This is a genomic window from Methylobacterium komagatae (assembly GCF_042661665.1).
GTDB lineage: Bacteria > Pseudomonadota > Alphaproteobacteria > Rhizobiales > Beijerinckiaceae > Methylobacterium > Methylobacterium komagatae.
In genome coordinates this window covers 169080-618865 of the sequence record NZ_JBHSWN010000001.1, presented here as the reverse complement: position 1 = coordinate 618865, position 449786 = coordinate 169080, and the positions used below count along the sequence as shown (strand labels likewise).

Sequence of the window (449786 nt, the reverse complement as noted above, 5' to 3'; positions counted from 1 at the left end):
GGTCCGGCTGTCGGCGACGCCGCGCAAGCGCGACAAGCTCGCCTCGCAGCTCACATGGCTTGCCAATCACGAGATTCTCGGACTGCCGGAGGGCCGCAGCCACGAACGCGTCGTGCCGGACAAGCCCGGCGTCGTCCTCAAGCTCGAGAACGGCCGCGAGATCACGGCCCGGCTCATCGATATCTCGCTCTCGGGCGCGGCCATCGCCAGCAATGCGGCGCCCGCCATGGGCAGCATCGTCACGGTCGGCAGCACTCCCGGCCGCCTCGTGCGCGTCTTCGAGGGCGGGTTCGGCGTGCAGTTCCTCCTGCCGCTCTCCCCCGACCGCTTCCATGCCGGGATGACACTCTAGGTCGGCGTCGCATCAGATCTTCTTGGCGAGTTCCGCCGCTGTCTGGTCGGCGGGTCGCGAGATGTCGAGGGCGCCGAGAAAGCGGTTCTGGGCGTCCATGACGTACACGATCGCCGTGTGTTCCATCACGTACTCGCCCTTCTTGTCCGGCACCTTGCGGGCATAGGCGCGATAGGCCTTCACCGTCGCCGTGATCTGGTCCTGCGTGCCGGTGAGCCCGGTGATGCGCGGATCGAAGCTCGACAGATAGGCCTTGAGGCTCGCCGGGTCGTCGCGCTCGGGATCGACGGTCACGAAGGCGACCTTCATGTTTTTGCCCTTGGGACCAAGGGCGGCGAGCACATCGGAAATCTGCTGGAGCGTCGTCGGGCAGACATCCGGGCAATGGGTGAATCCGAAGAAGACGAGGTGCGTCGCCCCGCTGAAATCCTTCTCCGTCACCGTCTTCCCGTCCTGATTGACGAGGGTGAAAGGCCCGCCCACGGAGGCTGTGCCGACGGAGGTCACCTGCGGCTTCAGCATCACGAAGGCCGCGGCGACGATGCCGAGGAGCCCCAGGCAGAAGGCGAGGAGCGGGACGATGGCGCGGCGCATGGCGGAATGAAAACCCCGGCACTGATGTGCCGGGGGTGGAGCACGGAACGCCTTCGGCCTTCAAGTCCGCACGTCGCCGCCCTGGTGCGGGCCTCGCTGCATCAGGGCTGGCGGGCTGGCTCGGTGGCCTGCGCGTCCTTCGGCTTCTCCTTGCCGAGATAGATGTATTCCGGCGCCGCGCGGAGCTGGTCCTTCGTGGTGTCGATGGTGGCCTTCAGGCTGTCGTTGTCGCCGCGGGCGACCTTGATCGCGGAGGGGTCGATGGCGACGTATTTCGCGCCGATCCCGAGGAAGCCGCCCACGCCGACGATCCACGCCTTCACCTGCTGCTTCTCGTCGAGGACGAGGTCGGCGATCTGGCCGATGGTCTCGTTCGCGCCGTTGGTGACACTGGTGCCGACGAGCTTGCTCGACACCATGTCGGCGGGCGTCTGGGCGACGAACTTCGGACGCAGGTCATCGGAGAGCGTCGCGGGCTTGGCCGGGACCGCGCTGGGGGCCGTGCCGGTGGTGGTGTCCTGCGCCAGCGCCGGGGCGAGGGTGGCGGTGAAAAGGGCCGTCGCGAAGGCGACGGTCGGGAGCGGGTTGCGCATGGGCGAGGGCCTTCCGGACGGGCAGCCGCGTCGGCTGCGACGCCCCCAAAAGGGCTTGCGGCGGCGCAATGTTCCACGCTCCCGGTTGAAAACGTTGCGCTTTGCCGGCTGACCGGCGATAGCCCGTCACCGATGCCCCGCCTCACCCTCTACCAGCCCGACATCCCGCAGAATGCCGGGACGATGATGCGCATGGCCGCCTGTCTCGGCTTGGCCGTCGAGATCATCGAGCCGGCGGGGTTCGACGTGTCGGACCGGCATCTGCGCCGCTCGGGCCTCGATTACCTCGATCACGTCGCCATCACCCGTCATCGCTCCTTTGCCGCCTTCGAGGAATGGCGCCGGGGGGCGGGCCTGCGCCTCGTCCTCGCGACCACGGCCGGGGCCGTGCCCTACACGGATTTCGCCTTCCGCCCCGGCGATTGCGTCATGGTCGGCCGGGAATCGGCAGGCGTGCCGGAGCCGGTTCACGCCGCCGCCGATGCCCGCGTGGTCGTGCCGATGCGCTCCGGCATGCGGTCCCTCAACGTCGCGGTAGCGGCGGCGATAATCCTCGGCGAGGCCCTTCGTCAGACCGGCGACGCAACGGTTCGCCCCGAGCGCGCTTGACCCTGAAGATGCCGCTTCGGCGGCCCGATGCGAGATCAGCCTTGCCGGAAGCTTCTACGCCCCGCCCGTCCCGCCGCCACGCTGATCTCGGGCCCGACTTCTTCGACGTCGTCGCCCCGGCGCGCTTTCCAAAGACTATCCTGCGCCATCGCAATCAGGTCTGGGCGGAGCGCGTCGGCCTCGGCAGGCTCACGGACGAGGAATGGATCGCCCATTTCGGCCGGTTCGAGCCTCTGCCCGGCAGCTTCGAGGAGCCCCTGGCCCTCCGCTACCACGGGCATCAGTTCCGTTCGTACAATCCCGAACTCGGGGACGGACGCGGCTTTCTCTTCGCGCAGCTGCACGACCTGAAGGACGGGCGGCTGCTCGATTTTGGCACCAAGGGTAGCGGCACCACGCCCTGGTCGCGCACCGCCGACGGGCGCCTGACCCTCAAGGGCGGCGTGCGTGAGGTGCTGGCGACCTCTCTCTTGGAGGCGCTAGGCGTCAACACGTCGAAATCCTTCAGCCTGATCGAGACCGGCGAGAACCTGATCCGCGGCGACGAGCCGTCGCCCACCCGCTCCTCGGTGCTGGTGCGGCTGTCGCATGGGCATATCCGCATCGGCACGTTCCAGCGCTTCCTCGCCCTGGAGCAGCCGGAGAACGTGGCCAAGCTCCTGGACCACACGATCACCACCCACATGCCGGAGCTGTGGGGGGACAGCGTGGAGGACCGGGCGGCAGCCTTCCTGGAAGAGGTGACGGTGCGCGTCGCGCGGATGGGCGCGCAATGGGCAGCGGCGGGCTTCGTCCACGGCGTGCTCAACACCGACAACATCAACGTGACGGGCGAGAGCTTCGATTACGGGCCGTGGCGCTTCCTGCCTGCCTTCGATCCGAACTTCACGGCCGCCTATTTCGATCAGACGGGCCTCTACAGCTTCGGTCGTCAGCCGGAGGCGCTGTTCTGGAACCTGTGTCGATTGGCCGATTGCCTGTTATCCCTCGCGCCGCAGGCGCGGCTGGAGAAGGCGCTCGAAGGGTTCGGCCCGGCCCTGCAGGAGGGCTTCGCGGAGCGCCTGTTCGCACGGCTCGGCCTCGCCCCGGCGCCCCAGCCCGAGACGGACCGGCTCGTTTCCGCGATCTGGCGCTTCCTCGGCGAGAGCAAGGCGCCGTTCGAGCGGTTCTTCTTCGATTGGCGCGGAGGCCTCGCCAGTGCCGAGCGCGCCGCCGCGAGCCCGAGCGCGTCCCATTACGCCTCGGAGGCTTTCGCTCCGGTGCGGGCCGCCTTCGCGGATGTCTCGGCGGGGGAGAGGGCGCGGCTCGATCACCCGTACTTCGCGGGCGAGCCCTGCACGATGCTGATCGACGAGGTCGAGGCCCTCTGGGCGCCGATTGCCGAGCGGGACGATTGGTCGGCCTACGAGGATAAGCTTGCCGCCATCGCCCGGATGGCGGACGCCTACGGGACGGCGCCCGTGGCCTGATCGGCCTGCGCCTCCGCTTCGAGGCGGCGGCGCTCCTCCGCATGACCTGCGGCGATGGCCATCGTCATCAGACGCTGCGTCAGGCGGAGCACCAGCCAGAACAGCGCAAGACAGAACAGCAGAGCGGCAGCGGCCTTGAGCGGATCCACACGTCTCCCCTATCTCGGTCGGGCCAGCCGGATCTGGTGATCCCTACCCCCGGCTGCGCACCCACATAGAGCAGGTTTCTCCGTTTGCGCGAGACTTTCCATATCGAAGTGATCGGGTCCGACGGGGAGGAGGTCGTCACCCGCATCTCCGTGCGGGTCGGAAATCTGGAGAGTGCGCAGGAGCGCGCCCTTCGTCTCTTCGCCCGCGCGCGGGTGCCCCAGCGCCGCGACGAGCCCGCCCACGCCGTTCGGGTGATCGACGGGGCAGGCCGCGAAGTGTTCCACCGCACACGGTTCGAGGAAGGCGACTGAGGGCACCTCAGGGCGCCTTGCGTCTTTCGCGAATCGCGAGCCTGAAGCGCGCCAGGGCCTCCCGCCCCCGTTCGAGGCGCATCGCCACTGGGAAGAGCGGGTCGTGCCCGGCTTCCAGTAGAAAATGGGCGATGGACCGCCGTTCGGTCCAGAACAGGGTGGCGAGTTCGAAGCCGGGCGGCGCGCAGGAATCGATCCGGTCGATCTCCCGCGAGGCGAGCACCGCTTCCGTCAGCCGGTGGACCAGCTGCACCCCGTCGCGGCGGCAGGATCCGTATCGTCGTGGGCGACCTTCAGGACGAAGGCGTCCCGCCCGGCGAGCGGCAGGACCATCGACGCGATGAGCCGCCCGCCCTGCCGCAACTGTGCGATCCGCACCCGGCCCGCCTGCGCCAGCGCGGCCACGGCCCCGCGCAGCATCGCGGCCTCCTCCGGGCGCTGGGCGAGGGCGGTGCCGACCTGTCCCTTCCAGCTGGCCGCTTCCAGGGCGATGTGCGCGTCGAGGGCGGCGGGGAACAGCGCCGGTTCCGCCAGCAGCGTGAAGGTGACTTCGCCCCCCGCTTCCAGCCTCCGGCGGGCGCGGCGCAGACGGCGGCGGCGGTTGCCCGACAGATGGTCGAGATAAGCGGCCCGCTCCGCTTCGCTCAACGATGAGGCGTCGAGCATCCCGCGCTGGTGCGCCCAGTAGCCGACGCGGCGCGTGCCCGCTTGGTCGAGCAGATCGGCGAAGGGGCCGTCCGCCGTGGCGTTTTGCAGGAGCAGGCGGGGCGGCTCGCCGAGGACCTGCGGCGCGGCCAGCAGGGCGGCCAGGGCGGGGGCGGGCGCCTCGCCGTCGAGGAGTGGCACGCCAAGCGGCGCATAGCCATGGGTCCAGCCCATCAGCACCGGAAGCGGCAGGCCCCAGCGGCGGCCGACGCTGCGGTGAGGCCACGCAGCGACGAGGCGCACGCCGGGTTCCTCCGGGGGTCTGTCCGCCACGAGCAGCATTCTCACGCCGGCGCCGAAGGACGGGGCGGCGGCGAGCGCATAGGGCGCCTCGTAGAACGGGTTCGTCACCAGGGCGCGCTGGCCCAGCTCCTCCCAGGCTCTCACCCACGGCGCGGCGGGGTCGAGGGGGCGGATCGCCGCCACGAGACCGCCGGGGAGAGGAGCCGAGAGCGGAGCCGAGCGGGGCTGGGGGGTATACGGCTCCGGCATCGCGACGGGTGCCGTCATGCCGCCAGCCGACGACGGATCGCCCCGGCCAGACCCAGCATGTCGATGCGCCACGCCACCGCGAGGAAGGCCGCGACCAAGAGGAAGAGGCCGAGCACCTGTCCGGCGGGCTGCGTGCCGCCGGGCACGAAGTCGAGCCCGTAGACCGCGAGACCCGCCGCGACGGCAGCGGCGACGATCCCGCCCATATCCGCGAGGGGCAGAGGCATGGGGGTGCCCGCCCGATGCGCGCCGACAATCAGCACGAGGCAGGCCGCGGCCTGCCCCCCGGCAAAGGCCAGGGCTGCGCCCATCGCCCCGAGGCGCGGGATGAGCAAAAGGGAAATCGCGGCCACGGTCACGAGGGTCGCGAAGGCGGCTCCCGCCTCCAGGCGGCTGGTCTTGGTGAAGTAGATGACCTGCCCGAAATAATACGAGCGGAACATCATCAGGATGCTCGCCAGCACGAGGACCGGCGCGAGGCTGCGCGCCTCGGCGCGGTAGCCCGGCCCGAGCAGGATGGTGACGACGAGTTCGTCGAAGCACAGGAAGAACACCGCCCCGAAGGCGGCGATGGCAGTCATCGCCCGCGCCGCGTCGCAGAGCACCGGCGAGGCCGCTGCCATCCCGCCGATCCGCGCGTCCCGCTTGGCGATCGAGATCAGCGACAGGGCAAGGGCTTCCCCGAACACGATGAAGCTCTGCCGCAGGAAGTCGGCAATGGCGCCGTAGGCGCCCAGACCCGCCGGGCCGACCGTCTGGGCGATGATCAGCCGGTCCAGGCTCTGCGCGAGGGCCGCCGTCGCGAACGACAGGACGAGGGGCCAGCCATAGGCCAGCAGGCGCATCGCCTCGGCGCGGCTCCCCCTGCCGCGCATCAATGGCCCGACAACGATCAGAGCGGGGACGGCGCCGAGGGCGTTCGCCGCCGCGATGGCCACGGCGAGGTCGACCGGATCGCCGGTCACCTTCAGGACGGCACCGCCGAGGACGAGCATCAGCACGGCCCGCGTCAGCACGGAGGCGGCGACAGGGCCGGCGGCGAGCCGGGTGCGGGCAATCTCGGTAGAGCCCTCGAACAGGGTGAAGCCGACGGCGAGCAGGGTGATCGCGACGGCTGCGTGAGGGGTGATCAGATCGAGCAGAGCCGCGAGGCTCGCGGCGAGGCCCGCCAGGACCAGGGAGCCCGCGAGCATGCGCACCACGGTCCCAACCTGCGCCGAGGCGCGAGCCTCGTCATAGAGGGCGAAGAACGAGAATTTCGGCCATTGGCACGTCGCCCCGTAGAGGACGAGCGCGCAGGACGACAGGTACAGGTAGCTGCCGTAGACCTCGGTGGGCGCGAGGCGCGTGAACAGGGCCACGGAGGCCATGTTGAGGGCCGCCGCGACGCCGCGCGAGCCGACATAGATCAAACTGTGCCGTGCGATCATGACGTCGGCTTTTGCGCGCGGCCCGCGTCCCCCAGCGGGGCGGATCCGTGCCGTCTTGGAGCGTATCGAAGGGCGTGTGTCTGAATCACGCCGCCCCGCTGCATGCGCCATGCCGGAGCGGGGCTGTTCCGCCTCAGGCGGCGCCCCGCGCGCCGACTTCGCCGCCGCCATCCACGAAGGCCTTCAGCTCTTCGAGCGACGCGAAGGTGAAGCGGCCGTTCGGCGTGTCCGCCTCGATCGAACCGTTGTCGTACATCATGTAGGTGTTGCCGCCCGAACTGTAGCGGCCCACCACCGTACGCTCGACCTTGGTCTCAGGCGCCGCATCGAGGCTCGACCGCAGCGCCGGCTCGGATTCGGGCACGGACTTCGCTGGTTCTGACTGGCCGGGGACGAACAGGTCGTCCTCCTCGGCGAGCCTCGGCTCGCTCTTCGCATCCTGAGCCTTGATCTCGGCCGGGGGAGGCACCTCCGCAACCGGCGCGATCACCGGCGGCGTGAGACCCGGCAGCGGCAGTTCCGGCTCGGCGGTGAGCGTCTGCGGCGGCAGGATGAGCGAGGGCTCGATTCGCTGCCGGTCGGAGGCGTGGCCGGTCATGGTCGGGACGAAGGACGCTCCGGGCGCCTCCGGCGCGGGCATGAGGGCGGGCTCGCCCAACTCGACCGCCTCGTCCGCGGGACGGGCGGGGTTTTCGCGGATCGCGGTCTCGATCCGGCGCAGCCATGTGGCCACGACGCCGAGGCCGAAGAGCAGCACACCGGAGGACGCCACGACGGCACCCCCGTAGACCATGGCCATTCCGCTCTCCAGGCGGACATAGGGGAAGCCCTCGACGATGGCCGCCACGCCGGCGATGAGCATGGCGGCGGCGAGCGCGAACAGCGCAGCGATCATTGTTCTCTCTGGACGTGGGCTTTCACGAGCCCCGAAATCGGCGGCACAGTAAGGCGCTGACGAGGTTTTGCAAAACCTGTTCGTGCAGCACCATCGGCGTTGCCGTCGAGGCAAGCCCGACTTACGTACCGAACGTCAACCCGGGAGCCCCCGCCGGGGGCATGCGGTTGCCCCCGGCCGCACGGAGACAAGCAATGACCTTCACCCTGCCGGAACTGCCCTACGCCTACGACGCCCTCGGGCCGTACATGTCGAAGGAGACCCTGGAGTTCCACCACGACAAGCACCACAAGGCTTATGTGGATACCGGCAACAAGCTGCTCGAAGGCACGGACCTCGCCGGAAAGAGCGTCGAAGAGATCGTGAAGGCCGCCTACAACACGAATCAGGCGCTCTTCAATAATGCCGGGCAGCATTACAATCACATCCATTTCTGGAACTGGATGAAGCCGAATGGCGGTGGTGCCATCCCCGGCGCGCTTGCCAAGAAGATCGATGAGGATCTCGGCGGCGCCGAGAAGTTCAAGGCCGACTTCATCCAGGCCGGCATCACGCAGTTCGGCTCGGGCTGGGCATGGCTCGCCGTGAAGGACGGCAAGCTCGCGATCATGAAGACCCCGAACGGCGAGAACCCGCTGGTCCACGGCGCGAAGCCGATCCTCGGCGTCGATGTGTGGGAGCACTCCTACTACATCGATTACCGCAACCGCCGTCCCGACTATCTCAAGGCGTTCATCGAGAACCTCGTGAACTGGGAGCATGTCGAGAAGATGTACGCCGAGGCCACTGCCTGAGGCGTGCCGTCCGGGCGCCTGTGGCGCCCGGACCCTTGAGATGACGGCCGAAACCCGGTCTTGATGCGCCGCCGGGACGACCCGGCGAGACGGGGGCGGCCCATTTCCAACGATCGTTTCGCGCCGGATGCGCGCCCGGACGCCCGTCGATGATCCGCTCCATCCTCTCCGTCGGCGGATGGACGCTGGTCTCCCGCGTCACCGGCTTCGCCCGCGACGTGGTGATGGCCGCCGTCATGGGCGCGGGCCCCATCGCCGACGCCTTCGTCGTCGCCTTCCGGCTGCCGAACCACTTCCGCGCCATCTTCGGCGAAGGCGCGTTCAACACCGCCTTCGTGCCCTCCTACGCTTCCCTGTCCGAGGCCGGGGCGACCGGCGCCGCGCGTCTCTTCTCCGACCGCGTCTTCACGCTCATGCTGATCGTCCAGCTGGCGCTGCTGAACCTCGCCCTGCCGTTGATGCCGTATGTGGTGCAGGCTCTGGCGCCGGGCTTCGAAGTGGGGGAGAGCGGTTCCAGCTCGCGGTGGCGCTGACGCGCATCACCTTCCCCTATCTGCTGTTCATGACCCTGGTGACCCTGCTCTCGGGTCTCCTCAACGCCAACCGTCGCTTCGCCGTGGCGGCAGGGGCGCCGGTCCTGCTCAACCTCGCCATGCTGGCGGCGCTCGGCGTCAGCTTCCTGTTTCCCAACGCCGCCTATGCCGCCGCCTGGGGCGTCGCCGTCTCGGGCGTGCTGCAATTCCTGCTGCTGTGGTGGGGGTGTCGCCGCGCCGGGGTGATGCCCGAGCTCGCCGTGCCGCGCTTCGATCCGGCCATGAAGCGGTTCTTCGCCGTTCTCGGCCCGGCGGTGATCGGCTCGGCCGGGTTCCAGATCGCGGCCTTCGCGGACACGATCATCGCGAGCTGGCTGCCGACCGGCGCGGTCTCGGCGCTGTATTACGCCGACCGGCTCTATCAGCTTCCCTTCGGCGTCATCGCCATCGCGGCGGGCACGGTGCTTCTGCCCGAGATGAGCCGTCGCATCGCGGCGGGCGACGTGGCGGGGGCCCACAACGCGCAGAACCGGGCGGCGGGGTTCTCGCTCGCCCTCTCCGCACCCTTCACCATCGCCTTCCTGACTATCCCCGGCCTGATCATGGCCGCCCTGTTCCAGCGCGGCGAGTTCGACGCCGAAGATGCGGCCCGCGCGGCGTCCGTGCTCGCGGCCTATGGGCTGGCGCTTCCAGCCGTGGTGCTGGTCCGAAGCGCCGTGGCCAGTTTCTACGCCAGACAGGACACCAAGACGCCACTCTGGGCCTCGCTCACGGCCATCGCCGTGAACGTCGCGCTGAAGCTGTGGCTCACCGGCCCCTACGGCGTCACCGGCCTCGCCATGGCGACGGCGGTCAGCCAGTGGGTGAACCTCGCGATCCTCATCGGCCTCGCCCTGCGCCGGGGCTGGACCGCGCCGGGCCGGACGCTCGGTCTCACCATCCTCGGGGTGGCGATCGCCTGCCTCGCACTGACCGGCGTCGCCCTGTTCGGGCAGCCCGTGGCGAACGCCCTGGTGCCGCCTCTGCCGCACGGGCGGGAGATTGCGGTGCTCGGCCTTATCGGGATCGCCGGGGCGGCGGTCTATGGCGGGCTCCTCGTCGGGCTGCTCCACCTGTTCGGCCTGCGCCTGCGACGAACGTGAACAGGCCCGGGTCGTCCCGCGTTGCCGGTCAAGACGCAAGGAGACACCATGGCCTCGACCGATCTGCTGGATGGAATGCAAGCGGCGGTCTTCGACGCCTACGGAACCCTCTTCGATGTGAACGCCGCCGTGCGGCGCCACGCCGATGAGGTGGGGCCGCAGGCCGAGGCCCTGTCTGAAACTTGGCGGACGAAGCAGCTGGAATACAGCTGGATCCACGGCCTGATGGATCGCTACGAGCCGTTCTGGACCCTGACCGAGCGCGCCCTCGACTTCGCGCTCGCCAAGTTTCCCAATGTCGACCGGGGCCTGCGCGAGCGATTGCTCGACGCCTATCGCGACCTCGATGCCTATGAGGAAGCGCCTGCGACCCTCTCGGCCCTGCGCGAGCGGGGGATCCACACCGCGATCCTGACCAATGGCGATCGCCCGATGATCGACCGGGCGGTCGCCTCGGCCAAGCTCGGAGGGCTGCTCGATGCCGTGCTGACGGTGGACGAGGTTCGCCGGTTCAAGACCCACCCGGACGCCTACGGCCTCGCCGTCGACCGTTTCGGCCTCGGCCGAGAGGAAATCCTGTTCTGCTCCTCGAACCGCTGGGATATTGCAGGCGCGGCTGCCTTCGGCTTCCGCCCGGTCTGGATCAATCGTCGCGGCTTGCCCGACGAATACCCGGATTTCGCGCCTGCGGCGGTGCTACCGTCGCTCGCCGGGCTCGCCTTCCGACAAAATTAAGGCTCTCGCGCTCTCATCTCGTCAACACGAGCAGGAGAGTTCTCGCGTGTCCGTTCTGAAGTCCTTTACCGTCGTCCGGGCCGGCGCCTTCGCGCTGGCCGGTCTCCTCACGGCCACCTCAATCCCCGCCTCGGCCCGCGACGGGCAGAACGGGGCGATCATCGGCGGCCTCGCAGCCGGCGTCGTCGGCGGCGTGGTCGGTAGCGCGATCGTGAACAACATGAACAACCCGCCGCCGCCCCCGCCGCCGGAATACCGTCCGCGCCGGGTGCTGGTGGAGGAAGAGCCGGAGACCGTGATCGTGCGCGAGCGCCGCGGCCCGATCTGCCACTACGAGCGCCGCAAGGTGTGGCTCGATGACGAGAACTTCACCTTCAAGCGCGTTCAGGTCTGCGAGTAAGCCCCTACGCCTTCCGTCGTTGCGAGCGGAGTGAGGCGGTCCAGGGATGCGTGCTTCCCTGGGTCGCCTTTCCTCATTCGCGAAGACGAGGCGAGGTCAGACCCGCATCGGCATCAGCACGTAGAGGGCCGAGGCGCCTTCGCGATCCTGGATCAGGGTCGGCGAGCCCGGATCGGCCAGCTTGAACAGGGCGGTATCGCCTTCGAGCGAGCCGTAATGTCGAGCAGGTAGCGGGCGTTGAACCCGATATCGAGGGCGGACGAGCCGTAATCGACGTCGAGTTCCTCCGTCGCACTGCCCGCATCGGGGTTGTTCACGGACAGGGCGAGTTTCCCGTCCGTCAGCCCGAGCTTCACCGCACGGCCTCGCTCCGAAGAGATGGTCGAGACGCGATCCACCGCGCGAGCGAAGGTATCGCGCTCCACGGTGAGGCGCTTGTCGTTGTTGGCCGGGATGACCCGCTGATAATCCGGGAAGGTGCCGTCGATCAGCTTCGAGATCAGCGTCAGCCCATCCGCGAAGCGCAGGCGGATCTTGGCGGGCGACAGGTCGATGCCGACGCTCTCGCCGCCGTCGTCGAGGAGCTTCTGGATTTCGGCGACGGCCTTGCGCGGTACGATCACGCCCGGCATTCCGACGCTGCCCGGAGGGGCGGGGATCTCGACGCGGGCGAGGCGGTGCCCGTCCGTCGCCACCGCGCGCAGGACCGGTGCGCCGTCCGCCTCCAGCACGTGGAGGAATATGCCGTTCAGGTAGTAGCGCGTCTCCTCGGTCGAGATCGCGAATTGCGTCTTGTCGATGAGGCGCTTCAGGTCGGCGGCGGCGATCTCGAAGCCATGCGGCATCTCGCCCGTGGCGAGATCCGGGAAATCCCCTTCCGGCAGGGCGCCGAGCGCGAAGCGCGAGCGGCCCGAGCGGATCGTCATCTGCCCGCCTTCGCCGGTCTCCAGGGAGACCTGCGCGCCGTCGGGCAGCTTGCGCACGATGTCGTAGAGCACGTGCGCCGGAACCGTGGTGGCGCCGGGATCCGGCACGTCGGCGGCGATGCTCTCGGTCACCTCGATGTCGAGATCGGTCGCCTTCAACTGCAAGGCCGACCCCTCGCCGCGCAGGAGCACGTTCGACAGGATCGGAATGGTGTTGCGCCGCTCCACGACCCGGTGGACGTGGCCGAGCGACCTGAGAAGGGCCGCGCGCTCGACGATGACTCTCATCGCACAACTCTGACTGATCGGGGCCGCGGCGGCCCCTGGGACAACGGTCGTTCAGCTTGGCGAAGCGCCGAAGCGAAGGCAAGGCCGCCCTGGCCGCCCCGCACAGGCGAGACGGCGGGGTGGTGCCTCAGTTGCGCTTGTCGAGGGGCCGCCCGAGGAGCCGAGCGAACTCTGCCTCGATCTCCTCAACCGAGAACGGATTGCCGGGCGATTTAGGCTCGGCCTTGGCGGAAGCGACCTTCTTCTCGGTGCGGGCCGGGCGCGGGGGCTCGGTGCTGGTGTTCGCCTCGGGCTCGGCCTTCGCAGCCGCCATGCCTGCCGCAATCGGATCGATCGAAGGCGGCACCAGGGCGGCCATCGCGGCGGCGATCGGATCGATCGGCGGCGGAGCGGCCGGAGCGGAGGGCTGCGGCTCCGGCTTCGGCGCGGCGGGGGGCGGCTCCGGAGCGGGAGCAGCCGGTGCAGGCGTCGGCGGTGGAGGCGGCGGGGCTGCGGCCGAACTCGGTCGGCTGATGGCGGCCTGAAGCTGCCGGGCCATGTCCGACAGGACGACCGGATCGACCGGGCGTGTTTCCACCGGCGGTGGCGTCAGCGGCGGCAGCACCATGCCTGCGGAGGGCAGTTTGACGGTCTCGTCTACCTTCTCGGCCACCGGCTTGCGGTCCAGTACCGGCGCGGAGGTCCGCAGCGTCCGAGGCCGCATCAGCGCCTCGCGAACGGAGCCCGCAGGCGGAGACAGGACAGGTGGCTCGGGTTGCGAAGCCGGGCTCGGAGGCGGCTCGGGGATATCCCGCCCGGGCTCGTCGCCGTCGATCAACGCGACGTCGAGGGGTAGCCGCACGGGCGGCGCGGCATTCGATCCCGGCACGGGCGGCGGCACCACCACGGGCATTTCGAAGGTGGGCTCGGGTCGGCGGAACGGTGGCTCGCCGAGGGAACGGCCCGGTTCGGCCAGGGCGCGAGGCGGTTCGGGCAGGCGCCCGGCTTCGGCCAACGGATCGGGCAGGGGCTCGGCGGCCGGCTCCGCGCGCAGGGCCGGCTCGGAGAGGGGCCGCTGGCCGCGCTGGATGTTGCGCTCGACTACGACGTCGTTCGGGCCGCCGACGAGGAGCAGATGCTCCACATTGTCCCGCCGCAGCAGGATCAACTGACGGGCGCGGTCCAACTCGTACACGTCGACGATGCCGAGGCGCGGCTGACGCGCCCGGCCGCTGCGCCCGGGGAGCGCGCTGCCGCTTCCCGTGAGGCGCCGGACCACGAGCACGATCGCGGCCAGGGCCGAGAAGATGATCGCGAAGATGACGAGATATTGGATGATCGGGGAGCCGTCAGAGCCGAACACAGATCGTAGCCATGACAAGTTTACGCACTCGCACGTTCCGGCCGTGGCGGGATCCGCGGCGGGCCAGAGGTCATAACACGACCGCGCGGCCTCCGGGCAGACCGAATTAAGGCTTCGTTAACAGCTCGTTGGCGCGTGCAGTTTTGAATTTAGGGCCAGAACGCACGTTCAACCGATCGTTGTGAGATCCGACGGCCTCACCTTTAACGAGGCATTAACCATGCACGCGGCAGTTTTTGCCGAGCCCGGGCGTGCCGGGTTCCGCCGGAGGGGGCCATGGCCATCACCGACCTGCCCATGCTGGCGATGCTGCGCACCCGGATGCAGTGGAACCAGGCGCGTCAGACCGTCATCGCCGAGAACGTCGCCAACGCCGATACGCCCGGCTTCAAGCCACGGGACCTCGCGGAACTGCGCTTCGACAAGGAGACGGGCCGCGCCGCCTCGACCTCGCCCAGCCTTGCCCTGACGGCGGCGGGTCACATGGCGCCCATCGGCCAGCCCTCGGCGGCGGGAGCCGACCCGAGGAAGGTGAAGGATTTCGAGATCCGGCCGAGCGGCAACGGCGTCAATCTCGAGGACGAGATGATGAAGGCGGGCGATATCCAGACGGATTACCAGCTCGCCGCCTCGCTCTACCAGCACAGCCTGACCACCCTGAAGATCGCCATCGGCAAAAGCTGAGATCGGCTTCTTGAACGCGCAGCAAGACTAGCAAAGGGGGCGGGCGGTGGAATTCACGAAATCCCTGGCGGCGGCGACATCCGGCCTCAAGGCCCAGTCCGGCCGCATGCGCATCATCGCGGAGAACATCGCCAACGCGGATTCCGCCCCGGCCACGAAGGGCGCCGAGCCCTATCGCCGAAAGATTCCGACCTTCAAGACGCATCTCGACCGCGAGACCGGCGCCAGCGTCGTCGAGACCGGACGGGTGCGACGGGACTCCACCGCCTTCCGCGTCAAGCACGACCCCGGCAACCCCGTGGCCGATGCCAAGGGCGACGTCGCGATGCCGAACGTGAACCCGCTCATCGAGAACATGGACATGCGCGAGGCCCAGCGCAGCTACGAGGCCAACCTGAACATGGTCACGGGGACGCGCAAGATGATCGCCCAGACCATCGCGCTTCTGAAGTAGGGGCTGCGCCATGGCTTCCAGCAACTTCGCGGCGGGTGCCTACGCCGCCGTTCAGGGTCTGTCCTCCGGGCGCCCCGCGCCGCGTGTCCAGCCGACGACATCCCCGAGCGAGGGCTTCGCCGGGCTCCTGGGCCAAGCCCTGGACGGCGTCGGCGATGCGGGCCGCCGGGCCGATGTCCAAGCGGTCTCCGCAGCCTCGGGCAAGGCCAACGTGGTCGATGTCGTCACCGCCGTCGCCGAAAGCGAGACGGCCCTTCAAACCATGGTCGCCGTCCGCGACCGCATGATCTCGGCCTACGAGGAAATCATGCGCATGCAGATCTGACGACGGAAACCCATCGATGACCGGTCTCGCCATCCTCGACGTCGCCCGCGACGGCATCTTCGTGTTCCTGAAGGTGGCCGGGCCGCTGATGCTCGTCGCCCTGTTTGTCGGTCTCGTCGTGTCGCTCGTGCAGGCGCTGACGCAGATCCAGGAGCAGACGCTGATCTACGTGCCGAAGATCGTCGCCGTTTTCGCGACCCTGCTTCTGATGCTCCCGTTCATGGGCGACGCCATGGCCGGCTACATGACCCGTATCGCCGCGCGGATCGCGGCGGGCGGGTGATGGCGCTCCGGTTGCGCTATACGGAGGCGTATGAACCTCCTCCTGCCGGGCGTCGCCTCGGCTTATCTCCTGGTTTTCGCGCGCGTCGGCACGCTGATCATGCTCATGCCGGGCGTGGGCGAGCAGACCGTGTCGCCGCGCCTGCGGCTCGCCTTCGCGTTGCTCGTGTCGCTGGTGCTCTATCCCATGGTGCGCCCGCTGCTCGGGGGCACGGAGGGGATCGCCGGGCCTCGGCTGATCGCGCTCCTGTTCGGAGAGACGATCATCGGCCTCGTCATCGGCCTGACCGTGCGGATGGTGCTCGCCGCGTTGCAGACGGCGGGGCTCGTTATCTCGCAGCAGCTCGGCCTGTCCTACGCCATGACCGTGGACCCGACACAGGGCGGGCAATCGGCCGCGGTGGGCAATTTCCTGTCTCTGCTCGGCATCACGCTGATCTTCGCTGCGGACTTACATCACCTCGCCATTGCGGGGATCGCACGCAGCTATCAGGTGCTGCCGCCGGACGGTGTACCGGCCTTCGGCGATGCGCTGATGCTGGCGGTGAGGGCCGTCGCGCGGGGTTTCACCCTCGCCGTGCAGATCTCCGGGCCGTTTATCGCCTTCGGCATCCTGTTCAATCTCGGGCTCGGCGTGCTGTCGCGGCTGATGCCGCAATTGCAGGTGTTCTTCCTGGCGGTGCCCGCCTCCGTGCTGATCGGCATGCTGATCCTGGCCGGGTCGCTCGGCGTGATGATGGGCGTCTTCATCGACGATCTCGGCCGCTATCTCGGAGAGTTCGTCGGCCGCTGACTCGTGCCGGGAGGCCCTGAGCCATGGCCGAGGGCGCGGAGCAGGAAGACAAGACCGAAGAGCCGACCCAACGGCGGATCGAGCAGGCGATCGAGCGCGGCGACGTCGCCAAGAGCATCGAGATCAACACCTTTGCGATCCTCGGCGCCTTCACCCTGGCGCTGGTCGTGGCCGCGCCGAGCATCGCCTCGAGCCTGATGCACAGCCTCACGGCGTTCCTCGCCAACGCCCATCAGGTGCCGGACGACCCTACGGCCATGGCCGGCGCGATGCGCAGCAGCCTGCTGATCTGGCTGCAGGCGGTCGCGGTGCCGGTGGGCCTCGCCGTCGTAGCGGGCGTCGCGGCGGGCTATCTCCAGCATCCCCCGGTGTTCAACGCCGAGGCGCTGATGCCGAAATTCGAGCGCATCTCACCTATGGCGGGGCTGAAGCGCCTCTTCGGGGTGGAGGCGCTGTTCCAGTTCGGCAAGGGCCTCGCCAAGATGATCGCTGTCGGCGTCGTTGGCGGCGCGATCCTATGGCGCGACCGCGACCGGCTGGAAGTTTTCGCCCGGCTCGATCCCGGTGCCTGCCTTCCGGCGGTTCTGTCGCTCAGCCTCAAGCTGCTGGCGGGGATGCTCGCCGTCCACATCACCATCGCGGGGGCGGATTACCTGTATGCGCGCCTGCGCTGGCGGGGTCGGCTTCGCATGTCGAAGGAAGAGATCAAGCAGGAAATGAAGGAATCGGAGGGCAACCCCGAGATCAAGGGGAAGCTCAAGCAATTGCGCATGGCTCGCGCCCGGAAGCGCATGATGGCCGCCGTACCCACCGCCACCGTCATCGTCACCAACCCCACCCACTACGCCGTGGCGCTCCGCTACGAGCAGGGCATGGCCGCACCGGTCTGCGTCGCCAAGGGCGTCGACGCGCTCGCCTTGCGCATCCGCGAGGTCGCCAAGGCGCATGACGTCGCCATCGTCGAGAACCCGCCGCTGGCTCGCGCGCTGCACGCTACCGTCGAGATCGACCGGGAGATCCCGGCCGAGCATTACCGGGCGGTGGCCGAGGTGATCGGCTTCGTCATGCGCCTCCGGCGCCGCGCCGCGTGAGGGAGAAGCTACCCTTCCTCCACCATTTTGCGCGACGCTCTCGAAGGGCTTGGTACCGCCCAAGGTCCGAGGCCCCTTGCCGTGGGGCGGGCCGCGGGCCAAACCGGAGCCCGTTTCTGGAAAGACCCTGATGGCCGACGTGACCGGATCCCCGGCCCCGATATTGAAGGCAGACCCGGCAAGGCCGGATCCGCAGGCCGAGGCCCTGGCCGTGCAGAGCCCGGTCAACGCCTCGATCGACCGGTCGGAGCAGCCCGGCCGGGTCGGCCTGCTGCTGATGCTCGCGGGTCTCCTGGTCGGCGCAGCGATCGGCCTGTCCTTCGTCGCCAACGAGCAGGCTCAGGCCCTCATCGTGTGGCTTCTGGCGCTGCTGGCCATGGCCGGCGTCTTCTTCCTGTTCGCCCTGGCGATCGGCGCGATCCAACTCTCCGGCAGCAGCGCCCGGGACGACATCACCCGCGGTATCGTCGATGGAGCGCCCGATGGGGCTCTGGTGGTCGAGGATGGCGGGCGCCTGATCTACGCCAACGCCGCCTACTTGCGGCTCGCGGGTGGCGACAGCTTCACCAACCTCGCCCCCGTGGAGAGGATCTTCGTCGGCTCGCCCGAAGTGTCGGAGGCGGTCTACCGCCTGTCGCAGGCCTCACGGGACGGGCGTCCGCATACCGAGGAGGTGCGCATGGCGCCGCCGCTCGGGCAGATGGCCGGACTGACGGGCGAGCGCGATTTCGGCTGGTACCGGGTGTCGGTGCGGCCCCTGCCGCGTCCGCGCCGTGCCGCTGCTCTCTGGACCGTGGCCGACGTCACCGCCGAACGCGAGCGGCAGGAAAACGTCTTCCAGGAATTGCAGCACGCCATCGATTATCTCGATCACGCCCCGGCAGGCTTCCTGTCGATCAATCCGGCGGGCACGATCGTCTACATGAATGCCACTCTGGCGGCATGGCTCGGCTACGACCTCGCCAGCGTCGGCTCGGGCGGGCTGCATCTCGATGAGATCGCCACCAGCGCCGACGTCCTGATGCGCACGGCCGGTTTCCCCGGCGAAGTCCGCACCGACCGGTTCGATCTCGACCTACGCCGCCGCAACGGCCACACGGTGCCTGTGCGGCTCTATCACCGGGTCGCGTTCGGCAAGGACGGTAAGCCCGGCGCCTCGCGCACGTTCGTCATCAACCGCTCGGCCGGGGCCGATGCGGACGAGCCGCAGCGCGCCGCCGAGGTGCGCCTCGCCCGCTTCCTCAACAACTCGCCGATCGCCATCGCGACACTGGACCGCTCGGGCCGGATCGCTCGCGCCAACGCCTCCTTTACGCGCCTATTCGGCACGGCGCCGCTCTCGCCCAACGAGGCCGAGCTGGACGGGGAGGGCGGCACCCGCGCCGAGCCGAACCTCGCCGATTCGGTCCTCGACCGGACCGCCCTCGAAGCCGGACTGAACCGGGCCGCCAGCGGCATCACCGAGGCCGAGCCTATCGAGGTGCAGTTGCAGGGGCCGGGCGGACGCTCGGCCCGGCTGTGGCTCAGCCCCGCGGATGGCGGCGCGGAGGGCGAGCAGGCCGACGAGGCCGAGCGGGTGATTCTCTACGCCCTCGACACCACGGCCCAGCGTCGAGCTGGAGCAGCAGGTCGCTCAAGCGCAGAAGATGAACGCAGTCGGCCAACTCGCCGGCGGCATCGCGCACGACTTCAACAACGTCCTGCAGGCGATCATCGGTTATTCCGACCTGCTCCTGGCGAGCCACAGGCCGAACGATCCGGCCTTCCAGGACATCATGCAGATCAAGCAGAACGCCAACCGGGCGGCGGGCCTCGTCCGCCAACTCCTGGCGTTCTCACGCCGCCAGACCCTGCGGCCGGAGGTGATGAATGTCGGCGAGAGCCTGTCGGAGCTGACGCTCCTGCTGAAGCGTCTGCTCGGCGAGCGTGTCGCGCTTGAGCTGAAGCACGGTCGCGACGTGTGGCCGGTAAAGGCCGATGTGAACCAGTTCGAGCAGGTGATCGTGAACCTCGCGGTCAATGCCCGCGACGCGATGCCGGATGGCGGCAAACTGACGATCCGCACCGAGAACGTGGTCGATCCGGGTCCCAAGGCGGCGACCGACGGACGTGGCGGCCCGCCCCCGGCGATCACGTGCTGATCGAGGTCTGCGACACCGGCCAGGGCATCCCGGCCGAATTGATGGAGAAGATCTTCGAGCCGTTCTTCACCACGAAGGAGATCGGCAAAGGCACCGGTCTCGGCCTCTCGACGGTGTTCGGCATCGTCAAGCAATCGGGCGGCACCATCGACGTGCAATCGACGCTGGGGCAGGGCACGGCCTTCAAGATCTATCTGCCTCGGCACATCCCCGCGCCGGAAGTGCTGCCGGTCGAGGCGCCGGTCGCTGCCAGCCCGGACGCGAAGGCCGAAATTGGCGCCACGCCTGCCGCAGCGACGTCCTCCGCTAAGCCTGCCGAGGCGGCACCCGCCCCGCGCCGTCCCGCGACCGACCATACCGGCCAGGGCACCATCCTCCTCGTGGAGGACGAGGATCCCGTCCGCGCCGTCAACAGTCGCGCCCTCTCGGCCCGTGGCTACACCGTGCTGGAAGCCGCTTCCGGTCTCGAAGCTTTGGCCATCGTCCGCGATGGCGACCAGCCGATCGATCTCGTGGTGTCCGACGTCGTTATGCCCGAAATGGATGGGCCGTCCCTGCTGCGGGAGGTGCGTAAGCATCAGCCGCATCTGAAGGTGATCTTCGTCTCCGGTTATGCCGAGGACGCCTTCCGCAAGAACCTGCCGGAAGGCGAGGCTTTCAACTTCCTGCCGAAGCCCTTCAGCCTGAAGCAGCTTGTCGAGACCGTGAAGAAGACGATGGCGGATTGACCGCCACCCGTCATTGCAAACGCAGTGAAGCAACCCAGGGCAGCGGGCCGCGTCAGGATATGGCGTTTCCCTGGATTGCTTCGCTCCGCTCGCAAGGACGGCTGTAGCCTGTGACATCCTCCAACGAAAAAGGCCGCCCCGGGCGAACCGGGACGGCCTTTTTTCTTAAGTGGCGAATGCCTCAGGCGGCGTCGGCAACCTGCGACGGGCCGGAATCCTTGCCGCGGGCATCGACGTCGCGATCCACGAACTCGATCACGGCGAGCGGGGCGTTGTCGCCCTGGCGGAAGCCGGCCTTCATGATGCGGCAGTAGCCACCCGGACGACCCTGGTAGCGCGGGCCGAGCACCGAGAAGAGCTTCTTGACCATATCGGCGTCGCGCAGCTTCGACATGGCGAGGCGGCGGGTATGCACGCTGTCGGTGCGGGCCAGCGTGATCAGCTTCTCGACGACCGGACGCAGATCCTTGGCCTTCGGCAGGGTGGTGATGATCTGCTCGTGCTTGATGAGCGCGGCGGACATGTTGGCGAACATCGCTTGGCGATGCTCGGCGGTGCGGTTGAAACGACGACCGCGATAACCGTGACGCATGGTGGCTCTCCTGTTGCTTGCGACCGCCGTGCCACGGGTCGGCCGCCTGTTGAGCGAAGAAAGAGCGGGGAGCCCTTCGGCCCGCCCGCTCCCACTCCGCTATTCGTTGCCGCGCTCAGTAATGCTCTTCGAAGCGCTTGGCGAGGTCCTCGATGTTCTCCGGCGGCCAGCCGGGGACATCCATACCGAGGTGCAGACCCATGCCGGCCAGCACTTCCTTGATCTCATTCAGCGACTTGCGGCCGAAGTTCGGGGTGCGCAGCATCTCGCCCTCCGACTTCTGAATGAGGTCGCCGATGTAGACGATGTTGTCGTTCTTCAGGCAGTTCGCCGAACGGACCGACAGCCCGGCTCGTCCACCTTCTTGAGGAGCGCCGGGTTGAAGGGCAGCTGCGGCGTGAGCGGCGCGGCCTCTTCCTTGCGCGGATCCTCGAAGTTCACGAACACCTGGAGCTGGTCCTGAATGATGCGGGCGGCATAGGCCAGCGCATCTTCGGGGCTCACCGCGCCGTTGGTCTCGACCGTCATGGTCAGCTTGTCCTTGTCGAGATCCTGGCCCTCGCGGGTGGTCTCGACGCGGTAGCTGACCTTGGTCACCGGGGAGAACAGGGAGTCGACCGGGATCAGGCCGATCGGCGCGTCCTCCGGGCGGTTCCGCTCGGCCGGGACGTAGCCCTTGCCCGTGGAAACCGTGAACTCCATGCGGATCTCGGCGCCGTCATCGAGCGTGCAGATGACGAGGTCGGGGTTCAGGATCTGGATGTCGCCAACCGTGCCAATATCGCCCGCCGTCACCGTGCCGGGGCCGGTCTTGCGCAGGGTCATGCGCTTGGGGGCGTCGGTCTGCGAGCGGATGGCGATCGTCTTGATGTTCAGGACGATGTCGGTCACGTCCTCGCGCACGCCCGGGATGGACGAGAACTCGTGCAGAACGCCGTCGATCTGCACCGACGTCACCGCCGCGCCCTGGAGGGACGACAGCAGAACGCGCCGCAGGGCGTTGCCCAGGGTGGTGCCGAAGCCGCGCTCGAGCGGCTCGGCGACGACCGTCGCGATCCGCTTGGGGTCGTCGCCGGTCGAAACCTGCAGCTTGTTCGGCTTGATGAGTTCCTGCCAATTCTTCTGAATGACCACGGTCCTACCTCTCACGCCTCGCGGGTCCGCATGATCCGGATCCCGCGTTCCGGCCGGGTGGAGGCGCCCCCTGGCACACCGCCCGGTCTCAAAAATCGAAAACTCTACTCGCCGCCGACCCAGAGGGCCGGGACGAAGCTGTAGCCCGCTCCGTCACGATCCACGTAGCCGAAGGCGGGGAATTCCAGGTGACAACCGGCGATGAAGCTACGCTCCGCCGCCGCCTGATCCATGATCGTCTTGCGCGTCTGCCGGGCCTGCTCGCCATCGACATCGAAGCCGACGCCCGCATCCGGGTTCTTGAACTGGATCGCCGGCAGATGAACCACATCGGTCCAGATCAGCAGCGACTCGGAACCCGACGACACGCGGAAACCACAATGCCCCGGCGTGTGACCGGGGAGATGAACCGCTTCGATGCCCGGAAGCACCTCGCCGCCGCGATGCTCGCGCATCCGGCCGGCATAGGGGGCCACCGCGTTGCGAGCGCCCTCGAAATAGCCCTTGGCCTCCTGGGGCGCCTTGGACAGCGCCTCGTCGGGAAGCCAGTGAGCCGCCTCATCAGCATGCACGACGATCTCGGCATTCGGATAGACGGCCTTGCCGTCGGCCGCGAGGCCGCCGCAATGGTCCGGATGCAGGTGCGTAATGAGCACCGTCTCGACATCCTCCGGCTTGACGCCGGTGGTCGCCAGGGCGCTGCCCAGGCGTCCCATCGTCTCGACCGGCGCCAGGGCGCCGTAACCGGTATCGACTAGGACCGGCTTGCGGCCGGCCCCGGTGATCAGGAACGCGTTCAGGGTGATCTTCGGCTGTTCGGTGCGGAAGCCGTCGCGCTGTAGGCGCGCGGCCTCGTCCTTGCCGATGCCCGTCACGAGATCGAGGCTCGCCTGGAACCAGCCGTCGTTGAGCGCGGTGACCGTAAGATCGCCGAGGTTCCAACGCAGCACGCCAGGCAGTGGCTTCGATCCCGCCATAAGTTTCTCCCTGTTCGCCAATCCCGGTTCGATTAAACGCGACGACGCTTGCGCGGGCGGCAGCCGTTGTGCGGGATCGAGGTGACGTCGCGGATCGAGGTCACGGTGAAGCCCGCGGCCTGGAGGGCGCGCAGCGCCGACTCACGGCCGGAGCCGGGACCGGACACCTCGACCTCGAGGGTGCGCATGCCATGCTCGCCGGCCTTGCGGGCGGCGTCTTCAGCGGCAACCTGAGCGGCATACGGCGTCGACTTGCGCGAGCCCTTGAAGCCCATCGCACCAGCGGAGGACCACGAGATCGTGTTGCCCTGGGCGTCGGTGATGGTGATCATCGTGTTGTTGAACGAGGCGTTCACATGGGCGACGCCCGACACGATGTTCTTGCGTTCACGACGACGAACGCGTTGCGGTTCCTTGGCCATCTGACTTCCACTCTTCCTTCAAGCACGCCCGTAACACCAGGCGCTCGGGATTCTTTTGAGACATGGCCGCAAGCCCTTGCAGGGCTGTCGCGACCGGCCGGATGCCTCAAGGGACATCCGACTCGACGGAAGAGAGGCCGAGCGGAGCGCGGCCTCCCAAACCGAAGAAATTACTTCTTCTTGCCGGCGATCGGCTTCGCCTTACCCTTGCGGGTGCGGGCGTTGGTGTGAGTCCGCTGGCCACGCACCGGCAGCTGCTTGCGGTGACGGAGGCCACGGTAGCAGCCCAGGTCCATCAGGCGCTTGATGTTCATCGAGACTTCGCGGCGCAGATCGCCCTCGACGAGGTAGTCGCGGTCGATGGTTTCGCGGATCTGGAGAACCTCGGCGTCGGTCAGTTCGTTGACGCGACGCTCGGCGGGGATACCGACCTTGCCGGTGATCTCCTCAGCCTTCTTGGCGCCGATGCCGTGAATATACTGAAGCGCAATAACGACGCGCTTAGCGGTCGGGATGTTGACGCCTGCGATACGGGCCACAGTCTAACTCCATGTGAGGCCCGGCGAGGCCGGGCTCTGGTTTGGCGCGCGTCCGGTGGAGGCCGGCCCATGCGCGCGTGCAACGACGACGCGGCCCGTGGGCAGCCCCTGTTCAGGGCACCTCGGACCATCGTTCGGTTGGACGAAGGGGGGTCTGCTACTCCGGGCTGGCGGCCCTGTCAATCACGATGGAGCGAAAACCCATGGCGCGGCCGGACGATTGCGGCGACACCCTAAGGGCCTACGCCCTGGCAGTGATCCGTTGTGCCGAGGACAATGCCGAAGAGGTCGTGCCCGTCATCCTCGCGGTGACTGGCGGTATCCTGTCCTTGGCCGAGCCCGGTAGTGTCAGCCTACGTGATGCGGATGATGGCGCAGGCGGTGTCCTGTGGGCGGCCTTCGGCGGCGAGCGGATGGCGTTTCGCTACAATCCGCTCACCGCGATGATCGAGCTGCGCGTCGGCACCCTGGACGGGCATCCGATGCGCCGATTCGGCCGCCGCTCGCTGCCGATGGATATCACGAACTTCTTCGGCCCGACTCGCGAGGCCGAAGCCGCCCGCCGAAGGGGCTGAGAGCTCTATCGCATCCGCTGATTCGAAAGGCGGCAGGTCCGGCCCTCATCGCGGTAGCCCGCCGGGCAGCGCCGCACACAGGCGCCCGCCGCGAATTTCAGGGGTGGCCGACAGGCATTCCGGAATTGCTTCTGTCCGTAGACAAAGGATTGAGCGGGGCTCTGGGCGGTGGCTGCCTGGGGCAGGGCGCCCACACAGGCAATGGCGAACACGACGGCGAGACGGGTCTTCATCGGGCCTTCCGAACGAAAAAGGGGCGCCCGCCTCATGGCGAACGCCCCTCGGATGAACCGGCCAACGCCTCAGGAGGCGATCCGCTCCCGGTGCGGCTCGAGGATCGCCATGAGATCCTCGGTCACAGAATCGATCGGCTTCATGCCATCGACGGTCTTCAGCATGCCGAGCTTGTCGTAATAGGCCGAGAGCGGCGCGGTCTGGGCGCGGTAGGCTTCCAGGCGCTGCTTGAACACCTCGGGGGTGTCGTCCTTGCGCACGGCCTCGCCGCGCGCCTGCGCCTCGGCGGCGCGGTTGGCGATGCGGCCGACCAGGGCGTCCTCATCGACCTTCAGCTCAACCACGGCGGAGAGGTCCAGCCCCTTGCCCTTGAGCATGGTGCCGAGCGCCTCGGCCTGGGCCACGGTGCGCGGGAAGCCATCAAGGATGAAGCCGGGCTTGGCGTCCGCCTGCTCGATCCGGTCGGCGACGATGCCGACGACGATCTCATCGGAGACCAGCCCGCCGGATTCCATCACGGCCTTGGCCTTCAGACCGACCGGCGTGCCGGCCGCCACGGCGGCGCGCAGCATGTCGCCCGTCGAGAGCGGGGGATGCCGTACCGCTTGACGATCCGCTCGGATTGCGTGCCCTTCCCCGCGCCGGGCGGTCCGAGCAGAATGATGCGCATGGCGTTGTCCTCTTAGGGCCCGAGCTTCCGGGCTCTGGGTCTCTTCGACGACGCCATCACGGGCATCGCCCCCTCGGTCGTTTCTTATAGGCTCGCGCGGATGGCGATAGCCCGCCCTTAGGCGGACATCGCTCATTTCCCCGCTTCTGTCTCGCCGCCTCAGCGGCGGCGCTGGCCTGCGGAAGCGCCCCGCAGCTTGGCCTTCTTCACAAGGCCCTCATACTGATGCGCCATCAGGTGCCCGTGGATCTGCGCCACCGTGTCCATGGTCACGGTCACGAGGATCAGCAGAGACGTGCCGCCGAAGCCCAGGCTCGCCGAGGCATAGGACGACAGGATCTCAGGGCACAGACAGACCACGGTCAGGTACAGGGCGCCCACCACGGTGATGCGCGTCAGCACCTTGTCGAGGAACGCGGCAGTCCGCTCACCCGGACGGATGCCGGGGATGAAGCCGCCATGCTTCTTCAGGTTGTCGGCCGTCTCCTGCGGATTGAAGACGACGGCGGTGTAGAAGAACGTGAAGAAGATGATCAGCGCCGCATAGAGCAGCATGAACAGCGGCGTGCCGTGGCCAAGGTAGGCCGTCATCGTGCCGAGCCAGCCGCTCCCGTTATTGGCGGAGAAGCTCGCGGCGGTAGCGGGCAGCAGCAGCAGTGACGAGGCGAAGATCGGCGGAATGACGCCCGACGTGTTGAGCTTCAGCGGCAGGAACGAGGTCTGTCCCTCGTACATGCGGTTGCCGACCTGCCGCTTCGGATAGTTGATCAGGATGCGGCGCTGAGCGCGCTCCATGAACACGATGAAGTAGACGAGGACGACGGCAGCCACGGCCACGCCGAGGATGATGACCGGCGAAAGCGCACCGGTACGGCCGAGCCCAGGGCGCCGATGATCGTCACGGGCAGGTGGGCGACGATACCCGCGAAGATGATCAGCGACGAGCCGTTGCCGATGCCGCGCGAGGTGATCTGCTCACCAAGCCACATCAGGAACAGGGTGCCGCCGGTCAGGGTGATGACCGTCGAGGCCAGGAAGAACGGGCCGGGGTCGATCGCGGCCGAGGAGCTTTGTAGCCCCACCGCGATGCCCCAGGACTGAACCAGGGCCAGCACTACCGTGAGGTAGCGGGTGTATTGGTTGATGACCTTGCGGCCGGACTCGCCCTCCTTCTTCAGCGCTTCCAGGCTCGGGATGACCGAGGTGAGGAGCTGCACGATGATCGAGGCCGAGATGTACGGCATGATGTTGAGCGCGAAGATCGCCATGCGCTCGACGGCACCGCCGGAGAACATGTTGAACAGCCCGAGCACGCCGCCCGATTGCTGCTGGAAGTTCCGCGCGAATTGCTCGGGGTCGATGCCGGGAATCGGCACGTAGGTGCCCAGCCGGAACACGATGAGCGCGCCCACCGTGAACCAGATGCGCTTCTTGAGCTCATCGGCCTTGGCGATGGCGCCGAAATTGAGATTGGCGGCAAGCTGCTCGGCGGCTGAGGCCATAGCGTCGCGTCCTGGAGATGTCGCCGGGCTTCAAACCCGGATGAAACGAAAAACGGCGGCCCGCGAGTTCGCGTGGCCGCCGCTCGATGGTCTCCGACTTAAAGGCCGGGGACGTGCCGCGCAACGTGTCGCGCGGCCGCCGTCTGCCTCAGGCGGTCGCCTCGGCCTCGGCCTTGCCGCGGGTCGAAACGCCGGAGGCGTAGACCACGCTGACCGAACCGCCGGCCTTCTCGACGGCCTCAATGGCCGACTTGGAGGCGCGGGTGACTTCGAAGCTGAGCTTCGAGGTCAGTTCGCCGACGCCGAGCAGCTTCACGCCGTCACGGGGACGGGCGAGGATGCCGGCGGCCACGAGCGTCTCGACCGTGATGGTCGCGCCGGCCTCGAGCTGCCCCGTATCCACAGCGGCCTGGATCCGGCCGAGGTTCACCTCGTTCAGGTCCGCCGCGTGGATGTTGTTGAAGCCGCGCTTCGGAAGGCGACGATGCAGCGGCATCTGGCCGCCCTCGAAGCCCTTGATGGCCACGCCGGTCCGGGCCTTCTGACCCTTCACGCCGCGTCCGGCGGTCTTGCCCTTGCCGGAGCCGATGCCCCGGCCGACACGCATCCGGTCCTTGGTGGCGCCGGGATTGTCGCTGATCTGGTTGAGCTTCATCGGTCGCCTCCTCAGGCCTCGAGGACGCGAACGAGGTGATGCACCTTGCGGATCATCCCGCGCACCGAGGGCGTGTCCTCGAGTTCGGAAACCCGGTGCAGCTTGTTCAGCTTCAGGCCGATCAGCGTCTCGCGCTGGCTGGCCTCACGGCGGATCGGCGAACCGATCTGCTCGATACGGACGGTCTTGGAGTTCTGAGCCATGCCATCCTCCCTTACGCGACCGCGGCTTCGGACTGATCGGCCGGATCGGCATCACGGCGGCGCGACTGGAGCGCGGACACCTTGAGGCCACGGCGAGCAGCGACGGCGCGCGGGCTGTCCTCGTTCTTCAGCGCCTCGAAGGTCGCACGAACGAGGTTGTAGGGGTTCGAGGAGCCGAGGCTCTTGGCCACGACGTCCTGCATGCCGAGCGTCTCGAACACGGCGCGCATCGGGCCGCCAGCGATGATGCCGGTACCCTGCGGAGCCGCGCGGAGGATCACCTTACCAGCGCCATGACGCCCGTTGACGTCGTGGTGCAGGGTGCGGCCCTCACGGAGAGACACACGGATGAGGCCACGCTTGGCGGCTTCGGTGGCCTTGCGGATGGCTTCCGGCACTTCGCGGGCCTTACCGTGGCCGAAGCCGACGCGGCCCTTCTGGTCGCCGACGACGACCAGGGCAGCGAAGCCGAAGCGACGGCCACCCTTCACAACCTTCGCGACGCGGTTGATGTGGACGAGCTTGTCCACGAACTCGCTGTCGTGCTCCTCGCGGTCTTCGCGGCGGCCGCGGCCCCCGCCTTCACGTTCACGTGCCATTGTCTCTACCTATCTCACTGGCGCGGACCCTCGCGGGCCCGCTCGCTCGATTCTTCCCTCCGAAAAGGGAAGAGCCCCACGCCGCCCTCAGGGCCGCGCGGGGGGATCTCCTTAGAATTCCAGGCCGCCTTCGCGGGCAGCCTCGGCCACGGCCTTCACGCGGCCGTGGTAGATGTAGCCGGACCGGTCGAAGATCACCTTGGTGACCCCGGCCGCCTTGGCGCGCTCGGCGAGGAGCTTGCCCACGGCGGTGGCGGCGGCGACATCGGCGCCGGTCTTGAGGTCGCCCTTGAGCGACTTCTCGATCGTCGACGCGGAGGCCAGGGTGTGGCCCTTCACGTCATCGATGACCTGCGCATAGATCTGCTTCGACGAGCGAAACACGGACAGACGCGGACGGCCATTGGCAGCCGCCTTGATCGCCCGACGAACGCGCGCCTTGCGCCGATCGAGGGCTTCGAGCTTACGAGACATCTTCGCCCTCCTTTACTTCTTCTTGCCTTCCTTGCGGAAGATGAACTCACCGGCGTAACGCACGCCCTTGCCCTTGTACGGCTCGGGACCACGGTACTCGCGGATCTCGGCGGCGACCTGACCAACCTTCTGCCGGTCGATGCCGGTGATGGTGATCTCGGTCGGCTTCGGCGTGGCGATGGTGATGCCCTCCGGCACGGCGTACTCGATGTCGTGGCTATAGCCGAGCGACAGCTTGAGCGCCTTGCCGGCCATGGCGGCACGGTAACCGACGCCGGTGATCTCGAGCTTCTTCTCGAAGCCGTTCGACACGCCGGTGGCGATGTTGGCAATCTGAGCGCGCGAGGTGCCCCAAAGGGACCGAGCGGGCTTCGACTGGTTGACGGGCTGCACCTCGATGGCGCCGTCCTTCATGGCGACGTTCACGAGGGACGGAACGACGAACTGAAGCTCGCCCTTCGAACCCTTCATCTTCACGGTCTGGCCCGTGACAGTGGCGGTGACGCCCGCCGGCACGGAGACCGGCTTCTTGCCTACGCGAGACATGGGATATCCTCCTCCGTCCCGATCAGAACACGGTGCAGAGCACTTCACCGCCGACGTTGCGCTCGCGCGCCTCGTGGTCGGCCATGACGCCCTGCGGGGTGGAGATGATGGTGACGCCGAGGCCATCGGCCACGCGCGGCAGCTCGCCAACCGACGAGTAGACCCGGCGACCCGGCTTCGACACGCGCTTGATCTCACGGATCACCGGCTTGCCGTCGTAGTACTTGAGCTCGATGGCGAACTCGGTACGGCCGTTGCCAAGCTCGGTCTGAGCGAAGTCACGGATGTAGCCCTCGCGCTTCAGCACGTTGAGCACGCTGGCGCGCAGCTTCGAACCGGGCGTCTGGACGACGTTGCGACGGCGCAGCTGGCCGTTGCGGATACGGGTGAGCATGTCACCCACGGGATCGTTGACCATGTGGGGACCTCCTTACCAGGCTCGACTTGACGAGGCCGGGGATAAGGCCCCGGTTGCCGAGCTCCCGCAGCGCGACGCGCGAGATGCCCATCTTGCGGTAGAAGGCCCGCGGACGGCCGGTGATCTCGCAGCGGTTGCGGATCCGGGTGGCCGACGAGTTGCGCGGCAGTTCGGCGAGCTTCAGGCGCGCTTCGAAGCGGTCCTGCATCTCGATCGACTCGTTGTTCGCGATCTCAAGGAGTGCCTTCCGCTTGGCGGCGAAACGCTTCACGAGATCCTTGCGATGGTTGTTCTTCTCGACTGAGCTTTTCTTCGACATGTAAGTCTATCTCCAGTGTCCGCGTATGACGCTTTGGGACGTCACTGCCGGAACGGGAATTGGAAGGCCGCGAGCAGCGCCTTGGCTTCGGCATCCGTCTGGGCGGAGGTCGCCACGACGATGTCCATGCCCCACATCTGCTCGGCCTTGTCGTAAGAGATCTCCGGGAACACGAGATGCTCCTTGAGACCCAGGGCGTAGTTGCCGCGGCCGTCGAACGAACGCGGGTTCAGGCCCCGGAAGTCACGCACGCGCGGCAGCGCGATGGTGATCAGGCGGTCCATGAACTCGTACATGCGCTGCTTGCGCAGGGTCACCTTGCAGCCGATCGGCATGCCTTCGCGCACCTTGAAGGTCGCGATGGCCTTGCGGGCCCGGGTGATGACCGGCTTCTGACCGGCGATCAGTGCGAGGTCGCCGGCGGCCACGGAGGCCTTCTTCGAGTCGGCGGTGGACTCGCCGACGCCCATGTTGATGACGATCTTCTCGATCTGCGGCACCTGCATGGGGTTCTTGTAGCCGAACTCTTCGATCAGCTTCTGACGAACCACTTCGTCGTAGTGCTTGCGCAGCCGCGGGACGTACGCGTTCTTGTCGGCCTCAGCCATCGATCTGATCCCCCGTGCTCTTGGCGAACCGGACCTTGCGCCCGTCTTCGAGGATGCGGAAACCCACGCGGGTCGGCTTGCCGTTGGCATCCGCGACCGCGATGTTCGAGAGTTGGATGGCGGCCTCCTTGGAGATGATCCCGCCTTCCTGGTTCTGGGTCTGCTTCTGGTGCTTCTTGACGAGGTTCACGCCGCGCACGAACGCACGACCTTCCTTCGGCAGCACCTGGATCACTTCGCCCGAACGACCGGCGTCACGGCCGGTCAGCACGACGACCTTGTCGCCCTTGCGGATCTTGGCAGCCATCACAGCACCTCCGGGGCGAGCGAGATGATCTTCATGTGGTTGCGGGCGCGAAGCTCACGCGGGACCGGTCCGAAGATACGGGTGCCGATCGGCTCCTTCTGATTGTTGATCAGAACGGCGGCGTTCTTGTCGAACCGGATCACCGAGCCGTCAGCGCGCTTCACGTCCTTGGCGGTGCGCACGACCACCGCCTTCATGACGTCGCCCTTCTTCACGCGACCCCTCGGGATCGCTTCCTTGACCGACACGACGATCACGTCGCCGACGCCGGCATACTTCCGCTTCGACCCGCCGAGAACCTTGATGCACATCACACGGCGTGCACCAGAGTTGTCGGCGACGTCCAGATTCGTTTGCATCTGGATCACGTGCGTGACTCCTTCTCTCAGGCGGGTTTCCGCACGCGGGCGGTATTGCCCGGCGGACGACGCCTGATGGGGATCTGTGGTCCCCGGCTCATGTGAACGACCGCGCTATCGGCGTCAGAAACGCCGGCGCGGTCACCGCGGCGGAAAGGGCGCGAGGCCCATCCGAAATGTCGCGAAGGCCGGGGCCATACATCGGCGTGGCCACGAAAGCAACCACCGGGTGGGCTGAAACACGCACCAACCGCCCTGGCACGGCTGCAACTATAAAGAAAGACGGCGCCGATCGCGAGGACCGGCGCCGTCGATTGAATCGGTCGAAACGGGAAGAAGGCAGGGTCAGGCGGGTTGATCGAGAGGCTCTGCCTCGAACAGGAAGCCTTCGAGGCTCGGAATCGTCACGGGTGATGCCATCGCCGGCTTCGACAGGCGCCAGGGCCGGTCGGTACGGGCGCGAATCGCCTCCGACGGACGGAGGCGACGGCCGCGACCATCTTCTCCCAGTTCCTCAATGGCGAGAAACCCGTAAACCTGGAGACGGGACGCGGTGAGCTTGGTCTCCCGGTCCTCGGCGCTCACCACCATGGTGCCGAGCGCATAGACGGTCTCCATCAGCACCCGCTGCTCGCCACGACGGCGCAGGCCGACCTCGCGCTCGCTCATTGGGGGAGGGGAGACGACCCGACGGAAGGGGACGACGTTGCTCGCTGCGACGCAACCCATACGCAACATCCTTGACGCGACCAGGGGGCGGCTCTCGCCCGCCCCGACGGTCGCGACAATTCGATGTTTCGGTTTAATCTTCCGTAGACCGTGACGAGGCCGGCCTGCCCCGATCCGGCACGTTCGGCCCTAATCGGCGCGCGAGACGCATCGCGATGCGATCCAGGCTCAGGCACAGCGCCCCATAGACCGCGCCGACGAACAGAAAGATCTCGGCCGGGTAGACCATCACCCGGTTGTTCACCTGCGCTGCAACAAAGGACAGTTCCGGCACGCCGACGACGTAGGCGAGGGACGTGTCCTTGATCAGGGCGGTCCACTGATTCACGAAGGAGGGGGCCATCACTTGCAGGGCCTGCGGCAGCACGATGACGCGCAGCACCTGCCAGTGGCTGAAGCCCAGCGCCAGTCCGGCCTGCCATTGGCCCGGCCCGATCCCCTCGATGCCCGCCGCCACGGCATAGGAGAGGTAGGCGCCTCCGACGAGGGACAGGGCCGCTACTACGGTGCCGATCTCCGGCACGGGAATGCCGAGGAGGATCGGCATCAAGAAGTAGGTCCAGAAGATCAGCATCACGATGGGCACGGCCCGGAACAGGCCGAGCCCCGCGACGAGCAACCGGCGCGGCAACCCGCTGCTCATCGCAAGGGCGATTCCCAGGCCGAGGCCGAGGACACCCGAGACGAGGCCGGATTCCAGCGAAAGGATCAGCGTCAGCGCCACGCCGCCGATGGGCCCCTCGGGCCATGCGCCGACCAGCAGATAAGGCAGGTTGTCCAGAATCACTGCCGGGTTCACGAGGCCGCCCCCGCTCCGGCGGGCCGCCGCCTTCGAATAACGGCCTGACCCAAAGCCTCCACGGCGGCGACCGCCCCTACGTAGAAGAGGGTGGCGATCCCGAAGGCCTGGAAGGCAAGGAAGGTCTCTGTCTCCACCTGCCGGGACGCATAGGAGAGTTCGGCCAGGCCGATCGTCATCGTCAGGGAGGTGTTCTTAATGGTGTTGAGATACTGCCCGACGATCGGCAGCCATGCGGTGCGCAGGGCCTGGGGCAGTAGGATATGACGGAAGCCCTGGGCGGGCGTCAGGCCGAGCGCCAGAGCCGCCTGTCGCTGCCCCGGGCGGACGGCGTTGAGCCCGGCGCGGCATTCCTCGGCGATGTAGGCGGCGGCATAGAGGGTCAGCCCCGTGAAGCCGGCTAGGGTCTCATAGGCGGGCCAGGGCAGGATCATACCGCCGAGGTCGAGGCCATGGGGCGTGTTGAGCCACGCGGTCACGCTGGGCGGCAGCAGAGCCGCCACCGCGAAGTACCAGACGAACAGTTGCACCAGCAGCGGCGTATTGCGGATGATTCCCACATAGGCCGATGCGAACCTGCGGATCGGCCTCGTGCCGATCTCACGGAGGCAGCACACCGTGATCCCAAGCACGGTGCCGACGGCGCAGACCGCCGCCGACAGCGCAAGGGTGACACCGAAGCCCTGAACCAGCCACAGCAGGTACCGCAGCCCCATGGGCTCGCCGAACACGCCCATCGTATGGCGTTCCGCTCAGTCGTGGTCGCCGATGCGGAACTGGCGCACCAGGGGCTGCTCCGATTTCGGCCCGAACCACCGGTCGTAGATCGCCGCTGCCTTGCCGGATTTCTCGAGGTCACGGAGCGTGTCGTTCACCAGCGTCCGAAGGGCGGTCTCGCCCTTGGGGATGCCGACGCCGATATAGTCGTTCGAGACGCTGAAGGGCGGCACCTCGTACGTCTCACGATCCGGCACCTTGGCCAGCAGGCCGACGAGCTTCGGCCCGTCCTGGGTGATCGCCTGCACGTTGCCGTTACGCAGCGCGGTAAAGGCAAAGGGCGTGTCGTCGAACGCTACCACGATCGCCTTGGGGAAATCCCGGCGGAGCACGATCTCGTTCGTGGTGCCTTTGTCCGCGCCGATCCGCAGGCCATTGAGTTGCTCGGGAGAGGTCAGCGTGCCCTTCTTGGCGAGGAACTGCTGCCCCGACGCGAAGTACGGGATGCTGAAATCCAGCTGCTTCGCTCGCTCCTCGGTGATCGTGAAGTTCGCCAGAACCAGATCGACCTTGCCCGCAGTCAGCAGCGGGATGCGATTCGCCGGGTTGGTCGGCCGAAGCTCCAGCTTCACGCCGATTCGGTCGGCCAAGGCCTGGGCGTAGTCGATGTCGAGCCCTGCGATCTGCTTCGTCGCCGGATCAAGGAAGCCGAAGGGCGGATTGCTGTCGAAGGTCGCGACGCGCAAGACGCCCGCCTTCTTGATGTCGTCGAGCCGGTCGGCATGAACCGTGCCGATCGAAAGGAAAGCAGCCACGGCAAAGGTCAGCAAGCGGCGCACGAAAGTCTCCGTGAAATCAAATCCAAAGCGATCGTTGCAATCAGGCGTTATTTGCCCGTATTACGGCGCAACTCTGAGGAGATAATGCGCCGCGATGCCAATCTCTGCGACCGGAACGTCGCAATCAATCGCATAATATTCCAAATGTAGGCCTGGACCGGGAACGAACATCCGCTGAAAGCCCACAGGAGGCCGGGGAAGTTCTCGTAGTCCCGGCGCCGTCGCTGACAGGCGCGTGGCCGGGGTGGTATCTCTGAAAAGCGGGGATCGGTGACGCGATCTTAACCCGTCGGGGCCGGGAGTTTTTTGCCCTGGACGCATTGACCCGAGCGGCAGGCGAGTCTAGAAGCGCCCCACTTCGGTCGGCCCTCGGCTGCCGACGGCTAGCGGGTTTCCCGAACCGCCGTCCTCGCCCCCGACGCGACCTGAAGGCTCAAATCGCCTGACGCTTAAGTCAGATCCGTAGGTACGAGCGCGCCTTCCGAGGCGCGATCCTCTGCCCACACCGCGCCGAGGGGCTTTGACTAGCCCTTCCGGCGCATATTCGTTTTGCGGACTGCTCTGTCAGTCCGGAAGGGACCGAGGAAGAGGGCACAGGATGCCGACGATCAATCAGCTGATCGCCCAGCCGCGGAAGATCCAGCGGAGCCGCAATAAGGTTCCCGCTCTGGATGCTTGCCCGCAGAAGCGTGGCGTGTGCACCCGCGTCTATACGACGACGCCGAAGAAGCCGAACTCGGCTCTCCGTAAGGTGGCCAAGGTGCGCCTCACGAATGGCTTCGAGGTGATCGGGTACATCCCGGGTGAAGGCCACAACCTTCAGGAGCACTCCGTGGTCATGATCCGCGGCGGCCGCGTGAAGGATCTTCCGGGCGTGCGCTACCACATCCTCCGCGGTGTGCTCGACACGCAGGGCGTGAAGAACCGGAAGCAGCGCCGTTCGAAGTACGGTGCAAAGCGTCCGAAGTAATTTCTTCGGTTCGCCGTCAACTTTTCCACTGCCTGACAAGGATGCCGCCGGCCTTTCGCTCAAGGTGGCCTGCGTCAGGTGCTTAAAGTCTACTCATTGGAAGTTTAGCCAATGTCCCGTCGTCACTCGGCCGAGAAGCGTGAGATCATCCCGGATCCCAAGTATGGGGACGTGGTGCTGACGAAGTTCATGAACTCGATCATGTACGAAGGTAAGAAGTCGACCGCCGAACGGATTGTCTACGGCGCCTTCGACATCGTTGAGAACCGCGCCCGCGCCAACCCCATCGAGGTGTTCCGCGCTGCGCTCGACAACGTCGCCCCGATGATCGAGGTCCGGTCCCGCCGCGTCGGCGGTGCGACCTACCAGGTCCCGGTCGAGGTTCGCACCGAGCGCCGCCAGGCGCTGGCGATCCGCTGGCTGATTCAGGCCGCCCGTTCGCGCAACGACCGCACGATGGTCGAGCGCCTGTCGGCCGAACTCCTCGACGCCGCCAACAACCGCGGCAACGCCGTCAAGAAGCGGGAAGACACGCACCGGATGGCTGAAGCCAACCGCGCCTTCTCGCACTACCGCTGGTAAGCGGCCCACCCGTCTCTCAGGAGCAGCTCGATGCCCCGCACGCACGCGATCGAGGACTACCGCAACTTCGGCATCATGGCCCACATTGATGCCGGCAAGACCACGACCACGGAGCGGATCCTCTACTACACCGGAAAGTCCCACAAGATCGGCGAGGTCCATGAGGGCGCCGCCACGATGGACTGGATGGAACAGGAGCAGGAGCGCGGCATCACGATCACGTCCGCCGCGACGACGTGCTTCTGGCGCGAGAAGCGCCTGAACATCATCGACACGCCCGGCCACGTCGACTTCACCATCGAGGTCGAGCGGTCCCTTCGCGTGCTCGACGGCGCGGTATGCGTGCTCGACGGCAACCAGGGCGTCGAGCCTCAGACCGAGACCGTGTGGCGTCAGGCCGACAAGTACGACGTGCCGCGCGTCGTGTTCGTCAACAAGATGGACAAGATCGGCGCCGACTTCTTCAAGTGCGTCGCCGACATCATTGATCGCGTCGCCGGCAAGCCCGTGTGCCTGCAGCTGCCGATCGGTGCCGAGTCGAACTTCCAGGGCGTCATCGACCTCATCAAGATGAAGGCGATCGTCTGGTCGGGTGAGGCGCTGGGCGCCAACTTCTCCGAGACCGAGATCCCCGCCGACCTGCAGGATCAGGCTGTCGAGTACCGCGCTAAGCTCGTCGAAGCCTGCGTGGAGATGGATGACGAGGCCATGATGGCCTACCTCGACGGCCAGGAGCCGAGCGAGGAGAGCCTTCGCAAGCTCGTCCGCACGGCCGTGCAGCGCCGCGCGTTCCACCCCGTGCTCTGCGGTTCGGCCTTCAAGAACAAGGGTGTTCAGCCGCTCCTCGACGCCGTCGTCGATTACCTGCCGTCTCCCGCCGATCGCGGTGAGATCAAGGGCATCGACTTCAAGACCGAGGAAGAGGTCGTTCGTCGTCCGACCGACACCGATCCCTTCTCCATGCTCGCCTTCAAGATCATGGACGATCCCCACGTCGGCACGATCACCTTCTGCCGCGTCTACTCGGGCAAGGTCGATTCGGGCGCCAACGTCATCAACTCGACCCGCGACAAGAAGGAGCGTGTCGGTCGCATGCTTCTGATGCACGCGAACAACCGTGAAGACATCAAGGAGGCCTTCGCTGGCGACATCGTCGCCCTCGCCGGTCTCAAGGATACCCGCACCGGTGATACGCTGTGCGATCCGGTGAAGGCCGTCATCCTCGAGAAGATGGAATTCCCCGAGCCGGTGATCGAAATCGCCGTCGAGCCGAAGTCCAAGGCCGATCAGGAGAAGCTCGGCATCGCGCTCTCCAAGCTCGCCGCCGAGGATCCCTCCTTCCGCGTGTCCACCGACCAGGAGTCGGGCCAGACCATCCTCAAGGGGATGGGCGAGCCCACCTGGACATCAAGGTCGACATCCTGCGCCGTACCTACAAGGTCGACGCGAATATTGGCCAGCCGCAGGTGGCGTACCGCGAGAAGCTGACCCGTCGTACCGAGATCGACTACACCCACAAGAAGCAGACCGGTGGTACCGGTCAGTTCGCCCGGGTGAAATTCGTGGTCGAGCCGAACGAGCCGGGCGCTGGCTTCACGTTCGAGTCGAAGATCGTCGGTGGCGCGGTGCCGAAGGAGTACATCCCCGGCGTCGAGAAGGGCCTGAACTCGGTCCTGACCGCTGGTATCCTGGCCGGCTTCCCGGTCGTGGACATCAAGGTCGAGCTGATCGACGGCGCCTACCACGACGTCGACTCCTCCGCCCTGGCGTTCGAAATCGCGTCCCGCGCGGCGCTCCGTGAGGCCCTCCAGAAGGGCGGCTCGGTGCTGCTCGAGCCGGTCATGAAGGTCGAGGTCGTGTCTCCGGAGGAGTACACTGGCTCGGTCATCGGCGACCTGAACTCCCGCCGCGGCCAGATCCAGGGCCAGGACATGCGGGGCAACGCCAACGTCATCAACGCGATGGTGCCGCTGGCCAACATGTTCGGCTACGTGAACCAGCTGCGCTCCTTCTCGCAGGGCCGCGCCAACTTCACGATGCAGTTCGATCACTACGAAGAGGTGCCGCGCGGCGAAGCCGACAAGGTCATCGCCAAGTACGCGTAAGACTTCATCTCTTCGTTCCTCATCATTCGATTTAGGAGGCTCTTATGGGCAAGGAAAAGTTCTCTCGCACCAAGCCGCACTGCAACATTGGGACGATTGGTCACGTCGACCACGGCAAGACGTCTCTGACGGCGGCGATCACGAAGGTTCTGGCGGAGTCCGGCGGCGCGACGTTCACGGCGTACGACCAGATCGACAAGGCTCCTGAGGAGAAGGCGCGCGGCATCACGATCTCGACGGCGCACGTCGAGTACGAGACGACGAACCGCCACTATGCGCACGTCGATTGCCCCGGCCACGCCGACTACGTGAAGAACATGATCACGGGCGCGGCGCAGATGGACGGCGCGATCCTGGTGGTGTCGGCGGCCGACGGCCCGATGCCGCAGACCCGCGAGCACATCCTTCTGGCGCGTCAGGTCGGCGTCCCGGCGCTGGTGGTGTTCCTGAACAAGTGCGACATGGTCGATGACGAGGAGCTCCTGGGCTCGTCGAGCTCGAGGTGCGCGAGCTTCTGTCGAAGTACGACTTCCCCGGCGACGACATCCCGATCACCAAGGGCTCGGCCCTGATGGCGCTCGAGGACAAGGAGCCGAAGCTCGGCAAGGAAGCCGTGCTGAAGCTGATGGAGAGCGTGGACAGCTACATCCCGCAGCCGGAGCGTCCGATCGACCTTCCGTTCCTGATGCCGATCGAGGACGTGTTCTCGATCTCGGGCCGCGGCACGGTGGTGACGGGCCGCGTCGAGCGCGGGATCATCAAGGTCGGTGAGGAAGTCGAGATCGTGGGCATCCGCCCGACGACGAAGACGACGGTGACCGGCGTCGAGATGTTCCGCAAGCTCCTGGACCAGGGCCAGGCGGGCGACAACGTGGGCGTGCTGCTGCGCGGCACGAAGCGCGAGGACGTGGAGCGCGGCCAGGTCGTGTGCAAGCCGGGTTCGGTGAAGCCGCACTCGAAGTTCAAGGCCGAGGCGTACATCCTGACGAAGGAAGAGGGCGGTCGCCACACGCCGTTCTTCACGAACTACCGGCCGCAGTTCTACTTCCGCACGACGGACGTGACCGGCGTGTGCACGCTGCCCGAGGGCACCGAGATGGTGATGCCGGGCGATAGCGTGACCATGGACGTGGTGCTGATCGTGCCGGTGGCCATGGAAGAGAAGCTGCGCTTCGCCATCCGCGAAGGCGGCCGTACCGTCGGCGCCGGCGTCGTCGCCGCCATCAACGACTGATTAGGTCGCAACTGAACCTGAAGGGAGCGGCGGGGATCCGCCTCCCCGCCCTCTCTCTCAAGGCCCGAAGGTCATGAACGGTCAGAACATTCGCATTCGCCTTAAGGCGTTCGATCACCGCATCCTCGATGCCTCGACCCGCGAGATCGTCTCGACGGCGAAGCGCACGGGCGCGCAGATCCGGGGCCCGATCCCGCTGCCGACGCATATCGCTCGCTTCACCGTCAACCGCTCGCCCCACATCGACAAGAAGTCGCGCGAGCAGTTCGAGATGCGCACTCACAAGCGCGTGCTCGATATCGTCGATCCGACGCCCCAGACCGTGGACGCGCTGATGAAGCTCGACCTCGCCGCCGGCGTCGACGTGGAGATCAAGCTCTGACCCGCTGAGGGTTAGGGCTTACCGTTTCACCGCGCGAGGGGAGACACCTATGCGCTCAGGGGTCATCGCACAGAAGGTCGGCATGACCCGCGTCTTTACGGACGCGGGGGAGCATGTTCCGGTCACGGTGCTCAAGGTCGATCAGTGCCAGGTGGTTGCCCACCGCACGATGGAAAAGAACGGCTACGTTGCGCTGCAGGTCGGCGTCGGCAAGGCCAAGGTCAAGAACGTCTCCGCTGCCGAGCGTGGCCGCTTCGCGGTCGCCAAGGTGGAGCCGAAGAAGAAGCTCGCCGAGTTCCGCGTGTCCGAGGACGCGCTGATCCCGGTCGGTGCTGAGATCACCGCCGATCACTTCATCCCGGGTCAGTTCGTCGACGTGACGGGCACCACCACGGGTAAGGGCTTCGCCGGTGGTATGAAGCGCTGGAACTTCGGCGGTCTGCGCGCCACGCACGGCGTGTCGATCTCCCACCGCTCGATCGGTTCGACCGGTGGCCGTCAGGATCCGGGCAAGACCTTCAAGAACAAGAAGATGCCGGGCCATCTCGGCGTCGAGCGGGTTACGACCCAGAACCTGCGCGTCGTGCGCACCGATCCCGAGCGGGGCCTCATCCTGGTCGAGGGTGCTGTGCCGGGCGTTGCGGGCGGCTGGATCCAGATCCGCGATTCGGTGAAGCGCAAGCTTCCCGCCGACGTTCCGCTGCCGGGCAAGTTCCGTGAGAACGGTTCCTCCGCCCAGGCCACCGAGGCCCCTGCGGCTGAGGAGACCGCGTGATGAAGCTCGATGTCACCACCCTCGACGGAGCCGGTGCCGGTTCGGTCGAGCTCAACGAAGAGATCTTCGGCCTCGAGCCGCGTGCCGATCTCCTGCAGCGCATGGTTCGTTGGCAGCTCGCCAAGCGCCGTGCCGGCACCCATGCCGTGCAGAACCGCTCGGACGTGAACCGGACCCGCAAGAAGCTCTACAAGCAGAAGGGCACCGGTAACGCCCGTCACGGCGCCGCCTCCGCTCCGCAGTTCCGCGGCGGTGGCCGGGCCTTCGGTCCGGTCGTGCGCGACCACAGCCACGACCTTCCCAAGAAGGTCCGCGCTCTGGCCCTGCGTCACGCCCTGTCCGCCAAGGCGAAGGCCGAGACCCTGATCGTCGTCGACGACATCAAGGTCGAGAACCACAAGACGAAGGGCCTCATCGAGACCTTCGGCAAGATGGGCCTTTCGAACGCCCTGATCATCGGCGGCGCCGAGGTCGACGTGAACTTCGGCCGTGCGGCTCGCGCCATTCCGCAGATCGACGTGCTGCCCGTCCAGGGCATTAACGTCTACGATATCCTGCGCCGCGAGAAGCTCGTGCTCACGAAGGCGGCCGTCGACGCGCTGGAGGAGCGTTTCAAATGAGTGCCGATCCGCGCCACTACGACGTGATCGTCTCCCCGGTCATCACCGAGAAGGCGACCAATCTGACCGAACAGAACAAGGTCGTCTTTCGGGTTGCCCCGAAGGCTACCAAGCCGCAGATCAAGGAAGCGGTCGAGCGTCTGTTCGACGTCAAGGTGACGGGCGTGAACACGCTCATCACCAAGGGTAAGAAGAAGGTTTTCCGCGGGCTTCGCGGCCAGCGCTCGGATGTGAAGAAAGCGATCGTGACCCTGGCCGAAGGCCACACGATCGACGTCACCACCGGGCTCTGAGGACGGATCGAGGACGAGCCGATGGCTTTGAAGACATTCAAACCGGTCACGCCGAGCCTACGTCAGCTCGTGCTCGTTGACCGCCGTGAGCTCTATAAGGGCAAGCCGGTAAAGGCGCTGACCGAGGGCAAGAGCTCCTCGGGCGGCCGCAACAACCTGGGCCGTATCACCGTCCGCTTCCGCGGCGGTGGGCACAAGCGTTCGCTGCGCAACGTCGATTTTAAGCGTCGTGACCAGCTCAACGTGACCGCGACCGTGGAGCGGATCGAGTACGATCCGAACCGCACCGCGTTCATCGCGCTGATCAACTACCCCGATGGCAAGCAGAGCTACATCCTGGCTCCGCAGCGCCTCGCGGCGGGTGACAAAGTCGTGGCGGGCGAAAACGTGGACATCAAGCCGGGTAACGCCGGTCCGATCGGCTCCATGCCGGTCGGCACGATCGTCCACAATGTCGAGCTGAAGATCGGCAAGGGCGGCGCGATCGCCCGTTCCGCCGGCAACTACGCTCAGATCGTGGGTCGCGACCAGGGCTACGTGACGGTTCGCCTGAACTCGGGTGAGCAGCGTCTCGTGCACGGCCAGTGCTTCGCGAGCGTCGGTGCGGTGTCGAACCCGGACCACATGAACATCTCGCTCGGCAAGGCCGGGCGGAATCGCTGGCTCGGCAAGCGCCCGCACAACCGCGGCGTGGCGATGAACCCGGTCGACCACCCGCATGGCGGCGGTGAGGGCCGCACCTCTGGCGGCCGTAACCCGGTCACGCCGTGGGGTGTGCCCACCAAGGGCAAGAAGACCCGGTCCAACAAGCGGACCGACGTCTTCATCCTGTCCAGCCGCCACAACCGCAAGAAGTAACCACCATGGCACGCTCTCTCTGGAAGGGGCCGTTCGTCGACGGCTACCTCTTCAAGAAGGCCGAGGCGGCGCGGGGTTCCTCGCGTTCCGAGGTCATCAAGATCTGGAGCCGCCGCTCCACGATCCTGCCGCAGTTCGTCGGGCTCACCTTCGGCGTTCACAACGGCCAGAAGCACATTCCGGTCTACGTCACCGAGGAAATGGTCGGCCACAAGTTCGGCGAGTTTTCGCCGACCCGCACCTTCCCCGGCCACGCGGCCGACAAGAAGGCGAAGAGGCGCTGATATGGGCAAGCAGGCTACCCCCCGCGCGCTCCCCGAGAACGAGGCCAAGGCGGTGGCGCGCATGCTGCGCGTTTCCCCGCAGAAGCTGAATCTCGTGGCGCAGCTCATCCGTGGGAAGAAGGTCGAGGCGGCACTCGCCGATCTCCAGTTCTCCCGCAAGCGCATCGCCACCGATGTGAAGAAGTGCCTCGAAAGCGCGATCGCCAACGCCGAGAACAACCACGATCTGGATGTCGATGATCTCATCGTCAGCCAGGCCTTCGTGGGCAAGGCGCTGGTCCTGAAGCGTTTCCACGCCCGTGCCCGCGGCCGCGGCGCGCGCATTCTGAAGCCGTTCTCGAACCTCACCATCGTGGTTCGGGAAGTCCGCGCGGCGGAAGCGGCGTGAGGAGGATCTGATGGGTCAGAAAGTCAACCCGATCGGTCTCCGGCTCGGCATCAACCGGACCTGGGACTCCCGCTGGTTCGCCAACAAGGGCGAATACGCGAAGCTCATGCACGAGGACGTCGCGATCCGCGCCGCCCTGACCAAGCAGCTGAAGCAGGCGGCGGTCTCCAAGATCGTCATCGAGCGTCCGCACCGTAAGTGCCGCGTCACCATTCACTCGGGTCGTCCGGGTGTGGTCATCGGCAAGAAGGGCGCGGATATCGAGAAGCTGCGCAAGCTGGTCGGCACGATGACCAAGGCCGACGTGACCATCAACATCGTCGAGGTGCGCAAGCCCGAGATCGACGCCACCCTGGTGGCCGACTCGATCGCGCAGCAGCTCGAGCGTCGTGTCGCCTTCCGTCGCGCGATGAAGCGCGCCGTGCAGTCGGCCATGCGTCTGGGTGCTGAGGGCATCCGGATCAACTGCTCCGGCCGTCTCGGCGGTGCCGAGATCGCTCGGCAGGAGTGGTACCGTGAGGGCCGCGTTCCGCTGCACACCCTGCGTGCGGACGTCGATTACGGGACCGCTACGGCGTTCACGACTTACGGCACCTGCGGTATCAAGGTGTGGGTGTTCAAGGGCGAAATCCTTGAGCACGATCCGATGGCCCAGGATAAGAAGGCCCAGGAAGAGGGCGGCCGCTCCGGCGGGCGCCGCGAGCGCGACGGTGAGGGTGGTCGTGACCGCCCGCGTCGCGAGCGCGAGCACGCGTGAGGTAAGCCATGCTGCAACCTAAGAAGACCAAGTTCCGCAAGCAGTTCAAGGGCCGCATCCACGGTGCGGCCAAGGGCGGCTTCGACCTGAACTTCGGGCAGTTCGGCCTGAAGGCGATGGAGCCCGAGCGCGTCACCGCCCGCCAGATCGAAGCCGCCCGCCGCGCCATCACGCGCGAGATGAAGCGCCAGGGCCGTGTCTGGATCCGGGTTTTCCCGGACGTGCCGGTCTCCACCAAGCCGACCGAGGTCCGCATGGGCTCGGGTAAGGGTGCGCCGGACTTTTGGGCCGCGCGTATCCACCCCGGCCGTATCATGTTCGAGGTCGACGGCGTCGCCGCCGAGATCGCCCGCGAGGCCCTGCGCCTCGGCGCGGCGAAGCTCCCGGTGCGGACCCGCATCATCACGCGCATCGCCGACTAAGGAGATCGTTCGTGAAGACCACCCAACGCCATTCCGACCTGAAGGCGCTCTCTGCCGATCAGCTCAATGACGAGCTGGTGAACCTGAAGAAGGAGCAGTTCAACCTGCGCTTCCAGGGTGCCACCGGCCAGCTGGAGAACGTGTCCCGCATCCGTGAGGTGCGGCGGGACATCGCCCGGGTGCGTACGCTGCAGCGTCAGCAGACGCTTGCGTCCGCCAAGGCCTGAGGAGAAGACCATGCCGAAGCGCGTCCTGCAGGGCACTGTCGTCAGCGACAAGGGCGAGAAGACCATCGTCGTGAAGGTGGAGCGCCGCTTCACCCACCCGGTGATGAAGAAGACTGTCCGCCGTTCGAAGAATTACCACGCGCACGACGAGGCCAATTCGGCCAAGGTCGGGCAGACGGTGTTCATCGAGGAGTGCCGCCCCTTCTCCAAGCTGAAGACCTGGAAGCTGGTCGAGGGCGAAGCCGCCCCGTCGACCGAGGCTGGCGAAGCCGCCTGAGGCGGGTCGGGCTTTACGCTCGGCCTCGCCCCTTCCTTCGTTTCTTCACGGCGAAGCGATCCCTCATGGGATCGCTTCGCCGTTTCACGTTTGGGGCTTCACTTTGGTGATGGTCGTCATTTCGGTCGTCGGCGAAGCGATCTTGGGTTCTGCCGTCGGTTGACGCTCGACGCTTTTCATCTGGTATCTCCAAATGAAAACGGCCCCGGATCGCTCCGGGGCCGTTTTCATTCGATTGGGGGTTGAAGCTTATGCCTCGCCGGGGTCAAGATCGTCCTCGGTCGGCTTTGCGTTCTCGAGGATCTTTTCGGCGACAAGCCCCGAGTTCTGCCGGATCATGCCCTCGATCTTGGCGGCGATGGCCGGGTTGTCCCGCAGGAAGCCCTTCGAGTTCTCGCGACCCTGGCCGAGGCGCTGGCTGTCGTGGGAGAACCACGCGCCCGACTTCTCGACGATGCCGGCTTTCACGCCGAGATCGATCAGCTCGCCGACCTTCGAGATGCCCTCACCGAACATGATGTCGAACTCGACCTGCTTGAACGGCGGGGCGACCTTGTTCTTCACCACTTTCACGCGGACCTGATTGCCGATGGCCTCGTCCCTCTCTTTGAGGGTCGAGACGCGGCGGATGTCGAGGCGGACGGAGGCGTAGAACTTCAGGGCGTTGCCGCCCGTCGTGGTCTCCGGCGAGCCGTACATCACGCCGATCTTCATGCGGATCTGGTTGATAAAGATGACCATGCAGTTCGAGCGCGATATCGAGCCGGTCAGCTTGCGCAGGGCCTGGCTCATCAGGCGGGCCTGGAGGCCCGGCTGGCTCTCGCCCATCTCGCCCTCGATCTCGGCGCGGGGCGTCAGCGCCGCCACCGAGTCGACCACGAGCACGTCGATGGCGCCGGAGCGCACCAACGTGTCGGTAATCTCAAGGGCCTGCTCGCCCGTATCGGGCTGTGAAATCAGCAGGTCATCGAGGTTCACGCCCAGCTTGCGGGCATAGACTGGATCGAGGGCGTGCTCGGCATCTACGAAGGCGCAGACACCGCCCTTCTTCTGGGCCTCGGCGATGGTGTGCAGGGCGAGCGTGGTCTTGCCGGAGGATTCCGGGCCGTACACCTCGATCACGCGACCGCGCGGCAAGCCACCGACGCCGAGGGCGATGTCGAGGCCGAGCGAGCCGGTCGAGACCACCTCGACCTCCTGTACCTTGTCGTTCTTGCCAAGGCGCATGATCGAGCCTTTGCCGAAGGCCCGCTCGATCTGAGAGAGGGCGGCGTCGATCGCCTTCGACTTGTCCTTATCTGCGGGGGGCATATCCACCACTTTCAGCGCGGGCTGGGCCATCTGGCGATGCTCCTTATGGAGAGGAAGGGCGCCGATCACAACGCGCCCGCCGGATGGATTTCGTACTCTATTTGTTCTCATTCGGCAAGGGCGGGGATCTGCGAACGCGGCTTTACCGGGCATGATTTCACCCAGCGTTGAGCGGTGCGGTTTGGGTTCGCGCCTGGGGTGCGCAGAGGGGCTATTTCACCACGATCCAATCCTCCACGACGAGGGCGTCGAGGCCGGTCGTGTAGAACATGAGGATCGCATCCTCCGCCGTGTGGAGGATCGGTTTGCCCATCACGTTGAAGCTGGTGTTCAACAGCACGGGCACGCCGGTCAGTTCGCGGAAGGCCTCGATAAGGGCGGCATAGGCCGGGTTGCGGGCTGCGGTTACGGTCTGAAGGCGGCCGGTGCCGTCCTCGTGGACGACGGCGGGCACTTTGTCCCGCACGTTCTCCTTCCAGACCAACGTGCGCTCCATGTAGGGGCTGTCGGCGAAATCCTCGAACCAATCGGGTCCTGCCACCGCCAGGATCGATGGGGCGAAGGGGCGGAACGCCTCGCGGTACTTCACCTTGGCGTTCAGGGCGTCCTTTGCGCCTGCCGGGCGGGGATCGGCGAGGATCGACCGATTGCCGAGCGACCTTGGGCCGAACTCCGCCGCGCCCTGCACCCAGCCGACGAGGCCGCCTGCCGCGAGGATGCGTGCGGCCTCACGCGTCACGGCGGCATGGCCGAGCTTGCGCGCGCGGGGCTCGTGTTCGGCCAGCCGCTCCATCGCCGATGTCGAAACCTTGGCGCCGAGATAGGGAGTGAGCGGCCGTGCGTCCTGCGGTGGGCCGGACCATTCGGGATGGTCTTCTTGATAGGCGAGCCATGCCGCGCCGACCGCGTTGCCGTCGTCGGCCGGAGCGGAGGGCACATGCAGTCGGCTGAAGGGCGAGCGGCCGAGCACCCGGCCATTATACGAGGAGTTCAGCCCGCAGCCGCCCGCGATCACGAGGTTCTCCGAAGGAGCGAGGGCGTGGGCCTCGGCGACGAGGGCGTCCATCAGCGTGCCGAACAGATCCTGCCCGCAGCGGGCGAGATCGGCCCAGCCGACCTCCATGGCGTCGGCGGGACGCCGCGCGAGGAGTTCGGCCGCGACGCCCCGGATCATGTCCGCATCGGCGAAGCGCAGGCGTGTGCCCTCAACCCGGCAAAGGCGGGCGAGGATCGCGGCCAGTTCGGGATCGGGCCGACCGTAGGGGGCGAGCCCCATGATCTTCCATTCCTCGCCCTTCACCTGATCGAAGCCCGCAAGGTCGGTGATGAGGCCGTAGAGAAAGCCGAGCGAGCCACGCCCACGATGGCGCTTCACTTCCTGGATCCGCCCGTCCTTCAGGCGGTGGATCGCGGAGGCGCCGGTCTCGCCCATGCCGTCGACGGTCAGGGCGGTGGCCTCCTCGAACGGGCTGCCCCACAGGCCGTAGGCCGCGTGGCAGAGATGGTGCGGATAACGCCGCTGGCCGACGACCTGCGCGCGGGGCGGACGCCCGCCGGTTCGCACGTCCTGCGTCAGCGCGAGCAACGTGCCGAGGCCCGCCCGCGCCTGGGCGAGATGGAGATCGGCGATGAAGACCCGCTCGGCCTGCTCCGGCACGAAGGAGCCGTTGAGATCGACCGGATGGGCGGCGAGCGCCGGGAGATCGAAGGTACCGGCCTGAGCCTGTCCCTTCAGGAAGCCGCTGAACTGCTCGCCCCAGGTCGAGGCGACCACGATCTCCGAACCCTCCGGCACATATTCGCGCAGCAGCGGCGCGATCCGGGCCGGGGCATCGGGCTCGCAATTGGGCGCGCGCTTGTATTGCAGGAAGCGCTCCGTCGCCTCGGCGAAGAGCAGCGTGCCGTCCGGCCCCACCAGAGCGAGGGCCGGATCGTGGAAGGTGGTCGCGAGACCGAGATAGAACCGCATCCCCTTGGCGTTAGCCCGCACGGGCAGCGCGATCAACGGGAGGCGGTCTTCCGTTCAGGATGTCGGGCGGCCGAGAGCAGCGCGGATCAGTGCCAACCCGTCCGGGCTCGACCAGTCCGCCGCGCCCTTCATGACGCCCAACGTGCAGCCTGCCCCGTCGATCAGCATCGTGGTGGGCAACCCGGCCGATTCGGCGTGGTTCTGAACCACGGGCAGGACGCGCCCCCCGGATCGGCGTAGAATGCGAGATGGCTGATGCCCGCCTGCTTCAGCCATTGCGGCGGCTTGTCGAGGTTGCGGGTGTCGACATTGATGGCCACCACCTCGAAATCCTTGGCCCCCAGGGCGCCCTGGAGTCGGTCGAGAGCCGGCATCTCGGCCTTGCACGGGGCGCACCAGGTTGCCCACAGGTTCACAAGGAGCGTGCGCCCCTTCATGGCGGCCAAGCTCGTATCGGCGCCGTCAGGCCCCTTGAAGGCGATGTCCGGCACGGGCTTGATTGTCTTCGGCCTCTGCATGCCGGCGACTTCGCCCTTCGCGGCGGCCTCGACACGGACGAGTGCCGGAGCTGCACCCGCACAGGGCCCGGATGCTACTCTCCCGTTGCCGCCCACGAGACCGCTCCCGTATAGGGCAAACCCGGCAAGACCGAGCGCCGCGATGCAGGCGCCAGCGATGAGACCATTGCGATGGGGCATCAGGCTTGCCTCTGTGAAACGGCGCGGCGCGGAAGGATCGACATGAGCAACCGGATGTGGGGCGGGCGCTTCGCGAGCGGTCCCGCCGAGATCATGGAGGAGATCAACGCCTCCATCGGGTTCGACAAGCGCCTCGCGCCCCAGGATATCCGCGGCTCGCTGGCGCATGTCGCCATGCTGGGCAAGGCGGGGATCCTGCCCGCCGACGATGTGGCCGCGATCGAGGCTGGGCTCAAGACCGTCCGCGACGAGATCGAGGCGGGCAGCTTCGTGTTCAAGCGCGAGCTCGAGGACATCCACATGTCCGTCGAAAGCCGCCTGACCGAGATCGTAGGGCCCGGCGCTGGGCGCCTGCACACGGCGCGCTCGCGCAACGATCAGGTCGCGACCGACATGAAGCTCTGGGTGCGCGACACCCTCGATTCCCTCGATGAGCAGGCCGCCGGCTTGCAGCGGGCGCTGGCCGGGAAGGCGCTCACCCATGCCGGAACGGTGATGCCGGGCTTCACGCACCTGCAATCCGCCCAGCCAGTGACCTTCGGGCATCATTGTCTCGCCTATGTCGAGATGCTGGCCCGTGACCGGGGCCGGTTCCGCGATGCGCGGGCGCGGCTCAACGAATGCCCCCTCGGCGCGGCGGCGCTGGCGGGCACGTCCTTCCCGATCGACCGGCACGCCACGGCGGCGGCGCTCGGCTTCGACCGGCCGACGGCGAATTCCCTCGATTCGGTGGCCGACCGGGACTTCGCCCTGGAAGCCCTGTCTGCCGCCTCGATCTGCGCCGTGCACCTCTCGCGCTTCGCGGAGGAGCTGGTGGTGTGGACCTCGGCGCAGTTCGGCTTCGTGAAGCTCTCGGACGGCTACACGACCGGCTCCTCAATCATGCCGCAGAAGCGCAACCCGGACGCGGCGGAACTGGTGCGCGCCAAGGCGGGGCGCATCATCGGTGCACTCACCGGCCTGCTCATCGTCATGAAGGGCCTGCCGCTCGCCTATTCGAAGGACATGCAGGAGGACAAGGAAGGCACGTTCGACGCCCTCCAGGCCCTTTCGCTCTGTCTCGCGGCCATGGGCGGCATGGTGAAGGACCTCGAGCCCGCGACCGAGACCCTGGCCCGCGCGGCGGGCTCCGGCTTCAGCACCGCCACCGATCTGGCGGATTGGCTGGTGCGCGAACTCGGCATGCCGTTCCGGCAGGCGCACCATGTCACCGGCCGTCTGGTCGGCGCGGCGGCGGCCAAGGGCGTCGGGCTCGAAGAGCTGTCGCTCGCCGAGATGCAGGAGGCCGAGCCGAAGATCACCGAGGCCGTCTATGCTGTTCTTGGCGTCGAAAATTCCGTGGCCAGCCGCACCAGCTACGGCGGCACGGCGCCCGACAACGTCCGCAGCCAGGCCAAGGCCTGGATCGAACGTCTGGACGGTGCCTCACGGTAAGATGATGCGCTGCAACCAGCTGGGCGGTGGCGCGTTCACCGTCTAGCTAGGTGCGTTGCGTTACGGGGTCATTCGCGCGACCGGAGAGACCACACGCATGTCGATCGAGAGTTGGATGAAGCCCGAAGAGGTTGCCGATCTCGCCGCCCATGCCAGCGCGGTCATCGATGCCGCCCTGGTGGGCACCGACCTGTCTCGCGAGGCCTATTGGGCCGCCGTCCGCAAGGGCTACAACACCCCCTACAACGACCCGCCGCGGCGCCGCGCCGCTCCCGCTGCCGTTCAGGTGGAGGTGCAGGTCGAGGCGGATGACGTCTCGCCCGTCCTCGTCGCCCCGGCCGTGGCCGCCGCCGAGCTTCGCGCGGCTGAACTCGGCACGTCCGAGCTGCGCGCCGTCTAGCTTTCGCTGACGGCTGAACAGTCCACGGCGCAGGCCGTCGCACGCCTTGCTGTCGACCCGAGCGGGGTTCATTAATCGATCCCTAACGGCACAGCTCGGCCCAGCCGACGCCTGCAGGGAATGAATATGGTCCGCGTCTCCCCTCTGTTTCCGGTCGGCCTCCTCGCCCTGCTCGCCTGTGCCTCGCCGCCGGAGACGATGACGGGCCGCCTGTTCGGCATCGCGTCGGCCCAGGCCCAGGATGCCGAAGCGCCGGTCGAGGCGACGGATCGGCGCTCGCGCCGTTCGTCCCGTCACAGCAGCCGTAAGACCGAGCGTGCCGCCCCGACCCCGCCGGGGATGCAGCAGGCCGTACCGGTGGCAATCTTCGGGGACTGGAACGTCTTCGTGAACGGCGAGGCGCGCTCGCGGATCTGCTACGCCATCGCGCAGCCCCAGACCCGCTCACCCAAGACGCTGAAGCGCGACAGCGCCTATCTCTTCGTCACCATCCGCAAGGCCGAGAACGTCCCGAACGAAGTGGCGGTGATGCTCGGCTTCCCGCCCAAGCCCGCCGCCGCGCAGAGCAAGGCGGGCTCCCCGGCCGCACCGACCGATCCGACCCTGCAGCTTGGCGCCTCGCGCTACGGGCTGGTGGTGAAGGAGAGCAATGCGTGGCTTCAGAACCCCGCCGAGGAGACGCGGGTCGTCAACGAGATGAGCGGCCGGGCTCCGAAGCTCACGATCAAGACCACGTCCATGCGCGGCAACCCGACGAGTGACGAATACGAGCTCGCCGGCTTCGCGGACGCCATCAAGCGCGCCCGCGAGGAATGCGCGAAGTAAACGGAGCTTCTTCGCTCTCTTCGCGATGACGACGAAGCGTGTCGGCGGTCTCCCGGGCCGTCACACCGCGAAGGCGCGCTGCGCCTTGCGGGCGCCGGGCCGCGCGATGTCTCTGACCGCACGGGCCGCTTGCTCCGGGCTGCGGAACAGCATGCCATCCAGACCATCGTAATCGCGCGAGGCTGAGAAGAACCGCACGCCGCGATCTTCCGGCACGGCGATGCCGGCCGCGACTTCCCCGACTTCGATCACCCGCGCGAGAGCGGGGGCCTCCGTCTCGAAGGGCAGCGGCGGCGGTTCGCCGGAGGGAAGGGGAGTATCTGCGTGTTTCACGGGCGTGACGAGCGAGAGGGATGTGGGCATCGGACAAGCGACTCCCTGGGCCGGCGCAAAAGCCGTGCCTGATTGCAGTGACGGGCCGGTGACTTCCGAAACGATCGGAGAAAAACGGCTAGCGTCGACAGGATGCGTGGGAGTGAGACGGGGGCCGATGCGTAACGAGCATTGCAGTCACGATGTCCTCCAGACCGAAGGACCGCGAGGCTTAAATGGGCACTCGCAGTGCTTTAGCGTTTGGTGACGCGGCGCAAGCGACGCTTATCAAATCACCGCGGCCAGCCGTTTCAGACCGGCACACAGAAGATGCGCCCGGCGGAGCCAGACGTCAACAGAATTGTCTTCCCTCTTTGCGTTCGGCTTGAGTGGAATTATGGCAATGACAAAGGTTTGCCTAGCAACTCAATCTGGGAATGCATCTTTAACTTGTGATGACTTTAGACAGATTCGAATAGTCGGAGAAAATCGATGCCGCTCCGGCGCGCGACAGGTCGGCACCACCGGGATCGTGACCCCAATGGCCGCCGCCGGTGAAGCCGATGACGCGCATCCCCGCTGCGACGGCCGCCGTCACGCCGGGTACGCTGTCTTCGATAACGAGGCAGGAGGTGGGCTCGGCGCCCATTTGTGCGGCGGCGAACAGGAACAGGTCCGGGAAGGGCTTGCCCCGCGCGACCTGCGCCGAGGAGAACACGTTGCCGGAGAAGAGCGGCAGCAATCCCGTCAGGGTCAGTGAGTGCCGCAGCCGCACCGGATCGCTGCTCGATGCCACGCAAACGGGCAGGTCCAGCGACCGGATCGCCTCCGCGACGCCCCGCATCGCCTGCAACTCGCGATCGAAGGTCGCCAGTGTTTCCGCCTTGACCTCGTCCACGAAGCCCGCCGGGGCGGCGATGCCGTAATCGCGTTCGATATGGCCCATGATCGAGACCATGGATGTGCCCGCGAACCGGTTGCGCACCGTATCGAGGTCGATGTCGACGCCGATCCGGTTGAGCCCGGCAGTGAGGCAGGCGAGGCTCAGAGGCTCGCTGTCCACCAGAACGCCATCGCAATCGAAGATGACCAGGGAAGGTGTCGTCTGCTCGTTCCCGGTCATCGTCCCCCCGCAACGGAGGTCCGTCCCCCGCGGCGGGGCTGTGGCACGAGGCCAGTCGCCAAGCAACCAAGGGTTAGACCGAAGCGAAGGGCAGGCGCTTGCACCGGCAGGCCGCAGACCGTAGGCCGTGTGCCGCGCCGTCCCGGCGCGGCTCGATGACCCGGTGATGCTCCGTTTCCTCGCCCGCCTGCTCGGTCTCGTGTTCATGGCCGGCGGCTTCGTCGCCCTGGTCTATGACGGCGCCCGCTCCATCGCGAATAACGGCCTGCGCGTCACATCCCTGTCGGACGTGATCGCCACTCTGTTCAAGGACAAGGCCGGGGCGCTGCAGACGGGTGTGGAGGGCGTGGCTCCATGGCTGTGGCACGTGCTCGGCCTGCCATTGACCCTCGCTCCGGCTTCGCTGATCGGACTCGTGCTCGGCGCGGTCCTGATGTGGCTTGGTCAGCCCGGCCGCGAACCGATCGGATTCCTCACACGGCCCTGACGTTGTGTGTCAGGCGTCCCGGGCCTTCGCCTCGGCATCGGAGAGCCGGGCCTTGAGGTCGTCGATTTCGGCCTGCATCCGGTGATGCTCCGAGACATCGAGTTGTGAGGCGAAGAAATAGACGACCTTTCCGGTCTCGTCGCGCACGGGGCCGACGAACAGCGCATTGTGGAAGGTCGAGCCGTCCTTGCGATAGTTCAACAGGTCGATCCTAATATCGCTCTCGTTGTGGATCGCCGCGCGGATACGGTCGACGGCAGCGGAATCCGTATCCGGACCCTGCAGGAAGCGGCAATTGCGTCCTGTCACCTCAAGGCGGCTATAGCCTGTCAGCTTGAGGAAGGCGTCATTCGCGAACACGATCGGGTTATCGAACTGCCGGGGATCGGTCACGATCATCGGCATCCGCGTGGCCCGTACGGCGGCGGCGAAGGGATCGCCGAGGGCCGCTTCCGCATCCAGGCTACCGCTGAGACGGCTGGTGGCGTGGTCCGTTTCCACCTGTCTCATCCCCCCGCGCCGTCGTCCAAAAATTCAACTAGAACTTGCGCGCCGCGTTCCCGCTGTAACCGGGTTTGCTGCTGCGGCGAACGGATGCCGTCGCTTTCGAAGCGAGGTCTTCATACCCATATTGGGCACAGTCCAAAGAATCCGAGGGGCGAGCGATGTTCCTTTTTCGCAAAAAGGCTGAGATGCCGAACGCGGCCGATGCCTTGCCGGGCCGTTCGACACCACTGCCCACTGCAGAGCGCCATTACGTCAACGGCAATCCACTGAAAGGCCCGTACCCCGAGGGTACCGAGACCATCGTGCTCGGCCTCGGCTGTTTCTGGGGCGCGGAGCGGCGCTTCTGGCAATTGCCGCAGGGCGTGTTCGTGACGGCGGTGGGCTATGCCGCCGGGTATACGCCGAACCCGACCTATGAAGAGGTCTGCACCGGCCGCACGGGACATAATGAAGTGGTTCTCGTGGCCTTCGATCCGGCGGTGCTGCCGCTGGATGCCCTGCTGCGCATCTTCTTCGAAAGCCACAACCCGACCCAGGGCATGCGTCAGGGCAACGATGTCGGCACACAGTACCGCTCGGGCATCTACACCACCGGGCCGGAGCAGGCGAAGGTCGCCGAGGCCGTGCGCTCGGCCTATGCCGGGGCGCTGCGCGAGCAGGGCTATCCGGATGTGACAACCGAGATCGTACCCCTCGACACGTTCTACTTCGCCGAGGACTATCATCAGCAATACCTCGCCAAGAATCCGGGCGGCTATTGCGGTCTCGGCGGCACGGGCGTCAGCTGTCCCGTGGGCGTCGGCGTTCCGGCCTAGACCATTCAGCCGGTCGCCTTCTGAGGCACCGTCTTCAAGAGACCCGTTGCGGTCGCCACCGGGACGCCCTCCGCGTCCCGGATGGTCGCTTCACAGAAGATCACGGAACGCCCACCACGGGTCACTCGGCCTTCCGCCTCCAGCGTGCCCCGGCCTGGGTTGAGAAAGCGCGTCTGCATATCGAGGGTCACGACAGAGTGACCCGCCGCGAGGCGCGCGGCCGTCCCCATGGCGACATCGAGCAGCGTGCAGATGATCCCGCCGTGAGCGATGCCGAGATTGTTGGTGTGCTCCGGGCCCAGCGTAAGCCGTAGCTGCGTGCATCCGTCCGTGACCGCTACGGCCTCAATTCCGCAGTGCCGCACGAACGGAATCTGCGCTCCAAAGATGGAGCCGGTGTCCCTCTCGGTCATCTCATTCCCCTTTTGTCCGATTGGTACACGCCACGGTTGTACAGTGCAGCCATACCAGTGAGGGCAAGTTTAACCCGTTCAACCGTGCGCCAGGAACAATCACTCCGCTTCTCGGCAAAAGGCGTTCGTGCCGGCGAACGAATGCGCTAGCTCGTCACAGGTTGCTTCGAGCGTGAAAATCCGTGTCGGATGTCGGGGATCTGTGGCTTTCAGAATAATCGTGAGAGATTTTTCTGGGACTGACGAAAATTCTGTTCTCATGTCTCTTGATTTTGCCACGCAAACGTTAGAACCGTCGCTGAAGCCCCAAGGAGAGGGAATCAACGATGGATGATACGGTAGCAGTCCCCCACGAGAGCTTGATCGAGCAAGCATCGGACATCGTGTCCGCTTATGTCTCGAATAATTCAGTCCCAGTCGGGGAGCTGCCAGCGCTTCTTGCCGGTGTCCACGAGGCCCTGCTGAAGCTGGCGTCCCCGGCGCCTGCCGCGCCGGAAGTGGCCGACAAGCCGACTTCCGCCCAGGTCCGTAAGTCGATCACGCCCGATGCGCTGATTTCGTTCATCGACGGCAAGCCGTACAAGACCCTCAAGCGCCACCTGTCGCGCAACGGCCTGACCATCGAGCAGTATCGTGAGCGTTACGGCTTGCCGCGCGATTATCCTTCGACGGCCGCCAGCTATTCGGCTCAGCGTTCGGAACTCGCCCGCAGCCTTGGCCTCGGCCAGCAGCGCCGGAAGTCCTCCGCCAGCGAGGCGCCTGCCGCGCAGGAAGAGGAAGCCCCCGCTGAGAAGCCGAAGCGCGCTCCCCGCGCCCGTAAGACGAAAGAGACGGCCTGAGGCCATCGACCGGGCTTCCCCGCGGGAGGCTGGTTTCCGTGGTAGAAATGGGGATGGGGCATCGTGCCCCTCTCGAATGGGCTGAGAACGACGGGAAAAGGTGCCGCCCTGGCCAGGGTAGGCACCTTTTGTCGTTAGAAGGCCCTTCGTCGGCACTTGCATCGATCCAGACAGAGGTGTCAGCCGACGCCGGAAAGATTGATGCAGAAACAGAGGCCGAGTGCTCACTCGCATGAACGAGGTGAGTGCGTGTGAGCCCTGGGCCTTCACTGTGCTCGAAAAGATGAGGCAGCGCCCTTAATCAGTGTCGGCGCTGTTCAGCGGAGGATGGGTTTGGGCCAACGATACGGGTTGGAGATCCGCGCCGCGTCCGCCACCGACGCGCAGGGTGTCGCTGCCCTGATGGCGGATCTCGGACTTGGGTCGGTCGAGCCCGGTCTCATGGCGGGGCGGCTTGATGCCCTGATCCGTGCCGGGGGGAGCGCCCTCATCGCAGTGGAATGGGGCCCGCCGAGTGGGCTCATCGCCCTTCAGATCGTGCACGACCTCACCGCCGCGCGGCCCGCCGGGTTCATCGCCACTCTCGCCGTGGCCCCCGATGCCCGCCGCCGCGGGATCGGTCGTCTTCTGGTGAAAGCGGTCTCACGCTCGGCCCGGCTAGCCGGATGCGACCGGCTGCTTCTACCGCCCGGCGATGCGGAGGCTGGTCTCGCCGAATTCGCCTCGGCCACAGGCTTTGTGCCGGAGGGCGGCCTTTTCGTCCGGCCGCTCCTGCGGCGGGGAGGCCGCGAGGAGTAGCCCGGTCCCAGGGTGGAGCAGGTTGGTAAGCATACGGCTTAAAGGTCGATTCACGCCGCTGGCTTAGGTTCGGCTAACGGTACTCGTGCGTAAACCGGTCCCTGATGCCTGCATCCGATGCGCTGCCGGACCTTTCCGGGATCCTCGATTTATCGAGGATCGAACAGCTAGATCTCAAGCCAGTCATCCTGCGTGTGCAGACGGACCTCTACCTGCGTGCGCAGCGCCGAGACCGGCGCGCCCGCGAAACCTTTGCGTCCCTGGCCTGCGGCCTGATCCCGATCGTCGACGACGAGACCGTGGCTGCCGTCTCCGAACAACTCCGCGATCATCCCGAGACTCCCGCGGCCGTGCTGGCCGCCCTGGCCGCCCGGGAGATGCGACACGAGACGGGAGAGACGACGGGGGAACCCTCTCTGCCCGCCATGCTCACGGCGCGGCTCGCCTCGCTGCCGTCCCTCCGCCGCGAGGCGATCGAGGACCTGTCCAACGACGGACGGTCCGAGGTCGATCTGGCCCTGGTGCTCAATCGCGGCATCGCCTTGACGGGCGCACCCCTGCACCGGCTGGTCGGCCGCGCGCGGCGGAATGCCGACCTCGCCAGGGTCATCCTCGCCCGGCCGGATGTCCCGGCGGCGGATGTCGCGCCGCTCTATCTTCATGCCGACCCCGCCATGCGGGAGTCCATCACCCGCGCCGTCGAGGCGACGGCGGGGCTGCGTCCCTGTCCGCCGGTCCCGCGCGGGCTGGGGCCGGCGCTCACCGCGCTCTCGACGGATCGGGACGTGCCCGCCTTCGTGACGACGCTTGCGGAATCCCTCGGCGTGCCACCGGATTTCGTGACGGAGGCCGACGAGCCCGACGCCCGCTACGATCTCCTCACCCTCGCCATGCGCGCGGCCGGGCTGCACGAGGACGAGGCGGTCTACGTCTTCCTGACGTTGAACCAGGGTGTCGCACGCTCGGCCCAGCGGGTCTCGGCGCTGGTGGCCGTGTTCCGCTCCCTGAGCCGCGCCGCCGCCCGCGATCTGCTCTCCGCGCTTCTCGACACCCCGATCACGCAGCGCATGCCCGATCTTCATCGGCCGTATCATGGCCCCGAGGCCTCGTTCCGGCATGGCGCCGAGCGCGCCGCGCCGCAGCGGGCCTCCCAGCCGGGCCGGGATCGCCTGCCGGGTCGCGCCGACGGTAGCCGCTAAGAGCGCTACGCGCCCTCAGGGGCGTTCCACGCCGCGCCAGGCTGGGCTTCGGTCCGTCTCGTTCAACGTATCGCGCGAGACCGGACTCTCCTCGGGCGCGCTTGCGCGGCGGCTCAACTCCGCGATCAGACCCTTGGCCAGCACGTCCTTCGCCACCCGCTCGCGGGTCTCGGCCGGAACCAGAGCGTTGACGGCGGGCGCCACGACCTTGGCCGAGGGGAGGGCGGTGAGTTTGCGTGCCTCGGCCTCCGGATCCGCGCCCTGACGGAGCAGGGCAAGGTAGGACAAAGCTCCGACAACCAGGACAACACGCAGGACGAACAGCATCGGGCGCACCATCGTGAACGCGGCGCGCAAAATTGACCCGGTTCGATGAAGCAGACGTCAACCCTTCGTTCCGTTCCGGTGAAATGGTGAACGTAATCTTCGCTCGTTCCGGTTACCTCGTGGAAAGCATCTCTGGCAGTCGCGCCAGTCCCGCAACACTCGTTTAAGGGCGGTCTGAGACCTTCTGCCAGTCGTTCGAAGTCGAACAGGAGGCGTATCGGGTGTCTGACAAACACCACGGCGCCGCGCGTGTGAGTCTTGACCATTCGTAAAGTCCTGACCAGCCTGTTCGACGAGCGCCTCGCCGGTCTCGTTCATCGCTCGGCGACCGAGGATGCGGGCATGCGGCACCGCCACGAGCGGTTCCTCGTCTCCCGTCTCGCCACCGGTCTCGTGACCATGGCCGCGCTGCCGCCCTACCTGCTCTGGCGCGGTGTCCCCTCGGCCATCGAGGCTGCCGCCTTCGCGAGCCTGTTGCTCCCCGTGCTCGCGGCCGTGCTTCTGTCGCGGACCGGCTCCCTCTGGGTCGCCCATGCCGTGTCTTCGGCGGGCCTGACCGGCCTCGTCGTCTGCCTCGCGATGCTGACCGGCGGGCCTGCCTCGCCCGCCGCCGTCTGGCTCGCGGTCATTCCCCTCGAAGCCCTGGTCTCCGGCTCCTGGCGCGCCACCGTGGCGGCGACGGTGCTCGCCGCCCTCGGGGTTGCGGCCGTCCTCGCCGGAGCCCTCTGGCTCGGCACGGATCCGGTGATCGCGCTGCCAGTGAACATCGCCCTGCCGGTCTTTGCCCTGGCGGCTCTGGGCCATGTGGCCGCCCAGGCCCTGGAGCATCTGCGGAATGAGGGTGCGTGGCGCGAGCGTCTGCGCAGCAACGAGGCCCGCGATCGCCTGCTGCTCTCGGCCATCGACGATCTCGTGACTTGGCACGATTGCAACGGCCGGGTGATCGAGGCCTCGGCCTCCGCCATCAAGCTCGTCGGCGGCGAGGCGGCGAGCCTGCGCGGTCATGGGCTGCTCAAGCGCGTCCATGTCGCCGACCGTCCGGCCTTCCTCAGCGCCATCAGCGACGTGGCCGCCACCGGCCGCCCGGCGACGCTCGCCGTTCGCCTCCATGTCGACCGGGCCGCCGGCCGCGCCGACAGGGCGGAACTGATCCACGCCGAAATGCGCGCCCACCGCATCGCCGATGCAGGCGCTGCCGGGGGATGACGGTCGTCGCGGTGACCCGCGACATGACCGAGCATCATCGCCACGCGCAGGAACTGGAGGCGGCCCGCACGGCGGCCGAACTGGCCGACGCGGTGAAGGGGCGCTTCCTCGCCAACGTCACCCACGAGCTGCGCACGCCCCTCAATGCCATCATCGGCTTTTCCGAGGTTCTCTCGGGTGAAGGCGGCGTGAAGCTCGGAGCGGCGCAATCGCAGGAATATGCTGGTGTCATCCAGCAATCCGGCCGCCACCTCCTCGATGTGGTGAACACGCTCCTCGACATGAGCCGGATCCAGAGCGGCAATTTCGACTACAAGCCAGACTCCATGGATGCGGCCGAACTGGTCCTGTCCTGCTGCAACCTGATGAAGTTGAAGGCGGGCGAGGGTCAGGTCAGCCTGCTTGCCAACCCGTCGGGTCCGGAAGAGATCGTCGCCGATCCCCGCGCCTGCCGTCAGGTGATGATCAACCTCATCTCCAACGCCCTGAAATACACGCCTGCCGGTGGCACCGTGTCGGTCAGCCTGCACCGGGAGGTCGATGGGCTGGCGATCAGCGTCGCCGATACCGGCGTCGGCATCGCCGCCGAGGACCTGCCGCGCCTCGGCACGCCGTTCTTTCAGGCGGGCACGGCGGGCTATGCCCGCAGCCACGAAGGCACGGGCCTCGGCCTCTCGGTGGTGCAGGGCCTCGTCGGCCTGCATGGCGGCTCGATCCGCATCGAGAGCGCACCCGGTTTGGGTACGATCGTGACGGTGACACTTCCTTATGCTGGTTGTGATCAGGATGCGCCCGGTGGTCCGGCGCCGATCTTCACCGCTGTGCGCGGTGCGGTTCAGCCTCGGCCCAAGGTTGTGCGGCTTCCCCTCGGCCTCTTCGACCCCGAGCCGATCTCCGGCGCGGTGGCGGCGTCCGATCTGACCGCATCGGCGCCGTTCCGGCGGGCCGGCTGAGGGAGGCCTGGAAGGAGGATCGATGGCAGGCTATCGCGAGATCACCGTCGCGAGCGAGGGACGCGGCCGGAAACCGGCGCGATCCGTGGCCAAGTCCGTCCCCACCCTGCAGCAGGGCGGCTGGCGGAACGTGGCGAGCGCGCTGCTGCGCCATGGTCTGGCCGAGGGCAAGGTGATGTGCCGGGAGCGGCCGGGCACGGTGTTCGGCGGCGTCGTCGCCGTGGTGGCTGCCGGGTTCATCTGCATCAACGCCCTCGATTCTCAGAAGGGGCGCCATCCGGCGCCCATCCTACCCCAGCTTCCCGCCAAGGTGGCCGCCAAGGCCCCTGCGCCGCCGACGCCAGTGGCCAAGGAGGCGGCCCGCGACGTGCCGCAGACGACTGCCAAGGCGGCCCCCGGGGATACGATCGGCGATATGATCCGTGCCGAGGACACCACCGCCTCGGTCAACCCTCGCCAGAAGGCCGCCGCGAAGGTCGATGCCCCCGCGCAGGACACGGCCGTCACCCGCGCCCAGCGCGCCCTGACCAAGCTCGGCTACGGCCCGATCAAGGCCGACGGCGCCATGGGCCCTGCCACCAAGGCGGCGATCGAGAAGTTCGAGCGCGACCGCAAGCTGCCGGTGACCGGCGAGGCGACGGGCAAGACCCTCAAGGCCCTCGAAAGCGGAGCGGCCAAGGGGTAGAACCGGCCCCATGCCTCGCCTGCGTTCCGATTTCTGGGTCTCGGCCTATCTGCGCCGGTTGAACGATCTCGCCATCCCCGCCGTGCTGCGGCGTCGCGGCTCGGCCGAGGCGGGGGCGATCTTCGTGAAGGTCGACCGCCTCGACGGCACGGCGGATCTCTACGCCCCCGCGCCGCAATCGCTGATGGCCGACGCCGAGGATCTCGGGGAGCGCCGCTTCATCCCCCGCCTGACGGCCGTGATGCCCCTCGATGTCGAGGAGCGGCTGACCCGCGAGTTGCGCTTCGATTCCGATCTCTGGATCGTGGAGATCGATGATCGCGAGGGACGGCACTTCCTCGATCTGGCGGCCGAGTGAGGTTCAGCGCAGACGGTTACCGACGACACCCGCCTCGACGCCGAGGGTGAGACGATCGGTCAATGCCCATTCGACACCGACGCGAGCATCCGGGCGGACGGCGATGTCGTCGCGGGTGAAGGGCTGCGAGACGGCCGTCGGCCCGACGCGCAGGGTCTCGTGCACCGCCCAGGCACCGACCTTGCCGTAGAGCAGCACGTTCGGCGTCAGCAGCGCGCCGACCTGCGCATGGACCGCGCCCGCGAGATCGCGGGAATAGGCGAGGCGGCCGAAACCGGGATCGAGGGAGCCGCCGGTCTGGATCAGCGTGTCGACGCCGCCGGAAATGCCGTAGACGAACCGCCCCTCCTGCCAGAACCGGCCGCCCTCGAAACCCAGGGTCGGGCCAGAATAGCCGCCGAAGCGCTTCGATGAGACGGCTTCGAACCCGGTGGAGAGCCGGGCATAAGACCCCTCCCACCGGCTCAGGCCCTCGCTCTCGGAGGCAGGCCACGCAAAAGCGGGCAGGGGGCCAAAGCCGAGGGAGAATGGCACGAACTGCGCCGCCGCAGGCCCGCCACCGCACAGTAGAGCGAGGCCAACGACGAGAGGACGGAAGGTGGCCGATCCGGTCATGGCCACAGGATACAGCACCCAGCTTGGCCGTGACAGAGAGCGGCGCTCACGGTGTGGAGAGCGGTCGGTCTCTAGCCCCACAGGTCCTTTTCGGGCGGGAACATCGTGCTGCCGTCGTAGCGGAGCGGCGGCGCGCGGTCGCGAGCGAGCAGGAGCGGGCCGTCGAGATCGACGAAGGCGGCGTGGTGCGTCAGCAGCGTCGCTGGCGCCATGCCGAGCGAGGTGCCGAGCATACAGCCGACCATCACGGTCAGGCCTCGCGCCCGCGCCTCGGAGGCCAGAAGCACCGCCTCGGTCAGGCCCCCGGTCTTGTCGAGCTTGATGTTGATCGCGTCGTAGCGCCCGGCCAGCGCATCGAGCCCGGCGCGGTCGTGCAGGCTCTCGTCGGCGCAGACCGGCACCGGGTGGGGGATCTCGGCCAGAAGGTCATCCTCGCCTGCGGGTAGCGGCTGCTCGATCAGCGCCACCCCCGCCGCGAGGCAGGCGGCGAGGTTGGCCTCGACGTTGCCCGGACGCCATGCCTCGTTGGCATCAACGATCAGCTTCGCATCCGGCGCCCCGGCCCGGACGGCCGCGATGCGCTCCGGATCGCCGTCGCCACCGAGCTTCACCTTGAGGAGCGGTCGCGCGGCCGCCTTGCGGGCCGCCTCGCCCATGCTCTCGGGTGTGCCGAGGCTCAGCGTATAGGCCGTCGTCACCGGGCTCGGTGCGGGCAAACCCAGGATGTCCCAGGCCCGGCGGCCGGATTGCTTGGCCTCTAGGTCGAGGAGGGCGCAATCGAGGGCGTTGCGGGCCGCGCCCGCCGGCATGAGCCGCGCCAGTGCCGCCCGGTCGAGACCCGAGGCGAGGGCGTCCGTCTGCGCCTCGATCAGCGCGGACACGCTCTCGACGCTCTCGCCATAGCGTGGGTAGGGCACGCATTCGCCGAGGCCCACATGGCCGCCATCCTCGATCCGGGCAACAACGACGGCGATCTCGGTGCGGCTCCCGCGCGAGATGGTGAACGCCCCCGCGATGGGGAAGCGTTCGACCGTGAGGCTGAGGCGGCGGGCCATGTCAGGCCTCCGGGAAATCGGCGACGATCCGGTCCACGAGGCTTTCGACGCCGAAGCGAACCGGATCCGTGGCGGGCAGGCCGTGCTCGGCGGCGAGGGTCTCAAGGAGCTTGCGCGCCTCGTCCTCGCCCAAAGCCTGCGTGTTCACGGCAATCCCCACGGGGCGGATATCCGGGTTCGTCAGGCTGCCGAGTTGCACGGTCAGGTCGATGACCTGCCGGATGGTCGGTAGCGGATGCGAGACGCCGCGCATCGTGGTGCGGGTCGGCTCGTGACAGACGACGAAGGCGTCGGCCTGGGCCCCGTGCAGAAGGCCCAGACTGACGCCCGCGAAGGACGGGTGATAGAGCGAGCCCTGGCCCTCGATGAGGTCCCAGTGGTTCGGGGCGGCCTCGGGCGAGATCGTCTCGACGGCGCCGGAGATGAAATCCGCCACCACGGCGTCGATGGCGACCCCCGGCCGGAAATGAACACACCGGTCTGACCGGTCGCGCGGAAATCGGCGTCGAGCCCGCGGTCGCGCATGCCCTTCTCAAGGGCCAGCACGGTGTATTTCTTCCCCACCGAGCAATCCGTGCCGACGGTAAGAAGCCGCCGCCCGGCCCGGCGCGTACCCTTGCCCGTGGGGAAGGTTTCGCTGCTGTGGCGGACGTCGTGGAGGCGGCTGCCCCGCTTGTCCGCGGCCTCGGCGATGGCGGGCACGGCGCCGAGGCGAACGTGCAGGCCGCTCGCCACGTCGAAGCCGGCCTCGATAGCGGCGACGATCTCCTTCACCCAATGGTCGGGCAGAACCCCGCCGGCATTGACGACGCCGACCACCAGTGTGCGGCAGCCCTTGGCCAAAGCCTCGGCCAGGGTCAGGTCGGGGATGCCGAGATCGGCCTTGCAGCCCGGAAGCCGCATCTGGCCGATGCACCACTCCGGCCGCCAATCCTTGATGCCGTAGGCGGTCTTGGCCGCCAGCGCATCGGGCACGTCGCCCAGGAACATCAGGTAGGGCGTGGCGATCTGCATGGGACGGACCTCTCGCTTCGTTCCGTCTATGCGGGATCGCAACGCAATCTCGCAAGGCGTTCGGCCGGATGCCCCACAGGACGGGGCCTCTCGCGTGCGTCAGGCACTGTCCCAGCAAAAACAGGCGCAAGCCATACCGGTTACGGACCAATCATAACTTGTGTGGTGGTCAGCCATTCACCCCAAGCTAGGCCGACTGTTGTATCTCCAACAGTCCGCGGCCCGAATGGAAACCCCTCTGTCGCGAAAGTTACGAAACTACGTCCCACTTGGCCCTGTGGAGCGAGACATGCTCGCCGAGGCTTTGGAGCCGGCCCGTATGGTCGAGCCCAGGGCCGATATTGTCGAGGAAGGCGAGGATCCACGTTCGGTCAACGTCATCCAGAGCGGCTGGGCCTGCCGTTACCGGCAGTTCGAGGACGGGCGTCGCCAGATCATTTCACTTTTGCTGCCGGGGGATTGCTGCGACCCGCACATCTTCTTGCTCGATCGGCGTGACCACGCGATCGGTGCGTTGACACCGGTCTCGATCGCCCGGATCGGCGCCACCGCGATGGCCGAACTGATGAGCCGCAACGCGGCCCTCGACCTCGCCTTCCACCGTGAGGCGCTGGCTGCCTCCGCGATCCAGCGGGAGTGGACCGTCAGCCTCGGCCGCCGTTCCGGGGTCGAACGGCTGGCACATCTGTTCTGCGAATTGCACGTGCGGCTCTCGGCTGTCGGCCTCGCGGATGGCACGAGCTGCCCGATGCCGCTGACCCAGCCCGATCTAGCCGATGCCCTCGGCCAGACGACGGTGCACATCAACCGCACCCTTCAGGATGTCCGGGCGGCGCGGCTGCTCACGCTGAAGAGCCGACGCCTCACCCTGCTCGATCCCGACGGCTTGCGTCGGCTCGCCAAGTTCGACCCGTCCTATCTGCACCTCCAGGCCTCGCGGGTCGCGCCCCGAGGACTGGAAGCGCCCGGACCCTGAGGGTCAGAGGACCGGCATCGCGCCCGCCACCGTCACCAGGGCGCCGGAGGTGTAGCTGCTCTCCTCCGAGGCGAGCATGACGTAGGCCGAGGCGAGTTCCGCCGGCTGGCCGGGGCGGCCGAAGGGGACTTGGCTGCCGAAGGTCTTCACCGCATCTTCGCTCATCCCGCTCGGGATGAAGGGCGTCCAGATCGGCCCGGGCAGGACGCCGTTGACCCGGATTCCCTTCTCGGCGAGCAATTGCGCAAGGCTCAGCACCATGTTGCTCAGCGCCCCCTTGGTGGCGCTGTAGGCCATGAGCGTCGGCATCGGGTGCTTAGAGTTCACCGACGAGGTGAAGATCACCGAGCCGCCGGGCTGAAGATGCGCGAGGGCCGCCTTCGTGACGTAGAACGAACCGAAGACGTTCGTGCGGAAATGGTCCTCGAAGATATGATCTTCGATCTCTTCCAGGCTTTTACCAGGCTGTTGGAACGCGCCGTTGTTCACGACGATGTCGAGACGTCCGAAGGTCTCGGCGGTCTTCGTCACGATCTCCTTGGCGTAGGCGGATTGCTTGAGGTCGCCGGGCAGGAGCAGCGCGCGGCGGCCCGCCTTCTCGATCCATTGACCCACCGCCTCAGCATCGGCCTGCTCCTCGGGCAGGTAGGAGATGGCGACATCCGCGCCTTCGCGGGCATAGGCGATGGCGACCGCCCGGCCGATGCCGGAATCGCCGCCGGTGATCAGCGCCGCCTTGCCGGTGAGCTTGCCGGACCCCTTGTAGCTCTCCTCGCCGTGGTCGGGCTCGGGGGTCATTTTACCGGTCTTGCCGGGAAAGCTCTGCGGCTGGCCTTCGAAGGGGGGCGGGGATACTTGTGCAGCGGATCGGTCATGGGACTTCCTTGTGCAGGCGCAATGCGCCGCTCGTCCCGCCAACCGGACCCGGAATGACGACGTTCCCCATAAGCGCCGGTCCCGTGGCGATGCGACGCGAGAAGGAGGCTTAGCCTGCGATGCCTGCCGACCTGACTGGACGCCGCGTTGCCTGTTTCGGCGAATGCATGCTCGAACTTCGCACGCGGCCCGATGGGCTCCTGTCGCGCGGCTATGGCGGCGACACGCTGAACACGGCGGTCTACCTCGCCCGTCTCGGCGTCGCCGTGGATTACGTCACGGCGCTCGGCGACGACGATTTCAGCACGGATATGCTGCGTGCCTGGGAGGAGGAGGGCGTCGGGACCGCCTATGTCCGCCGCATCGCCGGGTGCCTGCCAGGCCTGTACGTGATCGAGACCGACCCGCAGGGCGAGCGGCGCTTCCTTTATTGGCGCGACGCCGCCCCTGTGCGGCGCCTGTTCGACCCCGGCCTTGGACAAGAGACGGGGGCGGCGCTCGCGGGCGCCGGTCTCGTTTACCTGTCGGGGATCAGCCTGTCGCTCTTCGCCGGGGCGGCGCGGGAAACCTTGTTCGCGGCGTTGGAGCAGGCTCGCGCGGGCGGGGCGGTGATCGCCTTCGACACCAATTTCCGCCTGCGGGGATGGCCCGATCTCGCGGAGGCACGGAACGCCTACGGGCGGATGCTCACGCTGGCCCAGGTGGTGCTCGCGGGGTGTGAGGATGTGGAGGCCCTCACGGGGCGCGGTGCGCCGGAGGATGTGCTGGCATGGCTCGATGATGCGGGCGTCGCGGAAGCCGTGGTGAAGCTTGCCGAGCCCGGCTGCCTCGTGCGGAGCGATGGGCCGGCCGTGTCGGTGCCGGTGCCGGACAAGGTTTCGCCCGTCGATACGACCGCCGCCGGGGACAGCTTCGCCGCCGGCTATCTCGCGGCACGCCTCCGGGGCGAAGTGCCCGTCGCTGCGGCGCTTGCGGGCCACCGGCTTGCGGCGGTGGTGATCACCCATCCCGGCGCGATTATCCCGCGTGAGGCGATGCCGGGCTCAGGAGCCTGACCTCGCACAGGGGTTACGGAGCCTTGAGCACCGCGCGGCAGGCGGTGGGGAGGGCGGCCATGGTCATCGGCGGCTTGGGCTTCGGCTTCACCTTCGGCGGCTTCGGGTGGAGCACGGCGTCGGAGAACCAGTAATCGAGGTCCTCGCAGCCGTCGCCAGAGGGCGGCGGATCCTGGGACTGGCATTCGCCCTGACCGGCGGGGCAACTCAGGCGGATATGGTAGTGATAATTGTGCCCGTACATCGGGCGTACCTTCGACAGCCAGCGCCCGCCGCCGGATTCCCGGCATAGCGCCTTCTTGATCGCCGCATTGACGAAGATGCGTTCCACCTCCGGCTGCTCGGCGGTGAGCTTGATCAAGCGCAGATGGTTCGGCGTCCAGACATCGGGGTCGATGTCGAGCCGGTCGCGGCGCACCATGTCGGTGGCGGAGGTTTCCTCGCGCTCGGCCCGGCTCATCCGGTGGTCGGGCATCGGCGTCAGCCAGACATCCGCATCAATGCCGATCTGGTGCGAAGCGTGGCCCGTGAGCATCGGCCCGCCGCGCGGCTGGGACATGTCGCCGACGAGCAGCCCCGGCCAGCCGACCCGGACGGCCTTTTCTGAGAGCCGCTCCAGAAAGTTCACGAGAGGGGGCGTGCCGTAGAACCGGTTCCGCGACGGGCGCATCACCTGCCAATGTTCCCCGTCGAGGGGCAGGGCCTCGCCGCCGGAGAAGCAGCCCTTGGCATAGAAGCCGTGGATGCGCGTCGGCCCCGAACTCGGCTGCAGAACGCGGCCGAACAGCGCCTTGGCCGGGGTCGAGGGATCGTCCGGGTTGGCCAGCGGCGGCAACGGCTTCGGGTTCACGCTCCCCCTGTCCTGGGCACGCGCCGCCCCGGTCAGGGCGAGGGCGGCGAGGGTCGTGAGGCAGACGAGGCGCAGGAGCGTCATACGGCAGTCCGGAAGGGCGAGGAGGGTGAGCCTCGCGGGCCAGCACGGCGATTTTCGGGCACGTTGTAACAACGTTGCCGAAAGACGGTGCCAGTCAGCCCTTGGACGGGCCGCACCATCCCGGAAGATGACCCGCATCGCCGGATTTGGCGAGGGAGAGGGCCTTTTCCAGAGCAGCCGAGAAATCGTCTTCGACGCGCTTCTCTTTGATGTTCCTACGCAGAAAATCCGCCCACAGGAACTCGCTGAACGGCGTCGTGTCCTTGGCGAAGCCGCCCGCGCGGCGCAACTCGCCCGCGAGGCTGCGGAACGGGTCGTCCTTCAAGGAATCCATGGCCTTCGGGATGTCGTGGAAGTCCCGCCGCACGCCGGTCTCGTCGTAGGGATGCACCCAGGACTTGTGATCGCACACGGTCCAGAACTCGTCCTTGGCGAGGTGATGCAGGTCGGCGACCACCGTCACCAGCACCTCCTCGACACCCTCCTCGTGAAGCGCACGGGACAGGTGGTGATGGTCGATCACGTAATGGCGCTTCTTCGGCCCGAGCAGGGTCGGAATCATGTGCGCGCCGAGGAAGGCCCGCTTCTTCTCGGCGTCGTAGCTCTGCCAGCGCCGCCGCTTCTCCACGACCTCCCGGTAGCCCACCGTCATCTGCGTCGGGCGCAGGTCGGTGATCTTCACGGGTTTCAGCAGCGGTTCGCGGTTGGCCATTGGCTGTGCTCGTGGGGCGTGCGTCGAATGCGCGCGATGTAGGTCACACGACCATCGCGCGTCACCGCCCAGACGGGTCTCGTCCCTTCACGATTTGCCGAGGAGTCCTCTCCGGGCGGCATCCAGTACGTGGACGCGGATCGCGGAGGACAGATTCTGCTCCCCCGTCCCGCATCGATGGCGCCGACCAGCGCCTGCACCGAGCAGCCTTGGCCAACCGCAAGGGCCGTCAGGGCCTGCCAGAACGGATCTTCCAGCGAGACGCTGGTGCGGTGGCCCGCGATCATCACCGACCGCTTGACGATGACGGTCAAGGCGAACGCCTATTCCTTGTCGTCGCCGTCTTGCCCTTCGAGGCGATGGCCTTCGTGGCGAGTCTCTTCCAGCACCTTGCGCTTCTGCTGAAGGGTCTTCGCCTTCTTCGGCTGGCCGAAGGCGACGCGGTTGGCGTCGGCCTGGGCGTTCGCCTCGGCGCGGGCGCGGGCCTTGCGGACCTGCCGAAGGTTGATGACCTCACCCATCGCGCGAATCCTCCCAGAGGCGTTTCCATCAGGCGGCCGGCGCGGGACCCGCGCCGGCCGATCTTGGCCTTACTCGGCGCTCGGCGCCAGCATGGTCTCCGGCCGCACGACGCGCTCGAACTCCTCCTCGGTCACGTAGCCGAGGCGCAGAGCCTCTTCCTTGAGGGTCGTGCCGTTCTTGTGGGCGGTCTTGGCGATGGTCGCAGCCTTGTCGTAGCCGATCGAGGGCGCCAGCGCCGTCACGAGCATCAGCGAGCGGCTCATGAGGTCGGCGATCTTGTCCTCGTTGGCCTTGATGCCGACGACGCAATTGTCGGTGAAGCTCACCGCCGCATCCGCCAGCAGGCGGATCGATTGCAGCACCGCGTTGGCGATGACCGGCTTGAACACGTTGAGCTCGAAATTGCCCTGAGAGCCGGCGAAGCTCACCGTCGTGCCGTTGCCGATGACCTGTGCGCAGACCATCGTCAGCGCCTCGCACTGCGTCGGGTTGACCTTGCCTGGCATGATCGAGGAGCCCGGCTCGTTCTCCGGCAGGGAGAGTTCGCCGAGGCCCGAGCGCGGGCCCGAGCCGAGCAGGCGGATGTCCTGCGCGATCTTGAACAGGCCGGCGGCCAGCGCCGAGAGCGCGCCCTGCGTGAAGACCAGGGCGTCGTGGGTCGCCAGGGCCTCGAACTTGTTCTGAGCCGAGGTGAAGGGCAGGCCGGTCAGTTCAGCGACCTTCGCCGCGAAGCGGTCGGCGAATTCGGGATGGGCGTTGAGGCCAGTGCCCACCGCCGTACCGCCCTGTGCTAGCGCCAGCACGCCCGGCAGGGTCGCAGCGACGCGGGCGCCGCCGAGTGCAACCTGCGCCGCGTAGCCGGAGAATTCCTGGCCGAGGGAGACCGGCGTCGCGTCCTGCAGGTGCGTGCGCCCGATCTTCACGATGCTCTCGAAGGCCTTCGCCTTGGCATCGAGCGCCGAGTGCAGGTGCGTCAGGGCGGGCATCAGGCGGCCGTCGATCTCCCGCGCCACGGCGATGTGCATCGCGGTGGGGAAGGTGTCGTTCGAGGACTGACCGCGGTTGCAATGGTCGTTCGGGTGGATCGGGCTCTTGCCGCCGCGCTGGCCGCCGAGCGACTCGTTGGCGAGGCTCGCGATCACCTCGTTGGCATTCATGTTGGACTGCGTGCCCGAGCCGGTCTGCCAGACCACCAGCGGGAACTCGTCGTCATACTCGCCCTTCACCACGGTGGAGGCGGCGGCGGCGATGGCATCGGCGAGCTTCGGCTCGAGGACGCCGAGATCCTTGTTCACCAGCGCGGCGGCCTGCTTCACGAGGCCGAGCGCGTGGACCAGCGGCGCGGGCATGTGCTCGGTGCCGATCTTGAAGTTCTGGATCGAACGCTGGGTCTGAGCACCCCAGTAGCGATGGGCCGGAACCTCGATCGGGCCGAAGGTGTCGGACTCGGTGCGGGTCGCGGTTTCGGTGGGCGACATCGTGGCCTCTACGTTGGGTGCGGTGCGGTGCCTACTTAACGGAGGCTTGAGGCAAGCGCGATGCCGCGAGGTCGGGGCCGCCCGACATCCGCGCCGCTCTGTCCACGGCAATCGGATGCGCGGCGACGGCCGCGACCAGCCTGGGAGCGACGAGCCTGACCGCCAACCTTTCTGATTCCCCCCAATCGCCACGGCCGCGAGGTTCCGACCGCCGGTCCCGCCGCCGCTGACTCAGCCCCTCGGCCTGCTGGATTTCCTCAAGGCCGCCCGGCGCAACCCGATCACGACCTGGGCCGACGCCCATTTTCGCTTGCCGGTCGTCGCGGCCGAGGGCGTGATGGGGCGGATCACCGTGGTGAGTGAACCCTCGCTGATCCGGCATGTGTTGATCGACAACGCCGAGGCCTACCGCAAGGACGACCTCCAGCGCCGCGTGCTCGCTCCGGGCCTCGGCGAGGGGCTTCTCAGCGCCGAGGGCGACGAGTGGCGGCTTCAGCGCCGGACGCTGGCACCGATCTTCTCGGTTCGCACCGTGCGCAGCTTCGAGGCGGCGATGAACGCCTCCGGCGCCCGTCTCGCCAAGCGACTGCGTCGCCGTAACGGAATGCGCGTCGATGTCGCTCTGGAGATGACCCGCGCCACCCTCGACGTCCTGGAGCGGACGATCTTTACGCAAGGGCTGCCGGGCGATCCCGACGCCCTGGGCCGCGCCATCACCCGGTTCCTCGAAGCGGTCGGACCGATCGATCCGCTCGACGTGTTCGGCATGCCTGATTTCATCCCGCGCATCGGGCGGCTCAGGGCGCGTCCCGCCGGGCGATTCTTTGCGGAGGTGGTGGACGAGTTGATCACCCGCCGCCGGGCGCTGATGGAACAGGCGGACGCGCCGCAGGATCTCCTGACCCTGCTGCTTGCGGCGCAGGATCCCGAGACCGGCGATGGGCTCTCGGACCTCTCGGTGCGGGCCAACATCGTCACCTTCATCGCCGCCGGGCACGAGACCACGGCCAACGCGCTGACCTGGGCGCTCTATTGTCTGTCGCAGGACGAGGCGGCGCAGGAGCGAATCGAGGCCGAAGTCGATGCGACGGGGGAGGGGGACGTCACCCTCGACGCGCTACCCTTCACCCGCGCCGTGGTCGAAGAGGGCATGCGCCTCTTCCCACCAGTGCCGTTCCTGAGCCGACAGGCTACCCGCGCGGATCGCTTCGGCCGGATCAAGGTTCCGAGCGGCTCATTGGTGCTGATCGCCCCCTGGGTGCTGCACCGGCACCACCTGCTCTGGGACGAGCCCGATGCGTTCATGCCGGAGCGTTTTCTGCCGGAGAATCGCGATGCCATCGCCCGCTTCACCTACCTGCCGTTCGGGGCGGGACAACGGGTCTGCATCGGCCAGAGCTTCTCGGTGCAGGAAGCAACGATTCTCCTCGCCCACGTCATCCGCGCCGTCCGCTTCCGCCTGCCGGGGGATCACCCGCCGGTCACGCCCCTGCACAGGGTCACGCTCCGGCCGGAGCACGGGTTACGGATGGATGCGACGGTGAGGGCCTGACCTCGACGTCATTGCGAGTGAAAGCGAAGCAATGACGAAGTGTCGTTGTCGAGCTCTTCTTGCGGAAGGCATCCAGGCTGACGACCTCGGCCGTCCCTTCCTCGCCGTCCTTCTTGGCGGCAGGCCTCGTGGCCTTGTCGTCGGTCTTGCCGCCCTGGGCGGCCGGGGCCGGGAGGACGGTGGGGACGCCGCTGGCGCCGATCGTCGCGAGGCCGGTGCCGGTCTTCGGCTTCACCTCGCCCGGCTCGGAGCCCGCGCCGCGCGGACCCGCCTTGGCAGCCGGAGTCTCTGGTTCGGCCGGAACATCGTTCCCCGCCTCGCCAAGATCGAACTTCAGGCCGAATTGCACGGAAGGGTCGAAGAAGCCGGACAGCGCGTCGAACGGCACCAGCAGCCGCTCCGGCACCCCGGAGAAGGACAGACCGACCTCGAACGCATGCTCGGTGACGTTCAGATCCCAGAACTGGTGCTGCAGGACGATCGTCATGTCCTGCGGATACTTCTCGCGCAGCGCCTGGGAGATGCGCACCCCCGGCGCCTCCGTGCGGAACGAGACGTAGAAATGGTGCTCGCCCATCAGCCCATTTTGTGAGGCGTCGATGAGCACCTTCCGGACGACGCCGCGAAGGGCGTCCTGAACCAGCAGGTCGTAGCGAATCAGGTCGTCTGCCATTCTCGTTCGCTTTGCCCGACCCGTTCGCTGCCCCGGCCGGAAGGCCGTGGAAATCTGAAGTGGAGGCTTCTGTTGCCAGGTGCCTCCGAACCCCGCCTATGCAGTGCTACCCGCTAGGACTTCAGGTCGATATTGGGGACCGCTTACGCGGCCACCGCCACCGGAGCAAAGTTGTCGTTGGCAACTGTTGCAAAGGCCCGATAACGGCGGAACCATGCCGAGCGAAAGCTCAACCTTTACGCCCTCGTCGATCCTATTTCGCCCCCGCCGAAGCCCAGTTGGTTCCGTCCCAGCCTTGCGGCCATCGGTCCTGGGCTTGGGTGGAGGCGCCGGGTACCGCCCCCGGGTCCGATAGGTTTATTTCGAAGAACGTTTATCGCCATAGCCGGCCTCACGACCGGCAAAACGAATATAGAGGGGATCGGCCCGGTTTTGAAGCCCGATCACGCCGCAACCGTGCCGGAGGGGATGGGGGACCCGGCGAGTGTGGCTGCCGACCCGCAGTTGCGGGATCGGCCGCCTTCGCGCGGGCTTGCCAACATCGCCTCGGGCCTCGGCCTCATGATCGCCTTCGGCATCCTCAGCCTCGGGGCGGCGAGCCTTCTGGCTCTCGTGATCGTCCGGGTCGGGTTCGACCTCTGGTACGGGATCGATCCGTTCCTGCCGCCCTCCCGGCGGCCCTTCGTCGGCATGGTCCAACTGGCGCATCGCGCCTTCGCCGTGGACGTGCTGCGGCAGGTCCTCCTCGCCGCCTTCGTGATCGCATGGGCGTGGCGTCGCGACCGCGCCGCCTGGCGACGCCGCCTCGCCCTCGACAGGGAGAAGCCCAACGGCGTACGGCCGGTGGTGCTGCTCAGCGTCCTTCTGCTCTGGCCCATCGTCCATATCGCCTGGGTGACGGGCACGGCCGAATTGATGGGCGGCGGCTTCGGCCGCAACATGCGGCTCTCGCCGTTCATGGACCGGACGGCGGTCATCTCGTGGCTTCTCTACCTCACGATCCTCGCGCCGCTCGCCGAGGAGCTTTTGGTACGCGGCGAGATGTACCACCTTGCCAGGGAGCGCCTCGGGCCGGTCTGGGCCGTCACCGCGACGGCCCTGGTCTTCGCCCTGGCGCACATATCGTCCTTCGGCCTCGCGAGGCCGATCTCGCTGCTGCCGCTGGCGTTCGCGCTCGGGCTGTTGCGCTGGCGCACCGGCAGGCTCTGGCCATGCATCGCGCTCCACGGATGGTCGAACCTCGCCCTCGTCGTCTACCTGCTCTGGCCGCAGTGACGGCAGTGGACAGGCAGAGGCCGGGCTTGCCCCGCGCGCGCCGGGGGCGCAGGCTTTTGCGATGGACGCGTATCACAGCCTACTCCGCCGGATCCTCGACGAGGGGGTCGCCAAGGAGGATCGCACCGGCACGGGGACCCTCTCGGTCTTCGGGCATCAGATGCGGTTCGACCTGTCTCAGGGCTTTCCCCTGGTGACGACGAAGCGGCTCCATCTGAAGTCGATCATCCACGAATTGCTGTGGTTCCTCGCGGGCGACACCAACGTCGCCTACCTGCGCGAGAACGGTGTGACGATCTGGGACGAGTGGGCCGACGAGGCGGGGGAACTCGGCCCGGTCTATGGGAAGCAATGGCGCTCCTGGGCGAAGCCCGATGGCGGCAGCGTCGATCAGATCCGCTGGGTTCTCGATGAGATCGCCCGCAACCCGGATTCCCGCCGCCTCGTGGTCTCGGCCTGGAACCCGGCCGACCTCGACAAGATGGCGCTGGCGCCCTGCCACTGCCTGTTCCAGTTCTACGTCGCGGAAGGGCGGCTTTCCTGCCAGCTCTACCAGCGCTCGGCCGATGCCTTCCTCGGCGTGCCGTTCAACATCGCGAGTTACGCCCTGCTGACGCACATGGTCGCGCAGGTCTCGGGTCTCGCACCCGGCGACTTCGTGCACAGCTTCGGCGACGTGCACCTCTATTCGAACCACCTGGCCCAGACGCGCACCCTTCTGGAGCGGACGCCGCGTCCCCTGCCGCAGCTTCGCCTGAACCCGGCCGTGCGCGACCTCTTCGCCTTCCGCTTCGAAGACATCGCGGTCGAGGGCTATGAGCCGCACCCGGCCATCTCCGCGCCGGTGGCCGTCTGAGATGGCGCGCCCCTCCATCGCCCTGGTCGTCGCCGTGGCCCGCAACGGCGTGATCGGACGGGACAACGGCCTCGCGTGGCACCTGTCGAGCGATCTCAAACGCTTCAAGGCACTGACCATGGGCACGACCCTGCTGATGGGGCGGCGCACGTGGGATTCCATCGGTCGCCCGCTTCCGGGCCGCCGGAGCCTCGTTCTCACCCGCGACCGGAGTTTCCGCGCCGAGGGCGCCGAGACCGTCCACGATTGGGAGAGCGCCCTGGCCAGAGCTGGGGACCGGCTGATGGTGGTCGGCGGGGCGGAGATCTACGCACTGGCGCTTCCTCACGCCGATCTCATCCATCTCACGGAGGTTGAGGCCGAGCCCGAAGGGGATGTGCGCTTTCCCACTTTCGACCGCTCCTCCTACCGCGAGACGTTCCGTGAGGCGCATCCGGCGGGGCCTCGCGACGATTATCCTTACGCATTCGTCGACTTGGCGCGTTTGCGCTGAGGCGGCCCGTCGCGGTTGCGCTTCACCCCTCCCGTGCCCACCTGCCAGCCTTGACAGCGAGGGTGGCGGGCCCGCAGGTGCCTGAGGGGTCCGCCTGCCTTCGCGTCTGCGGAAGCGGGCGGTGCTGTCCCCGGGCGATTGGGCGGCACGCGGGATTGATCCGGTGGGTGCGCCCGTTGGCAGGGGGCGCCCCTTTGCGGGCGCAGCGGGTGCGGCAGGTCAGGAGACGACGGCCAGGATGCCTTGGAGCAATCAGAATGGCGGTGGCGGTGGTGGCGGCCCATGGGGACGCCCCAACGGCAACGGCGGTGGACCCTGGGGTAGCGGAGGCGGAGGTGGCAACCAGCCCCCGAACCTTGAGGAGCTGCTGAGGCGCGGGCAGGACCGGCTCCGGCGGATCATCCCCGGTGGCGGTGGTCCGGGTGGACCGTCGGGTGGGTCCTCGGGCTTCGGCGGCGGACGCGGCGCCCTGGTACTCGGCGTACTGGTCGTCGCGGGCTGGCTCGCCACCGGCTTCTACAAGGTCGAACCCTATCAGGTCGGCATCGAGACCATCTTCGGCCGCTACGTCGGCTCGACGGGTGAAGGCCTTCGCTACAACTTCCCCTATCCGATTGGCGGCGTCGTGAAGCCGAATGTCGGTCAGGTGAATTCGATCCAGGTCGGCTATCGCACCGGGCCGGGCCAGACGCGCAACCGCGACGTGCCTGACGAAAGCCTGATGCTGACAGGCGACGAGAACATCGTCGATCTCGATTTCGAGGTGCAGTGGCGGGTGAATCCGCTCAAGGCCTCGGACTTCGTGTTCAACATCCAGAACCCCGAAGGCACCATCAAGGCCATCGCCGAGAGCGCGATGCGCGAGGTGGTCGGCCGCCGCAACATCCAGGCGATCCTCACCAATGAGCAGGCCAGCATCTCCCAGGAGGTGAAGGAGATGGTGCAGAAGGCCCTCGACGAATACGGCGCGGGCGTCCGCATCGAAGTGGTGCAGCTCGTCTCGGTGAACCCACCGCCGGAAGTACGTCCCGCCTTCGTGGACGTGAACGCCGCGCAGCAGGATGCCGATACGGCCCAGAACGAGGCCAAGACCTACGCGAGCCGTGAGGTGCCGCAGGCCCGCGGTAAGGCGTCCCAGATCGTCCAGGCCGCCGAAGCCTACAAGACGAAGGCGACCGCAGACGCGACCGGTCAGGCGGCGCGCTTCGATGAGGTTTACGCCTCGTACAAGCTTGCCCCGGCGATCAGCCGCGAGCGGATCTTCCTGGAGACGATGGAGAAGGTGCTCGGCTCCGTGAACAAGGTGATCATCGATCAGAACGGGACGCCCGGCGCCGCCGGCACTGCTGCCGCAGGCGTGCTGCCCGTGCTGCCCCTTTCCGAGTTCGGCGCCCGTGGCTCCGCCCAGACGGGAGCTGCCCGATGAACCAGGCACTTCGTACCGGCCTCATCGTCGTCGCGGCGATCGTGGCCATCGGTCTCTACGCGTCGGTCTTCGTCGTGGGGCAGATGCAGCAGGCCCTCGTCCTGCAATTCGGCCGCGTCCGCGCGGTCCTGAACCCCACCGGGGAAGAGAAGCCGGGCCTCTATTTCAAGGTGCCGTTCGCGGAGACGGTCGTCACCTTCGACAAGCGCGTGCTCGATCTCGACCTCCCGGTCCAGACGATCCTCACCGCCGACCGGCAAAACCTGGAAGTCGACGCCTTCGCCCGCTACCGGATCCTCGATCCGCTGCGCTTCTACCAGTCGGTGGGCAATATCGGCTTGGCCAACCAGCGCTTGCAGAGCTTCACCAATTCGAGCCTCCGCAGCGTGCTCGCTCGCTCGACCCGCGATGCCATCGTGAAGTCCGAGCGCGGCCAGCTGATGCACAACATCCAGGAGGATGTGAACCGGCAGGCCAAGTCACTCGGCATCGAGATCGTCGACCTACGCATGACCCGTGTCGATCTGCCCGCGCAGAACTCGGCGGCCGTCTATCGCCGGATGAAGACCGAGCGTGAGCGTGAGGCGGCCGATATCCGTGCCACGGGTGAGCAGGCGGCGGCCGGCATCCGGGCGCGCGCCGACCGTGACGTGACGGTGATCCTCGCCGAGGCGACCCAGAAGTCCGAGCAGCTGCGCGGTCAGGGCGACGCCGACAAGAACCGCATCCTCGCCGAAGCCTTCGGCAAGGACCGGGACTTCTTCGCGTTCTACCGCTCGATGCAGGCCTACGAGACGGGGCTGAAGGGTCCCGACACCCGCCTCGTCATCAGCCCGAACACGGACTTCTTCCGCTACTTCAGCGATCCGAGGGGCCAGGGTGCTCCGCAGCCCGCCGCAGGGCGACCGGGACAGGATCCGAGCGCGACGACGGGCTCCACGGCCGGCGCGGCACGCTGACCGCCACAGTGGACGGCCCGCTTTCGCGGGCTAGTTTGCACGGTCCATCCGTAAGCAAAGCGACGGCCGCCGCGTAGCGGCCGTCGCAAGAGGGAAACGCTGTGCCGGAGAGGTCCATCATGAACCCCGTCGAGGTGTCCCGTCCGGGGCCTTTCAGCCGCCTCCGCCCGATGGCGACCGCTATCATGCTCGGCGTTACCGTGCTCGGTACGGCGCTGCCGGTCCCCGCCTTCGCCAAGGGGCCCGCTTCCCTGGCGGATCTGTCCGAGCAGGTCACCGACGCCGTGGTGAATATCTCGGCCTCCACCACCGTGGAGGCGCGCAGCAGCCGCACCATGCCGCAGCTGCCGCCAGGTACGCCCTTCGAGGACCTGTTCGAGGAATTCTTCAACAAGCGTGGTGGACGCGGCGGCGGCGGTGGTGGCGGAGACGGCGATCAGGCCCCCGCGCCCGTAAGTCGAATTCGCTGGGCTCCGGCTTCATCATCGATGCCTCGGGCATCGTGGTGACGAACAACCACGTCATCGGCGACGCCAACGACATCCAGGTCATCCTGCATGACGGTACGAAGCTGAAGGCGGAGATCGTCGGCAAGGATCCGAAGATCGATCTCGCCGTGCTGCGCGTGAAGCCCACGGCCGAGCGTCCGCTCAAGGCCGTGCCCTTCGGCGATTCCGAGAAGATGCGTCCCGGCGACTGGGTGATCGCCATCGGCAACCCGTTCGGCCTCGGCGGCTCGGTCTCGGCCGGCATCGTCTCGGCCCGCGGCCGCAACATCGAGTCCGGCCCCTACGACAACTACATCCAGACTGACGCAGCCATCAACAAGGGCAATTCCGGCGGCCCGCTGTTCAACATGGACGGTGAGGTCATCGGCATCAACACCGCCATCCTCTCGCCGACCGGCGGATCGGTGGGCATCGGCTTCGCCGTGCCCTCGAACACTGCCAAGACGGTGATCGACCAGCTTCGCGAGTTCGGCGAAGTCCGGCGCGGCTGGCTCGGCGTCCGCATCCAGAACGTGGACGATTCCACAGCCGAGGCGCTCGGCCTCAAGGGCGGGGCACGTGGCGCGCTGGTCGCAGGCGTGGACGAGAAGGGCCCGGCTAAGGCGGCGGGCATCGAAGTCGGCGACGTCATCGTGAAGTTCAACGGCACGCCGGTGAAGGCCTCGAGCGATCTGCCCCGCATCGTGGCCTCGACCCCGGTCGGCCAGAAGGTCGATGTGGCGGTGGTCCGCAAGGGCGACGAAGTGACGAAGGCCGTCACCCTCGGCCGCCTGGAAGACAACGAGAAGCCCCAGCAGGCGAACGTCCGGCAGCCCGACGCGGAAAGCTCCGTGCGTCAGGCGCTGGGCCTCAATCTGTCGAGCGTCACCGACGAGCTGCGCAAGCGGTACAACATTAAGGACGGCCAGAAGGGCGTGGTCGTCACCCGTGTCGATCCGAACTCCAACGCCGCCGACAAGCGGATCCAGCCGGGCGAGCTGATCGTGGAAGTTGGCCAGGAGGCGGTCTCGACCCCTGCTGACGTCACCAAGCGCATCGACGCCCTGAAAAAGGAAGGCCGCAAGTCCGTCCTGCTTCTGGTCGCCGCCGCGAACGGTGATGTTCGGTTCGTGGCTCTCGGGCTCGAGTAATCGCTCCGCCCGCCGGGGTTCCGTACCCCGGCGGGCTTAAATAAGTGACGATTCTTGTCTTTAGAATCATCAAGATAATACTGTAAATTTTTATATCATTCAGATATTCGACGGATCGAAGGCCAAGCTTGTCGCGAGAACGTCGCGCTATTGCTCGGATATTGCCGAACGCTATTCCGATGTCATCGAGATCGAGGATGGCCTGCGCGAGATCCGCGATATCCCGCTTCTACGGAACTGGTCGGATTGGGATTCCTGGCTGCTCCGCGTCGAGGCGTGCTACCGGATGATGTCCCGGCTCTGGCTGCGCCCGAACGGCAGCCCGGCCCAGTCGCCCGCCGCCATCGACGCGCTGGTGATCGATTACCAGCGGCGAATCTTCAGCGTCACCTAGCGCATCGTCCGCCGAAGTGGACGGCGGTTCGGCGCAAGAAAACGCTCTAGCCAACGAATTCCGAAGCCGCGAAGCCCTGGAGATAGAGAAGTGCGGTGAGGTCGCCGTGCTCCACTCGTGCCCGCGCGGCAGCGGCCACCGCCGGTTTGGCGCGGAACGCGACGCCGAGTCCGGCTTCACCCAGCATGTCGAGATCGTTGGCACCGTCGCCGACCGCCATCGTCTCGGCGGGGGTGAGCCCGAACTGGTCGCGCAACTCCATGAGGGTGGCCCGCTTCTCGGCCTTGCCGACTATGGGATCCTCGACGGCGCCGGTGAGCTTGCCGTCCGACACCGCGAGGCGGTTCGCCCGGTGCTCCGCGAAGCCGAGCTTGCCCGCGATCGGGCCCGTGAAGAGGGTGAATCCGCCGGAGACGAGGCAGGTATGGGCGCCGTGAGCGGCCATGGTCCGCACCAGGGTGCGCCCGCCGGGGGTGAGCGTCAGCGTGTCGGCGATGAGCCCGTCCACCACGCCGACCGGGATGTCCTTCAACAGCGCGACGCGTTCGCGGAGCGCAGGCTCGAAGGCGATCTCACCGCGCATAGCCCGCTCGGTGATCGCCGCGACATGATCCTTCAGGCCGAGCGTGCCCGCGAGCCATCGATGCATTCCTGCTTGATCATGGTGGAATCCATGTCGGCCAGGAACAAACGCTTGCGGCGGTGGGAATCGGCGGGCAACACGGCGAGGTCGATGGGCTCGTTCGCCAGCGCCGCGCGCAGCCGCTCCGTCAGCGCGGCGGCATCACCGGTCACGAGGATTTCGGCGGCGACCTCCCGGTGGAGGATACGCGGCTGATGCTCGGTGCCGAGCACCTTGCGAGCCTCGGCCAGAACCGCATCCGTGATGGCCGGGCGGTCCGGGTTTGCTATCAGAACCGCGACCAGCATGCGGAGGAAAGCCTTGCCGTTGTGGGAAGCCGGGGAGCGCCCGGCGGCGGTTCTCATCGCAGGACCGACCGCCTCGGGCAAGTCGGCATTGGCGAGCCGTATCGCCCGCGAGCATGACGGCGTCGTCGTCAACACGGACTCGATGCAGGTCTATGCGGATCTGCGCGTGCTCACCGCCCGGCCGGACCCTGCCGAAGAGGCGGCGGTGCCGCACCGGCTCTATGGCCATGTCGATGGGGCGACGAACTATTCGCTGGGCCATTTCGCCCGCGATGCCGCCGCACTCCTCGACGGGCTCGACGGCCGCCTGCCGGTCTTCGTCGGCGGCACGGGCCTGTACTTCAAGGCGCTCGAACAGGGCTTCTCGGAGTTGCCTCCCGTGCCGGAGGAGATTCGCGCCGAGATTCGGTTGCGGGCCGAGGGCCGGGCGACCGAGGCGCTCCATGCCGACCTCGCGCAGCGTGATCCCGAGGGCGCCGCGCGCCTGCGACCGAGCGACCGGATGAGGGTGATGCGCGCCCTCGAAATCCTCGCGGCGACCGGCCGTCCCATCGGGAGCTTCTACGGCGATCCCGTGCCGGGTCCCCTGGCGGGACGCTTCCTGCACAAGCTGTTCCTGGCCCCCGACCGAGCGCTGCTGCGGGAGCGCATCGATGCGCGGTTTCGCGCCATGATGACGGCAGGTGCCCTCGATGAGGTGGCGGCGCTGCGCGAGCGTCGCCTGGATCCGATGCTGCCCGTGATGCGCGCCCATGGCGTGCCGGGGCTGATCGCCCATCTCAACGGCAGCATGAGCCTGGAGGATGCGATCATCCGGGGGCAGGCGGACACCCGCGCCTATGCCAAGCGGCAGTTCACGTGGTTCCGCCACCAGATGGGCGACGCGTGGCGATGGATCGATCCGGAGGCGTGCTGACACGCCGCCGGAGCGTCAGTTCCGCCGGAGCAGACGCTCGAAATAGTCGAGCTCTTCCTGCGGACGGCTCGGATCGCCGAGCTTGCGCCGAAGCTCTTCCATGATCCGGCGGGCGCGCTGCACGGCCGATTCGTCGGCGGTGGGCACGCGGACCCGGCCGTCGCTCATCTCCTTGCCGCGCGTCGGGCGGCCGAGGGGATCGTCGTCGCGGGCGCCGGCTTGGCCTTCCTGGCCCGGCTGCTGGCCCTCGCCGGTTTGTCCCTCGCCCTCGGCCTGGGCCATCTCCTGCATCTGCTGAGCCATGCCCTCGGCCCCACGCTGGAGCCCGTCCAGGGCGCGGCCCTGGGCATCGACGGCATCGCCCTCGTTGCCCTGCTTCAGCGCCTCCTCGGCGTCGCGCATGGCCTCTTCGGCATCGGCGAGACCCTGCTCGCCGCGCATGCCGTTCTCCTTCATGCGCTGTTCGAGGTCCTGAAGCCGCTCGCGCAACGCCTGCTGGCGATCGCCGGGGCTGCCGCTCTGGCCCTGCTGCCCCTTCTGGCGGCTACCCTGCTGGCCCTGTTGACCCTGCTCACCGGGCGAGCCCTGCTGCCCCTGCTGCTGTTGACCTTGCTGTTGCTGCTGGCCGCGCTGCCCCTGCTGCTGCTTCTGACCGCGCTGGCCCTGCTTCGGCTCGTTGCCATCGCGGAAGGTCTCGTCGCGCAGGTCCTGCTGGTCGCGGGTCATCTGGTCGAGATCGCGCATCTGCTTCTGCATCTGCTTGGCGGACTCGTTGCCCTTGGCGCCCTTCTCGGCCGTCTGCAGGTTTTCGAGGATGTTACGCAGTTGCTCCATCAGGCGCTGCGCCTCGGCGGTGTCGCCGCGCTGCATCGCGTCCGCCATGTCCTGGATCATCTTGTTAAGATCGTCGGGCGTGACGGATTTCTGCTGGCTCTTGCCGTTGTCGCTGCGCTGCTTCTGCTCCCCGGGTTCGCGGTTCTGCTTCTGCGCCATCTCGTTCAGGAACTTGTCGAGCGCTTGTTTGAGATCCTGCGTGAGGCGCTTGATCTCCTCGTCGGGCGCGTTCCGGTCGATGGCCTCCTTGAGCCGGTCCTGGGCCTGACGCAGCTGCTTCTCGGCATCCGAGAGATCGCCGTCCTCGATCTTGAGGGCCATCTCCCACAGGAGGTCGGCGACCTCGGTCAGGTCGGCGTCGGTCTTCGCCCGGCGCAGGCGGTTCGTGGCCGTGCGCAGGCCGAGGAAGATCGGCGGCTGCGGCGTGAACTTGTCCGGAGCGATGAGCAGGGCGTCGAGCCCCGCCTGCACGCGCGGCCGGCCCTGATCCGGCTCGGTGACGAGGCGGCGGCGCTCCTCCGCGAGGGACCGGGCGAGGGGATCGCGGAAGATCCGGCCCGGCAGGGTCATCTCGCTGACCGGCGTCGTGCCCTCCTGTCCCGCCTCGTCCTTCACGACGATGCGGAAGCGCACCTTGGCCCCCGCCCACGGGTTATCGGTGAGGTCCACCAGGGACTTCGTCTCGGTCTGCCCGCTCGGATCGCCCGGCAGGGCCAGGGAGATATGGGGCGGCGGCACCAGGGAGCGGCCGGGCTTCAGCGGCTCCACGAGACCCTCGGCGGAGGCGATGCCGTAATCGTCCTTCGCGCGGTAGGTGAGGCTGAACGTGCCGCGCCCGTTCAATTCCGGCGAGCCGACGAGGCTGACCTCGGGGGGCGTATCCGGGATGGCGTCGATCGTCAGGCGTTGCGTGCCGCCGGGCGTGGCAAGGGTGAGATCGGCCGCGCCGGTCACCCGAAAGCGTTCTTCCCGTATGTCCGGACGAGGCGCTTGTCCCGGAACGGGGGTGAGGCCGCGTCCCGGTGTCAGGACCGAATGCGTGCCCTGTCCCTCGCCCGCGATGCGGACAATCAACTGCGAATTGACGGGCGCGCGCAGGTGCTGGTCACCCGCCCCGATGGAGACGAGAAGCGGCGGCATCCGCGTATAGAGCGGCGGATCGATCCAGCCGTCGATGCGGAAATTCGGGCCGGGGGCCGGTGGGGCGGACCAGTCGAAGGCGGCGCCAAGGCGCTGACGCCATTCCGGCCCGGCCACGAATAGGGCGGCGCCAGTGGCCACGATCAGTGAGGCGCGGAGGGCGTAGGGATCGCGGCGAACCATCCCCGGCCGGGGCGGCCCGACCTTGAGGGCCGCGACGGCCCGCGCGGCCCGAGCCCGGTGTAGGTCCCACAGGGCGCGGCTGCCCGCATCGGCCGAGCCGACGGCGAGCACGTCCTCGGCGGCCGAGGCCGGGCCGTGGGCGAAGATCGGATCGCGGCCTGCCGCCTCGCGGTCGATCCGCGCCAGGGCCGCGCTCCGGCCGGGACGGGGCAGGCGCAGCAGCGGGATCAGCGTGGCAACGAAGCCCACCGCGAAGAGGCCGAGGCCGATCTTCCGCCACAGAGGCGGGATGTCGAGCCAGAGACCGGCCCAGGAGACCGTCAGGAAGGCCAGTACGAAGGCGAGGCTGCGCCAAAGGATCGGCCATGCCGCCTCCCAGAGGACGACAGCCTTTGCCTGGGCGACGAGGCGATCGAGCCGTGCGACCTCACCGGACTTGGTCCGCTCGCCGTCCGCTCCGTCGCCGCGTTGGCTGCTTCTCACGCTGCCCGATCCGCCGTTCCGCTCAGGCGCCGGGGCGCCCATCCATGGAGCCTAGCATGGTGGCCCTGGCCCGACGCCGGGTCAAATCGGCGCGACGGGTCGCGCTCACTCAGGCGTGAGACTGGATGAAGTTGCGCACCTGCGGATAGATCTGGTTCTCCCACTTACGCCCGGCGAAGACGCCGTAATGGCCGACGCCTGCCTGGAGATGGTGGGTGCGCATGTAAGGCGGCAGGCTGGAGCATAGGTCGTGCGCCGCCATGGTCTGGCCCACGGCGCAGATATCGTCGCGCTCGCCCTCGACCGTCATCAGCGCCGTCTTACGGACAGAGCGCATGTCGATCTCCTCGCCGCGCCATGTCGAGCTCGTTCTTGGCGAGGGTGTAGTCCTGGAACACGGTCTTGACCGTCTCGAGATAGAAGTCGGCCGCGAGATCGAGGACCGCGAAATACTCGTCGTAGAAGGTCTCGATCGCCGCTGCCTTGTCGGCCTCGCCCTTCACGAAGTGCCAGAACAGGTCGCTGTGGCCTTGGACGTGGCGTTTGGCGTTCATCGACATGAAGGCTGAAACCTGGACGAACCCCGGATAGACCCTGCGCCCCGCGCCCTTGTGGCGGTTCGGCACCGTCGCGATCAGGTTGCGCTCGAACCACTCGATCGGTTTCGAGGTAGCGAGCTCGTTCACGCCGGTCGGGTTGACCCGGCAATCCACCGGCCCGGCCATCAGCGTCATGCTGCGCGGGGCGGCCGGATCCTTGGTCTGCGCCATCACCGCCGCAGCGACGAGGGCCTGCACGGCGGGCTGGCAGACGGCGACGACGTGAGAACCCTCGCCCATCGTCTGCAGGAAGCCGACGAGATGGGCGACGTAATCATCGAAGCCGAACCGGCCCTCCGAGAGCGGCACATCGCGGGCGTTGTGCCAGTCCGTGATGTAGACGTCATGATCGGGCAGCATGGTGCGCACCGTGGCGCGCAGAAGCGTCGCGAAATGGCCGGAAAGCGGCGCCACCACGAGCACCTTCGGCTGCTCGGTGACGATGTCCTTCCGGAAGCGCAGGAGGGTGCCGAAGGGCGTGACCTCGACCTTCTCCTCCGCGACCGCGACCTCGCGGTTGCCGACCATCACGCTCTCGATGCCATAGGCGGGTCGGGCGAAGGTCAGTCCCGCACGCATCATCATCCGCGCACCGGCGGACAGCCAGTTGAGCGGCTCGCTGAAAGGCGCCCAGGGAGTCCAGGCCGAATCGAGGAGCTTGCCCCAGCCCCTCATCTGCTCTGCAAGGTCTGTTTGCAGATCGAACGCGTCGTACAGCATAGGTCGGGCGCTCGCAGGTGCGCGGCCCGGCACGCGGGCGAACAGGTGAGAAGGCGGAGGCGCTGGCCTTACGGGCGATAGCATCTGCATGGCCTCCAACGATGTGCCTCGATGGGCAGGTCGGCAACTCCCCCAAAGGAGAGACTCCCCCTGAAACGTGCCACCTGTGGCCCCGATGCACCAATTTTAATGCGTAGTGCGCCTATTTCCTCCCCTCTCACGTTCGTGATCGGAATAAAAATTCAACTCTAAGCCGAAAATGTTTGGAATCGGATCGGTGAAGGCGTTCCGTCCACGAATAGGCGCATGGGTCGAGCGCCGCGCGTGCGGCACCCTCCCGGTGGGCTCGCGCATCGGGTTTAGGACGCTTTACGGGCCACGACTTCGCGGTCGCTCCGGCGGTGCTCGCAGGCGACCTTGAGGTAGCGGTCGCCCCCACCGGGCAGACCGGCCTGCGCGGCCATCGCCTGGGCATGCATCAGGCACTCCATTGGCGAATGGGCGGGTGAGACGATGATGTCGAGCGCCGTATCGCGGGAGCAATCCTGGGCGATCAGCGTCCCCGCACAGACGAGGGCAACAGACAACAACTCGGGCATAACGGACCTCGTGTTCGAGTGATCGAAAGGTCCGCGGAGTGCTCCGGCGTGCGAGCGACCGCGATTATTGTTGCCTGGACGTATCCTCCCTTGGATACTTGGGTTAGCACGGGGCGTGCCACTCGGTGTGGCGAGAAACACTCAGGTCTCGCGCGTCAGGCGCGAGCCGGAAGCCACTGCGTCTCGGGCTCCACGGACGGAAGCAGCGATGCGGCGGCGTCGAGATCCACCACGAAGCGTTCGGTGAGGAGGCGCCACATCTCGGCGGTCGAACTGGCCTTCTGCTGTCGCAACTCGTTCACGGCACTGGCAACGCCGGAGGTGTTGAGAAGAACAGGCCTGACAACTCTGGGATCGACGTTAGGCATGGTCACGAGCCCGGTTTTCGATGGGTACACTATTGTGGAACGTGGTTAACGCTCGGTTAACACCTTGTTTTCGTGGGTGTTGGGCGAGTTGAACCGGCGCGGTTCAGCCCGGTTCACAAGCCGCTCGCCTTCCCCTATCAAGCGCGCTCATCAGGACGGCCTGCCCGGCCGAGCCACGGCAGGGACCGGCCCGGACCGGAGCAAGATGGACGCCTCTTCCGACCACGGCGCCGCGTCGCGGGCGACCCGCCTCGTCCTCGCCTCGGCCTCGCCGCGCCGCCTCGCCCTCTTGCAGCAGGTCGGGATCGAGCCGGATTCGCTCCTTCCCGCCGATATCGACGAGACGCCGCGCAAGTCCGAGCCGCCGCGCGACCTCGCCCGCCGCCTTGCCCGCGACAAGCTCGCGGCGGCCGAAGCCGCGCTCCACGGCGCGCAGGACGCGACGCCCACATGGCTGCTCTCCGCCGATACGGTGGTGGCCGTGGGCCGCCGTGTCCTGCCCAAGGCCGAATTGCCCGATGAGGCGGCCGATTGCCTGCGCATGCTCTCCGGGCGGCAGCACCGGGTCTACACGGCGGTGTGCCTGCTTTCGCCCAAGGGGCGCCGCGAGCGGGTGATCGAGACGCGGGTGCGCTTCAAGCGCCTCTCAGGACGCGACATCCAGGGCTACATCGATTCCGGCGAGTGGCGCGGTAAGGCGGGCGGCTACGCCATCCAGGGCATCGCGGGCGCCTTCGTGGTGAAGCTCGTCGGCTCCTACAGCGCGGTGGTCGGTCTGCCGCTCTACGAGACGGTGAGCCTGCTTGACGGCGAGGGCTATCCCATCCGCGCAGGCTGGGCGGCCGCCGCGTGAGCGCCGCCCGCTGCCCGATCTGCCGCAAGCCGACGGTGCCGGAGTTTGCGCCGTTCTGCTCGCAGCGTTGCGCCGATGTCGATCTCGGCCGCTGGTTCAACGAGCGCTACGCGATCCCCGTCGAGGACGACGAAGACGACGAGCAGCCCGAAGCCCGTCCGCCGCTTTCCGAAGAGGACTAGGCCGCCCGGCGCTGGTGGCGCGCGAGCAGGTCCGGCAGGGCCTTGAGATCGAGGGGCTTTGCGAGGAAGCCGTCGAACCCCGCCGCGTGGGCGACCACTTCGTCGTCCTGGCTGGCATTGGCGGTGAGCGCGATGAGCCGCAGCCGCGTGCTCGTTCCGGCCTCCGCCGCCCGGATGCTTCGGGCGACCTCGTGCCCGTCGAGCCGGGGCATGCGGATATCGATGAGGGCGAGGTCGAACGGTCCCGAATCCTCGAACCGTGCCACCGCCTCGGCCCCGTCGGGGGCGTGGACGACGCTGCAGCCCAGCCGCTCCAGGGCGCGGGTGGCGAGCAGCGTGTTGATCGGATTGTCCTCCGCCAGCAGCACTCGCAGGCTGTTCGACGTGGGAGCGGCCTGCGCCGCCGGCCGGGTGGGGGCGCTCACCGGCGGGGTCTCGGCGAGGCGCTCGACCAGCGAGCGCGCCCGCACCGGCTTCACGAGGTAGCCGTCGAACCCGGCGGATGCGGGGGCACCGAAATCCCGGCGATCGAAGGGCGAGAGCAGAACGATGCGGCGGCGCACGCCGCATGTCCGCGCTGCCTCCGCGATCCGGCGCACAGCCTCGTCCCCGAGGGCGCGGTCGGCGATCACCGCGTCGAAGGTGACGGCGGAGAGGGCGTTCAGACCTTCCTCCAACCCGCGCACGATCACGGCCGCGCCGCCATGGCGGCTCAGCGCGCTGGCGAGATAGGGCGCCTGATAGGGCGAATCGGCCACGATCAGGCAACGGTGGCCCGCGAGGCGAGGCGCTTCGGCGTCGATCTCGGCGGTGGCGGGGAGGGCGGGCAGCGGCAGCACCGCGCGGAAGGTCGAGCCGGTGCCGACACGTGATTGCGCATCGACGCGTCCGCCCATCCGGGTGGCGAGGCGACGGGTGATCGCAAGGCCGAGTCCGGTCCCTTCGTATCGCTGGGCAGCGTGGTCCTCGCCCTGCTCGAATTCCTCGAACAGGCGGGGCAGGCGCTCCTCCGGGATACCGGGGCCCGTGTCGGCGACCGACAGCACCAGCCCCTCGCCGCCGAAGGAGAGGGACACGCCGACGCCGCCCCTGTCAGTGAACTTGATGGCGTTGCCCGCGAGGTTGAGCAGGATCTGGCGGAAGCGATCCGCATCGCCGACGAGGGAAGCGGGAACGTCCGCCCCGACATCGAGGGCAATCTCAAGGCCCTTGTCTTGCGCACGGGGTGCCAGAAGCTCCACCACGCCCTCGGCGATGGCGGCGGGGTCGAAGGGCTCGGAGGCGAGATCGATCCGCCCGGCCTCGATCCGCGAGAAGTCGAGGATGCCGTCGATCAGCCCGAGCAGCGCCTTCCCGCTCGCCCTGACGGCTTCGACATAGGTCTTCTGCTCCGGGTCCAGGCCCGTGCCGATCAGCAGGTCGGTCATGCCGATCACGCCGTTCAGCGGGGTGCGCATCTCGTGGCTGACGGTGGCGAGGAAGCGGGACTTGGCGACGCTCGCGCTTTCGGCCCGTGCCAAGGCGGCGTCGAGGGCCTTCACCGCCTCGACGCGAGCGGTGATGTCGCGGCCCGCACGCAGCCATTGCATCGGCCCGTCGCCATCCGCGACGGGTACTTCCACCACGTCGAACCACCGTTCGCGGCCATCAGCCGTGCGGATGCGCGTCTCGACACGGCGCAGGCCATCGTCGCGCACCGAGACCGTCTCGCCGTCGAGATCCTGCGGCTCGATCGGCTCGCCGATCAGCGCGGCGGGCGAGCGGCCGAAGAGCCGCGCGTAGCCCTCATCCGCGTAGGTGATGCGCCCGTAAGCGTCCCGTTGCACGACATGGTCCGTCGTTGCGGCCACCAGGGCACGGTAGCGCTCCTCCCCCTCGTTCGCCCGCCAGACGCGGTCGTACAGGCTTTCCTCGTCAACCTCAGTCTGCGCGCCCTTTCGGCGTCGCAGGCGCGACAGACCGGCGACACCGCCGGCCAGCAGAAGCAGCAGGGCGGCCAGGACGAGTTCGATGTTCGGCATGAACGCCTCCGCGCCGGGTCGTGGGCGAGACGTTCGCAGGGGAACCTGAAGGTGCCGTCAGGAAATGCACTTAACCAGTGGTTGCTGTGGATGCACGTCTGACGTGAATCGCCGTGAAGCATCGATCCAGCGTGCATTTGAAGCGTTGCCTGCGCGATAATGGCTAAGCGGGGATGCGAATGCCGGGCGAGCGCTACGACGTCATCATCATCGGGTCCGGGCCGGGCGGCGGAACGATGGCATGGCGCTTGGCCCAGACCGGGAAGCGCATCCTGCTCGTGGAGCGTGGCGACTATCTGCGTCGCGAGCCCCGGAACTGGGACAGCCAGGCGGTGATCGTCGATGGCTATTACCAAGCGAGCGAGACTTGGTATTCCTCCGACGGAAAGAGTTTCCATCCCGGCCTCCATTACTATGTCGGCGGCAATTCGAAATTCTACGGCTCGATCCTGTTCCGCCTGCGCGAGCGGGATTTCGGTGAGATCCGTCATCAGGACGGCCTCTCCCCGGCTTGGCCGGTCGGCTACAACGAGTTCGAGCCGTATTATCAGGCGGCGGAGGAGTTGTTCCACGTCCACGGCCTGCGCGGCGAGGACCCGACCGAGCCCTGGGCGCGCAAGCCCTATGCCCACCCGCCGGTGAGCCACGAGCCGCGCATTCAGCAATTGTTCGACGACCTGAAGCGCGAAGGGCACCAGCCCTTCCACCTGCCGGTCGGCGTGCGCCTCGTGGAGCGCGACGGTCAGCCGGTCTCGACCTCGCCCTGCATCAAGTGTGAATCGTTCGACGGCTTTCCCTGCCCGACCAACGGGAAATCGGATGCGCAGGTCATGTGCGTCGATCCCGCCCTGAGGGATTGCCCGAACCTGACCCTGTCCGTGCGCACCTATGTGGAGCGCCTCGTGACCAACGCCTCCGGCACCAGCGTCACCGGGATCGAAGGCACCCGCGACGGCGAGCCCTTCTCGGCGAGCGCCGATCTCGTGGTCGTGGCCTGCGGGGCCCTGTCCTCCGCACTCCTGATGCTGCGCTCGGCCACCGACCGGCACCCGGATGGGCTCGCCAACGGTTCGGGCCAGGTGGGGCGCAACTACATGCGCCACAACAACTCGACGGTGCTGGCGATCTCGAAGATCCCGAACCCGACGCGGTTTCAGAAGACGCTCGGCCTCAACGACTTCTATTTCGGCGATCCCGACACCAGGGATTCGTGGGATTTTCCCCTCGGCCACATCCAGATGGTCGGCAAGTCGGACGGCGCGCAGGTCCATGGTGAGGGCTTGCCGGGCTTCCTACAATGGTTCCCGGAGAAGCCCTTCGACTGGATCGCCAAGCACTCGGTCGATTTCTGGCTGACCTCGGAGGACATCCCGAAACCGGAAAACCGGATCTTCTATCGAGACGGTAAGGTCCATCTCGACCTCACCGAGACCAACGACGAGGCGCATCGCCGCCTTCGACAGAAGCTGCGCGAGATCTGCGACAAGACGCACATCCACCCGCACCTGTTCGACCGCTCGCTCTATCTCGGCAAGAACGTGCCGATTGGCGGCACGGCCCATCAGGCGGGAACGCTGCGCTTCGGCACCGATCCGGCCACCTCCGTCCTCGACCGGGACTGTAAGGCGCACGCGCTGGACAACCTCTACGTCACGGATGCGAGCTTCTTCCCCTCGATCGGCGCGGTGAACCCGACCTTGACCATCATCGCCAACGCCCTCCGGGTCGCCGACCACCTGATCGCGCGCCTGGATGCCCACGACGAAATTCCACCGCCCCGCCTTTTCGACCACACGGACCCGCCCGAACCCCTTTCCGCCCGCGCGTAGGAAGGGCATCCTGGCATCGGCAGATCCCAGCGAGACGAGTCATGAGTACGCCTGCTTCCGGACTGTCACCGCTGTGCGAGGCCATTGCCCGCACCCTCTACGAGCATGATGGCAGCGGCCTCGCCGGAGCGCCGGGCTGGGACGAGGAGCGTCTCGACGGCGAGCATCCGGGCCTGCGCGAGCGCTATCGCGGCCGGGCCGAGGCACTGCTCGACGGGCCGCTGAAGGATTTCCTCGCGGGGTTGGAGCGGGGCGACCAGTTGCGCGGCGAGTTGGAAGAGGAGTTGCGCGTCCTGCGCCGCCAGCGGATCGCAGCGGAACGGGAGCGGGAACTGCTCGAGGCCAACAACCGGATGCTGGACCGCGCCCGTGCCGCCGAAGCGGCCCGCGCGGATGCCGAGACGGCACGCACAACCCTCGAGCGGGAGCGCGACGTCGCCCGCGAGGCGGAAGCCTTCTGGCAGCAATTCGCCTTCGATGCGGACGACCTCGCGACCCAGCGCCTCGTCCGGGCGGCGGAGGCGCAATGGGCGGCCGAGCGCGAGGCGATCCGCGAACGCGCCCAGCGCGAGCGTGTGGAGGGCGCGCTCAAGCTGTTCGCCGACCGTGCCGAGATGATGCCGAAGGAGGGATGGGTCTCCGATCTCATCGGCACCAACCGCGATCTGCCGCTCTGGTGGTTCCACGCGGCACAGGTCGCCCTGCAACGGGCCGAGCCGGCCGCCGAATACGCGGCGCCGGAGCGCAAGGAGGGGTAGGGTCCGTTCGTGACGACGATCGTCCACCCCGTCATGATTTCCAGCGCTTGAGCCCGTCATGGCCATCGATCACGTCGATCTCGCCCGGCTCGACCTAAATCTGCTCGTTGCGCTCGACGCGCTGCTTCAGGAGCGCAACGTCACGCGGGCCGCCGCGCGAATCGGCATCGGCCAGTCGGCGATGAGCGCGAGCCTCGCGCGCCTTCGCCGCCTGTTTGATGACGAACTTCTCACCCGCGCGCCCGATGGCATGCGTCCGACGCCGCGGGCCATCGCCCTGGCCGAGCCGCTCCGGGGCGTGCTGCGCGGGGTGCAGGCGCTGGTCCATCGCGACGAGCATTTCGACCCGGCGACGCTGGAGCGAACCTTCATCGTCAGCCTGCCGGACAGCCTGGAGATCCTGCTGGGGCCGCGCCTGATCGCGCATCTGCGCGCCCATGCGCCGGGGGTGCGCCTGCTGCTGCGCTCGGTCGAGGCGGTACGCATCCTCGACGAGCTCGACGCCGACCGGGTCGATCTGGCGCTCGGTCTCTTCAGCAGGGGGCAGGTGCATCACAAGCAGCGCCTGCTCTACCGTGACAGCTATGTGGTGCTGTTTAACGCCGAACTCGTCGGCCTCGCCGCCCCGATCGGGCTGGAGGATTATCTCCGCTTTCCCCACGTCCTGACCTCCTTGCGCGAGACAGCCCATGGCGTGGTGGACGACGCGCTGGCGCTGATCGGGCGGGCACGCGTGCTCGCCGTGACGACGCCGCGCTTCCTCGTGGTGCCCTCACTGGTGAGGGCGGCGCCGCTCCTCGCGACGATGCATGCGCGGCTCGCGACGTCCTTCGCCGGGGCACTCGGCCTCAGCACCAGCCCGGTGCCGGTCCCCCTCGACGACGTGGCCGTGTCGATGCTCTGGCATGCCTCATACGACAATGATCCCGCCCATCGCTGGCTGCGGAACCTTCTCGTTCACCTCGCCGGGGAGTCCTCCGCCCCGGCGGAATGAGAACCCGCGACATCTGTGACCCATCCTCTAATCCGGGCCTTGACCGGGCGGATCGTCAATTTTCTAACCGGGCGACGCGGGAAGCGACTGTTCTTCCCACCGCACATGCAGGGCGGGCCGCCGTGGAGACGGGCGGTTTCGCACTTTTGCCGAACGCTTTCGTTCCGCCCCCTCGTCACCTCAGCGGAAGACCCGATGCCCAAAGGTTCAGACCTCCTCGTCGCAGCCCTCGAGAACGAAGGCGTCGACCGCATCTTCGGCATTCCCGGAGAGGAGAACCTCGACGTTGTCGAGTCCCTGCGCACCTCGAAGATCCAGCTCGTGCTGACTCGTCACGAACAGGCCGCCGCCTTCATGGCCGCGACCCACGGGCGCCTCACCGGGCGTCCGGGCGTGTGCCTCTCGACGCTTGGACCGGGCGCGCTCAACTTCTCGACCGGCGCGGCCTACGCCCATCTCGGCGCGATGCCGATGATCATCATCACCGGCCAGAAGGGCATCCTGTCCTCGCGGCAGGCCAAGTTCCAGATCGTGGACGTGATCAGCTCGATGAAGCCGATCACCAAGATGGCCCGGCAGATCGTCTCCGCCTCCTCCATCCCGACCATCGTGCGCGATGCCTTCCGCGTCGCCATGGAGGAGCGGCCCGGCCCGGTCCTGCTCGAACTGCCGGAGGACATCGCCTCCGAGGAGGCCGAGGCCGGTCTCGTGCCCCCGCACCCGATCGACATCCCGGTCGCCCACCCGAAGGCCATCGCCCGCGCGGCGGAGATGATCCTGGCGGCCGAGCGCCCGCTGATCATGCTCGGCGCCGCCGCGAGCCGCCCCCGCGCCACGGGCGAACTCGGCGGGTTCGTCCACCGGACGCAGATCCCGTTCTTCACGACGCAGATGGGCAAGGGCACCGTCGCGGGTGGCACCAAGCTCTACATGGGCACTGCCGCCCTGTCCGAGCGTGACTACGTGCACGAGGCGATCGATCGGGCCGACCTGATCATCGCCATCGGTCACGACACGATCGAGAAGCCGCCCTTCTTCATGGGCCAGAAGGACCAGAAGGTCATCCACATCGGCTACATGCCCGCCAACGTGGAAGAGGTGTACTACCCCGACGCAGAGGTAGTGGGCGATCTCGGCCCCACCCTGAAGCTGCTCGCCGACGAACTCGAAGGCAAGCTGCCGAATGCCGGGGCGCTGCTCTCGCTGCGCGAGCACATCCTCGGGCACATCTCCGACCGGGCGACGGAGGACCGCTTCCCGGTGACGCCGCAGCGCCTCGTCCACGACGTGCGCAAGGTCATCCCCGAGGACGGCATCGTGTGCCTCGACAACGGGATGTACAAGATCTGGTTCGCGCGGAACTACCGGACCTACGTCGCGAACACGCTGCTCCTCGACAACGCGCTCGCCACGATGGGCGCGGGCCTGCCCTCCGCGATGATGGCGGCGATGCTCAACCCCGGCCGCCGCGTGATGGCCGTGTGCGGCGACGGCGGCTTCATGATGAACAGCCAGGAGATGGAGACCGCGGTTCGCCTCGGGCTCAACCTCGTCGTGCTGGTGCTGGACGATTCGGCCTACGGGATGATCCGCTGGAAGCAGGCGGTGGACCATTTCAAGGATTACGGCATGACGTTCCGCAACCCGGACTTCGTGAAGTACGCCGAGTCCTACGGCGCCACCGGCCACCGGATCGAGGCGGTCGAGGATCTCGCGCCGACCCTCGACAAGGCGTTCAACGCGGGCGGCGTCCACCTCGTGGCGGTGCCGATCGACTACTCGGAGAACACCCGCGTGCTGGTCGATGAGCTGCGCGCGAAGGTGAAGCCCTTCGAGCACGCCAAGTAGTTCGACCCCGCCACGTAATCTGACGACGACAAGCGAACGGACGGACAGGCGAGCCCATGAACCCCTTCACCTTCCAGACCACGCCGAACGTGCTCTTCGAGGCGGGCGCCGCCAAGAAGCTGCCCGACATCGTCGCGGGTTACGGCGCCAAGCGCGTCATGCTCGTCACCGACAAGGGCGTGCGTGCCGCCGGGCTGACCCGCTCGGCCGAGGAGGCGCTCGCGAAGGCGGGCGTCACCATCGACGTCTACGAGGATGTCGTGGCCGACCCGCCCTCCAGCGTCATCGAGGCCGCCGCCGCCCGCGCTCGCGATCTCGGCACGGACCTCGTCCTGTCGATCGGCGGCGGCTCGGCCCTCGATACGGCGAAGCTCGTCGCCTACCTCGCGAAGTCGGACGACAAGCTTGAGGACATCTATGGCGTCGGCCTCGCCAAGGGGGATCGCCTGCCGCTGATCCTGGCGCCGACCACGGCCGGGACCGGCTCCGAGGTGACGCCGATCTCCATCGTCACCACGCCGACCACCGAGAAGAAGGGTGTCGTCGCCCCGAAGCTCCTGCCGGATTGGGCGGTGCTCGATCCCGAACTGACGCTGGGCCTTCCCGCCCACGTCACTGCCGCCACCGGCATCGATGCGATGGTCCACGCCATCGAGGCCTTCACCAGCAAGAACAAGAAGAACCCGATCTCCGACCAACTCGCCAAGCAGGCGCTGGCCCTGCTCTCGGCCAACATCCGCACCGCCTGCACCGACGGCAAGAACGTCGAGGCGCGCTCCGGCATGCTGCTCGGCTCGATGCTGGCGGGCATGGCCTTCGCCAACGCGCCCGTCGCAGCGGTCCACGCTTTGGCCTATCCGGTAGGGGCGATCTTCCACGTGCCGCACGGGCTCTCGAACGCTCTCGTCCTCATGGGCGTGATGCGCTTCAACCTGAGCCATGCCCAGGCGCTCTACGCGGAACTGGCGCCGATCCTCGATCCCGCCGCCGCCAACCTGCCTGAGGCCGAGGCCGCCGCCCGGTTCGTGGAAAGCCTTCAGGCCATCTGCCACGATTGCAAGGTGCCCGCTTCGCTCAGCGAAGTCGGCGTCAAGCAGGGCGATCTGGAGCGCATGGCGACGGATGCGATGAAGCAGACGCGCCTCCTCGTGAACAACCCGCGCGAGGTCACCTACGACGACGCCTACAAAATCTACGCCGAGGCCCTCGGCGAAGTGCGCCCCGCGGCCTGACGACCAGACGGAGGACGGGACGGCTCACCCCATCCTCCGATCCATTTCAAGACACCGACCGAGAAGCTTTTCCCCACGCTAGACCTCATCCTTCGAGGTTGCCTCGCAGCACCTCAGGAAGAGGTGGGAGACGGGGAACGAGGGGCTTTTCGGTCCGTATCAACGGCCGGAGCGGGCAGAAAACCGGACGGGGGACACGCCAGGATGGACCAGTTCGACGCGTTCAAGGCGATGGGCGAGTTCTGGGCCCGCACGGGCATGGGCTTTCTGACGCCGCCCGGCATGGGCAACGGTGCCGCGAGTTGGGGCGCCTTCCCGCCAGCCACCGAGATGGGAGGCTTCGCTGACGCGCAAACCTCCCTGACCCGCGCCTGGACGGCAGCGACGGCCCTGTCGCAGACCCTCACCTCTTCCCTGCAGGGGGCAGCGGGTACGAGCGACCCCACCGCAGGCGCCGTGCTTGCGCGGATCTTCGATCCCCAGGCCTGGCTTGGCGGAACGAGCGATTTTGGCGCGGCCCTGAACCGGATGTCGGAGGGCCCGCAACTCGCCGACCTCTGGCAGACCGAGAAGCGTTTCGCCGCCCTGTTCGCGGCCTTCACCGGACTGCGGCAGGCGCAGGCCCAGCATCAGGCCGTGATGCTCGATGCCTGGACGCGGGCGGCGGGGGCCTTCGCCCGCACGGCCAACGAGCGGGCGGCCCGGGGCGAGGCCTACCCGAGCGCCCGCGACATGCTGCAACACTGGATCGAGACCGCCAACGGTGTGCTCCTCGATGTGCAACGCTCGGACGCCTTCCTCGCTTCGCAGCGCAACGTGCTGAAGGCGGCGACCGAATTGCGCCTCGCCCAGCAGGACGTGGCGGGCTTCATGAGCGACATGTACGGCCAGCCGACGCGGGCCGAACTTGATGACGTCCATCGCAGCCTCACCGAATTGCGCCGGGAGGTGAGGGCGCTCAAGAAGGAACGGCGTTCGTCCGCAAAGGCCGCGAAGGCCACCACGGCAGGGGAGGCGACCCATGGGTGATGCATCCGGCAGCCCCCCGCGCGGGACGGGCTCCCCCTCGACCTCTCCCCCGCCGAGATGATGGCGGAGGTCGGCGAGCTCGGCCGCAAGATGGCAGAAGGTGCCAAGCTCTTCGCCAGCGTCCGCGACGAGGACGTGCGCATCGCCACGACGCCGAAGGACCTCGTCTGGAGCCAGGACAAGGTCAGCCTCTACCGCTATCGCCCGCTCGCAGAGAGCAAGGGCCTGCCGCCGGTCCTCATCGTCTACGGGCTGATCGGCCGCTACACGATGGCGGACCTGCAGGAGGACCGATCGCTCGTCCGCAACCTCCTGAATCTCGGCCTCGACCTCTACGTGGTCGATTGGGGCAATCCCGGACGGGCCGACCGCTTCGTCACCATGGACGATTACGTCGATGGTTATCTCGCCGAATGCGTCGCCTTCATCAACGAGGCGACCCAGCGCGAAAAGGTGAACCTCCTCGGCATCTGCGAGGGCGGCGTATTCACCACCTGCTATGCGGCCCTCTACCCAGAAACCGTCAACGCCATGGTGCTGACGATCACGCCGGTCGATTTCCATGCCGACACCGTCGAGAACCGGAAGGGCCACGGTTTCATCAACGTCTGGGTGCGCTCGCTCTCCGCTGAGGACATCGACCAGTTGATCGCCGCGCAGGGCTCCCTGCCCGGCGAATTCATGGGCTCGGTGTTTTCCATGATGACGCCCATGCGCACCATGACGAAGTACAATCTCGATCTGCTCGAAGCTTTGGACGACCGCAAGAAGTTCCTGAACTTCCTGCGCATGGAGAAATGGATCTCCGACCGGCCGGATCACCCCGGCGAAGCGGCCAAGCAGTGGCTGAAGGACCTCTACCAGGACAATAAGCTGGTGCACAGCACCTTCGAGCTCGGCGGGCGCAAGGTGGAACTGAAGAACATCACCTGCCCGGTGCTCAACGTCTTCGCGCAGGACGATCACATCATCCCGCCCGCGACGTCGCAGGCTCTGCGCGGCAAGGTCGGGACGCAGGATTACACCGAGTTGGGGCTTCCCGGCGGGCATGTCGGCGTCTTCGTCGGCGGCAAGGCGCAGAAGTTGCTGGGCTCCGGCATTGCGGATTGGATTGCCGCCCATGGCTGACCCCCGCCGCCTCACCACCGGACTGAAGAACAAGATCGTCACCGCCGATGAGGCCGTGGCCATCGTCCAGGATGGCGACATGGTCGCCGTCTCCGGCTTCGTCGGCATCGGCACGCCCGACGAACTCATCATGGCGCTCGCCAAGCGCTTCACGGAGAGCCAGGGGCCGCGTGACCTCGGCCTGATGTTCGCCGCCGCCCCCGGCGACGGCAAGGATCGCGGCCTCAACCGCCTCGCCATGCCGGGCCTGATCCGCCGCGTGGTCGGCGGCCACTGGTCGCTCGTGCCGAAGCTCGGCGCCATGGCGATCGAGGGCGCGATCGAGGCGTACAACCTGCCGCTCGGCGTTGTGTCGCATCTCTACCGGGACATCGCGGCCAAGACCGCCGGTCACATCACAAAGGTCGGGCTCCACACCTTCGTGGATCCCCGCAAGGGCGGCGGCAAGCTGAACGACAAGACCAAAGAGGATCTCGTCAGCCTGATCGACCTGCACGGCGAGCCGTGGCTGCATTACCGGACCTTCCCGGTGAACGTCGCGCTGATCCGCGGCACCACCGCCGATCCCGCCGGCAACATCACCATGGAGCGCGAGGCGCTGACCCTGGACAACCTCGCCGCCGCCATGGCCGCGAAGAACTCGGGCGGCTTCGTGATCGCGCAGGTGGAGCGCATCGCCGAGAACGGCTCGCTCGCCCCGCGCGAGGTGACGGTGCCCGGCGTGCTGGTCGATTGCGTCGTGCTCTCGAAGCCCGAGAACCACCATCAGACCTACGCGACGCCCTACAACCACGCCTTCACCGGCCGCCAGCGTGTCCCGCTGGACCGGATCGGCACGTTGCCGCTGGATATCCGCAAGGTCATCGCCCGGCGCTGCGCCTTCGAATTGCCGATGGGCGGCGTCGTGAACCTCGGCATCGGTGTGCCGGAGGGCGTCGCCAAGGTGGCGGCAGAAGAGCGGGTGCTGAAATACCTGACGCTCACCGCCGAGCCCGGTGTCATCGGCGGATTACCGCAGGGCGGGCTCGATTTCGGCGCGGCGTTGAACCCGGCTGCCGTGCTCCACCAGAACCAGCAATTCGACTTCTACGACGGCGGCGGCCTCGATCTGGCCTGCCTCGGCCTCGCCGAAGCGGATGCCGAGGGCAACGTCAACGTCAGCCGGTTCGGGTCGAAGCTCGCGGGGGCGGGCGGCTTCATCAACATCTCGCAGAACGCCAAGCGCCTCGTCTTCGCAGGCAGCTTCACGGCGGGCGGGCTCGACCTCGCCATCGCGGAGGGACGACTCACGATCCGGCAGGAGGGCAAGTCCCGCAAGTTCGTGCGGGCGGTCGAGCAGGTGACCTTCTCCGGCGCCTATGCCGCCGAGCGCGGGCAGCCGGTGCTCTACGTGACGGAGCGGTGCGTCTTCCGCCGGACCTCCGAGGGCGTCGAACTCATCGAGGTCGCCCCCGGCATCGATATCGGACGGGACATCCTCGCTCACATGGATTTCGAGCCCATCGTGCGCGACCCCGTGCCGATGGATTCGCGCCTGTTCCGGGACGAGGCGATGGGCCTGGAGCACAGGCTCCTCGGAATGAGCCTGTCCGAGCGGATGTCCTACGACGAGGAGCGCAATACGCTCTTCGCCAATTACGAAGGTTTCCACGTCCGGACTGTGGAAGACGTCGATCTCGTTCGGCGGGAATTCGAGCGGATTTGCCAACAGATCGGCAAACGTGTGCACCTCATCGCGAACTATGACGGGTTCGAGCTTGATCCCGCCGTGGCCGAAGCCTACTTCTCGATGATCGCCTATCTGGAAAGCCGCTACTACGCCACGGCCTCGCGGTACACGACGAGTGCCTTTATGCGGCTCAAGCTCGGCGCCTCCCTGCAATCGCGGGATCTTGCGCCCCACGTGTTCGAGACGCGCGCGGAGGCTCAGGCCCGCAGCACGGCTCGAAGCGTGCCCTCGCGGCCGCAGCAAGAGCCGTTGCCGCCCAAGGAACCGTTGGATGCCTGAGACCGGTGATCGCTTAAAGCTCAACAATCCCGAGCTTCTGGTCGAAGCCTGCCTGATCGGCGGGGAATGGTCGAAGTCCGGCTCGGGCCAGATCGATGTCACCAACCCGGCCACCGGCGCGGTCATCGCGCGGGTGCCGAATGCGGGCGCCGAGGAGACGAAGCGCGCGATCGCCGCCGCGCACGCCGCCTATCCGGCTTGGCGGGCCAAGACCGCCAACGAGCGCGCCGTGCTGCTGCGTAAGCTCGCCGCCGTGATCACCGAGAACCAGGAGGATCTGGCTCAGATCCTCACGGCCGAGCAGGGCAAGTCCCTCACCGAGGCGCGGGGCGAGGTCGGCATGTCGGCCGCCTACGTCCTGTGGTTCGCCGAGGAAGCTCGCCGCGTCTACGGCGAAACCGTGCCGTCGCCCTGGGCCGACCGGAAGATCCTCGTCACCAAGGAGCCGATCGGCGTCGTCGCGGCGATCACCCCGTGGAACTTCCCGTCCTCGATGATCGCGCGCAAGCTCGCCCCGGCGCTGGCGGCGGGCTGTCCCATCGTCATCAAGCCGGCCTCGCAGACGCCGCTTTCAGGTCTCGCCTGGGGCAAGCTTTGCCAGATGGCGGGCATTCCCGACGGGCTGGTCTCGATCCTCACCGGTCCGGCCCGCGCCATCGGCGGCGAGCTGACCGGCAACCCGCTCGTGAAGAAGGTGACGTTCACCGGCTCCACCGAGGTCGGCAAGGTGCTGCTGAAGCAGGCTGCCGAGACGGTGAAGAAGGTCTCGATGGAATTGGGTGGCAACGCCCCCTTCATCGTGTTCGACGATGCCGATCTCGACCGGGCGGTGGCGGGCGCGATGCTCGCTAAGTTCCGCAACTCGGGCCAGACCTGCATCTGCACGAACCGCTTCCTCGTGCAGGACGGTATTTACGACGCCTTCGCCGAGAAGATGGCCGAGGCGGCGAACAAGCTGAAGGTCGGCGACGGCACGCAGGAGGGCGTCGCCCAGGGTCCGCTCATCGATATGGCGGCCGTGGAAAAGACCGAGGCGCATATCCGCGACGCCGTCGAGAAGGGCGGCAAGGTCATCGCGGGCGGCCATCGCCACGCGCTGGGCGGCCAGTTCTTTGAGCCGACCGTCGTCGTGAACGCGACTCCAGCCATGGACGTCGCCCGCGAAGAGACCTTCGGGCCGCTCGCTCCGCTTTTCCGCTTCAAAGACGAGGCGGAGGCGATCCACATGGCCAACGACACCGAATACGGCCTCGCTTGCTACTTCTACACCCGCGACCTCGGCCGGGCCTTCCGCGTCTCCGAAGCGCTGGAATATGGCATGGTCGGCGTCAACGAGGGCATCATCACCACTGAGGTGGCACCCTTCGGCGGCGTGAAGGAATCGGGCCTCGGCCGTGAGGGCGGCCGTCTTGGCATCGAGGACTACCTCGAGGTGAAGTACGTCTGCCTCGGCGGCCTCGGCGCCTGACACGATGAGGGGGCGAGCCCCCTCACTCACGCCTCCTCGCGTTGCGATTCTTCCTCCACCCCCTCCGGCTTCTGCCGGGGGGCGGTGGCATCGCCGTCGGCTTGCGAGACGAGCCGCATCGCCCGCGCCGTCAAAAACCAGCAGCCCGGCTCGGAGGCCTTGTCGCGACCGCGGTCACGCGTGCGCAGAAGTCCGCGACGGACCAGGGACCGCACGGTGCGCATTTCACCGGGATCGGGCGCCGGCAGGGGCCCCTCGGATCGCAGGCGGCGGAGCATGGCCCTCTGCGCGGGGGTTAATTGCCACCAGAGATTTGGTACGATCCGTTCGGGCATCTTGAGATTGGAATGAATCCAGATTCGCCCGCCAAAGCAATGGGGTTCTTCCCTAATTTATGTGGTAATTCGGCAAAGGATGGGTCCGGTGTCAGCGCCGAGCCGCCGCGTTGACGGATGCCCCATCGGTAGGCCTATAGCTCCCGGCGGCCCCGCATCTCGCGGCATGGGCAAGCTGGAGGCTGATTCCGGGCGCATGTCGGTCGCCGAGGAGCACAGGAACACGTCGACCGAGGCGGAGGACGACGGGCAACCGGCGACTGATCGCTCGGCCGTGGGCCTCGTGGCGGTGATCGTCGCCGCTACGGAGGGAGAGCCGCGCGCCCTGACAATCCGCGTTCCGGAGCAGGCGGCCTGCCGGGGCGACGGCTTGCCGGCCGGACCGCTCGTGCCGGAGCACGCCACGCTGGAGCGCGGCCTGCGTGCCTGGGTGGAGCGGCAGACCAACCAGCGCCTCGGCTATGTCGAGCAGCTCTACACCTTCGGCGACAGGGACCGGTCCGGCAGTGAGGGCGCGCCCGCCGCCCACGCCCTGTCGGTGGCGTATCTCGCCCTGGTGCGCGAGGAGCGCCCAGCCGGTCTCGCCGAGGCGACCTGGCACAATTGGTACCGCTACCTGCCCTACGAGGATTTCCGCCGGGGTCGCCCGGCCGAACTCGACGCCATCGCTCCCCGGCTGATGGAATGGGCCGCCGCGCCCGCTGACAAGGCTCTGCGTCAGCGCCGCCTCGACCGGCTCGGCCTGACCTTCGGCATGAATGGCGGCACGTGGAACGAGGAGCGGGTGCTCGAACGCTACGAGTTGCTGTTCGAGGCCGGGCTGATTCCCGAATCGCGCGGTAATCCGGGGCAGGGCCGGGCGGGCGATCCGACCGGGGTGCCCATGGCCTTCGACCATCGCCGGGTGCTCGCGACGGCCATCGGACGCCTGCGCGGCAAGATCAAATACCGCCCGGTTGTGTTCGAACTAATGCCGCCGGAATTCACGCTGCTGCAGTTGCAGCGCACCGTCGAGGCGCTGTCTGGCGTCCAATTGCACAAACAGAATTTCCGCCGCCTCGTCGCCCAGCAAGGGCTGGTAGAGGAGACGGAGAGCATCACCAGCGGCGCGGCGGGACGCCCCGCGCGCCTCGTGCGCTTCCGCCGGGAAGTTTTGCTCGAACGCCCGGCGCCCGGACTGCGGCTGCCCTCTCGACGGGTGGGCTAGGCCTACCCGTAGGTCTGATCTTCACCGGGGAAGGTCCCCGCCCGAACCTCGTCGGCATAGGCCTTCACCGCGCCCTCGATATGGGCGCGTAGCGAGCCGAACTGGCGCACGAATTTCGGCGTCCGCTCGGACAGGCCGAGCATGTCTTCCAGAACGAGGATCTGCCCGTCGCAAACCGAGGAAGCGCCGATGCCGATGGTGGTGGCTGTCACCTTGGGTGAGGTCGCGATGGCCCTGGCCACCGGCTCGACGATGCCTTCCAGAACGATCGCGAACGCGCCCGCTTCGGAAATGGCGCGCGCGTCCTCGATCAGGCGTCGCTCGTCGTCGGGCGCGCGACCCTGCACCTTGAACCCGCCCATCACGTTCACGGCCTGGGGGGTGAGGCCGATATGGCCCATCACCGGCACGCCGCGCTGGACAAGGAAGGCCACGGTGTCCGCGAAATGCGCGCCGCCCTCCATCTTGATCGCCCCGGCGCCGGTCTCCTTCAGCACGCGGGAGGCGTTGAGGAAAGCCTGCTCCCGGCTCGCCTCGTAGGAGCCGAAGGGCATGTCCACCACTACCAGCGCGCGGGACGTGCCCCGCATCACCGCCTGTGCCTGAAGGATCATCATCTCCAGGGTGACGGGAATGGTCGATTCCATCCCGTGCATCACCATGCCGAGGGAATCACCCACGAGGATGAAGTCGCAGAAGGGATCGACGATGCCCGCAGTATGAGCGTGATAAGCCGTGAGGGCGACGATCTTGCGCCCTTCGGCCTTGCGCTTACCCATATCCACCGCCCGCAGGCGGCGGGATTGGATGACCTGGGACATGCCACGCTCCCCAACGCTGTAAGCCGGACACCGGCGCGGCGCCTTATACGACAGGCGCGGCCGGGGTGCAGGGGCGCCGCAGGGCGGAATGGGGGAGTTGTCAGGCGCTATCGCTCTGCGGGCGCGGCCGCCTTCCAGGCCGCATCCTCGGTGATGTTCCGAGTCTCGTGGAGATCCTGCCAACCCTCGACGCCTAGGGGGAACCAGTGCACCGCGGTGTAGCCCTTCTCCACGAGGCGCTTGCCCGCGTTCCAGCTGCCCCAGCACTCCACGTGACAGAAGACCACGATGGGCTTGGCCTTGTCGCCGCCGGTCAGTTGCGCGACGCGCTCGTAGAACAGCGCCTCCCGGTCCGGCGCCAGCGGGACGGCCCCCGCATTCGGGAGCCAGATCGAACCCGGGATCGAAGGATGGACCGGCAGCCACGGCCGACCTTCGGGAAAGTTCGCGGGCTTGCGCTCACGCATGGCGACATCGATCAGCACCGGCTTGTCCGGCGCCTCCATCAGGGCCGCCACCGCCTCCCCATCCACGACGCGGGCACCCTTCAGGGTCGCGGGCGTGTAGCCCCGCTGCGGGCCGGTATAGAGGCCCGGCGGTTCCGGCACGTTGACCGGCGAGTCGGCGGGTTCGGCGGCGGCGAGGCAGAAGGCGGCCGTCGCGACGGCCGCCATCCGCAGGGCGATCATCCTGATCCGCACGATCAGTTCGTCGGGCTCGGAGCAGTGAAGCTATGGGTCCAGCGACCGCCCTGGTTGTCGCTCGCGGCCACCTGGATCGCCTTGCCATCCGGCTTGAAGCCGAAATTGATCACCGGGTTCGAGGCGATGGAGATGTCGCCCGTCATGGTGAAGACGGTCTGGTCGCCCGCCGAAACGGTGAGCTTATCGATGTACCGGGCGGGCGTGTAATCGCGCGTCACTTGGTTCATCTGCATGCCCGAGAAGTTCGGGTGGCGGATCATCAGTGTCGCTTCGACCGGCTTGCCGGGCTGCGCCTCCGCGAACTTCATGCGCATGTCGCCCATGCCCTTCATGGCCTCCTCGTCGCTCATGCCCATCGGGGCCGAGCAGCCGCCGGACGCCTTCACGAACTGCTTGGCCTCGTAGAGCTTACCATCCGTCGTCTCCACGACCGCGTGCATGTCGGTGTAATTGTTCACCCGCACCCGGAGCTTCAATTCGCGTGTATCGGCCGCCGGGCCGAACTCGAACTTCGCAGCGTAGGGCGCCGGGTTGTCGTCGATGATCAGCGAAACCGACTTGATCTTGTCCCGGTCGGGCATCGACAGGGTGATCGGCACCAGCGCAGCATCCTCGGCGCGCTTGGGCGTATCGAGCTTCACCAACGTGTCGGTCGGCTCGATGGTCCGGTCGCCGAAAATCGACTTCGCGACCTCCTGCCAGCGTGCGTTCCGCTCCTGCTCGGTATCCGAGGCGCCCGCCGCGTGGGCGAACGGCGCGACCATCGTCGCAGCGGAGAAGGCGAGGGCAAAAGCGAGTGTCGGGCGCATGGCGTTGTCTCCCGTTCTTAGATTTATTGGTGAATGACGGATCAGTCCCACTCGAGTTCCTGGTAGGCCACCGTCACGTTTCGACGGTTATAGTGCTCGAACAAGGTCCACTTGTCCCGCTGGTCCTGCGCCACAGTGTCCACGGCCTTGTCGATCGGCACATCCCTGGCAATGGCCGCCTTGGTGCCGTCCCGGAGCGCAGTGAGATAGGCGGTCAGATCCGCGACCGCCGGGGCCAGTTCCACCCGCACAGGGCCGTGGCCCGGAACGGCCTGCGTCGCGCCGCTCGCCTTGATCCGCTCCAGTTCCTTGAACCAGCCCTTCAAGCTGCCATCGAGGGAGGGGATGCGCTCCACGAACAGCAGATCCGCCGGAAACAGCAGCCCGCTAAGGGAATCGCGCATGGAGAGGTCGCTCGTCGAATGCGCCGGCCCATGGGCGGTGAAGCTGAGCGTGCGGTCACCGAGATCGATCTCGGCCGTGTCCGATACCGCCATGGTCGGGTAGACGACCGGGCCGGTCTTCTCCTCGCCAAACAGGTCCACGAGGCGCTTGCGGTAGAACTCGCCGCGCGCGTCCAGCGCCTCCTTCAGCTTGGCGTGGCCGATGAAGACCGGCTTGTCCGCCGCGAAAGCCCCCGCACCAAAAACGTGATCGGGGTGGACATGAGTCAGCACCACGTGGGTGACCGGCTTGTTCGTCCGCTTGGCAATCTCGGCCCGCAGCCATTGCCCGTCAGCGAGGCTGCCGCCGGATTCCGTCACCAGCACGCCGGATTTGCCGACGATGAAGCCGATATTCGCGATGGCATCGAGATTTTCGGGGGAAGCGTCCGCGATCAGCCCCTTCCGGATGAAGGTACCGGGGCCGACCTCCTCCATCGTGAAGGATTCGGCATAGGCGCGGGGAGAGAGCCCGGCGGTGGCGAGGCAGCACAGGCACAGGCCGCCGAACAGCGCCTCCCGGCGCGACGGGCCGCCTCTTGCCGGATGAACGGACAAAGCCGCCATGCCGTAACCTCCCGTTCTTTCTTTCCAACCAATTAGTAGGTAGAATTACTGCCTCGTCAAGCCGCGCCATCTGCGCCTTCGGCGCCGAACCGATCACAATGCCGTTGATCCGGCAGGAGATGTGGGATGCGAGACACGCGGACCGAGTTGCTGATCCAAGCCGAAACCCTGGTTCGTAGCCGGGGTTTCGCAGGCTTCAGCTATGCCGACCTCTCGGCGGCGGTGGGCATCCGGAAGGCGAGCATCCACCACCATTTCCCGACCAAGGTCGATCTCGGCGCGGCACTCGTGGCGGCCTACGACGCGCGCTACGCGGAAGCGATGGAGGCCATTCGCGCCGCCTCGACGGACGGACCCGGCCGGATCACGGCCTACGGCAAGCTCTATCTCGGCGGGGTGGAACAGGGGCTCGGGTGCCTCTGCGCCGCACTCGCCATCGAGGGGGAGGCACTGCCGGAGCGATTGCGGAACGACATCGTCGTCTTCTTCCGCAAGCATCTGGCGTGGCTGGAGCAGGTGCTGCGCGAGGGCGTGGCGGACGGAAGCCTGCGCACCGGCCTCGACCCTGCGATGCATGCCCGTTCCATCCTTGCGACCCTGGAGGGCGCCCTGCTGATGGAGCGGTTATTCGCGAGCCCGGCCGCCTTCGGGGATACGCTGTCGGCCCTTGTCGACAGGGTTTCGGCCCCGGCCAGAGCCGTATCCGACCTGATTGCATCAGGCCGGCAGCTCTAGCTCTTTGTTGAGACGCGCATTCTTGCGACGAACCGGTATCCACTTCGTCGGAATGCGCTCTAGTCCGTCGCGGTGAAGCGGGCGTAGCCCTCGGCCCGCAGCTGGCAGGCCGGGCATTGGCCACAGCCATAGCCCCAGGCGTGGCGCGCCCCGCGCTCGCCGAGATAGCAGGTGTGGCTTTCCTCGACGATCAGGTCGGTCAGCGGCCTGCCGCCGAGCGACTGGGCGAGACGCCACGTCTCCGCCTTGTCGATCCACATCAGCGGGGTGTGCAGGACGAACCGACGCTCCATCCCGAGATTCAGGGCGACCTGAAGCGCCTTGACCGTATCATCCCGGCAATCCGGGTAGCCGGAATAGTCGGTCTCGCACATGCCCGCCACGATGTGGCGGATACCCCGCCGGTAGGCGAGGGCGGCGGCGAAGGTCAGGAAGACGAGGTTGCGCCCCGGCACGAAGGTGTTGGGCAGGCCCGAGGCCTCGAAGCCGATCTCGGTCTCGCGGGTGAGCGCGGTGTCGGAGACGGCGCCGAGCGCGTTGAGGCCGAGCATATGGTCCTCACCGAGCCGCCGACCCCAGGCCGCGTCGATCGTGGCGAGCCCGTGTCGCAGGGTGGCCCGGCAATCCAGTTCGATCCGGTGGCGCTGGCCGTAATCGAAGCCCAGGGTCTCGACGCGGGCGAAGCGGTCGAGTGCCCAGGCGAGGCAGGTTGCAGAATCCTGGCCCCCCGAGAAGAGGACGAGCGCCGCGTCGTCCCCCGCGATCCGGTCAACGCCCATCGTATTCCGCCCAGGACATCGGCGTCTCGGCGACGCGCACCAGGGCGAGGGCGGGCAGGTCGGGCCGGAGCCGATCCCAGATCCAGGCCGCGATGTTCTCGGCGGTGGGGTTCTCCAACCCCTCAATCTCGTTGAGGCAATGGTGATCGAGCCGCGCCAGAAGCGGGCCGAAGATCGATTCGATGTCGTAGAAGTCGATCACCCAGCCGGTCCGCTCATCGACCGGACCCTCGACCGTCAGTTCGACGCGATACGAATGCCCGTGCATCCGGTGGCAGCGATGGGTCTCGGGCACGTTCGGCAGGCGGTGGGCCGCCTCGAAGGTGAAGGCCTGGGTGATTCTCATGGTTGGGTCGTTTCGCTGAAAGCTGGTCCCGCCCAAACCGTCATGGCGAGCAAAGCGAAGCCATCCAGGGGCGGCGGGCCCTTCTCAGGACGGTGCGTCTCCCTGGTTGGCTTCGCTCCGCCCGCAAAGACGGTTGCGGATCCGAAAATGTCGGACGGACGGTATCAAGCCCCGCTGCGCACCGAAACCCCCGCCTGGGCGAAGGTCGCCATGCCGCTATGGCAGGCAACGGCACCCTTGATCAGGCTCATCGCCAGGGCGGCGCCGGAGCCCTCGCCGAGGCGCAGGCCGAGCGAGACGAGGGGCTTGAGACCCAACCGTTCCAGCACCTCGGCATGGGCGCCCTCGGCGGAGAGATGGCCCGCGACGCAATGGTCGAGGGCGGACGGGTCGAGGGCGTGGAGGATCGCAGCGGCGGCGGTGGAGACGTAGCCGTCGATCACCACCGGCACCCGCTGCAAGCGCGCCGCGAGGATGGCGCCGACCATGGCCGCAATCTCGCGCCCGCCGAGGCTGCGAAGCACCTCGAGCGGATCGCTCAGGTGTCCGGCATGGCAGGCGAGCGCCGCTTCCACCGCCGCGACCTTACGCGATAGGCCCTCGCCATCGACGCCGGTGCCGCGCCCGACCCAATGGGCCGGATCGCCGCCGAACAGGGCGGCGTAGAGGGCGGCCGCGATCGTCGTGTTGCCGATGCCCATCTCGCCGAGCCCCAAGCAATCCGTGCCCGCCGCCACCGCCTCCATGCCGAAGGCCATGGTCGCGACGCAGGCGCGCTCATCGAGCGCAGGGCCCTCGGTGATGTCGGCGGTCGGCATGTCGAGGGCGAGATCGAACACCTTGAAGCCGAGCCCGTAGGCCGAGCAGAGCTGGTTGATGGCTGCGCCCCCGGCGGCGAAATTGTCGAGCATCTGCCGGTTCACGGCATCGGGGAAGGCCGAGACGCCCTTCTTCGTCACCCCGTGGCTGCCCGCGAAGACGCAGACCAGCGGCCGGTCGAAACTCGGCGGCGCCTTGCCCTGCCACGCGGCGCACCACGCGGCCAGGTCCTCGAGGCGCCCGAGGGAGCCTGCGGGCTTGGTCAGGGTGGCGTCGCGTTCCGCCACGGCGGCGGCGGCCTCGGCATCGGCCTCCGGCATGGAGCGGATGAGGTTGCGGATGTCGTCGAAGGGGCCGCTCATCGCTGCCTCGATCCTGTGGGTTGCCGCGTTCCGGGCGGACGGAGCCGCCCCCGCCCGCTATGGTGGGTCGTGCCGGCTCATCGAACCCGGCGTTCGGGACGCGGCGATGGACAGGCAGACCGGCGGCGAGGCCGCATGGCCAGGGCGCGAAGCCCTGCACGATCTCGCCGCGTGCCTGCGCTTCTACTCCCGCCTGCCCGTACCGCAACTGCCCGGCGAGCCGGATCCGCACCGGGCACCGGATTTCACCCGTCTGCCCCGCATGTTGCCCCTCGCCGGGGCGATCCTCGCCCTGCCCGCCGCCATGACGCTGTCCGCCGCGTGGCTCGCCGGGCTCGGGCCGTTCCTTTCGGCCACGCTCGCCGTGGCGATCATGGCCGCCGCGACCGGTGGCTTGCATGAGGATGGCCTCGCCGATTTCGCGGACGGGCTCGGCGCGGGCGGAGACCGGACGCGCATGCTCGCGATCATGCGCGACAGCCGTATCGGCTCATACGGGGCGCTGGTGCTGGTGCTGGCTCTGGCCCTGCGGATCGGAGCCCTGGCGACGCTCCTCGACCGTCTGGGATTGCCCGCTGCCGCTGCGCTGGTCGTCGCCGCCGCCCTGTCGCGCGTGGCCGCCCTGGCACCGATGGCGCTCCTGCCCCCGGCCCGCAGCGACGGATTGTCGGCCACTGCCGGGCGGCCGCAGGGTGCGAGCCTTGCCCTCGCCGCCGCCCTTGGACTTGTCCTGGCCATCGCCACCCTGCCGTTCGGCCTGCCGCTCGGCGGGACGGTGGCGATGATCGTGCTGGGGGCCTTCGCCACCTTGGCCGTCACCGGTCTCGCGCGGAACCGGCTCGGCGGGCAGACCGGCGACGTGATCGGCGCATGCCAGCAGGCCGCCGAGATCGCGGCCCTGCTCGGTCTCGTCGCGGCCGTGGCGCCTTGACCGGATTGCGATCCTCCCGGCAAACGAAACCATGTCCGCCTCACCCCCGAAGCCGTCCAGCCCCTGCACCAAGGTCTGCATCCTCGACGATGCGACGGGACTCTGCCGCGGCTGCGGGCGCACCCGCAGCGAGATCGCGGCCTGGGGCATGATGAGCGAGGTTGAGCGCCGCGCCGTGATGGCCGGTCTGGAGGGGCGGCTGCAGACCGCCTATCCCGGCATGGCGGAGCCGTCCCGCGCATGATCTACCTCGCCCTAGGTGCGCTCGGGCTCGTCGTCGCGGCCCTCGTCCTGTCCGACGGGGGCGACACGCTGGCTGGCGGCCTGTCGTCCGACATGCTGGTCAACATCGCCTGGACGGGCACGATCCTCGCGCTGGTCGTCGCTGGGTTCTGGCGGCAATTCCGCGCTTCACCCCTGCGCCATGTCCAGGCGCTCGCGGCCTGGGGGCTGATCGGCGCGGCCCTCGTCCTCGGCTACAGCTACCGCGACCGGCTGAGCGCGGTGTCGTCCCGTGTCCTGGGGGATCTTCGCCCCGGCACGGCGGTGCAAGGACCAGGTGGGAGCGTCACGATCACCCGCCGGTCGGACGGGACCTTCCGCGTCGATGCGCGGGTCGGCGGCGAAGGCAAGGTTCTGACGCAGGACTTCCTGTTCGACACCGGCGCGAGCAGCGTCGTCCTCACCGCTGAGAACGCCGCCGCCCTTGGTTTCCGCCCGAGGCCCGACGAGTTCAGCACCCGCGTCTCCACCGCAAACGGCGCGACCAGCGCGGCGCCGATCCAGCTCGACTCGCTGACCGTGGGGACGATCACCACCCGCAACGTCAACGCGATGATCGCCCGGCCCGGTGCGCTCTCCGGCAACCTGCTGGGCCATACCTTCCTCGATCGCCTTGCCCGCTATGAGGTGCAGGGCAACCGGCTGATCCTGACGCCGGACCGCTGACCCGTCAGGCCGCTTCCCGCGCGTCGCCCCGCTCCCGCGAGACCAGCCCCACCGCCGTGCGCAGCGTATCGAGGTCGGCCTCCGCCCGCATCCCGTGGGTCGAGAGGTGGCGGCGGAAGGCGCGGGCGCCGGGGCGTCCATTGAACAGGCCGAGCATGTGCCGCGTGACGGCGTGGAGCCGTTCGCCGGATTGGAGCACGCCCGCGATGTAGGGCTCGAACGTTGCCACCGCCACGAACGGATCGGCGGCCGGTGCCGCTACGCCGTAGAGCACCGGATCGACGGACAGGAGCAGCGCGGGCTCCATGTAGGCCGCCCGGCCGACCATCACGCCGTCGACCTCCGCGAGGCGCGCGCGCATCTCGTCCATCGTGCGCAGCCCCCCATTCACGGCCAGCGGGAGATCGGGGCGAGCCTGTTTCAGCCGCGCCGCCCGGCCATAATCGAGGGGCGGGACATCCCGGTTCTCCTTCGGCGACAGACCCTTCAGCCACGCCTTGCGCGCATGGACGATGAGCCCATCCACCCCCGCTGACACGACGGCATCAGTCAGGGCATCGAGAGCCGCTTCAGGATCCTGATCGTCGACGCCGATCCGGCACTTTACCGTCACCGGCACGCTCACGGCGGCCTTCATGGCGGCGACGCACTCGCCCACCAGGGCGGGTTCACGCATCAGGCAGGCGCCGAACCGGCCCTCCTGCACGCGATCGGACGGGCAGCCGACATTGAGGTTGATCTCGTCATAGCCGAACTCGGCAGCGATCCGGGCCGATTGCGCCAGATCCCCCGGGTCCGAGCCGCCGAGCTGCACGGCGACGGGGTGCTCCACCGCGCTGAACCCGAGCAGCCGCTCGCGTGGCCCGTGCAGCACCGCGCCGGTCGTGACCATCTCGGTATAGAGCCGCGCCCGGCCCGACAGCGCCCGATGGAAGGCCCGGCAATGCCGGTCGGTCCAGTCCATCATCGGAGCGACGGAGAACCGCCAGCCCGGAAGGGTGGCCGGTTCATCCGCGAGGAAAGCGGAAGAAGTCACGTCGTTCGCCTGCGGCGTCATGGGGAGACGGCTTCTGTAGCAGAACAGGCGCGGGGGCGGCACCCCGCCCGCTCGTCACCCCGTCGCGAAGCCGGCGAGATAGAGGATCACCCCCGCCGCCGCGCATCCGCCGAGCACCGTGGCGAGGCCTGCCTTGAAGCGCAACGTCGCGACGATGGCGGCGAGCGACAGGAGGAGGGCGGCCGGATCGAGGCTGCCGAGCACCGGCAGGTCGAGGGTCAGGCCGAGGCCGCGCAACGGCTGCACCTCCCGGAAGATCGTGTGAAGGAAGAACCAGACGGCGAGGTTGAGGATCACTCCCACCACCGCCGCCGTCACGGCATTCAGCGCGCCGACCACCTGCCCATTCCCGCGCAACGCCTCCGCGAAGGGAGCGGCGAGGAAGACGAACAGGAAACAGGGCAGGAAAGTCACCCAGGTGGCGAGCAACCCGCCGAGGATCCCCGCCGTCAGCGGCGCGAGATCGCCGGGATTGCGGAAGGCGCCCATGAAGGCGACGAACTGCATCACCATGATGAGCGGCCCCGGCGTCGTCTCGGCGAGACCGAGCCCGTCGAGCATCTCGCGGGGGCTGAGCCAGTGGAAGCTCTCCACCGCCTGCTGCGCCACATAGGCCAGAGCCGCGTAGGCGCCGCCGAAGGTCACCACCGCCATCGTGGAGAAGAAGGTCGCGATCCGCGAGAACACGTCCTGCGGACCGAGCGCAAGCAGGACCGCCCCCACCGGGACGAGCCACAGGGCGAGGCAGATGCCTGCGATGCGGAAGGCTGCGCGCCGGTCGCGGGTATGCGCGGGCAGCGTGTCGCCGAGCAGGCTCGTGCCCCCGGAATGCGCCGTCGTCCCGGCGAAGGCATCGGACCCCGCCCGCGCGGCGGCAAAACCGATCAGCCCCGCCCCGAGCACGATGACCGGGAAGGGGAGGCCGAACAGGAAGATGCCGATGAAGGAGGCGGCGGCCAGAGCCCATTGCGCCCGGCTGCGCAGGGCGCGCTTCCCGACCCGCAGGACCGCCTGAAGCACGATGGCGAGGACCGCGGCCTTCAGCCCGAAGAACAGGGCGCCGATCAGCGGCACCTGCCCGTAGAGGGCATAGACGATGGACAGCGCCATGATCGCGACGGCGCCGGGCAGCACGAACAATCCCCCGGCGATCACCCCGCCGAGGGTCCGGTGCATCAGCCAGCCGAGATAGGTCGCGAGTTGCTGCGCTTCCGGGCCGGGGAGCAACATGCAGATGTTAAGCGCATGCAGGAAGCGTCCCTCATCGACCCAGCGCCGCTCCTCGACGACGATCCGGTGCATCACCGCGATCTGCCCGGCCGGGCCACCGAAGGACAGGGCGGCGATCCGCGCCCATACCCCGGTCGCCTCGCGCAGGCTCACCCCGTGATGATCGGCCGAGGGGGCGACACTGTCTTGCCGCATGGCGCTGTCTCCGCTGCACCGCTCCTTCCGCGGCACAGCGAAGCTTTGGCGCAATTCGCCCCCTCCCGGAAGACGCGAGGGGGCGAGTGGGCGGCTTACTTCATCACCACCACGTTCACGTCGCCATGGCGGCGCAGCACGCTGACCGTCACATCGCCGTCATAGGCCTGGAAGCGCAGATCGAGGCGCGAGTTCCGCAGCTTCACATTGTACAGCGTCACCCCGTCCAGGAAGTCCGGAAGGATCGGGTTGTTCAGCGACACGCGGTTGGCGTCGTGATCGAGTTCGAGGCCGAGGCACGCGGCCAGGAACGCGAAGGGGGCGGCGGCCGCCCAGGCCTGCGGGCTGCAGGCCACGGGATAGGAGACCGGGCCGCGCTGGCGGCGGCGCATGAAGCCACAGAACAATTCCGGCAGACGCTTCTGGTCCTGATAGAGCGAGGTGTCGAACATCCCCTGGAAGATGCGTGCCGCCTCTTCCTTGCGGTCGTAGCGGGCGAGCCCCATCGCGATCAGCGCATTGTCATGCGGCCAGATCGAGCCGTTATGGTACGACATCGGGTTGTAGCGCGCCTCGCCCTTGGCGATGGTGCGCACGCCCCAGCCGTTGAACCCGTCATTGCAGAGCAGGGTCTCCGCGACGCGGGCGGCCCGCTCGGGCTTGGCGATGCCGGTGAACAGCGCATGGCCCGCATTGGACGAGCGGACGGCGCATTGCTTCTTGGCGCCGTCGAGGGCGAGGGCGTAGGTGCCGATCTCCTCGTTCCAGAAGGCAGCGTCGAACTTCTCGCGAAGCTCCTTCGCCTCGATCGAGAGACGCTCGGCCAATTCGTCGTGCCCGAGGAGCCCGGCGAGCTGCGCCATGCCGTTCTTGGCGGCGTAGACGTAGCCCTGCACTTCGCACAGGGCGATCGGCCCCTTCGCGAGGTGACCGTCCGTGTGGAAGATCGAATCGTGGCTGTCCTTCCAGCCCTGGTTCTCCAGGCCCTTCTCGGTATCGCGGGCGTATTCCACGAAGCCGTCGCCGTCTCGGTCGCCGTACTCGTTCATCCAGGCGAGGGCGAGTTCGAGGGCGGGCCAGATGTCACGGATCGTGTCGAGGTCGCCCGAGACGCGGTAATACTCCCAGGCCAACATCACGAAGAGCGGCGTCCCGTCGATCGTGCCGTAATAGTGCCGGAACGGCACCTCACCCAGCATCGCCATCTCGCCGCGCCGGGTCTCGTGCAGCACCTTGCCGGGCTGCGCGTCGGCGGCGGGATCGACCGCCTTCGCCTGGGTCGCGGCGAGGTAGCGCAGGACGCCGCGGCCGAATTTCGGATCGATCCAGAGCGCCATCATCGCGGTGATGATGCCGTCGCGCCCGAACACGGTGGAATACCAGGGGATGCCTGCGAAGGGGTAGATGCCCTCCGGCGTGCGGCTCGCCAGCATGTAGAGGTCGGCGGTGGCGCGGCAGAGCCCCTCATTGAACTGGTCGTTCGAGGAGATGATCGTGGTGATGCCCGCCGTCAGCGTGCGCAGGTCTCGGCGCGAATCGCGGTAGGCGCGGGCGAAGATCGTGCCCTCACCGAGCCCCTTGGGGTGCTTGGGCGAGCCACCGCCATTGGCGACCTGCGTGAGTTTCGCAGCCGCATCCTCGCCGACCATCGTCTCTGTCGGCGGCTTGGTGAAGGCGCGGTGCGAATCGAACACCACGCGGATGAAGATCGAGGTCTGCGCGCCGGGCGAGAGGGAGATCTCGAACTCAGCCTTGCCGGGCTCCAGCGAGACGGGCTTGGGCCCGAAATGCAGGCTCGTGGCGCGCACGACGTCGTCGAGACCGACATAGCGGAATTGGACCTCAGTCGGGCTCGCCACCTGCACGCCGCGCTTGCCGCGCTCCTTGCGGTCGGTGCCGCGCACCTCGAACAGGTCGCGGTAATCAGCGTCGAAAGTCACGGTGACCTTCAAGCGGCGGTGCTTGGTGTCGTAGGAGCGCAGCCCGATCCGATCGTAGCAAGCGCCCCGGAACAGGAACTTGGTCCGCTCGATCGCCACCGTCTCACGGGGGATCGAGGTCTCGTCATGGGCGTCGAGGCGGATGTCCGGTGTCGTCATGTCGACGCTGAGGGCGCCGTTATCGTCCTGCATGACGGAGGACAGCATGAGGGGCCGCTGCCCCTCCACCTTCACCTCGAGGCGAGAGAGGTAACGGGTATCCTGGAAGTAAAGCCCCTCGGGGCCGGGCTGGACGCCGATATCGCCGTAGGAATCGAGGACGCCGAAGGCTTCGCCGAACTTCAGGGAGCGCAGGGGACGCTCCACCAGCGAGGTCTGCGCCTCAATGTGATAGGTCGGCAGAACCTCGTCCGCGTCCTGAAATCCTTGGCCGAACGGGGCTTCGGTCGCGAGGTCAGTCTTTGCCGCCATGCAGGCTTCTCCGGGGTGTCGCGGAATCGAGAGGGCCGCCGCATCGGCCTTGATGCGGCGGCCCTGTCAAACAGTCGGATGAGTCGCTTTCGCGACGCTAGGACGGGCGACGGGTGGCTCGCAAGTCCGATGCCGCCCGAATTTGCGTCGTCAGGCCGGGAAGGCGGCCGCCGGCATCGCTGGACGCGAGGCGCCGTTCACGTCGGCCGGAACCGGCTTGAACGTGGACTTGGGCAGACGGATCACCTCGGCCGAGCGGGACAGCAATTCCTCGTAGGCCGCGACGTACTTCTGCACCATGCGCTCGGCGGTGAACCCGCCCTCGAAGTGGCGGCGCACGCCAGCGCGGCTCATGGCCTTCACCTTCGCAACGGCGGCGACAGCATCGTCCATGCTGTCGCACAGCACGCCGCTCACGCCATCGGCGATGACTTCCGGCACCGAGCCGTTGCGGAACGCGATCACCGGCGTACCGGCCGACATCGCCTCGATCATGACGAGGCCGAAGGGCTCCGGCCAATCGATCGGGAAGGCGAGCGCCAGGGCGTTGCCGAGGAAGTCCTTCTTCTGTTCCTCGTTGATCTCACCGATGAACTCCACCAGCGGGTGGTGGATCATGGGCTCGATCACCTCATCCCAATAATCCTGGTCCGCCTTGTCGACCTTGGCGGCGATCTTCAGCGGCGTGCCCGAGCGGATCGCCATCTCGATGGCGCGGTCGGGGCGCTTCTCGGGGGAGATACGGCCGAGGAAGGCGAGGTAGCCGCCCTTCGCCTCGGGGTAGTAGGGGCAGTTCTGGGCGGGCAGGCCGTGATGGATCGTCGACAGCCAGTTGACGTTCGGCGGCATCGGCAGGCGCTGGTTGTCGGAGATCGACACCAGGGGCATGCCCGTGAAGGTGCGGTAGACCGGCATGAAGTCCGGCACGTCGAGGCGACCGTGCATCGTGGTGATGCACTTGTGGTTCATGTCCTCGAACATCGGGTACTGCAGCAAGTCGATGTGGAAGTGGAGCACATCGAATTCGTGCGCCCGGCGATGCACCTGATGCAGCATTGCAAGGTGGCTCGCGGTATGGTCGCGGTAGCCGAGCAGGCGCAGGCCCTCGGGCGTGCAGGCCGCAAGCTTGGCCGAAGTCTCCGAATCGCCGCTGGCGAACAGGGTCACGTCATGGCCCTGACGGACCAGCTCTTCCGTGATCCAGCTCACGACGCGCTCTGTGCCGCCGTAGAACTTCGGAGGGACCGCCTCCGAAAGCGGAGCAATCTGAGCAATGCGCACGAAGTGTCTCCTTGGTGACCGACTTTGAGCGGGGATCTATCCGGGTCGGCCTGAGCGGGACATGAATGAAACGGAAAGCCAAGGTTATGGTTCCTGAGCCCTGGCCCGTCACGCCCGTATGACCTATGCTGGTGACCCGTCCCCGCTTTCCCCGGCATTCCCGGACCAGGAAGAATGAAGGGGCACGCCGCGTTCCGCCGCGACCTTTCACGAAGGCGTTGCCGGAACGGGCTGTTTCTGCCATAAGCCGCACCGCGTCGAACCGCCCGGCCGATCTAGGGCTGCCGTGGCGGCTCATGCTGCTCCACCAGAAGCATCATCGCGCAAACACAACCCGGTCCTCGCGGGCCGCGCTGGCGTTTCGCGCACAGGAGAGCCAAATGCCCAAGCTGAAGACGAAATCAGGCGCCAAGAAGCGCTTCAAGATCACCGGCACCGGCAAGGTGATGTACGCCCAGGCCGGTAAGCGCCACGGGATGATCAAGCGGACGACGAAGCAGATCCGCAACCTGCGCGGCACGACGACCCTGTTCGAGGGCGATGCCGCCAACGTGAAGAAGTACTTCCTGCCGAACGCGCGGTAAGCCTTCGCACAGCCGATACTGTTTCTAGTCGATTCCAGGAGATAACCGATGGCCCGCGTCAAGCGCGGCGTGACCAGTCACGCGAAGCACAAAAAAGTTCTGAAGGCCGCCAAGGGCTATTACGGCCGGCGCAAGAATACCATCCGCATCGCCAAGCAGGCGGTCGAGAAGGGCATGCAGTATGCCTATCGCGACCGTAAGAATAAAAAGCGTACGTTCCGCGCCCTGTGGATCCAGCGTCTCAACGCTGCGGTGCGCGAGCATGGCCTGACCTACTCCCGCTTCATCAACGCCCTGGCGGTGTCAGGCATCGTCGTGGACCGCAAGGCCCTCTCCGAGCTCGCCATCCACGAGCCGGCCGCCTTCGCGGCCGTCGTCGAGAAGGCCAAAGCCGCCATCCCGGCCCAGCCGGAGAAGAAGGCCGCCTGAGCGGACCTTTTCACGAGTTGACGGAAGGCGCGGCGCCCCAGGGGTGCCGCGCCTTCGTCGTTTTTGCAGCCGCGCGGCTTGCATGAAGGCGTGTGGCGCGCAAAAGCACACCCGTCGGCGGCGAAGGCCCGCGCGATCCGAATGAAGCGATGACCGATCTCGACAGCCTCGAACGCGATCTCCTGGCCCAGGTGTCCGCCGCCCCCGACGAGGGCGCCCTCGACGCCGTGCGCGTGGCCGCGCTCGGCAAGAAGGGCAGCGTGTCCGAACTCCTGAAGACGCTCGGCGCCATGACGCCGGACGAGCGCAAGGAGCGCGGCCCCCTCATCAACGGTTTGCGCGACCGGGTCGCCACCGCGCTGGGCGCACGCAAGTCCGCCCTCGCCGAAGCGGCGCTCGAAGCGCGCCTCGCCTCGGAGCGGGTCGACGTCACCCTGCCGGGCCGCGAGGCACCGGAGGCGCGCGGACGCATCCACCCGATCAGCCAGGTGATCGACGAAGTCACGGCGATCTTCGCCGATATGGGCTTCGCGGTGGCGGAAGGTCCGGACATCGAGACGGACGAGCTGAACTTCACCGCCCTGAACTTCCCGCCCGGACACCCGGCGCGGGAGATGCACGACACGTTCTTCCTGGCGCCCGATCAGGACGGCAAGCGCAAGGTGCTGCGCACGCACACCTCGCCGGTGCAGATCCGCACCATGCGCAGTCAGCAGCCGCCGATCCGGGTGATCATTCCCGGCCGCACCTACCGGCACGATTCGGACCAGACCCATACCCCGATGTTCCATCAGGTCGAGGGGCTGGTGATCGACACGGCGGCGAACATCGCCAATCTGAAATGGGTGCTCGAGGAGTTCTGCAAGGCGTTCTTCGAGGTCGACGCCGTGAAGATGCGCTTCCGCCCCTCGTTCTTCCCATTCACGGAGCCGTCGGCTGAGGTGGACATCCAGTGCTCGCGCAAGGGGGCGAGATCCGCTTCGGCGAGGGCACGGATTGGCTGGAAATTCTCGGCTGCGGGATGGTCCACCCCAACGTGCTGCGCAATTGCGGGCTGGACCCCGATGCCGTGCAGGGCTTCGCCTTCGGCGTCGGGCTCGACCGGATTGCCATGCTCAAATACGGCATGCCGGATCTGCGGCCGTTCTTCGAGGCGGATGTCCGCTGGCTCGACCATTACGGCTTCCGGCCCCTCGACGTGCCGAGCCTCGTGGGCGGTCTGACGGGCTAAGGCCCGCCCGCCCCTGATTCTTCCCTTCCCGAGCCGCGTCCCATGAAATTCACCCTCTCCTGGCTCAAGGATCACCTCGACACCGAGGCGTCCCTCGAGACCGTCGCCGAGACCCTGACCCGCATCGGCCTCGAGGTCGAAGGGATCGAGGACAAGGCGGCGGCGCTGAAGCCCTACGTGATCGCCCATGTGCTCACCGCCGAGCAGCACCCGAACGCCGACCGGCTGCGCGTGTGCTCGGTCGATGCGGGCGAGGGTGCGCCCGTGCAGGTGGTCTGCGGCGCGCCGAATGCGCGGGCGGGCATGCGCACCGTGTTCGCGCCGCCCGGCACCTACGTGCCCGGCAAGAACATCACCCTGTCGGTCGGCAACATCCGCGGGGTCGAGAGCCGGGGCATGCTCTGCTCGGCTGCCGAACTCGGGCTCGGCGAGGACCATGACGGCATCATCGACCTGACGACCGAGGCCCCGGCGGGCACCCCTACGCCGCCTTCGCCGGGCTCGATGATCCGGTCATCGAGATCAACCTCACGCCGAACCGGCCGGATTGCACCTCGATCCACGGCATCGCCCGGGATCTCGCGGCGGCGGGCCTCGGCACACTGAAGAGCAAGACCGCAGCGCCGGTGGACGGCGAGGGCGAATGCCCGGTCCAGGTGGTGCGCGCGTTTGATCCGGCCGATGCGGGCCTTTGCCCGATGTTCGCCCTGCGCCTCGTGCGCGGCGTGAAGAACGGCCCCTCGCCGGACTGGATGCAGGCCCGGCTGCGGGCCATCGGCCTCCGGCCGATCAACGCGTTGGTCGACATCACCAACTACGTCACCTTCGATCGCGGACGCCCCCTCCACGTCTTCGATGCAGCCAAGGTGAAGGGCGCTCTCACGATCCGCCGGGCAAAGGCGGGCGAGACGCTTCTGGCGCTCGACGGTAAGACTCATACGCTCACGGACGACACGGTCGTGATCGCGGACGAGAACGGCGTCGAGTCGATCGCCGGCATCATGGGCGGCGAAGCCTCGGGCTGCGATGAGGCCACCACCGACGTGCTGATCGAATCGGCCCTCTGGGACCCGGCCAACATCGCCCAGAGCGGGCGTCGGCTCGGCATCGTCACGGATGCCCGCTACCGGTTCGAGCGCGGCGTCGACCCGCTCTCGACCCTGCCGGGCCTGGACCTCGCGACGACGCTCGTCCTCGACCTCTGCGGCGGCACGCCGACCCAGGCTACTGTCATCGGCGAGCCGCCGGAGACCGAGCGGACCATCGATTTCCCCTGGAGCGAGGTGCGCCGCCTCGCGGGGCTCGTCTTGCCCCACACCGAAATGAAGGCGACGCTGGAAGCGCTGGGCTTCCAAGTTTCCGGAACGGACGAGCGCGCACAAGTGCGCCCCCCGTCCTGGCGGCCCGACGTCGAGGGGAAGGCCGATCTCGTTGAGGAGGTGATCCGCATCGCCGGTCTTGACCGGATCGAGGCGAAGCCCCTGCCGCGTCCGGCAGGTGTCGGCCGCGCGCTGCTCACGCCGATGCAGAAGCGCACGCGCACCGCCAAGCGGGCCCTGGCCAGCCGGGGCCTGATGGAAGCGGTGACGTGGTCGTTCATCCCGCAGGCCGATGCTGAGTTGTTCGGCGGCGGTGGAGCGGATCTGAAGCTCGCCAACCCTATCGCCTCCGACCTGTCGGACATGCGCCCGAGCCTCGTGCCCGGCCTGCTCCGCGCCACGCAGCGTAACGCCGACCGCGGCTATCCCGATGCCGCCCTGTTCGAGGTCGGACAGTGCTTCGGCACCGACCAGCCCGAGGGGCAGACCACCCGCGCGGCGGGCGTGCGTCGCGGGACGGCGGTGCTGATCGGCTCGGGACGTCATTGGGACGGCGCCACCCGCACCGTGGATGCCTTTGATGCCAAGGCCGACGCCATGGCGCTCCTTGCGAGCCTCGGCATCCCGACCGGCGGGTTGCAGGTGACGGCGGGTGGCCCAGCTTGGCTGCATCCCGGCCGCTCGGGCACCCTACGCTTCGGTCCGAAGACCGAGATCGGCTGGTTCGGCGAAGTCCACCCGCGCACCATGCAGGCCCTCGACCTCAAGGGGAGCCTCGTGGCCTTCGAGCTGATCCTCGATGTGCTGCCGCTGCCCAAGCAGAAGCCGACCAAGGCCAAGGCGGCCCTGGCCCTGTCCGAGTTCCAGCCGCTGACCCGCGACTTCGCCTTCGTGGTCGGCCGCGATGTCCCGGCGGGCGACATCGTGAAGGCGGCCCAGAACGCCGAGCGCAAGCTCGTCACCGGAGTCGAGGTGTTCGACATCTACGAAGGGCCGGGCGTGGCCGAGGGGTCGAAGTCCATCGCGGTGGCGGTGCGGCTCCAGCCCACCGACAAGACCCTCACCGATGCGGAGATCGAGGCGGTGAGCGCCAAGATCGTCGCCGAGGTCTCCAAGCGCACCGGGGCGAGCCTGCGCGGATGATCCCGGTCGCCTTGCTCATCGAGGATCTGGCAGGGGCCGTTCATCTGCCGGTCGCCGCGCTGCGCAAGGCCCTGGAGCACCCGGAGGCCGTCGCGGAGGCGACGCTTCCGGTCCTCGTGAAGGCCGCGACCGGGGCCGAACTGGAGGAGCGCGAAGCGAACCTCCAGTTCTGGGGTCTGCACGTCATGGCCCAGGCACGGGACGCGCGCGCCCTCGGCCCACTCCTTGCCCTGCTGCGGCAGGATATCGAGGTGGTCGAAGCGGTGCTGGGCGACGCCGTGTCGGCGACGCTCTCGCGCATTCTCGCCAGCGTCTATGACGGGCAGCCCGAGCCACTCTTCCGCCTGATCCTCGATAGCAGCCTGGACGACGGGATCCGCGAGGCGGTCCTGATGGCCTGCATCACCTTGTGTTTCATGGGGAGGATCGAGCGCGACGCCCTGCACCGGCTGCTGGTGCGGTTCGATGATGCCAAGGCGTCCGTCGAGGGCGATATCGGCTGGAGCGCCTGGGAAGAGGCGATCGCCACTCTCGGCCTGCGTGACCTAGCGCCCCGCGTCGAGGCCGCCCGGAAGGACGGGCGCATCGATCCCGAATTCAGCGACCCCGATTGGTTCAAGGACACGCTCCGCGAGGCCGAGCGTCACCCGCACGATCTCGCGCGTCTGCCGACGGACCAGTACGGCTTTCTCGACGATCCGGTCGCTGCCCTCGAATGGACGCGCGAAGGCTTTGGCGAGCCGCAGCGCAACCCGTTCAAGGATGTGGGGCGCAACGATCCGTGCCCCTGCGGCTCGGGCAAGAAGTTCAAGAAGTGCTGCCTCGGCAAGGTCGAGCCCGAGGCGGTATGGATGCCGCCCGAAGGGTAAGAGGTTTCCCATGACCCAGGCCCCCTCCGCCCTCGATCTCGCGCAGGCGTTGATCCGCTGCGCCTCGGTGACTCCGGAGGATGCCGGGGCCCTGGGTGTCGTCGCGGACGCCTTGAGCGCGGCGGGGTTCACGGTGGAGCGGCCGGTCTTTTCCGAGCCGGGCTATCCCGATACGCCGAACCTGTTCGCCCGGCTGGGCCGCGAGGGGCCGTGCCTCGTCTTCGCCGGGCATACCGACGTGGTGCCGACCGGCGAGACCGCCGAGTGGCGGCACGATCCGTTCGCGGCCACGATCGAGGGCGGGATGCTCTACGGTCGCGGCGCGGCCGACATGAAGGGCGGCGTCGCCTGCATGATGGCCGCCGCACTCGCCTTCGTGGAACGCCGGGATGGCACTGTCCCCGGCTCCATCGCCTTCCTCATCACGGGGGACGAGGAGGGGCCGGCAGTCAACGGCACGGTGAAGCTGCTCGATTGGGCACGCCAGCGCGGCGAGCGGTTCAACCATTGCCTGCTGGGCGAGCCGACCAATCCGGGGACCCTCGGCGAGATGATCAAGATCGGCCGCCGCGGCTCACTCACGGGCAAGCTCACGGTGCTCGGGCGCCAGGGCCATGTCGCCTATCCGCACAAGGCGGAGAACCCGATTCCCGGCCTGCTCCGGCTGACGACGGCGCTGATCGCGGAACCGCTCGATGGCGGCAGCGCGCATTTCGACGCCTCGAACTTGGAGTTCACGACCATCGACGTGGGCAACACGGCGACCAACGTCATCCCCGCCACGGCGCGGGCGACCTTCAATATCCGCTTCAACGACGACTGGACCGCTGAGACCCTGGGGGCCGAAATCCGCCGCCGCCTCGACAAGGCCGCCGGAAACTCGGTGCGTTACCTGCTTGACCTCCAGCCCTCGAACTCCCCCGCCTTCCTGACCCAGCCGGATTCCTTCGTGACGCTCGTCTCGGAAGCGATCCGGGCCGAGACCGGGCTGACCCCCGTGCTCTCCACCACAGGCGGCACCTCGGATGCGCGCTTCATCAAGGATGTGTGCCCGGTGATCGAGTTCGGCCTCGTGGGCGAGACCATGCATCAGGTCGATGAATGCGTCGCGGTCGCCGACATCGAGCGGCTGACCGCGATCTACGGGCGGGTGCTCGACACGTATTTCTCGTAAGATCGCGCCCCGTCCTCACGCCTCCTTCGTCCTTGCGACGACGACGGCGTTCAGACCTGAACCAGCGCCTACGAAGGCTGGTTCACAGGCCGGAGCAGGCTCAGCGGCCTGTGGCGCGTCAGGTCCACCGTTGCTTGAGCCACGCGAAGTAGGCATCGCAGATGCCGGTCGAGGTTTGTCTGAAAGTGCCGGTGAAGCGACGGCTCTTTCGCCCGAGACGGTCGCCAACTGCGATGTATATCTGCCTAAGACGCTGAACGTGGGGATCATCGAGCCGCAATTCGATGCTTCTCCGGATGACCGCCGCGGCCGCTGCCTTATCGAAGCCCTGGTAGGGGATGAGTCCCGGGCCCAGGATGACGCGGCCAACCTCAAGTAGCAGCGCCACGCTCTCCTCCTCGTCGTCGGTCGCGAGCCGCTCGAGATCGAACAGCGTCCGCACGCCGAGCGGCCACATCTTGACGATTTTATCTCTCCCCACCGCGCAGCACAGCTGAGACTGCGCTACCCAATCCATGATCTGATAAACGCCATACGGCGTTTCCACGAATAACATCAGCGGGTTAGCGGCTGCGAGATTTTGTGTATTGTGGATGTGATGGTCTTCGAGGCGTGCTCGAATGTCGCTATCTATCCCGTCGATGATTTCAACCGGCGTAATTTTGAAAGCCTGGAAGACATCGACTTCTTCCTGTTTGAAATTTTTGAGATGGTCGCGCTGTATCACCCATCTCAATGCCACATCCGGAAGGAGTCCTATCACGAAACAAGCTGTAATCAAGATGCCCAGTGTAAATGGTGACTCGTGAGAGGCAATGCCAAAGAGAGAATTCATTGCCTGACTTCCCACGTTCACAAGGATAATCGTGATTATTGGCGCGAGAGCGATACTTAGTAAGATCTTGGTCGTCTCGGATACGATGGCGACCGGACTCAAGTCGAAGTTTCGGATGGCGCGTAGCAGATTGCGCAGCGCTGTGATGTAACTGCCCGCGAATGCGGCGCACATGCCGAGCAGCCAAAGTTCTGCGCGGTCACCTGGCTTCGGATAAGTGACGTCCGGCCAAATCAATTGTTCTGGATGAGTGGTGTGCGACGATAAAAGATATAGTAGCATCGTCAGGGAATAATACGTCGAAAAGCCGACAAGTGCGCTGAAAGGGATGCAGCCGAGAAGCCATGAGATTGCGGAGAAATCTTTCCGCTCGCGGTTCAAATCGATCTGATCTATTCGACGATAAAAATCGCCTCGACCGATTTCTGGATCCTGACCGCGTCTGAGCCCGACGAAATACTTGTATTTCACGAATTCGAATGACGGTATCAGGTGAACGCAGCCGTCTTGTCCAGAGTCAAATACGTTGGCGAGATCCGTTATGATCTCCTGGCGTTGCCTCTTTACGGCTTCGCGCAAGGTAATGAAGAAGCCGGGCGATAGGATCGACAATGCGGTACATAGGTATACCGCAATCGCAAATGGCAATTCCATATTCGCCCCCTAAGCAGCAACCGCTGTCCTGCTTAGGCACAAAAATGGCATCCGCGAAGCGAATTCTAAACCTTAGGTTTATTCCGCTTCGGATAATGATCGAATCTCAGTAATCTACCCCCACGAAGGTCAGTCCGCAGGCCGGCGCCAGGGGGCCGCAGCGGGTCTTGTCTCCGGTGGCGAGGATGTCGGCGACGTCGTCGGCCGAAAGGCGGCGGCAGCCGGCCAGCATCAGCGTGCCGACCATGGCCCGCACCTGATGGTGCAGGAACGAGCGGGCGCAGGTCTCGATCACGATCTCACCGTGCTGGCCCATCCATTGGCGGGTTACGTTGAGCTTTTCGAGCGTCCGCACGGGGCTCTTCGCTTGGCAATCGGCGGCGCGGAAGGCGGTGAAGTCGTGCAGTCCGGTCAGGCGCTGGGCCGCGATATGCATCAGTTCCGCATCGAGCGCCCAAGGAACCTGCCAGACATGGGCGCGGGTGAGGGCGGCGGGGCTGCGCCGGTTGAGGATGCGGTAGCGGTAATGACGCCGGATTGCCGAATGGCGCGCGTCGAAGGTCTCGGGCACGAGTTCGGCGGCGATCACCGCCACCGGCTGCGGTCGCAGATGCGCGTTCAGGGCATCGCGGACTGTATCCGTGCGCCACGCCTTAGTGAGATCAACATGCGCGACCTGATGGGTCGCGTGAACTCCTGCATCCGTGCGCCCGGCGCAGACAAGGCGGGCCTGCTCGCCGGAGAAGCGCGTGACCGCCGCCTCGATGGCGCCCTGCACGGTCGGATCGTCCGTCTGCCGCTGCCAGCCGCAGAAGGGGGCGCCGTCATATTCGATGACGAGCTTGTAGCGGGGCATCAGCCGAGGTGCGCGCCCGGCGCCAGACGGGCGCCGCGGACGAACTCCGCCCCCGTCACGCTGCCGCCCTTGCCCGCGCGGCGCAGTTCGAGGAGGCGCACGGCCCCCGTGCCGCAGGCAATCGTCGCTTCGCCGTCGAGAAGCGTGCCCGGCTCGCCCGAACCCTCGGCGGGGAGGGCGCGCAGGACCTTCACCCGCTCCGGCCCCTTGCCGAGATCGGCCTCGAAGAAGGCACCGGGGAAGGGCGACAGACCGTTGATGAGGTTCGCGACCGCCTGCGCCTCGCCAGACCAATCGATCCGGGCTTCGTCGTTGGTGATCTTGTGCGCATAGAGCACACCCTCGTCCGGCTGCGGATCGAAGGCGAGGCTGCCCGCGTCGAGGCCCTTCAGCCCGTTGGACATCAGCCCTGCGCCCACCGGCATCAGGGCGTCGTGCAGCTCGCCAGCGGTCATGCCCGGCAGGATCGGCACGCGAGCCTGGAGGGCAACGGGGCCGGTATCGAGCCCGGCCTCCATCCGCATCACCCCGACGCCGCTCTCGGCATCGCCCGCCATCACCGCCCGCTGGATCGGCGCCGCGCCGCGCCAGCGCGGTAGCAGCGAGCCGTGCAGGTTCAGGCAGCCGTGCCGGGGCAGGTCGAGGATCGCCTGCGGCAGCAGCATTCCATAGGCCACCACGACGGCCACGTCGGCCTCATGGGCGGCGAAGGTCTCGGCGGCCTCCGCCGTGCGCAGGGTTGCTGGTGTCAGCACCGGCACGCCCAGCGTCTCGGCAAGCGCGTGGACGGGGGAGGGGCGCAAGGCCATGCCGCGTCCCGCCCGCGCGGGCGCACGGGTATAGACGGCGGCGATGACGTGCCCGTCCTCGGCTAGGCGTGCCAGGGTCGGCACCGCGAAATCCGGGGTGCCCATGAAGACGACGCGCATGATGGGATCAGGCCGCGTCGCGCTTGGCCGCCTTGGCGAACTTCTTCATCACCCGGTCGCGCTTCAGCTTGGACAGGTGATCGATGAACAGCACGCCGTTCAGGTGGTCGATCTCGTGCTGGATGCAGGTGGAGAGCAGGCCATCGGCCTCGATCTCCTGCTCCTTGCCGTCGAGATCGCGGAACTTCACGCGTACCCGGTCCGGCCGCTCGACCTCGGCGTAATATTCGGGGATCGAGAGGCAGCCCTCGTCATAGCAACGCCGCTCCTCGGAGGACCACACGATCTCCGGGTTGATGAACACGCGCGGCTCGCGCACGCCCTCTTCCTTCGACGTGTCGATGGTGACGATGCGCTTGGCGACGCCGATCTGGATCGCCGCGAGGCCTACGCCGGGCGCGTCGTACATCGTCTCGAACATGTCGGCGACGAGGGTTTTGATCTCGGCGGTGATGTCACCCACCGGCTCGGAGACGAGCTTCAACTGCTGATCGGGCAAGATCACGAGGGGGCGAATGGTCATGGCGTCTACCGGGAGAGGCGCTGGCCGCGCCTAATTCTACCCTGGCAATATGGTGGCGGGTCGGGGTGGTCAAATGCGGGTTCAGAACGCCGTCCGGCTGCGGATGGCCGCCGAGAGGGTGCCCTCGTCCAGGTAATCCAGTTCACCGCCCACCGGCACGCCGTGGGCGAGACGCGTGACCTTGCGGTCGAGGTGCCGGATCGCCTCGGTGATGTAATGGGCGGTGGTCTGCCCATCGACGGTGGCGTTGAGCGCCAGGATCACTTCGGTCACGGCCGGGTCGGCCGCCCGCTCCACGAGGCGGGCGATGTTGAGATGCTCGGGCCGCACCCCGTCGAGGGCCGAGAGCGCGCCGCCCAGCACATGGTAGCGCGCCCGCACTGCCCCCGAGCGTTCGAGTGCCCAGAGGTCCGAGACATCTTCCACCACCACCAGCGTGGTCGGGTCGCGCCCGGGATCGCGACAGACGGTGCAGGGCTCGCACGTATCGACGTTGCCGCAAGTCGAACAGACGACGATGCGCTCGGAGGCGACCCGCATGGCCTCCGCCAGCGGCGCGAGCAATGTGTCGCGCTTCTTGATGAGTTGGAGCGCCGCCCGGCGGGCGGAACGGGGGCCCAGACCCGGCATCCGGCCCAGCAACTGGATCAGGCGCTCGATCTCCGGGCCGGCGACGGCTTGAGGCATCGGGTCTCGTGGGTCTCGCGCGGCTCGGGCCTCCGTCTAGAACGCCAGCGCCCTCAGGGGAAGACGGTGTGCACCATGACGCAGGCACGGCAATATCCAGCGGCTCGCTATAGGTTTCGTAGATTTTGTAATGGTGTTGGCAGCGCTTCCAGCGTTCAGGTTACTGGCGGGTTGCTATGCTCATGTCCATGACCTGTGGGCCTTATTCGTATAAATGGTCCTCGGACGACGCGGCGAGACTCCGACGAAAGGTCATATTGACGGCAACGCTTTGCTGTTTACGCAGCGGGGGAGCCAGTCGGCGGCAGAGCCGCACGCTTTCGAGGTCGCGCCGCGCGCAGGTGCCCGGGAGATTCGCACTTGAACAACATCGGTGATTTCAACGCGGCCCACGGCGCCGAGGCAGCGGGCTTCCGCGAGCTCAAGACCGTCCACTGGAACTTCGAAGCGCCCCGCCTCTACGAAGAGGCCCTGACCCGCAACGAAGGCCAGCTCGCCCGTGGCGGTGCCCTCGTCGCCACCACCGGTTCGCATACGGGCCGGTCGCCCAAGGACAAGTTCGTGGTGCGGGACGCCTCCACCGAGAACGAGATTTGGTGGGACAATAACGGCGCCATCACGCCCGATCAGTTCGAGACCCTGCGCCAGGACTTCCTGAAGCACGCCGAAGGCAAGGAGTTGTTCGCGCAGGACCTCTTCGGCGGTGCGGATCCGTCCCACCGGGTGAAGGCGCGGGTCTTCACCGAGTTCGCCTGGCACTCGCTGTTCATCCGCAACCTGCTGATCCGGCCGGACCGCTCCGAGCTCGCCTCCTACGTGCCGGATCTGACGATCATCGACCTGCCGAGCTTCCAGGCCGATCCGGCCCGTCACGGCTGCCGCTCGAAGACCGTCATCGCCATCGACTTCGCCAAGAAGCTCGTTCTGATCGGCGGCTCGGCCTACGCGGGCGAGATGAAGAAGTCGGTCTTCACCTACCTCAACTACACGCTGCCTAAGCAGGGCGTGATGCCGATGCACTGCTCGGCCAACGCGGCTCTCGACGCCGAGGGCGGCTCGGCGATCTTCTTCGGCCTGTCGGGCACCGGCAAGACCACCCTGTCGAACGATTCCTCCCGCCAGCTCCTTGGTGACGACGAGCACGGCTGGTCGAACGAGGGCATCTTCAACTTCGAGGGCGGCTGCTACGCCAAGACCATCCGCCTCTCGCGCAACGCCGAGCCGGAGATCTATGCCACCACCGAGCGCTTCGGCACGGTGATGGAGAACGTCGTCATCGACCCGATGACCCGCGTGCCGGATTTCGACGACGCGTCGCTCACCGAGAACACCCGCTGCGCCTACCCCCTGGACTTCATCGCCAATGCCAGCAGCACCGGCCGGGCCGGGCATCCGAAGAACATCGTGATGCTGACCTGCGACGCCTTCGGCGTAATGCCGCCGATCGCCAAGCTGACCGGCGCCGAGGCGATGTACCACTTCCTCTCGGGCTACACCGCCAAGGTGGCGGGCACCGAGCGTGGTCTGACCGGTCCGGAGGCGACCTTCTCGACCTGCTTCGGCGCGCCGTTCATGCCGCGGCACCCGAGCACCTACGGCAACCTGCTGCGTGATCTCATCGCCAAGCACAGCGTCGATTGCTGGCTCGTCAACACCGGCTGGACCGGTGGCGGCGTCGGCACCGGCCGCCGCATGCCGATCCGCGTCACCCGCCGCCTGTTGTCGGCCGCTCTCGACGGCTCGCTCTCGAACGCCGAGTTCCGCCGCGACCCGTATTTCGGCTTCGCGGTGCCGGTCTTCGTGCCGGGCGTCGAGCCGCACATCCTGCAGCCGGTCAAGACCTGGGGCAACAAGACTGCCTTCGTCGAGACGGCCGCGCGACTGGTGAAGATGTTCGAGGACAACTTCAAGCGCTTCGAGGACCACGTCGACTCCGACGTCCGCGCCGCCGGGCCGAGCGCCCAGGCGATCGCCGCCTAAGCGACAGGCCAAGCCGAAGCCGGGTTTTCCCGGCTTCGGCACCTTGCCTTACGGAGGGGAAGCTCTGCTCACAGAGCGTCGAGCGCCGCCTCCAAATCCGGTACCGCGACCGAAAAATCGCGCCGGGCCGCGACGTCTTCCCGCTCGCTCCAGCGGCCGAACAGGGCCGAGTAGGGCTGGCCGCAGACGGATGCGAGATTCCAGAAGAACGGGTCGCTCCAGCCGCTGTCGGGAACGACGGTCAGGATTTTCGCGCCCGGTGGGCAGAAGATCGTGTTGGTCATCGCCGCCCCCGCGAGACCGACGACCACCCGCGCCCTCGCGAACCGGACGATCTGCTGACGTGGACTGAATTGCTCGGGGTCGATCACCTCGAAGCCGCGCCGTTCCAGAGCGGCCACGACCTCCGGGCGATTGACGAGGGTGCGGCCCCGGGATCCGGCGCGATCCACGAACAGGCGTCGGCCGCGCTCGGGGGCTCCCATGGTGCGCAGAGCCATCTCTGCACGGGCGAACCGCGTCCTCCCGAGGAGGCGCCTCCTCACAGCGGCGACCGCCTGAGGCGACGCGCCGAAGGGCTCCTGGCTGCACGGGGTCGCGAAGTACAGGTGCGGCAGGGCGTAGACTTGGCTCCGGTCGTAGAACACCGCCCGCCACCGCGTGTCTCGACCGAGGGTGAGGGCGATCATCCGCCGCCGTACCTCGTCCATCTGCGGATCGTAGCCGGGCAGCAGGATCGTGATCTCGCGCCCCGGATGCAGGCGACGGATCGCGAAGAAGCCTTCGAGCCGGGGCAGATCGTCCACGAGCCAGTGGCCGTAATTGAACGAGCCGACCGAGCCGAGGAGGAAATACACGCCCTCGTCGCCGAAATGCTCATCCACCCGGTCGCGATCGAGTCCGATCGCCTCGATCATCCCCGCGTCGCTCAGGCGGTGGGTCTCGTAGAGGATACGGAGACTGCCACCCTCGCGATAATGCACGACGTTGCCGCCGAGGCGGACATCGCGCGTCTCGCACAGGAGCGTGGCCGGGAAACCGCCCCGGTAGGTGTCGTCCAACTCGCCGTACCAGCGCGCGACCGCTTCGATTCCCGCAGGATCGGGACCGGTGAGTCGCTTCGGCGCGGGACGGCGATAAGCATAGGCGGGGAACAACGTCGTGACGGCGCGGGTCCGCCCACAGACCCGCCCGCGCATGGACGCATAGAGATCATCCGCCCCGGCGAAGGTGATGCCGGCCTGCGGCACCGCCTCGGCGCAGGAGAAGACGAGGCAATCGGGATCGATCCCCGCGGGCAGCAGGGCGCTCGCCGCCGCAACCTGGCGAGCCATGCGGCGCGCCGGTCCGGGGCTAGAAGGGCAGCTTCATGCCGGGCGGCAGGGGCAGGCCCTTGGTGAGTTCGGCCATGCGTTCCTGCATGACGTGCTCAGCCTTGCCGCGCGCATCGTTGCAGGCGGCGACGATCAGATCTTCGAGGATCTCGCGCTCGTCGGCGACCATCAGGGCGGGGTCGATGTTGATCCGGCGGAGCTGGCCCTTGGCCGTCATGCTCACGCGCACGGAGCCGCCACCGGACGCGCCCTCGACCTCGACGGTGTCGAGTTCGGCCTGCACCCCCGCCATCTTCTCCTGCATGGCCTGGGCCTGCTTCATGATGCCCATCAGGTCGCGCATGCTTGGCTCCTCATCGTTTCGTTTCGGTCGCGGGATGGCGCATCACAGGTCGTCGCCTTCCGCCTCCTCGACACGGGCCGCGTCGAGATCGCCGAGGATTTCCTCCTCGGCGGTGGCGCGGGCCTCGGACGCGGTTTCGCGGACATCCACGATCTCGGCACCCGGAAAGCGGGTCAGGGCCTCGCGGACGAACGGATCGGCGGCGGCGTTCTCGCGCCGGGTCTCGCTCGCCATGCGGCTATTCTCGGCCAGAGTCGGCGCGCCGTCCTCCTGCGAGAGGGAGACGATCCAGCGGCGACCCGTCCATGAGGTCAGCGCGGCCGACAGGTCATTGGCGAGGCTCGGGCGACCGCCTGAAGCGAGGCGGATATCGATCCGGCCTTCCTCGAACCGCACCAGATGGACATCGCGTTCCAGGGCAGCTTTGAGCAGGATATCCCGCCGGGCATCGGCCAGGGCGACCACATCTTCGAAGCGGGCGAGCCTCGGCCCGGCCTCGGGGGCGGGGCTGCGCGCCGGAGCGGGGGCTGGCACGGCCCGCAGAACCGGTGCGCCGACGGCTTGGGCGGATGCCTGCATCCGGACCGGCGCGGGGACGACCTGTTCCAGCACGGGGCGCGGCGCCGGCATCGCGGCGACCGATGCGGGCGGTGTCGGCGGCAGGGCCTGACGCGGCTCCGCCCCCGCCTCGGCGGCGGCGTCCTCGCGCAGGCGGCGCAGGGCCTCGTCAGGCGTCGGCAGGTCGGCAGCATAGGCCAGGCGCACGATCGCCATCTCTGCCGCCGCCAGCGGCCGGGGGGCCGATTGCACCTCGGGAATCGCCTTGAGCAGGATCTGCCACGCCCGCGACAGCGCCCGCATGGACAGCTTGCCCGCGAAATCCGCGCCGCGCAGGCGCTCGGTCTCGCTGAGCGACGGGTCTGCCGCCGCATCGGGGACGATCTTCAACCGGGTGACGAGGTGGGTGAAGGCGGCGAGGTCCGACATGACCACCGCCGGGTCGGCGCCGGAATCGTATTGCGCCCGCAACTCGGCGAAGGCGGCGGGTACGGCGCCCCTCATCACGGCCTCGAACAGGTCCACGATCCGCGCGCGGTCGGCAAGGCCCAGCATGTCGCGCACGCCCTGCGCCGAGACCTCGCCGGCCCCATGGGCGATGGCCTGATCGAGGAGAGAGCGAGTCGCGCACGGACCCTTCCGCCGCGCGCACGATGGCCGCCAACGCCTCGTCCTCGACGGTCACGTCCTCGGCGGCGCAGATCTTGGCGAGATGGGCGCGCAACACGGGCGCCTCGACCCGGCGCAAATCGAACCTCTGGCACCGCGACAGGATCGTCACCGGCACCTTGCGGATTTCGGTGGTCGCAAACACGAACTTCGCGTGGGGCGGCGGCTCTTCCAGGGTCTTCAGGAAGGCGTTGAACGCCTTCTCCGACAACATGTGGACCTCGTCCACGATGTAGACCTTGTAGCGCGCCGAGACCGGTCCATAGCGGATGCCGTCGATGATGGCCCGCACATCGTCGATGCCGGTATGCGAGGCGGCATCCATCTCCAGCACGTCCATGTGCCGGGATTCCATGATCGCCGCGCAATGGAGGCCGAGTTCCGGCATGTCGACGGTCGGGCCGGTATCGGGAACGCCCGCGCGGGCATAGTTGAGGCCGCGGGCGAGGATGCGAGCCGTGGTGGTCTTGCCGACGCCACGCACGCCGGTGAGCATCCAGGCCTGGGGAATGCGCTTGGACGTGAAGGCGTTGCCCAGCGTGCGGACCATCGCCTCCTGGCCGATCAAATCGCCGAAATGCGTGGGCCGGTATTTGCGCGCCAGGACCCGGTAGGGGGTCGGCTGCGGTGTCGGGGCGGCGAAACCGGGGAGCCCCGGCTCGTCGTCAGGCGTGCCGGTCGAAGCGTCCATGACGTGTCGGGTTCGGGACTCGCGCCCTCATGAGAGGTGGGAGGCTGGACAGAGACCCGCTCGGTCTCGTTAGGGCTGCTTCCTTCCGGACCTGACCCGGTTGGCGAGTGAAACGTCCCCCGCCAACCCCCCGCCGGCTATATGGCCGTCTCGCCCGGGGAACGCAAGCCGCCCGTGAGGCTCTCCGCTCAGAACGCGTTGCGGTAGGCGCGACGCGAAATCACGGTGAGGATCATGATCTGGATGTCGAGCCAGATCGACCAATGGTCGATGTAGAACAGGTCGTGCTCCACGCGGCCGGCCATCGCCTGGTCGGTCTGGGTCTCGCCCCGGAAGCCGTTCACCTGCGCCCAGCCGGTGATGCCCGGCTTCACGTTGTGGCGGCGGGCGTACAGGGCGATCCGCCCCTCGAAGCTCCGGTCGTGGGCCAGCGCATGGGGGCGCGGGCCGACGAGCGACATGTCGCCGAGGATGACATTGAAGAGCTGGGGCAACTCGTCGAGGTTTGACCGCCGCAGCAAGGCGCCCACGCGCGTGATGCGGCTGTCGTTGCGCGTCGCCTGTTTGAAGACCGCAGTGTGGTCCGCCTTCATGGAGCGGAACTTGAAGACGTCGAAGGGTTGCTGGTTGAAGCCGTAGCGGCGCTGGCGGAAGAAGACCGGGCCGGGGCTGTCGAGTTTGATCGCCACGGCGATCAGGGCTAGCAGCGGCAACAGCGCGAAGAGCGCGAGCAACGCCACCACGACGTCGAAGCAGCGCTTCAGCACGATCTCGCCGAGATTCAGCGGACGGCGGCCGATATTGATGCCGGAGACCTTGCCGACGCGGGCCACCTGCATGTCGGGGAAACGGTCGAGGACCGTGCCGGGGCGCAGGTGCAGGGCGGCGGGGACGCGCAGGAAGGCGTCGATGCAACGCTCTACCTCGGCGGCGTCGGCCCAGGGCACGAGGACGAACACGTCGTCCGGCCGCAGGAATCGCACGACCGAGACGGCGAGGTCGAGGTCCTCCTGAAGCTGCTCATAGCGCGTCGCGGCGTCGGCCTGGGGATCGGTGCGGCGCAGGTAGCTGGTGCCGACGACGCGAAGGCCCGGCCCGTCCGTCTGGTTGCTGGCATAGAAGGCCTGGATATCCTCCTCGTAGCCGACGAGGTGCACGCGGCTGACCGTCGGCGAAGCCGGACTCAAGCTGCGGCCGATCAAGCGGCTCATCGTCAGACGGCTGGCGAACAAGGTCGGCAAACCGGCGAAGAAGACGACGAGGGAGACGAGACGGGAATAGTCCGTGGTCGTCTTGGTGAGGAAGCCGATCACCAGCACCACCGCCCAGGCCACGAACCACAGCGACACGGCCCGCCTGAGACCCGCGCGACCTTCGACGATCCGGTCGAGCGCATATTCACCCCGCAGGGCATTGGTGGTGACGATGATAAGGCTAAGAAGTGCTGAGAGCTGAAGGCCGCGCGTTTCGGTCGGCCATGCGTCGTCATGGGCAAAGAGCACCCGATAGCCGACCTCGCTCGCCAGCGTCACGCCTGCGATGGCCGCGAAATCCGCCATCGCCGCCGCGACGGACAGCATGACCCGCATGAAGCCGCGACCACGCTGCGGCAGCACTCCCGCCCACACACGGCGGCGGCGAGTCGTGCCGCTCAGCGTGATCGGCTCGTACGATTGTGGGACCCGCTCCTGAAGCATTGGTCTGCCTGTGCCGTACCAATCGGTATCTGTGCCGTTTTGAAACGAACGCGGTTTCGAACGCGGCTCTCACAGGGATCGTGAGCAAGCCTCGAGCCCGCCGCCTCGACACACCTCCCATGGCTCAGTGGGAGGGGTCGTTGTCTCGTTCCATCGCGGGGCGGACGCGGCGTTCCGCACCCCCACTGATCTTTGGATAGGCTTGACCGTGAAGAATCCGGGAGCAGTAACCGCAGAATCCGCGCTCCGCAACTCCGTGGAATACTTAAAGTGATTCGTGCCGGGCCCCTGAGGGAAGTTACCGGGGCTCATATTCAGCGCGAGTCCCGCCGTCAGGCCAAGGAAATGCCTTGCGTCCTACGCAGGGGTGCCAAGAATTTATGGACTCGAGTTGCCAATATATCGTTCTATTGTAGATTATCGTACGAAAGATAGCACCTGCTTGTGACCGACTCCATTCCTTTTCTCTATGCCCGGCACATAAACCGCCGTCGGTGAGGACTGAGGAGCCCGCCGGATACGCGTTTTGTATTCAGAATGCGAATTTGGCATTTTCTTGGCTCGTGGCTGCCCTGTGAACGAACCGTTAAGCTGCTGAGCCGAGAGCAAGGAGTTTGGTGGAGGGCATGGCTCTGCCGGCTGAAAAGTTAATGACTTTTAACCCTTAAAAACTGCACACATATGTGTGTATGGCATACAAACTCTTCTCCCTGGGCTTCTCGACCGAACGTTCTATCTAGATGGTTTGGCTGCTAATCTTTGGCAGTTGCAAAAATCAGCAAGATACAACCTGTAAAACAACCGGCTAAAGTGACACGAAAGCGCTCATAATCGCCTCCTAAACCTGAGGCTGTATCGCATGACTTGCAGGATCGAGCGAATTGGATCTAGTGATTGATAGCGGTGTAGTGACACACCGAGCCGGGAAGTCCGAAAGCTGCTCCCGGTAAGCACGCGAAAACGGGGTTTGGGTCAGTGGAAAACGGCGAGCACAACACAATGGACCTTTCATTAAAGGTCGCCCGTCCGATGGCGAAGGACGGGACGCCACCCCTGATGCCGAAGCAGACGACTGATGTGGATCGGCTGGTCGGCTTGCGGATCACCGCCCTGCGTAAGGCGCGCGGACTCAGCCAGACGGCTCTGGGCAACGCCGTCGGCGTGACGTTCCAGCAGGTCCAGAAATACGAGAAGGGTCAGAACCGCGTCGGCGCCGGCCGTCTGCGTGAGATCGCCCGGCTGCTAGAGGTTCCGGTTTCTGCCTTCTTCGATGACAACACGACCTCCGACGGCCCGCAGGAGGATGTCTTCAGCTTCCTCAACGCTCAGGGGTCCGTGGAATTGCTGCGCGCCTATACGCAGATCGTCGACGACCAGATGCGCCGGGATGTTCTGGCCCTCGTCCGCAGTGCCGCCCGCCTCGCGCATCTCCGCGCCAACGGAAACGGGGACGAGAATATTCCCCAGGCGTAACGACCTGACCCTTCCCTTTCAGTAACTGTCACTCGCCGGCCGCGATCAGATGGAAGAAACTTCCACTGACGTGGCCGAGCCGATGCCCCATGAATCCGAGATCAGTTCCTTCGGCATCGGTAATTCGGGCGAGCGCGCTGGCTTCGTCCGGCGGCTCCGAAGTGACGCTGGCATAGTGGAATTCGTGCCCGATCAGGCGGGCGCCGCGGCGTCCGAGCGTTCCATCTCCGGTGAGTCGAGCCACGCGGTAGCCGAGATGCAGTTTCCGGCGACGGTAGGACGTCGCCACGGGCAGAAGTCCTAGCATGGGATGGATCGCCCCCTCGGCATCCTCGAGGCTTTCACCCAGCACCATGTAGCCACCGCATTCGCCGTGAACCGGGCGAGTCCGAGCGAAGGCGCGGGTGCCTTCCAGAAAGCGCTGTGCGGCGGCGATCCGGCCCGCATGGAGTTCTGGATAACCCCCCGGTAGCCAGCAGCAATCGCAAGTCTCGGGCGGCGCCTCGTCGGCCATGGGCGAGAACGGCACGAGTTCGGCCCCAGCCTCCCGCCAACCCCGCTCCATATGCGGGTAGAGGAAACTGAACGCCTCGTCCTGAGCGATGGCGATGCGCTGCCCCGGTGGCGGCACGAGGGAGCGCTCCGCCCCCGGAGGGACCGATCCGCCCGCGGCCTCCACGAGTGCGGTGAGGTCCAGCCCGGCCTCGGCCATGTCGGCCAGCTTCTCCAGCCGGGCGGCAAGATCGGCAGTCTCGCCCGCCTGGACGAGGCCGAGATGGCGCTCCGGCAGCACCAACCCCGCCTCACGTGACAGGGCGCCGAACACCCTCAAGCCCGCCTTTTCCATCCCCGCCTCCACGAGACTGCGATGACGGGGACTTGCGACCTTGTTGAGGATCACCCCGGCAATGGTCAGGCGCGGATCGTAGACGCGGCAGCCGAGTGCGACGGCGGCGGCCGATTGGGCCGCGCCCGAAACGTCGATCACCAGAACGACCGGCCAGCCGTAACGCGCGGCGATGTCGGCATTGGCGCCGGACCGGTTCTCGACGGCGCGAACCCCATCGAACAGGCCCATCGACCCCTCCGCAAGGACGAGATCGGCCTGCGCGGCCGAGGCGCTCGCCAAGGTATCGAGCAGGGCGGGGGGCATGGCGAAGCTGTCGAGGTTAAAGCTCGGCTCACCCGTGGCGGCCCAGTGGAAGGCGGGATCGATGTAATCAGGCCCGCATTTCGCGCCCCGGATGCGCAGCCCCCGGCGGCGCAAGGCGCGCATCAGCGCCAATGTGACGGTCGTCTTACCCGACCCGGAGCGCGGCGCGGCGACGAGAAGGCCCCGCGCGCTCATGGTGATTTGCCCCCGACGGCGCCGTTCGGCCGGAAGCGGCGATCGTAGTCGGCAGCGTAAAGAGCGCTTTCCCGGAATTCGCGGGCGTCCAAAGCCGGCCCGACAAAAATAATTGCGGTCCGCTCTAGGGTTGCAGCATGCACAAGTTGTGGGATCGTCGCCAGCGAGCCGCGTATCACGGTCTCGTCCGGCCACGTCGCCCGGAAGACGACGGCGGCGGGACAATCGGCCCCGTAATGGGGCACGAGTTCCTGCGCGACGGCCTCAATGACATGGATCGACAGGTGGATCGCCAGCGTCGCGCCGGTGGCGGCGAAGGCGGCCAACCGCTCGCGCTCGGGCATGGCGCTGGCGCGACCGGAGGTCCGGGTCAGCACCACGGATTGCGCGAGGCCCGGCACGGTCAGCTCCCGCTCCAGAACCGCGGCCGCCGCCGCGAAGGAGGGTACGCCGGGGGTGAGGGTGTAGGGGATGCCGAGCCGGTCGAGGCGGCGCAGCTGCTCGGCCAGGGCAGACCAGATCGAAAGGTCGCCCGAATGCAGCCGGGCCACGTCCTGGCCTTGCGCGTGAGCGGCCTCGATCTCGGCCATGATGGCGTCGAGGGAGAGGGGCGCTGTATCGATGATCCGCGCGCCCGGCGGGCACCAGGACAGGATCTCGGGGGCGACGAGAGAGCCGGCATAGAGGCAGATCGGGCAGGCGGCGATGCGATCGCGGCCGCGCACGGTGATCAGGTCGGCCGCGCCCGGCCCCGCGCCGATGAAATGGACGGTCATCCTTCAGCCCTCTGGCGGGTTTCGCGGCGGAAGGCCAGTGCGCAGGTGACGCTGCCGCTGGCGATCCGAGGAAGCGCGAGCTTCGCGCCCGGCCCCGCCGCAGCCAGGGCCGCCGCCTCGCATAGCGAGCCGACGCCCCGCAAGGACTCGATCCGCGCCGACCGGGTTTCGACAGCGGCATCGCAGGCCGTGAGCGCGTCCGGGGCGACGCCCTGGGGCGCGAGGCCAAAATGTTTCGCCGCTTCGCGGATCGCCGGATCCCCCGCCCGGTCCAGGGCGGTGGCGATGACAGCCAGATGCTCCGGCTCCGCCTGGGCCGCTTCCAGAGCGCGCGCGATCAAAGCGGTGATTTCGGCTGCCTCGGCGCTACGGCGGAAACCGATTCCGGCGACGAGCGAACGAGCCGCGCTCACGACTTGGTCCAGGCCCATTGGGTCACGGGCATCGCCATGCGCCAGCCCTGAAGCCCGCCGACCGGCGCGGCACGGCCCACGGTGAAGCGCCGGAGGCTGCCACCCCGTCCGGCATAGGCCGCGAGCAGGGCGACCTCGCCCTCGAGCGTCACCGCATTGGCGACGAAGCGTCCGCCCGGCCGCAGGGCCCCCGCGGCGAGGTCGATCAGGCCGGGTTCGGACACGCCCCCGCCGATGAACACGGCATCCGGCGGCGCGAGCCCGTCCAGAGCGTCCGGGGCGCGGCCGAGCACGACCGACAGGCCGGGCACGCCGAGCGAAAGGGCATTGCGGCGGATGCGCTCCGCCCGTTCGGGCTTGGCCTCGATGGCGGTGGCCCTCAGCGAGGGCGCCCGCAGCATCCACTCGATCGACACGGAGCCCGCGCCCGCGCCGATATCCCACAAATGCTGTCCCGGCTGCGGCCGAAGGGCCGAGAGGGTCAGCGCGCGGATCTCCGATTTGGTGAGTTGGCCGTCATTCTCGAACAGGGCGTCGTCCAGCCCGGGCGCCAGCGGCAGACCCTCGGCCTCACCCTCGACCTCGGTCGCCAGGGTGTTCAACGGATCGATCCGATCCAGGTCGAAAGCCTCGGCACGAGCGCTGCGGATCCGCTCGCGCGGGCCGCCCATCGCTTCCAGCACCGTGATGCGGCTTGCCCCGAAGCCGCGCGCGGTCAGGAGCGCGGCGAGCGCAGCGGCGGTGCTCCCGTCCCACGAAAGGACGAGCAGGCTCGCGCCCGGCCGCAAATGCGGGATGATCCGCTCCAGGGCGCGCCCATGCAGGGTGACGAGTTCGCATTCCGCCAGAGGCCAGCCGAGGCGGGTGCAGGCGAGGCTGAATGCCGAGGGCTGGGGGAAAGCCGCGATCTCGTCCGCCGGGACGAGCCGGGCGATCTCGGCGCCGATGCCGTAATGGAATGGATCACCGGTGGCGAGGATGCAGGTCGGCTGCCCCCGCCGGGCGAGGATACCAGGATAGGCCTCGTGGATCGGGCTCGGCCAGGAGCGCGTCTCGGCCGTGAGCGGCCCGGCCAGCTCGAAATGGCGGCGTCCTCCATAGACGACCTCCGCCGCGTCGAGGGCGGCGGTGGCGGTGGGCGAGAGACCCGCGCGCCCGTCCTCGCCGATCCCGACGATGGTCAGCCAACGGCGGCTCGACATCGGCTCACCGGGCGGGGACAAGGCGGCCATGCCCGATTCCGCGACGCGACTTCTGATCCTCGGCGGCACCACGGAGGCGACCGCCCTCGCGAAGGCGCTCGCAACCGACCCCGCCTTCAAGACGATTCTGTCCTTGGCCGGGCGTACCCGTACGCCGATGGCCGCGCCCGTGCCGGTACGGATCGGCGGTTTCGGTGGGGCGGAAGGTCTCGCCCGCTTTCTGGCGGAGGAGGGGATCGCAACGTTGATCGACGCCACCCATCCCTTCGCCGCGCGGATTTCGGCGAACGCCGCCGAGGCCTCGCGGCTCGCCGGAATTCCGCTGCTTGCGATCCGCCGCCCGGCCTGGGAGGCCGGGGAGGGCGATCGCTGGATCGAGGTCGAGGATATGGCGGGGGCGGCGCGGGCGCTCGGGCTCGTGCCGCGCCATGTCTTTCTCACCATCGGTCGTCAGGAGGTGGCGGCCTTCGCGGACGCGCCGCACCACGCCTATGTCGTGCGCAGCATCGAGCCGATTGGGGACACGCTGCCGGTGCCGAGACTCACCACCATCGCCGCGCGCGGCCCCTTCGATGCCCAGGACGAGGCGGCCCTGATGCGCGAGGCGGGTATCGAGGTGGTGGTCAGCAAGAATGCCGGAGGCGCGGCGACCTATGGAAAGGTCGTCGCGGCACGCAGCCTCGGCCTTCCGATGGTGATGGTCCGCCGTCCGCTGAAACCCGATGTGCCGAGCGTGCCCGACGCGGCGGGGGCGCTCGCATGGTTGCGGGCGGGGGGTCACGCCGCACCCGGCACGCTGCGCAGGGTGTAGACGAACGGCGCCTTGCCCTCGCGCGGGATCAGCCGCGTACCGCTCGAGCCGAGGATCACGATCGTCGCCATGTCAGCCTGCGAGGCTTCGGCCTCGGAGAGGGTCGTCACGCGGATCGCCTCGTCCGGTCGGCTGATGGCGCGGGCGAACATCACCGGGGTCTCGGGTGCCCGGATGCTGGAGGCGAGGTCGAGCGCCGCCCCGAGTTGCCAGGGCCGGGCCTTGGAGATCGGGTTATAGAGCGACACGACGAAATCCGCCCGCAGCACCGCCTCCAACCGCGCAGTGACGACCGGCCAGGGCTTGAGGTTGTCGGACAGGGACATCGCGCAAAAATCCCCGCCGAGCGGGGCGCCGAGCCGCGCCGCCGCCGCGAGCATGGCGGTGATGCCGGGCTCGACGGTGATGGCGAGGTTTCGCCAGCCGGGCTCGCCCTGCTCCACCGCCTCGAATACCGCCGCCGCCATGGCGAAGACGCCGGGATCTCCCCCTGAGACCACCGCGACATGCCGACCGGAGGCGGCGAGCGCCAGGGCATGACGGGCGCGGTCGACCTCCACCCGGTTGTCGCTGGCATGGCGAACCAGGCCCTCGCGCTCCGGCACGCGGGCGACATAGGGGAAATAGCCTATCAGATCCGTCGCCCGGTCGAGGGCGTGGCGGGCGGACTCGGTCAGCAGGGACGGATCGCCCGGCCCGAGCCCGACCACCGTGACGCTCCCGCTCACGGGCGTCGGCCTTCGCCCGGAACGAGGACCATGGAGAAATACGGCGCGTCGTCGTCCGCCTTCACTTCGAGCGGGATGACCCGCTCGCCCGGCATGGTCCCGCGCTCGACATAGACCGCGCGGGACAGAAGCCCCGCCTCGGTCAGCGCCTTGCGCACCTTCGGCAGGTGCCGCCCCAGCTTCATCACCACGGCGGCGTCGGTGCCGCGCAGGCGCTCGACCAGCGTGTCGAAGGACAAGGTCGCCGGGAGCACGGTGAGGACGTCGTCGCCCCAGGTGATCGGCGTGCCCGCTCGCGTCCAGCAGCCGGACATGCCGGTGACGCCGGGGACGACATCCACGGGGAAGCGGTCCTTCAGGCGCCGCCACAGATGCATGAACGAGCCGTAGAAGAAGGGATCGCCCTCGGACAGGATCGCCACGTCCCGGCCCGCGCCGAGATGGGCGGCGAGTTTGTCCGATGCCTCGTCGTAGAAGGTGGCCAGGGCGGACACGTAGTCCGGATGCTCCGGGTGAAGCTCGGTCGTGTAGGGATAGGCGAGCGCCATCTCCCGCGACGGATCCCGCAGGATCGCATCGGCGATGCCGCGCGCATTGCCGCGCTTTCCCTGCTTGCAGAAATGCACGAGGACCGGCGCCCGCTCCAGGATGCGTCGCGCCTTCACGGTCAGCAGGTCGGGATCGCCCGGCCCCATGCCGACGCCATAGAGCGTGCCCGTCGTCGCCATGCGCGGCAGGTCTTCCGTCTCGCCCTCGAAGGGCATGAGCCCGTCCATCACTCGACCTCGCTGGCGAGCGCGTTGACGGCTGCCGCCGTCATGGCGCTGCCGCCCCGACGCCCGTGGACGACGACGAACGGCACTCGTCCGTCCCGCGCCAGGGCCTCCTTCGATTCCGCCGCACCCACGAACCCGACCGGGATGCCGATGATCGCGGCTGGGGGCGCAACGCCCTCGTCCAGCAATTCGAGCAGGCGGAACAGCGAGGTCGGCGCGTTGCCGACCGCCACCACGCTGCCCGGCAGGACCTCGCGCCACAATTCCATCGCCGCCGCCGAGCGGGTGGTGCCGAGCCGCTGCGCCATCTCCGGCACGCGGGAATCGCGTAGCGTGCAGATCACCTTGTTGTCCGCCGGCAACCGGGCACGGGTGACGCCATCGGCCACCATGTGCACGTCGCAGAGGATAGGCGCCCCGGCTTTTAGCGCGGCGACGCCCGCTTCCGCGAAATCGTCCGACATCTCCACGTCCTTGGGCAGATCGGTCATGCCGCAGGCATGGATCATGCGCACGACGCAGCGTTCGGCCGCGCCGCTCCAGCGGGCGAGATCGGCCTCGGCGCGGATGATGGCGAAGGACTTCGCGTAGATCGCGCCGCCGTCGCGGACATAGTCGTAACGCGACGCGTCTGGCTGCACGGCGTTCGGGCTCGCGCTCATGCGGGTCTCCGGTTCCTCCCGATATCGATGGAAGCCGGCGCGAAGGCGGCGGCAAGCCCGACACTTGCCGCCCTTCCTAAACGCTCGAGCGCCGCCTCGATAGGGACCTGAAGGGACAGTGTGTCGCTCGGATTTCCGCCGATGACGATGCCGTACTGGCCCTCGCGTCCCACGAGGGTTAGGTCGGCCGGGCCGGGCTTGGCGCAGCCCTTGGCACAGCCGGAGACATGCGCCACGAGACCCCGCGCCGCCAGCGGCCGGAAGGCGTCCGCTACACGCGCGGCATCCAGAAGCGTCGGCGTCGAGCCCGAGGCGCAAGCGGGCGCGCCCGTGCAGGCGGCCACCGCCCGGCGGGGATCGTCCGCCGTGGTGATGAAATTGCCGGCGAGGTCGGCGAGGCCGACTCGCTCCAGGCAGGTGGGACGCAGGACGATCCCACGCGAGGGCGACAGGCGCAGTTCGGGTGCGCCGCACCGCTCCGCGACGGCGATCAGACGTTCCCACGCTGCGACGGTGCAGCGTCCGAACGGGGCGTCGAGGGCGAGGACGGGATGGCCATCCTGCTCGGAGAGGCCGGGCACGGCGGACGCGTCACCCGTTGCCCAGCCCACCTCCGTCATGGCTTCGCTCCACTCGCCATGACGAGAGAAGGCGAGCATTCCGGCAGTGACATCGCGCATCCGGCGCTGGCCTGTCGCGGCAAAGGCGGCGAGCAGGTTGCGGATGGTGGAAGGGGTGTCAGTTGAACTTACGTTCCCAACCGGCCGCCCATCTGCGAGCCCGGCGATGATCGCCACCCGGCCCCCTTCCAATGGAAGAACGGACAGGTCCGCCTCGTCCAGCATCATGCCCACGGCGACGAAGGTCTTGGGCGGCAGGCCCAGCACCGCGCGTCCCGCCACCTCAATGGCGCTTGCGAGGGCGGCAATGTCCTGCCCGGCGAGCGGGCTCGTCAGGGTCAGGCGCTGCGGGCCGCCATCCGTGCGGGTGTCGCCGAGACCGGCCGCGTCGAGAAGGGCGGCCAGCGGCGCTGTGGTGGCCTCGCTGACGCCCCGGATCTGGAGGTTCGCCCGCGCCGTCAGGTCGAGATGGCCGTTGCCGTAGCGCTGGGCGCCCTCGGCCACGGCGCGGGCCTGCGCCAAACTCAGCACGCCCAGCGGCGGATGGATGCGCGCGAGGAGCCCGTCGCCGGTCGGCATGGGCCGCCGGAGACCGGGGCACCAGCCCCGTCTGGCCGCATCGGGTAGGGCGCGCGAACTCATTCCGCCGCCTCGCCCATCAGCGCGTCGGCGGGCAGAGCGTTGCGGCGGCTCGTCCAGAGGCCGCGCTCACGCGCCTCGTCGAACCGGTCGAGGATCGCCCGCGTGGCGGCGGGGTTGGCAGCGCGCAGGCGCTCGAATACGTCCGGGTCGGCGATCCAGGCGGAGTAGAGGGTTTCGAACCCGGCATCGGTCACGGCATCGCTCCCGGCGGCGAGCACGAAGACCGCATCGAGCCCCTGCGCCAACTCCTGCGCCCCTCGATAGCCGTGGCGCAGTTGTGCCGAGATCCAGCGCGGATCGGCGAGCCGCGCGCGGATCAGCCGGGCCGCATCCTCCCGCGCGGTCCGGGCCTTGGGCCTCTCCGGCTCGGAAACGTCGAGGCTGTAGAGGGCCGGGCTCGCGCCGGAGAGGCTCGCGGCGGCGGCGAACCCGCCCATGGCATCGACCGCCGCATCGCCGTCGAACAGGTCGCGCTCCGCCACGTCGAAGGCATGGGCATAGGCATCGGCCTGGGCGATGCGCTCGCCGAACCCGGCATCCGGCCCTTCGCGGTCGCCATAGGCGTAGCCGCTGGCCTCGAGATAGGCCCGGCCGAGATCGGCGCGCGCCTGCCACTCCCCATCAAGGGCGAGGGAGGCCGCGCCCGCGCCGTAACGGCCGGGGGCCGCCCCGTAGACCCGCGCCCCGGTCTCGCCCCGGCGGGCGGCGGCGGCGAGGGGGTTGTCCTCCTCGTCCTCGTCGCGGGCGGCGACGGCGCGCACGGCCCGGTCGAGCAGCGCCAGTGTGTCGGGGAAGGTGTCGCGGAAGGCGCCGGAGACCCGCATCGTGACATCGACGCGCGGGCGATCGAGCACCGCGAGCGGAAGCACCTCGAAGCCGGTGACGCGGGTGCTGGCATGGTCCCAGACCGGCCGCACGCCCATCAGCGACAGGGCATGGGCGACGTCCTCGCCCCCGGTGCGCAGGGTCGGCGAAGCCCAGAGATCCATGACGATGCGGGCGGGATAGCTGCCCTCGTCCTGCAAGTAGCGCGTCACCACCGCCTGCGCCGCCTTCTCGCCGAGCAGGGTCGCGGCCCGGCTCGGAATGGCGCGGGGATCGAGGGTGGTGAGGTTGCGCCCTGTCGGCATCACGTCGAGCCGTCCGCGCGAGGGCGATCCGGCGGGGCCGGGGGGCACGAAATGGCCGTCGAGCGCCGCAAGCAGCCCCGCCCGCTCCCCCGCCGCGCTGGCGCGGATGAGCTCGGGCGCATCCTCGGGGGCGCGGCCGAAGACGTGAAGCCCATCGCGAAAGGCAGTCTCGCCGAGGTCGCAGAGATGGGCGTCGAGGGCGGTCAACGCGTCTTCCATCGGCGCGTCGGCCGGGATGCCCGCACCCGCGAGCAAGCCGTGGCCCTCGGCTTCTTCGAGGATGGCGGTGGCGAGCAGCTTCGCCCGGCGCGGGTCGAGGATGGTCGCGGAGGAATATTCCTCCACCAATTCCCGCAGACGCGCCGTCTCGGGCGGCAGCCCGGCGCGGGCGATGGTGGGGGTGAGGTGCCCGAGCGCAATCCCGCCGAGCCGGCGCTTCACCGGGGCGGCCTCGCCGGGATCGTCTACGACGAAGGGATAGATCACCGGCAGGGAGCCGACGCAGAGCGAGGGCCAGCACAGGGGCGACAAAGCCACCGCCTTGCCCGGCAGCCATTCCGTGGTGCCGTGGGTGCCGAGTTGCACCAACGCGTCGAAGTCGCGGCGCAGGCCGAGATGGAAGGCGCAATAGGCGTGGGTCGGCACCTGGTCGGGGTCGTGGTAGCCGGCCTTGCGGTCGGCATCCTGCCCACGGTCGGGTTGAAGGAACAGAGCGCAGACGCCGCCGATACTGCGGAAACGGAACGCGCCCTCGCGGCAATGCGGATCGTCCGCCGGATCCCCCCAGGCGTCATGGATCGCGGCGCGGGGTCCTTCGGGCAGAGTCTCGAGCCAAGCGGTATAATCCGCAAGCGAAACGGCGAATGCTGCCTCGCCCTCGGTCAGCGCCCGCATCAGCGCGTCCGTCTCAGGGAGATCCGGGGCGGCGTAGCCTGCCTGCGCCAGATCGGAGAACAGAGCGCGGGCGCTCTCGGGCGTGTCGAGCCCAACCGCGAACCCCGCCCGTCCGCCGCGCGCGGGGTAATCAGACATCACCACGGCCAGCCGACGCTCGGCCGGGGGGAGGGCGGCCAGCCGAAGCCAGCCATGCGCTCGCTCGGCCAGCGCCGCGATGCCCTCGGGGAAGGGGACGAGCCGCCGCTCGGAGAAGCCCTGTTCCTCGGGGGCTTCTTCCTTGAACGCGACCGGGAAGCCCGCGAGCCGCCCGTCGAATTCCGGCAGGGCGACCTGCATGGCGAGGTCGGATGCACTCAACCCCCGCGCCGAAGCCTCCCAGGCTGCACGGGGTGAGCCCACGGTGAAGGCCTGGAGGACCGGGCAACCCGCACGGTCAAGGATGAACCCGGCATCGTCCCGCGCGGAAAAGGCCGTGGCCGCGATCATGATATCCGGCCGCTGGGCGGCGAGAGCGGCCTTCACGGCGGCCACTGCCTCAGGATCCTTGAGGCTCGACACCGCGAGCGTCATCGTGCCGATCCCACGCTTGGCTAATGCGTGAGCCAGGGCCTCGAAGGGTGCGGTGTCGCCGCCAAGGATGGCCGAGCGGTAGACGAGGAGGAGGGCGAGGGCTGTTCCGGCTCGATTTCCGGCGACACTTCCATCACCGCTCGCAATGGCGCCGGGGGATGGCAACGCTGCACGCCCGGCTGCCAGCGCGACATCCATCGCCACCGGCCCGCAGCCGGGGCACCACGCGAAGCCGCGCGGCAGGGGTTCCGGCGGCTCCGCCGGGCCTGCATCGCCCAATTGCTCCGCCAGCCGCTGGAACATCCGGCGCAGGTTTTCCGGCCCGCCCGCGCGGAAGTGACGGTCGAGTTCATCGGCCAGGGCGGGATCCGTGGAGAAGGCCGCGAGGCGCGGATCGGGCCTGTCGTCCCCCGGCAGCACGGCGAGCACGACGCCGTTCGCCCGCGCCGCCTCGGCGCAGCGCTCCACCCCGTAGCGCCAGTAATCGAGCCCGCCCAGACAGCGGATCACCACGGCGCGCGCCTTCGCGATCACCTTGTCGACGTAGAGATCGACCGAAAGTGGGTGGCGCAGCTTGGCGAGCTTGGCGAGCCGGAGCGACGGCAGGCCGGGGGCCGAGGCGTGGGCGCGGGCCAGCCCGGCGAGGTCGCTATCCGTGAAGGACAGAACCACGAAGTCGCCCGGCTCCTGGCCGAGATCCACCGCCGCCTCGCCCTCGTCCAGGGAGACCGTATCGACGCGCAGGAGGTGCATGGTGCCCTCCCTAGCCGGCGCGCGGCAAGGCCGGCGCTGGGATCATCCCGCGAGCGCCTTCGCCACCGCGTTCTGGTCGAAACCCTTCAGGCCGATCACCACGAGGCGGCCGTCGCGGGCCTCGCCCGAGCGCCAGGGACGGTCGAAATGGTGCGACACCCGGCGCCCGACGCCCTGCACCACGAGGCGCATGGGCTTACCCTCGACCTCCACGAACCCCTTGATCCGCAGGACGCCCTCGGTCTCTGCCGCCTTCTCGACACGGGCGGCGAGGTCGCCCGCTGTCACGGCAGCACGCACCGGCAGGGCCACGGTCTCGAAATCGTCGTGGTCGTGATCCTCGCCCTCGCCGTGATGCGAGGGGCGGTTGGCGAGGTCGTCCTCGGCCGCCGCGCCGAGGCCCAGCAGCACGCGCGGGTCGATGGCGCCGTTGGAGGTCTCCACCAGCTTCACGGCACGGGGGAGATGGCCCTCAACCTCGGCGCGCACCTTGGCGAGACCGGCCGCATCCATCAGGTCGGCCTTGTTGAGCACCACGAGGTCGGCACAGAGGAGCTGATCCTCGAACACCTCTTCGAGCGGGTTGTCGTGATCGACGCTCGTATCCGCCGCGCGCTGGGCGGCGAGCGCGTCCGGGTCCTCGGCGAAGGCGCCGGTCGCCACGGCAGGCCCATCCACCACCGCGACGACGCCGTCGACGGTCACGCGCGAGCGGATGGCGGGCCATTGAAAAGCCTGGACCAGCGGCTTCGGCAGGGCGAGGCCGGACGTCTCGATCAGGATGTGCTCCGGCGGCTCGGCGCGGGAGAGCAGCGTTTCGAGAGCAGGCACGAAATCGTCGGCCACGGTGCAGCAGATGCAGCCGTTCGGAAGCTCGACGATGGAGTCCTCGGTGCAGCCCTCGACGCCGCATGCGGCCAGGAACGAACGGTCGAAGCCGACATCGCCGAACTCGTTGACGAGGATGGCGAGCTTCCGGCCCTTCGCATTCTCCACGACGTGGCGGACGAGCGTCGTCTTTCCGGCTCCGAGGAAGCCGGTGACGATCGTGCAGGGGATCTTCGCGACGATGGTCATTCGGCGGCCTCGGGGCGCGGGGGAAACGGAGGGATGCGGGCGATGACGCCCGAACGGAATTCCTTGGGGCGCTCGCGCCAGGGCACGATGCCGTCCGATGTCCCGGCATAGGCGCCGATGCCCGCCAGGATCGTCTCGGCCGCCTCGGCGGGGTCGAGATCTCCGTAGACGTAGGTCCAGCGTCCGGGCGACGCGACCGCCACCGTGCAGGGCCGCTTGCACACCGACAGGCACTCCACCGGCTCGACGCGCAGGGCCCCTGCGCGCTGCACCAGTTCGGCATGGAGCCGCGCCCCGGCGCGGGGCGCCTCCGGGTCGTCACCCTCCCGTCGGCATGTAGTGCAGACGTAGAGGATCGTTTCCGCCTCAGGCATGGCGGGCGCCCTTCGCGGGGGTGAAGCTCTGCCACGCCCAGCCGAAGCCGAGGCCGATCATGGCCCAGAACACCGCGCTGATCGCGAGCGACCGAGCGGCGAATTGCGCGGCCAGCGTTGCCGGGAGTTCGGACGTTCCCGCCGGGGGCTGTGGCGCGCCCACGACATGCGGGGCAACGATCAAGACGAGGCCACCGAGGATGGCGATAAGCGAGCGGCGGACGCCGATCAGGTAGAGCCCCATCGCGGTGCCGACCGCCGTCATGGCCCACCAGACCTGCCGGGCGAGGATCGGTGCTGCTTCCTGTCCCGGCAGTTCCGGCGGCAGGCCGAGGGCCGGGGCGAGGGCGACGCTGGCGAACCCGGCCAGCGCGAAGGCGAGCCCGGTCTGCAGGGTCGGCTCGCGGCCGAGCGCCATCAGCACCGCGCCGAGGAGCAACGCGTAGCCGACACCGCCGACGAGGGTTGCGAGCCCGGTGAAGGCCATGCGCTGGAAGCCGGGTGCGGGTTGCCATTCGGGCGCGGCATCGGGCGCCGCGTGGTCATGCCCCGAATGGGCGAGAATGATGGGCAGTGCCTGCGCCGCGCGGGTGGGCTCCCGCGCCTCGTACCGTTCCGCCTCGATGATGAGGGGAGAGGTCAACGCGAGTTGGAGCCCCGTGGCGACGATAGCCGCGAGGAAGCCGGCGGCCAGTGCCGCCGACAGAAGCCTGAGGATCATCCCTGGCGCGTGGGCGTCAGTGGCAGGGGAAGTTCTGAGCGTGCCGGAAATCGTGCGCCGCGTTGTGGAACGCGATGGCCGGCGAGAAGCCGGCCATGAACACGAGGCCGAGGCCGAGGAAGGCCGCCATGGCGACCGCGAGCAGGCGCTCGTTCGAGCGGATCGCGACGGGGGCGAGGGTCGTGGTCGTCATCATGGCTCTCCTGCCGCCCCACCGGCGGCACGTTGAACGTCGGGGATGACGGCAGGTCTCCTGGCTCGCGGCTCGGCGCGCCCGCCGCCTTCCCGGATCGCTCCGGTGGCTGCTGGCAGGCGCTCGCCGCTTACAGTTGCGGGGGCAGCCGCGGGTTCGGGCAAACCCTCACCGCGTTCCCTTTTCACCCCTTGCGGGGCACCGTCATCCCTCCTGTGTATCTGGCTTCCGCCCCCGGCACAACGGCAAGCAGAACCGTTTAAGCCGGTGTCAGCACACAGTGTCGGGCGGACCGGGCGGGTAGTGCCACGCGCAGCGGGCCGGAGAGGGTCGTCGGCGGGTCCGTTTCGGCCATGTCGGGATGGGCGGCGTCGAAGCCGTAGCGCGTGAGCCGGGCGGCCTTGAACGGCTGGTCGAGGACGATGTCGGCGGCCTCGTCCTGCGACCCGCGATTGATGAGGACGAGATGAAGCCGCTCGCCCTCCATGCCCGCCCGCACCGTGAGGATGTCGGGGCGTGAGACCTCGGCGGGGAGGCCCGAATCGGGAAACCGGCCGCCCTTGCCGTCGTAGTTCCGGTAGAGACGGAAGGCCGTGCCAAGCCAGCCCGCGAGGGAGCCCCAATGGGCGGTGAGCCGCATGTCGGCCCGCGCGAAGCGGGCCAGGGCATCGGCCAGAGCGAGGCCCGAGGCGAGTTGGCCAGCCCCTCCGTAATTATACTCGGTGACGGCGATGCCCGTGCCGGGGAAGTTCGCCCGCACGATGCGCTCCAGGCTCGGCAGGAGCGGCAGGGATAGGCCGCCCTCCATCGCCACCGGCAGGGCCTGCGTCACCCAGCTCGCCTCGCAAAAGCCCGGCTCGGTCAGGGAGCGGGGGGCGTCGAGGAGCGGGGCGGTGAGCGCCGGATCCTCGCTGCGGAACAGGGTGCCCCGGTCGCTGAACGGGTACCAATGCACGTCGAGGGCATCGAGCAGGCGTCGGCCCTCGCGCTCGGAGGCCTGCCGGAAGGCGTCGAGATAGGCGGCGAGGAAGCTGCCATGATGCTTGAAGGCAGCCCAGTCGGGTGCGTTCTGAAGGCTCGCCATGCCGGTGACGCCCCGGCTCGCCGGGCCGATCACCCAGGCGCCGGGGTCGATGGCCTTGATCACCCGCGCCGCCTTCAGCGCCCTCGCGATCAGGTCGGCGATCCGCACCGGAGCCCGCACGATGCGCGGGTGCTGGGTCGCCCACAGGCCGGGCTCGTTGTCGAGGATGTAGCCCCGGATGCCGGTTCCGGATCCGGCGGGGCCGAACCGGTCGATGAGGGTGGCAAGGCACTGCGGGATGTCCGCGACCCGCGGATCGACGGGGGCGGAGGCCGGGCGCCGCCCCTCCCAGGACACGGGCACGAACCGCGCCGAGGGTGCGGCCTGGTCCGGCCCGACGGGGCCGTTCTTGTCCGCCGCGACGAAGCCCGCCAGGGGCAGGGTCACGATGCTGCTCGCGCCCATGGACAGGGATGAGCGGTGCATCGCCGCGATCACCGCTGCCGGGCGGTTGCGCTCGGCCTGCGGCAGGCCGAGGGACTCGCTCAGGAAATCGCCGTTCGCCTGCTGCCAGTCCTTGCCGGCGTTGCAGGCATTGTTGGTCCAGTTGTAGCTCGTGGCGAAATTTCCGCCGAACCGGCGCAGGCTTACACCGGCCGCCCGGTCGAGCTCCGCCGAGGGCGCGCCGCCGTCGAGGGTGCCGATCTCGCCCGATCCGTAGATCAGCGGGCTGACGGCGAAGGGCGCGGCCCCGTTCCTGACGTGGATTCTCGCCACCTCGCCCGCGCCCGTGGCGCTGGCCCAGATCGTCGCCCCGGCGCCGGTCAGAAGCGCCCGGCGGCTCGGCCTCACGAGACCAGCCCGGTCCCGTAAAGGGAGCCCCGGAAACGGGTCATCCAGAAGATCTTGCCGAGGCCGCCACAAGCCGCGATCCGGTGATGGCGCGCGGCGGGCGGGTTGATCGGCTCCAAGAGCAGCGACAATACGCCCGAGACGATGGCCTGCGCCACGCCGACCATCATCCACCGGGCCACGCTGAGGCGGCTGCGGGGCGAGGCCATCTCGTGGACGAAGGTGCGGATCTGGCCGCTGAGGAAGCGGCGGCGGCGGACATAGGCCCAATCGAGCCGCCGGGGCGGCACCCATTCCGTCACCTCGGCGCCGGAGGCCCACCCGAACCGGCGCCCCTCGTTCACGAGGCGCTGAAGGAACAGGCTGTCCTCGCCGCCGATGCTGTTCAGGCGCTCTTCGAAGGGACCGCCCGGGATTGCGCAGATCGAAGCCGCGAAGAGTGAATTGTTGGTGCCGAGATAGGCGGCGCGGTGAGTCACGTCCCCACCATCCTCGGCTGTGACGCCGCGGGCGAAATAGGCTGCGAAGGGGCCGATCTCGAGGTTGTCGTCGGCCCGCGCGCTCACCGGGCCGAACACTGCGTCGTATTCGCCTCGGCGGGCGACCGCGAGCAGGGCCGCGAGCCAATGCGGGCCACCGGTCTCGTCGTCGTCGATGAAGGCGATCCATTCGCCCCGCGCCGCCGCGACGCCTGCGTTCCGCGCCGTGGCGATGCCGGGCTTCGGCACCGAGACGTAGCGGATCGGCAGGCTCGCATCCGCGGCGAGCCGCGCCACCAGGGCCTGCGCGTTCGCGTCGACGGAGTTGTCGACCACGACGATCTCGGCGGCCGTGTCGTCCGGCAATTGCTGCGCGACGATGCAGCCCAGGGCGCGCTCGAGCGCCTTGTGACGGTTCAGCGTGGGGATGACCACGCTCACCGCGATCGGCTGGATGCCGCGCATGCCGTCTCCGATGCTCTCTGGGAGGTTCATGAATAACTAACCGAAGAGCTATAACTTGATCACTGGTGCGACTTATTCCAGCCGGAAGTAAAGTCGGCACCTGATAACGTGAGATCAATACCGGATTTGCGCGGTAATTTCTCAGAGAATGGTAAATTTAACGCTGACAATCGCGCGGGCAGGATGAAAATTGCCTTCGTCGGCTGTGGTTATGTCGCGGATATGTACCGCCAGTGCCTGGATCTGCATTCTGGCGAGCTTGAACTGGCCGGCGTCTACGACCGCGATTCGGAGCGGCTGGCGGCCTTCACCAAGACCTGGGGCGACCGCGCCTACGCCTCGCTCGCCGAACTGCTGGCCGAGCCCGATCTCGGCGTCGTGGTGAACCTCACCGACCCGGAGAACCACGCGCCCGTCACCCGCGCGGCCATCGCGGCCGGTCGCCACGTCTATTCCGAGAAGCCGCTGGGCATGACGCTGAGCGAGGCCCGGGGCCTGCGCGATGCCGCGGCGAAGGCGGGCGTGCGCCTCGCCGCCGCGCCGAGCAACATCCTCGGGGAACAGGCCCAGACCCTGTGGCGCGCGGTGCGCGAGGGCGCCGTGGGGCGCGTGCGTCTCGTCTATGCCGAACTCGATGACGGCATGGTCCACAAGGCCGATTATCGAAACTGGATCAGCCGCAGCGGGCGCCGCTGGCCCGCCGAGGGCGAGTTCGAGACCGGCTGCACCTTCGAGCATGCGGGCTACGTGGTGACCCTGCTCGTCGCCATGTTCGGCCCGGTGCGGCGGGTCACCGCCTACGCTTCGCTGCTGATCCCGGACAAGGAATGCGACCAGCCGGTGCATCCAGCGCCGGACTTCTCCTGCGGTCTGCTGGAGTTCAACGGCGGCATCGTGGCCCGCGTTACCAACTCCATCGTCGCGCCCTACGATCACCGCCTGCGGATCGTGGGCGACGCGGGCGTGCTGCAGGTCGAGGAGCCGTGGGATTTCGCCGGTCCCGTCCGGCTCAAGCGCACGGCCACGACCCGTCTCGACCGCTTCCTCGAACGACGCTTCCCTCTGCGGAAGGGCAGGGTGGTGAAGGCGGTGCGTCCCGTGCCGTTCCGCAGCGGGCGCGGCCGACCGCCGATGGATTTCCTGCGCGGCGTCAGCGAATTCGCCGAGGCCGTCACCGCCGGTCGGCCTGGCAGGATGGATGCGGACCTCGCGGTCCACATCACCGAGGTGACCGAGATGCTGCAACATCCGGAGCGGTATCCCCGGCCGGCGACGGTCTCGTCGCAGGGGGAGTGCTGCGGCCGATGGATTGGGCGGTCTGAGAGCAGGCGAAAGAGCCATCGACCATGGATAACCCGCCGACCCTGATCACGCTGTCCTTCGCGGGCGACTTCGAGTGTTGCCGCCTGCTCTGTGAGACCGCCGACCGCTTCGCTCCCATGGGCGCGTCGCATCTCCTGGCGGTCCCCTCGGCCGACATGGCGCTGTTCCGGCCGCTGGCCGGGGGCGCCGCGCCCTGGTTCCGCAGGAGGAGTTGCTGCCCGGTTGGCTGCGCAAGCTTCCGCTGCCGGGGCCGGAATGGCGCCGCCGCCTGCGGCTGCCCCGGCGCAACGTCTATGTCTCGTTCAAGGGGCGGCCGGTTCGGGGTTGGATCGCCCAGCAGATCATGAAGCTCAACGCCGCCGCCGGAGCGTCGGGCGACGTCGTAGTGCATCTCGACAGTGACACCGCCTTCGTGCGCCCGCTACCGGTGGAGGCCCTGAAGTCGGAGGGGCTCGTGCGCCTCGCCCGTTTTCCGGGCGCGGCGGACGATGCGATGCACGCGCCCTGGCACCGGGCGGCCTCGACGCTGCTCGGCCTGCCGCCCTCGGATTATCACGAGGCGGATTACATCGATCAGTTCGTCACGTGGCGGCGAACCAATGTCCGTGGCCTGCTGGAGCGGATCGGCGAGGTCACGGGCCGCGACCCCATCGAAGCGCTCGCTGCCACCCGCGATTTCTCCGAGTACATCCTCTACGGCGTCTATTGCGACAAGGTGCTCGGCCTGTCCGCCTCCGGTCACGCACCCTCGGCAGACAGCCTGTGCGAGACCGTCTGGTCGGAGGGTGGCGCCATCCCCGTCGTCGGGCCGGGCCGCTACGGGCTCGGCATCCAGTCGACCATTCCGCTCTCGACTGAGGCCCGGCGCACCATCGTCGCCCAGGCGATCGCGCGCGGATGAAGGGGGCTCAGCCCGCCCGGCGCCGGTAGTCCCACACCAGCTTGAAGATGCGCGGGCCATCGATCAGGTAGCGGCGGGCGAGGCGGCGCGGCTCGCAGGCGAGGCGGAACAGCCATTCGAGATTGGCGACGCGGAAGATCGTCGGCGCGCGGGGACGCTCGCCGACGAGGAATTCAAGCCCCGCGCCGATGCACAGGCCCACGCCCTGCGCGATGCCACGCTTCGCGAGGGCGGCGGCCAGCATTTCCTGCTGCGGCGAGCCCACGGCCAAAACGACGAAGCGGGCAGGCCGCGCCTCGATGGCCTCCACCGTCGCGGCAAGCTTCGCGGGATCCTTGCGCAGACCCATGGGCGGGCAGATCTGCGCCACCTGCGTCAGTCCGCAGAGACGACTCACGGACTCCGCCAGCCCCTCGTTGCCGCCGACGATCAGGACGGACGAATCCTTTGCGAGCCGGGGATGGGTCAGCAGGGCGGCGACGAGGTCCGAGCCCGGCACGGGCGGCAGGTCGGTGCCACAGGTCCGCGCCAGCTGCGTGAGGATGCGGCTGTCGTTGATGCAGAGCCACGCCTCCCGATAGAGGCGCGCGGTCTCGGGATCGTCCGCGATTCGGATCATGTGATCGACGTTGGGCGTGACGAGATAGCGGAACCGCTCGCCCTCCGGCACCGCCAGCAGGATGTCGAGCGTGCCGTCGAGATCGAGCCTGTCGAACGGCAAGTCGAGGAAGCTCACCCGCGCGGCGCTCGATACCGCGAGCGTCGAAGACGGAGCCGTTTGGGCAATCGTGGACATGGCGCGGCGCTCGTTCACGGGTGGGGCGTGTCGTGTCGGAAGGATGCGTCCAGCCCCTCGGCGAGCCGGATGCCCGCGCGGAAACCGAGTTCGGTCCGGGCGCGGGCGGTGTCGTAGTGTGCGGCTCGGGCGAATAACCGCAATTCGCCCGAAGCAGGCACGAAGCGCAGTCCGCCCACGGGCAGGCGCAGGCGTGCCAGCGCCTTGGCCGGAAGAGACAGGGCGCGCAGCATTGCGAGTCGTCCCGGGGGAAGGGGACGCGGCGGCGGCAACCCGGCGCGACTGGAGAGCGCCGCAAAATAGGTGTTCCAGGTCGGCGTCTCAGGCCCGACGATGTTGGCGGCGATGAGCCCCTGGCCCGGCCCCGTGAGGGCGGCGAGGGCGCAGCGCACGGCCTCGGCCGCATCCGTGACGTGGACGAGCGACGCGATGCCTTCGCCACGCGGCCCGAGATGGCCCAGCACGCCCGCGCGCAGGCCCGCGACCGGCCGCTCGATCCAGAGGTCGCTGCCGCGCCCGTAGACGATGCCGGGCCGCAGGATCGCGACCCGCCGCCCTGGCCGAGCCGCCACCCAGCTTCGCAGCATCGCCTCGCAGGCGCGCTTGGCGGCGCAGTAGGGATCGTCGGGCGCGGCTGTCGAAGGAGGCGCGTCGGGCTCGCCGATCCGCCCCTCGGCGGGGCCATAGACGGCGATGGAGCTGAGCTGGATGATGCGGTCGATCCCCGCCCGCTCGGCGGCAGCGAGCAGGTTGCGGAGTTGATCCGGCATCGCGGCGGCCGAGCGTCCGCCCGCATGGACGATGGCCGAGGCCCCGGCGCAGGCGGCATCGAGGCTGCGCGGGTCGTCGAGATCGCAGCGAACGGCACCCTCGGGCGGATCGCGGCCATCGGGCAGGCGGTGCAGTCCGGCCCGCACGGACAGGCCCCGCTCGCGCAGCCGCGCCACGACGGCCTTGCCGATGAAACCGCCCGCGCCGGTGACGAGGATCGCGCCGGTCATCGCAGGCCCGCCACCGGCGCACGGCTCAGGAGAGGGCGGATCCGTCCGACCAGGGAATCGAAGCTCGCGCGGCTGATCAGAAATAGGAGCGGCACGTAGATCAGCACGCCAGCGGGGATGGCGACGATCAGGGCGAGCAGGGGCCCGTAAGCATCGGCGAGGGTGATGCCGAGCCACGCGACGATCACCGCCATGATCGCCGCCGACAGCCACACCCCCGACAGCCGCCGCAGGAGCGGCCAGGGTGAGAGGCCGATCAGCGGCCCGTTGATCAGCACGGTGGTGGCGGTGAGGGACAGATCCCCGGCGAGCCGGGCGAGACCGATCGTGGCCGGATGCAGCCCGGCCGTCGCCACCAGCGTCAGGGCGAGGATCACGAGGGCGACGCTGTAGGACAGGAGCACGCTCTGCGGCCGACCGCTCGCCGAGAGCGCGGTTTGCACCACCTGCGAGGGCAGGGCGAGGAGGCCGCCCGCCGCCAGGGCCGCCGCGATGGGTTCCGCCGTGGTCCAGCCCGGCCCGGCCATGAGCGGGACGACGAGGGGGCTGACGGCGGCAAGGCCCATCATCGTCGGCGCGACGAGGGCCGAGGTCTCGCGGGCCACTTCCGCCGCCGCCTCGCCGACATTGTCCCGCGAGAGGGCACTGCCCCGGAAATGCGGGAAGCACAGGTTGTGCGTCACCGCCGTGATGGCCCCGCGCACCGGCTCGATCAGCCGCATGGCGATGTTGAGGTAGCCGAGCACGGTCAGGCCGAAGAGCGCGCCCGTGAGGGTGTTGTAGACGACGTAGGTGGCGTTCTCGACGAGGCGCGAGGCCAGCACGAGCCCGGCGAAGCGGTTGAACCGGTTGAGCCGCCCCCATGACCAGACCGGGCGGACCTTCAGGCCGAGCATCCAGAACAGGCTCGCCGCGCTCGCGAAGACGAGGACGATCCGCAGGGCGACGAGAGACCAGATGCCGGCTCCGGCAAGGCCGAGCCCGATGGCGATCACCGCCCCGATCACATGGCCGAGGATGCTCGACGCGTTGATGATGTAGAACGCCTTCCGGCGCCTCGCGACGGCGGTCGCCAGTGTCATCGGCCCCTGCGCGAGCAGCAGCAGGCCCGTGGCGGGGAGGAGAAAGCGGAGGTCGGCACGCTCGTAGACGTGGTCGAGCAGGAGGCCCACCGGAACGCAGAGCGCGAGGAAGCCGAGGGCAGCGACCATCGAAAGCGCGAGCACCGCCCCGAGATCGTCCCGGCGGACGACCTTCGCCTGGGTCAGCGCTTCTTCGTAGGGCGTCCCCACCGCCATGGAGAAGGCGGTGACGATGGAGAGCGTCAGCGCGGTTGCACCGAAATCCCCCGGCGGGAGGATGCGGGCGAGGAAGGCGGTCGTGATGGACAGGATGACGAGGCGGCCCGCCGCGTCGGCTAGCCCCGCTCCGATCCAGCCGCCGATCCGGCGGATCGTCATGGGCGCTTTCCTGCGGGCTCGGGTGCGGGCTCTCGTCGGAAGGCCAGCAGGCTGATGAGGATGGAGACGTTGGCGAGAACCTGCCCGCGCATCCACAGGCTCGATTCGGTGGCGTTGTGCACGAGGACGACGAGCGCGATGACGAGGAAGGTCGCCGCCGCCACCGCATCCGCGCGGATTGTGCGCCGGGAGAACAGCTTCACGGCGAGCGCATAGATCGTCAGCAGTTGCGCCAGCACCGCGAAGGCCAGGGCCGGAGCGCCGCCCTGGAGCCGGAGGTCGAGGTAGCCGTTATGCGCCTCGTTGATCACCACGTCGGCCCGCTCTCCGATCTTCAGGGTGGCGAGCCAGGAGCCGGGTGGCGCGCGCAACAGCGGGTCGTTGGCATCGCCCACGTCCCAGAACGAGCCGAACCCATAGCCGGTCCAGGGCCGCCGCGCGATCTCGCTCGCTGCGAAGTCCCAGATCTGGGTGCGCCCGGTGAAGCTCGCATCGTTGCCAGGCGTCAGCAGGCCGATGAAGTCGCCGCTGAAGGCCGTGACGCCGAGATAGGTCACGCCCACCGCCCCGATGCCCGCGAGGGTAAGGAACAGCGCCGCCGCCGGGCCCATGCGACGAAGCACCAGCATGCAGGGCAGCAGCCCGGCGCCGAGCAGCGCCAGCATCATCGAGGTCTTGCTCTTGGTGAGCACAAGAAAGCCGAAGGCCGCGAGCGCGAAGGCGAGCCCCGCGAGCACCCTGCGAGGGCGCGGGGCGGCGCAGGTCCAGCCGATGGCGATGATGAAGGCCAGCATCGCAACGAGACCCGCGACATTCTTTTGCTGGTGGTAGCCGCGCACGCCGATCTCGGTGAAGGCGAAGCCCGGGTTGAGTACCGTGACCGCGAGGTCGCCCGCGATCACCACGACGAGGATGCCCGCCATCAAGCCCAGAACGCGCCGCATCGGCCCGATCCCCGCCGCGATGGCCAGCGTGATGATGCAGATGAACACCATCACGGTCACGCGTCGCACGGCGATGTCCGGGAAGGCGGCCCAGGACACGCTGGCACAGAACCAGCCGAGCACCAGCCAGACCGGCCAGGAGCGCAGGACCAGCGGAAGCACGATCCTCCGGCGGCGGATAATCTCGAACAGGGCGATCCCGGTCATTCCGAGAACGGCGAGGCGCTCGGTGGAATTACCGTCGCCGGAGGTGATGGCGCTGGCATCGGTCATCGGCATCACACCGATGAACATGTAGGCGAAGAAGGCGAGGCACAGTGCGCCGGGCAGGGCGCGCAGGAACCATGGCGCCCGCCGGATGCGGGGGCCTGTGCCGGTCCTGCCCTGGGCCAGGGCGGCGAGGCTCTGGGCCTCCGGCGTCAGCGTCGGGAGGGCCGTGGTCACGGAAGTTGCGCGCCCGTCACGCCAGGGCTTCCTTGTCCCCGGCAAGGGCGAAGCGCTGCGGCACCGGGCGCGAGCGGGCGGGAGCCGGTACGATCGGATCGGCGCCCGAGACCACGAACAGCGCTCCCGCGATCTTGTCCCCGCTCGACAGCAGGGCGGCACGCAGGTCCTCGATCCCATCGGCCGTGGCCACGCCCGCCTCGGCGACGAGAACGATGGCCGTGGCGGTGGAGGCCGAGCGACGCAGCCGGACCTCGTCCTGGCCGTCGCCGCCGTCGATGATGACGCAATCGTAGCCTTCGTCCCGCTCGGGCATGAAATCGGGCGCGGCACGCTCACCGGCCGTAGTGGCGCAGAAAGGCGGGAAGCCCTCCACGGTGCAGGACATGACGCTCGCCTGCGCGTCACGCGGGATCATCCAGGTCAGGCGGCCGGAGCGCGCATCGCCGTCCACGAGCAAGGCCCGTCGCCCTCGTGCCGCCTGCGCCAGAACGAGGTTCTGGGCGATGATGGTAGAGAGCGGACCGTTCGAAGCCGAGACGATCAGAAGCCGAACCTGCCCGCGCTCGGCGGCCTCGTCGAGGTAATCCGCCAGCCGGGTGAGGATGCGCGCCGAGGGCGAGGCCCGTGAGCCGGCGAGCACCGCGACGGTCTCACTCGCCTCGCGCAGCCGCTTGCGCGACAGGGGCAGCACGCCGAGCACCGGGATTCCGGTGCGTGCGGTCAGCCGCTCGGCCGAATGCAGGCGCCCGCCACGACGGTCGACGAGGATCGCTCCGGCCGCACCCGCGAGCAGGCCGAGCAGGCCTGCCGCCGCGATGACCAGCGCGGGCTGGAGGTCGGCCGATTGCGGATCGGGCTTCGACGCACTGACGAGGGAGACGTTCGAGGTGCCGACGCTCTCCTGCTCGAGGAGTTCGCGCTCGCGGGCCAACGTCTTCTCGTAGACCGAGCGCTGCGCCAGGGCCTCGCGCTCCAGCTGGCGCAGGGTGACGAGGGCGGTGTTGGTGCGCGACGTGTCGGCCTCGGCGCGGGCAAGGTCGCGCTCCAGGGCGGATTCACGATTACGCGCGGCAGCCAGCTCGCTCCGCAGGGAGGATTGCAGGCGACCCGTTTCCTTGGCGATGGCGGCGCGCAGGCTGCGCACCTGGGCATCGACCTCCACCGCCGCCGGATGGCGCGGTCCGAGCGTGGCGCGCAGGTTGTCCTGCTGGCGCGTCACCTCCGCGAGGTTGAGGCGAAGCTGAGAGAGGGTCGTGGATTCCACCGTGTCGGCGCCCGCCGCATCCGTCGGCGAGGCGCTGCGGCCTTCGAGCGCCGCGACGCGCGAGGCGGCGATGCGGGTCTGCGCCCGCGCCGCGAGGAGCTGCGAATTCAACTCGCTGACGCGGGCGGTGTTGAGCCCACGCCCATCCTGATCGACTACGCCGATCTCGCGTTTGTACGTCTCCACCGCCTGCTCGGCGGCGATGACATGCTCGCTCTGGCCCTTCAGGGTGGCGCCGATGGCGTCGCGGGCCTTCACCACCACTTCCTTCCGGCGACGCTCGATGTCGTCCACGAAGGCTTGGCCGATGGCGGTGGCGAGGCGGGCCGCCTTGTCTGGGTCGTTGGCGCGCACCGTCAGGTTCACGACGAAGCTCTTGCCCTCGCGCTGGAAGGTGGTCTGCTTGCCGAGGATCTTGCTGGCCACATCGACCGGGTCGGCGGGCGGAGCCGGGCTCGTCAGGCCGATCATCGCCTTTAAGTGTCCGACGAGGCCGGGCCGGGCGGTGTAGGCGGGGTCCTCGGTCAGGCGAAGGCGCTTCACCACCTCCTGCAGCACCGCATCGAAATGCAGGAAGCGCGACTGGGTCTCGATGACCGCGTCGTTCACGTCGGCCGAGGGCGGCTGCGGCACGAGCTCGTTGCTGACGACGTTCAGCCCGCGCGGATCGAGGAGCACCTGCGCCGTGCCGAGATAGTTCGGCGTACGCAGCACCATCACGGGCGTCGCCAGCACCACGGCACCGAGCACGCACATCCCGATCGCGAAGGCATGACGGCGCAGCGACGCCAACGCCTCCCGGATCTCGAGGCGGAACGCGTCCCACTCGTCGGCTTCCGCAGCCTGGAAGCTGCTCTGGCTCGGACTGTTCTGGCGTTCGATCAGCTGCATCGACCGGCTTTCCCCGATAACGCAGCGCCCCGCATCCCGGCTTCGACGCCGTCGGCCGGGCCGTCACCCGGACGATGCAAGTCGCTGCCCAGGATGATCCGTTCCGGACTTCGGAGCGGGTTATCCCGGCGGGCCCGAGGCCCGTATCGACTTTTCCGTAACGCGCGCCCGCTTGTGCTGAGTTAAAATGGCGGGCCGTCGCGCTCTTGGAATTATCGATAGAGTTAATAGTGTCTTCGTTTCGGGGTGAATTCGCGTCACCCGCTCCAATCCTGGTGCAGGGGCCTTAAGATCCTCGCAACGAGGCTGCCTCGGTTCGGTACAACGGATAGAGCCGCCGCCACAGGAGCTTGCCTGCGATCCCGGCCGCGCGAATGGCGAAGCTGCGCCCCGGCGCCTCTCGACGGAGCATGACGACGCCCATCAGCGGCAGCAGGCCGATCTGCACCAGGGACTTGGCCGCCATCATCACCTCGTCGCGCAGGGGCGCTGGGCTGGTGCGGATCAGGGTGGCGGCATAGGCCTGCCCCCCCGCGAAATGGCGGCGGACGAGATAGCCCGTCCCGACCCGGTGCCGGGGCACGAAGTCCGTGGCCCGCGCTTCCGGCAGCCAGCCGAAGCGGCGGCCCTCACGGCCCAAGCGGCAGAGCAGGTGCAGATCCTCCCCGCCGCATTGGCCGAAATGCGGATCGAACGGGTCCGGGTCGCGCAAGGCGGTGGCGCGGCGGAAGATGCTGTTGGCGGTCGAGAGGACGAAGCTCTGCGAGGCCGGGCGTCCGAGCGCGAAGAGTTCGTGCCCCGCGGCTTGCCCGCCGAGCCGGGTGAAGAGCGTCCGTGCGGCGGGTGTCACGGCGCCCGCATCTTCGAAATGCGGGGTGATCGGCCCGAAGAACACATCGTGGGGATAGCGCGCGAGCCCATCGCGCACTGCCATCAGCCAGCCGGGCTCGGCCTGCTGGTCGTCGTCGAGGAAGGCGACGGCGTCGCCGATGCTGCCCCGGCAACCGGCATTGCGGGCGACGGAGATGTTGGCCGGATGCGCGGTGAGGTAGCGAATGGGCAGAGGCGCCCGCGTCGCCAGGTCTTCGACCACCGGCCTCGCGGTCTCGCCGTCGCTATTGTCGACCACGACGATCTCAGTCTCGCCGTCCCCGGCGCCGTCCTGCCCTATCAGCGAGTGCAGAAGCGCGGCGAGCAGCGTCGGCCGCTCATAGGTGCAGATCACCACACTGAGCCGCATCTCTGGTCCTCCGGCGACCGGATGCGTCTATCGGCAAATACTCACTAAACGGTGTGGGTGGGCTGGACCGGTCTCAATTGCCGGAACCGGTACGGTCCGTTTCCAACTGCTGAAGAAGCTCGGCGAGACGCGGATCGATCGGCTCATCGATCACCGGATCGTAGAGGGCGCGCAACTGCCGCCCGAGGCGACGGCGGGTGAATTCATCGAGGACCGGGCCCTGCGCGGAAATCGGAACAGTGTGGAGCACGAAGGCTCCGGCGCGGCGCGGGGTCTCGGACATCATGAGTAGATCGGGTTCGCCCTGTTCGATGGCAAGCGCTTGTGTCGAGTGTTGCGCAATAGACCGAACACGCACAGGGCGAAACGCTCGTCGGCTAAAAACTTGCGATCACAATTTCTGGAAGTGCCTGGACGCGCCTGCGGATGCCGAAGGCGCGTCGTCATGCTAGGAAAGCCGGATTGTCGGCCGCGGGTGTGAGGTGTTTCGTCCGAGATGACCGAACCGCGCATCCTCGTCACGGGCGTCGCCGGGTTCATCGGCAACCATGTCGCCCACCGCCTGCTCGCCGAGGGGCGGGCGGTCACCGGGCTCGACAACGTCAACGCCTATTACGACACCGCCCTGAAGGAAGCGCGCCTGCGCCGCCTGACGGGTAAGGGCTACGCTTTTCACCGCCTCGATCTCACGGACGGGCCCGGCCTCGACGCGGTGTTTCGCGAGGGGCGTTTCACCACGGTCATTCACCTCGCCGCGCAGGCGGGTGTCCGTTACTCGCTGACCGACCCGCACGCCTACGCCGCGAGCAACCTCACCGGCTTCCTCAACGTGCTCGAAGGCTGCCGTCACCATGGGGTGGGGCACCTGATCTACGCCTCGTCCAGTTCCGTGTACGGCGCGGTGACGGCGATGCCGTTCTCGATCCACCAGAACGTGGATCACCCCGTAAGCCTCTACGCGGCGACGAAGAAGGCGAACGAGCTGATGGCGCACAGCTACAGCCATCTCTACCGCCTGCCGACGACGGGTCTGCGGTTCTTCACCGTCTACGGCCCGTGGGGACGGCCGGACATGGCAATGTACCTGTTTACCCGGGCCATCCTGGCTGGCGAGCCGATCAAGGTCTTCAACGAAGGCCGGATGCGGCGGGACTTCACCTATATCGATGACGTTGTGGAGGGGATCGTCCGTCTGATCGACCGGTCGGCCGCGCCCAATCCGGCCTGGGACGGCGGGCATCCCGATCCCGGAACCAGCCTCGCGCCCTACCGCCTCTACAATATCGGCAATTCCGAACCCGCCGACCTGACGGGGATGATCGCCCTGCTTGAGCGCAAGCTCGGCCGCCGGGCTGAGATCGACCTCCAGCCGATGCAGCCCGGCGATGTGCCGGAGACCTTTGCCGATGTCGCCGACCTTGCCCGCGATGTCGGCTTCTCCCCCGGTACCCCCCTCGAAACCGGCATCGGCCGCTTCGTGGATTGGTACCGCGCCTATCACGAAGCTTGACGGCGGCGCTCGGGCCGCCTCCCGTGGCGCGGAAGCGGACGGCAGCGTGCGGGGCGTCGGGATGGTGGGTGGTCGCAGGATCGCGGTGATCGGGCTCGGCTATGTCGGCCTGCCCGTCGCGGTGGCCTTCGCCAAGGCGGGGTTCGACACGCTGGGCTTCGACATCGACCCCACCCGCGTCTCCGAGATCGCAGCCGGACGGGACCGGACCGGCGAGGTGCCGGAGGACGACCTGCCGAGCCTCCAGGCCAGCGCGGATCCGGCCGGTCTGCGCGGGCGGGATTTCTTCATCGTCACCGTGCCGACGCCGATCACGGCCGCGCGCACCCCCGATCTCGGAGCGCTGGAATCGGCCTCGCGCCTCGTCGGCGCGGCCTTGTCCCCCGGCGCCATCGTGGTGTTCGAGTCGACCGTCTATCCCGGCGCCACCGAAGAGGTGTGCGCGCCGATCCTGGAATCGGCCTCCGGGCTGGTCGCGGGGCGGGACTTCGCCCTCGGCTACTCACCGGAGCGGATCAATCCGGGTGACCGGGCGCACCGGCTCGACAGTGTGATCAAGGTCGTCGCAGCGAGCGATCCCGAGAGCCTAGAGATCGTGGCGCGGACCTACGGTGCGATCGCATTGGCGGGCGTGCATCGCGCGCCGTCGATCCGCGTCGCCGAGGCGGCGAAGGTGATCGAGAACGTCCAGCGCGACGTGAACATCGCCCTCATGAACGAGTTCGCCCTGATCTTCGCGCGGATCGGCCTCGATACCGGCGACGTGCTGGCGGCGGCGCGGACGAAGTGGAACTTCCTGCCCTTCCGCCCCGGCCTCGTCGGCGGCCACTGCATCGGGGTCGATCCCTACTACCTCACGCATAAGGCGCAGGAGGCGGGCCACCATCCCGAATTGGTCCTCGCCGGGCGGCGCATCAACGACGCGATGGCAGGGCACGTGGTCGAGACCTGCATCCGCCGCCTGCTGCGCCGCGGGCGTCCCGCGCCCCGTGTCACGGTGCTGGGCGTGACCTTCAAGGAGGATATCCCCGACATCCGCAACAGCCGCGCCGCCGACGTGGCGCGGGGCCTTTCCGGTTACGGGGTGGCGGTGCAGGTGGCCGACCCGATGGCCGATCCCGAGGCGGTGCGACGCGAGCATGGCTTCGCGCTCACCCCTTTCGAAGAGCTCGCGCCCGCCGATGCCGTCATCCTCGCCGTGCCCCATCTCCCGATGCGGGAGCGGGGTTGGACGGGGATCATCCCCCTTTTGATCGAAGGGCGCGGCGATGTCCTGGATGTCACGGGCGTGCTCGACCGGAGCGCCGCTCCGCCCGGAATCGACCTGTGGCGACTCTGAGGCCTGTCAGGAGGGCGGTCGCGCCGCGTTGGTGACGGGCGGTAGGGAATTGGGGCTGCGCAGCACGATGAGCAGACTGCCCATTACGGACAGCCCGAGCGCGATCGAGAATAGGACGAAGATCCAACGAGGCATGGGGCGGAACTACCATGAAAACGCCATTTCATCCCTTGCGACGGCCTGGGATGAAGGAGGCTACCCAAAACGTTACGGATGGCGTGAAAAGACGCATCCACTCTCGTTCATCAAGCGTTGCAACGATTGAGCGTATGAGATTAGACCTGTTCCAGTCACGACGGGTCAACGCTCGCGAGACCGGCCAAAGCCGTAACTAGGAGGAAATTCATGCGTCAGCTCGTTCTCGGTGCCATCCTCGCCGCAATGATCCCCCTGTCGGCCCAGGCCCAGGAGGCCGGCGATGCGGCTGCCGGTGAGAAGGCGTTCGCCCCGTGCAAGGCGTGCCATAACTTCCAGAAGAACGGCGTCGGTCCGGACCTGAAGGGTGTCGTCGGCCGTAAGGCGGGCACCTACGAGGGCTACACCTATTCCGCCGCCCTCAAGAACTCTGGCATCACCTGGGACGAAGCCAACCTGCATGAGTGGCTGAAGAACCCGAAGACCAAGGTGCCCGGCACCAAGATGATCTTCCAGGGCTACACGGACGACAAAAAGATCAACGACGTGATCGCCTACCTCAAGACGCAGTCTTAAGAGTTTTACGTGCCCGGTCTTCATGGCCGGGCATGTTCTTCGGGCGTTTCGCCCGAACGTTCGCCCGGCCCACAAGGCCGGGCGTCGTCGTTTCAGGCTACGACGTCTCGCCGTTCCGCAGCCCGTCGCGCAAATTGACGAGATCCTTGAGCAGGTCCTTGCGGCCCTTCAGGTCGAAGCCGGTCATGCCGCCCGCCTCGTCGGGGATGCAGGACAGGGTGCCGCGCAGGCTTTCGCCCGCTTCGGTGAGGAAGATGCTGACCTGCCGCTCATCCGGCCGGTCCCGGGCCCGGCGCACGCGGCCCGAAGCCTCGAGGCGCTTGAGAAGGGGCGTCAACGTTCCCGAATCGAGGAATAGCCGCTCGCCGATCTCCTTCACGGTGAGCCCGTCCTCTTCCCACAATACCATCAGCACGAGGTATTGCGGGTAGGTGAGGTCGTAGCGGCCGAGCAGGGTACGATAGGCGCGGCCGAACGCATGCGCCGCCGCGTAAACCGCGAAGCAGAGTTGATTGTCGAGCCGCTGCGCCTCGGCGAGGGCCGCCTTATGCGCCTCGGGAGCCTTGTCAGTCTCAGTGATAGCCGCGCTTCTGCGCTTCACGGCGGGACCCGCCATCTTCGTTCCACCTCTCGAACAACCGTGACGGCGCGCCGTCCCATCCCCCAATTTCTAACTCTAAACTTGTACCGGCGATGGCACAATGAATTCAAATCGGGGCTACGCCGCGTCCACCGGCTCGTCCATGAGCGGATGCAGATCTCGGACCATTGCCTTCAGCCGGTCATCGAGAACGTGGGTATAGATTTGCGTGGTTGAAATATCGGCATGACCCAGCAACTCCTGGACGATGCGCAGGTCGGCGCCGTTATGCAGGAGATGACTCGCGAAGGCATGCCGCAGCACGTGCGGGCTCACCTTGTCCGCCCTCAGCCCGGCGGCGGCCGCGGCGTCCTTCAGGTCACGGGCGAAGGCTTGCCTCGTGAGGTGGCCGCTCTCGCTGTCGGACGGAAACAGCCAGGGACTGTCTTCCGGTACGGCGGGGAGATGGACCGCCATCGCCGCCCGCGCCGTCTCGGTGAGGGGGACCATCCGCTCCCGGCCGCCCTTGCCCTTGACCATCAGGATCCGCGCATCGCTGCTCGCGGCACTGCGGGGCAAGGCGACGAGCTCCGAGACGCGTAGGCCGGTCGCGTAGAGCAGTTCGAGCAGGCAGGCCATGCGCCGCGCCCGTCGTGCGGGGCCGGGGGGTTGATCCGGCCGGGACGCGACCTCGTGCGCGCCCGCAAGAAGGCGGTCGACTTCGGCGATCGAGAGCACCTTGGGCAGCGGGCGCGCCCGGCGGGGGCCGCCTACGGGTGCACTCGGGTCGGCCTCGGCCATGCCCTCGGCGTAAAGGAACTTGTGGAAACCGCGCACGCAGGAGAGGCGCCGCGCGGCGGTGGACGCCGAAAGGCCGCGCGTGTCCAGATCGGCCACGAAGCCTCGCAAGGCGGCGGTATCGACACGCTCCAGGCTGAGGCCGGTGCGGGCGAGATAGGCGAGGTAGTCGCTCAGGTCCCGGCGATAGGCCTCGATCGTGTTGCTCCCGGCGCCCCGCTCGGCGGCGAGCATGTCGAGGTAATCGCCGACCTCCGGCCGTAACGGACCCGCCGGATCGCTCACCGCGGCGGCTGAAGCTTCGAGGCGGGAATCGAGACGGTCATCTCCCGCGGGGTCGGCTGCACGAAAGTCGCCAGGGCGAACATGCCGGCGAAGGCGAGCCCGGCGATGATCGCGATGGTGGCGAAGAAGCGGAACAGGGTCGGCACGTCGGTCGATCCTCGGGGCTGACGGGTGCCGGTCGGGAAAGCCGGGAGGGCCGCCGAGCTCGGCCGCATCGGATAGGCGGTTTCCACCATGCGATCGCGGCGCTGACAAGGCCGGGAGAGACACAGGCGGGGAACGAACGGTGTGTTTCGCGCTGCGTGTGAAACGCGCTAAGAGCCCCCTTTCGGATGCGGCGTGGTGGCCGCTGCCGGGGCGGCGCCGACAGGCGGCCCGGTTTTCAGTGGCGTGTGGACGTGTGTTGCGGGAACCGATGAGCGAGACGGAGGCCGAAGAGCCTATCGAAGCACGGTTGCGGCGGGGCCTCGGGCTCCGGTCGATCGTGCTCGTCGGTCTCATGGGTGCCGGCAAGAGCACCGTGGGTCGCCGCCTGGCGAGCCGCCTCGGGCTGCTGTTCAAGGATGCCGACAACGAGATCGAGGCCGCCGCCGGTCTGACCATCCCCGATATCTTCACGATCTATGGCGAGCCGAGTTTTCGCGATGGCGAGGAGCGGGTGATCGCGCGCCTGCTCAAGGCCGGTCCGCTGGTTCTCGCGACGGGCGGCGGCGCCTTCCTGCGCGAGGCCACGCGTGAGCGCGTGCGCGAGCGCGGCGTCTCCGTCTGGCTCAAGGCCGATCTCGACGTGCTGATGCGCCGGGTGCGCAAGCGCGGCAATCGCCCCCTCCTGCAAACCGAGGATCCAGAGGCGACGATGCGGGCGCTCATGGAGGTCCGCCACCCTGTCTATGCGGAAGCTGATGTGGTGGTCCTTTCGCGTGACGTCTCGCATGACCGCGTCGTGGACGAGGTGATGGAAGCCCTCGTCGCCTATCTCGATCCGCCGCCCGCCCTTGCGGCTCAGTGAGTCCGAAAACGTGACCGAACCGCTGACCGTCCATGTCGCCCTCGACGGGGGGCGCGATTACGACATCCTGATCGGCCGGGGGCTCGTGGCCGACGCGGGAGCGCGCCTTGCCGCCCTCGGTGCCAGGGCGGCGGGGATCGTCACCGATTCCACGGTGGGTGCCCTCTACGCCGAGGCGCTGAAGGCGAGCCTGGAGGAAGCCGGGCTGCGCGCGGGCATCGTCACCGTGCCGCCGGGCGAGGCGTCGAAATCCTATGCGCGCTTCGCCGAGGTCTGTGACGGGCTGCTCGCCCTGAAGATCGAGCGGAACGACCTCGTCGTCGCCCTTGGCGGCGGCGTGGTGGGCGATCTGGCTGGCTTCGCCGCCGCAAGCCTGCGACGCGGAGTGCGTTTCGTGCAGGTGCCGACGAGCCTCCTCGCGCAGGTCGATTCGTCGGTGGGCGGAAAGACCGGAATCAATTCGTCCCTTGGCAAGAATCTGATCGGCGCCTTCCACCAGCCCCGCCTCGTCCTCGCCGACACGGCGAGCCTCGACACCTTGTCCGAGCGGGAGATGCGGGCAGGTTACGCTGAGGTCGCGAAATACGGGCTCATCGGCGACGAGGGCTTCTTCGCGTGGTGTGAGGCCAATTGGCGGGGCATCTTCACCGGCGGTCCGGAACGCGACGAGGCGGTCGCCGCCTGCTGCAGGGCCAAGGCGGGCGTCGTCACCCGCGACGAGCGCGAGGATGGCGAGCGCGCCCTGCTCAACCTCGGCCACACGTTCGGCCACGCGCTGGAGCGCATCACCGGTTATTCCTCGGAACGCCTCGTTCACGGCGAGGGCGTCGCCATCGGGCTCGCTCTGGCCTTCCGCTTTTCGGCCAAGCTCGGCCTGTGCGGCGGGCAGGAGGCGGGGCGCGTGGCGAACCACCTCGCCCTCGCTGGCCTTCCGACCCGGTTGCAGCAGGTGCCCGGCGGCAGCGGCGATGCCGACGCGATCCTCGACGCCATGGCCCAGGACAAGAAGGTGCGTGACGGCGCGCTGACCTTCATCCTCGCCCGGGGCATCGGCCAGAGCTTCATCGCGCCCGGTGTCGACCGTGCGGCGGTTCGCACCTTCCTCGAAGACGAACTCTCGGCGGATTGAACGGCGCCAGCCGTCTTGCTTTGGGCGGGTGAGGGGGCTATGAGCGTTTCCGCGTCCGGGCCCTGGGTTCGGCCGGTTGCCGGTGTAGCTCAGTGGTAGAGCAGCGCTTTCGTAAAGCGAAGGTCGGGGGTTCAAATCCCTCCTCCGGCACCACCTTCTCCCTTACATCATCGTCATGATCCGGGCCGCCAATTGCGGCCAAAACCGGGATCGTGCGGGTTTTCGCCAGAAATCGGTCCGTTTGCGACCCGGATCGACCACGTCCGCGCCCTGAAATCGCCCGCCACATTACGCTTCTGTCACGTCCCTGCGGGACCAGCCTCTTGCTCCGCCTCCCGGCGATTCGCCGGAGCGGCCGGTGGCGGGTCCCTCGTCCGACACGAGAAGCATGGGCGCCCGATGACAGATCGCACGCAGCTTGCCGCCGGAAAGGCACAGGCCCAAAGCCGTTCCAGGCTGGCGCCGCTCGGCGTTCTCACCGCCGCTCTGCTGCTCACCGTCCTCGGCGGCCACGGCCGGATCTTTGATCTGCCGGTGCCGCCCGCCGAGCAGCAGATCGCCCTGCGCATGGACGAACCGGAGCCCGCTCCCGAGGCGCCGATTCCGTCGCAGGACCTTCTCGACCCGTGGCACACCGACCTCGCGGGCAAGCTCTCCCGTTGGGCCTGGACCGAGGGACCGCCCGCTGCCGCAACGGCTGAGGACGCCCCGGCCTCGACCCCGCCCGTGGTCGAGGCGAGCCCGCCGCGCGCCGCCATGACCGTGCCGCTGCCGGTGCCGCGCCCGCCGGAACTACGCGGCACGCCGACCCGCCGTGCAAGCCGCGCCCCGGTCCGCCAGGAGGCCGCCCTGTCGCCGACGCCCGCGCCGGAGGACGGCCGTTCGTTCTTCGAGAAGCTGTTCGGCGTGGAATCCACCCCCGCGCGTGCCTACACCTCGCTCGAAACCAAGCCCGCCGACATCACGCCGAAGCCGCGGCTGAGCCCGCCTCTCGCTCCGCCCGCCGGAGAGGGTGGCACGGCGATCTACGACATCACCGCCCGGCTCGTGACCCTGCCGAACGGCGAGCGGCTGGAAGCTCATTCCGGCCTCGGCGAAATCATGGACGATCCGCGCAACGTCCACATCCGCATGCGCGGCGCGACGCCGCCCGGCACCTATCAGCTCACCGAGCGCGAGGCGCTGTTCCACGGGGTCCGGGCCATCCGCCTGACCCCCGTCGGCGGGCCGGAGGCGGTCTATGGCCGCGTCGGGCTTCTCGCCCACACCTTCATGTTGGGCCCATCGGGGGCTTCGAACGGCTGCGTGTCGTTCCGCGACTACAACAAGTTCCTCGAATCCTATTTGCGCGGCGAGATCCGCCAACTCGTCGTGGTGGCCGGTTCGGGCGGGGCCCCGCCGAACCTCGCCAACGCGGGCGGGACCATGCAGATGGCGCGCAACTAGTTTCCTAGGAGGCGGACAGGCTGTCGAGGAACAGCGTGACCGCCAGGAGGTCCGCCGCCCCGCCGGGGCTGAGGCGGGCCTCCACGAAGGCGCGGTGAAGGGTCGTGGCCGTATCCCGCCAGTCGGCCGCGCCGACCCCGCCCGCATCGAGGAAATCCCGCGCGGAACGCCGGGCGAAGAGCAGGCCCTCGGGACCACCCCTGTGCAGGAGGTTAGTGTCATCGAGTTCGGCCATCAGCGCGAACAGGCATTCGATCCGCGCAGCCTGGACATCGCCCGGTGCAAGACGCCGCCCGCGGCGCAGAGCGGGCAGGCCGAAGTCCCGCACGGCCGGAAAGCCAGCCGCCGCCTCTGCCCCCGCCCCCATGACGCCATAGCGAAGGGCCGCTCGTCCGCCGTGGCTGACGGGGGAGGCAGGCCTGCGTCCAATCTCCTCGCCCCAGAGGTCGCCGACCTGGATGGCGAGCGCCTCGGCCGGGAACGGCTTTCCGCCGAAGCGACCGGCAGCCGCGCAGATGAGCCCTAGCGAAAAAATCGCCCCCCGGTGGGCGTTCACGCCGCCGGTCGCGGCAAGCATGGCAGCCTCGGCCTGAAGGCCGATCCGGCGCAGTTCGGAAAGCGGCGCCGCGCGGGCACCGGCCTCGACGAGATCGGGAAAGAACGGCGCGATGGCCCCGGCGCTGCGCCGAAGCATACCCGCATCCATGTCGCGATGGCTGCCGGAATCGACCGGGCTGACGAGGCCGGGTTTCGGCCACGCCTCGAGTTCATCGATCAGAGCGCGATGGGCCAGCGCGCCGATGCGTGCAGCATCGCTGACGGAAGAGGGGGCGGAAGCGGCAATCGGCACGAAGGCCTTCTACACCGCTTCCGCCGGATCTCCCCTCCCCACGATGGCGGGGAGGGGAGGTGACGGTTACTGGCGCGGCGGCGGGGCCGAAGCCTGCCCGTCGCCCTGCTGCAGCAGCGGGGTGATGCGGCGAACCGTGACGCGACGATTCTCGCGGCTTGCGTTCTGCGTGTTCACCTTCAGATACTGCTCGCCGTAGCCCTGGGTCGTCAGGTTTTCCGGCGGCACCTGGAACTGCTGCGTCAGCACGGTGGCCACGGATTGCGCCCGGCGATCCGACAGGGACAGGTTGTCGATGTCGGAGCCCACCGCATCGGTGTAGCCTTCAATGAGGAACACTTCCTGCGGATTGGCGCGGATCGCCTTGTTGATCGCGTCGGCGATCACCGAGAGACGGCGAGCCTGATCCGGCGTCACGGTCCACGAACCGGTATCGAAGTTGATCGTGTCGATGTCGACCGAACGCATCCGGGCGCGCAGATCCGGGCTGTAGCGGATCTGGTCCAGGGTGTACCGGCGGTCCACCGCAACAACCGGCGGAGCGGTCAGGGTCTCGTAGACGAGGCTCGGATCCGCGTCTTCGTAATCCACCACGTACCGGTTCCGCGGGATGCGGATGTCCGGGGGCGGCAGGACCACCACGTCGTCGTAGATCGGACGCGGCGGGCCGGCATAACTGTTGTCGATGATGACGACCTCGCGCCCGTCCGAATACCGGCGGTAGCGGCGCAGCAGGCGGCCGTCATCGTCGGTGACCGTGTAGATGCGGTCGCCGCCGGGCCGGTCGATGTAGCTGATGTAGTCGCTGCCCCGGCGCTCGTAGCGGTAGCCGCGCGGATCGAGCTCGCGGAAACGCTCGTTCTCGTCGTGACGGATCAAGTAGCCGCTGCGATCCTGGACGATGACGCGACCGGGCTCGCGATAATAGGTACGGCCATCCGCACTGAACTCGCGGCGGTCGCGGCGGACCTGCTCGTAGTCGCGGACATCCTCGTTATCGCGGAAGCCACCCGGGACGTAGCCCGGCCGACCCGGCGTGTTGAAGTCGTCACGGGCGCCGCGACGCCCATCGCGATCGTCCCGATACTGACCGTCGCGGAATTGGCCATCACGGAACTGGCCATCGCGGGGTTGACCGTCGCGCAGCTGGTTCGGGTCCTGACCCGGAACCGGCGGCTGGCCCGGTCCACCGGGCTCGCCCGGAGCGGCCTGTCCGGGTGGCGTGAACGGGCGACCCGGCACGCCAGGACGCATGTTCGGCGGAACCGGACGGTTCGGCTCAGCAGCGGGGCCGCCGGGCGCGGGGGCACCGGGAGCGGGTGCGCCGGGCGCCGCATTCGGAGCGGGAGGCGTGGCGTTGGGGCCATTACGTTCGCCACCGGGGCGCGGACCATCCTCCGGCCGCTGCACGGGACGCCCAGGCACGCCCGGCGCCGCGTTCGGAGCGGGCGGTTGCGCATTGCGCTCGGGGCCCGGACGATCGGCGCCGGGGCGCTCGTTGCCAGGGCGGTCGTTGTTCGGGCGATCGGCGCCCGGACGTCCAGTGTCGCGGTCTCGACCGGGCGGACCGCGATCCGGGCCGGGCCGGTCGGGGGCATCCTGCGGGCGAGGGGCATTCGCTGCGGGCGGCGTCCGGTCGGGACCGGGACGGCCCGCGCCGGGACCCTGGCGATCCTCGCGCGGATCGGGACGGTCCGGCCGTGCATCCGGGCGCTGCCGCTCCTGCTGCTGTTGGCGACGCTCCTCGCGATCCTCGCGCTGCTGCTGCTGGCGGGGCTCGGGGCGCTCGCGGTCGGGCTGAGGTGCTGCGCGCTCGGGGCGATCCGGGCGCTCGGGGCGATCAGGACGCTCGGGACGATCAGGTCGCTCAGGGCGCTCCATGCGAGGCTGGCGCGGTTCGGGGGCCTCACGGGGCTCCGGCCGTTCGCGAGCGGCGGGCGGGGCGCGCTCGGGACGCGGCTCCGGCCGCTCGCGCGCGGCGGGACCACCACGTTCGGGACCACCACGTTCCATGCCGGGGCCGCCTCGCTCGGGTCCGCCACCGCCCCGAGGTCCGCCGGGTCCACCGGGACCGCCCGGTCCACGCTCCTCAGGCCCCCCTTGGGCCACGACGAAACCCTCCGGCCGCGCCGAGGCAACCGGAGAGAGGACCAGCCCCGGCAGGACCGTGCCTGCCAGGAGGAGAAGGCGGTAACGCTGCATTGGCATCTCGTTCAATTCGGGCGCTACCGAACTTCACAGACGCCAAAAGGTTCCGGTTTCAGGGGGTGGGGCGAGCCGGGACCGCCACGAGATCCGGTGCGATCACCCGGACGGCGACATGGTCGCCCCGGCGCCCCTCGGCTCCCTCCGCCTTCGCGGCGGTGCCTGTGGCCTCGGAGGTTTTCGTGACGCCCTTGGCCTCTTGCGCGGCCCGGCCTGCGGCATCGGCGGCAAGTTCGGCCGCCGTCCGGTCGGCCCGACCGACGAGGGTCAGCCTCACCTTCGGCCGGGACAGGGCCTCGGCCTGCATCGGTGTCACGAAGATGTCGCCCTTGTGCCGGACGAGCATGCTCTCGGCTTTCACGAGGGATTGCGCCCAGGTCTTGCCGTCCGGCTTGCAGGAGCAGTTCGGCACGAAGGTCTTGCGGAACTTGAAGGCGTTCGCGAGGCTCGTATAGGCGCGGCTACCCTTCACGGTCGCGGCCGATTTCAGGGCCTCGTCGCCATGGGGCATCGAATAGGCCACCGCTTCGGTACCGGGGCAGAGCGCCTGGCACATCTCGTCGGCGCCGCCCCGGCCCTCCGGCAGGTTCGGCATCGGGAAATAGCCGCCGTCACAGGTGCGGACACAGATCACCTGCGATCCGCCCCGCGCGTAGGCCTCGCCTGAGGATGAAACCGTCTCGCGAGATGGGCAAGCGCGGGCCACGAGGGCCTGCAATTCGCGCTTACGGGAGGAATTGTCGTCGATCACCGCCCCGCCATAGGTGGCGTTGAGCGCACGGATGCGCTGCTCCACGGCGCCGCATTGCGGGGGCCGCGTGTCGAAGAAGAGGAACTTGCCGCCCTCGCAATTGAGGCTGCGGTAGTAGGTTTGAAGACGGCCGATCTCGTCCTGCAAAGCGCGGGTCGCACTGGCGCCGGATTGCACGGATGCGAGCTCGGCGCGGTAGCGGCGGCATTCCGGCGAGGGCAGGTTCGGCGGCGGCGCCACCGGTTCGACCCTCGCGGGGCTATCCGGGCTGTCTGGCATCGCGCCCGGCAGGGCCAGCGCCGGGCTGGCACCAAACCCCACAACCAGCGCGAGCGCAGTCAGCACCCGGCGGACCGGCGCGCCGATCAGGCTCTCGAACGGCGTAGAACACATCCGTATCATCGCTGAATTCGCGCTCAGAATCGGGCTGCGACCGCGGCGCGGCCGGTTCTCGTTCGCGGGGGAGACGAAAACAACAATAAACCTCCTCGAAGCGGGGCGTCACCCCTCCTACATCCACCCCCGTCATACCAAAGGGGGAATTGACCGCTTATGTTGTTTCGCAGTCTCACCCGGATTGGCCTCGCCGCCGCCTTGACGGCATCCGTGGCCGCCCCGGCTCTGGCCCAGGATCCGGATCGGATCTTCGACAAATCGACGGTGTGGCGTCCCCTGACGCCCAATGACAAGCTCGTCGTCTACGGCATCGACGATCCGTCCGTTTCGGGTGTCGCCTGCTGGTACACGCAGCCCGAGAAGGGTGGCATCAAGGGCACCCTCGGCCTGGCCGAGGATGTGTCGGACATTTCCCTGGCCTGCCGCCAGACCGGGCCTGTGCAATTCAAGGAGAAAGTGAAGCAGGGCGAAGTGGTCTTCAGCGAGCGCCGCTCGCTGATCTTCAAGTCGATGCAGATCGTCCGCGGCTGCGATGCGGCACGCAACACGCTGATCTACATGGTTTATTCCGACAAGGTGATCCAGGGATCGCCGAAGAACTCGACCTCGGCGGTGCCGCTGGCGCCCTGGGGCACGGAACCCGCCGCCAAGTGCTCCGACTTCGTGAAGTGAGGCGTGAGCCGGGCGACCGGCTCAATCCTGGCAGGTGATGCGGATCGGGCGGTCGGCCGGCTTCGGTGCGGCCGGCTGCTCGATGGCGCCGGTGTACTCGTCGGCGGCGGCGGTGCCGTAGGAGCCCGCCGAGGCGAAGCCCTGTGCTTCGCACCACGCATTGGCGACGACCTGCCCGCACTCGCTGCCCGGCGAGGTCAGGCAATCGGCCACGCCGTAGCCGTCGCTGGACGGAATGAGGAAGGTCTTCTCGACATGGTTCGCCGCCACGCGGGGCGTCTCGCCGTCGCCGCCCGCTTGGGCTTGGCCGAGGCAGAGAGCCGTCAGCGCAACGATGGCAATAGATCCGGTAGCCGTGCGTCGCATGAAATGTCCTCGGTCACGGGATGGGTGACGTGACGATCGCTGGAGGAACGGTCGGGGAGGAGGGTTAAGGAACCCTTATGCCCTCGCGGGGCCTGCCCGTGTTTCTCCGTTCTCGAAATCCTCACGCATTTGCGTTAGCCCCATCGGGAGCCGAGCACCGTCGCGGCGGTGCAACAGGCAGCCCGGCCGCGCCCGGTCGGTCGCCACGGTTTCGCCGCGCCGTCGCCGGAAGGCGGCCCAGTCCCCTAGGGGGACAAAGCGTTTTGGAGATCGGCCGCCGGGCGGGGGCGGCTGGAAGGAACGGGTTTCATGGCGCCGATGTTGCGGCTCTACAACACGCTGACCGGCCGGAAGGACGCCTTCGCGCCGATCGACCCCGCGAACGTGCGCCTCTACGCCTGCGGGCCGACGGTCTACGACGCCGCCCATATCGGCAATGCCCGGCCCATCGTCGTCTTCGACCTGCTGTTCCGGCTGTTGCGCCACCTCTACGGGCCGGACCACGTCACCTATGCCCGCAACGTCACGGACGTGGACGACAAGATCAACGCGCGTGCGTCCGAGCGCGGTATCACCATCCGCGAGCTCGACCGACGGCACCCTGGCGCAATTCCATAAGGATGTGCGCGATCTCGGCATCCTCATGCCGGAGGATGTGAACAAGCCGGGCCAGCCGCCGCGCTTCATCGAGCCCCGCGCCACCGACCACATCGCCGAGATGGTGGCGATGATCGAGGGCCTCGTCGCCGCTGGTCATGCCTATGTGGCGGACGGGCACGTGCTCTTCGACGTACCGTCCATGCCCGATTACGGCCGTCTCTCGAAGCGCCCCCTCGACGAGATGGAGGCGGGCGCGCGGGTCGAGGTCGCGCCCTACAAGCGCTCGCCGCTCGATTTCGTGCTGTGGAAGCCCTCGAAGCCGGGCGAACCGTCCTGGCCCTCGCCTTGCGGCATCGCTTCGCCGGGGCGGCCCGGCTGGCATATCGAGTGCTCGGCCATGTCGGCCAAGCACCTCGGCCAGACCTTCGACATCCATGCGGGCGGGATCGACCTGATCTTCCCTCACCACGAGAATGAGGTGGCGCAGTCGCGCTGCTGCTTCGGCACGCCGGTCATGGCCAATGTGTGGATGCACAACGGCTTCCTGCAGGTCGAGGGTGAGAAGATGTCGAAGTCCCTCGGCAACTTCATCACGATCCGGCAGGTGCTGAACGACTGGCCGGGCGAGGTGGTGCGCCTCAACATGCTCAAGACGCAGTACCGCCAGCCGATCGACTGGACGGTGCGAGGCCTGGAGGAAGCCGGCAAGATGCTGGACCGCTGGTACGCCTCCGCTGGAGACGCCACGCCATCGGCCGCCATGCCCGAGAGTGTGCTCGCGCCGCTGCTCGACGACCTCAACACCCCCGCGGCCATTGCCGAGCTTCACAAGCTGTCCTCGCCCGGGGATCTACGGGCGGCGGCGAACCTCTTCGGATTCCTGACGCAAACCAAATCCGAGCGCGAGAAATCGCGCGTCGCCGCTTCCGGCATCGACGTTGCAGCGGTCGAGGCGCTGATCGCTGCCCGCAAGGACGCGCGGGCGGCCAAGGATTGGGCGGCCTCGGATCGCGCCCGCGACGCGCTCGCCGCGATGGGCGTGTCGGTGAAAGACAACAAGGACGGCACCACGACCTGGACGGTCGCCGGTTAGGCACGGAGTACGCATTTGCGCATCGTCGGTAGGGGCCGCCTCCTTTTCGCGGCGGCCATGGCGGTCTTCGCCGCCACGCCCGGCCACGCCATCGACGGTGGATCCGTGGCGGGGGGCGATGCCCTCGCTCAGGCCACGGTCGGCCTGGGGACGGTCACCCAGCCGGACGAGGCGCTGAAACTTACCCGCTGTTCCGGCGTCCTCGTCTCGCCCGATCTCGTGCTGACGGCCGCCCATTGCGTGAACGGCGATCCGCTCGGCGCGCTCGTCGTGTTCTTCAAGGGCGGCAACCCCGTTCGTCCGGTCTACACGGCGAAGGTCGCAGCACGATACAGCCCCGATCCGGGCGAGATGCTACCGAACGCCGCCACGGGCATCACCCTGGAAGATCTCTCCGTCGACCTCGCAGTGCTGCGGCTGACCGAGCCGGTGAAGGGACGGCGGCCGGTCTCAATCGCCAGCGATCCGAGCCGGGTGCCCAAGCATCTTCGTTTCGCGGGGGCGGGCCTGTCTCGAACCGGTGTCGGCCGGTTGCGCACAGCGGGCCTCACTCCCGTCGCCTCCACCAGCACCGGTCTCACCATCGCCCGGGTCGATGGCGGCGGACGGATCTGCCTCGGCGATTCGGGCGGCCCCGTCGTCGCGACGGATCGGGGCGGCACCTATGTCTGGGGCGTAGCGAGTGCCGTAATCTCCAAGACGGCGCCCTGCGGTAGCTACGTCATCGTCGCCCCGGCGGCGCAGGTCTTTTCCGGGCCGGGAATGCGGTGAAAGGCGACCTGGCGGGCCTGGGCCGCAGAGATCGAGAGACAGTCGTTTACCGCTGCGCTTCACGCCGATCCGGGGGCATGGGGTATTCTCACCGAGGGGTCGTATGACCGGCCCCACAACGAGATTGGCGCGCTAACCCAATGCAATGACGGGGCACCCCCGTGCGGCAAGCCGCTTGGTGAGTGCCCCACACTCCTGTTCGTTGGATACTCCGTATCAAAGCCCGCTGAACTTGAGGTTCAGCCCTGCCCGGATCAGATCCCCCCGGGTGGTTGCCTTGGGCTTGAAGGAATTGTCCACGCTGATGGTCCGCGGACCGAGATCGTAGTGCAGGTACTCGACCCGGATCGTCACCGGATTGGCGGTATCCGCACGATCCGGGAGGGCATATTCGATACCGCCACCGGCCGCATAGCCAGTCTGAATGCCGCGTAGCCGGAAACTCTTCTGCGTATCCGGATAGGTTCCGACCAGGATTTGATTTTGATAGCTGAGTTCCTCAGACGTATAGGAACCGTGCATGCGGATATCGCCGAAGGCTACGCCGCCGGTCCCGTAGACGAGAAAGCGATCGAAAGCATAACCGGCACGGCCACGGATCGTGTAAAGACTATTGGTGGTTGATTCTACGCCGAGATTATCACGATCGGTATAGCCAAGCCCGGCAGGACCATCGGCAGGTATCTCGGGGTTGGACTGCAGGTTACGCTTGCGATGCAGGCCAGCGTATTGCGCATCGCCCTCGACACCCAGAACGAAACCGTCGCCTGACCTGAGTCGATAATTGTAGCCGACTTGGCCGCCCCCGGTGAAACCCTCACTCTTGAGATTGACCGTGTTGGTGCCGAGCGCCGAAATCACACTGGGGGAACCGAGATCCTTCAGGGTATCGCGACCCTGCGCATACCCGGCATTCAGACCGGCATAGAAGCCGGTCCAGGTGAAGGTTGGGAGCGGCGCCGCGGTGGGACCAGGAACGTTCTTGTGTGGAAGATCAGCCGCGTGAGCAGTCGTGACCGACAGAACGGCTGCAAGAGCCGAAATTGCAAATCTTTTCATGTATACAACCCCCAATATCGGCGCATTTGCCAATCATATGGGGTCTATATGACATCATGTCTCGCTGTATGTCGCATATCTGCAACTATAAATGCGATGAAGTACACGTAAATACAAAGATATAGGAGTACATTGCATATTAAATACGCGAATTTACTAATCCATACCGGAAATAGTCGTGTTATAGAGGCGCCAACGAATGAATTGACTAGTCGTAGCGTATGATTATACCGTTATTGCTGAACGTAGCGATTGGCGCGATTTCGGTGATCGTCGGATCATGTCGCGTCGTCATCGCGAGCGGAGAGAGGCAGTCCATTGCAGCGGGTGCTGCCGGATGCGGGGCTCCCTCGATGGGTTTCGTTCGCTCCTCATGGCGGCGGAAGGGGCCGCTTCGAGTTTTTGGAATAGGCTGTCGGTAGCCCGTCGCGGTGGAACGCGGTGGTTGGTGGCCAACACAAAAACCCCGCCGGCCGAGGCCGACGGGGTTCGAAGGGGCTGGACCTTCGAGGTGAATCAGACCGCCATGCGCTCCTCGCCGTCCATCGGCTCGCGCAGCACGTAGCCGCGACCCCAGACGGTTTCGATGTAGTTCTTGCCCTGGCTCGCATTGGCCAGCTTCTTGCGCAGCTTGCAGATGAAGACGTCGATGATCTTCAGTTCGGGCTCGTCCATGCCGCCGTAGAGATGGTTCAGGAACATCTCCTTCGTGAGGGTCGTGCCCTTCCGCAGGGAGAGGAGTTCCAGCATCTGGTACTCCTTGCCGGTCAGGTGCACGCGGGCGCCGCCGACCTCGACGGTCTTCTGATCGAGGTTCACGATCAGGTCGCCGGTGGTGATGACCGACTGGGCATGGCCCTTCGACCGGCGAACGATGGCGTGAATGCGCGCCACCAGTTCATCTTTATGGAACGGCTTGGTGAGATAGTCGTCGGCACCGAAGCCGAGGCCCTTCACCTTGTCCTCAATGCCAGCGAGGCCGGACAGGATGAGGATCGGGGTCTTAACCTTTGCGACGCGGAGGTTGCGAAGCACCTCATAGCCCGACATGTCGGGCAGGTTCAGGTCAAGGAGGATGATATCGTAGTCATACAGCTTGCCGAGGTCGATTCCCTCCTCGCCAAGATCTGTCGTGTACGTGTTGAAGTTCTCGGACTTCAGCATCAACTCGATGCTTTGCGCGGTCGCGCTGTCGTCCTCGATCAGAAGTACCCGCATCGTCGGTCCCCAGCCCAGCCGGCCGTAACAGCGCGCGCACACGTCCCCGTTGACAGCCTGCCACCGGCCTGTGGACAGGCGCCCCACCGCACTTGACGTGAAACGCTATGAGTTAATCGTTAACAAAACCTGATTCCCGGCCGCAAGCTCATACTTTCGCAATCGGCCACCTTGGCCGGAGAATTTTCCCCCGGCATCGGTGGCGAGACGCGCAAACGCCCCCTCGATCGCGGCGTGTTTCGCCTGCGATACGCATCTAAGTACTTCGGCCGTAACGATCCGCTGCGAGGGCGTCACCCGGCTGCCACACCCCCTCGGCATTGCGAGTGAGCGAAGGCGGACGAGCCTCCCGGCACCAGGCCGCTACAAGCCCGATGACCGCAGTGTTAAGGAGGCGGGTAAACGAACCGTTGAGGAGGGGCGCGTTGGCGAACGAGCCGGCAAGATCCGTGACGAATTTGTCGACGGCCCTCGACGGGGTCGGGCGGGTCGAAGCGCTCGAAACCTACGGCCGGGTCGTGGCGATCCGGGGGCTCCTAATCGAGGTGGCCGGGCCCGTCGCAGCGATGCGGCTCGGCGGGCGCCTCGATATCGAAGGTGCAGGCGGGCAGGGCGTCATTCCCTGCGAGATCATCGGCTTCCAGGGCGAGCGGGCGCTCGCCATGCCATTCGGCTCCCTCGACGGGGTTCGCAGGGGTTGCCCGGCCTATGTCCGCGACGAGGCCGCAGGCGCGATCCGCCCCACGGGCGAGTGGCTCGGCCGGGTCATCGATGCCCTGGGTCGGCCGGTGGACGGGCTCGGGCCGCTACCGCAGGGACCGCAGATCTATCCGCTGCGGGCGGATCCGCCGCCCGCCCATGCGAGGCAACGGGTCGGCGCGCCGCTCGATCTCGGCATCCGCTGCATCAACACCTTCCTGACCATGTGCGCCGGACAGCGCATGGGCATCTTCGCGGGCAGCGGTGTCGGCAAGTCCGTGCTGCTCTCCATGCTGGCGCGCTACACGGCGGCGGATGTCGCCGTCATCGGCCTCGTGGGCGAGCGCGGGCGCGAGGTTCAGGAGTTCCTGCAGGACGATCTCGGCGCGGCGGGCCTCGCGCGCTCCGTCGTGGTGGTCGCGACCTCCGACGAGCCCGCGCTCATGCGCCGTAACGCCGCCTACGTCACCCTGTCGGTGGCCGAGCATTTCCGCGATCAAGGCGCGCGCGTGCTGTGTATGATCGACTCGATCACCCGCTTCGCCATGGCCCAGCGCGATATCGGCCTCGCGGCCGGCGAACCGCCCACCGCCAAGGGCTACACGCCCACCGTCTTCTCCGAATTGCCGCGTCTGCTCGAGAGGGCGGGGCCGGGGACGGGCGCGGGCACGATCTCGGCGCTGTTCACGGTGCTGGTGGAGGGCGACGATCACAACGAGCCGGTGGCGGATGCGGTGCGCGGCATTCTCGACGGCCATATCGTGATGGAACGGTCCATCGCCGAGCGCGGGCGCTATCCGGCGATCAACGTGCTGCGCTCTGTGTCGCGCACCATGCCGCGCTCCTGCGATCCGGCCTTCCTGCCGGTGGTGCGGCGGGCGCGCCGGGTGCTCTCCACCTACGCCGATATGGAAGAGCTGATCCGCCTCGGCGCCTACCGCGCGGGTTCGTCCCAGGAGGTCGATGAAGCGGTGGCGCTCATGCCAGATCTTGAGGCTTTTCTGGGGCAAGGTAAGGAAGAAGCAACGTCCATCGGCGATGGTTACGCACGGCTCGCCCAGATCGTCGGAGGAGCCTGAGTTCGTCGCGCATCGGGCGGCAATGGCCGGCGCGCACCGCGTGGAGTGAGCGTCCCCCCATGAAATCGCGTGATACGCTGATCCGCCTGCGTCGCTTTCAGGTCGATGAGAAGCGTCGCCGCGTGACTCAGATCGAGATGATGATGGCGGACTTCAACCGCATGGCGACCGAGCTTGATCGGGAAGTCGCCATGGAGGAGTCTCGTGCCGGGATCACCGATGTCGGTCACTTCGCCTATCCGACCTATGCCCGCGCGGCGGCGACGCGGCGGGACAACATGCGCCAATCGGCCCAGGCCCTCGAAGGCCAGTTGGCCGAGGCCAAGGCCGAACTCGGCGAAGCCTTCGAAGAGCTGAAGAAGGTCGAAATCCTCGACGACCGCGAACGGTCCGCCGAACGCGCTGCCGAGAACGCCCGCGATCAGGCGGCCATGGACGGCATCGGGCTGAACCGCGCTCGCGCCTGAAACCGGCCTCGTGCAAGTGTGCACGAAACCGTCACGATCGAATGACATGTGAGCGCGCCGGCAACCGGGTGTCACCGGGTTGCGGCGCGCCGGATAGTGGCGCATCAGGGGCCATTCCCAAGGCGTCCTTATCCATGAAGAAGCTCAGCGAGTTTATCTGGCCGCTTATCGGCCTCGCCGCCGTCGTGATCTCCGGTTATTTCCTGTATCAGGAACTGAAGACCACTTCGATTTCGGCGATCGGCAACGCAATCCTTGCGATCCCGCCGCACCGGATCATGCTGGCGGCCCTTTCGACCCTCGTCGCCTATGCGGCGCTGGCTTGGTACGACCGGATCGCGCTGCTGCATCTCGGGGTGCGCCACATCTCGTGGCTGTTCGTCTCGCTCTGCTCCTTCACGACCTACGCCCTGTCCCACAACATCGGCGCCTCGGTCTTCTCCGGCGCCCTGGTGCGCTACCGCGCGTACACGGCCAAGGGGCTTACGGCGGCGCAGGTGGCGGTGCTCGTCGCCCTGTGCTCGTTCACCTTCTTCCTCGGCACGGTGCTGCTCGGGGGCATCACCCTGGTCATCGACCCGCAGCTGCTGAGCCGCCTCGACGGCAAGCTACCGGGCTTCCTCACCGATCCGAAGACCGCCTACGTGGTCGGCGCGGGCATGCTCGGCTTCGTCGCGCTCTATGCGGCGGGCTCGATCCTGCATCTGCGCCCGCTGCACATCCGCTCGTTCAAGCTCGAATATCCGCGTCCCGGCATCATGCTGCGGCAGCTCGTGGCGGCCCCGCTCGAATTGCTCGGCGCGGCGGGCATCATCTACTTCGCCCTGCCGGATGCGATGAACCCCGGCTTCATCCCCGTCCTGGCGATCTTCCTCGCCTCGTTTTCGGTGGCGCTCGCCTCTCACGCGCCCGGCGGTCTCGGCGTGTTCGAGATCGTGTTCATCACGGCGATGAACATCACCGATGCGGCGCAGAAGGATGCGATCATCGCGGCGGTGATCGTGTTCCGCATCTTCTACTTCTGGATCCCGGCGCTGATCTCGATCGTCGTGGTCGTGGCTTTCGAGCGCGCCCGTCTCGCCGCCGCCATCGGCACCGCCGCCCACCCGCACGCGCCGAAGCCCGTGCCGGAAGCACCCGTGACGGTGCCGGGCCTCGATGCCCACGATCTGGAGCGGGACCTGAAGCGCAAGGCGGTCTGAGACCGATCTCGACGACGGCTCGATCGAACAGTGCGAAGCGGCCCGGGAGACCGGGCCGCTTTTTGCGTTTCAGATCGAGCCCACCGTCCGGAGCCTTGCGCGGGGGTGGATCTCCGCTTGGCTCATCACCGGCGTCTCGCGGCGGAAGCGCTCGATGATCGAACGGACGAAGGGGCGCGACTGGGCCGAGGTGACGAGGACCGGCATCTCGCCGAGCCGCGCTGCCGTCTCGAAGCGGTCCCGCACGAGATTGACGAATTCCGAGAGCTTCGAGGGTTGCATGGCGAGGTAACGCTCCTCGCGCTCCCCGACGATGGATTCCGCGAAGGCCTGCTCCCAGGCGGGGGACAATGTGACGATCGGCAGAGCCCCGTCCGGTCCCTGATACTGCGCGCAAATCTGGCGGCCGAGGCGGGCGCGGACATGCTCCACCACGTCACGCGGGTTCTTCACGGCCCCGGCGACCTCGGCGACACCCTCGACGATCGTGCCGAGGTCGCGGATCGAGACACGCTCCGCCAGCAGGAATTGCAGCACGCGCTGGATGCCGGTGGTCGAGATCTGAGAGGGACAAACCTCTTTCAGGAGTTCGCCGTGCTCCTTCGGCAGTTCGCGCATCAGCTTCTGGACCTCGACGTGGTTCAGAAGCTCGGAGACATGCGCCTTGATCACCTCGGTGAGATGCGTCGAGACCACCGTGGCGGCATCGACCACGGTGTAGCCCTTCAGCTGCGCATCGTCGCGCAGGGAGGCATCGATCCAGGTGGCGGGCAGGCCGAAAGTCGGCTCCAACATGTGCTGACCCGGCAGCTGCACCTGACCGCCCATCGGGTCCATCGCCATGAACTGGCCGGGGAAGATCTTGCCGGTACCCGCCTCGATTTCCTTCACCCGCACCACGTAGGAATTTGCATCGAGCTGGACGTTGTCGAGGATGCGGACTGAGGGCATCACGAAGCCGAGTTCCGCCGCGAGTTGGCGGCGCAGGGCCTTGATCTGATCGGTGAGACGGTCCTGTCCCTCGCCGTTCACCAGGGGCAACAGGGCGTAGCCCATTTCGAGCTTGAGATCGTCGAGCTTCAGGAGGTCGGTGACGGTCTCCTCCTTCGCGGGCGCGCCCGGCGCGGCTTCGACCGGCTTGCCCTCGGCATCCATGACCGGGGCGACCTTGGCCTCTCTGTTGAGCTTCCAGGCGGCGTAGCCCGCCCCGCCGCCGAGCAGCAGGAAGGGCAGGATCGGCATGCCCGGCAGCAGGCCGATCAGCAGCATCACCGCCGCCGACATGCCCAGCGCCTTCGGGTAATGGGCCAATTGCTTGCCCATCGCCTTGTCCGCCGCACCGCGCACGCCCGCCTTCGAGACGAGAATGCCCGCCGCCGTGGAGACGATCAGCGCGGGAACCTGGCTCGCGAGCCCATCGCCGATGGTGAGCAGCGTGTAGCTCTTGGCGGCGTCGCCGAAGCCCATGCCCTGCTGCGCGACGCCGATGATGATGCCGCCGATGACGTTGATGAAGGTGATGAGCAGCGCCGCCACCGCGTCGCCGCGTACGAATTTCGACGCACCGTCCATCGCACCGAAGAAGGAGGATTCCTCCTCCAGGGCGGCGCGGCGGGCCTTGGCGACTTTCTCGTCGATCAGACCGGCCGACAGGTCGGCATCGATGGCCATCTGCTTGCCGGGCATGGCATCGAGGGTGAAGCGCGCCGCGACTTCCGCGATACGGCCCGAACCTTTGGTGATGACGACGAAGTTCACGATGATCAGGATCGCGAACACGATGATCCCGATCACGAAATTGCCGCCCATCACGAAATGGCCGAACGCCTCGATGACGTGACCGGCCGCGGCCGTGCCCTCGTGCCCGTGCCCGAGGATCAACCTCGTGGAGGCAAGGTTCAGGGCGAGCCGCAACATCGTCGCGATGAGCAGCAGTGTCGGGAAGACCGTGAACTCGAGCGGATTGTCGATCGACAGGCCGACCATCATGATCAGGACCGACATGATGATCGACACCGCGAGCAGCAGGTCGAGGAGCATCGACGGCAGCGGGAAGATCAGCACCGCGAGGATGCCGAGCACGCCCGTCGCGAACAGCAGGTCGGACCGCTTCGAGAGTGCCTGCAGATCGCCGCGGGTCGGCAACCCGATCTGCCCGAGCATCGCCGCGGTGCCGCTCAGTCCCCCGCCCGTGGGCGTGGCCGCCTCGCTCATTCCGTCCCCCGCCGGGCCTCGCCCGCAAACACCCGGCAAGATTTGCCGGGCGGATGGTTAGCGGCCCGTTAACCGAATGCTTTCTGACCGGAACCGGCCCGGCGCCCGGCGCTTGACCGGGCAAGATCCAAGGCGAGACCCGAAGGAGGCAACATGCCGGAACGCGCCGTCACCGCCCTGTTCGAACGCTATGCGGAAGCGCAGAGCGCCATCGAGCGCGTGGAAGCCCTGGGCATTCCCCATGCCGACATCGCGATCCTCGCAAGCCGTTCGCCGGACGCACCCGACGTCTCCGCGCCGGGCGCCGCCCCGATTGCCGGAGAGGCCGAGGCCAATGCCGCCGGGACGGCGGGTACGGGGGCTGCGGTCGGCGGCATCATCGGCGGCGGAGCGGGATTGCTTGCCGGTCTCGGCATGCTCGCGGTGCCAGGCATCGGCCCGGTCGTTGCGGCAGGCTGGCTCGTGTCGGCCCTCACCGGGGCGGGGATCGGTGCCGCCGCAGGGGGCCTCGTCGGTGGGTTGACGGGCGCTGGCATGACCGAGGCCGAGGCGGCAGCCTATGCCGAAGGCGTTCGACGGGGTGGTACCCTCGTGACCGTGCGAAGCGACGAGGGGCGCGCCGAGCAGGTGATCTCGGCTTTACGGGAATCCGGCTCGATCGATCTCGACGAGCGAGCCGAAGGCTGGCGTGCCGAGGGCTGGACCGGCGGTACAAGCGGGCAGGATGCCGAGAAAGGCCCTCACCAAGTCTTCGGCGGCAACCGGCCCTGAAAGTGGCCGGGCTATTGCCGCATGGCGTCGCGATCCGAGAGCATCCACACGATCGTGCAGTTTTGCCCTGGCAGGCTTTCCGAATGGAGCGTGAACTCCGTTTCCTGCGGCGCGGGGAGGAAGACCGCCTGTATCATGTTCCGGCCGATCTCCATGACCTGCCCGGAGGATTCGATCCATGCCCGGACGGGCGCCGGATAGCCCGACAGATACATGACAGTCATCACCAGCGGCTTGAACTCTCGCACGGTTCGAAGCCGGATCTGGTGATTGCCCGCGGCGATGATGCTGAGGTTTTCGCCATCGCGGAAGGCTTGCCAACGCGCTCCCTCCTCACTGGCGACGGTAACGATCTCCAGTCCCATTTCCGCCGCCGCTCCCTCGACGTGGTGCGGCACGGCCGGAAGGGGTGATACCCCCGATGTTGACAGAGCGAAGGGAGCCCCGGCGCGAAGCGCCTCGCTGCTATGGATATTGTAGAAGCGCCAGCAATTCAGGAAGCGGATATCTGTGGTCATGTGCAGGCCCCGGATCGGGCCCGCGGCGGAAGACAGCATGACATTGCAATTCGCGTCTATTCCCTCCTTCACGCCGTTCTTCGTGACGAAATTCTCCGTCTCCGGCAGCAGCGTCACGCGTTCTTTCGCCCCCCATAGATGCAGTATGGTCGTGTCCAAGCCGTAGACTGCACGAAAATCGATGCCGACCCGGCCGAGGCATTCGCGCACATGTGCCGCGAAGTCCTGCCAAGCCTGCCTGGTGCCGGCGATCAGGCCGGCCTGGAGGGCGCTACCGTAGAGGTTCGCGACCTCATCGCGGACCATCCGCGAATGGGCTTGGCGGTCCGGCCCGATCAGCGGGTTGGTGATGAAGTCGGAGAACCAAGCATCGGTGCAGACGAAGATGTTGTCGCCTTCGACGAGTGAGAACAGGTCGAACGTGCCGGCCGGGAACCAGATGTCGGCATCGTAGAGAGCGATCTTTTTCAGTCCGGGATTGAGGTCGCAGAGCCGCGCCACCTCAAGGTAGCGCCCGACCGGCAGAGCCTCTTCCTCCGCCACCGATACATTGATGCCCTGCGCGCGCAGAATATCGATCTTGCGTTGAGACAGCCCGAACCCGATGACCGCGATGTGCCCTCGATAATCGCTTCGCCGCAGCGAGAGGATGAAGGGCACCAGCATCTCGTACCACGCGCGATCGTTGTCATTGATCGCAACGCAGACAGCCTCTTCGCGGGCGTTCATCTCGCTTCACCTTGGTCTACATCGGCAGATTGTAGATATGAATACTACAACTTTACTGCCCTTTTGCCGACAACAGTGTAGGTGAGCGGCGCTCGCCCTTCAAGTTCGGGGCTCGTCGTCCTTCGATTATTCCATGGCCTTGCGCACGAACAGGGCGGTGGCAAAGAACAGCGCCGCTCCGGCCGTGATCAGGCTCGTCATCAGGATGCGGCGCGGCTGGGTCGAGGATTCCGCCCGAACCGGTTGGACGATGGGGCTGAAGAATTCGACCTGCCGCGCGGCGATGATGCGGGCACGCTCATGGGCACTCAGCACCTGCTCGTAATACTTCGTCGCGTTCTTGCGCTCGTTCTCCAGGGCCTCGAAGCGGGTCAGCGCCTCCGACAACACGCGCTTCTGCTCAGGGTCCTGCGTGGCGCTCGCCTTCTCGATGCGCGCGATGTTGTCGTCGATGTCGCGAATCTGCTGCTTGAGATCCATGATGCGGCGGGATTCGGGCCCGAGATCGCGCTGGCCGATGGCGAGTTGGACCGCGAGGTTGATGCGGTTTGCGCGCAGTTCCGAAACGACCTTGAGGTTGGCCTCGTTGCTCTTCTGCGCATCGAGCACGCCTTCGCGGTTGCGCAGGTCGCGGACGGCGACGCTCACCTTCCGCAAGCGCTCATCCGCAAGCTTCAGTTCGCGGTTGCTCTCGGTCAGGGCGTCATTGCGCGCGTTCGTACTCAGCTCGTTGACCATCCTCTCCGACTCCTTGAGGACGGCCTTGGCAATGGCAAGCGATTCATCGGGGTCGAACGCTTCGACAGTCAGGCTCATGATGCCGGAGCCGGATTCAACCTCCACATCCACGCGCTGCTTCCAGTATTTCAGGAATTTCTCGACCGGCTTTTCAGCGTCGAACCGGGACACATAGTCGATGCTGTCGCGGCTGAACCATTCGCGGATCGGAAGCTGCTTCTCGAGGATCTCCACCATTGGGCGGCTATGGATGTAGGCGTAGGTGATCAGCGTGTCCTGGGCGACCATCTGCGAGGCCACGCCGGAATTGGTGCCCACCGAATCCGGTGTCGCCTTTTCGACCGCGCCGATGGCGGGGCGGATCGCGAAACGCGCTTCGGTCACGTAACGGTCGGACGCGATCAGACCGTAATAGATCGCGCCCGCCAAAGTCGGCAGGACGAAGCAGATCACGAACAGGACCGGAACCCATGGGTCGCTCTTGACGTGAGTCTGGTACGACCGGATGCCCTTCCGCCGGTCGGCGAAGCGCGACATGCGCGCGAATTGCCGGAGCGATTCCGCGATCTGCTGCTGCCGGTCGGCCGGCGTGAGCGGCTTACCCTCGGGCTTGCCGATCTCCATGTTCATCGAGCAATTCCGATCTGTCCGAACGTCCGGTGCCGGCCTCAGCCGGCCATCATCACCGACGACGGGTGCGACATGCCAGTGCCTGACGGCAAAACAATGTCGGCGCTTGCCTACAGCCTCAAGCGTTAAGGCGGTGATAGACCTCGATGGCGTCGTTCACGTCCTCGTAGACGATGGCACGGCCGTTCAGCAGCACGATGCCTTGCGTGCACCATGCCCGGATCACCTCCATCGAGTGTGAGATCATGATCACGTCAGCGTGCTTGCGGCGCTGTGAGAACACCTCCTCGCAGCGCCGTGCGAAACGTCCATCGCCGACCGAGGTCACCTCGTCGATCAGGTAGCAGTCGAATGGGATCGCCATGCTCATCCCGAAGGCGAGACGGGCATTCATACCGGAGGAATAGGTCCGGATCGGCACGTCGAGGTAGCTGCCGAGTTCGGAGAAATCCTCCACGAAGTCGAGCACACGCTTGGGATCCTCACCGTAGATGCGGGCGATGAACTTGACGTTGTCGCGGCCGGTCATCTGCGGGTGGAAGCCGCCGCCGAACCCAAGCGGCCAGGACACGCGCAGGCCACGCTTCACCAGCCCGCGGGTCGGCTCCTCGGTGCCGGCGATGAGCCGCATGGTGGTCGACTTACCCGCGCCGTTGATGCCCAGAATGCCGTAGGAGATTCCGGGCTTCAGGGTGAAAGACGCCTGTTCCAGGATGGTGCGGCGGTGGCCGTCCGTCTTGTAGACCTTCGTGACGTTCTCGAAGCGGATCAACGAGAGAGCCTCCGTGCCGATCAAGCCGAGCCCTGCCGCAGGAAAGAGGCGAATCTGAGGATCGCGCGTCGTCCCTCAGAGATGGCCCTGGGCACGGAGGCTGGCGCCGAAATCGCCGACATAAGTGTGCTGGCCGAGGTGATCGAGCCGGGACTCCAAGTCGGCATAGACCTTCCCGCCCATGTCGCGCCAGCGACGGCAGAAGGCATAATCCTCCGAAAGGTACCGGCGCGAGTCCGGGTCGAGCATGCAATCGAAGAAGAGCCAGTAGAGATGGGCGAGGGGGTCTTGCTCGCGCCCGTCCGGCACGTAGTTCAATTCGGGGTAGTGTTTCATCATTCGGATAAACACCTCCCGCTTGATCGCCATGAAGCCCGTCGTCGCCTCCGCGACCTCGATGAAGCCGTCTTCGTCGATGTAGGGTTGAAGCGGTTCCGCGCCCTGGCCGATCGGGTTGAAGGCGTAGGTCGTGAAGTGGCGCTGATAGTCGGCGTAGGTCATCCCCGCCGGTAGCCCCTCGGCCGGCCAGTTGTTGGCCTTCAGCGGGTAAACGCCGGAGGCGATGTCCCGGTCCGCCAGCAAGGTCCGGAAGACTGCGTCCGGCGTGAAGGCGATGTCGGAATCGATCCAGAACAGATGGGTCAGCGTTTCGTCCGCGAGGAACTCCTTGACGATCCGGTTCCGCGCCCGCGTGATCAAACTCTCGCTGCGCATCGCCAGCATCGTGGTCATGCCGTTCTGCGCGCAGGCATAGGCCAGCCCGTACATGCTGGTGACGTAGTTCATCGACACCGCCGAGATGTAGCAAGGCGTCGCGAACATCACCTTCATCGACCGAAGCGCCGAGGTCGGCAGAAGCATCAGACCATCTCCATGACCGGCGGCTGTGGCCGCTGGCATGGAAGCGTTTAGCGCTAAATCTTTTCGGTCAGAACTGAATTGTAGAACTCGTAAACAAATACAATTTGTGAAATACGGCGAAGTTCTATACAATCTAAAATTGTTTGCCCATTCGGGTCCCCGCCGTCATGGCTTCAATTATGGTCGCAATGACGACGGAGACGGAATGGCGGCTGAAAGCCGCTCAGAACACCTTCTGAAACCAGCCGTGGGAATCGTTGGTGTTGCCGCGCTGGATATCGACCAGCATGCTGCGGAGCTTGCGGGCGACCGGCCCGGCAACGGAATCACCGATGGCGAAATCGTCCTCGCGGCCGCGCACCTTGCCGATGGGCGTGATCACCGCCGCCGTTCCGCAGGCGAAGGCCTCGGTCTGGCGGCCGGAGCGCACATCCTCGCGCCACTGGTCGATGGCATAGAGCTCCTCGCGGACGGTCATCCCGGCCTCGCGGGCCAGGGTGATGATCGAATCGCGGGTGATACCCGGCAGGATGCTGTCGGACAGCGGCGGGGTCAGGAGCGTGCCATCCTCGAAGACGAAGAACACGTTCATGCCACCCAATTCCTCGACGTAACGGCGCTCGGCCGCGTCGAGGAACACAACCTGCTCGCAGCCCTTGCTCGCGGCCTCGGCCTGTGCCGCGAGGCTCGACGCGTAGTTGCCGCCGCATTTGGCTGCGCCGGTGCCGCCCGGCGCCGCGCGGGTATAATGCTCCGACAGCCACACGGTGACCGTGCCGTTCGGATCCTTGAAGTAGGAACCGACCGCCGAGGCGATGGTGATGAACAGGTATTCGGTGGCGGGCTTCACCCCCAGGAACACCTCGTTGGCGATCATGAAGGGGCGCAGATACAGGCTGCCATCCGGCGTGTCGGGGATCCAGGCGCGATCGATCTCGACGAGCTTGCGCTGCGCGTCGATGAAGGCCTTCTCGGGGAAGGGCACCATCGCCATGCGCTCGGCCGAGCTGCGGAACCGCTTGGCGTTGGCCTCGGGCCGGAACAACGCAGCGCCGCCATCGGCGGTGCGGTAGGCCTTCAGGCCCTCGAAGATCTCCTGCGCGTAGTGCAGCACCGCCGCCGCCGGATCGAGGGGAATGGGCGCCCGCGCGGTGATTCGCGCATCGTGCCAGCCGCGCTCGGCGCTGTAGCGGGCGATGGCCATGTGGTCGGTGAACACCTTGCCGAAGCCCGGATTGGCCATCAGGGCCGCGCGGTCTTCGGTGGAGCGGGGGGCCGGGTTGCTCTCGATCTCGAACGTCAGGTCGCTCACGGTCAGGTCCTCTCGGTCCGAGCCGCGCTTGGCCCCGTGACGGACCCGTTCGGCTCGGAACCCTTGTTCCGGCGCGCTCGCCCACGCGGCACGGGCGGTCGCGGCGGCGGGGAGCACATTCCAAGCCTTATGGCGTGCTCTGAGCCAGGACGCCACTGTCCTCCCGACGCACCGGATCGTCGCTGAGTTGCAACTGCCGCAGGCGGGCATAGGCGCCGCCTATCGCGACGAGTTCGTCGTGGCGGCCGGTCTCGATGACGCGGCCCGCTTCCATCACCGCGATCAGTCCGGCATCGCGGACGGTGGACAGCCGGTGGGCGATGACAAGCGTCGTGCGCCCGTGCATCAGGCGGCCCAGCGCCTCCTGCACCAGCCGTTCCGATTCGGAATCGAGGGCCGAAGTCGCCTCGTCGAGTAGAAGGATCGGCGCGTCCTTCAGGAAGGCGCGGGCCAGCGCGATCCGCTGCCGCTCGCCGCCCGACAGCTTTCCGCCCCCGGCCCGACGCGGAACCCGTAGGCTCCCGGCAGCGCCGAGACGAAACCATGCGCCGCCGCCGCTTTGGCCGCCGCCTCGATCTCGTCCTGCGACGCGCCGGGGCGTCCGAAGCCGATATTGGCGGCGATGGTGTCGTCGAACAGCACGACTTCCTGGGACACGACGGCGACGGCGGACCGTAAGGACGCGAGCGTCACCGCGCGTACGTCCTGTCCGTCGATCGTCACGCGGCCCGCATTCACGTCGTAGAGCCGAGGCACGAGGTTGAGCAGACTCGATTTGCCCGAGCCGGAACGGCCGACCAGCGCGGTCACGCTGCCCGCCAGGGCCACGAGGTCGATGCCTTCGAGAGCAGGCGCGTCGGCGCGGTAGCGGAAGCGCACCCCTCGAACCGGATCTCGCCCCTCGTCACTGTAAGGGGCGTCGCACCGGGGGCCTCACGGATCGTGGGCGCCTCGTCCATGAGGTCGAAGTAGCGGCGCAGGGCGGCGGCGGCCTCCTGCAGGATCGCGTTGAGGTTGCCGAGTGCTCGCGCGGGCTGGGCCGCGAGCAACAGCGCCGCGACGTAGCCGGTGAAATCGCCGACCGTGCGGTCCCCGTTCAGCACCCGCTGCCCGACGAGGACCAGCACCACGGCAACAGCGAGCCCTCCGCCGATCTCCAGCAGCGGATCGAGCCGCCCGCGTGCATTGGCGGCCTTCATCTTCAGGCGGCGCACCTCGTCGAGGGATTCCGCCGTGCGGCCCTTCAGATAGTCCTCCATGGCGAAGGTCTTGGCGACGCGGGCACCTTGCAGACTCTCGGAGATGAGGCTCGCAGTGGCGCCCATCTGCTCCTGCGTCGAGGTGGAGACGCGGCGCAGCTTCTTGCCGATCTTGCCGATCGGGCCCGCCACGAAAGGCACGGTCACCGCCGCGACCAGGGTGAGGATCGGGTCCATCCAGAGCAGGGCGGCGACGAGGCCGATCAGCATCGCGACGTCCCGCAGGAGAACGGTGGAGATGCGGGTCAGCGCTTCCTTGATGAAGGCGAAATCCGTGGTGAAGCGCTGGGTCAGGGCGGCGGGGCTCTCCCGGCCGAGCTGCGCCAGATCGGACTCGATGAGGTGGCCGTAGAGGGCGGCCTGCATGTCCGCCTCGACGCGCGTGACGACGCGGTTCGTCAGGATCGTCTGGCCGTAGAGCGCGAAGCCACGCAGTGACGTCACCAGCACGACGACGATGGGCCCATAGGCGATAGCCGCCGCATCCTTACGGTCGAAGGCGTCGAAGGCCGCCTTGATCAGCGCCGGGTAAAGCCCTGTCGAGGCGCCTACTACCGCGATCAACACCAGCACGATGGCGAGGACCGCGCGGTGGGGGAGAGCCATTCCCGCCACAGCCGGACGAGCAGGGGGCCGTGTCGCCCGGCAGGCGTGCCATGGAAAGTCCGGTTCGATCCTGATCGCCAGCCCCGGATTGGGGCGGCGGAGGCGGTGTGACGTCCCCGCCGCCGCGGATCAAGCCATTCCGCCCGAAAGCCGCCTCAGCGTTCCTCGCCCTCCGGCCCATCCTCATGGTCATGATCGTGGTGGCGATGGCGCCAGCCCGGCGCGCCCATCGGTCCCATCGGACGCGACAGAACCAGCGCGCGACGCTTCTGATCCTGATCGAGGTTCGCGTAGAGCGGCTGCGTCGCGTCCGCGAGTTTGCGCAGGGCATCGGCCCGGGCGGAGGCCATGTCGGCCATGGACCGAAGCGCGGCAGGGGCATCGTCGGCGAAGCGTGGCCGGTTCTCCATGGCGGCGCGGCGCTGCTGGCGCATCTTGGCCATGTCGCGCATCGCGGCCTCGACAGGCGGCCACAGCTTCTCCTGATCGGGCGTGAGCTTGAGGCCGGCGTGAAGCGCGGCGATCCGGGCATCAGCGAAGGCAGCGCGGTCTTCCGGCGTCAGGGCGCTCCAGCGGCCATGCGGGCCGCCGGGGTGTCTGTCATGCGCCCAGGCAGCACCCGCGAGCCCGAGGCCGACGAGGCCGGTGGCGAGCAGGGCGGTGGTGCGATGGGACATCGTGATCTCCTCGTGGTTCGGGAGACGCGCGAACGCCCCTCCGATCCCGATCTGGCGCTCGGCATGTATCCGCCTTGTGTATGTAATAATGTTACATTATCAGCCCGTCATGGCATGGAGGTGCGGGTTGAGCGGAATCGTGCGTGTGGCGGCTGTGATCGCCGTGTGTGTCTGGGCTGGAGCCTCGGCCATCGCCGGGGAGGGCCCGGTACGTGCGGTGGCGACCTTCTCGGTTCTCGGCGACCTCGTGCGAGAGGTCGGGGGGCGCCATGTCGAGGTCTCGACACTGGTCGGGCCGGGCTCCGACGTGCACAGCTTCAGCCCCGCGCCGGGCGATGCGCGCAAACTGGCCGGGGCCGATCTCGTGGTTGTCAACGGCCTGGGCCTCGAAGGCTGGATCGAGCGGCTGATCCGCGCTTCCGGCACGAAGGCGCCGGTCGTCACCGCGAGCAACGGCGTGCCGACCATCGAGGAGGCCGATCCGCATGGCCATGCCGATCACGGGCATGGTGCGGTGGACCCGCATGCGTGGCAGAGCGTGGCCAATGTGAAGATCTACGTGGCCAATATCCGCGAAGGACTGTCGAAGGTCGATCCGGCCCACGCCGCCGACTACGCGAGTGCCGCCTCCGGCTACAGCGCCAAGCTCGACGCGCTCGACCGGGACGTGCGGGCGGCTCTCGCGCGGATCCCGGCGGAGAACCGGCGGCTCATCACCACGCACGATGCCTTCGGCTATTTCGCGGCCGCCTACGGCCTCAAGATCCTGGCGCCGCAGGGCCTGTCCACCGAAAGCGAGGCGAGCCCCCGCGACGTGGCCCGGATCATCAGCCAGATCCGGAAGGAAAAGGTCCCGGCCGTGTTCCTCGAGACGGTGACCGACCCGCGCCAGATGGAGCGTATCGCCCGTGAGAGCGGCGCGCGGATCGGCGGAGAAATCTATTCGGACGCCCTCTCGCCCCCGGACGGTCCCGCCCCGACCTATCTCGCTATGATCGCCTCCAACGTGAAGGCGTTCGAGACGGCCTTAGCGCCGCGCTGACGGATCCGGATGGGCTGACACAGCGTAAACCAATGGTTAAGAGGCCCGCCCTACCTTGAGGCGGGAGGGTACCGGCCGAACCTCGACGCGAGGTCTCCCGGTCCCGAAGTCATGGGAGAACGCGTGGCTTGGGGGCCTGATGGCTGGGGGCCTGACCGCTGGCGCCTCTATCGCCTGGTCGGGCGTGAGGTGGCACGGACAGTGCGGGGCGCGGTCGCGCGCCTGAGCGCGCCGCCGGCGATCCTGGCGCGCGTCCGTGTGGGCGCCCTGGTGATCGCGCCGCAGGATCTGCGCACCTCGGACGCCACCTTCGCCGACGACATCTATTCCGGCCTCTTCGTCTTCGCCGGGCGCTCGCTCGCGGCAGGCGGCGGTTCGCCCTTCGACTATGCGCCGCCCTCGCCGGAATGGGCGGACGAGTTGTACGGCTTCGGCTGGCTGCGCCATCTTCGTGCGGCGGATACGGCCTTGGCCCGCGCCAATGCCCGCAGCTTCGTCTCCGATTTCATCGCGGGGCGGGGCGATCCGGTGCTCGCGCGGCGGACGCCCGTGGCCGCGCGGCGGTTGATCTCGTTCCTGTGCCAATCGCCGCTCGTGCTGGAAGGGGCCGATCATGGCTTCTACGACAGCTTCCTTCGGGCCATAGGCCGGAACGCGCAGCAGCTCGAACGCGATCTGCGGCGCGGCGTGGTTCCTCCCTTCCGGCTGAACGCGGCAGTGGCGCTGTGCTACGCGGGCCTCTGCTGCGAGGGAATCCAGTCGATCCTGCGCCGGGCGACGCGGGTGCTGGTGCGGGAACTCGAACGCCAGATCCTGGCCGATGGCGGCCATCTCTCGCGCAACCCACGCTTCTGCGTCGAACTCCTGCTCGATCTCCTGCCCCTGCGGCAGGCCTTCCTCAGCCGCTCGGTCGAGCCGCCTTCCGCGCTGTTGCGGGCCATCGACCGGATGCTGCCGCTGTTGCGGCTGCTGCGCCATCCGGATGCGTCCCTCAGCCATTTCAACGGCATGGGCGCGACCGACGCCGACCATCTCGCCACGCTGCTTGTCTATGACGACACGTTCGGGCGGCCGATGATGCATGCACCGAATTCCGGTTACGAGAGGCTGGAAGGGGGACGCGTCGTCCTCACCGCCGATGTCGGCGCCTGCGCGCCGCTGCCCTACTCGGTGGCGGCGGGGGCGGGGTGCCTGTCCTTCGAGATGTCGAGCGGCCCGCAGCGGATCGTCGTGAATTGCGGCCTGCCCGCCAGCGGGCCGGATCTCCGCCAGCTCGCCCGGTCCACCGCCGCCCATTCCACCGCCACGGTGGACGATGCCTCCTCCTGCCGCTTCGTGGTGAAGTCCGGCTGGTGGTGGGAACGGCGGATGAGCGCATGGCTCAGCCGCCGCCTCGGGCCGGTGGTCCTGCGCGGGCCGGTGAACGTCGCGGCCGAGCGCGTCGAGCAGGGGGACGGTCTCGTCCTGGCGGCCCGGCATGACGGCTACATGCAGGAATTTGGGCTGATCCACGAGCGGCGCTGGCACCTGTTCCCGGAGGAGGGGCGGCTCGACGGGCACGACGCCTTCATGCGCCAGGGCAAGGGTGCGAAAGCCCGCCTGCCGGGACGCGCGCGGGGCCATTCCGTGGCCGTGCGGTTCCACATCCACCCGGCCGTCGCCGTGCGCCACGTCCCCGGCGGGATCGAGCTGGCCTCCGCGCTCGGCGAGGTCTGGCTGTTCGATGCCGAGGGCGCGGAGGTGCGAATCGAGGAGAGCGTATATTTCGCGGGGCTCAGCGGGCCGCGTCGCTCGGACCAGATCGTTCTCTACCTCGCCGTGACCGATTCGGCCGAGGTGCGTTGGACCTTCGCACGGCTTGCAGGGGCGTCCGCCCGCTGAGGATGAGCCCGAGGCTGGCCGTTCGCGCTATTTCCGTGTAACCGCGACGCTGAAATCCATAAAAAATTCGGCACGCTCCCATGACTCACGATCACGTGCGGGTGTCCCGCGCGCTCCTGTCCGTTTCCGAAAAGACCGGCCTCGTCGATTTCGCCCGTGCCCTTCATGGCCGCGGCATCGCGCTGGTCTCCACCGGCGGCACCTTCAAGACGCTGAAGGAGGCCGGGATCCCGGTCGTGGAGGTCGCGGACCTGACCGGCTTCCCGGAGATGATGGACGGGCGCGTGAAGACCCTGCACCCGGCGGTGCATGGCGGGCTCCTGGCGATCCGCGACAATCCCGAGCATCAGGCGGCGCTCGCCGCCCACGGGATCGGTGCCATCGATCTGCTCGTGGTCAACCTCTACCCGTTCGAGGCGACGATCGCGGCCGACAAGCCCGAGGACGACTGCATCGAGAACATCGATATCGGTGGCCCGGCGATGATCCGCGCGGCGGCCAAGAATCACGCCGACGTGGCGGTGGTGACCGACGTCGCCGATTACGGCACCGTTCTCGCTGCGCTGGAGGCCGGGGACGGCACCCTCGGCTTCGCCCTTCGCCGCCGACTGGCGCAGAAGGCCTATACCCGCACCGCCGCCTATGACGCCGCCATCAGCAACTGGATGGCTGCGCGCTTCGAGGTGGACGAGCCGCAGGCCTTCCGGGCCTTCGGCGGCAGCCTCGCCCAGGGGCTGCGCTACGGCGAGAACCCGCACCAGAGCGCCGCCTTCTACCGCGCGCCGGGCATTCCCCGCGCGGGCGTGGCGACAGCCCGCCAGCTTCAGGGCAAGGAACTGTCGTTCAACAACTTCAACGACACGGACGCGGCCTACGAATGCGTCGCGGAGTTCGACCCTGCCCGCACGGCGGCCGTGGTGATCGTGAAGCACGCCAATCCCTGCGGCGTGGCCGAAGGGTCGAGCCTGCTCGACGCCTATGAGCGCGCGCTCGCCTGCGATCCGGTCTCGGCCTTCGGCGGCATCGTCGCGCTCAACCGGACGCTCGACGCCGAGGCTGCGCGCAAGATCGTGGAGATTTTCACCGAGGTCATCATCGCGCCCGAGGCCACCGAGGAGGCCATCGCCATCCTCGCGGGCAAGAAGAACCTGCGCCTCCTGCTCGCGGGCGGATTGCCCGATCCCCGCGCGCCCGGCGAGACCGTGCGCACGCTCGCGGGCGGCCTGCTGGTGCAGGGTCGCGATGCCGTCACCGTCGATGACATGCCGTTCCAGGTCGTGACCAAGCGGGCACCCACGGAGGCCGAGGCCATCGACATGCGCTTCGCCTACCGGGTCGCCAAGCACGTGAAGTCGAACGCCATCGTCTACGCCAAGGGCGGCGCGACGGTCGGCATCGGTGCCGGGCAAATGTCGCGGGTCGATTCCTCGCGCATTGCCGCGTGGAAGGCCCGCGAGGGCGCCGACCGTCTCGGCCTCGCCGAGAGCCTCGCCAAGGGCGCAGTGGTCGCCTCCGACGCCTTCTTCCCCTTCGCCGACGGCCTGATGGCGGCGGCCGAGGCGGGCGCGACGGCGGTGATTCAGCCGGGTGGCTCCATGCGCGACAACGACGTCATCGCCGCCGCCGACGCGGCGGGGCTGGCGATGGTGTTTACCGGGCACCGGCACTTCCGGCACTGACAGACGAAAAACCCCTCGCACCGCTGCCGGGACGAGGGGTCGGGATGGTTCCCGGCGCGTGACCGCGCCGGGAGGCCGGATCAGGCCATCAGGTCCCGATCCTTGGTCTCGGGGATGAAGATCAGGCCCACCACGAAGGTGAATAGCGCGATCACGATCGGATACCAGAGGCCGTAGTAGATATCGCCGGTCTGGGCCACCATCGCGAAGGCGGTGGCGGGCAGGAGACCGCCGAACCAGCCGTTACCGATATGGTAGGGCAGCGACATCGAGGTGTAGCGGATCCGGGTCGGGAACAGCTCCACCAGCGCGGCGGCGATCGGGCCGTAGACCATCGTCACGTAGACCGCGAGGATGAACAGGATCCCGATCACCGCGAGCTTCTGGCCCGAGAAGATGTCGAGCGGATGCGCCGCCTTGATCACGCTCGGATTCGCCGCCGCCGACGGGTAACCGGCCTCGGTGAGAGCGGCCGTGATCGTCTTGGCGAAGGCCGGATCGGCCACGGGGAAGTCCTTCCCGTTGACGGTGACCACGGTCGGCGTGCCGGCCGGCTGGTTCTCGGTGGTGTAGTTCACGGCTGAGCGGGCGAGCAGCGCCTTGGCGACGTCGCACTCCTTCGTGAACTTAGCCGTGCCGACCGGATTGAACTGGAACGAGCAGTCCGACGTGTTGGTCTTCACCACCACCGGCACGTTCGCCTGAGCCGCGTGCAGGGCCGGGTTGGCACTGGCCGTCAGCATGTTGAACAGCGGGAAGTAGGTGAGCGCGGCGAGAAGGCAGCCACCCAGGATGATGGGCTTGCGGCCGATCTTGTCCGAGAGTGCGCCGAAGACCAGGAACCCGCCGGTCACGGCGATCAGCGACCACGCCACCATGACGTTGGCGGTGAACTGATCGACCTTCAGGATGCTCTGGAGGAAGAACAGCGCGTAGAACTGACCGGTGTACCAGACCACGGCCTGACCGGCGGTGAGGCCGAGCAGCGCGAGAAGGGCCCACTTGGCGTTCTTCCACTGGCCGAAGGCCTCGGAGAGCGGCGCCTTGGAATGGGTGCCCTCTTCCTTCATCTTCTTGAAGGCCGGGCTCTCGCTCATCTGGAGGCGGATCCAGACCGAGATCGCCAGCAGCGCGACCGAGACGAGGAACGGGATACGCCAGCCCCATTGCTGGAAGGCGGTGAGCGTGGTCGTCGTGCCGTCGGCGTTGGTGATCGTGGTCGCCGGGAAGGCGCTGTTCACGTAGCCCTGCGTCGACAGGATGATGATCAGCGACAGCAGCAGGCCGAGCGTCGCCGTCGCCTGGATGAACGACGTGTAGAAGCCGCGGCGGCCCACCGGAGCGTGCTCGGCCACGTAGACAGCCGCACCGCCATACTCACCCCCGAGCGCGAGGCCCTGGAGCATGCGCAGGACGAGCAGCGTCACGGGCGCGATCCAGCCGACGCCGTAGGCGTTCATGGTGTTGTAGGAGGGCAGCAAGCCGACCGCGAAGGTCGAGATGCCCATGATCAGAATGGTGACGAGGAAGGTGTGCTTGCGCCCGACGAGATCGCCGAGGCGGCCGAACACCAGCGCACCGAAGGGCCGCACGATGAAGCCCGCCGCGAAGGCGAGCAGTGCGAAGATGTTGCGCGTGGCTTCCGGATAGGCCGAGAAGAACTGCGCGCCGATCACGGTCGCGAGGGAGCCGTAGAGGAAAAAGTCGTACCACTCGAAGACGGTACCGAGCGAGGAGGCCAGGATGACCTTCTTCTCGCCGGCCGTCATCGGCCTGGCGGTCTCTCCGGCCCGCGGTACCGCGGTTGCCACTGCCATTTTCTTGTCCTCCCAAGGTATCGCACCGCCGGGAGGGGCCGGATGTTTCGACCGTCCCTCTCACCCCGGCGCAGACCTGCTTCTTGCGCAGGGCAGTTATGCGTTACCTCATTGGAACGCTTAGCCCAACCGGTAAAGCGTTCGTGAACGGCAACTATCAACACAACCGTCGCAAAGCGTCAGGCGAACGCTGGACATGAAAAAGGGCGCGGCTTCCGCCGCGCCCCCAGTGTTGGCCGGAAAAGTACTGAGATCGATTAGTGAGCGTGGGCGCCGGTCGCGCCGATGCCGGTCTCGGAGCGCACGAACTGCGCCTCGAACGCCGCCCGTTCGCGCTGAGCGCGGCGGGAATTGTCCATCTTCGAGACGATGAAAATCGTCGCGAAGGCCAGCGGCATCGAGAACAGGGCGGGGTTGTCGTAGGGGAACAACGCCGCCGGGTGGCCGAACGTGGTGACCCACACCGCCTTGGACAGCACCACCATCGTCACGGCCGAGATCAGGCCCACGAGGCCGCCCGCCAGCGCCCCCCAGGTCGTGGTGTCGCGCCAGAGGATCGACATCGCGAGGACGGGGAAGTTGCAGCTCGCCGCCACCGAGAAGGCGAGGCCGACCATGAAGGCGACGTTCTGGTTCTCGAAGATGTAGCCGAGGACGATGGCGACGATGCCGATGACCACCGCAGCGATCTTCGACAGCCGCACCTCGCCCGCCTCGGTGGTGCGCCCGCGGGCGATCACCTGGGCGTAGAGGTCGTGGCTGACCGCCGAGGCACCTGCGAGGGTGAGCCCGGCCACCACCGCGAGGATGGTCGCGAAGGCCACCGCCGAGATGAAGCCCAGGAAGTACGGGCCGCCGACCGCGTTGGCGAGGTTCACGGCGACCATGTTGGTGCCGCCGATCATGTCCTTCAGCTTGTCGAAGGTGCCCGCCGCACCGAGCTTGAAGTAGCTCGGATCCGACATGAGCAGCGCGATGCCGCCGAAGCCAATGATGAAGGTGAGGATGTAAAAGTAGCCGATAAGGCCGGTGGCATAGAAGACCGACTTACGGGCGGCCTGCGCGTCCGACACCGTGAAGAAGCGCATCAGGATGTGCGGCAGGCCGGCGGTGCCGAACATCAGGCCGACGCCGAGCGAGATGGCCTCGATCGGGTTGGAGACCAAGCCGCCGGGCGCCATGATGGCGTCGCCCTTCGGGTGGACCTCGACCGCCTTCTTGAACAGGATCTCGGGATTGAAGCCGTAATAGTAGAGCACGGCGCCCGCCATGAAGCTCGCGCCGCCGAGCAGCAGGCACGCCTTGATGACCTGCACCCAGGTGGTTGCCTTCATGCCGCCGAAGGCGACGTAGACAATCATCAGCACGCCGACGATGGCGACGGCGTAGAGGTAGGGCAGGCCGAACAGGAGCTGGATGAGCTTACCGGCGCCGACCATCTGGGCGATGAGGTAGAAGGCCACCACCACGAGGGTGCCCGTCGCCGAGATGATGCGGATCGCTGTCTGGTCGAGACGGAAGCTCGCCACGTCGGCGAAGGTGAACTTGCCGAGATTGCGCAGCCGCTCGGCGATCAGGAACAGCACGATCGGCCAGCCCACGAGGAAGCCGGTCGAGTAGATCAGACCGTCGAAGCCGGAGGTGTAGACGAGGCCGGAAATGCCGAGGAACGAGGCAGCCGACATGTAGTCGCCCGCGATGGCGAGCGCGTTGGTGCCCGCCGAGATGCCGCCGCCCGCCGCGTAGAAATCCGCCGCCGACTTGGAGCCTTGGGCCGCCTTGTAGGTGATGCCGAGCGTCATCAGCACGAAGAACAGGAACATGCCGATGGCGGGCCAGTTCGTGGCCGATTGCTGCACGGCGCCGAGATCGGGACCTGCCGCATAAGCCGCCGTTGCCGCCATCGCGGCGAGGGTCAGGCCGAGGAAGAGGGGAGCGTGACGCATTACCGGCCGACCTTGGACTTGAGGGCCTCGCTCAGAGCGTCGTAGCGCGTGTTCGCGCGGGCGACGTAGATGCCCGTGAGCAGGAAGGCGAAGAGGATCACGAAGACCCCGAGGAACAGGCCGAGGGAGGCCGTGGCGCCGCCGACCTTGATCGCCATCACGGACTTGTCGAAGGCGATGAGGCCGATGAAGCCGAAATAGACCAGCAGCATCAGGCCGGTCAGGATCCAACCGAACTTGGTGCGCTCGGCCACGAGCATCTGGAATTCCGGTGTCCTGGCGATGCGCTCCAGTTGCGGATCGACGGTGCCCCCGCCTGTTGCTCCTATGGGCGTGACTTTCGCCCCCGCGCGTCCAACCGTCGAGCCACTCATGCCGTTATCCTCCCGGGAAGGCGGATTCGTCCGGCCTTCCATGTCTTGTCCAAGCTTAAGTCTTGGGTTCGTCTTGTTATTGGGGGCGGCCACCTTGCAGTGACCGCCCCGTCGTTCCTTGCCCGTCACCGATACGGGAAAGTTCAGCCCCGGTTTTGCCGGTTGTCGATCAGGTCATCGACCACGGCCGGATCGGCCAGCGTCGAGGTATCGCCGAGCGATCCGAAATCGTCCTCGGCGATCTTGCGCAGGATGCGGCGCATGATCTTGCCCGAGCGGGTCTTCGGCAGGCCGGGGGCGAACTGGATCAGGTCGGGCGAGGCGATCGGCCCGATATCCTTGCGCACCCAGGCAACCAGTTCCTTGCGGAGCGCGTCGTCGCCGTTCTCGCCCTCGTTCAGGGTCACGTAGGCGTAGATGCCCTGGCCCTTCACGTTGTGCGGGTAACCGACCACGGCCGCCTCGGACACCTTCGGGTGCGCGACGAGGGACGATTCCACCTCCGCCGTGCCCATCCGGTGGCCGGAGACGTTGATCACGTCGTCCACGCGGCCGGTGATCCAGTAATAGCCGTCTGCGTCGCGCCGGGCGCCGTCGCCGGTGAAGTACTTGCCTGGATAGGTCGAGAAGTAGGTCTGCTCGAACCGCTCATGGTCGCCGTAGACCGTCCGCATCTGGCCCGGCCAGGAATCGGCGATGCAGAGGTTGCCTTCGCAGGCGCCGTCCAGAACCTTGCCTTCGGCATCGACCATCTCGGGCTTCACACCGAAGAAGGGCCGGGTGGCCGAGCCCGGCTTCAGGGCGGTGGCGCCCGGGAGCGGGGTGATGAGGATGCCGCCGGTCTCGGTCTGCCACCACGTATCGACGATGGCGCAGCGGCTGTCGCCGACAACCTTGTAGTACCATTCCCAGGCTTCCGGGTTGATCGGCTCGCCGACCGAACCCAGCACGCGCAGGCTGGCGCGGGAGGTCTTCTTCACCGGTCCTTCGCCGCCGCCCATGAGGGAGCGGATCGCGGTCGGCGCGGTGTAGAAAATGTTGACCTTGTGCTTGTCCACGACATCCCAGAAGCGGGAATTCGACGGATAGGTCGGGATGCCCTCGAACATCAGCGTCGTCGCGCCGTTCGCGAGGGGCCCGTAGACGATGTAGCTGTGCCCCGTGACCCAGCCGACATCGGCCGTGCACCAGTAAACGTCGCCCTCGCGGTAATCGAACACGTACTGATGGGTCATGGAGGCGTAGACGAGGTAGCCGCCCGTGGTGTGCACCACGCCCTTCGGCTGGCCCGTCGAGCCCGACGTGTAGAGGATGAAGAGCGGGTGCTCGGCCTCGACCGGCTCGGCCGGGCACTCGTCTGTCACCTGCTCGGCGGCCTCGTGGTAGTAGACGTCGCGGCCGGGCTCCATGGTCACGGCGCCGCCGGTGCGCTGCACGACGACGACGTGATCGACGATCGGCGAGCTGAGGCGCTTGATCGCCTCGTCCACGTTGGCCTTCAGCGGAACCTTGCGGCCGCCGCGCAGGCCTTCGTCGGCGGTGATGACCAGCTTCGAGCCGCAACCCTGGATGCGCTGGGCCAGCGAGTCCGGGGAGAAGCCACCGAAAACGATGGCGTGGATGGCGCCGAGCCGAGCGCAGGCCAGCATGGCGTAGGCAGCCTCGGGGATCATCGGCAGGTAGAGGGTGACGCGGTCGCCCTTCTCGACGCCCCGGTTGCGCAGGACGTTGGCCCAGCGGCAGACCTGCGCGTGCAATTCGCGATACGTGATGTGCTTCGACTCGTCCGGGTTGTCGCCTTCCCAGATGATCGCGGTCTGCTCGCCGCGCGTCTCGAGATGACGATCGACGCAATTGTAGGCGACGTTCGTCTTGCCATCCTCGAACCACTTGATCGAAACGTTGCCAGGCTCGAAGCTGGTGTTCTTCACACGCGTATACGGCGTCATCCAGTCGATGCGCTTGCCGTGTTCGCCCCAGAAGGTTTCGGCGTCGTTGACCGAGGCCTGATACATCTCCCGATACTGGGCATCATTGACGAGGGCGCCCTGGCGCCACGCGTCTTGGACTTCGACGACCCTGCCTTCCATCGTGTTCCATCCCTGTTTTTGGTGCCTGATCGTATCGCGGTTCACACCGCGCAGCCAGGACTTCCAAAGTCGTGTAGCGCCATGGCGGGCTGTCCGGTAACCCCGTCGCTCACCCTGCGCACAAGAACCCGACGGGCCCGAATTAAATTGAGCGCAATGCAAACGTGATGACCGGCGCGTCACCGGTCTGTCAAGCAACCTTGACTTAGGTAACCAAGAGCTGACGGTAACATTCCAGTCAGTGCGGTTCTTACGATGACAAAGGTTCTGACTTGTCTCGCTGGCTTGACCGCGTACCGCGTCGGATGGGCAACAAAATTTCGACCAGCATCCCTTCGTCGCCGCGGCCTGCCATGCGCAGGCTTCCGCCATTGGCCTGAACCAGCGCTCGGGGCAGGGCGAGGCGGGTATCCTCCTCGGCCGGGTTCGTGGCGGAGGGCTCTTTCGATGGGCAGCCGTCACGGACGCGCAGGGCAATCTCGGCACCCTCGCTCGGCCCCGTTGAAACGATGACCTGTCCGCCTGCCACCGAACGGCGGATCGCGTGCTCAATCACCAGGATCACCGCCCGGCGCAGGCTGGGTTCGTCGCTCTCCAGTTCGGCGAGATCGGCGGAGAAGCTCGTGCGCACCACGATCCGCCCGCGCGCCGCTTCCGGCTGGAGCTTCGCGACGCAGGCGGCGACGACCTCGTTCAGGGCCAGCGGATGCGGATCGAGGGCGATCTGTCCCGCTTCCACGGCGGCGAGATCAGCGAGTTCGGCCATGCGCCCGACGATCCGCTCGCCTGCATCGCGGATGTCGGACAGGCAGGCGCGATAGCGCAGGTCGCCGAGGGCGCCATAGCGCTCCTCCAGCATCGCATGGGTCAGCGACAGGATGGCATCCACCGGCTCGCGCAACTCGCGGTCGAGACGCCTGAGGTTCATCGCAGGGGAGGGCGCCGGTTCCGGCCGGGCGTGGACCGGCGGCGGGGCGACACTTTGGGCCGAGTCGGGCAATCGGTGCAGAACCGCGACCCGGTGCCCGTCCGGGCGTGGCGGTGCCAGGGCGAGGGTCATGGCGCGGCCCTGCGCGAGCACGGCCGCGGGTGTCTCGCCGCTGCCGGCCAGGGCCGCCGCGAGAAGGGTCGCGCTGCCCGTATCGAACAGGCCCGCAAAGGCACTGCCGACGAGCTCCGTCGGAGTGCCGCCGAGGCAGGCGGCTGCCGCACGGTTCAGGGTCACGACGCGTCCGTCGCGGTCGATGGTGACGACGCCCGCCTGCAGGGCATCGAGCGCCGCCTCGGCGCCCAGCGCGCGCCCGGCCTGAACCTCGCGGGCGAGGCGCTCGGCGGCGAGTTCCCGGCGCGGGTCGTTTTCATCGAGGCTGCGCAGCAGGAGGATGGCGGCGGGGCCGCCGTCCCAGGCGCAGATTCCCCGCGTCACCTCGACCGGACGAGCGCCACCGCTCGCGGTGCCGATGGCGGTCTCATGAGACTGGCCACTGCGGAAATTCGGCGGGCCGCCAGGGAAGATCGCATCGATACCCACCTCCCGCAGCGAGGCGAGGTCGGCGTAGCGGGTCAAGTCGAGGAAGGGACGGTTGACCGCCAGGATCGTGTCGCCGCGATGGACCAGGGCGGCCATGGGCAGGCTGTCGAGCAACCCGCCGATCTCGTCACCCGCCTCTGGCGCCACGGGGGCGAGGTCCGCCCGCAAGCCGGGGAAGGGCATGACCGATCCGGCGATGCGCTCGGACGGCACATGTCCCTCCGGATCCGCCTCGTCCCCCGCGTAGCGCGCCCCGAGCGCCCGCGCGATCTCACGGAAGGCGGCGTGCTCGTCATTGGAGAGGGTGGCGTCGTTGCCGTTCTCGGAATCCTCGTCCGAGCCGAAGGCGATGAGATCGTCCGCGAGAGTCGCGAGCCCGGCATCCGCCCGCGCGACGCCGCGAACGACTCCGAACCCTTCGAAGCCCGTGAAGGACGCGCCTTCGCGACCTGCCGGGGCTCCCGAGAGGTCGGCGTGAACCCTGTTCGGACCGAGGCGGAGGCTGATCGGGAGCTTGCGGAACGTCGCGCGGCCCGCCAGCGCGGTCGTCAGTGATCCGGCGCCGGAGGCATCACCCCCGGCGAGCGCGCGCCAGTCCCGGCCCACCAGGGTCGAGAGCGGGCCGCTGATACGGGTCAGCACGCCGTTCTCGTCGCTGCGCCAGAGGAAGCGGTCTCCCTCGCGGGGGGCTTCAACCACGGGGTCGGGTGCGGGCGCGGGGGCAACGGCAGGTGACGGGGCGGCGGACTCCGGGGCGGCCGGGGCCGGGGACAGGCGCGGCAACGCAAGCGGCCCAGAGGGCACGGCGAGATAGACGGTCGAACCCAGCGCATCCGCTGCGCGGGAGACGAGGAAGAGGGAGGGCGGCACGATCCGGCGTGGATCGAGGCGCAGGCGAAGGAGCCGATGGCCGCCCTCGTGCGGGCAGCAGGCCGCGATCTGCCGGACGATGCTCGCGCCGTCGAGGCCGCGCAGGGCCTCGGCCAGGCGCCCGGCGACAGGCGAGGCATGACGCACCCGCCCATCCTGACCGTCGAGCACGAGATGACTCGCGTCGGGATTCTTCAAGGCAGCCGCAAGCGCCGGCTCACGCTCCCAGAGCGCGAAGGCCGACGCGAGGCTGTCGTCCCGCGATGTGCTGTCGGTGTGCAAGCCCCGCGACTCCGCTCCCGGCCCTAAACCAAAGTCCGTTCACCATGCCGAACGCCTGCCCGTGGCATGCGAACGACACTCTTTGTAGCGTGAAGTGGAGCCCATGACTGGACTCCGGCGTTCGCCGTCACACGTTTACGTCATGTCAACCTTAATGCCGGCGGCGCGGGTGGCATATGGTTGCGAATCGATTATTGTGCAGTGCACAACGCGCCATCAACAGCCGCTTACAAAGAGGAGCCCTCCATGAGCAACACCCCGAACTACGAAGTCCCGACCGAGATGCGTGATTTCGCCGAGAAGAGCGTGGACCAGGCCCGCAAGGCATTCGACAGCTTCATGGGCGCTGCTCGCCGCACGGCCGACACGGTCCAGGGTTCGGCCGAGGTGGCCCGCAACAATGCGCAGAACGCCTCGTCGCGCGGTTTCGAATATGCCGAGCAGAACGTCAATGCGGCGTTCGACTTCGCCAAGCGCCTCGTGCGCGCGAAGGACGTGCAGGAAGCCATGCAGATCCAGGCCGATTTCGTCCGCAGCCAGTTCGCGGCGATGCAGAGCCAGGCCAAGGAGTTCAGCGGCATCGCGCAGAGCGCCATGCAGGAAGGTGCCGAACGCGCCAAGTCCGCCATGCAGCAGGGTGCCGATGAGGCTCGCCGCGCCATGGAGCAGGGCCGTGACGCCGCCAACCAGACGGCTGAGAACGTGCAGAACGCCGCCGAGCGTTCGACCAATCACTGATTCGGTTCGTCCGGATTCCTGACTAGGTAGACGGCCCGCCCCGCCCTGGGCCGGGCCGTCTCGTTTTCGCCCCCATTCCCACGGAGAGCGGCAAAGCGGGGCCGATGCGGCCCGAGTGGAAACGGGAGTGCGACGATGAACGGATTCCGTGGCGGGGCGCGCTGGCTCTGCGGTGCCCTTGGCGCGCTGACGCTCGCCTCGTCGGTCACGACGGCCGACGCTCAATATTACGATGGCCCGCGCGATGGCTATTACCGCCGCGCCCCGGCCTACGAAGAGGAATATGCGCCGCCGCCGCGCCGTCGGGTGGTGCGCGAGGCGGGCTATAATTGCGATGCCGTGCAGCAGGGTCTGACCGGGCCGAAGCCCTATTCCTGTCCGCTGCCGGGCCCGCGCCCGCTCGGCGCCCGTTGCTTCTGCGATCTGCCGATCGCCTCATTCAGCCCGGCGCAGACCGCCGTGGGCCGTGTCGTCCCGTAGGCATGAAAACGCCCTGCGCGGCTACGAGGCCGGGCAGGGCGCCTGTCGCTTCAATTAGCGTCGATCAGTTCAGGACGACGACCTTCGCGCCGACCTTCACGCGCTCGTAGAGATCGCTGACGTCATCGTTCGTCATCCGGATGCAGCCCGAGGACACGGCCTGCCCGATCGTATCCGGCTCGTTCGAGCCGTGGATGCGGTACTCGGTGCCGCCGATATACATCGCGCGGGCGCCGAGAGGGTTCTCGATGCCACCGGCCATGTAGCGCGGCAGATCGGGGCGGCGGGCGAGCATCGCCTTCGGCGGCACCCACGACGGCCATTCCTTCTTGGCGGTGATGGTCTTCACGCCGCTCCAGGTGAAGCCCGGACGGCCGACGCCGACGCCGTAGCGCAGTGCCTCACCATTGCCGAGGACCAGGTAGAGCCGCCGCTCCGAGGTGGAAACCACCATCGTGCCCGGCGCGTAGTTGCCCGAGAAGGCCACCACTTCGCGCGGAATCGGCTGGACCTGCGCCTGCGGCGCGGCCTGCACGCCCTGGCCGTAGCTGGGGTTGTAGGTGCCCTGATAACCGTAGGGGCTCTGTTCGGCGTAGTAATCCTCCGCATCGTTCTGACCGAAGGGGTCGTAGGACGAAGCGGCGAAGGCGGGGGCGGAAAGAACGCAGATGCCGAGGAGCGCTGCGAGCGCAGTGACCGAGGTCTTCATGGTGCCTGCCTGTGCAATAACCTTTGCCGTTACAAGCGTGAGCATGGCGCCCCGGTTCCACGACCGTACTGCGAATTTTATTCCCTACGCGAATACGTAAGTTTTGATGATTCGACTGCTCTTTGGTGATTCGTCGCCGGGTGCGGCTTCTGGGCCACAAGGATACGGTTTGTGACTCGCGCCGACCCGCGCTAGAGCGAGCCGCCATGTCTCACAACACCTTCGGCCACCTGTTCCGCGTCACGACCTTCGGCGAGAGCCACGGGGTGGCGCTCGGCTGCGTCGTCGATGGCTGTCCGCCCGGCTTGGTCCTCGAAGCCGAGGAGATCCAGGCGGAGCTGGATCGCCGCAAGCCCGGCCAGTCGCGCTTCACCACGCAGCGGCGCGAGCCCGATCAAGTGAAGATCCTGTCCGGCGTCTTCTCCGACGACCGCACCAGCGGCCGCCAGCTCACCACCGGAACGCCGATCGCGCTGATGATCGAGAATACGGATCAGCGCTCGAAGGACTATTCCGAGATCCGCGACAGCTACCGGCCCGGCCATGCGGACTACACCTACGACGCCAAGTACGGCATCCGCGACTACCGGGGCGGCGGCCGCTCCTCAGCACGCGAGACCGCCGCGCGGGTGGCGGCGGGCGCCGTGGCGCGCAAGGTCGTGCCGGGCGTCACGATCCGCGCCGCCCTGGTCCAGATGGGCCCCCACGCGATCGACCGCAGCCGGTGGGACTGGGACGAGGTGGGCAACAACCCGTTCTTCTGCCCCGATGCGGAGACGGCGCGCTTCTACGAGGAGTATCTCGACGGCATCCGCAAGGACGGCTCGTCGGTGGGCGCGGTGATCGAGGTGGTGGCCGAGGGCGTGCCGCCGGGGCTCGGCGCACCGGTCTACGGTAAGCTCGACGCCGACCTCGCGGCGGCGATGATGTCGATCAATGCGGTGAAGGGGGTCGAGATCGGCGACGGCTTCGCGGCGGCGGCCCTGCGCGGCGAGGACAACGCGGATGAGATGCGCTCCGGCAATGGTGGCCGCCCGCGCTTCCTCGCGAACCATGCGGGCGGCATCCTCGGGGGCATCTCCAACGGCGAGCCGGTGGTGGTGCGCTTCGCGGTGAAGCCGACCTCTTCGATCCTCACTCCCCGCCAATCGGTGAGCCGCGACGGCGCCGAGCCGACCTGATCACCAAGGGCCGCCACGACCCCTGCGTCGGCATCCGCGCGGTGCCCGTCGCGGAGGCGATGATGGCGTGCGTGCTGGCGGACCATTATCTGCGCCATCGTGGTCAGGTGGGGCAGCCCTGACCGGTAAGGCCGATCCCGCGCGGGACGTTTACGAGTTTAGGAAGCCTGACGTGAGCCATTCCACCGTCACCGAAGTGATCTCCGCTTTCGCCCGCGGCGAGATCGTCGTCGTTACCGACGATGACGACCGCGAGAACGAGGGCGACCTCGTCGTCGCCGCCTCGCTCTGCACGCCGGAGAAGATGGCCTTCATCATCCGTAACACCTGCGGCATCGTCTGCGCGCCTCTGACGGTCTCCGAGGCGCGTCGTTTGCGCCTCGACCCGATGGTCGCCTCGAACGACGCACCGTTAGGCACGGCCTTCACCGTCACCGTCGACGTGAAGCATGGGCTCACCACCGGCATTTCGGCCGAGCAGCGGTGCAACACGGTGCGGGCGCTCGCCAACGGCAACATGGGCGCCGCCGATTTCGTGCGGCCCGGCCACGTCTTCCCGCTGATCGCCCGCGACGGCGGCGTGCTGATGCGCTCGGGCCATACCGAGGCTGCGGTCGACCTGTGCAAGCTCGCGGATCTGCCGCCGGTCGGCGTGATCTGCGAACTCGCCAACGACGACGGCACCGTGATGAAGGGGCCGCAGATCGACGCCTTCGCGCAGACGCACAACCTCAAGCGAATTTCGGTGGCCGACCTCATCGCCTACCGGCAGTCTCGCGACCGTCTGGTGGAGCGCGTCGGGCATTTTCCCGTGCAGTCGGCGCACGGGACCGTGACCGCTCACGCCTACACGACGCCCTTCGAGAGCATTCAGCAATTCGCCTTCGTGATGGGGGATATCGGCGACGGACGCGACGTCCTGGTGCGCCTGCACCGCTCGAACGTGGCGGCCGACGTGATCGGCGGCGGCCAGCAGATCGACGCGGTCCTGCGTCGCTTCGCGGAGAAGGGCAGGGGCGTCCTGGTCTACCTGCGCGACGGGACGGCGGGCGTTCCCCTCAAGAGCGTCACCGACGAAGGGGCCGAGGCCGTGCGCGCCCGGCAATGGCGCGAGATCGGCCTCGGCGCGCAGATCCTGCGCGACCTCGGCGTCGTCTCGATCCGAAACCTCGCGACCTCGTCGCGCTCCTATGTCGGCCTCTCGGGCTTCGGCATCGAGCTTCTGGGCGACGAGCCCCTCTAGGCACAGAGGGCGCGGATCAGTTCGTGATCCGCGCCTGCGCTCCGGCGGCCAAGAACATCTGCTGGACGGCGGTGTTGATCTCGCTCGGCGAGTCGAGCTGCGTAGGCGTAGCTCGACGACGATGCGCAGGATGCGAGATTCGAAGCGATCGAACTCGCTAGATAATCCTTGACGAAGGTGAACACGCTGTTGAGCGTCGCGCTGCTACTCTGAAGGTTCGCCGGAGGCACGATGTACTTCGTGTTCAAAGTCATCAGCGTATAACCCTTCGATTTGATCGTTGCGCAGGCGGTGGGATCGAAGGACTGGATGTAGATGGGCACGGAAAAGCCGGTGAGGCTTTTGCAGTTCGGGTTCTGGCAGGGCGTATAGGGCGTAAAATTGGTGTCGTAACCGTCGACCCAGTTGCTGCCGGACTTCACCTTCATGTCCGAATCCTGCACCCCGTCGGTGATCAGCATCACGAACCCTTGCGCGGTGTTGGATGTCAGGCCGTTACCGTCCGTATTGAGGGTGTTGCCGAGGGTTTTCAGGCTGTAAGTCGTGTTGGTGCCGCCGTCCTTGGCGGCGTCGGTGATGTCGAGGCCCTGCACCGTCGTGATGGCGTCCGAGATTGCCGGCGACAGGGTGAAGACGTTCGTGAACATGGTGCTCATCGTCCAGACCGAGACCTTGAATCGGCTCGCGTTGCCTGAGGCGATAATCTGTTTCAGGGCGGTGACGACGGCGTTCTTGGCCACGTCGATGCGCAGCGTCGCGCCCTTGTTGCGGGCGAGGTCGGTCGTGTTGGTGTGGTGACAGGCGACGGCGCAGCCGCCGGTCGCATTGTAGACGGTCTGCTGATCGGCGGTGGTGGCGCCGATGCCCATCGAGGACGACGTGTCGATCACGATGTGGATGTTCGTGAAGGCCGGGATCGTCAGGGTCGAGCTGGCAGTGCCGGTGAAGCTTGCCGTCGTGGTGCCGAGCGCGCGCATGAAGATCGTCGGCATCGAGAAGGCATAGGACGTCGTCGCGCTGAGCGTCCGGCCTGAAGCGGTCATGGTGATGGTCGGCGTCGGCGCGGTGCCGGGGAGCGTGCCCGTATTCGCCTTGAATTGCGCGGCCGCCTGCGCCTTCCCGACATCCATGGCGGCCGAGGTCGGATCGCCCTGGCCGGTATAATTGACGATATAGGTCTGTGCGCTGGTGATCGCCGCGACCACCGCCGCGTCGGCCGCATGGTCCAGCTTCGCCTTCGCAGCCAGCTCCATCCCGTAATCGATGGACAGACCGATGAAGCCGACCATCGGGATCGCCGAGAAGGCGAAGATCGGGGTGAGGCTTCCCCGGCGCTCGTTCCAGGCACGGCGCAAGAGGGAAGGCACTCGACGGAAGGGCGTGAACAGTCCGGCTGGCGTCGTCATGGGGTTCCGGAAGGCCACTGAGGGCGTGCGACGGGACGGGTCGGAGGCATGGGTCAATATCCGGGGCAGGCCGACCCGAAGCCGTCATCCCCGCTCACAACCTTGTACTTGAGCGTGCTGACGTATCGGGGGTTGATGTACGAGGATCGTCTGAGCGTGACGCTGTTCAGCAGCCCGGTGAACACCACGGGCGACCATGTGTAGGTCACGTCCGCGACGACGACGTAGAGCGGTGGCCCGTTGCCCCCTGCGGGCTGGCCACCGGCGTGAACAGGCTGGCGGGCAGCGTCGCCGTGGTCGGTCGGCTGGTATCGGTGGTCGAAGTCGGGCGGACGGCGCAGGCGCGCTCCTTGGCCGCGCCGGTCCAGTTCACGTTGGCGACGTAGGTGCAGTTGCTCGTGCAGCCGCTGACCGTCGGCGCAAAGCTGATTCCGGCGAGCGAGATGGTGATGTCGTCCGACCACGCGATTCCCTTGCGGGTCGCGTCGCTCAACACTTTGGGGAAGGTCAGCATCGCGGAATCGAACGCGTAGTGCAGATCCGCGTAGGAGACGCTCGTGTCGGAATCCGCCGCCAGAAGCTCCGCGATGGAGTTGGCCGTGTCGGTGAGCTGACGCGACTGACGCACGAAGCTGGAATACTCGAAGATGCAGGCCGAGATGGCGAGCAGCGCCGGGAAGATCAGCGAGAACTCGACGGCCGCGACGCCCCTGCGATCGCGGCGGAAACGAGCCCGGATGTCGCGACACCCCATCGTCAGCAATTCGCGTAGGCCGCGCCGTTGCCATATGGCTCGGCCTTGAAGGTCGCGGTCGACATCAGGACGTTGACCTGACGGCCATTGTAGATCGTCGGGGATTGCCCCGCGAACAGCATGGTGAAGTAGCTGACCGGATAGAGGATCTGCACCACCACGTATTGTCCGCCGGAGCCGGGGCAGAACTTGTTGGCAGTGGCGTTGAGCGCCGGAACGATGAGGGCGCTCTTTCCCGTGTTGACGTACGAATAATAGCCGGTCGGGTTGGTGCCGGCGGGCACGAGGCTCACATTCACGAAGATATCGGCACAGCTGAAGTTCGCGGGGAGCTTCGGGCACACGACCGACGTGCGGAACGTGCTCGCACTCATGCCCGCGGTCGAGACCGCGCCCGTCATCACCGCGCGCGCGCTCTTGTTCGCGGCGTAATCGAGCGCCGACATCATGAAGAAGGTGTAGCCGACCTCGAACACACCCATGAGCGTCAGCATGAACGGGACCGCCAGGATCCCGAACTCCACCGCCGTCGTGCCCGCCCGATCTTTTCGGAAGCGCCGGGCCGTACGGATCTTCGCGTCTGAGGACAGTGCCATCGTGCGGCAGCAAACTCTCTCTCCCAGAGAGAGCACCTCTGCACGCGAATGACTAATGAACCATGCATCCAACAAGCGAGTGCAAAGGCGAAACGAAGAAAACTCTTCGTGATCCTTGTCGCTCGCTCGCGGTTGTTGGAAAATTGGACAGTCTTGTCGGGTCGCCCCCGCTCATCGCCTCGATGGCCTCAGTGCCCCATCAACGCGTTGACGTGGGCGGCGACGGAGCGGGACAGCCCTTCCAGGCTGTAGCCGCCCTCCAGCACCGAGACGACGCGCCCGCCCGCGCTACGCTCGGCGGCCTCCATGAGGCGCCGCGTCGCCCAGGCGAAATCCTCGGCCTCAAGGCGTAGATTCGCCAGGGGATCGAGACGGTGCGCGTCGAACCCCGCCGAGATGATGATGAGATCAGGACGGAAGGCCTCGAGTCGAGACAGGACCCCGTTTTCGAACGCCTCTCGGAAAACCTCGCCGTCATCGTTGGCGTGAAGGGGGACGTTGACGATGGTGTTCTTCTCGCCCCGTTCGGAGGCGGCACCGCTGCCGGGATAGAGCGGCATCTGGTGGGTGGAGCAGTAGAGCACCGCTCCGTCATCCCAGAAGATGTCCTGGCTGCCGTTGCCGTGGTGGACGTCCCAATCGACCAGCGCCACCCGGTCCACGTTGAAGGCCGCGCGCGCATGGCGGGCCGCGATGGCCGCGTGATTGAACAGGCAGAAACCCATCGCCCGCGTCTTCTCGGCGTGATGGCCGGGCGGGCGCATGGCGACGAAGGCGTTGGTGGCCTCCCCGCGCATCACGGCGTCCACGGCGTGGACGGCGCCGCCCGTCGCGCGCAGCGCCGCTTCCATGCTGCCGGGCGACAGGATCGTGTCGGAATCGATGCCGACCATGCCCGTTTCCGGCACCGCCGCCATCAACGCATCGACATATTCGGCCGGGTGCGCCAGCGTCGCCACGGAGGGCTCGGCCCGAGGGGCCTGAACCCGCACGAGCGCGGAGAACCGCTCGTCTTCCAGGGCGCGCTCGATCGCGCGCATACGCGCCGGACGCTCCGGATGCCCCTCCGGGACCACGTGGTCGAAGCTCGCGGGATGGCTGACGTAGAGGGTCGTCACGCGGGCTCTCTCCCGAAATACGCTCTGTCGCGCGGCTGCAACAGGAGCCGGCAATGTGCCACGGTCGAGGGGCGCGGACCATGGGTCGAAAGCGGGAGCGATAGGGATCGCGCCATTTCCGAAACCCAAAGGGCCACACACGCCACCGCGAGGGGAGCTTGGTCATTCTCCGCTAACGAAACACGGCAACCTTCGAATAAGCCTCTCTCGTTGTCAGGTGTTTACCTGAAGAGCCGTTCAGATTTGCGTGTTAACCTCTGAAAGATCAGCCGCCTCGTACTGTCGGATACACGGAACGACAGGGGCGACCTCGAAGAAGGTCGCGGAGGCAGCGATCATGATCCAGATCTCGGTTGAACAGTTCTGCAACCATGCCGTCTCGGCGGGTGAGATTTCCGCGGAGGATCTCCTGGTCCTCAAGCGCGAGGTGTTGATGGACGGCATCACCCGTCGCGAGGAGGTCGATCTCCTGATCGCCCTGCAGCGCGCGGTGCCGTCTTCCGAGGACTTCGCCGACTTCCTCACCGCGATGGTCGTGGACTACGTGGTGTGGGGCGAGCGCTCCACCGGCTACATCGATCGCGAGACCGCGTCCTGGCTGGCCGCCACCTTGACCGGCCGGACCGGCCCGACTCCGGTCGCCGCCCGGATCGCTCAGGAAATCGTCCGCGAGGCGCAAGGATCGTCCGAGTCGCTGACCGCCTTCGCCCTCGAAGCGAATTCCTGGGTCCGCGAGCCCGCCGCCCGCTCCCGCCGTCACTTCTCTCTGGCTGCGTGATCAGCGCTGCCGCACAGCTTCCGTCCGCGACATATCTGATTTATCGGATCAAATAAGCCGGTCTGCAATCCGGCGATCCGATGCAGGGCGGCTTGAGTGATGTTCGACAAGATTCTGATCGCTAACCGCGGCGAGATCGCCTGCCGTGTGATCAAGACCGCGCGGCGCATGGGCATCAAGACCGTGGCTGTCTATTCGGACGCCGACCGGGATGCCGTGCATGTCGCGATGGCCGATGAGGCTGTCCATATCGGCCCGGCCGCCGCCTCGCAGTCCTATCTGGTGATCGAGAAGATCGTCGAGGCCTGCAAGCAGACCGGCGCCCAGGCCGTGCATCCGGGTTACGGCTTCCTGTCCGAGCGCGAGGCCTTCCCGAAGGCGCTCGAAGCCGCGGGCATCGTGTTCATCGGCCCGAATCCCGGCGCCATCGCCGCCATGGGCGACAAGATCGAATCGAAGAAGGCTGCCGCCGCAGCTACCGTCTCCACCGTGCCGGGCTTCCTCGGCATCATCGAAAGCCCCGAGCACGCCGTGAAGATCGCCGACGAGATCGGCTATCCGGTGATGATCAAGGCCTCCGCAGGCGGCGGCGGCAAGGGTATGCGCATCGCCCATTCGGCCGACGAGGTCGCGGAGGGCTTCGCCCGCGCCAAGTCCGAGGCTTCGTCCTCCTTCGGTGACGACCGCGTGTTCGTCGAGAAGTTCATCACGGATCCGCGCCACATCGAGATCCAAGTGATCGGCGACAAGCACGGCAACGTGATCTACCTCGGCGAGCGCGAGTGCTCGATCCAGCGCCGCAATCAGAAGGTGATCGAAGAGGCACCGTCGCCGCTCCTCGACGAGGAGACCCGCCGCAAGATGGGCGAGCAGGCCGTCGCCCTCGCCAAGGCGGTGAATTACGATTCGGCTGGCACGGTCGAGTTTGTCGCCGGGCAGGACAAGTCGTTCTACTTCCTCGAAATGAACACCCGCCTGCAGGTGGAGCATCCGGTCACCGAGATGATCACCGGCCTCGACCTCGTCGAGCTGATGATCCGCGTCGCGGCGGGCGAGACGCTGCCGCTCACGCAGGAGCAGGTGAAGCTCAACGGCTGGGCGGTGGAAAGCCGCGTCTATGCCGAGGACCCAACCCGCAACTTCCTGCCGTCCATCGGCCGCCTGACCACCTACCAACCGCCGGAAGAGGGCCGCGTGGGCGAGGCCATCGTCCGCAACGACACCGGCGTGGAGGAGGGCGGCGAGATCGCGATCCACTATGATCCGATGATCGCCAAGCTCGTCACCTGGGCGCCGACGCGCCTTGAGGCGATCAAGTCTCAAGGGGAGGCGTTGGACGCCTTCGCCATTGACGGCATCCGTCACAATATCCCGTTCCTCTCGGCGCTGATGGCCCATCCGCGCTGGCAGGAAGGGCGGCTTTCGACCGGCTTCATCGCCGAGGAATTCCCCATCGGCTTCACCGCGCCGGAGCCGGAGGGCATCGTCGCGACCCGGATGATGGCGGCTGCGGCGGCCATCGACCACAAGCTCAATCAGCGCAAGCGCGGCATCAGCGGGCAGATGCGCGCCCCCGGCCTGTTCGCCTTCGAGAAGGAGCGGGTGGTGTCGCTCGCGGGCGAGCGATTCGCCGTGACGGTCGAGAGCGAGGGCGACGGCGTTCGCGTGACCCGCGAGGACGGCACCGCGCTGAGCGTCACCAGCGCGTGGCTGCCGGGCCAGCCGGTCTGGATCGGCACGATCGACGGCGAGCGTGTCGCCATCCAGGTGCGCGGCCTGCTGAACGGTGTGTTCCTGCAGCATGCCGGCGCGGCGGCCGAGGCGCGGGTCTATACCCGTCGCGAGGCCGAACTCTCCATCTTGATGCCGGTGAAGGAGCAGGCGGGTTCGGGCAAGCAGGTGCTCTGCCCGATGCCCGGTCTCGTAAAGCAGATCCTCGTGGCCGAGGGCCAGGAGGTGAAGAATGGCGAGCCGATCGCGGTCGTCGAGGCGATGAAGATGGAGAACGTCCTGCGGGCCGAGCGCGACGCTACGGTCGGCAAGATCCACGCGAAGGAGGGCGACAGCCTCGCCGTCGACGCGGTGATCCTCGAATTCGCGTGAGCCCCGGGCAAACGTGACGGCCATCCACAACGAGCAGACGAAGCTCCTGGCGACGGCGTTGAACAACGTCGCCGTCGCCTATGTCGTCATCGGGTTCGTAACGCCCGTGACGGCCGTAAGCTTCGGTGTTGCGAGCGCCCCGCCGCTCCGGGCAGGCACCGTCTTCTTCGCTGGGATCTGGCTTTGTACGGCAGTCGGATTACATTGGGTGGCAAGACGCGTGCTTCGGAGTCTCAAGCGATGAGTTCCGGCGAGATCTTCGTGACCTTCGTCATCCCGGCTGTGACACTGGTGGTCGCCTACGCGGCGATGCGGGCCAACGAATGGTCCGTCCGTCGCGCCCGCGAACGGGGCGAGTGACGTCGCAAGACGCCACATCATTTGCCGCTCTACTTCGCCTACGGCGCCAATATGGACGCCGCCGCCATGGCCCAGCGATGCCCCGTTTCGCGCCTGATCGGCCGGGGGCATCTGCCGGAATACCGGTTCATCGTCATGCGCGAGGGCTATGCCTCGGTGGTGGGCTGTCCGGGGCGCCTCGTTCACGGCGTCCTGTGGGAACTCGCCCTGGACGATATACCGGCCCTCGACCGCTACGAGGGCGTGTCGGGTGGGCTCTACACGAAGGCGTATCTGCCCGTGCGCACGGGCGAGGGCGTGCGCCGGGCGCTGATCTATCTTGGGCGCTCCACAGCGCCGGGGCGTCCGAGGCCCGGCTATCTCGAAGCGGTCCTCGCGGCAGCGACGGCGGCGCAACTGCCCGCGCCCTACATCCGCGAGATCGGCGGCTGGCTGCGAGGGCCTCCGTCATGACGACCACCCAATGGGAGAGCGTGGCATGAGCGAGGTGCGCACCGTGTCCGCCATCATCCGTGGGCGCGTTCAGGGCGTGTCCTACCGGGCCTGGACCAAGGACAAGGCAGCGGGGCTCGGCCTCTCGGGCCATGTCCGCAACCTGTCCGATGAGAGCGTCGCGGCCCTGTTCAGCGGACCGGCCGAAACTGTGGAGCGAATGCTCACCCTCTGCCGGAAGGGGCCGCTCCTCGCGCGCGTCGATGACGTCGCCGTCACGGAGGGCGCAGAGGCCCCTGCCGGGCCGGGCTTCACAGTCGAGCGGGGCTGATCGTCGTCGCGGGGCGGTTCTGTCCGGGCGATCCGGCTGGTAAGGCCGGGGCCCGATCCGCGTCCCACTCCACCGGAGATCATGCCCAATCTGCCCGCCAACTCCGGCTTCTCGTCCCTCGATCTCGCCGCCCTGTTGTACTTCCTGGCGGCGTGGACGGCCTACGGCATCTCGGTGAGCCGCCTCAGCGGGACCCGCATCTCGCTCAGCCGCATCATGGACCGTCACCGGGGGAACTGGGCGCGGCAGGTGATCGTGCGCGACAACCGGGTGGTCGACACGCAGATCAACGCATCGCTTCAGAACGGCACGGCCTTCTTCGCCTCCACTTCGCTCATTGCACTGGGTTCGGTGCTGACCCTGTCGCGCTCGGGCGACGAGGTGATCAACATGTTCGCCATGCTGCCCTTCGGCACGGTCGCCAACCGGCTGACCTGGGAGGTGAAGGTCGCGGGGCTGGCCTTCGTCTTCACCTACGCCTTCTTCAAGTTCGCTTGGGCCTATCGGCTGTTCAATTACAGCGCGATCCTCCTGGGCGCAGTCCCGCCCCGGGGGACGGACCTGCCCGAATCCGAGATGCTGCGTACGGTCAGCCGGATCGCGGCGATGAATGTCAGCGCGGGCAGTCATTTCGCGCGGGGGCAGCGGGCGTTCTTCTTCGCGCTTGCCTATCTCGGCTGGTTCGTGGGGCCGCTCATCCTGTTCGGCTCCACCACCTTCGTCGTCTGCGTGATGTGGCATCGCCAATTCGGATCGCGCATCCGGCGGGAATTGCTGGCCTTGGGCGAATGTGCGCACGAAGGCCCGTTGGACGGGAGAAAACGATGAGTACCGATGCCGATGCCATCGAGGCGACGATGCTGCGCCTCGTCGCCGAGCGCGGCGCGGGGAAGACGATCTGCCCGTCGGAGGTGGCGCGGGCGCTCGGCGGGCCGCAACCGGATGGATGGGGTCCCTTGATGCAGCCGGTGCGTCGCGTCGCGGTGCGCCTCGCCCATGAGGGGCGGGTCGCGATCCTGCGGAAAGGCCGCCCGGTCGATCCGGACGATTTCCGGGGGATCTATCGGCTGGCGTTGCCCGAAGGTGGGGGCGAGGCCGGTCCCGGAAGCCAGTCGGGGATATAGCCTGCGAGCTTGTAGGCCAGGAGGCCGACCCATTCCTTCGCGGCGAGATCGAGCTGGAGCAATCCGTCCGAACTGAAGCTGTGGACATGGAGCAGGTCGCTCCAGCCCCTGGTCCGGTAATCGACCGGGAAGGCCTCGACCGTGAATCCCGCCTGCCGGAAACAGCCGATGGCCCGCGGCATGTGCCATGCCGAGGTCAGCAGCAACCATGTCTCGCCGGGCTTCGGGTGAACGAGGGCCGCCGTGAAGGTGGCATTCTCTCGGGTATTGCGCGAGTGGCTTTCGAGGATCAGGCGGCTGCGGGGCAGGCCGATCGCATCCGCGTGGCGGCTGACCATGTCGGCCTCGGACGTGCCGCCCCCGAGGATGCCGCTGCCGCCGGAGAAGACGAGCCGTGCCTTCGGGAAGCGGCGGGCCAAGTCCGCGAAGTAGATCGGCCGCTCGCCCGCATCGTTGACCACGACTTGGTCCCGCGCCGCCGAGAGCCCGGTCTCGATCCCGCCGCCGAGCATGATGATCCCGGTGGGCTCGAGGCCCTCGGTCGCGAAGGCGGGGAAGCGCTGTTCGAGGGGCAGGATCACGAGGTCCGAGAGCGGCGACATCCCGGCCAGGAGCAGGCCGAGCGAGCCTGAAAGAACGAGGGTCGAGCCCGTGCGCCGAAGCCGCGTGGCCGCAAGAAGGAGCGCCCCCGCCACGCTCATCATGATCAGCAGGTTCGAAGGGGTGATCAGAAAGAAGATCAGCTTCGAGAGGGGGAAGAACATCCCCGTCAGGCCGAGCCGGTCTCGGCCTCGAACCGGGCGCGGGCGCTCGAATCCGGCGGCAGCAAACCGTAGAGGCTCACGCCCTTCTCGGCCTCGCGCTGGAGCCACAGGTCGAGGCGCTGCTGCTCCACGGCCTCCAGGGCGACCTGCTCGGCCATGTCCGGCGGAATCACCACGACGCCGTCCGGTCCGCAGACCACGATGTCGCCGGGATGGACCGCCGCGCCGCCACAGGCCACCGGCTGCCAGCTGCCCGCGAGCGACAGACCACCGAGCGCGCCGCCCTGCGAGGCCCAGACCGGCAGGCCGATCTCCTCGGAGAGGGACGCGTCGGTGACGAGCCCCGCCGCGCCCCGGCTCGACAGGCGACCGGCAATGATCGCGCCGAAGGGCAGGGGACGTCCCGTGCCCGCCGCGTCGATGACGACGACCGCGCCCTCGGGCACCGATTCGATCGCCGTGGCGAGGTCGCCGATGCCCTCGCCCCGGGCGGGCACAAGGCGCAGGGTGTGGGCGGGGCCGACGATGGTCGTGCCGGAACGCTTGCCGAGGTTGGCGGGCGCGAAGTCACGAAGGCCCGCCCGTTCGAGCGCGCGCCCGATGCTGGCCGTGGTGACGGCGCTCAGGGCATCGCGCAGGGTGGGGTCGATCGCCATACGGACGCTCCGGCTTTTCGTAATCTGATCTTGGCAGGACAGTTGGCGGTGGGGATGGCGTGAGCCCGGCGGCAACGCAAGGCCTGCCGAGACCGATCCACCGACTCAGCCGACCGGCTCTCCCAGCGCGCGGGCGGCGCCGGGGCGCACGGCGATGCGCTCGTACCAGCGGCGCAGGTTCGGGCGCTCCTGGCGCTCGGCCGGAAGGTTCAGCCAGCGATGCACGGCGCAGCCCAGCGCGATGTCGGCGATGCCGAAGCTCTCGCCCACCGCATAGTCGCGCCCGGCAAGATGCGCGTCGAGGATCGCGGCGTAGACCTCCGAGGCGGCGAGCGAGGCGGCGATGAGATCCCGGTTCGGATCGGCGACCCGGAACAGCTGCCAGAAGGCATCGCGCATGGCGGGGGTGAAGCTCGTCGCCTGCCAATCGACCCATTGCTCGACATGGGCGCGCTGGCGCGGGTCGGAGGGCAGAGCCAAGGCCGGGCTCTGCGAGGCGACGTAACGCAGGATCGCGTTCGATTCCCACAGGACGAAGCCGTCCTCCTCCAGGGTCGGCACCAGCCCGTTCGGGTTCATGGCGCGGTAGGCAGGCTCGCGCACCACGCCATGGGCGCCGCCCGCGTCGAGCCGCTCATAGGCCCACTCCGCCTCGTCCAGCGCCCAGACGGCCTTCTGGACGTTCACCGAACTCAGTCGGCCCCAGAGCCTGCGCATCATCGGGTCTCCTCGGGTGGGTAGGGATGAGTTCGCCCGGCGGGGTCGGTCACCGCCATGCCGGCTCCGGTCTGGTGCAGATATTTCGGCCCCACCGGCACCTTGCCGTGCCCGCCGGGGATGTCGAGTACGTAGGTCGGCTGCGCGAGGCCGGACAGGCGTCCTCGCAGCTCACGCATCAGCGCCTGCCCGTCCGCGATGCCGGTGCGCAGATGGCCTGTGCCCGGCGCGAGATCGCCGTGATGCAGGTAGTAGGGCTTGATCCGGTTTTCCACGAAGGCGCGCATCAGCGCCTCCAGGGTGGCGGCATCGTCGTTGACCCCGCGTAACAGGACCGACTGGCTCACCATCGGGATACCGGCATCCACGAATCGCGCGCAGGCTTCGCGGGCCGCCGCGGTGAACTCGCGCGGATGATTGGCGTGGAGCGCCACGAACACCGCGCCGCCGAACCGGGACAACGCCTCGACGAGGCCATCCGTCACGAGGGCGGGCTGCACCACCGGCACGCGGGTGTGGAGGCGCAGCACCTTCACATGGGGAATGGCACGCAGACGTTCGGCGATCATCCCCAGTCGCCGGGGCGAGAGGGCCAGGGGATCGCCCCCCGTCACCACCACCTCCCAGATCGCCGGATCGGCCGCGATATAGGCGAAGGCCGCCTCGAACTGTGCCTCGGTGAGGGTGCCGAGTCCGTCGGGGCCTACGCTCTCCCGGCGGAAGCAGAAGCGGCAATAGACCGGGCAGATATGGAGCGGCTTCAGCAGCACCCGGTCCGGGTAGCGGTGAATGAGGCCGGGCATCTTCTCATGTGCGCCGTCCCCGATCGGGTCGGCTCGCTCCTCTGGGGTGACTTCCAGTTCCTCGGCCCGCGGCACGAACTGGCGGGCGATGGGGTCGGCAGGATCGGCCGGATCGATCAACTCCGCCATGTCGGGGGTGATCGACAGGGCGTAGCGGGCCAGCACCGGGCGGAGGCACGCCAGATCGTCTTCCGTGGCCAGCCCGGCGGCCAGCAATTGCTCCGGGTGGCGCAGGATCCCGCTCACGGAGCGGTCTCCGCGACGGGCGTCCACAGCACGTCCTCGATCCGTCCGGCGCCGCAGGCCAGCATCACCAGCCTGTCGAAGCCCAGCGCGATTCCCGAGGCTTCCGGCATCGCCGCCAGGGCGGTGAGAAAATCCTCATCGATCGGGTAACGCTCGCCGTAGACGCGGTCCTTCTCGTCCATCTCCGCCTCGAAGCGGCGCCGCTGCTCGGCAGGGTCGGTGGCTCGCCGAAGGCATTGGCGAGTTCGACACCGCAGGCATAGAGTTCGAAACGCTCGGCCACGCGGGGATCGTGCGGCGCAGGCCGGGCCAGCGCGGCCTCGCTGATCGGGTATTCGCACAGGATCGTCGGCCGCCCCATGCCGAGATGGGGCTCCACCCGCGCGACGAGCACCCGCGAGAACAGGTCCGCAAAAGTGTCGTCCTCCGCGACCCGCAGGCCTGCTCGCGCGACATCGGCGGCAAGGCGGTCGCGGTCCGTCGCGCCGTCCGCCGCGATACAGGCAAGGAGGTCGATCCCCGCATGGCGGTCGAAAGCCTGCGCCAGTGTCAGCCGTTCGGGCGCCGCGAAGGGATCGGCCTCGCGGCCGCGCCATGTGAAGGTCTTCGTTCCCGCCGTCTCGGCGGCAAGCGCCATGAGGTCGGCGGCATCGCGCATAAGGGTCTCGTAGCCCTCGCCCGCGCGATACCATTCGAGCATCGTGAATTCGGGGTGGTGCAGCGGCCCGCGCTCCCGGTTGCGGAACACCCGCGCGAGGCTGAACAGGCGGCTCTCCCCCGCCGCGAGCAGCTTCTTGCAGGCGAATTCCGGCGAGGTGTGCAGATGCAGGCCGGTCCGTGCGCCGCTGGCACCGATGGCCTGCGTTGAGAAGGCCGAAAGATGCGCCTCGTTGCCCGGCGATACCTGAAGGCAGGCGGCTTCGATCTCCACGAAATCGCGCATCTCGAACCACGCCCGGACTTGCGCGGTGATTCGGTTCCGCAGCAGCAGCCGGGGCCGCCTGTCGGCGTGGCGACCTCGCGTCCACCAGGGGGAGGGGGCGTCAGCCACGGTTCCGGTGCTCCGGGGGAAGTCGTATGGCGCGGCTGGCAACCGGGCCACGAATGAGATAGGTGCGGACATCCGCTCGCGGAACTGCGCCTTCCGCGCGCCGCCAGAACCTCGTCAATTTAGGACCATTTCCGTGAAGGTGATCGCCTCGACGCTCCGCAAGGGCAACGTCGTCGAAAAGGACGGCAAGCTGTATGTGATCCTGTTCGCGGAGAACATCCACCCTGGCAAGGGTACGCCGGTCACGCAGCTCGACATGCGCCGCATCACCGACGGCGTGAAGGTCTCCGAGCGCTACCGCACCACCGAGCAGGTGGAGCGGGCCTTCGTGGAGGATCGCGAGCACACTTTCCTCTACAGCGACGGCGAGGGGTTCCACTTCATGAACCCCGAGAACTACGAGCAGATCGCGGTGCCGGAAGACGTGGTGGGCGATGCCGCTCCCTACCTTCAGGAAGGCATGGCGGTGATGCTGTCGGTCCATAACGGCGTGCCGCTGACCATCGAGCTGCCCCAGCGCGTCGTGCTGGAGGTCGCCGAGACCGAGCCGGTGCTCAAGGGCCAGACCGCTTCGTCCTCCTACAAGCCGGCCACGCTCTCAAACGGCGTGCGCACCACCGTGCCGCCGCACATCGCCGCCGGCACCCGCATCGTCGTGATGACCGCCGACGGCGCCTACGTCGAGCGCGCGAAGGACTGATCCTTCGCCGGGCGGCCCGCCTCAGCGCGGGTCGCTGCCGCCTTCTGCGGCATCGTAGCAGCCCCGCGATAGGGCCTGCGCACGGGCGCGCTCCTCCACTGAGTAGGGGCGCCCGTCTTCCCGGAACAGATCCTCGCGCAAGAGCGCTTCGCCGGTGCAGCGCGCCGCGATCCGGCAGGGGGCCGCCTCGCCGCCGCCACGCGTGCACATGGCGAGATAATCCGCCCGGAACGCCTTGAGCCCCGCTCTCGGGTTCGGCCCCAGGGCCTGCGCCAGCAGGAAGGCGAGGCCGAACAGCACCGGCTGGTGGATGAGATAGACCGCGAGGCTATGCCGTCCCGCGAAGGTCGCGACCCTGCCGAGCTTGCCACTCGGCTCCCACCGGCCGAGAAGCGACCGGGCCAGGATCGGCAGGCCGAGCCTCCCCAGGACGATGCCCGTCAGCACGAGCCCGAACCACGGAAAGAGCGGCACGTAATCATTGGTGCGCGGGGTGATCCGGCCAAGGCCGAGGAACCACAGGGCCGGGGAATCGAGCCAATCGGCCTGCACCAGAAGGGGCGCCGCCAGCACGAGGGCAGCGGCCACGAGCGTGACCGGCCAGGGCAGGAACAGGAACGGCAGCCCCAGCACGCTCGCCACGGCGATGCAGTGAAGGATGCCGAAAAACACGAAGGAATCCGGGAACACCACATAGGTGGCGACTGTCACCGCGAGCGCGCCTGCGGCGATCCTCGCCAGTCGCATCAGGGTCGGGCGAAGGCGGACGCCCCGCCCGTTCATCAGAACCAGCCCCACGCCGACGAGGATCAGGAACGAACCCGCGATCCCCTCGGCCGCGTGCTTGCCGATGGGGGTGGCGGCATAGTTCTCCGGCGTCAGCCGCACATTTCCGAGATCCCACAGGCCGTGGAAACAAGCCATGGCAAGGAGAGCGATGGCGCGGGCCCCGTCGATAACGGGCAGTCGCCGCGCGTCCGGGGGCTGGGGATGGAGGGTGAAGCCATGCGCCGCTCAAACCATGAGCGGCCCGCCACCGCTATAGCTTTCACCCTCTCGTGACCGCTGGACGCTCATACCGGAAGTCGCATTCGCACCGATGACGTGTCTTCATCCGCCTTCGCATCGCAATCTATGATTGCATAAGTGTCGCAGGGGCTGGAGTCGGTCCTTACCGAACCCTTAAAACTGTTGCGGGCGCGCCGCCCCGGCCAAGATTGCAACGCGGACGGGCGCCGTTGCTGGCCAAATGGGCTTCCAGCGATTCAGGACTTCGTTAATCTTATCTCGTGAACGCGCACCGCGATTCAGTGTAGGTAGTTTCGGCCATGTCTGACGAACGCGGATCCGGGCCGGAGATCCCCCAGCTGCCCGAGGGGCAGGTGGCCGAACGCGCCGAGGAGCCGCTGCACCTCGTCGAGGTGGCTGGCCGCGTGAAATGGTTCGACGTGGCCAAGGGGTTCGGCTTCATCGTCCCCGATGACGGCTCCGCCGACGTGCTTCTGCACGTCACCTGTCTGCGCCGGGATGGGTTCCAGGCGGCGAGCGAGGGTGCGCGCATCGTCGTGGAGGCGGTGCAGAAGCCTCGCGGTTGGCAGGCATTCCGGGTGATTTCGCTCGACCAGACGGCGGCCCTGCATCCGTCCGAACTGCCGATGCCGCGCACACACGTGACCGTGACGCCGACGAGCGGGCTGGAGACGGCGGTGGTGAAGTGGTTCAACCGCCTGCGTGGCTTCGGCTTTCTCACCCGGGGTGATGGCACGCCGGACATCTTCGTTCACATGGAGACGCTGCGCCGCTACGGCATCGCCGAGTTGAAGCCGGGCGAGGCGGTGCTCGTGCGCTACGGCGACGGCTCGAAGGGTGTGATGGCGGCCGAGGTGCGGCTGGTCGAAGGTGGTCCGCCCTCGTCTCATTGAGACGAATCGTGACCGGCCGACGCGTCGCGCTCCCGGCTTCGACGGGCTATGACGGGGTGTCCTCGGGCCGCGACGGCCCGATCCGCGTGAGGCTCGACCCTTGACCAGCGTTTCACGATCCGCACGCACCGTGGCCTGTCTCCTCTCGGCGGTGGGTATCGGGCTCGCGCCCCTCTGCCTCGGCGCGGCGTCCGCACAGACCGTGGTGAAGGCGGCTCCGGTTCCGACTGAGCCGCTGACCATCGCCACCCAGGGCGGCCCGCGCCGCTTCTCGGTGGAAGTGATGCGCGACGATGCCGGGCGCAGCCGGGGCCTCATGTTCCGCCGCCACATGGCTCCCGACCACGGCATGCTGTTCGACTTCGAACGCAACGAGCCGGTCACCATGTGGATGAAGAACACCTATTTGCCCCTCGACATGGTGTTCATCCGGCCGGACGGGACGGTTTCGCGCGTCGCTGCGGATACGGAGCCGCTGTCGACGGCCATCATCCCCTCGAACGGCCCTGTGCTGGCTGTGCTCGAGCTCAATGCCGGAACGGCGGCACGCCTCGGCATAAAGCCGGGTGATCGGGTCGAGCATCCGATGTTCAGCAAGCGCTGAGAGGCGACACCGGCAGCCCCTAGGGACGGACGCGAACACTTCGGGAACGAGTGCTTGACGTCTCCGTTGTTCCGGTCCAGTGTTCGTGGAACGTTCCATTAACACCTGGGGCCTTCCCGATGAGCGAAGCGGCTTCCGTCGAACTCTTCCGTAACGCCGAATGGTCTGTCCAAGAGGACGGGCTAGAGCATCATGGGACGGGCTATTTCATCGCCCGCGGCTCTGTCGCCTCGCGCCGGGCCGAGCGCCTGTGGGATTGGCCGTTGCAGATGGCCGAAAAGTCGTGGTGCCGCCCGAGCCTGTTTCGGGAGGCGTTCCTCACCGCCCTCGACCGGTTCGGCATCGAGCGGGACGGCGACCTCACTCGCTCCTTCGCTCTTGGCTTCGGTCTGCGTGCTTCGGACGAGCGCGCGGCCGATGGCTTCGTTTCCCTCGCCGACGTCCTTCGCCCACGCGAGGCGCCTGTTGCTCTTCCGGTTCGGGTAGCATCCCGGCGCTACGCGGCGGTGTGAGACAGACCCGTCCTCGCCTGCGATGAAGCGACGAAGGCCCCGGTGATCGCTGGATCACCGGGGCCTTCTATTTGTTTGGCGAGCATTAAGCCGCGAGGGCGAGGCCGCTCTCGGCGTCGTCGGCCTGCGCTGCCATGAACTGGGCGCGGGCGAGGTCGGCGAAGCGGCCGTTCTGGGCCACCAGGGCGTCGAAGGTGCCGCTCTCCACGATCCGGCCTTCGTGGAACACGAGGATCCGGTCGGCATCGCGGATGGTGGCGAGGCGGTGGGCGATCACGAAGGTCGTCCGGCCTTCCATCACCGCTTCCAGGGCACCCTGAAGCTTGCGCTCGGTCGCGGCGTCGAGGGCCGAGGTCGCCTCGTCGAGGATGAGGATCGGCGGGTTCTTCAGCAGGGCGCGGGCGATCGAGAGGCGCTGACGCTCGCCGCCCGACAAGGACCGGCCGCGTTCGCCGATCACCGTGTCGAGACCGTCAGCTTGGCGGGCCATGAACTCGCCGGCCTGTGCGCGGTCCAGAGCCTCCAGCATCTCGGCATCGGTCGCGTCCGGACGGCCGACCTGAAGATTCTCGCGGATCGAGCGGGCGAACAGCATCGGTTCTTGGAAGACCACGCCGATGTTGTGGCGCAGCGACGAGAGGGCGACGTCCCGCACGTCCAGGCCATCGATGCGGATCGCGCCGGAGGCCGGGTCGAAGCTGCGGTGAAGCAGGCCGAGGGTGGTCGACTTGCCCGAGCCCGTGGTGCCGACCAGGGCGATGGTCTCGCCCGGCTTGGCCGAGAGGGACACACCGTCCAGCGCCTGACGGCGGCCGTCGTAGGAGAAAGTCACGTCGTCGAAGGTGACCTCACCCTCAAAACGGGCGACCTGCTTGGCATGCGGCCGGTCGGCCACGGCGGGGACCGTGTCGTAGATCGCGAAGAACTCGGCGATCTTCGGCGCCTGCTGGAACAGGCCGTTCACGAAACCAACGACGTGGTCGAGGCGCGAGACGAAGGCGGTGGCGAGGCTCATGAAGGCCACGACCTCACCCACGGTGGTGGTGCCCGCCTGATAGAGCGAGATGCCGGTCACGAAGATTGCGGTCATGGTGATCGTGGCCGAGGCGCGGGTCGCGACATTCGCGAGTGCCCACCAAGACAGGACCGGGATCTGCGCAGCAAGCAGCTTGGCGATGATGTCGCGCATCGCGTCCTTCTCCGCCTTGGCGCGGGTGAAGGACTGGATGACGGCGACGTTGCCGAGCGCATCGGAGGCGTGAGCGGCGAGACCCGAATTGAAGTGCTCGACCTGACCCTGAAGGGTCTCGGTCCGGCGCATCACGAAGGTGGTGAGCGCCGTGAAGGCGAGCACCAACACCACGAGGATCGAGCCAAGCTGCCAGTTGATGAACAGAGTCATCGGCAGGAGCACGCCGAGGGAGACGAGGGCCACCAAGTGGTCGCGGAAGAAGCCGAGCCACAGCCACGCCATGCCGTTCGTGCCCTCCAGCATCGCCTTCAGGACGCGGCCGGAATGGTTGGCCGAATGGAAGGCCAGGGGCAGATCGAGCACGTGCTCGAAATAGGCCGCCATGCTGGACAGGCGGTTGCGGTGAGACAGGCGGTCGGCATGTAGGGCAATGAAGACGCCCGCGCCGATGGTAAAGAAACCGAAACCAACCCAGGCCAGAATCAGCGGGAGCATCTGAGACATGGCGTTGCCGCCACGCTTCAGATGCGTGAGCCCGTCAATGATCCGGCCCATCAACAGCGGTTCAGCGAAGGCCGCCACAGCCAACAGCACGTTGGCAACAGCAAGCGAAGTCGCCAGACCCCGCTCTGCCTTCAGAAAACCGAGAACCCGTCCGTAAAGACGAACCATCTTACCGCTCCGCCGACGGACCCGGCCCTGATCGGGCGGGAACCGTCCCCCAATGCCATCAGCGGGGTGCGCCCGCTTGCGGGGGCAATGCCCCATGTGACGAGGGGCTTATGCCCGGTCTCGGCTGAACGGGCGATGACGCAATGTGACAGGATCCCTGCGACTTTTACGGTTCGTTCAGTCTGCCGGCCTAACGCTGGCCACCGGGTGTGCCACATTTCCTATCACGGAGGGGGCCGAACGCCGCGTCTAGTCGTGCCAGGGATTTGGCACCCGCGTCGGACTGTTCGGCAGCGTCGCTTCAGCGTGCCGTGAGTAGTGCCCAGTACACCTTGTACTTGGACCCCGGCGCGTAGGCGGTGGCGATGCCCATCTTGGTCGCCTTGGGCGCCAGCATGGTCGCATTGTGCGGGGGCTTTCGCGCCAGCCGGAGAAGGCTTCGGCGAGGGTGTGATATCCGGCGGAGAGGTTCGCGTTCACGTCCTCGTAGCCGAGACGCGTCACGGCCGACTTCACCGTCTGCGCTTGGCTCGGACGGTCGGCAGCGGCCATGGCGGCCACCTCGGTCTCGGCGAGTTTCTGCAACTCCGGGTCGAGGGCGAGCGGGCCCGTGCCGTGATTGCGCCGGTAGGACGAGATCATGTCCCGCGCCGTTGCAGTATCGACTTGCGCCGTGTTCGACGCGAGCGGCAGGTAGAGCGTGGGGACCGCGTTCGTCACCGGCGTGTTCGCGGCGCAGGCGCCGAGGAGGGCCGTGACCGTCAACGCGGCAACGAATCCGTATCCCTGTCCCGCTCTCCGTCCCCGCCGTTCGCTCACATTCGCCTCGATCGACTGTCTTGCACCAGCAGGCCGCATATAGGCGTGGCGTTACGACTTCGCATCGGGGTCCGTGGTTGATCGAACGTTTACCGGGATACGGCACGGTCAGCCGACTCCAGATGAGCACGGTGAGATGTCAGGGCCAGCCGGCATCCCGCATCCCGAGGCAGGCGAAGGCGCGGTAGCGCGGCTGGCCATCCAGTCCGCGATCATCCGCGCGCAAGCCGCGCTCCTGAAACGCCAGGATCGCATCATCAGGCAGGCCGACCTGCCGGGCGGCGCGGGTCTGTGGTCGTGCCGATTGAGGGACGACGCCCTGGATTGGTCCGGCAACAGCTTCGACGTGTTCGGTCTGGCGCGCGGGACACGCCTTCACCGCCCACGCATCCTCGACATGTACGACGACGCGTCGCGGCGGTTGCTCGAGGCTCTGCGTGCCCGTGCCATCGCCAGGGGCGCGGGTTTCGCCATCGATACGGAAATCGTAACGCCGCGCGGCGAGCGGCGCTGGCTGCGGTCGCGGGCGGGCATCGAGATGCGCGACGGCGTTCCGGTCCGCCTGTTCGGGACGCATCAGGATGTGACGATGGATATCGTCCGCCTCGCCGAATTGCAGCGTAGCGCCGATCTCGACGCGTTGACCGGGCTGCCGAACCGCCGGGCCTTCGAGCGCCGCTTCCGCGAGCCGGAGGCCGATGGGCGTGTGGCTCCGGGGGCGCTCATCCTCATCGACCTCGACGGGTTCAAGGCCATCAACGACGAGCACGGCCACGCGGCGGGCGATGCGTGTCTCAAACGAGCCGGGGCGAGGCTGGCACAGATCTGTGCGGGCGCCGACCTCGTCGCGCGCCTCGGCGGTGACGAATTCGCCGTACTCATGCCCGCTCCGGTCGAGACATCGGCCCTGAGCACCCTCGGCGCGGCCATCGTCGCAGGCCTCGCTCGCCCGTTCCCCCATGGCGGGCTCACGCTGAAGGTAGGCGCCTCGGTCGGCATCGCGCGTGCAGGCAAGGGCTCGCATCACGATCTCTTCTCACGGGCCGACGCCGCGCTCTACGCGGTCAAGAAGACGGGCCGCAACGCGGCGCTGATCGACGACCCGGAAGGTGACGAAAAGCTCCGCGCTGCGGCGGCCCGCCGCTCCGGCGGTTAGAGCGGCGCGGTCTGGGGCGTGGCCGGGGCCTGAGGCCCTTTGGCGGCATCCGGGTTCGGGCGGACGAAGGTTTTCGCGATCTCGCCCATCGCGTCCTGCATCCCATCGAGACCCTGTATGGTGACGACGCTGGAGCCGGGCCCAAGGGGCGGGATCAGACCGGCTTCCGTCAGCGTCTTGAACACCGCGAAGTTCAGGTCCGTCTGCACCTTGAGTCCGAGCGACACGTCGCTGATCCAGGCGAGCAGCTCGAATTCGAGGAAGGTGTCGCCGATCTTGCGGAACACGACGCGGGGCGGCGGATCACGCACGACGTTGGGATGCGCGTCGGCACAGCCCGTGATGAGTTCGGCCGCCTTCACCGGATCCTGATTGCGCAGCACGTTGACGAGGAGAGAAAGCCGCCCCGTCCTGTCGCCGCGCACCCGGTTCTTCACGATGCCGGAGATGAGGTTGGAGTTCGGCACGATGACCGCCGAGCGGTCGAAGGTCTGGATCTCCGTGGAGCGCACCGAAATCCGCTTCACGATGCCCTCCGAGTCGCCGATCACCACCTGATCGCCCACGCGGATCGGCCGCTCCCACAGGAGCAGCAGGCCCGAGACGAAGTTGTTGACGATGGATTGGAGACCGAAACCGATACCGACCGACAAGGCACCGGCCACGATGGTGATCTTCTCGAGGCTCAAGCCGAGATACGAGAAGGCGAGCGCCAGCGAGAGCAGGAAGCCGCAATACCCCGCGACCGTCGAGATCGAATTGCGGAGGCCCGCATCGAGGTCCGTGGCGGGCAGATAGGTCTGGTCGAGCCACCTTTGGATCGCGCGCGTGATGATCACGCCGATCGCCAGGACGCCGATCCCCAGCACGATCGAGGATAGCGAGATCGTCACGCCGCCGACCTGGAAGCCGAAGAAGGCCGAGCGCATCGAGGACACGATGTCGGTCGAATCGAGCCCCCAGGGCGCCAGGATCAGCAAGGCCGCCAGCAGGATCAGAACGACGCGGGCGGCACCGGTCCCCAGCACCGAGATCTGGTTGAGAGACCGCTTGCGCAGGCCGGTATTGGCCTGGAGCGCCGTGGCGAGGCGGCTCCCGTCCGTCAGCGCCTTGCCGAGGAACGTCTCGACGCTCTGCACCAGCAGGTAGAGCAGCACGAGGACGCTCGCCGTCCAGATCATCTGGTCGATGAGGAAGGTCGCGAGCGCCACGTATCCGCCCAGCGCAGCGAAGCCGATCACCGCCACCGCGATCCAGCCGAGCAGCCGCGCGGGACCGCCGATGCCGGTCGTCGTCTTGGTCGGCACGTAGGGGCCGAAGCAGGCCTCTTCCTCGTCCTCGGTATCCGCGAACCGGTGCAGGCCGATGGCGAGGATGAGGGCGGTCGCCAGGGCGCCGATACCCCTCGTGGCGATGGAGATCGGCAGGGCGGCCGAAATACCGGAGTTCAGCGCCTCAACCGACTTCACCACCACCGCAATGGTGGCGATGCCGACCGCCAGGAGCTTGAGCCGTGTCGCGGCGGAATCGCTGACCGGAGCGGGGCGCCAGTTCGGCTTGTCCGGACTGAGCAACCCGTCGCACAGGGCCTCGACGGCCGCGATGAAGGCGAGCCCCCACAGGATCATTCCCGCCACGGGAAGCAGGCGGGACGGCAGCAGGTTGGTCTCGTCCAGCGCGTAGTAGACCGCGTAGGACCCGGCGACCGCCGGAACCGTGCCGACGAGGATGACGCGCCACGCCCCGAGCAGCATCGCCCGGCGGGACGGCTCCGTCTTGCCCTCGTCGCGCCGCGCCGCCCGGGGGGCGATGTTGCGCCGCCCGAAATACAGGGCGACCGAGATGCCGAAGGCGAGTCCCAGCACCAGCAGGTTGCCGATGCTGCCGTTGCGCGAGAACAGCAGGCCGATATCCGAGAAAGCACTCTGGAGAGAGCGCGTGTCGCGGGGAATGTCCGCCATCACCTTCGTCCAGAGACTCGGGCTGAGGAGCGGCTGGGTCCGGTTGAACAGGTCCTTGGCGAAGGATGCCCGGCGCCGGTTCGACACGCGGTCGATGATCTGGTCGCCTTGCACCACGAGGGAGCGAGCGAGGCGCTGGGTCTCGTCGATGCGGTTGACGGCGGCCTCGCGCTCGGCGCGCTGCTGGGCAACGTCGGCGCTTTCCTCGCCATCCTTCGGCTTGGCGCCGAGCAGGTGAGACGCTCCTTCGCCGAAGCGAGCGGGTCATCGAGGCGCCCGACGATATCGCGGACTTCGTCGCTCACCGTCTGCACCGCATCGCGGATGCGGGTGAGGTCGACGGCGCTCAGGTCGGGATTGGCGAGTTCCTTCTCGTCCTTGTCGAGCTGAGCCTTGGCCTGATCGAGCTTGGCGCGGACCTCCTTGAACTCCTTCGGCGGCTCCGGCAGCACGATGGGAGGCTTGGGCGCGGGTTTCGCCTCCCCCGGCTTTCCTTCGGCCGGCTTGGCTTGCTCGGGCTTGGCTTGCTCAGGCTTGGCCTGATCGGGTTTGGCCGGAGCGGCCGGCGGCGGCGCGGCGGGCTCCTGGGCCGAAGCGGGGAGGGGAGAGGCAAGGGGGGAGGCAAGGCACAAAGCCACCATGAGGGTGGCCAGAAACGCGAGCGGCGTGGCGGGGAGCCGGCGCGGGCCGTGCGGCGTGGACACGCGCACTGGCGAAAACAGCATGAGCAAACCTCTCGACGGGTGGCCGGGGGCCGCCTGGGCAGCGGGCGTCCGGCGATTCGCGGGCGAGTCGCGGCGGGCGGACCGCGCGGGGCCGCCGTTTCGCCAGAGGAATAAGGCCAAAGCGTGCGTGACCCAACCCCCGTACCTCTGCAGTGAGGCGAACGCGGGGGCGACTTGCGGGATTGACTGAGGTGTGGGTGCGTCCCTGCGACCGGACACGAAAAGCTTCACAAGGCTGTCACGGTGAGCTTAGATGAACGCCTTATGGACAGGGCCTTTTCGTCATTTAGCGAAGGGGCGCGGCCAGCGGCAGTGACGCCCCGGCCCGGCCGCGTACCGTATCCGAGTGCCAGCCCCGGCGCGCCTTCGCGCCGGTACCCGGCCCTGTTGCACCACCTCACCCTTCTTTCGACACCGCGCGAGGCGTGCGCCGGGATCTGCTTGGCAGCAGCATCCCGACGGCGCTCTCCGCCCGTTTCCGGCCGCGAGCGCGGGGGATGGGCGGGGCGCGGGACACTTCCCGCGCGCTGGACGCGCCAGAGATAGCCGTGAGCGAGTCGTGCCGATGATGGACCTTCAAACTCTCGTCCTGAACGCGGATTATCGGCCGCTCTCGTATAATCCGTTGTCTCTCTGGTCCTGGAAGGATGCCTTCACGGCTCTGTTCCTCGACCGCGTCACCCTGGTCGCCAGCTACGACGTCGAGGCGCGCTCACCGTCGCGGTCGCTGCGGGTCCCGAGCGTTGTGGCCTTGAAGAACTACGTGGCGCTGGCGCGAAGCCCGGCCTTCACCCGCTACAACATCTATCTGCGGGATGGCTTCGCCTGCCAATATTGCGGCCTGCGCCTGCCCTCGGGCGGCCTGACCTTCGACCACGTCGTGCCGCGCTCGCGGGGCGGCCTGTCGAGTTGGGAGAACGTCGTCGCGGCCTGCTCGCCCTGCAACCTCCGCAAGGCGAACCGCACCCCGGACGAGGCCGAAATGCCGCTGATGAACGAGCCGCGTCGGCCGACGCGGTACGAGTTGCACCACCGTCAGCCGGAATTCGACCACCGCCAGTATCACCACACCTGGCTCGACTATCTCTACTGGGACAGCGAGCTGGAGAGCTGATCAGCGGCCGTAATAGCCGTAGGGCGCGCGCAGGCCCGGCGGTTCGTTGTACATCGGCACGCCGTTATTGCGGGGCAGGTAGCCGCTCACGATGGCCGGGGGCGGTCCGTAGACGCGCGGGGCGTAGTGTCGCTTGAGATAGACCCGGCGCGGAGGCGCATCGGAGAAGGCGTCGTCGCGCGCGGTGGCGGGCAAGAACCCACCACAGAGCAGGATCGCGACGAGCGGCAGGCGGAACGCCCACGAACCCTGTGTCATGGCGCAGCCTCCAGGCTCAGAACTTGATCGCCGCGCCGCCGCGGATGGTGTTCAGGTTGGCCTTGTGGCCCTCGAACGCGTCGAACAGCACGTACTGATACTCGGCACGCAGCAGGATGTTGGGCGTGATCGCGTATTCGATACCCGCACCTGCCGCGACACCCGCCACGGTTTTCGTCTTCGTGCGGTTGAAAATGTAGGGAGCCGCGAGGATGCCCGCGCCCGGGTTGGCCTGATTGAAGGAACTGTAACCGTAGTTGTTGACGAAGGCGGGCGTGCCGCCCGCGCCCTGAGCGAGATTGGCCCTGTAGGTGGTCTGATCGTAGCCTGCGACCTGGATGCTGACCTTGTCCGTCACCTGGGCCGAGCCGATGGCGACGCCGCCCGTGACGTAAGGCATGAAGTTGCCGAAGGCATAACCGACCCGCGCGCGAAGCGATGCGTAGTCCGTGACCTTGGTCGATGAGTTCGAGGCGAGGTTGACGGTGTTGAAGTAGCCGTTGCTCGTCACCATCGTGCGCCCGATCTGGTCGGAGACGCTGCCGGCACGGCCGAAATGGGTGTAATCGGCTTCGATACCGAGCACGATATCGTCGTACTGAACATTATAACCGGCATAGGCGCCGAAGGACGTCCCGTTCACGCGCTTGCTCGTGGGCGTCGAGAGCAGAGACGAGACACCCAGCTCGTTCTCGATCACGGTCTGGCGCAGGTAGCTCGCCACGATCGGACGGGCGGTGTTGCCGTAGCCGAGGCTGTTCGAGGTCCAGCCACCGTGACCGCCGATGTAAAAGCCGCTCCAGTCGATCGTCGCGGAGGGCGGCGGGTCGTAATCGGCGCCGCGGAGGTAATCGTAATCGAGATCGGCGGCCTGTGCCGCTCCAGCTGCGCCCATGGCGAACAGCGAAATCAAGACCTTACGCATCCCAACAATCCTCGGGGCTGCGAAGCAGATGAGTCTTCACGCCACTCCACTTGTGTACAGCAGTAACCTTAATCGAGCGTTGAGGTCGTCAATCTTGAGGTGTCCTGAGTTGAAAACAACCCAATCAACGCGAGCGCAAAAACGCGAACGGCGCGGGAAACCCGCGCCGTCCGAACCCTGTAAGTCGGGTGGATCAGTACTTCGTCACCAGCGGCTCGGGCATGAGCGGCGGCAGCGGCGGCACGAAGGCGGTGCCGATCATGTAGCGCAGGCCGAGCTTGATATCGTGCGCCTCGATGTTCTTCGCCTTCAGCACCGTGGTGCAGGGCGGCGAGGACACGTCGAGGCAGGTCAGCGCACCGGTCTGGCCACGGCCGAGGTTCAGGTAACGGTAGGCCAGTTCGACCTTGAAGTTCGGGGTCACGTCGTAGGCGAGACCGGCATGGAGCGCCCAGGCGAAGCTCTCGGTCGACTTCGTCTTGAAGAAGCCCGGCGAGGTCGGCTGGTTAAAGCGGAAGGGGTAGGTGAAGTTCGTGATGCCGCTGTCGGTAAAGCCCGAGAAGTTGTTGAACGCCACACCCGCGCCACCGCCGACGAACGGCGTGATGCCGTACCACGTGCCGAGGTCGAAATAGGCGTTGGCCAGCACCACGGCCGCATCGTAGTGGCCGCTGGTCAAGTTGAAGTTGCGGCCCGTGATGTCGTTGTTGATGCCGGTGCCGAAGTCATTGTAGCTCGACAGACGCAGGGAGGCGGTGCGGTACTCGCCCGTCACATCCGCGCGGAAGAAGTTGTTGAACTGGTAGCCGACACCGACGCCCGCGAAGAGCCCGCCGGACTGCGCTTCACCGAAGAAGACCGTGCCGGGAATGTCGTTCACGCTGTACTTCGGCGCGGTATAGATGCTCGCGCCGACATCGCCACGCAGGTACCAACCGCCCGCGAACTCGACCGGCGGCGGCATGGGCGGCGGCGGGGGCGGCGGCAGGAGATCTGCAGCGAGGGCGAGGCAGGGTGCGCCGACGCTCGCCACGAGCGTCGCGACGCGCACCACAGCATGAAGCTTGGAGCGGGCCATAAGGGTTCCTTCACTCGTATCGTGCGCCGGAAACTGCTCGCCGGCCGTGAGACATTCGTGAAGGTGCCTGAAAGACCTTAAACCGAGCTTAACGTTAAATTTTATCCCTGATCAAGGATTCGCGCGGTGCGTGAAGTCTTTCCGAGCCGTTAAGATCTCGGAAGGCGATGCGGATGAGGGAGAACCATTGTCGGACGAGGAGAGGCGATGAATGGAGACGATGTGCGGGCTTTGGCGCGCCTGCTGCCCGACGTCATCGAGGGCGCCCATCGCGGCAATCCCGATTTCCGGGTCGGCGGCCGGGTGCTCGCGACGCTCTGGATCGAGGAGGACAGACTGGTGCTGCGCCTGACGCCGGAGGCGCAGGATGCCTTTTGCGAGGCCGAGCCCGACCTGTTCCAGCCCCTCGACGGCTCGTGGGGCCGGAGGGGATGGACCAATCTCGATCTGCCCGATTGCGAGGAGGAAACCCTGCGCGAGGCGCTGCTCGCGGCGTGGCGCGTCACCGCGCCGAGCGACCTCGTCTCGCTCTACGAATAGCGCCCCTGCCGGGCTTCGCTCAGGCGGCGGCCTTGGCTACGGCCTCGACCACCTCGTCCACGACTTCCGCCACGAGGCTGCGGTCATCGCCCTCGGCCATCACACGGATCACCGGTTCCGTGCCGGACGGGCGAATGACAAGGCGGCCGGACTGGCCGAGCCGCCCGCGGGCCTGCTCGATCGCCGTCACGACGCTGTCCTGCCGCAGGGGCTCGCCGGAGCGGTAGCGGACATTCTTGAGGATCTGCGGCAGCGGATCGAAGCAGTGACACACCTCGCTCACCGGCTTCCCGCTGCGCTGGACGACGCTGAGCAATTGCAGGGCCGCGACGAGACCATCCCCCGTGGTGGTGTAATCCGACATGATGATGTGGCCGGATTGCTCGCCGCCGAGATTGTAGCCGTGCTCGCGCATATGCTCGAGCACGTAGCGGTCGCCCACCGCCGTACGGGCGAGGTTGAGCCCCAGGCCGCCGAGGAAGCGTTCCAGGCCGAGATTCGACATGATGGTGGCGACCACGCCCGGCTGGGTGAGACGCCCGTCCTCCTGCCAGGAGCGGGCGATAGCGGCCATCAACTGGTCGCCATCCACAACCTGGCCCTTTTCATCCACGATGAGCACCCGGTCGGCGTCACCGTCGAGGGCGATGCCGATATCGGCCCGGCGCTCGCGCACCATGTCCACCAGGGCGGTCGGCGCGGTCGAGCCGACATCACGATTGATGTTGAAGCCATCCGGCTCGACGCCGATGCTGATCACCTCGGCGCCGAGTTCCCACAGGGTCTCGGGGGCAACGCGGTAGGCGGCGCCATTGGCGCAATCGACCACTACTCGCAAACCCTCCAGAGTCACGGAACGGGGCAGCGTGCGCTTGGCGAATTCGACATAGCGGGCATGGACGGATTCGATCCGCTTCGCCCGGCCGAGGTCGGACGAGCCCGCGAGCTTGGTGTGCAGCTCTGCATCGATCAGCGCCTCGATCTCGCGCTCGACCTCGTCGTTAAGCTTGAAGCCATCCGGGCCGAACAGCTTGATGCCGTTATCCTCGAACGGGTTGTGCGAGGCCGAGATCATCACGCCGATATCGGCGCGCATGGAACGGGTGAGCATGGCCACGGCCGGGGTCGGGACGGGGCCGAGCAGCAGCACGTCCATGCCGACCGAGGTAAAGCCAGCGACGAGGGCGGTCTCGATCATGTAGCCCGAAAGCCGGGTATCCTTGCCGATCACCACCCGATGACGATGGTCGCCACGTTGGAAGACGAGACCTGCCGCCTGCCCGACCTTGAGCGCGAGCTCCGGCGTGATGATGCCGTTGGCGCGGCCACGGATGCCGTCGGTCCCGAAATACTTGCGCAACGTCGCGTCTCCGGCGCCCGCCGGGGCACACCCGGCCATCATAGCAGAACTCGCGCATCGGCCGAGCTTCGGGCGATAGCGTGGTGAATCGGGTGCTCCGCGACAAAGGCGGTCGAAATGGGGCGAGCCCCGTCAGACCCACCGGGTAATGGCCGAGCCGAGGAGCGTCAGGCCCGAGGCGGTCAGCAGGATCAGCACCAGCCTGCGAAATGTCGCCTCGCTGATGCCGAGATAGAGGCGGGTGCCGAGGAAGGACGGCACCAGCATGCTCGGCAGGACGATGGCCAGCATCGGCAGCGCTTCCCGCGTCAGAAGGCCAGTGACGATGTAGCTCGTCAGGGTGACCGCCAGCATCGACAGATTGAAGTTCTGGATCACCGCCCGCTGCGTATCGCGTTCGTAGCCGCGCAGGGTGCACCACAGGGTGGGGAGCGTGCCGGTAAAACCCCCGAACCCGCTCAGGATGCCGCCGCAGAGCCCTACCAGGGCATCCGCTGGCCGCCCGCCGATGGTGATGCGCGGCAGATCCTTCGCCAGCAGCATCGCGGGGCACCACAGGACGAGAAGCAGGCCCAGGAGCGCCTTGAACAGCGCCATGTCGAGATGGGGCAAGAGGCCGACGCCGATCGGAATGCCCGCGAGGCCGCCGAGGAGGAACGGGGCCAAGGTGGCACGGTCGAATCCCCGCCGCACCGAAAAGGCAGCCACGACCTGCCCGGTGAAGGCACCTGCTACCGCCAGCACCGCCGCGAGCTTCGGATCGATCACCCAGGCCCAAAAGGACATGGCGACGAGGCCGAAGGCGAAGCCGGACAGACCCTGGACGAAGCCTGCCGTGACGGCCCCGAGGAGGACGATGGCGATGGTGGAGGTCATTCCGCGCGACATGGTGAGGTCGATCGGAGAACCTTGCGACGCCCCAGGACCATACGGCCAAGCTTTACGATCGGCCGGGCGGACAAATGGCGAAGGTTGTCACAGATCCTGCACGCCCACCGTCAGTGCGAGCGCAGCGAAACAATCCAGGGATGCGCCCGTCCCGGAATGGCCCGCCGCCCTGAATTGCTTCGCTGCACTCTCACGAACGGGGAGGGCGGAGGGCGCGCAAAGAAAGGGGCGCCTCGCGGCGCCCCTGATCACGTCAATGCTGTAGAGATCAAACCTGCGGCTGAGGCTCCATTCCGCCGTCGCTCTCCTTCGGCCGTCCACGACCTGCGGAGGGGACGGAGGACGGCCGGGCCGGCGTCGAGGGCGTATCGCCACCGTCGCGGACCGGGGGCTGGCCCTTGATGAGGTTGCGGATTTCCTCGCCGCTCAGCGTCTCGTATTCGAGAAGGCCCTGAGCCAACGATTCGAGGTCGTCCTTCCGCTCGGCGAGGATCCGCCGGGCATCGACAAGACCGGCTTCGACCAGACGGCGCACCTCGGCGTCGATCTTCTGCGCGGTCGATTCCGACACCGATTGCTGGCGCCCCATCGACATGCCGAGGAAGACCTCGTCGTTGTTGTCGCCGTAAGCCACGGTGCCGAGCCGGGCGAGAAGCCCCAGCGCGTCACCATCATCTTCGCGAGGCGGGTCGCCTGCTCGATGTCCGACTGGGCGCCGGAGGTCACCTTGTCGTGGCCGAAGATCATTTCCTCGGCGACGCGACCACCCATCATGATCGCCAGGCGCGAGGTCATCTGCTCGAACGACATCGACAGCTTGTCGCGCTCGGGCAGCTGCATGACCATGCCGAGAGCCCGGCCGCGCGGGATGATCGTGGCCTTGTGCACCGGGTCGGTGGCCGGGACGTTGAGGGCGACGATGGCGTGGCCGCCCTCGTGGTAGGCGGTGAGCCGCTTCTCGTCCTCGGTCATGACGAGGGTGCGCCGCTCGGCGCCCATCATCACCTTGTCCTTCGCATCCTCGAACTCGTGCATGGTCACAATCCGCTTGCCGCGACGGGCGGCGAGCAGGGCCGATTCGTTGACGAGGTTCATCAGGTCCGCGCCCGAGAAGCCGGGTGTGCCGCGGGCGATGGTCTTGAGGTCGACATCGGGGGCCAGCGGCACCTTGCGGACGTGGACACGCAGGATGCGCTCGCGGCCGGTGACGTCGGGGTTCGGCACCATGATCTGGCGGTCGAACCGGCCCGGACGCAGCAGGGCGGGATCGAGCACGTCGGGGCGGTTGGTGGCCGCGATGATGATCACGCCCTCGTTAGCCTCGAACCCGTCCATCTCCACGAGGAGCTGGTTCAGGGTCTGCTCGCGCTCGTCGTTACCGCCGCCGAGGCCGGCGCCGCGATGGCGGCCGACCGCGTCGATCTCATCGATGAAGATGATGCAGGGCGCGTTCTTCTTCGCCTGCTCGAACATGTCGCGCACGCGGCTGGCGCCGACGCCCACGAACATCTCCACGAAGTCCGAGCCGGAGATGGTGAAGAACGGCACGTTGGCCTCACCCGCGACGGCGCGGGCGATGAGGGTCTTACCCGTGCCGGGCGGGCCGACGAGCAGCACGCCGCGCGGGATACGGCCACCGAGCCGCTGGAACTTCTGCGGGTCGCGGAGGAACTCCACGATTTCCTGCAGATCCTCCTTGGCCTCTTCGACGCCCGCCACGTCCTCGAAGGAGACGCGCCCATGCGCCTCGTTCAGGAGCTTGGCCTTCGACTTGCCGAAGCCCATGGCCCGGCCCGCGCCGGACTGCATCTGGCGCGACAGGAAGATCCAAGCGCCGATGAACACGAGGATAGGCAGCCAGCTCACGAGAAGCTGGATGAACCACGGCGTGTTGTCGGACGGCGGACGGGCAGTGATCTGGACGCCCTTGCCCTGAAGCTTGGACACGAGGCTCGGGTCGTTGGGCGCGTAACTGGTGAAGTTGCCGCCACCCACGTAGGTCCCGGACACATCCTGCCCGGAGATCACCACCGACTGGATCTTGCCTGCATCGGCATCGTTCAACAGCTGGCTGTAAGCGATCTCGCTGCCGCCGCCCCGATGCCCAGGATTCTGGAACAGCGTGACGAGGGCGAGCACAAGCAGGAAGATGACGACCCACAAGGCGAAGTTGCGGAAATTCGGGTTCATCGATCGATCCTTGGCGCGCGCGGTCCCCCAGATGGCCTTCGCGCAACAGCGCCAGCCTGTCCGATCACGCATCGCCAATGTAGGCGGGGGGTCCCCGTTGCCAAGTAAGCCGGTCGTGGGTGACGCAGGCCCGGCATTCTTCCGTGGGGGCGCAGGGGAAAAAATCAGAATTCCGCGCGCATCGGCGCCGATCACAAGCCCCGCGAGGGTCCGCCGCATCGTCGTCCCCGCCCGCAGAGCCGGCAGGAGATGGGCGAAGACGAGGGCTTCAAGCCGTTCGAGCCGGTGACCCGATCCCCCTGCGCCCTCGATCGCCAGATCGACGCAGCGTAGGGCAATGGCCTCCGGCAGGTCGCGCAGGCGAAGGCCGTCGAGGCGCGTCGCCCCTTCCGGCGCGGGCAGCCGTAAATCGAGCAAGGCGCACCGGGCCGCCTGTTGCAGAGCCGCTTCGTCGCGGGCAGCCCGCTCGGCAAGGCGCGCGAGCCGGCTGCTCGTCAGGCCCTCGGCGGCCAGGGCCTTCGCTACCGCGCGGAGGCGCGCGCGGGCGAAGAGAGGATTCGTGTTCGACGGATCCCGCACGAACGGAATGCCGCGGGCCTCGCACCATTCGATCAGGGTCGTTTTGTCGAGGCCGAGGTAGGGCCGCCCGAGGCGCAGTCCGGATGCGAGAGGCCGCTCGGGACGCATCCCCGCCAATCCGGCAAGCGCGCTGCCTGCGGCGAGGCGCATCAGGACCGTCTCGGCTTGATCGTCGCGGGTATGGGCCGTGAGAACGAGATCGGCGCCCGCTTCAGCGGCATGATCCGCGAGGAGGCGGTAGCGGGCTGCGCGGGCGGCGTCCTGAAGGCCGGTCCTCGGCTTGTCGCTGCGCCAGCGCAGCACCTCATGGGGCAGGCCCAGCGCGTGGGCGGCGCGCCCGACGGCCTCGGCCTCGGCGGCTGCGTCCGGCCGCAAGTCGTGGTCGATCGTGGCGACGAGCAGGGGAATTTCCGGCCGCAGGGCCGCGGCGGCGTGCATCAACGCGGTCGAATCGGGGCCGCCCGAGACGGCCAGGAGCACTTTGCTCGCCCCGCCCGGCTTCAGCCAGGGGCGGAGCGCATCGAGAACCGGATCGTCCGGTCCGGTCACGCCGTGCAGCGGGCGCGCTTCTGCTCGCGGGTCACGCCCTGGCGCACGCCGGTCCCGGCATTCGGGAACTTGCGCTCCAGCTCCGCGAGTGTGGCGCAGGCCTGCTCCTTGGCGCCGAGCGCGTTCAGAGACACGCTGAGCTTCAGCATCGCCTCCGGCGCCTGGGCCGAGCGGGCGTAGTCGGTCGAAACCTTCAGAAACTGCTCGGCCGCCTCGCGGGTGCGGCCCCGGGCGAGATAGCTCTCACCTAGCCAGTAGGTCGCACCGGGCACGCGGGCATCGCGGGGGTGCGATTGCAGGAACTGGCGCAGACCCATCTCCGCCTGCTCGTACTGACGGGCGCGGAACAGCTCCACGGCAGCATCGTAATCGGCGCCCGCATCCGGCGTGCCGGTGGCGGCGACGCTCTCGCTGGGGCGCGGCGCCACGGACGGGATAGCCCCGGTACGGCGAGGCGGGTTCAGGTCGACGGGCTCGTCGTAGCCACCCGCTTCGCCCTCGTCGTCGATGGCACCACGGGGGAGGGGAGCCGCCTCGGCGGTCTGGCGCTGCGGCAGCGGCGCAGACGGCTCGGTGGTGCCGAGCTGCATCGGCGCGCCCGGCGCGGAGGGGTTCTGGGACGGATCGAACGCGTCGCTGCGCTTCTGTGAGCGCGGCGGGTTGGCACCGGGATTTCCGCCGTTGACGGGGCCCTGCGCGGGGGTGGAAGCGCCGCCACCGGACGAGGGCTTGCCGCCTTTCGATTCGTTCAGGCGGTACTCCACGTCTTCCTGGAACTTGCGCAGCTGCTCTTTGAGCTGGCGGTTCTCGTATTGGAGGTTCTCGATCTGCCCCGACATGGTGCGGGACTGGCTCTCTAGCCGTCCGAGCCGGACGACGAGTTCCGAGACATCGACGTCCTGCGCCGCTACCGGGGCGATGAGCGCCGGAAGAATGAAGGTTGCGGCGAGGAGGCGGGAGCGAAGACGGGCGATCATGGGGCTCGGGCTTGCGGTCTGGGACAACGCGGCTCCCGGAGCCGCATCGGCGGCGACATACGGCGGGGAGCCCCGTATCAGAACCCCCGTCCGCGGCAAAAAGACGGCCGTGCGCGTGATTAGGCGCCCGCACCCCTGTCGAGCACGATGACGGCGCGACGATTCTGCGACCAGCAGGAGATATCGTTGCACACGGCCACGGGGCGCTCCTTGCCGTAGGAGACGGTCCGCATCCGGCCGGAGGCGATGCCGCGGGTGCTCAGATAGTCGAACACCGACTGGGCGCGGCGAGCGCCGAGGGAGAAATTGTACTCGCGGGTGCCGCGCTCATCGGCATGGCCTTCGATGATGAATGTGTAGCGCGGGTAGCGCTGCAGCCACGCGGCCTGCTTGTCGAGGGTGGCGGTGGCCGTGGGCGACAGGTCAGTCGAGTCGGATTCGAAGAACACCCGGTCGCCGACATTCACCACGAAGTCCTGGGCGCTTCCGGGGGTCGAAGCGCCGCCTCCGGCGCCTCCGGCGCCGTAGGCCGAGGCGTCGGCGAGGTCGCTATCCTTGCTGCACGCGCCGAGGCCGAGGGCGGCGATGACGGAGAAACCGAGGGCGGCGGCGCGCAGGCGCCGGGTCATGATCGCGGACATCGTATACAAGAACTCCTCGCGCGGTGCCGAAGGCCGGCTTGGGTCTTCGAGGCGGGGCCGCGGCCGATTGCCTGCGTCCCATTAAGGCTACGATGGTTAAGCCAGGGTTCAGCGGGGCGCCGGGATTGCTGCATCGGCCGATCTGCTGCCGTGCGGCGTGCGGGGACGCACCCGTTCCCTGCTGAAGCGCCGCGAATACGGCCGAGGCGCGGCGCCCAAGGGCGGGCTGCTCTCTTTCCAGGCGTGACGTGACCGGAATGACACAGGCCCGGCGTGCGGGGAAAGCCCCGCACATGATTAAGCGCTTCTTAATCGGGCGGTCCGAATCTGAATCGTCCCGTTCACCGGTGCGCCCGTCATGCCCCGCGCTCAATGCGTCCTCATCGTCGAGGACAGCTATCTCCTCCTGGAGATCGTAGCGAGCCTATGCGAGGCGCAGGGCATCCGCGTTCTGGAAGCCTCTACCGGCGAGGCCGCTCTGACCCTGCTTCGCAGGCGGGGCGGCGAGATCGATTCGTTGCTCACCGACATCCACCTCCCCGGCCTCATCGACGGCTGGACGGTGGCGGGGGCGTTCCGCACGATCAAACCCGAGGGGCCGGTGGTCTACACCTCAGCCGATACGATGAGCCCCCGTTACGGGGTGCCGGGCAGCCTGTTCCTGCGCAAGCCGTTCCAAATCCGCGAGGTCGATGCGGCGGTGCGGGCCATGGCGGTGGGCTTCGCGCCTCCGCCCCTACAGGCGGCGGTCTGAATCAACCTCGAAACAGGGCTACGATCTCGGGTGCGGCCAGCCACGCCTCGACGCGGGGGCAATGCCGGTTCGCTGCGCTGGACCCGTCATAGAGCGCATAGCTCGCCCCGACGAAGCCCGGCAGATCGTAGAGGACCGGGAAAGACCCGGCCCGCGCCTTCGCCTTGAACAGGTAGGATCCCGGCAGTCCGAATTGCGCGGCGACCGGCGGATAGATCGGCCAGACCACATCGTGGATGAGTTCGTCGGCGAGGTAATCCTCGACCTCGACTGGCGCGGGTTCGATGCCCGCCTCGCGCAACATTCGCTTGGCGATGTCGCCCATCACGAACGCCTTCGGGTGGTTCATCAGGTGCATGAAGGCGCCGCGCCGCGCCCAGCGCGTCGAGCTCGCGGTCGAGGGAAAAACCGGCCTGCTCGGCGGCCGCCGACAATTCCCGAACCGCCGGCTCCCAGCGGTCGAGATAGCCAAGCCGGGCGAACACGTCTTCCCGGAACAGAGAGACCGTGCGCTCGGCATCGAGCCCGAGCCGATGGGCCGTGAGGACGATGGCCGAGTGATATTGCCCGAGGGGGAGGGCGCGAGCTTCAGGGCGGCGAGGTCCGAGGCCGCTCCCGCATAGACCATGTCCGGGTGGAAGGCCGAGAAGACGAGGGCCGGAACGAGTTTCAGGCGCGGCTCGGCCTGCGCCAACTGCGCGCTGCCGCCGCCGGGGATCAGCCCGCCCGGGAAGGCCTGCGAATAAACGTGGTCATGCCCATGCAGCAGGCGGGCGAGGGCATCGAGAGACCCGTGATCGCGCTTCAGCGTGCCCATGGAGAGGTACCGGACGGGGCTCTGCGGCGCGAGCAGGCGCAGGGCCTGGGCCAATGCCCTCGCCTGGCAATTCCCGATGATGGCGATGGAGGGGCCGGTTCGCGCCTGCTCCTCACGCGACCTGTTCCGCCACGCTGTCGCCCAGGAAGGAGCGGAGAGGGAGAGGGCATGGCGCGCCCGCCGGGGCAGATCGGTCAGGGCCACGTGGCGCGCTTGGCTTGAGCGGAGGGCGGCTGGAGCATAACCCGCCTCAGCGGCGAGAAGGGTTCGAGGATGTCGAGTAATCCTTATACGGGTCTACCGGCCGAGAGATTCTGGCGCAAGGTTGTGACGAACGTCCCGCCCTTTGCTGTCAATCCGCACCCGAAGGGCGCCTTCGTCATCGCCCCGACCGACAAGGTCGCCACGGGCGGCTCCTGTTTCGCGCAGAGGGTCGCGGAAGCCGTACGCGGCGCGGGCTTCAACTACTACCTGACCGAGCCGCCCCTGCCCGGCATGGGCGAGGCCGAGGCCAATGCCCGGCAGTTCGGCACCTTCTCGGCTCGCTACGGCAACCTCTACTATACGCGCCAGTTCGTGCAGCTGTTCGACCGCGCCTACGGCCAATTCGATCCGGAACTGAAGGCGTGGCTGCGCGACGACGGGCGCTATGTCGATCCGTTCCGTCCCACCGTCGAGCCGCAGGGCTATGCGAGCGAGGCCGAAGTCGTGGCGGCCCGCGACGCGCATCTCGCCGCCGTGCGCCACCTGTTCGAGACCCTCGACGTATTCGTCCTGACCCTCGGCCTCACCGAGGGCTGGCGTTGGCGCGCGGATGGGGCGGCCTTGCCGCTCGCGCCGGGCGTGGCCGGGGGCACCTTCGATCCAAACCTGTACGAGTGCGTGAATGCAGGCGCTGCCGAGGTGCTGGCCGACCTGAACGGGTTCCTCGACCGCCTGTGGAGCGTCAATCCAAAGGCACGGGTGATCTTCACGGTGTCGCCCGTGCCGATGATCGCGACCTACATGGACCGGCACGTCATGGAGTCCAATAGCTACTCCAAGTCGGTCCTACGCGTGGCGGCGGGGGAGGTCGTGGCCCGCAACGATCCGCGAGCAGTGTATTTCCCCGCCTACGACATCGTCACCAGTAACGTGAATGCCGGGCGCTACTACAACGATGACCAGCGCACCATCAACGATGCGGGCGTGCGCCACGTGATGCGGCTGTTCCTCGCCACCTTCGCCAAGGACAGGGTCTCGGCTTCCCCGTTGCAGGCGCCGGTCGACCTCGCCGCCGAGTTCGAGGGCAATGCGGGCGTGATCTGCGACGAGGAGGAAATCGAGCGCAGCGTGGCATGATTGGCCACCGAGAGCTTTCTCGATCAATCGGCCTCCCCAGCCGCCTTAAGCGTGGCGTCGGCGGTCCTCTGCCTCTCGGCGAGGCTGCGCTTCCAACGGGCGCGGAGCAGCCCCGGCCGTACCCCGTGGCGCTCGTCCAGAAACTCCGCGCTGATGATGCGGTCGGTGCGGAAATGCCGGAACTCCCGGCGTAGCTCGCACCACGCCGCCAGGACCCGCGCCTGATCGAAGAACCCGACGATCAACGGCCAGACTACGCGTTCGCTACGCTCACCCCTCACGTCGCGATAATCGAGGACGATCTTGCGCCCGTCGCGGATCGCCATTCGCACCTGCGCGAGGTCGATCCCGTCCACCGGCTGGGCGAAGGCGGGCGGTGTGCCGATCGCGGGATCGATGATCAACGGGCGCAGGCGCTCCGGCACGGCGGCGCTGATCTTGGCGATAAGATCCAGCGCGGCCCGGGCGAGGACCGGTTCGCCGCGCCCCGCAACCCAGTGCGCCCCGAGAACGGCCGCCTCGATCTCATCGGGTGTGAGCATCAGAGGAGGCATGTCGAAGGCTTCGCCTAGCACGTAGCCGAGTCCAGCCTCACCCTGGATAGGGACACGCTGCCCCATCAGGTCGGCCACGTCTCGGTAGACCGTGCGTGGCGACACCTCCAATTCACGAGCCATCTCCGCGGCGGTCACGGGATGTGACGTCCGCCGCAGGATCTGGATGATCTGGAAAAGCCTGTCCGCCCGTCGCATCGCCCGTCTCCTGCTGACAGAATGCTGTCAGCAGGGTGGTCCTACAAGCCTGGCCGCCACAGCACATCGTCCCCGTGGCGGAGGCATGAGCCAACCATGATCACCCTGTTTCACGCCCCGCAATCGCGCTCCTCGCGCATCGTCTGGCTTCTTGAGGAGATCGGCGCGCCCTACGTGATCCGGCCTGTCTCCATCTATCGGCCCATGACCGGCGAGGGCGTGCCGGACGAGGCGAACCCGCATCCCGACCGGCGCGTGCCCGCCCTCGACCATGACGGGGTTCTCGTCACGGAATCGATCGCGATCGTGCAGTATCTCTGCGAAGTCTTCCCGCAGGCGGGTCTGGCGCCTTTGCCGGGCGATGCGCGCCGCGGTGAGTTTCTGTCATGGATCGGGTGGTACGCCTGCGAGATGGAACCGGCGCTCTTCGCTGGCATGACGGGAGCGCTGGCCGGATCGCCGCAGAAACAGCGGGACCACGAGGCCGTCGTCCGCCGCCTCGGAACAGCCCTGGGGCGGGCGCCCTACGTCATGGGCGAGCGCTTTTCCGGCGCCGATCTTCTGATTGCCAGCGCCTTGGGCTTCGGCCGATCGGCCTTCCCGGCGAGCGCCGCCTTCGACGCCTATCTGGAGCGGTGCAAGTCGCGCCCCGCCGCCATTCGCGGCCTCGCCCTCGACGTGGCTTCCGGTCCGCAGGGCGGGGCCTGAGGAAAACCCGCCGCCCCATCATGGATCGGGGCGGCGATCGAGACTTGTCGGCTCAGGCGCCGATCCACTTCATCACGATGAGCGTGCCCGTCACCGTCAGGGCGCCGCCGATGCGGGTGGCGATCTGTGCGAAGGGCATCAGCGCCATGCGGTCGGCGGCGGTCAGGATCGCGACGTCGCCCGTGCCGCCCTGGCCGCTGTGACAGGCGTTCACGATGGCGGTCTCGATCGGATACATGTTCAGGGCACGGCCGACGAAGAAGCCCACCGTCATCAGCGTGCCCACCGTGGCGATGATGGTGATGAGGTTCACGACGGTGAACGCCGCCATCAAGTCCTTCCACGGCGTCAGCGCCACGCCGATGGCGAAGAGCAGCGGGTAGGTCATGCTGACCTGCACGAACTTGTAGACCACGAAGCCGCCGGCCTGGAGCCGAGGCGAGACCGCGCTTGCAAGCTTGGCGAACACAGCCAGGAACAGCATCGCCACGGGCGCGGGCAGGCCGGTAAGGTGGTGGCACATCACGCCGAGGAGGTAGAGGGTGATGGCAGTGAGCCCGGCCGCGCCGATCGTGGCGGGGTCTATGCCCTTCTGAGCCGCCTCGGCCTTGGCCTGCGCGTCGCTCGACTTCATCTCCTCCGCGTCGGGCTGGAGCTTGCCGTTGCCGGTAAGGTGCGGCTTCTTCTTGCCGACGTAGTTGAGCGTGCCCGACAGGACGATGGCGGTGAGCGAGCCGAGCATGACCGGCGGCAACACCTGCGCGAACATCACGCCCTGCTGCGTGCCGAGGATCGCCGCGTAGCCGATGGAAAGCGGAATCGCGCCTTCGCCAACACCACCGGCCATGATCGGAACGACGATGAAGAAGAAGGTCTTGTAGGCGCCGATGCCGAGCATCGTGCCGACCAGCGTGCCGACGAGGCCCGCCGCCACCGAGCCGATGGCCAGCGGCGCGAAGATCTTCAGGAAGCCCTTGATCAGCACGTCGCGGTCCATGCCAAGAATGGACCCGACGATGATCGTGGCGATGTAGATGTAGAGGAAGTTCGTGAACTTGGTGAAGTCGATGATCGCCTTCTCCATCTGCGGGGGCACGAATTTGTAGTAGACGAGCGCCGAGGGGATGAAGGTCGCGAAGATGGCGCCCGCGCCGATGTTCTTGAGGATCGGGATCCGCTTGCCGATCTCGGCGCAGGTGAAGCCGCCCAGCACGAGCACGGCGATCATCGTCGGCCCGTCCGGCTTGATCTCGCCTTCCTGCACGAGCACCGCGATGAGGGCGACCAGGATCAGGTAGATCGGTAGCGGGATGATGCCGATCTTGATGTCGATGAGGCGCCACCAGCCCTCCGGCCAGAAGCGGCGCGAGCTGGGGGCTGCCACGGGTGGCGCGGCGGCCGTGCTCGGGGTCGAGGCTGCGGGTCCCATCGAATTCCTCCGAGATCCAGCCTCTTGAGGGCCGGATGGTGTCGCGCTGCGGCCCCGGCGGATTCGGCGAGTGCGGCGCAATCAATCTCGCTCGGGCGTAGCAGCGCGGCCTATACCCCGCAACGCAATGGCGGAGACAACGATCGAACGCTGTAGTTCATCCCCGTCTTATCAATTTTGCGTACCGGGATTTTTGCACCAGGCTGGACGATAGCAATACGGCGAAAAACAAAAGAGGCCCGGCGCTGGCGCCGAGCCTCGAAGACCGCATGACACGGGGATCATCAATGGAGCCAGGGAGGGAATTCCCTGGCTCCGGTCTTGTCTTAGAAGTCGCGCTGGACGCGGAGGCGGATCTGCTGGACGGAGTCCGCAGTCGTCGTCCGCACGAAGCCACCGGCGTTGATGGCGCCGACGCGCGAGTAGGCGGTCGGATCCTTGTCGAGGTCGATGACGCGGCCGTTCTTCACGCCGATCTGGGTGTAGAAGCCCTCGACACCGATATCGAGATCCTTGACGGGCGACCAGATGATGTTGGCGCCGGCCGTGAACTGGTAGGTGTCACGGAGAGCTTGGCTCAGCTGGAAGAAGCGGGTGCCCGGGGCGCCCACAGCGTTGGAGCCGCCCGGAGTACCGAGCAGACCGGAGGCGAGGCCCTGCGCGTTGCGGGCGTTGGCGCTGTAGCTCATCTCACCGTAGCTGCCGAACACAGCCGAACGCCACTCAGGCGCCCAGTAGTGCAGGTAGGCGGCGGCGACCGTGAAGCTGTCCGACTTCTCGAGACGGCCGGTGAAGGGGTTCACCGTCGCATCGTTGAAGAACTGGCTGAACTTCTGGCCCTGGATGGTCGCGGCGGTCTGGTTGTAGCAGCCCGAGTAAGCGCAGTAGCCGGTGTACATCTGGGCGCCGTTGCCATACGCGCCCTGCAGGTAGAGGGCATCGCCGGCGGCGATCATCGGCAGGTTGACCTTGATGCCACCCTGGACGGCGTAGCCGTACTCGTTGGACGGACGGGCCGGAGCGACGGCGTTCAGCGGCGTGGTGAGCGCGAGGTTGCCGACGTTCAGCTCGTGCGACGCGGCGGAGACCTGAGCCGAACCCCAGGCGGCGTCGTAGCGCAGCACGCCGACGAAGTCGGGCAGACGGTTGCGCTGGATGACGTCGACCGAGGTGCTGCCGATGACACCGTTCACCGTCGTGATGATCGGGGCCTGGATGTTGGTCACGCCGAACGAGGTGATCGCGCCGTTGGTGACGGTGGCGGTCGGGGCGACCGGCGAGTAGATGGCCGAGCGGCGAGCGGTCGGGTCTTCCACCGACAGCGTGGCGGAGAAGCCGTTGCCGAGGGTCGCGGTGTAGGCGAACAGGTTGGTCGACGCGATGTCCGAACCACCGGTGGCGGCGGCGAACTCGAAGTCGTGGGCGTAGAAGTCGAAGAACGAGGAGGCGCGACCGGCGGTGAGGCCAGCGAACTGCACGAAGGCCTTGTCGGCGTTCACGTAGGTCTGGGCGCGGCCGAACTGATCCGGGCCGAGGGCGGCGAAGGCGTTGCCGATGCGCTGCTGGGTACCGGAGGTGCCACCAGCGTACGGACCGCCGGTGCGGGAGGCGACTTCGACGCGCAGGAAGGCGCGCAGGGTGCCGTAGCCGGTCTGGGTGCGGGCATCGAGGTTGATGCGGGCGAGGCCACGGTAGCCGGCGGTGTCACCGTTGCCGTTCGTGCGAGCGTAGCTGGTCTGGTAGCCACCCTCGAAGCGGGCGCGGCCCGACAGGCGCAGGCAGGTGTCAGTGCCGGGGATGTAGAAGAAGCCCGCGCCGTAGGCGGAGCAGACACGGACGAATTCGACCGGAATGGCCTTCTTGACCGGGAGGTCGGCAGCACTTGCGGCGGTGACGGCGGCGAGAGCCGCGGCCGAGCCGAGTAGAGGCTCTTCAAGAGCTTCATCATCATCTCCAAAGCTTCGAGACCCAAGATGCGGCCGCCCTGTTGCCGGGTCTGACCGCGTTCTTTTTTGATCTGGCCCGCGTCTTAAGTGGCGGGCTCCAGCGGGCCGTCGCTCTGCGATGCCCCCGTGCACGGTCACCATGTGCGAACGGCTAAGCCGGAGCAACTTGGATTTGCGGTGGATCAACTCGTTGCGATCTGCTGTTGCCGACCCGCAACAACTTCGGAAGTCGAACGCCGGCAAAGGTTTGCGTGCTGTGCATGGAGCCCGGCTTTGAGGCCGGGTTTGCCCGTTTCCCGTGCAGTGTATGGGGGTAGTGAACCCTTGTCCGACACTTCCGGGGAGGGATCGAGTCGGTTCGCCCCTGCGGATGTGTGGATAATGAAGACAGATTCGCAGACGAGCCGCGCGACGCTGGTCGGGTTCGGGGCCATTCTTCTCTGGGCGCTGCTCGCTCTGTTCACCGCCGCCTCCGGCGGAGTCCCGCCCTTCGAGCTGGCGGCACTCACCTTCACAATCGGTGGAGCCCTCGGCTGCCTGGGCTTCATCTCGCGTCCGGAGCGAGCCCAGGCGTTGCGTCAGCCCTTGCGGGTCTGGGTGATCGGGGTCGGCGGGCTGTTCGGCTACCACGCCTTGTACTTCTCGGCCCTGCGCCTCGCGCCACCCGCTGAGGCGGGTCTCATCAATTATCTATGGCCTTTGCTGATCGTGCTGTTCTCCGCATGGCTCCCCGGCTCGACCGGGCTGAAGCGTGGCCATGTGGTGGGCGCGCTCATGGGCCTTGCGGGAGTGGCGATGCTGTTCGTGAGGCGCGATCTCGGCTTCGACGCGCAATCGCTGCCGGGTTATGGGGCGGCCCTGGCGGCGGCCTTCGTCTGGGCAGGCTATTCCATCCTCTCGGCCAGAGCCGGTGCCGTGCCGACAGACGCGGTGGCGGGCTTCTGCCTCGCCACGGGGCTTCTCAGCTTCGTCTGTCACTTGATGTTCGAAACGACGGTGTGGCCGACGGATGTGACATCCTGGGCTTCCATCGGACTGCTGGGGCTGGGACCGGTCGGCGCCGCCTTCTATCTCTGGGATATCGGCTGCAAGCGCGGCGATGTCCGCCTACTGGGCGTTGCGGCCTATGCGGCGCCGGTCTTGTCCACCTTGATTCTCGTCCTCGCCGGTTATGCCCCGGCGAGGCCGTCGCTGGCCCTGTCCTGCCTGCTGATTGTCGCGGGCGCGCTTTGTGCCGTGCGCGCCTCCCGCAAAGCCTGATCAGGCGCGGGGGAGGGGGCGCCAGTCCGGCGGGGCCATCTCGAACTGTGCGAAGTCGAAGCCCGGCGACACCGTGCAACCCACGAGTGTCCAGGCCCCGAGGCTGGTGGCGGTCTGCCAGTAGCCGCCAGGCACCACGAATTGCGGCCGCTGACCGCGCGCGATCTCCGGCCCGAGATGATGCGCCGAGGCGTCATGCCCGTTGGGGCTGATGCTGATGACGAGGGGCGCACCCGCATACCAATGCCAGATCTCCGCCGCATCGATCCGGTGCCATGCGGAGACCTCGCCGACATCCAACAGGAAGTAGATCGCCGTGCCGACCGAGCGCCCCTCCGGCGCGGCGGGGTCGCGGAACGTCTCGCGATAATGTCCGCCCTCCGGATGGGGCAGGAGTTCCAGCGCCGCTATCACCTCGGCCGCGCTCATGGAGGCGATGTCGTTCATGGATGGCGTATCCCTCAGCCGTTCTCGCGTGCCTTACCCTTAGGGCGCGGGCGGCCCCGCTCCCAGCCCTGCGGGAGATCGCCTTGTCCGGTTCCGGTCGCGGTGATACCGGCCGGTCTTTTCGCAGATCGAGCCTATCCGTGAGCCAGAACCCCAACGTCCGCCTGCATCGCGGCGACCTGCCCGCCTCCTACGATCCCGGTTCGTCGGTGGCCATCGACACGGAGACGCTGGGGCTGAACCCGCACCGGGATCGTCTCTGTGTGGTGCAGCTCTCGACCGGCGACGGCACCGCGGACGTGGTGCAGATCGTTCCCGGTGGTCCCGCGCCTGCGAACCTGATCCGCGTGCTCGGTGACGAATCGGTGCTGAAGATCTTCCACTTCGCCCGATTCGATCTCGCGGTGCTGTTCCACCGCCTCGGTGTCATGCCCTCGCCGGTCTACTGCACGAAGATCGCGTCCAAGCTCGCCCGCACCTACACGGATCGTCACGGTCTGAAGGACGTGGTTCGGGAGACGGTGGGTGTCGATCTCTCGAAGCAGCAGCAATCTTCGGATTGGGGTGCCGACACGCTCACCCAGGCGCAGGCTCGATTATGCCGCCTCGGACGTGCTTCACCTGCATGCGGCCAAGACCCGACTCGATTCGATGCTCGCGCGCGAAGGGCGCACCGATCTGGCCGAGGCGTGTTTCCGGTTCCTGCCGTCCCGCGCCAAGCTCGACCTGATCGGGTGGCCCGAGGCCGACATTTTCGCGCATACGTGAGCGCAGCCGCGCATCACTGCGACCATACGGCGTACAATGATTGCCTAAAGTTGCGCCGTCACCGGGCGAGTGATGTTTTGCGGTGACGGTATCCGGGCCGGATACTGCTAGCTTGTCCAGGCCCGAGCTTAGCAACTGGGCCAGATCCTCCTCGCCGGCCACTTCCCGATCAGGCCGGCGGGGAGGATCCGTCTGGCCGCTTCTTTATTGCCGCTCAGAGTCTGCCCCTTATCTTGGCAAGCAGCGCTCGAAGATGTTTCTTATCATATACAATGTTGGTTGGAGTTGATAGCCAGATCTGCAATAGTTCATCGTCGGATATCTCGGTAGATAGGGCGTAATCCAAATAAGCCCGAAGTCGTTCTCGTTTAGATTGATCTCGGAATGGCGACAAAACAAAATTTATCAACTCGTTTTCGTTCAAGCAATCCTCCAAAATATCCTGATAAAACTGCTCTGCCATTTCATGAAATGCAGTAGAAACTTCCATCTTAATCTCCCGCAGTGAACGGGTAAGCCGTGCGAACCTAAAGACTGCACGCCAAGCGAGGATCTCGTCTTAGCTCAACCACTTGACATAAGTATTGCGTGTGTAAATGACTTGATAATTTGTACTATATGCTTCGCGATCAGTGGGAAAATCAAAGTTTTGTTTTATGAAAATCCGATCATCGACGCCAGCAATTAAAGACTAAAGTGCATCTTGATTTAAGTTAATATTTTTGTTGACTAGATCATTGGCAATCTCGAGCGACGAGAAGCTCCCAGCTCTTCTCAAGCCGCCGTGACCCACCAAAGTGCGCCATTGAGAATTGCGAACCCTCTCGAATAGCTCGTCATCGTTTTTGCCGATATGCCGTCCCACCGTATGCCCGCCACGACCCTCTTACGTGCGAAGGTCGACCGTAAAACTACGATCGCCGCCATCGCTGACAAAAATGATTTGTCCATTATCGTCGCCGAATGGGGATCTGCTACTGTCTTCGGAAGTCCATCTCCCGCCGTCTGGATGGCCCGCTGGGACACGCGGTTGAGTGGGATTGAATGCTCGGAACGCTAGACCGATGCGCACCAGCGCGACCTCGATCTGCATAGCCTCAATGTGCCGATACACCCGTTGGCGAATGGTCTCTTGCACTTCCAAGAGACCCTCCAACCGAGAACGACGTGGAGGCACCATACAAGGTCAGCAAAGAATTTTAAAGAAAATTAGCCTATAATAGGGATGGAAAGCCGCCGGGGGGGGGCGAGCTTGCCGGGACGGCGGCCGCATCACGTTTTGCTTCCAGAAACGAGAAATCAACGTGTCTCTGGTCGTGAACGGTCTTGAATCATCACCAGAAGCGAAGCCTTGAAAGGAGAGGGAGTCAGATTCTTTGCTCCCTATGCAACTATAACATCCGTTGCTTGGTAGCCTGATGTGCGAGATCTGTCGCGGGTGGAGGCGGCCTAACCCGGCCGCCTCCGCTGTTCATCAGAGCGAGTAGTACTGCACGAACTCGATCGGGTGCGGGGTCATCTCGTAGCGCAGTACCTCGGCCATCTTCAGCTCGATGAACGACTCGATCTGATCCTCAGTGAAGACGTTGCCGGCCGTGAGGAAGGCGTGGTCCTTGTCGAGGCTGGTGAGGGCTTCGCGCAGGGAGCCGCACACGGTCGGAATACGGCGCAGGCTCCTTCGGCGGCAGATCGTAGAGATCCTTGTCCATCGCGGAGCCGGGATCGATCTTGTTGCGGATGCCGTCGAGGCCGGCCATCAGCAGCGCCGAGAAGGCGAGGTACGGATTGGCGGTCGGATCGGGGAAGCGGACCTCGACGCGCTTGGCGTTCGGGCTCTTCGTCCACGGGATACGGCAGGAGGCCGAGCGGTTACGCGCCGAGTAGGCGAGCAGCACCGGCGCCTCGTAGCCCGGCACCAGCCGCTTGTACGAGTTGGTCGAGGGATTAGTGAAGGCGTTCAATGCCTTGGCGTGCTTGATGATGCCGCCGATGAAGTACAGGCACTCCTGGCTGAGGCCGGCATACTTGTCGCCCGCGAAGAGCGGCTTGCCGTCCTTCCAGAGCGACAGGTGCACGTGCATGCCCGAGCCGTTATCGCCGTAGACCGGCTTCGGCATGAAGGTCGCCGTCTTGCCGTAGCTCTGCGCCACGTTGTGGATGCAGTACTTGTAGATCTGCAGGTGGTCGGCGATCGTCGTCAGGGTGTCGTACTTCAGGCCAAGCTCGTGCTGGGCGCTGGCCACCTCGTGGTGGTGCTTCTCGACCGTGGCGCCCATGGCGGCCATGGCGGCCAACATCTCGCCGCGCATGTCCTGCGCCGAATCCTGCGGCGGCACCGGGAAGTAGCCGCCCTTCATCTGAATGCGGTGGCCGAGGTTGCCGCCCTCGTAATCGGTGAAGCCGTTGGTCGGCAGCTCGGTCGAATCGAGCTCGAAGCCCGTCTTGTACGGGTCGGCGGAGAACTTCACGTCGTCGAACACGAAGAACTCGGCCTCGGGACCGACATAGACCGTGTCGGCGATGCCGATTTCCTGAAGGTAGGCCTCGGCGCGCTTGGCGGTGCAGCGCGGGTCGCGGCCGTAGGGCTCGCCGCTTTCGGGCTCGAGCACGTCACAGACGACGGACAGCGTCGAAGCCGAGAAGAACGGATCCATCACCGCGGTGGACGGATCGGGCATCAGCAGCATGTCCGACTCGTTGATCGCCTTCCAGCCGGCGATCGAAGAGCCGTCGAACATCTGGCCCTCGGAGAAGAAGGCGTCATCGACCATCGACACGTCGAAGGTCACGTGCTGCCACTTGCCGCGCGGGTCGGTGAAGCGGAGGTCGACGTAGCGGACGTCGTTGTCCCGGATCGTCTTGAGCACTTCGGCTGCGGTGGTCATCGTGGCGTCTCTCCTGGCTTTCGTTCAGCCGGGCCGACCCATACAGTTCGGCTCGGCTCGGCACCACCCGGGTGATGCTGAATCGCCCTCAGGGCGCGGATTCGATGAACTCGCATGACGCATCGGCTCGTTGCGGTTTGAGCCACGCGTCAGAGCCGATCTCGCGTCATCTTCAGAAAGGTCTTAAATCCTTCTGCGGTCTTGAAATAAATATCACTGTCTGTCGCTGACCATAGTCGTTGCAATTCGTGATGGGTTAGATTTAATTCAAATATCTTATCAATGAATTTGCCCAATTTGCCTCTCCTTTCTTCATCGTAATTTTTAATTATTCGATCAATAACTTCTTCTATTGAGTCCCCCAAAAGATCTATATCTTGAATGAACATGCGGCCAAATTGTCTGAACTCTTTCGAGGGCTGCATTTCAATCCCCATCGTTTCGCGGATAAGCCGTGATGATCCGATAGCCGCGGAATCTATTTGGATCATTTACAATAAATACGCCAACACTGTACGTGTTGCGCATATAAGGTTCTAAGCCATCCGTACTATATGCTTCGCGTCCGGTTGGGTATCCGAAGCGATGCGTTATAAAAGCTTCGTCCATTCTTCCATCGGCTACCGAATCCACCTCTGTTGAATTCGCCTCTAAAGTTCGATTAACGAAATCGTTCGCGGCTTCGATTGAAGAAAAGGAGCCGTCGCGCCTACGACCACTTGAGACGAAATATGTATGATATTGTTCGGCACGGACGCGCTGCAGCATCTCTAGGTCAGTTTTCCCAACATGACTCTTGAGAGCATGGCCGCCGTCATTTTCTTCCTCACGCAAATCAACGCTATAGCGACGGTCATCGCGATCGGCGACGAAGATAAGCTTGCCGTCATCTTGCGAAGGGCTTTGAGAGCCATCGCCCCCCTTGGTCCACTGGCCTCCATCTGGCTCGCCAGCCGGAACACGTGGTTGGCTTGGGTTGAGGGCTTTGAGAAACAATCCGTAACGAAGGAGGGCCACCTGCATTGTCATTGCTGAGAGGCGCCAACGTCGCCGTTGAATTTCGAACGGTCTCGAGTTCATCTTGCCGCTCCTCAATCGGCGCATCCTTAATAGGATAATTAGCAGATTGTCAAGAAAATATTGCTCGTTACATCCCATCCGAGGTCGATATGGCTCACGATTCTGTGATCGATCGACACGGAACTTCGCATTCTCTGCCGTGCCGATGGCACGATTCGTGCCTAGGGGTTTGCAGCTGCCGAAAGGCGGTAGGCCGTTCGCCGGAGCCTCCTGATCTGCCAGGCTCCGCGTCGACGAGAGATCGAGGGATCGGCGAGAGACCGGAATGACGAAATACAAGCTCGAGTACATATGGCTCGACGGCTACACGCCGGTGCCAAACCTGCGCGGCAAAACGCAGATCAAGGAATTCGACAGCTTCCCGACCCTCGATCAGCTTCCGATGTGGGGCTTCGACGGTTCGTCCACGAAGCAGGCCGAGGGCGGCAGCTCCGACTGCATGCTCAAGCCCGTCCGCCACTTCCCCGATCCGGCCCGCACCAATGGCGTGCTGGTGCTGTGTGAAGTGATGATGCCGGACGGCAAGACCCCGCATGAATCGAACAAGCGCGCGACCATCCTGGATGACGCGGGTGCCTGGTTCGGCTTCGAGCAGGAGTACTTCTTCTACAAGAACGGCCGTCCGCTCGGCTTCCCGGAGCAAGGCTACCCGGCCCCACAGGGCCCGTACTACACCGGCGTCGGCTACTCGAACGTCGGCAGCATCGCGCGCCAGATCGTCGAGGAGCACCTCGATCTCTGCCTCGCGGCCGGAATCAATCACGAGGGCATCAACGCCGAAGTGGCGAAGGGCCAGTGGGAATTCCAGATCTTCGGCAAGGGCTCCAAGAAGGCCGCCGACGAGATGTGGATGGCCCGCTACCTCCTGCAGCGCCTCTGCGAGAAGTACGAGATCGACGTCGAGTATCACTGCAAGCCGCTCGGCGACACCGACTGGAACGGGTCGGGCATGCACTGCAACTTCTCGACCGCCTACATGCGCGAAGTCGGCGGCAAGGAGTATTTCGAGAGCCTGATGAAGGCGTTCGAGGTCAACATCGAGGATCACATCGCCGTCTACGGCCCGGACAACCACATGCGCCTCACCGGCAAGCATGAGACCGCCCCGTGGAACAAGTTCAGCTACGGCGTGGCCGACCGCGGTGCTTCGATCCGCGTTCCCCATTCCTTCGTGAACAGCGGCTACAAGGGCTACCTCGAGGATCGCCGTCCGAACTCTCAGGGCGACCCCTACCAAATCGCTTCGCAGGTGCTGAAGACCATCGCTTCGGTGCCCACTGCCGGCTCCGCTGCCGCGTAAGCATCCACTGATCTTCGCGAAACGGAAAAGCCGGGCCCTCGGGTCCGGCTTCTTCTTTTGACACCTGCTCCTCCCCGTCATTGCGAGCGGAGCGAAGCAATCCATGGATGCGGCACGCCACAGAACGCGGCGCCGGCCTTGGATTGCTTCGCTCCGCTCGCAATGACGGTGGGGCTGCGGGGTCTGGCGCGAGATCGAGCGCGGTTCAGCGAAAGCTCAGCGCCCGCGCGTGCGGTCGTCGTCGCGGATGGCGGCTTCGTGGTACCACGCGCCGCCGCTTACCGCCGGTACGGGTTTGGCGGCCTCCGGCGGCCGTCTGGCGGCCTGCGCACGGCGGAATGCTGCGAGATCGACGACTTTGGCGGGTCCGCGTAGGTCGTGTGCGTCCATCGCTCAGTCCTCCCGGCTGTTTCGGCGACCCCGTGGGCCGCCTCGTCAGGAGGAATGTAAGGTCACGTCACGTCGGCGCCCATGCCGAAAGGCTGTTTGCCGGATATTCGTGCAAGGCCGAAAATCAGGCAGCCGGGAAATAGTAGTCCTGAACTGCCCGATTTGGTCAGATCGCGTCCGGGCCCGTCTCGCCGGTACGGATGCGGATCGCCTCTTCGATCGTCGAGACGAAGATCTTGCCGTCGCCGATACGGCCGGTCTGGGCAGACTTGCGGATTGCGTCCACGGCCCCTTCCACCAGCGCGTCGGAGAGCACGATCTCGAGCTTCACCTTCGGCAGAAAATCGACCACGTATTCGGCGCCGCGATACAGCTCCGTATGGCCCTTCTGCCGCCCGAAGCCCTTAGCCTCGATCACGGTGATGCCCTGAAGGCCGACCTCTTGGAGGGCCTCCTTCACTTCATCCAACTTGAAGGGCTTGATGATCGCTTCGATCTTCTTCATGCCGCTCGGGCCTGTCTGTGCACGTTGCCGGACAGTAACATCGCCGCGATCCAGCCGCCACGGCGTTTTGCCGTCGCGGCCCTTCAATCAGCCTATTTCGTGTGCATTTGCTGCGCATCATTGAGGCGATCGGCGCGATTTTGTCCATTAGGTGAGCATCCAATGGTCGAGGCAAGGGCAGAGTTCGGCATCGGCACGCGGGTGCTCAGCGTTTCGGCGGTGGGTAGACTCGACGCGGCGGCCATCGCGGACGGCGTTCCAGGCATTGCGCTGATGGAAGCGGCCGGAGCGGCCGTCGCGGAGCGGGCCCAGGTCCTGGCGCAGAAGGGTGGGCATGTCCTCGTACTCTGCGGGCCGGGCAACAATGGTGGCGACGGTTTCGTCGCGGCTCGCCTCCTCGCGGGGAAGGATTATCCCGTCTCGCTGGTGCTGCTCGGCGAGCGAGGGACCTTGAAGGGCGATGCGGCCCTTGCGGCCGCTCAATGGGCAGGGCCGGTGCTTGCGGCGCTGCCCGGCGATCTCGATGACGTCAGTCTGGTGATCGACGCCCTGTTCGGTGCGGGGCTCTCGCGGGACCTCGATGGGGCGGCGCTTGCCATGGTCGAGAGCGTGCGCTCGGCGCGCCTGCCGGTTCTGGCGGTCGACGTCCCGAGCGGAGTCGATGGCGACAGCGGTGCGGTGCGGGGTGCGGCTTTCGAGGCGGTCGAGACCATCACCTTCGTTGCGCTGAAGCCCGCCCATCTGCTCGAGCCCGGACGATCGCTCTGCGGGCAGGTTCATGTCGCGCAGATCGGCGCGGGGGAGGCGGCGATCGCGGCCGGGCTCGCGGCCTCAATGCCGCCGCTACATCACAACGGCCCGGACCTTTGGCGCGAGGATTTTCCCCGGCTCACGCGGGCGAGCCACAAATATACGCGTGGCCATGCGGTGATCGTGTCCGGTCCCGCAACGAAGACCGGCGCGGCACGCCTCGCTGCTCGCGCGGCCCTGCGCATCGGCGCGGGGCTGGTCACTCTGACCTCGCCCGCTGCGGCGCTCGCCGAGAACGCGGCGCATCTCACGGCGATCATGCTGCGCCGCTGTGAGGAGCCCGACGACCTCGACGATCTCCTGACGGACGAGCGGCTGAACGTGGTTCTGCTCGGGCCGGGCCTCGGGGTCGGAGAACCGACGCGGGATCGCGTGGCGGTGGCGGCCTCGGCCGGGCGCCGCCTCGTCCTTGATGCCGACGCGCTCACGAGTTTCGCGGGCGGAGCGAGGCATCTGGCTGGGCTGATCGCGGAGGGCGGCGGCGAAGCGGTGCTGACCCCCCATGCGGGGGAGTTTGCCCGGTTGTTCGATGACACGAAGGTCATGCAGGCGGGCAGCAAGGTCGAACGCGCCAGGGCCGCCGCCGCGTTGACGGGCGCGGTGATGGTGTTCAAGGGCTCCGACACGGTTGTCGCGCATCCCGATGGGCGCGCCGCCATCAACGACCACGGCACGCCCTATCTTGGCACCGCCGGCTCCGGCGACGTTCTCGGCGGCTTGATCGCCGGGTTGTTGGCGCAGGGAATGCCCGCGTTCGAGGCCGCCTGCGCCGCCGTCTGGCTCCATGGCGATGCGGGCCTGCGCCATGGGCCGGGTCTCATCGCGGAGGACATTCCGGAACTGATGCCGACCGTCCTCCGGAGCCTCACGTGACCTCGAAGGAGGTCCAGAGCCCGGTATCGAACCGCTCCAGCACGGTGGCGCTGATCAGCCAGCGCCCCGGGTTGTCGGCCAGGAAGGCGATGCGCGCGGTACGCCCTTCGAGCAACTGGAACGTGTCGAGCCAATAGGGCTCCCACCCGTCGTCCAGAGGGTGCAGCAGACGGAAGCAGTGGCCGTGCAGGTGCAGGCCCTGCGGGAAGGCGGTGTCGTTGCGCAAGGTCAGCACCACGACCTGACCGCGCTTCACCGAGAAGGCCGGGGCTTGGCCCGAAGCGCCGCTGGTGCCGTTGATCGCCCAGATCTTCTTCGGATCACCGGTATAGACCGGTTCGGGGCTCGGCTTGTCCTTGGCCTCGGCAGTCTCCTTCGGAATGAAGGCGCCGCCGGTGATCACCACGTCCCGCCGCATCGCGTTCTGCAGTTTCACTTCGAGCTGGAAGTTTCTTGTTCTCGCCGATGGGGCCGATGCGCCCGCGCGTCTGCGGCAGCTTCTCGCCCTTGGTCGTCACGCTCGCCAGCGTCATCCCCTGGCCGATCAGCGCGATGACGCTGGCCTTGGCGCCCTCTTCTTCCGGCAGATCGATCATCAGGTCGTATCGGGTGCCTGGCGGGAAGGGGAGGGTCGCGCGCAGGGGCTCGAACGTGTCGGTCGGCTGGCCATCGACGGCAGCGACGTAGACCTTCACCCCCTCGAATCGCAGGCGCGTGCCCCGCGCGTTGCAGCCGTTAGCGAGTCGCAGGCGCAGCCGGGCGCCTGGCCGGGCCTCGATATTCTGAGGGGCCGGGCCGCCATTCACTGTCACCACGTTGCCGAGCCGACCGCTGGCGGCGGCGAAGGCCACCTGTCCGAACGGCATGAGGCTACCGTCGGCGTCGAGCCGCCAATCCTGCAGCAGCAGGCCGAGATCGGCATCGACGGGGGGCGGGTTCGCCTCCTCGACGACGAGAAGTCCGGCGAGCCCCCTGCCCGACGGTTCGCTCGATCCACCAACCACCAGCGGCCGGATGAGAAACGTACCCGCATCGGGAGGCGTGAAATCGTAGAGGAAATCGCCGCCCGGCGGCACGGGCTCCTTCGTGACCCCACCGACTCCGTCCATGGCGTTGACGTTGCGCACGCCGTGCCAGTGCAGGGAGAGCGGCTTGTCCGTGCCGTTCTTCAGGCGCAGCCGCACCGGCTGGCCGAGCTTCACCCGCACGATCGGCGGGGCGCTTCGCCCATCGAAGCACCACACGGCCGTTTCCTGCGCCGGTTCCGGCTTCAGGCGCACCTTGCCCGGCCCTGCCTGAAGCGGGGTCGGCTCAGGCAGCTTTGCGGAGGGCTGCGCATTGGGCGCGGGAGCCGGTGCTGGTGGCGGTGCCGGATTTGCCTTGCGACCCTGCGCGAAGGCGGGACCGGCGAGGCCCAAGGCCGCGAGCCCCCCGACCAGGGCGCGCCGCGACGGGGAAGCCCGCTCGTCCGGCGGGGTATCGGCGGCGGGATGCGGCGTGGACATGTCAGCCATGGACCCTCGGGGGCGGCATCGGAGGGCCGCTCCATAGCCGCGCAGGGCTTACAGCGCCACCGGAGCCGTCATGGTGAAACTCGCGCCGCCGGGGCTCAAGTTTTTTGCTGCGGGCGCCGTTGCCCGTGCTATAGGGCGCGCTTCCGGCGGCCGGCGAACGGGCCGGGTTGTCGGCGCGCGCGGGCGTGGCGGAACTGGTAGACGCGCTGGATTTAGGTTCCAGTGTCGCAAGACGTGGGGGTTCGAGCCCCTCCGCCCGCACCAGCCCCGCCCGGGACGGCGGGGTTCGCCCCTGCTTGCCGACGCCCGATCCCCTGCCGCCGCAGAACCTCGACCCGGTTTCGATGGGGCGAGGCCGCAAACGATTCTGGAAGAGCGACGACGATGCAGGTCACCGAGATCAACACCCAGGGGCTCAAGCGGGAATATCAGGTCCTGCTGGCCGCCCAGGAACTCGAGGAGCGCCTGACCAGCGAACTCGCCGGCATGAAGGACAAGGTGCAGCTCGAAGGGCTTCCGCCCCGGCAAGGTGCCGGTCGCCCATCTGCGCAAGGTCTATGGCCGCTCGGTGATGGCCGATGTCGTCCAGAACGCCGTGAACGAGGCGAATCGCAAGATCGTCACGGATAACAACTTGAAGCTCGCCCTCGAGCCGCAGATCGAGTTCCCGTCCGACCAGCAAGAGGTCGAGAAGGCGCTGGACGCCAAGGCCGACCTCGCCTTCAAGGTCGCCCTTGAGGTGATGCCGAGCTTCGAGCTCGCCGACCTCTCGGACGTGAGCCTGACCAAGCTCGTCGCCACCCCCTCCGACGAGGAGGTCAACGAGGCGCTCGAGCGGATGGCCGGCCAGAGCCGCCCCTTCACCGAGCGTGAGGAAGGCGCCACCGCCGAGAAGGGCGACCGCGTCACCATCGATTTCGTCGGCCGTATCGACGGCGAGGAGTTCCAGGGCGGCAAGGGCGAGGGCATCGACCTCGAACTCGGCTCGAACACCTTCATCCCCGGCTTCGAGGATCAGATCGTCGGCGCCAAGGTCGGCGAGCAGCGCCTTGTGAAGGTGACCTTCCCGGCCGAGTACGGCGCCGAGCAGCTTGCCGGCAAGGATGCCGAGTTCGACGTGACGGTCACGAAGATCCAGCAGCCTGGCGAGGCCAAGATCGACGACGAGTTCGCCAAGACCATGGGCATGGACTCGCTGGCCGATCTGAAGGACGCGATCTCCAAGGCGATCGGCAGCGACTACGAGGCCGCCTCGCGCCGCCGTCTCAAGAAGGAACTCCTCGACGCCCTGGACGGCAAGTACGCCTTCGAGCTGCCCCCGTCGCTGGTCGCGCAGGAATTCGCTGCCGTGTGGGCCCAGGTCGAACAGGACCTGAAGACCCGCGGCAAGACCTTCGAGGACGAGGGCACCGACGAGGAAAAGGCGAAGGCCGAGTACCGCAAGATTGCCGAGCGCCGCGTGCGTCTGGGTCTTGTGCTTGCGCAGGTCGGCGAGAGCGCCGATATCAAGGTCTCGGACGAAGAGGTCAATCAGGCCCTCATCGCTCGGGTGCGGCAGTTCCCGGGCCAGGAGCAGCAGGTTTGGGACTTCTACCGTAAGAACGCACAGGCGCTCGCGGAGCTGCGGGCCCCCCTGTTCGAGGAAAAGGTGGTTGACCACGTCCTCGGTCAGGTCAAAGTCACGGAAGAGCCCGTCGCGAAGGACGCCCTGTTCGCCGACGACGAGGAAGACGACACGACCGGTGATAAGCCGGCTGCGAAGGCCGATTCGGCCGACTGAGCCCGCTCCTTCCTTGGGCAGCGGGCAATGAGATTAGGCGATGGTTAAGCATCGCCGTTGTTCGCTGAAATGCCTGGGGGCCCGTGATTCGGCGGGCCCCGGGCCTCACCCCCAGGGCAGGATGAGATGAGAGACCCGATCGACGTCTACAACAATGCCCTCGTGCCGATGGTGGTCGAGCAATCGAGCCGCGGCGAGCGCGCCTTCGACATCTACTCCCGCCTGCTGCGTGAGCGGATCATCTTCCTGACCGGCCCGGTCGAGGATTACGGCGCGTCGCTCATCGTCGCGCAGCTTCTGTTTCTCGAGGCCGAGAACCCGAAGAAGGAAATTTCCTTCTACATCAATTCGCCCGGCGGCGTGGTGACCTCGGGGCTCTCGATCTACGACACGATGCAGTTCATCCGCTGCCCGGTGACGACGCTCTGCGTCGGCCAGGCCGCTTCGATGGGCTCGCTCCTGTTGACGGCCGGCGAGCCCGGTCACCGGTTCGCCCTGCCGAACGCGCGGATCATGGTCCACCAGCCCTCCGGCGGCTTCCAGGGCCAGGCGACCGACATCCTGATCCATGCCCGCGAGATCGAGGCCCTGAAGCGGCGCCTCAACGAGATCTACGTGAAGCACACGGGCCGCGAGTACGAGGCAATTCACACCGCGCTCGAGCGGGACAACTTCATGACCGCCGATGCGGCCAAGGAGTTCGGCCTGATCGACGAGGTCATTCAAAAGCGGCCTGAGCCCGCCGCTACCGCCTGATCGGTATGGCGCGCTGCCGCGGCCTTGATCCTGCCGCGGCAGCGTGTTTGCATCGGGGGATGTGACCACGCGGTCAAAGGCGCGCAGCACACTGTTTCTTTAAGCGAACCCCCTTACGTTTCACGACATTGACGTGTGCCCCTTTGCCGGCAGCGCACGTGGGGAATCGGAGACCGATATGAGCAAGTCTGGCGGCAACGACTCCAAGAGCACGCTGTATTGCTCGTTCTGCGGCAAGAGCCAGCACGAGGTCCGTAAGCTCATCGCCGGCCCGACGGTGTTCATCTGCGACGAGTGCGTCGAACTGTGCATGGACATCATCCGGGAGGAGTCGAAGTCCTCTCTGGTGAAGAGCCGCGACGGGGTGCCGACGCCGAAGGAGATCCGCCGCGTCCTCGATGACTACGTCATCGGCCAGGATTTCGCGAAGAAGGTCCTCTCGGTCGCGGTGCACAACCACTACAAGCGGCTCGCCCACGCGACGAAGCACAACGACGTCGAGCTGGCCAAGTCCAACATCATGCTGATCGGGCCGACGGGCTCGGGCAAGACGCTGCTCGCGCAGACGCTGGCCCGCATCCTCGACGTGCCGTTCACCATGGCGGACGCCACGACCCTGACCGAGGCCGGTTACGTCGGTGAGGATGTCGAGAACATCATCCTCAAGCTGCTTCAGGCGTCCGACTACAATGTCGAGCGCGCCCAGCGCGGCATCGTCTACATCGACGAGATCGACAAGATCTCCCGCAAGTCGGACAACCCCTCGATCACCCGCGACGTGTCGGGCGAGGGTGTGCAGCAGGCGCTCCTGAAGATCATGGAAGGCACTGTCGCCTCCGTGCCTCCGCAGGGCGGCCGCAAGCACCCGCAGCAGGAGTTCCTGCAGGTCGACACCACGAACATCCTGTTCATCTGCGGCGGCGCCTTCGCGGGGCTGGAGCGGATCATCTCCCAGCGCGGCAAGGGTACCTCGATCGGCTTCGGCGCGACCGTGCAGGCCCCCGATGATCGCCGCACCGGTGAGATCTTCCGCTCGGTCGAGCCGGAGGATCTGCTGAAGTTCGGCCTCATCCCCGAGTTCGTCGGCCGCTTGCCGGTACTGGCGACCCTCGAGGATCTCGACGAGGCTGCCCTGAAGAAGATCCTTCAGGAGCCGAAGAACGCCCTGGTGAAGCAGTACCAGCGCCTGTTTGAGATGGAGAACGTGGACCTCACGTTCCAGGACGAGGCCTTGTCCCTCGTCGCCCGCAAGGCGATCGAGCGGAAGACCGGCGCCCGCGGCCTGCGGTCGATCCTGGAGACCATCCTTCTCGACACGATGTACGACCTGCCGGGCCTCGAGTCCGTCGAGCAGGTGGTCATCGGCCCCGAGGTGGTCGAGGGCAAGTCGCGCCCGCTCTACATCCATGGCGAGCGTGGCAAGGAAGCGCCTGCCAGCGTCAGCGCGTAAAGACGAGACAGCCCGGCGTTGTACGCTGGGCTGCTCCGTCCCGCTCTCCTTGAAAGGCGTACGGGGCGGTATCATCTCAGGCTCAGCGCGGTGGCCGTACGCTCCTTCGAGGCACGGTACCGCGTCACCAGCCGCACAGTTTCCCTGATCCAAGACCCTCGCGGCCCGGTCGGCCGTGGCAGCATGCTTGCTCCCGTTTGCGGAGGAGCGGCGAGCCCGGCATTCCTGATGAGGTTTCCGTTATGACCCAGTCGAAATCGCGCCAGCCGGTCATCCCGGGCTCGACGGGCTCTTACGCCGTCCTTCCCCTGCGCGACATCGTCGTGTTCCCGCACATGATCGTGCCGCTCTTCGTGGGGCGCGAAAAGTCCATTCGTGCGCTGGAAGAGGCTGTCCGCTCCGACCGCCATATCCTCCTTGCCACCCAGATCAATGCGGGTGACGACGATCCGGCCACCGATGCGATCTACAAGATCGGCACGCTGGCCAGCGTCCTTCAGCTTCTGAAGCTGCCCGACGGCACCGTGAAGGTGCTGGTCGAGGGCGTCGGCCGTGCCAAGATCGCGAGCTTCACCCGCTCCGACGAATATTACGAGGCGACTGCGCTGGCGCTCCATGACGAGCTCGGCGATCAGGTCGAGGCCGAGGCGCTTGCGCGTTCGGTGCTCTCGGAGTTCGAGAACTACGTCAAGCTCAACAAGAAGATCTCCCCCGAGGTCGTCTCCGCCGTGACGCAGATCGACGAGCCGTCCAAGCTCGCCGATACGATCGGCTCGCATCTGCTTGTCAAGATCGCCGATAAGCAGGGCATCTTGGAGACGCCCACCGTCGCCCAGCGCCTCGAGAAGGTGCTGTCGCTGATGGAGAGCGAGATCTCCGTGCTGCAGGTTGAGAAGCGCATCCGCACCCGCGTGAAGCGGCAGATGGAGAAGACGCAGCGCGAATACTACCTCAACGAGCAGATGAAGGCGATCCAGAAGGAGCTGGGCGACTCCGAGGATGGCCGCGACGAGCTGGCTGAACTCGAGGAGAAGATCGAGAAGACCAAGCTCTCGAAGGAGGCCCGCGAGAAGGCGACGGCCGAGCTGAAGAAGCTGCGCCAGATGTCGCCGATGTCCGCCGAGGCCACCGTCGTCCGCAATTACCTCGACTGGATGCTCGGCATTCCGTGGGGCAAGCGCTCGAAGATCAAGAAGGATCTTCTCGGCGCCCAGGCGCTGCTGGACGAGGACCATTTTGGCCTCGACAAGGTCAAGGAGCGGATCGTCGAGTACCTCGCCGTGCAGCAGCGGGCGAACAAGCTCACCGGTCCGATCCTGTGCCTCGTCGGTCCTCCCGGCGTCGGCAAGACCTCGCTCGGTAAGTCCATCGCCAAGGCGACGGGTCGCGAGTTCGTGCGCATGTCGCTCGGTGGCGTGCGTGACGAGGCCGAGATCCGTGGTCACCGCCGGACCTATATCGGCTCGATGCCCGGCAAGATCGTTCAGTCGATGCGGAAGGCGAAGACGTCCAACCCGCTCATCCTGCTCGACGAGATCGACAAGATGGGCATGGATTTCCGCGGCGACCCGTCGGCGGCCCTCCTTGAGGTGCTGGATCCCGAGCAGAACTCGACGTTCAACGACCATTACCTCGAGGTCGATTACGACCTGTCGAACGTGATGTTCGTGACGACGGCGAACACGCTCAACATCCCGGCGCCGTTGATGGATCGGATGGAGATCATTCGCATCGCCGGTTACACCGAGGAAGAGAAGGTCGAGATCGCCCGCAAGCACCTGATCCCGAGTGCCATGAAGAAGCATGGCCTCGACAAGAAGGAGTGGTCGATCACCGATGACGGGCTGATGATGCTGGTGCGCCGCTACACGCGGGAAGCCGGCGTCCGCAACCTGGAGCGCGAGATCTCCAACCTCGCCCGCAAGGCGGTGAAGGAGATCCTGATCACCAAGGCGAAGTCGGTCGTCGCCAATGAAGAGAACCTACCGGTCTTCCTCGGCCCGCCGAAGTTCCGCTACGGCGAGATCGATGCCGAAGATCAGGTCGGCGTGGTCACGGGTCTGGCCTGGACCGAGGTCGGCGGCGAGTTGCTGACGATCGAAGGCGTCATGATGCCCGGGAAGGGCAAGATGACGGTAACCGGCAACCTGAAGGACGTGATGAAGGAGTCGATCTCGGCGGCGGCGAGCTACGTCCGCTCCCGTGCCCTCGACTTCGGCATCGAGCCGCCCTTCTTCGACCGTCGGGACATTCACGTCCACGTGCCGGAGGGGGCAACCCCGAAGGACGGACCGTCCGCCGGTATCGCGATGGCCACGGCCATCATCTCGACCCTCACGGGTATCCCGATCCGTCGGGATGTGGCGATGACGGGTGAGGTGACCCTGCGCGGTCGCGTGTTGCCGATCGGTGGCCTGAAGGAGAAGCTGCTCGCCGCCCTCCGCGGTGGCATCAAGACGGTGCTGATCCCCGAGGAGAACGCCAAGGACATCGCGGAGGTGCCCGACAGCGTGAAGAACGGTCTTGAGATCGTTCCTGTCTCGCGGATGGATCAGGTTCTCCAGCGAGCCCTGGTTCGTCAGCCCGAGCCGATCGAGTGGGATGAGCCGCTGCCGCCGGTGAAGCCTGCCCGCACGGAAGAAGACGGCGCCGCCTTCATCGCCCACTAAGGGTCTGAGGGTTTCGCTGAGAACACAGCCCGGAGCCGGAAACGGCTTCGGGCTTTTTCATGCCGGGGCCCGTCGTCACGCTTGGCTCTTGCGTCACGACGCATCAATGCCGTATCGATCCGCCGCGTCGGGCGGTTAGCTCAGTTGGTAGAGCGTCTCCTTTACACGGAGAGGGTCGGCGGTTCGAGCCCGTCACCGCCCACCAAAGGATCCATTGCCTTTGGCAAGTGGATCCTAGTCGGTTGCTTGCGAATGGCGCGCCGACGAGGCTTTATCATCAACATAATCTTTGGTGATGCCCTTTTCGGGAGTTCGTCGGAGAGCTGACGTCACCACTCGTGCGAAAGCCGAGCTAGACGTCAAACACCGGCCGTGATCTGATCCATTCGGATTTCAGATGGCTCGGATCATGGAGCTTCGGCATCTTCGGTATTTCTCCGCCGTGGCGGAGCACCTCAGCTTTACGGCAGCCGCCAACAGTCTGGGCGTGTCCCAGCCGCCGCTCAGCCAGCAGATCCGCGATCTCGAACTCGAAATTGGTGTGAACCTGTTCGAGCGGACGAGCCGACGCGTGACTTTGACGGCGGCGGGAGAGGATTTTCTGCGGAATGCCCGCGCGATCCTGATTCAGGCTGCCGATGCCGTCGATCGGGCGCGGACCATCGGAACCGGCACGGCAGGCATCCTCAACATCGGGATGACGAGTTCGGTCCTGGTCGGCCCCCTCGGCTCTCTGATCCGTGCCTTCGAACAGCAATACCGCGGCGTAGACGTGCGCATCCATGAGATGTCGCCGGGGGATCAGATCATCGCCCTCAAGTCGCATCGCACCGATCTCAGTTTCCTGCGCAGCCCGCCCGACGATCCAGATCTCGTCCGGGAGATCGCGTGGCGCGAGCGGCTGTGCATCGCGCTCCCCGCTGGCCACCCCCATGCCAGCGCGAGGAGCGTCTCAATCGATGTTGTCCGCGATGAGCGGCTGATCTCGCTCCGGCTCGAAAGCTCTCGCTTCGCGGAGGAAATCTTTCGGGCCTGTGTCGCCAAGGGGTTCACGCCGGATGTCTCGCAACAGGTGCGGGAAGCCTCCTCCCTCGTCAGCCTCGTCGCCGCCGGGTTCGGCCTCGCGATCATTCCCGAATTCATCGGGCGACTGCACCATCCAGGCGTCGTCGTGCTGCCCTTCGATCCGCCCTTCCTGTCGGCGGATGTCTATGCCTTGCACCACACGCGGAAGGGACCAGTGGTCGATAACTTCCTCACCCTGTTGCGCGCCGAAGCGCCCGGCATGGTTGAATGCTTCCAGGGCGGGTGAGAGGGTCGATCAAACCGAAAAACCTATCAATCGAGCCGAACAACATATTGGACCACGGATCCCGAAGGCGTCTATCAATCGCTTCAACGGGGGGATCACGCCATGTTCGACCTCGATCAGGACTATCCCCGCGATATGGTGGGTTACGGGCGCTGCAGGCCCGATCCGCGCTGGCCCCGGGGCAAGCGCGTCGCCGTCCAGTTCGTCGTGAATTACGAGGAAGGCGCCGAGAACTGCATCCTTCACGGGGACGCGGCGTCCGAAGCGTTTCTGTCCGAGATCGTCGGCGCTCAGCCGTGGCTCGGCAAGCGCCACGCGAACATGGAATCGATCTACGAGTACGGCGCTCGCGCGGGCTTCTGGCGCCTATGGCGAGCCTTCACCCGTCGCAACATGCCGGTGACCGTGTTCGGCGTGGCCGCCGCCATGCAGCGCAACGCCGAGGCGGTTGCGGCGATGGTCGAGGCCGATTGGGAAATCGCGACCCACGGTCTGCGCTGGATCGACTATCGCGACCACACCCCGGACGATGAGCGTGCCGATATCGACGCCGCCGTCGCGATGCAGACGGCGCTGACGGGAATACGGCCGCAGGGGCTCTATCAGGGGCGGACATCCGCCAACACCCTGGCCATCGGTGCGGCCGAGGGCGGCTTTCTGTACCTCGCCGATTCCTATGCCGACGAGTTGCCCTACTGGGTGACGATCGGCGGGCGACAGCAACTCATCGTCCCCTACACCCTCGATGCCAACGATATGCGGTTCGCCACGCCGCAGGGCTTCAACAGCGGCGACCAGTTCTTCGCCTACCTCAAGGATTCCTTCGACGTCCTCTATCGTGAGGGTGGTGAGGGCCGGGCGGGCATGATGTCGGTGGGGCTTCATTGCCGCCTCGTCGGGCGGCCTGGGCGCATGGCGGCCCTGGAGCGCTTCCTCGATTACGTGGCCGGGCATTCCGACGCCTGGGTGGCCACCCGCCTCGACATCGCCCGCCACTGGGTCGCCGAGCACCCGCCCGAGGGCGGTTATCGCCCAAGCCGGATGGGGCAGGCGCTCTTCGCGCAGGTCTTCGGCGCGGTTCTCCCCGGAGAGGGCAGGGCGTTCGCAGAGATGGTCCATGCCAAGGGTTTGGGTCCGGAAGCAGATGCGGCTGCCGGGCTTGCGCGGGTCTTCGCGGGGGCAGGCTTGGCGGAGGCCGAGAGCGATGCCTTCCTCAGCAAACTCGATAGCCTCATCGGCGGTGATCAATCACGGAACCGTTAGGCATAGCTTTTGCGCAGGACGCCGCGTACCGGCGCCGCGCTGACGACAAGGCCCGGCAACAGGGCCCCTCATCGAGCAGGGAGAAACGCGATGTACGCAAACATCGAAGCGGCAGGAGCCAGCGCGGCCGTGTCGGATGAGCGGGAAACCGTCGTCATCAAACCGAGTTACGATCCGAACCTCGTCAATGAAGACCTCGCCCCGCTGCGCAAGCAAACCTGGGGCACCTACAACATCTTCGCCTTCTGGATGTCAGACGTGCACAGCGTCGGCGGCTATGTAACGGCGGGTAGCCTGTTCTCTTTGGGCCTCGTGAGCTGGCAGGTGCTCATCGCCCTGCTCATCGGCATCGTGATCGTGCAGATCTTCTGCAATCTCGTCGCTAAGCCGAGCCAGGTCACCGGTACGCCCTACCCGGTCATCTGCCGCGCCTCGTTCGGCGTAAAGGGGGCGAACATCCCGGCCATCATCCGCGGGCTCATCGCGGTGGCATGGTACGGCATTCAGACTTATCTCGCCTCGGCGGCGCTTACGGTCGTTGCGCTCCGCTTCTACCCCGAGCTGATGCCTTATGCGGACGTGAAGCAACATGGCTTCGCCGGACTCTCGACCCTCGGCTGGTCCGCCTTCATGACCCTCTGGGTTCTGCAGGCGCTGGTCTTCTGGCGGGGCATGGAAGCGATCCGCGTCTTCATCGACTGGGCGGGACCGGCGGTCTACGTCGTGATGATCGCGCTCGCCGCCTATCTCGTCGCCAAGGCCGGCATCGATCAAATCGGCCTGAATCTCGGCGCGGTGAAGTACACGGGCTGGGATGCTCTTCCGGTGATGATTAACGCCATCGCCCTGGTGGTCTCGTACTTCTCCGGCCCGATGCTGAACTTCGGTGATTTCTCGCGCTATGGGGCGAGCTTCGAGGCGGTGAAGAAGGGTAATTTCTGGGGCCTGCCGGTGAACTTCCTCGGCTTCTCGCTGCTCACCGTCATCACGGCTTCGGCGACGGTCCCGGTCTTCGGTCACCTCATCACGGATCCCGTCGAGACGGTGAGCCGCATCGATAGCACCTTCGCGGTGGTTCTCGGCGCGTTGACTTTCATGACGGCGACGATCGGCATCAACATCGTCGCGAATTTCGTCTCGCCCGCCTTCGATTTCTCGAACGTTTCGCCGAAGCGGATTTCCTGGCGGATGGGCGGAATGATCGCGGCGGTCGGCTCGATCTTCATCACCCCTTGGAACCTGTACAACAACCCGGCCGTGATCCACTACACGCTCGACGTCCTCGGCGCGTTCATCGGCCCGCTTTTCGGCATCCTGATTGCCGACTTCTACCTCGTGCGGAAGCAGAAGATCGTCCTGGACGACCTCTACACGATGAGCCCGGCCGGGACTTACTGGTACACGAACGGCTATAACCGTGCCGCCGTCACAGCGATCATCCCCTCGGCGCTCATACCGGTCGCCTGCGTGCTGTTGCCCGGCTTCGAAAGCGTGGCGAACTTCACGTGGTTCATCGGCTGCGGCCTGGGCTTCGTGATCTACACCGCCATCATGCGGCGGCGACCCAACCTCGCGGCGCAGCCCGCCTGAGCCGAGAGAAATTCCATGCGCATCCTCCTGCTCAATCCGAACACCAGCGCTTCGGTTACGGCCCTCGTGGCGGACCGGGTCGCGGCGGTGGCGGGCGACGCGGCGACCTTCGTGCCGGTGACGGCCCGGTTCGGCGCGACCTACATCGCGAGCCGCGCGGCCCTGGCCATTGCCGGGCACGCAGCCCTCGATGCCTTCGCCGAGCATGGAAAGGGCTGCGATGCGGTCTTCATCGCCTGCTTCGGTGATCCGGGCCTCCTGGCCCTGCGCGAGGTCTCGCCCGTCCCGGTGGTGGGGATGCTCGAAGCCTCGTGCCTCGTAGCGCAGCGGACAGCAGGGCGCTACGCCATCGTGACGGGTGGCGCCCTCTGGAAGCCGATGCTGGAGGAGATCGTCGCCGGGTTCGGCCTCGGCGACGGTCTCGCTGGTATCCGCACGGTGGAGCGCACCGGTGGTGAAATCGCCAAGGACCCGGAGGGTGCCCTGTCCATGCTCGCTGCGGCCTGCCGTGAGTGCGTGGAGAAGGACCGGGCCGAGGCGGTGATCCTCGGCGGTGCGGCATTGGCTGGTCTCGCGGCCCGGTTGCAGCCGCAGGTGCCGGTGCCCGTCATCTGTTCGGTGGAAGCGGGCATCCGCGCCTCGCTCGCGGCTGTGCGGACGCCCTACGCTCGCCCGGTTCCCGCACCGATGGAGAGCATCCATCTCGGGGCGGCTCTCGAAAGCCTGCTCGGCGGCACGAAGCCGGACGGAGCGGGCAGGGGTTAGGTCTCCCCCATGCGCGGCGAACTGTGATCCCCGTACCGGGTTACCCGTGTAGAGCCGGGACACGGAGGCGAGGTTGCCGCGCTACTTCTTCGACGTGCACAACGGCAATCGTCACCATGGCTTCGAGCGTGACGATGAGGGCACCATTTGCCCCGATTTCGAGGCCGCTCGCGTGCAGGCGATGGCGACTTTGCCTGAGATCGGGCGCTGGGAAATCCCACGGGACGGCGATAAGCAGGCCTTCACGGTGCTGGTGCGCAATGAGACCGGCTCGATCGTCTACACGGCGACGCTGACCTTCGCCGGGCTCCGTTTGAATGGCGATGCAAGCTAATGTCGTGCTCAGGCTGTCGCGGACAGCTTGAGCACGTCTGCCATGGTGACGCGCCGGTCGGCCTCATTGCACAGGTGTAGAAGGGTGGATTGGCGGAACCGGATGTCGCCCGTCACCTCCTCACCGAGCCAGTCGGGCCGCACGTAGTGTTGGGCGGGGTCGTCGAGCTCCACCTCGGCGAAGACCATGCCGGACAGGGCGCCCTGGAAGACATCCACTTCCCACATCAGCCCCTCGTGAGGCACGCAGTGGCGAACCTTCTCGATCACCCGGCCGGTGCAGACCTGATCCAGCATCGAGCGTCCGTCGTCGTAAGGGATCTCGTATTCGAATTCCGGGCGAGCGATGCCGTCGCGGGCGCCTTTGACCGTGAGCCAGGCCTGTTCGCCATCCAGGCGGACGCGAACCTTGCCGCGTGCGAAATGCCCGACGAGCCCATCCTTGAGATGCCGCACGGACGCCACAGCGGAGCGCCAGCCGTCATGCGCCACCAAAAACTTCCGCTCAATCTCTAGGCGCATGAGTCTCCGGCCCCTTCGGAGGGCGGGTGTTACCGCATCGAAAGCTAACGGTCAGTCCCCTCACGCTACGTTGTGGTGGTATGGTGGCGCATGACGCGCACCCGACCCGTCACGATTTGTCGAGTCGGGCAAAAACCTTCGCGGCCTCACGTGTCGCCAACGAAAAGCCCTTCGACAGGACCGTCTCATGTCAGCCCTGCCTTGGTAGGTCGCCCGCGGCCAGAATTAAGACTTGGCAGTGTCGGCGTCTGCGATGCACTGGCGGCGATTTGACATCTGAGCGGGCATATCGGCTGCATGAATTGAGGAGCCACAATACTTGATTAACTACGCTCACGGATGCGTGAGCGAAATCCAATCTATTCATTTCATCGAAGTAGAGACACGTCTAGAAACACTCACCCATCAAAAACGACGGGTTTAGGATCTAGTAAGGATCAAATAAAGTGTCGAACGGCGTTACTCTCACCGCGGCCACCCGTCAGAACCTGCTGTCGCTGCAGGATACGGCGTCTCTGACGGCCACCACCCAGAACCGCCTTGCCACCGGCAAGAAGGTCTCCTCGGCCCTCGACAACCCGGTCACCTTCTTCACCTCGCAGGCCCTCGACCAGCGGTCGGGCGATCTGTCGAGCCTGCTCGACGGCATCTCCAACGGCGTGCAGGCGATCCAGGCGGCCAACCAGGGTATCACCTCCATCCAGAAGCTGGTGGATCAGGCCAAGTCCGTCGCCAACCAGGCGATCTCGACCCAGATCACCACCAACGGCACGGCTTCGACGGCGTTCAGCGCCAACACCACCGCCGCCACGACCATCAACCTGTTCGTGAACGGCACCTCGACCTCGGCCACCATCCCGACCAGCGCCACGATCGATCAGGCCATCACGGCCCTCAACACGGCGGTCGGCGCGGGCAGCTTCTCGAAGGACTCGACCGGCACCAAGATCGTGATGAACGCGAGCTCGGATGTCGAGTTCAACACCACCGCCGACCAGACGAACCTCGGCTTCGCGGCCGGTTCGGGTTCGACCACGGCCTACGGCGCCACCACGGCGGTGGCGCAGAGCGCCGACCTCACGGTTTCCGGCGTGTCCGCCCGTTCTGCCCTCGCGTCACAGTACAACAGCCTGCTGACCCAGATCGATCAGCTGGCCAGTGACGCGAGCTTCAACGGCACGAACCTGATCGGCGGTAAGGGCACCAACAACAACCTGACGATCAACTTCAACGCCAAGGGCAACTCGAACCTTACGGTCACCGCGACCGACGCGACTTCGAACGGCCTGAGCCTGAAGGCGATCACCGGCAGCTCCGCCGCCGGTACCGTGGGTCAGGGCAACTTCCTGCTCAACAAGGACATCAACACCACCCTGAACAGCCTGACCACGGCGTCGAACTCTCTGCGGTCGAGCCCTCGACCTTCGGCTCGGCCCTCTCGGTCGTGCAGAACCGTCAGGACTTCACCAAGAACCTGATCAACGTGCTCGACACGGGCTCCGCGAACCTGACGAACGCCGACCTCAACGCCGAGGCGGCGAACTCTCAGGCCCTCTCGACCCGCCAGTCGCTGGGCATCTCCGCCCTGTCGCTCGCCAACCAGGCTCAGCAGGGTATCCTCCAGCTCCTCCGCTAATCCGGGGCGCCTACGAGCTAGTCAGAATGCGGTCGCACTCCGGTGCGGCCGCTTTTCTGTTTCAATCCTTCAGCCGACTCTCCGGCCATCCGGCTCCGCTGAGATTTCCAGGGCGCGCGCCAGTATGTCCCGTCGTGCGACGGGGGCCTTCCCGAGCTTACGGCCCGTGCTGGCCCGGTCGAGCCCAATGAGCGTCGCGACCGGGATCAGGCCGATGGCCACGATCAACAACGCGGCTGCCGCGCCGTCCTCGTAGGTGCCGCGTGCGGCTTCCCCGTAGAGATGGGTGCTCAAGGTTTCGACATTCAGCGGCCGCAGCAGCAGCGTCAGCGGCAATTCCTTGGCGATGTCCACGAAGACCAGCAGGGCGCCGCTCAGCAGCGCGGGCCTGACGAGGGGCAGTTGCACGCCGATCAGCGTCGCGAGCCGACCGCGCCCCAGCATCCGTGCCGCGTCCGGAATGCTGCGGGGAATGCGGGCGAGGCCCGCTTCCGTCGCACCAACGGAGATCGTCAGGAATCGCAGGCCGTAGCCGATCACCAGGGCCGCCCCCGTGCCGAGCCCGACCAGGGCCGGTCCGGTGCCGCCGAGGCCCAGCCCATCGGCCAGGGTGGCATCGAGCAGGGCGAGGGGTCCGAGCAGGCCGACCGCGAGCACGGTGCCCGGCATGGCATAGCCGAGCCCCGCCATCCTGATGAGCGCCTTGCCCGCCCGGGGATTCAGGAGCGTCGGCGCGGCCGCGACGAGGAGCCCGACGCTGACGACCAGCATGGTCGCGAGCCCGGCATAGAGGATGGTGTTGGCCGTCTCCGCGAGGAGGCTCGCGGGAAGGCCGACGCTCAGCGCACGACGAAGGGCCGAGGCCAGAAGGTAGCCCGCCGGTGCCGCGAAGCCGATGACGACAGGGACGAGACCGAGGCCGAGGGCAAGCCCGCCACGCCAGCCGGTGAGGTGGCGACGTGCCATCGCCTGTTCGCGGCGTCCGCTTCCCGCATAGCCGCGTCCGCCACGGGCGACGCGTTCCAGGCCCACGAAGAGCAGGATGCTGCCCAGGATGACGAGGGCGATCTGCGACGCGCCGGGTAAGTCCGAGCGGTTCACCCAGGTGGCATAGACCTGCACGGTGAGGGTACGGACTCCAAGAAATTCGGCTGCGCCGACATCGTTGACCGCCTCCATCAAGGCGAGTCCGGTGCCGAGGGCGACCGCTGGGCGGGCCAGAGGCAGCGCGACGCGCAGAAAGCTGCGGACGGGCCCCGCGCCGAGCATGCGCGCCGCCTCCAGGAGTGACCCTGCGCGCATCAGGAACAGCGCCCGCGTCGGAAGATAGACATACGGATAGAGGACGAAGCCCAGCAGCAGGATGCATCCGGGCAAGGTGCGCAGATCCGGGAAGGGAAGGTCTCGCGGGCTCGCCAGACCGAACAGGGCGCGCAAGCCGCTCTGCACCGGCCCGAGCGGATGCATGAGGTCGAGATAGGCGTAGGCGACCACATAGGTCGGGACAGCCAGCGGCAGGAGCAGGGCGGCCTCGACGAAGCGGCGGCCCGGAAAGTCGAAGGCCGCGACGAGCCACGCCGCCCCGGCCCCGAGCCCGATCACCATGAGCCCGACGCCGACGAGGAGCAGGGCGGTGTCGCGAAGGGCCTGGGGCAGCACGTAGGCGACGAGATGCGGCCACAGTTCCCCCGTGCCTTCCAACGCCGCGACGGCGAGGGAGAGAACCGGCGCCAGAAGCGCCATGACGAGGACACCGAACGCCGCCCAACCAAATAGCCGGGCGACGGGGATCGCAGGGATCACGGAAGGAGATGGTCCGTCAGTTGTCGAACCCGACCTTGTCGATGAGGAGGCTCGCCGCCTTCCGGTTGCGAGCAATCTCGATCAGAGGCGTCGAATCGATGGTGAGCGAGCCGAAGGACGACAGCAGCGGATCGACCGCCGCGTCGGGCTTCACGGGATACTCGTAATCGGTGCGGGCATAGAGCGCCTGGGCCTCGTCGGAAACGAGATATTCCAGGAACTTCACCGCCTCGTCGCGGTTCGGCGCGTTCTTGGCGACGATCGCGCCCGACACGTTCACGTGGGTGCCGCCGCCCTCGAAGGTCGGCAGGATCACCTTGATCGCATCGCCCCATTTCTGCTGGTCCGGTCCGCCACGCCCGGACCGCATCAGGCCGACATAGTAGGAATTGCCGAGCCCGACCTCGCACAGGTCGGCGGCGATGTCGCGGGCCACGTCTCTGTCGCCGCCCGCCGCCTTGCGGGCGAGGTTCGCCTTCACGCCCTTCAGCCACGCCTCGGTCTTGTCTGCCCCGTGCCGGACGAGGAAGGCCGAGACCAACGCCGTGTTGTAGGGGTGCTGCCCCGAGCGGATGCAGACCTTCCCCTTCCATTGCGGATCGGCAAGCGACTCATAGGTCGCGCTTCCCAGGTCCTTCAGATCCTTGTCCGCGTAGAGGACACGGGCGCGCATGGAGAGGCCGAACCAGCGCCCCTCGGGATCGCGAAGGGCGGCGGGCACCGCCGATTCGAGCGCCTGTGAGCGCACGGGCTGCGCGAGGTCGCGGTCCACCAACTCGATCAGATTGCCGATATCGACGGTCATCACGACATCCGCGCCGGAGCGGGCGCCCTCGGCCGCGACGCGCTCGGCCAAGCCCTTCTCCACGAAGACCGTGTTGACCTTCACGTTGCTCTTGGCCGCGTAGGCCTCGATCAGCGGCTTGATCAATCCCGGCTCGCGGGTGGTGTAGAGGTTGACCTCCGCCGCTTGGGAAATTCCAGCCGAGCCAAGCCCTGCGAGCAGAGCAATCATGCCGAGACGAGACACGCTAAAATCCCCCGGTTCAACTATAGGAACAGAGCGATACACAGCGTGATGCGCTCAGGCAAGCGCGCTTTGTTTGTAAGTATTCTAATTATACTTGCGATTTAGGCTCCGTTTCAGTGTCCGTCGTCCGTGCCGGCGAAGACATGCGCGAGTTCGGAAGCGACGGCGAGGCCGACGCGTTCGGTGGTGTCGTGTGCCTGGGGCACGGTCAGCCGCAGGGGCGCGTCGAGCCCCGCGACGGCGAGGTCGAGGCGGGCAAGCGAGCCCGCGAAAGCCCGTCGCAGGACGCGGCCGGGTACACCCTCGCCCTCGGGCAGGAGGCGGATCGCTTCCGGGCGCAAGCAGACCCGCACCGCGCCTGCGGCGAGCGACGGGGGCGCGGCGAGGGGGCCGAGCGGCGTCTCGATCCGTCCGCCGACGGCCTGGCCGGGGATCTCGATGATGTCGCCGAGGGCACGGGCGGCGAAGGGGCTGGCGGGCGCGCGGTAGAGCGCCTCGGCCGTACCGGATTGAACGAGGCGCCCCGCGCGCATCAGCGCGATGCGATCGGCGATCTCCACCGCCTCCGCGGCGTCGTGGGTGACGAGGATCGCGCTCATCCCCGTCTGCCGAAGGACGGCGAGGGTGTCGGCGCGGACCCGCTCCCGCGTGCCGGAATCGAGGTTCGAGAAGGGCTCGTCCAGAAGTAGCACGCGCGGGCGCGGGGCCAGGGCGCGCGCCAGGGCGACCCGCTGCGCCTCGCCACCCGAGAGGTCCGCCGGGTAGCTGGCCGTGCGGTCAGCCAGCCCGACCTCGCGGAGGCGCTCCATCGCAACCGACTCTGCCTCTGCATTGGGCAGACGGTTCAATCCGAACCGGACGTTGGCCAGCACGGTGAGGTGAGGGAACAGCGCGTAGTCCTGAAACATCAGGCCGATGCCCCGCGCCTCCGGGGGAACGAAGGCGCCCCGTCCGGCCACCACGCGCCCGTCGATGCGGATCGTCCCGCCATCCGGCGTATCGAGGCCGGCGATGAGGCGCAGAAGCGTACTCTTCCCGCAGCCGGAATCGCCCAGAACCGCCAGGATCTCACCGGCCGCCAGCGTGAGCGAGACGCGGTCGAGGGCGAGGTTGCCGCCGAAGCGGCGGCTGACCTCGGCCACGTCGAGCCGCGCCTGCTCTGGCGCTGTGCTGTGTCCCCCCGACCCGTTCATCGATGCTCCCGGCGCGAGACCACGAGCCTGGCTCGCGTCACCCGCGTGTTGGCAGAGGAACGTGTGAGGCGCCATGCATCATCCCGAATGATCCGCCGGGATTGCGCGAACCCTTGGAAGGATGTTCCCCAGAGTTGTTTCCTGGGGGAAGAATGTCACTCGTTCGTCGATCCCCTGGACGACGGGCGCCAAGCTCGTAGGGTAGCGTCGCCCTCGCCCGAACGACGGAGAAGACGGCTACGGTGGCCCGGTGCTTGCAAGACCGCAACCGAGCTCGGCAATGCCGGGATCTCACCGACCGTCGCGCGGATGCGTGCCCCCTCGCTGCGGGCACGCCTCACCCTCAACGGGTGTCGCGCGGGCTCCAACGACCGACCCACCCGCTGAGACGGCCGCCCCGGCATGTGGCCTGATCATGCTTGATGACAACGGCCTGAACATTCCGGCCAGGAGACGATGATGGACCGCAGGACCTTCCTCAAAAGCTCCGCCGCCCTGGGCGCCGCCGGTCTCGCGGCACCGCGCCTCGCCACACCGGCCCTGGCGCAGGGGGCCAAGGTCCTTCGCTTCGTGCCGCAGGCGAACCTCGCGAACTTCGATCCCGTGTGGGGCACCCAATACGTGGTCCGCAACGCGGGCGTTCTCGTATGGGACATGCTCTACGGGGTCGATACCAACCTGAAGCCGCAGCGGCAGATGGTCGGCTCCGAAGAGGTGAGCGCCGATGGCCTCACCTGGACGTTCAAGCTCCGCCCCGGCCTGAAATTCCACGACGGCGAGCCGGTCCTCGCCAAGGACGTGGTGGCGAGCCTCAACCGGTGGATGGGCCGCGACCCCATCGGCGGCATGATCAAGGGCATCCAGGACGAGCTGGCGGCCGTCGATGACACCACCTTCCGCTGGCGCCTGCGCAAGCCCTTCCCGAAGCTGCTCTTCGCGCTGGGCAAGACCAACGTCCCCGGCGCGTTCATTATGCCGGAGCGGATCGCCAAGACGGACCCGTTCACGCAGATCACCGAATATGTCGGCTCCGGGCCGATGAAGTTCCTGAAGAACGAGTGGGTGCCCGGCGCTCGCGCCGCCTTCGAGACCTTCAAGGATTACGTGACCCGCGACGAGCCGGCCTCCTGGCTCGCAGGCGGAAAGCGGATGCTGGTCGACCGGGTCGAGTGGGTGATCATGCCCGACGCCGCAACCGCCTCGGCAGCGCTGCAGAACGGCGAGGTCGATTGGTGGGAGAATCCGATCCCCGACCTCGTCCCGCTCCTGCGCAAGAACAAGGACATCAAGGTCGATATCGCCGACCCGCTGGGCAATGTCGGCTCGTTCCGGATGAACCACCTGCACCCGCCCTTCGACAACCCGAAGATCCGGCAGGCCGTCCTCGTGGGCATGAACCAGGAGGATTACATGCGCGCCATCGTCGGTGACGACGATGCCCTGTGGAAGCCGCTGCCGGGCTTCTTCACCCCGGGCACCGCGCTCTACAGCGAGGCGGGTGGCGCCAAGGTCGGCAAGGGCGACATCGAGACCGCCAAGAAGATGCTGAAGGAGGCGGGCTACAAGGGCGAGAAGGTCGTGTGCATCGTCGCGCAGGACCAGCCGATCACCAAGGCGCAGGGCGACATCACCGCCGACCTGCTGAAGCAGATGGGCTTCAACGTCGATTTCGTCGCCACCGATTGGGGCACGGTCGGCACCCGCCGGGCTTCCAAGACACCGGTCGCGCAGGGCGGGTGGAACATGTTCCACACGTGGCACGCGGGGGCGGATGCCATCAATCCGGCGGGCTATCCAGCGGTGCGCGCCAACGGCGACAAGGCGTGGTTCGGCTGGCCGAACGTGCCTGCGGTCGAGGCCGGGATCGCTGAATGGTTCGATGCGTCGGACGAGAAGTCCGAGAAGGCGGCGATCGACAAGACCAACGCCGCCGCCCTGGACGGCGTGGTCTTCGCGCCGACCGGCTTCTTCCTCGGCTATCAGGCGTGGCGCTCGAACGTGACGGGCATCGTGAAGGGGCCGCTTCCCTTCGCCTGGGGCGTGTCCAAGACCTGAGGCTCCGATGCTCGGCTATATTGCGCGGCGGATCCTCGCCACGATTCCGGTGATGGCGGTGGTGGGGCTGTTCGTCTTCAGCCTCCTCTACCTCTCGCCCGGCGACCCCGCCGCCATCATCGCGGGCGATCAGGCAACCCCAGCCGATATCGAGCGCATCCGCGCCTCGCTCGGCCTGGATCGCCCGTTCCTCGTCCGCTTCGGCGAATGGGCGTGGCGGATCCTGCACGGCGATCTCGGCATCTCGATCTTCACCAACCTGCCGGTGACGACCCTGATCTCGCAGCGGGTCGAGCCGACCGTATCGCTCATGCTCGTCACGCTCGTCTTCGCCATCGTCGTCGCGGTGCCGTTGGGCGTCGTGGCGGCGTGGAAGGCGGGCAGCCTGATCGACCGGTTGGTGATGGGCATCGCGGTGACGGGCTTCTCCGTGCCCGTCTTCGTGGTGGGCTACGTGCTGGCCTACATCTTCGCGTTGCAGCTCAATTGGCTGCCGGTGCAGGGTTACACCCCCTGTCCCAGGGGCTCTGGCCCTGGCTGTCGAACCTGATCCTGCCCTCGGTGACCCTCGGACTCGTTTACATCGCGCTGATCGCACGGGTGACGCGGGCCACCATGCTCGACGTGCTGAGCCAGGATTACGTGCGCACCGCCCGCGCCAAGGGCCTCGCCCAACGCAAGATCCTGTTCGTCCATGCCCTGAAGAACGCGGCGGTGCCCATCGTCACGGTCATCGGCATCGGCATCGCGCTGCTGATCGGCGGCGCGGTGGTGACGGAGACGGTGTTCGCCATCCCCGGCCTCGGGCGGCTGACGGTGGATGCGATCCTGCGCCGGGACTACCCCGTCATCCAGGGCGTCGTGCTGCTGTTCAGCTTCACCTACGTGCTGGTCAATCTCGCCATCGACCTCTTCTACACGATACTCGATCCGAGGATTCGCTATTGAGCGCGACGACCGTTCCGCAGATGGACGCCGCCGCTCCGGCGGTGGCGGCCCCGCTCCCCGACGTCATTCCCCCGCGCAAGGCGCGCGGGCCGGTCTGGCGCTTCATCCGGCGCTATCCGACCGTTGTGGCGGGCGGCGTCATCCTCACCTTGATCCTGCTCGCGGCCCTGCTGGCCCCGTGGCTCTGGACCGTCGATCCCACCGCCTTGGCTCCGGCCAAGCGCACGCGTCCGCCCTCGGCGCAGTTCTGGTTCGGCACCGACATGCTCGGTCGCGATATCTATAGCCGCGTGATCTACGGGGCGCAGGTCTCGCTGCTCGTCGGCTTCTCGGTGGCGGTGCTCGCTTCCATCGGCGGCCTCGCCATCGGCCTCGTCTCGGGCATGGTGCGCTGGCTCGACGGCATCGTCATGCGTGTCGTGGACGGCATGATGTCGATCCCTCCGATCCTGCTCGCCATCGCCCTCATGGCGCTGACGCGGGGCTCGGTGCAGAACGTCATCATCGCCATCACCATCGCGGAGATCCCGCGCGTCGCCCGCCTCGTGCGCGGCGTGGTGCTGTCCCTGCGCGAGCAGCCCTATGTCGAGGCGGCGGTGACGACCGGCACGCGGATGCCCGCGATCATCTGGCGGCACATCCTGCCCAACACCCTCGCGCCGATGACGGTGCAGGCGACCTATATCTGCGCCTCCGCCATGATCACCGAGGCGATCCTGTCCTTCATCGGCGCGGGCGTCCCGCCCTCGGTGCCGACCTGGGGGAACATCATGGCCGAGGGCCGCGCCCTCTGGCAGGTGAAGTTCTACATCATCCTGTTCCCGGCCATCGCCCTGTCCCTCACCGTGCTCGCGGTGAACCTCGTCGGCGACGGGCTGCGCGATGCCCTCGACCCCCGCATGGCCAAGGAAGTGTGAGGTGCAGCGCATGAACGAGGCACCGCTCCTCTCCATCGAGAGTCTCCAGGTCCATTTCCGCACCCCCGAGGGGGTCAACCGTGCGGTGGACGGCGTATCCTTCGCCATCGGCGCGGGCGAGACGCTGGCCATCGTGGGCGAATCCGGCTGCGGCAAGTCGGTGACGTCGATGTCGATCCTGCGGCTCCTGCCGGAGCCCCCGGCGGCCATCGCGGGGAAGATCCGCTTCCAGGGGACCAACCTCCTCGATCTCTCCGACCGGGAGATGCGCAAGATCCGCGGCAACGACATCAGCGTGATCTTTCAGGAGCCGATGACCAGCCTGAATCCGGTGCTGACCGTGGGCCGCCAGATCGGCGAGACGCTACGTCTGCACCAGGGCCTCAGCCGGGCGCAGGCCGAAGAGCGCGCGGTGGAGATGCTGACCCTCGTCGGCATTCCGGAGCCGAAACGGCGGGTTCGGGAATATCCGCACCAACTCTCTGGCGGCATGCGGCAGCGGGTGATGATCGCCATCGCGCTCGCCTGCTCGCCGAAGCTCCTCATCGCCGACGAGCCGACCACGGCCCTCGACGTGACGATCCAGGCGCAGATCCTCGACCTGATGCGCGATCTGAAGCGGCGCGTCGGCGCGGCGATCATGCTCATCACCCACGATCTCGGCGTGGTGGCCGAAGTCGCTGACCGCGTGGTCGTCATGTATGCGGGCCGGAAGGTGGAGGAGGCCTCGGTCGTCGACCTGTTCCGCAATCCGCGCCATCCCTATACGCGCGGCCTGATGGGGGCGGTGCCCCGCCTCGGGGCCGCCGAACATGGCGAGACCGGGCGGCTGGCCGAGATCCCCGGCATGGTGCCGAGCCTCAAATCCCGCATCGAGGGCTGTGTCTTCGCGGGCCGTTGCCCTCAGGTCGCTGAGATCTGCCGCAAGGCGGCACCTGCCCTTGAGGAAAAGGGGCCGTCGCATCTCGCGGCCTGTCATTTCGCGCCGAAGGACGCCCTCGCGGCATGAGCGGCCACGATCAGACCCTGCTCGAAGTCAACGATCTCAAGAAGCACTTCGCCCTCGGCGGTGGCCTGTTCGGCCGCGACGCCAAGGTACTTAAAGCGGTGGATGGCCTGTCCTTCACCGTGGCGCGAGGGGAAACCCTGTCCCTCGTCGGTGAGTCCGGTTGCGGAAAATCCACTGTCGCCAAGGCGTTGATGCGTCTTTACCGTCCGACCGCCGGTCAGGTCGTTCTCGGCGGAAAGCGCATAGACGAATTGTCGGACGGCGCACTCCGCCCGATGCGCCGCCGGATCCAGATGGTGTTTCAGGATCCGTTCTCGTCTCTCAACCCGCGTATGCGGGTGCGGGCGATCCTGGCCGAGCCGATCCGCAATTTCGGCCTCGCCAAGGGCCGAGCCGACATGGAAGCGCGTCTTGGCGCCCTGATGGAGCGGGTCGGGTTGCCGCGCGATGCGCTGGGGCGCTTTCCGCACGAATTCTCGGGCGGGCAGCGGCAGCGCATCGGCATCGCCCGCGCGCTCGCCGCCGAGCCGGATCTGATCATCTGCGACGAGGCGGTCTCGGCGCTCGACGTCTCGGTGAAGGCGCAGATCGTCAACCTGCTCTGCGACCTCCAGCGCGATCTGCACCTCGCCATGCTGTTCATCTCGCACGATCTCGCCATCGTGGAGCACATGACCCACCGGGTCGCCGTGATGTATCTCGGCAAGATCGTGGAGATCGGCCCGCGCCGGGAACTCTTCACCGCCCCGAAGCACCCCTATACGCAGGCGCTGCTCTCGGCGGTGCCCGTACCGGAGCCGGGGGCGGCGCGCACCCGCATCGTGCTGAAGGGCGACGTGCCGAGCCCCATCGCTCCGCCGCCCGGATGCCGCTTTCACACCCGCTGCCCGCATGCCTTCGACCGTTGCCGCACGGAGGTGCCGAAGCTCCTGTCCGTGGGGCGTGGGCACGAGGCGGCCTGCCACCTCAACGAGGCGTCAGGGGAGGGGACGGCTCACTTGTCCGCTTCGACGGCGCTGATGGGCGTCCAGTAGCACGTGCCGCCATCCTTCGGCGTCAGGCAGATATAGCCGAGCGTCTTGGACTGGGGGACGACCTCGTCCCCCGGCTTCCAGCTCTTGCACTCTCCCGAGGCGAGGTTCGCTTGCAGAAGCTGGCCGAAGCCCGCCTCATCGCCGGCCTGGACGAGCTGGAACAGGCGCTCGGTCACCGCTTTCGCGTGGCAGCCGAAACGGCTCTTGGTGATCGTGTCGGCCTGAGCCGTGGAGCCCCAGCCCATGACGGCGAGGGCGAGCGCGAGGGCGGTCTTCTTCAAGGAACGGTTCCTCCGGGTTCAGTCGGCCGCGTCTTTGCCGGGCGATCTGGTCGTAAATCGGATCGGGGAAAAGGTGGCCGATGGGCGCGCCACCCTGGCGATGCCGGGCGGGATTGTTATGTCATGCCGCCATGACGCAAGTCCGCCTCGACGCCCCGCCCGCCCTGCGCCGGATTCCCTCCGTCGAGCGGCTGCTCGCCCACGCCATGGGCCTTTCCCTCGCCGCGGAGTACGGGCGCAGCGCCCTGACCGGTGCGATCCGCGACGATCTCGCCCGGATCCGCGCCGGCGATGCTCCCGCGGGTGACGAAGCGGAGATCCTGGCCCGATGCGGCGAAGCCCTGGCCGCCGATCGCCAGCCTTCGCTGCGGCCGGTCTTCAACCTGACCGGTACGGTGTTGCACACGAATCTCGGCCGGGCCCTGCTGCCGCGCTCGGCGGCGAGGGCCGTCGAGGCCGTGATGGTGCAGGCAACGAACCTCGAATTCGACCTCGCCACCGGCAACCGGGGCGAACGCGATGACCATGTCGAGAGGCTGATCTGTCGCCTGACCGGTGCGGAGGCGGCGATCGTCGTCAACAACAACGCCGCCGCCGTATTGCTGGTTTTGAACGCGCTCGCCATGCGCAAGGAGGTCGTGGTCTCGCGCGGGGAACTTGTAGAGATCGGCGGCTCCTTCAGGGTGCCGGATGTCATGGTGCGGGCCGGATGTCGCCTGCGCGAGGTCGGCACTACCAACCGCACCCACCTGCGCGACTTTGCGGAGGCCTTCGGCCCGGCCACCGGCCTCGCGATGAAGGTCCATCCGAGCAACTACGCCATCACCGGCTTCACGGCTCAGCCCGACCCGGATGCCCTGCACGCGCTTTGCCGCGAGCGCGGCGTGCCCTTGGCCGAGGATCTCGGCAGTGGCAGCCTGATCGACCTCGCAGCCTACGGCCTCCCGCCCGAGCCGACCGTGACCTCAGCCCTGTCGCGGGCCGATGTCGTGACCTTCAGCGGCGACAAGCTCCTCGGCGGGGTCCAGTGCGGCATCGTCGCGGGGCGTAAGGATCTCCTCGCGCGGATCCGGAAAAGCCCGCTCAAGCGGGCGCTGCGTGTCGACAAGATGACCTACGCCGCACTCGAAGCCGTGCTGCGGCTCTATCTCCATCCCGAGCGGCTTCGGGACGAATTGCCGACGCTCCGCCTGCTCACCCGCGAACGGGCGGACATCGCCGCGCAGGCGAGCCGCCTCGCTCCCGCCGTCGCGGAACGATTGAAGGGCCGGGCCGAGGTCTCCGTGATGGACACGATGAGCCAGATCGGCTCAGGGGCTTTGCCCATCGAGACCCTTCCGAGCGCCGCCCTGGTCCTGACGCCCATCGCCGAGGGCCGCTCCCGAAGCGCGGGAGGGCGTTGTCGCCGCCTCGCCGAGAGCCTTCGCGGACTTCCGACGCCGATCATAGGCCGAATCAAGGACGATGCGATCCTGCTCGATCTGCGCACCCTGGAGGACGAACAGGGCTTCCTCGACAGCCTCTCGGTTTTGTAGCCTAATAACATCGGCTTTCGGGAGGTTGACGCGTTGCGAAAACTCGCATGCGATGACATCCCGCATGTGATTTCCTGGCAATATGCTAAGGCTGTTGCGCGGGCCGCCACGGAGCCGGGCGGGCGAGGCGACGTAGAGTATTGGACGAGCGGTCACGATGGCGGACGCGGCAAAGACGATCGACCTTTCGCCTGTCTCGGACCCGCTGCGTCTCGACAACCAGCTTTGCTACGCGCTCTACGCTGCGGCTCACCGCATGACCAAGTCCTACCGGCCGCTTCTGGAACGCCTGGGTCTCACCTATCCGCAATATCTCGTGCTGCTGGTCCTGTGGGAGCAGGACGGAGTCACCGTGTCCGAGATCGGCCGCCGCCTGCGGCTCGATTCTGGAACGCTGACCCCCGTTCTGAAGCGGCTGGAGACGGCTGGCTTCCTTCGTCGCACCCGGCGCGTCAGCGACGAACGGGAGGTCGAGATCGGCCTCACCGCGCAGGGCCGCGAATTGAAGAACGAGGCCGTTGCGGTGCGCGAGACGGTGATGTGCCAGCTCGAAATGACCGAGCCGGAGATCCGCAGCCTGCGCCGGGACCTCAGCCTCGTGATCGACCGGCTCGGCGCAGCCGAGTGAGCCTCACCGCCTCAGGCGGTTGCCGAGGACGAAGCCGAACAGCCCCATCAGGATGATGCCCACCGCGCCCTCGATGCCGACCAGAAGGTTGGTGACCCGGCCCGTGGGCTTCAGGCCGATCTCCGGCGGGTTGGCCGTCATCATGTTGAGCGCGCTGTAGCTCAGAAGGTCGAGGGGGTTGTAGGTCGGCCCCGCCTCGGGCCCTTCGAGGATGATGAGCCCGCCGGTCATGCCATAGAGCACGGCGAAGACGCCGATCAGCAGCGTGAAGGCGCGGGCGATGCGCGACAGGCTCTCACCGTAATCGCACAGCCATTCCACGAAGCGATCCGCGACCCAGCGGTAGCCGTGCCGGGTGAGGCCCTGGGCGTCGCGTGCACGCCAAGCCTCCAACGCCTGGGCACCGGCGTGATGGCGGCCCATTCGCCGCCCGCGCTTATAGGCCCAACTTGCTCCGTCCTGATCGCCGATGCTTTTCCAGTTCTGCTCGAGGGCGAGGTAGCTCGACTGAGCGGCGGCGAAATCGCCCGCTGCCTCTTCGCCCACGGCCCCGCCCAATTGCTCGACATGCATCCGCGTGCCGTTGAGCCACGCGCCGGAGAAGCGCGCATGGCGCAGGCGGCACGTCGCGAGGTTGAGCCGCACGAGATTCGTGTCGGACAGGTCGGCACCGGAGAAATCGGCACCGTCGAGTTTCGCCCCCGTGAAGCTCGCCCCGCGCAGGCGCGAGCCTGCCAGGACCGCTTTCGTCAGGCTAGCGCCCTCGAAATCCGCCTGTGTCAGGTTGGCGTCGCCGAGCTTCGCTTCGTCGAGCCGGGCATCGCGGAACGTCGTGTCGTCGGCATCCGCCCCCGTGAAATCGGTGCCCCACAGATCGGCGCGGCTGAAGTCGGCCCCGTCGAGAAGGCCTTCGGACAGGTTCGCGAAGCGCATCGCCGCGCCGCAGAACCGGGCATCCTCCAGCATGGCCCTCGACAGACTGATCTGGCCTGCCACGACATCGCTGAAATCGGCGCCGGAGAGGTCGCTGTCCGAGAGGTCAGCTTCCTCGAGGATCGCCCCGGCGAGACGCACCGAGCGCCCGACCGAGCCTGCGAGCCGCGCCCGGCGCAGATTCGCCCCGCTGAGATTCGCGTCGTCCATGCGTGCACGGGTGAGGTCGGCGCCCGCGAGCGCGAGGCCGCCGCTCTCTTCGTCGCGCCACGCGGCCGCCTCACCCTCCGGGCCCTGAAGGGCGAGGGCATCGCGGCTGCAATCCAGGCGCGCGAGGTCGAGCCCCGGCGCCGCGAGCGGTTCCGATGCCGCGGCTGCGTCGAGCAGGGCCCGCACCCGCTGTTCCGGCAGGGCGGCACCCACGGCCTGTGTCGTCTCGTTCATGGCCGATCCATGCCGGAGCGGACGCGTCCGCGCCAGCCTCTCGACCTGCGGCGCTCACGCCTGCGCCGTCACCTTCACGGCAACGGACTTGGCGGCGGGCGTCTTGGATTGCTCGTCGTGATGCCAGAGCGGGATCAGCACGTTCATCTCAGGGTAGTAGCCGCCGCAGTTCCCTTGGGGGATGTCGTAGGCGACCACACGCAAGCCGCCGAGTCGGCGGCTCACGCCGTCATCGCTGACCGTTTCCACCTCAGCCTGTCCACCGTCGCGCAGGCCGAGCCGGGCGATGTCGGCGCGGTTCATGAACAGCACGTCGCGCGTGCCGTCGATGCCCCGGAAACGGTCGTGATAGCCGTAGACGGTGGTGTTGAACTGGTCGTTGGACCGCAGCGTGATCAGATCCAGGATGTCGCCGCTCCGCTCGGGCAGATCGGGATCGGCCTCGATCCCGCCGGGCACGGCGAAGTTGGCCTTGCCGGTCTCGGTCTCCCAACGCCGCTCACGGGCGGGGAGCGGCTTGGCAAGCCCGCCCGGTTCGAACATCCGCCCGTTCAGGTCATGGAATACGGTGGGATAGGTCGCCTCGATCGCCTTTCGGACCAGGGCGTAATCACCCACCCAGGCGTCCCAATCGATCCGGGGATTGCGGGGCAGGGTCGCCTTGGCGATCCCGGCAATGATCGCGGGCTCTGAGCGCAGTTGCGGGCTGACAGGATCTGACATGCCGCGCGAGCCGTGGAAGCGGGCGGTCGAATCCTCCATCGAGACGTTCTGCGGTCCGCTCGCCTGCCGGTCGATCTCGATGCGGCCTAGACAGGGCAGCAGGTAGGCGACCTCGCCGTTCACGAGATGCGAGCGGTTGAGTTTGGTGGCGATCTGCACAGTAAGGCGCTGCTTGCGCCAAGCAGGCTCCATGACGCCCGTATCGGGCACGGCCCGCAGGAAGTTTCCGCCGAGGCCTATGAAGGCGCGGACACTGCCGTCGAGCACGCCCTCGCAGGTCTCCACCGTGTTCAGGCCCTTCTCCTGGGGCGGCTCGAAGTCGTAGAGTTCGCGTAGCTTGTCGTTGGGCGCCAGCTCCGGTTTCTCGGTGATGCCGACCGTCCGCTGGCCCTGCACGTTGGAATGGCCGCGCACCGGGCAGATGCCCGCGCCGGGCTTGCCGATATTGCCGCGGAGCAGAAGCAGGTTGGCGAGCATGCGCACCGTTTCGGTGCCCCTGCGGTGCTGCGTCAGCCCCATCCCGTAGACGCCGATGACCTTCTTGGCACGGGCATAGACCGAGGCCGCGCTTTCGATGGCGGTGCGGCTGAGACCGGAGCGCCGTTCGAGCGTGGGCCATTCCTGCTCGTCGCAGAACTGCTCGAACGCTTCCAGGCCGTGGGTGTGCTCGGCGATGAAGGCATGGTCGAGAACCGCCGGGCGTCCCGCAGCCCGGGCGTGCCTATCGGCGGCGAACAGCGCTTTACACATCCCGGTAATGGCCGCGAGATCGCCCCCCGCCTTCACCTGATGATACTGGGTCGAGATCCGCGTGGAGGATCTCGTCAGCATCTCGACGGGCGATTGCGGATCGGTAAAGCGTTCGAGGCCGCGCTCCTTCAGCGGGTTGAAGGTGATGATCGAGACGCCGCGCTTTCGGGCCTCTTGTAGCGGATGGAGCATCCGGGGCGAGTTCGAGCCGACATTCTGCCCGAAGAAGAAAATCAGGTCGGTTTCCTCGAAATCCTCCAGTCGCACCGTGCCGACCGGCGAGCCGATGGATTGCGGCAGTGCCACCGAGGTCGGCTCATGGCACATGTTCGAGGAATCGGGGAGGTTGTTGTTGCCGTAGAGCCGCGCGAGCAGCGCCCACATGTAGCTCGCTTCCAAGGAGGCCCGGCCCGACGCGTAGAAGACCACCGATTTAGGTTCGAGCGCCTTCAACTCGTGCCCGATCTCGGCATAGGCCTCCTCCCAGGTGCAGGGGCGATAGCGGTCGCTGGCCGGGTCGTAGCGCATCGGATGGGTCAGGCGGCCCGCTTCTTCCAGCGCGTAATCGCTCCACGTCAGCAGATCGCTGACCGTGTGCTCGGCGAAGAGGTCCGGGGTCGCCCGGCGGCGGGTCTGCTCCCAGGCGGTCGCCTTGGCGCCATTCTCGCAATATTCGAAGGCCAGGGGCTTTGCGGGCTTGGCCCACGCGCACGAGACGCACATGAAGCCGCCCGGCTTGTTCTGCTTTGTGAGCAGCGCGGTGCCGGTAACGGGCACGCCCTCCCGCGTCAGGATCTCGACCAGGGAACGGGCGGAGCCCCAACCACCGGCAGGCCCGTCATAGGGCTCGATCCGCACCTTCCGGGTACGATCGTCCTGGCTGCCCGTTTGGTCCATGACCGTTCCTTGCCGCATCCCTGGTGTTGCGAGAACGCGGGAGGCGGCGGAACGATCAAAGGCAGGTCGACGCGGGTGTCACGACACGGCGGCGAGCTTGTCCGCCATTGTTTGAATCTTATCGCGCCGCGTCGAGAAGATCAGCGTGAAGAAGGTGCGCTGGACTCCGAGTTCGGCGAGCCGCGCCTCGCATTTCTCGGCGAGCGCGCAGATGTCCGACAGTTCGCCATCGATATTGGTGCCGTTGGGATGCATCGTGGCGTCCAGCCCGCTCGCTTCGATGATCGCCTTGATCTCGCGGACATAGGGAGACACCGAAGGGCCGACGCCCATCGGCACGATGCACAAATCGGCTGACACCTTCATCGCGATATCCTCGGTTCCCGTCAGAGGGGTACCTATACACCGCGACGGTCCGGGCCCACCCTCTCCCCGCGGCCGGAGAGAGTGTTCATCCCTTACGCCGCCCGGACGGTGGCGAGGAAGTTCGCCACTTCCGCGCCGAGACGTTCGGATTGGCGGGACAGTTCTGTCGAGGCGTTGAGGACCTGAGTTGCCGCCGCGCCGGTTTCCTCCGCCGCGCCCGCGACGCTCTCGACGTTCTGGGTCACCTCGCTCGTCCCGGCGGCGGCCTTGTTGACGTTGCGGACGATCTCCTGCGTCGCCGCGCCCTGCTGCTCGACGGCCGCCGCGATGGTGGTGGCGACGCGGCTGATCTCCTCGATCCGCCCGGTGATGTTGCCGATCGCGGCGGCGGCCTCGCCGGTCGCCCCTTGGATACGGCCGATCTGACCGGCGATCTCGTCGGTCGCCCGCGAGGTCTGGTTCGCGAGTTCCTTCACCTCGGCCGCGACCACCGCGAAGCCCTTGCCGGCTTCGCCCGCCCGCGCAGCTTCGATGGTGGCGTTGAGGGCCAGCAGGTTCGTCTGGGATGCGATGTTCGAAATCATCCCGACCACGTCTCCGACGCGGGAGGCGACCTCGGTCAATTCGCGGACGAGCGATTCCGTCCGCTGCGCCTCGGTGGCGGCGTTGCGGGCCAAAGCCGCGGAGGAACCAGCCTGCTGGCCGATCTCGTGGACCGAGCAGCCAAGCTCCTCGGCTGCCGCCGCGACGGTGTTCACGTTCGTCGCGGCCTCGCGGACGGCGCTCGCCGCGGTCTCCGATTGGTTGGCCGTCTCCGTGGCCGTGCTCGCCATGGCGCCCGCCGTGGACTGCAATTGGGTCGCCGCCGCCGACACCGAGCCGACGATGCCGCCCACTGCCGCCTCGAACGCGCCCGCCATCTCGGCCAGGGTCTGGCGACGCTCCGCTTCGAGCTTGACCCGCTCTTCCTCCACGAGGGCGGCCCGCGCTTCCGCATCCTGCTGAGTGAGGATGCGGATCCGGTCCACCGCGCGGGCGATGTCGCCGATCTCGTCCATGCGTTGCGAGCCGGGGATCGTGACGTTCGCCTGACCCTCGGCCAGACCGCGCAGGGCGTCCGTGAGCTTTTCGAGCGGCGTGGTCAGCGTCGTGGCGAACACGAACATGACGAGCAGCCCCGCCAGGGTGACGAGACCGCCGACCACGAATTGCATCAGCAGGTCCTTGCGCCCGCGTTCGGCCAGGGCATCGCCGAGCTTGGCGACATCGGCCATCACCACTGCACGGGGAATGGCGATCAGCACCGACCACGTCTCCCCCGTCCGCCCGAGGCTGATCGGTGTGATGACGCGGATCTCATCGAGCGCCTTGTCGTCGCCCACGAAGCGCGCACCGGAGCGGAGCGTCTGAGCATAGCCCTGCCACGTCGTGTCGAACTTCGTGAGGGCCGAGCCAATGCCTTCGGCGTGGCGGCTCGACGCGATGACGAGACCCGATTGCGAGACGATGGCGACGTTGCCCTTACCCTCATAGAGCGACTGGCTGACGCTCTCGATCTGTTTCTGCACGAAGGAAAGGTCGAAATCGGTGCCCGCCACGCCGAGGAAGCGACCCTCATCCATGATCGGGACGGAGATAGTGGCGAGGTAAACAGACTTGCCCTGTACGATGTAGGGGAGGGGGGCCAACATGCTCTCCCGCCCCGAACGTTTCGGGCCGATGTACCAGCCGCCCTTCATCACGCCGTTCGGGTGCAAGTGTTCGCTGTCGTACTCGACCAGCGGTTGGATCGCGATCGTGCCGTCGGCCGTGCGGGTCCAGTAGGGAAGGGCGCGGCCTGTATGGTCCGAGCCGGCATCCTTCCGATCGACATAGGCTTCGTCCGAGCCGTCGAGGGCGTTCGGTTCCCAGGCGCTATAGGTGCCGTTGAAATCGGGGTTCCGCTTCAGGACGTTGAGGAGGAAATCGTTGAGCTGGAGGCGGCGAACCGCCTCGCGCGACGCGCTTTTCTTCCCCGCCGCGATGACGGTGAGAGCGCCCGCGGAGTTGCGCGCAGCATTGAAGGCGAAATCGAGCTTACTGCGAATGGTCGCCGCCTGATTGGCCGCTACCGCTTCGAGATTCTCCTTGGTTTTGCGGTCGAGGATCTCCTCCGTCGAGCGCGAGACCAGGGAGGCGGTGTTCGAGGAGGCGTACAGCCCGTATCCAACGAGGCTCGCGGTGGTTAAAGTCACGCACAGGCCGGACACCGCGATCAAACTGACTTTGACCGAACGCAATGCGCGCCATCTCGATGAGCCGAAGTGCGTAGATCTTTGCATGACCGTTTCCCGCGACGAGCGCCACGCGCACGAGCGAATTCATGCGAGGCGCCGACGCGAAAAGATCGGGCTATGCTATTTTATAGGCGATTAATCCGAGGGTTGTACCTAGGTCTTACACGCGGATGGTCTCCGGTCATTTGACCTTTGATCCAAATCAATGACGCGCCAGAAGTGGAATTACGGGCGACGCCCTCGATGTGTTTCCGGTCAACTCGATGAATCGCATGTTCCAACGGTCTAGGCCGTTCGGCTCATCCGGCGGCCGCGTTTGCGCCGCATGACAGCGACGGTCAGTCCAGCGAGCAGCAGCCCAAGGCCGGCATTCACTTCCGGCGTTGGGGCGCCACCGTAATGGGGACTCGGCCCGCCAGTGGCCCCCAAATCGAAGAGGGTCTCCACGAAGCCGCTGCCCGGCTTGCCATTCGAGGCGAATGTGTTCGGCGCGCTCCCTGAGGTCGAGGCCGAAGCTGAACGCGTCAGGCCCGGCGCCAGCCCGGACTGGATCAACCGCGGGTCGGACGTGAAGGCGATGCCGGTTTGCTGGTTGGCGGATGCACTGCCACTTCCAGCCACCATCAAATTGCACAAACACCGCCCGACTTCATCGAAGAAGCATGTACCTACGTAGTTCATGGCTAATACTCGTTAGGTAGGCCATGAACACTCTAATCAGACAACCGAATCTGACCGCAACACTTTATGCTCGAAAGCGGCAGTAACTCACAATTAAGTTTAACGGCTAGACATGCAATTGATGCGCCAAGTTGCGGCTTATAAGTTCGGAGTAATACGCAGAACAGTATTCAGCGCACCGAGGTGCCGGTGCGGGGAAAAGCTCTCTGATCGCCGACTGTCAGCATCATTGTAGGCATGGCGAAGCAATCCAGGGAGGCGGGCCATGACCGGCTGTAGCGCTTCGGTGGATTGCTTCACTTCGCTCACAAAGACAGCAACGTTGTCTGGCCGCCTTCTAATGCCGACGGAGCATTTGCTTCAGGCGGCTGTCAGCATGCGGATCCGCGTAATGCAACAGCGCCGTGGCACGAATTGCATCCGCATCGCACGCTTCGTTCGTGTGCAGGGAGCGGTATCCCCAAAATAGATAAAGGTTTCCGGGCTTCAACGTCAGGCGTAGGACGTTGTCCGCGCCTTTTTGATACGATTTCTTGAACCAGTTTTGGGCAATCGGATTATCGACGAGGGCCTTATCGACGAGGTTGCCCAGATACGTCTTGCGAATATTGCGGGTATTAGGATGGATCACCAATCGGCCAGGCATCCCGTGAGCCGGAACCGTGATCGGGATCAGGGCGGTCAAAACGTAAGAATCAAAGTGAAACATCATGGAGTGGTTTTGTGCCTCTGAGCCAGAGAGGCACCGAAGAATTTGATAGAAATTAACATCGGGCGCGGGCTTTCCAACGCCGCTCTCGTAGATGTTACGACATAGTTCGATGAACGACGGGTCTTGCGGCAGGTCGGCGAGGAAGGTCCCGCCGAGATCCTTCGTACCGCTGAATCCGACGTATTCGCCGTTGTTGCGCGCAATCGCGTCCGAGACGAACTGTTGCGCTACGCGAAGGTCGCTCGGATCGACGAAATTCTCAATCACCGCGTAGCCATTCGAATTGATTTGCTGCGCGAGGTGATTTCCAGCAATCGATGGCTGGTCTGCAAGGGAGACGTTCATAATACAATCTCTGCGCCGGCCTCGGTGTCGTCTTGTACAGTAAAGCCGACATGGCGGGAACTCGAACTTAGACTATGCCGATCGTCCCTCTGGGGTCAATGATTAATTAATGGACGATTTGATTGTGTGATCTGCAATTGCTGTGATGGTTTAATGAGCAAAAATTGCTCTTAACGACTAAAATAGCAAAATACATTCACATCACGGGCGTGGCGGGCTGCTGAAACCGCGAGCGCCCGAGACAGCCACGTGAGCGCCTGGGTTGCAAACCATGTCGTGAAGCGATGGAGCGGGTACCGGGAATCGAACCCGGGTATTCAGCTTGGAAGGCTGCTGCTCTACCATTGAGCTACACCCGCGCGAGGGCTCGTCTAGCATGCCCGTCGCCGCCTGAGAAGGCGTTCTTCAGGTTGCGAGGCCGAGCGCGGTGCGGGCTTCAGCAGGCGTGGCGACGCGGCGACCATGGCCAGCCACCGCGCCCGCCGCGAGGCTGACGAGTTCGGCATTGCTAGCCGCGAGACGATCCTTCGTGACGCGGATGTTATCCTCCAGGCCGGTGCGGACGGCATCTGCGCCGCGCGCCAGCGCCCATTCCATCACAGTCGCTTGATTGCGGCCAATCCCGGCGGCGGTCCAAGTGGCTTTCGGCAGGGTGCGGCGACACTCAGTCAGGAGAATGTCGAGCAGGTGCTCCTCCGCAGGCATGGCATTCTGCACGCCCATGACGAACTGGACATGCGGGCGCTCGTCCATCAGCCCCGCCTCGATCAGCCGCTTCGCGCCGTGCAGGTGTGACAGGTCGAAGATCTCGATCTCCGGTCGCACTCCGTTGCGCTGCATCTGTGTGGCGAGGTCGGTGACGAGGCTCGCGGCATTCTCATAGACGATGGTCGGAAAGTTGACCGAGCCCGTCGAGAGCGAGGCCATGTCCGGCCGGTGCTGGAGCGACAGGCCCCGTGCCGCCGGATCGCGCCCGCGCCCGCCCGTCGAGAATTGAACGATCATGCCGGGGCAGTGCTTGCGCAGGCCCTCCTGCACGGCAGCGAACTTGTCCGGGTCCGAGGACGGGCTCTCGTCGTCGTTGCGGACATGGATATGGGCCAACGTCGCCCCGGCCTCATAGGCCTGATGCGTCGACTCGATCTGCTCGGCGACCGTCACCGGAACGGCCGGATTATCCTTCTTGCGCGGCACGGACCCCGTAATCGCGACCGCGATCACCACCGGTGAGTCGTTTCCGGATGCCGCCATGCCGCTCGTCCCGTTCTGTCCAGTTCGCCCCGCCAGGGTGATAACCGCCCGTCGCCCCAGGCTGAACCCCGCCACGGGAACAACCGGCCCGCTTTGACCGGGCTTGAGTCGCCGCCGGGATCGTTGCACCTCTCGCTTGGATGCGAAGGGGATGGGGATGGAGAACACGGTGCTGGTCCTGAACGGACCGAACCTCAACCTGCTCGGCAAGCGCCAGCCCGAGATCTACGGCCGCGCCACGCTCCTTGATGTCGAGGATCTTTGCCGCATCACCGCTTCCGAAGTCGGCCTGAGCGCCGAGTGCCGCCAGAGCAATGCCGAGCATGTGCTGATCGACGCGATCCACGAATTCCGGGTCGGTTGCGCGGGCATCGTCATCAATGCCGGGGCCTACACGCATACGTCCGTGGCAATCCTCGATGCGCTCAACGCCTGCGAGGTGCCGGTGATCGAGTGCCACATCTCGAATGTGCATCGCCGTGAGGAATTCCGGCACCATTCCTACATCTCGAAGGCGGCCACCGCCGTGATGGCCGGGTTCGGGATCCAGGGTTATGCGCTGGCGATCCGCCACCTCGCGCATCTGCGCGCGGGCAAGGCTTGACGCCCGCCGCCGATGGCCTGAGGACACGACAGAAATCCGCACTCCCCGAAAGCCGTGACATGACTTCCTACTTGCCGATCGACCGGAAGCTGATCGCCCGTGAGGCGGCCAAGATGTTCCTGGAGATCGAGGCCGTCCATTTCTACAAGGGCGAGCCCTTCAAGTTCACCTCCGGCTGGGCGAGCCCGGTCTATACGGATTGCCGGAAGATCATCTCCTTCCCCCGGCTGCGTTCGGCGCTGACGGACTTCGCCGTGTCGACCATCGTGCAGGAGGTCGGCTACGAATCGCTGACGCATATTGCTGGCGGCGAGACCGCGGGCATTCCCTTCGCCGCCTGGATCGCGGACCGTCTCGCCCTGCCGATGCAGTACGTTCGGAAGAAGCCCAAGGGCTTCGGCCGCAACGCGCGCATCGAGGGTGAGATTGTGGACGGCGCCAAGACCCTGCTGGTCGAGGATCTGGCGACCGACGGGCGCAGCAAGATCAACTTCTGCACCGCCTTGCGTGAGGCGGGGGCCACGGTCGAGCATTGCTTCGTGCTGTTCTACTACGACATCTTCCCGGACAGTGACGCGCTCCTGAAGGAACACGGCCTGAAGATGCACGCCCTGACCACGTGGTGGGACGTGCTGGAAGTCGCCAAGGAGGCGGGCACCTTCGATCCCGCGACGCTGAAGGAAGTCGAAAGCTTCCTGCATGAGCCGGCGACGTGGTCCTCCGCCCATGGCGGCATTTCCGCCTTCGGCCAGGGCTGACCCCGCCATGACCGCATCCTCCCTCGATCGCCTGGTCATCCCCAAGCCGGATGATTGGCATATTCACCTGCGCGACGGCGCCATGCTGCGCGCCGTGCTGCCCTATACGGCGGCCCAGTTCGCCCGCGGCATCATCATGCCGAACCTCGTCCCGCCGGTAACGACGGTCGACGCAGCGTCCGCCTATCGCGAGCGCATCCTGGCGGCCCTGCCGGAGGGGCAGAGCTTCACGCCCCTCATGACCTGCTACCTCACCGACGCCACGAGCCCGGATGAGATCGAGCGGGGCTTCTCCGAGAAGGTGTGGATCGCAGCCAAGCTCTACCCGGCGGGCGCCACGACCAATTCCCATGCGGGCGTCACCGATCTCGCCAAGATCGCTCCTGTGTTGGAGCGCATGGAGCGGATCGGCATGCCGCTCCTGATTCATGGCGAAGTCACGGATCCGTCGGTCGACATCTTCGACCGCGAGGCGGTGTTCATGGAGACGAAGCTCCTGCCGCTGCTCGCCCGCCACCAGGGCCTGAAGGTCACGGTGGAGCATGCCACCACCGCCGAGATCCTCGACGTGGTCCGCGCGCACGCCTCGCGCGTGGCGGCGACGATCACGCCCCATCACCTCGTCATCAACCGCACCTCGCTCTTTCAGGGCGGTCTGCGACCGCACCTGTATTGCTTGCCGGTGGCAAAGCGCGAGCGGCACCGCCTCGCCCTGCGCAAGGCGGCGACCTCCGGCGAGACCTGCTTCTACATCGGCACCGATACGGCGCCGCATCCGGTCGGGGCCAAGGAATCGGCCTGCGGTTGCGCGGGCGTGTTCTGCGGTCCCACCGCGCTGCAGACCTATGTGCAGGTCTTCGATGAGGAGGGGGCGCTCGACAAGTTCGAGGGCTTCGCGTCCCTCAACGGCGCTCGCTTCCACGGCTTGGAGCCGAACGCCGAGACCATCACGCTGGAGCGGCGGCCTGGACGCGCTCTTGCCTGTGTCGCGGTGGACGAGACCGAGGTCGTCGTCTTCCGGGGCGACGAGACCCTTCCCTGGACGATCGGGAGCGAATGACCATGGCGGGCGCGGATGGAATTACCGCGCTCGGCGCGGTCCACCTCTCTGCCGCCATACGCGGGCGGGCGATGTCCTGCGCTGAGGTGATGCGCGCCTATCTCGATCGGATCGCGCGGCTCAATCCGACCTTCAACGCCATCGTCGCCTTGCGTGACGAGGCGGAACTGATGGCCGAGGCGGCGCAGGCGGATGCCAAGCTCGCACGGGGCGAGCCAGTCGGCCTGCTCCACGGCTTCCCGCTGGCGGTGAAGGATCTCGACCCCGTCCGTGGCCTGCCCTTCACGCAAGGCTCGCCGATCTTCGCGAATCGCATCGCGGATGCCGATTCGATCATGGTCTCGCGCCTGCGCGGGGCCGGGGCGATCTTTATCGGCAAGACCAACATTCCCGAATTTGGGCTCGGCTCGCACAGCTTCAATCCGGTCTTCGGGGTTACCGGCAACGCCTACGATCCGGCCAAGACCGGCGGTGGCTCGAGCGGCGGCGCGGCGGTGGCCGTCGCCTTGCGGATGCAGCCGGTGGCGGACGGCACCGACCATGGCGGATCGCTGCGTAATCCGCCTGCCTTCAACAACGTGTACGGCCTGCGCACCTGCTGGGGGCGGATCCCTGCGGAAACGCCGGATGTGTTCAGCCCCGGCCTCAGCGTTCACGGCGCCATCGGGCGCACGCCCGCCGACATCGCGCTGATGCTCTCGGTGCAGGCGGGTTACGATCCGCGGTGCCCCAATTCGATCCGGCAGGATCCGGCGGGCTTCGCGGGGGCGCTGGAGCGTGATTTCCGGGGCGTGCGAATCGCCTGGGCGGGCGATTTCGGAGGCCGGATCCCTTTCGAACCCGGCGTGCTGGAGACCTGTCGCGCGGCGCTTGCCGCTTTCGAAGATGTCGGCTGCTTCGTGGACGAGGCGGTGCCGGAATTCGACATCGAGCAGGTCTGGAACGATTGGGGTGTGCTGCGCGCCTTCACCGTCTCGGCGAATCTGCGTCCCTTGGTCGAGAATCCCACGTATCGGGCGATGATGAAGCCCGAGGCGGTGTGGGAGGCCGAACGCGGCCTCAGCCTCAGCGCCGATCAGGTGATGGCGGCGCAGGTCGGCCGGACGCGGTGGTACGACGCGATGCGCCGGTTCATGCAAGACTACGACTTCGTCGTGATGCCAACCGCGCAGGTCTTCCCCTTCGATACCGCCCAGCGCTGGCCGGAGACGGTCGGCGGGCGGACGATGGACACCTATCATCGCTGGATGCAGATCGCGGTGCCCGCCACCATGGCAGGCTTACCCGCGCTCGCAGTCCCGGCCGGTTTCGGACCGGGCGGCCTGCCTATGGGCATTCAGATCGTCGGACGCAATCACGGCGAGCTGGCCTGTTTGCGCTCGGTGCGGCGTACGATGCGGCGAGCGGATGGGTGCGGCGCTATCCGCCTCCGGCTGCATAATAGGCCCCGTCGCGATGAGGGTTCTTGGCATCCCAGGTCGTTGACCGCGTCTCTCGCACGGAGTATGACGCGCAATCCGTAACGCACGTGCCTCCCGAATGGTCGGGGCCGTCGCGCCGGGCAGGGTTCGGTTTTCCGATGCGCTTGGTTCTTATTGTAGCGGGAGCGTCACCAACCGGGCGGCCTTGAACCAGGCCGCTGACCGGCTGGTGACGCATGAAGGGTCCCTCGGGGCCCTTTTTTGTTGCCTGCGACAAGCACATCGGAGCAAAGGACGGCCGAAAAGGCCAGAGGACGAGGAGACGGAGCATGGGCGGCGAGGTCATGACCGGGGCCGAGATGGTCATCCGGGCGTTCCAGGATCAGGGCGTGGACACGCTCTTCGGTTATCCGGGCGGCGCGGTGCTGCCGATCTACGACGCGCTGTTTCATCAGGAGCATGTGAAGCACATTCTCGTGCGGCACGAGCAGGGCGCGGTCCACGCGGCCGAGGGCTATGCCCGCTCGTCCGGCAAGGTCGGCTGCGTGCTCGTCACCTCGGGCCCCGGCGCCACCAACATCGTCACCGGCCTGACCGATGCGATGCTGGATTCGATCCCGCTCGTCTGCATCACCGGCCAGGTTCCGACGCACCTGATCGGCACGGATGCGTTCCAGGAATGCGACACGGTCGGCATCACCCGGCACTGCACGAAGCATAACTACCTCGTGAAATCGATCGAGGATCTGCCGCGCATCCTGCACGAGGCGTTCTACGTTGCGAAGAACGGTCGCCCCGGCCCGGTCGTCATCGACCTGCCGAAGGACATCCAGTTCGCCACGGGCCTCTACGAGCGCCCCGCCACGATGCGGCACAAGACCTACAAGCCCGCCGTGAAAGGCGACGCCGAGCGTATCCGCGCGGCGGTCGAGCTGATGGCGACTGCCAAGCGTCCGGTCTTCTATACGGGCGGTGGCGTCATCAATTCCGGCCCGGAGGCGTCGCGTCTGCTGCGCGAACTCGTCGCCGAGACGGGCTTTCCCATCACCTCGACGCTGATGGGTCTGGGTGCCTACCCGGCCACGGACGAGAAGTTCCTGGGCATGCTCGGCATGCACGGGACCTACGAAGCCAACCTGTCGATGCACGAATGCGACGTGATGATCTGCATCGGCGCGCGTTTCGATGACCGCATCACCGGCCGCCTCGACGCGTTCTCGCCCTTCTCGAAGAAGATCCACGTCGATGTCGACGCTTCCTCGATCAACAAGGTCGTGAAGGTCGATGTCGGGATCGTCGGCGATTGCGGCTCGGTGCTGGCTGACATGCTCGAAGCGTGGCGCGCCCTGCCGTCGAAGCCCGACAAGTCGAACCTCGATGGCTGGTTCCAGAAGATCCGCGCCTGGAAGGCACGCGACTGCCTCGCCTATTGGCCGTCGGGCACGATCATCAAGCCGCAATACGCGGTGCAGCGGCTCTACGAGGCGTGCAAGGATCGCAAGACCTTCGTCACGACCGAGGTCGGCCAGCACCAGATGTGGGCGGCGCAGTACTTCAAGTTCGATGAGCCGAATCGCTGGATGACCTCCGGCGGCCTCGGCACCATGGGTTACGGCCTGCCCGCGGCCATCGGCACGCAGCTCGCCAATCCGGATGGCTTGGTCATCGACATCGCGGGCGAAGCCTCGATCCTGATGAACATCCAGGAGCTCTCGACGGCGATCCAGTATCGCCTGCCGGTCAAGGTGTTCATCCTGAACAACGAGTACATGGGCATGGTCCGCCAATGGCAGGAGCTGCTGCACGGCTCGCGCTACTCGCAGAGCTATTCCGAGAGCCTGCCGGACTTCGTGAAGCTCGCCGAGGCCTATGGCGCCAAGGGTATGCGGTGCGAGAAGCCGGGCGATCTCGACGCGTCGATCGCTGAGATGCTCGCCTATGACGGCCCGGTCCTGTTCGACTGCGTGGTCGACAAGACCGAGAACTGCTTCCCGATGATCCCCTCGGGCAAGGCGCACAACGAGATGCTGCTCTCCGACTATCTCGGCGAGACCGGCGTCGAATTGGGCGACGTGATCTCCGAGGAAGGGAAGATGCTCGTCTGACCCGACCGGCGAAGGGGTGATCAGCCGTGCTTGCCGGCCTCAGCCTAGTGCATCGATCCAGACGGAGGCGTCAGCCGTGTCTGGAAAAATTGATGCATGAACAAGAAGCTAGGGCAGGCACGCGTGAACGAAGTGAGTGCGTGACTACACTAGCGGATGCTGCCCTTGCGCAGCATCCGCAGCGCCAGGGTGAGGCGCCGTCCGAAGCCGCGCACCGGCACGTCGGGCCACGCGTCGTGGTGGCTCGGGTCGAGGCGCGGGGTCACGGCGGCGCGCTCGGCAGGGCTCGCGGCGGATCGCTTGCGCAAGGTCACGTAGAACTCGATCGTATTCCGCTGCGTCGGCTCGATGCGGGCGATCTCGAAGGGGATCAGCCCGAGTTCGATCACGTCGCGGAACACGGCGAGGAAGCTCACCGGCGTGTAGACGGTGCAATGGGTGTCGACATAGCTTCCATGCTCGGCGACGCTGCGGGCATCCGCGAGTGCCCTGCTCAACTGTCCTTCGAAGATCGGACCCGGCGCGCGCTCCGTCCCGGCCCAGACGGCGGCGGCATCGACCTCCGCCACGCGGGACACGTAGTCGAAGACCTGGATCGGGCTCGCGATCGTCGCGCCCGTCAGATGGTGGCCGACGAGATCCGCCGTCGTGGAAGGCTTGCGGTGAAAGTCGAAGGTGAATCGCTTGTCGGGCACGGCCAGGAAGATCACTCCGTCCTCGCGCAGGACGGCGGCCAGATCGTTCAGCCAGCCCAGCGGGTCGGGAATGTGCTCCATGACGTGGCTCGCCACGATGTAATCCACGGGCGCACGGGGGCCGAGGGATTCCGCGAGGCTCTGGTGTTCGAGGACGAGATCGACATCGACGATGGGCTGCGCCTGCGCTCCGACGACCGAAGAATGTCCGGCGTATTTGGCGCGGAGGTCTTCGGTAGAGCGGTGGTCGGCGTAGAGAACCTCGCCGTCCTCGCGCCGGATCAGCGGTCGGTTCAACGGCCCGAGCCGACGCCGAGGCGTCCGCGTGGGCTCACGGCTTCAAGGGCGCGCTGTCGGGCTGTCATCGGCCGCGCCGTTATCACGCGTCTTCGGGAGCGTCCAGGCGACCTTCCGGGACGGGACTTCACGGGAAACGGCCGGGAACGGGCCGTAACGACAGGACGGGACCAAGGGCATGAACGCGATGAACACCCACTACCCGGAGCCGGTCCGGGTCGAGGCGGTCAACCGTCACACCCTTGCGGTGGTGGTCGACAACGAGCCGGGCGCGCTTGCGCGGATCTCGGGAATGTTCTCGGGGCGGGGCTACAACATCGAGAGCCTGACCGTGTCCGAGACCGAGGAGGCGCGCCACATCTCGCGCATCACGATCGTGACCACCGGCACCAACGCCGTCATCGAGCAGATCAAAGCCCAGCTCGACCGTCTCGTCTCGGTGCACCGCGTTGTCGACCTGACCCTTCAGGGCAATGCGCTGGAGCGCGAGATCTGCCTCGTGAAGGTGAAGGGCGAAGGCGAGCACCGGAGCGAGGCCCTTCGCCTTGCCGCCGCCTTTGGCGCCAAGACGCTGGACGCGACGCTCAACTCGTTCGTCTTCGAGCTCACCGGTGCGACCGAGGAGATCGACCGCTTCGTGCGTCTGATGAGCGTGATCGGCCTCGTCGAAATCTGCCGCACCGGCATCGCCGCGATGAGCCGGGGGGCGGAGCCGCTCTAAGCGGCCACCGCCATCCGCCATCACCGTAGGGGCATGTCGACTCAGCGCCCCGCCAAAACCGCGAAGCAGGCTCATGACCCGCACCCTCTACTACGCCCCCGGCGCCTGTTCGTTGGCAGCGCACATCATCCTTGAGGAATCCGGCCTTCCCTACGAGGGCAAGGCGCTCGATCTCGCGAAGGGCGATCAGCGTTCGGGGCAGTACCTCGCCATCAACGACCGGGGCCGCGTTCCGGCTTTGGTGGAAGACGGCTGGGTGCTCACCGAATGCGCGGCCATCATGCGCTACGTCGCCCGGCAGGTGCCCGATAAGGGGCTGTGGCCGACCGATCTGCGCGAGATGGCGACCGCCGACGAATGGCTCGGCTGGCTCGCCAGCAGCCACCACGTCACCTACGCCCATGCCCGCCGCGCCGAGCGCTACACGGACGACGAGGAAGCCTTCGAAGGCATCCGCGCCAAGGCCGCCGACACCTTCGGCGACCTCTGCACCATGACCGAAGTGCGTCTCTCCCACGGGGGTTGGGCGGTGGGCGAGAGCTACGGCGTCGTGGACGCCTACCTGCTCGTGTTCTGGCTATGGGGACGCGGCCAGGTAATGAAGTTCGACATGGCCGGGCGCTTCCCGGCCTGGACCGCGCATGCCAAGCGCGTCGCCGCCCGCCCGGCGGTTCAGGCGGTGCTCGCTCGGGAAGAGCTGACACCGCCGGCCTGACGACAGGATTGCTCCGACAGGACAGCTCTGTACGGTTTGGCCTTCCGTTCAGGGTCTTGCGCGGCTAAAAGCCCGCGCATCGCACGGCCGCACACCCAACGAGCGCCCGCGCGCGCTCATCGTCTATTCTGAAGGAAGAAGCCGCCATGCGGGTCTATTACGATCGCGACGCCGACCTGAACCTGATCAAGGGCAAGAAGGTCGCCATCGTCGGTTACGGCAGCCAGGGCCATGCCCACGCGCTCAACCTGCGCGATTCGGGCGTGAAGGACATCGTCATCGCCCTGCGCGAGGGCTCCGCCACCGCCAAGAAGGCCGAGCACGAGGGCTTCAAGGTGCTCAACGTCGCCGAGGCTGCCAAATGGGCCGACGTGGTGATGATGCTCACCCCCGACGAGCTGCAGGGCGACATCTACCGTGAGTCGCTGGCCGGCAACATGAAGCAGGGCGCTGCCCTCCTGTTCGCCCACGGCCTGAACGTGCACTTCAACCTGATCGAGCCGCGCGCCGATCTCGACGTGCTGATGGTCGCCCCGAAGGGCCCGGGCCACACTGTGCGTTCCGAGTACCTGCGTGGCGGCGGCGTGCCGACGCTCATCGCCATCGCCCAGGACGCGAGCGGGAACGCCCATGACCTCGGCCTGTCCTACGCTTCGGCCAATGGCGGTGGCCGCGCCGGCATCATCGAGACCACCTTCAAGGAAGAGTGCGAGACCGACCTGTTCGGTGAGCAGGCCGTGCTCTGCGGCGGCCTCGTCGAGCTCATCAAGGCCGGCTTCGAGACCCTGGTCGAGGCGGGTTACGCCCCCGAGATGGCCTATTTCGAGTGCCTGCACGAGGTGAAGCTGATCGTCGACCTCATCTACGAGGGCGGCATCGCCAACATGAACTACTCGATCTCGAACACGGCCGAGTACGGCGAGTACGTGACGGGTCCGCGCATCATCACGCCCGAGACCAAGGCCGAGATGAAGCGCGTGCTGAACGACATCCAGTCGGGCACCTTCACCCGCAACTGGATGCTGGAGAACAAGGTCAACCAGACCTCGTTCAAGGCCACCCGTGCCAAGCTCGCCGCTCACCCGATCGAGGAGGTCGGCACCAAGCTGCGCGGCATGATGCCGTGGATCTCCGAGAAGGCGCTGGTCGACAAGTCCCGCAACTGATCCCCTCATCCGTGAGGTGAGAGGGCCGGCTCCTGAGAGGGGGTCGGCCCTTTTCTTTGCGCGCTGCCTCTGAAATGAACGGCTCCAACGACAAGAACGGGAGGAGCCCATGGACTCGCTTTACGGTGACGCGCACCGCGCCCTTCAGGACGATTTCGGCACGACGAAACTCGCCGAATTCCTCGACAAGCACCACGTCCACCGCGCCATCGATGAGCAGGACCGCGCCTTCATCGAATCACGGGACATGTTCTTCCTCTCGACCGTGGACGAGGGGGGCAACCCGACCGTCTCTTACAAAGGCGGCCCGACCGGCGTCGTGACGGTGGTCGGCGACAAGGAGCTGGCCTTTCCCGGCTATGATGGGAACGGCATGTTCCTCTCGATGGGCAACATCGCGGGCCAAGGGAAGGTCGGGATGCTGTTCATCGATTTCGAGACGCCGCATCGCCTGCGCGTCCAGGGCACCGCGCAGATCCTCCGCGACGACCCGCTGAAAGACTCCTACCCCGAGGCGCAGTACATCGTCCGCGTGGCGGTCGAGACCGTGTGGGTGAACTGCCCCCGCTACATCCACCGCTACACGAAGGTCGATCAGAGCCGATACGTGCCGAAGGCCGGTGCGGAGACGCCCCTCGCCCAGTGGAAGCGCCTCGACTTCGTGCAGCCGGTCATCGCCGACAAGGACCGGGCCCGGGTGGCCGAAGAGGGCGAACTCGACCTCGGGGCCTATGGCGAACTCATCGCACGAGGGCAGGGCTGAGGCCCTGCACCTCATCCAACGCCGTCATTGCGAACGAAGTGAAGCAATCCCGAGGCGGGAGGGCCATTTTCGAAGGTGGCGCCTCCCTGGATTGCTTCGCTGTGCTCGCAAAGACGGAGGATGTCAGCGGGCCCTACGCGCCACGATGAACACCCGTGGGAAGGCCAGCAGCCTGCTGCCATCCGCCCGCGGGGGGTAGGCGGCATCGATGGCCGCCTCGTAAGCCGAGAGAAAGCCTGCTCGCTGGGCCTCGTCCAGCGGGTCGATGAAGGGGCGTAACCCCGTCGCGCTGACCCAGGAAACGATCGCCGCCGCATCCGCCATGCGGTGGTGATAGGCGGTGCGCCAGACATCGACCTCCTCCGCCAAGGGCGCGAGCAGATCGTAATAGGCGGCGGGCTCCAGAATGCGTCCGAGGCGCCCGGCCACCGCCGGATCACCGATGGTGGCGGCCCAGGGGCCATACGCCGCGATCTCGCGCATTACCCGATGGGATGGCTCGGACAGGTTGTCGGGCATCTGCACCGCGAGGACGCCGCCCAGCGCCAGAAGCCCGAACAGGCGCGGCAGCAGGCTGTGGTGGTCCGGTAGCCATTGCAGCACGGCGTTGGCGTAGATCAGGTCCGGCGCCCGCTCCGGCTCCCAGCTCGCGGCATCCGCGAAGGCGAACCGCAGGTGGGGGAGACGCGCCCGCGCGCTGTGCAGCATGGTGGGAGAGGTATCGAGCCCGACGATCTCAGCGTCAGGGTAGCGTGCGGCGATGAGGGCGGTCGAGTTGCCCGGCCCGCAGCCGAGATCGAAGGCCAAGGTCGGCCGGTCGAGGGGCACCCGGGCGAGAAGATCGGCCGCCGGGCGGGTCCGCTCATCCTCGAAGCGAGTGTAGAGAGCGGGGTTCCAGTCAGCCATGGCGGATTCCCCTATCCGGTGTCAGTGGCAGCCGAGTTGATCCGCGAGATCCGCGAGATCGCGCGCCGCGTAGGTAACGGGCACGCTGGGCGCGGTCTCGCCGCCGGCGGGTCCGTGCTCGGAGGGCCTCGCGAGATGCGCAGTGGCGAGACCATGGCTCGCCGCCGCCGCGAGGTCGTTCGAATGGGCGGCGACCATCATCGTCTCCTCCGGCGCGAAACCGAAGGCCGCCACGGCGTCACGATAGAGCGCGGGCTTCGGCTTGTAGTCGCGGGAGTAGCCCGCGCCGAGCACCGCATCGAAGATGAGGCCGTTGCGGCGGGCGAGATCGACCATCAGCCGTACCGGGCCGTTGGAGTTCGGCGCCAGCAAGAAGCGCTCGCGCAGGCGCGCCATGGCCGCCGGAACCTCGGGCCATGCGTCGAGGCGGTGCCATGCCTGGACCAACTCGGCACGCACGGTCTCGGGGACACCTGAAATGCCGAAGGCGGCCAGAACCTCCGGCAGGGATTCGGTCTGCAACGTGTCGAGATCGACGAAGGGTCGGGCGCCGGAGCGCACGGTTTCCATGGAGGGGTCGTAGCGCCCCCGCCACGCATCGGCGAAGGCACCGGCATCGAGGCCGGGTGCATGGGCCGAGAGGAGGCGTTGCGCCTCCCGCGCGACGCCGGAGCGCCAGTCCACCAGCGTCCCGAAGACGTCGAAGACCAGCGCCCGGATCGTCATCCCCGCTTTCTCCGCACGAAGCCGACGATGTCCTTCACCGAGTCGAGGGTCTGCTGCGCAATGGCCTCGGCACGCTCTGCACCGTCTGCGAGAACGGCTTCGATGTAGCTGGGATCGGCCGAGAGGCGGCGCATCTCGGCGGCGATGGGCGCAAGGCTCGACACGGCGAGGTCGGCGAGCGCTGGCTTGAAGGCCGAGAATTGCGCCCCGCCATGGTCGCGCAGCACATCCTCGCGGGTCGTGCCCGCGAGCGCGGCGTAGATGCCGACGAGGTTGTCCGCTTCCGGCCGCTCCTTCAGCCCCGCAACCTCGGAAGGCAGGGGCTCGGGATCAGTCTTCGCCCGGCGGATCTTCTGCGCGATGGCGTCCGAATCGTCGGCCAGGTTGATACGCGAATTGTCCGAAGGGTCGGATTTCGACATCTTCTTCGTGCCGTCGCGCAGGGACATCACGCGCGCCGCCGGGCCGCCGATGATCGGCTCGGTGATGGGGAAGAAGCCGCCCTCATGGCCCTGCGCCGCGATGGACGACCCGAAGTCGGTGTTGAACTTTTGCGCGATGTCGCGGGTCAGCTCCAAGTGTTGCTTTTGGTCCTCGCCGACCGGCACATGGGTAGCGCGATAGGCCAGGATGTCGGCGGCCATCAGCACGGGATAGTCGTAGAGACCGATGGAGGCGTTCTCCCGGTCCTTGCCCGCCTTCTCCTTGAACTGGGTCATGCGGTTCAGCCAGCCGAGGCGGGCGACGCAGTTGAAGATCCACGCCAGTTCGGCGTGCTGCGGCACCTGGCTCTGGTTGAACACGATGGACCGCTTTGGATCGATCCCGGAGGCGAGGAAGGCCGCCGTGACCTCGCGGATCTGCCCGCGCAGGGCTTCCGGGTCCTGCCACACGGTGATCGCGTGAAGATCCACCACGCAATAGAGGCACTGCGCCTCGCGCTCCTGCATCTCCACGAAGCGGCGGATGGCGCCAAGATAATTGCCGAGGTGAAGGTTTCCGGTCGGCTGAACCCCGGAGAAGACCAATTCCTTGAACGCGGCCATCGGCGCCGATCCTGACAGTGTGGGGCCGGTATCGTGTGGTCACGTCTCGCCAGCCGGGCGGCGGTTAGTGGCACCCGGGGCGAGGGGGGTCAAGACGATGCGCGCCCTCAGGGCTCCCGCATCTCGCTCAGCGCGCTCGGGCAGAGATCGACCAGGGGGCAGCGCCCGCAGGCCGGGCGGCGATGGTGGCAGACCTGCTGTCCGTGCAGCATCAGGATCTCGTGGTTGTCGTAGAGATCTTGAGCCGTCCAGTCGGCGGGTAGCTGCGCGAGCAGGAGGATGTGGGCCGGGCCGAGCCCGACCTTCTTGCCGATAAGGCCGAGGCGCTGGGCGACGCGGTGATGGTGGCTGTCGACCGGCAGCGCCCGCATCCGCAGGGACGAGAACGACAGTACCGCCGCGCTCGTCTTGGGGCCGATACCCGGGAACTGCTCCAGCCATGCCCGCGCCTCCGGCGGCGAGAGTTCGGCGAGGAAATCGAGGCTGAGGCGGCCCGCACGGGCCTGGATTGCCCCGAGGATGGCGCGGATGCGCGGCGCCTTGGCTCCGGCCACGTCACCCCGGCGATGGCCTCTTCGATCTCGCCGGTCTCGGCCCGCATCACCTCGTCCCAGGTCGGGAAGCGCTCGCGCAGGGCCTTGAAGGCTTTGCCGGAGGCGGCATTGCGCGTCCGGTGCGAGAGCAGCGCCGAGATCAACTCGGAGAGCGGCTCCTTCTCGCTGAAATACGGAATCGGGCAGTGGTAGACGCTGCAAAGCCGTGCATGGACCAGGAGCGCAAGGTCCGACCCGGCCGGTGCGTTCGTTTCGTCGGCAGGCGGCATGGCCGATGATGGCGCATGATCGTTCGCGGCAAACATGACCGGCAAATCACACGCAGCTTGGCCGCGTTCCCGCCCCACGGTGGAGGCGGCAAAATGTCCATCCTCGCTCGGCCCCGGCAGGCGAGCGAGGCGACCTCCCCTCGCGAATGTCATTTCAGCAACGCGTAGATGTTGACGTCGAGGCCGTCATCCGCGCCGTCCTTCAGGTCGGTCACGTATTCTTCCATGAACTTGTCCTGCACCACGATGTCTTTGGCATCGAGGTAGGCGGTCAGGGTCTCATAGGTGCCGTCGATGCCCTCGTACGAGCCCCGATGGGCGAAGCGCAGGGCCTTGCCGGAGGGCGTCGTACCGAAGCGGAGGCCGTCCTCCATCGCCGGGGGCGAACCCGGTGCAGCGGCCACGGGGATCATGGCGTCGAACTCGAAGCCCGAATCCTCGGTCTTGGTGAAGACGGCGAGCGGGCGCCCGGCGGGCTTCAGCCCCATCTTCGCGAGGTCGGCCTCGATCTGCGCGAAGGCCTTTCGCAGGTTCTGCACCGCCTCTTCCCAGGTCGCCTTGCCGGTGAGGATGGCAGCGGGCTTTGCCGGAAGGGTCACCTCATCGACATCGCCCGGCTCGGCGGGTTTGGCCACGAGGGGCGGACGCGTCGGGTCGGCGGGCTGCGCGGCCTGCCCGGCGGGCGGCGGCACAATCGCCTGTTGCGGGGCGGGCGCCGCGCTCTTGTCGGGGTCGGCTGGAGGGTTCGGCGCTGTCGTGGTCGGCAGCGGGTTGGTCTGGGCCGGAGACGGCGGCTGCTGGGCCGTCAGGGGCTGAATGAGGGCGAGCCCGGCGGCGACGGCGCAGAGCGCGGGAACGAGACGGCGGCAACGGGTCACGCGGGGGCTCCCATCGGCGGCGGCGACTCGGGGTCTCGCGGCTGCCATCTCCAAGTTAATCGCACTCGTGCGGCCCTGCGAGGGCGTCCGCCATCGGCTTCTGCATGTGCGGCGGATCTGCAACGCTGCAGCGCACTCGCGCTGATGCGCCGGGTTTGCCATAAGCGCCCCGAACCCCTCCGGCTGATCCTTCCGTATGAGCGCACTCGCCCATCGACGTTTCCTGAAGATGCACGGCGCCGGCAACGCCATCGTGGTGCTCGACCTGCGCGGCACGCCCCTTCGCGTGTCCGCGGCCGAGGCGCGGGCCATCGCGGCCGATCCCGGCTCGTCGTTCGATCAATTGATGGTGTTGCACGATCCCGTGAGCGCGGAGACCGACGCCTTCATGCGGATCTACAATACGGATGGCTCGGAATCCGGTGCCTGCGGCAACGGCACCCGCTGCGTCGCCTTCGCGATGCTCGACGATCCGGCCATGGCCCGTCCGGCCGAGGGCGGGCGGCTGCTTCTGGAAACCAGCGCCGGGCGCGTCGGGGTGCGGCGCAATTCCGAGCGGTCCTTCACCGTCGACATGGGCCGCCCGCATCTTGCCTGGGACGAGATCCCCCTGGCCGAGCCTTTCCCGGATACCCGCCGCATCGAATTGCAGATCGGCCCCATCGATGCGCCCGTGCTGCATTCGCCGGGGGTGGTAAACATGGGCAACCCACATGCCGTGTTTTTCGTGGACGCGGACCCGGACACCTACGATCTCGGCCGGATCGGACCGCTCCTCGAAAACCACCCGGTCTTTCCCGAACGCGCCAACATCTCGGTGGCACAAGTGCTAGGCCGTGAGGCGATCAAGCTCCGGGTCTGGGAGCGCGGGGCCGGTCTGACGCTCGCCTGCGGCACGGCAGCCTGCGCTACGGTCGTGGCGGCCTCGCGCCTACGCATGATCGGGCGACAGGCCAATGTGAGCCTGCCCGGCGGCGACCTTTTCGTGGAGTGGCGGGCCGACGATCACGTGCTGATGACCGGCCCGGTCGCCCTGGTCGCGGAAGGCACCTTCGCACCGGAGCTTTTCGCCGGGATCGGCTGATGCAGGATCGGCCCGACACCGTCGAGACTCTGTCCTTCGGATGCCGTCTCAACATCGTGGAGACGGAGGCGATGCGCCGCCTCGCAGCGTCGGACGGGCGTCCGCGTCTCGTCGTCAACACCTGCGCCGTGACGCAGGAAGCCGGGCGGCAGGCGCGCAAGGCTATCCGCAAGGCGGCGCGTGCGCGGCCCGAGGCGGAGATCGTCGTGACTGGCTGCGGCGCCGAGGTCGAGACCGAAGCCTATCGCGCGATGCCCGAGGTCTCCCGCTTGATCGGCAATGCCGAGAAGCTTCGCCCCGCCGTATGGGCGGGTGCCGCGCGAGGACCCGGCGCGGTGATGGACGCCCTCACCGCCGAACCCGCCGGCGTTGCAGGCATGGAAGGGCATACCCGTACCTTCATCCCCGTTCAGAACGGCTGCGACCACCGCTGTACCTTCTGCGTCATCCCCTTCGGACGCGGGCGGTCGCGCTCGGTCCCGGGCGGCGCCGTGATCGAAGAGGTCGCACGCACCGTCGAGGCGGGCGGCCGCGAGGTGGTCCTGACGGGTGTCGATCTCACGGCCTATGGGCGGGATCTCGATGAGGGCCTTTCCCTCGGCGGCCTCGTGCTACGGATCCTCGCCGAGGTGCCGGGTCTCGCCCGTCTGCGCCTGTCCTCCATCGATTCGGTCGAGGTGGACGAGGCTCTGCTTCAAGCCATTGCAGGCGAGCCCCGGCTGATGCCGCACCTGCACCTGTCCTTACAAGCGGGTGACGACCTGATCCTCAAGCGAATGAAGCGGCGGCATAGCCGGGCGGATGCAATCCGCTTCTGCGAATCCGCCCGCGCCGCACGGCCGGGCCTCGTCTTCGGCGCAGACCTGATCGCGGGTTTCCCCACTGAGACGGACGCGCAGTTCGCGCAGAGCCTCGCCCTCGTCGAGGAATGCGGTCTGACGCATCTGCACGTCTTCCCCTACTCGCCGCGTCCCGGCACGCCCGCTGCGCGGATGCCGCCGGTCGCGCCGGAGATCATTCGTGAGCGTGCGGCTCGGCTGCGCGGGGCGGGCGATGCGGCTCGCGCGCGCCATCTGGCCGCTCAGGTGGGCAAGACGCTCACGGTGCTGGCGGAGCGCGGCGGCACCGGCCGGGCGGAGGACTTTTCCACCGTGGTCCTGGGTGAACACGTCGCGGCCGGTACGCTGCTGAGCGTGCGGATCGCCGGGCATGACGGGATGCGGTTGATCGCCGAGCCTCAAGCGGGCGCGCTGCACCTCGAAAGTGCTCCTTCCATATGCGCCGGGGCCGGTGCCTGAACGACGATCGGATCGCGCTTGGGATAGAGCGGAAGCGACAGGGCGCGGGCGTGCAGATGCAGGGCACTGCCCCTCGGCGCGCCTCCGTAGATCGGATCGCCGAGGATGGGCCAACCCGACTCCGCGCAATGGACGCGCAATTGATGGGTCCGTCCCGTCACAGGCTTCAATTCGAGCCAGGTGAGGCCTTCGCTCCGGCCGAGGACGCGCCAATGGGTCAGGCTGGGGTCGCCCGCCGGGTCGGCCTTCATCCACCACGAACGCGGATCGGAGGAGCGGCGGGCCAGAGGCAGGTCGATGCTGCCCAAATCATCGGTCTGGCCGCCGGAGACGACAGCCCAGTAGGTCTTGTCCACGGCATTGCTGGAAAACAGCTTGCCAAGGCGGGCCAAGGCCTTGGCATGGCGGCCGAGCGCGAGACATCCCGACGTGTCCCGGTCCAGGCGGTGCGCCGCCTCCGGCCGCCGGGGCAGGCCGAAGCGGAGGGCGTCGAGATGGTCGGTCAGCGTCTCGCCGCCGCGAGGCCCCGGATGAACCGGCAGGCCCGCTGGCTTGTCGATGACGAGCACCAGGGCATCGCGATAGAGCAGGCGCGCGCCTATGTCGGTTGTATGAGGCATCGGATTCGGGACATGCGCCGGATTCGGGCGGAATGCGAGGGTTTATGACGAGCGAGGACAAGCCCGGCTGGTTCGGGCGCCTGTTCGGGCGCAAGGGCAAGGACGAGGTCAAGCAGGACGCGCCGGAGGAAACACCGGCCCCGCCCTCCGAGGGGGATCTCGACTTCGCCACGGGCGCCGACGATGTCGAGCACATCCCGCTGCCCGAGGACGAGACGGAGATCGATGCCAATGAGGGCGCGGATCTCCTGCCGATCGAAGGCGAGGATGAACGCCCCCCGCCGGGACGGCGGGCGATGACCCGCGCCATGGGGCCGATCCTGTCGACACCGGCACGGTGAACCGCGAGCCGGAGGTCGCCCTCGATCCCGACATCCAGCCCCTTGATACCGCCGCTGCCCTCGCCCACGATGCGGGTGCAGGTCCCGAACGGGAGCCCGAGGCGAAGGGCTGGTGGAGCCGCCTGACCTCCGGCATGCGCCGAACCTCCTCGGCCCTGTCCGACCGGGTCACGGGGCTGTTCACCAAGCGCAAGCTCGACGCTACCACCCTCGAAGATCTCGAGGATGCGCTGATCCAGGCCGATTTCGGCCTGGAGACCGCGATCAAGATCTCGGAGGCGGTGGGCAAGGGCCGCTACGAGAAAGGCATCTCGCCGGACGAGGTCCGCTCCATCCTCGCGACCGAGGTCGAGCGGGCGCTCGAGCCCGTGGCGAAGCCCCTCGAGATCGACGGGACCAAGAAGCCGTTCGTGATCCTCACCGTCGGCGTCAACGGCGCGGGCAAGACCACGACGCTCGGCAAGCTCTCGTCGAAGTTCCACGCCGAGGGCCGGTCCGTGATGCTGGCGGCGGGCGACACGTTCCGCGCGGCGGCCATCGAGCAATTGAACGTCTGGGGCGCGCGCACCGGCACGCCGGTGGTCAGCGGCGCACAAGGGGCGGATGCCGCCGGTCTCGCCTTCGACGCGCTGAAGAAGGCTCAGGCGGCAGGCACCGATATTCTTCTGATCGACACGGCTGGCCGGTTGCAGAACAAGACCGGCCTGATGGCGGAATTGGAGAAGATCGTCCGTGTCCTGCGCAAGCAGGACCCGGAGGCACCGCACGCGACGCTTCTCGTCCTCGATGCGACGGTCGGCCAGAATGCCCTGTCGCAGGTCGAGTTGTTCTCGCAGGCCGCGCCGATCACCGGGCTCGTGATGACCAAGCTCGACGGCACGGCGCGAGGCGGCATCCTCGTGGCGCTGGCGGCCAAGTTCGGTCTGCCGGTGCATTTCATCGGAGTCGGAGAGGGCGTGGAGGATCTGGAACCCTTCGCCGCCCGCGACTTCGCCAGGGCCGTCGCTGGCCTGGAACGGGACTGAGACCATGCAGATCGAAGCCATTCCGCCACGTCGGCACCTGCCGCCGCTCGCCAAGCTCGGGCTCGAAATGGGTCCGCTGGTGCTGTTCTTCCTTTCCAACGCGTTCGGCGAACGTCTGGGGCTCACCGGCGATCAGGTGACCTACACTGCCATCGGGCTGTTCGTGGGCGCGACTTTCGTGTCGCTGGCAATCCACTTCGCGCTGTTGCGCCGTGTGCCGATCATGCCCCTGGTCTCGGGCGTCGTGGTGCTGGTGTTCGGCGGCCTCGCTCTCGCGCTGCAGGACAAGACGTTCTTCGTCATCAAGCCGACGATCGTGAACACCCTGTTCGGGCTGATCCTGCTCGGCGGCCTGTTGTTCAACAAGCCGCTGCTGTCGGTGGTGCTCGACAGCGTGTTCTCGCTGACCGACGAGGGCTGGCGGCGGTTGACCCTACGCTGGGGCCTGTTCTTCCTGGCGCTCGCCGTGCTGAACGAGATCGTCTGGCGGACGCAGGACTACGAGTTCTGGGTGAAATTCAAGGTGTTCGGCATCATGCCGATCACCGTGCTCTTCGCCCTGGCCCAGACCCCGCTGCTGATGCGCTACGAGCAGAAGCAGCCGGAGGCCTGAACGCCCTACCGCGCCTCCGCGACCTTGCCCGCAGCCCGGATGCGGGTGAGGACGCTGGCGTAGTTCTCGGGGGTGAGGATGCCGACGATCTTGTCGCGGATCACTCCATCCGGGCCGATGATGAAGGTTTCCGGCACACCGTAGACGCCGAAATCGATGGCCGCGCGGCCCTCCGCGTCGGCACCGACGGCCGAGAACGGGACGCCGTGCCGGTCGAGGAATTTCTGCCCCGCCGCCGGGTTAGGCTCCTTGTAGTCGATCCCGACGAGGCGGATGCCCGGCTCGCGGGCGAGCCGCATCAGCATTGGGTGCTCGACCTGGCAGGGGGCGCACCACGAGGCAAAGACGTTCAGCACCGTCACGATGCCCTTCAGGTCCGTGCTCGCGAGGCCGGGCACGGCGGCGCCGTCCTTGGCGAGGCCCGGAACGGCGGGCAGGGTGAAGCTCGGCACCGGCTTGCCGATCATGGCCGAGGGGAGGGCGGACGGGTCCGCGCCCGAGCGAAGGCGCACGAACATCACCCCCGCCAGCACGACGAAGACGACGACCGGCAGGGCCAGCAGCAGGGAGCGGCGCGGCGGCGCAGGGGCGCCGGTCTCTTCGTGAGTGCTCAACGCCGATCCTCCCCGAAGCGGCGAAGCGACCGCCGCTGGGCCGCGCGGTCGCGCAGGGCGTTCCCGACGAGGCCGACCATGATCAGCGCCGTGAAGGCGTAGGCAGCGACGATGAAGCCGCCATGCGATCCGAGATCAAACACGAAGTGGCCTAAAGGGCTTGAGGAAGCGGCGCCGAGGCAGGGGCGGGCACGATCCGGCGGGCGCCCGCATCGAGCCGTTCCGCCTCACGGATCGTCAAGGTCCGAACCCGGCGGCGCATGATCTCGGTGCGCATCGTGTAGAGATGCAACGTGGTTCCACCGAGCGTCGCCGCGCCGATCATCAGCAGCAGCGGATAGAGCATCGACGGGTCGATGCTGGACCCGCCCATCCGCAGGATCGAGGCGGGCTGGTGCAGCGTCGACCACCAGTTCACCGAGAACTTGATGATTGGCAGGTTCACCGCGCCGACCAGGGTGAGGATCGCCACCGCCCGCGCCGCCTTGTTGGGATCCTCGATGGTCCGCCACAGGGCGATGAGTCCGCAATAAATCAGGAACAGCACCAGCATCGAGGTCAGCCGGGCATCCCACACCCAGTAGGTGCCCCACATCGGCTTGCCCCAGAGCGAGCCGGTGACGAGGCAGACGAGCGTGAAGGCCGCGCCGATCGGCGCGGCGGCCCGCTGCGCCACATCCGCGAGGGGATGCCGCCAGACCAGGGTGCCGATCGCCGATAGGGTCATGGCGCCGTAGAAGAACACGCCGAGCCATGCTGCGGGCACGTGGATGTACATGATCCGCACCGTCTCGCCCTGCTGGTAATCGGCGGGCACGACGAAGAAGGTCAGGTAGAGGCCATAGGCCAAAGCCGCGACCGACAGGGTCGCCAGCCACGGTACGATCTTCCCCGACCAGCGCATGAAATGGCCGGGGTTGGACAACCGGGTCCAGAGTGAGGGCGTCGGCACGGTCTCGGACATGCCTGTGCTCCTACCTCAGGGTGCGGTGCAGCAACAATGCGCGCTTCGGCACGGGGCCTCTCAGCGGTGGAGAGCCTCGGCTTCGGGTGTGAAGCGCCCATCCTCGGCGTGGAGAATCAGGGGCGCCGCGAGGCTGAAGGGCGCCCGGCTGCCCTTCACGCCCGAGACCAGAATGCGGATCGCCGTCTCACCCGCTTTCGCCTGGATCGGCCGCACCTCGATCCCGCCGAAACGACCTCTCAGGGCCGCAAGGCATTGTGGCAGGGCATCCGCCCTGTGGATGAGCCCGAGTGTCCCGCCCGGACGGAGGATCGAGGCGCAGGTGCGGATCCACCCGTCGAGGCCGTCCGCCGGGAAGCCATGGGCGGCGGCCCTCAGAGCGTCGGGCGAGCGGCGGTAGCGCCCGTCCTCGAAGAAGGGTGGGTTCGTCAGCACCCGGTCGAAACTGTCCGGCAGCAAGCCTGCGGCGGCTCGGCCCCGGCCGGGGGCAAGCACGTCGGTCTCGATCACCGTGGCGGGAATGGCGTTGAGAGCGGCGTTCGCACGGGCCAACTCCGCCATCGCGGCATCACGCTCCACCAGCGTGACGGAAAGGCCCGGCCGCAGCACGGCGCAGGCGAGGCCGACGATCCCCGGCCCCGATCCGAGATCGCAGAGCCGCTCGCCCGGCTCTGGCGTCAGAAGCCGCGCAAGCAGCACGCCATCCGTTCCGGCCCGGTGCGCACCGCGTGGCGGCTGGCGCAGATGCAGCCTGCCGCCGAGGAAGGCGTCCGCCTCGCTCACGGCTCGCGCAACTCGTGGGCGAGACCGGCATCCTTCAAGATGCGCCGCGCTTGCGCGCCGTGATCGGTCGGCACGAGCAGGCGACGGCCGAACATACCAATCGAGCCTTCCATCGCGCTCATGTGTTCGTCCGCCACAAGAACCGGGATGCCCGCATCTTCCAGTAAGGAGCGCGCGAAGCCGATGAGGACGATATCGTTCGCGCGGATCAATTCGATCATCGGGCTGGTCTTCCTCTGCGCCGGGATACCAGCGACGGGTTGGCGCATTCGCCGCGTGGAGTACGGATGCGGTCTGTCCCATATCGGCGAATGTTGCGACGCCGCAGGCACCATGCGATTGGACGGCGCCGATGTTTTCCGCGCGGACGTTTCCCGCACGGCCCGGTTTGGGAGTCACGGATCTTGGGTATCGCCGCCACGATCGAGAACCCGCAGAAGCCTGACGAGGCCGGGCTGAACGACCTCGTCGCGCTGGTGGCTGACGGGATGAAGCGGGTCAACTCTACGATCCTGTCCCGTACGGGCTCCGATGTCGCGATGATCCCGGAGGTGGCGAACCACCTCATCGCTTCCGGCGGCAAGCGCCTGCGGCCGATCCTCACCCTCGCCTGTGCGCAACTCTGCGGCTACGTGGACGAGGCGGGCAAGGACGGTGATGTGAAGCTCGCCGCCAGCGTCGAGTTTATGCACACCGCCACGCTCCTTCACGACGACGTGGTGGACGAGAGCGACATGCGCCGGGGCCGCGTCGCCGCGCGCATCAAGTGGGGCAACGAGGCGAGCGTGCTCGTCGGCGATTTCCTTCTGGGCCAAGCCTTCCGCATGATGGTGGAGGTCGGCTCCCTGAAGGCGCTCGACATCCTCTCGGCCGCGGCGACGGTGATCGCCGAGGGCGAGGTGATGCAGCTCGCCGCCGCCAAGAACCTCGAGACCAGCGAGGATGCCTATCTCGCCGTGATCCGCGGCAAGACCGCTGAACTCTTCGCGGCGGCTTGCGAGGTCGGGCCGGTCATCGCCCAGCGCAGCGAGGCGGAGCAGGCGGCCGCCCGCTCCTACGGCATGAATCTCGGCATCGCCTTCCAACTCATCGACGACGCCCTCGATTACGGTGGCACCTCGACGGAGCTCGGCAAGAATGTCGGTGACGATTTCCGCGAGGGTAAGATCACCCTGCCGATCGTCCTTGCCTACCGGCGTAGCGACGAGGAGGAGCGAGGCTTCTGGCGCCGGACGCTGACGCGCGGTGAGATCCGCGACGACGACCTCGCCACGGCGCTGTCGATCCTGCGCCGCCACGGCACTCTGGAAGAGACTGTCGCCCGCGCTCGCCATTACGGCGAGACGGCCAAGGCCGCGCTGGATATTTTCCCCGCAGGTCCGGTGCGCTCGGCGCTCCTCGATGCGGTCGAGTTCTGCGTCGCGCGGGCGCACTGAGGCACGCGTGCCGCCAGGGGTACGCCCAGACTTATCGACAAGAGGCTAGGTCCCGTTAAGGGTTTCTTGATCCTCTCCGTGAAGGCTAACGGGTGCTTTCCGCCGACCGGATCCACCCGTGGCCGCTCTCCGTCGCTCCCTCCTCGCCCTGTCCGCCGCCGCCATCATGGTTGCGCTGGTCCCGGCCCGTTCCTGGGCGGGGGATGCCGCCACGGCGCATTCCTCGTGGAGAAGCTGCCTCGGGAGAGCCTATGCCGAGGGCGCCTCGCTGACCGGCCGGGATCTCGCGGCGGACGCAGCTTTGCGCACCTGTCGGGGTGAGGAAAGCGCCTATCTCCTTGCGCTCTCGGCTTCGCCGCTGCTCGACGCGGACGACATTGCCCAGGCACGGCCTGATCTCGTGGCGCGCGAACGCGCTGCCCTTCTCGGGACGCTCGCCGCCAATACCCTGCCGGTCCTGCGCTGAGAGCGCGAACTTACGACTTCAAACGCTTCTTGATCTTCGCCGTGAGACCGTCGCGCACGTCCCGATAGGCGTCGAGGCGTTGTTCGCGGGAAGCGTCCTGGACCAAGGTGGGGTCAGGCGTTGGCCAGTATTCCACATCGGCCGCCAGCGTGTGCGTGAGGGCGAGTGCCCTGTGGTGGGCCTCGGGCGCCAGGGTGATGATCAGGTCGAAGTTCAGACCCTCCCAATCCTCCAGCTCTTCGATCGTGCGGGGGCGGTGGCGACTCGCATTGATGCCGATCTCATCCAGCGCCGCGACCATGAACGGGTCGATCGGCTCGCCCTCGCGCACGCCGGCCGACTGCACATAGATCGACTTGCCGAAATAGTGGCGTGCGATGGCTTCGGCGGCGGGCGAGCGCACCGCATTGAAATTGCACATGAACAGGACGGATTGCACCCGCGGCTTCCGCGGGAGCGGATCGGGTGGCGGCTCGGCCATGGCGGCCTAGGCCGGACGTGCGTCCGCCACTGATTCAGCCTTTCCAGTGAAGGGCGAAGATCAGGGTGAACAGGCGGCGCGCGGTATCGTGGTCGAGATCAACCTTGCCATCGAGGCGCTGCTTCAGCGTCTCCGAGGCCTCGTTGTGCAGTCCGCGCCGACCCATGTCGATGGCCTCGATCTGGCTCGGAGAGGCAGTGCGGATCGCGTTGTAATAGCTCTCGCAGATCATCTCGTAATCGCGGATGACCCGGCGGAACGGGCTGAGGGACAACAGGTGGGTCATCACCGGGTCGCCCGCCGCCGTGCTGATGGCGAAGGAGAGCTTGTTCTCCACGAGGCCGAGGACGAGCTTGTACGGGCCCTCCCGGCCGGGAATCGAGAAGCTGTTGCCTTCCAGAATGTCGTAGAGCGCAATGGCGCGCTCGTGCTCCTGATCGGGGTTGCCGCGGGCGATGGACGCTTCGTCCAATGTCACCGCGACGAGACGATTCGGATTCTTGTCCGCCCCCTCCTTGTCCGACATCCCCACCGCCTCACAAATTCAGCCGGATCGCCACGGAGCGGGCGTGGCCTTCCAGGCCCTCCGACCGGCCAAGCGTTATCGCCGCGGGCCCGAGCGCCCGCAAGCTCTCCGGCGTACAGGCGAGCACCGTGGTGCGCTTCATGAAATCCAGCACGCCGAGCCCGGAGGAGAAACGGGCGGAGCGGGCGGTCGGGAGGACATGATTCGGGCCGCCGACGTAATCGCCTATCGCCTCGGGCGTGTGCGAGCCGAGGAATATCGCACCCGCGTTGCGGACCTTGAGGGACAGGGCTTCCGCGTCCTTCGTCTCAATTTCGAGGTGCTCGGGAGCGATTCTGTCAACGAGAGGGATCGCCTCGTCGAAGTCGCGCACGCGCACGATCGCCCCGTAATCGCGCCAGCTCGCCCGGGCGATCTCGGCGCGGGGAAGGGTGGTGAGCGCCCGCTCCACGGCCGTTTCCACGGAATCTGCGAGCTCGGCGCTGTCCGTGATGAGCACGGCCTGGGCGGCGGTGTCGTGCTCGGCCTGGGCCAGGAGGTCGGCAGCGATCCAGTCCGGGTTGGCCTCGCCATCGGCCAGGATCAGCACCTCGGAGGGGCCGGCGATCATGTCGATGCCGACCTGCCCGAACACCCGGCGCTTGGCTGCCGCGACCCAGGCATTGCCGGGGCCGACGATCTTGGCGACCGGCGCGATGGTCGCCGTGCCGTAGGCGAGGGCGGCGACGGCCTGAGCCCCGCCGACCCGGTAAATCTCGTCCACGCCCGCAAGCTGCGCGGCGGCGAGGACCAGCGGATTCAGGGTTCCATCCGGGGTCGGCACTACCATGACGATGCGCGGTACGCCCGCGACCCGCGCGGGAACGGCGTTCATCAGCACGGAGGACGGATAGCTCGCCGTCCCGCCCGGAACGTAGAGGCCGACCGATTCGAGCGCCGTCCAGCGCCAGCCGGAGGTGACGCCCAGGGCATCCGTCGCCTTGTGGTCGGCAGGCTTCTGGGCGCGGTGGAAGGTCTCGATCCGCTCGGCGGCAAGCTTCAGCGCCTCGATCGCATCAGCCGGGCAGGCGGCCACGGCGGCGGCAACCTCCTCCGGGCCGATGCGCAGACGCTCGGCCGAGAAGTCGTCGCCTAGGCGATCGAAGCGGCGCGTATAGGCGACGAGGGCGTCGTCACCCTGCGCGACCACGTCCGCGATGATCTTGCGGACGGCATCGTCCACGTCCTCGGCGATCTCGCGCTTGAGGGTCAAAAGATGCGCGAAAGACTTCGCGAAATCCGGATCCCGGCTGTCGATGCGGACCATGTTCGTCCCTCTCCGTCTCAGGCCGCCGGTCCGGCCGCGTCGTCATGTCCAGGCCGCTTGGCCGCTTCCCAGACCGGGCCGAGGTCTCGCATGCGGACCTCGATGCACTCCACCTCCAGGCGGATCGTCCCGTTCCCGGAGAACAGGATTTCCACATATCCCGATGGCGCATCACCGGGCGTGAAGGTCATCGCCAGGAGGCTCAGCGGCATCGCGTCCGGTCCCTGCCGGAGGCCGCGCGTGCGCACGCCCAGCACCCGCTCGAAATGCAGGCCCGTGAGCCGCCGACGCGGCTGCGCCTTCGGCCCGGCGGACCAGTCGAAGCGGCGCAGCACCAGGGCAAAGCGCTTCTCGGCCATCATGTAGGTCAGGTCCTCCGGCCGCAGGATCGCATCCTGCAGGTGGGCCGAGATGACCGTGAGATCCTCGGCGTCCAGGGCGGCGAGCTTCAGAAGCTCCATCTCGGGTTCCGGTCGGGTGATGGGTGCCCCCGGCGGGGCGGCAGGGCGTAGGTAGCGGCGACGGCTTGTCCGGGCAACGGCGGCGTGGTCCGATCGTCCCGCCTCATTCGCCGTTCATGATCGCACGGCTAGGTTGTGCATGACCGAGGCCGCCGGAACGCGGCCGGACGACAGACGGGACAATCACGGTGAAGCGCATCACGCTGGCGGTTCTGACCGCCCTCGCGCTCGCTCCGGCGCTGGGTACGCCGGCAAGCGCGCAATATTACCGAGACGATTATGACTACCGCCCGCGCCGTCCGCCGCCGCCGGATTACTACGACGATCGTCCCCGCCGCCATTACCGCGAGGATTACGATGACGGCCCGCGCCGCTTCGGCCGGATCTGTGTGACCGCGCGCGGCAATTGCCCGACTCGTCCGGGCCCGTTCAATGCGCCCTGCGGCTGCGAGATCCCTGGCTTCGGCCTCAAGCGCGGCGCCATTGGCGGCTGATCATTCCCTTCGAAGCGGGCGGCGAGGGCCGCCCGTTTCTCGTTGAGCGTCGGAGCAGCTTATGCTCGCACGCGTTCGATCTGCGCGCCGCACCGCCCGAGCTTGGCCTCCAGGCCCTCGAAGCCGCGGTCGAGGTGGTAGACTCGGTTGATCTGCGTCTCGCCCTCGGCGGCAAGGCCCGCGATCACGAGGGAGACCGACGCACGCAGGTCAGTGGCCATGACGGGCGCGCCGCGCAGGCGCTCGACACCCTCGACGATCGCCATGTCGCCGTCGAGCCGGATCTTCGCGCCGAGGCGGGCGAGCTCTTGCACGTGCATGAAGCGGTTCTCGAAGATCGTTTCGCGGATATGCGACTGACCCTTGGCCAGCGTCATCAGCGCCATGAACTGCGCCTGCAGATCGGTTGGGAAGCCGGGGAACGGGTCCGTCGTCACGTCCACGGCGGCGATACCCCCGCCGTTGCGGCGGACGCGGATGCCGCCATCCACCTGCGTGATCTCTGTGCCCGTGGTCGCCAGCACGTCGAGGGCGGAATGAAGCAGGTCGGCGCGCGTGTCCTTCAGGACGACATCGCCGCCGGTCATCGCCACGGCCATAGCGTAGGTGCCGGTCTCGATCCGGTCGGGAAGCACCTCGTGGCGGGCGCCGTTGAGGCGGGCCACACCCTCGATCTCGATGCGCGGCGTGCCCGCTCCCTTGATGCGCGCACCCATCTTGTTGAGGCAGTCGGCGAGGTCCACTACCTCCGGCTCGCGGGCGGCGTTCTCGATCACGCTCGTCCCATAGGCGAGAGCAGCGGCCATCAGGGCGACATGCGTGCCGCCGACGGTGACCTTCGGGAAGGACACCTGCCCCCCGCGCAGCCCCTTCTTCGTCTTGGCGATGACGTAGCCGCCGTCGATCTCGGTCTCGGCGCCGAGCTGCTGCAGTGCCATGATCAGCAGGTCGACCGGCCGCGTACCGATGGCGCAGCCGCCCGGCAGGGACACCTTCGCCTCGCCGAACCGAGCCAGCAGGGGCGCGATCACCCAGAAGCTCGCCCGCATGGTCGACACGAGGTCGTAGGGCGCCGTGGTGTCGATGATGTTCGAGGCGGTGAGGCGGATCGTCTGGCCGGTCTCGGAGGTCTGACCGGGCCGCTTGCCCACCACCATCTGATCGACGCCGTGGTTGCCGAGGATGCGGAGCAGGGCCGTGATGTCGGCCAGACGCGGCACGTTGATGAGTTCCAGCGTCTCGCCGGTCATGAGGCTGGCGATCATCAGCGGCAGGGCCGCATTCTTGGCGCCCGAAATCGGGATCACGCCGTTGAGTGGCGCGCCGCCGGTGATGTGGATGCGATCCATGGTTGTGTCCTGAGCCCCCGGCACGCGGCGGGGCCGAAATTCGTCAGAGGGCGCAGGCGCCCAGGCTTAGCCGGAGGCTGCTATAGACCGGATTTGTCGGAATCGGGACCGTTTGCCGCGAATACAACCGGCGCGTCCCGCTCCTGCGTCCCGTCGTCTCGGGCCGCATCCGGTTTTTCCGGAGTCGCCCGGCCGCGCTCCTGAGCCTTGCGCCGACGCAGATTCGCTCTGAGCGCCGCCTTCAGACGTTCGTCCCGCGAGGCCGGTTTCTCCTCGTGCATTGATCTGGATCCAGGGAGGGTTGCAGGGCGCGGAGGGCCGACCTTCGACTTGTAGCGGTTCCAGATCGGCGCAGAACCGGTATACAACGCGCCACCTCACGACAGCCAACCGGCGGCGACCCCCTCAGAAGGACGCGCAATGCCCGCATTCCGGAACTCCGGCAAGACGCTCGCCCCCGTGGCGGAGGTGCGGGCGGGCGGCGGCTACGATACGTATTTCCGCAAGGCCCTCGACGGGCTCCACAGCGAGCGGCGGTACCGTGTCTTCGCGGATATCGAGCGCATTTCCGGCCGCTTCCCGGCCGCGAAGTGGCGCCGTCCGGACGGCACGGTCGCCGAGATCACCGTGTGGTGCTCCAACGATTACCTCGGCATGGGCCAGCACCAGGAAGTGGTCGGCGCCATGACCGAGACGGCCGCACGCTGCGGCGTCGGCGCGGGCGGCACCCGCAACATCGCGGGCAACACCTCGCCCCTGGTCGATCTCGAGCGCGAACTCGCCGATCTTCACGGTAAGGAGGCGGGCCTCGTCTTCACCTCGGGCTACGTCTCGAACCAGGCCGGCATCTCCACCATTGCTAAGCTGATCCCGGACTGCCTGATCCTGTCGGATGCCTTCAACCACAACTCGATGATCGAGGGCGTGCGTCATTCCGGCTGTGAGAAGAAGATCTTCCGCCACAACGACCTGGGACATCTCGAAGAGTTGCTGCGCGAGGCAGGCGACCGGCCCAAGCTGATCGTGTTCGAGTCGGTCTATTCCATGGACGGCGACATCGCGCCGATTGGAAAGATCTGCGACCTCGCCGACCGCTACGGCGCCATGACCTACCTTGATGAGGTTCACGCAGTCGGCCTCTACGGGCCGCGCGGTGCGGGCATCGCCGAGCGCGACGGCGTGATGCACCGGGTCGACGTCATCGAGGGCACGCTCGCCAAAGGCTTCGGCTGCGTCGGAGGCTACATCACCGGCTCGGCGGCGATTTGCGACGCCGTGCGAAGCTTCGCACCCGGCTTCATCTTCACGACGGCCCTGCCGCCTGCTGTCGCTGCGGCGGCCACCGCCTCGGTCCGCTACCTCAAGCGGTCCGGCGCCGAGCGCGAAGCGCACCAGAAGCAGGCTGCCGCCACCAAGGCGGCTTTGGATGCGGCCGGTCTCCCGCTCCTCGAAACCGAGACGCATATCGTTCCGGTGATGGTGGGCGATGCCGAGCTGTGCAAGGCGGCGGCGGACCATCTGCTGGAGCGGCACAAGATCTATATCCAGCCGATCAACTACCCCACCGTGCCGCGCGGTACGGAGCGGCTGCGCATCACCCCGTCGCCGTTCCACGACGCTGCCCAGATCGCCCGCCTCACCGAGGCCCTGAGCGAGACCTGGGCGACGCTCGGCCTGCCGCGCGCGGGCACGGTCTTCGTCGAAGCGGCTGAGTAGGGGCTTCGGTCCACCGCTCTTGCCGCCATCGCAAGCGTTGGCGAAGCAATCCGGGGATGTCGGGCGCGCGAACGGCGCTCCGCATCCCTGGATTGCTTCTGCGTGCTCGCCATCTCAGCGTCCTGCCTGTAACCACCGTCGCGAATCCGCGACGCAAGAGTCCGAAACGCTATGATCTCCTCGCCCCTCATGACCGTGATGGTCGATGCCGCGCGCAAGGCCGCCCGCAGCCTGCGGCGCGACTTCGGCGAGGTCGAGAACCTTCAGGTGTCCCGCAAGGGGCCGGGTGACTTCGTCTCCGCCGCCGACCGCAAGGCCGAGGAAGTGGTGCGCGACGCGCTGCTGAAGGCGCGGCCCGGCTACAGCATGGTGCTGGAAGAGGGTGGCTTCATCGAGGGCACCGACAGGGCCCATACGTGGCACGTCGATCCCCTGGATGGCACCTCGAACTTCCTGCATGGCGTGCCGCATTTCGCAGTCTCCATCGGCCTCGAGCGCGAGGGCGTGATGGTGGCGGGCGTGGTGTTCGATCCGATCAAGGACGAATTGTTCATCGCCGAGCGTGGCAAGGGCGCCTACCTCAACAACCGCCGTATTCGGGTCGCAGCCCGTACCGAGATGGCCGATGCCCTCGTCGGCTACGGCACGCCCTATCTCGGACGCGGCAGCCACCCGCGCCTGATGCGCGAAATCGCGGCTGTCATGGCCGTGTCCGGCGGCACGCGGCGGATGGGCTCGGCGGCGCTCGACCTTGCCTACGTGGCCTGCGGACGCCTCGACGCCTACTGGGAGCGCGATCTCCAGACCTACGATTTCGCGGGCGGCGTCGCCCTGGTGCGCGAGGCCGGTGGCTTCGTGACATCCGCGGATGGCGCGGCCGAGCCGTTGGGTCCGCGTTCCGTCTGCTGCGGAAACGAGACCCTGCAGCGGGATCTGCTGGCCATCCTCAAGAAGGCTCAGACGGCCTGAGGAGCGAGCGCGCGGGACGCCTGCTGGCGCCGCGCGAGCCGTTCTGCTTTAACCGCCCCATTCTTCAGGGAAGTCTGCCCGCATGGAAGCTCGCCGCCACGTCGCGCTGAAGGAATCGATCCGCTCGATTCCCGATTATCCCAAGCCCGGCATCATCTTCCGCGACATCACCACTCTGCTGTCGGACCCGCGCTCGTTCCGGCGGGCGGTCGATGCCCTGGTGCATCCCTATGCGGGCGGCGGCATCAAGCAGGTGGCGGGAATCGAGGCGCGGGGTTTCATCCTCGGCGGCGCCATCGCCCACCAATTGTCGTGCGGCTTCGTGCCGATCCGCAAGAAGGGCAAGCTCCCGCACACGACCGTCTCGATGGCTTACGCCCTCGAATACGGCACCGACGAGATCGAGATCCATGTCGATGCGGTCGGGCCGGGAGACCGGGTGCTGCTGGTGGACGATTTGATCGCCACGGGCGGCACCGCAACGGCGGCGGTGAACCTGCTACGCAAGATCGGCGCGGAGGTCGTCGCAGCCTGTTTCGTCATCGATCTGCCCGAGATCGGCGGGGCCGCCCGCCTGCGCGACCTCGGCGTCGAAGTCCGCACGCTGATGGAGTTCGACGGACACTGAGGAATAGCCGGTCGGCGCCTGCAAAACGTTGACTTGTGCCGACCCATCCGCCATAAGCCGCCCACCCGCGACGGGGCGCCCCACCTGGGCGCCCTTCGTGTTTGTGAGACATGCAGGACGCGTGAAGGTCGGGAGCGGCATAGCCGCCCGCGAGCGCGCCTCGACCTTTGAAGGCCATTCGCTATGAAGAGAACCTATCAGCCGAGCAAGCTCGTCCGTAAGCGTCGCCACGGTTTCCGTGCGCGCATGGCCACGGCCGGTGGCCGCAAGGTGCTGGCCCGCCGCCGCGCCCACGGCCGCAAGCGCCTGTCGGCCTGAGCCCGGCGGGTTGAGACCCGCCGCCGCGCGACTCGCGCGGCCCCTTCCGGGGAATTGAAGCCGGGATCGAACGGTCGATGGCGACGATCGAACGGCTCAAGAAGCGGCCCGATTTTCTGGCCGCTGCCGCGGGCCGCCGCTTTCACACCGAACGGATGACGGCGCAGGGCAACCTGCGTTCCAGTGAGGCCGGCGGCCTGCGCCTCGGCTTCACCGTCACCAAGCGCGTCGGTCACGCGACCGAGCGTAACCGAATCAAGCGGCGTCTTCGCGCCGTCGTTGCCGAGGTCGCCGCCGCTTTGCCCGCCGACCTTGCGGACCGCACCGCCGATATCGTCCTCGTCGCCCGCCGCCCCGCCCTCCATGCGGATTTTGCGGCCCTTGCCGACGATCTCCGTAAGGCGATTCCCGCGGTGACCCGCGTCGGCAAGCCGGATCACGGCGGCAAGCCTCCCTCCTCATCATCTCGACGCGGAAAGCGCCCTCCGGCGCTGCCCGCGTCCCCGAACAAAGGCCTTGGTGTCCCCGATGGGCAATGACAAGACCAACATGTTCGTGGCCATCGGCCTGTCGCTGCTGGTGCTGCTCGGTTGGCAGTACTTCGTAGCTGGGCCTCGCCTCGAGCAGCAGCGGCAGATCGAAGCGCAGAACAAGGCGGCTCAGGCGCAGACGCAGCCGCCGGGCGTGACGCCGGACGGCGTGCCCTCGCCCTCGCCGAAGGAGGGCGGCCCGGCCGCACCCGCGCCGGGCACGGCACCGATGCCTGCGGGCGGTCCGGTCTCGCGCGAGGCCGCGCTCGCCCGCGCCCCGCGTGTGAAGATCGAGACGCCGGCCCTCTCGGGTTCGATCAACCTGAAGGGCGCGCGCATTGATGACGTCGCGCTGAAGAACTACCACGAGACCATCGACCCCAAGAGTCCGGAGATCGTGCTGTTCTCCCCGGCCGGGACCGAGACGCCCTATTACGCCGAGTTCGGCTGGGTTGGTTCCAACGCCAAGCTTCCGAACAGCGAGACGGTCTGGACCGCCGACGGCAAGACTCTCTCCCCCGGCATGCCCGTGACCCTGACCTGGGACAACGGCGAGGGCCTGACGTTCAAGCGCATCGTCGCGGTGGACGACAAGTACATGTTCTCGGTCCGCGACTCGGTCGAGAACAAGGGCTCCAACGCCGTCACGCTCTATCCGTATAGCCTCGTCTCCCGCTGGGGTAAGCCGCACACCCAGGGCTATTACGTCCTGCACGAGGGCATGATCGGCTATCTCGGCGACGACGGCCTCCAGGAGATCACCTACGACAAGCTCGCCAAGGAAGGCGCCTATGGCGGCGCCAACACCAAGGGCAAGGCTTTCAACAACGTGACCGGCGGCTTCCTCGGTATCACGGACAAGTACTGGGCGGCGGCGGTCATCCCGGAGCAGAACGCCCCCTATACCGGTGCCTTCACCGACCGCACCGATGGCGCGACCAACGTCTACCAGGCGAGCGCCCGTGGCGATGCGGTGAACCTTGCCGCCGGTACCTCCGTCTCGGCCAACCAGCGCCTGTTCGCGGGTGCCAAGGAGGTCAACGTCATCAACGCCTACCAGAAGGATCTCGGCCTCCGGCACTTCGATCTGATGATCGACTGGGGCTGGTTCTGGTTCATCACCCAGCCGATGTTCCGGGCTCTGGACTTCATCTACCACCTGTTCGGCAATTTCGGCGTCTCGATCCTGATCGTGACGCTCTGCCTGAAGCTGCTGTTCCTGCCGATCGCCAACCGCTCCTACGTCTCGATGGCCAAGATGAAGGCCGTCCAGCCGGAGATGACCGCCATCCGTGAGCGGTACAAGGAGGACAAGGTCAAGCAGCAGCAGGCCATGATGGAGCCTGTACAAGAAGGAGAAGATCAATCCGGTCGCGGGCTGCTGGCCTGTGCTGATCCAGATCCCGGTCTTCTTCGCGCTCTACAAGGTCCTGTTCATCACCATTGAGATGCGGCACGCGCCGTTCTTCGGTTGGATCCACGATCTTGCCGCGCCTGATCCGACGAGCATCGTGAACCTGTTCGGCCTGCTTCCCTTCACGCCGCCGGAATGGGTCCCGATCCATCTGGGCGTGTGGCCGATCATCATGGGCATTACGATGTTCATCCAGATGAAGATGAACCCCGCGCCGCCGGACCCGGTGCAGGCTCAGATCTTCACCTTCATGCCCATCATCTTCACCTTCATGCTCGGCTCGTTCCCGGCGGGACTGGTGATCTACTGGGCTTGGAACAACACCCTGTCGGTGCTGCAGCAATACGTCATCATGCGTCGTAACGGCGTGAAGGTAGAGCTGTGGGACAACCTGCGCGGTATGTTCAAGCGCGGTTCCAAGACACCGGCCAAGACGGCGCCGACCAAGGGCTGACGTGACCACCGAAAATATGACAGACGACGAAACGGCCGGCCTCATCGAGGCCGGCCGCCTGCTGTTCGCGGGCAGCGCGGATTTCTACGCTGCCGCCCAGACCCTCGACCGATTGCCGCCGATGGAGGGCATCGAGATCGCCTTTGCCGGACGCTCGAACGTCGGCAAGTCGAGCCTCATCAACGCGCTCACCGGCCGCAACACCCTGGCGCGGGTCTCCCACACCCCTGGGCGCACACAGCAGTTGAACTTCTTCCGCATTGGCGACCGCATGTCCCTGGTGGACATGCCGGGCTACGGCTACGCCGCGGTGGAGAAGGCCAAGGTCGAGGCCTGGACGCACCTGATTCATTCCTACCTGAAGGGTCGCGCCAACCTCGCCCGCGTGTTCGTGCTCATCGATTCCCGCCACGGGTTGAAGAGTATCGACACGGACGTACTCGACGGGCTCGATAAGGCGGCGGTGAGCTATCAGGTCGTGCTGACCAAGGCAGACGCTCTCAAGAAGAGCCAGATCGAGTCACGTCTGGCGGGGATTCGCGAAGCATTGGCCAAGCGCCCTGCCGCTTATCCGGAAGTGATTCTCACATCCAGCCGGGACGATTCCGGCGTCGCCGACCTCCGTGCTGCCGTCGCGCGCCTGTTAGCGGAGCGCGGCGCGTGAGGCTCGCGGGCGCTGATCGTGCGCTCGGCGCCTTCGCCTGCCTCAGCGGCCTGCTCGGCGTGGCCGCGAGCGCGGCCTCGGCCCACATGGCGGGCGCCGAGTCGCTCAAGACGGCCGCGCAATTCCTGCTGTTCCATGCCCCCGCCATCCTCGCCCTGATCGGGCTCGGTGCGGCGGGTCTGCTCCGAGCGCCGTTGGCCCGTGGCGCCGCGGGGCTGGTCGCGATTGGCCTATGCCTGTTCTGCGGCGATCTCGCCCTTCGCGTGCTGGCGGGACATCCCCTGTTCCCCATGGCGGCACCGAGCGGCGGTTTTGCCTTGATGGGCGGGTGGCTGCTCGGGATCGTCGCTCTGCTCGTACCGAGCCGGGGCTGAGCTACTCCTTAGGCACGTTCTCGCGGTCCTTCAGCGCCGCCGCAAAGAGATCCGCGGCATCCTTGTGGAAAGCCGCACGGGACGCGCCGCGCCCGTAGAACATGTGCCCGCCGGGATAGACCGTCAGGTTCAATCGCCCTCCGCCATAGGGGGGATCTGGGCGATCTGAAGCTTCGAGGCGAAGTAGGGCGTCACGAGATCGGTGGCGCCGTGGGCAACGAGAACCCGCAATTTTCCGTCGAGCGCCAGCGCGCTTTTGAGGGCCGAGAGGGCCTCGGGGGATTGGCGGCTCGAGCCCCAGTTCCAGCCATGATTCACCGCGCTGCTGAGCAGCTCGTAGCGCATGTTCGGCACCGGCCATTTCAAGGTGCGGGCGTACAGATCCAGCATCGCGCTGGTGAGCGGCGCCTGCATCGCCGTGAGTTGCGGATCATCGAAACCCGAGGAGAGCGAATCCGGATCGCTGTCCCAACCGGTGAGGCCGGTATCGTAGAGGCTTGCGACCCGGCCGTTCTCCCGGCCGATCTCGCGCTGGATTCCCCGCCCCGAGGGACGACCTGCCTGACGGCGGAAGAATTCACGGTCGAGACCGGTCATGGACGAGAGGCGGTCGGACATACGCCCCACGGCCTGGGTATCGGCCGGTCCCTTCAGGAGGTCGGCGAGATAGGCGCCCGTGGCGTAATCCTCGGCCGAAGCCAGGGTTTCGGCGCCAGGCGTTTTGCCCTGGCGTTCAAGCCCAGTGGCCGCGAGCGAGGGCAGGCGCAGCACGTAGCCCCAGGGGTCGGTGCGCGGTCGCTCAAGCCATGCGAAATCGAGCACGGGCGACAGCAGCACCATGCCGGACAGGCCGATGCCGATCTCTTCCTGCAACTTCGAAGTGATGAGCGGACCCCGGAATCCACCATAGCTCTCGCCGACATAGAATTTCGGGCTCGCCATGCGGTTGTTGACCCGCAGGTAGCGGGCAATGACCGCCGCGAGTGTCGAGGCGTCGGAATCGACCGACCAGTATTTCTTGCCGTCGCCATCGGTCGCGCGGCTGTAGCCGGAGCCGACCGGATCGATGAAGACGAGATCGGTGAAATCAAGCCACGTCCCGTCGTTCGGCACGAGGCCGACGCCCTGCGACGAGCTGATCGTGTCCGTGCCGATCGGGAGCCGCCAGGGCCCGATGGCGCCGATATTGAGGTAGGCCGAGGCCGCGCCCGGTCCGCCATTGACCGCGAAGGTCACGGGCCGTTCGCGTCCGTTTTCCGCCGGGCGCGTGAAGGCGATGTAGCCGATCTCGGCCTGCAGTTTTCCGCCCTCGTCCACCAGAGGCAGGCTGCCTGCCGTCGCCGTGAAGTCGAGCTTGCGCCCGTCGGGCAGGGTGATGCTCTGGCTCGTCACCGAATCGGCGGGAAGGCGCCGCCCCTCCGGCCCCGAAGCCTGCGCACGGGCAGAAGGCGCGTGAGGCGAGGGGCCATGGGTTGAATCTTGCGCCGCAAGCGGCAGGGGGGTGGCCAGGGCCAGCAGGAGGGCGGTCGCGAGGCGGCCGGCGGTTGGAATCGTCATGGAGGGCGTCACGCCTTCTTGTTCCAGCGACCGGATTCGTCCTGTTGCCAATAGGCGATCGTGTGGCCCGCTTCCTTGGCCTGCTTCCACTGCTCGCGGGCGCGCAGCAGCGCGTCCTGGTCCGTCCCGTCGAACAGCACGCAGATGCGGGCATAGCCGGACGCATCCGAAGGCAGATCAGCGCCTTCCACGAGGAAGCGGATCGACGCGCCGTTCGGGTTCGTGTCCTTCAGGGTCAGGACGACGGGCTGGCTCGCGGCATCGGGCTCGCGGTCCGTGCCGTGAGGCAGGAAGCTTTCGTCGGAATAGGTCCAAAGCTGGTCGTCGAGGGCGGCGAGCCGCTCCTCGCTAGCCGCCTGGATCGCCGCCTGCCAGCCGCGTTCGAGCGAGCGCTCCACGAGGGTGGGGAGCACCCGTTCCAAGGGCTGGTGCTGCAAGTGGTAGAACAGAATCTCGGTCACGATACCGGCAAGATAGGGCCGCGCCGCCTTTCAGCGAAGGACGGCGGCAGGATCACGCACCGGACCCCCGTGCTCAGACCAGACGGCTCTGCTCGATGGCCGCGCCGACGAAGCCCTTGAACAGCGGATGCGGCTCGAAGGGGCGGGACTTCAGTTCCGGGTGGAACTGCACCCCGATGAACCACGGGTGACCGACATGCTCCACCGTTTCCGGCAGGAGCCCGTCCGGCGACAGACCGGAGAACCGCAGACCCTTCGCCTCGAGACGCTCGCGATAGCCCATGTTGACTTCGTAGCGGTGCCGGTGGCGCTCGGAGATGCGGTCGGAGCCGTAGATCTGTGCGATCTTCGACTCGGGGTCGAGCTTCGCCTCGTAGGCGCCAAGCCGCATCGTGCCGCCGAGATTGCCCTCGGCCGCCCGGCGCTCGAGCTCGTTGCCACGCAGCCATTCGGTCAGCAGGCCGACGACCGGCTCCGAGGTCTCGCCGAACTCGGTCGAGTTGGCGTCGGGAATGCCCGCGAGCGAGCGGGCCGCCTCGATCACCGCCATCTGCATGCCAAAGCAGATGCCGAGATAGGGGATCTTCTTCTCGCGGGCGTAGCGGGCCGCGCGAATCTTGCCCTCGGCGCCGCGCTGGCCGAAGCCGCCCGGCACGAGGATGCCGTTCAGCCCTTCGAGGAACGGGGCCGGGTCCTCGTTCTCGAACACCTCGGCCTCGATCCACTGGAGGTTCACTTTCACCCGGTGGTTAATGCCACCGTGAGTCAGCGCCTCGATCAACGACTTGTAGGCGTCCTTGAGACCCGTGTACTTGCCGACGATGGCGATGGAGACCTCGCCCTCAGGGTTGCGAACGCGCTCGGCGATAGTGCGCCACTTGGCGAGATCCGGCTCGTCGCCATGCTCCAGGCCGAAATGGCCGAGCACCTCCCGGTCGAGCCCGGCGGTGCGATAGGAGAGGGGCACCTCGTAGATCGAGGCCACGTCCCGCGCCTCGATGACGGCCGTCTCGCGCACGTTGCAGAACAGGGCAAGCTTGCGCCGCTCCTCCACCGGGATCGGCCGGTCGCAGCGGCAGAGCAGGATGTCGGGCTGGATGCCGATGGAGCGCAGCTCCTTCACGGAATGCTGCGTCGGCTTGGTCTTCAGCTCGCCCGCGCTCGGGATGTAGGGCAACAGCGTCAGGTGCACGAAGGCGGTTGTGCCGCGTGGCAATTCCTGGCCGAGTTGGCGGATCGCCTCGAAGAAGGGCAGGCCCTCGATGTCGCCGACCGTGCCGCCGATCTCGACCAGCACGAAGTCGAACGCCTCGTTCCCCTCCAGGACGAAGTCCTTGATGGCGTTGGTGACGTGGGGAATCACCTGGATTGTCGCGCCGAGGTAATCCCCGCGCCGCTCCTTGGCGATGATGTCCTGATAGATGCGGCCGGTCGTGATGTTGTCCGCCCGTGAGGCCGGAACGCCCGTGAACCGCTCGTAGTGCCCGAGATCGAGATCGGTCTCGGCGCCGTCGTCAGTCACGAAGACCTCGCCGTGCTGAGTCGGGCTCATCGTGCCCGGATCCACGTTCAAATACGGGTCGAGCTTACGCATCCGCACGCGGTAGCCGCGTGCCTGAAGGACCGCCGCGAGGGCAGCTGAGGCGAGACCTTTGCCGAGGGAAGAGACCACGCCGCCGGTGATGAAAACGTACCGCGTCATGGGCCTCGATCCATAAAGAAGGCAGCCGCATTTGCCAAACGGTCAGACCGTGCAAAGCGGCGGTGGCTGGGGATGGCACGCGAAACGGCCGCGGGTTCGAGACCCGCGGTCGATCCGTGCAGAATGGTTTGGGGGCGCGGGCGAAGTGCGGCCCGCGCAGGCACGTTCAGCGCGATTGCGGCGCGGCGGGCGCGCCGGATTCCGGCGCAGGCTGGGCCGGCGCCTGCTCGGGCGTGCGGTCCTGCGCCTTGCGCAGCGTGTCCAGAAGGTTGTCGGCACCGGTCGGCTTCTGAGCAGGCGTGGCCGGAGCGCCCGGCACCGGGGCGCCCGAGTCGAGAATCGACTTCGGGGCCGCCGAGCGGTGCGACATCACAGCAAGCGCCAGGCTGGTGCAGAAGAAAAGGGCCGCGAGAATCGCGGTCGCCCGGGTAAGGGCATTCGCCTGGCCCCGGCCGGTCATGAAGCCGCCGACACCGCCGCTGCCGCCCCCGCCGAGGCCGAGGCCGCCCTCGGACCGCTGAAGCAGCACGACGCCGATCAGCGAGAGAACGATAAGAAGGTGGACAACGATCAGGACGGTCTGCATCGGGGATCCGGTCTTCGCTCACCCGTGCCGACCGGAGGCGGTCGAGGCACAGGAAACGGGCGGCGTCCGGCGCCGCTCCATCGAGGTGGACCGGGCCTTACACCATGCAGGCGCCAGCGCCAACCACGGACGGCACGCCCGTCAGTAGCGATCCGGCACGTGCATCGAAGCAGGGATCGGTGCGCGGATGTAATCGGCATGCCGCACGCGGGCCGGCAAATGCACCGGCGGATGCTCGACATCGCCATAGGGAATTTGCTCGAGGAGATGGCTGATGCAGTTCAGCCGCGCCCGCTTCTTGTCCACGGCCTCGACCACCCACCAAGGTGCCTCGGGGATGTGCGTGCGGGCGAGCATGTCCTCCTTGGCGCGGGTGTAATCCTCCCAGCGCCGCCGCGATTCGACATCCATCGGCGAGAGCTTCCATTGCTTTAACGGATCCATGATCCGCATGTTGAAGCGGAGCGCCTGCTCCTCGTCGGTGATGGAGAACCAGTACTTCAGCAGCACGATGCCGGAGCGCACCAGCATGCGCTCGAATTCCGGGACGGAGCGGAAGAACTCTTCCACGTCGGCCTCGGTGCAGAACCCCATCACCCGCTCGACGCCCGCCCGGTTGTACCAGGAGCGGTCGAACAGCACGATTTCGCCCGCTGCCGGAAGGTGGGCAACGTACCGCTGGAAATACCATTGAGTCCGCTCGCGCTCGTTCGGAGCGGGCAGCGCCGCGACGCGGCAGACGCGGGGGTTGAGGCGCTGGGTGATGCGCTTGATGACGCCGCCCTTGCCCGCCGAGTCGCGGCCCTCGAAGATCACGACGACGCGCAGCTTGTTGTGCTGGACCCAATCCTGAAGGCGGACCAGTTCGTGCTGAAGGCGGAGCAGTTCGCGGAAATAGAACCGGCGATCGGCTCGCGGTGGCCGGAATCGCCGTCGAGCTGGTCGAGGCGCTCGTCTTCGAGATCCTGCTCCAATTCCTCGTCGTAGCTGTCGAGGATCTCGCGGCGGATCATCTCCACCAGCGCCGGATTTGCGGAACTCAGATCCTCTGACATGGGTCGCTTTCGGTCGGGACTTGGGCCCGACCTCAAGACCAATTCCATGTGACAACCATGCGAAGCCGGGGCACGGAGCCCCGGTTCCGTCTCACGCGTAGGCGTTGCAGATGCCGAGGAAGTCCTCGGCCACCAAGCTCGCGCCGCCGACAAGGGCGCCGTCGACATTGTCCAGCGACAGGATTTCGCGGGCGTTGCCCGGCTTCACCGAGCCGCCATAGAGGATGCGGATTTTTGCAGCCTCGTCGCCCGCGAGCTTGTCGAGCATGTCGCGTAGGGAGGCGTGGACCTCCGCGATGTCTTTCGGCGTCGGCGTGCGACCCGTCCCGATGGCCCAGACGGGCTCGTAGGCGATCACCGTGTCGGCCGCCGTCGCACCCTTGGGCAGGCCGATCGCCAGCTGAGCGCGCACGATGTCGAGGGCACGGCCTTGCTCGCGCTCTTCGATGGTCTCGCCGACGCAGATGATGCCGCAGAGCCCGGCCCGGCGGGCGCCGAGCGCCTTGGCGTGAACGCCGTCATCGGTCTCGTGGTGGTAAGCGCGCCGCTCGGAATGACCGACGATGACGTACTTCGCCCCCAGATCGGCCAGCATCTCGGCCGAGATCGAACCGGTGAAGGCACCGCTCTCGCGGGCGTGGAGGTTCTGGCCGCCGATAGCGACCGAGGAGCCGTAGGTCGCCGCGACGCAGGACCCGATGAGGGTCGAGGGCGGGCAGATCAGCACGTCGATGCGGGCGGAGAGATCGGGCGACAGGCCGTCGCGAATCGTCTCCACCACCGCGATCGAAGACCGCGTGCCGTTCATCTTCCAGTTGCCGGCAACCAGGGGCCGCCGCCCGGCCTGCGTCATCCTAAGCCCCCAATTCTCACTCGTCCGTGACCGGCGGCCCTACCAGAGCAAGCTTGGGCGCGCAAACGCCCCGGAGGGCATTTCCCTGCGGTTGTTTCACCGGGTGTCCGCTGCCACCGGACGGGGCGAGCCTTGGTCTCTCGCCTTTGCCTCTCGGCGCGAATGGTCTATCGCGGGCCGCGACAGGGCTTTCCCAAACCGGCGTAACCAGAACTCACCATGTTGCAGGGCATCCGCGCCGCCTCCGAGCATTGGCTCGGCAAGATCGTGCTGGCGATCATTTTCTCGCTGCTGATGTTCGGCATCGGCATCTACGGCGTGGAGGATCTCGTCCGCGGCGGCGGGTCCAGCGCGGTCGCCACCGTGGGCGATACCAAGATCTCGGCTGAGAAGGTCCGCCAATCCTATCAGAACCAGCTCGAACGCTATCAGGTGCAGCTGAAGCGCGCCCTGTCGCCCGAGCAGGCGCGCTCGCTCGGCCTCGACCGGCAGGTCATGTCGCAGCTCATCACCGAGGCGGCGCTCGATCAGAAGACGCGCGATCTCGGGCTCGCCGTGCCGGACAGCACCGTTCTCCGGGCGATCCGCGAAGAGAAGTCGTTCCAGAACGCGCAGGGCCAGTTCGAGCCGCAGCTTTTCTATCAGACCTTGCAGCGCGCCGGGTTGAATGAGCAGGGCTTCGTGCGCGAGCAGCGCTCCGTCATCGCCCGCATCCAGCTGGCCGAGGCGGTGTCCGGCGGAATCACGGTGCCGACCGCCCTGCGCGAGGCGGTACATCGCTACACGACCGAGCGGCGCGCGGTCTCCTACCTGTTCCTCCAGCCTTCCGACGCGGGCCAGATTCCGGCGCCGAGCGATGACGAGCTCAAGACCTGGTACGAGGGCAACAAGGACCGGTTCCGCGCCCCCGAATACCGCACCGTGAATATCCTCGTGGTCGATCCCGAGGCGGTCGCGCAGTCCGAGCCGGTCTCGGACGAGGATGCCCGGAAGGCTTACGACCTCAACAAGAACCGTTACGGCCTGCCGGAGAAGCGCACGATCCAGCAGATCGTCTTCCCCGATGCGGCTTCGGCCGAGTCCGCCCGCAAGGAGATCGAGGAAGGCACGAAGACCTTCGACCAGGTTGCCGAGGCCCGCGGCACGAGCGGCCAGGAACTGACGCTGGGCACGCTCTCGCGAGACGAGCTGTTCGACAAGGCCGTGGGCGAGGCCGCCTTCGCGCTTCCCGAGGGCGGCGTGAGCCAGCCGGTGAAGGGTCAGTTCGGGCAGGTGCTCCTGCGCGTCACCAAGATCGAGCCGGGGACGGTGAAGTCCTTCGATGAGGTTTCGGGCGAGATCCGCAAGACGTTGGCCCTGCAACGGGCCAAGGACAAGATCGACGACATGCGCGACGCCATCGAGGACCAGCGCGCCAGCGCCAAGTCGCTCGCGGACATCGCGGCCGAGCGCAAGCTCGCCCTCGTCGCGGTCCAGGCGGTGGACGGCCAGGGCAAGGCGCCGGACGGCAACCGCGTCGCCGGCATCCCGGATGCCGACACGACGCTCCCAGCGATCTTCCGCGCCGAGATCGGCGGCGACAACGAGCCCCTGCGCACCAAGTCCGGCGGCTTCATCTGGTACGACGTGACCAAGATCGACGCCGCGCACGACAAGCCCTTCGACGAGGTGAAGGATGCCGTGAAGACGGGCTGGATGACGGCAGAGACCGCCAAGCGGCTTCAGACGAAGGGTCGCGAACTGGTGGAGAAGCTCGACAAGGGCGCGTCCATCGAGGACGTCGCCAAGGAAGTCGGCGTGAACCCGCAGGAGACATCCGATCTCGCCCGCAACCAGCCGAAGGACATGCTCACCTCCGACGTGGTGAACCTGATCTTCGCGACGCCGGTCGAGAAATCGGGCAGCGCTGCCTCGGGCGACACCCGGGCCGTGTTCAAGGTGACGTCGGCGAGCGTGCCCGCCTTCGTGCCCGACAGCCCGAGCGACCGGACCGTGACGCAGAACTTCCAGTCGGCCATCGCGGACGACGTGCTGTCGCAATACATCGCGGACGTTCAGAAGAACGCAGGTGTGAAGGTCGACCAGGCGGCGCTCCGCAAGGTCTTCGGCGGCGAGTACTGATGTCCGACCTGCCCGACTTCGACGCCTTCCGCGCTGCCTACGACGCTGGGCGGTCGACCCTGCTCGAGATCGCCCTGGTGGCGGATCTCGAAACGCCGGTCGCGGCCTTCCTCAAGCTGCGCGCCCGGCATCCCGGCCCGGCCTTCCTGCTCGAGTCGGTCGAGGGTGGGGCGGTTCGCGGGCGGTACTCGATGATTGGGCTCGATCCCGACCTGATCTGGCGCTGCCGCGACGGCGCGCCTGCGCTCGCGCGCCAGCCCGACCTGAGCCAATTCGAACCGGATGATCGCCACCCCCTGGTGAGCCTGCGCGCCCTCATCGCCGAGAGCGCCATCGGACACGACGAGGAGCGTGATCTGCCGCCCATGGCAGCGGGCCTGTTCGGCTATCTCGGCTACGACATGGTGCGCTCCATGGAACGCCTGCCGACGCCGAACCCGGATCCGCTTGGCGTGCCGGACGCGATCCTCGTGCGTCCGCGCCTCATGGTGGTGTTCGATTCGATCCGCGATGTCATCACGGTCGTCACGCCCGTGCGTCCCGCCGAGGGCGTGACGGCGAAAGCGGCCTATGAATCCGCCCTGTCGCGGATCGACGGGGTCGCCGCCGCTTTGGAGAGCCCGCTTCCGATCGAGGCGCGGATCGATCTCGCGACGGTGGCCGCGCCCGAACCGGTCTCGAACACGACGCCGGAGGAATTCGCCGCCATGGTGGCGCGGGCGAAGGAGTACATCGTCGCGGGTGACGTATTCCAGGTGGTGCTGTCGCAGCGGTTCGAGGCGCCCTTCACGCTGCCCGCCTTCGCGCTTTACCGCTCTTTGCGGCGGACCAACCCGGCGCCGTTCCTCTGCTACCTCGATTTCGACGCCTTCCAGATCGTCTGCTCCTCGCCGGAGATCCTCGTGCGGGTGCGCGATGGCATCGTGACGATCCGCCCCATCGCGGGCACGCGCCGCCGGGGCGCGACCCCCGCCGAGGACAGGGCGCTCGCGGAGGAATTGCTCGCTGATCCGAAGGAGCGGGCCGAGCATCTGATGCTCCTCGATCTCGGCCGCAACGATGCGGGCCGCGTGTCCCGCATCGGCAGCGTGCGCGTCACCGATCAGTTCTTCATCGAGCGCTACAGCCAGGTGATGCACATCGTTTCGAACGTCGAGGGCGACCTCGACACGAAGTACGATCCGCTGGAAGCCCTCTCGGCAGGCTTCCCAGCCGGGACGGTCTCGGGCGCTCCCAAGGTGCGCGCGATGGAGATCATCGACGAGTTGGAGAAGCAGAAGCGCGGCCCCTATGCCGGCTGCATCGGCTATTTCGGCGCGGGCGGTGAAATGGATACCTGCATCGTGTTGCGCACCGCCGTGGTGAAGGACGGGCGGATGCACGTCCAGGCGGGCGCGGGCATCGTCTACGATTCCGATCCGGCCTCGGAACAGCAGGAATGCGTGAACAAGGCTAAGGCGCTGTTCCGCGCAGCGGAGGAGGCCGTGCGCTTCGCGGCGCAGGCGCGACGGGGGCAGTAGTGCCCCGGCGGGGCGCCGGTTGACCGCCCCGCCCCGAGCCGTCACATCCCTTCGGAACTGCTCGGGTTCGCGCCATGTCCAAAGTTCTCGTCATCGACAATTACGACAGCTTCACCTTCAACCTCGTCCATCTGATCGGGCCGCTCTGCGACTCGATCGAGGTGGCGCGCAACGATGCGCTATCGGTGGCCGACATCCGCGAGAAGGCGCCGGACGCGCTGGTGTTGTCGCCGGGACCGTGCAGCCCGAACGAGGCAGGGATCTGCCTCGACGTGGTGCGCGAACTGGCGGGGGAGATCCCGATCTTCGGCGTCTGCCTCGGGCTTCAGACCATCGGACAGGCCTTCGGGGGCGATGTGGTGCGCGCGCCTCTTCCCCTGCACGGCAAGGTCTCGACCATTCGCCACGGGGCGAAAGGTCTGTTCCGGGGCATCAATGAGAGCTTCGAGGCCACGCGCTACCATTCGCTGGTTGTCGACCGCGCGACCTGCCCGGCCTCGCTTTCCGTCACCGCCGAGGCGGATGGGCTCATCATGGGGCTGGAACATGCCGAGCTTCCGGTCCACGGGGTGCAGTTCCACCCTGAGAGCATCCGTTCGCAGCACGGGCGCGAGCTCGTGCAGAACTTCCTCGAACTGGCGCGGGCCTGGAACGCAGGACGTGACAGGCCCTCCGCCGACGTGCATTGACGCCGCGATCCCCGCTTCCCGCGACGATTCCGATGGATAGCTTCAGACCGCTCCTCACCAAGGTCGCCGGGGGGCAGCCCCTCGAGCGCGCCGAGGCGCGCGCGGCCTTCGACCTGCTCCTGTCGGGTGAAGTGACGCCCGTCCAAGCGGCCTCCTTCCTCACGGCCCTCAAGATGCGCGGCGAGGCGATCGAGGAAATCGTAGGCGCTGCCGAGGCGATGCGGGCGCGCATGGTCCGCGTCACGGCGCCCGAGGGCGCGGTGGATGTAGTCGGCACGGGCGGCGACCATTCGGGCAGCGTGAACGTTTCGACGCTTGCTGCGATCCTCGTCGCGGCCTGTGGCGTGCCGGTGGCCAAGCATGGCAACCGCGCGGCGACCTCGCGCTCCGGCGCCGCCGATGTGCTCGCCGCGCTCGGCGTGACGTTGGGACTCGATCCGGCAGCGCAGGAACAATGCCTTGCGGAGGCCGGGCTTTGCTTCCTGTTCGCCCAGACCCATCACGGCGCCATGCGTCACGTCGCGGCCGTGCGCGCCGAACTGCCGGTGCGGACGATCTTCAATCTGCTCGGCCCCCTGTGCAATCCGGCGGGGGTGACGCGCCAGCTCTTCGGCGTGGCGGACGGCACCCGTGCCGAGCCGCTCACGCGGGTGCTCGCCGAACTCGGCAGCAAGAGGGTCTGGACGGTGCACGGTTCGGACGGGCTCGATGAGATCACCGTCACGGGCCCGACCGGCGTCGTCGCTCTCGAAGACGGCAGGATCGAGCGTTTCACCATCGATCCGCGCGACCTCGGCATCGCCCTTCGCGCGCCGGAGGAGTTGCGCGGGGGCGACCCGGCTCACAATGCCCGCGCCCTCGAAGCGGTTCTCGCGGGCGAGCGAAACGCCTACCGCGATATCGCGGTTGTCAATGCAGGTGCGGCACTCGTCGTCGCGGGGGGAGCGGGGTCCCTGGCGGAAGGCGTCGGCCGGGCGCAGGATGCCATCGATTCCGGCGCGGGCCGTGCCACCCTCGCGCGTCTGGTGCGCGTGTCGCAGTCATGCTCGAACGGGCAGGAGAGCCGATGACCTCGCTCACGCAGGAGGCCGCTCCCGAAGCCGCCCCGGAGAACCCGGAACGGCCGAACGTCCTCGCCCGGATCGAGGCGTACAAGCGCCGCGAGATCGCCGAGGCGAAGCTTCGCATGCCGCTGGCGAAGCTCGAAAAGAAGGTCGCTCAGGCCGATCCGCCGCGCGGCTTCGCAGAAGCCATTCGCAAGCACCGCAAGGAAGGCCGCCCCGCGCTAATCGCCGAGGTGAAAAAGGCCTCGCCGTCCAAGGGGCTGATCCGGGCCGATTTCGACCCGGCGACTTTGGCGGCGGCCTACGAGAAGGGCGGGGCGACCTGCCTGTCTGTGCTCACCGACGAGCCGTCCTTCCAGGGCAAGCCCGATTACCTCGTCGCCGCCCGCGCGGCCTGCTCGCTGCCGGTTCTGCGCAAGGACTTCATGTTCGAGCCGTATCAGGTCTACGAGGCGAGAGCCTGGGGCGCGGATTGCATTCTCGTGATCATGGCCTGCCTTGATGATGACGAGGCCATGGCCCTCGTCGAGACCGCCCATGAGCCGAATATGGACGTGCTGACCGAAGTGCATGACGAGGCCGAACTCGCCCGCGCCCTCCCGCTCGGCACGGCCTTGGTCGGCGTCAACAACCGCAACCTGAAGACCTTCGAGGTCTCGTTCGACAACGCCCTTCGCTTGAAGCCCGGCATCCCGGATGACCGGATCGCCGTGGCCGAGAGCGGCATCGGCGGCCATGCCGACGTTGTGCGTCTGGCCGAGCACGGTCTCGATACGGTGCTGGTGGGCGAGAGCCTGATGCGCCACAGCGACGTGACGCTGGCGACCCGCTCGCTGCTTTTCGGGGACGGCGCGAAGGGCAAGATCAAGGCATGAGCGGGGGCCTCACCCATCTCGATGCGGCGGGCGCGGCCAACATGGTCGATGTCACGGACAAGCCCGCCACCACCCGCACCGCTCGCGCCGAGGGCTGCGTGGTGATGCTGCCGGAGACCCTGGCGCTGATCCGCGAGGGCGACGCCAAGAAGGGTGATGTGATCGGCACGGCGCGGCTCGCGGGCATCATGGCCGCCAAGCGCACCCACGAACTCATTCCTCTTTGCCACCCTCTGCTGCTCTCGAAGGTGCGGGTGGAGTGCGAGGAAGATGCCGCCTTGCCGGGCCTGCGCATCATCGCCGAGGTGCGGGTGCAGGGACCGACCGGCGTCGAGATGGAGGCGCTCACCGCGGTCTCGCTGGCCTGCCTTACGGTCTACGACATGGTGAAGGCGGTGGATCGCGGGATGCGCATCGAGGGCATCCGCCTGCTGGCCAAGGATGGCGGGCGCTCGGGCGCCTACCGGGCGGATCCGGCGCCGTGAGGCTGGAGCGATGAGCGGCCTCATCCCTGTCGCCGAGGCTCTGTCGCGCATCCTTGCGAGCGTGCGCGCGCCGGTGGAGCCGGAAAGCGTGCCGCTGGCTCGCGCCGCCGGGCGGGTGCTCGCCGCGCCCGTCGCGTCCACCCGCACGCAGCCGCCGTTTCCGGCCTCGGCCATGGATGGCTATGCCGTCCGCGCCGCCGATGCGGGCACGGTTGGGGCGAGCCTGCGCCTCACCGGCACCAGCGCGGCCGGTCACGGTTTCGCGGGTACGCTCGAGCCCGGAGAGGCCGTGCGGATCTTTACCGGAGCCCCGGTTCCCGAGGGGGCCGATGCGATTCTCATTCAGGAAGATGCCGACGCCGAGGGCGAAACGGTCCGCGTCCGCGAGGCCGTGCAGCCGGGCCGGTTTATTCGTCGTGAGGGCTTGGATTTTGCGGCGGGCGAAACGCTGCTCGCCGAAGGCATGGCCCTGGATGCGCGGCGCCTCGCCCTCGCGGCGGCGGCGGGCCATCCGCAGGTGCCGGTGCGGCGACGCCCAAGGGTCGCGATCCTCGCCACGGGCGATGAATTGGTCGAGCCCGGGGCGACTCCCGCCTGGGACCAGATCGTCGCCTCGAACAGCCTCGCCCTGGCTGCCCTGGCAGCGGAGGCGGGCGCCGAGACTATCGACCTCGGCATCGCCGCCGATGACCATGCTGCCCTCGAAGCGGCCTTTCGCCGGGCGCGGGAGGCGAAGGCTGACCTGTTGATCACCCTCGGCGGCGCCTCGGTGGGTGATCATGATCTCGTCCAGGCGGCGCTTGCCCGCGAGGGGCTCGAACTCGGCTTCTGGAAGGTCGCCTTGCGGCCGGGCAAGCCGCTCATGCACGGGCGGCTCGGGGACATGCTGGTGATTGGCCTCCCGGGCAATCCGGTCTCGTCCATCGTCTGCGGGCTGCTTTTCGTGGTGCCAGCCATCCGCGCCCTGCTCGGCGATCCTCAGGCCGGGGCCGATCACAGCGAGCCCGCCACCCTGGGTTGCGACCTTCCCGCCAACGATGGGCGCGCGGATTACATGCGTGCGAGCCTCGCCATCGCGCCGGGCTGCCTGCCGGTAGCCACGCCGGAGAACCGGCAGGATTCGTCCATGCTCGCGGTGCTCGGTCGCTCGGAAGCGTTGCTGATCCGCGAGCCGCACGCACCGCCCGCTCAGGCTGGCGATCCGTGCCGGATCATCCGGCTCGACCGGCGATTGGTCTGAGGGTCAGGGCGCGGCGCGCCAGATCCTGATCACGCCCTGTGCGGATTCCGGGGTCAGCCAGTCGGCGTTTGCCGTTCCCTGAACGAGGCGGGAGACGAAGGCGGGCTGGGGCTGAAGATCCGTGGACAGACGCGCCGGGCAGGCGACGAGCAGCGTCGCCCCCTGTTCCGCCATGGCCCTTCGCAGATCGGCTTCCGTGCCGCCGAGGCCCTGGATCGAGGCGGCGATCTGCGGCACGGCCCGGTGATAGGGCGCGGCGACGATCGATTGTGGCGTGTGGAGCAGGATCGCCGGACCCATGAAGGGCGGGGCCAGCACGCGGCCGGGAGGCAGGGCGGCGAGGCCGCTCAGGGCCTCGTCGCTCAGGCAGGTCATCGCACCCTGCAGGTCGGGGGCGGTGCGAGGCCACGGCGACAGCGTTTCGCCGAGGCTCGCGATAGGAATCCAGATCGTGCTCACGAGCCCGGCGGCGACCGCCACCGACGACAGCCGTCGTTCGCGCGTGCCGGTCGTCAGAACGCGATCGATGAAGCCGCCTGCCACGAAGGGTACGAGCCCGCTTGCGACGTAGAGGCCGCGAAATTCCGAGATCCCCATAAGCAGACCCGGCCACAGTAGCGTCGCGGCGACGGCCCAGGCCCGGCCCTGCGGCGCGAGGCGCGTGGCGACCAGCGTCGCGAGGATCAGCACGGGATAGAAGGCCAGAGCCTCCCACTGTCCCCTGGCGACGAAGGTCGGCAGGCTGGTCATCTCGTTGACCCTGAGGAGCCAATGATTGCGGACCAGGGTCGTCATGCCGGTGAACGGCCCGGCGAGGCAGATCGGGAACAATGCGGCGAAGCCAGCGACGATGCCCGCACCGAGCACGGCCAACACGGCGAGCCGCGTCGTAGGCCTCGTCAGGCGCCCGTCGAGGGCGGCGCAGCCGAGGGTGAGGATCAGCCCACCCCCGGCCAGGAAGAGCCAGGGCGGGGAGATCGCATCGCAGGCAGTCATGCCCCAGCGGGCAGGGTCGGTCTGCGCGCCGAACAGGATCGGCGCGGCGAGGCCGAGCCCAACGCCGAACCCGGTGAGCGCCTGTGAGGCGGGCCTCCCGCGCCAGACCCAATCCGCGCACAGGAACAAGGCGGCGGCGGCCACATAGGGCAAGCCTTCGAGCCCGACCGCCAGCGAGGCGGCGGCGAGCCCTCCCGCGAGCCATCCGGCACCACGGATGATGGCAAGCGCCAGCCCGAGAATGATGGTGAGCTGGAGCCCGTGATGATCGACGCGCCCGGAGGCGAATTGCACGCCAATTCCGACGGTCTGCGTCGCGACGATGAGCGCGAGCAACGCTGCCCTCGGGCCGTATACGGCTTTCGCCCCGCGCATCAGCACCAGCGCGTAGAGGCCGAACAGCAGAATCGGCCAGAGCGCAGCGGCGATACCCTCAGCAAGGGTACGGCCGGCAAGCGGCGTGAAGAGCAGGATCAGCCCGGCCAGCGGCGCATCCACCAGGCGCGACCAATGGCTCGGAATGCCGGGCGGCGGCCCGAACCGGTGCTGCACCAGATCGAACCAGCCCTGGCCGTTCGCCAGATCGCGGGCCTCCACGAGGCGCATGGCGTCGTCGGGATCGGGCACGCGCAGGTGGAACAGCGTCGCGGCGATATCGATCGGCGCGTTCATCGTCGCGAGGCCAAAGGCGGCCAGCAGCCAGAGCAGCGTCGTCGTTTTGAACCGCGTCGCGGGCAAGGCAGCCTGCGGGGCTCGGTCCGGCATCGTCGTCTCGTCTCCCCGGCCGGTGGTGCGGTTCAGGAAGCATTCTTGGGTTAACCAATCGTCAGCCGTTGCTTCCTACGGTTGCGACCGCGCGGAGCGGACGATGCCGATACCCCACTTGCAGCGACGGGAGATGGCGATCCTCGCGGGCGGCGCGATGATCTCCGCCTTGTCGTGGTTAGCCATGGTGCCTTGGAACTTCCATGGCTGGATGATCGGTGCGCCGCTCGGCCGGGATTTCGTGAACTTCTGGATGGCGCCGCGCCTCGTGCTTTCGGGGCAGGGGGCGGTGCTGGTCGATCTGCCCGCCTATAGCGCGGCCATCAAGACGGCCTTCGGGATGACGCGCGATCCGCTGCTCGTCTTCGTCTATCCGCCGCACGCGCTCCTGCTGTTCGCGCCCTTCGCGGCCCTGCCGTTCCTGCCGGGCGTTCTCCTCTGGACGGCGGTGAACCTCACCGGTCTCGCCGTCACCACGCGGATGCTCCTGCAAGAGAGCCCCGCGCGCTGGCCGATTCTCGTGGCCTGCGTCTCGCCGCCCGCCGTGGCGATGATGATGTACGGCCATTTCGGCGGCCTGCTCGCGCTGGCGACGACCGTCGCGCTGATCGAGGCCGGGCGACGGCCGGTGCTCGCCGGGCTCTGCCTCGCCTTCCTCTCCACCAAGCCACAATTCGCCTGCGCCATCGGGCTCATGCTGCTCCTCACCGGGCAGTGGCGCTGTCTCGTAGCGGGGGCGGTCGCGACGCTGGCGCTCGTCGTGGCCTCCGCCGGTCTCTTCGGCATTGAGGTCTGGCAGCGGTTCATCACCGTCACGATGCCGATGCAGAGCGCCTACATCACCGGCTTCGATGCCAAGATGATCGAGACCTCGGTGACGGCCTATTTCGCGGCGCGCTATTCCGGCCTGCCCGCGAGCGCCGCCTGGGCGATCCAGTGTGTCGTGAGCGCGGCCTGCCTCGCCTTCGGCGTCGCGGCCCTGCGCCGGGGCGCGCGGGATCCGGGCGTGCTCGTGGTGGTCATCCTCGGGGCGCTGGTGATGCAGCCCTACGTCTCGCATTACGACCTCGCCATTGCCGCGCCCGCGCTCGCTTTGCTGGTGCTCGGCCACGCCCCCGGCGCCGCGCCGAGCACCGTGGCCGCGTGGATCCTGGTGCCGATGGCCCGCATCCTCATCGTGTTCGATCTGCCGATCCTCGGCGTGTTGGTGCCCGGCGCGCTGTTCGCGCAGGCCCACCGCCTCCTGCGCCCGCAGGGCACCCTCGTTCCGCAGCGCGCCGCCCTCGACGCGGCAGCCTGACCCCACCTCAACCGGCGAGCAGACATGGCACGCGTACTCGTCACCGGCGGATCGGGCTTTCTCGGATCGCTCCTCGTCCGCCGCCTGCTTGATGACGGCCACTCCGTCACCAGCGTGGACCTGCTGCCCGCAACCTTCGCGGCGCCGAACTTCACCCCGGTCGTCGGCGATATCCGCGACCGGGCGTTGCTCGACCGGCACGTGCCAGGGCACGAGGCGGTATTCCACTGCGCGGCCTTGCTGGCGCATGGCACGATCAAGCCCCGCGAGCTCTGGGCGAGCAACGTCGAGGGTACGCGTGTTCTCGCCCAGGCGACGGCAGCGTCTGGCATCCGCAGCCTCGTCTACATATCCAGCAACTGCCTCTGGGCACGCGGCTTCGACAGGCCGGTGCGCGAGGATGACGAGCCCGCGCCCTGCGAGATCTACGGACAGAGCAAGCTGGAGGGCGAGCGCATCCTGGCCGCCCATGCGGGCGATTTCGCCACCACCATCATCCGCTCCCCCACCATCATCGATGAGGGGCGGCTCGGGCTGCTCGCGATCCTGTTCGATTTTATCCGCGAGGGGCGGCGGGTGTGGCTCGTGGGCGAGGGCAGCAACCGCTACCAGTTCATCTACGCCAAGGACCTGATCGCCGCGATGCTGCTGGCGTGGCGGCAGACCGCATCCGGCGTGTTCGGCATCGGCGCGGACGATGTCGGCTCCATGCGCGAGACGTTCCAGCACGTCATCGCCCATGCGGGCACGGGCGCGCGCACGGCGCATCTGCCCCTAAAGCCGACGCTCCTCGCCATGCGCGCGGCACACGCCCTGCGGGTCTCGCCGCTCGGCCCCTACCATTACCGCATGATCGCGGAGAGCTTCGTCTTCGATACGAGCCGCATAAAGGCGGGGCTCGGCTGGCAGCCGACACTGACCAACGGCGACATGCTCCTCGCCGCCTATCGCTACTACGTCGCCAACCGCGCGGAGATCGCCGCACGCCGGGACGTCTCGGCCCACCGGCAGGCGGCCAATATGGGCGTCATCCGCGTGCTGAAATGGGTGAGCTGAAAGTCGCTCGACGGGAGGAAAGTCTTAACCCTGCCAGGACATGAATCGGCGCAACCTACGCGTGAATCGATCCGGGCCGGAGCGACTGATGAGCCATCACACCGAGACGCTGGTGATCGGCGCCGGGCCGGCGGGTCTCACGGCCTCGTATCTGCTGTCCAAGCACGGCCATTCGGTCACGGTTCTGGAAAGCGATCCCAAGCAGGTCGGCGGCATCTCGCGCACCGTCTCGCATAACGGCTACCTGTTCGACATCGGCGGCCACCGCTTCTTCTCGAAGTCCAAGGCGGTGGTGGACCTGTGGGACGAGATCCTGCCGAACGACTTCATTGAGCGGCCTCGCCTCTCGCGCATCTACTACAACGGCAAGTACTACGCCTATCCGCTCAAGGCCTTCGAGGCGCTGAAGAATCTCGGTCTCGGCACGAGCATCGCCTGCGTCGCGTCCTACCTCTACGCCCGCGCCAAGCCGGTGCGCGAGCCGAAGAACTTCCACGAATGGGTGCGTAACCAGTTCGGCGAGCGCCTGTTCTCGATCTTCTTCAAGACCTACACTGAGAAGGTGTGGGGCATGTCGTGCGATGCGATCTCGGCCGATTGGGCGGCGCAGCGCATCAAGGGGCTCGATCTCGGCGCGGCGATCCGCGACGGGGTGAAGCGCTCGCTCGGCCTGCGCAAGCGCCAGAAGGCGGGCGGCCCGGTCATCAAGACGCTGATCGAATCGTTCCGCTATCCGCGCCGTGGCCCGGGCATGATGTGGGAAGCCGCCGCCGCGAAGACGAAGGCGCAGGGCGGAAGGGTGCTGCTCGACCGTACGGTCGATTCCCTCAGCTACGATCAGGGTACCGGCCTCTGGACCGCTTCCGCGCGCATGAGCGATGGCACCCGCGAGACCTACACCGCCCGCCACGTCGTCTCCTCGGCGCCGGTGCGCGACCTCGTGAACGCCATCCGGCCGCGCCCGCTGAGTACGTTCAACGCCCGCGCACTCGCCTATCGCGACTTCCTCACGGTTGCGCTCATCGCTAAGTCCGACAAGAATTTTCCCGACAACTGGATCTACATCCACGATCCGTCGGTGAAGGTCGGCCGGGTGCAGAACTTCCGCTCGTGGTCGCCGGAGATGATCCCCGACGAGTCGCATACCTGTCTCGGGCTCGAATATTTCTGCTTCGAGGGCGACGGGCTGTGGTCGTCGTCCGATGCGGATCTCGTGGCGCTCGCCAAGGCCGAGATCGGGCGGATCGGCCTCATCGACCCGGCCGACGTGGTCGATGCCTGCGTCGTGCGCCAGCCGAAGGCTTACCCGGTCTACGACGAGGAGTATTCGGCTCACATCAACACCGTCCGCCTCGAGTTGCAGCGGGACTTTCCGACCCTGCACCTCGTCGGCCGCAACGGCATGCATAAGTACAACAATCAGGACCACGCCATGATGACGGCGATGCTGACCGTGGAGAACATCCGCGCGGGCCGGCGCCTCCACGATGTCTGGCGGGTCAACGAGGATGCCGAATACACCGAGTCCGGGCTGTCGGGCGTGCAGGAGGCCCTGACCAGCGAGAGGCTGGTGCCGCGCAAGGTGGCGTAATTTGGCCCCTCTTCCCTCTTGCGGAAAGAGGGGGAACCTGCGTTTTCTGGTTCAGCCTCAGGATGAGGATGGAGCGGGATCACCGTCCGCCACAGCCTGCTTCGTTCGCTCGTCCCAGCCGGTTTCGAGCAGCATGATCACCATCGCCAGTAGCGATAAGCCATGCGCTCCGATCGCGCCCTGGATCGGCCCCTGCGCCGCCTTGGCATAGACATCGCGCAGCATCGCAAGCTGGCGCTCGCGGTCGCTCAACGGTTTCGCGGTCATCGTCCGCGCCCCCTCAGGAGGCCCGTGTCCGCGGTACGCCCCCGCAAACGAGCCTCGACCATCCCAATGACCGGGGGTGGAAAACCGAATAGAGCAACGGCTCCCGCGACCTTTAGCACCGGAGCGCCTGGACATGCGTCGCAGGCCCCCGGCCACGAAGGGTCGAGAGGGTCAGAACGCATTTCTGCGCCCTGTCGTTGTCTATTAGAGGCTTCCACACCCCAGGTCGGCGCGTACCGTCCCGTCGCGGATAAGACTAAATGCCGCGCTTGGGGTCAAGCCATGTGCTGGCAGCGACATAACCGCCGGAACCGAACCTTGCGGAAGTTTCACGCGACAGGTTCGCCCCCTGCCGCTATCTCGCCACGACCCGCAGCCATGTCCGCGGGCTCCGTCCGTTCGCGGCCGGGGGGACGTGAAGGGAGATGAGTGTGGCGGCGATCAGGACCGGACTCGGTATCCAGGCCGTGGTGACGGCGCTCTGCGCGCTGATTCTGCTGGCGTTTCCCGGCGTTCCGAGCCCCCCGCTCTACGTCTCGCTCGCAGGCTTCGCCATGGCGGGCATCCTCGTCGCCTCAAACAATATCTCCGCCTATTTGAAGGTCTTCGTCTCGGTCTACGGCGTCGGATACCTGCTGCTCGCCGGATCGCGGGCGCTGGCCGAGGCCGGGCTGCTGCCGCCGGTTCTCGCTGCGCTGTTGCCTCCGGCCTTCGCGGCGACGGGCGCCGTTGTCTTCGCAGGCATCGTGCTCGGCATCTCGCACCTTGAGCCGATCCGGGCCATCACCAACATCGCCGACCCGTATTTCGCCAATCGCGATACGCCGACCAAGGAAATCCGCCTGTTCAGTTGGTTCGGCAGCACCGAGGGCCGTATCGGGCGCAACCTCGTCGCCCTGTCGATCTTCGTGAACTTCGCCGACGTCGCGCTGACGCTGCGGTTCAATTTCTTCTACCGCGACATGTACAACTCCCTGCAGGAGTACAACGCGGAGGCGTTCTGGCATCAGCTCCTGTGGATCTTCATCCCGCTGGCCGCGCTGAACATCGCCATCGGCATGTTCGACCTGTTCGTGGATTCCTCCCTGCTGATCCGCTGGCGGACATGGCTGACCCACAGCCTCACCGGCCGCTGGCTCGGCGAGGGTACCCATTACCGCATCCCCTTCACCGACGAAGAGGCGGATAACCCCGACCAGCGCATCCAGTCCGACGTCGATGCCTTCATCCGGCAGACGGCGAGCCTGTCGATCCGCCTGCTGAGTCAGGCAGCGCAGCTCGTGTCGTTCATCGTGATCCTGTGGACCATCTCGAAGGACTTCGTGCTGCCCTTCACGGACACGGTCGTGCCGGGCTTCCTCGTGTGGCTCGTCATCGCCTACGCCGTCGTCGGCACGTGGCTGACGCATCTGATCGGGCGTCCGCTGATCGGCCTCAACTTCCGCCAGGAGCGCGCGGAGGCCGATTTCCGCTTCTCGCTCGCCCGCAACCGTATCTATTCGGAGCAGATCGCGCTGCTACGCGGCGAGAAGGCCGAGATGGGCCGCCTCTCGTCGCTGTTCCACATGGTGGTCGACAACTACACGAACATCATCTTCCGCCGGATCAAGCTGATCGCCTTCACCTTCAGCTACCGGCAGGCGAGCGTGATCTTTCCGTACCTGATCGCCGCCCCATCCTTCTTCGCGAAGAAGATCACGCTGGGCGCTCTCCAGCAGACGGGCAACGCCTTCAGCCAGGTGCAGACCTCGCTGTCCTTCTTCGTAGACGCCTACACCACGCTGGCGGCCTACAAGGCCAACACGATCCGTCTCGGCTCCTTCCGCCGGGCGATGATGAAGGCCGAGGCCATGGCCGCGACGGGCGGGAGCCTCGCCCAGGGCAACGCCACGACCGGCAATGTCACCGCCACCGGCCTCGCCCTGGCCCTGCCCGATGGGCGCGAGATCGTCACCGCCGACAGTCTCGCCCTGCCCAAGGGCGCGGCGACCTTGGTGACCGGCCCCTCGGGCTCCGGCAAATCCACCCTATTCCGGGCCATCGCCGGGATCTGGCCCTTCGGCCGTGGCCGCATCGACGTGCCTGCCGGGGAATCGGCGCTGCTCCTGCCGCAGCGGCCCTACATTCCGCTCGGCACGTTGCGCGACGCGGTGGTCTATCCCAACGAGCGCAGCCGGTTCTCGGACGAGGAGATCCGTCAGGCGATGACGGACTCACAGCTGCCTCATCTCATCGAGCGGCTCGATGAGGACGACGTGTGGGAGCGCCGACTCTCCGGTGGCGAGCAGCAACGTCTGGCCATCGCGCGGGCGCTGCTGGCTAAGCCCGCTTGGCTGTTCCTCGACGAGTCGACGGCGTCGCTGGATGAGCCGTCAGAGGCGAAGATCTACCGCATGCTGCGCGAGCGGCTGCCGCAGACGACCATCGTCTCCATCGGCCACCGCTCGACGCTGGAAGCGCTGCACGACCGCAAGGTGGTGCTGGAGAAGGAAGGCGACCGCTTCGTGCCCCGCGCCTTCCAGCCCGCGCCTGCGGAGTAGTTACGACCGCAAAGCAGACGCCGCCCGCGCCGCCGCCTCGATGGCGGCCGGGTCGGGCGTGCCGGGCTTCACCACCCAGCTTCCGCCGACGCAGAGAACGGCGGGGAGGGCGAGCCAGTCCGGTGCGGTCGCCTCGGTGATGCCGCCAGTGGGGCAGAACCGCGCCTGACCGAACACGGCGGCCTGCGCCTTCAGCGCCTTGAGGCCGCCAGCGGCCTCGGCCGGAAAGAACTTGAACCGGTCGAGCCCGTGATCGAGCCCGCGCATGATGTCGGCGGCGGTCGCGACGCCGGGCAAGTACGGCACGCCGTTCGCCTTGGCAGCATCGGTCAGCGGCGCGGTCAGGCCCGGTGAGACGATGAACTCGGCGCCCGCCTTCAGGGCCGCCTCGAGATCGCGCGGGTTCAACACCGTCCCGGCGCCGACCACCGCGCCTTCGACCTGGGTCATCTCGCGGATCACGTCGAGGGCGGCGGGCGTCCGCAACGTGACTTCCAGCGCAGTCAGACCGCCCTTCACCAGAGCCTCGGCGATCGGCCGGGCATGGGCGACATCCTCGATCACCAGAACCGGGATGACCGGCACGGAGCGCATCAGCGTATCGATGCTGGCGAGGTCGTTCATGGTTGCCTCCTCGAATATCTCAGTCTCACACCGTCATCGCGAGTGAAGCGATCCAGGGCAGCACACCAAACTGAAATGGCCCGCAGTCCCTGGATTGCTTCACTGCGTTCGCAATGACGAGGCGGGTGCCTTTTTCGTCGCGCTTATCTTCACAGCCCGGCGGCGGCGAGCATGGCGGATGCGCCCTGCTCGGCCCCATCGGCGCCCAGGCGCATGAAGGCGAAAAGCTCCCGGCCAGTACCGGATTCAGGACGCGGCGTCGGTACAGGCTCGCGGGCGGCGAGATCGTCTCCGTCCACCAGAACCTCGAGACGACCCTCCGGCGCTGAGAGACGCACGATATCCCCGTCGCGGATGCGGGCGATGGTCCCTCCGGCGAGCGCCTCGGGCGTCAGGTGGATCGCGGCGGGCACCTTGCCGGAGGCGCCGGACATGCGCCCGTCCGTCACCAGCGCGACCTTGAAGCCGCGGTCCTGAAGGACGCCGAGCGGCGGCGTGAGCTTGTGGAGTTCCGGCATCCCGTTGGCGCGCGGGCCCTGGAAGCGCACCACCACCACGACATCCCGCTCCAGCTCGCCCGCCTTGAACGCCTTCAGCACCTCGTCCTGATCATCGAACACCCGCGCCGGGGCTTCGATGACGTGGCGCTTCTCATCGACCGCACTGGTCTTGAAGGTCGCCCGGCCGAGATTGCCTTTCACGAGCCGCATGCCGCCATCAGGCTGGAACGGCCGGTCCGGGCGGCGGATCATCCCGTCATCCAGGCTTTCCGGCACGGCATCCTCGAACACCAACTCCTCGCCCGACAGCTTCGGATCGCGGGCATGGTCGCGCAGGCGGCTGCCTGAGACGGTCATGATGTCGTCGTGCAGAAGGCCCGCATCGAGGAGGGCGGCCATGACGAAGCTGATCCCGCCTGCCGCATGGAAGTGGTTCACGTCGCCCGCGCCGTTCGGGTAGACGCGGCAGATCAACGGCACCACGGACGAGAGCCGATCGATATCCTCCCAGTCGATCACGATGCCCGCCGCGCGGGCGATGGCAGGCAGGTGGATCGCGTGGTTGGTCGAGCCGCCCGTGGCAAGCAGCCCCACGGCCGCGTTGACGATCGCCTTCTCGTCCACGCACTTGCCGAGCGGCCGGTAATCGTTGCCGTCGGCGCCGATCTCGGTGAGCCGGTGGATCGCTGCCCGCGTCACGGCCTGCCGCAGCTTCGTGCCGGGATTGATGAACGACGCACCCGGCATGTGCAGGCCCATCATGTCCATCATCATCTGGTTCGAATTGGCCGTACCGTAGAACGTGCACGTTCCCGCCCCGTGATAGGAGGCAGATTCGGATTCCAGCAGTTCCTCGCGGCCGACCTTGCCCTCGGCATAGAGCTGGCGGATGCGCACCTTCTCCTTGTTGGCGAGGCCCGAAGGCATCGGCCCGGCCGGGATCAGGATCGTCGGAAGGTGGCCGAAGCGCAGGGCGCCGATCAGCAGGCCGGGCACAATCTTGTCGCAGATACCCAGAAGCGCCGCGCTGTCGAACATGCCGTGGCTCATCGCCACCGCCGCCGACAGGGCGATGGTATCCCGCGAGAACAGCGACAATTCCATGCCGCGCTGGCCCTGCGTGACGCCGTCACACATGGCCGGTGTCCCGCCCGCGACCTGTGCGGTGGCCCCGCGCTCGCGGGCAAACACCTTGATCTGGTCGGGATAGCGCCCGTACGGCTGATGGGCCGAAAGCATGTCGTTATAGGCGGTGACGATGCCGATATTCATCGACCGCCCGGCGCGGATCGCTGCCTTGTCCTCCCCCGCCGCCGCGAAGCCGTGCGCGAGGTTTCCGCAGGCAAGCTTCGGCCTGTGAACGCCGTTCTCCCGCTCGCGTTCGATCAGGTCGAGATAGGCGCGGCGAGAGTCACGGGACCGCTCGACGATCCGCGCGGTGACGGCCGCGACCTCGGGATGAAGTTCGCTCATGAGGTATCCTCCTGCGGCGTTTGCCCGGGACCATACCCCAGAACGTGGTGACAGAAAACGTTTACATCGAGGGGGCAGTTCGATCCCGGCTGCGGCCCCGCCTCGCGGCGGGGCCGGTCGCTGCTCAGTATTCCCAGAAGATGCGCTGAAGCTCCTTGGTGTCGCTCGTCTTAGTGAGCGCCACGGCGGCGAGCAGGCGCGCCTTCTGCGGGTTCAGGTCGTGGGAGACGACCCAATCGTACTTGTCGTCAGGCTGCTCGGCATTGCGCACCACGAAGCCATCCGGCACGCGGGCCGAGCGGATGATGAGCGTGCCCTTGGACCGGATGTCCTTGAGCTTGTCCACGAGGTAGTCCGGCACCGAGCCGTTGCCGGTCCCGGCGTGGATGATCGCCTTGGCGCCCGCCGTGACCTCGGCGTCGTAGACGGCCGGGATCATGTTGCCCGAACCGTAGACGATGCCGACCAGCGGCAGCTTGTCGATCGTGTCGATGTCGAATTCGGAGTTCGCGTTGTGGCGCTTGGCGAGCATCCGATAGAAGTAGGTCTTGCCCTCGACCACCATGCCCAGCGGTCCCCACTGGCTGAAGAAGGCGCTCGGCACGACGTTCGTCCGCTTCGTCACGTCGCGACCGCTCTGGATGTAGTCGTTCATCGTGACGGTGACGCCCTTGCCGATGGCCTCCTTGCTGGCGGCGACCGTCACCGCGTCGAGGAGATTGAGGGCGCCATCGGCTGACAGCGCGGTCGTGGGGCGCATCGAGCCGACCACCACGATCGGCTTGTCGCTCTTCACCACGAGGTCGAGGAAGAACGAGGTCTCTTCCAGCGTGTCGGTGCCATGGGTGATGACCACACCGTCCACGTCGTCCTGCTTCAGCAGCGCGGAAACCCGCTTGGCGAGCTGGACCAGCTTGTCGTCGGTGAAGCTCTCGGAGGCGATCTGGAAGGCCTGCTCCCCGCGCACGTTGGCGACATTGGAGACCTGCGGCACGGCGGCGATGAGCTTGTCCACCGGCACCTTGGCCGCCGCGTAGCTCGCGCTGTTCGTGGCGTCGGCGCCCGCGCCCGCGATGGTGCCGCCCGTAGCGAGGATCACCACGTTCGGCTTGCGTGTCTCGGTCGCCGCCTTCGCCTCCGGCATCTCTTTCGCGGCGAGCGGTGCCGCGTGGAAGCCCAGAGCCAATGTCAGCGACAGGGCCGCCGACCGAAGGAGGTGATGACGAAGCTGCATGAAGAATCCCCCGCGATGCGCTTTCGCAGTGCGGGGATCGTAGCCACAGCTTGGCCGAGGGCAAGCCGTCGCGGCACTTTTGGATCACTCTTCAAGCTTAGGCGTTATCAAAGTTATTTGTCCCGCGGAGGTTGAAATGACGAACCTTTCCGAGCTGATGGACGAGTTGCACCGCAATGAGGTCGCGCGAGAGGCGATGGCCCATCTCGAAGCGGCCCTGTCACGTCGCAGCGACGACGAACGCGGCGCGTTCTGGCGCGCCGTCGATCTCTATTACTTCTCGCGCAAGGCTCCGCCGGAGCCAGTGCTCGCGGCGGATGAGGCCGTGGCCTCGCTTCAGGCCTAGAAAACCGAAATCAGGACGATTCCGGCCACCATCACCGCCGCACCGAACAAGCGCGCCGGGCCTGCCTTCACCTGCTTCATCCCCAGCCAGCCGAAATGGTCGAGGGCGACCGAAGTCAGCAGGTTTGCGGTGATGAGCAAGCCATTGAAGGCGCCCGCGCCAACCTTGTCCACGAAGAGCAGGCCGCCGAACACGGCCACCGCCCCGGTGATCCCGGCCAGCGGCATCCACCAGCGCACTCCGGCGATGTCCTCGCGCTTCGGCAGCGGGAAGGGGCGCAGCAGGAAGATCAACGCGAAGACGAACACCACCGGCAGGAACGATACGGTGGCCGCGAGCCAAGGGTTCAGCAGGGCGCCGCGCAGCTGGGCGTTCCACACCACGCCGACGGCCATCAGCATGCCCGCCACGATGATGAACGGGTAAAGCAACTTGCCGGTGGTGCTGCTCGACTCGTCCTTGTCCTTCTTGCCGCCCGAGCGGGCGATAAACACGACGCCCACGGCCATGAGCAGTCCGCCGAGCCATGGGAGTGGCTTGAAGCCCGCCGCCTGAAGGCCGAACAGGCCCAGCGCATCCATCGCCAGCGAGGTGAGGATGTTGGCCGTCAGGGTCAGCCCGTTGAACGGCCCGGCGCCGACCTTGTCGATGAAGGCGAGCCCGCCGAACACCGCCACCGCACCTGCGACGCCGCCGAGCGGTGCGTACCATGGCATCTTGCCGAGGGAATCGAGCGTCGGCAGCGGCGTCGGCATCGTCAGGAACAGCGTCGTGAAGACGAAGACGATCGGCAGGAACGAGACCGTAGCCGCGAGCCATGGGTTGACCAACTTGCCGCGCAGCTGCGCGTTCATGGAATTGCCCAGGGCCTGCAAGGCACCCGCGACGATGATGAAGGGGTAGAGCAAACTCTCGATCACGCGGCGCGTTCTCCGGTCTTCAACGGGTCAGAGGTAGAGAAGCGCGGCGAGCGCGAGGATGAGAGCGGGCGGCATCACGAGGATGCCGAGCTTGAGGAATTTCCCCGCCGAGACGTCCTGCCCCTCGCGGCGGATCGCCGTAAGCCAGAGAATCGTCGCCAGCGAACCGGTGACGGACAGGTTTGGCCCGACATCGACGCCGATCAGGATCGCGCCTGCGATCTTCTGCGACACGTCGGCCGTCTGGACCGCGGCACCCGCGAGCAGGCCGGCGGGCAGGTTGTTCACGAGGTTCGAACCGAAGGCGACGGCAGCGCCCCCGCCCAGGCGGTCGCCATCGGATCGGCGGCGGCGTAGGATTTCAGGGTGTCGGCGAGCATCTTGAGGACGCCGGTCTTCTCCAGCGCCTCGACCAGAACGAACAGCCCGGCGACGAGGGGCAGCACGCTCCACGACACGTCCTTGGCTACCTCGACGAAGCCGCCACGCTTGATTGCCAGCACCACGATGGCCGTCGCCAAACCGGCGATGAAGGTGGGCAAACCAAGCTCGATGCCCGCTGCCGAAGCGCCAATCAGCGCCGCGCCTGTGAGGATGATGCCGAGCCCCGCGACCTTGCCGCCGGTTTCGAGCGGCTTGGTCTCCACCTCGGTCTCGATGCTCTGCTTCAGCGCCGAGTTCTGGGTGAGGCGCAGCACGACATAAGTCGTCACGATGGCGAGCAGCGAGGGCAGGGCGAACAGGCGCAGCCACGTGCCGAGCGGCGGCATGTTCTCGGCGAAGACGACAAGGTTCGCCGGGTTCGAGATCGGCAGCACGAAGCTCGCCGCGTTGGCGATGAACGCGCAGATGAACAGGTAGGGAAGGGGGTTCTCGGCCTTCGCCGCCTTGGTCGCAGCGTAGACGGCTGGGGTCAGCACGACGGCACAGGCATCGTTCGACAGGAACACCGTTACCACCGTGCCGACGATGTAGACCAGCAGGAATAGCCGCGTGGCCGAACCCTTCGCGGCGCGCACGGCGTGGCTCGCTAGCCAGTCGAACAGGCCTTCCTTCCGGGCGATCTCGGCGAGCAGCATCATGCCCACGAGGAACAGATAGACGTCCGTGCCCTTCGCGATGCCGTCGAGGGCCGTCTGCCAAGGCAGCAGACCCAGCACGACGAGCAGGGCGGCGCCGAGCACCGCCCAGATCGCCTCCGGCCAGGAAAAGGGGCGAACGATCACGCCGAGCGTCGCCAGGGCGGCGATGCCCCAGGTCGCAAGGTTCGGGCTCAGGGTCAGGGCACCCATCGGGAAGTTGGTCTTTCGGTCAGGAGAAGAAGGTGAATTACCAGTCGCGCCCGGCGCGGTTCGGGCCGAGCTGATCGCCGCGCACACCCTTTTCGAGCCACGCGCCGAGGTTGCAGGCATCGCTGCCGAGACCTTCGGGTCGGCTCCGGGAGAGCAAGACGGTAGAGGGCGGCTCGACCATGTCGCGATCGATGTGATCCGGCCCGTAGCCCGGCCAGCTCGGGTGGATCGCCTCCACTGCGACGCGGCGAGAGCCATAGGGCCATTCGACGGCGGCCTCGAAGGCGCCGCCTTCGCTCGCGCGGGCCATCGTCTGCCAGGGCCCATCATCGACGCGGCAGCGGCAGCGGATCTCTGCCGACTCGGACAGCACCACGGCCCTCACGACGACCCGTCCGTCATCGGCGGCCCGAAGGGCACGGGTGGCGAGGCGCCGGTCCGCCGGGCTGGTGATCAGTACGAATGGCGCATTCCGGTCGAGGGCCCGGAAACGCCAGCTCACCTCGCCCTCATCGATGGCGGCAACCGCGTAGCCGACGGAGCCGTCCTCGTTCTGGCCGACGGAACGGGCCGCGGCATAGGTCGTACGCCCGTCATGGCCAAGTTCGTTGTAATGGGTGTGGCCCATCTCCACGAGGCGCACGCCCTGGCTCCAGAACAGGCCCGCGACCTCTTCCGCTTCTCCCTTTTCGAGATCGTCAGGATAGGTGTGCATGAAGACGGCGCAGGTCTTCGCCTCGCTGCGGGCGCGCTGCACCTCGGCAGAGAGCCAGTCGAGCTGCACCCGGCCTAGGCGGAAGTCGAGGCCCTGACCCTTCCGCCCGTAGCCGGCGCTGATCATGTCGAGGAACAGGCATCGCACGTCGCCGTAATCGGCGGCGCGATAGAATTGCGGGATCGTCCCGGCGGGCTCCGCCCCCGGGCCGCTCGGCAACTGGCGAACGCTGTTCGCGATGGGCTCGTGGCCGGAGAGGCCGATACGGCCGACGAATTTCCCAAATGCGCCCATGTCCCCGTACTGGCGGTCGTGGTCACCGGGAATCAGATGGACCGCCCGAGGCGCGTAATCCCGGAGGATCTCCTCGATCAGCTCGTATTCCTCAGCCGCGCCGTTTTCGGCGATGTCGCCCGGCAGGTACACGAAGTCGAACGCATTCTCTCCGAAGCACGCGATCTGCTGGAAGATCGCGATCAGGTCTTGGTGGTGCCGGGCATCCCGCACGGTGAGGTGCTGATCGCCGACATGGAGGACAACGAAGGGCCGGTTCGGCCCTTTCGGGGAGGAGGTGCTCATGAGACGGGTTCAGGCGGCTGCGGCGGCGCGGGGCAGGCCGCTATCGGCAGCCTCAGGTGCGAAGTCCCGCGTTTCCGGCATGAGCGCGAGGTAGAGGGCGAAGCCGACACCAGCGATGGCCGCGAGGCACAGGAAGGCCGCCGAATACCCGGCCGAGACGATGATGACGCCTGCGAGCGTGGCGCTGAGCGACGCGCCGATGCCCTGCGCCGTCGCGACGGCACCCTGAGCGGCGTTGAAGCGACCACCGCCCCGGGTCAGGTCCGCGACCACGATGGGGAACAGGGCACCGAAGATGCCGGCGCCGATCCCATCGAGTAGCTGCACACCGACCAGCCAGAACGGATTGTCGGAGAAGGTGTAGAGCACGCCGCGGATCGCCAGGATGCCGAAGGCGACGAGGAAGATCGGTTTGCGACCGATGGCATCGGCCTTGGCGCCGACGAAGATCGCCGTCGGAACCATCACGCATTGCGCGGCGACGATGCAGATTGCGATCAGCGAGGTTGCGTGATCCTTGCCGGAGATGTGGGTGAGCAACTGCCCCACCGAGGTCAGCATCGCCGCGTTCGAAAGGTGGAAGATCGCGCAGAGCACGGCGAAAAGCAGAAGGCCCTTGCTCTTGAACAGGGTCTTGATGCTCGCCGGTTCTTCCTCGCTCTTGGCCTCCGGCGAAGTCATGCCGCGCGCGAGATCGTCGTCGATCTCTTCGGCGGGCACCATCAGCATCGCGCCGATCGAGAGAGCAGCCAGGATGCCCATGAGCCAAAATACGACCACCGGCCCGAAGAAATAGGCCAGGGCGCCCGCCACCGCCGCCGAGGTGGCGTTGCCGGCGTGATTGAAGCCCTCGTTCCGGCCGATGCGCTTGGAGAACATCTTCGGCCCGACGAGGCCGAGCGTGATCGCCGCAAGCGCAGGCGGGAAGATCGTCCCCGCTACGTGAGCCAGGGATTGGGTGGCCGTGACCACGTAGAAGTTCGAGACGAACGGCAGGACGAGGCAGCTGGCCGTCACGGCGATGGCCGCGCCGATCACGACCGCGCGCTTGTGGTTGGTCTTATCGATGAATGCACCGGCGGGCGTCTGCGCCACCAGGCCGAGGATGCCGGCGATAGTCATGACAAGGCCGGTCGTCGCCTCGTTCCAGCCCTGGTCCGGGCCGCGGACGGCGATGAGGTAGATCGCGAGATAGGGCCCGAGCCCGTCGCGCACGTCGGCGAGAAAGAAATTGAGCGCGTCGAGACCGCGCAAAGCCTTGGAGGATGGCGTCTTCACGCCGCCGGAACCGGCCCCGTTCGCCGCCGCAGACCGATCCATGCTTCGCCCCCCGAAGTCCGCCCCCGCGGACCAAGCGGGGGCATAGCGCGCAGGGTTGATGCGAGTTCCGTCTTTTCGATCACAACTTTGTTTAATCCATCCGGGAATGGACCTTTTAGCAGCATTCGGTTTCAAGCCTCCCACAGGTCTTCTTAGCCGGGGCGACACGATGACCGCGCCGGGGGGACTTGGAGCAGACCGGGTGCCGAGGCATCCTCTGGCGGTTTTCAGACACGCCGTTTCCGGAGAGGACCTGCCCTTGTCGATGCCGGCCCTGGTCAATCCGAGCACGCTCAGCGAACTCGGCGACGTCATCGGGCGCGAGCGGCTCCACACGCTGATCGAGCGGTTCACTGAGGCCTTGGCCGAGGCCTTTTCTCAGGACGATCGCCCGGCGGTGGAGATCGGACGCGAGGCGCACAAGCTGGTCTCGATGTCCGGGATGCTCGGATGCGATGCGCTCAGTGCCGCCTGCCGTACTCTGGAGCAGCAGGCGGTGACGGGTGCCGATATCAGGGTGCCCCTGGAGGAAGCGCGCCGGTTGCGAGACGGTACGATCGGCGCCCTCGCGGAGCGATCCCCGGTCTAGTTGCTCCGCTGCAAGGCCTGCGCCTCGGCGGCCAGCGGCGGGAGAGGGCATTCGAAGATCAGTTGAGCGCCTGCCTCGGGGTAGGCGAGCTTCACCGAGCCTCCGAAGCTGTGGGCGAGGCTGCGCGCAATCAGCCGCGTGCCGAAGCCGGTACGGGTCGGCAGCGAGACCGGTGGCCCGCCGATCTCCTCCCAGCGGAAGCACAGGATTGGATCGGACACGCCGTCGATCACGCTCCACGTTACGGCGACATGCCCGGACGGGGTCGAAAGCGAGCCATACTTGGTGGCGTTGGTGCCGAGTTCGTGCAGCATGAGCGCGAGCGTCATGCCCTGATGGGCGTTGAGCGTGACCTCCGGCCCTTCGACCCGGAACCGGCCCGGCACGCCATCCCCATGCAGGGAGACCGTCGTGGCCACTAAGGCTGAAAGCGACGCGCTGGCGAACGAGCCTTGGACCAGCACATCATGCGCCTGCGCCAGCGCGAGAAGGCGCGCCGAGAGCGATTCCGACGCCGCATCGAGGGACGTGGCGTTGCGCAGGGTCTGCGCGGCCACGGCCTGGACGAGGGCCAGGGTGTTCTTCATTCGGTGAGCCAGTTCCTGCATCAGCAGGGTCTGCCGCGCCTCGGTGTCCTTCAACTCGGTGATGTCGCGGGCGACCGCCAGAATGCGCTCGGGTCGCTCGTCGGCACCGTGGACCGGGGTCACCGCGATGTCCCACCACGTCACCACATCGCGCACGTCCAGTTCCGCCTGGAAACGGTTCGATCGGCCGAGCTTGGCGGAGTGCAAGGCCGTGAGCACGGCGGCGCGGCTTTCCGGGCAGATCCAGAAATCGACCCAGAACTGTCCCAGTGCACCGGCCGCGCTGACCGTGCCGAGGATCGATGGACCGTTCTCGCTCAGGGTGATCAGTCGCCCGTCGAGGTCGAGCACCGCCACGAAGTCGTTCGTTGTCCAGAGCAGGCGGCGATTGAACTCCTCGCTCGCCTGAAGCTGGATGTTCAATTCCTCGGCGCTTGCGAGGCGGGCCGCGCCGTCTTCCAGATCACGCCGCCACACGGCCGTGCTGCGTTCGACTTCCGCGCGCTCGCTCTCGACGAGGAGGCCGAGGCGGGCGTTCCGGCGCATCTCGTTGTCGACGAGTTCCGTGGCCTGGCTCAACAGGCGACGGAGCTGTGCATTCTCAGCTTCGAGGATGCTGATCCGATCGGAGACCGGATCCTCATCCGTCAGCGCAACAAGCAGGTTCATGACAGCGCCCCCCGCATGCTCGCTCAGTGGTCCCACCTCAGGGACATGATTCGAGCCATGACCCGCCGAAGGCGAGGCTGGCGACGGTCAGTCGAAGCGGGGCGATGGCGGCGGATCTACCCGCTTCTCGACCATCGCCCTCGCCCGCATCCGCGCGATTCGAAGGGTATCAAATCGTAGCATTCGCCAGCGTGGCCGCAAGCGAAGACTGTCAGGTAAGCTTGCGGCAAAACGACGAAACTGGTGATCTGTATTTGTATACCAGTTTACCGATTTCGCATCAGAAGTACCAACCATCCGATGCCGAGCACGAAAATCACGAGGCCGATCGAGACGAAGACGGGCGTTCCGAGATCGATCAGACGGGGCGCGAGTTGGGTCGCGAAGGCGGCGACCACGAGGGCGACAGCGACCCGGGCGGCGGCCCGTTCGATGCCGCGCGTGACCTTCTCGAGACCCTTGATCTCGATCTCCACCGTCACGCGGCCCTGCTTCAGCCGCACCAGCATCAGGTGGATCAGCGTCGGCAGTTCCGAGGCCGCGCCGTAGAGACCCGCGCCCAGGGCTTCGGCCTTCTGCTTCAGGCCGTCGAGGGAGAATTGCGAGCGCATGCTCGCCCGGACGGTTGGCGCGGCGGCGGCGAACAGGTCGAAATTCGGATCGAGGTGGCGCATCACGCCGTCCGCCGTCACCAGACCCTTGAACAGGATGGCGAGGTCGGTCGGCATCGCGAGATCGTTCTCGCGGGCCATGTTCATGAAGTCGGTGAGAACGAGGCCGAGGTTCAGGGGAATCGTGGAATGGCTCTCCACGAAGGCCTGGGCCGAAACCTGTAGCTTCGTCAGGTCCGGGTTGCTGGTGCCGGTCCAGTCGAGGAGCACCGCCATCAGGCCGTCCGCGTCCTGCTTCAGCATGGCGCCGATAAGGACCAGCAACTGGTTGCGCCGCCGTTGGGACAGGCGGCCGATGATGCCGAAATCGATGAAGCCGATACGGTTGCCCGGCATGGCGAGCATGTTGCCAGGGTGAGGATCGGCGTGGAACTGCCCCTCGATCAGGGCCATCTGCAGGAAGGCATCGGTGCCCTTCTGGGCGAGCATCTTCTTGTCGATACCCGCCGCAGCGAGTGCGGCTTCGTCATTCGGCGGAATACCGTTGATGAAATCCTGCACCAGCACGCGCTCGGAGCAGTATTCCCAGTGTATCTTCGGGAAGACGATGTCATCCCGTCCTTCGAAGATTTGCGCCAGCTGCTCGCAATTGCGGGCTTCATTCAGCAGGTCGAGTTCGCCGTTCAGGCCGTCGGCGAGGTGGCGCATCTGCTCGCGCGGCTGGTAGCGGGCCATATCCGGCCATTCCGCCTCGACGATGCGGGCGCCGTGGGCCATCAGGCGGAGATCGGCTTCAATGATCTTGCGCAGGTTCGGACGCACGACCTTGACGATTACGTCCTCGCCCGTGTGCAGCCGCGCCCGGTAGACCTGGGCGATCGAGGCCGAGGCCAGCGGCTCGATGTTGAACTCGGCGAAGATCTCCGTCGCCGGTCCGCCGAGATCCTGTTCGAGCCTGGTCGCGGATCTGCTCCCACGGCACGGGCGGCACTTGGCTGTGCAGCTTCTGCAACTCCTCCGTCCAGGCCGGGGACAGCAGGTCGGGACGGCTCGCGAGGATCTGGCCGAACTTGATGAAGGTGGGGCCTAGAGCCTCGATGGCCCGGCGCATCCGCTCCGGCTCGGACAGGCGCGTGACGTCGACGCGCGGCTGGCGGCGAGGCAGCAACGGCAGGGCGCGCAAACCCAGCCGATCCACGACGCGGGTCACGCCGAACCCGATCAGGATCGAGGCAATCTCCGACAGCCGCTGGCGGTCGCGTGCGGCAACGAAGGCGGTTTTGAGCATGGGGCTGGCGGGGATCCGTCGAAATGGGCCTCACGGCAGCCCGATATTAAGGACTTTTTTGGGACCTACTTACGCATCGGGCAAAGAGAAGGGGGCGAGCGCCGCTCTGTCGCGGCGCCCGCCGGGCGTCGTCAGCCCTTCACGGCGGCATCGATGGCATCGACCACGCGGTCGATGTTGTGGGTGTTGATGGCGGCGACACAGACACGACCGGTCTCGAGGGCATAGACCTCGTGCTGATCACGCAGACGCACGGCCTCGTCCGGCGTCAGGCCGGTATACGAGAACATGCCCTTCTGCACCTTGATCGCCTCGAAGCCCCGGTCGGGGTGGCGCTGGTGCAGGCTGTCGGCCATGCGCACCCGCATCTCCTGAATGCGCTCGCGCATCTGACCGAGCTCCTTCTCCCAATCAGCCCGCAGCGCCTTGTCGGTCAGGACGATCTCGACGATGGCCGCGCCGTGCGTGATCGGGTTGGAGTAGCTCCAGCGCACGAGGCGCTTGGCCAGGGCCTCGACCTTGGCGCGCATGGCCGGGTCCGCCGCCACGATCGTCAGCGCGCCGACGCGCTCGCCGTAGAGCGAGAACGACTTCGAGAAGGACGAGGCGACGAAAAACTCCTGCCCCGACTGGGCGAACAGGCGCACAGGCTCGGCATCGGCGTCGAGATCGATGCCGAAGCCCTGGTAGGCGATGTCGAGGAACGGCACGAGGCCGCGCTGCTGCATCAGCGGCACGAGGTCCGCCCATTCCTCGGCGGTCAGGTCGGCTCCGGTCGGGTTGTGACAGCAGGCATGGAGCACCACGATCGAGCCGGCGGGCAGCGTCTCGAGTGCCGCGCGCATGGCCGGATAATCGGCGCCGCCGGTCTCGGCGTTGAAGTAGGGATAGTCCGTGACGGTGAAGCCGGCCTGGGTGAACAGGGCGCGGTGATTCTCCCAGGTGGGATCGCTGACGGCGACGGTGGCGCCGGGCTTCAGCTTGGCCAGCACGTCGGCGCCGATCTTGAGGGCGCCCGTCCCGCCAACGCTCTGAAGCGTCGCGGCCCGATTCTCGGTCAGAATCTTCGCGCCTTCGCCGAAGAGCAGCTCCTGCACCGCGTCGCGGAACGGCTTCGTCCCTTCGATCGGCCGGTAGGTCTTCGGCAGGGCCTTGTCGATCCAGCGCTTCTCGGCCTCCTGCACCGCCCGCAGGCGCGGCACCTTGCCGTCCGCGTCGGTGTAGACGCCGATAGCGAGGTTCAGCTTGCCCGGGCGGGTATCGGCATTAAACGCCTCGAACAGGCGCATGATGGGGTCGAGCGGCGCATCCTGGATGCCGGCAAACAGCGAGGTCATTGTTGATGTGTCCCGAAACGGCTGGGGCGACCCGCCGGGGACGATGCTTCGCCGCCGCGGCACTGCGGGCCGGAGGCCTTATCGCGCAGAATGCGAATAATCGCGACCCTGCCTGAACGCAGGGCAGATCGAAAATCCGCGATCCCCTCGCCGCGCGATCGTCGGCCGTCCTATACTCGCTCGAGTTGCTGTCCGCTGAGGCCGTACCGGACCATGAGAGCCTTCGTCCTGGCCCTGTGCCTCCTCGGCGCGATGCCCGTTTCCGCTCTTGCTCAAACAGTGCGGATCGGCTTGTCCGCTCCGCTCACGGGGCCCGATTCCACGTTCGGTCAGGGTCTGCGCCTTGGGGCGGAACAGGCGGTTGCCGACCTCAACCGCTCCGGGGGGCGCCGCTTCGCCCTGATCGTCGCCGACGATGGAGGAGATCCGCGCCAAGCCGCCGCCGTGGCGGCGCGGTTCTCGGGAGACGAGATCGGCCTCGTCGTTGGGCCGTTCGAATCGGCAGCGGTGGCGAAGGCCGCGCCCGTCTACGAGCGGGCGGGGACCGTGCTGATCGCGCCGGGCGTGACCTACGGGCCGCTGACCGGGCGCGGCCTCTGGAACCTGTTTCGCCTCGGCGCAAGCGATCCGCAGCAGGGCAGGGCCGCCGCCGATTATCTCGGACGCGCCTTCGTGGGGCGGCCGATCGCAATTCTCAATGACCGGACCACATTCGGTCGTGGTCTCGCCGACGCGGTGGCGTCACGCCTCCACGATCTCGGCCAGCACGAAGCCGCCTTCGAAGGAGTGGAGCGCGGCACCCGCGATTTTGCTCCGCTGATGCGGCGCCTCGCAGCGGCGAAAGTCGCGGCCGTCTATTACGGTGGTCAGGCGACCGATGCTTCCGCCCTGGTGAAGGCGATGCGCGATTTGCGTCTCACTGCGACCTTCGTGGCGAGCGACGGCATCCTCGGATCGGTCTTCGCTGCCAGCGGTGCGGCGGGGGAGGGGACGGTGATGACCTTGCCGCCGGACGCCCCTCGCTTTGCCGACTTGCGCATCGGCAAGGCGGTTCCGCGCACGCCGGAGGCGGATTCGGTCGCGGCCAGTGCCTACGCCGCCGTCCAGGCGCTGGCCCAAGCCCTAGACCGGGGACAGGCGGTCGGCTCCAAGGGCAAGGTCGATGGGCGCAAAGTCGCGGAGGCGATGCGGGCGGGACCATTCAAGACGATCCTCGGCACCCTGGCCTTCGACGGACGGGGGGATCAGACGAGCGCCCCGGTTTCCCTTCGGGTCTGGCACCGGACACCGGACGGGCGGCTCGACTATGCCGGGCAGGAGCCTCCAACCTGACGTGAAAGCGGGGGAACGAGTTGTATTGCGGCACCGGGAGCACCCGTGCCGACTTGCGGCGCTGTTCCTTGGCGACTAAATCCGTGCTTCGCCGCCGGGCAGAAGTGATCCCCTCTTTCGGATCGGACCGTCGCGCTCCGGCGTTTTCAAGACGACACGGGTTGTCGAACGCTGTTTTGCCGGAACGCCTGCTGCCGGACGGTCCGACTGGAGAAGGTGTATGGCCAAAGAAGAGTTGATGCAGTTCGATGGTCTCGTGATCGAGATCCTTCCCGATGCCCGCTACCGCGTGCAGCTGGACCAGGGCCATGAGATCGTGGCCTACACCGCGGGCAAGATGAAGAAGAACCGCATCAAGACCCTGGCCGGTGACCGGGTGACCGTCGAGATGTCGCCCTACGATCTGGAGAAGGGCCGCCTCGTGTTCCGTCATAAGGACGAGCGCGCCTCTGGCCCGCGTCCGCCGGTGCGTGGCGGCCAGTTCCGTCGCCGTTGAGGTGAACAAGCCGGGCGGCGGAGCCGCCGCGGCTTACCCCCTGCTTACCCTGACCGCTCTCCTCTGGGCCGGCAATGCCGTCACCAGCCGATGGGCGCCGGGACATGTCTCGCCGCAGGCAATCACGACGCTGCGCTGGCTCATTGCCTGCGCGGTGTTTCTCCCTTTGCGGCGCCGCGCATCCTGGCTGAATGGCCGGTGTTGCGCCGGCATTGGCTGCGCATCCTGCTTATGGGAGGGCTCGGCTACACCGCGTTTAACTGCCTGTTCTACGCGGCCGGGACCTATACCGGCGCGGTGAACCTCGCCCTGTTCCAGGGCTCCATTCCGGTCATGGTCATCCTCGCCAACCGCATCGCCTATGGCGTCCCGGTGGGGGCGGGGCAGGCGATCGGCGTCGTGCTCACGCTGGCCGGTGCCGCGATGGCTGCAAGCCATGGCGACCTGTCGGTGCTTACGAACCTCGCCTTCAACCGGGGCGATGTGCTCGTGTTCGGGGCCTGCCTGCTCTATGCGGGTTACACGGTGGTGTTGCCGATGCGGCCGAAGGTGTCGGCGCTCGGCTTCTTCGGCGCGATGGCGATCGCGGCCTTCCTCACATCTCTACCGCCGCTCGCGGTGGAATGGGCTTCGGGCCACACCGTGTGGCCGAGCCACGAGGGCTGGGCGATGGTAGCCTTCGTCGGCCTCGGGCCGTCGCTGCTGTCGCAGCTCTGCTTCATGCGCGGGGTGGAATTGATCGGCCCCAACCGCGCGGGTCTCTTCGTAAATCTCGTCCCGATCTTCGGGGCGGGACTCGCCGTCCTGTTGATCGGCGAACCCTTCGGGGCGGTCCAGGCGGCGGCCCTGGCATTGGTGCTCGGCGGGATCGCCTGCGCCGAACGGTTCAAGCCGCCGCCGCAGGCTCCCGCCGGAGCATCGGATCACTCGCAGACGCGCACGCGCCGGAAGATCACGTCGCCGTAGCCATCGACATAGCGGCGGCGCTCAAAGTGGCAGACCGGGCCGTAATCTTCCTCGACATAGACCGGGGCCGGGGCCCGGTAGACGGGGCGGCCGGGGTAGTAGCCGTTGTTGGCCGAACCGGCGATGGCGCTGCCGACGGCGAGACCGCCGATGGCGCCGAGGGCCGCGGCGCCCGCCGGGCCGATACCGTCCCGCGCCTGGGCGGCGGGGGCGAGGGAGATGACGCCGCTCAAGAGTACGGCGGTCGCGAAGGTCGTCCGCATATCCGTTCCTGTCATGGTTCCACGCTATTCAGCGTTGGTCCTATCGCACATCAGCTTTCGGGCGATTGTTCGGCGAAGGCGCGGCGCTTGACGGCGGCGCTGTCGGGCCCGAAACCGGGCGCTGATAAAGGGGACCGTCATGGTGACACGCGGCTTTGTCGGGCGTCGGCAGCCTCCGGAGACCGGAGCGCGCCTTCCGCCGGGCCAGTACCTGACGCAGGATTTTCCGATCCTCCAGATCGGGCCGAACCCCGTCATCGATCTCGCGACCTGGCGGTTCACGCTGCGGGAAGGCGCGCGGCCCATCAAATCGTGGAGCTGGGAAGAACTCGATTCGCTCCCGCGCACCCGCTGGCATGGGGATATTCACTGCGTCACCAAGTGGTCGAAGTTCGACACGGATTGGGATGGCGTCACCATCGACGATCTGCTGGTCGATGCGAACATCTCAGCGCCGAGCGCCTATCTGCTCGCCGAATCCTTTGACGACTACACCACCAACGTACCGGTGGCGGACCTTCTTAACGGCAGGGCGATGATCGCCACACGCTACGCGGGCGAGCCGATCCATGCGGACCATGGCGGCCCGGCCCGCCTGTTCGTGCCGCACCTGTATTTCTGGAAGAGCGCCAAGTGGCTCAAAGGCCTGCGCTTCACCACGACCGACACCGCGGGCTACTGGGAGCTGCGCGGCTACCACATGTACGGGGATCCGTGGCGTGAGCAGCGGTATATCGGAGATTGAACCGGCCTCGGCCGAGCCCATCGTATTCCGCTGGTACGAAGCGGAGGTTGCCGCCGTCACGGTGGTGACGCCCAGGGTGAAGAGCGTGCGCCTGCGCTGCGCCATCGCCGGACGGCAGCGGGCGGGGCAGCATGTCGACGTGCGCCTGACTGCCGAGGACGGCTACCGCGCGAGCCGCAGCTATTCCGTCGCCTCCGTTCCGGACGAGAGCGGCACGCTCGAACTGCTGGTCGAGGGCCTGCCGGATGGCGAGGTCTCGGGCTGGTTCTTCGACAGCGCCGAGGTCGGAGACAAGCTCGAATTGCGCGGCCCCATTGGCGGGTCGTTCTCGTGGGATGGACCGGATGGCGGACCGCTGCTCCTTGCCGGGGGCGGATCGGGCGTCGTTCCCCTGCTCGCCATGCTGCGGCGCCGGGCGCAGGTCGCCCCGGATATCCCGGCCGCGTTGATCTATTCGGTGCGCACCCGCGCCGAGGCCATCGCCCTGGATGAACTCGAAGCCCGTGATCGGGACGAGCTGAATTTCTCCCTGTTCCTGCGGACAACGCGGGAGGGCGAGGAGGGCCGGATCGATGCCGCTCTGGTACGAGCTGCGCTCGAGCGCATCGGTGCGCCGCGGAAGGTCTTCCTCTGCGGTTCGAACCGTTTCGTCAGCCCTGCGGCGGACCTCATCGTCGGGGCGGGTGTCCCGGCCACGATCGTGCGCACCGAACGGTTCGGGGAGTAACGAGAGGGGGCAGGAACCGCGATCCGGCTGGGCCGTTCGATTCCCTGTCGGCAGTTGCGCCGATGTTGGAGGTCATGATGCCCGGCACGCTTTCACGACTCCCATTCGTTGCCCTCGCCGTTCTCGGCCTCTCAGGCGCCGCCGTCGCGAAGGATGGAATGCCACCGAAGAAAAAGGGCCAGACGACGCTCAGCGGCTTCAAGCCGGCCTATCGTACCGATACGCGCGTCTCTGGCGCGGAGCAGCCTTATACTTGGCCGGTCTCCGAGCGTTACAGGCCGCTATCTCGGCCGTATTACGGCCGAGCTTATTGAGACTTAGTTTGATGAATGCGCCCGCGACACTCGCCGAGAGTGTCGCGGTGCGACGATCGACGCATGAATGCTGATGCGTCGGTAACTGCGTAGAAACAACGTAGGTGTATGCATGGGCTCCGCAGACGGAACCCGGCGCCAGCCTTGCCTCGCTATTTCATCGACCTCCATGACGGCAGCAACCCCGTGCGCGACCGCGAGGGGTTCGACCTCCCAGACCTCGACGCCGCCCGCGCGCAGGCCGTGCGAATCATGACACGGATCGCGCAGGGCATGGCCGACGGGCCGGCCCGGCAGGATTACGTGCTGGCGGTCCGCACCGAGGACGGGACGGTGCGCCTCCGCATGCGGATGTCGCTGGATCCTGAGCCTGCAGCCGAGTAGCTGCCCTCATAAGCAGGTCTCTCATGCCCGGGCGGGAGTGGTCAGCACCTCGGGCAGCGGGTAAAAGGCGCGCTTCGGACCAAAACGGGCGGCCTTCGGATGGACGCTCTCAAGCGTCCCGCGCGGGCCTGTGCGCCGCGTGCATGATCCCGATGATGCTGTGTCGTCCCGCGCCGTATTGGCTTTGGCCCCGGCGGGCGACTCACTAACGAAAGCCTGACCGAAGTGCCTTTTCCGACCCTGCCCGCTCCCTTGTCGCGGGCTCTGGCCGATCGTGGCTATGCCGAGCCCACGCCTGTGCAAGCCGCCGTCCTCGAAGCTGCGGGGGGCGGGCGTGATCTCCTCGTTTCCGCGCAGACCGGCTCCGGTAAGACCGTCGCCTACGGCCTCGCCATGGCCGACCTTCTGGTCGGTGATGCCGAGACCATGGCGCCGCCCGCCGCGCCGCTGGCCCTGGTGATCGCCCCGACCCGCGAACTCGCACTGCAGGTTCAGCGGGAGCTCGAATGGCTGTATGGCCCGGCCCACGGCCGTGTGACGGCCTGCGTCGGCGGCATGGATCCGCGCCGCGAGGCGCGCCGGCTCGCCGATGGTTCGCAGATTGTGGTCGGCACGCCCGGCCGCCTGCGGGACCATATCGAGCGCCGCGCACTCGACCTTTCGACGCTTCGCGCCGTCGTCCTCGATGAGGCGGACGAGATGCTCGATCTCGGCTTCCGCGAGGATATCGAGTTCATCCTCTCCGCGACGCCGCAAGAACGCTCGACCTATCTGTTCTCTGCTACCCTGCCGAAGGGCATCGAAGCCCTGGCCGAGCGCTACCAGCGCGACGCGCTGCGCCTTGCGGTGAAGAGCGAATCGAGGGGTCACGCCGACATCGCCTACCGCGCGGTGCGAGTTCTCCCCCGCGAGATCGAGCACGTGGTGCTCAACCTCCTGCGCGAGGCCGATGCGCCGACCGCCATCGTGTTCTGCAACACCCGTAACGCCGTCCGCCATCTGCAGGCGAACCTGACCGAGCGTGGCTTCTCCGCCGTGGGTCTGTCCGGTGAGATGGGCCAGGGTGAGCGGAATGCCGCTCTCCAGGCCCTGCGCGATGGGCGCGTGAAGGTCTGCGTCGCCACCGACGTGGCGGCGCGCGGCATCGATCTGCCCTCGCTCAGCCTCGTTATCCACGCGGACCTGCCGCACGACGCCGAGACGTTGCAGCACCGCAGCGGCCGCACCGGCCGCGCCGGTCGCAAGGGTACCTCCGTGCTGCTGGTGCCGAATGCTCGCCGCCGCCGGGCGGAGCAGATGCTCGCCATCGCCAAGGTGCAGCCGGAATGGTGCGGGCCGCCCTCGGCCGATCAGATCCGCGCCCTCGACGCCGAGCGCATGCTCACCGATCCGCTCTTCGCCGAGCCGCCCTCCGAGGATGATGCGGTGATGGCGCAGACGCTGCTCGCCAATAAGAGCCCGGAAGAGTTGGCGGGGCTCCTCGCCCGTGTCTACCGCACGCGTCTTCCGGCGCCGGAGGACGTGACCGACCCGGGCGAGGGCCGCGCCCGCGCGGAACGGCCGCTCTACGATCCCATGAACGCCGAGACCATCGCCGCCATGGGCCCTGCGGTGTGGTTCCGCCTGAACCTCGGCCGCCGGGACAATGCCGACCCGCGCCGCCTGCTGCCGCTTCTCACCCGGCGTGGCGGCCTCGACCGCCAGGAGATCGGCGCGATCCGCATCTTCGATCGGGAGACCAAGTTCGAGGTGCGCGGCCACGCGGCCTCGCGCTTCGCGGAATCCTTCGCGCGGAACGGCTCGCCCGAGATTCAGGTGGAAGCTCTTCCGCCGGAATTCGCGCCTGCCCCGCGGAAGGGCGCGCCGGGCAACGGGAAGGGGATGGGCTCGCCCCGCGCCGACCGTCACCGTCGCAACGCGGGGAAAGGCGGGTTCAAGCCGCAGCAGCGGGGCTGAACCCTCTACCCCGATCCGCCCGCATCTCAACTGAGTGAGATGCGGGCTTCAGGCGGCCTAGGCCGCCTTTTTCATGTCGAGGGTGGCGCGCTCGGCCTGCACCAGCACGTCGAAGGCGCGCCACGGCTTCTGCATGAACACGGCGCCGTCCGGCAGAATGACATCCTCGGTCACGCCGGATGTGACAATCACCCGCACGTCCGGCCAGCGGCGCTCGACCGTCTGAGCCAGGGAAAGGCCGTCCATCTCGCCCGTCAGGCGGACATCGGCGAAAAGTAGCGCCACGGTGACGTCGCCGCGCTCAAGGATCGACAGCGCATCTTCCGCGCTCTCGCAGGCGATCACGCCAAGATCGGTTTCCTCAAGGACCGCCGTCGCAAGGTCGCGGATCTCGGCATCGTCCTCGACAACGAGGGCGATCGGGGCGTGACTCTCCGTGCGTGCGCAGTCCATTGATGGCTCCTGTCTGATGGTTGGGGGCAACGGCCTCTTCAGGGGAAAGCGCCGATTCGTGCGATTGATTCCCCGATTCGGCCATGCTGGCCCGGCATGGAGCCGCCTACAAGAGTCGCACGCCGGTCGCGTATGCCTGCCCTGCAATCAGGCAGCATGCACTTCAGGCGGAAGGCTTCAAATTTGCGCAAGGCGGCGGCGGTTAAGAAACTGTTCACCGGCCCGGCGTGACCCTTACACTCACACGACGTAAGCCGGCTCCAAGCCCGGCGGACGTCGGGCGGATTCCTCCGCCGACCGACATTTAGGATTGTCGTCCGATCATGTGCCGCTTCCTCGCCTACTCTGGTGAGCCGGTCTTCCTCTCCGACCTCGTTTGCGCGCCGACGCACTCGCTCGTGCATCAGTCCCTGCACGCCGACGAAGGGAAGACGGAGACGAACGGAGATGGCTTCGGCATCGGTTGGTACGGCGAACGCGCGGAGCCCGGCGTCTACCGCGATATCTCGCCCGCATGGTCCGACGAGAACCTCGTGAACCTGTGCGGTCAGGTGCGGGCGCGGACCTTCTTCGCCCATGTGCGAGCTTCCACGGGCACCGCCACCGCCCGGGCGAACTGCCATCCCTTCGCCCATGGCCGCCACCTGTTCATGCATAACGGGCAGATCGGCGGGTATTGCCGGATCAAGCGGCGACTGGAGGCGCTAATCCCGGACGAATTGTACGACAGCCGTCGTGGCAGCACCGATTCCGAGGCGATTTTCCTTCTGGCCCTGGCCAATGGCCTCGCGGAGGATCCGGTCGGCGCCATGACGCGCACCGTCGAGACGGTTCAGGGTCTGATGCAGGCCGCCTCGGTCGCGGAGCCGCTGCGCTTCACCGCCGTGGTGACCGATGGCGAATCACTCACTGCCTATCGCTGGGCCAGCGATAACCGCCCGCCGACCCTCTACTTCCGTGAAGGTCCGGGCGGCCTCGTCGTGGTGTCCGAGCCCATCGATGGGTGCCGCGAGGGCTGGCAGGTCGTGCCCAAGGGCGCGACGCTTCAGGCCCGCCGGGGAAGCCCCTCGGTCGTGACGCTCCCCACGAAAGCTGCGCCGCGCCGCGCGGCGTGAGGGTCACGCACGGATCGGGGCTGCGATCTCGATTTCGGCATTGCTCCGCGCTGCCGCCCGTGCCGAAATCCCGCCTGCGACGAACCGGCCTGCGGCTCGTGCGGAGAGCGACACATGTATCCCAATACTGATCTGCACATCGCCGGGCGCTGGCGTTCGGGCGGCGAGAGCCAAACCCTCGCCGTTCTGAACCCGGCGAACGGTGAGACCATCGGGCAATGCGCCGTCGCCACGGTGGCCGATCTGGACGAGGCGCTGGCCGCCGCCGCCCGCGCCTTTCCTCTCTGGCGCGCGGTCGCCCCGTTCGAACGCTGCAAGCGCATGCGCAAGGCGGCAGATCTGCTGCGCGAGCGCGCGGATGGCATCGCCCGCATCATGACGATGGAACAGGGCAAGCCTCTGGCCGAGGCGCGGATCGAGACCCTTGCTGCCGCCGACATCATCGATTGGTTCGCAGAGGAGGAAAGCGCGCCTATGGCCGCGTGATTCCCGCCCGCGCCGATGGCGTGCTCCAAGCGGTGGTGAAGGAGCCGGTCGGCCCCGTCGCCTGCTTCACGCCCTGGAATTTTCCGATCAACCAAGCGGTTCGCAAGATCTCGGCGGCCCTGTGTACCGGCTGCACCGTCATCCTGAAGGGGCCGGAAGACACGCCTGCGAGCTGCGCCGAACTCGTCCGCGCCTTCCTCGATGCGGGCATTCCGGGGGATGCGCTCTCGCTGGTCTATGGCGATCCGGGCGAGATCTCGGCCTATCTCGTGCCGCATCCCGTGGTCCGGAAGATTTCGTTCACTGGCTCGACTGTGGTCGGCAAGAAGCTCGCCGCCCTGGCCGGCGAGCACATGAAGCGCGCGACGATGGAGCTCGGCGGGCACGCCCCGGCTATCGTGTTCGGCGATGCCGATGTCGAGAAGGCGGTCTCCGTCCTTGCCCCGTCGAAGTTCCGCAATGCGGGCCAAGTCTGCGTGTCACCCACGCGGTTCCTGGTCCACGATTCGGTGTTCGACCGGTTCGTCGCGGGCTTCACCGCCTTCGCCAAGGGCATGAAGGTCGGTGACGGGCTCGACCCCGATACCAAGATGGGTCCGCTCATCCATAGCCGCCGCCTGAATGCCGTCGAGGCGCTGTCGGCCGATGCGGAATCCGCCGGTGCCACACTTCGCACGGGCGGCAAGCGCATCGGCAACCGGGGCAACTTCTTCGAGCCCACCGTGCTCACAGAGGTGCCGCTCACGGCGCGGATGATGAACGAGGAGCCCTTCGGCCCCATCGCGATGATCAACCGCTTCTCGGATGACGACGAAGCCTTTGCGGAGGCCAACCGTCTGCCCTACGGCCTCGCGGCCTATGCCTATACCCGCTCGGTCGAGCGGTCGGCGCGGGTGATGAATCATGTCGAGAGCGGGATGATTTCGATCAACCACCACGGTCTCGCCCTGCCGGAAGTGCCCTTCGGCGGCGTGAAGGATTCCGGCTACGGCAGCGAGGGCGGACCTGAGGCCCTGGACGCCTACCTCGTCACGAAGTTCGTGACCCAGGCGAATTTCTAGGTTCTCAATAATGCGGAGGCGGCGGTTCCGGTCCGCGCTGCGCGGCCCGCGCCGTCGCCTCCTCGACCTGCTCGCGTAACGCGGCGACGAGACGCGTCAGCCGGTCGATCTGCGTCCATTGCTCGGTGACGATCCGGTTCAGGTCCTCGACCGTCGCCTCTTGCTCGGTGAGGCGGATCTCGAGCCGGTCCATCCGTTCGGTCGCGTCCATCGGCATTCCCGCGGGCGGCTGAGGGCGTGGCGTCCCTACGCCACGCGCAGGACGAAATCGGCCATCTCGACCCGGTCCCGCCCGCCCTTCTTCGCCTCGTAGAGCGCCTCGTCCGCCCGACGCAACAGGTGCTCGAATGCGCCGTCGTCTGTCCCATGGGCGACGCCCACACTGACGCTCGGCCGGAGATCGGGGAATTGGGGGAGGGTGATGGTGGCAAAGGCGCGCCGGACACGCTCGGCCGCGTTCAGCGCCGAGGTGGGTGAGGAGCCGATCAACAGGCAGCCAAATTCCTCGCCGCCCAGGCGGCCGAACATGGCGCGCTTCGGGAGCGTCCCTGCCGCCAAGGTGCAGAAGCCGACGATGACCGCATCTCCAACCTCATGGCCGTAGCGGTCGTTGATCGCCTTGAACCGGTCGAGGTCGAACAACAGCAGGGCCGTATCGGATCGGGTGGCGATCAAGTGCTCGGCCACCTCGACGAAGGCCCGCCGGTTGGCGATGCCGGTCAGCGAATCGGTGCGCGCAGCGACGCTTTGCATCCGCTCGGCCCGCTCTTTCACCAGCCCGATGAAGGTAAAGGCCGAGGCGATGGAGAACAGCATCGCGGCAAGGCACAGCACGCCGACCCAGTAAGAGGACAGTGCCGCCTCGGGTGCGGGCAGGGGTAAGAGGAGCGCAGCCGGGACGCGGACGAGGTAACAGAAGCCGTAGAACACCATCAGGCCGATGGCGAAGGGGCGGGAGGCCAGCGGCTCGGCCCGCCCCCGCCAGAAATCCCATGCGCCGCCGAAGCAATAGAGCGTCGCAGCCGTCGAGGCGAACATAACCCGGTAGGCGACGGATTCGTAGAAGGCCGGGATCAGGCAAAGGAGGATCCAGGCGAGACCCGCCGAAAATGCCAGCGACAGATGCCGCTTCCGGTTTTCGAATTGGCCGATCGCGTACCAAATCAGCCCGTAGGCGCTGATCATCATCGCGTTGGCGCCGCCGATCGAAAGCCAGTCGGGAATGAAGCCGCGTAGCGCGAGACCGACCGAGGCGACGGAACCGATGAAATGCGCAGTGCCCCAATAGGCGAGGCAACGGGCCTTCGGGGCTTGCCGCCACGAGACGAGGAACTGCACGCTGACCAGGAAGGTCGTGGCACAGCTCGCAATCAGCAGAGTCGCGGGATCGAGACCCGGCACTGACGTCGCCCCCTGAAATTGCCGACCGACGGGCGACGCTCAAATATCTCACAGAATGGCCGTATGGCCAAGCTAAGGTTGCTTGAAACGTATCATTTCGCGCCCAGCGTTAGTTGGCGGCATGACGTAAAATGACTTCGGGCGTGCTGCGCCTTGCTTGCCACCCCACCCGCGCGGCAAGAAGGAAACGTGGGTTTCGAGGAGGCCGCGTGGCGCAGATTTTCGAGACGGCAGAAGGGCTTCGCCTCGTCGCCGCGCGTCAGGATCCGGCGTGGCGCGCCTGGGGACCCTACCTCAGCGACCGCCAGTGGGGCACTGTCCGCGAGGATTACAGTGCCGGGGGAGATGCCTGGACGTATTTTCCCCACGACCATGCTCGATCCCGCGCCTATCGCTGGGGCGAGGACGGAATTGGCGGGTTTGGCGAGACTTATCTGCGTTGGTGTTTGTCGCTCGCCCTCTGGAATGGGCGGGACCCGATCCTCAAGGAACGCCTATTCGGCCTGACCAATGGGGAAGGCAATCACGGGGAGGACGTCAAGGAACTTTATTACTACCTCGACGGCACACCGACACATTCGTTCATGCGAATGGTCTACAAGTATCCGCAAGGGGAATTCCCCTATGCCCGGCTGATCACGGAAAATTGTAAACGGGGTCTCGACGAGCCGGAATTCGAGCTTCTCGATACCGGGCTGTTCGATGAAGGCCGCTACTTCGACGTCGAAATCTCCTACGCCAAGGCTGCCCCCGACGACATCCTGATGCGGGTGAGGGCCACCAATCGCGGTCCCGAGGCGGCGAGCCTCACTCTGCTTCCGCAGATGTGGGCGCGCAACCTATGGTCTTGGAAGCCGGGCGCCGAGAAGCCCAATCTGCGCCGCGACGGGGGCGCCGTGTTGGCCACGCATCCCGAGATGCCAACCTTGAGGCTTCATGCCGACAGGCCGGATGCGTGGCTGTTCACCGAGAATGAGACGAACACCCACAGGCTCTATGGCACCGGCCCGGCAGAGGGTCTGTTCAAGGACGGGTTCGACCGGCACGTCGTCGGGGGTGAGGCCGGTGCGGTCCATGACGAGTCGGGTACGAAATGCGCGGCCCGTTACGATGTCGAACTCGCACCGGGCGAGACACGCACCATCCGCCTCAGGCTGCGCCCGGCGGAGGCGGGGGCCGAGCCCTTTGCGGATTTCGACGCCGTCTTCGCTGCCCGCGAGCAGGAGGCGGATGACTTCTACGCCGCCCTTCAAGCACGGGTGACGGATCCCGACCAGCGTCTGGTCCAGCGTCAGGCGCTGGCGGGCATGCTGTGGTCGAAGCAGCTCTATCATTACGATGTGCGCGAGTGGCTGGTGGGCGATCCGGGACAGCCGACGCCGCCCGAACAGCGCCGCCACGGGCGCAACAGCGAGTGGATGCACCTGCGCGCCAACGACATCATCTCGATGCCGGATTCCTGGGAATACCCCTGGTTCGCGTCCTGGGACCTTGCCCTGCAATCGATCGTCTTCGCGATGATCGATCCCGACTTCGCCAAGAAACAGATCCTGCTCCTCATCGGCGATGCCTACAGCCATCCCAACGCGGCCTTGCCCGCTTACGAATGGGGATTCGAAGATGCGAACCCGCCGCTTCACGCCCTGGCGGCATGGAGGGTGTTTGAACTCGACCGTGCCCTGACCGGCAAGCCCGATCACGACTTCCTCAAACGCGTCTTCAACCGTCTGACGCTAAATTTCACGTGGTGGGTGAACCGCAAGGACGCGAACGACCGCAACCTGTTCCAGGGTGGGTTCCTCGGCCTGGACAATATCGGCATCTTCGATCGTTCCAAGCCCATCGGCGGCGGCGCGACGCTGACCCAATCTGATGCGACCGCCTGGATGGCGATGTACGCCCTCAACCTCATGCGCATCGCCATCGAGCTGGCGCTGGAGGACCAGACCTACGAGGACATGGCGGGGAAGTTCTTCGAGCACTTCCTCCTGATCGCGGCAGCCACCGGGGATGGGGTCTGGGACGAGGCGGACGGCTTCTTCTACGACGTAATCGAAGCCCCGGAGGACCGCCTACCGATCCGAGTGCGGACCATGGTCGGCCTCATTCCGATCCTGGCCGTGGCGGTGCTGAAGGAGGCGGATGTCGAGCGCCTGCCTCACCTGCGTGAGCGGCTGATCTTCTTCCAGCAGAACCGCCCCGACCTCTGGCGCCTCGTCTCCCGCTGGAACGAGCCGGGGGTCGGGCGCTCGGCCCTGCTCTCGCTCCTGCGTGGACACCGGTTAAAAGCCCTGCTGCGGCGGATGCTCGACCCAGTCGAATTCCTGTCCGATCACGGGGTGAGGGCGGTCTCACGCGCCTACGCGGAAGCGCCGTTCTGCTTCAGCTGGAACGGGCAGGATCTGGGCCTCGCCTATGAGCCGGCCGAGTCACGCTCACGGCTGTTCGGCGGCAATTCCAACTGGCGCGGGCCGATCTGGATGCCGGTAAACTACCTGCTGATCGCGAGCCTGCATCGCTTCCACGATTACTTCGGCCCGGACTTCACGGTGGAGACGCCGACGGGCTCGGGGCGCATGCTCACCCTGCGCCAGATCGCCGACGAGATCTCCCGCCGATTGATCACCCTTTCCACGCGCGGGCCTAACGGCACCCGCGCCGTCTATGGGGAGAGTCGGATCGAACAGGAGGATCCCCATTTCAGGGACCACATCCTATTCTATGAATACTACCATGGGGATACGGGGCGCGGCGTCGGCGCCTCGCATCAAACCGGTTGGTCCGGCCTCGTGGCCCTTCTGATCCAGGAGCTTACGGAGCCGTAGCGACGGCTCCCTTCGCCTTGGACGAGCCGACCACCGACAACTTGGCCCGCTGCTGCTGGCCGACGCTGATCTCCCGCGAGATCTCCGAACGGCGCGCGCTGTAGGTGGCGCAGACCATCGGGTAATCGACCGGCAGGCCCCACTTGGCGCGGTAGGTCTCCGGCGTCAGTCCGCGCAGGGTCAGGTGCCGGCGGAGCGCCTTATAGGGCTTCCCGTCCTCAAAGCTCGTGATCGCGTCGGGCCGGATGGAGGCGGAGATCTGCGCCGGGGTCGGACGTTGCAGGGTCGCCTTCTGGGGGGTCGACAGGCCATGGATGGCCTGGTGAATCTCGGTCAACAATTCGGGAAGGTTCGTCGCCGGCACGCGATTACGACTGACATAGGCGGTCAAGATCCGGGTCGCGAGTTCCACGGTCGGCTTGTCGGTCATCGTAAGTTCCTGGTTTCAACATCACCGCATAAGGGCCCTTTTCGCCGGTCCCCTGCGCGGTCATGCCCTGGATGCAGGTACGCCCCGGCCCCCCTGTCTGACGGGCCGTCCACTGCCCCCGCAGCCGCCCCGTCTTCGCCGGTGTACACTATGATACTATACTACTTATGATTGCATTCATCCGTCAACGCCGCTTTGCTTGATCTTTAGTCGTTTCCAGCGTTTCAAGCGCCTTTTTCTGAGCTGCACAGGCCCTTGCAGCAGCGTTACGAAAGTTTGTCCCTGTCATCGCCGCCCTAAAGTGGGTTAGTGCGTACAATCTGCGGTCGATTCAGGCGCCTGAAATTCCGCCTCGGTCGGCCTGCAACGCGGTGGGCGAGTCCGGCGCGAGCCGCTAAAGGTCCGGCTGGACAGTTTTGGGAAGGGACGCGCGATGGATGTGCTCGTCATCGGAGCGGGGGTGGTTGGCCTCGCGGTCGGACGGGCGATGGCGTTGCGTGGGCATGCCGTCATCGTCGCCGAGGCCGAGAAGGCCATCGGTACGGGGGTGTCGTCCCGCTCATCCGAGGTGATCCACGCGGGGATGTATTATCCGGTGGGTTCGCTCCGGGCCCGTCATTGCGTCGAGGGCGCGCGGGCACTGTTCCGATTCTGTGAGACACATGGGGTACCGCACCGCCGCTGCGGCAAGCTCATCGTCGCGGGCGACGCCGGAGAGGCGTCGGCCATTGCCGCGATCCGCGACCGGGGCGATGCGAACGGCGTTGAAGGTCTCGAACTCTTGGATGCAGCGCAGGCCAAGCGCCTCGAGCCGAATCTTGCCTGCACTCTGGCGCTGCACTCGCCCAATACCGGCATCATCGACAGCCATGCCCTGATGCTGGCGTTACTGGGGGAGATCGAAGATCGCGGCGGATCGCTCGCGGTGCAGACGAAGGTCGAGCATCTGGTCCGCGCCGAGGGGCAGTGGCAGGCGAGCTTCGGCGGCGGCGAGGCGGGTACCATGCCCTTCGACGCCGTGGTGAACGCGGCGGGGTTCGGGGCGCCCGGCATTGCGGCGCGGACCGAGGGCTATCCCGAATCCTCCGTGCCCCGGCTCCATCTCGCGCGGGGCAATTACTTCGGCTGCACCGGCAAGCCCGCCTTCACCCGTTTGATCTATCCGGCGCCGCGCGTCGATGGCGGACTCGGTATCCACCTCACCCTCGATCTGAACGGACGAGTCCGGTTCGGGCCCGATGTCGAATGGATCGACGTGCCCGATTACCGCGTCGATCCAGGCCGGGCGGAATCGTTCTACGGCGCGATCCGCCGCTATTGGCCCGGCCTGCCCGAGGGCGTTCTGTTCCCCGACTATGCCGGGTTGCGCCCGAAGCTGACGGGACCCGGCGAGCCAGCCGCGGATTTTCGCATTGAGGGACCGGTCGAGCATGGGTTGCCCGGCCTCGTGCATCTGTTCGGGATCGAGAGCCCCGGCCTCACATCCAGCCTGTCGCTGGCCGAGGACGTGGCCGACCGCTTGGAATCCTGATCCTCAGCTCGATCAGGTGAAGGGCAAGCGGCGCGAGGATCGCCGTGACGAAGGCGTTCAACCCCATGGCGATGCCGGCAAAGGTGCCCGCCACTTCGCTCACCTGAAAGGCGCGAGCGGTGCCGATGCCGTGCGCGGCGAGACCTGCCGCGAAACCACGGGCGCGCATATCGGAGATGTTGAGCGCCTCCATCATCGGCGTCACGAGGATCGCTCCGATGATGCCGGTGAGGATCACGAGGATGGCCGTAAGGGTCGGATCGCCGCCCAGCGTCGCCGCGATACCCATCGCGACGCCCGACGTGACGGATTTCGGCGCCAGCGAGACGAGGATCGGCTGCGGGATGGAAAAGAGTCGCGCGAGGACGATGACGCAAATGAGCGTCACCACCGATCCCGCCGCCAAGGCCGCCAGCATCGGGACCAAAGCGCGTTTCACCGTGGCGCGGCGCTCATAGAGCGGGAAGGCCAGCACCACCGTCGCCGGGCCGAGCAGAAAGTGGACGAACTGCGCGCCCTCGAAATACGTGGGGTAGGGCGTGCCGGTCACGGCCAGGACGACGGCCACGAACACTACCGCCACGAGAACGGGGTTCGCCAGCGGATGTCGGCCCGTGGCGGCGGCGATCCTGTCCGCCGCGACATAGGCCGTCAGCGTTACGGTGAGCCAGAGAAGCGGCGTGCGGGCCAGATAGACCCACAGGGAGAAATCGCCTCCCTCCATCGCTCAGACGTCCTCTTTGCCGCCGCGACGATCCACGAGGGCGGAGACGGCGCGAAACACGAAAACGGTGGTGAGCAGGGACACCGCCGTCGAGACGAGAAGGATGACCGCCAGCTTCGCTCCTTGAGTCTTCAGGAGGTCGAGCCGTCCGACGACGCCGACGCCTGCGGGCACGAACAGCAGCGACAGGTTGGCGAGAAGGCCTTTGGCGATCGTTTCCAGGTTGCCGTCCACCAGCGGCGCGGGGAGCAGGCGGCGCAGAGGGCTGCTTTTCGCATCACGCGCCAGGAGGAAGGCGAACATCAGCCCCATGCCGATGACCGGGCCGGGCACCGGAAGGCCGAAGCCCCGGGCGATCGCCTCACCGCAGAGTTGCGCCAGCAGGATCAGGGCAAGGCTTGCGATCATTCGGCGGGCGCCCCCGAAAGGCCGCTGTGCCGCGCGGCGGCGATGCCCGCATCGTCGAAGCCGAGCAGGCGGCCCAGTCGTTCCACGAGCGCTTCTTCGAACTCATCGACCTTGCCGTCCGCACCAGCGACGGACCAAGCCATGGTGAGAAGCGCCTGCCGTTCCGAGTCGTTCGCCGCATGCGGAATCATTTCCACGAGGCTCGCCACGTCGCGGACTTCCGCATCGACAGCGGTGGCGCGGGCGATGAGCGCCTCCGCGGCGGCGGGACTATCGGCGTAGCGGCCCTGCACCAAGCGGGCGAGGCGCTCGCTCTCGGATGGGTCGAGGATGCCGTCGACGCGGGCGACGTGAACGAGCAGCGCGGTGGCCGCAAGGTGCGTATCGTCGGCCGGGCCGCGCCCCTCGGAGGTGCCGAGGCCGAGAGCTTCCTCGGCATAGGCACGCAGACGTGCGATCAGGGACATGTCCGCTCCGGGCCAACCGTAGACCGGAGAATTCGGTCCCAACACGCCTGCGTCAAGCTGGCCCGGACAGGTTACGCCTGGCCGTGGCTCTCATGCATCGCTCGGGCGGCTCAGCCCTGACGTTGCGCATGGGTGACGGCCACGTGAATCAGCTCCGCCAAGGTGCGCACGCCGAGCTTCTGGCGCATCTGCGAGCAGGAGTTGGTGACGGTCTTGTAGCTGACCGACAGGTCGGCCGCGATCGCGCCGTAGGACCGCCCCTGGGCGAGTCGGGCCAGGATCTGCTGCTCGCGCGGGGTGAGCCTGCAATTCCGGCGTACGGCGGGCATCGGCGCGCAGCATCGCGACCTCGGTGGCGAGCCGCCGGTCGAGGTAGACCTCCCCATGCCGCACCTTCTCGAAGGCGTCGAACAATTCGGCCGAGGCGTGATCCTTCAGGACGTAGCCGAGCGCCCCCGCTTCGAGGGCACGGGCAACGATCACCGGATCGTTGTGCATGCTGAAGACGAGGATCCGCGTGGTCGGCGCCACGGCGCGGATCCGCCGGATCAGCCCGAGACCGGCGAGGCCACTGCCTTGAAACGTCAGGTCGCAGATCACCACCGGCGGACGCAGGCGGTGGAAGATGCGATAGCCACCGACGACGGTCGTCGCCTCGGCGATAGTCTCGATCCCGGCATCCTCAAGGACGCGGCGGCACCCTTGCAGGACGATCGGATGATCGTCGATCACCAGCACCGGCAGGCGCGTCGTGGCGGGCTCGATCTGTGAGGCGATGGCGTTCATACGCTCTGCGCGGGAGAAAGATCTTCAGTCTCCCGGCTCCGCTCTGGCGGGATCGGGATGGCGATACGGACGATCGCGCCCGGGCCGTTATTGTCAAGTGTGAAAGTCCCCTGGAGGGCTTCGACACGTTCACGCATCCCCGATAACCCGAGCCCGATCCGGTGCCCGGCGGGAATGCCGGTGCCGTCGTCGCGGATTTCGACGGTGACGGTGCCGTCCCGGTCGTTCGCCGTGGCCTCGACGCGCTTGGCGCCGCCATGCCGCACGGCATTCGTGGCGCTTTCCTGCACGCAGCGGAAAATGGTCAGGTCCACGAGGTCGTTGTAACCCCGCGCGAGATTATCGAACCGGCCGATGAAGGTCGTGCCGGGGTGCCGTTCGCCGAAGCCGCGCAGGAGCAGATCGAGGCAGGTGGGGAGGGGGGCCTGACCGAGCCCGTGCGGGCGCAGGCGGTTCAGGAGCGCCCGGTTCACCCCTTGGACCTGTCCGACGATGGTGCCGATCTCCGCCGCCCGCGCGGCGAGCTTGCTCCGGTCGACGTCACGAGCGCCCGCCGCGATGCGGGCGATGGAGGCGGCATTCGCTTCCAGGGCGAAGAGGCAGGGGCCAAAATCGTCGTGTAACTCCAGGGCGGTGCGGCGGCGCTCGTCATCCTGCGCCGTGAGGAGCTTCTGGTTGAGGTTGGCGTTGGCCGAACGGGTTTGCGCCAGGGCCTCGGCCACCTTGTTGAACCGCTCCGCGATCACCGCCAGTTCCGGCGTGCCCGGCGGATGGAGGCGGGCCGTATAGTCGTGATGTTCAAGCTGCGTCAGCGCCTCGCCCAGGCGATTCAGGGGGGCGAGGATCTTGCCCAGCGCTAGGAACAGGGCCACCAGCATGGCGGCGTTGATGGCGAAGGTCGTGAGCGAGAGCGCGCGGGCATAGCCCCAGATCTCTTCGATCTCGTCCATGGGCTGCGTCATGATCTGGGCCGTGCCGAGCACCCGGCCTCCGACGCGGATCGGCAGGCTGTGCCGCTCGATCGGCGGAAGGATCATGTCGGAGAACCATTCCGGAGCCTCCCGGCTCGCCTTGCGGCCCGGTTCATCTCGGCCGACGTGGTGGCCCTCGACGTCCAGCACCGTGACGCGCACATGCCGCAGGGCGCGGAAACGAAGATCCAGGGTCTGAAGCACGGTTTCCGGCGCGGCCGTATTCGACAGGCGGATCGTGTCGGCCACGAGGTTCTCCACCGTGGCCAGGGAGGCGCGGGTCTCGACCCGCACGGCGTTGCGTGCGTTGAACACGACGACCCCGCAAGAGATGGCGGCGGCCATGACATCGATGAGCAGCACCACGGCGACGAGTCGCGTGCGGGTCGACCACTGGGACCACGGCATGCTGCGAGCCGGAGCGGTGCCAGGCGGGGGCAACAGGTTCGGGCGCGTATCCACGGAGTGACGAGAGCCGCTTTCAGGTTGCTCTGGGGATGTCCCCGATATCGATGCGATGACTATTCCTTAAGCGATACGTCGTAAATCCTGTGGATGACTTCGCCTCGCCTCGATGCAACTGGATCTTCTGCAAGATCGCCGGGCGGCGACATCATTGCGCCGTATTGTGAGCCCTCAATCGGCAACGTTGCCAGTGTCGGGCGACAGCATCGGGCCGGTCCGGCCGAATCCGGGCGCTCCGATCTTGATCGCCGCGCATCAGGTCCAGGATCGCCATTGATGTCCGAGTTTCTCCTCGACACGTCGGAGAGGCGCAGCCCCCGCGCCGCCGCCGTGCCGAAGGGCAAGCGCAGTGTCGTGCGGCTTCTGCTGGCGAGCGCCGTGGGCGCCGCCGCGCTGACGGGCTTCGCGGTCGCGGCCTCGTCCGTGATGGCGGGTCTCGTCCAGCCAACGCCCGTCCTCCGCAAGCCTGCTGTTGCCGCCGCCGGCCTCGCCTCCAGCTGGCCCGACTTCAAGGACGGCCTGCCCGCCAAAGCCGGCGAGCCGGTGAAGATCACCGAAACGAAGCCGGACGCACCGAAGGCTTCGGCCGGTCCGCGCATGGCCGCCTTCACGTCAGATCCGAAGGCCTTCGCCGACGATGTGCCGCGTCTGCCGCAGGCCGCGCCCAAGCCCGCGCCCGTCGCGGAACGGCCCACGCCCGTCGCGCCGACCGCGCGGATCCCCGTGCCGACCGAGATCGCCGTGGTCGAAGCGCCGCCTGCCACCAAGATCGTAGCGCCGACCCGGACCGTGGCGGCCCTCGCGCCGCGCTCTACGGAAAGCGTACGGGCGCGCGACGAGGCTGTGGCTGCGGAAGAGCCCGCCAAGCCCCGTGAGGCCGCTATCGTCAAGCCGGCGCATCCCGGTCACATCGCAGTGGCGACGCCTGTGCCAGCCAAGCCGAAGCCGGTCGTCGCTACGGCGAAGCCTGCTCCTGAGCCCGCCAAGGTCGCCACCGCCAAGCCGACGCCCGCTAAGCCTGCTCCCTCTCCCGCGCCCGCCAAGGTCGCAACCGCGAAGCCTGCCACCGCCAAGCCGGCGGTAACCCAGACCGCGGCGGCCGAGCCGGACTCCGATGAGACCGAGATCCTCGGCGTGAAGCTGCCCTCGCTGGCGCCGACGGGTCGCAAGATCAAGGATAGCGTCAGCGCTCTGGGGGATGCCGTACGCAACGCGTTTTGAGGCGTCGCCATCACGTCGCTGCGCTTACAGCGCGGCGACGTACTTTCCCTGTTGAACGAAAAAGGGCCTGGACCGCGTGAGCGGTCCAGGCCCTTGAACTGTATGACCCGCCGTTCGGGCGGGTCTGCCAATCAGGCCGCGGTGGCCGGGGCGTTGGCGGCCGAGAACTGACCCTGATTGGTCTGAGCCTGCGAGGCGGTGGGCAGGCCGGGACGGCGGCCAGCGCCGGCGACGCGGGGCTTCGGCTTCGGAGCGGCGATCAGGCCCTCGCGGATCGCGGTCTTGCGGGCCTGCTTGCGGGCGCGGCGAACGGCCTCGGCCTTCTCGCGGGCGCGGCGCACGGACGGCTTCTCGTAAGCCTTCCGCTGCTTCATCTCACGGAAAATGCCCTCGCGCTGCATCTTCTTCTTGAGGACGCGGAGAGCCTGATCGACGTTATTGTCGCGAACAAGTACCTGCAACGGAAGAGATCCTTTGGCCTAAGTCGTTGAACGCGCGGCCAGTCGCCGATACGTAAACCGACAAAGTCCCTCGCCCGGATCAGGCCCAGGAGGGACGCGCAAGATCGGTCTACGAATCGGCACGTGGAACGCGCCTTGGCTGGGCTTCTACACCATGCGCTGCCGAGATCCAAGATGCGCGAGCGGTCTTCGCGGGACCGCACGGTGCCCATGCGCAAGGCGGTTTGGCCATGGCTGCCAGGGGGATGCTATGATCCGTTCATGGCTCTCGACCAGACCCCCGATCCGTCGCAGCAATTCGCCAGCGACAACTATTCCGGCATCTGTCCGGAAGCGTGGGCGGCCATGGAAGCCGCCAACAGCGGCCACGCCCCGGCCTACGGCGAAGATGCCTGGACTGCCCGCGCGGCGGATGCCTTCCGCGCGCTGTTCGAAACACGGTGCGAAGTGTTCTTCGCCTTCAACGGGACGGCAGCCAACGCGCTCGCTCTGGCCGCCCTGTGTCAATCCTACCACAGCGTGATCTGCGCCGATTCAGCCCATGTCGAGACCGACGAATGCGGCGCGCCGGAATTCTTTTCCAACGGTTCGAAGCTGCTCACCGTCCGCACCGAGGGCGGCAAGCTGACGCCGCAGGCGATCCGCTCGCTCGCGACCAACCGCAGCGACATTCACTTCCCCCGGCCTCGCGTGGTGACGATCACCCAGCCGACCGAGACGGGCCAGGTCTATACCTTGGCCGAGATCCGCGCCCTCTCGGAGGAGTGCCGTCGCCTTGGCCTCGCCCTGCACATGGACGGTTCCCGCTTCGCCAACGCCTGCGCCAACCTCGGATGCAGGCCTGCCGACATGACGTGGCGGGCGGGTGTCGATGTCCTATGCTTCGGCGGCACCAAGAACGGCATGCATGCGGGCGAGGCCGTCGTATTCTTCGATGAGAAGCTCGCGGAGGATTTCGGCTATCGATGCAAGCAGGCGGGGCAGCTCGCCTCGAAGATGCGCTTCCTCGCCGCGCCCTGGGTCGGGATGCTGGAAAGCGGCGCGTGGCTTCGCAACGGCGCCCATGGCAACGCGACCGCCACCCGCTTCGCGGCGGCCGTAGCAGGCTTGCCGGGCGTCCGAGCGTTGTTCCCGGTCGAGGCGAACGCCGTCTTTCTCAGCTTGCCGCCTGCCATGGCCGAGGGCCTGCGTGCGCGGGGCTGGCGCTTCTACACTTTCATCGGCGGTGGCGCCCGTTTCATGTTCGGCTGGGACGCTCAGGATAAGCGCGTTGATGCGCTGATCGCGGATCTGCGGTCGCTCGCCGTCGCGGCGGCTTAGATCAGCGCGAGATTGGCGGGTTCGTTGCCCGGGAAGATCCGCTTCAACGCGTTCTGGTCCAGGCCGTAGAGGCGGCCGAGCAGCCCCGAGAGCAGCGAGCGATAATCGGTCAGGACCGGCCAGTCGCGGTTCTGGAACAGGTGTGCCTCGTCGGCGCGAACCTGCGGCCCGGCGATGCGTCCGCCCCGGATGCCGCCGCCGAGCACCCAATAGGTCGAGCCATGGCCGTGGTCGGTCCCGCGCGATCCGTTCTCGCGGAAGGTGCGGCCGAATTCCGAGACCACGACCACCACCGTGTCGGACCAGCCGGGGCCGATCTCCTCGGCGAAGCCCGCGATGCCCCGGCCGAGCTCGCCCAGGCGATCCGCGAGGTAGCCCTTGGCGCCGCCCTGGTTCACATGCGTGTCCCAGCCGCCGACATCCACGAAGCCGAGGTTGAACGTGTCGCGCATGAGGCGGCCGATACGCCGGGCCGACAGCTCGAAGCCCTTGGGCGAAGCGGCGCCCCGGTCGGCCTGATCGGCATGGTTCGAGATCGACTGGTAGACCTCGTTGCGCACCCGGAAGCCCTCCGCGACGGCATTCGCCAGCGGCGTGTCCTTGTACATCGCGGCGATGAGGGCAGCCTGCCGGTCGTCGATCGCGGGCTTGCCGACACCGTTGATGGCGATGTTCGGCACCGGCTCGGCCCCGCCCCGGAAAATCAGCGGAAGTTGCTCCGTGAAGGCGATCGGGCGAACCCGGGTCAGCTCGGCCGCGAGACGCGCCATGAAGCCGGAATTGTAGTCGCGCGAGGCGCCGATCGTCTGGCCGAGCTCGATCGTGTCCTGTGTCTCGAAATGGCTCCGCGTCAGGTCGTCGGTTCCCGCGAAGGGTACGAAGGCGGCCTGCCCCTTTGCGTAGAGGGGCATGATCGTGTCGCGCAAAGCCGGGTGCAGGCCCCAATCCCCGTCGAGGGCAAGGGCATCCTGCTTCGCGACGGCGAGGTTCGGGCGCACGCGATAATAGAAGTCGCTGCCGGTGGGGATCACGACGTTGGCCGCGTCGTAGGCGCCACGCAGGAACACGACGAGGAGGCGAGCATCGGCCTTGGGCGCGGCCCAGACGCGGCCCGCGACGGTCGACAGGCCAAGGGCGGAAGCGCTGCGGAGGAGATCGCGACGGTTCATCGGGCGAATTCCGGTGAGGCGAGATAAAGCGTGTTCCAGTCCTGCGGCGAGATCGCCTGGGCGAGTGCCGTCCGGGTGGCGGCGCTCAGGGCCGGTTCGAGGGCGGCGAAGTAGAGGCCGTTGGCGATGAGCGGGAAGGCCGGCTTGTCCGGCTGGTCGCTGGATGTAGGCTTGAACAGGCCCGCTGGTCCGGAGCCGATCTGCCTGGCCACCTCGAACCGCGCCATCATCTGGCCGGGCCCCGCCCAGGCGGCGGGATCGAGGGCGTAGCCATCCGGCGTGGTGCGGGCAAAAAGTCCCTGCCCAAGCCGGTTCAACCAGCCGATCACCGGGCCTGTGTTGAGGATGACCCGCCGGTCATAGGCCATGCGAAGCGCCGAGAAGACATAGCGCATCGGGTCCTTGAACGAGCCCTCGCAGATCGACGCGAAGGCCTCGCTGTGGATCAAGGCGTCCATCACGGCAGCGGTATCGCCGTCGGAGCGGGTAAAGACCTCCGCGAGCCGGGTCGCCAGGGCGTCGTCCGGCGGGTGGCCGAGATAATAGGTCGCCAGCGCCCGCGTGACGTTGCGTGCGGTGGCAAATGAATGGGCGATGAGATCCAACGCCTCCTCGACCTCGCCGAACCCGCGGCCCTTGATCGTGTGGCCGAGGAAGACCTTGTCGCCGTAATCATGCCGGTTCGGGTTAAACAGGAACAGGCCGTCTTGGATCAGGTCGGCCTTGTGCTCTGGCCGGAGCTTGATGGCCTCGCGGCCACTCGCGATGCCGAGTCCGGTCAGGATCCGCGCCAGCGCCTCGACATCGGCCTGCGTGTAGCCCGAGCCGACGCCCATCGTGTGCAGTTCCATGATCTCGCGGGCATAGTTCTCGTTGATCCGGCCCGCCGCGTTGTCGGTATTGTCGAGGTAGCGCAGCATGGCCGGGTGGCGCAGCGTGGCTTCTAGAAGATCGCGGAAACGCCCGAGGGCGTGCGGACGAATCGCGGTGTCGACGTAATCGCCGATCCAGACGCGCACCAATCCCTTGTTCTGGTGGACATTGAACCGGTTGAACCAGAACCACGTCAGCCGCTCGCGCAGCTGGTCCGGGGCGTAGAGCGCCCTCAGGATCGTCGCGCTGGCCGCTTGCCGAGCCTCGGCGTTGAACAATGCCTGATTGTATTGCTGCGCGTTCTTGCGCGCCTCGGGGTCCGGCTCAGAATTGGCCGCGCGTTGGAGCGCTTCGAGGTAGAATGTCCTTTCGGACAAGCTGTCTCGGGGCCCGGCCGGGAGCAAGGCCTTGACCTCGGTCGGTAGGGCGGGGGCGGCCTGCGGGCGCAGCTGCTCCTTCAGCCATGCGTCGCGGCCCTTGGTCCGCAACTCGGCGAAGGAGGAGGGCGAGACGCCCCAGGTCAGCGCGTCGAGGAAGGCGGCGTCCTGAGCAGGCGAGGGCGTGGCCGCCAGCGGCGAGGCGGCAACGAGCAACGCCGCACCGGCCAGAGCCGATCTCCAGGCGGATCGCATCATCGCTCGAAGTCTCTCCGTTCTCGGAGGGTCAGGCTGGCCCCGGAGAATGTCGGGGATGTGTCGTGAAAATTGCACTTCGTTGCAGCGGCGGGTCGGTCCTCGCGGGCGGCTCCCTTGGCCGCTTCGGGCGCACGGGGTACACCGTCGCCAAACCGCACACGCGCGACGAAGACCTTCCCATGTTGATGCAGACAAGAACCGAGGCGCCTCCGGCCGATCCGGTGGCCCGGCGGCGGACCTTCGCCATCATTTCTCACCCGGACGCGGGCAAGACGACGCTCACCGAGAAGTTACTGCTGTTCGGCGGGGCGATCCAACTTGCGGGCGAGGTCAAGGCGAAGCGCAACCGTGTCTCCACGCGCTCGGATTGGATGGGCATCGAGAAGGAGCGCGGCATCTCCGTCGTCACGTCGGTGATGACGTTCGAGTACGGTGATTGCGTCTTCAACCTGCTCGACACGCCGGGCCACGAGGACTTCTCGGAAGACACCTACCGCACGCTCACGGCGGTCGATTCGGCCGTGATGGTGATCGACGCGGCGAAGGGCATCGAGGCGCGGACGCGCAAGCTGTTCGAGGTCTGCCGCCTGCGCGACATCCCGATCGTCACCTTCGTGAATAAGCTCGACCGCGAGTCGCGCGATCCGTTCGACATTTTGGACGAGATTGAGAAGACGCTCGCCCTCGACGCCGCCCCTGTGACGTGGCCGATCGGCTCGGGGCGCAACTTCTCGGGCACGTACGAACTCGGCATGAACCGGGTGCGCCGCCTCGACGCCGCCGACGATGGGGGAACGGTTCCGGTCTCCGGGCCGGAAGATCCGCTGTTCGACGAGTTGCTCACCGAGAACGGCGCCGCCGATGCGTGGCGCGAGGAGGTCGAGTTGGCCCAGGGCGGTCTGAAGGCGTTCGATCTCGACGCATTCCGCGAGGGCCATCTGACGCCGGTCTTCTTCGGCTCGGCGCTGCGGAATTTCGGGGTGCGCGACCTGATCGACGGGCTCGCCAAGGTGGCTCCGGCGCCGCGCGGACAGGATGCCGACAAGCGCCGCGTGGAGCCGTCCGAGGCGCGGATGACCGGCTTCGTGTTCAAGATCCAGGCGAACATGGATCCGAACCACCGGGACCGCATCGCCTTCATGCGGGTCTGCTCGGGCAAGCTGAACCGGGGCATGAAGGCCCGGCTTGTGCGCACCGGTAAGCCGATCTCGCTCTCGGCCCCGCAATTCTTTTTCGCCCAGGACCGCGCCATCGCGGACGAGGCTTATGCGGGCGACGTGGTCGGCATCCCGAACCACGGGACGCTTCGCATCGGCGACACGCTCACCGAGGGCGAGGAGATCGTGTTCCGCGGCGTCCCGAGCTTCGCGCCGGAAATCCTGCGCCGGATCAAGCTCACCGACGCCATGAAGGCCAAGAAGCTGAAGGAGGCGCTTCAGCAGATGGGCGAAGAGGGTGTCGTGCAGGTTTTCGTTCCCTACGACGGTAGCCAAGCCATCGTGGGTGTGGTCGGCGCGCTGCAGCTCGACGTGCTGAAGGAGCGGTTGCAGGCGGAATACGGCCTGCCGGTCGATTACGAGATGTCGCGATTCACCGTGTGCCGGTGGGTTACGTCAGATTCGGAGACCGATCTCGACAAGTTCATCGACAGCCACAACTCGGCCATGGCCCGTGACCTCGACGGGGCCCCGGTCTTCATGGCCACGACCGCTTTCTCTCTCCGGTACGAGGAGGAGCGGTACCCGTCCGTGAGCTTCACCGACGTGAAGGATTATCAGAAGCGGGCGGAATGATTTGAGCGGCGGGGGGCGTCAGGGCGTCCCCCGCATTTTCGACACTTCGTCAGTACTTACCCAGCATCGGGAAGTCCTGGGAGAGGGTCGATTGCGCCGCGATGGGCGCCTCGCGCTTGCGCGGCTTCCGGTTGATGACGTTCTTCAGCTTCGTCTTCAGCACGGCGATGTCGAACGGCTTCAGGATGAACGCGTCCGCCCCGGCCTGGTGCGCGAGGTTGATGTCCTCGAACTCGAAGGACGCCTCGGTCAGGATGAAGGGCGTGTTCATCAGCGTGTCGTCGCCACGGATCTCGCGGAGCAGCGTGAGGCCGTCCATCGGCTCCATGTCGAGATCGGAGATGACCAGGGCGTAGCGCCGCTGGCGTAGCTTCTCCATCGCCTCGGTGCCACTCGTCACGCCATCGACATCGGGGAATCCGATGCGGGACAGCAGCATCACCACGAGCCGCAGCAGCTTCTCCTGGTCGTCGACGACGAGGATCGGCGGATGGTCGGGGGCCTCGCTCATGGAACCTCAGACGAAGAGATGGTCGATGCCCTGACGGGACATCGCGTCGGCCTGGATGGCCATGGCCAGGCTCAGGATGGCGGAGGTTTTCGGCGTGCCGCGCTGAAACATGGGAAGCAGGTTCGCTTTTGCGAAGAGGGTATCATTCGACCCCCCGCGCTGAGCGCACTTGAAGGAGTTCACGAACTCGCGCTTGGCGATCTCGCGCCATTCGCAGATCTGCACCTCGCGGTGGCGCGGATCGGCGGCGATCCGGTCAAAAGTCTCATGGACCGAGGTGCGCTCCCCCTCGATCACCTGGGCGGCGAAATTGCCCTCGATCATGAGCAGGCTTGTGATCACCGCGAACTCGTTCTTCTTCTGGGCCACACGGGTAATGTCATCGACCTGAGCCGACCGCTTGGCCGGATCCGACGACAGTGTCAGTCGTGAGAAGTAGATGATGTGGACGAGGCTCGTCCGCTTGGCCCGCATGTCCCGTTGCCTAGATTCCTCGGCCGATCGCGAATCGAAACACGACCGGCTTGGGGGGATGATCGCGCAGGCAAAATAACGTGCCGTAAACAGGCGCCGACAATCAGACTTTGCTTGGGCATAGCGTGAGCGGGGACCGAGCAATTTTTGCCGACTCGGCCCCAACGACCCGGCGCAAGATGCCGGGTTCTGATCCGTGATTCCATAAAATCTGTTTATTTGCAGTAATTTAGCTTTGGCATGGGGGTTGCTGCAACAAGCCGTTGCGTTGGCCATCGCGCCGGGGACCTCAGGTCATGGACATCTTTTCTGCGTTGCAGACGTCGGTCTCGGGCCTCCAGGCGCAGTCCTACGCGATCAGCAACATTTCCGGGAACATCGCGAATTCCCAGACCACCGGCTACAAGCGAATCGACACCAGCTTCATCGACCTCATGGCCGAGCAGACGGCCAAGCGCGAGGTCGCCGGCACGGTCCTGGCGCAGGCGCGGCTCACCAACACCATCCAGGGCAACGTGGTCGCCTCGCAGGTAGCCACGAACATGGCCATCAACGGCCAGGGCTTCTTCACGGTGCTTCAGAAGTCCGGCGACGCGGGCGGTCAGGCGACCTTCAATACCCAGCCCGTCTACACGCGGCGCGGCGACTTCAGCCCCGACAAGGACGGCTACCTCGTCAATGGCGCGGGCGATTATCTGACCGGCCAGAACATCGACCCGGCCACCGGCCAGACCGTGAGCACCGGCCTGATCAAGATCGCCAACTCGACCCTTCCGGCCAAGCCGACCTCGACGATCAACTATGCCGCGAACCTGCCCGCGACGCCGATCACCGGGAAATCCACCACCTCCGGCTCGGACCTCTACGCTCCGGCGGACCCCAACTCGATCCTGCTGACGGGCGCGAGCACGGCCTCGCCGCAGATCGCGAGCGGCGACGCGGCCAACTTCGTGAATTCCAGCATCGCCGGGCCTGCTGTGACCGCCTACACCGCGACCGGCGCCCCGGTCACCGTAACGACCCGCTGGGCCAAGGTGCAGGACGTGAACACGGCGGCCACGCCGCCCGTGACGAACTCAGTCTGGAACCTGTTCTACCAGTCCGACACGACCGCCTCGGCCGCGAAGAGCGCGTGGACGAATGTCGGCCAGTCCTTCACCTTCGATACGGCGGGCCAGCTCACGAACCCGACCTCCGGCGGCATCACCATTCCGAACCTGACGGTGAGCGGCACCAACCTCGGTTCGGTGGCGCTGAATTTTGGCCAGACCGGGCTGACGCAATATGCCGACTCGTCGGGCGGCGCGACGACCAACACACTGACCCAGGACGGCTATACCTCCGGCACCCTCTCCAGCGTCGCGGTCAGTGGCGACGGCAAGATTAACGGCACCTTCTCCAACGGCTCGGTGGTGCCGCTTGCGACCGTCGGCTTCGCCCGGTTCACCAACCCGGACGGGCTCAAGCCCGACACCAACGGGCACTACTTCCAGACGGTCGATTCCGGGTCGCCGCTCGCGGGCCTCGCGGGCAGTACCATCGTCGGCGAGAGCACGGAGCAATCGAATACCGACATTGCGTCGGAATTTTCGAAGATGATCGTAACCCAGCAGGCGTACTCTGCGAACACGCGGGTCATGTCGACCGCCCAGACCATGATGAGCGACCTCCTGAACGTGATCCGCTGAGCCGGATCCGCCCCGACACCTAGGAAAGGGCTACGCCAGTGAGCATGAACGCGATCTGGAACGCCACAGCGGGGCTGAAGGCCACCCAGGCGGCGATCAACGTCGTCTCGCAGAACGTCGCCAATTCCGGCACGGCCGGCTACGTGCGCCGCACGATCAGCACCGTCTCGACGGAAGGCAATTCGGGCGTCACGGTCGGCGCGGTGACGCGCAGCTTCGACGCGGCGGCCCTGAAGCAGCTTCGCTCGGAGACCGCCGGGGCCGCCTATACGGCGACGCGTGCGGACATCACCAGCCAACTCGACAAGCTTTACGGCACGCCGGGCTCGGCAACGGCACTCGACGGCACGTTCAACACCTTCACACGGTCGCTTCAGGAACTGACGGCAAACCCGACCTCGGCCGCGGCGCGAAGCACCGTTCTGAGCAACGCTTCGGCGCTGGCATCGCAGATCAATGCTGCCGCCTCCAACGTGCAGAGCCTACGCAACGGCATTGAGGGGCAACTCGCCACCGATACGGCAACCGCCAGTTCGCTCCTGTCGAACATCGCCACGCTCAACGCCAAGATCCAGAATACGACCGACGATTCGTCGAAGGCCGACCTTCAGGACCAGCGCGATCAGGCTATCAACAGCCTGTCGAGCTACATGGACCTGTCCACCGTGGATCAGCGTGATGGTACGGTCACGGTGCTGACCGGCTCGGGCGTCACCCTGGTTGATCGGGGCAATGCGGCGACCCTGAGCTTCGACGGGCACGGGACCCTCAATGCGTCGTCGCGCTATTCGCCGGATTCCTCGCAGCGCACGGTCGGCACCATCACTGCCACGACCCCGGGCGGCGCGAAGATCGATCTCGGCGCCCCGGGCGTGATGCGCTCCGGCAGCCTCGCCGCGCAATTCGAATTGCGCGACACGACCCTTCCGCAGGCCCAGCGTCAACTGGACGATCTCGCGGCGGGCATGGCGACCGCGCTGACCAACAAGACCGTCACCTCCACGACGAACCCGGCCCAAATCGATATCGGGGGGATGAAGCCGGGCAACACGCTCACCATTCCCGTCACCTTCAGCGATGGCAGCGTTCGCAACGTCGTCCTCGTCGCGGGAACCGGGGCCTCCAAGCCCGTCGACCCGTCTGTGACGAGCGATTCGACGAGCTTCGCGCAGACCTTCGACGTCACACGCGTGCCCGGCGACACGGAGAACGCGATCAAGGACGCCCTCAGCGCCATGCGCACGCAGGCGACGGCGGCGGGCTACAAGAACGTCCCGAACATCACGGCCACCGCCACGGGCAGCGTCGTGACTTTGGCAAGCAACACAGGCACCACCGTGGGCGGTGCGGGCGCCAGCATCACGCAGCCGAACTCGGCGAACGACTTCGCCAACGGCTACCCGCAGATGCCTCTATTCACGGACGGGACGAGCAAGCTCTACACCGGCAGCGTCGACACCTCGGCGCAGATCACCGGCTTCGCCCAGCGCATCGCGGTGAACGGCAACCTCGCCAACAATTCGTCGTACCTCACCGCCTCCGGTGCCAACGACCTGACGGCCTCGGGTGGGCGGGCGCAGTCGCTGTTCACGTCTCTGACCTCGACGCAGCAGACCTTTTCCTCGGCGAGCGGAATCGGTGGCATCACGGCGCCCTACACCGCTTCCGTCGCCCAGTTCACGCAGGACATCATCTCGGCTCAGGGGAGCGCCGCCAGCGCGGCGGCGACCCTCGACAACACCCAGCAGGTGTCCCTCTCCACCGCGCAAAGCCGCTTCTCGCAGAGCGCCGGGGTGAACATCGACTCCGAGATGGCTAATCTCATCGCCCTTCAGACCGCCTATGGCGCGAATGCCCGCGTGCTCACCGCCGCGCGCGACATGCTCAATCAGCTGCTGCAGATCTGATGACCACCATCCCGCCCTTCGCAGCCGGCAGCTATACTGTCAGCCGCAACACCTCTCAGCTTCTGGCGCTGAAGTCGCAACTCAGCGACCTCACGAACCAGCTCAGCTCCGGTCTCACCTCCCAGACCTATGGCGGTCTCGGCGGCGCGCGCACTACCGCCCTGTCGGCCCAGGCCTCGATCAGCGCGCTGAGCGGCTACTCTTCGGTGATCGACACCGCTCAGACCCGCGCAAAGCTCGGCACGACCAGCCTGTCTCAGGTGGTGAGTGTCGCCTCGGCAACGAATTCCACGTTGCAGAATGGCTTGCAGAGCACGTCATTGGATACGCAGGCCGCGAAATCGACGGCTCTCAACAACCTCAACGCTGCGCTCGACGCCCTCAACCAGTCAGATGGCAGCGTCTACCTGTTCGGCGGCAAGAAGGGCTCGACCCAGCCGGTCGCCGATGCGGGCGCGATCCTGTACGGCACGTCGAACGGCACCAACACGCTCGACGGCCTCCAGACCATCGTCCAGCAACAGGTCACCGCCGATGTCGGCCCGAACGGCGATGGGCGGATCACGCAGACCTATGTGCCCAACGCGACCACGATCTCCCTCGCGGAGGGGCCCAGCGCCCGCGTAACCGCGGCAAACGGCGGCGCCTTCGGCTTCCAATTGACGGATGTGAAAGCGACGGGAACGGCGATTGGCGTAAGCCCGAACCCGTCAGCGCAAGCGACGCTCTCGGTTAACAGCCAGCCCGTCCCAGGCGACACCGTGACGGTGACGCTGACGCTGCCCGACAACTCGACTACCTCGATCACCCTGACGGCCGTGGCGGCGAATTCCCCCACAACGTCGACGACCTTCACCATCGGCTCGTCGCTCAGCGTCACCGCAAAGAGCCTTAACGACACGCTCTCCGCCGCGATCACGAACGCGGCTTCCACGACCCTGTCGGCCAACGCCACCGCCCGCGCGACGACGGATTTCTTCGCCGCCTCGACCGATGCGAACACGACGCCGAAGCGTGTCTATACCGACGCCACGACGGGTGGGCCGACCTACCTGATTGCGAAAGCAGCGGCCGGCACCCAGCAGAAGCAGTCCGTCGTCTGGTATCAGGGCGAGAGCGGCCTGGATTCGACCGCGCGGGCGAGCCAGACCTATCAGGTCGGTTCGAGCGCCACCGTGCAACTCGGCGCGCGGGCCAACGAGGCGTCGATCCAGAGCGTTCTGTCGGGGCTCGCCACTGTCGCCTTCGGCATGCCGGCAGCGGGCAGCGCCAATTCTGCGCAGGCCTATCAGGCCGTCGCTGCGGCGGCGACGCCGATGATCGCCGCCTACAACACCGGCAACAGCGTTCAGAGCATCGTTACCGATTTCAGCCTTGCATCCGCGCGCATGTCGAGCGCCCAGACCGCCAATGCCGCGCAGCAAAGCACTTTGCAGGATACGGTGGACGGTATCGAGCAGGCCTCCACCGAAGAGGTCGCGACGAAGCTCCTCGATCTGCAGACGCGGCTCCAGGCAAGCTACCAGATCACCTCGTCCCTCTCGAAGTTATCCCTGGTCAATTACCTTTCGTAATGCCTTCGCCCATTTCGGGTGACCATGCGGCTTCATACTGTTGCCGCTTTCAGGCTGTCTTTCTAATCCCTTGGACGTTCAGGTCCCTGCAGGCCCCTGCCGAAACGGTATTGCGTTCGGTAGGGCGCCCTGTACGGCGCCTCCGATGGGGAATCGGATGATGTCTCGCGAGCCCGTGGAAGAAATCCGCCGCCTCGGATCCGCCAATCGGATCGGGGCGATCGTGCTGGCCGAGCAGGTCGTGGATACGCATGTCGGCGGCTTCGGCCATGCCGCCGAGCGCAGCGTGGCGCTCGACGCGCTGCTGCGCGACCTCGCGCGCCTGCGCCGCCGGGAGCCGAGCCTCGATGGCTTCATCACCGAAGTCGAAAGTTACATCGACGGTCTGCACCGCGACCTGACCCGGCTCGCCGCCTGATGCGACGTTCGCTTTTCAGCCTGGCCATTTTGATCAACGCCACCTTCGGGGCATCGGCGCTCGATCTCGATCTGGCCAAGATCGCCCCGACCATGGAGGCTTGCCCCGGCAAGCCGGGCTTCGTGCGGATGCCGGGCGCGCAGAGCTGCACCCGCCTCTCGGGTCGGGTCGCGGCGGGAATCGATGCGCGCGTGAACCGGGACGGACCGGCGACGGCACCGATGGTGGCGGGACGGATCGCCATCGACAACCGGGCGGACACCGATCTCGGTGAGGTCCGCACCTATGTCCGCATCGGCAACGGGCGCCGCTGAAGCGCGCCCAAGCCGTCCTTATAGCGAGCGCGAAACGACCAGTGGGCCGCTGCGGTTGCCACGTCCGTACGGGGAGGGGGCCGAGCGGGCGGCTCCGTAGCTCGCGGGTGTCCGGGCCTTAGCGAGGTCGTCGGCCAGGGATCGGATCAATCCTTCGCAGACCGTCCGCGCCGTGGCGAGCACCGCTTGATTCGCCTCGACGGCTCTGGTGAAGCTGCGATGCGCATCGCGCAGGCTCTCGACGCCCTGCGGATAGAGCCGGGCCATGGCGACGGCGTTGGCCTTCGCCGCTTCCAATCCTTGCATATAGGCGGCGGCGAGTTCCGTCTTCGGCTCGGCGGCGACCACACCCGCCTTCAGCCGTCCGGCGCGGATATGCTCGGCCTCTTCGTCCAGCACTGCCTTGAGGGCGTTCATGTTGGCGAGGATGCCCGCAACCAGCGCCTCGGCGCCGGCCCGGTCGGTCAGACGTAGGGGTTTAGCCTCCGACATTCGTCGCCCCCTGCATCTTCATCATCTCGCGGAACACGGAATCGGCGATGCCGACGCCACCTGATTGGACGATCGAGTTGGCGTATTCCTTCGTGAGCATGGAGCGGTAGACGCCGCCGCCCGTGCCGTTCTCGCCGAGGGGCCCGTCCGTCCCCTCGGACTGGGTCATCCGATCGAGGCTGTTCTCGAGGAACATCTTTTCGAAGTCGGTGGCGGTCTTCTTGATCTTGGCGGTCTTGGCGGCGCCGAGATCGGAGGTCGAGGCATTCTCCGCGACGCTTCCGGCGATCGCCTTGCCGACCCCGATGGCGGCGCTCGCCGCGATGCTGGCTAACTGAAGCATGGCTGGTCCCCTCACATGAGTTCGATGTCGGCTTGAAGCGCCCCGGCCGACTTGATCGCCTGAAGGATGGAGATGAGGTCGCGCGGCCCGACCCCGAGGGCGTTCAGCCCGTCCACGAGATCGCGCAGGCTCACGCCCTCCTTCACCAGGGCGAGCTTGTTGCCGTCGCCGGTATCGACCTTGAGGCCTGTGCGCGGCACCACCACCGTCTGGCCGTTCGAGAGCGGCGCGGGCTGGCTCACCTGCGGCTGTTCGGTGATCGTCACCGTCAGGTTGCCCTGGGCGATGGCCACGGTGGAGACCCGCACGTCGCGCCCCATGACGATGATGCCGGAACGCTCGTCCACCACGACGCGGGCAGCCTGGTCGGGCTCGACCTTCAACTGCTCGACCTCCGTGATCAGCCGCATCATGTTCCCGTGGTAGCGGGCGGGGATCTGGATCGTGACCGTCGCCGGGTCGGTGGGCTCGGCCGTATCGGCGCCCATGAAGTCGTTGATCGCGGAGGCAATCCGCTTCGAGGTGGTGAAATCCGGGTTCCGCAGGGACAGGCGCAGGGATCGCGCGTCGTTCAGCTTGAACGCGATCTCGCGTTCGATATTCGCGCCGTTGGAGATGCGCCCATTGGTCGGCACGCCGCGCGTGATCTTGGCCGCGTCGCCCTCGGCGGAGAAGCCCGCAATGGCGATGGAGCCCTGCGCCAGAGCGTAGACCTCGCCATCGGCGCCGAGAAGTGGCGTCACCAGCAGCGTGCCGCCCTGGAGGGACTTCGCATCGCCCAGCGAGGAGACCGTTACGTCGATCCGCGTGCCCTGGGCGGCGAAGGGCGGCAGGTTCGCCGTCACCATCACCGCCGCGAGGTTCTGCGTGCGCATCGTGGCGCCGCGGGTGTTCACGCCGAGCCGTTCGAGCATCGCTTGCAAGGACTGCTTGGTGAACGGGATGTTGTTGAGCGTGTCGCCCGTGCCGTTTAAGCCGACCACGATGCCGTAGCCGACGAGCTGGTTCTGGCGCACGCCCTCGATGGACGCGAGATCCTTCACCCGCGACATGGCGAAAGCCGGCGCGGCAAGCGCCAGCAGCGCGACGAGCGCGGCGGCGAGGAACGGGAGCAGGCGGGGCGTCGGGAGACGGGGGTGCATACCGGATTCGAACGCTGGCGGGGCCTGACCAGTCCACGCCAGCCCCGTGCCAGGCGGGCCAATCCTTCAAGTCATTGTTGCCAAAGGGTTTCGGAAATTGGCCGGCTTCGAGCGGCCGGTGCCATTCCTGCCGACCCGGCAGCTTCTGCCGGGCTGTTTACCCCCGCTTAACCGTACCAGGCCGAGGGTGGTCTTATCCCCTCCCGGCTCCGATGAGATGATGCGCGTCGATAACCGCCAGCCGATCCGGACGACAGCCAGCGTCCCGGCCGGGCGGCGCGACGAGGTTCGCGGCTTCAGCCTCGGTCAGACCCCGGACGCACCGCCCCAAACCGCCGCCCCCGCCGCCGCGACGACGCTGGCCGGGCTCGACGCGGTCCTCCTGCTTCAGACGCAGGCTGATTCCCCGCAGGAGCGCCGCCGCCGCGCGGCCCGCCGGGGGCACGACCTTCTGGACGGTCTCGACCGGCTCAAGGCTTCGATCCTCGGCGGACGTGTTAGCCCGGGAGAACTGCGCGCCGTGGCGTCTCGCCTTGCCGAGCGTGCCGGACCCTCCGGCGATCCTCGCCTCGACGGGTTGATGGCCGAGATCGAATTGCGCGCCGCGGTGGAACTCGCCAAGCTGGAGACGCGGCGGAGCGTGTAGCGCTCTGCTAAGCGTCCCTTAGCCCATCCGCCGCCGCAGCCCATTCGCTGCCGGTTGCGGCGCGCCGGGGGCGGTTTCGACCCCGAGGTCCGGCACGGCGATGATCGGCGCGCCGCGCAAGTCGCGGCGGGTGACGATGGCGCCGCGCTCTTCGAGAAAGGCCAGCATCCTTCGCGCACGGCCGCCCGAACTCGTGCCGTAGGCTTCGGCGAGGGCGGAATCGGTGGGGCAGGGGGCGCCTTCGATCGCCGCGCGGGCGACCACGAGGAACAGGCCCGCCAGATCGTCCGGCAGGCCCGCCGCGATGCCCTGCGCCTTTTCCCAACCCGATCCGTCGCTCACTTCGCCGCCCGCCTCGGCCCGCGCGACGGCAATGCGGCGCTTGAATTCGGGCAGCGACAGCGCCTCACCCCGGACGCGGCGGATGCGGCAGCGAACGGTGAAGTCCTGATAGAGCGTCGCAGGCGTGCAGGTGCCCGCATCGGCATCGGTGATGACCGAGTGGAGCACGTCCGCGATGATGGCGTCGCGCTCGGCCGGGTCCATGGCCTCCTCCTCCGGCTCCTCGCTGGGGACCGGGGGACGGTAAGTGGCCAGTTGCGTGAGAACGTCCTGAACCGGGGCGGCGCGGGGCTGGCGACGCACGGGGGGCAGGGTTTCGTCGCGGGGCTCCGGCGTAAGGATCAGCGAGCGGGGATCTTCGATGTCGCTCGGCAAGGGAAGAAGGCCCGGCGCGGCGGCGCGGCTGACCGTTTCGGTAGGTCCCACGGCGATGACGAGAGAGCGGCGGGCGATGGCGGGCCCGAGACCGACGAATTGGCCGCGCGGCAGATCACGAAAGGTCTCGGCCTGTCGTCGCTCCATGCCGAGCAGGTCGGCGGCGCGGGCCATGTCGATGTCGAGGAAGGTGCGGCCCATCAGGAAGTTCGAGGCTTCCGCCGCGACGTTCTTGGCGAGCTTGGCGAGACGCTGCGTGGCGATGACGCCCGCGAGCCCACGCTTTCGGCCCCGGCACATGAGATTCGTCATGGCCCCGAGCGACAGGCGGCGAGCCTCGTCCGAAACCTCGCCCGCCGCCGCCGGCGCGAAAAGCTGCGCCTCATCGACGGCCACGAGCATCGGATACCAATGCTCCCGCTCGGCATCGAACAGCCCGCCGAGGAAGGCCGCGGCGGCGCGCATCTGGCCGTCGGCATCGAGATTGTCGAGGGTCAGCACCACCGACACGCGGTGGACGCGCACGCGAGCTGCCACGCGCTGAAGCGCGGCGTCGTCGCCATCGGCTTCCACTACGACGTGGCCGTACCGCTCCGCGAGGCTCGCGAAATCGCCCTCGGGATCGATGATGGCCTGCTGCACCAGCCCGGCACTCTGCTCCAGCAGGCGACGCAGCAAGTGCGACTTGCCCGAGCCCGAATTGCCCTGGACGAGGAGCCGCGTGGCGAGCAGTTCGGTCAGGTCGAGGAGAGCCGGGCGGTCGCCCGTCAGTCCGAGATCGATGTCGCAGCGCATGGGGTCCTCTATCACGGCTCTTGCCCGGAAGGCGGGTCCGGCATGCGCCTGTCCACCACTTCGCGCCTGGACTTGGGGGCGCTTGGCCGGGTAATCGCCACGCCCCAACTCCCCAATCGACCGGATTATCCCGATGGCGGCCTGCGGCCTCGACTTCGGCACGTCGAACACGACGCTCGGCCACCTCTCACCCGGCGGCCCGGTGCTGCTTCCTCTGGAGGGCACGCACCTCACGGTGCCGAGCGCCATCTTCTTCGAGCCCCGGCAGGAACCGCTGGTCGGCCGGGCGGCGACGGCCGCCTATGTCGCGGGCAAGCCGGGGCGCCTGATGCGCGGACTCAAATCCGTGCTCGGCACACCGCTGATCGAGGAGGCGACGCCGGTCGGCCGTGAGCGGCTGCGGCTGCGCGACATCATCGCGCGCTACATCGCCATCGTGAAGGCGCGGGCCGAGGAAGCCTCGGGCAAGAGCTTCGACGCGGTGGTGCATGGCCGTCCCGTGCACTTCGTCGATGGCGACCCGGAGGGCGACCGCCGGGCCGAGGATACACTCCGCGAGATCGCCCGCGAGGTCGGCTTTCGCGACGTGGTGTTCCAATACGAGCCCATCGCCGCCGCCCTCGATTACGAGCGACAGGTGACGCGTGAGGAGATCGCCCTCATCGCCGATATCGGCGGCGGTACGTCGGATTTCTCCATCGTGCGGCTCTCGCCGGAGCGGCGGCGGCAGGCCGACCGGGCGGCGGACATCCTGGCCAATGACGGTGTGCGGATCGGCGGAACGGATTTCGACCGGCAACTCAGCCTCGCGACGGTGATGCCGCTTCTCGGCTTCGGCAGCGCGATGAAGCGAGGTGACCTCGCCGTACCGGGCGCTTATTACCACGACCTCGCTACATGGTCGGCGATCAACCGGCTCTACGACGGCCGGACCCTGCGCGAGATCGACGACGTGCTGCGCGATTGCGCCCGCCCGGATCTCGTCGGGCGCCTGCGGACGGCGGTGGAGGAGGAGCGCGGCCATGCGCTGGCAGGCACGGTGGAGGCGGCCAAGATCGCCGCTTCAGAGACCGGTGCGGCCTCGATCGATCTCGGCCCCATCGAGCGGGGCCTCGCGGCGTCCCTCGACCGGACGGGCCTCGCTGTGAAGACCGATGGCCTGTCCCGCGCGGTCGCCGCGCGAATCGGCAAGTGCCTGATACAGGCCGGGCTCCCGGCGGAACGCATCGACGCGCTGTTCCTCACCGGTGGCTCGACTGGACTCCCGCATCTGCGCGCCGCCCTCGCCGAATGCCTGCCCGAGGCGCGCATCGTCGCAGGCGACACTTTCGGATCAGTCGGCCTCGGCCTCACCGTCGCGGCAGAAGTCTTCGAAGGTCGTGTCCGGGCCGATGCCTAAATATCCAATGGCGCAATTCAATTGCAGACGATGCAAATCGGAGGATGAGTTGAATCTGCGCATCAATAAGGTGTCGAAGACGGGAATCAGACTCGCGGACTTGAGAGATAACGGCGCGAGTACACGCTTCGCTCGTCGCGATTAGCACTTGCTCAATTCCTCGTGAGTAAGTTGTGCCAACAACAGTGGGGTTGTGGGCGATGCTAAAAACCTTCTCTCGTTTTACGAAAGATGAATCCGGGGCGACGGCCATCGAGTATGGCATGATCGCGGCACTCATTGCGGTCGTCATCATCGGCACCCTGAAGGTTATCGGCACAAGCCTGAACGACAAATTCTCCTCGATCTCGGCTCAGCTCAACTAAGGCGGATTTGGACCGGCGCCGCCGTGAGTTGACGCGGCGCCGCCGATTCCAGAAAAGGCACGCCGCGTTGGGGGAGACAGGCGGCTCGGCCGCGCGGCCGGATGCTTTTTAATTCCTACGTCTTCCTGCTGGCCTTCCTGCCCGCATCACTCGCCCTGCATGGGTTGGTCGCGTGGGTCGCGCCCCATTGGCGGCTGCCACTCCTCGTCCTGCTGTCCTTCGTGTTCTACGGGTGGTGGGACGTGCGGTTCGTGCCGCTGCTCGCCGGGTCGATCCTCATCAATTGGCTGGTCGCGCGCGCCTTCGGGCGAAGCCGCATCGTCTGGCTGATCCCGACTGCGATCACCGGCAACCTCGCCCTTCTCGGCCTGTTCAAATACGCCGACTTTCTCATCGATCTGGCCGGGCGGATCTCCGGCGCCGAGCCTCCGACGCTGGGCCTCGCCCTGCCGCTCGGCATTTCGTTCTTCACCTTCCACCACATCATGTATCTGGTCGATCTGAGGGCGGGACGGGCGCCATCCTTCGGACTCATCAAGTACGCGCTCTACATCGCCTTTTTTCCGCAGGTCCTCGCCGGCCCTTTGGTGCGCTGGTCGGAGATCATGCACCAGTTCGACGAGCGGCCCTACGCCCGGCCCGATGCCGGCGAGCGCTTCGGGCGCGGGCTGGTGCTGCTGGCGGTGGGCCTCGCCAAGAAGGTGTTCCTCGGTGATCCGCTGGCCGCCTACGTGAACCCGGTGTTCCAGGCCGCCGCGCAGGGCAAGGCGATCGCCTTCGGAGAGGCGTGGCAGGCGACCCTGGGGTTCACCTTCCAGATCTACTTCGATTTCTCCGGCTACACGGATATGGCGCTCGGGATCGCGCTCATGTTCGGCCTCGTGCTGCCGCAGAATTTCGATGTGCCTTACCGTGCCATCTCGCTTCAGGACTTCTGGCGCCGCTGGCACATGACCCTGTCGCGGTTCCTGCGCGACTACCTCTACATTCCCTTCGGCGGGAATAGGCACGGCCTGCCGCGTCAGGTCGGGGCCCTCTTCGCGACCATGGCGCTCGGCGGCCTCTGGCACGGAGCGGGGCTCACCTTCCTGGCCTGGGGCGCATTGCACGGGGCGGGCCTCGGCGCGGGGCTGCTGGCCCGCCGGGCGGGCTGGCGCATCCCGGCCCCGGCCGGTTGGCTGATGACCAGCCTGTTCGTCGCCCTGACCTGGGTTCTGTTCCGCGCGACCTCGTTCGATGCGGCACTCGCTGTTTACAAGGGTCTTATCGGGCTCACCCCCGGCGTATCCGAGTTCAAATGGCGGTCCATCGCCATCGCCGCCCTCGTCGCGACCCTCGGGCCCACCGCTTGGAACGCGGTCCATCGCCTGCCGCCCAGCCGTGGTCTCGCCCTCGGAGTGGCGTTTCTCCTCGTCGTAATTCTCCTGAAAATCGGCGACGACGCCAATTACGAGTTCATCTACTTTAAATTCTGAACGACGGCCGGAAACGGAGCAGAGATCGCCAATGCGATCATCCGTTTGATGACCGATGACGCAAATCGCTTACCGTAACCGTGGCACTCAAGCCGCACGCGCCGACGCAGTGCAGAGGCAGTGGTTGCGCTGCGTTGTGGTGGCTCAATGCCTCGACTATACGGCACCCATTATCGCCGCATACCGGCCATCCTATTCGGAAGAGGGCGACGCATGGCGAAGGTGACTCTGGAGGACGGTTACGTCCCGTCCGACGACGAGCCCTTCATGAATGAACGGCAGCGCGAATATTTCCGCCGCAAGCTGCTGAATTGGAAAGGCGAGATTCTGCGCGAAGCGCAGGATACGCTGACTGCGTTGCAGAGCGAGAACGAGAACCATCCCGACATCGCGGATCGCGCCTCGTCCGAGACCGACCGCTCGATCGAACTGCGCGCCCGCGACCGGCAGCGCAAATTGACCGGCAAGATCGACGCCGCCCTGGCGCGGCTGGAAGATGGCTCCTACGGCTTTTGCGAGGAGACCGGCGAACCGATCTCCCTCAAGCGTCTCGATGCGAGGCCGATTGCGACGTTGTCGCTCGAAGCGCAGGAGCGCCACGAGCGTCGCGAGCGCGTTTACCGGGACGATTGAACGACCTCTCCGTCTCGACGGGCGCGGTCGCGCGCCCTTCGGAGCCTCTCATGCGATCCCTGCTGGCCGCCGCGCTGATCCTCGCTCTGGGAGCCTGCGGGGAATCCAAGCCCGGCCCGGCCGGTCCGCCTGGCCCCAAGGGGGACCAGGGCCCCGCCGGTCCGCAAGGGCTCGCAGGGCTGAACGGTGCCACGGGCGCTCGCGGCCCGGCGGGGGAGCGTGGGCCTCCCGGAGAGCAGGGCCCGCCCGGCGCAGCTCCCAACAGCCAGATCCGCCTCGACGTCGCATGCCGCAAGGACGAGGAGATGATCGGCGCCTATTGCCGCGGTATGTCCGTCCTGCCCACGGTCAGTTTGACGGAGGGGATCGCCACCGTCGCCTGCGTCGATCTCAATGCGAAGCCCGCCAAGGACGCCACCCCCGTGGCCGTGTGCATGAGGAAGCCGTGAGACGCGCCGCCATCCTCCTCGTCGCCCTGATCGGCGCGACATCCCCCGCCGCTGCCGAGCCCTTTGTTCCGGGCGACCGGCAGGCCGTCGATCTCGTGAAGGCGCATATCACGCAAGGCTTCGTCAGCGTCTCGCGGACGATCGCTCATGCGGAGCGCGTGAGCCGGGGCGCCTTCACCCTGAATGGATATCGCGTCGAGCAGCGGCCGGGCGAGCCGTTCAAGCATGTTCGGATCTGCTACCAGCTCGGCATCGATCCGCCGGTTTGCGGCGTCGAATATCTGGTCGGTACGAACCCGCCCAATGTCGAGCCTTCCGACCGCTATGATGGCCTGGCGCGAGATCTCGAACACGGCCCGCGCGCCTTCCTCCGCGCCCTGGCGCGTGAGGCGTCGCTGCAGCGACAGCCCGACATGATGCGGCGGATCCAGGCGGCGCTCGATCCGTACAATCCCTACGATTGGCGATAGGGCTGATCCGGCTCAGAACAGGCGCGGAAGTCCCAGCAGCCGCTGCGGGGCGAAGGACGTAATTGGCACCGCCGGGCTACGGCCGGTGGCGAGGTCGGCGACGATCTCTCCGGTGACCGGCCCGGTGGAGAGGCCGATATGGCCGTGCCCGAAGGCGAAGATCAGGCCCTTGTGCCGGGGGGCCAGGCCAATCACCGGCATTCCGTCCGGCGTCGCGGGGCGAGAGCCGAGCCAGGGCTCGTTGTCGATCGGACCGCCGAGGCGCAGCGTCTCGGATGCTTCTCGGCTCGCCGCCTCGATCTGCGCGTGGTTCGGCGGTGCGTGCCGGGCGTTGAGTTCCACGCCGGAGAGCACCCTGACCCGGTCCGGTCCCATAGGGGCGATGATTGAGGCTGCGCCGGTATCGAGGACGGGGCAGGAGAGGGGCGGACTGTCCGGGTGAAGCTTGTAGTGGCGGTGGTATCCACGCTCGGCCGCCACGGCGAAGCGGTAGCCAAGCTTCTTTGTCAGCGCCCCCGAGGCGACCCCTGCGGCGATCACCACTTGCTTGGCGCGCAGCGTCCCGCCCTCGTAGGCGATGGTCCAGCCGTCGGCCTCCGGTGAAAGGTTCACGACGCTGCCGCGAATTCGCCGTCCGCCGAGCTTCTCAAACAGCGCCTCGCAGGCCTCCACGAGGCGGCCCGGCTCACGCACCGAACCCGTTTCCGACAAGATCATCGCCTTCGCGTAACGGCGAACGAGGGCGGGCTCCCGTTCGCGCAGGTCGTCGCCGTCGAGGATCGTGAATGCGACGCCGTGGCGTTCGAGGATGTCGCGTTCGAGCGCCGCCCCGGCAAAAGCCGCATCGGTGCGATAGGCCTTGATCCAACCCGTGCGCGCGAGGCGATCCGTGGTTCCGGCCTTGGCCGCAAGCCGCTCATGCGCGGCATAGGCGGCGGTCGTGAGCGGGATCAGCGCGGCGGCGGCTTCGCGCCAGCGCGATTCGCGAGCCTGAGCCATGAAATGCGCGAGATACGGCACGATGCGCGGAAGGTGCGCATAATCGAGCCGTAGGGCACTGTCGGCGTTGCGAAGATAGGACGGGAGCTTCCCCCAAAGGGCGGGACTCGCCATGGGCAGGATCGAGCCGCGACTCACCACGCCCGCATTGCCGTAGGACGTGCGAGCCCGAGCCTCGCTCGGATCGCAGAGCACCACGTCGAGGCCGCGCTCGCGCAAGGCAAGGGCCGAGGCGAGGCCGACCATGCCCCCGCCGATCACCGCGATATCCGCACCCTTGTCCATTCCAATACCGCCGCCGGGCCGCCTGAAGACCGCCTTGTGGCGGATTCGGACGGCCCGGGACAGGTCGCTCAGGGCATGGCGGTGCCTTATGAACCGCCACCGCCGCTGCCGCCGCTGCCCCCGCCAGCCAGCGGCACGGCGCGGGTTTGCTGCTCGGCATTGCCGCCCACCGCCGTGTCGGTGGTGATCGTATCCGCGCCGGTGCCCGATCGGGCGATGGTGGTGTTCGCGCCGGGGCCGCTCTTCTGCGTGTCCGGGGCCACCACTACGGTGCTGTTGGGCGGCGTGGTCGGCGCCACGGCCGTCGGCGGTCCGATATCCCGCGGTGCCGCGGGCTTGTTGCCGGCGTCCTGAGCCACGGCGCTCCCCGCCGCGAGGGAGACAAGGAGGATCATCGCTGTTCGCATCTCTCACCCCGTATATTTGAAGCCGATTGATCGGCCGGGCCGCCCGCCTGAGTCGGCGGGCGTGTGCCCTCGGGATGGCTCACACTCCCGTGAACACGGGCAAACAACGTGAAGACGCGTGCGGTGTTTCATCGCGACGCACGAGAAAGCGGCGGCATCTCCGCTGTGCAAAGTCCGGGAAGGCCGGATCGCAACCTGCTAAGGAGCGCGCATGATTCGCGTTCGCTTCGCCCCATCGCCCACGGGCTACCTCCATATCGGCAATGCTCGCCCGGCCTTGCTCAACGCGCTGTACGCGCGGCGTCATGGTGGACAGTTCCTGCTTCGGCTGGACGACACCGACCTCGCCCGCTCGACGGAGGCGTTCGCGCAGGCGGCCCGCGAAGATCTGGCGTGGCTCGGGATCGAGCCGGACCTCTTCGCCCGGCAGAGCGACCGCAAGGCCGAGCACGATGCGGCGGCCGAGCGGCTGAAGGCGGCGGGCCGCCTCTACGCCTGCTACGAGACGCCGGAGGAACTGGACCGCCGCCGCAAGCGCCAGCTCGGACGCGGACAGCCGCCGATCTACGACCGGGCCGCCCTGAAGCTCACGGCGGAGGAGCGCACGGCCTTCGAGGCTGAAGGCCGCCGCCCGCATTGGCGCTTCCTGCTGGACGCCCGCACGGTCGCTTGGGACGACCTCGTGCGCGGACCGGCGCATATCGATTGCGCGTCGCTCTCGGACCCGGTCCTGATCCGCGAGGACGGGACGTACCTCTATACGTTGCCCTCTGTGGTGGACGACATCGACTTCGGCATCACCCATGTCATCCGGGGCGAGGACCACGTCACCAACACCGGCGTGCAGGTGCAGATCTTCGAGGCCTTGGGCGCGCCCGTGCCGGTCTTCGGCCACCACAACCTGCTGACCACGGCGGATGGCGAGGGGCTGTCGAAGCGTCTGGGTCATTTGTCCCTGCGCGGCCTGCGCGAGGCCGGTTACGAGCCGGGCGCCGTGCGCTCCCTGGCGGTGCTGACCGGCTCGGCGGAATCCGTGCGTGCGGTGGAGGGCTTGGACGAACTCGCTGAGATCATCGATCTGTCGGAGATCTCCCGAGCCCCGGCCCGATTCGATGAAAGCGATCTCGACGGGCTGAACGCCCGGCTCATTCACGCCATGCCCTATGAGCAGGCGGCTGAGCGACTCCGCGCCCTCGGCGTGGCTGACAACACGGCCGAGGCGTTCTGGCTCGCCGTGCGGGCCAATCTCGGAAAGGTCGAAGACGCGGCCGAGTGGTGGCGCGTGGTCGAGGGCCCGGTCACGCCGCAGATCGAGGATGCCGCATTCATCGCTGCCGCTCGGGAGACGCTACCGCAGGCGCCCTTCGACGAGACGACGTGGAAGGGGTGGACGGCCGACGTGAAGGCGCGCACAGGCGCGAAGGGGAGGGCGCTGTTCATGCCGCTCCGTCTCGCGCTGACCGGGCTCGACCATGGGCCGGATCTCGCCGGGCTCCTGCCGCTCATCGGTCGCGATCGGGCGCTGGAACGCCTCTCGGTTGGATGAAAGCTCGCCTTAACCATCCGGGCGCGAAATTCGGGCGTCCGGAAGGGAGCGATTCAGGCATGACCGAACTGACGCACGAGAACGCGCACGCCGTCGACAGGCTGACCCTGCACCTGTTGCAGGATGCCTATTTCGATGTGGTCGCCGTCCTGCGCGGTGCCCAACCCAAGGCCGCCGCTGCGATCCTCGCGGTGATGGAGCAGCGGGTCGCCAACACGATCACACGCCTCGAACGGGAAGAAGCCACCGAGGAGGATGGAGGCGGCCTCGCCGTCGCCGTGGGCGCGCGGCTCGATGCCATCATGAAGCAGGCACATGGCCCCGTGGTGGCCCACGCCGCCTGACTGAACAGACTAAAGGGGCGGCCGGTCGATGCCGACCGCCCCAGGCTGTCTCAGCAGCCGCAGCGCGCGCCGTAGCCGTATCCGTAATAGGCCGCTGGAGCGTAGCCATACCCGTAGGACGGCGCGTAGCCGTAGCCGTACGAGGGTGCGTAGCCGTAGCGGTAACCACCATACCCGGCCGGGTAGCCGTAACCACCATAGCCACCGTAATAGCTGCCCGTTACCGCACCTGCGGCGAGGCCGAGCCCCAGGCCGATGCCGGCGCCCGCGAGGCCATAGCCAAGCCCCCGTCCGTAGGCGTGACGATGGCCGTAGCCGTATGCGCGATAGCCGCCATAGCCGCGATGGTAGCCGCCGCCCTGGCCGCCATACCCGCCGCCATATCCATAGGCGCGGTAGCCTCGAGCCTCGGCCGAGGGGGCGGCCATCATGACCGCGCAGAGGGCGGCTCCGGCCAACATCAGATGCTTCATCGCGCTTACTCCCGGCGTGGATTTATTGAAAACGCGCGCAGATCAGCGTCTTGTCCTGTCTTCGACAAGGATTCGTTCGGGTTTCAGTAGTCGAGCCCATGGGAAAAGCGCGCCGTCGCGGCGGTCGGTGACAGGGCGGCCCGCCCTTGCTATGCGGCATGCCTCTTCGGCACCCTGCCCCCGGAACCGTCTCGCGGCATCGCGAATCGGCTCCGCGTCGGCGGAACGAGGCCGGGACGACACTCTGAGACGATCGGCAATGAACATCTTCGCCCAGTTCGAGGCGCGTGTGCGCGAGGCCCTGGAGGCGCTGACCCGAAGCGGGACGCTGCCGGAGGGGCTCGATTTCGGCCGCGTCGTCGTCGAGCCGCCGCGCGATCCGTCCCACGGCGACCTCGCCACCAACGCGGCACTGGTCCTCGCCAAGGAAGCCAAGACCAACCCGCGCGCGCTGGGGGAGGCCCTGGCTCAGGAGCTTCGTGCTGATGAGCGCGTGGCGGAGGTGTCGCTGGCCGGGCCGGGCTTCATCAACCTGAGGCTCAAGCCGCAGGTGTTCCACGAGGTCGTCCGCTCGGTCCTGTCCGATCCGACGGGCTTCGGCCGGGTGCAATTGCCAGGCGGGCCGGTGAATGTGGAATACGTCTCGGCGAACCCGACCGGGCCGATGCATGTCGGCCACGGGCGCGGCGCGGTGTTCGGAGATGCCCTGGCGAGCCTGCTTGTCGCCGCCGGGCGGAAGGTGACGCGCGAATACTACATCAACGATGCGGGCGCGCAGGTCGATGTGCTGGCTCGCTCGGCCTACCAGCGGTACCGGGAAGCCCTGGGCGAGAGCTTCGCCATTGGGGAAGGGCTGTATCCCGGCGACTACCTGAAGCCGGTAGGCGAGGCGCTGGTCCAGGCCCATGGCCGCGCCCTGCTCGACAAACCTGAGCCGCAATGGCTGCCGATCGTCCGCGACCTCTCGGTCGCCATGATGATGGACGTGATCCGGGCCGATCTCGCTGCCATCGGCATCAGCCACGACGTGTTCTTTTCGGAGCGGAAGCTGCACGAGAGCGGCGCCGTCGGCTCGCTGCTCGAAGATTTGCGCAAGCGCGGCCTCGTCTACGAGGGGCGTCTTCCTCCGCCCAAGGGCCAGTTGCCCGAGGATTGGGAGGACCGCGAGCAGACGCTGTTCCGGACCAAGGATTTCGGTGACGACACCGACCGTCCACTGCTGAAGTCGGATGGAAGCTTCACCTACTTCGCCGCCGACATCGCCTATCACCGCGAGAAGGTGCTGCGCGGTGCGGAGGAGATCATCGACGTCCTTGGCGCCGACCATGGCGGCTACGTGAAGCGCATGCAGGCCGCCGTGAAGGCGGTGAGCGACGGAAAGGCTGTGCTCGACGTGAAGCTGTGCCAGCTGGTGCGGCTCCTGCGCGCGGGCGAGCCGGTGAAGATGAGCAAGCGAGCGGGCGAGTTCGTCACTCTGCGCGATGTGATCGATGAGGTCGGCCGCGACGCGATCCGCTTCATGATGCTGTTCCGCAAGAACGACGCCACCCTGGATTTCGACCTCGCCAAAGTGGTCGAGCAGTCGAAGGACAATGCCGTCTTCTATGTGCAGTACGCCCATGCCCGCGTGCGCTCGGTGCAGCGGCAGGCGCGAGAGGCGTTCCCGGATGCCGATCTCTCACCGAACGCTTTGTACGCGGAGGCCGACCTCAGCGTGCTGACCGATTCGGGTGAGGCGGAGATGATGCGCCTTATTGCTCAGTACCCGCGCGTCATCGAATCGGCCGCCATGGCCCATGAACCACATCGAATCGCGTTTCAGTTGTATGAGATTGCGGCCTCGCTGCACGGTTTCTGGAACAAGGGCAAAGACTTGCCGCAATTACGGTTTGTTAATGCAACCGATCGAAAGTCCACATGGGCGAGGTTGGCGCTCGTTGAAGCCGTTCGATCGGTGTTGGCGGACGGTCTCAGCCTTCTTGGGGTGAGCGCGCCGGACGAGATGCGCTAGCCCGAATCGGTCCGGTGAAACACCGGTCCGCCATTGGTTGAGGATGCTGCCATGACGAACGCGTCGCGCGCTCAGATCGATCTGGAAGCACTCGCGCGCGATCTGCGTCATGAGGAAGCGGTCGCGCGTGCGCATGGCAAGAACGATCCCCTGGCCGAGCTGGCCAAGATCGTCGGCCAGGACGACCCCTTCCGCGCCCTGCTGGCTGCCCGCGACGGTACCCGTCCGGCTCATGAGGCCGAGGTTGCTTCGCCCCAGCATGCGGCTTCCGCTCACGAGCAGAATTGGTCGGCGCGCACCGAGCCGCGTTTTGGGGCCGAGGAGCCCGCTCGGCCGAACCCGGCCGACGCGTTCGATCAGTATCTCGCCTCCGTCGAGCGCGACATGCACAGCTACCCGGAGCCGGACGCGGTCGCCGAGGCGTCCGACGACAGCGAAACCTACGACGACGCTCGCTCTCTTCGCCGGGCATCCCCGCGCCGCCGCTTCGCGTCGGTGGGAGCCGGCCTCGCCGTCGTCGCCGTCGCTGTGACCGGCGCGCTCGCCTACAAGGGCTTGGGCGGCAAGAGCGATGGAAGCATCCCGATCGTCACCGCCGATACGACCCCGTTGAAGGTCGCCCCGAAGGTAGCCGATGGCGTCGAGATTCCGGATCAGAACCGTCAGATCTACGACCGCAATGCCACCAGCAAGGACAGCGGCCAGATCAAGGTCGTCAATCGCGAGGAACAGCCCCTCGACGTGAATGAGGCGTCGCGTGCCGCTGGCGGTACGTCCGCCAATGCGTCTTCGCAGGGCACGACCCCCGGTAACGCCCCGTTCGAGGCGTTCGGCGAGCCGCGCCGCGTGCGCACCGTGTCCGTGAAGCCCGAAGCTCCGCCGGCTCCGCCGCCGCAGGCCGAGGCGCCCGCTGTGCCGGTTCCGACCCTGGTCCTTCCGGGCAACGATTCCGCCGCGGCCGCTCCGTCGCCCGCTCCGGTCAAGCCCCGCTCCGTGGTGCGTCAGCCCGATCCGGCTCCGGCCGTCGCCACGGCCACGCCCGCCCAGGTTGCCGAGGAGCCCCGTGCTCCGAAGCCCGTCGCTGCGCCGAAGAAGGCTCCTCAGCGCGTGGCCTCCGTGTCGCCGGAGACGATGCCCGCCGCGAGCCCCGAGACCACGCAGGCGACCTCGGCGATCGACACGACCTCGCCGGTCAGCGGCTTCTCGGTGCAGCTCGGCGTGCGCGGCTCCGCTGCCGATGCACGCTCCGCCTTCCGCCAGATGCAGGGCAAGTACAGCCAGGCTCGCCGGCAAGCCGGAGCTGATCCGTCAAGCCGAAGTGAACGGCAAGACGATCTTCCGCGTCCGTGTCGGGCCGCTGTCGAAGGACGAGGCCTCGAGCCTCTGCTCCTCGCTCCAGGGTGCGGGCGGCCAGTGCTTCGTGGCGAAGAACTGAGCCTCCGCGACGCGGGCATCTGACGCGCCCGCCTTCCCCGACCGAGTCCGGACGGCCACACTTCTCCCCGCTTTCGTCGAGCCGACCTTTCGGGGCCGGGTCGCCGTCTTGCGCGACGGGCGGGGGAGCCCGATTCTTCTGGCCTCGATTCGCTCTCCCGGTCCCCTTGCCCCGGAACGTTGCCTGATGACCTCCCGCGCCCTGATTCTCGGCTGCGCCGGCAAGACGCTCCTCCCCGAGGAGGCCGCCTTCTTTCGGGGTGCGCAGCCCTGGGGCTTCATCCTGTTCAAGCGCAACATCGGCACGCCGGAGGAAGTCCGCGCCCTGACCGCGTCCCTGCGTGACTGCGTGGGCCGCGCCGAGGCACCGATCCTGATCGACCAGGAAGGCGGGCGCGTGCAGCGGATGGGGCCGCCGCACTGGCCGAAATACCCGGCGGGGGGCAGCTATGGCCGCCTGAACGGGTCGGCCGAAACTATTGCCCGGCTCGGCGCCCGGCTCATCGCGCACGATCTCGCGGAGGTCGGTATCAACGTCGATTGCGCGCCGGTTCTCGACGTCCCCTCGCCGGGCTCACACGACATCATCGGCGACCGTGCCTACGGCGACAGCCCGGAGGCCGTGGTGGCCATCGGTCGGGCGATCGCGGAGGGTCTGATGGCCGGAGGTGTCCTCCCCGTTATCAAGCACATGCCCGGCCATGGCCGGGCAGCCTGCGACAGCCATAAGGATCTGCCGGTGGTTGACGCCGCGCTCGGCGACCTGCGCGGGCGCGATTTCGGGCCGTTCCGCGCCCTGGCCGATCTGCCCATGGCCATGAGCGCCCACGTGGTCTTCACCGCCATCGACCCGGACCGGCCCGCGACACAATCGCCTGTGGTGATCCGCGACATCATCCGCGGCGAAATCGGTTTCGACGGCCTGCTGATGACGGACGACCTGTCGATGCAGGCGCTGACCGGGCCGTTCCGGGCTCGCACGGAAGCCGCCTTCGCGGCGGGAATCGACATCGCTCTCCACTGCAACGGCGAGGCGGAGGAGATGCGTGCCATCTGCGAAGGTACGCCCCTGCTGACCGGCGATGCCGCTCGCCGGGCCGAGGCTGCCCTGGCCCGCCTCGAGCGGCTGAATGACGGTCTTGACCTGCCCGAGGCACGGGCACGTTTCGCCGCCGCCTTCGCCGCCGCCGCTTGACGGCAGGGCCTCACCCTCCACCGCCCCGTGTCCTCTGCCGTCCGCTTGCGCTTGTGTTCCGGGAGCGCGCTCCCTAGGTTCGCGGGAAATTCCTCAATGGACGGGGTGCTCCGGTCGCATGGCCCTTGGGCCGCGCGGAGTGCAGGAGGTTGTCATGGGTAGCATGAGCATTTGGCACTGGGTCATCGTCGCGGTCATCGTGATGCTGCTGTTCGGGCGCGGCAAGGTGTCCGATCTGATGGGTGACGTGGCCAAGGGCATCAAGGCGTTCAAGAAAGGCATGGCCGAGGACGAGACGCCTCCGCCTGCCCAACCGGTGGCGCCCCCGGCCCAGCCTGTCCGCACCATCCCGCATACCGCTGAGACCAGCCCCGGCACCGCCGTTCCGGCGAGCCATCTGCCGGGTGGCGACAGCAAGACCATCTGAACCGTCAAACCGGGAGCCGCCGGGGCGCGCGCGCCCGCTCGCAGAGAGGCGTGAGGGGAGCGATACCCCCACGGCCGCAGGACCGTCGACGACATGCTGGACATGAGTTGGGGCGAGGTGATGCTGATCGGCGGCGTCGCCCTCATCGTCATCGGGCCGAAGGACCTGCCGAAGGCGTTGCGCACGGTTGGGCAGGTCACGTCCAAGCTGCGCCGCATGGCCGGCGAGTTCCAAATGCAGTTCAACGAGGCGATCCGCGAGGCGGAGCTCGATGAAGTGCGGAAGGAGGTCGACGGCATCCGCGATACGATGCGCGGCACCTCGAACTTCAATCCCGTCCAGACCATCCGCGATGAGCTGCGCGGCGCTGTCGAAGGCCGCGCCACCAAGGCCGAGACGCCCCCGTCGTTGCCCGCCCCCGAGGCCGAGACGTTCGGGCCGCCCAAGCCCGAGCCGGTCATCGAAACCCCGCCGCCCCCGCCAGCGCCGAAGCCCCGCAGCCTCGCGGACGCGACGGCGAAGCTGAAGGCCGAGCGACAGGCCGGCCAGGGTGGATCCCTGCCTGTGCCGGGCTCGGTGGACGATCCCTACGGTACTCCCGAGCCCACGCCCATGCGTAACGAGACGGCGGCACAATGATCAGCGAGGCCGACGAGGCCGAGATCGAGGCGTCACGGGCGCCGCTTCTCGAGCACCTGATCGAGCTGCGCTCGCGGCTGATCAAGTCGCTAATCGCCTTCGTGCTGATGTTCTTCGCGTGCTTCTTCTTCGCACGTGATATCTACAACATCCTCGTCTACCCCTACGTCTCGGTCGTGGGGGCGCAGAATGCCGAACTGATTGCCACGCACTTCCTCGAGCAGGTGTTCACCAACATCAAGCTTAGTGTGTTCGGCGCGGCCTTCCTGGCCTTCCCGGTGATTGCGACGCAGATCTATGCCTTCGTGGCGCCGGGCCTCTATCGCAACGAGCGCAAGGCGTTCCTGCCCTACCTCGTCGCAACGCCGATCTTCTTCGTGCTCGGTGCGCTTGTCGTCTTCTTCCTGGCGATGCCGCTGCTCATCAAGTTCTCGGTGTCGCTGCAGCAGGTCGGCGTCGCGGGTGAGCCGACGATCAAGCTGCTGCCGAAGGTCGACGAGTACCTCTCGCTGATCATGACGCTGATCTTCGCCTTCGGCCTCGCCTTCCAGCTTCCCGTTATCCTCACCCTGCTGGGTCAGGTCGGGATCATCGATGCGAAGTTCCTGCGCGAGAAGCGGCGCTATGCCATCGTGCTGGTCTTCGTCGCGGCGGCGATCCTGACACCGCCGGACGTGATCTCGCAGCTGTCGCTCGCGATCCCGATGCTGCTGCTCTACGAGGCGTCGATCTTCTCGGTGACCCGCGTCGAGGCACGGCGCAAGGCGCAGCGTGCCGCGGATGGGTTGGAGCCGTAGGGCTCCTTCCCTCATCACCTCTTCTTCGTCATTGCTTCACGGCGTTTGCAATGACGATAGCGGGCGTCAGCCCACGCGCAGCAGCACGTGCTTCTTCTTGCCGAAGGACAGCTTGATCACCCCATCCGCCGTCAGGTCGGAGGGGCTTAGCACCGCCTTCTCGTCGCTCACCTGCACATCGTTCACCCGCAGGCCGCCGCCCTTGATCTGGCGGCGAGCCTCGCTGGTCGAGGGCACCAGCTTGGCATGCTCCGGCCCGAAGGCGCTGAGCACGCCGAGCCCGGCTTCGAGCAGATCAGCCGGGACGGTGATGGTCGGCAGGTCGGCAGCCAGCGAGCCTTCCACGAAGGTCTTGCGGGCCGTCTCGGCCGCAGCCTCGGCGGCCTCCCGGCCATGCATGAGTGCCGTCGCCTCCGTGGCGAGAACCTTCTTGGCCTCGTTGATCTCCGCACCGCCCAGCGCCGAAAGCCGCGCGATCTCCTCCATCGGCAGCAGCGTGAACAGCTTCAGGAAGCGGGAGACGTCCGCATCTTCAGTGTTGCGCCAGAACTGCCAGTAATCGTAGGGCGCTAGCATGTCCGGGTTCAGCCACACGGCCCCGGCCGCGGTCTTGCCCATCTTGGCGCCGGAGGACGTCGTGAGCAGCGGGCATGTGAGGGCGTAGAGCTGCGGCGTGCCCATGCGGCGGCCAAGATCGATGCCGTTGACGATGTTGCCCCACTGGTCCGATCCGCCCATCTGCAGGATCGTCCCGTAGCGGCGGTTCAACTCCACGAAGTCGTAGGACTGGAGGATCATGTAATTGAACTCCAGGAACGACAATTCCTGGTCGCGCTCCAGGCGCAGCCGCACGCTGTCCATGGAAAGCATGCGGTTCACCGAGAAATGCCGCCCGATATCGCGCAACATCTCGATGTAGTTGAGCTTGGTCAGCCACTCGGCATTGTCGACCATCACCGCGTCGTTGCCAGTCTCGCCGAAGCGCAGGAACCGGTCGAAGGTCTTACGGATCTCGGCCTTGTTGGCATCGATCTGCTCGATGGTGAGGATCTTTCGCGATTCATCGCGGCCCGAGGGATCGCCGACGCGGGTGGTGCCGCCGCCCATCAGGGCGATCGGCTTGCCGCCGGTCTCCTGAAGCCAGTGCAGCATCATGATCGAAAGGAGGTGGCCGACATGCAGCGAGGCCGCCGTGCAATCGTAGCCGACATAGGTGGTCAGCCGTCCTTCCGCCGCCGCGGCGTCGATCCCGGTCATGTCGGAGGCTTGGTGGATATAGCCTCGCTCGGTCAGGATCCGCAGAAAGTCGGATTTGGGCGTGAAGTCGGCGCTCATCGGTGTCACGGAGTCCGGGGCGGGCGACAGGGTGCGGCCCGCGTGCTAGCTCCCCGTTTTGGGGATCGGCTGGGCTCTTAACAGTCCGGTCCGGGAAAGGCACGGGGGAAGGTATGGCGATGTCGCGCGCAATCGGCCTGATGAGCGGCACATCGCTCGATGGCGTCGATGTCGCGTTGATCGAGACGGATGGCGAGACCGTCCATGTCGTGAAGAGCCACAACAACTTCCTCGAACCGCTAGGGCCAACCGGCTATCGGGGCTATTCCGACGAGGAGAAGGTGCTGCTGCGCGCCGCCGCCAAGGATGCCGAAGCGATCGTTCAGCCCGGCGATCGGCCTGGGCGTCTGCCGGAGGCCGAAACCTTCGTCACTGAAGCCCATGCCGAGGCGGTGGAGCGCTTCCTGGCCGAGAACGACCTGAAGCCCTCCGACATCGACGTGATCGGCTTCCACGGTCAGACCGTGATCCACCGGCCGGATCACCGCATCTCGGTGCAGATCGGTGATGGGCAGGCTCTCGCCACGAGGTTGGGCATTCCGGTCGTGTCGGATCTGCGTCGCGCGGATGTGGAGGCGGGAGGGCAGGGGGCACCGTTGGTGCCGGTGTTCCACAAGGCGCTGGCCGAGGCCTCCGGCTTCACCGGGCCGGTCGGTATCCTCAACATCGGCGGGGTCGCCAACGCGACGCTCATCGATTCGAAGGGCGGTGTGATCGCCTTCGATACGGGGCCGGGCAATGCCCTAATCGATGAATGGATGCAGGAGCGCGAGGGCAAGAACCTCGATGATGGCGGGCGCACCGCCGCGCGGGGAAGGCCCGATGAGCCGTTGCTGGCGTGGCTGCTGACGCACCCGTTCTTCTTCCGCAAGCCGCCGAAATCCCTCGACCGGAACTGGTTCTCGCACAAGCTCGCGGGTCAGCTCTCGACGGAGGATGGTGCAGCGACCCTCACCGCGTTCACCGCCCGTGCGGTGGCCCGCGCCCTCGACCACGCCCCGGAGATTCCGACCCGTTGGGTTGTGGCAGGCGGTGGGGCGCGTAACGGCGAGTTGGTGCGGTTGCTGAACTACCATCTGCGCTCGGAGATCACGACGGCGGACGCCATCGGCTGGTCTTCGGCCTATCTCGAGGCGCAGGCTTTCGCGTTTCTGGCAGTGCGTTCGCAGAAGGGGCTGCCAATCACCTTCCCCGCGACTACCGGGGTGCGCGAGCCGATCAGCGGCGGCAGTCTCGCTCTGCCGTGAGCCTCGGCTACGCCCTCCGCAGGATCGTCGAGGAATATCCCCTCGCCAAGCTGGAGCCGCCCGCCGGGCATGTCCTCGCCGCCGTGATCCGTAAAGGCGCGCCGGACGAGTTGCGCCGGGCGCTGGAGCCGATCGAAGGGACCTTCCTCGTCAAGGGCTCGCCGGGGCGGGGGACACGCTGGGCCGCCGTGCCGTGGCTGGCCGTCTTCGATCCGGTCGTCACCACCAGCGCGACGAGGGGCTACTATCTCGTCTACCTCTTCCCCGCGGATCGGGAGCGCGTGCACCTTTCCCTCGCACAGGGGACGGTGGCGGCCCTGCGGGAGCACGGGCCTCGGGCGTTGGAGCATCTGCGCGCCAGCGGCGGCAGGCTGCGAGAGAGGCTGTCGGATTTCGCGGGGCGATTGCCCGTGACTTCGTTGAGCCTCGGTACGGCGGGCGAACTGCCGGAGGGCTACGAGGCAGCGCACATCCTGGGCCTGTCCTATGGCCTAGAGGATCTCGGCGATGAGGCGCGCTTGCGTGCAGATCTCGCGCTCGGCATCGAGGTCTACCGGACGCTCAAGGCACGAGGCGGCCTCGACGGGCTCTGACACCTGTCCCCGTCATTGCGAACGACGAGAAGCCCTTCAGGAAAGCAGGACGCCTGAGAACGAAGTGCCCCCTGGATGGCTTCGCTGCACTCGCAATGACGTCGCGTGCTTAAATCAATTCGTCCGTGTGCACTTCGAACCGGGCGAGGTGGGCGAAGCCGAAATTCGTGGAGATGGCGACGTCGGTTGCATCCCGCCCGCGCGCCATGACGATCCGCCCGATGCGCGGACGGTTATGGCGAGCATCGAACGTGTACCATTGCGGTCCGCCCGGCCCATCGAGATAGACCTCGAACCAGGCAGAGAAATCCATCGGCGCGGGGTCCTTCGGCACGCCGATATCGCCGAGGTAGCCCGTCGCGTAGCGCGCCGGAATGTTCATGCAGCGGCACAAAGTGATGGCGAGATGGGCGAAATCCCGGCAGACGCCCTCGCGCTGCATGAAGCCATCATAGGCGGTACGGGTCGCGTCAGCGCGCTGATAGTCGAAGCGGATATGGTTGTGGACGTAGTCCACGATGCTCTGCACCCGCCACCACCCCTCGGGACCGGCGCCGAACAGCCCCCATGCTGTCTGGGAAAGCTTGTCCGTGTCGCAGTAGCGTGAACCGAGAAGGTAGACGAGCACCTCGTCCGGCAGATCCTGCACCGGGATCTGCCGCGCCTCCGGCACGAACGGATCGGGCAGGCCGCTATCGTAGACCTCGAAATCCGCGGAGACCGTCAGTCGTCCGGGCGGCGCGATGATCCGGTGGCAGAGATTGCCGAAATCGTCCCGGTATTCCCGCGTCTGGACCGGTGGATCGAAAGTGAGCACGTGCGGTGTCAGCACGTCCCGCATCCGGGTCGGATGCACGCTCATCATCAGGATCATCGGCGTCGGTTGCGTGGTCTCGTAAGCAATATCGAAGCCGGTTCTGATCCGCATCTTGCTCACCTTGCCTTTTCAATTCCAAGGCGAGACTCGTGCCAAGGCACACGCTCAGTGCGTGCAACCCCTACACGACAGGCGGGGCCTGTTCGCGTGCGGCGCGCTCGGCCTCGACAAGCACGTCCATGGGTCGCCAGGGCTTGGCGATGAAGACGGCGTCGGTCGGCAGGTCCGGCCTGCGGATGCCGTGGCCCGAGGTGATCACGAGACGGGCGCGCGGCCATAAGGTCGACACGGCGCGGGCGAGCTGCAGCCCGTCCATCTCGCCGGCGAGGCGAACATCGGCAAAGACCAGTGCGACTTCGCCGCCCCTCTGCCGGAGAACGGCCAAGGCCTCCTCGGCGCTGGGGCAACCGACGACTTCGAGCTCCGTCTCCTCCAACAGAGTCTCGGCGAGTTGACGGATTTCGGGCTCGTCCTCGACCACGATGGCGAGGTGGACCGGCTTGCTCTCACCGGCCGTGCGAACGGTCTCGCGGGATTCCTCGGCAACTGCCGGTTGTGATTGCTTCACCCGGCGCACGAGCGCGGCCAGGTGGGGTGGCACGCCCTCGGTGATCAGATCATCGTAGAACGAAGCCAGGGTCTGGCCGATCTGATCGAGCGGAACGCCCGGCGTCAGCGTGTCCGTGAAGGGCGAGTGCGTATCGGAATACGGTTTCCTCAAAGATCCCCCCGACACAGTGTCATGCCGCACATGCGTGCATCTACCTGGGTAGAGAAGTCGGCAATCGGCAGTGGGTTGCGATTGTTAAGTCAAAACACGCGCGGATCGCGAGAGCTTTACTGCGTCTCGACCGTGGACTCGGTGTCGGCGTAGGCCATGATTCCCGAGAGGGCGCGGACATTCTGATAGCGGCTGCCGCGCGTCTGCATCATCGCTTCGAACTTCTCGTGAACCTGCGCCACGGACAGGCTCAACGGCTTCCGATGGCGACCGCGACCAACGAAGCGATTGGCCGCAAAGAAGATCGAGCGGTTGGCGCGGGCCGGCCCCGGAAGCAGCGCAGCGGCAGCGACCGCTGGCTTGTTCACGACCTTGTCGAGGAAGTCGCCCGCATCGTCCGGGCCGAGGAAGTGCGCGAGATAGACCTCGCCGAGGGTCAGCTCACGGCCGATGCGCTGGCTGATGCGCGCTGCGTCACGCTTCAGCATCTCGCCCGCCATGAGGGCCGAAAGGTAGGGGTCGCGGCGCAAGTCGAGCACGCGAGCCCGCTCGGCCTGGTCGGTCATGACCGGCTTGTCGTTCGCGTCGGCCGTGATCAGGGCGGCCTCTTTGGCAAGACCGTATCGGGGGCCGAAATCGCGAACCACGCCGAGCCAGGTGCGCTCGATGAACTGGTAGAGGCCCGTGGCCGATGAGGTCTTGGCCTGGACGGCCGTGATGAAGCTCGATTCCTTGTCCGCAACCGCCATGAGCAGGACCGGATCGGTCTGAACCGCCTGCGCCGCGCGCACGATGGTCTGCACGAGGTGGCGCCGGATCTTCATCGGCCCGAATTCGAGGATGTCGTTCGGATCGCCTGTGGACGATTGCGACAGCAGGTAATCGTAGGACACCCGGTCGACCGCACTCGAACCGACATCGGTGTCGAGGTCGTGGACCGGAGCGAAGCTCGACGATGCCCGGAGCGTCGCCTTCTCGAGGTCCTCGCTGAGGGCAACGAGGTGGAGGTTCGGGCGCGGCATGCGCACCTCGGTGGCAGCTTCCGCGGGGGAAACCGCCTGCGGCAGGCCGATCTTGCTGAGGTCCACACCCGAGCCGATCAGCGCGGCGCTGATCGATCCGGCGAGCAGCGTGACGGTGAGGAGCGAACGGACGAGGGCGGGCGTGCTGCCGTGCGAGGTGCCGACGGGCTGATGCGCGGCGATGGCGCCGTTGCCGCCCTTGCCGAAGCGACGAACGTCCGGCGTGCCGGACTTCGCGTTCACCGTCTTCCTCGATCCGACCACGCGGCCCTGCATCGTGATTCCGTTTCCCGCTGCGCCAGCCGGCGCCGATGGGCTTAATCTGGCTTGACAGATGTGGCGACAACACGGCCGTGCTTGTGGCGAGCGTGGGGCATTCCCAGGCTATTTCACGGCGCCGTCGCCATTCGCCCCGGCAATTCGCGCTCTCGGGTGCAAGCCGCATTCTGGCGCCGTGACTCCCGCCTGTTCCATCCTTAAGAGGACGCTACAGGGGGCGCGCCGGAGCGTGCCCCCCGCTAGTGACGTGAGAAGCCTGAAGAGTCTGCCAGATGAGCGGCGTCAACGAGATCCGGTCGACCTTCCTCGACTTCTTTGCGGAGGCTGGCCACACGGTCGTCCCGTCCTCGGGATTGGTCCCGAAGAATGACCCGACCCTGATGTTCACGAACGCCGGAATGGTGCAGTTCAAGAACGTCTTCACGGGTGTGGAGAAGCGGCCCTACGACCGGGCGGTCACGGCCCAGAAATGTGTCCGTGCGGGTGGCAAGCACAACGACCTCGACAATGTCGGGTACACGGCGCGTCACCACACCTTCTTCGAGATGTTGGGGAATTTCTCGTTCGGCGACTATTTCAAGGAACGCGCGATCGAGCCTGGCCTGGACGCTGATCACGAAGGAGTTCGGCCTCTCGCCCGAAAAGCTCCTCGTCACCGTCTATGCCGATGACGACGATGCCGCTTTGCTGTGGAAGAAGATCGCCGGCTTCTCGGACAACAAGATCATCCGCATCGGCACGTCGGACAATTTCTGGCAGATGGGCGATACCGGCCCCTGCGGACCCTGTTCCGAGATCTTCATCGACCAGGGCCCGGAGTTGCGCGGCGGACCGCCCGGCAGCCCGGACGAGGACGGCGATCGCTTCCTCGAGTTCTGGAACCTCGTGTTCATGCAATACGAGCAGACAGAGCCGGGGGCACGCAACCCGCTGCCGCGCCCGTCCATCGACACCGGCATGGGCCTGGAGCGCATGGCGGCCGTCCTTCAGGGCGTGAAGTCGAACTACGACACCGACCTGTTCAAGGCGCTGATCGAGGCCGTGGCCCATGCGGTCTCCCGCGCGCCGGAGCCGTCCACGATGGCGTCCTACCGGGTGATCGCGGACCACCTGCGCGCCTCGTCCTTCCTTGTGGCGGACGGCGTTCTGCCGGGCAACGAAGGACGCGGCTACGTCCTGCGCCGCATCATGCGCCGGGCCATGCGCCATGCCGAGATTCTCGGCGCCCGCGAGCCGACCATGTACCGGCTGGTGCCGGCGCTCGTCCGCGAGATGGGGCAGGCTTATCCCGAACTGATGCGCGCGGAGGCGCTGATCGGCGAGACGTTGAAGCTGGAAGAGACCCGCTTCCGCCGTACCCTGGAGCGCGGCCTGTCGATCCTCGATGCCGAGAGCCGCGACCTCAAGGAAGGCGAGAAGCTCTCCGGCGACACGGCCTTCACCCTCTACGACACCTACGGCTTCCCCCTCGACCTGACGCAGGACGCCCTCAAGGCGCGCGGCATCGGCGTCGACACCGACGCCTTCCAGGCGGCGATGCAGCGGCAGAAGCAGGCGGCGCGCGAGGCTTGGAAGGGCTCGGGCGAATCGGCAACGGAAACTGTGTGGTTCGGCGTGCGCGAGCGCGTCGGCGCCACCGAGTTCCTGGGCTACGAGACCGAGGCCGCCGAGGGCGTGGTGACGGCTCTGCTGCGCGACGGCGCCGAGACCTCTGAATTGTCAGCAGGCCAATCCGGCCTCGTCGTTCTGAATCAGACCCCGTTCTACGCAGAATCGGGCGGTCAGGTCGGCGATACCGGGCTGATCGTCTCGGGCGGCCTAAAGGTGCGTGTCACCGACACCCAGAAGAAGCTGGGTGACCTCTTCGCCCATGTGGTGAGCGTCGAAGAGGGGACGCTGCGCATCGACCAGCCGGTGGAGCTGAAGGTCGATCACGCTCGCCGCCGGGCGATCCGTGCCAACCACTCGGCCACCCACTTGCTGCACGAGGCGCTGCGCCAGATTCTGGGCGATCACGTCGCGCAGAAGGGCTCGCTCGTCACGCCGGAGCGTCTGCGCTTCGACATCAGCCACCCGAAGCCGATCGAGGCTGAAGAGATGGCGCGCGTCGAGGACATCGCCAACGCGGTGCTGCTGCAGAACGAGCCCGTCGTGACCAAGCTGATGGCTGTGGACGATGCCATCGAATCCGGCGCGCGGGCGTTGTTCGGCGAAAAGTACGGCGATGAGGTCCGCGTCGTCTCCATGGGCCTCCCGGTGGGCGAGACCAACGCCAAGGCGTTCTCGGTGGAGCTCTGCGGCGGCACCCATGCCGGACGGACGGGCGATATTGGCGCGATCACCATCGTGTCGGAGAGCGCGGTCGGCGCGGGCGTGCGCCGCATCGAAGCGCTGACGGCCGATGCGGCCCGCCGCTACCGTGCCGAGGAGTCGCGGACGCTCGCCTCGCTGGCAGGTATTTTGAAGGCCCCCGCAGCCGAGGCGCCGGATCGTCTGACGGCCCTCATGGAGGATCGTCGTCGCCTGGAGCGTGAGCCGACCGACGCCCGGAAGAAGCTCGCCATGGGCGGGGGCGGGTCTGCCTCTGCTGATGCGCCCAAGGATGTCGCGGGCGTGCCGTTGATGGCCCGGGTGGTCGAGGGCGTGGAGATGCGCGATCTCAAGAGCCTCGCGGATGAGGGCAAGAGCCGCCTCGGCTCCGGCATCGTCGCCATCGTGGGTGTCGCCGCAGATGGCAAGGCCGGTCTCGTGGTCGGTGTCACCGAGGATCTTGCCAGCCGTTTCGATGCAGTCGCGCTCGTCCGGGCCGGAGCGGACGCGCTGGGCGGCAAGGGCGGCGGTGGACGCCGCGACATGGCTCAGGCGGGTGGTCCAAACGGTGCGGGCGCACAGGCTGCCCTCGATGCCATCGAGAAGGCTCTCGCCGCCTCCGCCTAAGATCGGCTTGAACAGAAAGGGCCGCACCTCGTCGGTGCGGCCCTTTTTCGTTTCGGATCGTTTTAGCGACCGCCGCCAGCGCCACCCTGCGCGGCGGCACGCGACGGCTGGCCGGCGTTACCCGCAGCGGCCGAGTCGTTCGAGATCGAGTCAGCGGCGCGGCCCGTGGGCGTGTAGGTGATGGCGCCCGCCTCGCCCGTGGCGTTGTTAAGCGGCGTTACGACGCCCGGTGCGCCCTGCGGCACCACGACGGTGGTCGCGGTCGGAGTCTCGATGACCTGCGCAAGGGCGGGTGTGGCGAGGGATGCTGCGAGGGCAGCGGCGAGCGTCAGCTTGGTGTAGGCGGTCATGATTACCCGTCCCTGATGTGTGGGACGGGGAACCTGGATTGCGCGCTATCGATCCGGCGTAGGACCGCGATATGTGCGTCACCACACAGGAGTTGATGGATTAAAGCCGGATCCGGTTATTTCGTACGGGTCCATGTCTGGCTCTTGCACAGAAAGCCGAGGACGCAACCCGAAACCTCCAGCGTATCCGGCTTCGTCAGCTTCATGGAGCCCGAATAGGTCTTGCCGTCGTTCGGGTTATAGAGGCTGCCTGAAAAGCCGTTTCCATCGGGCTTGCGCGCGTCGAGGATTTGCACGCCGATGACGCTGCGGCCACGCAGGGAGGCGTCGGGGTTGTTGGCATCGAGCGCCTTGCCCGGCGCGCTGACGATAGTGCCGCAATAGCCACCGCCACAGGGGGCGATCTTGACCTTCGATTTGCCCGTTTCCGTCAGCCACAGGCCGCTCGGATCGCCGGGCGCGGCCTCGACCGGCCCGGTGACGGCAACGAGCAGCGCGAAGGAAGCGAGGCGCAGCGAAACGGATGTCACGTGAAGTCTCCGACTCGGTCGAACTAGCGGGGGAGGGTAGCGTAGCGCCGAGATAGGTCTCGATCACCTCACAGAACGGGACGCCCGCGCCTGTCACCAGCAGGGCATCGACCCGCACGAGGGGCGCGTCCGGGCCGGGATCGGTGGCGAGCGGGAAGCTCTGGACCGACACGACCCGGCGCACGGGTGCCAGGGGGCGTACCACGCGGCCGAACGGAACGTCCGACCTGTCGAGGGCAAGGTTCATTTCCGGCGTGAGCCGCGAGGGGACATACCAATTGTCCGCTTCGGACAGGACACGGTCGCCGCAGGCAAGGCGCACATGCCGGTAGCGTACGGGCTCGTCCGGACCGACGCCAAGGCGTTCGCGCTGCTCCGCCGTCAGCGGCTTATCCACGCCCTGCTGACGATGGGCGACGAGGCGCGCCTGCTGTGCGAGTCCCTTTTCGGCGCACCATGATTCGAGCGCCGCCGTCGCGCTGTCCGAGCGCAGGATCCGGCCTCGTAGATCGGCCACCAGGGCCTCGGCCGTCGAGGCTGGACGCACCGCAACGATCTCGTCGGCGCGGACTAGTTCCGAAACGACGATCGCAGCGGGCAGGACGCCAACCGTGCTCACAAGTGCAACAAAGGATAGAAGAGCAGATCCGGCGCGCAATCGAACGATAACAGCACTGGGATCCGAAGAAGAAATGGTGGAGCCTAACGGGATCGAACCGATGACCTCTTCCATGCCATGGAAGCGCTCTCCCAGCTGAGCTAAGGCCCCACTATTTGCCGCTGCGGTTGGGTTCCGCAGGGTTCGCCGTTCCAATGAAGGGCCGGCGAGGGCGGTTCTATAAGCGCCCTGCCGGCCGGACTCAACCCCTATTTTCAACAAACCGTCGAAGGGGGCTCAGCTCTCTTCGTCGTTCTCGATATCGCCGTCGATCAGGTCCGACACGTCGTCGTCGCCGCTGTCTTCCTCCTCGAGGAAGGTATCGTCGTCGCCGCCGCTGGAATCGGCATCGTCGTCGCTGTCATCGGCCGGCGTCGGATCGGCATCGTCCTCGGCGGCCTCGACCTCATCGAGGGAGACCAGCTCCGGACCCTTGTCGTCCGTCTCGTCCTCATCGTCGTCGGTGGTGCTGCGCGACAGGGCGGGCGGCGCAACGCGGCCGACAGCCGCTTGATAGACCGCACCACATTTCGGGCAGGTCGCGGGGTCGCGGGCGAGGTCGTAAAACTTCGCGCCGCAGCTCATGCACTGGCGTTTAAGGCCGAGTTCAGGTCGGGCCACGGGGGACACCTCGTCGTCGAAGCAGTGTGCGGAGAGCGGCCCGGTTAGTCGCGGCTGTCGCCCCTGTCAATCGAGGCGCTGCGGCGGGAATTCGCAATGTTTTCCCGAACCCTCGTCACTCCGGCGCATTGCCGCCGGTCCTGCCGCGGATGACGACGGGCGACGCCCGTGATAACGGCGCCGCGAACCGGCCTTTGGGAAGCCCCTGGCGCGCTCCGCGCCGGGCCATCCCCGCCGCATGAAGATCCGAACGGACCTGCCCCGTGTCGCACGCCCTCGCCCCTGAGCCACTCACCGCCACGCCGGGCGCTGCCCTACGGGGAAGCCTTCGTCCGCCGGGCGACAAGTCGATCTCGCACCGCTCGATGATTCTCGGGCTGTTGAGCCAGGGGCGCACCCGCGTGGAGGGGCTGCTGGAGGGAGACGACGTGCTTCGCACGGCCGCCGCCGCCAAGGCGCTCGGCGCCAAGGTCGAGCGGCTGGGCGAGGGGCGCTGGGTGGTCGACGGCGTCGGCATCGGCGGCCTCACCGATCCGGCCGAGGTGCTGGATTTCGGCAATGCCGGAACCGGCTCGCGCCTGATGATGGGCGTGGTCGGTGGCCAGCCGGTGACGGCGACCTTCGACGGCGACGCCTCCCTGCGCTCCCGGCCCATGCGCCGCATCCTCGATCCGCTCTGCCTCATGGGCACTCAGGTCGTGTCCGAGGCGGCGGGTGGGCGCGTGCCGCTGACCCTGCGCGGGCCGCAGGAAGCGATCCCGATCACCTACGAGACCCCCGCCGCATCGGCGCAGATCAAATCCGCCGTTCTCCTCGCCGCGCTCAATGCGCCGGGCGTCACGACCGTGATCGAGACGGCCGCCACCCGCGACCATACCGAGCGGATGCTGCGTCTGTTCGGGGCCGAGATCCGCGTCGAGCCGCATGGACCGCAGGGCCATGGCCGCAAGGTGTCCCTCACCGGCCAGCCGACCCTGCGCGGCACGGATGTCATCGTCCCGGCCGATCCGTCCTCGGCGGCCTTTCCGCTGGTGGCCGCGTTGATCACGCCCGGCTCCGAGATCGTGATCGAGGGGGTGATGATGAACCCGCTCCGCACCGGCCTCATCACCACCCTGATCGAGATGGGCGCGGATATCGAGAAGCTGGACGAGCGCGAGGAGGGCGGCGAGACGGTCGCGAATCTCCGTGTGCGGGCGAGCCACCTGAAGGGCGTCGATGTCCCGGCCGAGCGGGCGCCCGCAATGATCGACGAATACCCTGTGCTCGCCGTCGCCGCCGCCTTCGCCGAGGGTACGACGCGCATGAACGGCCTGCACGAGCTGCGTGTGAAGGAATCCGACCGCCTCGCCGCCGTGGCGGCGGGTCTGGCCGCAAACGGCATCACCCACCGGATCGAGGGCGACGACCTGATCGTGGAGGGCGATGGCAGCGCGCCGAGGGGCGGCGGCACGGTGGCGAGTCATCTCGACCACCGCATTGCCATGTCGTTCCTCGTGCTGGGGCTGGCAACGCGTGAGCCTGTAAGGGTTGATGACGGGGCGATGATCGCCACCAGCTTCCCCAGCTTCCTGCCGACCATGTCCGCCCTCGGCGGCCGGATCGGAGCCTGATCATGCCTCTCGTCATCGCCATCGACGGCCCAGCCGCTTCCGGCAAGGGTACCCTCGCCAAGCGCCTCGCCGCGCATTACGGCCTGCCGCATCTCGATACGGGTCTGCTCTATCGCGCCGTCGCCTTCGCCGTGCTCGAAGCAGGCCAATCCCTTGACGATACAAAGGCCGCTGCTCGCGCGGCCGAAACCCTCGACGCCGACGGCCTCACCGATCCGCGACTGCGCGACCGGGCGATGGGCGAAGCCGCCTCGCGCATCTCGGCCGTGCCGGAGGTGCGCTCCGCCTTGCTCGCATGGCAGCGCCGTTTTGCCGCCGATCCGGCTGGAGCGGTTCTCGACGGCCGCGATATCGGCACCGTGGTCTGTCCGGCGGCCAGCGTGAAGCTGTTCATTACCGCCTCATCCGAGGAGCGCGCCCGCCGCCGCCATAAGGAATTGGCCGGGCGCGGCGAGGCCGCAACGCTTGAAGGCATCCTGGCCGATATCGAGGCTCGCGACGCGCGTGATTCCCTGCGCAGCACAGCCCCCTGCGCATGGCCGACGATGCCGTGCGGCTCGACACGACCGAACTCGACGCAGCTGCGGCTTTCGACGAAGCCCGTGCGATCGTCGAGCGCGCCCGCGCGACGATCGGTTGACCCTCCCGATCCGCTCCCCTATTGCGGTGGCCGCCGGCCCCGCTCGACGGGGTCGCGAGCGCGTAGCTCAGCTGGTAGAGCAACGGACTTTTAATCTGTAGGTCCTGGGTTCGAGTCCCAGCGCGCTCACCACATCTTCGGACAGTCGGTCGAACGGCGAGCCAACCGGCATCTGTGCTAGGTTGGCCTCATGCTGAACTGGTTCTCCGAAGGTGATGCTCTCACCGCACCCGCCGTTGCCCGCAACCGGGATGCGATCCTCGCCATCCTGACCCGTGTTCTGCCCGACTCCGGGACAGTGCTGGAAGTAGCGAGCGGGTCCGGCGAGCATGCCATCTATTTCGCTCGTGCGCTGCCGCATCTCGTCTGGCAGCCGAGCGATCCGGAACCGGCCGCCCTTCGCAGCATCGCGGCCCATGGGTGCCTTGCGGCTCTTACAAACTTGAACGAGCCCATGGTGCTCGATGCCGCAGCACCAGACTGGCCGCTGGCTTCCGCCGAGGCGGTTTTGTGCATCAACATGATCCACATCGCGCCCTGGTCGGCCGCCAAGGGCTTGATGGCCGGGGCCGGGCGATTGCTCTCGGACGGGGCGCCGCTGGTGCTGTATGGGCCGTTCCGGGAAGACGGGCGGCCCACGGCGCCGAGTAACGAGGCGTTCGACGCCGATCTGCGCGCGCGCGACCCTCGCTGGGGCCTTCGTCTGCTCGGCGAGGTGGAGGTGCTTGCAGCCTTGCACGGGTTGCGCCTTACGGAGCGGGTGGAGATGCCCGCGAACAACCTCACCCTCGTGTTCCGCAAGGCTGCTGCCTGAGGCGCGCCTTGCGCCGTGATCCCGTGCGGGCGTACAGGCTGAGGGCATCAGCCCACGGAGACTTGTGAGCGAAATGACCGACCGGCTGCCCGGCTTCAACACCCTGGCGATCCACGCAGGCGCCGCCCCCGACGCCGCGACGGGCGCCCGCGCGACGCCGATCTATCAGACCACGAGCTTCGTGTTCGACGATGTAGACCATGCGGCGTCGCTGTTCGGCCTCCAGGCCTTCGGCAACATCTACACCCGCATCACCAACCCGACGAACGCCGTGCTGGAAGAGCGAATCGCGGCCCTGGAAGGCGGCACGGCCGCCCTCGCCGTGGCTTCAGGCCACGCCGCCGAATTCCTCACCATGCACGCGCTGATGCAGCCGGGCGACGAGTTCGTGGCCGCCAACAAGCTGTATGGCGGCTCGATCAACCAGTTCAACCATTCCTACCGGAACTTCGGCTGGTCGGTCGTCTGGGCGGATACCGACAATCCGGCCTCGTTCGAGGCGGCGATCACGCCGCGCACCAAGGCCATCTTCTGCGAGTCCATCGCCAATCCCGGCGGCGTCATCACCGACATCGCGGCGCTGTCGCAGATCGCGAAGAAGCACAACATTCCGCTTATCGTCGACAACACGATGGCGACGCCGTACCTGATCCGCCCGTTCGAGCACGGGGCGGACATCGTCGTGCATTCCGCCACCAAGTTCCTCGGTGGCCACGGCAACTCGATCGGCGGCCTGATCGTCGATGGCGGCACGTTCCAATGGGCGGGCGATGCCCGCTACCCGATGATGAGCCAGCCCCGGCCGGAATATGCCGGCATGGTACTCGCCGAGACCTTCGGCAATTTCGGCTTCGCCATCGCCTGCCGGGTCCTGGGCCTGCGCGATCTCGGACCCTCGCTCTCGCCGTTCAATGCGTTCCTGATCCTCAACGGCATCGAGACGCTGCCGCTGCGGATGCAGCGCCATTCCGACAACGCTCTCAAGGTTGCGACCTTCCTATCGCAGCACGAGGCCGTGGCGTGGGTGAGCTATCCGGGGCTCGAGAGCGACAAGTACTACGCGATGGCCAAGCGCTATACGCCGAACGGCGCGGGCGCGGTGTTCACTTTCGGCCTGAAGGGCGGGTACGAGGCGGGCGTGAAGCTCGTCTCGAACCTCGAACTGTTCTCTCACCTCGCCAATATTGGCGACACCCGCTCGCTGATCATTCACCCGGCCTCGACCACTCACCGGCAGCTGACCGACGAGCAGAAGACCGCCGCCGGTGCCGGACCCGAGGTGGTGCGCCTGTCGATCGGCCTGGAAGACCCGGCCGACCTGATCGAGGATCTGGACCGGGCGCTGCGGAGCTAACGTCCGGGGTGGAGGCCTAGAAAGCCTCCGCCTCCAGCGCCATGGTCGTCTGAGACCCGGCCTTGATCCGCACGAGGCGCAAGGCCGTCTCGGGCAAGGTCCGCTCCATGAAGAACCGGCCGGTGACGAGCTTCGCCTCCCACCGGGCGGTGTCACGGCCTTCGGCCTTCCGGGCCTGGGCTGCTCTGGCGATGCGGCACCACATGTAGCCGAGGGCGACGAGCCCGAGCAGGTGCATGTAATCGGTTGCGCCTGCACCGGCATTGTCCGGGTCGGCAAACGCGTTCTGCATCAGCCACATCGTCGCCTGCTGGAGATCGCCCGTCGCCACCTGAAGCGGCTTCGCAAAGGGCGCCATGGCCTCGTCCTCGCCCGCCTCTTTCAGAAAGCCCTGGATCTCGCCGAGGAAGGCCATCATCGCCCTTCCTCCATCCTTCGGCAGCTTGCGGCCGATCAGGTCCATGGCCTGGATGCCGTTGGCGCCTTCGTAGATCATGGCGATGCGGGCATCGCGCACGAACTGCGACATGCCCCACTCCTCGACATAGCCGTGGCCGCCCAGCATCTGCTGCGCTTCGACGGCGTTGGCGAAGCCACGATCCGTGAGCACGCCCTTCACCACCGGGGTCATCAGCCCCATCAGGTCATCGGCCGCCTGTCGCTCCTTGGTATCCTCGGCCCGGTGGAGGATGTCGCCCTGCAAAGCGGTCCAGAGCACCAGAGCGCGGGCGGCCTCGTTGAAGGCGCGAATCTGCATCAAGGTCCGCCGCACGTCGGGATGGACGATGATCGGATCGGCGGCCTTGTCGGGCGCCTTGGCTCCGGTGAGGGCACGGCCCTGAAGACGATCCTTCGCGTAGGCGACGGCGTTCTGATAGGCGACCTCAGATTGACCGAGCCCCTGAACGCCGACCGCGAGACGCGCCTCGTTCATCATCACGAACATGGCGTTAAGGCCGCGATTGGCCTCGCCCACCAGCCAGCCGGTCGCGCCGTCGTAATTCATGACGCAGGTGGCGTTTCCGTGGATGCCCATCTTGTGCTCGATGGAACCGCAGGTCACGCCGTTGCGCGCGCCGAGCGAACCGTCCTCGTTCACCAGCACCTTGGGCACGAGGAAGAGCGAAATACCCTTCGTGCCCGCCGGAGCGCCCTCGATGCGGGCGATGACGAGATGCACGATGTTCTCCGAGAGATCGTGCTCACCGGCCGAGATGAAGATCTTCGTGCCGGTAATGGCGTAAGAGCCGTCGCCCCGAGGCACGGCCTTGGTGCGGAGCAGGCCGAGATCCGTGCCGCAATGCGGCTCGGTCAGGTTCATGGTCCCGGTCCACGTGCCCTCGACCATCTTCGGCACGTAGCGCGCTTTCTGCTCCTCCGAACCATGGACGAGCAGGGCGGCAATCGCCCCCTGGGTCAGGCCGGGATACATGCTGAGAGCGAGGTTTGCGCCGTTCGCGAAATCCTGAATAGCAATATTCAGAACTTGCGGAAGGCCTTGTCCGCCGTATTCCTCGGGCACCGAGAGCCCCATCCAGCCTCCGCCCGCGTAGGCGTCGTAGGCGGCCTTGAAGCCCGGCGGCGTGGTGACGCGGCCATCCGGATGCCGCTTGCACCCCTCCCGGTCGCCCGCCTGATTGACCGGTGCCAGGATCTCGTCGGCGAGTTTCGCCCCTTCGCGCAGCACGGCTTCGACCACGTCGGG

The 449786-nt window shown here is 67.2% G+C and carries 402 protein-coding genes, 6 tRNA genes, 2 other RNA genes, 48 pseudogenes and 1 riboswitch (2 of these 459 cut by a window edge); of the genes and pseudogenes, 220 read left to right on the top strand and 238 right to left on the bottom strand.

Annotation, left to right across the window (positions count from 1 at the left end; genetic code table 11):
- On the top strand, positions 1-352 hold the 3' portion of the coding sequence (locus tag ACFQE0_RS03115; protein WP_378966964.1) for a PilZ domain-containing protein. The gene continues 284 nt to the left of window position 1, outside the view; 352 of the gene's 636 nt are visible here — the last part of the coding sequence; its start codon lies beyond the left edge, outside the window; it ends in the stop codon at positions 350-352.
- Between the two features lie 12 nt (positions 353-364).
- On the opposite strand, the gene ACFQE0_RS03110 is transcribed toward ACFQE0_RS03115, so the two are convergent.
- Both ACFQE0_RS03110 and ACFQE0_RS03105 read right to left on the bottom strand, forming a co-directional pair.
- On the bottom strand, positions 365-946 hold the full coding sequence (locus tag ACFQE0_RS03110; RefSeq protein ID WP_378966962.1) for an SCO family protein: 582 nt from the start codon (positions 944-946) through the stop codon (positions 365-367).
- A gap of 101 nt (positions 947-1047) precedes the next feature.
- Positions 1048-1539, bottom strand: a complete 492-nt coding sequence (locus tag ACFQE0_RS03105; RefSeq protein WP_378966959.1) for a PRC-barrel domain-containing protein — start codon at positions 1537-1539, stop codon at positions 1048-1050.
- A 132-nt stretch (positions 1540-1671) separates the two neighbouring features.
- Between ACFQE0_RS03105 and ACFQE0_RS03100 the strand changes: the two genes are divergently transcribed.
- Together ACFQE0_RS03100 and ACFQE0_RS03095 are read left to right on the top strand one after the other, a co-directional pair.
- Entirely contained in the window at positions 1672-2148 is a 477-nt protein-coding gene (locus ACFQE0_RS03100; RefSeq protein ID WP_378966957.1) for a tRNA (cytidine(34)-2'-O)-methyltransferase, read from the top strand.
- An 8-nt stretch (positions 2149-2156) separates the two neighbouring features.
- Positions 2157-3617: a protein adenylyltransferase SelO gene (locus ACFQE0_RS03095; RefSeq protein WP_378975229.1), complete on the top strand. Its 1461-nt coding sequence runs from the start codon at positions 2157-2159 to the stop codon at positions 3615-3617.
- On the opposite strand, the gene ACFQE0_RS03090 is transcribed toward ACFQE0_RS03095, so the two are convergent.
- Positions 3593-3766 (bottom strand): hypothetical protein, encoded by a 174-nt coding sequence (locus tag ACFQE0_RS03090; RefSeq protein WP_378966954.1) that lies wholly within the window; start codon positions 3764-3766, stop codon positions 3593-3595. The two genes, ACFQE0_RS03095 and ACFQE0_RS03090, sit on opposite strands and share 25 nt — an antisense overlap.
- Before the next feature lie 84 nt (positions 3767-3850).
- On the opposite strand from ACFQE0_RS03090, the gene ACFQE0_RS03085 reads away from it, so the two are divergent.
- On the top strand, positions 3851-4078 hold the full coding sequence (locus ACFQE0_RS03085) for a hypothetical protein (protein WP_378966952.1): 228 nt from the start codon (positions 3851-3853) through the stop codon (positions 4076-4078).
- 7 nt (positions 4079-4085) lie between these two features.
- On the opposite strand, the gene ACFQE0_RS03080 is transcribed toward ACFQE0_RS03085, so the two are convergent.
- From ACFQE0_RS03080 to ACFQE0_RS03065, 4 genes are all read right to left on the bottom strand, one after another.
- Complete coding sequence (locus tag ACFQE0_RS03080) at positions 4086-4331, bottom strand: hypothetical protein (RefSeq protein WP_378966949.1); 246 nt, start codon at positions 4329-4331, stop codon at positions 4086-4088.
- On the bottom strand, positions 4310-5293 hold the full coding sequence (locus tag ACFQE0_RS03075) for a GNAT family N-acetyltransferase (protein WP_378966947.1): 984 nt from the start codon (positions 5291-5293) through the stop codon (positions 4310-4312). Before ACFQE0_RS03075 ends, ACFQE0_RS03080 begins: the two co-directional genes overlap by 22 nt.
- Positions 5290-6705 (bottom strand): lipopolysaccharide biosynthesis protein, encoded by a 1416-nt coding sequence (locus ACFQE0_RS03070; protein WP_378966945.1) that lies wholly within the window; start codon positions 6703-6705, stop codon positions 5290-5292. Before ACFQE0_RS03070 ends, ACFQE0_RS03075 begins: the two co-directional genes overlap by 4 nt.
- A gap of 133 nt (positions 6706-6838) precedes the next feature.
- The gene (locus ACFQE0_RS03065) at positions 6839-7600 is read right to left on the bottom strand and encodes a hypothetical protein (protein WP_378966943.1); all 762 of its coding nucleotides are present in this window, start codon (positions 7598-7600) and stop codon (positions 6839-6841) included.
- Between the two features lie 194 nt (positions 7601-7794).
- On the opposite strand from ACFQE0_RS03065, the gene ACFQE0_RS03060 reads away from it, so the two are divergent.
- From ACFQE0_RS03060 to ACFQE0_RS03045, 4 genes and pseudogenes are all read left to right on the top strand, one after another.
- Entirely contained in the window at positions 7795-8394 is a 600-nt protein-coding gene (locus ACFQE0_RS03060) for a superoxide dismutase (RefSeq protein ID WP_378966941.1), read from the top strand.
- A gap of 149 nt (positions 8395-8543) precedes the next feature.
- A pseudogene (murJ, locus tag ACFQE0_RS03055) lies at positions 8544-10069 on the top strand (murein biosynthesis integral membrane protein MurJ).
- Positions 10070-10117: 48 nt separating this feature from the next.
- Entirely contained in the window at positions 10118-10804 is a 687-nt protein-coding gene (locus ACFQE0_RS03050) for a haloacid dehalogenase type II (protein ID WP_378966939.1), read from the top strand.
- 46 nt (positions 10805-10850) lie between these two features.
- Positions 10851-11204, top strand: coding sequence for a hypothetical protein (locus tag ACFQE0_RS03045; protein ID WP_378966936.1), 354 nt, complete (start codon positions 10851-10853; stop codon positions 11202-11204).
- A 96-nt stretch (positions 11205-11300) separates the two neighbouring features.
- Here ACFQE0_RS03045 and dnaN read toward each other — a convergent pair.
- Positions 11301-12418: pseudogene (gene dnaN / locus ACFQE0_RS03040) on the bottom strand (DNA polymerase III subunit beta).
- A gap of 127 nt (positions 12419-12545) precedes the next feature.
- Positions 12546-13760 carry a hypothetical protein gene (locus ACFQE0_RS03035; protein WP_378966934.1) on the bottom strand — a complete coding sequence of 405 codons (1215 nt, stop codon included), beginning with the start codon at positions 13758-13760 and terminating at the stop codon, positions 12546-12548.
- 276 nt (positions 13761-14036) lie between these two features.
- Between ACFQE0_RS03035 and flgB the strand changes: the two genes are divergently transcribed.
- The 7 genes and pseudogenes from flgB to cckA all read left to right on the top strand — a co-directional run bounded on the left by flgB (position 14037) and on the right by cckA (position 20258).
- Complete coding sequence (gene flgB, locus ACFQE0_RS03030; RefSeq protein WP_378966932.1) at positions 14037-14444, top strand: flagellar basal body rod protein FlgB; 408 nt, start codon at positions 14037-14039, stop codon at positions 14442-14444.
- A 46-nt stretch (positions 14445-14490) separates the two neighbouring features.
- On the top strand, positions 14491-14898 hold the full coding sequence (gene flgC, locus ACFQE0_RS03025) for a flagellar basal body rod protein FlgC (protein WP_378966930.1): 408 nt from the start codon (positions 14491-14493) through the stop codon (positions 14896-14898).
- Between the two features lie 10 nt (positions 14899-14908).
- Positions 14909-15223 carry a flagellar hook-basal body complex protein FliE gene (gene fliE / locus ACFQE0_RS03020; RefSeq protein WP_378966928.1) on the top strand — a complete coding sequence of 105 codons (315 nt, stop codon included), beginning with the start codon at positions 14909-14911 and terminating at the stop codon, positions 15221-15223.
- Between the two features lie 16 nt (positions 15224-15239).
- Complete coding sequence (fliQ, locus tag ACFQE0_RS03015) at positions 15240-15506, top strand: flagellar biosynthesis protein FliQ (protein WP_238248936.1); 267 nt, start codon at positions 15240-15242, stop codon at positions 15504-15506.
- A gap of 30 nt (positions 15507-15536) precedes the next feature.
- The gene (gene fliR, locus ACFQE0_RS03010) at positions 15537-16298 is read left to right on the top strand and encodes a flagellar biosynthetic protein FliR (protein ID WP_378966924.1); all 762 of its coding nucleotides are present in this window, start codon (positions 15537-15539) and stop codon (positions 16296-16298) included.
- A gap of 23 nt (positions 16299-16321) precedes the next feature.
- Positions 16322-17389, top strand: coding sequence for a flagellar biosynthesis protein FlhB (gene flhB, locus ACFQE0_RS03005; RefSeq protein WP_378966922.1), 1068 nt, complete (start codon positions 16322-16324; stop codon positions 17387-17389).
- A 130-nt stretch (positions 17390-17519) separates the two neighbouring features.
- Positions 17520-20258 (top strand): annotated as a pseudogene (gene cckA / locus ACFQE0_RS03000) (cell cycle histidine kinase CckA).
- A 181-nt stretch (positions 20259-20439) separates the two neighbouring features.
- Here cckA and rplQ read toward each other — a convergent pair.
- The 5 genes and pseudogenes from rplQ to rpsM all read right to left on the bottom strand — a co-directional run bounded on the left by rplQ (position 20440) and on the right by rpsM (position 23922).
- Complete coding sequence (gene rplQ, locus ACFQE0_RS02995) at positions 20440-20850, bottom strand: 50S ribosomal protein L17 (protein WP_378966920.1); 411 nt, start codon at positions 20848-20850, stop codon at positions 20440-20442.
- A 115-nt stretch (positions 20851-20965) separates the two neighbouring features.
- Positions 20966-21999: pseudogene (locus ACFQE0_RS02990) on the bottom strand (DNA-directed RNA polymerase subunit alpha).
- A gap of 89 nt (positions 22000-22088) precedes the next feature.
- Positions 22089-22961 carry an MBL fold metallo-hydrolase gene (locus ACFQE0_RS02985; protein ID WP_378966917.1) on the bottom strand — a complete coding sequence of 291 codons (873 nt, stop codon included), beginning with the start codon at positions 22959-22961 and terminating at the stop codon, positions 22089-22091.
- Between the two features lie 32 nt (positions 22962-22993).
- Positions 22994-23383, bottom strand: a complete 390-nt coding sequence (gene rpsK, locus ACFQE0_RS02980) for a 30S ribosomal protein S11 (RefSeq protein ID WP_378966915.1) — start codon at positions 23381-23383, stop codon at positions 22994-22996.
- Positions 23384-23553: 170 nt separating this feature from the next.
- Entirely contained in the window at positions 23554-23922 is a 369-nt protein-coding gene (gene rpsM, locus ACFQE0_RS02975) for a 30S ribosomal protein S13 (RefSeq protein WP_378966912.1), read from the bottom strand.
- 203 nt (positions 23923-24125) lie between these two features.
- Here rpsM and ACFQE0_RS02970 point away from each other — a divergent pair, with 203 nt between their 5' ends.
- On the top strand, positions 24126-24497 hold the full coding sequence (locus tag ACFQE0_RS02970; protein ID WP_378966910.1) for a hypothetical protein: 372 nt from the start codon (positions 24126-24128) through the stop codon (positions 24495-24497).
- A gap of 5 nt (positions 24498-24502) precedes the next feature.
- On the opposite strand, the gene ACFQE0_RS02965 is transcribed toward ACFQE0_RS02970, so the two are convergent.
- The 17 genes and pseudogenes from ACFQE0_RS02965 to ACFQE0_RS02885 form a co-directional block, all read right to left on the bottom strand.
- Positions 24503-24730, bottom strand: a complete 228-nt coding sequence (locus tag ACFQE0_RS02965) for a hypothetical protein (protein ID WP_378966908.1) — start codon at positions 24728-24730, stop codon at positions 24503-24505.
- 69 nt (positions 24731-24799) lie between these two features.
- On the bottom strand, positions 24800-25537 hold the full coding sequence (locus tag ACFQE0_RS02960; RefSeq protein WP_378966905.1) for an adenylate kinase: 738 nt from the start codon (positions 25535-25537) through the stop codon (positions 24800-24802).
- A gap of 23 nt (positions 25538-25560) precedes the next feature.
- Positions 25561-26903 (bottom strand): annotated as a pseudogene (gene secY / locus ACFQE0_RS02955) (preprotein translocase subunit SecY).
- Between the two features lie 148 nt (positions 26904-27051).
- Positions 27052-27558, bottom strand: coding sequence for a 50S ribosomal protein L15 (gene rplO / locus ACFQE0_RS02950; protein WP_378966903.1), 507 nt, complete (start codon positions 27556-27558; stop codon positions 27052-27054).
- Positions 27559-27569: 11 nt separating this feature from the next.
- Positions 27570-27761: a 50S ribosomal protein L30 gene (rpmD, locus tag ACFQE0_RS02945; RefSeq protein WP_378966901.1), complete on the bottom strand. Its 192-nt coding sequence runs from the start codon at positions 27759-27761 to the stop codon at positions 27570-27572.
- An 11-nt stretch (positions 27762-27772) separates the two neighbouring features.
- Entirely contained in the window at positions 27773-28360 is a 588-nt protein-coding gene (gene rpsE, locus ACFQE0_RS02940; protein ID WP_378966899.1) for a 30S ribosomal protein S5, read from the bottom strand.
- Positions 28361-28471: 111 nt separating this feature from the next.
- On the bottom strand, positions 28472-28834 hold the full coding sequence (gene rplR / locus ACFQE0_RS02935; RefSeq protein WP_378966896.1) for a 50S ribosomal protein L18: 363 nt from the start codon (positions 28832-28834) through the stop codon (positions 28472-28474).
- A 12-nt stretch (positions 28835-28846) separates the two neighbouring features.
- Positions 28847-29380, bottom strand: coding sequence for a 50S ribosomal protein L6 (rplF, locus tag ACFQE0_RS02930; RefSeq protein WP_378966894.1), 534 nt, complete (start codon positions 29378-29380; stop codon positions 28847-28849).
- A 22-nt stretch (positions 29381-29402) separates the two neighbouring features.
- The gene (gene rpsH / locus ACFQE0_RS02925) at positions 29403-29798 is read right to left on the bottom strand and encodes a 30S ribosomal protein S8 (RefSeq protein ID WP_378966891.1); all 396 of its coding nucleotides are present in this window, start codon (positions 29796-29798) and stop codon (positions 29403-29405) included.
- Positions 29776-30117 carry a 30S ribosomal protein S14 gene (gene rpsN, locus ACFQE0_RS02920; protein WP_378966889.1) on the bottom strand — a complete coding sequence of 114 codons (342 nt, stop codon included), beginning with the start codon at positions 30115-30117 and terminating at the stop codon, positions 29776-29778. Before rpsN ends, rpsH begins: the two co-directional genes overlap by 23 nt.
- A 41-nt stretch (positions 30118-30158) precedes the next feature.
- Positions 30159-30725 (bottom strand): 50S ribosomal protein L5, encoded by a 567-nt coding sequence (rplE, locus tag ACFQE0_RS02915; RefSeq protein WP_243952433.1) that lies wholly within the window; start codon positions 30723-30725, stop codon positions 30159-30161.
- Positions 30718-31032 carry a 50S ribosomal protein L24 gene (gene rplX / locus ACFQE0_RS02910; protein WP_378966886.1) on the bottom strand — a complete coding sequence of 105 codons (315 nt, stop codon included), beginning with the start codon at positions 31030-31032 and terminating at the stop codon, positions 30718-30720. The genes rplE and rplX overlap by 8 nt, the downstream gene beginning before the upstream one ends.
- Complete coding sequence (rplN, locus tag ACFQE0_RS02905) at positions 31032-31400, bottom strand: 50S ribosomal protein L14 (RefSeq protein WP_010686182.1); 369 nt, start codon at positions 31398-31400, stop codon at positions 31032-31034. The genes rplX and rplN overlap by 1 nt, the downstream gene beginning before the upstream one ends.
- Before the next feature lie 336 nt (positions 31401-31736).
- Positions 31737-32120, bottom strand: a complete 384-nt coding sequence (locus ACFQE0_RS02900) for a hypothetical protein (RefSeq protein ID WP_378966884.1) — start codon at positions 32118-32120, stop codon at positions 31737-31739.
- Between the two features lie 73 nt (positions 32121-32193).
- Entirely contained in the window at positions 32194-32919 is a 726-nt protein-coding gene (locus ACFQE0_RS02895; RefSeq protein ID WP_378966882.1) for an amino acid ABC transporter permease, read from the bottom strand.
- Positions 32916-33656, bottom strand: coding sequence for an amino acid ABC transporter permease (locus ACFQE0_RS02890; protein WP_378966880.1), 741 nt, complete (start codon positions 33654-33656; stop codon positions 32916-32918). The genes ACFQE0_RS02895 and ACFQE0_RS02890 overlap by 4 nt, the downstream gene beginning before the upstream one ends.
- A 15-nt stretch (positions 33657-33671) precedes the next feature.
- Positions 33672-34475 carry an ABC transporter substrate-binding protein gene (locus ACFQE0_RS02885; protein WP_378966878.1) on the bottom strand — a complete coding sequence of 268 codons (804 nt, stop codon included), beginning with the start codon at positions 34473-34475 and terminating at the stop codon, positions 33672-33674.
- 598 nt (positions 34476-35073) lie between these two features.
- Here ACFQE0_RS02885 and rpsL point away from each other — a divergent pair.
- The 15 genes and pseudogenes from rpsL (at position 35074) to rpsQ (ending at position 44649) form a co-directional block, all read left to right on the top strand.
- Positions 35074-35445 (top strand): 30S ribosomal protein S12, encoded by a 372-nt coding sequence (rpsL, locus tag ACFQE0_RS02880; protein ID WP_007557568.1) that lies wholly within the window; start codon positions 35074-35076, stop codon positions 35443-35445.
- Positions 35446-35556: 111 nt separating this feature from the next.
- Positions 35557-36027 carry a 30S ribosomal protein S7 gene (gene rpsG / locus ACFQE0_RS02875; protein WP_012319183.1) on the top strand — a complete coding sequence of 157 codons (471 nt, stop codon included), beginning with the start codon at positions 35557-35559 and terminating at the stop codon, positions 36025-36027.
- 30 nt (positions 36028-36057) lie between these two features.
- Positions 36058-38132, top strand: a pseudogene (fusA, locus tag ACFQE0_RS02870) (elongation factor G).
- A gap of 44 nt (positions 38133-38176) precedes the next feature.
- Positions 38177-39366 (top strand): annotated as a pseudogene (tuf, locus tag ACFQE0_RS02865) (elongation factor Tu).
- A 73-nt stretch (positions 39367-39439) separates the two neighbouring features.
- Entirely contained in the window at positions 39440-39748 is a 309-nt protein-coding gene (rpsJ, locus tag ACFQE0_RS02860; protein WP_238206654.1) for a 30S ribosomal protein S10, read from the top strand.
- A gap of 49 nt (positions 39749-39797) precedes the next feature.
- Positions 39798-40523: a 50S ribosomal protein L3 gene (gene rplC, locus ACFQE0_RS02855; protein ID WP_378966876.1), complete on the top strand. Its 726-nt coding sequence runs from the start codon at positions 39798-39800 to the stop codon at positions 40521-40523.
- Positions 40523-41143, top strand: a complete 621-nt coding sequence (rplD, locus tag ACFQE0_RS02850) for a 50S ribosomal protein L4 (RefSeq protein WP_378966874.1) — start codon at positions 40523-40525, stop codon at positions 41141-41143. The genes rplC and rplD overlap by 1 nt, the downstream gene beginning before the upstream one ends.
- Entirely contained in the window at positions 41140-41436 is a 297-nt protein-coding gene (locus tag ACFQE0_RS02845) for a 50S ribosomal protein L23 (RefSeq protein WP_378966872.1), read from the top strand. The genes rplD and ACFQE0_RS02845 overlap by 4 nt, the downstream gene beginning before the upstream one ends.
- 21 nt (positions 41437-41457) lie before the next feature.
- Entirely contained in the window at positions 41458-42294 is an 837-nt protein-coding gene (gene rplB, locus ACFQE0_RS02840; protein WP_378966870.1) for a 50S ribosomal protein L2, read from the top strand.
- Between the two features lie 5 nt (positions 42295-42299).
- Positions 42300-42578 (top strand): 30S ribosomal protein S19, encoded by a 279-nt coding sequence (rpsS, locus tag ACFQE0_RS02835; protein ID WP_012319190.1) that lies wholly within the window; start codon positions 42300-42302, stop codon positions 42576-42578.
- 1 nt (position 42579) lies between these two features.
- Positions 42580-42966: a 50S ribosomal protein L22 gene (gene rplV / locus ACFQE0_RS02830; protein ID WP_378966867.1), complete on the top strand. Its 387-nt coding sequence runs from the start codon at positions 42580-42582 to the stop codon at positions 42964-42966.
- Between the two features lie 10 nt (positions 42967-42976).
- The gene (gene rpsC, locus ACFQE0_RS02825; RefSeq protein ID WP_238206636.1) at positions 42977-43723 is read left to right on the top strand and encodes a 30S ribosomal protein S3; all 747 of its coding nucleotides are present in this window, start codon (positions 42977-42979) and stop codon (positions 43721-43723) included.
- 8 nt (positions 43724-43731) lie between these two features.
- Positions 43732-44145 (top strand): 50S ribosomal protein L16, encoded by a 414-nt coding sequence (rplP, locus tag ACFQE0_RS02820; RefSeq protein WP_238206635.1) that lies wholly within the window; start codon positions 43732-43734, stop codon positions 44143-44145.
- An 11-nt stretch (positions 44146-44156) separates the two neighbouring features.
- The gene (rpmC, locus tag ACFQE0_RS02815; RefSeq protein WP_378966865.1) at positions 44157-44372 is read left to right on the top strand and encodes a 50S ribosomal protein L29; all 216 of its coding nucleotides are present in this window, start codon (positions 44157-44159) and stop codon (positions 44370-44372) included.
- 10 nt (positions 44373-44382) lie between these two features.
- Positions 44383-44649 carry a 30S ribosomal protein S17 gene (gene rpsQ, locus ACFQE0_RS02810; protein WP_378966863.1) on the top strand — a complete coding sequence of 89 codons (267 nt, stop codon included), beginning with the start codon at positions 44383-44385 and terminating at the stop codon, positions 44647-44649.
- 249 nt (positions 44650-44898) lie between these two features.
- Here rpsQ and recA read toward each other — a convergent pair whose 3' ends face one another.
- The 3 genes and pseudogenes from recA to tlpA all read right to left on the bottom strand — a co-directional run bounded on the left by recA (position 44899) and on the right by tlpA (position 48627).
- Positions 44899-45990 carry a recombinase RecA gene (gene recA / locus ACFQE0_RS02805; RefSeq protein ID WP_378966861.1) on the bottom strand — a complete coding sequence of 364 codons (1092 nt, stop codon included), beginning with the start codon at positions 45988-45990 and terminating at the stop codon, positions 44899-44901.
- A 181-nt stretch (positions 45991-46171) separates the two neighbouring features.
- Positions 46172-47929 carry a carbamoyltransferase family protein gene (locus ACFQE0_RS02800; RefSeq protein WP_378975227.1) on the bottom strand — a complete coding sequence of 586 codons (1758 nt, stop codon included), beginning with the start codon at positions 47927-47929 and terminating at the stop codon, positions 46172-46174.
- Between the two features lie 54 nt (positions 47930-47983).
- Positions 47984-48627 (bottom strand): annotated as a pseudogene (gene tlpA / locus ACFQE0_RS02795) (thiol:disulfide interchange protein TlpA).
- Between the two features lie 42 nt (positions 48628-48669).
- Here tlpA and argH point away from each other — a divergent pair.
- From argH to ACFQE0_RS02780, 3 genes are all read left to right on the top strand, one after another.
- A complete protein-coding gene (gene argH / locus ACFQE0_RS02790) occupies positions 48670-50061 on the top strand; it encodes an argininosuccinate lyase (RefSeq protein ID WP_378966859.1) in 1392 nt (463 codons plus the stop codon).
- Between the two features lie 97 nt (positions 50062-50158).
- Positions 50159-50461 carry a hypothetical protein gene (locus ACFQE0_RS02785; RefSeq protein ID WP_378966857.1) on the top strand — a complete coding sequence of 101 codons (303 nt, stop codon included), beginning with the start codon at positions 50159-50161 and terminating at the stop codon, positions 50459-50461.
- A 126-nt stretch (positions 50462-50587) separates the two neighbouring features.
- Positions 50588-51286 (top strand): invasion associated locus b family protein, encoded by a 699-nt coding sequence (locus tag ACFQE0_RS02780; RefSeq protein WP_378966855.1) that lies wholly within the window; start codon positions 50588-50590, stop codon positions 51284-51286.
- A gap of 60 nt (positions 51287-51346) precedes the next feature.
- Here ACFQE0_RS02780 and ACFQE0_RS02775 read toward each other — a convergent pair whose 3' ends face one another.
- Positions 51347-51649, bottom strand: coding sequence for a hypothetical protein (locus ACFQE0_RS02775; protein WP_378966853.1), 303 nt, complete (start codon positions 51647-51649; stop codon positions 51347-51349).
- A gap of 394 nt (positions 51650-52043) precedes the next feature.
- On the bottom strand, positions 52044-52721 hold the full coding sequence (locus tag ACFQE0_RS02770; protein WP_378966851.1) for an HAD family hydrolase: 678 nt from the start codon (positions 52719-52721) through the stop codon (positions 52044-52046).
- Positions 52722-52887: 166 nt separating this feature from the next.
- Between ACFQE0_RS02770 and ACFQE0_RS02765 the strand changes: the two genes are divergently transcribed.
- The gene (locus ACFQE0_RS02765; RefSeq protein ID WP_378975225.1) at positions 52888-53208 is read left to right on the top strand and encodes a PetM family of cytochrome b6f complex subunit 7; all 321 of its coding nucleotides are present in this window, start codon (positions 52888-52890) and stop codon (positions 53206-53208) included.
- Positions 53209-53217: 9 nt separating this feature from the next.
- Here ACFQE0_RS02765 and ACFQE0_RS02760 read toward each other — a convergent pair whose 3' ends face one another.
- Positions 53218-53718, bottom strand: coding sequence for a PAS domain-containing protein (locus tag ACFQE0_RS02760; protein ID WP_378966849.1), 501 nt, complete (start codon positions 53716-53718; stop codon positions 53218-53220).
- A 155-nt stretch (positions 53719-53873) separates the two neighbouring features.
- Between ACFQE0_RS02760 and msrA the strand changes: the two genes are divergently transcribed.
- Positions 53874-54530, top strand: coding sequence for a peptide-methionine (S)-S-oxide reductase MsrA (msrA, locus tag ACFQE0_RS02755; protein ID WP_378966847.1), 657 nt, complete (start codon positions 53874-53876; stop codon positions 54528-54530).
- Positions 54531-54535: 5 nt separating this feature from the next.
- On the opposite strand, the gene ACFQE0_RS02750 is transcribed toward msrA, so the two are convergent.
- Positions 54536-54943 carry a PaaI family thioesterase gene (locus ACFQE0_RS02750; RefSeq protein ID WP_378966845.1) on the bottom strand — a complete coding sequence of 136 codons (408 nt, stop codon included), beginning with the start codon at positions 54941-54943 and terminating at the stop codon, positions 54536-54538.
- A 326-nt stretch (positions 54944-55269) separates the two neighbouring features.
- On the opposite strand from ACFQE0_RS02750, the gene ACFQE0_RS02745 reads away from it, so the two are divergent.
- The 3 genes from ACFQE0_RS02745 (at position 55270) to ACFQE0_RS02735 (ending at position 57779) form a co-directional block, all read left to right on the top strand.
- Complete coding sequence (locus ACFQE0_RS02745) at positions 55270-55782, top strand: Ros/MucR family transcriptional regulator (RefSeq protein WP_378966843.1); 513 nt, start codon at positions 55270-55272, stop codon at positions 55780-55782.
- Between the two features lie 333 nt (positions 55783-56115).
- Entirely contained in the window at positions 56116-56580 is a 465-nt protein-coding gene (locus tag ACFQE0_RS02740; RefSeq protein ID WP_378966841.1) for a GNAT family N-acetyltransferase, read from the top strand.
- Positions 56581-56684: 104 nt separating this feature from the next.
- On the top strand, positions 56685-57779 hold the full coding sequence (locus ACFQE0_RS02735) for a hypothetical protein (protein ID WP_378966839.1): 1095 nt from the start codon (positions 56685-56687) through the stop codon (positions 57777-57779).
- Between the two features lie 15 nt (positions 57780-57794).
- On the opposite strand, the gene ACFQE0_RS02730 is transcribed toward ACFQE0_RS02735, so the two are convergent.
- Positions 57795-58106 (bottom strand): hypothetical protein, encoded by a 312-nt coding sequence (locus tag ACFQE0_RS02730; protein ID WP_378975223.1) that lies wholly within the window; start codon positions 58104-58106, stop codon positions 57795-57797.
- A gap of 258 nt (positions 58107-58364) precedes the next feature.
- Between ACFQE0_RS02730 and ACFQE0_RS02725 the strand changes: the two are divergent.
- The 3 genes and pseudogenes from ACFQE0_RS02725 (at position 58365) to ACFQE0_RS02715 (ending at position 61308) form a co-directional block, all read left to right on the top strand.
- Positions 58365-60265 (top strand): annotated as a pseudogene (locus ACFQE0_RS02725) (PAS domain-containing sensor histidine kinase).
- A 22-nt stretch (positions 60266-60287) separates the two neighbouring features.
- Complete coding sequence (locus ACFQE0_RS02720) at positions 60288-60950, top strand: peptidoglycan-binding domain-containing protein (RefSeq protein WP_378966837.1); 663 nt, start codon at positions 60288-60290, stop codon at positions 60948-60950.
- A 10-nt stretch (positions 60951-60960) separates the two neighbouring features.
- Complete coding sequence (locus ACFQE0_RS02715) at positions 60961-61308, top strand: DUF1491 family protein (RefSeq protein ID WP_378966835.1); 348 nt, start codon at positions 60961-60963, stop codon at positions 61306-61308.
- Between the two features lie 3 nt (positions 61309-61311).
- Here the strand turns inward: ACFQE0_RS02715 and ACFQE0_RS02710 are convergent, their stop codons facing one another.
- The 3 genes and pseudogenes from ACFQE0_RS02710 to dgcN all read right to left on the bottom strand — a co-directional run bounded on the left by ACFQE0_RS02710 (position 61312) and on the right by dgcN (position 63992).
- Positions 61312-61923 (bottom strand): outer membrane protein, encoded by a 612-nt coding sequence (locus ACFQE0_RS02710; RefSeq protein ID WP_378966833.1) that lies wholly within the window; start codon positions 61921-61923, stop codon positions 61312-61314.
- Between the two features lie 71 nt (positions 61924-61994).
- Entirely contained in the window at positions 61995-62978 is a 984-nt protein-coding gene (gene dgcA / locus ACFQE0_RS02705; RefSeq protein WP_378966831.1) for an N-acetyl-D-Glu racemase DgcA, read from the bottom strand.
- A gap of 1 nt (position 62979) precedes the next feature.
- A pseudogene (gene dgcN / locus ACFQE0_RS02700) lies at positions 62980-63992 on the bottom strand (N-acetyltransferase DgcN).
- A 226-nt stretch (positions 63993-64218) separates the two neighbouring features.
- Between dgcN and ACFQE0_RS02695 the strand changes: the two are divergent.
- Positions 64219-64968 carry a Crp/Fnr family transcriptional regulator gene (locus ACFQE0_RS02695; RefSeq protein WP_378966829.1) on the top strand — a complete coding sequence of 250 codons (750 nt, stop codon included), beginning with the start codon at positions 64219-64221 and terminating at the stop codon, positions 64966-64968.
- 3 nt (positions 64969-64971) lie between these two features.
- Here the strand turns inward: ACFQE0_RS02695 and ACFQE0_RS02690 are convergent.
- Positions 64972-65843 (bottom strand): annotated as a pseudogene (locus tag ACFQE0_RS02690) (SDR family oxidoreductase).
- Positions 65844-65963: 120 nt separating this feature from the next.
- On the opposite strand from ACFQE0_RS02690, the gene ACFQE0_RS02685 reads away from it, so the two are divergent.
- Positions 65964-66899 carry a sugar kinase gene (locus ACFQE0_RS02685; protein ID WP_378966827.1) on the top strand — a complete coding sequence of 312 codons (936 nt, stop codon included), beginning with the start codon at positions 65964-65966 and terminating at the stop codon, positions 66897-66899.
- Between the two features lie 13 nt (positions 66900-66912).
- Here the strand turns inward: ACFQE0_RS02685 and mepA are convergent, their stop codons facing one another.
- The 5 genes and pseudogenes from mepA to fumC form a co-directional block, all read right to left on the bottom strand.
- Complete coding sequence (gene mepA / locus ACFQE0_RS02680) at positions 66913-67833, bottom strand: penicillin-insensitive murein endopeptidase (protein WP_378966825.1); 921 nt, start codon at positions 67831-67833, stop codon at positions 66913-66915.
- Positions 67834-67927: 94 nt separating this feature from the next.
- The gene (locus tag ACFQE0_RS02675; RefSeq protein WP_378966823.1) at positions 67928-68545 is read right to left on the bottom strand and encodes a ParB-like protein; all 618 of its coding nucleotides are present in this window, start codon (positions 68543-68545) and stop codon (positions 67928-67930) included.
- Between the two features lie 87 nt (positions 68546-68632).
- A pseudogene (locus ACFQE0_RS02670) lies at positions 68633-68832 on the bottom strand (ribbon-helix-helix domain-containing protein).
- A 36-nt stretch (positions 68833-68868) separates the two neighbouring features.
- Complete coding sequence (locus ACFQE0_RS02665; protein WP_378966821.1) at positions 68869-69066, bottom strand: DUF4169 family protein; 198 nt, start codon at positions 69064-69066, stop codon at positions 68869-68871.
- Positions 69067-69135: 69 nt separating this feature from the next.
- Positions 69136-70545, bottom strand: coding sequence for a class II fumarate hydratase (gene fumC, locus ACFQE0_RS02660; protein ID WP_378966819.1), 1410 nt, complete (start codon positions 70543-70545; stop codon positions 69136-69138).
- Positions 70546-70855: 310 nt separating this feature from the next.
- Here fumC and ACFQE0_RS02655 point away from each other — a divergent pair, with 310 nt between their 5' ends.
- Positions 70856-72097 carry a cytochrome P450 gene (locus tag ACFQE0_RS02655; RefSeq protein WP_378966817.1) on the top strand — a complete coding sequence of 414 codons (1242 nt, stop codon included), beginning with the start codon at positions 70856-70858 and terminating at the stop codon, positions 72095-72097.
- A 52-nt stretch (positions 72098-72149) separates the two neighbouring features.
- Here ACFQE0_RS02655 and ACFQE0_RS02650 read toward each other — a convergent pair.
- Both ACFQE0_RS02650 and ssrA read right to left on the bottom strand, forming a co-directional pair.
- Positions 72150-72770, bottom strand: a pseudogene (locus ACFQE0_RS02650) (SspB family protein); the annotation flags it as partial.
- Positions 72771-72828: 58 nt separating this feature from the next.
- Positions 72829-73211: a transfer-messenger RNA gene (gene ssrA / locus ACFQE0_RS02645) on the bottom strand.
- Between ssrA and ACFQE0_RS02640 the strand changes: the two genes are divergently transcribed.
- The 6 genes and pseudogenes from ACFQE0_RS02640 (at position 73203) to ACFQE0_RS02615 (ending at position 79418) form a co-directional block, all read left to right on the top strand.
- Entirely contained in the window at positions 73203-74045 is an 843-nt protein-coding gene (locus ACFQE0_RS02640) for a CPBP family intramembrane glutamic endopeptidase (RefSeq protein WP_378966815.1), read from the top strand. The two genes, ssrA and ACFQE0_RS02640, sit on opposite strands and share 9 nt — an antisense overlap.
- 61 nt (positions 74046-74106) lie before the next feature.
- Complete coding sequence (locus tag ACFQE0_RS02635; protein ID WP_378966813.1) at positions 74107-74901, top strand: thymidylate synthase; 795 nt, start codon at positions 74107-74109, stop codon at positions 74899-74901.
- Between the two features lies 1 nt (position 74902).
- Positions 74903-75394 (top strand): dihydrofolate reductase, encoded by a 492-nt coding sequence (locus ACFQE0_RS02630; protein WP_378966811.1) that lies wholly within the window; start codon positions 74903-74905, stop codon positions 75392-75394.
- 238 nt (positions 75395-75632) lie between these two features.
- On the top strand, positions 75633-76820 hold the full coding sequence (hflK, locus tag ACFQE0_RS02625) for an FtsH protease activity modulator HflK (protein ID WP_378966809.1): 1188 nt from the start codon (positions 75633-75635) through the stop codon (positions 76818-76820).
- Positions 76817-77779, top strand: a complete 963-nt coding sequence (hflC, locus tag ACFQE0_RS02620) for a protease modulator HflC (protein WP_378966807.1) — start codon at positions 76817-76819, stop codon at positions 77777-77779. Before hflK ends, hflC begins: the two co-directional genes overlap by 4 nt.
- Positions 77780-77949: 170 nt before the next feature.
- A pseudogene (locus ACFQE0_RS02615) lies at positions 77950-79418 on the top strand (DegQ family serine endoprotease).
- Between the two features lie 440 nt (positions 79419-79858).
- Here the strand turns inward: ACFQE0_RS02615 and serB are convergent.
- Positions 79859-80742, bottom strand: a pseudogene (serB, locus tag ACFQE0_RS02610) (phosphoserine phosphatase SerB).
- Here serB and miaA point away from each other — a divergent pair.
- Positions 80741-81658: a tRNA (adenosine(37)-N6)-dimethylallyltransferase MiaA gene (gene miaA, locus ACFQE0_RS02605; protein ID WP_378966805.1), complete on the top strand. Its 918-nt coding sequence runs from the start codon at positions 80741-80743 to the stop codon at positions 81656-81658. The pseudogene serB and the gene miaA sit on opposite strands and share 2 nt — an antisense overlap.
- A 15-nt stretch (positions 81659-81673) precedes the next feature.
- On the opposite strand, the gene ACFQE0_RS02600 is transcribed toward miaA, so the two are convergent.
- From ACFQE0_RS02600 to ACFQE0_RS02585, 4 genes and pseudogenes are all read right to left on the bottom strand, one after another.
- Positions 81674-84340: a TIGR02302 family protein gene (locus ACFQE0_RS02600; protein WP_378966803.1), complete on the bottom strand. Its 2667-nt coding sequence runs from the start codon at positions 84338-84340 to the stop codon at positions 81674-81676.
- 67 nt (positions 84341-84407) lie between these two features.
- Positions 84408-85617, bottom strand: a pseudogene (locus tag ACFQE0_RS02595) (polyhydroxyalkanoate depolymerase).
- A 359-nt stretch (positions 85618-85976) separates the two neighbouring features.
- Positions 85977-86216 carry a hypothetical protein gene (locus ACFQE0_RS02590; RefSeq protein ID WP_378966801.1) on the bottom strand — a complete coding sequence of 80 codons (240 nt, stop codon included), beginning with the start codon at positions 86214-86216 and terminating at the stop codon, positions 85977-85979.
- 155 nt (positions 86217-86371) lie between these two features.
- Positions 86372-86584: a hypothetical protein gene (locus ACFQE0_RS02585; protein WP_378975221.1), complete on the bottom strand. Its 213-nt coding sequence runs from the start codon at positions 86582-86584 to the stop codon at positions 86372-86374.
- A gap of 205 nt (positions 86585-86789) precedes the next feature.
- Between ACFQE0_RS02585 and ACFQE0_RS02580 the strand changes: the two genes are divergently transcribed.
- Entirely contained in the window at positions 86790-87437 is a 648-nt protein-coding gene (locus ACFQE0_RS02580) for a Maf-like protein (RefSeq protein ID WP_378966799.1), read from the top strand.
- Positions 87434-87619: a DNA gyrase inhibitor YacG gene (locus ACFQE0_RS02575; protein WP_378966797.1), complete on the top strand. Its 186-nt coding sequence runs from the start codon at positions 87434-87436 to the stop codon at positions 87617-87619. The genes ACFQE0_RS02580 and ACFQE0_RS02575 overlap by 4 nt, the downstream gene beginning before the upstream one ends.
- Here ACFQE0_RS02575 and ACFQE0_RS02570 read toward each other — a convergent pair.
- Positions 87616-89640 carry a PAS domain-containing hybrid sensor histidine kinase/response regulator gene (locus ACFQE0_RS02570; RefSeq protein WP_378966795.1) on the bottom strand — a complete coding sequence of 675 codons (2025 nt, stop codon included), beginning with the start codon at positions 89638-89640 and terminating at the stop codon, positions 87616-87618. The genes ACFQE0_RS02575 and ACFQE0_RS02570 overlap by 4 nt on opposite strands.
- A 179-nt stretch (positions 89641-89819) precedes the next feature.
- Here ACFQE0_RS02570 and ACFQE0_RS02565 point away from each other — a divergent pair, with 179 nt between their 5' ends.
- The 9 genes from ACFQE0_RS02565 to ACFQE0_RS02525 all read left to right on the top strand — a co-directional run bounded on the left by ACFQE0_RS02565 (position 89820) and on the right by ACFQE0_RS02525 (position 101934).
- Positions 89820-91469: an FAD-dependent oxidoreductase gene (locus tag ACFQE0_RS02565; protein ID WP_378966793.1), complete on the top strand. Its 1650-nt coding sequence runs from the start codon at positions 89820-89822 to the stop codon at positions 91467-91469.
- Between the two features lie 41 nt (positions 91470-91510).
- The gene (locus tag ACFQE0_RS02560) at positions 91511-92227 is read left to right on the top strand and encodes a hypothetical protein (RefSeq protein ID WP_378966791.1); all 717 of its coding nucleotides are present in this window, start codon (positions 91511-91513) and stop codon (positions 92225-92227) included.
- Between the two features lie 58 nt (positions 92228-92285).
- Positions 92286-93221, top strand: coding sequence for a LysR family transcriptional regulator (locus ACFQE0_RS02555; protein WP_378966789.1), 936 nt, complete (start codon positions 92286-92288; stop codon positions 93219-93221).
- A gap of 195 nt (positions 93222-93416) precedes the next feature.
- Positions 93417-95069, top strand: coding sequence for an acetolactate synthase large subunit (locus tag ACFQE0_RS02550; protein ID WP_378966787.1), 1653 nt, complete (start codon positions 93417-93419; stop codon positions 95067-95069).
- Between the two features lie 56 nt (positions 95070-95125).
- Positions 95126-96301, top strand: coding sequence for an iron-containing alcohol dehydrogenase (locus ACFQE0_RS02545; RefSeq protein ID WP_378966785.1), 1176 nt, complete (start codon positions 95126-95128; stop codon positions 96299-96301).
- A gap of 204 nt (positions 96302-96505) precedes the next feature.
- The gene (locus tag ACFQE0_RS02540; RefSeq protein ID WP_378966783.1) at positions 96506-97330 is read left to right on the top strand and encodes a poly(R)-hydroxyalkanoic acid synthase subunit PhaE; all 825 of its coding nucleotides are present in this window, start codon (positions 96506-96508) and stop codon (positions 97328-97330) included.
- Between the two features lie 90 nt (positions 97331-97420).
- Entirely contained in the window at positions 97421-98458 is a 1038-nt protein-coding gene (gene phaC / locus ACFQE0_RS02535; protein ID WP_378966781.1) for a class III poly(R)-hydroxyalkanoic acid synthase subunit PhaC, read from the top strand.
- Positions 98451-100466: an acyl CoA:acetate/3-ketoacid CoA transferase gene (locus tag ACFQE0_RS02530; protein WP_378966779.1), complete on the top strand. Its 2016-nt coding sequence runs from the start codon at positions 98451-98453 to the stop codon at positions 100464-100466. The genes phaC and ACFQE0_RS02530 overlap by 8 nt, the downstream gene beginning before the upstream one ends.
- The gene (locus ACFQE0_RS02525; protein ID WP_378966777.1) at positions 100459-101934 is read left to right on the top strand and encodes an NAD-dependent succinate-semialdehyde dehydrogenase; all 1476 of its coding nucleotides are present in this window, start codon (positions 100459-100461) and stop codon (positions 101932-101934) included. Before ACFQE0_RS02530 ends, ACFQE0_RS02525 begins: the two co-directional genes overlap by 8 nt.
- A 26-nt stretch (positions 101935-101960) precedes the next feature.
- On the opposite strand, the gene ACFQE0_RS02520 is transcribed toward ACFQE0_RS02525, so the two are convergent.
- Positions 101961-102212, bottom strand: coding sequence for a hypothetical protein (locus tag ACFQE0_RS02520; RefSeq protein WP_378966775.1), 252 nt, complete (start codon positions 102210-102212; stop codon positions 101961-101963).
- Between the two features lie 223 nt (positions 102213-102435).
- Between ACFQE0_RS02520 and ACFQE0_RS02515 the strand changes: the two genes are divergently transcribed.
- Positions 102436-103476: an NUDIX hydrolase gene (locus ACFQE0_RS02515; protein ID WP_378966773.1), complete on the top strand. Its 1041-nt coding sequence runs from the start codon at positions 102436-102438 to the stop codon at positions 103474-103476.
- 2 nt (positions 103477-103478) lie between these two features.
- Here ACFQE0_RS02515 and panB read toward each other — a convergent pair whose 3' ends face one another.
- The 4 genes from panB to ACFQE0_RS02495 all read right to left on the bottom strand — a co-directional run bounded on the left by panB (position 103479) and on the right by ACFQE0_RS02495 (position 106820).
- A complete protein-coding gene (gene panB, locus ACFQE0_RS02510) occupies positions 103479-104297 on the bottom strand; it encodes a 3-methyl-2-oxobutanoate hydroxymethyltransferase (RefSeq protein WP_378966771.1) in 819 nt (272 codons plus the stop codon).
- 107 nt (positions 104298-104404) lie between these two features.
- Entirely contained in the window at positions 104405-104986 is a 582-nt protein-coding gene (locus ACFQE0_RS02505) for a rhodanese-like domain-containing protein (protein ID WP_378975219.1), read from the bottom strand.
- A gap of 14 nt (positions 104987-105000) precedes the next feature.
- Positions 105001-105810 (bottom strand): quinoprotein dehydrogenase-associated SoxYZ-like carrier, encoded by an 810-nt coding sequence (locus ACFQE0_RS02500; RefSeq protein WP_378966769.1) that lies wholly within the window; start codon positions 105808-105810, stop codon positions 105001-105003.
- A gap of 41 nt (positions 105811-105851) precedes the next feature.
- A complete protein-coding gene (locus ACFQE0_RS02495; RefSeq protein ID WP_378966767.1) occupies positions 105852-106820 on the bottom strand; it encodes a quinoprotein relay system zinc metallohydrolase 2 in 969 nt (322 codons plus the stop codon).
- Positions 106821-106946: 126 nt separating this feature from the next.
- Between ACFQE0_RS02495 and ACFQE0_RS02490 the strand changes: the two genes are divergently transcribed.
- Entirely contained in the window at positions 106947-107555 is a 609-nt protein-coding gene (locus ACFQE0_RS02490) for a TetR/AcrR family transcriptional regulator (protein ID WP_378966765.1), read from the top strand.
- A gap of 59 nt (positions 107556-107614) precedes the next feature.
- On the opposite strand, the gene queC is transcribed toward ACFQE0_RS02490, so the two are convergent.
- The 3 genes from queC to cobT all read right to left on the bottom strand — a co-directional run bounded on the left by queC (position 107615) and on the right by cobT (position 109861).
- A complete protein-coding gene (gene queC, locus ACFQE0_RS02485) occupies positions 107615-108334 on the bottom strand; it encodes a 7-cyano-7-deazaguanine synthase QueC (protein WP_378966763.1) in 720 nt (239 codons plus the stop codon).
- Complete coding sequence (queD, locus tag ACFQE0_RS02480) at positions 108324-108680, bottom strand: 6-carboxytetrahydropterin synthase QueD (RefSeq protein WP_378966761.1); 357 nt, start codon at positions 108678-108680, stop codon at positions 108324-108326. Before queD ends, queC begins: the two co-directional genes overlap by 11 nt.
- A 164-nt stretch (positions 108681-108844) precedes the next feature.
- Positions 108845-109861, bottom strand: a complete 1017-nt coding sequence (cobT, locus tag ACFQE0_RS02475) for a nicotinate-nucleotide--dimethylbenzimidazole phosphoribosyltransferase (protein WP_378966759.1) — start codon at positions 109859-109861, stop codon at positions 108845-108847.
- A gap of 106 nt (positions 109862-109967) precedes the next feature.
- On the opposite strand from cobT, the gene cobS reads away from it, so the two are divergent.
- From cobS to ACFQE0_RS02460, 3 genes are read left to right on the top strand one after another with little or no spacing between them, the layout of a single operon-like run.
- A complete protein-coding gene (cobS, locus tag ACFQE0_RS02470; RefSeq protein ID WP_378975217.1) occupies positions 109968-110792 on the top strand; it encodes an adenosylcobinamide-GDP ribazoletransferase in 825 nt (274 codons plus the stop codon).
- 31 nt (positions 110793-110823) lie between these two features.
- Positions 110824-111036 carry a DUF1289 domain-containing protein gene (locus ACFQE0_RS02465; RefSeq protein WP_378966757.1) on the top strand — a complete coding sequence of 71 codons (213 nt, stop codon included), beginning with the start codon at positions 110824-110826 and terminating at the stop codon, positions 111034-111036.
- Positions 111033-111740, top strand: a complete 708-nt coding sequence (locus ACFQE0_RS02460) for a retropepsin-like aspartic protease family protein (protein WP_378966755.1) — start codon at positions 111033-111035, stop codon at positions 111738-111740. Before ACFQE0_RS02465 ends, ACFQE0_RS02460 begins: the two co-directional genes overlap by 4 nt.
- Before the next feature lie 4 nt (positions 111741-111744).
- Here the strand turns inward: ACFQE0_RS02460 and dusA are convergent, their stop codons facing one another.
- The 4 genes from dusA to ACFQE0_RS02440 form a co-directional block, all read right to left on the bottom strand.
- On the bottom strand, positions 111745-112776 hold the full coding sequence (gene dusA, locus ACFQE0_RS02455; RefSeq protein ID WP_378966753.1) for a tRNA dihydrouridine(20/20a) synthase DusA: 1032 nt from the start codon (positions 112774-112776) through the stop codon (positions 111745-111747).
- Between the two features lie 75 nt (positions 112777-112851).
- Positions 112852-114222 carry a chromate efflux transporter gene (gene chrA, locus ACFQE0_RS02450; RefSeq protein WP_378966751.1) on the bottom strand — a complete coding sequence of 457 codons (1371 nt, stop codon included), beginning with the start codon at positions 114220-114222 and terminating at the stop codon, positions 112852-112854.
- A gap of 95 nt (positions 114223-114317) precedes the next feature.
- A complete protein-coding gene (locus ACFQE0_RS02445; RefSeq protein ID WP_378966749.1) occupies positions 114318-116633 on the bottom strand; it encodes an amylo-alpha-1,6-glucosidase in 2316 nt (771 codons plus the stop codon).
- Positions 116634-116783: 150 nt separating this feature from the next.
- On the bottom strand, positions 116784-117914 hold the full coding sequence (locus ACFQE0_RS02440; RefSeq protein ID WP_378966747.1) for a glycosyltransferase family 4 protein: 1131 nt from the start codon (positions 117912-117914) through the stop codon (positions 116784-116786).
- A 380-nt stretch (positions 117915-118294) separates the two neighbouring features.
- Here ACFQE0_RS02440 and rpmI point away from each other — a divergent pair, with 380 nt between their 5' ends.
- The 6 genes and pseudogenes from rpmI to dapE all read left to right on the top strand — a co-directional run bounded on the left by rpmI (position 118295) and on the right by dapE (position 124663).
- On the top strand, positions 118295-118498 hold the full coding sequence (gene rpmI / locus ACFQE0_RS02435) for a 50S ribosomal protein L35 (protein ID WP_007561407.1): 204 nt from the start codon (positions 118295-118297) through the stop codon (positions 118496-118498).
- A gap of 48 nt (positions 118499-118546) precedes the next feature.
- Positions 118547-118927, top strand: coding sequence for a 50S ribosomal protein L20 (gene rplT / locus ACFQE0_RS02430; protein WP_378966745.1), 381 nt, complete (start codon positions 118547-118549; stop codon positions 118925-118927).
- Positions 118928-119076: 149 nt separating this feature from the next.
- Positions 119077-120158: pseudogene (pheS, locus tag ACFQE0_RS02425) on the top strand (phenylalanine--tRNA ligase subunit alpha).
- 42 nt (positions 120159-120200) lie between these two features.
- Positions 120201-122620, top strand: a pseudogene (gene pheT / locus ACFQE0_RS02420) (phenylalanine--tRNA ligase subunit beta).
- On the top strand, positions 122617-123489 hold the full coding sequence (locus ACFQE0_RS02415; protein ID WP_378966743.1) for a DUF1186 domain-containing protein: 873 nt from the start codon (positions 122617-122619) through the stop codon (positions 123487-123489). Before pheT ends, ACFQE0_RS02415 begins: the two are co-directional and overlap by 4 nt.
- 10 nt (positions 123490-123499) lie before the next feature.
- Entirely contained in the window at positions 123500-124663 is a 1164-nt protein-coding gene (dapE, locus tag ACFQE0_RS02410) for a succinyl-diaminopimelate desuccinylase (RefSeq protein ID WP_378966741.1), read from the top strand.
- A gap of 118 nt (positions 124664-124781) precedes the next feature.
- Here dapE and ACFQE0_RS02405 read toward each other — a convergent pair whose 3' ends face one another.
- The 5 genes from ACFQE0_RS02405 to recR form a co-directional block, all read right to left on the bottom strand.
- On the bottom strand, positions 124782-126152 hold the full coding sequence (locus ACFQE0_RS02405) for a hypothetical protein (protein ID WP_378966739.1): 1371 nt from the start codon (positions 126150-126152) through the stop codon (positions 124782-124784).
- A gap of 106 nt (positions 126153-126258) precedes the next feature.
- Entirely contained in the window at positions 126259-127008 is a 750-nt protein-coding gene (gene truA / locus ACFQE0_RS02400; protein ID WP_378966737.1) for a tRNA pseudouridine(38-40) synthase TruA, read from the bottom strand.
- Complete coding sequence (gene fmt, locus ACFQE0_RS02395) at positions 127008-127937, bottom strand: methionyl-tRNA formyltransferase (RefSeq protein ID WP_378966735.1); 930 nt, start codon at positions 127935-127937, stop codon at positions 127008-127010. The genes truA and fmt overlap by 1 nt, the downstream gene beginning before the upstream one ends.
- Before the next feature lie 7 nt (positions 127938-127944).
- On the bottom strand, positions 127945-128460 hold the full coding sequence (gene def / locus ACFQE0_RS02390; protein WP_378966733.1) for a peptide deformylase: 516 nt from the start codon (positions 128458-128460) through the stop codon (positions 127945-127947).
- 81 nt (positions 128461-128541) lie between these two features.
- A complete protein-coding gene (recR, locus tag ACFQE0_RS02385) occupies positions 128542-129147 on the bottom strand; it encodes a recombination mediator RecR (protein WP_378966731.1) in 606 nt (201 codons plus the stop codon).
- Positions 129148-129507: 360 nt separating this feature from the next.
- Here recR and ACFQE0_RS02380 point away from each other — a divergent pair, with 360 nt between their 5' ends.
- Positions 129508-131127, top strand: a complete 1620-nt coding sequence (locus tag ACFQE0_RS02380; RefSeq protein ID WP_378966729.1) for a phosphoenolpyruvate carboxykinase — start codon at positions 129508-129510, stop codon at positions 131125-131127.
- A gap of 68 nt (positions 131128-131195) precedes the next feature.
- Here ACFQE0_RS02380 and ACFQE0_RS02375 read toward each other — a convergent pair whose 3' ends face one another.
- The 5 genes and pseudogenes from ACFQE0_RS02375 to ACFQE0_RS02355 form a co-directional block, all read right to left on the bottom strand.
- Positions 131196-132461: a glycosyltransferase family 61 protein gene (locus ACFQE0_RS02375; protein ID WP_378966727.1), complete on the bottom strand. Its 1266-nt coding sequence runs from the start codon at positions 132459-132461 to the stop codon at positions 131196-131198.
- Positions 132462-132480: 19 nt separating this feature from the next.
- Complete coding sequence (locus tag ACFQE0_RS02370) at positions 132481-132804, bottom strand: YbaB/EbfC family nucleoid-associated protein (protein ID WP_378966725.1); 324 nt, start codon at positions 132802-132804, stop codon at positions 132481-132483.
- A gap of 42 nt (positions 132805-132846) precedes the next feature.
- Positions 132847-134722, bottom strand: a pseudogene (locus tag ACFQE0_RS02365) (DNA polymerase III subunit gamma/tau).
- Positions 134723-134756: 34 nt separating this feature from the next.
- Positions 134757-134855: signal recognition particle sRNA small type (gene ffs, locus ACFQE0_RS02360), an RNA gene on the bottom strand.
- A gap of 55 nt (positions 134856-134910) precedes the next feature.
- The gene (locus ACFQE0_RS02355; RefSeq protein WP_378966723.1) at positions 134911-136419 is read right to left on the bottom strand and encodes an undecaprenyl-phosphate glucose phosphotransferase; all 1509 of its coding nucleotides are present in this window, start codon (positions 136417-136419) and stop codon (positions 134911-134913) included.
- Between the two features lie 1053 nt (positions 136420-137472).
- On the opposite strand from ACFQE0_RS02355, the gene ACFQE0_RS02350 reads away from it, so the two are divergent.
- Positions 137473-137892 (top strand): helix-turn-helix domain-containing protein, encoded by a 420-nt coding sequence (locus ACFQE0_RS02350; protein ID WP_378975215.1) that lies wholly within the window; start codon positions 137473-137475, stop codon positions 137890-137892.
- A gap of 28 nt (positions 137893-137920) precedes the next feature.
- Here the strand turns inward: ACFQE0_RS02350 and ACFQE0_RS02345 are convergent, their stop codons facing one another.
- Genes ACFQE0_RS02345 through cbiE form a run of 4 tightly spaced genes read right to left on the bottom strand, consistent with a single transcriptional unit; the run spans position 137921 to position 141631 of the window.
- On the bottom strand, positions 137921-139240 hold the full coding sequence (locus tag ACFQE0_RS02345; protein WP_378966721.1) for a cobyrinate a,c-diamide synthase: 1320 nt from the start codon (positions 139238-139240) through the stop codon (positions 137921-137923).
- Entirely contained in the window at positions 139237-140016 is a 780-nt protein-coding gene (cobM, locus tag ACFQE0_RS02340) for a precorrin-4 C(11)-methyltransferase (RefSeq protein WP_378966719.1), read from the bottom strand. Before cobM ends, ACFQE0_RS02345 begins: the two co-directional genes overlap by 4 nt.
- Positions 140013-140447 carry a cobalamin biosynthesis protein gene (locus ACFQE0_RS02335; protein WP_378966717.1) on the bottom strand — a complete coding sequence of 145 codons (435 nt, stop codon included), beginning with the start codon at positions 140445-140447 and terminating at the stop codon, positions 140013-140015. The genes cobM and ACFQE0_RS02335 overlap by 4 nt, the downstream gene beginning before the upstream one ends.
- The gene (gene cbiE / locus ACFQE0_RS02330) at positions 140426-141631 is read right to left on the bottom strand and encodes a precorrin-6y C5,15-methyltransferase (decarboxylating) subunit CbiE (protein WP_378966715.1); all 1206 of its coding nucleotides are present in this window, start codon (positions 141629-141631) and stop codon (positions 140426-140428) included. The genes ACFQE0_RS02335 and cbiE overlap by 22 nt, the downstream gene beginning before the upstream one ends.
- Here cbiE and ACFQE0_RS02325 point away from each other — a divergent pair.
- Positions 141606-142442, top strand: coding sequence for a cobalt-precorrin-6A reductase (locus ACFQE0_RS02325; protein ID WP_378966713.1), 837 nt, complete (start codon positions 141606-141608; stop codon positions 142440-142442). The two genes, cbiE and ACFQE0_RS02325, sit on opposite strands and share 26 nt — an antisense overlap.
- On the opposite strand, the gene cobJ is transcribed toward ACFQE0_RS02325, so the two are convergent.
- The 11 genes from cobJ to ACFQE0_RS02270 form a co-directional block, all read right to left on the bottom strand.
- Positions 142409-143170 (bottom strand): precorrin-3B C(17)-methyltransferase, encoded by a 762-nt coding sequence (cobJ, locus tag ACFQE0_RS02320; protein ID WP_378966711.1) that lies wholly within the window; start codon positions 143168-143170, stop codon positions 142409-142411. The two genes, ACFQE0_RS02325 and cobJ, sit on opposite strands and share 34 nt — an antisense overlap.
- Entirely contained in the window at positions 143167-143946 is a 780-nt protein-coding gene (locus ACFQE0_RS02315) for a precorrin-2 C(20)-methyltransferase (protein ID WP_378966709.1), read from the bottom strand. Before ACFQE0_RS02315 ends, cobJ begins: the two co-directional genes overlap by 4 nt.
- Positions 143946-144608: a precorrin-8X methylmutase gene (locus tag ACFQE0_RS02310; protein WP_378966707.1), complete on the bottom strand. Its 663-nt coding sequence runs from the start codon at positions 144606-144608 to the stop codon at positions 143946-143948. Before ACFQE0_RS02310 ends, ACFQE0_RS02315 begins: the two co-directional genes overlap by 1 nt.
- The gene (locus tag ACFQE0_RS02305) at positions 144605-145870 is read right to left on the bottom strand and encodes a precorrin-3B synthase (RefSeq protein WP_378966705.1); all 1266 of its coding nucleotides are present in this window, start codon (positions 145868-145870) and stop codon (positions 144605-144607) included. The genes ACFQE0_RS02310 and ACFQE0_RS02305 overlap by 4 nt, the downstream gene beginning before the upstream one ends.
- Positions 145867-149220: a cobaltochelatase subunit CobN gene (cobN, locus tag ACFQE0_RS02300; RefSeq protein ID WP_378966703.1), complete on the bottom strand. Its 3354-nt coding sequence runs from the start codon at positions 149218-149220 to the stop codon at positions 145867-145869. Before cobN ends, ACFQE0_RS02305 begins: the two co-directional genes overlap by 4 nt.
- Positions 149221-149262: 42 nt before the next feature.
- Positions 149263-150297: a cobalamin biosynthesis protein CobW gene (gene cobW / locus ACFQE0_RS02295; protein ID WP_378966701.1), complete on the bottom strand. Its 1035-nt coding sequence runs from the start codon at positions 150295-150297 to the stop codon at positions 149263-149265.
- A complete protein-coding gene (locus tag ACFQE0_RS02290; protein WP_378966699.1) occupies positions 150294-150671 on the bottom strand; it encodes a DUF1636 family protein in 378 nt (125 codons plus the stop codon). The genes cobW and ACFQE0_RS02290 overlap by 4 nt, the downstream gene beginning before the upstream one ends.
- Positions 150664-151392, bottom strand: a complete 729-nt coding sequence (locus ACFQE0_RS02285) for a CbtA family protein (RefSeq protein WP_378966697.1) — start codon at positions 151390-151392, stop codon at positions 150664-150666. Before ACFQE0_RS02285 ends, ACFQE0_RS02290 begins: the two co-directional genes overlap by 8 nt.
- A 16-nt stretch (positions 151393-151408) precedes the next feature.
- Complete coding sequence (locus ACFQE0_RS02280; RefSeq protein ID WP_378975213.1) at positions 151409-151585, bottom strand: CbtB domain-containing protein; 177 nt, start codon at positions 151583-151585, stop codon at positions 151409-151411.
- Positions 151586-151618: 33 nt separating this feature from the next.
- A riboswitch (cobalamin riboswitch) is annotated at positions 151619-151806 on the bottom strand.
- A 38-nt stretch (positions 151807-151844) separates the two neighbouring features.
- On the bottom strand, positions 151845-153461 hold the full coding sequence (locus tag ACFQE0_RS02275; RefSeq protein WP_378966695.1) for a glycoside hydrolase family 44 protein: 1617 nt from the start codon (positions 153459-153461) through the stop codon (positions 151845-151847).
- Entirely contained in the window at positions 153458-154405 is a 948-nt protein-coding gene (locus ACFQE0_RS02270; RefSeq protein WP_378966693.1) for a glycosyltransferase family 2 protein, read from the bottom strand. The genes ACFQE0_RS02275 and ACFQE0_RS02270 overlap by 4 nt, the downstream gene beginning before the upstream one ends.
- 183 nt (positions 154406-154588) lie before the next feature.
- Between ACFQE0_RS02270 and ACFQE0_RS02265 the strand changes: the two genes are divergently transcribed.
- Together ACFQE0_RS02265 and ACFQE0_RS02260 are read left to right on the top strand one after the other, a co-directional pair.
- A complete protein-coding gene (locus ACFQE0_RS02265; RefSeq protein ID WP_378966691.1) occupies positions 154589-155773 on the top strand; it encodes a Gfo/Idh/MocA family protein in 1185 nt (394 codons plus the stop codon).
- A gap of 166 nt (positions 155774-155939) precedes the next feature.
- Positions 155940-156629 carry a DUF6492 family protein gene (locus ACFQE0_RS02260; RefSeq protein ID WP_378966689.1) on the top strand — a complete coding sequence of 230 codons (690 nt, stop codon included), beginning with the start codon at positions 155940-155942 and terminating at the stop codon, positions 156627-156629.
- Between the two features lie 7 nt (positions 156630-156636).
- On the opposite strand, the gene ACFQE0_RS02255 is transcribed toward ACFQE0_RS02260, so the two are convergent.
- The 7 genes from ACFQE0_RS02255 to ACFQE0_RS02225 all read right to left on the bottom strand — a co-directional run bounded on the left by ACFQE0_RS02255 (position 156637) and on the right by ACFQE0_RS02225 (position 164958).
- On the bottom strand, positions 156637-157425 hold the full coding sequence (locus ACFQE0_RS02255) for a WecB/TagA/CpsF family glycosyltransferase (protein ID WP_378966687.1): 789 nt from the start codon (positions 157423-157425) through the stop codon (positions 156637-156639).
- Positions 157426-157439: 14 nt separating this feature from the next.
- Complete coding sequence (locus ACFQE0_RS02250) at positions 157440-158426, bottom strand: NAD-dependent epimerase/dehydratase family protein (RefSeq protein WP_378966685.1); 987 nt, start codon at positions 158424-158426, stop codon at positions 157440-157442.
- Positions 158423-159886, bottom strand: a complete 1464-nt coding sequence (locus tag ACFQE0_RS02245) for an oligosaccharide flippase family protein (protein WP_378966683.1) — start codon at positions 159884-159886, stop codon at positions 158423-158425. The genes ACFQE0_RS02250 and ACFQE0_RS02245 overlap by 4 nt, the downstream gene beginning before the upstream one ends.
- Positions 159883-161274 (bottom strand): O-antigen ligase family protein, encoded by a 1392-nt coding sequence (locus ACFQE0_RS02240; RefSeq protein ID WP_378966681.1) that lies wholly within the window; start codon positions 161272-161274, stop codon positions 159883-159885. The genes ACFQE0_RS02245 and ACFQE0_RS02240 overlap by 4 nt, the downstream gene beginning before the upstream one ends.
- Positions 161275-161290: 16 nt before the next feature.
- The gene (locus tag ACFQE0_RS02235; RefSeq protein ID WP_378966679.1) at positions 161291-163432 is read right to left on the bottom strand and encodes an exopolysaccharide transport family protein; all 2142 of its coding nucleotides are present in this window, start codon (positions 163430-163432) and stop codon (positions 161291-161293) included.
- 286 nt (positions 163433-163718) lie between these two features.
- Entirely contained in the window at positions 163719-164672 is a 954-nt protein-coding gene (locus ACFQE0_RS02230; RefSeq protein WP_378966677.1) for a glycosyltransferase family 2 protein, read from the bottom strand.
- A gap of 73 nt (positions 164673-164745) precedes the next feature.
- Entirely contained in the window at positions 164746-164958 is a 213-nt protein-coding gene (locus ACFQE0_RS02225) for a NepR family anti-sigma factor (RefSeq protein ID WP_378966675.1), read from the bottom strand.
- A gap of 210 nt (positions 164959-165168) precedes the next feature.
- Here ACFQE0_RS02225 and ACFQE0_RS02220 point away from each other — a divergent pair, with 210 nt between their 5' ends.
- Together ACFQE0_RS02220 and ACFQE0_RS02215 are read left to right on the top strand one after the other, a co-directional pair.
- Positions 165169-166182 carry an NAD-dependent epimerase gene (locus ACFQE0_RS02220; protein WP_378966673.1) on the top strand — a complete coding sequence of 338 codons (1014 nt, stop codon included), beginning with the start codon at positions 165169-165171 and terminating at the stop codon, positions 166180-166182.
- Positions 166183-166243: 61 nt separating this feature from the next.
- Entirely contained in the window at positions 166244-167521 is a 1278-nt protein-coding gene (locus ACFQE0_RS02215; protein ID WP_378975211.1) for a nucleotide sugar dehydrogenase, read from the top strand.
- Between the two features lie 6 nt (positions 167522-167527).
- On the opposite strand, the gene ACFQE0_RS02210 is transcribed toward ACFQE0_RS02215, so the two are convergent.
- Positions 167528-167656 carry a hypothetical protein gene (locus ACFQE0_RS02210; protein WP_378966671.1) on the bottom strand — a complete coding sequence of 43 codons (129 nt, stop codon included), beginning with the start codon at positions 167654-167656 and terminating at the stop codon, positions 167528-167530.
- A 210-nt stretch (positions 167657-167866) separates the two neighbouring features.
- Between ACFQE0_RS02210 and ACFQE0_RS02205 the strand changes: the two genes are divergently transcribed.
- Positions 167867-168232, top strand: a complete 366-nt coding sequence (locus ACFQE0_RS02205; RefSeq protein WP_378966669.1) for a c-type cytochrome — start codon at positions 167867-167869, stop codon at positions 168230-168232.
- Positions 168233-168329: 97 nt separating this feature from the next.
- Here the strand turns inward: ACFQE0_RS02205 and ACFQE0_RS02200 are convergent, their stop codons facing one another.
- The 3 genes from ACFQE0_RS02200 to ACFQE0_RS02190 form a co-directional block, all read right to left on the bottom strand.
- The gene (locus ACFQE0_RS02200) at positions 168330-168848 is read right to left on the bottom strand and encodes a MarR family winged helix-turn-helix transcriptional regulator (protein WP_378966667.1); all 519 of its coding nucleotides are present in this window, start codon (positions 168846-168848) and stop codon (positions 168330-168332) included.
- Positions 168849-168950: 102 nt separating this feature from the next.
- Positions 168951-169895, bottom strand: a complete 945-nt coding sequence (locus ACFQE0_RS02195; RefSeq protein WP_378966665.1) for a site-specific tyrosine recombinase XerD — start codon at positions 169893-169895, stop codon at positions 168951-168953.
- Entirely contained in the window at positions 169892-170041 is a 150-nt protein-coding gene (locus ACFQE0_RS02190; RefSeq protein WP_378975209.1) for a histidine kinase, read from the bottom strand. The genes ACFQE0_RS02195 and ACFQE0_RS02190 overlap by 4 nt, the downstream gene beginning before the upstream one ends.
- 269 nt (positions 170042-170310) lie before the next feature.
- Here ACFQE0_RS02190 and ACFQE0_RS02185 point away from each other — a divergent pair, with 269 nt between their 5' ends.
- From ACFQE0_RS02185 to ACFQE0_RS02170, 4 genes are all read left to right on the top strand, one after another.
- On the top strand, positions 170311-170904 hold the full coding sequence (locus ACFQE0_RS02185; protein ID WP_378966663.1) for a shikimate kinase: 594 nt from the start codon (positions 170311-170313) through the stop codon (positions 170902-170904).
- Between the two features lie 10 nt (positions 170905-170914).
- A complete protein-coding gene (aroB, locus tag ACFQE0_RS02180; protein ID WP_378966661.1) occupies positions 170915-172033 on the top strand; it encodes a 3-dehydroquinate synthase in 1119 nt (372 codons plus the stop codon).
- Between the two features lie 78 nt (positions 172034-172111).
- A tRNA-Thr gene (locus tag ACFQE0_RS02175) sits at positions 172112-172186 on the top strand.
- A 246-nt stretch (positions 172187-172432) separates the two neighbouring features.
- Complete coding sequence (locus ACFQE0_RS02170; RefSeq protein ID WP_378966659.1) at positions 172433-173479, top strand: DUF2778 domain-containing protein; 1047 nt, start codon at positions 172433-172435, stop codon at positions 173477-173479.
- 4 nt (positions 173480-173483) lie between these two features.
- On the opposite strand, the gene mdcB is transcribed toward ACFQE0_RS02170, so the two are convergent.
- The 3 genes from mdcB to ACFQE0_RS02155 form a co-directional block, all read right to left on the bottom strand.
- On the bottom strand, positions 173484-174329 hold the full coding sequence (gene mdcB, locus ACFQE0_RS02165; RefSeq protein WP_378966657.1) for a triphosphoribosyl-dephospho-CoA synthase MdcB: 846 nt from the start codon (positions 174327-174329) through the stop codon (positions 173484-173486).
- 66 nt (positions 174330-174395) lie between these two features.
- Positions 174396-176531: an OmpA family protein gene (locus ACFQE0_RS02160; RefSeq protein ID WP_378966655.1), complete on the bottom strand. Its 2136-nt coding sequence runs from the start codon at positions 176529-176531 to the stop codon at positions 174396-174398.
- A 58-nt stretch (positions 176532-176589) separates the two neighbouring features.
- A complete protein-coding gene (locus tag ACFQE0_RS02155; RefSeq protein ID WP_378966653.1) occupies positions 176590-177678 on the bottom strand; it encodes a DUF2865 domain-containing protein in 1089 nt (362 codons plus the stop codon).
- A gap of 159 nt (positions 177679-177837) precedes the next feature.
- On the opposite strand from ACFQE0_RS02155, the gene ACFQE0_RS02150 reads away from it, so the two are divergent.
- Positions 177838-178353, top strand: a complete 516-nt coding sequence (locus tag ACFQE0_RS02150) for a CreA family protein (protein ID WP_378966651.1) — start codon at positions 177838-177840, stop codon at positions 178351-178353.
- Between the two features lie 21 nt (positions 178354-178374).
- Here the strand turns inward: ACFQE0_RS02150 and ACFQE0_RS02145 are convergent, their stop codons facing one another.
- Entirely contained in the window at positions 178375-178719 is a 345-nt protein-coding gene (locus ACFQE0_RS02145) for a hypothetical protein (protein ID WP_378966649.1), read from the bottom strand.
- Positions 178720-179028: 309 nt separating this feature from the next.
- Here ACFQE0_RS02145 and cysS point away from each other — a divergent pair.
- A pseudogene (cysS, locus tag ACFQE0_RS02140) lies at positions 179029-180412 on the top strand (cysteine--tRNA ligase).
- 15 nt (positions 180413-180427) lie between these two features.
- Positions 180428-181183: a trypsin-like serine protease gene (locus ACFQE0_RS02135; protein WP_378966646.1), complete on the top strand. Its 756-nt coding sequence runs from the start codon at positions 180428-180430 to the stop codon at positions 181181-181183.
- Between the two features lie 216 nt (positions 181184-181399).
- Here the strand turns inward: ACFQE0_RS02135 and ACFQE0_RS02130 are convergent, their stop codons facing one another.
- Together ACFQE0_RS02130 and ctrA are read right to left on the bottom strand one after the other, a co-directional pair.
- Positions 181400-182242: an outer membrane protein gene (locus ACFQE0_RS02130; RefSeq protein WP_378966644.1), complete on the bottom strand. Its 843-nt coding sequence runs from the start codon at positions 182240-182242 to the stop codon at positions 181400-181402.
- Positions 182243-182758: 516 nt separating this feature from the next.
- Complete coding sequence (gene ctrA / locus ACFQE0_RS02125) at positions 182759-183460, bottom strand: response regulator transcription factor CtrA (protein ID WP_238250123.1); 702 nt, start codon at positions 183458-183460, stop codon at positions 182759-182761.
- Between the two features lie 425 nt (positions 183461-183885).
- Here ctrA and fliI point away from each other — a divergent pair, with 425 nt between their 5' ends.
- From fliI to ACFQE0_RS02110, 3 genes are all read left to right on the top strand, one after another.
- Positions 183886-185238, top strand: coding sequence for a flagellar protein export ATPase FliI (gene fliI, locus ACFQE0_RS02120; RefSeq protein ID WP_378966641.1), 1353 nt, complete (start codon positions 183886-183888; stop codon positions 185236-185238).
- Positions 185239-185297: 59 nt separating this feature from the next.
- On the top strand, positions 185298-185705 hold the full coding sequence (gene fliJ / locus ACFQE0_RS02115; protein ID WP_243954966.1) for a flagellar export protein FliJ: 408 nt from the start codon (positions 185298-185300) through the stop codon (positions 185703-185705).
- Between the two features lie 134 nt (positions 185706-185839).
- Positions 185840-186907: a lysylphosphatidylglycerol synthase domain-containing protein gene (locus ACFQE0_RS02110; RefSeq protein WP_378966638.1), complete on the top strand. Its 1068-nt coding sequence runs from the start codon at positions 185840-185842 to the stop codon at positions 186905-186907.
- Positions 186908-186976: 69 nt separating this feature from the next.
- Here ACFQE0_RS02110 and flhA read toward each other — a convergent pair whose 3' ends face one another.
- Entirely contained in the window at positions 186977-189121 is a 2145-nt protein-coding gene (gene flhA / locus ACFQE0_RS02105; protein ID WP_378966635.1) for a flagellar biosynthesis protein FlhA, read from the bottom strand.
- A gap of 153 nt (positions 189122-189274) precedes the next feature.
- Here flhA and ACFQE0_RS02100 point away from each other — a divergent pair, with 153 nt between their 5' ends.
- Positions 189275-189892, top strand: a complete 618-nt coding sequence (locus ACFQE0_RS02100; protein WP_378966633.1) for a hypothetical protein — start codon at positions 189275-189277, stop codon at positions 189890-189892.
- An 11-nt stretch (positions 189893-189903) separates the two neighbouring features.
- Here ACFQE0_RS02100 and ACFQE0_RS02095 read toward each other — a convergent pair whose 3' ends face one another.
- From ACFQE0_RS02095 to ACFQE0_RS02065, 7 genes and pseudogenes are all read right to left on the bottom strand, one after another.
- Entirely contained in the window at positions 189904-191139 is a 1236-nt protein-coding gene (locus tag ACFQE0_RS02095) for a hypothetical protein (protein ID WP_378966631.1), read from the bottom strand.
- A gap of 126 nt (positions 191140-191265) precedes the next feature.
- Positions 191266-192507, bottom strand: a complete 1242-nt coding sequence (locus ACFQE0_RS02090; RefSeq protein WP_378966629.1) for a KpsE/RkpR family capsule polysaccharide export protein — start codon at positions 192505-192507, stop codon at positions 191266-191268.
- A gap of 118 nt (positions 192508-192625) precedes the next feature.
- Complete coding sequence (locus tag ACFQE0_RS02085; protein ID WP_378966627.1) at positions 192626-193279, bottom strand: ABC transporter ATP-binding protein; 654 nt, start codon at positions 193277-193279, stop codon at positions 192626-192628.
- Between the two features lie 75 nt (positions 193280-193354).
- A complete protein-coding gene (locus tag ACFQE0_RS02080; RefSeq protein WP_378966625.1) occupies positions 193355-194140 on the bottom strand; it encodes a hypothetical protein in 786 nt (261 codons plus the stop codon).
- A gap of 223 nt (positions 194141-194363) precedes the next feature.
- Positions 194364-195452, bottom strand: a complete 1089-nt coding sequence (locus ACFQE0_RS02075; RefSeq protein ID WP_378966623.1) for a branched-chain amino acid aminotransferase — start codon at positions 195450-195452, stop codon at positions 194364-194366.
- Between the two features lie 127 nt (positions 195453-195579).
- Positions 195580-197369, bottom strand: a pseudogene (locus tag ACFQE0_RS02070) (ABC transporter ATP-binding protein).
- A 103-nt stretch (positions 197370-197472) separates the two neighbouring features.
- Positions 197473-197994, bottom strand: coding sequence for a Spy/CpxP family protein refolding chaperone (locus ACFQE0_RS02065; RefSeq protein WP_378966621.1), 522 nt, complete (start codon positions 197992-197994; stop codon positions 197473-197475).
- 109 nt (positions 197995-198103) lie between these two features.
- On the opposite strand from ACFQE0_RS02065, the gene ACFQE0_RS02060 reads away from it, so the two are divergent.
- From ACFQE0_RS02060 to purH, 3 genes are all read left to right on the top strand, one after another.
- Positions 198104-199036, top strand: a complete 933-nt coding sequence (locus tag ACFQE0_RS02060) for a metal ABC transporter substrate-binding protein (RefSeq protein WP_378966619.1) — start codon at positions 198104-198106, stop codon at positions 199034-199036.
- A gap of 123 nt (positions 199037-199159) precedes the next feature.
- Entirely contained in the window at positions 199160-200917 is a 1758-nt protein-coding gene (locus ACFQE0_RS02055) for a heparinase II/III family protein (RefSeq protein ID WP_378966617.1), read from the top strand.
- A gap of 80 nt (positions 200918-200997) precedes the next feature.
- Positions 200998-202596: a bifunctional phosphoribosylaminoimidazolecarboxamide formyltransferase/IMP cyclohydrolase gene (gene purH / locus ACFQE0_RS02050; protein WP_378966614.1), complete on the top strand. Its 1599-nt coding sequence runs from the start codon at positions 200998-201000 to the stop codon at positions 202594-202596.
- Positions 202597-202676: 80 nt separating this feature from the next.
- Here the strand turns inward: purH and ACFQE0_RS02045 are convergent, their stop codons facing one another.
- The 5 genes from ACFQE0_RS02045 to ACFQE0_RS02025 form a co-directional block, all read right to left on the bottom strand.
- Complete coding sequence (locus ACFQE0_RS02045) at positions 202677-204413, bottom strand: MFS transporter (RefSeq protein WP_378966612.1); 1737 nt, start codon at positions 204411-204413, stop codon at positions 202677-202679.
- 257 nt (positions 204414-204670) lie between these two features.
- The gene (locus ACFQE0_RS02040) at positions 204671-206359 is read right to left on the bottom strand and encodes a cation acetate symporter (protein ID WP_378966609.1); all 1689 of its coding nucleotides are present in this window, start codon (positions 206357-206359) and stop codon (positions 204671-204673) included.
- Positions 206359-206733 carry a DUF485 domain-containing protein gene (locus ACFQE0_RS02035; RefSeq protein ID WP_378966607.1) on the bottom strand — a complete coding sequence of 125 codons (375 nt, stop codon included), beginning with the start codon at positions 206731-206733 and terminating at the stop codon, positions 206359-206361. The genes ACFQE0_RS02040 and ACFQE0_RS02035 overlap by 1 nt, the downstream gene beginning before the upstream one ends.
- A 143-nt stretch (positions 206734-206876) precedes the next feature.
- Positions 206877-208823: an acetate--CoA ligase gene (gene acs / locus ACFQE0_RS02030; RefSeq protein WP_378966604.1), complete on the bottom strand. Its 1947-nt coding sequence runs from the start codon at positions 208821-208823 to the stop codon at positions 206877-206879.
- Between the two features lie 250 nt (positions 208824-209073).
- The gene (locus tag ACFQE0_RS02025; protein WP_378966602.1) at positions 209074-211506 is read right to left on the bottom strand and encodes a sensor histidine kinase; all 2433 of its coding nucleotides are present in this window, start codon (positions 211504-211506) and stop codon (positions 209074-209076) included.
- 246 nt (positions 211507-211752) lie between these two features.
- Between ACFQE0_RS02025 and ACFQE0_RS02020 the strand changes: the two genes are divergently transcribed.
- Both ACFQE0_RS02020 and ACFQE0_RS02015 read left to right on the top strand, forming a co-directional pair.
- Positions 211753-212244: a phasin gene (locus ACFQE0_RS02020; protein ID WP_378966600.1), complete on the top strand. Its 492-nt coding sequence runs from the start codon at positions 211753-211755 to the stop codon at positions 212242-212244.
- 135 nt (positions 212245-212379) lie between these two features.
- On the top strand, positions 212380-212724 hold the full coding sequence (locus ACFQE0_RS02015) for a hypothetical protein (RefSeq protein WP_378966598.1): 345 nt from the start codon (positions 212380-212382) through the stop codon (positions 212722-212724).
- A gap of 64 nt (positions 212725-212788) precedes the next feature.
- Here the strand turns inward: ACFQE0_RS02015 and ACFQE0_RS02010 are convergent, their stop codons facing one another.
- Entirely contained in the window at positions 212789-213433 is a 645-nt protein-coding gene (locus ACFQE0_RS02010) for a L,D-transpeptidase (protein ID WP_378966596.1), read from the bottom strand.
- Between the two features lie 206 nt (positions 213434-213639).
- Between ACFQE0_RS02010 and aroC the strand changes: the two are divergent.
- A pseudogene (gene aroC / locus ACFQE0_RS02005) lies at positions 213640-214736 on the top strand (chorismate synthase).
- A gap of 50 nt (positions 214737-214786) precedes the next feature.
- Positions 214787-215857: a 3,4-dihydroxy-2-butanone-4-phosphate synthase gene (gene ribB, locus ACFQE0_RS02000; protein ID WP_378966594.1), complete on the top strand. Its 1071-nt coding sequence runs from the start codon at positions 214787-214789 to the stop codon at positions 215855-215857.
- On the opposite strand, the gene ACFQE0_RS01995 is transcribed toward ribB, so the two are convergent.
- Positions 215854-217263 (bottom strand): pilus assembly protein, encoded by a 1410-nt coding sequence (locus tag ACFQE0_RS01995; protein WP_378966592.1) that lies wholly within the window; start codon positions 217261-217263, stop codon positions 215854-215856. The genes ribB and ACFQE0_RS01995 overlap by 4 nt on opposite strands.
- Positions 217264-217311: 48 nt before the next feature.
- Between ACFQE0_RS01995 and ACFQE0_RS01990 the strand changes: the two genes are divergently transcribed.
- Positions 217312-217467, top strand: a complete 156-nt coding sequence (locus ACFQE0_RS01990; RefSeq protein WP_378966590.1) for a hypothetical protein — start codon at positions 217312-217314, stop codon at positions 217465-217467.
- Between the two features lies 1 nt (position 217468).
- On the opposite strand, the gene ACFQE0_RS01985 is transcribed toward ACFQE0_RS01990, so the two are convergent.
- From ACFQE0_RS01985 to ACFQE0_RS01975, 3 genes are all read right to left on the bottom strand, one after another.
- Positions 217469-218017 carry a TadE/TadG family type IV pilus assembly protein gene (locus tag ACFQE0_RS01985; protein WP_378966588.1) on the bottom strand — a complete coding sequence of 183 codons (549 nt, stop codon included), beginning with the start codon at positions 218015-218017 and terminating at the stop codon, positions 217469-217471.
- 2 nt (positions 218018-218019) lie between these two features.
- Positions 218020-218613 (bottom strand): TadE/TadG family type IV pilus assembly protein, encoded by a 594-nt coding sequence (locus tag ACFQE0_RS01980; protein WP_378966586.1) that lies wholly within the window; start codon positions 218611-218613, stop codon positions 218020-218022.
- 188 nt (positions 218614-218801) lie between these two features.
- The gene (locus ACFQE0_RS01975; RefSeq protein ID WP_378966584.1) at positions 218802-219731 is read right to left on the bottom strand and encodes a histone deacetylase family protein; all 930 of its coding nucleotides are present in this window, start codon (positions 219729-219731) and stop codon (positions 218802-218804) included.
- A gap of 337 nt (positions 219732-220068) precedes the next feature.
- On the opposite strand from ACFQE0_RS01975, the gene ACFQE0_RS01970 reads away from it, so the two are divergent.
- The 6 genes from ACFQE0_RS01970 to ACFQE0_RS01945 all read left to right on the top strand — a co-directional run bounded on the left by ACFQE0_RS01970 (position 220069) and on the right by ACFQE0_RS01945 (position 224859).
- Positions 220069-220509 (top strand): hypothetical protein, encoded by a 441-nt coding sequence (locus ACFQE0_RS01970; RefSeq protein WP_378966581.1) that lies wholly within the window; start codon positions 220069-220071, stop codon positions 220507-220509.
- A gap of 99 nt (positions 220510-220608) precedes the next feature.
- Entirely contained in the window at positions 220609-222612 is a 2004-nt protein-coding gene (locus ACFQE0_RS01965) for an acetyl-CoA carboxylase biotin carboxylase subunit (RefSeq protein ID WP_378966579.1), read from the top strand.
- A gap of 381 nt (positions 222613-222993) precedes the next feature.
- On the top strand, positions 222994-223425 hold the full coding sequence (locus ACFQE0_RS01960; protein ID WP_378966577.1) for a gamma-glutamylcyclotransferase family protein: 432 nt from the start codon (positions 222994-222996) through the stop codon (positions 223423-223425).
- A gap of 25 nt (positions 223426-223450) precedes the next feature.
- Positions 223451-223735: an acylphosphatase gene (locus ACFQE0_RS01955; protein ID WP_378966575.1), complete on the top strand. Its 285-nt coding sequence runs from the start codon at positions 223451-223453 to the stop codon at positions 223733-223735.
- Between the two features lie 81 nt (positions 223736-223816).
- Entirely contained in the window at positions 223817-224563 is a 747-nt protein-coding gene (locus ACFQE0_RS01950) for a DUF599 domain-containing protein (RefSeq protein ID WP_378966573.1), read from the top strand.
- Positions 224560-224859 (top strand): DUF3253 domain-containing protein, encoded by a 300-nt coding sequence (locus ACFQE0_RS01945; RefSeq protein WP_378966571.1) that lies wholly within the window; start codon positions 224560-224562, stop codon positions 224857-224859. The genes ACFQE0_RS01950 and ACFQE0_RS01945 overlap by 4 nt, the downstream gene beginning before the upstream one ends.
- Here the strand turns inward: ACFQE0_RS01945 and ACFQE0_RS01940 are convergent.
- The 5 genes and pseudogenes from ACFQE0_RS01940 to epmA all read right to left on the bottom strand — a co-directional run bounded on the left by ACFQE0_RS01940 (position 224796) and on the right by epmA (position 229096).
- Entirely contained in the window at positions 224796-225623 is an 828-nt protein-coding gene (locus ACFQE0_RS01940; RefSeq protein WP_378966569.1) for a YdcF family protein, read from the bottom strand. The two genes, ACFQE0_RS01945 and ACFQE0_RS01940, sit on opposite strands and share 64 nt — an antisense overlap.
- A 5-nt stretch (positions 225624-225628) precedes the next feature.
- The gene (locus ACFQE0_RS01935; protein WP_378966567.1) at positions 225629-226279 is read right to left on the bottom strand and encodes an RraA family protein; all 651 of its coding nucleotides are present in this window, start codon (positions 226277-226279) and stop codon (positions 225629-225631) included.
- Between the two features lie 105 nt (positions 226280-226384).
- Positions 226385-226996, bottom strand: a complete 612-nt coding sequence (locus ACFQE0_RS01930) for a glutathione S-transferase family protein (RefSeq protein WP_378975207.1) — start codon at positions 226994-226996, stop codon at positions 226385-226387.
- Positions 226996-228045, bottom strand: a complete 1050-nt coding sequence (locus ACFQE0_RS01925) for a lysine-2,3-aminomutase-like protein (protein WP_378966565.1) — start codon at positions 228043-228045, stop codon at positions 226996-226998. Before ACFQE0_RS01925 ends, ACFQE0_RS01930 begins: the two co-directional genes overlap by 1 nt.
- Positions 228042-229096, bottom strand: a pseudogene (gene epmA, locus ACFQE0_RS01920) (EF-P lysine aminoacylase EpmA). The gene ACFQE0_RS01925 and the pseudogene epmA overlap by 4 nt, the downstream one beginning before the upstream one ends.
- A 133-nt stretch (positions 229097-229229) precedes the next feature.
- Here epmA and efp point away from each other — a divergent pair.
- Complete coding sequence (efp, locus tag ACFQE0_RS01915; protein WP_378966563.1) at positions 229230-229796, top strand: elongation factor P; 567 nt, start codon at positions 229230-229232, stop codon at positions 229794-229796.
- Between the two features lie 21 nt (positions 229797-229817).
- Here the strand turns inward: efp and ACFQE0_RS01910 are convergent, their stop codons facing one another.
- Positions 229818-230762, bottom strand: coding sequence for a heparan-alpha-glucosaminide N-acetyltransferase (locus ACFQE0_RS01910; protein ID WP_378975205.1), 945 nt, complete (start codon positions 230760-230762; stop codon positions 229818-229820).
- Positions 230763-231124: 362 nt separating this feature from the next.
- Between ACFQE0_RS01910 and ACFQE0_RS01905 the strand changes: the two genes are divergently transcribed.
- From ACFQE0_RS01905 to ACFQE0_RS01895, 3 genes are all read left to right on the top strand, one after another.
- A complete protein-coding gene (locus ACFQE0_RS01905; RefSeq protein WP_378966560.1) occupies positions 231125-231718 on the top strand; it encodes a cold-shock protein in 594 nt (197 codons plus the stop codon).
- Positions 231719-231818: 100 nt separating this feature from the next.
- On the top strand, positions 231819-232322 hold the full coding sequence (locus ACFQE0_RS01900) for a DUF192 domain-containing protein (protein ID WP_378966558.1): 504 nt from the start codon (positions 231819-231821) through the stop codon (positions 232320-232322).
- Positions 232323-232441: 119 nt separating this feature from the next.
- Positions 232442-232834 (top strand): hypothetical protein, encoded by a 393-nt coding sequence (locus ACFQE0_RS01895; RefSeq protein WP_378966556.1) that lies wholly within the window; start codon positions 232442-232444, stop codon positions 232832-232834.
- Positions 232835-232919: 85 nt separating this feature from the next.
- On the opposite strand, the gene ACFQE0_RS01890 is transcribed toward ACFQE0_RS01895, so the two are convergent.
- The gene (locus tag ACFQE0_RS01890) at positions 232920-234698 is read right to left on the bottom strand and encodes a glucan ABC transporter ATP-binding protein/ permease (protein ID WP_378966554.1); all 1779 of its coding nucleotides are present in this window, start codon (positions 234696-234698) and stop codon (positions 232920-232922) included.
- A gap of 301 nt (positions 234699-234999) precedes the next feature.
- Positions 235000-235463: pseudogene (locus tag ACFQE0_RS01885) on the bottom strand (CAP domain-containing protein).
- Between the two features lie 190 nt (positions 235464-235653).
- Here ACFQE0_RS01885 and ACFQE0_RS01880 point away from each other — a divergent pair.
- Entirely contained in the window at positions 235654-236673 is a 1020-nt protein-coding gene (locus tag ACFQE0_RS01880) for a diguanylate cyclase domain-containing protein (protein ID WP_378966552.1), read from the top strand.
- On the opposite strand, the pseudogene ACFQE0_RS01875 reads toward ACFQE0_RS01880, so the two are convergent.
- A pseudogene (locus ACFQE0_RS01875) lies at positions 236670-239359 on the bottom strand (DUF3772 domain-containing protein). The gene ACFQE0_RS01880 and the pseudogene ACFQE0_RS01875 overlap by 4 nt on opposite strands.
- Before the next feature lie 565 nt (positions 239360-239924).
- On the opposite strand from ACFQE0_RS01875, the gene ACFQE0_RS01870 reads away from it, so the two are divergent.
- Entirely contained in the window at positions 239925-240473 is a 549-nt protein-coding gene (locus ACFQE0_RS01870) for an HNH endonuclease (protein ID WP_378966549.1), read from the top strand.
- On the opposite strand, the gene ACFQE0_RS01865 is transcribed toward ACFQE0_RS01870, so the two are convergent.
- The 3 genes from ACFQE0_RS01865 to ACFQE0_RS01855 form a co-directional block, all read right to left on the bottom strand.
- Entirely contained in the window at positions 240474-240731 is a 258-nt protein-coding gene (locus ACFQE0_RS01865) for a hypothetical protein (protein ID WP_378966547.1), read from the bottom strand.
- Between the two features lie 16 nt (positions 240732-240747).
- The gene (locus ACFQE0_RS01860) at positions 240748-241656 is read right to left on the bottom strand and encodes an outer membrane protein (RefSeq protein WP_378966544.1); all 909 of its coding nucleotides are present in this window, start codon (positions 241654-241656) and stop codon (positions 240748-240750) included.
- A gap of 193 nt (positions 241657-241849) precedes the next feature.
- Positions 241850-242734 (bottom strand): outer membrane protein, encoded by an 885-nt coding sequence (locus tag ACFQE0_RS01855; RefSeq protein WP_378966542.1) that lies wholly within the window; start codon positions 242732-242734, stop codon positions 241850-241852.
- 207 nt (positions 242735-242941) lie between these two features.
- Between ACFQE0_RS01855 and ACFQE0_RS01850 the strand changes: the two genes are divergently transcribed.
- On the top strand, positions 242942-243274 hold the full coding sequence (locus tag ACFQE0_RS01850) for an MmcQ/YjbR family DNA-binding protein (protein ID WP_378966540.1): 333 nt from the start codon (positions 242942-242944) through the stop codon (positions 243272-243274).
- Between the two features lie 19 nt (positions 243275-243293).
- Here the strand turns inward: ACFQE0_RS01850 and glmM are convergent, their stop codons facing one another.
- The 6 genes and pseudogenes from glmM to pal all read right to left on the bottom strand — a co-directional run bounded on the left by glmM (position 243294) and on the right by pal (position 250446).
- Entirely contained in the window at positions 243294-244634 is a 1341-nt protein-coding gene (gene glmM / locus ACFQE0_RS01845; protein ID WP_378966538.1) for a phosphoglucosamine mutase, read from the bottom strand.
- Positions 244635-244766: 132 nt separating this feature from the next.
- A complete protein-coding gene (locus ACFQE0_RS01840; RefSeq protein WP_378966536.1) occupies positions 244767-245510 on the bottom strand; it encodes a sulfite exporter TauE/SafE family protein in 744 nt (247 codons plus the stop codon).
- Between the two features lie 280 nt (positions 245511-245790).
- Positions 245791-247712: pseudogene (gene ftsH / locus ACFQE0_RS01835) on the bottom strand (ATP-dependent zinc metalloprotease FtsH).
- A 537-nt stretch (positions 247713-248249) separates the two neighbouring features.
- Positions 248250-248771 (bottom strand): annotated as a pseudogene (gene tilS / locus ACFQE0_RS01830) (tRNA lysidine(34) synthetase TilS); the annotation flags it as partial.
- 65 nt (positions 248772-248836) lie between these two features.
- Positions 248837-249817: a tol-pal system protein YbgF gene (gene ybgF, locus ACFQE0_RS01825; protein WP_378966534.1), complete on the bottom strand. Its 981-nt coding sequence runs from the start codon at positions 249815-249817 to the stop codon at positions 248837-248839.
- Positions 249818-249936: 119 nt separating this feature from the next.
- Positions 249937-250446, bottom strand: coding sequence for a peptidoglycan-associated lipoprotein Pal (pal, locus tag ACFQE0_RS01820; RefSeq protein WP_378975203.1), 510 nt, complete (start codon positions 250444-250446; stop codon positions 249937-249939).
- Between the two features lie 370 nt (positions 250447-250816).
- Between pal and ACFQE0_RS01815 the strand changes: the two genes are divergently transcribed.
- Complete coding sequence (locus ACFQE0_RS01815; protein WP_378966531.1) at positions 250817-251212, top strand: response regulator; 396 nt, start codon at positions 250817-250819, stop codon at positions 251210-251212.
- A gap of 86 nt (positions 251213-251298) precedes the next feature.
- Here ACFQE0_RS01815 and ACFQE0_RS01810 read toward each other — a convergent pair whose 3' ends face one another.
- On the bottom strand, positions 251299-251763 hold the full coding sequence (locus tag ACFQE0_RS01810) for a hypothetical protein (protein ID WP_378975201.1): 465 nt from the start codon (positions 251761-251763) through the stop codon (positions 251299-251301).
- Between the two features lie 71 nt (positions 251764-251834).
- Positions 251835-252233, bottom strand: a pseudogene (locus tag ACFQE0_RS01805) (WcbI family polysaccharide biosynthesis putative acetyltransferase); the annotation flags it as partial.
- Positions 252234-252302: 69 nt separating this feature from the next.
- On the opposite strand from ACFQE0_RS01805, the gene ACFQE0_RS01800 reads away from it, so the two are divergent.
- A complete protein-coding gene (locus tag ACFQE0_RS01800) occupies positions 252303-253370 on the top strand; it encodes a GSCFA domain-containing protein (RefSeq protein ID WP_378966529.1) in 1068 nt (355 codons plus the stop codon).
- A gap of 23 nt (positions 253371-253393) precedes the next feature.
- Here ACFQE0_RS01800 and ACFQE0_RS01795 read toward each other — a convergent pair whose 3' ends face one another.
- On the bottom strand, positions 253394-254122 hold the full coding sequence (locus ACFQE0_RS01795) for a helix-turn-helix transcriptional regulator (protein WP_378966527.1): 729 nt from the start codon (positions 254120-254122) through the stop codon (positions 253394-253396).
- Between the two features lie 96 nt (positions 254123-254218).
- Here ACFQE0_RS01795 and ACFQE0_RS01790 point away from each other — a divergent pair, with 96 nt between their 5' ends.
- Complete coding sequence (locus ACFQE0_RS01790) at positions 254219-254830, top strand: glutathione S-transferase family protein (RefSeq protein WP_378966525.1); 612 nt, start codon at positions 254219-254221, stop codon at positions 254828-254830.
- Between the two features lie 52 nt (positions 254831-254882).
- Here the strand turns inward: ACFQE0_RS01790 and ACFQE0_RS01785 are convergent, their stop codons facing one another.
- Together ACFQE0_RS01785 and ACFQE0_RS01780 are read right to left on the bottom strand one after the other, a co-directional pair.
- Positions 254883-256259, bottom strand: coding sequence for a 2-hydroxycarboxylate transporter family protein (locus ACFQE0_RS01785; protein WP_378966523.1), 1377 nt, complete (start codon positions 256257-256259; stop codon positions 254883-254885).
- Between the two features lie 326 nt (positions 256260-256585).
- Complete coding sequence (locus ACFQE0_RS01780) at positions 256586-258346, bottom strand: porin (protein WP_378966521.1); 1761 nt, start codon at positions 258344-258346, stop codon at positions 256586-256588.
- Between the two features lie 240 nt (positions 258347-258586).
- On the opposite strand from ACFQE0_RS01780, the gene yddG reads away from it, so the two are divergent.
- Positions 258587-259465: an aromatic amino acid exporter YddG gene (yddG, locus tag ACFQE0_RS01775; RefSeq protein WP_378966519.1), complete on the top strand. Its 879-nt coding sequence runs from the start codon at positions 258587-258589 to the stop codon at positions 259463-259465.
- On the opposite strand, the gene ACFQE0_RS01770 is transcribed toward yddG, so the two are convergent.
- Positions 259466-259894, bottom strand: a complete 429-nt coding sequence (locus ACFQE0_RS01770) for a cupin domain-containing protein (RefSeq protein WP_378975199.1) — start codon at positions 259892-259894, stop codon at positions 259466-259468.
- 158 nt (positions 259895-260052) lie between these two features.
- Between ACFQE0_RS01770 and ACFQE0_RS01765 the strand changes: the two are divergent.
- Positions 260053-260680 (top strand): annotated as a pseudogene (locus ACFQE0_RS01765) (ribonuclease D).
- Between the two features lie 214 nt (positions 260681-260894).
- On the opposite strand, the gene ACFQE0_RS01760 reads toward ACFQE0_RS01765, so the two are convergent.
- The 4 genes and pseudogenes from ACFQE0_RS01760 to ACFQE0_RS01745 all read right to left on the bottom strand — a co-directional run bounded on the left by ACFQE0_RS01760 (position 260895) and on the right by ACFQE0_RS01745 (position 264588).
- On the bottom strand, positions 260895-261170 hold the full coding sequence (locus ACFQE0_RS01760; RefSeq protein ID WP_378966517.1) for a hypothetical protein: 276 nt from the start codon (positions 261168-261170) through the stop codon (positions 260895-260897).
- Between the two features lie 201 nt (positions 261171-261371).
- Positions 261372-261545, bottom strand: a complete 174-nt coding sequence (locus ACFQE0_RS01755) for an RNase A-like domain-containing protein (protein WP_378966514.1) — start codon at positions 261543-261545, stop codon at positions 261372-261374.
- A 609-nt stretch (positions 261546-262154) separates the two neighbouring features.
- Positions 262155-263565: pseudogene (gene glnA / locus ACFQE0_RS01750) on the bottom strand (type I glutamate--ammonia ligase).
- A gap of 426 nt (positions 263566-263991) precedes the next feature.
- A complete protein-coding gene (locus tag ACFQE0_RS01745; RefSeq protein ID WP_378966512.1) occupies positions 263992-264588 on the bottom strand; it encodes an RNase A-like domain-containing protein in 597 nt (198 codons plus the stop codon).
- 322 nt (positions 264589-264910) lie between these two features.
- Between ACFQE0_RS01745 and ACFQE0_RS01740 the strand changes: the two genes are divergently transcribed.
- Positions 264911-265945, top strand: a complete 1035-nt coding sequence (locus ACFQE0_RS01740; protein ID WP_378966509.1) for a glutamine synthetase beta-grasp domain-containing protein — start codon at positions 264911-264913, stop codon at positions 265943-265945.
- A 216-nt stretch (positions 265946-266161) separates the two neighbouring features.
- Here the strand turns inward: ACFQE0_RS01740 and ACFQE0_RS01735 are convergent, their stop codons facing one another.
- Together ACFQE0_RS01735 and ACFQE0_RS01730 are read right to left on the bottom strand one after the other, a co-directional pair.
- On the bottom strand, positions 266162-266335 hold the full coding sequence (locus tag ACFQE0_RS01735) for a DUF2735 domain-containing protein (RefSeq protein WP_378966507.1): 174 nt from the start codon (positions 266333-266335) through the stop codon (positions 266162-266164).
- Positions 266336-266501: 166 nt separating this feature from the next.
- Entirely contained in the window at positions 266502-266840 is a 339-nt protein-coding gene (locus tag ACFQE0_RS01730; protein WP_238248076.1) for a P-II family nitrogen regulator, read from the bottom strand.
- Between the two features lie 162 nt (positions 266841-267002).
- Here ACFQE0_RS01730 and ACFQE0_RS01725 point away from each other — a divergent pair, with 162 nt between their 5' ends.
- Positions 267003-268523, top strand: a complete 1521-nt coding sequence (locus ACFQE0_RS01725) for an NAD(P)H-hydrate dehydratase (RefSeq protein WP_378966505.1) — start codon at positions 267003-267005, stop codon at positions 268521-268523.
- Here ACFQE0_RS01725 and ACFQE0_RS01720 read toward each other — a convergent pair.
- Positions 268516-270028: pseudogene (locus ACFQE0_RS01720) on the bottom strand (multicopper oxidase family protein). The gene ACFQE0_RS01725 and the pseudogene ACFQE0_RS01720 overlap by 8 nt on opposite strands.
- Before the next feature lie 188 nt (positions 270029-270216).
- Here ACFQE0_RS01720 and ACFQE0_RS01715 point away from each other — a divergent pair.
- The 11 genes and pseudogenes from ACFQE0_RS01715 (at position 270217) to ACFQE0_RS01665 (ending at position 281956) form a co-directional block, all read left to right on the top strand.
- Positions 270217-270301 (top strand) — tRNA-Leu (locus ACFQE0_RS01715).
- A gap of 120 nt (positions 270302-270421) precedes the next feature.
- A pseudogene (gene tig / locus ACFQE0_RS01710) lies at positions 270422-271817 on the top strand (trigger factor).
- A 126-nt stretch (positions 271818-271943) separates the two neighbouring features.
- A complete protein-coding gene (locus ACFQE0_RS01705; RefSeq protein ID WP_378966503.1) occupies positions 271944-272573 on the top strand; it encodes an ATP-dependent Clp protease proteolytic subunit in 630 nt (209 codons plus the stop codon).
- Positions 272574-272751: 178 nt separating this feature from the next.
- Positions 272752-274023, top strand: a complete 1272-nt coding sequence (clpX, locus tag ACFQE0_RS01700; protein WP_378966501.1) for an ATP-dependent Clp protease ATP-binding subunit ClpX — start codon at positions 272752-272754, stop codon at positions 274021-274023.
- Positions 274024-274265: 242 nt separating this feature from the next.
- Positions 274266-276692, top strand: a complete 2427-nt coding sequence (gene lon / locus ACFQE0_RS01695; protein ID WP_378966498.1) for an endopeptidase La — start codon at positions 274266-274268, stop codon at positions 276690-276692.
- 129 nt (positions 276693-276821) lie between these two features.
- Positions 276822-276897 (top strand) — tRNA-Val (locus ACFQE0_RS01690).
- A gap of 204 nt (positions 276898-277101) precedes the next feature.
- Positions 277102-278004 (top strand): LysR family transcriptional regulator, encoded by a 903-nt coding sequence (locus tag ACFQE0_RS01685; protein WP_378975197.1) that lies wholly within the window; start codon positions 277102-277104, stop codon positions 278002-278004.
- 102 nt (positions 278005-278106) lie between these two features.
- Positions 278107-279165, top strand: a pseudogene (gene puuE, locus ACFQE0_RS01680) (allantoinase PuuE); the annotation flags it as partial.
- Positions 279166-279357: 192 nt separating this feature from the next.
- Positions 279358-280857 carry an NCS1 family nucleobase:cation symporter-1 gene (locus tag ACFQE0_RS01675; RefSeq protein WP_378966496.1) on the top strand — a complete coding sequence of 500 codons (1500 nt, stop codon included), beginning with the start codon at positions 279358-279360 and terminating at the stop codon, positions 280855-280857.
- A 15-nt stretch (positions 280858-280872) separates the two neighbouring features.
- Positions 280873-281622 (top strand): aspartate/glutamate racemase family protein, encoded by a 750-nt coding sequence (locus tag ACFQE0_RS01670; RefSeq protein WP_378966493.1) that lies wholly within the window; start codon positions 280873-280875, stop codon positions 281620-281622.
- Between the two features lie 73 nt (positions 281623-281695).
- Positions 281696-281956: a DUF6894 family protein gene (locus tag ACFQE0_RS01665; protein WP_378966491.1), complete on the top strand. Its 261-nt coding sequence runs from the start codon at positions 281696-281698 to the stop codon at positions 281954-281956.
- An 8-nt stretch (positions 281957-281964) separates the two neighbouring features.
- Here the strand turns inward: ACFQE0_RS01665 and ACFQE0_RS01660 are convergent, their stop codons facing one another.
- Entirely contained in the window at positions 281965-282477 is a 513-nt protein-coding gene (locus ACFQE0_RS01660; RefSeq protein ID WP_378966489.1) for a CYTH domain-containing protein, read from the bottom strand.
- Between the two features lie 446 nt (positions 282478-282923).
- On the opposite strand from ACFQE0_RS01660, the pseudogene ACFQE0_RS01655 reads away from it, so the two are divergent.
- Positions 282924-284113: pseudogene (locus tag ACFQE0_RS01655) on the top strand (flagellin N-terminal helical domain-containing protein).
- A 69-nt stretch (positions 284114-284182) separates the two neighbouring features.
- Here the strand turns inward: ACFQE0_RS01655 and ACFQE0_RS01650 are convergent.
- The 3 genes from ACFQE0_RS01650 to ACFQE0_RS01640 form a co-directional block, all read right to left on the bottom strand.
- A complete protein-coding gene (locus ACFQE0_RS01650; protein WP_378975195.1) occupies positions 284183-285904 on the bottom strand; it encodes an ABC transporter permease in 1722 nt (573 codons plus the stop codon).
- Between the two features lie 28 nt (positions 285905-285932).
- Complete coding sequence (locus tag ACFQE0_RS01645; protein ID WP_378966486.1) at positions 285933-286946, bottom strand: extracellular solute-binding protein; 1014 nt, start codon at positions 286944-286946, stop codon at positions 285933-285935.
- A 113-nt stretch (positions 286947-287059) separates the two neighbouring features.
- Positions 287060-288139: an ABC transporter ATP-binding protein gene (locus tag ACFQE0_RS01640; protein WP_378966484.1), complete on the bottom strand. Its 1080-nt coding sequence runs from the start codon at positions 288137-288139 to the stop codon at positions 287060-287062.
- 459 nt (positions 288140-288598) lie between these two features.
- On the opposite strand from ACFQE0_RS01640, the gene ACFQE0_RS01635 reads away from it, so the two are divergent.
- The 5 genes and pseudogenes from ACFQE0_RS01635 to ACFQE0_RS01615 all read left to right on the top strand — a co-directional run bounded on the left by ACFQE0_RS01635 (position 288599) and on the right by ACFQE0_RS01615 (position 294102).
- Positions 288599-290194: an ABC transporter substrate-binding protein gene (locus ACFQE0_RS01635; RefSeq protein ID WP_378975193.1), complete on the top strand. Its 1596-nt coding sequence runs from the start codon at positions 288599-288601 to the stop codon at positions 290192-290194.
- A 7-nt stretch (positions 290195-290201) separates the two neighbouring features.
- Positions 290202-291142: pseudogene (locus tag ACFQE0_RS01630) on the top strand (ABC transporter permease).
- Between the two features lie 20 nt (positions 291143-291162).
- Positions 291163-292059, top strand: coding sequence for an ABC transporter permease (locus ACFQE0_RS01625; RefSeq protein WP_378975191.1), 897 nt, complete (start codon positions 291163-291165; stop codon positions 292057-292059).
- A gap of 10 nt (positions 292060-292069) precedes the next feature.
- Complete coding sequence (locus ACFQE0_RS01620; RefSeq protein ID WP_378966482.1) at positions 292070-293068, top strand: ABC transporter ATP-binding protein; 999 nt, start codon at positions 292070-292072, stop codon at positions 293066-293068.
- Complete coding sequence (locus tag ACFQE0_RS01615; RefSeq protein WP_378966479.1) at positions 293065-294102, top strand: ABC transporter ATP-binding protein; 1038 nt, start codon at positions 293065-293067, stop codon at positions 294100-294102. The genes ACFQE0_RS01620 and ACFQE0_RS01615 overlap by 4 nt, the downstream gene beginning before the upstream one ends.
- On the opposite strand, the gene ACFQE0_RS01610 is transcribed toward ACFQE0_RS01615, so the two are convergent.
- The gene (locus tag ACFQE0_RS01610) at positions 294063-294383 is read right to left on the bottom strand and encodes a hypothetical protein (RefSeq protein ID WP_378966477.1); all 321 of its coding nucleotides are present in this window, start codon (positions 294381-294383) and stop codon (positions 294063-294065) included. The genes ACFQE0_RS01615 and ACFQE0_RS01610 overlap by 40 nt on opposite strands.
- Before the next feature lie 131 nt (positions 294384-294514).
- Between ACFQE0_RS01610 and selA the strand changes: the two genes are divergently transcribed.
- Complete coding sequence (gene selA / locus ACFQE0_RS01605) at positions 294515-295918, top strand: L-seryl-tRNA(Sec) selenium transferase (RefSeq protein ID WP_378966475.1); 1404 nt, start codon at positions 294515-294517, stop codon at positions 295916-295918.
- A 157-nt stretch (positions 295919-296075) separates the two neighbouring features.
- The gene (locus ACFQE0_RS01600; protein WP_378966473.1) at positions 296076-296546 is read left to right on the top strand and encodes a MarR family winged helix-turn-helix transcriptional regulator; all 471 of its coding nucleotides are present in this window, start codon (positions 296076-296078) and stop codon (positions 296544-296546) included.
- Positions 296547-296549: 3 nt separating this feature from the next.
- On the opposite strand, the gene ACFQE0_RS01595 is transcribed toward ACFQE0_RS01600, so the two are convergent.
- From ACFQE0_RS01595 to ACFQE0_RS01560, 8 genes are all read right to left on the bottom strand, one after another.
- Positions 296550-297923, bottom strand: a complete 1374-nt coding sequence (locus tag ACFQE0_RS01595; protein WP_378966471.1) for a pentapeptide repeat-containing protein — start codon at positions 297921-297923, stop codon at positions 296550-296552.
- Between the two features lie 54 nt (positions 297924-297977).
- Positions 297978-300293: an FdhF/YdeP family oxidoreductase gene (locus ACFQE0_RS01590; RefSeq protein WP_378966468.1), complete on the bottom strand. Its 2316-nt coding sequence runs from the start codon at positions 300291-300293 to the stop codon at positions 297978-297980.
- Between the two features lie 78 nt (positions 300294-300371).
- Complete coding sequence (locus ACFQE0_RS01585) at positions 300372-300659, bottom strand: MTH1187 family thiamine-binding protein (RefSeq protein ID WP_378966466.1); 288 nt, start codon at positions 300657-300659, stop codon at positions 300372-300374.
- Between the two features lie 92 nt (positions 300660-300751).
- On the bottom strand, positions 300752-302893 hold the full coding sequence (locus ACFQE0_RS01580) for a methyl-accepting chemotaxis protein (protein ID WP_378966463.1): 2142 nt from the start codon (positions 302891-302893) through the stop codon (positions 300752-300754).
- A gap of 327 nt (positions 302894-303220) precedes the next feature.
- On the bottom strand, positions 303221-303616 hold the full coding sequence (locus ACFQE0_RS01575; protein ID WP_378966461.1) for a hypothetical protein: 396 nt from the start codon (positions 303614-303616) through the stop codon (positions 303221-303223).
- A 337-nt stretch (positions 303617-303953) separates the two neighbouring features.
- The gene (locus tag ACFQE0_RS01570) at positions 303954-304673 is read right to left on the bottom strand and encodes a hypothetical protein (RefSeq protein ID WP_378966459.1); all 720 of its coding nucleotides are present in this window, start codon (positions 304671-304673) and stop codon (positions 303954-303956) included.
- 285 nt (positions 304674-304958) lie between these two features.
- A tRNA-Gly gene (locus ACFQE0_RS01565) sits at positions 304959-305032 on the bottom strand.
- 46 nt (positions 305033-305078) lie between these two features.
- On the bottom strand, positions 305079-305924 hold the full coding sequence (locus ACFQE0_RS01560) for a 3-oxoadipate:acetyl-CoA acetyltransferase (RefSeq protein ID WP_378966457.1): 846 nt from the start codon (positions 305922-305924) through the stop codon (positions 305079-305081).
- Between the two features lie 157 nt (positions 305925-306081).
- Here ACFQE0_RS01560 and aroQ point away from each other — a divergent pair, with 157 nt between their 5' ends.
- The 5 genes from aroQ to ACFQE0_RS01535 all read left to right on the top strand — a co-directional run bounded on the left by aroQ (position 306082) and on the right by ACFQE0_RS01535 (position 311872).
- Positions 306082-306528 (top strand): type II 3-dehydroquinate dehydratase, encoded by a 447-nt coding sequence (aroQ, locus tag ACFQE0_RS01555; protein WP_378966455.1) that lies wholly within the window; start codon positions 306082-306084, stop codon positions 306526-306528.
- 59 nt (positions 306529-306587) lie between these two features.
- Positions 306588-307286, top strand: a complete 699-nt coding sequence (locus tag ACFQE0_RS01550; protein ID WP_378966452.1) for an orotate phosphoribosyltransferase — start codon at positions 306588-306590, stop codon at positions 307284-307286.
- 7 nt (positions 307287-307293) lie between these two features.
- Entirely contained in the window at positions 307294-308346 is a 1053-nt protein-coding gene (gene pyrC, locus ACFQE0_RS01545; RefSeq protein WP_378966450.1) for a dihydroorotase, read from the top strand.
- 2 nt (positions 308347-308348) lie between these two features.
- A complete protein-coding gene (locus ACFQE0_RS01540) occupies positions 308349-309869 on the top strand; it encodes an amidase (protein WP_378966448.1) in 1521 nt (506 codons plus the stop codon).
- Between the two features lie 227 nt (positions 309870-310096).
- Positions 310097-311872, top strand: a complete 1776-nt coding sequence (locus ACFQE0_RS01535) for an acetolactate synthase 3 large subunit (RefSeq protein ID WP_378966446.1) — start codon at positions 310097-310099, stop codon at positions 311870-311872.
- Between the two features lie 149 nt (positions 311873-312021).
- Here ACFQE0_RS01535 and ACFQE0_RS01530 read toward each other — a convergent pair whose 3' ends face one another.
- On the bottom strand, positions 312022-312864 hold the full coding sequence (locus ACFQE0_RS01530) for a class I SAM-dependent methyltransferase (RefSeq protein ID WP_378966444.1): 843 nt from the start codon (positions 312862-312864) through the stop codon (positions 312022-312024).
- 178 nt (positions 312865-313042) lie between these two features.
- On the opposite strand from ACFQE0_RS01530, the gene ilvN reads away from it, so the two are divergent.
- From ilvN to ACFQE0_RS01510, 4 genes are all read left to right on the top strand, one after another.
- Entirely contained in the window at positions 313043-313585 is a 543-nt protein-coding gene (gene ilvN / locus ACFQE0_RS01525) for an acetolactate synthase small subunit (protein ID WP_378966442.1), read from the top strand.
- A gap of 73 nt (positions 313586-313658) precedes the next feature.
- Positions 313659-314300, top strand: coding sequence for a glutathione S-transferase family protein (locus tag ACFQE0_RS01520; RefSeq protein ID WP_378966440.1), 642 nt, complete (start codon positions 313659-313661; stop codon positions 314298-314300).
- 146 nt (positions 314301-314446) lie between these two features.
- Entirely contained in the window at positions 314447-315466 is a 1020-nt protein-coding gene (gene ilvC, locus ACFQE0_RS01515; RefSeq protein ID WP_378966438.1) for a ketol-acid reductoisomerase, read from the top strand.
- 109 nt (positions 315467-315575) lie between these two features.
- Entirely contained in the window at positions 315576-316229 is a 654-nt protein-coding gene (locus ACFQE0_RS01510; RefSeq protein ID WP_378966435.1) for a pyridoxamine 5'-phosphate oxidase family protein, read from the top strand.
- 123 nt (positions 316230-316352) lie between these two features.
- On the opposite strand, the gene tam is transcribed toward ACFQE0_RS01510, so the two are convergent.
- From tam to ACFQE0_RS01485, 5 genes and pseudogenes are all read right to left on the bottom strand, one after another.
- On the bottom strand, positions 316353-317135 hold the full coding sequence (gene tam, locus ACFQE0_RS01505) for a trans-aconitate 2-methyltransferase (protein ID WP_378966433.1): 783 nt from the start codon (positions 317133-317135) through the stop codon (positions 316353-316355).
- A gap of 21 nt (positions 317136-317156) precedes the next feature.
- Entirely contained in the window at positions 317157-317861 is a 705-nt protein-coding gene (locus ACFQE0_RS01500) for a haloacid dehalogenase type II (protein ID WP_378966431.1), read from the bottom strand.
- Entirely contained in the window at positions 317858-318907 is a 1050-nt protein-coding gene (gene trpS, locus ACFQE0_RS01495) for a tryptophan--tRNA ligase (protein WP_378966428.1), read from the bottom strand. Before trpS ends, ACFQE0_RS01500 begins: the two co-directional genes overlap by 4 nt.
- Positions 318908-319014: 107 nt before the next feature.
- A pseudogene (locus ACFQE0_RS01490) lies at positions 319015-319730 on the bottom strand (endonuclease III domain-containing protein).
- A gap of 149 nt (positions 319731-319879) precedes the next feature.
- Positions 319880-320608 (bottom strand): GyrI-like domain-containing protein, encoded by a 729-nt coding sequence (locus ACFQE0_RS01485; protein WP_378966425.1) that lies wholly within the window; start codon positions 320606-320608, stop codon positions 319880-319882.
- Between the two features lie 196 nt (positions 320609-320804).
- Here ACFQE0_RS01485 and dapF point away from each other — a divergent pair, with 196 nt between their 5' ends.
- Together dapF and mtaB are read left to right on the top strand one after the other, a co-directional pair.
- Entirely contained in the window at positions 320805-321692 is an 888-nt protein-coding gene (gene dapF / locus ACFQE0_RS01480; RefSeq protein ID WP_378966423.1) for a diaminopimelate epimerase, read from the top strand.
- A complete protein-coding gene (mtaB, locus tag ACFQE0_RS01475) occupies positions 321692-322990 on the top strand; it encodes a tRNA (N(6)-L-threonylcarbamoyladenosine(37)-C(2))-methylthiotransferase MtaB (protein ID WP_378966421.1) in 1299 nt (432 codons plus the stop codon). The genes dapF and mtaB overlap by 1 nt, the downstream gene beginning before the upstream one ends.
- Here the strand turns inward: mtaB and ACFQE0_RS01470 are convergent.
- Positions 322930-323610 carry an RluA family pseudouridine synthase gene (locus tag ACFQE0_RS01470; protein ID WP_378966418.1) on the bottom strand — a complete coding sequence of 227 codons (681 nt, stop codon included), beginning with the start codon at positions 323608-323610 and terminating at the stop codon, positions 322930-322932. The two genes, mtaB and ACFQE0_RS01470, sit on opposite strands and share 61 nt — an antisense overlap.
- A 44-nt stretch (positions 323611-323654) precedes the next feature.
- Between ACFQE0_RS01470 and ftsY the strand changes: the two are divergent.
- Positions 323655-324976: pseudogene (gene ftsY, locus ACFQE0_RS01465) on the top strand (signal recognition particle-docking protein FtsY).
- Between the two features lie 4 nt (positions 324977-324980).
- Positions 324981-325589: a septation protein A gene (locus tag ACFQE0_RS01460; protein WP_378966416.1), complete on the top strand. Its 609-nt coding sequence runs from the start codon at positions 324981-324983 to the stop codon at positions 325587-325589.
- 5 nt (positions 325590-325594) lie between these two features.
- Here the strand turns inward: ACFQE0_RS01460 and ACFQE0_RS01455 are convergent, their stop codons facing one another.
- From ACFQE0_RS01455 to ACFQE0_RS01435, 5 genes are read right to left on the bottom strand one after another with little or no spacing between them, the layout of a single operon-like run.
- Positions 325595-326203 (bottom strand): DsbE family thiol:disulfide interchange protein, encoded by a 609-nt coding sequence (locus ACFQE0_RS01455; RefSeq protein ID WP_378966414.1) that lies wholly within the window; start codon positions 326201-326203, stop codon positions 325595-325597.
- The gene (ccmD, locus tag ACFQE0_RS01450; RefSeq protein WP_378966412.1) at positions 326200-326346 is read right to left on the bottom strand and encodes a heme exporter protein CcmD; all 147 of its coding nucleotides are present in this window, start codon (positions 326344-326346) and stop codon (positions 326200-326202) included. The genes ACFQE0_RS01455 and ccmD overlap by 4 nt, the downstream gene beginning before the upstream one ends.
- An 8-nt stretch (positions 326347-326354) precedes the next feature.
- A complete protein-coding gene (locus ACFQE0_RS01445) occupies positions 326355-327167 on the bottom strand; it encodes a heme ABC transporter permease (RefSeq protein WP_378966409.1) in 813 nt (270 codons plus the stop codon).
- 60 nt (positions 327168-327227) lie between these two features.
- A complete protein-coding gene (locus tag ACFQE0_RS01440; RefSeq protein ID WP_378966407.1) occupies positions 327228-327950 on the bottom strand; it encodes a tRNA1(Val) (adenine(37)-N6)-methyltransferase in 723 nt (240 codons plus the stop codon).
- Positions 327947-328171, bottom strand: a complete 225-nt coding sequence (locus ACFQE0_RS01435; RefSeq protein WP_378966405.1) for a putative signal transducing protein — start codon at positions 328169-328171, stop codon at positions 327947-327949. The genes ACFQE0_RS01440 and ACFQE0_RS01435 overlap by 4 nt, the downstream gene beginning before the upstream one ends.
- A gap of 189 nt (positions 328172-328360) precedes the next feature.
- Here ACFQE0_RS01435 and ACFQE0_RS01430 point away from each other — a divergent pair, with 189 nt between their 5' ends.
- Together ACFQE0_RS01430 and ACFQE0_RS01425 are read left to right on the top strand one after the other, a co-directional pair.
- A complete protein-coding gene (locus tag ACFQE0_RS01430) occupies positions 328361-329386 on the top strand; it encodes a polyprenyl synthetase family protein (RefSeq protein ID WP_378975189.1) in 1026 nt (341 codons plus the stop codon).
- A gap of 118 nt (positions 329387-329504) precedes the next feature.
- Entirely contained in the window at positions 329505-329852 is a 348-nt protein-coding gene (locus ACFQE0_RS01425; RefSeq protein WP_378966403.1) for a hypothetical protein, read from the top strand.
- A gap of 10 nt (positions 329853-329862) precedes the next feature.
- On the opposite strand, the gene ACFQE0_RS01420 is transcribed toward ACFQE0_RS01425, so the two are convergent.
- From ACFQE0_RS01420 to ACFQE0_RS01405, 4 genes are read right to left on the bottom strand one after another with little or no spacing between them, the layout of a single operon-like run.
- Positions 329863-330333, bottom strand: coding sequence for an arsenate-mycothiol transferase ArsC (locus ACFQE0_RS01420; RefSeq protein WP_378966401.1), 471 nt, complete (start codon positions 330331-330333; stop codon positions 329863-329865).
- Between the two features lie 34 nt (positions 330334-330367).
- Positions 330368-330859 carry a UPF0262 family protein gene (locus ACFQE0_RS01415; RefSeq protein ID WP_378966398.1) on the bottom strand — a complete coding sequence of 164 codons (492 nt, stop codon included), beginning with the start codon at positions 330857-330859 and terminating at the stop codon, positions 330368-330370.
- A 10-nt stretch (positions 330860-330869) separates the two neighbouring features.
- A complete protein-coding gene (gene hisD, locus ACFQE0_RS01410; protein ID WP_378966396.1) occupies positions 330870-332165 on the bottom strand; it encodes a histidinol dehydrogenase in 1296 nt (431 codons plus the stop codon).
- A 17-nt stretch (positions 332166-332182) separates the two neighbouring features.
- Entirely contained in the window at positions 332183-332626 is a 444-nt protein-coding gene (locus tag ACFQE0_RS01405; protein WP_378966395.1) for a DUF2948 family protein, read from the bottom strand.
- 188 nt (positions 332627-332814) lie between these two features.
- On the opposite strand from ACFQE0_RS01405, the gene ACFQE0_RS01400 reads away from it, so the two are divergent.
- Entirely contained in the window at positions 332815-333120 is a 306-nt protein-coding gene (locus ACFQE0_RS01400; RefSeq protein ID WP_378966394.1) for a hypothetical protein, read from the top strand.
- Positions 333121-333179: 59 nt separating this feature from the next.
- On the opposite strand, the gene murA is transcribed toward ACFQE0_RS01400, so the two are convergent.
- A complete protein-coding gene (gene murA, locus ACFQE0_RS01395) occupies positions 333180-334469 on the bottom strand; it encodes a UDP-N-acetylglucosamine 1-carboxyvinyltransferase (protein WP_378966392.1) in 1290 nt (429 codons plus the stop codon).
- Between the two features lie 420 nt (positions 334470-334889).
- On the opposite strand from murA, the gene hemA reads away from it, so the two are divergent.
- The 8 genes and pseudogenes from hemA (at position 334890) to ACFQE0_RS01355 (ending at position 341536) form a co-directional block, all read left to right on the top strand.
- Positions 334890-336185, top strand: coding sequence for a 5-aminolevulinate synthase (hemA, locus tag ACFQE0_RS01390; protein ID WP_378966389.1), 1296 nt, complete (start codon positions 334890-334892; stop codon positions 336183-336185).
- Between the two features lie 171 nt (positions 336186-336356).
- A complete protein-coding gene (locus tag ACFQE0_RS01385; RefSeq protein WP_378966387.1) occupies positions 336357-337154 on the top strand; it encodes an inositol monophosphatase family protein in 798 nt (265 codons plus the stop codon).
- Between the two features lie 82 nt (positions 337155-337236).
- Complete coding sequence (locus tag ACFQE0_RS01380; RefSeq protein ID WP_378966385.1) at positions 337237-337782, top strand: adenine phosphoribosyltransferase; 546 nt, start codon at positions 337237-337239, stop codon at positions 337780-337782.
- A gap of 183 nt (positions 337783-337965) precedes the next feature.
- Complete coding sequence (gene rpmH, locus ACFQE0_RS01375) at positions 337966-338100, top strand: 50S ribosomal protein L34 (protein ID WP_238205808.1); 135 nt, start codon at positions 337966-337968, stop codon at positions 338098-338100.
- 77 nt (positions 338101-338177) lie between these two features.
- Positions 338178-338639: a ribonuclease P protein component gene (gene rnpA / locus ACFQE0_RS01370; RefSeq protein WP_378966382.1), complete on the top strand. Its 462-nt coding sequence runs from the start codon at positions 338178-338180 to the stop codon at positions 338637-338639.
- A pseudogene (gene yidC / locus ACFQE0_RS01365) lies at positions 338629-340498 on the top strand (membrane protein insertase YidC). Before rnpA ends, yidC begins: the two are co-directional and overlap by 11 nt.
- Positions 340499-340514: 16 nt before the next feature.
- On the top strand, positions 340515-341162 hold the full coding sequence (gene yihA / locus ACFQE0_RS01360) for a ribosome biogenesis GTP-binding protein YihA/YsxC (protein WP_378966380.1): 648 nt from the start codon (positions 340515-340517) through the stop codon (positions 341160-341162).
- Positions 341159-341536: a DUF423 domain-containing protein gene (locus ACFQE0_RS01355; RefSeq protein ID WP_378966377.1), complete on the top strand. Its 378-nt coding sequence runs from the start codon at positions 341159-341161 to the stop codon at positions 341534-341536. Before yihA ends, ACFQE0_RS01355 begins: the two co-directional genes overlap by 4 nt.
- A gap of 1 nt (position 341537) precedes the next feature.
- On the opposite strand, the pseudogene ACFQE0_RS01350 reads toward ACFQE0_RS01355, so the two are convergent.
- The 6 genes and pseudogenes from ACFQE0_RS01350 to tpiA form a co-directional block, all read right to left on the bottom strand.
- A pseudogene (locus ACFQE0_RS01350) lies at positions 341538-343093 on the bottom strand (S10 family peptidase).
- Positions 343094-343101: 8 nt separating this feature from the next.
- Positions 343102-343554 (bottom strand): DNA polymerase III subunit chi, encoded by a 453-nt coding sequence (locus tag ACFQE0_RS01345; protein WP_378966375.1) that lies wholly within the window; start codon positions 343552-343554, stop codon positions 343102-343104.
- A gap of 73 nt (positions 343555-343627) precedes the next feature.
- Positions 343628-345256, bottom strand: coding sequence for a CTP synthase (locus ACFQE0_RS01340; protein ID WP_378966373.1), 1629 nt, complete (start codon positions 345254-345256; stop codon positions 343628-343630).
- A gap of 166 nt (positions 345257-345422) precedes the next feature.
- Positions 345423-345842 carry a preprotein translocase subunit SecG gene (secG, locus tag ACFQE0_RS01335; protein ID WP_378966371.1) on the bottom strand — a complete coding sequence of 140 codons (420 nt, stop codon included), beginning with the start codon at positions 345840-345842 and terminating at the stop codon, positions 345423-345425.
- Positions 345843-345983: 141 nt separating this feature from the next.
- A pseudogene (ppk2, locus tag ACFQE0_RS01330) lies at positions 345984-346897 on the bottom strand (polyphosphate kinase 2).
- A 91-nt stretch (positions 346898-346988) separates the two neighbouring features.
- Complete coding sequence (gene tpiA, locus ACFQE0_RS01325; RefSeq protein ID WP_378966368.1) at positions 346989-347750, bottom strand: triose-phosphate isomerase; 762 nt, start codon at positions 347748-347750, stop codon at positions 346989-346991.
- A 219-nt stretch (positions 347751-347969) separates the two neighbouring features.
- Between tpiA and ACFQE0_RS01320 the strand changes: the two genes are divergently transcribed.
- The 7 genes from ACFQE0_RS01320 to ACFQE0_RS01290 all read left to right on the top strand — a co-directional run bounded on the left by ACFQE0_RS01320 (position 347970) and on the right by ACFQE0_RS01290 (position 355744).
- Positions 347970-349871 (top strand): peptidylprolyl isomerase, encoded by a 1902-nt coding sequence (locus ACFQE0_RS01320; protein WP_378966366.1) that lies wholly within the window; start codon positions 347970-347972, stop codon positions 349869-349871.
- Positions 349871-351391 (top strand): anthranilate synthase component I, encoded by a 1521-nt coding sequence (trpE, locus tag ACFQE0_RS01315; RefSeq protein ID WP_378966363.1) that lies wholly within the window; start codon positions 349871-349873, stop codon positions 351389-351391. Before ACFQE0_RS01320 ends, trpE begins: the two co-directional genes overlap by 1 nt.
- A 74-nt stretch (positions 351392-351465) precedes the next feature.
- On the top strand, positions 351466-352080 hold the full coding sequence (locus tag ACFQE0_RS01310) for an anthranilate synthase component II (protein ID WP_378966361.1): 615 nt from the start codon (positions 351466-351468) through the stop codon (positions 352078-352080).
- A 32-nt stretch (positions 352081-352112) separates the two neighbouring features.
- Positions 352113-353150, top strand: a complete 1038-nt coding sequence (trpD, locus tag ACFQE0_RS01305; protein ID WP_378966359.1) for an anthranilate phosphoribosyltransferase — start codon at positions 352113-352115, stop codon at positions 353148-353150.
- Positions 353147-354019, top strand: a complete 873-nt coding sequence (gene trpC / locus ACFQE0_RS01300; RefSeq protein WP_378966357.1) for an indole-3-glycerol phosphate synthase TrpC — start codon at positions 353147-353149, stop codon at positions 354017-354019. The genes trpD and trpC overlap by 4 nt, the downstream gene beginning before the upstream one ends.
- On the top strand, positions 354016-354504 hold the full coding sequence (gene moaC / locus ACFQE0_RS01295; protein WP_378966354.1) for a cyclic pyranopterin monophosphate synthase MoaC: 489 nt from the start codon (positions 354016-354018) through the stop codon (positions 354502-354504). Before trpC ends, moaC begins: the two co-directional genes overlap by 4 nt.
- A 10-nt stretch (positions 354505-354514) precedes the next feature.
- Complete coding sequence (locus tag ACFQE0_RS01290; RefSeq protein WP_378966352.1) at positions 354515-355744, top strand: molybdopterin molybdotransferase MoeA; 1230 nt, start codon at positions 354515-354517, stop codon at positions 355742-355744.
- Between the two features lie 3 nt (positions 355745-355747).
- On the opposite strand, the gene ACFQE0_RS01285 is transcribed toward ACFQE0_RS01290, so the two are convergent.
- A complete protein-coding gene (locus ACFQE0_RS01285; RefSeq protein WP_378966350.1) occupies positions 355748-357505 on the bottom strand; it encodes a hypothetical protein in 1758 nt (585 codons plus the stop codon).
- 103 nt (positions 357506-357608) lie between these two features.
- Here ACFQE0_RS01285 and ACFQE0_RS01280 point away from each other — a divergent pair, with 103 nt between their 5' ends.
- The 3 genes from ACFQE0_RS01280 to ACFQE0_RS01270 all read left to right on the top strand — a co-directional run bounded on the left by ACFQE0_RS01280 (position 357609) and on the right by ACFQE0_RS01270 (position 361452).
- Positions 357609-358805, top strand: coding sequence for a glycosyltransferase family 87 protein (locus ACFQE0_RS01280; protein WP_378966347.1), 1197 nt, complete (start codon positions 357609-357611; stop codon positions 358803-358805).
- A gap of 24 nt (positions 358806-358829) precedes the next feature.
- Positions 358830-359861: an NAD-dependent epimerase/dehydratase family protein gene (locus ACFQE0_RS01275; protein ID WP_378966345.1), complete on the top strand. Its 1032-nt coding sequence runs from the start codon at positions 358830-358832 to the stop codon at positions 359859-359861.
- Positions 359862-359949: 88 nt separating this feature from the next.
- On the top strand, positions 359950-361452 hold the full coding sequence (locus ACFQE0_RS01270) for an NAD(P)/FAD-dependent oxidoreductase (RefSeq protein WP_378966342.1): 1503 nt from the start codon (positions 359950-359952) through the stop codon (positions 361450-361452).
- 57 nt (positions 361453-361509) lie between these two features.
- On the opposite strand, the gene ACFQE0_RS01265 is transcribed toward ACFQE0_RS01270, so the two are convergent.
- Complete coding sequence (locus ACFQE0_RS01265; RefSeq protein WP_378966340.1) at positions 361510-361719, bottom strand: hypothetical protein; 210 nt, start codon at positions 361717-361719, stop codon at positions 361510-361512.
- A gap of 425 nt (positions 361720-362144) precedes the next feature.
- On the opposite strand from ACFQE0_RS01265, the gene ACFQE0_RS01260 reads away from it, so the two are divergent.
- Entirely contained in the window at positions 362145-364259 is a 2115-nt protein-coding gene (locus ACFQE0_RS01260) for an ABC transporter ATP-binding protein/permease (RefSeq protein ID WP_378966338.1), read from the top strand.
- Here ACFQE0_RS01260 and eda read toward each other — a convergent pair whose 3' ends face one another.
- From eda to ACFQE0_RS01245, 3 genes are all read right to left on the bottom strand, one after another.
- Positions 364260-364883 (bottom strand): bifunctional 4-hydroxy-2-oxoglutarate aldolase/2-dehydro-3-deoxy-phosphogluconate aldolase, encoded by a 624-nt coding sequence (gene eda / locus ACFQE0_RS01255; RefSeq protein WP_378966336.1) that lies wholly within the window; start codon positions 364881-364883, stop codon positions 364260-364262.
- Positions 364884-365032: 149 nt separating this feature from the next.
- Positions 365033-366856 (bottom strand): phosphogluconate dehydratase, encoded by a 1824-nt coding sequence (edd, locus tag ACFQE0_RS01250; protein ID WP_378966334.1) that lies wholly within the window; start codon positions 366854-366856, stop codon positions 365033-365035.
- A gap of 124 nt (positions 366857-366980) precedes the next feature.
- Positions 366981-368090, bottom strand: a complete 1110-nt coding sequence (locus tag ACFQE0_RS01245; protein ID WP_378966331.1) for a type II asparaginase — start codon at positions 368088-368090, stop codon at positions 366981-366983.
- 136 nt (positions 368091-368226) lie between these two features.
- Between ACFQE0_RS01245 and ACFQE0_RS01240 the strand changes: the two genes are divergently transcribed.
- Entirely contained in the window at positions 368227-368436 is a 210-nt protein-coding gene (locus ACFQE0_RS01240) for a hypothetical protein (RefSeq protein ID WP_378966329.1), read from the top strand.
- Here ACFQE0_RS01240 and ACFQE0_RS01235 read toward each other — a convergent pair.
- From ACFQE0_RS01235 to ACFQE0_RS01220, 4 genes and pseudogenes are all read right to left on the bottom strand, one after another.
- A complete protein-coding gene (locus ACFQE0_RS01235) occupies positions 368433-369356 on the bottom strand; it encodes a DMT family transporter (protein WP_378966327.1) in 924 nt (307 codons plus the stop codon). The genes ACFQE0_RS01240 and ACFQE0_RS01235 overlap by 4 nt on opposite strands.
- 27 nt (positions 369357-369383) lie before the next feature.
- Positions 369384-370648: pseudogene (locus ACFQE0_RS01230) on the bottom strand (arsenic transporter).
- A gap of 37 nt (positions 370649-370685) precedes the next feature.
- A complete protein-coding gene (locus ACFQE0_RS01225) occupies positions 370686-371942 on the bottom strand; it encodes a metallophosphoesterase family protein (protein ID WP_378966324.1) in 1257 nt (418 codons plus the stop codon).
- A gap of 9 nt (positions 371943-371951) precedes the next feature.
- A complete protein-coding gene (locus ACFQE0_RS01220) occupies positions 371952-373262 on the bottom strand; it encodes an MFS transporter (RefSeq protein ID WP_378966322.1) in 1311 nt (436 codons plus the stop codon).
- A gap of 265 nt (positions 373263-373527) precedes the next feature.
- On the opposite strand from ACFQE0_RS01220, the gene ACFQE0_RS01215 reads away from it, so the two are divergent.
- Positions 373528-373851 (top strand): Hpt domain-containing protein, encoded by a 324-nt coding sequence (locus tag ACFQE0_RS01215; protein WP_378975187.1) that lies wholly within the window; start codon positions 373528-373530, stop codon positions 373849-373851.
- Here ACFQE0_RS01215 and ACFQE0_RS01210 read toward each other — a convergent pair.
- The 3 genes and pseudogenes from ACFQE0_RS01210 to ACFQE0_RS01200 form a co-directional block, all read right to left on the bottom strand.
- Positions 373848-375107 carry a sensor histidine kinase gene (locus ACFQE0_RS01210; protein WP_378966320.1) on the bottom strand — a complete coding sequence of 420 codons (1260 nt, stop codon included), beginning with the start codon at positions 375105-375107 and terminating at the stop codon, positions 373848-373850. The genes ACFQE0_RS01215 and ACFQE0_RS01210 overlap by 4 nt on opposite strands.
- A 266-nt stretch (positions 375108-375373) precedes the next feature.
- Positions 375374-377006 (bottom strand): annotated as a pseudogene (locus ACFQE0_RS01205) (ABC1 kinase family protein).
- A gap of 131 nt (positions 377007-377137) precedes the next feature.
- Positions 377138-378343: an amino acid aminotransferase gene (locus tag ACFQE0_RS01200; RefSeq protein ID WP_378966317.1), complete on the bottom strand. Its 1206-nt coding sequence runs from the start codon at positions 378341-378343 to the stop codon at positions 377138-377140.
- Positions 378344-378556: 213 nt separating this feature from the next.
- On the opposite strand from ACFQE0_RS01200, the gene ACFQE0_RS01195 reads away from it, so the two are divergent.
- The 3 genes and pseudogenes from ACFQE0_RS01195 to ACFQE0_RS01185 all read left to right on the top strand — a co-directional run bounded on the left by ACFQE0_RS01195 (position 378557) and on the right by ACFQE0_RS01185 (position 381137).
- Positions 378557-379675: a branched-chain amino acid ABC transporter substrate-binding protein gene (locus tag ACFQE0_RS01195; protein WP_378966315.1), complete on the top strand. Its 1119-nt coding sequence runs from the start codon at positions 378557-378559 to the stop codon at positions 379673-379675.
- Between the two features lie 220 nt (positions 379676-379895).
- Positions 379896-380171 carry a translation initiation factor IF-1 gene (gene infA / locus ACFQE0_RS01190; protein WP_238250273.1) on the top strand — a complete coding sequence of 92 codons (276 nt, stop codon included), beginning with the start codon at positions 379896-379898 and terminating at the stop codon, positions 380169-380171.
- 1 nt (position 380172) lies between these two features.
- Positions 380173-381137 (top strand): annotated as a pseudogene (locus ACFQE0_RS01185) (DMT family transporter).
- Here ACFQE0_RS01185 and ACFQE0_RS01180 read toward each other — a convergent pair.
- Positions 381095-381400, bottom strand: coding sequence for a hypothetical protein (locus ACFQE0_RS01180; RefSeq protein ID WP_378966311.1), 306 nt, complete (start codon positions 381398-381400; stop codon positions 381095-381097). The pseudogene ACFQE0_RS01185 and the gene ACFQE0_RS01180 overlap by 43 nt on opposite strands.
- A gap of 139 nt (positions 381401-381539) precedes the next feature.
- Between ACFQE0_RS01180 and ACFQE0_RS01175 the strand changes: the two genes are divergently transcribed.
- The 4 genes from ACFQE0_RS01175 to ACFQE0_RS01160 all read left to right on the top strand — a co-directional run bounded on the left by ACFQE0_RS01175 (position 381540) and on the right by ACFQE0_RS01160 (position 385526).
- Positions 381540-382145 (top strand): sulfite oxidase-like oxidoreductase, encoded by a 606-nt coding sequence (locus ACFQE0_RS01175; RefSeq protein ID WP_378966309.1) that lies wholly within the window; start codon positions 381540-381542, stop codon positions 382143-382145.
- Positions 382120-382872, top strand: a complete 753-nt coding sequence (locus tag ACFQE0_RS01170) for an FAD-binding oxidoreductase (RefSeq protein ID WP_378966306.1) — start codon at positions 382120-382122, stop codon at positions 382870-382872. Before ACFQE0_RS01175 ends, ACFQE0_RS01170 begins: the two co-directional genes overlap by 26 nt.
- Before the next feature lie 458 nt (positions 382873-383330).
- A complete protein-coding gene (locus ACFQE0_RS01165; RefSeq protein ID WP_378966303.1) occupies positions 383331-383570 on the top strand; it encodes a DUF6894 family protein in 240 nt (79 codons plus the stop codon).
- 225 nt (positions 383571-383795) lie between these two features.
- The gene (locus ACFQE0_RS01160) at positions 383796-385526 is read left to right on the top strand and encodes a DEAD/DEAH box helicase (protein WP_378966301.1); all 1731 of its coding nucleotides are present in this window, start codon (positions 383796-383798) and stop codon (positions 385524-385526) included.
- A 57-nt stretch (positions 385527-385583) separates the two neighbouring features.
- On the opposite strand, the gene ACFQE0_RS01155 is transcribed toward ACFQE0_RS01160, so the two are convergent.
- Entirely contained in the window at positions 385584-385979 is a 396-nt protein-coding gene (locus ACFQE0_RS01155) for a response regulator (protein WP_378966299.1), read from the bottom strand.
- Positions 385980-386302: 323 nt separating this feature from the next.
- Here ACFQE0_RS01155 and ACFQE0_RS01150 point away from each other — a divergent pair, with 323 nt between their 5' ends.
- Both ACFQE0_RS01150 and ACFQE0_RS01145 read left to right on the top strand, forming a co-directional pair.
- The gene (locus ACFQE0_RS01150; RefSeq protein WP_378966297.1) at positions 386303-387094 is read left to right on the top strand and encodes a class II glutamine amidotransferase; all 792 of its coding nucleotides are present in this window, start codon (positions 386303-386305) and stop codon (positions 387092-387094) included.
- 114 nt (positions 387095-387208) lie between these two features.
- Positions 387209-388641, top strand: a pseudogene (locus ACFQE0_RS01145) (NAD-dependent succinate-semialdehyde dehydrogenase).
- 4 nt (positions 388642-388645) lie between these two features.
- Here ACFQE0_RS01145 and ACFQE0_RS01140 read toward each other — a convergent pair.
- Together ACFQE0_RS01140 and ACFQE0_RS01135 are read right to left on the bottom strand one after the other, a co-directional pair.
- Positions 388646-388852 (bottom strand): SlyX family protein, encoded by a 207-nt coding sequence (locus ACFQE0_RS01140; RefSeq protein WP_378966295.1) that lies wholly within the window; start codon positions 388850-388852, stop codon positions 388646-388648.
- 35 nt (positions 388853-388887) lie between these two features.
- Positions 388888-390042 carry a GGDEF domain-containing protein gene (locus tag ACFQE0_RS01135; RefSeq protein ID WP_378966293.1) on the bottom strand — a complete coding sequence of 385 codons (1155 nt, stop codon included), beginning with the start codon at positions 390040-390042 and terminating at the stop codon, positions 388888-388890.
- Positions 390043-390251: 209 nt separating this feature from the next.
- Between ACFQE0_RS01135 and ACFQE0_RS01130 the strand changes: the two genes are divergently transcribed.
- Positions 390252-392867, top strand: a complete 2616-nt coding sequence (locus tag ACFQE0_RS01130) for an MGH1-like glycoside hydrolase domain-containing protein (RefSeq protein WP_378966290.1) — start codon at positions 390252-390254, stop codon at positions 392865-392867.
- Here ACFQE0_RS01130 and ACFQE0_RS01125 read toward each other — a convergent pair.
- Complete coding sequence (locus ACFQE0_RS01125) at positions 392854-393297, bottom strand: Ros/MucR family transcriptional regulator (RefSeq protein WP_378966288.1); 444 nt, start codon at positions 393295-393297, stop codon at positions 392854-392856. The genes ACFQE0_RS01130 and ACFQE0_RS01125 overlap by 14 nt on opposite strands.
- 433 nt (positions 393298-393730) lie before the next feature.
- Here ACFQE0_RS01125 and ACFQE0_RS01120 point away from each other — a divergent pair, with 433 nt between their 5' ends.
- Positions 393731-394828 (top strand): NAD(P)/FAD-dependent oxidoreductase, encoded by a 1098-nt coding sequence (locus tag ACFQE0_RS01120; RefSeq protein WP_378966286.1) that lies wholly within the window; start codon positions 393731-393733, stop codon positions 394826-394828.
- On the opposite strand, the gene ACFQE0_RS01115 is transcribed toward ACFQE0_RS01120, so the two are convergent.
- The 5 genes and pseudogenes from ACFQE0_RS01115 to ACFQE0_RS01095 all read right to left on the bottom strand — a co-directional run bounded on the left by ACFQE0_RS01115 (position 394776) and on the right by ACFQE0_RS01095 (position 398592).
- Positions 394776-395552: an LrgB family protein gene (locus ACFQE0_RS01115; protein ID WP_378966284.1), complete on the bottom strand. Its 777-nt coding sequence runs from the start codon at positions 395550-395552 to the stop codon at positions 394776-394778. The genes ACFQE0_RS01120 and ACFQE0_RS01115 overlap by 53 nt on opposite strands.
- A gap of 3 nt (positions 395553-395555) precedes the next feature.
- On the bottom strand, positions 395556-395960 hold the full coding sequence (locus tag ACFQE0_RS01110) for a CidA/LrgA family protein (RefSeq protein ID WP_378966282.1): 405 nt from the start codon (positions 395958-395960) through the stop codon (positions 395556-395558).
- Entirely contained in the window at positions 395957-396427 is a 471-nt protein-coding gene (locus tag ACFQE0_RS01105) for a tellurite resistance TerB family protein (protein WP_378966280.1), read from the bottom strand. The genes ACFQE0_RS01110 and ACFQE0_RS01105 overlap by 4 nt, the downstream gene beginning before the upstream one ends.
- A 110-nt stretch (positions 396428-396537) precedes the next feature.
- Positions 396538-397213, bottom strand: a pseudogene (locus tag ACFQE0_RS01100) (response regulator transcription factor).
- On the bottom strand, positions 397210-398592 hold the full coding sequence (locus tag ACFQE0_RS01095; RefSeq protein ID WP_378966278.1) for an ATP-binding protein: 1383 nt from the start codon (positions 398590-398592) through the stop codon (positions 397210-397212). Before ACFQE0_RS01095 ends, ACFQE0_RS01100 begins: the two are co-directional and overlap by 4 nt.
- Before the next feature lie 333 nt (positions 398593-398925).
- Here ACFQE0_RS01095 and ACFQE0_RS01090 point away from each other — a divergent pair, with 333 nt between their 5' ends.
- Positions 398926-399870 carry a hypothetical protein gene (locus tag ACFQE0_RS01090; protein ID WP_378966275.1) on the top strand — a complete coding sequence of 315 codons (945 nt, stop codon included), beginning with the start codon at positions 398926-398928 and terminating at the stop codon, positions 399868-399870.
- Positions 399871-400001: 131 nt separating this feature from the next.
- Here the strand turns inward: ACFQE0_RS01090 and rpsU are convergent, their stop codons facing one another.
- Entirely contained in the window at positions 400002-400331 is a 330-nt protein-coding gene (gene rpsU, locus ACFQE0_RS01085; RefSeq protein ID WP_378966273.1) for a 30S ribosomal protein S21, read from the bottom strand.
- 261 nt (positions 400332-400592) lie between these two features.
- On the opposite strand from rpsU, the gene ACFQE0_RS01080 reads away from it, so the two are divergent.
- Positions 400593-401651: a threonine aldolase family protein gene (locus ACFQE0_RS01080; protein ID WP_378966271.1), complete on the top strand. Its 1059-nt coding sequence runs from the start codon at positions 400593-400595 to the stop codon at positions 401649-401651.
- Here ACFQE0_RS01080 and ACFQE0_RS01075 read toward each other — a convergent pair.
- Both ACFQE0_RS01075 and ACFQE0_RS01070 read right to left on the bottom strand, forming a co-directional pair.
- Entirely contained in the window at positions 401648-402820 is a 1173-nt protein-coding gene (locus ACFQE0_RS01075; protein ID WP_378966268.1) for a DUF1501 domain-containing protein, read from the bottom strand. The genes ACFQE0_RS01080 and ACFQE0_RS01075 overlap by 4 nt on opposite strands.
- Entirely contained in the window at positions 402817-404328 is a 1512-nt protein-coding gene (locus tag ACFQE0_RS01070) for a DUF1800 domain-containing protein (RefSeq protein WP_378966266.1), read from the bottom strand. The genes ACFQE0_RS01075 and ACFQE0_RS01070 overlap by 4 nt, the downstream gene beginning before the upstream one ends.
- Before the next feature lie 179 nt (positions 404329-404507).
- Here ACFQE0_RS01070 and ACFQE0_RS01065 point away from each other — a divergent pair, with 179 nt between their 5' ends.
- Entirely contained in the window at positions 404508-406121 is a 1614-nt protein-coding gene (locus tag ACFQE0_RS01065; RefSeq protein ID WP_378966264.1) for a peptide chain release factor 3, read from the top strand.
- A gap of 49 nt (positions 406122-406170) precedes the next feature.
- Here ACFQE0_RS01065 and ACFQE0_RS01060 read toward each other — a convergent pair whose 3' ends face one another.
- Together ACFQE0_RS01060 and ACFQE0_RS01055 are read right to left on the bottom strand one after the other, a co-directional pair.
- On the bottom strand, positions 406171-406632 hold the full coding sequence (locus tag ACFQE0_RS01060; protein WP_378966261.1) for a response regulator: 462 nt from the start codon (positions 406630-406632) through the stop codon (positions 406171-406173).
- Positions 406633-406638: 6 nt separating this feature from the next.
- Positions 406639-407106, bottom strand: a complete 468-nt coding sequence (locus ACFQE0_RS01055) for a BLUF domain-containing protein (RefSeq protein ID WP_378966259.1) — start codon at positions 407104-407106, stop codon at positions 406639-406641.
- Between the two features lie 296 nt (positions 407107-407402).
- Between ACFQE0_RS01055 and ACFQE0_RS01050 the strand changes: the two genes are divergently transcribed.
- The 5 genes from ACFQE0_RS01050 to ACFQE0_RS01030 all read left to right on the top strand — a co-directional run bounded on the left by ACFQE0_RS01050 (position 407403) and on the right by ACFQE0_RS01030 (position 413007).
- Positions 407403-408794: a flagellar hook protein FlgE gene (locus ACFQE0_RS01050; RefSeq protein WP_378966256.1), complete on the top strand. Its 1392-nt coding sequence runs from the start codon at positions 407403-407405 to the stop codon at positions 408792-408794.
- Positions 408795-408832: 38 nt separating this feature from the next.
- Positions 408833-410701, top strand: a complete 1869-nt coding sequence (gene flgK / locus ACFQE0_RS01045) for a flagellar hook-associated protein FlgK (RefSeq protein ID WP_378966254.1) — start codon at positions 408833-408835, stop codon at positions 410699-410701.
- A complete protein-coding gene (locus tag ACFQE0_RS01040; RefSeq protein ID WP_378966252.1) occupies positions 410701-412275 on the top strand; it encodes a flagellin in 1575 nt (524 codons plus the stop codon). Before flgK ends, ACFQE0_RS01040 begins: the two co-directional genes overlap by 1 nt.
- 157 nt (positions 412276-412432) lie before the next feature.
- Complete coding sequence (locus ACFQE0_RS01035) at positions 412433-412693, top strand: hypothetical protein (protein ID WP_378966250.1); 261 nt, start codon at positions 412433-412435, stop codon at positions 412691-412693.
- Positions 412693-413007 (top strand): hypothetical protein, encoded by a 315-nt coding sequence (locus tag ACFQE0_RS01030; RefSeq protein WP_378966247.1) that lies wholly within the window; start codon positions 412693-412695, stop codon positions 413005-413007. The genes ACFQE0_RS01035 and ACFQE0_RS01030 overlap by 1 nt, the downstream gene beginning before the upstream one ends.
- 18 nt (positions 413008-413025) lie before the next feature.
- Here the strand turns inward: ACFQE0_RS01030 and ACFQE0_RS01025 are convergent, their stop codons facing one another.
- Genes ACFQE0_RS01025 through ACFQE0_RS01015 form a run of 3 tightly spaced genes read right to left on the bottom strand, consistent with a single transcriptional unit; the run spans position 413026 to position 414984 of the window.
- Positions 413026-413499, bottom strand: a complete 474-nt coding sequence (locus ACFQE0_RS01025) for a hypothetical protein (RefSeq protein WP_378966245.1) — start codon at positions 413497-413499, stop codon at positions 413026-413028.
- Positions 413486-413842 carry a rod-binding protein gene (locus ACFQE0_RS01020; protein ID WP_378966243.1) on the bottom strand — a complete coding sequence of 119 codons (357 nt, stop codon included), beginning with the start codon at positions 413840-413842 and terminating at the stop codon, positions 413486-413488. The genes ACFQE0_RS01025 and ACFQE0_RS01020 overlap by 14 nt, the downstream gene beginning before the upstream one ends.
- A gap of 11 nt (positions 413843-413853) precedes the next feature.
- Positions 413854-414984 carry a flagellar basal body P-ring protein FlgI gene (locus tag ACFQE0_RS01015; protein ID WP_378966241.1) on the bottom strand — a complete coding sequence of 377 codons (1131 nt, stop codon included), beginning with the start codon at positions 414982-414984 and terminating at the stop codon, positions 413854-413856.
- 220 nt (positions 414985-415204) lie between these two features.
- Here ACFQE0_RS01015 and ACFQE0_RS01010 point away from each other — a divergent pair, with 220 nt between their 5' ends.
- The gene (locus ACFQE0_RS01010; protein ID WP_378975185.1) at positions 415205-415630 is read left to right on the top strand and encodes a flagellar assembly protein FliX; all 426 of its coding nucleotides are present in this window, start codon (positions 415205-415207) and stop codon (positions 415628-415630) included.
- Positions 415631-415648: 18 nt separating this feature from the next.
- Here the strand turns inward: ACFQE0_RS01010 and ACFQE0_RS01005 are convergent, their stop codons facing one another.
- Positions 415649-417142: a helicase HerA domain-containing protein gene (locus ACFQE0_RS01005; protein WP_378966239.1), complete on the bottom strand. Its 1494-nt coding sequence runs from the start codon at positions 417140-417142 to the stop codon at positions 415649-415651.
- Positions 417143-417275: 133 nt separating this feature from the next.
- Between ACFQE0_RS01005 and ACFQE0_RS01000 the strand changes: the two genes are divergently transcribed.
- The 6 genes from ACFQE0_RS01000 to ACFQE0_RS00975 all read left to right on the top strand — a co-directional run bounded on the left by ACFQE0_RS01000 (position 417276) and on the right by ACFQE0_RS00975 (position 421933).
- On the top strand, positions 417276-418541 hold the full coding sequence (locus tag ACFQE0_RS01000) for an Hsp70 family protein (protein WP_378966237.1): 1266 nt from the start codon (positions 417276-417278) through the stop codon (positions 418539-418541).
- 200 nt (positions 418542-418741) lie between these two features.
- Positions 418742-418906 carry a Flp family type IVb pilin gene (locus ACFQE0_RS00995; protein ID WP_378966235.1) on the top strand — a complete coding sequence of 55 codons (165 nt, stop codon included), beginning with the start codon at positions 418742-418744 and terminating at the stop codon, positions 418904-418906.
- Between the two features lie 101 nt (positions 418907-419007).
- The gene (locus tag ACFQE0_RS00990; RefSeq protein WP_378966232.1) at positions 419008-420381 is read left to right on the top strand and encodes an MBOAT family O-acyltransferase; all 1374 of its coding nucleotides are present in this window, start codon (positions 419008-419010) and stop codon (positions 420379-420381) included.
- Between the two features lie 213 nt (positions 420382-420594).
- On the top strand, positions 420595-421014 hold the full coding sequence (dksA, locus tag ACFQE0_RS00985) for an RNA polymerase-binding protein DksA (RefSeq protein WP_378966230.1): 420 nt from the start codon (positions 420595-420597) through the stop codon (positions 421012-421014).
- A 50-nt stretch (positions 421015-421064) separates the two neighbouring features.
- Entirely contained in the window at positions 421065-421463 is a 399-nt protein-coding gene (locus ACFQE0_RS00980; RefSeq protein ID WP_378966228.1) for a hypothetical protein, read from the top strand.
- Positions 421460-421933, top strand: coding sequence for a hypothetical protein (locus tag ACFQE0_RS00975; RefSeq protein ID WP_378966225.1), 474 nt, complete (start codon positions 421460-421462; stop codon positions 421931-421933). The genes ACFQE0_RS00980 and ACFQE0_RS00975 overlap by 4 nt, the downstream gene beginning before the upstream one ends.
- Positions 421934-421945: 12 nt before the next feature.
- Here the strand turns inward: ACFQE0_RS00975 and ACFQE0_RS00970 are convergent, their stop codons facing one another.
- Both ACFQE0_RS00970 and ACFQE0_RS00965 read right to left on the bottom strand, forming a co-directional pair.
- A complete protein-coding gene (locus ACFQE0_RS00970) occupies positions 421946-423217 on the bottom strand; it encodes an NAD(P)/FAD-dependent oxidoreductase (RefSeq protein WP_378966223.1) in 1272 nt (423 codons plus the stop codon).
- Positions 423218-423303: 86 nt separating this feature from the next.
- A complete protein-coding gene (locus ACFQE0_RS00965; RefSeq protein ID WP_378966221.1) occupies positions 423304-423612 on the bottom strand; it encodes a hypothetical protein in 309 nt (102 codons plus the stop codon).
- A gap of 223 nt (positions 423613-423835) precedes the next feature.
- On the opposite strand from ACFQE0_RS00965, the gene gltX reads away from it, so the two are divergent.
- Together gltX and ACFQE0_RS00955 are read left to right on the top strand one after the other, a co-directional pair.
- On the top strand, positions 423836-425170 hold the full coding sequence (gene gltX, locus ACFQE0_RS00960; protein ID WP_378966219.1) for a glutamate--tRNA ligase: 1335 nt from the start codon (positions 423836-423838) through the stop codon (positions 425168-425170).
- A gap of 59 nt (positions 425171-425229) precedes the next feature.
- Positions 425230-425514: a hypothetical protein gene (locus ACFQE0_RS00955; RefSeq protein ID WP_378966217.1), complete on the top strand. Its 285-nt coding sequence runs from the start codon at positions 425230-425232 to the stop codon at positions 425512-425514.
- A 50-nt stretch (positions 425515-425564) separates the two neighbouring features.
- Here the strand turns inward: ACFQE0_RS00955 and ACFQE0_RS00950 are convergent, their stop codons facing one another.
- The gene (locus ACFQE0_RS00950) at positions 425565-425987 is read right to left on the bottom strand and encodes a hypothetical protein (protein WP_378966215.1); all 423 of its coding nucleotides are present in this window, start codon (positions 425985-425987) and stop codon (positions 425565-425567) included.
- Positions 425988-426246: 259 nt separating this feature from the next.
- Here ACFQE0_RS00950 and argS point away from each other — a divergent pair, with 259 nt between their 5' ends.
- The 6 genes and pseudogenes from argS to tatC all read left to right on the top strand — a co-directional run bounded on the left by argS (position 426247) and on the right by tatC (position 432490).
- Entirely contained in the window at positions 426247-427998 is a 1752-nt protein-coding gene (argS, locus tag ACFQE0_RS00945) for an arginine--tRNA ligase (RefSeq protein WP_378966213.1), read from the top strand.
- Between the two features lie 51 nt (positions 427999-428049).
- Positions 428050-429433: pseudogene (locus tag ACFQE0_RS00940) on the top strand (SPOR domain-containing protein).
- 186 nt (positions 429434-429619) lie between these two features.
- Positions 429620-430627 carry a beta-N-acetylhexosaminidase gene (gene nagZ / locus ACFQE0_RS00935; protein WP_378966210.1) on the top strand — a complete coding sequence of 336 codons (1008 nt, stop codon included), beginning with the start codon at positions 429620-429622 and terminating at the stop codon, positions 430625-430627.
- Positions 430628-430781: 154 nt separating this feature from the next.
- Positions 430782-431054: a twin-arginine translocase TatA/TatE family subunit gene (locus ACFQE0_RS00930; protein ID WP_378966208.1), complete on the top strand. Its 273-nt coding sequence runs from the start codon at positions 430782-430784 to the stop codon at positions 431052-431054.
- Between the two features lie 93 nt (positions 431055-431147).
- Complete coding sequence (gene tatB, locus ACFQE0_RS00925) at positions 431148-431693, top strand: Sec-independent protein translocase protein TatB (RefSeq protein WP_378966205.1); 546 nt, start codon at positions 431148-431150, stop codon at positions 431691-431693.
- Positions 431690-432490 (top strand): twin-arginine translocase subunit TatC, encoded by an 801-nt coding sequence (gene tatC, locus ACFQE0_RS00920; protein ID WP_378966203.1) that lies wholly within the window; start codon positions 431690-431692, stop codon positions 432488-432490. Before tatB ends, tatC begins: the two co-directional genes overlap by 4 nt.
- A 66-nt stretch (positions 432491-432556) precedes the next feature.
- On the opposite strand, the gene tyrS is transcribed toward tatC, so the two are convergent.
- A complete protein-coding gene (tyrS, locus tag ACFQE0_RS00915; protein ID WP_378966201.1) occupies positions 432557-433825 on the bottom strand; it encodes a tyrosine--tRNA ligase in 1269 nt (422 codons plus the stop codon).
- 113 nt (positions 433826-433938) lie between these two features.
- On the opposite strand from tyrS, the gene ACFQE0_RS00910 reads away from it, so the two are divergent.
- On the top strand, positions 433939-435072 hold the full coding sequence (locus ACFQE0_RS00910; protein WP_378966199.1) for an anhydro-N-acetylmuramic acid kinase: 1134 nt from the start codon (positions 433939-433941) through the stop codon (positions 435070-435072).
- Complete coding sequence (locus ACFQE0_RS00905) at positions 435069-435665, top strand: DUF3578 domain-containing protein (RefSeq protein ID WP_378966197.1); 597 nt, start codon at positions 435069-435071, stop codon at positions 435663-435665. The genes ACFQE0_RS00910 and ACFQE0_RS00905 overlap by 4 nt, the downstream gene beginning before the upstream one ends.
- Positions 435666-435774: 109 nt before the next feature.
- Here the strand turns inward: ACFQE0_RS00905 and ACFQE0_RS00900 are convergent, their stop codons facing one another.
- The 3 genes from ACFQE0_RS00900 to ACFQE0_RS00890 form a co-directional block, all read right to left on the bottom strand.
- The gene (locus tag ACFQE0_RS00900; protein ID WP_378966194.1) at positions 435775-436593 is read right to left on the bottom strand and encodes a transglutaminase domain-containing protein; all 819 of its coding nucleotides are present in this window, start codon (positions 436591-436593) and stop codon (positions 435775-435777) included.
- Positions 436594-436663: 70 nt separating this feature from the next.
- Positions 436664-437218, bottom strand: coding sequence for a response regulator (locus ACFQE0_RS00895; protein WP_378975183.1), 555 nt, complete (start codon positions 437216-437218; stop codon positions 436664-436666).
- Between the two features lie 161 nt (positions 437219-437379).
- Positions 437380-438561, bottom strand: a complete 1182-nt coding sequence (locus ACFQE0_RS00890; RefSeq protein WP_378966192.1) for a transglycosylase SLT domain-containing protein — start codon at positions 438559-438561, stop codon at positions 437380-437382.
- Between the two features lie 275 nt (positions 438562-438836).
- Between ACFQE0_RS00890 and alaS the strand changes: the two are divergent.
- Positions 438837-441501 (top strand): annotated as a pseudogene (alaS, locus tag ACFQE0_RS00885) (alanine--tRNA ligase).
- 62 nt (positions 441502-441563) lie between these two features.
- Here the strand turns inward: alaS and ACFQE0_RS00880 are convergent.
- Both ACFQE0_RS00880 and ACFQE0_RS00875 read right to left on the bottom strand, forming a co-directional pair.
- Complete coding sequence (locus ACFQE0_RS00880) at positions 441564-441851, bottom strand: hypothetical protein (protein ID WP_378966190.1); 288 nt, start codon at positions 441849-441851, stop codon at positions 441564-441566.
- 116 nt (positions 441852-441967) lie between these two features.
- Positions 441968-442381 carry a DUF2147 domain-containing protein gene (locus ACFQE0_RS00875; protein ID WP_378966187.1) on the bottom strand — a complete coding sequence of 138 codons (414 nt, stop codon included), beginning with the start codon at positions 442379-442381 and terminating at the stop codon, positions 441968-441970.
- A gap of 322 nt (positions 442382-442703) precedes the next feature.
- On the opposite strand from ACFQE0_RS00875, the gene ACFQE0_RS00870 reads away from it, so the two are divergent.
- Entirely contained in the window at positions 442704-442841 is a 138-nt protein-coding gene (locus ACFQE0_RS00870; RefSeq protein ID WP_378966185.1) for a hypothetical protein, read from the top strand.
- A 233-nt stretch (positions 442842-443074) separates the two neighbouring features.
- Here the strand turns inward: ACFQE0_RS00870 and ACFQE0_RS00865 are convergent.
- Positions 443075-443150, bottom strand: a tRNA-Ala gene (locus ACFQE0_RS00865).
- A 126-nt stretch (positions 443151-443276) separates the two neighbouring features.
- Positions 443277-443660, bottom strand: coding sequence for a TIGR02300 family protein (locus ACFQE0_RS00860; protein ID WP_378966183.1), 384 nt, complete (start codon positions 443658-443660; stop codon positions 443277-443279).
- A gap of 263 nt (positions 443661-443923) precedes the next feature.
- On the opposite strand from ACFQE0_RS00860, the gene aroA reads away from it, so the two are divergent.
- The 5 genes and pseudogenes from aroA (at position 443924) to ACFQE0_RS00835 (ending at position 448081) form a co-directional block, all read left to right on the top strand.
- The gene (aroA, locus tag ACFQE0_RS00855) at positions 443924-445273 is read left to right on the top strand and encodes a 3-phosphoshikimate 1-carboxyvinyltransferase (RefSeq protein WP_378966181.1); all 1350 of its coding nucleotides are present in this window, start codon (positions 443924-443926) and stop codon (positions 445271-445273) included.
- Between the two features lie 2 nt (positions 445274-445275).
- Positions 445276-445913: pseudogene (locus tag ACFQE0_RS00850) on the top strand ((d)CMP kinase).
- A 56-nt stretch (positions 445914-445969) separates the two neighbouring features.
- Positions 445970-446045 (top strand) — tRNA-Lys (locus tag ACFQE0_RS00845).
- A 58-nt stretch (positions 446046-446103) separates the two neighbouring features.
- Positions 446104-446727: a DUF938 domain-containing protein gene (locus ACFQE0_RS00840; protein ID WP_378966179.1), complete on the top strand. Its 624-nt coding sequence runs from the start codon at positions 446104-446106 to the stop codon at positions 446725-446727.
- 73 nt (positions 446728-446800) lie between these two features.
- Entirely contained in the window at positions 446801-448081 is a 1281-nt protein-coding gene (locus ACFQE0_RS00835) for an O-acetylhomoserine aminocarboxypropyltransferase (protein WP_378975181.1), read from the top strand.
- 16 nt (positions 448082-448097) lie between these two features.
- On the opposite strand, the gene ACFQE0_RS00830 is transcribed toward ACFQE0_RS00835, so the two are convergent.
- Positions 448098-449786 carry the 3' portion of an acyl-CoA dehydrogenase C-terminal domain-containing protein gene (locus ACFQE0_RS00830; protein WP_378966176.1) on the bottom strand. The gene runs 102 nt beyond the window's last position, so only the last 1689 of its 1791 coding nucleotides appear in the window; its start codon lies beyond the right edge, outside the window; its stop codon occupies positions 448098-448100.

Bases quoted from the DNA above. Each gene is read 5' to 3' on its own strand.
- ACFQE0_RS01990 (WP_378966590.1), top strand. From the start codon at position 217,312: ATGGGTCAATATCCGGGGCAGGCCGACCCGAAGCCGTCATCCCCGCTC.
- ACFQE0_RS02540 (WP_378966783.1), top strand. From the start codon at position 96,506: ATGGACCAGTTCGACGCGTTCAAGGCGATGGGCGAGTTCTGGGCCCGC.
- ACFQE0_RS02600 (WP_378966803.1), bottom strand. From the start codon at position 84,340: ATGGGCGCCCCGGCGCCTGAGCGGAACGGCGGATCGGGCAGCGTGAGA.
- ACFQE0_RS02970 (WP_378966910.1), top strand. From the start codon at position 24,126: ATGGCGCGGCCGGACGATTGCGGCGACACCCTAAGGGCCTACGCCCTG.
- ACFQE0_RS02045 (WP_378966612.1), bottom strand. From the start codon at position 204,413: ATGGCAGTGGCAACCGCGGTACCGCGGGCCGGAGAGACCGCCAGGCCG.
- rpsS (WP_012319190.1), top strand. From the start codon at position 42,300: ATGGCACGCTCTCTCTGGAAGGGGCCGTTCGTCGACGGCTACCTCTTC.
- ACFQE0_RS01780 (WP_378966521.1), bottom strand. From the start codon at position 258,346: ATGGTGACCGTGCACGGGGGCATCGCAGAGCGACGGCCCGCTGGAGCC.
- ACFQE0_RS02490 (WP_378966765.1), top strand. From the start codon at position 106,947: ATGCGAGACACGCGGACCGAGTTGCTGATCCAAGCCGAAACCCTGGTT.
- hisD (WP_378966396.1), bottom strand. From the start codon at position 332,165: ATGGTCCGCATCGACAGCCGGGATCCGGATTTCGCGAAGTCTTTCGCG.
- ACFQE0_RS01060 (WP_378966261.1), bottom strand. From the start codon at position 406,632: ATGAGCGAGGCCCCCGACCATCCGCCGATCCTCGTCGTCGACGACCAG.
- ACFQE0_RS01260 (WP_378966338.1), top strand. From the start codon at position 362,145: ATGAGTGTGGCGGCGATCAGGACCGGACTCGGTATCCAGGCCGTGGTG.
- ACFQE0_RS02445 (WP_378966749.1), bottom strand. From the start codon at position 116,633: ATGGCGGCAAAGACTGACCTCGCGACCGAAGCCCCGTTCGGCCAAGGA.
- ACFQE0_RS00930 (WP_378966208.1), top strand. From the start codon at position 430,782: ATGGGTAGCATGAGCATTTGGCACTGGGTCATCGTCGCGGTCATCGTG.
- ACFQE0_RS01880 (WP_378966552.1), top strand. From the start codon at position 235,654: ATGTCAGGGCCAGCCGGCATCCCGCATCCCGAGGCAGGCGAAGGCGCG.
- rpsN (WP_378966889.1), bottom strand. From the start codon at position 30,117: ATGTCGAAGAAAAGCTCAGTCGAGAAGAACAACCATCGCAAGGATCTC.
- ACFQE0_RS01290 (WP_378966352.1), top strand. From the start codon at position 354,515: ATGAGCGGCCTCATCCCTGTCGCCGAGGCTCTGTCGCGCATCCTTGCG.
- ACFQE0_RS01840 (WP_378966536.1), bottom strand. From the start codon at position 245,510: ATGACCTCCACCATCGCCATCGTCCTCCTCGGGGCCGTCACGGCAGGC.
- truA (WP_378966737.1), bottom strand. From the start codon at position 127,008: ATGCCCCGCTACAAGCTCGTCATCGAATATGACGGCGCCCCCTTCTGC.
- ACFQE0_RS01930 (WP_378975207.1), bottom strand. From the start codon at position 226,996: ATGCGCAGGCTCTGGGGCCGACTGAGTTCGGTGAACGTCCAGAAGGCC.
- ctrA (WP_238250123.1), bottom strand. From the start codon at position 183,460: ATGCGGGTACTTCTGATCGAGGACGACAGCGCGACCGCGCAAAGCATC.
- dgcA (WP_378966831.1), bottom strand. From the start codon at position 62,978: ATGGCCCGCCGCCTCAGCCTCACGGTCGAACGCTTCCCCATCGCGGGG.
- ACFQE0_RS00910 (WP_378966199.1), top strand. From the start codon at position 433,939: ATGGCGATGTCGCGCGCAATCGGCCTGATGAGCGGCACATCGCTCGAT.
- flhB (WP_378966922.1), top strand. From the start codon at position 16,322: ATGGCCGAGGGCGCGGAGCAGGAAGACAAGACCGAAGAGCCGACCCAA.
- ACFQE0_RS01980 (WP_378966586.1), bottom strand. From the start codon at position 218,613: ATGGCACTGTCCTCAGACGCGAAGATCCGTACGGCCCGGCGCTTCCGA.
- ACFQE0_RS02735 (WP_378966839.1), top strand. From the start codon at position 56,685: ATGCCTGCATCCGATGCGCTGCCGGACCTTTCCGGGATCCTCGATTTA.
- ACFQE0_RS02015 (WP_378966598.1), top strand. From the start codon at position 212,380: ATGAACGGATTCCGTGGCGGGGCGCGCTGGCTCTGCGGTGCCCTTGGC.
- ACFQE0_RS01970 (WP_378966581.1), top strand. From the start codon at position 220,069: ATGATCCAGATCTCGGTTGAACAGTTCTGCAACCATGCCGTCTCGGCG.
- tam (WP_378966433.1), bottom strand. From the start codon at position 317,135: ATGGCTGACTGGAACCCCGCTCTCTACACTCGCTTCGAGGATGAGCGG.
- ACFQE0_RS01705 (WP_378966503.1), top strand. From the start codon at position 271,944: ATGAGAGACCCGATCGACGTCTACAACAATGCCCTCGTGCCGATGGTG.
- rpsQ (WP_378966863.1), top strand. From the start codon at position 44,383: ATGCCGAAGCGCGTCCTGCAGGGCACTGTCGTCAGCGACAAGGGCGAG.
- ACFQE0_RS02080 (WP_378966625.1), bottom strand. From the start codon at position 194,140: ATGCTTCTGCCGACCTCGGCGCTTCGGTCGATGAAGGTGATGTTCGCG.
- ACFQE0_RS02315 (WP_378966709.1), bottom strand. From the start codon at position 143,946: ATGGACGGGCTCATGCCCTTCGAGGGCGAGACGGAAGACCTGCCGCGC.
- ACFQE0_RS02555 (WP_378966789.1), top strand. From the start codon at position 92,286: ATGGCCATCGATCACGTCGATCTCGCCCGGCTCGACCTAAATCTGCTC.
- ACFQE0_RS01035 (WP_378966250.1), top strand. From the start codon at position 412,433: ATGATGTCTCGCGAGCCCGTGGAAGAAATCCGCCGCCTCGGATCCGCC.
- ACFQE0_RS03110 (WP_378966962.1), bottom strand. From the start codon at position 946: ATGCGCCGCGCCATCGTCCCGCTCCTCGCCTTCTGCCTGGGGCTCCTC.
- def (WP_378966733.1), bottom strand. From the start codon at position 128,460: ATGACCATTCGCCCCCTCGTGATCTTGCCCGATCAGCAGTTGAAGCTC.
- ACFQE0_RS01500 (WP_378966431.1), bottom strand. From the start codon at position 317,861: ATGACGATCCGGGCGCTGGTCTTCGACGTCTTCGGGACGCTGGTGGAC.
- ACFQE0_RS03050 (WP_378966939.1), top strand. From the start codon at position 10,118: ATGGCCTCGACCGATCTGCTGGATGGAATGCAAGCGGCGGTCTTCGAC.
- ACFQE0_RS02590 (WP_378966801.1), bottom strand. From the start codon at position 86,216: ATGCCCGAGTTGTTGTCTGTTGCCCTCGTCTGTGCGGGGACGCTGATC.
- ACFQE0_RS02500 (WP_378966769.1), bottom strand. From the start codon at position 105,810: ATGCGCCCGACACTCGCTTTTGCCCTCGCCTTCTCCGCTGCGACGATG.
- ACFQE0_RS02730 (WP_378975223.1), bottom strand. From the start codon at position 58,106: ATGCTGTTCGTCCTGCGTGTTGTCCTGGTTGTCGGAGCTTTGTCCTAC.
- ACFQE0_RS01270 (WP_378966342.1), top strand. From the start codon at position 359,950: ATGAGCCATCACACCGAGACGCTGGTGATCGGCGCCGGGCCGGCGGGT.
- ACFQE0_RS01020 (WP_378966243.1), bottom strand. From the start codon at position 413,842: ATGCTTCAGTTAGCCAGCATCGCGGCGAGCGCCGCCATCGGGGTCGGC.
- ACFQE0_RS01090 (WP_378966275.1), top strand. From the start codon at position 398,926: ATGTCCGAGTTTCTCCTCGACACGTCGGAGAGGCGCAGCCCCCGCGCC.
- ACFQE0_RS01445 (WP_378966409.1), bottom strand. From the start codon at position 327,167: ATGTCCGAGACCGTGCCGACGCCCTCACTCTGGACCCGGTTGTCCAAC.
- ACFQE0_RS02245 (WP_378966683.1), bottom strand. From the start codon at position 159,886: ATGACGATCCGCCGGATCGGCGGCTGGATCGGAGCGGGGCTAGCCGAC.
- cobM (WP_378966719.1), bottom strand. From the start codon at position 140,016: ATGACCGTCCATTTCATCGGCGCGGGGCCGGGCGCGGCCGACCTGATC.
- ACFQE0_RS01570 (WP_378966459.1), bottom strand. From the start codon at position 304,673: ATGAACGTCTCCCTTGCAGACCAGCCATCGATTGCTGGAAATCACCTC.
- ACFQE0_RS01140 (WP_378966295.1), bottom strand. From the start codon at position 388,852: ATGGACGCGACCGAACGGATGGACCGGCTCGAGATCCGCCTCACCGAG.
- ACFQE0_RS01890 (WP_378966554.1), bottom strand. From the start codon at position 234,698: ATGGTTCGTCTTTACGGACGGGTTCTCGGTTTTCTGAAGGCAGAGCGG.
- edd (WP_378966334.1), bottom strand. From the start codon at position 366,856: ATGAGCGAACTTCATCCCGAGGTCGCGGCCGTCACCGCGCGGATCGTC.
- ACFQE0_RS01025 (WP_378966245.1), bottom strand. From the start codon at position 413,499: ATGTCGGAGGCTAAACCCCTACGTCTGACCGACCGGGCCGGCGCCGAG.
- eda (WP_378966336.1), bottom strand. From the start codon at position 364,883: ATGAACGACCTCGCCAGCATCGATACGCTGATGCGCTCCGTGCCGGTC.
- rpmI (WP_007561407.1), top strand. From the start codon at position 118,295: ATGCCCAAGCTGAAGACGAAATCAGGCGCCAAGAAGCGCTTCAAGATC.
- ACFQE0_RS02200 (WP_378966667.1), bottom strand. From the start codon at position 168,848: ATGGCGGGTCCCGCCGTGAAGCGCAGAAGCGCGGCTATCACTGAGACT.
- ACFQE0_RS01285 (WP_378966350.1), bottom strand. From the start codon at position 357,505: ATGCCGGACCGAGCCCCGCAGGCTGCCTTGCCCGCGACGCGGTTCAAA.
- rpsJ (WP_238206654.1), top strand. From the start codon at position 39,440: ATGAACGGTCAGAACATTCGCATTCGCCTTAAGGCGTTCGATCACCGC.
- ACFQE0_RS02130 (WP_378966644.1), bottom strand. From the start codon at position 182,242: ATGAAAAGATTTGCAATTTCGGCTCTTGCAGCCGTTCTGTCGGTCACG.
- tpiA (WP_378966368.1), bottom strand. From the start codon at position 347,750: ATGACGCAGGCCGGGCGGCGGCCCCTGGTTGCCGGCAACTGGAAGATG.
- ACFQE0_RS01275 (WP_378966345.1), top strand. From the start codon at position 358,830: ATGGCACGCGTACTCGTCACCGGCGGATCGGGCTTTCTCGGATCGCTC.
- rnpA (WP_378966382.1), top strand. From the start codon at position 338,178: ATGGCGACGATCGAACGGCTCAAGAAGCGGCCCGATTTTCTGGCCGCT.
- ACFQE0_RS02215 (WP_378975211.1), top strand. From the start codon at position 166,244: ATGGTGGGTGGTCGCAGGATCGCGGTGATCGGGCTCGGCTATGTCGGC.
- ACFQE0_RS02775 (WP_378966853.1), bottom strand. From the start codon at position 51,649: ATGCCCACATCCCTCTCGCTCGTCACGCCCGTGAAACACGCAGATACT.
- ACFQE0_RS02585 (WP_378975221.1), bottom strand. From the start codon at position 86,584: ATGCCTAACGTCGATCCCAGAGTTGTCAGGCCTGTTCTTCTCAACACC.
- ACFQE0_RS02230 (WP_378966677.1), bottom strand. From the start codon at position 164,672: ATGCGGCTCAGTGTGGTGATCTGCACCTATGAGCGGCCGACGCTGCTC.
- ACFQE0_RS01200 (WP_378966317.1), bottom strand. From the start codon at position 378,343: ATGACCTCGCTGTTTGCCGGCATCCAGGATGCGCCGCTCGACCCCATC.
- ACFQE0_RS01385 (WP_378966387.1), top strand. From the start codon at position 336,357: ATGATCTCCTCGCCCCTCATGACCGTGATGGTCGATGCCGCGCGCAAG.
- tyrS (WP_378966201.1), bottom strand. From the start codon at position 433,825: ATGAGCGCCGACTTCACGCCCAAATCCGACTTTCTGCGGATCCTGACC.
- ACFQE0_RS01405 (WP_378966395.1), bottom strand. From the start codon at position 332,626: ATGGAGCTTCTGAAGCTCGCCGCCCTGGACGCCGAGGATCTCACGGTC.
- rplO (WP_378966903.1), bottom strand. From the start codon at position 27,558: ATGAAGCTCAACCAGATCAGCGACAATCCCGGCGCCACCAAGGACCGG.
- ACFQE0_RS02765 (WP_378975225.1), top strand. From the start codon at position 52,888: ATGCTCCGTTTCCTCGCCCGCCTGCTCGGTCTCGTGTTCATGGCCGGC.
- ACFQE0_RS00950 (WP_378966215.1), bottom strand. From the start codon at position 425,987: ATGAAGCATCTGATGTTGGCCGGAGCCGCCCTCTGCGCGGTCATGATG.
- selA (WP_378966475.1), top strand. From the start codon at position 294,515: ATGACGCAAGTCCGCCTCGACGCCCCGCCCGCCCTGCGCCGGATTCCC.
- cobT (WP_378966759.1), bottom strand. From the start codon at position 109,861: ATGAGCGGCCCCTTCGACGACATCCGCAACCTCATCCGCTCCATGCCG.
- ACFQE0_RS02065 (WP_378966621.1), bottom strand. From the start codon at position 197,994: ATGTCCCATCGCACCACCGCCCTGCTCGCCACCGGCCTCGTCGGCCTC.
- rpmH (WP_238205808.1), top strand. From the start codon at position 337,966: ATGAAGAGAACCTATCAGCCGAGCAAGCTCGTCCGTAAGCGTCGCCAC.
- ACFQE0_RS02305 (WP_378966705.1), bottom strand. From the start codon at position 145,870: ATGAGTTCGCGCGCCCTACCCGATGCGGCCAGACGGGGCTGGTGCCCC.
- phaC (WP_378966781.1), top strand. From the start codon at position 97,421: ATGGCAGAAGGTGCCAAGCTCTTCGCCAGCGTCCGCGACGAGGACGTG.
- ACFQE0_RS02270 (WP_378966693.1), bottom strand. From the start codon at position 154,405: ATGCGCGGCATCCAGCCGATCGCGGTGAGCGTGGTCATCCCCACGCTG.
- ACFQE0_RS03060 (WP_378966941.1), top strand. From the start codon at position 7,795: ATGACCTTCACCCTGCCGGAACTGCCCTACGCCTACGACGCCCTCGGG.
- ACFQE0_RS03065 (WP_378966943.1), bottom strand. From the start codon at position 7,600: ATGATCGCTGCGCTGTTCGCGCTCGCCGCCGCCATGCTCATCGCCGGC.
- ACFQE0_RS03100 (WP_378966957.1), top strand. From the start codon at position 1,672: ATGCCCCGCCTCACCCTCTACCAGCCCGACATCCCGCAGAATGCCGGG.
- ACFQE0_RS01730 (WP_238248076.1), bottom strand. From the start codon at position 266,840: ATGAAGAAGATCGAAGCGATCATCAAGCCCTTCAAGTTGGATGAAGTG.
- ACFQE0_RS02405 (WP_378966739.1), bottom strand. From the start codon at position 126,152: ATGGAATTGCCATTTGCGATTGCGGTATACCTATGTACCGCATTGTCG.
- ACFQE0_RS01320 (WP_378966366.1), top strand. From the start codon at position 347,970: ATGTTGCAGGGCATCCGCGCCGCCTCCGAGCATTGGCTCGGCAAGATC.
- ACFQE0_RS01155 (WP_378966299.1), bottom strand. From the start codon at position 385,979: ATGGACTGCGCACGCACGGAGAGTCACGCCCCGATCGCCCTCGTTGTC.
- ACFQE0_RS01745 (WP_378966512.1), bottom strand. From the start codon at position 264,588: ATGCAGGTGGCCCTCCTTCGTTACGGATTGTTTCTCAAAGCCCTCAAC.
- ACFQE0_RS01080 (WP_378966271.1), top strand. From the start codon at position 400,593: ATGGCTCTCGACCAGACCCCCGATCCGTCGCAGCAATTCGCCAGCGAC.
- rplV (WP_378966867.1), top strand. From the start codon at position 42,580: ATGGGCAAGCAGGCTACCCCCCGCGCGCTCCCCGAGAACGAGGCCAAG.
- ACFQE0_RS01615 (WP_378966479.1), top strand. From the start codon at position 293,065: ATGAGCGGCCACGATCAGACCCTGCTCGAAGTCAACGATCTCAAGAAG.
- ACFQE0_RS02205 (WP_378966669.1), top strand. From the start codon at position 167,867: ATGCGTCAGCTCGTTCTCGGTGCCATCCTCGCCGCAATGATCCCCCTG.
- secG (WP_378966371.1), bottom strand. From the start codon at position 345,842: ATGCAGACCGTCCTGATCGTTGTCCACCTTCTTATCGTTCTCTCGCTG.
- dapE (WP_378966741.1), top strand. From the start codon at position 123,500: ATGACCCAGGCCCCCTCCGCCCTCGATCTCGCGCAGGCGTTGATCCGC.
- ACFQE0_RS02685 (WP_378966827.1), top strand. From the start codon at position 65,964: ATGCCTGCCGACCTGACTGGACGCCGCGTTGCCTGTTTCGGCGAATGC.
- dksA (WP_378966230.1), top strand. From the start codon at position 420,595: ATGGCGAAGGTGACTCTGGAGGACGGTTACGTCCCGTCCGACGACGAG.
- rplQ (WP_378966920.1), bottom strand. From the start codon at position 20,850: ATGCGTCACGGTTATCGCGGTCGTCGTTTCAACCGCACCGCCGAGCAT.
- ACFQE0_RS01310 (WP_378966361.1), top strand. From the start codon at position 351,466: ATGTCCAAAGTTCTCGTCATCGACAATTACGACAGCTTCACCTTCAAC.
- ACFQE0_RS01685 (WP_378975197.1), top strand. From the start codon at position 277,102: ATGGAGCTTCGGCATCTTCGGTATTTCTCCGCCGTGGCGGAGCACCTC.
- ACFQE0_RS02580 (WP_378966799.1), top strand. From the start codon at position 86,790: ATGGACGCCTCTTCCGACCACGGCGCCGCGTCGCGGGCGACCCGCCTC.
- ACFQE0_RS01240 (WP_378966329.1), top strand. From the start codon at position 368,227: ATGACGAACCTTTCCGAGCTGATGGACGAGTTGCACCGCAATGAGGTC.
- rpsH (WP_378966891.1), bottom strand. From the start codon at position 29,798: ATGGTCAACGATCCCGTGGGTGACATGCTCACCCGTATCCGCAACGGC.
- ACFQE0_RS00995 (WP_378966235.1), top strand. From the start codon at position 418,742: ATGCTAAAAACCTTCTCTCGTTTTACGAAAGATGAATCCGGGGCGACG.
- ACFQE0_RS02375 (WP_378966727.1), bottom strand. From the start codon at position 132,461: ATGGCTCGCCAGGTTGCGGCGGCGAGCGCCCTGCTGCCCGCGGGGATC.
- ACFQE0_RS02335 (WP_378966717.1), bottom strand. From the start codon at position 140,447: ATGGGCCTGGACCAAGTCGTGAGCGCGGCTCGTTCGCTCGTCGCCGGA.
- rplR (WP_378966896.1), bottom strand. From the start codon at position 28,834: ATGTCTCGTAAGCTCGAAGCCCTCGATCGGCGCAAGGCGCGCGTTCGT.
- ACFQE0_RS01895 (WP_378966556.1), top strand. From the start codon at position 232,442: ATGAGCGAAGCGGCTTCCGTCGAACTCTTCCGTAACGCCGAATGGTCT.
- ACFQE0_RS01510 (WP_378966435.1), top strand. From the start codon at position 315,576: ATGGACTCGCTTTACGGTGACGCGCACCGCGCCCTTCAGGACGATTTC.
- ACFQE0_RS02345 (WP_378966721.1), bottom strand. From the start codon at position 139,240: ATGAGCGCGCGGGGCCTTCTCGTCGCCGCGCCGCGCTCCGGGTCGGGT.
- ACFQE0_RS01180 (WP_378966311.1), bottom strand. From the start codon at position 381,400: ATGCGGACGACCTTCGCGACCGCCGTACTCTTGAGCGGCGTCATCTCC.
- mtaB (WP_378966421.1), top strand. From the start codon at position 321,692: ATGCAGGATCGGCCCGACACCGTCGAGACTCTGTCCTTCGGATGCCGT.
- ACFQE0_RS01800 (WP_378966529.1), top strand. From the start codon at position 252,303: ATGTCGAGTAATCCTTATACGGGTCTACCGGCCGAGAGATTCTGGCGC.
- infA (WP_238250273.1), top strand. From the start codon at position 379,896: ATGGCCAAAGAAGAGTTGATGCAGTTCGATGGTCTCGTGATCGAGATC.
- ACFQE0_RS01985 (WP_378966588.1), bottom strand. From the start codon at position 218,017: ATGGGGTGTCGCGACATCCGGGCTCGTTTCCGCCGCGATCGCAGGGGC.
- ACFQE0_RS01740 (WP_378966509.1), top strand. From the start codon at position 264,911: ATGACGAAATACAAGCTCGAGTACATATGGCTCGACGGCTACACGCCG.
- ACFQE0_RS01540 (WP_378966448.1), top strand. From the start codon at position 308,349: ATGGCGGGCGCGGATGGAATTACCGCGCTCGGCGCGGTCCACCTCTCT.
- ACFQE0_RS01050 (WP_378966256.1), top strand. From the start codon at position 407,403: ATGGACATCTTTTCTGCGTTGCAGACGTCGGTCTCGGGCCTCCAGGCG.
- ACFQE0_RS02255 (WP_378966687.1), bottom strand. From the start codon at position 157,425: ATGTCCACGATTGCCCAAACGGCTCCGTCTTCGACGCTCGCGGTATCG.
- ACFQE0_RS02845 (WP_378966872.1), top strand. From the start codon at position 41,140: ATGAGTGCCGATCCGCGCCACTACGACGTGATCGTCTCCCCGGTCATC.
- ACFQE0_RS01945 (WP_378966571.1), top strand. From the start codon at position 224,560: ATGAGTACCGATGCCGATGCCATCGAGGCGACGATGCTGCGCCTCGTC.
- ACFQE0_RS01620 (WP_378966482.1), top strand. From the start codon at position 292,070: ATGAACGAGGCACCGCTCCTCTCCATCGAGAGTCTCCAGGTCCATTTC.
- ACFQE0_RS01415 (WP_378966398.1), bottom strand. From the start codon at position 330,859: ATGTCGGACAAGGAGGGGGCGGACAAGAATCCGAATCGTCTCGTCGCG.
- ACFQE0_RS01380 (WP_378966385.1), top strand. From the start codon at position 337,237: ATGGAAGCTCGCCGCCACGTCGCGCTGAAGGAATCGATCCGCTCGATT.
- ACFQE0_RS02495 (WP_378966767.1), bottom strand. From the start codon at position 106,820: ATGGCGGCTTTGTCCGTTCATCCGGCAAGAGGCGGCCCGTCGCGCCGG.
- trpC (WP_378966357.1), top strand. From the start codon at position 353,147: ATGACCTCGCTCACGCAGGAGGCCGCTCCCGAAGCCGCCCCGGAGAAC.
- queD (WP_378966761.1), bottom strand. From the start codon at position 108,680: ATGAGAATCACCCAGGCCTTCACCTTCGAGGCGGCCCACCGCCTGCCG.
- ACFQE0_RS02110 (WP_378966638.1), top strand. From the start codon at position 185,840: ATGAAGAAGCTCAGCGAGTTTATCTGGCCGCTTATCGGCCTCGCCGCC.
- ACFQE0_RS00990 (WP_378966232.1), top strand. From the start codon at position 419,008: ATGCTTTTTAATTCCTACGTCTTCCTGCTGGCCTTCCTGCCCGCATCA.
- ACFQE0_RS00955 (WP_378966217.1), top strand. From the start codon at position 425,230: ATGACCGAACTGACGCACGAGAACGCGCACGCCGTCGACAGGCTGACC.
- ACFQE0_RS00880 (WP_378966190.1), bottom strand. From the start codon at position 441,851: ATGACCGCCTACACCAAGCTGACGCTCGCCGCTGCCCTCGCAGCATCC.
- ACFQE0_RS00965 (WP_378966221.1), bottom strand. From the start codon at position 423,612: ATGATCCTCCTTGTCTCCCTCGCGGCGGGGAGCGCCGTGGCTCAGGAC.
- ACFQE0_RS02505 (WP_378975219.1), bottom strand. From the start codon at position 104,986: ATGATCGCCCTGCGGATGGCGGCCGTCGCGACGGCCGCCTTCTGCCTC.
- ACFQE0_RS02695 (WP_378966829.1), top strand. From the start codon at position 64,219: ATGGAAACCCCTCTGTCGCGAAAGTTACGAAACTACGTCCCACTTGGC.
- ACFQE0_RS02160 (WP_378966655.1), bottom strand. From the start codon at position 176,531: ATGCAGCGTTACCGCCTTCTCCTCCTGGCAGGCACGGTCCTGCCGGGG.
- ACFQE0_RS03105 (WP_378966959.1), bottom strand. From the start codon at position 1,539: ATGCGCAACCCGCTCCCGACCGTCGCCTTCGCGACGGCCCTTTTCACC.
- ACFQE0_RS02040 (WP_378966609.1), bottom strand. From the start codon at position 206,359: ATGCGTCACGCTCCCCTCTTCCTCGGCCTGACCCTCGCCGCGATGGCG.
- ACFQE0_RS02285 (WP_378966697.1), bottom strand. From the start codon at position 151,392: ATGATCCTCAGGCTTCTGTCGGCGGCACTGGCCGCCGGCTTCCTCGCG.
- lon (WP_378966498.1), top strand. From the start codon at position 274,266: ATGACCCAGTCGAAATCGCGCCAGCCGGTCATCCCGGGCTCGACGGGC.
- recA (WP_378966861.1), bottom strand. From the start codon at position 45,990: ATGGCCCAGCCCGCGCTGAAAGTGGTGGATATGCCCCCCGCAGATAAG.
- ACFQE0_RS02635 (WP_378966813.1), top strand. From the start codon at position 74,107: ATGGACGCGTATCACAGCCTACTCCGCCGGATCCTCGACGAGGGGGTC.
- ACFQE0_RS01635 (WP_378975193.1), top strand. From the start codon at position 288,599: ATGGACCGCAGGACCTTCCTCAAAAGCTCCGCCGCCCTGGGCGCCGCC.
- fliE (WP_378966928.1), top strand. From the start codon at position 14,909: ATGGCTTCCAGCAACTTCGCGGCGGGTGCCTACGCCGCCGTTCAGGGT.
- ACFQE0_RS01640 (WP_378966484.1), bottom strand. From the start codon at position 288,139: ATGAACGGGTCGGGGGGACACAGCACAGCGCCAGAGCAGGCGCGGCTC.
- ACFQE0_RS02560 (WP_378966791.1), top strand. From the start codon at position 91,511: ATGAGTACGCCTGCTTCCGGACTGTCACCGCTGTGCGAGGCCATTGCC.
- ACFQE0_RS01095 (WP_378966278.1), bottom strand. From the start codon at position 398,592: ATGCCGTGGTCCCAGTGGTCGACCCGCACGCGACTCGTCGCCGTGGTG.
- ACFQE0_RS02060 (WP_378966619.1), top strand. From the start codon at position 198,104: ATGGCATGGAGGTGCGGGTTGAGCGGAATCGTGCGTGTGGCGGCTGTG.
- fliQ (WP_238248936.1), top strand. From the start codon at position 15,240: ATGACCGGTCTCGCCATCCTCGACGTCGCCCGCGACGGCATCTTCGTG.
- ACFQE0_RS01110 (WP_378966282.1), bottom strand. From the start codon at position 395,960: ATGATCGCAAGCCTTGCCCTGATCCTGCTGGCGCAACTCTGCGGTGAG.
- ACFQE0_RS01575 (WP_378966461.1), bottom strand. From the start codon at position 303,616: ATGAACTACGTAGGTACATGCTTCTTCGATGAAGTCGGGCGGTGTTTG.
- ACFQE0_RS01625 (WP_378975191.1), top strand. From the start codon at position 291,163: ATGGACGCCGCCGCTCCGGCGGTGGCGGCCCCGCTCCCCGACGTCATT.
- ACFQE0_RS01535 (WP_378966446.1), top strand. From the start codon at position 310,097: ATGGGCGGCGAGGTCATGACCGGGGCCGAGATGGTCATCCGGGCGTTC.
- ACFQE0_RS02515 (WP_378966773.1), top strand. From the start codon at position 102,436: ATGGGCAAGCTGGAGGCTGATTCCGGGCGCATGTCGGTCGCCGAGGAG.
- ACFQE0_RS02985 (WP_378966917.1), bottom strand. From the start codon at position 22,961: ATGGCGGGATCGAAGCCACTGCCTGGCGTGCTGCGTTGGAACCTCGGC.
- ACFQE0_RS02415 (WP_378966743.1), top strand. From the start codon at position 122,617: ATGATCCCGGTCGCCTTGCTCATCGAGGATCTGGCAGGGGCCGTTCAT.
- ACFQE0_RS01265 (WP_378966340.1), bottom strand. From the start codon at position 361,719: ATGACCGCGAAACCGTTGAGCGACCGCGAGCGCCAGCTTGCGATGCTG.
- ACFQE0_RS02675 (WP_378966823.1), bottom strand. From the start codon at position 68,545: ATGGCCAACCGCGAACCGCTGCTGAAACCCGTGAAGATCACCGACCTG.
- flhA (WP_378966635.1), bottom strand. From the start codon at position 189,121: ATGAGCGAGGCGGCCACGCCCACGGGCGGGGGACTGAGCGGCACCGCG.
- ACFQE0_RS01005 (WP_378966239.1), bottom strand. From the start codon at position 417,142: ATGCGCTGCGACATCGATCTCGGACTGACGGGCGACCGCCCGGCTCTC.
- ACFQE0_RS01660 (WP_378966489.1), bottom strand. From the start codon at position 282,477: ATGCGCCTAGAGATTGAGCGGAAGTTTTTGGTGGCGCATGACGGCTGG.
- ACFQE0_RS01435 (WP_378966405.1), bottom strand. From the start codon at position 328,171: ATGATCGAATTGATCCGCGCGAACGATATCGTCCTCATCGGCTTCGCG.
- ACFQE0_RS02185 (WP_378966663.1), top strand. From the start codon at position 170,311: ATGAGCGAGACGGAGGCCGAAGAGCCTATCGAAGCACGGTTGCGGCGG.
- ACFQE0_RS01000 (WP_378966237.1), top strand. From the start codon at position 417,276: ATGGCGGCCTGCGGCCTCGACTTCGGCACGTCGAACACGACGCTCGGC.
- ACFQE0_RS02465 (WP_378966757.1), top strand. From the start codon at position 110,824: ATGTCCGCCTCACCCCCGAAGCCGTCCAGCCCCTGCACCAAGGTCTGC.
- ACFQE0_RS01585 (WP_378966466.1), bottom strand. From the start codon at position 300,659: ATGAAGGTGTCAGCCGATTTGTGCATCGTGCCGATGGGCGTCGGCCCT.
- acs (WP_378966604.1), bottom strand. From the start codon at position 208,823: ATGGAAGGCAGGGTCGTCGAAGTCCAAGACGCGTGGCGCCAGGGCGCC.
- ACFQE0_RS02960 (WP_378966905.1), bottom strand. From the start codon at position 25,537: ATGAGCGATGTCCGCCTAAGGGCGGGCTATCGCCATCCGCGCGAGCCT.
- ACFQE0_RS01950 (WP_378966573.1), top strand. From the start codon at position 223,817: ATGCCCAATCTGCCCGCCAACTCCGGCTTCTCGTCCCTCGATCTCGCC.
- ACFQE0_RS02235 (WP_378966679.1), bottom strand. From the start codon at position 163,432: ATGCAGCTGATCGAACGCCAGAACAGTCCGAGCCAGAGCAGCTTCCAG.
- dapF (WP_378966423.1), top strand. From the start codon at position 320,805: ATGAGCGCACTCGCCCATCGACGTTTCCTGAAGATGCACGGCGCCGGC.
- aroQ (WP_378966455.1), top strand. From the start codon at position 306,082: ATGGAGAACACGGTGCTGGTCCTGAACGGACCGAACCTCAACCTGCTC.
- cobN (WP_378966703.1), bottom strand. From the start codon at position 149,220: ATGCACCTCCTGCGCGTCGATACGGTCTCCCTGGACGAGGGCGAGGCG.
- ACFQE0_RS02630 (WP_378966811.1), top strand. From the start codon at position 74,903: ATGGCGCGCCCCTCCATCGCCCTGGTCGTCGCCGTGGCCCGCAACGGC.
- ACFQE0_RS03075 (WP_378966947.1), bottom strand. From the start codon at position 5,293: ATGACGGCACCCGTCGCGATGCCGGAGCCGTATACCCCCCAGCCCCGC.
- ACFQE0_RS01595 (WP_378966471.1), bottom strand. From the start codon at position 297,923: ATGAACGAGACGACACAGGCCGTGGGTGCCGCCCTGCCGGAACAGCGG.
- ACFQE0_RS00900 (WP_378966194.1), bottom strand. From the start codon at position 436,593: ATGCGGATCAGAACCGGCTTCGATATTGCTTACGAGACCACGCAACCG.
- rplT (WP_378966745.1), top strand. From the start codon at position 118,547: ATGGCCCGCGTCAAGCGCGGCGTGACCAGTCACGCGAAGCACAAAAAA.
- ACFQE0_RS01850 (WP_378966540.1), top strand. From the start codon at position 242,942: ATGAATGGAGACGATGTGCGGGCTTTGGCGCGCCTGCTGCCCGACGTC.
- ACFQE0_RS01870 (WP_378966549.1), top strand. From the start codon at position 239,925: ATGATGGACCTTCAAACTCTCGTCCTGAACGCGGATTATCGGCCGCTC.
- ACFQE0_RS02760 (WP_378966849.1), bottom strand. From the start codon at position 53,718: ATGAGACAGGTGGAAACGGACCACGCCACCAGCCGTCTCAGCGGTAGC.
- ACFQE0_RS01725 (WP_378966505.1), top strand. From the start codon at position 267,003: ATGGTCGAGGCAAGGGCAGAGTTCGGCATCGGCACGCGGGTGCTCAGC.
- yddG (WP_378966519.1), top strand. From the start codon at position 258,587: ATGAAGACAGATTCGCAGACGAGCCGCGCGACGCTGGTCGGGTTCGGG.
- ACFQE0_RS01935 (WP_378966567.1), bottom strand. From the start codon at position 226,279: ATGGCGATCGACCCCACCCTGCGCGATGCCCTGAGCGCCGTCACCACG.
- ACFQE0_RS03095 (WP_378975229.1), top strand. From the start codon at position 2,157: ATGCCGCTTCGGCGGCCCGATGCGAGATCAGCCTTGCCGGAAGCTTCT.
- ACFQE0_RS02785 (WP_378966857.1), top strand. From the start codon at position 50,159: ATGTCGATCGAGAGTTGGATGAAGCCCGAAGAGGTTGCCGATCTCGCC.
- ACFQE0_RS01795 (WP_378966527.1), bottom strand. From the start codon at position 254,122: ATGCGACGGGCGGACAGGCTTTTCCAGATCATCCAGATCCTGCGGCGG.
- ACFQE0_RS02280 (WP_378975213.1), bottom strand. From the start codon at position 151,585: ATGACGACCACGACCCTCGCCCCCGTCGCGATCCGCTCGAACGAGCGC.
- chrA (WP_378966751.1), bottom strand. From the start codon at position 114,222: ATGCGGCAAGACAGTGTCGCCCCCTCGGCCGATCATCACGGGGTGAGC.
- ACFQE0_RS02720 (WP_378966837.1), top strand. From the start codon at position 60,288: ATGGCAGGCTATCGCGAGATCACCGTCGCGAGCGAGGGACGCGGCCGG.
- ACFQE0_RS01225 (WP_378966324.1), bottom strand. From the start codon at position 371,942: ATGAGCACCTCCTCCCCGAAAGGGCCGAACCGGCCCTTCGTTGTCCTC.
- rplE (WP_243952433.1), bottom strand. From the start codon at position 30,725: ATGGCTGAGGCCGACAAGAACGCGTACGTCCCGCGGCTGCGCAAGCAC.
- rpsK (WP_378966915.1), bottom strand. From the start codon at position 23,383: ATGGCCAAGGAACCGCAACGCGTTCGTCGTCGTGAACGCAAGAACATC.
- ACFQE0_RS02565 (WP_378966793.1), top strand. From the start codon at position 89,820: ATGCCGGGCGAGCGCTACGACGTCATCATCATCGGGTCCGGGCCGGGC.
- ACFQE0_RS01065 (WP_378966264.1), top strand. From the start codon at position 404,508: ATGTTGATGCAGACAAGAACCGAGGCGCCTCCGGCCGATCCGGTGGCC.
- rplB (WP_378966870.1), top strand. From the start codon at position 41,458: ATGGCTTTGAAGACATTCAAACCGGTCACGCCGAGCCTACGTCAGCTC.
- ACFQE0_RS01905 (WP_378966560.1), top strand. From the start codon at position 231,125: ATGTCTGACGAACGCGGATCCGGGCCGGAGATCCCCCAGCTGCCCGAG.
- purH (WP_378966614.1), top strand. From the start codon at position 200,998: ATGACTCACGATCACGTGCGGGTGTCCCGCGCGCTCCTGTCCGTTTCC.
- ACFQE0_RS02170 (WP_378966659.1), top strand. From the start codon at position 172,433: ATGACAGATCGCACGCAGCTTGCCGCCGGAAAGGCACAGGCCCAAAGC.
- ACFQE0_RS02715 (WP_378966835.1), top strand. From the start codon at position 60,961: ATGCCTCGCCTGCGTTCCGATTTCTGGGTCTCGGCCTATCTGCGCCGG.
- ACFQE0_RS01040 (WP_378966252.1), top strand. From the start codon at position 410,701: ATGACCACCATCCCGCCCTTCGCAGCCGGCAGCTATACTGTCAGCCGC.
- ACFQE0_RS01670 (WP_378966493.1), top strand. From the start codon at position 280,873: ATGCGCATCCTCCTGCTCAATCCGAACACCAGCGCTTCGGTTACGGCC.
- rpsL (WP_007557568.1), top strand. From the start codon at position 35,074: ATGCCGACGATCAATCAGCTGATCGCCCAGCCGCGGAAGATCCAGCGG.
- ACFQE0_RS01210 (WP_378966320.1), bottom strand. From the start codon at position 375,107: ATGAACCTGCTTGTTGCGCTGACGGATGAGGATCCGGTCTCCGATCGG.
- ACFQE0_RS01995 (WP_378966592.1), bottom strand. From the start codon at position 217,263: ATGACGACGCCAGCCGGACTGTTCACGCCCTTCCGTCGAGTGCCTTCC.
- recR (WP_378966731.1), bottom strand. From the start codon at position 129,147: ATGCCTCAAGCCGTCGCCGGCCCGGAGATCGAGCGCCTGATCCAGTTG.
- pyrC (WP_378966450.1), top strand. From the start codon at position 307,294: ATGACCGCATCCTCCCTCGATCGCCTGGTCATCCCCAAGCCGGATGAT.
- rplD (WP_378966874.1), top strand. From the start codon at position 40,523: ATGAAGCTCGATGTCACCACCCTCGACGGAGCCGGTGCCGGTTCGGTC.
- clpX (WP_378966501.1), top strand. From the start codon at position 272,752: ATGAGCAAGTCTGGCGGCAACGACTCCAAGAGCACGCTGTATTGCTCG.
- hflC (WP_378966807.1), top strand. From the start codon at position 76,817: ATGAACCAGGCACTTCGTACCGGCCTCATCGTCGTCGCGGCGATCGTG.
- ACFQE0_RS02965 (WP_378966908.1), bottom strand. From the start codon at position 24,730: ATGAAGACCCGTCTCGCCGTCGTGTTCGCCATTGCCTGTGTGGGCGCC.
- ACFQE0_RS02520 (WP_378966775.1), bottom strand. From the start codon at position 102,212: ATGCTCCGCCGCCTGCGATCCGAGGGGCCCCTGCCGGCGCCCGATCCC.
- cbiE (WP_378966715.1), bottom strand. From the start codon at position 141,631: ATGTCGAGCCGCCGTTGGCTGACCATCGTCGGGATCGGCGAGGACGGG.
- ACFQE0_RS02355 (WP_378966723.1), bottom strand. From the start codon at position 136,419: ATGCTTCAGGAGCGGGTCCCACAATCGTACGAGCCGATCACGCTGAGC.
- fumC (WP_378966819.1), bottom strand. From the start codon at position 70,545: ATGTCGCCCACCGAAACCGCGACCCGCACCGAGTCCGACACCTTCGGC.
- ACFQE0_RS02545 (WP_378966785.1), top strand. From the start codon at position 95,126: ATGAACCCCTTCACCTTCCAGACCACGCCGAACGTGCTCTTCGAGGCG.
- ACFQE0_RS00980 (WP_378966228.1), top strand. From the start codon at position 421,065: ATGCGATCCCTGCTGGCCGCCGCGCTGATCCTCGCTCTGGGAGCCTGC.
- ACFQE0_RS00835 (WP_378975181.1), top strand. From the start codon at position 446,801: ATGACCGACCGGCTGCCCGGCTTCAACACCCTGGCGATCCACGCAGGC.
- rplX (WP_378966886.1), bottom strand. From the start codon at position 31,032: ATGGCTGCCAAGATCCGCAAGGGCGACAAGGTCGTCGTGCTGACCGGC.
- ACFQE0_RS02210 (WP_378966671.1), bottom strand. From the start codon at position 167,656: ATGCCTCGTTGGATCTTCGTCCTATTCTCGATCGCGCTCGGGCTGTCC.
- rplP (WP_238206635.1), top strand. From the start codon at position 43,732: ATGCTGCAACCTAAGAAGACCAAGTTCCGCAAGCAGTTCAAGGGCCGC.
- ilvN (WP_378966442.1), top strand. From the start codon at position 313,043: ATGAACGCGATGAACACCCACTACCCGGAGCCGGTCCGGGTCGAGGCG.
- ACFQE0_RS03070 (WP_378966945.1), bottom strand. From the start codon at position 6,705: ATGATCGCACGGCACAGTTTGATCTATGTCGGCTCGCGCGGCGTCGCG.
- hemA (WP_378966389.1), top strand. From the start codon at position 334,890: ATGCCCGCATTCCGGAACTCCGGCAAGACGCTCGCCCCCGTGGCGGAG.
- ACFQE0_RS01030 (WP_378966247.1), top strand. From the start codon at position 412,693: ATGCGACGTTCGCTTTTCAGCCTGGCCATTTTGATCAACGCCACCTTC.
- ACFQE0_RS02220 (WP_378966673.1), top strand. From the start codon at position 165,169: ATGACCGAACCGCGCATCCTCGTCACGGGCGTCGCCGGGTTCATCGGC.
- ACFQE0_RS01815 (WP_378966531.1), top strand. From the start codon at position 250,817: ATGCCCCGCGCTCAATGCGTCCTCATCGTCGAGGACAGCTATCTCCTC.
- ACFQE0_RS01760 (WP_378966517.1), bottom strand. From the start codon at position 261,170: ATGGAAGTTTCTACTGCATTTCATGAAATGGCAGAGCAGTTTTATCAG.
- ACFQE0_RS02460 (WP_378966755.1), top strand. From the start codon at position 111,033: ATGATCTACCTCGCCCTAGGTGCGCTCGGGCTCGTCGTCGCGGCCCTC.
- rpsC (WP_238206636.1), top strand. From the start codon at position 42,977: ATGGGTCAGAAAGTCAACCCGATCGGTCTCCGGCTCGGCATCAACCGG.
- murA (WP_378966392.1), bottom strand. From the start codon at position 334,469: ATGGATCGCATCCACATCACCGGCGGCGCGCCACTCAACGGCGTGATC.
- ACFQE0_RS01590 (WP_378966468.1), bottom strand. From the start codon at position 300,293: ATGGACCAAACGGGCAGCCAGGACGATCGTACCCGGAAGGTGCGGATC.
- mepA (WP_378966825.1), bottom strand. From the start codon at position 67,833: ATGACGCTCCTGCGCCTCGTCTGCCTCACGACCCTCGCCGCCCTCGCC.
- ACFQE0_RS02035 (WP_378966607.1), bottom strand. From the start codon at position 206,733: ATGAGTGGCTCGACGGTTGGACGCGCGGGGGCGAAAGTCACGCCCATA.
- ACFQE0_RS01215 (WP_378975187.1), top strand. From the start codon at position 373,528: ATGCCGGCCCTGGTCAATCCGAGCACGCTCAGCGAACTCGGCGACGTC.
- ACFQE0_RS02095 (WP_378966631.1), bottom strand. From the start codon at position 191,139: ATGAACGCCCGCGAAGAGGCTGTCTGCGTTGCGATCAATGACAACGAT.
- trpD (WP_378966359.1), top strand. From the start codon at position 352,113: ATGGATAGCTTCAGACCGCTCCTCACCAAGGTCGCCGGGGGGCAGCCC.
- nagZ (WP_378966210.1), top strand. From the start codon at position 429,620: ATGACCTCCCGCGCCCTGATTCTCGGCTGCGCCGGCAAGACGCTCCTC.
- argH (WP_378966859.1), top strand. From the start codon at position 48,670: ATGAGCAACCGGATGTGGGGCGGGCGCTTCGCGAGCGGTCCCGCCGAG.
- ACFQE0_RS01420 (WP_378966401.1), bottom strand. From the start codon at position 330,333: ATGGCCGAGCCGCCACCCGATCCGCTCCCGCGGAAGCCGCGGGTGCAA.
- moaC (WP_378966354.1), top strand. From the start codon at position 354,016: ATGAGCGGGGGCCTCACCCATCTCGATGCGGCGGGCGCGGCCAACATG.
- ACFQE0_RS02550 (WP_378966787.1), top strand. From the start codon at position 93,417: ATGCCCAAAGGTTCAGACCTCCTCGTCGCAGCCCTCGAGAACGAAGGC.
- ACFQE0_RS01860 (WP_378966544.1), bottom strand. From the start codon at position 241,656: ATGCGTAAGGTCTTGATTTCGCTGTTCGCCATGGGCGCAGCTGGAGCG.
- ACFQE0_RS01015 (WP_378966241.1), bottom strand. From the start codon at position 414,984: ATGCACCCCCGTCTCCCGACGCCCCGCCTGCTCCCGTTCCTCGCCGCC.
- ACFQE0_RS01600 (WP_378966473.1), top strand. From the start codon at position 296,076: ATGGCGGACGCGGCAAAGACGATCGACCTTTCGCCTGTCTCGGACCCG.
- rplF (WP_378966894.1), bottom strand. From the start codon at position 29,380: ATGTCTCGCGTAGGCAAGAAGCCGGTCTCCGTGCCGGCGGGCGTCACC.
- ACFQE0_RS02310 (WP_378966707.1), bottom strand. From the start codon at position 144,608: ATGAGCGCGAGCCCGAACGCCGTGCAGCCAGACGCGTCGCGTTACGAC.
- ACFQE0_RS01790 (WP_378966525.1), top strand. From the start codon at position 254,219: ATGATCACCCTGTTTCACGCCCCGCAATCGCGCTCCTCGCGCATCGTC.
- ACFQE0_RS02710 (WP_378966833.1), bottom strand. From the start codon at position 61,923: ATGACCGGATCGGCCACCTTCCGTCCTCTCGTCGTTGGCCTCGCTCTA.
- ACFQE0_RS00970 (WP_378966223.1), bottom strand. From the start codon at position 423,217: ATGGACAAGGGTGCGGATATCGCGGTGATCGGCGGGGGCATGGTCGGC.
- fliJ (WP_243954966.1), top strand. From the start codon at position 185,298: ATGAAATCGCGTGATACGCTGATCCGCCTGCGTCGCTTTCAGGTCGAT.
- ACFQE0_RS01195 (WP_378966315.1), top strand. From the start codon at position 378,557: ATGAGAGCCTTCGTCCTGGCCCTGTGCCTCCTCGGCGCGATGCCCGTT.
- ACFQE0_RS02020 (WP_378966600.1), top strand. From the start codon at position 211,753: ATGAGCAACACCCCGAACTACGAAGTCCCGACCGAGATGCGTGATTTC.
- gltX (WP_378966219.1), top strand. From the start codon at position 423,836: ATGATTCGCGTTCGCTTCGCCCCATCGCCCACGGGCTACCTCCATATC.
- ACFQE0_RS01770 (WP_378975199.1), bottom strand. From the start codon at position 259,894: ATGAGCGCGGCCGAGGTGATAGCGGCGCTGGAACTCCTGCCCCATCCG.
- rpmD (WP_378966901.1), bottom strand. From the start codon at position 27,761: ATGGCTCAGAACTCCAAGACCGTCCGTATCGAGCAGATCGGTTCGCCG.
- ACFQE0_RS01955 (WP_378966575.1), top strand. From the start codon at position 223,451: ATGAGCGAGGTGCGCACCGTGTCCGCCATCATCCGTGGGCGCGTTCAG.
- ACFQE0_RS00840 (WP_378966179.1), top strand. From the start codon at position 446,104: ATGCTGAACTGGTTCTCCGAAGGTGATGCTCTCACCGCACCCGCCGTT.
- ACFQE0_RS01075 (WP_378966268.1), bottom strand. From the start codon at position 402,820: ATGAACCGTCGCGATCTCCTCCGCAGCGCTTCCGCCCTTGGCCTGTCG.
- ACFQE0_RS02745 (WP_378966843.1), top strand. From the start codon at position 55,270: ATGGATGATACGGTAGCAGTCCCCCACGAGAGCTTGATCGAGCAAGCA.
- ACFQE0_RS02780 (WP_378966855.1), top strand. From the start codon at position 50,588: ATGGTCCGCGTCTCCCCTCTGTTTCCGGTCGGCCTCCTCGCCCTGCTC.
- ACFQE0_RS02530 (WP_378966779.1), top strand. From the start codon at position 98,451: ATGGCTGACCCCCGCCGCCTCACCACCGGACTGAAGAACAAGATCGTC.
- panB (WP_378966771.1), bottom strand. From the start codon at position 104,297: ATGTCCCAGGTCATCCAATCCCGCCGCCTGCGGGCGGTGGATATGGGT.
- ACFQE0_RS02325 (WP_378966713.1), top strand. From the start codon at position 141,606: ATGGTCAGCCAACGGCGGCTCGACATCGGCTCACCGGGCGGGGACAAG.
- ACFQE0_RS01175 (WP_378966309.1), top strand. From the start codon at position 381,540: ATGGTGACACGCGGCTTTGTCGGGCGTCGGCAGCCTCCGGAGACCGGA.
- ACFQE0_RS01940 (WP_378966569.1), bottom strand. From the start codon at position 225,623: ATGTTCTTCCCCCTCTCGAAGCTGATCTTCTTTCTGATCACCCCTTCG.
- tatB (WP_378966205.1), top strand. From the start codon at position 431,148: ATGCTGGACATGAGTTGGGGCGAGGTGATGCTGATCGGCGGCGTCGCC.
- fliR (WP_378966924.1), top strand. From the start codon at position 15,537: ATGAACCTCCTCCTGCCGGGCGTCGCCTCGGCTTATCTCCTGGTTTTC.
- pal (WP_378975203.1), bottom strand. From the start codon at position 250,446: ATGACCCGGCGCCTGCGCGCCGCCGCCCTCGGTTTCTCCGTCATCGCC.
- ACFQE0_RS01460 (WP_378966416.1), top strand. From the start codon at position 324,981: ATGCAGATCGAAGCCATTCCGCCACGTCGGCACCTGCCGCCGCTCGCC.
- trpS (WP_378966428.1), bottom strand. From the start codon at position 318,907: ATGGCCGCGTTCAAGGAATTGGTCTTCTCCGGGGTTCAGCCGACCGGA.
- ACFQE0_RS00890 (WP_378966192.1), bottom strand. From the start codon at position 438,561: ATGCAGGGCCGCGTGGTCGGATCGAGGAAGACGGTGAACGCGAAGTCC.
- ACFQE0_RS01220 (WP_378966322.1), bottom strand. From the start codon at position 373,262: ATGGATCGGTCTGCGGCGGCGAACGGGGCCGGTTCCGGCGGCGTGAAG.
- argS (WP_378966213.1), top strand. From the start codon at position 426,247: ATGAACATCTTCGCCCAGTTCGAGGCGCGTGTGCGCGAGGCCCTGGAG.
- ACFQE0_RS02665 (WP_378966821.1), bottom strand. From the start codon at position 69,066: ATGGGTGAGGTCATCAACCTTCGGCAGGTCCGCAAGGCCCGCGCCCGC.
- ACFQE0_RS02145 (WP_378966649.1), bottom strand. From the start codon at position 178,719: ATGCGACGCACGGCTACCGGATCTATTGCCATCGTTGCGCTGACGGCT.
- ACFQE0_RS02290 (WP_378966699.1), bottom strand. From the start codon at position 150,671: ATGCCTGAGGCGGAAACGATCCTCTACGTCTGCACTACATGCCGACGG.
- cobS (WP_378975217.1), top strand. From the start codon at position 109,968: ATGGACAGGCAGACCGGCGGCGAGGCCGCATGGCCAGGGCGCGAAGCC.
- msrA (WP_378966847.1), top strand. From the start codon at position 53,874: ATGTTCCTTTTTCGCAAAAAGGCTGAGATGCCGAACGCGGCCGATGCC.
- yihA (WP_378966380.1), top strand. From the start codon at position 340,515: ATGACAGACGACGAAACGGCCGGCCTCATCGAGGCCGGCCGCCTGCTG.
- ACFQE0_RS01560 (WP_378966457.1), bottom strand. From the start codon at position 305,924: ATGGCGGCATCCGGAAACGACTCACCGGTGGTGATCGCGGTCGCGATT.
- ACFQE0_RS02150 (WP_378966651.1), top strand. From the start codon at position 177,838: ATGTTGTTTCGCAGTCTCACCCGGATTGGCCTCGCCGCCGCCTTGACG.
- ACFQE0_RS02155 (WP_378966653.1), bottom strand. From the start codon at position 177,678: ATGTGTTCTACGCCGTTCGAGAGCCTGATCGGCGCGCCGGTCCGCCGG.
- ACFQE0_RS02010 (WP_378966596.1), bottom strand. From the start codon at position 213,433: ATGAAGACCTCGGTCACTGCGCTCGCAGCGCTCCTCGGCATCTGCGTT.
- ACFQE0_RS01675 (WP_378966496.1), top strand. From the start codon at position 279,358: ATGTACGCAAACATCGAAGCGGCAGGAGCCAGCGCGGCCGTGTCGGAT.
- queC (WP_378966763.1), bottom strand. From the start codon at position 108,334: ATGGGCGTTGACCGGATCGCGGGGGACGACGCGGCGCTCGTCCTCTTC.
- ACFQE0_RS01865 (WP_378966547.1), bottom strand. From the start codon at position 240,731: ATGACACAGGGTTCGTGGGCGTTCCGCCTGCCGCTCGTCGCGATCCTG.
- ACFQE0_RS02250 (WP_378966685.1), bottom strand. From the start codon at position 158,426: ATGACCGGCGCGATCCTCGTCACCGGCGCGGGCGGTTTCATCGGCAAG.
- rpsE (WP_378966899.1), bottom strand. From the start codon at position 28,360: ATGGCACGTGAACGTGAAGGCGGGGGCCGCGGCCGCCGCGAAGACCGC.
- ACFQE0_RS01785 (WP_378966523.1), bottom strand. From the start codon at position 256,259: ATGGGACCCGCAGCCTCGACCCCGAGCACGGCCGCCGCGCCACCCGTG.
- ACFQE0_RS01280 (WP_378966347.1), top strand. From the start codon at position 357,609: ATGCCGATACCCCACTTGCAGCGACGGGAGATGGCGATCCTCGCGGGC.
- ilvC (WP_378966438.1), top strand. From the start codon at position 314,447: ATGCGGGTCTATTACGATCGCGACGCCGACCTGAACCTGATCAAGGGC.
- trpE (WP_378966363.1), top strand. From the start codon at position 349,871: ATGTCCGACCTGCCCGACTTCGACGCCTTCCGCGCTGCCTACGACGCT.
- ACFQE0_RS01245 (WP_378966331.1), bottom strand. From the start codon at position 368,090: ATGCAGCTTCGTCATCACCTCCTTCGGTCGGCGGCCCTGTCGCTGACA.
- ACFQE0_RS01115 (WP_378966284.1), bottom strand. From the start codon at position 395,552: ATGGAGGGAGGCGATTTCTCCCTGTGGGTCTATCTGGCCCGCACGCCG.
- ACFQE0_RS02265 (WP_378966691.1), top strand. From the start codon at position 154,589: ATGAAAATTGCCTTCGTCGGCTGTGGTTATGTCGCGGATATGTACCGC.
- ACFQE0_RS01105 (WP_378966280.1), bottom strand. From the start codon at position 396,427: ATGTCCCTGATCGCACGTCTGCGTGCCTATGCCGAGGAAGCTCTCGGC.
- ACFQE0_RS01855 (WP_378966542.1), bottom strand. From the start codon at position 242,734: ATGGCCCGCTCCAAGCTTCATGCTGTGGTGCGCGTCGCGACGCTCGTG.
- ACFQE0_RS01120 (WP_378966286.1), top strand. From the start codon at position 393,731: ATGGATGTGCTCGTCATCGGAGCGGGGGTGGTTGGCCTCGCGGTCGGA.
- ACFQE0_RS00870 (WP_378966185.1), top strand. From the start codon at position 442,704: ATGCCGGTAGCGTACGGGCTCGTCCGGACCGACGCCAAGGCGTTCGCG.
- ACFQE0_RS02525 (WP_378966777.1), top strand. From the start codon at position 100,459: ATGCCTGAGACCGGTGATCGCTTAAAGCTCAACAATCCCGAGCTTCTG.
- ACFQE0_RS02100 (WP_378966633.1), top strand. From the start codon at position 189,275: ATGCCGGAACGCGCCGTCACCGCCCTGTTCGAACGCTATGCGGAAGCG.
- rpsG (WP_012319183.1), top strand. From the start codon at position 35,557: ATGTCCCGTCGTCACTCGGCCGAGAAGCGTGAGATCATCCCGGATCCC.
- ACFQE0_RS02900 (WP_378966884.1), bottom strand. From the start codon at position 32,120: ATGGGTTGCGTCGCAGCGAGCAACGTCGTCCCCTTCCGTCGGGTCGTC.
- ACFQE0_RS01055 (WP_378966259.1), bottom strand. From the start codon at position 407,106: ATGCGGGCCAAGCGGACGAGCCTCGTCCACATCATCTACTTCTCACGA.
- ACFQE0_RS02225 (WP_378966675.1), bottom strand. From the start codon at position 164,958: ATGATGTCCGAGACCCCGCGCCGCGCCGGAGCCTTCGTGCTCCACACT.
- tatC (WP_378966203.1), top strand. From the start codon at position 431,690: ATGATCAGCGAGGCCGACGAGGCCGAGATCGAGGCGTCACGGGCGCCG.
- miaA (WP_378966805.1), top strand. From the start codon at position 80,741: ATGCGGAGGAAAGCCTTGCCGTTGTGGGAAGCCGGGGAGCGCCCGGCG.
- hflK (WP_378966809.1), top strand. From the start codon at position 75,633: ATGCCTTGGAGCAATCAGAATGGCGGTGGCGGTGGTGGCGGCCCATGG.
- ACFQE0_RS02370 (WP_378966725.1), bottom strand. From the start codon at position 132,804: ATGCGCGACCTGATGGGCATCATGAAGCAGGCCCAGGCCATGCAGGAG.
- ACFQE0_RS01150 (WP_378966297.1), top strand. From the start codon at position 386,303: ATGTGCCGCTTCCTCGCCTACTCTGGTGAGCCGGTCTTCCTCTCCGAC.
- ACFQE0_RS01340 (WP_378966373.1), bottom strand. From the start codon at position 345,256: ATGACGCGGTACGTTTTCATCACCGGCGGCGTGGTCTCTTCCCTCGGC.
- rplC (WP_378966876.1), top strand. From the start codon at position 39,798: ATGCGCTCAGGGGTCATCGCACAGAAGGTCGGCATGACCCGCGTCTTT.
- ybgF (WP_378966534.1), bottom strand. From the start codon at position 249,817: ATGATCGCCCGTCTTCGCTCCCGCCTCCTCGCCGCAACCTTCATTCTT.
- ACFQE0_RS01550 (WP_378966452.1), top strand. From the start codon at position 306,588: ATGACTTCCTACTTGCCGATCGACCGGAAGCTGATCGCCCGTGAGGCG.
- ACFQE0_RS02570 (WP_378966795.1), bottom strand. From the start codon at position 89,640: ATGCCGAACATCGAACTCGTCCTGGCCGCCCTGCTGCTTCTGCTGGCC.
- ACFQE0_RS02770 (WP_378966851.1), bottom strand. From the start codon at position 52,721: ATGACCGGGAACGAGCAGACGACACCTTCCCTGGTCATCTTCGATTGC.
- ACFQE0_RS01965 (WP_378966579.1), top strand. From the start codon at position 220,609: ATGTTCGACAAGATTCTGATCGCTAACCGCGGCGAGATCGCCTGCCGT.
- ACFQE0_RS01125 (WP_378966288.1), bottom strand. From the start codon at position 393,297: ATGACCGACAAGCCGACCGTGGAACTCGCGACCCGGATCTTGACCGCC.
- ACFQE0_RS01735 (WP_378966507.1), bottom strand. From the start codon at position 266,335: ATGGACGCACACGACCTACGCGGACCCGCCAAAGTCGTCGATCTCGCA.
- ACFQE0_RS01470 (WP_378966418.1), bottom strand. From the start codon at position 323,610: ATGCCTCATACAACCGACATAGGCGCGCGCCTGCTCTATCGCGATGCC.
- fmt (WP_378966735.1), bottom strand. From the start codon at position 127,937: ATGCGCGTCGTCTTCATGGGCACCCCGGATTTCGCGGTGCCGACCCTG.
- ACFQE0_RS02750 (WP_378966845.1), bottom strand. From the start codon at position 54,943: ATGACCGAGAGGGACACCGGCTCCATCTTTGGAGCGCAGATTCCGTTC.
- ACFQE0_RS01010 (WP_378975185.1), top strand. From the start codon at position 415,205: ATGCGCGTCGATAACCGCCAGCCGATCCGGACGACAGCCAGCGTCCCG.
- cobW (WP_378966701.1), bottom strand. From the start codon at position 150,297: ATGACCATCGTCGCGAAGATCCCCTGCACGATCGTCACCGGCTTCCTC.
- ACFQE0_RS02090 (WP_378966629.1), bottom strand. From the start codon at position 192,507: ATGAACATGGAGATCGGCAAGCCCGAGGGTAAGCCGCTCACGCCGGCC.
- ACFQE0_RS01070 (WP_378966266.1), bottom strand. From the start codon at position 404,328: ATGATGCGATCCGCCTGGAGATCGGCTCTGGCCGGTGCGGCGTTGCTC.
- ACFQE0_RS01520 (WP_378966440.1), top strand. From the start codon at position 313,659: ATGACCCGCACCCTCTACTACGCCCCCGGCGCCTGTTCGTTGGCAGCG.
- ACFQE0_RS02800 (WP_378975227.1), bottom strand. From the start codon at position 47,929: ATGCGGTTCTATCTCGGTCTCGCGACCACCTTCCACGATCCGGCCCTC.
- ACFQE0_RS02890 (WP_378966880.1), bottom strand. From the start codon at position 33,656: ATGGGCGTGTTCGGCGAGCCCATGGGGCTGCGGTACCTGCTGTGGCTG.
- flgB (WP_378966932.1), top strand. From the start codon at position 14,037: ATGGCCATCACCGACCTGCCCATGCTGGCGATGCTGCGCACCCGGATG.